Here is a 448236-nt window from a genome sequence, read left to right on the forward strand (position 1 = left end):
GCTTGGCGCTCTTGCGCGAACAACGAAAACTCCGTCGCGTTGGTCGCGCCACACAGGCTTGCCGCGATCATCATCACGATCAGGTCGCCAAGCCGGTGCGTGGCGTTGGCTGCGCGCGGATCTGGCACCGCGCCGAAATAGCTCTCAAGGCTGGAAATGGCAGTCGCTCCTTCGCTAAGACTGCCTTCCCAAAGAATCCCTTCTCAAACCAACTTCAAGCCCAAAATCCCCATATGCGATTCCCCTGCCCTCCGGAGGGAGAGGAAAGGGGGCCCGCTAAGTGCTCAAATATGCAACGCATGCCCCAGCGCCTTCAGCGCCGCTTCCTGAAAACCTTCGCCTTGCGTCGGGTGGGCATGGATGGTGCCGGCAATGTCCTCCAGCCGTGCGCCCATTTCCAGGGCCAGGCCGAAGGCGGCCGCCAGTTCCGACACGCCATGGCCGACCGCCTGGATGCCGAGCACCAGATGGTTGTCGGCACGGGCCACGACCCGCACAAACCCCTCCTCGCCAAGCTTGGTCATCGCCCTTCCATTGGCGGCGAAGGGAAACAGGCCGATCCTGATCTCGCCCTGGCTTTTGGCCTCTTCCGGCGACAGCCCAGCGGTGACCAGCTCGGGATCGGTGAAGCAGACGGCGGGGATCGATCGCTTGTCCCAGCTGCGTTTGTGGCCGGCGACGATCTCGGCGACCATTTCGCCTTGCGCCATCGCCCGATGCGCCAGCATCGGCTCGCCGGTGACATCGCCAATGGCAAAGATGCCGCGCATCGAAGTGCGGCACTGGTCGTCGATGCGGATGAATTTTCCGGCCCGGTCGAGATCGATCTGTTCGAGCCCCCATCCCTCGGTCACCGGCTTGCGCCCGACCGTGACCAGGATCTTGTCGGCGGCGATTTTCGTGCTCTTGCCGTCGGAAGCCTCGACCAGCAGCGCGTCGCCCTTGGTGGAAATCCCCTTGGCCTTGGCGTTGACCAGCACCTCGACGTCGAGCTCGGCCAGCCGCTTGACCACCGGCCGCGTCAGTTCGGCATCATATTGCGCCAGCAGCCGCGGCAGCGCTTCGACCACGGTCACCTTGGCGCCCATCTTGGCAAAGGCAATGCCGAGCTCCAGCCCGATATAGCCGCCACCGACGACCGCAAGTTTCTTCGGCACGTCCGCAAGCGCCAGCGCCTCGGTGGAGGAAATCACCGGCCCGCCAAACGGCAGGAACGGCAATTCGACCGGCGCCGAGCCGGTTGCGATCACCACCGTCTCGGCACGGATCACCTGCACGCCGATCTCGGTCTCGACCTCGACGGTCTTGCCATCGCGGAACGTCGCCCAGCCATAAACGGTCTTGACCTTGGCCTTCTTCAGCAGCCCGGCGACGCCGCTGGTCAGCCGGCTAACGATGCCGTCTTTCCAGGCCACGGTCGTGGAGAGATCGAGCTCCGGCTTCGACAGCGAAATGCCGAGCGGACTTTTGCCGCCGGCCATATGCGTCACCATTTCGAACTCTTCGGCAGCATGGATCAGCGCCTTGGAGGGAATGCAGCCGACATTGAGACACGTGCCGCCCGGTTTGCCGGCCTCGACGATCACCGTATCGATGCCGAGCTGGCCGGCGCGGATGGCGCAGACATAGCCGCCCGGACCGGCGCCGATGACCAGCAGCTTGCAGGAGATTTCTTTCATGACGGCACCTTGGTTCGTTGCGGCACTAGACCTGCAGATCGTCGACCGTGGAGATTGGCCGCAACGCTTTTGCCTTCGTCATCCTGGGGCGAAGCAGGAGCGAAGCGACGTCGCGAAGACCCCAGGATCCATGCCGTGAGATCAGAGCGCCGCATCGGTGCAGAATTCTGTTCCGCAGCAGCACCTTTCGGCATCGGTCGCGGCATGGATCCTCGGGTCAAGCCCGAGGATAACGAAGGCGTGGAGGCCTGCGGCCAATCGCAGACGTTGTAGGCTTGCGGCCGGGAGCCGGCCGGCAGTGACCACGCGCTGCGTTCAGCCAAGGAACCAACTCCTCCAGCCATCCCACTAATCCACGAAAATCAGCGCCGGCGTCTCCAGCAGCGTCTTGATCCGCTGGACAAACACCGCCGCATCCCACCCGTCGATGACGCGATGGTCGAAGCTCGACGACAGGTTCATCATCTTGCGCGGGATGAACTGGGTGCCGTCCCACACCGGCCGCACCATCATCTTGTTGACGCCGATGATCGCCACTTCCGGATGATTGATCACCGGCGTTGTCGCCACACCGCCCATGGCGCCGAGCGAGGTGATGGTGATGGTCGAGCCCGACAGTTCGTCGCGCGTGGCCGTGCCGGACTTGGCGGCTTCGGCCAGCCGGTTCACCTCGGCGCCGCAATCCCAGATGTCGCGCGCCTCGGCGTGCTTGACCACCGGCACCACCAGCCCCGACGGCGTCTGCGCGGCGATGCCGATATGGACGCCGCCATGCTGGTGGACGATGCCGGCCTCATCGTCGAACAGCGCGTTGAGATTGGGCTGGGCGGCGATCGCCTTGACCATCGCCCGCATCAGGAACGGCAGCAGCGTCAGCTTCGGCCGGTCGGCACGCTTCTCCTTGTTGAGCGCGGCGCGCAGATCTTCCAGCGCGGTGACGTCGATCTCCTCGACATAGGTGATGTGCGGAATGCGCGACTTGGACAGCGTCATCTTCTCGGCGATCTTGCGCCTGAGCCCGATGATCTTGATGTCATCGACGGTGTCGTTGCGGGCGAGGCCCGGTGATTTCTTGACCTGTGGCCCGCGCGCCAGGAATGCCTCGATGTCCTCGTGGCTTATGCGGCCGGCCGGACCGCTGCCTGCAACCTGTCTTAGATCGATACCGGCTTCTTTTGCCCGGAGGCGAACAGCCGGCGACGCCAGCGGCTTTTCGCCTTCCGGCCGCGGCGCACCGGAGACGGAATGTTGCGACGTGCTTTTCGGCGCAGCCGAAGACTGCGCGGGTTTCGCCGGCGCCTCGGCCGCCTTTGGCGATGGCTTGGCAGTCGCCGAAGCCGCTTCGGGCTTGGGACTGCTGAGCTTCACCGGCGCTTCAGCTTCGACAGGCTTTTCCACCTTGCCGCCATCCGCCGCGCCGCTCTGCAGCTTGACATTGCCCTCGCCAGCCACCTTCAGCCGCACGATCGGCGAACCGATCGCCACCGTGTCGCCGATCTCGGCCCCCAGCCACAGGATCTCGCCGTCGACCGGCGAGGGAATTTCGACCGTCGCCTTGTCGGTCATCACGGCGGCCAGCACTGTGTCCTCGCGCACCAGGTCGCCGACCTTCACATGCCACTCGACCAGCTCGGCCTCGGCAACACCTTCGCCGACATCCGGCAGCTTGATGATATGTTCGCCCATAGTCAGGCCTCTCCTCAAGCTTCCAATGTTTCGCGCAAGGCACGGCCGACCCGGGCCGGACCAGGGAAATACTCCCACTCCTGCGCATGCGGATAGGGCGTGTCCCAGCCGGCGACGCGAGCCACTGGCGCTTCCAGATGGTAGAAGCAATTCTCCTGCACCAGCGCCGAAAGCTCGGCGCCGAAGCCGGAGGTCAGCGTCGCCTCGTGCACGACCACACAGCGCCCGGTCTTCTTCACCGAGGCGACGATGGCGTCGAGATCGAGCGGCAACAGGGTCCTTAGATCGATGATCTCGGCATCGATGCCGGTTTCCTCGGCTGCGGCCTGCGCGACATAGACCATCGTGCCGTACGCGAGCACGGTGACGGCCGAGCCGACCCTGCGGATCGCCGCCTTGCCGAGCGGCACGGTGTAGTGGCCGTCGGCGACCTCGCCGAGCTCATGCTTCGACCATGGCGTCACCGGCCGGTCGTGATGGCCGTCGAACGGACCATTGTAGAGCCGCTTCGGCTCCAGAAAAATCACCGGATCGGGGTCCTCGATCGCTGCGATCAGCAGGCCCTTGGCGTCATGCGGATTGGACGGCACCACCGTCTTAAGTCCCGACACATGCGTGAACAGCGCCTCCGGGCTCTGGCTGTGGGTCTGGCCGCCAAAGATGCCGCCGCCGGTCGGCATGCGCACCACGATCGGGCAGGTGAAATCGCCATTGGAGCGGTAGCGCAGCCGCGATGCTTCCTGCGTCAGCTGGTCGTAGGCCGGGTACATGTAGTCGGCAAACTGGATTTCCACGCACGGCTTCAACCCGTAGGCGGCCATGCCGATCGCCGAGCCGACAATGCCGGATTCATTGATCGGCGCATCGAAGCAGCGGCTCTTGCCGTATTTGGCCTGCAGGCCTTGTGTGCAGCGGAACACGCCGCCGAAAAAGCCGACATCCTCGCCGAAGACGATGACGCGTTCGTCGCGCGCCATCGACACGTCCATGGCGTCGCGAATGGCCTCGATCATGGTCCGTCTTGGCATGATCAGACCCCCGCCTGCTGACGCTGGCGCCGCAGGTGCGGCGGCATCTCGGCATAAAGGCCTTCGAACATGTCGCGCGTCGACGGCTTGCCGCCGGCATGCAGCGTGCCGTGGCTCTCGGCTTCCTTCTGTGCCGCGATCACCATGTCGAGGATCTCCGCCTCGGCCTGGGCGTGGCGCTCGTCCGACCAGACTTTGCGCGCGATGAGATGGTTCTTCAGCCGGATGACGGGGTCGCCCAAGGGCCAGGCGTCGGACTCGGTTTTCGGCCGGTAGGCGGAAGGATCATCCGAGCTCGAATGCGCGCCGGCGCGGTAGGTGACGTACTCGATCAGCGTCGGCCCGAGGTTCTTGCGCGCGCGCTCGGTGGCCCATTTGGCAACGGCGTGGACGGCGAGGTAGTCATTGCCGTCGACGCGCAGCGCCGGGATGCCGAAGCCAAGACCGCGCGCCGCAAACGTGCCGGAGCCGCCACGCGCAATGCCCTGGAAAGTCGAGATCGCCCACTGGTTGTTGACGACATTGAGCACGACCGGCGCCTTGTAGGTCGAGGCGAAGACTAGCGCCGAATGAAAGTCGGACTCGGCGGTCGAGCCGTCGCCGATCCACGCGGCGGCGATGCGGGAATCGTTGCTGATCGCCGAAGCCATCGCCCAGCCGACCGCCTGGATATACTGCGTCGCCAGATTGCCGGAGATCGAGAAGAAGCCATGCTCCTTCGACGAATACATGACCGGCAATTGCCGGCCCTTCAGCGGATCGGCCTCGTTGGAATAGATCTGGTTCATCATGGTGACCATCGGATAGCCGTCGGCGATCAGCAGGCCGGCTTGGCGATAGGTCGGAAAGTTCATGTCGCCCGGCGCCAGCGCCTTGCGGAAGGCGCAGGCCACCGCCTCTTCGCCCAGATGCTGCATGTAGAACGAGGTCTTGCCCTGGCGCTGCGCCATCTGCATGCGCGCATCGAAAGTGCGCAGCGTCATCATGTGGCGCAGGCCGGCCAGCAGCTCCACATCGGAAAGCAGCCCGGCCCAGGGTCCGACGGCCTCGCCGTTGCGGTTCAAGACGCGGATGATCGAGAACGCCATGTCGCGAATGGTGCGCGGATCGACATCGATCTCCGGCCGCGGCACAGAGCCAGCCTCGGGAATGGGCACGTTGGAGAAGTCAGGCGTCCCGCCCGGCCGCACCTCCGGTTCGGGCACATGGAAGCGCAACATTCCAGCATCGGCCATGACCTTGGTCCTCCAATGTTGCCTGGCCAGGATATTTGCACATCTGTGCCGCCAGACCAGTGTCAATTCGTTGGGCAAGCCTCCGGTCGTCGGTCCCGGCCGCGCCGGCCGATGCAGCCTCCCGCACACAAGATGAAGATATGTCTGCGAAATTTCTTGTCGATGTTGGACGGCAGCACGCAATTTGGGACAAGGTTGCAGAGGGTTTCCCGCCAGATAAGGTGACTTGCGGCGATTAGAGATTGGCACTGCGGCCGAAGCCGCCAATCTCCCCCCTCGTGGGGGAGATCACGCTCTCCTCCGTTCACTCCGCCCTCTCCCCATGCTAACCACCCTCCATGGCGCAGAAAAAAGGATACGAGGTCGATTCGTGGCTGGCGAAGCCTGACGCGCGGATTTCGATCGTCCTGCTTTACGGCCCCGACCGCGGGCTGGTTGCCGAACGCGCGAAAGCCTTTGCCGGCACGACCGGCCTGCCGCTCGACGATCCGTTCTCGGTAGTCCGGCTGGAGGGTTCGGAGGTGGACCGCGACGAAGGCCGCCTGCTCGACGAGGCCCGCACCGTGCCGATGTTTTCGGAGCGCCGCCTGCTCTGGGTGCGCAATGCCAGCGGCCAGAAAGCGCTTGCCGAAGACGTCAAGGCGCTGACGGCGGAACCGCCCCGCGATGCCATCATTCTTATCGAAGCCGGCGATCTCAAAAAGGGCACCGGGCTGCGAGCGGTCGTCGAAGCAGCCGACACCGCCATGGCTCTGCCTTGCTACGCCGATGAAGCCAGGGACATCGACGGCGTCATCGATGACGAATTGCGCAAGGCCAACATGACCATGGCGCTGGATGCGCGGCAGGCGCTGCGCCGCAACCTTGGCGGCGACCGGCTGGCCTCGCGCGGCGAGATCGAAAAGCTGGTGCTCTACAGCAACGGCCAGAAGGAAATCGGCCTCGACGACGTCAGGGCGATGTCGGGCGATGTTTCCGGCGCCTCCTTCGACGATGCCGTCGACGCGCTGCTCGAGGGGAAAATCAGCGATTTCGACACCGCCTTCACCCGCCATTGCCAGTCCGGCCAGCCCTTTCTGGTGCTGTCGTCGGCGATGCGGCAGCTGCAGGCGATCCAGGCCATGCGCGGCCAGATGGACTCCGGCGGCCGCAACGCCGCCTCGGTCGTCGCCGCGGCGCGCCCGCCAGTCTTCTTCTCGCGCCGCAAGCTGGTGGAAAAGGCGCTGGAGCGCTGGAGCGGCGAGGCGCTTGGCCGGGCGCTGACCCGGCTGCAGGCCGCAGTGCTGCAGACCCGGCGAAGGCCGGATCTATCCGTCGCGCTGGCGCGGCAGGCGCTGCTTGGCATTGCGGTGGAAAGCAGCCGGCTGGCGCAGCGCGGCTGATCTCCCCCCTCGAGGGGGAGATGTCGCCGAAGGCGACAAAGGGGGTCCCAGCGCGTAAGGCGCCGACCTTTCTTCACACCGTGCCGGCGCCTGATGTGAGACGACCCCTTCTGGCCTGCCGGCCATCTCCCCCTGACGGGGGGAGATCAGCGGCTCCACCGCTTTCGCCAAATACAAACGCCGCAACCGAGAAAGGCCTTTTCAATTCATTGTCATGGCGCCCATCGGCTGGAAGGTTGGCAGCGCCTGTGGAAAGACCAGCACCGCCGCGCCATAAAGCAGCAGGGCGACACCCGAGACCTTTGCGATCCCCTCTCCTGACGGGAGGGTCTTTTCCGCAAAGATCAGCAAGGTGACCACGGCCATTGCGGCGACGTTCATGATCCCGAGAGGAAACAGCGCGAGAAACAAAAGCCAGCAGCAGCCCAGGCAAAAAAGTCCGTGCTCCAGGCCCATGCGAACCGCGCCCCAGTAACCATCGCGCCATGAGGTGAGGATGAAGCCAATCGGCGTGCGGCATTTGGCCAGACACAGATCTTTCAGCGGGGACAGTTGATAGGCGCCGCCAAGCATCAGCAGCGCGCCGCCGATACGCGCGGCCGTCGCCGTCGACAATCCCACATGCCCGGCAAGCATCTCCGCACCCGCCGCGCCGGCAAAGGCGACAACGCCCATCACGCCCCAGACCAGCATGTACCCGGCCACGAACACCCAGCTCGAGACAAAGGTCTCGCCCCGGCCCCGTTTGCCGGCCTGGACCTGGTGAAACGTCAGGATCATGGGCGCGGCCGTTGGAAACATCATGGCAATCATCATGATCATCCAGACGGCAAGAAACAGCGGCGCCTCCATGCCCATGGTGGGTGAGTACATTTCCATGCGCATGTCCGCGTCCATGCCCATCTGCTGCCAGACAAGCAGGGTCCACGCCGCCGCAGCGATAGCGATCAGCAGCGCGAGAATGATGTTTCGCTGCAGCGTCAGCGGATCCGCCTCGACCATGCGGCCAACGCTACTGCTGGCCGGACCAATTGATCGGGGCGTAGTGTCCGTTTCGACGGGAATTGTCCCAACTCATGCCATGGTCACTGAAAGTACTGCCTTCCGCCCCCATCGCCAGGGCGAGCCAGTCGGGATTGATGGGATGGCCGGTGGCCGCCCACATCTGCCCGTCCTCGCGCATTGTCGGCAGCGGCTCGACCGCCATCTGCATGACGCCCGCAATCTCCGCCGACCGCTTCTTGCCGTCTATCCGATAGTCTATCGGCACCTTCTTGGCGCCGAGATTCGTGCCGATCATGGGCGCCAACACCGCCATAGGGCCGCCCGCGGCGCCAGTGAAGATGGCACCCAGCGCCTCTGTTTGCTTGTCATCGGCGCGTTCGTCGATATAGGCGGCGGCGGTCCAATTGCCGTTTGCCATCGGACCCGGCGTGTGCGCAACCATCGCGACACTGAGCCCATCCAATCGAACGTCCCCGTAATTGCCCTTGTCGATGTGAAAGACCAGACCGACGTCGCAAACGCCCTTCGTCGGCTTCGATGTCAGCTGTGCATTGGTGGACAGCAGGCAAGGACATACGACATCGCAGCTACAATTTTCGAAGTAACTTCCGGACAATTGCCAACGGACTGCCATTTGCACCTCCCACTTGCGTCAGGCGCGTCGGCATATCGTTTTGGCGAGGCGGTGCCATTTCACGGCTATTGTAGGAATGGCAAATACCCTCGCCGCGACTGATCGGCACGCCAGGGCAGATAATTTAAGCCATATCTAATTTAGGTTACGCCGTTGCCCGGCACTGTCAAGCCGTGAGCGCCAGGCGCTGCTTGGCATTGCGGTTGAGAGCAGTCGACTGGCGCAGCGCGGCTGATCTCCCCCCTTGAGGGGGAGATGTCGCCGAAGGCGACAGAGGGGGTCCCAGCGCGTAAAGCGCCGACCCTTCTTCGCTCCGCGCCAGCGCTCGATGTGAGACGACCCCCTCTGGCCTGCTGGCCATCTCCCCCTCGAGGGGGGAGATACGCAGCCTCGCCGATTTCGCCAATTGCCAGCGACGCAAGGGAAAGGGCCGGCAATCGCCAGCCCTTTCCGCATGCACCAAATCAATCTTCAGCTGGAGTTATTCGCCGGCTAACTACCGCTCCTGCTTCAACCGCCGGCACAACTCATCGAGCTGCTCCAGCGTCCGGTAGTTCACCCGCAGCACGCCGCCCTTGCCCTTGTGTTCGATGGCGACGATCATGCCGATCGTGTCGGTCATCAGCTTTTCCAGCGCCAGCGTGTCGGTGTCCTTGTCTGCCGGCTTCGCCGCTGGGCGCGCGCCATTCGAGCTGCTGCCTGCCGGCATCTGCGCCAGCGCTTCCGTCTGGCGGACCGACAGCCCCTCCTCGACAATGCGTTTGGCCAGACCGGCCGGATCCTCGGCGGTCACCAGCGTGCGGGCATGGCCGGCCGACAGCGCGCCGTCGACCAGCATGTCGCGGATCACGTCGGGTAATTTCAGCAGCCGCAGCGTGTTGGCGACATGGCTGCGGCTCTTGCCGATCACCTGGCCGAGATCGGCCTGGGTATAGCCGTGATCGTCGATCAGCTGCTGGTAGCCGAGCGCCTCCTCGACCGGGTTGAGGTCGGTACGCTGGACGTTTTCGATGATGGCGAGCTCGAGCGCGGTGCGATCGTTGACGTCGCGCACGATGATCGGGATCTCGGTCAGCCCGGCGCGCTGCGCCGCGCGCCAGCGCCGTTCTCCGGCGATGATCTCGTAGCGTCCCGCTTGTGTCGGCGAGGGCCGCGCCACCACCGGCTGCACGACGCCATGCTCGCGGATCGACTGCGCCAGATCAGTGAGCTCGGCATCGCCAAAATGCCGGCGCGGGTTTTTCGGATTGGGGGTCAGGAACTCGATCGGCACCTTGCCGTCGGCGTTCAGGCCCTGTTTTTCCGGTGCGGCCGGGCGATCTATCTCGCCGATCAGCGCCGCCAGTCCCCGCCCCAGTCTTTTTCGTGAAAGGTCTTCGCTCATTCTCTGTCCAGATCGTTTCGGTATCGAATCGGCTTGTTTGCTAATTAAGCAGCGCGTAATTTACGCTCGCGGCGGATAACCTCTGAGGCAAGCTGCAGATAGGCCTGGCTGCCTGAGCATTTGAGATCGTAGAGGATCGCCGGCTTGCCGTAGGACGGCGCCTCGGAAACCCGCACATTCCTAGGGATGATGGTCTCGTAGACCTTGTCGCCCATATGCGCCCTGACATCCTGCACCACTTGGTTGGCGAGGTTGTTGCGGCCGTCATACATGGTCAGCACGATGCCCTGGATGGTCAGATCCGGATTGATCGAGCGGCGCACCTGCTCGACCGTCTCCAGCAATTGGCTGAGACCTTCCAGCGCAAAGAACTCGCATTGCAGCGGCACAAGAACGGAATCCGCTGCCGCCATTGAATTCAAAGTCAAAAGATTGAGCGACGGCGGGCAGTCGATCAACACATAGCCGAAAGGCGCCCCGCGCTCGGTCGCGGCACGCAGCGCATTGCGCAGCTTCAGCACTCGGTCCGGCGCCGAGGCAATCTCCATCTCGATGCCGAGCAGATCAAGCGTCGACGGCACGATCGACAGGCCGGGAACCGCGGTCGGAATGGCTGCGGCTTCGAGGTCCAGCTCGCCGGTCAAAACGTCGTAGGAGGAGACGGTGCGGTCCTTGCGGTCGATGCCGAGACCGGTCGAGGCGTTGCCCTGTGGGTCGAGATCGACGATCAGCACTTTTTCACCGATCGCCGCCAGCGCCGTGGCCAGATTGATGGCGGTCGTCGTCTTGCCGACACCGCCCTTCTGGTTGGCTACGGTGATGATTCGAGGGCCATTCTTCATCATGGGTTTATGCCAGAAGTTCATTTTTAACCGGGCGCAAAGCAGACAATTCGAGGATGACCCCATGCGGGTCGGTGACACTCGAATGTTCTACCAGATCGAAGCACCATCGGTGAGCGCTTTCTTCCACTTCGGTGCGGTAATCCCGGCCTTTGTGGAACAGGCCGCGCGCACCTTTTGTCAGCCACGGCGCCGCCAGATCGAGCAAAGCGGGCAGCGCGGCAAGCGCTCGGGCCGTGACGATTTGCGGTTCAGAAACAAGCGCATAGCTGTCGTCGATGCGCCGCGCGATGATGCGCGCGGGCAGATTGAATTGCCCGACGACGGCTTGCAGGAACGACGCCTTCTTGCGGTTGCTCTCAACCAGGTCGATCGAGGCGCCGGCGCGCTCGGCGAGCAGAAAAGCCATGACCAGGCCAGGGAAGCCGCCACCCGAGCCGATATCGACCCAGCGCGTTGCCACCGGCTCGAGTCGCGCCAGTTGCACGCTGTCCAGTATATGGCGGCGCCAGACATCGTCTTGCGTCGATTGCGCGGCCAAGTTTATGCGGCTGTTCCACTTCTGGAAGACCCGTTCGAATTCGACCAAACGATCGAATGTTTCACGTGAAACCGGGCCTGCGGCCTCTTGCAGGCTTTTCCATGTGGCAGCGCTCACGCAACGTCCCTTTGCGCGGACGCCTCGGCGTTGCGGACATGCGCGACGATGATCGCCAGAGCCGCAGGCGTCATGCCTTCCATGCGCTGCGCATCGGCAATGGAGCGCGGCTGGCGCGCCAGCATCTTCTGCTTCAGTTCATTAGAAAGTCCTGGAACACTCGCAAAATCGACTGCAACAGGGATCAAGCGGCTCTCCTCATGCCGGATCTGAGTCACGTCGGCTTGCTGGCGGTCAAGGTAAACGGAATATTTCGCCTCCGTTTCGAGTCGCTCTGCCGTTTTGGCGTCGATTTCACCGAACGCAGGCGAAATTCGAGCCAGCCAGGCGACATCGACACCGGGATAGGCCAGCAATTCATAGGCTGAGCGGCGGACACCGTCCTTGTTGATCTGCAGCCCGTGACCCGACGCCTCGTTTGGGGTCATGGTCGTGCTGGTTGCGAGCTGCCGTGCCTTGTTGAGATCGTCCACGACATCGTTGAACCGCTGCGTCCGCTTCTGTGAGGCAATACCAAGCTTCACGGCCAATGGCGTCAGCCGCTCATCGGCATTGTCGGCGCGCAGCGACAGCCGGAACTCGGCCCGCGAGGTGAACATGCGGTAGGGCTCGCTGATGCCGCGGCTGGTCAAATCGTCGACCATCACGCCGATATAGGCTTCGGTGCGGCTGAGCACGATTGGCTCGCTCGCCGAGGCTTTGCGCGCCGCGTTGAGGCCGGCGAGCAATCCTTGTGCGCCCGCCTCTTCATAGCCGGTGGTGCCGTTGATCTGCCCCGCCAGGAAAAGCCCGCCAATCCGCTTCGTTTCCAACGTCGCCAGCAATTCGCGCGGGTCGACATGGTCGTACTCGATGGCATAACCGGGCTGCAGCATGGTCGCCCGCTCCAGCCCCGGTATGGTTTTCAGAATGCCGAGCTGGACGTCCTCGGGCAGCGAGGTCGAAATGCCGTTCGGGTAAACTGTGTCGTCGTCCAGGCCTTCCGGCTCCAGGAAAATCTGGTGACCCTCGCGGTCACCGAACTTGACGATCTTGTCCTCGATCGACGGGCAATAGCGCGGCCCCACACCTTCTATCGAGCCGGAATACATGGCCGAACGGCCAAGATTGGCGCGGATCAGCTCGTGCGTCGCCGGTGTCGTGCGGGTAATGCCGCAATGGATCTGCGGGTTTTCGATGCGATCGGTCAACAGCGAGAAAGGCGAGGGATGTTCATCGGCCGCCTGGCTTTCCAGCGATGCCCAATCGATCGTCCTACCGTCTAGGCGCGGCGGCGTGCCGGTCTTCAGCCGCCCGAGCTTGAAGCCCGCACGGCTCATCGTCGCCGACAGTCCAAGGCTGGCCTGCTCGTTCATACGGCCGGCAACGATCTTCTTCTCGCCGATATGGATCAGTCCGCGCAGAAAAGTGCCTGTGGTCAACACCACGGCGCCGCAGGCGAGTCTGCGGCCATTTGCCAAATGCACAGCCGACAGGCGCCCGTCCTCGATCTCCAAATCGAGAACCTCGCCTTCGATCACATCGAGATCGGCCTGTTCACGGATCGCCGCTTGCATTGCCAGCCGATAGAGCTTGCGGTCCGCTTGCGTGCGCGGTCCACGCACTGCCGGGCCTTTGCGCCGGTTGAGCAGACGAAACTGGATACCGGCGGCATCGGCGACGCGGCCCATCAGCCCGTCCATGGCGTCGATCTCGCGCACAAGATGGCCCTTGCCGAGGCCGCCGATCGCCGGATTGCACGACATGACGCCGATCGTGTCGAAGCGCAGCGTCACCAGCGCCGTTCTGGCGCCAGCGCGCGCGGCAGCACTGGCCGCCTCGCACCCTGCATGGCCGCCGCCCACCACAACCACATCGTAGTGATCGTTCATTCCTAGAATCCCGAATTTCAGTTCGCCCGACACATGTGCCCGCATGCGCGTGCTGTCAAGAATGCAAGGCCCATCGTTTCACGTGAAACAGCATCGCCGGCATCCCAGTCGCCCTGTTTCACGTGAGTCACGACAGTTCGGACGGGCGCAGTGTTTCACGTGAGTCACCTGCCAGCCGCCAGGTCGTGTTTCACGTGAGTCATTTGCCGATGCAGAACTGCGAAAAGATGACATCCAGCAGATCCTCGACGTCAACAGCGCCAACGATGCGGCCAAGCCGGTCCGCCGCCAGGCGCAGATCCTCGGCGCGCAACTCCTGCCCACGCCCATCTCCCGTCACCGCCGACAGCAGGAAGCGTTTCGTCTCATTAAGCAGCTCAACGTGGCGAAGCCGCGACGGCAGGATATCACCGACCTGGCCGGCCTGCGCCGCGGCGCGGCTTCCGATATCCGCCAACAGCTCCGTCAGCCCCGTTCCATCCTTGGTCGAAATGACCGCGTCGTACTGCGTCGCCGGCGTCTGCGGCACCAGATCTGCTTTTGTGCCAATCCTCAGCGTCGGAACGTCGGCCGGCATTGCACCAACTTCTGCCGGGTTCAGCATATCCTCCAGCAGCAGCAAAAGGTTGGCACCGCGTGCCTTCGTTCGGGCTTTCTCTATGCCGATCGCCTCGACCTTGCCCGGCGCCTCGCGCAAGCCCGCCGTGTCGGTCACCCTGACCCGCATTCCCTCGAGATCCAGCAACACCTCAAGCAGGTCCCGCGTCGTGCCGGGCTCATCCGTTACAATAGCCGCATCGCGCCGCGCCAGGGCGTTGAACAGACTCGACTTCCCGGCATTCGGTGCGCCCAGGATGACGACCTCAAACCCGTCGCGAATGATCTCGGCGGCGCGAAACCCGGCGACGTGGCGATCGATCTCGTCGATCATCTTTCGCACGTCCAACCAGACCGTATCCGAAACGAAACCGGGGACATCGTCCTCGTCGGCGAAGTCGATCTCGGCCTCGATCATCGCCCGCGCATGGATAAGCCGGCGGCGCCAGCCGAGATAAAGTTCGCTTTGCACGCCTTGGGCGTTCTGCACCGCAAAGCGCCGCTGCGCTTCGGTTTCGGCGTTGATGAGGTCGGCCAGCGCCTCGGTCTCGACCAGGTCGAGCTTGCCGTTGAGAAAGGCGTGACGGGTGAATTCGCCCGGCTCCGCATGCCTGACACCGTCAAAACCGGCGATGGTCTCCAGCATTTTGGTCACCACGGCCCGGCCGCCATGGACATGGAATTCGGCGACATCCTCGCCGGTAAAGCTGTCGGGGCCAGGAAAGAAGACGACCAGCCCGCTGTCGAGCACGGTCTTGTCCGGCGCCCGTAGCTTGCGCAAGGTCGCGACACGGTCCTTAACTTTGCCGGCAATCGTTTCGACTACGAATCGACTCTTCGGGCCGGAAATACGGATGACGGCGATGCCGGCGGGCAGGCGGCCGCTCGAAAGCGCAACGATGGAGTCACTTGAAATCATTTGCCCGCTCTGTCGAACCGCCCTAGCTTCGCCCGCTTAAACCCAGACCAACCGAGTTGCCCATTGTGACATTGCCCGCGCAAAACCTGCTTGCCGAAGAGGCCAGCCCCTACCTGCAGCAGCACAGCGGCAACCCGGTGCACTGGCGGGCCTGGTCGCCTGCTTCTTTGGCCGAAGCCAAGGCGCTCGAGCGACCCATCCTGCTTTCGGTCGGCTACGCCGCTTGCCACTGGTGCCATGTCATGGCGCATGAAAGCTTTGAGAACGACGCTGTCGCCGCCGTCATGAACCGGCTGTTCGTCAATATCAAGGTTGATCGCGAGGAACGGCCTGATATCGACCAGATCTACATGGCCGCACTTTCGGCGATGGGCGAGCAGGGCGGCTGGCCGCTGACCATGTTCCTGACCCCGGACGGCAAGCCGTTCTGGGGTGGCACCTATTTTCCGCGCGAGGCGCGCTTTGGCCGTCCCGGCTTCATTCAGGTGATGGAAGCCGTCGACAAGGCCTGGCGCGAGAAGCAACAAAGCCTGCATCAGAGCGCCGACGGCTTGATCAACCATGTCGAGGCGCGGCTGGCGGGCACTCATGCCAAGGCCACGCTCGACCTTGATACGCTGAGACAGCTCGCCAACGGCATCGACGGCATGATCGACAGGGATCTGGGCGGCCTGCGCGGCGCGCCAAAGTTTCCCAACGCGCCGTTCATGCAGACGCTGTGGCTGTCGTGGTTGCGCGACGGCAGCACCTCGCATCGCGACGCCGTCCTGCTCAGCCTCGAAAAGATGCTGGCCGGCGGCATCTACGACCATATCGGCGGCGGGCTCAGCCGCTACTCGACCGATGCCGAATGGCTGGTGCCACATTTCGAAAAAATGCTCTACGACAATGCCCAGCTGATCCGCCTGTGCAACTGGGCCTATGCGGCCAGTGGCAATAATTTGTTCCGGATACGAATCGAAGAGACGATCGACTGGCTGCTGCGTGAGATGCGCGTCGAAGGTGGCGCCTTAGCCGCCAGCCTCGATGCCGACAGCGACGGCGAGGAGGGGCTGTTCTACACTTGGAGCAAGAACGAGATCGAAGCCGTGCTCGGTGACGAATCGGCCTTGTTTTTCAAACACTTCACGCTTTCCGGGCCGCATGGCTGGGAAGGCAAGCCGATTGTCCATCAGAGCGAAGCCCAGCAGACGCAAAGCGTGGCCGATCGCGATCAGCTCAATCCACTGAAGGCGAAGCTTCTCGCAGCCAGAGAGCATCGCGTCAGGCCTGGACGCGACGGCAAGGCACTCACCGACTGGAACGGCCTGATGATCGCAGCACTTGCCGAGGCAGGGCGGTCGCTCGGCCGGACCGACTGGATCGAAGCGGCTGAAAAGGCCTTCGCCCATATTGCCGAAGCCAGCCAGGACGGACGCCTGCCGCATTCGATACTTGGCGCCAAAAAGCTGTTTCCGGCGCTGTCGAGCGACTATGCCGCGATGACCAACGCCGCGATCGCGCTGTTCGAGGCAACCGGCGATTGGAGCTATGTCGAGCGAGCCCGCCGGTTCATCGAACAACTCGACCATTGGCATCAGGACAGCGACAAGACCGGCTACTATCTGACTGCGTCGGACAGCACCGACGTGCCGATCCGCATCAGGGGCGATGTCGACGAGGCGATCACCTCGGCCTCCGGCCAGATCATCGAAGCCCTGGTCCGTCTGGCTTCCGTTACCGGCGATCTCGACCTGCAGGAAAAGACCTGGAAAGTCGCCGAGCATGCCGCCGGCCGCGCTGCACACCAAGCCTATGGCCAGGCCGGCATCGTCAACGCCTGTGCCCTCGCGATCGAGCCATTGAAGCTGGTGCTAATAGACAACCTCGCCGATCCAGGACTCGTTCCGGTTGCGAATCGATCCCCGGATCCGAGACGAGTCGATATTGTATTGGCGATCGGTTCGGAAGCGAATCGACCGACTTTGCCGGACGGTGTCCTACCGCCTACCGACAGAGCTGGCGCCTGGCTTTGCACGGGGCAGGTGTGTTTGCCGGTGGTGACGGATGCTGAAGAGCTCGAGCGGCTCTTGCGACGGTGATTTGACCCAAATGAAGAAGCCCATCCCGATCTCTCGGAATGGGCTCCCAAATAGCTTTGCTTGGAACGAACCGCGGATCCGCAGCTCGACCCCTACGTGTTCATCGAATCGAAGAAGTCCGCATTGGTCTTGGTCTGCTTGAGCTTGTCGATCAGGAACTCGATCGCATCGGTCGTGCCCATCGGCGCCAGGATGCGGCGCAGCACGAAGATCTTCTGCAAATCCTGCTTGGCGACCAGCAAATCTTCCTTGCGGGTGCCGGACTTGAGGATGTCCATCGCCGGATAGATACGCTTGTCCGCGACCTTGCGGTCGAGCACGATTTCCGAATTGCCGGTGCCCTTGAACTCTTCGAAGATGACTTCGTCCATACGGCTGCCGGTATCGATCAGCGCGGTGGCGATGATGGTCAGTGAACCGCCTTCCTCGATATTACGGGCGGCACCGAAGAAGCGCTTCGGCCGCTGCAGCGCGTTGGCGTCGACACCGCCGGTCAGCACCTTGCCGGATGACGGCACCACGGTGTTGTAGGCGCGGCCGAGGCGGGTGATCGAATCGAGCAGGATGACGACATCGCGGCCATGTTCGACCAGGCGTTTTGCTTTCTCGATCACCATTTCGGCGACCTGGACGTGGCGCACCGCCGGTTCGTCAAAGGTCGAGGACACGACCTCGCCCTTCACCGAACGCTGCATGTCGGTGACTTCTTCCGGCCGCTCGTCGATCAAAAGCACGATCAGATAGCATTCCGGATGATTGGTGGTGATCGAGTGGGCGATGTTCTGCAGCAGCACCGTCTTACCGGTACGCGGCTGGGCCACGATCAAGGCGCGCTGGCCTTTGCCGAGCGGCGCCACCAGGTCGATGACACGGGCTGAAATGTCCTTGGAGGTCGGAACCTCCATTTCCATCTTCAGCCGCGACGTCGGATAGAGCGGCGTCAGATTGTCGAAATGGATCTTGTGGCGGATCTTTTCCGGGTCGTCGAAATTGATCGTGTTGACCTTGAGCAGCGCGAAATAGCGCTCGCCCTCTTTCGGGCTGCGGATCGGCCCTTCGACCGTATCGCCGGTCTTCAGCGAAAAGCGCCGGATCTGCGACGGGGAAATGTAGATGTCGTCGGGACCGGGAAGGTAGTTGGCGTTGGCGGAGCGCAGGAAGCCAAAACCATCCTGCAGCACTTCGACCACGCCGTCGCCGATGATCTCGACGTCCTGCGCGGCCAGTTTCTTCAGGATGGCAAACATCAGCTCCTGCTTGCGCATGACGCTGGCGTTTTCCACCTCGAGCGATTCGGCATAGGCGATCAGCTCTGGTGGCTTCTTGTTCTTGAACTCTGCGAGTTTCATTTCTTGCATAGACGGACTCTGAATCTGCTTTGGGGAAAATATATCGGCGGGATGCGACAAATGCCGGGCGCGGCCGAAAGCGATGAAGGGCGGCGCATGACGGGAAGGAAGACCCGTCTTTTATCGTCGGTCGGGTGAAAGAGCAAGCTGCGTTTTACGGGACCGATATGGTCTAGAACGGCTTGACGACAACCAGGATCACGATGGCGATCATCAACAATGTGGGGATCTCGTTGACGATCCGCCAGTGCTTCGCGGATTTTTCGTTGCGATCCATGGCGAACTTGCGCACCGCGCCGGCGAGATAGCCATGCACGGCGGACAGCAAGAGCACCAAGGCGATCTTGCCGTGCAGCCAGCCACCCTGGAACGCAAAACCTTTCCAGGCCAGCCACAGCCCGAACACCCAGGTAACGACCATCGCCGGATTGATGATGCCGCGCAGCAGGCGGCGCTCCATCACCTTGAAGGTCTCCGACTGCACCGAGCCTTTCTCGGCATCGGCGTGGTAGACCAGCAATCGCGGCAGATAGAGCATGCCAGCCATCCACGCGATGACGGCAAGGACATGGATCGCCTTTGCCCACGGATAGAAGCCGTCGGGCGCGACGAAATACAAAAGCCCGGTGAGAGCAACCAGCGCGGCGATGCCAACGGCCATGCGTATCATCGCCTGGCTGGTGCTGTTCGTATTGTTGTCGGTCATCAGCGTGTCGCGCTCCGTACCTGTTTCACCATCGCCTCGACATGAGCGATCGGCGTCTCCGGCGTGATGCCATGGCCGAGATTGAAGATCAGCGGCCCATCTCCCAGCGCTTTCAGGATCGCGCCGACACCATCGGATAGCGCCTTGCCGCCAGCCACGAGCCGCAAGGGATCGAGATTACCCTGAACCGCACCCGAGCGCTGCAATTCCTTCGCTGCCGTCAGGGGCACCGTCCAGTCGATCCCCAGGGCCGTTACACCGGTCTTCTCGCGATAGGTCTGGTAGCGGGCGCCAGCGCCCTTGGGAAAGCCGATGATCGGAACCTTGGGATGAACGGCGCGAATTTGGCGGACGATCTCCGCCACCGGCTGCACGCAGAACAAGTCGAAAGAGGCATCGTCGAGCACGCCGGACCAGGAATCGAAAATCTGCACCACGTCGGCGCCGGCCTCGATCTGACGGATGAGATACTGCGCCGAGTGATCGGCAAGCACCTTCAGCAGCTGCAGAAACGCCGCCGGCTCGCGATAGGCAAACAGCCGCGCCGGCGCCTGGTCGGGCGTGCCGTGGCCGGCAATCATGTAGGTCGCCACCGTCCACGGCGCGCCGCAGAAACCGATCAGCGTCGTTTCGTCAGGCAGTTTCGCCCGCAAGCGGCGCACCGTCTCGTAGACCGGTTCGAGATTCACGTGAAACGTTTCGCCGCTGAGAGCCGCAATCTCGGCCGCGGCGATCGGCGTCAGCAGCGGACCACGGCCTTCCTCGAAGCGCACGTCACGGCCAAGCGCATGCGGCACCACAAGGATGTCGGAGAACAGGATCGAGGCATCGAAGCCGAACCGTTCGATCGGCTGCATCGTCACTTCGACAGCCAGATCGGGATCATAGCAGAGATCGAGGAACGAACCGGCGCGACGGCGCGTCTCGCGATATTCGGGCAGATAACGGCCGGCCTGACGCATCATCCAGAGCGGCGGTGGAAACACCGCTTGCCCCTTCAGCACGTCCAGCATGGTCCTGACTTGGGGCATTGAACGCTCGCTTCCTAAGCCTTCTCTATAATTAAAGAGTCTATTTCTAGAATCTTCTGATTCTAAGAGTCTGTTGGTATCGGTGGTTGTCACCTGTCCCGCTTTGGCCCGATAAAGGCCAGCCAGCATATTGTCGCGCGCTTCTCCAAAAGGATTGCAGAACTTTGTGGAAGGTCGGGAATTTACGACTGGAGTCAATGGTTTGTCGTCGAGCCAAGGAAATTGCCGCTGTGGATGACGCCTGGCTGAAAAAAAGCGTCCCCGGACTTGTCCCCAGCCGCCCGACGAAGCCGACAGCACATCGAATTGTGGACAAACTGCCATCTGATACAGTCGCTTCCAGCCGGCCGATTTTTCGGCCCGGTTTATCCACATTCGCCCACAGCCTGGAATGGACCCTGTGAACAAACCCCAGAGCTTCTTTCATCTGCATCTGATCTCCGACGCCACCGGCGAAACGCTGCTCGCCGCCGGCCGCGCCGCTTCGGCGCAGTACAAGGATGCGCGCGCCATCGAGCATATCTATCCGCTCATCCGCACCGAAAAGCAGGTGGCCAAAGTGTTCGAGGACATCGAGGAGGAACCAGGCATCATCCTCTACACCGTCGTCGACCAGAAGCTGGCGCGCGGCATCGACGAGCGCTGCGCAACCATGGGCCTGCCTTGCGTCTCGGTGCTGGAACCGGTGCTCACCGTGTTCCAGTCCTATCTCGGCACGCCGGCCGGCCGCCGCGTCGGTGCCCAGCATGTTCTCGACGCCGAATATTTCCGTCGCATCGACGCGCTCAACTTCACCATGGAGCATGATGACGGCCAGCTGCCGGCCAATATGGATGACGCCGACATCGTGCTGATCGGCATCTCGCGGACGTCGAAGACGCCGACCAGCATTTATCTCGCCAATCGCGGCATCAAGACCGCCAACATTCCGATCGTGCTCGGCGTGCCGATCCCGGAAAGCCTGATCAGCGCCAAGACGCCATTGATCGTCGGGCTGATCGCCACCGCCGAGCGCATCTCGCATGTCCGCCAGAACCGCGTGCTGGGCAACTCGAGCGACTACGAGGCTGGCGACTATGTCGACCGCGCCGCCATCACCGAGGAACTCGCCTATGCCCGCCAGATCTGCACCCGCCACGGCTGGCCGATGATCGATGTCAGCCGCCGTTCGATAGAGGAGACGGCGGCGGCGATCGTTGCCCTGAGGGGGAAGAGCAGATAATTGGAGCCGTGCGCCGCGTTGTTAACACCCACCGTCGCGAAGCTCAAAGGTCACGGCATGGATCCTAGGGTCTGCGCCGCGTCGCTTCGCTCCTTGCTTCGCCCTAGGATGACGAAGGGACGATTGTCTCAGCCAATCTCGAAGGTTTGCGATTTGCCATCAGCTGCTATTCAACGGCGTAGATGCCGAACTCCGACATTCGCGGTTAGCCAAAAAGCCACCACGCCTTCGTCATCCTACGGCGGAGCAGGGAGCGTAGCGACGCGGCGCAGACCCTAGGATCCATGCCGTTACAGTGGCCGACGAATGCAACGGTTTTCTACTTGGGCACTAGACAGGTAATCAGGCGCGACAAAACAATGACCGAAACAATCATCCTTGCGTCCGGCAGCCCCTTCCGCAAGGCGATGCTCATCAATGCCGGCGTCGCCATTGAGGCGGTTCCCGCGGATGTCGATGAACGCGTGCTCGAAGCGCCTTTGCAAGGCGTCTCGCCCGAAGACGTTGCCGCGATCCTGGCCGAAGCCAAGGCCACCGAGGTCAGCGAGCGCAAGCCCGGCGCCCTGGTGCTTGGCTGCGACCAGACGCTGTCGCTCGGCGACGAGGTGTTCCACAAGCCGGCCGACATGGAAGGTGCGCGCCGCCATCTGCTGGCGCTGTCCGGCAAGACCCATCAGCTCAACAGTGCCGCTGTTCTGGTTCGAAACGGCGAGGTTTTGTGGCGGCATGTCGGCATTGCCAGCCTGACCATGCGCAGGCTCGATCCGGCCTTTATCGGCCGCCATCTGGCCCGCGTCGGCGCCAAGGCCTTGTCCAGCGTCGGCGCCTATCAGATCGAAGGCGAGGGCATCCAGCTATTCGCTCAGATCGAGGGCGACTATTTTACCATTGTCGGCCTGCCGCTTTTGCCGGTGCTGGCCGAACTTCGAACACTTGGAGCAATCGATGGCTGAGGCAGCGAAAAAAGCCTTTGTCACCGGCCATCCGATCGCCCATTCGCGGTCGCCGAGAATTCACGGCCATTGGCTGGAACAATACGGCATCGACGGCAGCTACCAGGCCATCGACGTCGCGCCGCAGGATTTTGCGGTATTCCTCGCCGGGTTGCGCAAGAACGGCTACCGCGGCGGCAACGTCACCATTCCGCACAAGGAGGCCGCCTTCGCCCTGGTCGAGCGCCGCGACGCGGCCGCCGAACAGATCGGCGCCGTTAACACGCTGTGGTTCGAAGACGGCAATCTGTGGGGCGGCAACACCGACGCCCACGGCTTTGCCGCCAATCTGGACGACCATGTGCCGGGCTGGGCGACCAACGGCCCGGCCGTGGTGCTGGGCGCCGGCGGCGCGTCGCGCGCCGTCATCCATGCGCTGATCGAGCGGGGCGTCGGTGACATCCGCATCGTAAACCGCACACTCGCGCGGGCGCAGGAATTGCGCGATCGTTTCGGCGCCGGCGTTACCGCTCATGGTCTCGGCGCAACCAATGAACTGCTTGCCGGCGCCGGCCTGCTGGTCAACACCACCGCACTCGGCATGCATGGCAATGAAGGTCTGTCCGCCGACCCGGCGAGATTGCCCGATCATGCCATCGTCACCGACATCGTCTATGTGCCGCTGGAGACGCCGCTGCTGGCCGCCGCGCGCGCCAGGAAGCTGAAGACGGTCGACGGGCTCGGCATGCTGTTGCATCAGGCGGTGCCCGGCTTCGAGCGCTGGTTTGGCACGCGGCCGGAGGTCACCGCCGAACTGCGGCAGATGATCGTCAGCGATATCGGCGCCAAGGCATGATCGTGCTCGGCCTCACCGGATCGATCGGCATGGGCAAGTCGACCACGGCAAAAATGTTTGCCGAGGCCGGCGTGCCTGTCCATGATTCGGATGAGACCGTGCATCGCCTTTATTCCGGCAAGGCCGTTCCGCTGGTCGAAGCAGCCTTTCCCGGAGTGGCCAAATCCGGTGCGATCGATCGCGTGGCGTTGGCCGGACGCGTGCTTGGCGACGCCGCCGCGCTGAAAAAGCTGGAGACAATCGTCCACCCGCTCGTCCGCGCCGAGGCCGATGAATTTCTGGCAAAAAACCGTGCCGCCGGCACGCCGCTTGTGGTGCTCGACATTCCGCTGCTGTTTGAAACTGGCGGCCGCGACCGCGTCGACAAGGTCGTGGTCGTCACCGCGCCGACTGACGTCCAGCGCGCCCGCGTGCTGGCGCGGCCGGGCATGAGCGAAGAGAAATTTTCGGCGATCCTGGCCAAGCAGGTTCCCGACGCGGAAAAACGCCGGCAGGCCGATTTCGTCATCGACACCGGGCAAGGCTTCGAGGCCGCGCGGGCGGCGGTCAACGCCATCATTGCGGAAGTCTCCGGGGATAAGTCCGGCAAGGCCGGTTCCTGACGCCAGGCCGTCAGCATTGCCCATTGCCATTTTGTTCCGGTGTATGATTCTGCTGCCTAGGAGCAGACTGATTCGATGCGCGAGATCATCTTCGATACCGAAACCACTGGCCTCGACAACCGCGAGGACCGCGTCATCGAGCTTGGCGGCGTTGAACTGGTCAACCGCTTTCCGACCGGCCGCACCTTCCACAAATTCATCAATCCGCAGGGGCGCGCGGTTCACGCCGAAGCGCAGGCGGTGCACGGCATCAGTGCGGCGGACCTGAAGGACAAGCCGACCTTTGCCGAGATTGCCGAGGAGTGGCTGGCCTTCACCGACGGCGCCAAGCTTGTCGCCCACAACGCCACTTTCGACATTGGCTTCCTCAATGTCGAATTCGGCCGGCTGGGTCACCCGGTCATCGACAATGGGCTGGTCGTCGACACGCTGGCCCTGGCGCGCCGCAAGCATCCGATGGGACCCAATTCGCTGGACGCACTTTGCCGGCGCTACGGCATCGACAACGCCCATCGCACCAAGCACGGCGCCTTGCTCGATTCGGAATTGCTGGCCGAGGTTTATATCGAGCTCATCGGCGGCAAGCAGGCGGCGCTCATCCTCGACAGCGTGGCATCGCCCTCTGCCGGCAGGTCGGATGTCGACTATATCGACATCTCGATCGGCGCCCGCCCGGTGCCGCTGGCCCCGCGCCTGACCGACGCCGAACGCGCCGCGCATGCCGGCATGGTCGGGACGCTCGGCGAAAAGGCGCTGTGGTTGAAGGTTGCCGCGTCTTCGTCATCCTAGGGCGGAGCAAGGAGCGAAGCGACGCGGCGCAGACCCTAGGATCCATGCCGCGACCGTGGTGCCGTGCCCGGCGGTCCAAGAAACCGAGCGCCTACCACCCGGTTCCACGAAAGAGCTCGAACCACTCGGGATTGGCCGTCTTGATCAGATCGATCTTCCATTGGCGCGGCCAGCGCTTCAGCGATTTTCGCGCTGGATGGTGTCGGTAATGTCGAAATACTCCTCGTACCAGACCAGCCGTTGCACACCGTATCGGCTGGTGAAACCTGCGCCCTGACGGGCCTTGTGCTCCGGCATGCGGCGGCCAAGATCGTTGGTGACGCCGATATAGATCGTGCCGCGCTTCTGGCTTGCGGTCATATAGACGTATCCGGTCATGGTTTCAGGGTAGCGAGCGTCAGCGCGTGTACAAGCGCGATTCTGATCCGCTGCATCCTACGATCAATTTCACGGCATGGATCCTAGGGTCTGCGCTGCGTCGCTTCGCTCCTTGCTTCGCCCTAGGATGACGAAGGGAGAGGAGGGCATCGGCAACCTAGTAGGATTCGCTGTCCCTCAGCGTCTCAAACAAAAAACCCGGCACAAGGCCGGGCTTTTTCAAATCACCGTGCAGGGCAGCCTCAGCTGACCTTGACCTTCGACGCCGCCTGGTCCTCGGCCAGCTTCTGCTGGAACATCTGCGCGAAATCGATCGGGTCGAGCATCAGCGGCGGGAAGCCGCCATTGCGGGTCGCTTCGGCAATGATCTGCCTGGCGAACGGGAACAAAAGCCGCGGGCATTCGATGAACAGGATCGGCAGCATATGCTCCTGCGGGAAACCGGCGATGGCGAACACGCCGCCATAGACCAGTTCGACATTGAACAGCACTTCCTGGTCGAAGGAAGCCTTGGCGTTCAGCGTCAAATTGACGTCGAACTGCTTGTCCGAAAGCGGGTTGGCGTTGACATTGACGTTGATGGCGATGCCGGGGGCCTTGTCGCGGCCGCGCAGCGAATTGGGCGCGCCGGGGCTTTCGAAGGACAGGTCCTTCACATACTGCGCGAGTACGTTGAGCGAAGGCTGCGTTGTCTCGCCGTTGCCGTTGGCGGCGCCGACCGGCGCGTCATCTTTGCTGGCCATGAGCCGTTGTCCTTTTGCCTGGGCGACGATGCGGCCCGAATTGAAATCGGGCGTTCGCTACCATGGTCGGCATGACAAGACAAGGTTTGCCGCCTTGCTTCCCGCGAAGCGACCGCGGGACAACCTACTCGTCCTTGAGGCGGCGCCAGGGCGAATTGTGATCGGGTCCGCGGCCATAGTCGTCGGCGCGCGAATAGTCGCCGTCTTCGAGATCGATGGTCTTGCCGCGCTGCCGGTTGCGGAAACCGCCAGTGCTGAAATCGGTCGCCAGCACGACGCGGCTTTTCAACAGCCGCCAGGCGAGGTCGCGGACCGGCGGCAGGAACAGCAAAATGCCGAAGATGTCGGTGATGAAACCGGGGATGATCAGCAGGATCGCCGCAAGCACGATCATCACGCCATGCGCCAGTTGCCGGCTTGGATCGCGTCCGGCGTTCATCTCAGTGCGCACGCGGGTCATGACGCCAAAGCCCTGGTACCGGAGCAGCAGGGCGCCGGCCACGCTTGACGCCAGCACCAGGCCGACCGTCGCCAGCGCGCCGACCTGGCGGCCGACAACGACGAAACCGGCGATTTCCAGCAACGGAAGCGCCAGCAGGAACAGGGGAAGGAACGAAATACGCAAGTCTTGGCCGATCGGTTCCGTGTTTTGCCGGTCGGCGAGCAATCGCCGCTGGCACTGAGCCCGTTAGATAGGTATGCCTGCCTTTGATTTGAATGATGGCGCCTTGCGTTCTATATGCTTTGAATGTTGAACGCTATGCGACCGCGGCCTGTTGATTGGCCGGGGGTCCGGCCAGGACAGGGATTGATTGGCGGAAGATATGGGATTTTTCGACTTCGGCACAATTTTCTTTCTGATCGCGGCAGTGGTGATCTTTTTCCAGCTGCGCAATGTGCTCGGTCGCCGCACGGGCAGCGAACGCCCGCCCTTCGATCCCTATACGGCGGGCCGCGCCGCCGACAAGGATGCCCCCCAGAAACCCGAGAATGTGGTCTCGCTGCCGCGCAAGCGGGCGCCGGGCGAGCCGGTTGGCGACACCTACGCCGCCATCGATGCCTTCGCCAAGCCCGACACCGACCTCAACAAGGGCCTGCGCACGATCAAGGACAACGATCCGACCTTTGAGCCCAAAACCTTCGTCGATGGCGCCAAGATGGCTTACGAGATGATCGTCATGGCCTATGCCGATGGCGACCGCAAGACGCTGAAGAACCTGTTGTCACGCGAGGTCTTTGACGGCTTTGTCGCCGCCATCGGCGACCGCGAGGCGAAATCGGAAAAGATCCAGTCCTCCTTCGTCGGCATCGACAAGGCCGACATCGTCTCCGCCGAGATGAAGGGCGGCGAGGCGCATGTCACCTTGCGCATCATCAGCGAACTGATTTCGGCGACCCGCGACAAGGCCGGTGCGGTCATCGACGGCGATCCCGAGACGGTCGCCGAGGTCAAGGATGTCTGGACGTTTGCCCGCGACACGCGCTCGCGTGATCCGAACTGGAAGCTCGTCGCCACCGAAGAAGAAGACTGAATTCCAGCGGCGGCGGGCCAGGTCGTGTCGCTATCGCGGTCTTTCCAGGTAAAATCCTTCGATGATCTCCCCGGCTGGGGCGATGACGACCATCTCCAGGCCTTTGCCGCCTTTCGCCGTTCGGCCGTCCATGTCCTGACCAAGCCCTATCGCAGCGGCGCACTCGGCGTCGATTTCGCCGCCTTTGCCGCCGCCTATGATGAGGCGCGGACCATTTCGCTGCCGAATCGAAACGCGGCGCGCGATTTTTTCGAACGCCATTTCATTCCGGCCCGTATCGACGCCGAAAACGGTGGCCTCGTCACCGGTTTCTATGAGCCTCAGGTCGAGGCCTCGCCGGTGCGCACGGATCGGTTCACCGTGCCGCTGCTGTCGCGTCCGGCCGACCTCATCGAGATTGACGACGCCAACCGTCCCCCAGGAATGGATCCCTATCTCGCCTTCGCGCGCGCCGACGGGCCAGCGGAGTATTACGACCGTGGCGCCATCGAACGCGGGGCGCTTGCCGGCAAGGGTCTGGAAATCGCCTGGCTCGCCGACAAGGTCGACGCCTTCTTCATCCATGTTCAAGGCGCCGCGCGGCTCAACATGACTGACGGCCGGCTGCGCCGCATCACCTATGCCGCCAAATCCGGCCAGCGCTTTACCGGCCCCGGCAGGATTCTGAGCGAAACAGGCGAGATCCCGCTGGAAAAAGTGACGATGCAGTCGATCCGCGCCTGGTTCAAGGCGCACCCGGATCGTATCGACGAGATCCTCTGGCAGAACCGTTCTTTTATCTTCTTCCGCGAAGCTGATGTCGACGACGCAGCGCTCGGACCGATTGCCGCCGCCAAGGTGCCGCTAACGCCGGGCCGCTCGGTCGCAGTCGACCGGCTGCTGCACACGTTTGGCACGCCGTTCTACATCGACGCGCCGACGCTGACGGCTTTCGGGGCAAAGCCGTTCCGGCGCCTGATGATCGCGCAGGACACCGGCTCGGCCATCACTGGGCCCGCGCGCGGCGATCTCTTCGCCGGATCGGGCGATGCGGCCGGCGAGATCGCCGGCGTCGTCCGCAACGCCGCCGATTTCTATGCGCTGCTCCCGCGTCCGCTTGTTTCGGGGGCGAATCCATGACGCGGAAGACAGACAGGCTGAGCGAGGACGACCGGGTGCTGTGGAACCTGGTGGCGCGCACCGCCAAGCCGCTCAGGGGCAGAACCGCCGTCGACATTCCGGATTTCGGCGTCGACGCGAAGCCTGCCGCGCCGCCGGCTCATGCCGCCGCCAGCCCCGCTTTGGCGCCAAAGCCAAAGCCGCAGCACATCTCGCATGCGCTCGACGAGCCGACACTGGACAAGTTGAAGAAGGGCCGGCTGCCGATCGAAGGCCGCGTCGACCTGCATGGCATGACCCAGGACGAGGCCTATTCGCTGCTGTTTTCGTTCCTGCACCGGGCACATGCTGGCGGCATCCGCTATGTCCTGGTCATTACCGGCAAGGGCTCGTCGTCGGGCGGTGATGGGGTGCTGCGCCGCGCCGTGCCGGCCTGGTTGTCGACGCCGGCGTTCCGGCCGCTGGTCTCCAGCCACGACCATGCCGCCCGCAACCATGGCGGCTCGGGCGCGCTCTACATCCGTTTGCGGCGGCTGCGCTGATGAGGGCGTGGCCGTGACCCCGTTCGGCGAAAAGCTGCGGTCGCTGCGACAGGAACGCGGTGTCAGCCAGAAGGACATGGCTTCGGCCATCGGCGTCAGCGCCGCCTATCTGTCGGCGCTCGAGCATGGCCGCCGCGGCGCGCCGACCTGGACGCTGATCCAGAAGATCATCGGCTATTTCAATGTCATCTGGGACGATGCGGAGGAGCTGGCGCGGCTGGCCGAGGGCTCGCATCCGCGCGTCAGGATCGACACGTCGGGTCTCACCCCTGCCGCCACGGAACTCGCCAATCTTCTGGCCGAAAACATCGAAAAACTCGACGAAGTCGAGCTGCGCCGCATCACCGCGTCGATCCGCGCGGCACTCGGCCGGCGACCGTAACCATTTGAGCGACATGCATCGATCGCAAAACAGTGCCCGCCGGCAGTCAGCCAGCGGGCAGCTGTAGCGAGATCACTGTTTGCCGGCCGTGCTGCCGTTATTTCCGGGGTGCCCATGGTCGTGGCCACCGTGTTCACGGCCCGGGCAGTTCGAGTCGACACTGCAACAGCGGCCGGCCCACTGGTCGTTGGTTTTGGTCTTGACGCAGGTGATGGTCTGATCGGCGAAAGCGGATCCGGCCAGGGCCGATACCGCAATGGCGGCGAGAAAGGCATTACGCAAAAGTGCAGTCATCTGAATTCTCCATGGTTGGTTTCCGTCTACAGCCATGTGTCGTTGGCCGAGATGAATTGGTTCACGGAGAATGCAGAAAATTTTCGGATGGCGATGAGGCGCGCCTGAGCGGTCGAGACGGTGGAAGCCGCAGGTCGCTACTGAACCGCGCCGACCAGAACCTGCTGGCCACCGCGGATCGAAACCCAGCGGCCGGTGTTGTCGATCGCCTGCCGCTTTAGGAAACGGTAGCCGGTCTGGTCCCACGAGCGGACCTTGTCGGTCAGATTGTCGAGGATGTAGTCGCCCTTGTCGGTGCGCACGGTCAGCACCGCATGGCCCTCGCCGTCGGGCTTGCGCACGACGGTGATCAGAAGGTCGGCCAGCGACACGCCAAGCTGGTTCAGGTCACGGCGCTTTTCCAGGACATAGTCCTCGCAGTCGCCGACGCCCTTGTCGGGATAGGCCCAGACCTCGTCCTTGCCGTAAATGTCGTAGTCGCTCATCGGCTTGACGGCGGCGTTGACCTGCGCGGTAACGCTGATCAGCTTGCGCATGAATGCGTCGGTCATGGCGGCGGGAGCGAGATTGGTCGGCCGGATCGAGCATTCGCCCGGATGGGCCTTGCAGAAATCATAGTGTCCGATCGGCTGCGAGGTCGGCCCGCCGGTTGCCATTGGCGCTGCCGCCGATGCCGGGCCAGCCCAGCATCCCGAAATCGCCAGCCCTGCGACTGCACACAAGCGCAGCGTCCGTGCCATCGGTGAGGAAATCATTGTCCCCGTTCGCCCTTGTTGTTAACGAAAGGTTAAGGGGGATTTACACTCCGTGTCAATTATGACGACAGCCAGAATCTTGGCATGGTTACCCGCACCAGCCCCAACAGCGTCTATTGTGCAACAGATCGGTTTCGACAGCGGCCCAGAGCATGATCCCGAAAAGTGGGAACTGGTTTTCGGAAAGGTCATGCTCAAAACAAAGATAGCGCTTCTGCGCCGTGACCTTGGCGTGCTGTGGCTCTTGCTTCAGCCCTTGGCGGAACGGACCAGCCTGGGCTTTGCCGCGACGCGGTTCTGGCGGCCGTAGCTGGTGATGAAGTCGACGATGCGCGGCACGATTTCGGAACGGAATCGCGAGCCGTTGAAGACGCCGTAGTGGCCGACCGCCGGCTGCATGTAATGGGCGTGCCGCTCAGCCGGGATGTTGGGGCAAAGGTCGTGCGCGGCCTGGGTCTGGCCGAGGCCGGAAATGTCGTCGTTCTCGCCCTCGACGGTGAACAGCGCGACATTGCGGATCGCCGACGTATCGACGGCGACGCCGCGATGCATCATTTCGCCCTTCGGCAAAGCGTGGCGGACGAACACGGTATCGACCGTCTGCAGATAGAACTCCGCCGTCAGGTCCATCACCGCCAGATACTCGTCGTAGAAATCGCGGTGCTTCTCGGCATTGTCGCCATCATGCTTCACCAGGTGCACGAAGAAGTCCTTGTGGGCAGTGATGTGGCGGTCGAGGTTCATGCTCATGAAGCCCGAAAGCTGCAGGAAGCCGGGATAGACCTCGCGGCCGAAGCCGGGCACCGGCCAGGGTGCATTCATGATGACATTGTCGGCGAACCAATCGATGCCCTTTTCCTTGGCCAGAAGATTGACCGCGGTGGGATTGCGGCGTGTATCGATCGGCCCGCCCATCAGCGTCATGGTCGAGGGAACGAAGGGGTCGCCGCGGGTTTCCATCAGCGCCACCGCCGCCAGCACCGGCACCGAAGGCTGGCATACCGCCATGACATGGGTGTCAGGCCCCAGCGCGTGCAGCATGTCGATGATGTAGTCGATATAGTCGTCGAGATCGAAGCTGCCGTCGGCAAGCGGCACCATGCGCGCATCGACCCAGTCGGTGATGTGCACATCGGCATGGGGCAGCATCGCTTCGACCGTGCCGCGCAGCAGCGTCGCATAGTGGCCGGACATCGGCGCCACGATCAAGAGCTTCGGATCCGGTTTGCGCCCGGCAGGAACGGCGCGCTCGAAGCGCTGGAGATTGCAGAACGGCCGCGACCACACCGTCTTTTCGGTGACCTCGACATTTTTCCAGTCGACCACGGTCTTGGTCAGCTCGAAACGCGGCTTGCTGTAGCGGCGCGTGGTGCGCTCAAACAATTCGGCGGTCGCCGCCACCGAGCGGCCCCAGGATGTATGCGAAAACGGATTGAGCGGATTGCGGTAAAAAATCCGCACCGCATCCGCGTAGGCGCGGGCGGGCTGCAAGGCAGCGTGGTTGAGTTCGTAGAGCTGGTAGAACATAAAGAACCCCGCTGCTGCATGCGATCCAAAGGCACGACGAGCAGCGCCGATCCTTGAATATCTCGCGGCGAGGTTAACAACTAATTGCTGCGATGCAATACGTCACCTGGCGTGAAATATCCTCATTTCGTCTAAGGCCTTGAGAATCCGTCTCGAACAGCGGAGCCGGCTCACTGTGCGTTGCGAAAGGCGCTTGGCGGGCAGGTCGTGTCCGGCTGGGCTGGACACGACAAAGGTCAAATGCGGGCCACGCAGACGGCGGTATAGCCCGAGCTGATGAAGCCGAGTTGGCCGGCAGCGCCCTTCGACAGGTCGAGCATGCGTCCCTTGATGAACGGCCCGCGATCGTTGATGCGCACGACGACGCTGCGGCCGTTGTTCTTGTTGGTCACCCTGAGCTTCGTGCCGAAAGGCAAGGTGCGGTGCGCGGCGGTCATCGCCGACGGGTTCATGCGCTCGCCCGAGGCGGTCCGGGAGTGCAGTGCGTACCAGGAGGCACGGCCGCATTGCGCTGCGGCGGGGGAGACGGAAGCGCCGACCATCAGGCCAGCCGCTATCGTCACCGCGACAAGCGCGGTCTGGTTGTTCTTCTTCATTTGTGGGATTGGCTCCGTTCTTTGACAGACCCCAGCCGTTATGTGTCGAATAGGCAGGAAATGCGGCAAACGTCTGGCAGTTCCGTGGCGGCAGCACACGTTTGGAGTCACGAGGAAACAGTTTGTCAGGAATTTTTAACCATAGACCGGCGTATTTCCGGTGATTATCATGTCAATATCGGGGATGTTTTCGGCAAGGTTCAACGTTACTATGCAAGTAACAGCAGACGCGACCGGATCGCTTCCTTTCGCATTTTCATCGCGGCCATGATGCAGTTGACGATCGACTTGGGAAGGGAATGCCGACGATGAGACTGATCAGGAATCTGCTGGCGTTGCTTGTCCTGGCCATCGGCGCGCTGTGGTCGCTGCAGGGCCTCGGCATTGTCCGGGGAAGCTTCATGACCGACCAGACGCAATGGCTCTATATCGGCATCGTCACCATGCTGGTCGGCCTGGTCGGGTTGGGTTGGGCGAACCGCTCCCGCATCTGATGTTCTAGCCCGCCGGCCGCGAACGAGAATTCCCAACGCGCTCCCCCGTTCGGCAAATCCATGCCCCAAACAGCCAAGGAATTGAAAACGCCTTCCGCGTCTTCGGGGCTAAGTATAGTAGTCTTATCGACATTGACGAATTGGAGGCGACGATGAGCGACCACCGCATCACCATGATCGTTCGCGGCATGCATCGGACTTCTGGCGCGTCGCCCTTTGTCGCCCCGCTGCCGGCCAAGCGCATTTCTGTGCTCTCAAAGGCACAAAGGCCGGCAAAAACGGCCTCAGCGGCTTGAAAATCGAGCAAAATCAACGTTTCCCGGCTTGTATATCATGTCACTAGAATTTATGTGTCGTGGCAGCTTGGACGCGGCGGGGAGGCACGCCAGGCGTTTCGCAACCGATGGTCAAAAACCATCGCAGGACAGAGAAACGTTCGGTTTATGCTCACAAAAAAGGGTAAGTACGGCCTCAAGGCGCTCGTCCATCTGGCGCAGTTGCCGGTCGGACAGCTCGCCTTCGTTGGCGATATCGCCAGCGGCAACAACATTCCGAAAAAGTTTCTCGACGCCATCCTTGGCGAATTGCGCAATGCCGGTTTCGTCCAGAGCCGCAAGGGCAAGGAAGGCGGCTATCGTCTTGCCCGCCCGGCCGATGAAATCAAGGTCGGCCATGTCGTGCGCGTGCTCGACGGGCCGCTGGCGCCGATCCCTTGCGCCAGCCGCACCCAGTATCAGCGCTGCGAAGACTGCAATGAGGCGACATGCCAAGTCAGACATCTGATGCTCGAGGTCCGGCAGGCGATCGCCGAGGTGCTCGATCAGCGCAGCCTCGCCGAGATGCGCGACATCGCCCTCGACGACCTTACGGTCGCGAGGGACATCGCGGTGAAGGTTCAGGCCTGACCCTTCGACCACTGCTGGTGCGCGCATGACCGGGCGCGGCAATTCGATCATCCCCAATTCGATCATCATTGTCGGCGGCGGCGCTAGCGGCGTCGTGCTGGCCGCGCATCTCTTAAAATCGCCCAATCCCGATCTGCGCGTCACGCTGATCGAAAAGCGTCCGCATTTTGGCCAGGGCATGGCCTATTCCACGCTGCTCTCCGCCCATGTGCTGAATGTCGCCGCCACCGGCATGAGCGCCTATGCCGACGATCCCGGCAATTTCTGGCGCTGGCTGCTCGAAAATGGCCTGGCAACCCAGGAGCAGGCGCCGGTCTATGCGCCGCGCAGCGTCTATGCCCGCTACCTCAAGGAATTGCTGGACGAACTCGAGACGCGGGAAGAGCAGACGGGACGCTTGCGCCTGATCCGCGAGGAGAGCCTGTCGATTGCGCCGAGCGCATCCGGGGTCGAGGTGGCACTGGCCAATGGCACCAGCGTCGTCGCCCATCTTGCCGTGCTGGCCACCGGTCATGACGAGGAGCCAGGCGCCGGGCAAGGCCACGCCATCCGCATGGGGTCGGAAGCCGACACCGCGCTCGATCCGCAAGCCCGAGTGCTGGTGCTGGGTACCGGCCTGAGCATGGTCGATGCCTTCCTGGCGCTCGAACAGCGCGGCCATCGCGGCGAGATCGTCGCTTTGTCCAGGCGCGGCCTGCTGCCTTCGCCGCACCGCAAGGGCAAACCGATCAAGCTCGATGTCGCCGACATTCCGCTCGGCACCCAGCTTTCTTACTTTGTCGGCTGGTTCCGCGACCTGATCCGCGAGAACCAGAAGGCCGGTATCGACTGGCGCGATGTCGTCGACGGCCTCAGGCCGTTCAACCAGAAAATCTGGCAGAACTGGCCGTCCTCGGCCAAGCGCCGCTTTGTCGAGCACACCAAGGCCTGGTGGGACATCCATCGGCATCGCATGGCGCCGGAGGTCTATGCCCGCGTCACCGAGGCCGTGCAAAAGGGCCGCATCCGTCCCGTCGCCGGGCGTATCGTCGGCATCACGGCGGGCGACGGCTATACGGTGGAAGTCCAGTCCCGCCACACGCAGCGTCTCGAAACCTTCGAAGCCGCCCGCCTCTATGATTGCACCGGCATCGCCAGGGACATCTCGACCACCTCGAACAGCGTGGTGCGCTCGCTGGTCGACCGTGGACTGGCCCGGCCCGACCCGCTGCGGCTCGGCCTCGACGTGTCAGCCAATTGCGAAATCATCGCCAGCGACGGGTCGGTATCGGCCAAGATCCTCGCCGTCGGACCGCTGACGCGCGGGACTTTCTTCGAGATCGACGCCATCCCGGACATTCGCGTTCAGTGTGCGAGGCTGAGCAAGCAGCTGCTGGGGTAGACGCCTGAGCAAGCTACCCATGCCTTCGTCATCCTAGGGCGAAGCAAGGAGCGAAGCGACGCGGCGCAGACCCTAGGATCCATTCCGTGACGGGCGGCAAGGAACACGGCGGTTGAGAATGAGGATCGTCTTGGCACTTCAAAACTCTGCACCGTCGCGGCGTTCAAGAGTCCCGGCATGGATCCTAGGGTCTCCGCAACGTCGCTTCGCTCCTGCTCCGCCCTAGGATGACGAACGCGAGGAGGCTTCGGCAAACCTCGAACGATTGCGCAACCGTGATTGCCGTCAACCCTCCGCAGCGGCCGCATGCTCGAAACCCGGAATTTCATTCCGCATCTGGCCGGTTGATTGGCATGATCTATCTTCTTTCCGACTGCAAAGGGCAGGAGAAGAGGATAGGCTACCGCTTGCCCCCGGCGGTTGCTCGCCTTGACCATGGAGCTTCGACATGAGCGAGCACAGAACCGCTTCACCTGACGGCGCGCTGTCGCGCCTGCGTCCGCCCTATGCGTCGGTTCTCGACCTGATCGGCCAGACGCCGATCGTTGAACTGACCAAGTTCGACACCGGCAAGTGCCGGCTGTTCATCAAGCTCGAAAGCCAGAACCCGGGCGGCTCGATCAAGGACCGCATTGCGTTGTCCATGATCGCCGCCGCCGAGCGCGAGGGCAAGCTCAAGCGCGGCGGCACCATTGTCGAGGCGACCGCCGGCAATACCGGCCTCGGCCTTGCCCAGGTCGGCATCCCCAAGGGCTACCGCATCATCCTCGTCGTGCCCGACAAGATGTCGCGCGAAAAGATCCAGCATCTGCGCGCGCTCGGTGCCGAAGTGCGCATGACCCGCTCCGATGTCGGCAAGGGTCATGCCGAATATTACCAGGACATGGCCGAAAAGATCGCCGCCGAGGTGCCCGGCGCCTTCTACGCCAACCAGTTCGCCAATCCGGCAAATCCTGCGGCGCATGAAACCACCACTGGGCCTGAGATTTTTTCCCAGCTCGAAGGCAATGTCGATGCCGCGGTCGTCGGCGTCGGCTCCGGCGGCACGCTCACCGGGCTTGGCCGCTACTTCGCAAAGGTCTCGCCGAAGACCGAGATGATCCTGGCCGATCCTGTGGGGTCGGTGCTGGCGCCGCTGATCAAGACCGGCAAGCTGGAAGATGCCGGCAGCTGGACCGTCGAAGGCATCGGCGAGGATTTCGTGCCGCCCAATGCCGATTTGTCGCTGGTGAAAAAGGCTTACTCCATCCCCGACAAGCAGAGCATGCTGGCGGTGCGCGATCTCCTGTCGAAGGAAGGTATTCTGGCCGGCTCGTCCTCCGGCACGCTTTTGTCGACCGCCTTGCGCTATTGCCGCGAGCAGACGGTGCCGAAGCGGGTCGTCACCTTCGTCTGCGACAGCGGCAACAAATATCTGTCAAAGGTGTTCGACGATTTCTGGCTGGCCGAGCAAGGGCTGGCCGAACAGGAGCAGCATGGCGATCTGCGCGACCTCGTCATGCGTTCGCACCGCACCGGCGACACCGTCTCCGTCGGTCCGGAGGAAAGCCTGCTCAACGCCTATGGCCGCATGCGCCGCTCCGATGTTTCGCAGCTGCCGGTGCTCGACAATGGCAGACTGGTCGGCATCGTCGACGAAAGCGACATCCTCGCCAAGGTCGATGGTCCGCATGACGGCCGCTGGGAGCGCTTCAACGGTCCGGTACGCACGGCGATGACCTCCAATCTGCACACGCTGCAGGCCAGCCAGACGCTGGATGCGCTGCTGCCGGTGTTCGATCGCAACGAGGTCGCCATCATCTTCGATGGCGACGAGTTCGTCGGCCTGATAACCCGCATCGACCTGATCAACCATTTGAGGCGCGCACGATGACCGAACAGACACCGGGCAAAAACCGACTGGCCTTTTCGACGCGCACCATCCATGGCGGCCAGAGCCACGATCCGCTCACCGGCGCGGTGATGGTGCCGATCTATGCAACCTCGACCTATGGCCAGCAGTCGCCCGGCGTGCACAAGGGTTTTGAATATGCCCGTAGCCAGAACCCGACCCGCTTTGCCTTCGAGCGCGCCGTGGCCGACCTCGAAAGCGGCTCGGCCGCCTTCGCCTTCGCTTCCGGCCTGGCGTCGATCGCCACTGTCCTGGAACTGCTGGATGCAGGCGCCCACATCGTCGCCACCGACGACATTTATGGCGGCTCGTTCCGGCTGATGGAGCGGGTGCGCAAGCGCTCGGCCAATCTGCAGATCTCCTTCGTCGACTTCACCGACCTTGCCGCCGTCGAGGCGGCGATCCGGCCGGAGACAAGAATGCTCTGGGTCGAGACGCCGACCAACCCGCTGCTGCGCATCGTCGATCTCGAAGGCGTCGCCACCCTGGCCAGGCGCAAGGGCGTTCTCACCGTTGCCGACAACACCTTCTGCAGCCCCTATATCCAGCGGCCGCTGGAGCTCGGCATCGACATCGTCGTCCACTCGACGACCAAATACCTCAATGGCCATTCCGATATGGTCGGCGGCGTCGCCGTGGTCGGTGACAACAAGGATCTCGCCGCCCAGCTGAAGTTCCTGCAGAACGCCATCGGCGCCATATCAGGCCCGTTCGACAGCTTTCTGGCGCTGCGCGGCATCAAGACCTTGGCGCTGCGGATGGAACGCCATTCGTCGAACGGCCTGAAGATCGCGCAGTGGCTGGAAGCCCGCAAAGACGTGCGCCGGGTCATCTATCCCGGCCTAGCCAGCCACCCGCAGCACGCCATCGCCGTCCAGCAGATGCACGCCTTCGGCGGCATGATCACTGTGGAGCTCGACCGCGACCTCGCCGCGACAAAGCGCTTCCTCGAACGCACGCAACTGTTCACCCTGGCCGAAAGCCTCGGCGGCGTCGAAAGCCTGATCGAACATCCCGCCATCATGACCCACGGCTCGATCCCGGCGGAAAAGCGGGCCGCGATCGGCATTTCCGATTCGCTGGTCCGGCTGTCCGCCGGCATCGAGGACGGCGACGATCTGATCGCGGACCTGGAGCAGGCTTTGAAAGGCTGAGCGACCGGATACACGACAGGCCGGCGTCCATGCTATTGTGACTGCCGTCACAACCATGGCCGCAGATCTATTCTGCTTCTGACACTATGAGCCGATCTCATGTCGCGGTGCGGGGACGTTTACGAAAACAAGGTGACCGGTGAATATGCGGTGATCCTGCGCGGCACCGAGGATCGCGGCCAGGGCCCCGGCATTGCCCACCTGATGGCCCGCCCGGGAGCTGCGGTGGTGGGCGAACACTTCCACCCGTTCATCGTCGAGACGTTCACCGTTCTCAAAGGCCGACTCGATGCCCGCATCGCAGGCCGGACCCTGTCGCTTGGGCCCGGACAATCCGCCACTGTCGAGGCAGGGGTCGCACACGACTGGTCGAATGGCAGCAAGACGGACGAAGCGCATGTGCTGGTCGAGGTCGCACCGACCAAGGGCGCCGAACACATCGATCCTGATCGCTTTGAACTTCTGATCGGCATGCTGTTCGGCCTCGCCAATGACGGGCGCGTCGACCGAAAGGGAAGACCTTTCCCGCTTCAGGCGGCGGTGATCGCCAGGGAGTTTGCCGACGTCGTCGTGTTCACGCAACCTCCACCGGCCGTCCAGCGGGTGGCGCTCGCCGTCCTGGCGCCGCTTGGCCGCTGGCTCGGCTACCAGGCCATCATTCCCAGCTATTGCAAGCCGCACGCACATGTGACGCCGGCTGCCGATGTGCTGGCCGCAGCAGGGCTTTCCGCGAAATAAGGTCGTAATCTCCGTCTTGAGAAGCAGGTGCCGGGCGGCAGCGCTTGTCTTGCTGACCCGTGGAAGTCGGGATGGATCGTGCCGGAACCTCCAAGCCCTGGCCCACAAGTCCAGCCTTTGCAATTTCAGATTCCATCCTAAACTGCCCTCACTTGCTCTCGCCGGAGGCGTCATGCGCATAGTCGTGCTGGGTGGCGGCGTCGTTGGTGTCACCACCGCCTATCAGCTGCAGAAGGACGGCCACGAAGTCGCGCTCATCGAGCGCCAGGCACAAGTCGCCGCCGAGACCAGCTGGGGTAATGCCGGCATGATCGCGCCGGGCCATTCCTTCGTCTGGTCGTCGCCCAGGGCGCCGATGATCCTGCTGAAATCGCTTCTGCAGAAGGATCAGGCGCTGCGCTTCAAATTCTCGGCCGACCCGCGGCTCTATTCCTGGTCATGGCTGTTTCTGATGGAGTGCACGGCCGCCAAGGCGCGCCGCAACACGTTGCTCAAGCACCGCCTCGCCGCCTATTCGCAAACCGTCCTGCGCGACGTGATCGCCGACGAAGACATCGACTACGACCGCAACGACCGCGGCATCGTCTATTTCCACCGCAGCCAGCAGGCGCTCGACAAGGGCGTCGAGCACATGAAGCTGCTCGAATCCGACGGACAGGAGATCAAAGTGCTCGACCGCGACGACGTCGTCGCGCTCGATCCTTCGCTCGCGTCGGCCAGGGACAAGATCGCCGGCGGCATTTATTGCCCGACCGACGAGACCGGCGACCCCGCCAAATTCACCCGGGCGCTCGCCGCCAAGGTTGTTGCGCGCGGCGGCGCCATTCACACGGCAACGACGATCACCGGCATCGAGACATCGGGCGATGGCGTCACCCAGGTGCTCACCGACAAGGGCGCCTTTAGGGGTGACGCCTATGTGCTGGCGCTCGGCAGCCACAGCCCGACCCTTGCCGGCAAGATCGGCATCAACCTGCCGATCTATCCGATCAAGGGCTATTCGCTGACCATTCCCGTCGGCAACCGCCCGGCCCCGCCGACCATCGCTTCCGTCGACGAGCACAATCTGGTCGCCATCTCGCGCTTCGGCGACCGCATCCGTGTCACCGCGACGGCCGAGTTCGCCGGCTACGACACCAGCCACAAGCCGGCCGATTTCGCCTTCATGAAAGGCGTGACGCAGGAGCTCTACCCCGAAGGCGCCGACTATGACCGCGCCGAGATGTGGGCGGGGCTGCGGCCCATGACGCCGAACAATTTGCCCGCCTTCGGCCGCCGCCGCATGCGCAACCTCTACCTCAACACCGGGCACGGCCATATCGGCTGGACCATGTCGCACGGCTCGGCCCGCATCACCGCCGACCTGATCGCCGGCAAGGCCCCGGCCATTTCCATGGATGGTCTTTTGAACTGAGAGCATGATCCCAAAAAGTGGGAACCGGTTTTTGGACAAGGTCATGCTCAAACTAGAAAGAAAAGGAAACGCTATGTCTCCTAACGCTGCTGCTAGACGTCCCGCTTCCGGACCGATCGATCTTGGTGTGTTGCCATCGGACCTCGATGGCGGCCTGGCGTCACGCGCGGCGATTGGCCTTGCCGTGCTGGCCACCGACCAGACGCTGGAGCATGAATTCCGCGCTCTCATACGCATTCCCGGGGTCGCCTTTTACGAAGCCCGCGTCTTCAACGACCACGACATCACCCCAGACACTTTGCGCGCGATCGGCCCGAGGATCGCGCCATGCGTCGACCTCATCCTGCCCGGCATCCCGCTCGACGTCGTCGGCTTCGGCTGCACCTCGGCGACGATGACGCTCGGCGAGGAGGCGGTGTTCGCCGAAATCAGGAAGGCGCGGCCCGGCATCGCCTGCACCACGCCGGTCACCGCGGCCCTTGCCGCTTTCCGGGCGCTCGGCGTCAAGGGCATCGGCCTGCTGACGCCCTATTCGCCCCGCATCAATGAAGGCCTCGTTGCCTATTTCACCGGCCGTGGCCTCGACATAGCCGCCGTCGCCACCTTCGACCGGCAGGACGATCGCGAAGCCGCCCGTATCTCGGTCGCCTCGATCGAGGCCGCCGCCGAGCGCATGGCGGCGACGCCGGGTGTCGATGCGATCTTCATCTCCTGCACCAGCTTGCGCATCGCCGAAGCGGTGGCCGGACTGGAAAAACGCATCGGCATTCCCGCCACCTCCAGCAACCACGCCATGGCCTGGCACTGCCTGCGGCTGGCGGGGGTCAATGATGTCGTGGCCGCTGGTGGGAGGTTGTTCGCATTGCCCGCCTGACCGCGGGGTTGCGAGGGTTTCAAAATCGCCGGGTTAACAAACTCGGAAGGGGTTGTTTAACCGTTCGCCGCTATGTCACGCCCTGGGGGGCATGACAGAGTGAGTACAATGGACGACAGCCCCGAAAAGCGCAGCGAATGGCGCGCCATTTTTTATGTGCAAGCCCGCGTCGCCATCCTGTTTGTGCCGGTGGTTGCCAGCCTGCTGCTCATAGCGGCCCTTGCCGGCAATGAACGCAATCCCGACGCCCTTGACCGGACCGTCACCGGCTCCGTGCGATAAACGGCCGGCTTCCAACGCTACCTCAATAAAATCTTGGGATCGGGCCGTTCTGCTGCGTGACCCGCTCGCCGAGGTCGAGAAAGATCTCGTCGATGTAGCACCAGCCCCAGCCTTCCGGCGGATCGTAGCCTTCGATGACCGGATGGCTTGTGGCGTGAAAATGTTTGGTGGCGTGGCGGTTGGGCGAGTCGTCGCAGCAGCCGACATGGCCGCAGGTGCGGCAGAGCCGCAGATGCACCCACCATGACCCACTTTTCAGGCATTCCTCGCAGCCGAGTGCGCTCGGCGTCACATCCTTGATGTCATGCGCATGTCTGCATTCATCCGCCATCAGTTTCTCCTGGCCAGTTCGGGCGCCACGGCCTGGCTGCCGTTTTGCGCGAGATATGCGTGCAATGCCGCCACCACCTGGGCGCCTTCGCCGACGGCGGCAGCGACCCGTTTGACCGAGCCGGAGCGGACGTCGCCGATGGCAAACACGCCGCTTCGGCTGGTCTCCATCAGGCCCGACCCTATGTCCGATCCGGTGCGCACGAAACCCTTGGCGTCCAGCGCCACGTTGCAGTGCGCCAGCCAGTCCGTGTTCGGGTCGGCGCCGATGAACAGGAAGAGATGGCGGATCGGCCGCGTCGTTTCCGCGCCGCTGGCGCGGTTGCGCCACCGGATGCTGCCGAGATTGCCCTCGTCGCCTTCCAGCGCCTCGATCTCGGTCTCGGTCAGAACCTCGATGTTGGGCTGGGCCCGGATGCGCTCGACCAGATAGCGCGACATCGTGGCGTCCAGACTGCCGCCACGCGCCAAAAGCGCCACCTTCCTGACATGGCTGGCCAGATAGACCGCCGCCTGCCCCGCCGAATTGCCGGCGCCGACCAGCGCCACTTCCTGGCCGCCGCACAGCCGCGCCTCGATCGGCGACGCCCAATAGTGAACGCTCGTTCCCTCGAACTGCGCCAGGTTGGCGATATCGAGACGGCGATAGCGCGCCCCGCTGGCGATCACCACCGTGCGCGCGCGCACGCTCTCGCCGTCGCCGACATCGAGCCTGTAGCGGGCGCCGGACGGGTCGGCGGCACTGCTCAGCAGCTTGGCCTCGTCGGGTATCACCATTTCGACGCCGAATTTCTGCGCCTGGTTGTAGGCGCGCGCCATCAGCGCCATTCCCGAAATGCCGGTGGGGAAGCCGAGATAGTTCTCGATGCGCGAGGAGGCGCCCGCCTGTCCGCCGAAGGCGCGGCAGTCGAGCACGATCGTCGACAGCCCCTCGGACGCCGCATAGACCGCCGCCGCCAGCCCCGCCGGTCCGGCGCCGACAATGGCCACGTCGTAGAGTTTGCTGGCATCGATCGGCCGCAGCAGGCCGATGCAGCGGGCGAGTTCATTCTCGCCGGGATTGTGCAGCAGCTTTCCGTTCGGACACAGCACGATTGGCAGATGATGAGGGTCGACCTGAAACCGCTCGATCAGCGTCGTCGCGCACGGATCCGTGTCGGAATCGAGTGCGCGGTGCGGCTGGCCGCTGCGCGCCAGAAAGCCTTGCAGGCGCAGCGTGTCGCCATTGCCGGCGGGTCCGATGATGATCGGCCCGCTGCTGCCGCTTTCCAGCAGCCCGACGCGGCGCAGGATCAGCGCTCGCATGATGCGCTCGCCGAGATTTGCCTCCTGCACCATCAGGTCGCGCAGTCGCTGCGGCGCGATGACGAACGCTTCGACTGGCTCGATCGCCTCTGCATCGACCAGCGAGGGGCGGCCAGAAAGCTGCGCCAGCTCGCCGAGGAAATTGCCCGGGCCGTGGGTGACGATCGTCTCGCGCTGGCCGAACTGGCCGCCCTGGGTAATATCCGCCTTGCCCGACAGGATGACGATCAGTCCGGGCGCCACATCGCCGGCTTTGACGATTGCCTCGCCAGCGGCATAGGCGCTGGCCTCGCCGAAACGCCGCATGCGCTCGACGTCTGCCTCAGCCAGGATGGGGAACATCTGGTCGCGACGGGTGACGGTCGGATTGGTGGGTTGAGCCATGGCCCAAATCGTACCGAAGCTGTCGTCGGGTTTGAAGTGGTTTGTTCAGCGCCTAGCCGGGAGGAGAGGTAATAGCATTTGGATTCTTGCGAAGGAGCCCCCACCCTAAAAGGCTTCTCCTTCAGGACCCTCGATGAGGGATAGTCCTGCTATTTCAGGGCTGGCAGAGATTGCGTTGGCGCAGCAAAGCTGTTGCTTGCTACCTGAAGCAGGCACGATCTGTCTTCTAGCTTACGATTTTTCCGGACGAAACCCAGCATGGCCCAGTTCAATTTGGCTTTCTACTGCTATCCCAAGAAGGAAGCGATCGACGATTTCCGCAAGGTCGGCGCCTTGATCTCGGCGCGCGCGCCGGAGATCAAGGTCAGTGTTCTGTCGACCGCTTGCGTGCTGACGCCGTTGCCCACCGCGGCATTGGCGATGCGGCCAACCCTTTCCATCGAAATGGACAGGCTGAAATGGCTGCGGCCGTTGCGCGGAACGCGGCTCGTCCATCAGCATATGGGCAAGATCAGGGAGTTTGCCGTTCTCGAGGCAGCGGGACTGCCGGTTCCGAAATGGGTGGAGATCGTGCCCGGGACAAAACTCGATCCGGCGGTTTGGGGGCCGTATGTGGTGGTAAAGCCGTCGCACGGCGCGCGCGGCGCGTTCGTGCGCATCACCAAGACCGGCCGCGTCCGCTACACCGACCCAGTGGAGTATCCCGAGGAGCATGCGGGACGACGCTCGCCGATGCTTGCCCAGCGCTATGTCCATACCGGGCGCTGGCCAAAGGCCTACCGCGTCCTCACCTATCTCGGCAGGCCGCTGATGTCCCTCCAGTACGAGGGCAGGAAGGATTTCACCCCGCTGGAGAGTCCCGACGGGTTCCGGCATGGCCAGGGGGAATCGATCATAGCCTCGGCCAAGGGTTGCACCGTCGCCCTTGCCGCGGACCAGGACGTGCTCGACCTTGCTGTCCAGGCTCATGCCGTCTTCCCGACCATTCCCTCGCTCGGCGTCGACATCCTGCGCGACGAAGCGACCGGTAATCTCCAACTGATCGAAATCAATCCATCCGGCAACAGCTGGATGCTGTGCGGAACGACCGGGCGCGAGATGCAACAGCAGTTCGGGCTCAATTTCTACGAGCAGTTCGGCGCGCTCGATATCATAGCGGAAGCTTCGATCGAGGCCGCGCGCAGGCTGGCCGTCTGATCTCCCGCGCAGATCAGGGGCGAGCCCGATCGATAACGCGGCCGACAGTGCAAGCCACGATCTCCGCCCAAGACTATCCTGTCACGCCAAACGCCTGGGCTGCAGCGGAGGATCCCGCGGAATCTCCCAAGGCAGATCCAGGGGATAAGCCATCCGTCACATCCTTGTAGAGCGCTATTGGATGCGGGTGCCCCACCAGATATCCCTGAATCTCCGGACATCCTTCCTTCATCAGGAAAACACGCTCGTCTTCGGTTTCAACGCCCTCTGCGATGACAGGCAGGGCCAGCGCCGAGCCCAGGCTGAGTATCGTGCGCACGATGGCGGCCGACTGGACATTCGAACTGACACCCGAAACAAAACTGCGATCGATCTTGATCTTGTCGAATGGAAACGCCTGTAGCGAGGACAGTGAGGCATATCCGGTGCCAAAATCATCCATGGCGATCCTGACGCCCAACGCCTTCAGTCGCCGCAAAACCGACAATGCGGTTGCCCGATCGCGGATGAGAACCCCTTCCGTGATTTCCAGTTCAAGGCGTCCGGGCGTAAGGCCGGTCTCGTAGAGGATCGAATGAACGCGACCCACCAGGTCCCCGAAACGGAATTGCACCGGGGAAAGATTGACGGCGATCTGCAGGGGTGTGGCCCAGGAGGCGGCGTCTTTGCATGCCTGCCTTAGCGTCCATTCCCCTATTTCAACGATTGTGCCATCCTGTTCGGCAAGGGGTACGAACGCGGTCGGCGAGACGAGCCCGTGTTTTGGATGGTGCCAACGGGCAAGTGCCTCAAAACCAAAGATTTCGCCGTCTATCCGGGCTTGCGGCTGATAGTGGAGCACAAGCTCGCCACGCGCGACCGCCGATCGCAAATCTTGCTGCAGGGCGTAGCGTTCTCTTAGTCGCCGATCCATTTCCGGATCGAAGAATTGCAGCATTCGGCGACCATCCGCCTTGGCTCTGTAGAGGGCGGCGTCGGCATTTGCCATGAGCGATGCGACATTGTCTCCGTCCCTCGGATAGATCGCCGCGCCGATGCTCAGCCCGATTGAAATGTGCTGGCCCCGGATTTCGAATTCGCCTGCCGCCGCTTCGAACAGACGATCGGCGACTTCCCTTGCCCCCGCGGGTCGTTCATCCAGCGCCAGGACAAGAGTGAATTCGTCGCCGCCCATGCGGGCGATAAAGGCCTCCGGCGCCGCGGATTGAAGGCGCCGGGCGATGGTGCATAGGAGATCGTCGCCGGCCGCGTGCCCAAAAACGTCGTTGGTCTCTTTGAAATGATCAAGGTCAATGCTGAACACGGCAAAGCTGGCGTGCGTTGCTCTCGCCCGCTCAATCGTGGTGGCCAGGTGCCCTGCAAGCGCAGTTCGGTTCGCCAGACCGGTAAGCGGATCGTGGTGCGCGAGATGCGCGATTTCCTCGTGCCGTGCCATGAGTTCGGTGCGCGCCAGGTTCATATTCTCGCGCGCGTCGTCCAGGCCGTGGGCGGCTTCCCTCACCTTGTCCTGCAGTTGGTTGAAGCTTTCGGCCATCTCTCCGAGTTCGTCGCGAGAGTTTACAGTCACCGGCATGATGTTCACGGAGGCGTGCGCTGCAGCAAGGTCTCCACGCCCCAGGGCAGCCATGGCGAGAGAGAAGTCCTTCAGCGTTCCGGATGTCAAACGCTTCGCTGCGTTGCTCACCTCGGTTGCCGAATGGGTGATCATTCCCGGCAAAACCAGACCGACGCTGATGGTCAGCAACGCGACAACGACAAAAATGTCCTCCAGCGCGGCGATCAGGGGAGCGTCGATGTTGGGAACGCTGCCGATCGCCAGGAAATAGCCGGCACCGTCAAGCACGAGCACAAAAAGCATGGCCCCGGTAAGCTTCAGGTGAAGCGTATGCGGCAGCAAGGATAGACCCAGTGCGTGGCGATCCTCCATGGCGCGCCAGGCGTAAAGCGCAGCACCCGAATAGGCCAACGCCAGACCGAACAGGACGGTCGGAAGGCCAAACTGCTGGAAGCCCAGTATAGCGGTCAACAACCATACTGCCGCCGCGCCCACGCCAAGGACGATCGTTCCTCTGGGAGCCCGGAAGGGTCGCGCGGCATCGGGATGGTCACGGCGCAAGAGCCAGACTGCGATGTTGGGCATGCAGATGCTGATCAGGTAGGTAAAATTGGCTGCGGCAATCATCCAGAGCGGATAGCCGCACAGCATGAAACCGATTGCCGCGGCAGCGGTGAGCAGCGTTGCCGCCCATGGGCAATCCGTTGTCGAGATGCGGCTGGCCAGGAATCTCGGCAGCAGGCCGTCTTCGCTCAGCTGCGCGAGGGTCCGCGCGGCGCCTGCCAATGGCTGCAACGTTCCATGGAACATGTTGAACATGATGAACCAGATGGCGGCCGCCTTGCCGAAACTGCCCAACAGGGGCGCAAACGTAGGCCCGAGAGCCATGGCGAGGTCCGTGCCGAGCGGCTCAGGTCCAAGCACACCCAGCCAGACGACCGGCAGGACAAGGAAATAGATGCCGGCCATTGCCGCGCTGGCCCACATCGCCCGGGGAATGTTGCGGTTGGGATCGACGGTCTCGCCAACATGGCAGGCTGCAGCCTCGAATGCCGGCGCGGCAAATCCGATCAGGTACAGCCCAGCCATCACCGACGTGATATCGCCGAACAGGCCGGCAAACGGGCTGGTCAGCGCAAAATCCGTCGCCTTGCGCCAGTCGACTTCGCCACTGATGACCGGGACAAGGGACGAGAGAAACGCCAGTATTGCGGAGGCCGTGGCGACCGGTATCGCCAGTCGGACCACCCACTTGATTCCGCACAAATTGACTGCCGCGAAGAATGCGACGAGCCCGCAGGCGACCGCCTCCACGGGAAGGCCCGGCAAGTACCATTGCTGGATTGCAGACGCTGAAAGAACCGCGGTCAGTCCGCAGGTCGGAACCCAGCCCCACCAATAGCAAGTGCCCGTCAAGGCCGAGAGGACGGGACTGTAAGGCCTGAAAGCTTCCGCGCACGCCGCAGAGATACCGCCGACGCGGTTTGGCCACATGAGAACCAGTTCGGTCCACGCCGGCGCGGCAGCCCAGCCAAGCAGCAGGCCAATGAAGAGCAGCGGAACCGCGGCGCTTCCCTGGCCGGGAATGTTCCCCTGGCCGACGAAAAGGGCGGTGATCAGAAACAGGCTTTGATTGCTGCCCCCCATGGCGAGCGCTGTCGTGCCCACCCATCCCAGGGTTCTCGGGTGCGGTCGAGAAGGCGTGACGTCGCGCATTCTGAGACATCCATTCCGATGCGGAGCGCTGTCTGACTGGCCAATGTAAACTATGCAGATCTGTTTAAGGCAGCGCTCTCGAAGTCAAAGACGAACCTAGGTGAGACATCTTAAGACTTCGTACCAAGGCCGATTCGAACAATCATCCGTGTCGACGAGCTGGTGCACGATTCGACCAAATGCGTGTCGGCCCGATGCTCTGACCTCATTCGCATCGGGAAGTCTCGGCCATTTGATCTACTGGCGTCGACGCAGAGCAAAGTGAATAGTCGAGAATACAAGCACCGATGGCCGATTAGCGATATTGTGTTGCGCTATCCGAAACCGGCGGATGAACACGGTTGTAGATCGCCAATATACGGTCACCGTTCTTTGACTTTGTGCCCCGCCATTCCCGGGCAAGCTCGAAGCCTTCCCGTCGCATGATGCCGGAGAAGGCATCGAGCGCAAGGGGCACGGTTCGGGCGATCAACGTCTCCTTGCATCTTCTGGCAAGATCGACCGCCACCTGGAGGCAACAAAAAAGCCCGGCGAACCGGGCTTTTTTCTCAGGCGTCTGAACCATATCGAATGGCTCGAAACGGGAATTTGGTGCCCAGAAGAGGACTCGAACCTCCACTCCTTGCGGAACACGGACCTGAACCGTGCGCGTCTACCAATTCCGCCATCTGGGCTGGTGCGGGCTCATGTAAGCGGGCAAGCGATGAGTGTCAACGCGCTTTTTTGAGGCCACGGTCGGCAAGCCGGCTCAGCCCTCCAGCACTTCCTTCGAAGCCACGGTGGAATCGGCGTTGAGCTTGTAGACCACCGGCACGCCGGTGCCGAGTTCCAGCTTGACGATCTCCTCGCCGGATTTGCCGTCCAGCGCCATGATCAGCGCCCGCAGCGAATTGCCGTGCGCCGCCACCAGCACAGTGCCGCCGCGCAGCACATGCGACTGCATGTCGTGCAGATAATAGGGCCAGACGCGGGCGCCGGTGTCCTTCAGGCTCTCGCCGCCGGGCGGCGGCACGTCGTAGGAGCGGCGCCAGACATGCACCTGTTCCTCGCCCCATTTCTTGCGCGCGTCGTCCTTGTTGAGGCCGGAGAGGTCGCCATAGTCGCGCTCGTTCAGCGCCTGGTCGCGAATGGTCTTCAGATCGCTCTGGCCGACCGCGTCGAGGATGTGCTGGCAGGTCTTTTGAGCCCGGATCAGCGCCGAGGTGAAGGCGATGTCGAATTTCAGGCCACGCGCCTTCAGCTTCTGGCCGGCGGCCTTGGCTTCGGCATGGCCCAGTTCGGTCAGGTCGACGTCACGCCAGCCGGTGAACAGGTTCTTCAGGTTCCATTCGCTCTGGCCATGGCGCACGAGCACGAGAGTTCCCGACATGTTTGCTCCTTCAAGTTTATGGAAATCTCAGGCGAGCCCGAGCACGTCCCGCATCGAATACAGTCCCGGCTTCTTGCCGCGTGCCCAGAGTGCCGCCTTGACCGCGCCGCGGGCAAAGATTGCCCGGTCTTCGGCATGGTGGGCAAGCGTGATGCGCTCGCCGGTGCCGGCCAGAATCACTGAATGGTCGCCGACCACCGAGCCGCCGCGCAGCGCGGCGAAGCCGATCGAGCCGGTCTTGCGCACGCCGGTATGGCCGTCGCGCACCCGCACGTCGTTGCCGGCAAGGGGAATGCCGCGCCCCGCGGCGGCGGCATCTCCGAGCAGCAGTGCTGTCCCCGACGGCGCATCGACCTTGTGGCGGTGATGCATTTCCAGGATCTCGATGTCGAAATCGTCGGCGTCGAGCGCCTTCGCGGCCTGCTCCACCAGCACCGCCAGAAGATTGACGCCGAGGCTCATATTGCCGGATTTGACGATCGTCGCGTGGCGCGCCGCCGCTGCGATTTTTTCATTGTCGTCGGCCGAGCAGCCGGTGGTGCCGATGATATGGGCAATGCGCGCCTGCGCGGCATAGCCGGCGAATTCGACGGTGGCAGCCGGCATGGTGAAATCGAGCACGCCGTCGGCCTTGGCGAACACCGGCAGCGGATCGTCCGATATCGCCACATTGATAATGCCGATGCCGGCGAGTTCGCCCGCATCCCGTCCGAGATAGGGCGACCCTGTGCGCTCGACCGCGCCGACGACGCGCGCGCCGGGAATCGTATGGATGGCGCGGATCAGCGTCTGGCCCATGCGGCCGGCCGCCCCCACCACCACCAGGCCCATATCGCCTGCCGGCTTCCCGGCTGCGGACGTCTCGCTCATCTCGTGCTCCCGGCCTGCGTCTCGAAATCCTCAACCGCACCTTGGGTCGTCGCGCTGTCGTCGACAAGTCCCAGGCCATCGATGCCCTGTATGCGATGGAACCGGGCATAGACGCTGTACGGATCGGCCATCAGCGAGGCATGCGTACCCTCCTCGACCAGCCGGCCGTCCTCGAGCACGATGATGTGGTCGGCATTGACCACGGTCGACAGACGGTGCGCGATCACGATGGTGGTGCGCCCTTCCATGACCTGAGTCAGTGCCTGCTGGACGCGGGCTTCGGCTTCGTTGTCGAGCGCCGAGGTCGCTTCGTCGAGCAGCAGGATCGGTGCATTGCGCACGATGGCGCGAGCGATCGAGACGCGCTGGCGCTGGCCGCCCGACAGCGTCACGCCGTTTTCGCCGACGGGCGTGTCATAGCCTTGCGGCTGCTGGCGGATGAACTCGTCGGCGGCGGCCTGTTGCGCGGCCTGTTCGATTTCGGCGTCGCTGGCGGAGAGCCGGCCGTAGCGGATGTTGTCGCGGATCGTGCCTTCGAAAAGATAGGGCGCCTGCGAGACATAGGCGATCGATTGGCGCAGCGAGCGCTTCGTCACCTTGGCAAGGTCCCAGCCATCGACCTCGATCCTGCCCTTGTCGACGTCGTAGAAGCGCTGCAAGAGCGCCACCAGCGTCGACTTGCCGGCGCCCGAAGCGCCGACGACCGCCGTCACCTTGCCGGCGACGGCGGTGAAGCTCAGATCCCTCAGAACCGGCATATCGGAGCTGTAGCCGAACGTCACATTGTTGAAGCGCACCTCGCCGGTGGTGATCCGCGCTTCGACGGCATCTGGCGCGTCGCTCTGTTTCGGTTCGAGATCGAGCAGCTCGTAGATCATGCGCGCATTGACCAGCGCGCGCTCCATCGTGACCTGCATGCGCGCCAGGCGCCGTGCCGGATCATAGGCCAGGATCAGCGCGGTGATGAACGAAAACACCGCGCCCGGCGGCTGGCCGAGGACCAGTGCCCGATAGCCGGAATAACCGATGACAGCGGTGACCGCGAGACCTGCAAGCATCTCGGAAATCGGCGACAGCCGCTCCGAGACGCGCGCAATCTTGTTGCTGCGCTGCTCCGCCGTGTCGGCCATGACGCCGATGCGCCGTGCCAGCTCATCCTCCATGGTGAAGGCCTTGACGATGGCGATGCCTTGCGTGGCCTCCTGGACAGACCCGCTCAGCCGCGAGTTGATCAGCACGGATTCCCGGTTGATCTTGCGGACCCTGCGGGTGATGTAGACGACGGCCCAGATCAGCGGCGGCCCGATCAGCAGCGAACTCAGCGACAACACCGGATCCTGGTAAACCATGAGGCCGACGAGGCCGACCAGCGTAACCGCGTCGCGGGTGATCGAAATCAACGTCAACGACAACAGGTCGCGGATGCCGCCGATATTTTCGTCCAGTTGCGCCGCCAACCGGCCGGAACGCGTGTCGTTGAAGAAGTCGACGCCGAGCTTCATCAGATGATCGAAGGTGCGTTTCTGGTAGCGGGCGACCAGATTGTTGCCGATAGTGGCCAGCCCCACCGCCTGAGCATAGCCGGCGAAGCCACGCACGATGAAGGCACCCATGAAGCCGGCACAGATCCAGAGCACCGAGTCGGCGCGCCGCTCGTAGAAGATCTCGTTGACCATCGGGGCCATCACCCAGGCCGTGAAGGCGGTCGCGCCCGAAACCAGCAGCGAGCAGACGATGACGACCGCATAGGTCCAGCGATGGTCACGGCCGTTTTCAGCGATGATACGGCGCAGCACCGCCGTGACCTCGCCGGGCCGAGCTTTCGCCGTGTTTGGGCTTTGAAGTGTCAAATCTGCAGCGCTTCGTCGGTTTCCGCATGGTAGAGCGGGCTGGAATTCGGCCCCCCTCTTAGCGCCCCGGTCGTGGCTTGCCTATGGCGAAACTTCGTCGCGGCCCGCAGCACGGTTCCAAAAAGGCCGGAAGCGGTTTTTGGAAAACATGATGCTCGCGACGGGAGCGTCTAGGCGCGCCAGCGCCGTCCCGCGGTCTGCACGCCGAACAGCGACGGGTTTCTGGCGTAGGCGGCAAGCCCCAGAAGCGCCGCCAGCGGGTGGGTGATGACGTAGACCGGCATGGAGCGCATCAGCTCGCTGTGCGGCGCCTTGTCCTCGAAAGCGGCGCGGAAATTGCCGGCTTTCAGGGCCGGCACGATCTTTTGCGCGATGCCGCCGGTGAGGAAGACGCCGCCGCGGCTCATGAACACCAGCGCCAGGTCGCCTGCGGTGCGCCCGAGGCAAGTGACGAACATCGACAGCGCTTCTTCGGCGATCCGGTCGGTTTTCGCCAGTGCGGCAGCGGTGATCTCGGCCGGCGTCGTGAAAGGCGCCGGCTTGCCGTCGGCCTTGGCCACCGCCCGGTAGACGTTGACCAGGCCGCGTCCGCACAGGATCTGCTCGCCGGAAATGCGGCCCTCGAGCTTCTCTATATGTGGGAACACCTGGAAATCGCGGGCTGAGCGCGGTCCGATGTCCATATGGCCGCCCTCGCCTGGCACCGGTATCCAGTGATTGAGGGCATGGATCAATCCGGCGACGCCGAGCCCGGTTCCTGGACCGAGCACCACGCGCCCGGCATTGGATTCCGGCGTGCCGCCGCCGATCTTTTCCATATGCTCTTCGCCGAGCGCGACGACGGCAAGCGCCTGCGCCTCGAAATCGTTGAGCACGACGATGTCGCTCAGGCCGAGATTGGCAAACATCTGCTTCGGCTTGACGATCCACGGGCAGTTGGTGAGCTGGATCTCGTCGCCGTCGACCGGCCCGGCAACCGCCAGCACCGCCGAATTCGGCCGCACCGACGAGCGGTCGAGCACCGCCGCCTGGATCGCCTCGTCGATGGTGTTGAAGTTGGCCGTCTGCACGATCTGCGGCTCGCTTGGTTCGGAATTCGCGTCGAGCACGATCGAAAAGCGCGCATTGGTGCCACCGATATCGCCGATCAGGATCGGAAACCGCAGCACAGTATCGTCGTCACTCACGCTAGGCATGCCCTTGTCCGTCCCCGTTCCGGCGGCGTTGCACCGTTCTTCGTTGACTAGCGCATGAGTTTGGAAAGGGAAAGAATGGATTTCGCCAGGGACCGCTGACAGGTCAGTTTCCCGGCCGCGGGCGCGGCAGCGGAATGTGGATCTCGGGGGTCGCCGCAAAAGCATTGGCCGAAGCCGGCAGAACTGTTCCTGAGCTTTCGGCTGGCGGAGCCGGCTCTGCATCTGCAAGAGCAGGTGCGGCCGCGATCGGCACGTCGCCGCCATGATAGGTGGCAGCTTCCGCCGAGGCCGGCGCCGGCGCGTCGAGCACCGCCTGGCACTGCTTGGGCAGGTTCGCCATCGTCATGATGTCGCGCGCCTTGGGCGCATCCGGGTTCTTGTTGGGCCGCCACGGCTCCTCGGTGAACCACCAGGCCAGCGACTTGTCGCAGCCGTCGCCGGGCGTGGTGGCTTCCTGCGCCTTGCAGTTGGGCGAGCCCGGCTGGCAGCCGATGCGCATGTGAAAATGATAGTCGTGGCCCCAGAACGGCCTGATCTTTTGCAGCCAGCTGCGATCGCCTTTGACGGTGTCGCAGAGCTTTTTCTTGATCCCCGGATTGACCAGGATGCGCTCGACCTCCGGATAGCTCGCCGCGCGCTTCAGCAGCCGCATATGTGCCGGCGTCCACAGCGCGTCCTTCACCAGATGCGTCTTTTCGTCGACCAGCAAGGTGGCGCTCATCGATTCGCGCTTGTCGGTCGAAAGCTTTTGCGCCGGCATCGGTGTCAGCCAGATGTCGGCGTCGAGCCCGATCTGGTGCGAGGCATGGCCGGTCATCATCGGGCCGCCGCGCGGCTGCGAAATGTCGCCAATCAACAGGCCTGGCCAGCCGTCGGCCGCTGCGTCGCGCGACAGCTTTTCGACCAGCGCGATCATGACGGGATGGCCCCAGCGGCGGTTGCGCGAAGGCCGCATCACCTCCCAGTTCGGACCGTCCATGGGAATGGCGACGCCGCCGGCAAAGCAGCCCTTGGAATAGAAGCCGATCGATTGCGCCGCCACCGCCGCCGGCAATTTCTTGGCGCCGAACAGGTCTTTTGCCCGCTCTTCGGCCGCCGCCGGCTGCGCGGCGAGCCCGGCCATTGTGAGCAGGCCGAGTGCCGCCGCTAGCATTGACGTTTTGCCGAGCCGCATCGCTGTCTTCATGAAACCGGACCCCACCGCAATCCCAATGCTCGAATCATAGCACGACACACACGACGCTTCGATCGTCAGCGCTTCATCGGGCTGCGCGCTTCGCCGTCGCGCCAGTCGCCGCTTGCCCACATATGATCGAAGGCGGTGCGGTAGTCCGGAAAGCGAAAGCGATAGCCCGCCGCCTTGATCGCCGTATTGGCGACCCGCTTGTTCTCGCCATAGAAGGACCGCGCCATGGGCGAAAGTTGGGCGGTCTCGAACGGAATTTCCGGCGGTGGTGCGACACCCATCAACGAAGCGGCATAGGTGACGACATCCTGCGGCGGCGCCGGCTCGTCATCGGTGACGTTGAAGATGCCACCTCTATTGCTCTCCGCCAGATGCCAGAGCGCGCCGGCAATGTCGTCGCAATGGATGCGGTTGAACACCTGGCCGGGCTTGACCAGCCGCCGCGCGGTGCCGTTGTCCAGATTGACCAGCGCATTGCGGCCTGGTCCGTAAATGCCGGACAGCCGCAAGATCGCCACCGGCCGGCCGATATCCTGGCCGAGTTTCAACCAATCCTGTTCTGCCGCGACCCGCATCACCGACCGTTTCGACACCGGCCGGCATGCGGCGCTTTCGTCCACCCAGCCACCGCCATGATCGCCATAGACGCCGACGGTGGACAAATAACCGATCCATGCGAGGGCCGGCATATCAGCCGCGATCCTTGCGCGCGCGGCAGTCAGCACCGGGTCACCGGCCTCTTCCGGCGCCACCGAGATGATCAGATGCGTCGTTGTCTTCAGCGCGTCGCTGATCTCCGGTGTCAGCGCTCCATCGAAAAGCAGAGGCTCGATGCCGGTCTGCCGCAGCGCCGCGAATTTTTCAGTCGAGCGCGTCGTGCCGAAAATCTTGTTGTCATTGGCGTTGCCTCGGGCAAAAGCCTTGCCTGAATAGCCGGCGCCGAAAATGAGGATCTGCTTTTCGCTCATACATGCGTCTCGATTGGAGGGGGCAACGCCAGAAGCCATTCGTTTCGCACGGCTTCTTCGCTTTCTGTTTTCATCGCAGCGGCGGCACGGTCGGCAAATTCGCTCTCAGGCACAAGTCGCGCCAGCGCCCATACCGCAGCACCCCGCACCAGCGGCGAGGCATCGCCGAGCAGCGCTCGCACGGAGTCGACAAGCGAAAAATCGCCGGAATTGCCGGCGGCGATCAGCACATTGCGGACAAAGCGGTCGCGGCCGATGCGTTTTATCGGTGAACCCGAGAAGAAAGACCGGAACGCCGCGTCGTCGAGGCTAAGCAGCTCGCCGAGCGGCGGTTCGCGCAAATCCGCGCGTGCGGCAAGCTTGGCCTCGGAAGCCGTTTTGGCAAACTTGTTCCACGGGCAGGCGGCAAGGCAGTCGTCGCAGCCATAGATGCGGTTGCCGATCTTTTCGCGGAATTCGTGCGGGATCGGCCCCTTGTTCTCGATGGTGAGATAGGAAATGCAGCGCCGCGCATCGAGCCGGTAGGGTGCCGGAAAGGCGTCGGTCGGGCAGGCATCGAGACAGGCGCGGCAGGAGCCGCAATGGTCGATCTCCGCCCGGTCGGGCTCGAGTTCGGCCGTGGTAAAAATTGTGCCGAGGAACAGCCAGGAGCCATGCTCGCGGCTGACCAGATTGGTGTGCTTGCCTTGCCAGCCGAGCCCGGCGGCTTCGGCCAGCGGCTTTTCCATCACCGGGGCGGTGTCGACGAACACTTTCACGTCGCCGCCGGCGCGCGCCACGATCTTGCCGGCGATTTCCTTCAGCCGGCCTTTCATCACCTCGTGATAGTCGCGGTTCTGCGCATAGACGGAGATGGCGCCGCGGTCGCGCCTGGCTTGCAGCGCGCGCGGGTCATGGTCCGGACCATAATTCATGGCCAGCACCACAATGGACCGAACCTCAGGCCAAAGTACCGTCGGTTCGCCCCGGCGCTCAAGCGTCTCGGCGATCCAGGCCATCGAGCCATGAAAACCGTCGGCGACGAATTCGGCGAGCCGGGCCGGCGCCAGCGGAATCGCGTCGGGCGTGGTGACGGCAACCGCATCGAAACCGGCGCGCCGCGCTTCACGGTCGATCAGCGCGCGCAGGGTTTCGCTCTTAGAAGTCGAGGTCCGCATAATGCGACACCGGTGACAGGCCGCGCACCCGGTCGGACAGAAGCGGCCGGAACGACGGTCGCGATTTCACCCGCGTGTACCATTCGCGCGCCGCGGTGTGTTCGCGCCAGTCGATCTCGCCGAGATAATCCAGCACCGACAGCGTTGCAGCCGCCGCGAGGTCGGCATAGGTCACCCTTGAGCCGGCCAGCCAGTGGCGGGTGCCGGCCAGCCAGTTGGTATATTTCATATGCTGGCGGATGTTGGCGCGGGCCGCGCGGATCGCCGCCGAATCGGGCGAGCCGCCGCCCGCCGTTTCCGGCATGACCGGCTTCAGCACGCGTTCGCGCACCAGATGCCTTGTCACTTCGCCTTCGGCCTTGGTGAGATACCAGTCGGTCAGACGGCGGATTTCGGCGCGCTCCATCGGGTCTTCCGCAAACAGCCTTTTGTCGCGCTTCAACACGCCGCGCGTCTCGTCGAGATATTCGGCAATCACCATGGCGCCGACGATCGGCACGTCGCCTTCGGCCAACAGGATCGGCAAGGTTCCGGCCGGGTTCAGCGCCAAAAATTCCTTGCGCCGCGTCCACGGCTTTTCTTCGATCAGCGCCAGTTCCTCGCCATACTCGCCGAAGGCGAGGCGAACGAAGCGGCAGGTGGCGAACATCGGGTGGTGGAAAAGCGTCAGCATGGTCCCGCGATAATAAGGCGCACTGGCGAATCGCCGGCGGCGCCGGTAAGTCTTGGCCGCCCGGATTCCGGGCCGTCAGGGTGTTGCGACCTATAGGGGGACTTCCGCGCCATGACAAGCAAGCCCTTTCGCAAGCCGTTTTCTCAAGCGCTCACGTCAATGCCGAGGTTGCCATGGAAAGCCAGACCATCGTCGAAGCCCTGTTGCTCGGCCTGCTGGAGGGGCTGACCGAGTTCATTCCGGTCTCCTCGACCGGTCATATCCTGCTCGCCGGCCATTTTCTCGGCTTCCACTCGACTGGCAAGGCTTTTGAGATCCTGATCCAGCTCGGCGCCATCCTGGCCATCCTCAGCGTCTATTTCCGCCGCCTGTGGCAGATGCTGATCGACCTGCCGCATGACCGGCTGACGCGGCATTTCGTCATCGGCATCCTCATCGCCTTCCTGCCGGCGGCACTCATCGGCGCGCTGGCGCATGATTTCATCAAGACGGTGCTGTTCGAATCGCCGAGGCTGATCTGCATCATGCTGATCATCGGCGGCGTCATCCTGCTGGCGGTCGATCGCATGAACCTCAAGCCGGTCTACCGCGACGTCGAGCGCTTTCCGACGCGGCTCTATCTGCAGATCGGCCTGTTCCAGTGCCTGTCGCTGATCCCCGGGACGTCGCGTTCCGGCTCGACCATCGTCGGCGCGCTGCTTCTCGGCGTCGACAAGCGTGCGGCGGCGGAGTTCTCCTTCTTCCTCGCCATCCCGACCATGGTCGGCGCCTTCGCCTTCGACCTGTTCAAGAACCGCAATGTGCTCAGCACCGCTGACCTGCCGATCATCGCCATCGGTTTCGTCGCCGCCTTCATCGCCGCATTGATCGTCGTCCGCTTCCTGCTCGACTACGTCTCGCGCAACGGCTACTCGCTGTTCGGCTGGTGGCGGCTGGTGGTGGGGATTGTCGGGCTGGTGGCGCTGTTCATCTGGGGGTGAGGAGTGTTCCGCGGCCTCCGCGACTTCGTCATCCACGGGCGGAGCAAGGAGCGTAGCGACGCGGCGCAGACCCGAGGATCCATGCCGTGACCTCGATCGAGGAGCACCGCGGTCGAGAATAAACATTGCCAAGCCGTGGTTCTTCATCCTCCACATTCTGCACCGCAGAAGCGCTTAGACGTCGGGGCGCAGACCCTAGGGTTTCCGCGACGTCGCTCCGCTCCTGCTTCGCCCTAGGATGACGAAGGAAGGGTGCCGACCTCAGCTAATCCCTCCCATAAAACACATTCTCGACATGCACCGGCCAGCGCCAGGGCAGCACCGCCACCATGTCGAAACGCATCGACAGTTTTCCATAATCCCGCTGCCGCATCAGCCAGAGATCGGCCGCACCTTCGATGCGGCGCTCCGATTCGTGGGCGATGGCCTCCATCGCTTCGATCAGTGTGCGGCGCGCCTTGACTTCGACGAACAGCACCAGATTGCCGCGTCGCGCGATCAGGTCGATTTCGCCGAGCTTGGTGCGATAGCGGCGGGCCAATATCCGATAGCCTTTCAGCATCAAAGCCGCTGCCGCCAGCCACTCGCCGCGATGGCCGCGCCGATAGGCCTTTTGGCGGCTGGCGGCCTGGCGCTCAGCCACCGTCGCCTTCTCCAACGGTATCCTTAAGTTCAAGCAGCCGCCGGTAGAGCGCCTGTTTCTGACCGCCGGTCATTTTGGCGGCTTCCGCCGCGGCCTTGGAGGCCGGCATTTCGGCAGCGAGCGACAGCAGCAGCCGGTCGATATCGGCCGGTTGGTCTGCCTTGGCCTCGGCGGGACCGACGCAGATGACGATCTCGCCCTTCGGCGTGTCGGCGGCCGCATAATGGTCGGCCAGCACTTGCAATGTGCCGGTGCGCATTTCCTCAAAGGTCTTGGTCAGCTCGCGGCCGATCGCGGCTTTCCGCTCGCCGCCCAGCACGTCCACCATGGCGACCAGCGTCTCGGCCAGCCGGCGCGGCGATTCGAAGAAGATCAGCGTCGCCGGCACTGCCTTGAACGTCTCCAGCTTGGTCAGCCGCTGTCCGGTTTTGACGGGCAAAAAACCGGCAAACAGGAAGGCGTCGGACGGCAGGCCGGACGCGGTCAGTGCGGCAAGCGGTGCCGACGGGCCGGGGATCGGCACCACGCGAATGCCGTGGTCGATGGCTTCGCCGACCAGCCGGTAGCCGGGATCGGAGATCAGCGGCGTGCCGGCGTCGGAGATCAACGCCACGCTCTGCCCGGCCTGCAGGGCCGCGATCAGTTTTGGCCCGGCCTCGCCGGCATTGTGCTCGTGATAGGCTGACGTGCGGCGGCGAATGCCATAGCGGTCGAGCAGCACGCGCGAAACCCGGGTGTCCTCGCAGGCGACGACGTCGGCGGCGGCGAGCGTTTCCAGCGCGCGCAGCGTGATGTCGGAGAGATTGCCGATCGGCGTCGCCACCAGATAGAGCGCCGGCTGCAGCGGCCGGACCGATATCTCGGTCTGCCCGATCACATAGCTGCGTTTTGCCGTATCACCGGTCACCAGTGCCCCTGATATTTCGAATGCGTTTACCCTGTTTGGCACGGAGCAGGCGCGGTTGCAAAACGTGACCGCGATGTAATGTGGCCGCCATGCCTTTGCCACAGTGGGGAACGAAACCAAGCCCGGCGAATTTACCCCCTGAGTCTCTGAGGAGGAGGACAGGATGGACAGCCTGAAGATCCAGGACGTTTTCGAGCCCTACTATGCCGGCCGCAAGCGCTTTGCCGCGCCGAAGGACAGCGTGCCGAGCGAAAAAGGCAACAGACAGTCGCAAAAGCCTGTCCCGCGCGCGCCGGCAGCGGAGATCAGGCTTTCCGACAACGAACCCGACAGCACGACGGAGCACTGACCGGACGATGCCCAATCGCTTCGATATTTTCATCACCCGTCTTGAAACGAAAACCACCAGGGAAGGCGTCCCGCCGCATCCTATTGCCGACCAGCATATCCGCCGCGACAAGGGCACTGCCAAGCAGGTCCGGCCTGGGGAGGCGCTTGCCGAAAAAGACCGCACCAAACGCCGCCACAAACACGACGCCTAGGCGCCATATGCACGGAATGGCGGTTCTAGAACGCCTTAGCCCAGATACCTGGACACCCGTGCCTTCAGCAGATCAATCAGCTCCAGATCCATGAATTCGTAGTCGTCGGGGATGTCGAGGCAGATCACCCGGGCCTTGCTCAGGCTGTCCCTAAATCTCTTCTGCAGTTTGGTGCGGTGCGCCTTCTCCATGACGAAGATGATGTCGGCCCACGCCACCAGCTCATGCGTCAGCGGCGTGTCGGCATCGTGGTTTGTTCCCGCCGATGCGACCTCGATATCCTGGCGCTTGGAAAACACCTGCTCGGCAGTCGGGCTGCGCAAGCGGTTCTGGCTGCAGACGAAGAGCACGTTTTTCAAAGGGGTTATCTCGCCAGATCCGCCACCACGGCGTCGAGCACGATCATGCCGGCGGCCGTGGCGCGCAGCCTTGCATTGCCGATCGGCGCCACCAGCCCTTCGTCCTGCAGCACCGTCAGCCGCGCCGTCGACAGGCTGCGTCCGGAAAACGCTTCGTAGCGCGACAGGTCGATGCCTTCGGCGAGCCGCAAGCCCATCAACAGGAACTCGTCGGCCTCCTCCGAACGGGTCAGGATTTCGCCACCGGTGACGCCATGAGCCTTGGCCTCGACAAGATTGGCCCAGGTCTCCGGCATTCTCTCGGCGATCGTGACTGTGCGGCGGCCGTTTTCGATGAAGCGGCCATGCGCGCCGGGGCCGACACCGACATATTCGCCATAGCGCCAGTAGGTCAGGTTGTGCCGGCTTTCGGCACCCGGCCGGGCGTGGTTGGAAATCTCATAGGCCGGCAGCCCGTGCGCCGCGGTGATTTCCTGCGTCAGCGCATAGAGGTCGGCGGCGTGGTCATTGTCGGGAATGGCGAATTTCTTCGCTGCATGCAGCGCGTGGAACGGCGTGCCTTCCTCGATCGTCAGCTGATAGAGCGACAGATGGTCGGCGGCGTGGCCGATCGCCTGTTCGAGCTCCAATGCCCAAGCCTCTGGCGTCTGGCCGGGCCGCGCATAGATCAGGTCGAACGACAGCCGCGGAAAGATTTCGCGCGCCAGCCCGATCGCATGCAGCGCCTCATCGACATTGTGCAAGCGGCCGAGAAAACGCAAATCCTTGTCGTTCAGCGCCTGCACGCCGAGCGACACCCGGTTGACACCGGCCGCGCGATAGCCGCGAAAGCGCTCCGCCTCGACCGAGGACGGATTGGCTTCCAGCGTCACCTCGATGCCATCGGGCACCGTCCAGTTTTTGGCCACCGCGTCCAGCACCGCCACCACCGTTTCCGGTTTCATCAGTGACGGCGTGCCGCCGCCGAGAAAAATGCTGGTGACGTCGCGCGGTCCGGTGCGTTCGCGCATGGTCTTGAGCTCGGTCTCGAAGGCGCGGGCAAAACGCTCCTGGTCGACGGGCTGGTGGCGGACATGGCTGTTGAAGTCGCAATACGGGCACTTGGCCGCACAGAACGGCCAATGGATGTAGACGCCGAAGCCGGGGCTGCGGTCGAGGGGCATGGTCATGCCGGACCCAATCATTCCGAACCAAGTCGCGCTTGGGCGAATTTCTGGAAGGCGCGGGCGCGGTGCGACAATGCGGTCGGCTGGCCGGGCTTCCAGCCGTGTTTTTCCTCGGCACTCATCTCGCCAAAAGTCTTGTCGAAACCATTGGGCAAAAACACCGGGTCGTAGCCGAAGCCGAGCTCGCCGCGCGGCGGCCACACCAGCGTTCCCTCGGCCTCGCCGCGATAGTACTCGGCATCGCCGTCGGGAAAGGCCAGGCAAATGACGGCGACGAAGCGGCCCTTGCGCTGTTCCGGCAGAGCCGCGCCGACTTCCTGCAGCGCCACTTCGGTGCGCTGCATGGCCATGCCGAAGTCGCGCGAACCATCCGGCGTCTCGGCCCAATTGGCGGTGTAGACGCCGGGCGCGCCGTCGAGCGCATCGACGCACAGGCCGGAATCGTCCGACAGCGCCGGCAGGCCGGTCGCCTTGGCCGCGGCCAGCGCCTTGATGTAGGCGTTTTCCTCAAACGTGGTGCCGGTCTCGTCCGGCTCCGGCAGGCCATAGTCCTTGGCCGATTTCGCTTCGAAGCCGAACGGCCCCATCAGATCGGCGAATTCGCGCAGCTTGCCGGCATTATGGCTGGCAACGACGATCTTCTTGCCATCGAGAGAATGCATCAAAGGCCCCAGATTCTTGGCTCGGCGAATTCGATCGAATTGCCCGAGGGGTCGCGAATATAGATCGAGCGGCCGCCTTGCGGCCATTCGAACTCACTTTCGATGGCGATCTTTTTCGCCTCGAGATGCGCCTTCCAGCGGGCGATCTCGGCAGCGCTTGCCGCAAAGCAGAGGTGGCCGTCGCCAACCGTGCCGTGCGGCGGCACCTTCAGCCGCGCATCGGGCGCCGGCGGGACTTTCGTCGCCTCGGCATTGAAGACCAGCAGCACGCCGGAACCGCAGCGGAAGAAAATGTGCCTGCCGTCGACCTTGCCGAGCAGATCGAGGCCGAGGATGTCGGTGTAGAACGCTTCGGCCGCCGCCAGATCGGTGACGTAGAGGGCTGATTCCAGGATGGCGGCGGGGGTCATCGTGAAGCCGAAGGTTACGCCACAGCCATCTGCTGCAGGCTGACCAGCCGCTGGATGCCTTTCTTGGCCAAGCCCATCAGCGCCGCGAACTGATCCTCGGAAAAAGGCTCGCCCTCGGCCGTGCCCTGGATCTCGACGATGCCGCCCTTGCCGGTCATGACGAAATTGGCGTCGGTACCGGCCGAGGAATCCTCGACATAATCGAGGTCGATGACCGGCTGGCCGTCATGGATGCCGCAGGAGATCGCCGCGACATGATCCTTCAGCACCTTGGCGACGCTGGCCATCTGCCGCGCTTCCATCCAGCGCAGGCAGTCGTAGAGCGCCACCCAGCCGCCGGTGATCGAAGCGGTGCGGGTGCCGCCGTCGGCCTGGATGACATCGCAGTCGACGGTGATCTGCTGTTCGCCCAGCGCCTGCAGGTCGACCACGGCGCGCAAAGAGCGGCCGATCAGACGCTGGATTTCCAGCGTGCGGCCGCCTTGCTTGCCGGCGGACGCCTCGCGGCGCATGCGCTCGCCGGTCGAGCGTGGCAGCATGCCGTATTCGGCCGTCACCCAGCCCTTGCCGGAGTTGCGCATCCAGCCCGGCACCTTCTCCTCAAGGCTCGCCGTACACAGCACATGCGTGTCGCCGAACTTCACCAGGCACGAGCCTTCGGCGTGCTTGGAGACGCCGCGCTCGAAGGAGATGGCGCGCATTTCGTCGAATTGGCGTTTGGAAGGGCGCATTCAGGCTGTTTTCCTATGTTTTTCGGAATCGTGGCCGGCTTGTAACCGCATGGGGCCTATGGCGCAAAGGAAAATGGCCGGACACAGACACCGGGCGGTCTGACACGGACACCGGATCTGGCACGGACACCGGGTGATCTGGCACAGAGACCGGGTTGCGCGGGCGCCGGTGAGGTCTATATCCTTTAGCCGGAGGTTTTTGGCTCGAATGACCAAGGCAGTCGCCGAACCCAGTTTGCTGTCGCCCGCGCTGCAGTCGCTCGATATGCGCTCGCGCGATATTTTTCGGCGCATCGTCGATTCCTACCTGAAGGACGGCGAGCCTGTGGGCTCACGCAGCCTGTCGCGCATCCTGCCATCGTCGCTGTCGCCGGCCACCATCCGCAACGTGATGAGCGACCTCGAGCATCTCGGCCTGATCTATGCCCCGCACATTTCGGCCGGACGCCTGCCGACCCAGGCCGGGCTGCGCTTTTTCGTCGATGCCTTCATGGAACTCGGCGACCTTTCCGACGAAGAGCGCCGCATCATCGAGGCGCAGGTGCGCGCCTCCGGCTCGGGCGCGACGCTGGAGCACATGCTGACAGAAGCCAGCCAGATGCTGTCCGGCATGTCGCGCGGCGCCGGCCTGGTGCTGACCGCCAAGAACGAAGTGGCGCTCAAGCACATCGAATTCATCCAGCTCGAGCCGACCAAGGCGCTGGCCGTGCTGGTGTCGCAGAATGGCGATGTCGAAAACCGTGTCATCGACCTGCCCGCCGGCGTCACCGTTTCGCAATTGCATGAAGCCTCCAACTTCCTCAACGCCCACATCCGCGGCCGCACGCTGGCCGAGGCGCGGGTCGAGATCGCCCGCATCAAGGAAGAGACCAAGGCGGCGCTCGACACGCTGTCGCAGGATCTGGTCGAAAAAGGCCTGGCGGTCTGGGCCGGCGCCGACAGCGGCCTGCCGGCGCGCCTCATCGTGCGTGGTCGCGCCAATCTGCTGGAAAATGTCACCGCCCACGCCGAGATCGAGCTGCTCAGGCATCTGTTCGAGGACATGGAGACGCAGGACGGGCTGATCCAGCTGCTCGACCTCGCCGAGGAAGGCTCCGGCGTGCGCATCTTCATCGGCTCGGAAAACAAGCTGTTTTCGCTGTCGGGTTCGTCGCTGGTCGTTGCGCCCTATCGCGACAAGGACGCCCGCGTCATCGGCGCGCTCGGCGTCATCGGCCCGACCCGGCTGAACTACGCCCGCATCGTGCCGATGGTCGACTATACGGCGCAGCTGATATCGCGCATGCTACGCTGAGGTGTATTGGTATTCAGGTGAGGTCGGCCTGACCTGAATCTCAACACAGCTCATGGCAAGGCTGCGCAAGGAGAAAAACAATGGCTTTCGAAGAGATCAAGGCGCAGATCAGCCTGTTGCTCGAAGAGATGGTCAACCAGCCGGAGGATCAGCATGAGGTGCAGGAACAGCTGCGCGAGAAGCTGAGGGAAATGCGGGCCATGGGCCTGCCGCTGCCGGCCGACCTGGTTGAGCTGGAAAAGCGCCTCGACGACGATTTCTACGCCGCCGGGAGCTGATCTCCCGATACCATTTCCGCGCGCTCAACGTTGAGGCGGAACGACTGTCGGGCCGGCTCGTTCAAACGCTTCGAAGCCAAGCCTTGAGGTCAGCATGATCCGATATGCCGGTCTGACGGCCATTTCCGTCGCCTTGTTTTTCGCCACGGCGGCATTTGCCCAGCAGGCGGATCAGCCGTTGCTGAAAGGTGAAGCCGCCTTTGGCGACTGGAGGGACGACAGGCCGGGCGTGCGGCGCCTGATCCGGCCTGAGGATCTGCCGGCGCCCTTCGTTACCGAATCCGCATCCAATGGCGCCGGTCTGGCAGACCGGCCGGAAGGCGCCAAGCCGATACTGCCGTCGGGCTTTTCGGCCGAGATGATCGCATCGGGCATCGCCAGCCCGCGCGTCGTGCGCGTCGCGCCCAATGGCGATCTGTTCGTCGCCGACAGCAGGGCCAACCAGATCCGCGTCTATCGCCTCACGCAGGGCAGCGCCAAGCCTGCCGAGGAAGCGATCTTCGCCAACGGCCTCACCCAGCCCTACGGCATCGCCTTCTATCCGCCAGGCAACAGTCCGCAATGGGTCTATGTCGCCAACAGCAACAGCGTCGTTCGCTTTGCCTATCGCGACGGCGACCTCAAGGCTTCCGGCCAGCCGGAAACCGTCGTCGCCAACATTCCTTCGAGCCACCACTGGACCCGCGACATCGCCTTCTCGCCGGATGGCAAGACGCTCTATCTCTCGGTCGGTTCCGGTTCGAATGTCGCCGAGGGCATGGGCAAGCGACCGAAGGGCGGCCTGGACGCCTGGGCGAAGTCGATGCCGCTGGGCGCTGCCTGGGGCGCCGAGGATGGTCGCGCCGATGTGCTGGCCTTCGACCCCGAAGGCAAGAATGGCCGCATCGTCGCAACCGGCCTGCGCAATTGTTCGGGCATGACGGTGCAGCCGGCCACCGGCGCGCTGTGGTGCGTTGTCAACGAGCGTGACGCGCTTGGCGACAATGTGCCGTTCGAATATGCAACCACGGTGAAGGACGGCGCCTTCTATGGCTGGCCCTGGTACTATATCGGCAACAATGAGGATCCGCGCCACAAGGGCGAGCGCCTCGACCTCGCCGGCAAGGCGACCATTCCCGACGTGCTGATGCAGGCCCATTCGGCGCCGCTCAACATTGCATTCTATACCGGCGGGAATTTTCCGCCCGACTATCAGGGCGATGCCTTCGTCGCCTTGCATGGCTCGTGGAACCGCGGCATCCGCACCGGCTACAAGGTGGTCAGGTTGCGGTTCAAGGACGGCAAGCCGACCGGCGAGTATGAGGATTTCATCACCGGCTTCGTCATCTCCGACGACGAGGTCTGGGGCCGCCCGGTCGGCGTGGCGGTGGCGAAGGATGGCGCGCTGATCCTGACCGAGGATGGCAGCGGCACCATCTGGCGCATCACCTATGGTGGGACCTGACCCACTGGTGCAATCGAATCCTGCCTTGAGGGAATTCACCCTCCCCCGGCTTTGCGCTAAAGCTGTCGCATGACCCTTACCGGATTCCTCGCCTACAGCGCCGCTCTCGGCATCGCCGCCGCCATTCCCGGCCCCGGCGTCACAGCACTTGTGGCGCGGGCGCTCGGCTCAGGCTTCCGCTCGTCGTTGGCCATGTCGTTCGGGCTGATGCTTGGCGACCTCACCTATCTCACCGCCGTGGTGCTCGGCCTCGCCTTTGTCGCCCAGACTTTTGGCATGGTCTTCCTGGCCATCAAATGGCTCGGCGTCGCCTATCTCGCCTTCCTCGGCTGGCGCTTCTGGACCAGCGGCATCACACCCGAAACGGTCGAGGCGAAAAAGGGCAAGGGCGGACTGCTGTCCAGCTTCATCGCCGGCCTCACCGTCACGCTCGGCAATCCGAAGACGATGATCTTCTATCTCGCCATCACGCCGACCATCGTCGACCTGAAGACCATCACGCTCGTCGACTACGGCATCCTGGTCGCGCTCACCGTCGTCGTGTTGCTGGTGGTGCTCGTGCCCTATCTCGCATTGGCGGCCAAGGCGCGCTGGTTCCTGAAGTCGCCGCGCGCGCTGAAAGCGCTGAACCGCACCGCCGCCGGCTTCATGGTTGGCGCCGCCGCAGCGATTGCCGCCCGCCAATAGGCGCGTTTCGGCCAAGCCATTCCAGAATCGGCTCGTTTCAGGAAACCGTTTTCCGATGCCGGGGTGCTTTAAGCACAGGCTCCACTCGGATATTTCCGGTCGACAGCTTATCGTGCCGGCCATACCCTGACGCTTGAAGTCCACTTGCCTGAAATCCTGGGAGCGAAACCAATGAACAAGCCCGTCACCTCAGCGCGCGTGCCTGGCCGCGGCCGCATCTACAACTCGATCACCGAGACGATTGGCGACACACCGCTGGTGCGGCTCGACAAGTTCGCCAGGGAAAAGGGCGTCGTCGCCAATCTTCTGGCCAAGCTCGAATTCTTCAACCCCATCGCCTCGGTCAAGGACCGCATCGGCGTGGCAATGATCGAAGCGCTCGAGGCATCGGGCAGGATCACGCCCGGCAAGACCACGCTGGTCGAGCCGACCTCTGGCAACACCGGCATCGCGCTGGCCTTCGCGGCCGCCGCCAAGGGCTACAAGCTGATCCTGACCATGCCGGAGACCATGTCGGTCGAGCGTCGCAAGATGCTGGCGCTGCTCGGCGCTGAACTGGTGCTGACCGAAGGCCCGAAAGGCATGAAGGGCGCCATCGCCAAGGCCGACGAGCTGGCCGCGACGCTGCCCGACGCCGTCATTCCGCAGCAATTCGAAAATCCCGCCAATCCGGAAATCCACCGCACCACGACCGCCGAGGAAATCTGGAACGACACCCATGGCGAGGTCGACATTTTCGTCGCCGGCATCGGCACCGGTGGCACCATCACCGGCGTCGGCCAGGTGCTGAAGAAGCGCAAACCTTCGGTCCATGTCGTCGCCGTCGAGCCGGAAGCGTCGCCGGTGCTGTCCGGCGGCCAGCCCGGCCCGCACAAAATCCAGGGTATCGGCGCCGGCTTCGCGCCAAAAATCCTCGACACCACCATCTATGACGAGATCGTCAGGGTCTCGAACGAGGATTCGGTCGCCAATGCCCGCCTCGTCGCCCGCCTCGAAGGCGTGCCGGTCGGCATCTCGTCGGGCGCGGCCTTGCAGGCAGCCATCATCGTCGGCTCGCGACCGGAGAACAAGGGCAAAAACCTGGTGGTGATCATCCCATCCTTCGCCGAACGCTATCTGTCGACGATTTTGTTTGAAGGGCTTGGCTCGTAGGTTTCGCTGGACCGCCGAAAAAACCCTCCGTGGCCGCTGCCGCTCGCTTGAGCGGGACGCGGCTTGCGTGTCCAATGGCCGCCGGCCTGCTTTGCGCAGGCCGGCGGAGGATTTCATGTACAAGCTCTACACGCGCCCCAACAGCGGCGGCTTCGTCGTCGAGGCAGCCCTTGCGCTGGCCGGAGTGCCGTTCGACCAGATCGACGTCCCGAAGCCGCCGGACCCGACCTTTCTCGACATCAGCCCGTTGAACCAGGTTCCGGTGCTGACCTTGCCGGACGGCAACTCGATCACCGAGTCGGCGGCCATGTGCATCCTGCTTGCCGAGCGTCACCCGGAAGCGGGTCTGGCGCCGGCAATCGCATCGCCTGCCCGCGCCGATTTCCTGCGCTGGATGACCTTCATGTCGTCGGTCATTTACCCGGCTGCCCTGAGGTTCTTCTACGCGCATCGCTACACGGCCGATCCCGGCGGCCTGGAAGCCGTCAAGCTGGCGGCGGTCGCCGAGATGGATCGCGGCTTTGCCATTCTCGACACTGCCCTCGAAAACCGCGACTGGCTGGTCGGCGACCGGCTCTCGCTGGCCGATATCTATCTCGTCATGCTGATTGCCTGGCATCCCGAGGTCGAAAAAGTTCGAACCGCCTGGCCGAACATCGAACGGCTGTGGGCCGGGTTGCGCGAGCATCCGGTGATGCGGAAGCTGAACACCTCGCATGACATGTGGCCGGCCTGAACAAATTGCCTGCAGCGAAGCGCCGCCTCCCGGCGCTCAATTCTTCAGCGCCGCACGCTTTCCTTGCAGGAACCGGCGCACCGCCGGGTCGCGTTCGAGGCCGATCGCCCGGTCATAGGCCTCGCTGGCCTGCGGTATGTTGCCGAGCCTGGCCAGCAGACCGGCGCGGGCCGCCCAATAGGGCTGGTAGTCGTCAAGCCGCTCGTCGTCACCCAGCACGTAAAGCGCCGCCAGCCCCGCCGCCGCACCTTCGGTCTCGGCAATCGCCACCGCGCGGTTGATCGACACCACGGGCGAACCGGCAATCATCGACAAGGCATCATAAAGCTCGAGGATCGCCACCCAGTCGGTCCTGCCGGTCAGCCGTCGTGTCGTGTGGGCGGATTGCAGGGCCGCCTCAAGCTGGTAGCGGCCGATGACGCCTTTGCCGGCGGCGCGCCTGAGCAAAGCCTCCGCTTCGTCGATTAGGGCATCATCCCACAGCGCAAGATCCTGCTCGGCCAGTGGCACATAGTCGCCCGCTGTGTTGCGCCGCGCCGCACGCCGCGCTTCGGCAAACAGCATCAGCGCCAGCAGCCCAAGAGCTTCGGGTTCGTCCGGCATCAGCGACGCGACCAGCCGGCCGAGCCAGATGCCTTCGGTGGCGAGGTTGCGCCCTCTCGTTTCTGTGCCGGCAGGGTCTGACCAGCCTTCGGCAAAGGCGGCGTAGATCGCCTCCAGCACCGTGTCCAGCCGCTCGCCGAGCTCTTCCCGCTCCGGCACGCGGAACGGAATGCCGGTCTCGCGGATACGTGACTTGGCGCGCACCAGGCGCTGGCTCATCGTCGCCGGCGACACCAGGAAAGCCGAAGCGATCGTTGCCGCGTCGAAGCCCAGAACGGTCTGCAGGATCAGCGGCGCCCGCACGCCGGCCTCGATCGCCGGATGGGCGCAGGCAAACATCAGCCGCAGCCGCTCGTCAGGCAGGTCCTCGTCGATCATGCGCGCCTCCATTTCCTCGGCGATCAGCTTGAGGTGGTCGCGCCCGGCCTCGCTGGTCAGCCGGCGTCTGACGGCGTCGACGCTGCGCCGCCGCGCCACCGCCAGCAGCCACGCCTCAGGCTTTTCGGGCACGCCGGTTTGCGGCCAGCGTTCAAGGGCTGCGGCAAACGCATCGGCCAGCGCGTCTTCGGCGCCAGCCACGTCGCGCGTGCGCGCGGCGAGATAGGCAACCAGCTTGCCGTAGCTCTGCCGGGCAGCCGCTTCCGCAGCCGCCCGTGCAATGTCTGGTCTACCGGCTGTCACGCAGTGTATGCTGGCATGTATTCTGCCATCGGCCAGATCGGCCGCACTTCCATCGTGCCGGTGCCGGCACCCGGACAGCGCGCCGCCCACGAGATCGCCGCGTCCATGTCTGGCGCCTCGATCAAATAATAGCCGCCGAGCTGCTCCTTGGTGTCGGCATAGGGGCCGTCAATCACATTGGTCTTGCCGCCGGCCACCCGCACGGTGGTTGCTATCTTCGTCGGTTTCAACCGCTCCCCGGCCAGGAACACGCCGGCCTTCTTCATCGCTTCGGTATAGGCGCCATAGGCGGCGCTCATCTGGACGGCCGCCTCCTTGGGTGCGGCTGCCATTGCGGCTTCGTTGGAATAGATAAGAAGCAGATACTGCATGGTCATCTCCCGTGGTTACAGGGCCGCATCGGTGCGGGCCGAACGTATGTCGCGCGGCCTCGCCCGATTTCGACAGGCGCTGGAAAAAACTTTCGGCCCTGGCGGCGTATTGCGCAAGGACGCAAGCTTTGCCGACGCTAATTGCCTAGCGCCACAGTCTCCTGGGGCTGGCTTGATCCTTGCGAGCCGGCCGGCTCCAGCCAGCCACGGTAGCGCACGATCATGCCGGTGAGCGGGTGCGAAATCTCGACATGGAAACGGAAGCGGCCGTCTTCCACGGTCTCGAAGGACGTCGAGCGCGGGCAAAACCACATAGGCAGCGGCAGGCCCAAAAAGCTCCAGCGGCGCAGCACGAGTGACAGCCGCCCTTCCTCGGTCACTAGCGCCATAGCGAAACTCAGCGGCCCAAAACGTTCGCACAGCAGCCGCTGTGACCGGCCACGGCCTTCGAATTGGCGGCTTGAAAAACTGTGCTCACCGAAGGTCCGCGTCCAGGTTTCCTCGCTCTTGTCAGCTTCGAAATCGACCCGGACCGCAATGTCGGCGCTCGCCTTGGGAAAGCCGACCAGCCAGCCTGCTAGCCGGCTAAGGATACTATCTCCCCGCTCGACGCTGGCGCGTCCTTGCGCCGCAATGGCGTGGTCATGCATGGCGCGGATCTCTCTTGGCAGGCTTTGCCAGGCGTCGCCGAGCAAGGCGGCATAGAGCGGCTTTTCCTTGTCGGCAGTATCGTCCCTGAAGCCGGTGTAAATCGTCTTGCTGGCAAACAGCGCCGTGTAATCCTCGAGTTCCAGGTCGCGCACGGCCGCCCGCGCGCCTGACGCCGGTCTGTGCCCGTCTAGCGCCTTGCGTACCAGCGCCTCGACCGCCATCGCCGGGATCAGCGGCCCGTCATCGCCTTCCGCCAGCAGATGCCAGGACCGTTTGACCGTGGCGCCCGACTGGTCCGCCCCTTCCACAGCGACGAACATGCCGCCGCGATGCTCACCCCAGCGCAGCCGGTTCGTCGCCCAGTGCATGAGCGGGGCGAGCGGCGACAGCGAGCGGACCAGTCCAGCGCGTACCAGCCATGCCAGCGCGATCAAGGCGCGGTGCAGCAGCTCGGGAACCGGTCCGGCCCCCATCCAGATGGTTTTCGCCTGTGGCCAGAGGTCGGTCAGCGCCCGCAGGTCCGGCACGTCGACCAGCGAAAACAGCGTGTTGTGCAGCGGCAGACGGCCCGGCGGCGCGATGGTCGTGCGCATCTGTTCGGTTAGCGGATGGCCTTGGCGCGTCTGGCCCTCCCGCGTCAGCTGGACCGGCTGCCCGGCATAACCCGCAATGGCGCGGATGACGTTTTCGCCGACGCCGGCATAAGGCGACGGCGCGATGCCGCCGCGAAGGCTGTCGATGCGCGTCATCTCAGAGGACAGGCGGCGCACCACCGCTGCCGTCAGCACCGGAAAACTGGAAACGCCGGACAGCACGAACAGGCCAGCCACTTTCGCCGCCACGTCGAAGGCGGAAACGCCGGCGACGAAATCCGAACCGTCGGCGAGGTCGAGATAGTTTGCGCCCTGGCCGATACAAGCCTTGATAAGCCGGTAGCGGCCCTCGCCATAGGCCTGGAACGGGCCGCTTGCATCGACGACGATGTCGGGGCGTAGCGACGCCAGTTGCGCATTGAGATCGCCATTGCGATCGAACTGGGTGGAAACGAGTTGAGCGACGGCACGGGCTCGGCTCTTGCAAAAGGCCTCGGCCCTGGCGAGCGAGCGGCCGGCGACCATCAGGATCAGGCGCGGCTCGTTTTCCAGCAATTCGACGATGCGGCCGCCAAAGATGCCATAGCCGCCGACGACAAGGACCCTCATCGCAGCTCACCCGGGGCTCGCATCCTAGCCAAGCAACCGTCCCCTCAGCTCGGCCGACGGAATGTCGCAACTGTCCTTCCGGCCGAACAGCGCATAGCGGTTCCTGGCGATGCGATTGTAAAGCCAGTCGCGAATCGGGCGCGGCAGCAGGAGCAAGACTCTTGCTGCCCGCCACGGCCAGCCCAGTTCGGCCATCACGGCAACAAGACTCTCGAGGCGCATGAAGGCAGCACCGTCGATGAGGACCAGGTTGGTCTCGTAGCTGTCGGTGCGCAGCCCGTATTTTCGAAACAGCGCCTCGCCGAAGGGTGACTGCGCCGTGGCGAAGCAGAAGCGGTTTTTGCGGTCGAGCCTCACCACCGTGCGCACGAAGCCGGAGCACAAAACGCAGACGCCGTCGAAGACGATCAACGGCTGGCTGGCATCGAAGACTTCGGAGGGATGGTCGATGGTCACGTGCAACCCGGCAGCTGATGTCCTGGGACACTAAGCCTGCCGGCGGCGGCGTTAAAGCCTCGGCGTTGTCGCACGTCGTCTGTCGGCGAGCACAGGGCGCTCGGCACGATAGGTGGTTGCGCGGTGGTTTGCGCCCGGCCTGCAGATCCGGCTGTTATGACGGGTCTCGAAGGTCATGATCAGTGCGCGCTGACGCCGAGCGAGTTGCCGCGACGTGCACAGGCCGGGCCTGGGCCGCGCATGTAATAGCGCTCGGGCCGATAGCTCGGCGCGACGAATTCGCGGATGGCGGCGGCATAGCCAGCGATGTGATGCCAGAAGTTCATTTTCTTTGGTCCCTGTCCCGATTTCGGATGTCCCTTCCGAATTACGGGCATCATAGCGTCGATGCGTGAATAGTCGGTGAACACGATGTTAATCTCTGGTCGAAAAGGCCCTGGTTCGTGGCCGGAATGCGGCTGATTCGGGGTCTTTCGGTGCAGTTCGTCGGCATTTCGCCCAATGTGACTTTTGCATCACATATGTTTCGCCTGAATGTCGCTTGGGCGCGGTTCTGTTTCAATAATCGCCGAAGCCACGAAATTTCCGTGCGCGGCGCCCACAAGCGCCTTGGCCCTGCCAGATGTGCGGCCGGAACCGGAAGGGGCTTTGCCCGTTCTCGGTTGAACCGCATCGCGCAGGGAGTTTGTCATGGCGCCTCGTCCAGCCTGGAAGGGCTATCTGAAGCTGTCGCTGGTCACCTGCGCCGTCGAACTGACCAACGTCGTCACCCATACCGAAAAGGTCTCGTTCCGGGTGCTCAACCGCAAGACCGGCAACACCGTCAAACGCATCTATGTCGATGGCGAGACCGGCAAGCCGCTGGGCGATGGCGACGAGATCAAGGGCTATGAGGTCAGCGACGGCGATTTCGTCCATATCGAGGAGGACGAGATCGAGGCGGTGCAGATCGAATCCTCGCACACGATGAGCCTCGACGGCTTCGTCGACAAAGCCTCGATTCAGCAGATCTATCTCGACACGCCCTATTATGTCGCGCCGGCCGACAAGGTGTCGGAGGAAGCCTTTGCCGTCATTCGCGATGCCATGGCGGGCAAGAAGATGGCGGGGCTCGCCCGCATTGTGCTCTACAGCCGCGAGCGCCCTGTGGTCATCGAGCCGCTGGGCAAGGGCATGGTGCTGACCACGCTGCGCTACGACAACACCGTGCGCCAGCCTGATACCGTCTTCGGCGACATCAAAGTGGTGAAGACCGATCAGGAGATGACCGATCTCGCCGAGCTCATCATCGACAAGAAGAAAGCCACGTTCGACCCGTCGAAATTCGACGACAAATACGAGGACGCCCTGCTTGAACTGATCCGCGCCAAGAAAGCCGGCAAGAAGGCGCCGGCGGCGCAGGCCGCGCCAAAACCCTCCAACGTCGTCAATCTGTTCGATGCGCTGAAGCAGAGCCTGTCTTCGGATGGCGGTTCATCAAAGGCTTCCTCGTCGGCAAAGGTCAGGTCGCCGGCGAAAGGTGCGAAGCCGAAAGCCGCCGCCGCCAAGCGTAAATCGGCCTGAGGATCGGGAGATGGCCGGCCTCGAACAGTATCATTCCAAGCGCGATTTCAAGAAGACCGCCGAGCCGGCCGGCAAGGTCTCGCGCAGCGGCAAGGGTAAGGCCGGCGGCATCTTCGTCATCCACAAGCATGACGCGACAAGGCTGCACTACGATCTTCGCCTTGAGCATGACGGCGTGCTGTGGAGTTGGGCGGTCACGCGCGGCCCGAGCCTCGACCCGCACGAGAAGCGGCTGGCCGTGCATGTCGAGGACCATCCGATCGACTATGCGCCGTTCGAAGGAACCATCCCCAAGGGTGAGTATGGCGGCGGCACGGTCATCGTCTGGGACGAAGGCACCTGGACGCCCGAGATCGATCCGGCCAAGGCAATGCAGAAAGGCCATATCAGCTTCGAGCTGCACGGCCACAAGCTCCACGGCCTCTGGCATCTGGTGCGACTGAAGCCGCGCGCAGGCGAGAAGCGCGACAACTGGCTGTTGATTAAGTCCGACGATGCCGCCGCCCGCCCCGGCGAAGACATCCTCGAGGAAGCCCCGAAATCGGTGAAGTCGAGCCTGACGATCGAGGAGGTCGGCGCAGGCAAGACCGCCAAGGGCAAGACGCCGAAAGTCTGGCATTCCAACAAGCCGGCCGCCGGCCAGGCGAAGGCTGGTGCGGCAAAGCGGCTCGACTTCATCGAGCCGCAGCTTGCCACGCTGGAAAGAGATGCGCCGGCCGGCAAGGACTGGCTGCACGAGGTGAAATTCGACGGCTACCGCATGCAGGCGCAGCTTGCCGGCACTGAGGTGCGACTGCTGACGCGCACCGGCCTCGACTGGACGGAGAAATTCGGCGGCGAGATCGTTGCGGAGCTCGGGCGCCTGAAATGCACCGATGCCATCATCGATGGCGAGATCGTCGTGCTCGCCGACAGCGGCGTCTCGTCGTTCTCCTTGCTGCAGCAGGACCTTTCTGCGAACCGGACCAACCGCTTCATCTACTATGTCTTCGACCTGATGCGTCTCAACGGCCAAGATCTGCGCGGCGAACCGCTGGTCGAGCGCAAACAGGCGCTGCAGGACCTGCTCGGCAAACAGTCGGACGATTCGGCGCTGCGTTTCAGCGACCATTTTGCTGAGCCCGGCAAGATCATGCTGCAGCACGCCTGCCGCATGGGGCTGGAAGGCATCGTCTCCAAGCGCGCCGACGCGCCCTATCGCAGCGGCCGTGGCCCGGCCTGGGTCAAGTCGAAATGCACGGCGCGACAGGAATTCGTCATCGGCGGTTATTTGCCGTCGGAAAAGACCGGCCGCGGCCTGCGCTCGCTGCTGGTCGGCTATTTTGAGGCTGGCAAGCTGCACTATGCCGGCCGCGTCGGCACCGGATTTTCCGCCAGGATGGCTACCGGCCTGAAGAAAAAGCTCGACGCTTTGAAAGCGGACGCATCGCCCTTCGCGGCGGCCGTGCCGAAGGGCAAGGGACTGGTCTGGGTCAAGCCCGCGCTGGTCGGCGAAGTGGAGTTTCGCAGCTGGACCTCCGACCGTATAATACGCCACGCATCGTTCCAGGGATTGCGCGAAGACAAGCCGGCGGAGGAAGTCGTGCAGGAAAAACCGAAAGCATCGACAGCCGGGAGCAAGGCAAAGCCGACCCCGACGAAATCAACCGGGACGGCGCAAACCGTCGTCAAGCTCTCCCATCCGGACAAGCTTTTGTGGCCCGAGGAAAAGATCTCGAAGCAGGACCTGCTCGAGCACTACGCGCTGGTCTGGCCGCGCATGCAGCAATTCGTCGTCAACCGGCCGCTCAGCTTGGTGCGGGCGCCGGACGGCATTGGCGGCCCGCGCTTCTTCCAGAAGCACGCTTCGGCCGGCATGCACGAGAAAATCGCCAGGATGAAGGACCCGACGGATGGCGAGGAGATCTTGTTCATCCGCGACTTCGACGGCCTTGCCGCTCTGGTCCAGAACGGCGTCGTCGAGGTCCACATCTGGGGCTGCACCATCGAGGAGCTGGAAAAGCCCGACCAGATCGTCTTCGATCTTGACCCCGACGAAGGCGTCGACGCCAAGGCGGTACGTGATGCAGCGCTCGACATCCGCGCGAGGCTCGATGATTTGTCGATGCCCAACCTGGTCAAGACATCGGGCGGCAAGGGCTACCATGTCGTCGTGCCGCTGAAACCGTCGGCCGATTGGGAAGAAGTAAAGACCTTCGCCCATGATTTCGCCCGCGCGCTGGAGCAGGCGGCACCGGACCGCTACACGGCGACGCTGTCGAAGAAGGCGCGCACCGGAAAGATCTTCGTCGACTATCTGCGCAACGGTCGCGGTTCGACCACGGTCGCGCCCTATTCGTCGCGTGCCAAGAAGGGCGCCACCGTGTCGATGCCGGTGACATGGGCGGAAATCGAAGCCGGGCTGGCGCCGAACGCCTTTCCAATCGGCGACAAGACGACGCTGAAGCAGCTGGCCAAGGCCGATCCGTGGGCGGACTTCTTCAAGCTGGGGAAGGTGTTGAAGCGGAGCTGAGCACCATGACTTCGTCATCCTATGGTCTGCGCCGCGTCGCTTCGCTCCTTGCTCCGCCCGTGGATGACGAAGTTCGGTTCACCCCAGAAACACCTTCTCGAATGCCTGCTTGCCCACCGGCGAGAACACCACGGCGCGGCTGTCCTTCTCGCGCCGCGCCCATTTTTCCGAGATGATCTTGTCGAGGATGGCGGCGCCCAGCGTGCCGGCCAGATGCGAGCGCCGCACGCTCCAGTCGAGGCAGGCGCGGCACACCGGCCGCCTTGGCTTGGTGTAGACGTCGATGCCGATGGCGGCGAAATGCGAAGCGGCCGCCGGACCGAGCCGGATCTCCTTGTCCTCGCGCAGCAGGATGTGTTTGTCGACGAGGCGGTCCAGCATTGCCACCGCTTGTTCGCCGGCAAGATGATCGTAGCAGACCCGCGCCACGCGCATTGCCGCGTCGCGCGGTCCTGGCCGCACACGCTGCGGCCCGACCGAAGCGGCAACGCCGGTGATGGCCTCGATCATGCCCGCCACTTGCGGGCCGGCAAGGCCGTAATAGCGATGCCGTCCCTGGCTTGCAACCGTCAGCAGCCCGCCCTCCAGCAGTTTGCCCAGATGCGAGCTGGCGGTGGGCAGTGACACGCCGGCCTCCATCGCCAGTTCGCTCGCCGTGAGCGCCGTGCCACCCATCAGCGCATTCAACATGTTTGCCCGCGCCGGATCGCCGACCAGGCTGGCGATGCGGGCTATGTCGGGTCCTTCACGCATAGTTCGTTCCTCATCGAAGCATTCTTGTCAGATAACCACTATTCTGGCCTGAGATCAAGGAGACGACGATGACCACAACAGCCGCTTCGACCTCCGCACCTGTCGCCCGCCTGCCGTTCCCGTTCTTCGCCTTGCACCGGCTGCGCTTGCGGCTTCTGGCCCGCTGGTACGACCGCCATCGGCAGCGTCTCGACCTCGCCGAGATCGACGATCATTTGTTGCGCGACCTTGGTTTGACGCCTGAAGACGTCCGCCGCGAATGCGCGAAATCCTTCTGGCAGACATGACCAGCAAGGGAATTGCCTAGCACATCGATCCACACAACGTTTCGATCCGGCTCGAACTGTCCGCGCAAGAAATATCCAACCGTCAAGGAGACAAAAATGGCCATCACCTGTTTCATCCGCTACGAGATCGACCCGTTCGGCAAGGCGGCGTTCGAGGAGTATGCCCGCAACTGGGGCCAGGCCATCCCGCGCTGCGGCGCCGATCTGATCGGCTACTACGCGCCGCATGAGGGTTCGGCCACCACCGCCTATGCGATGTACAACATCGACAGCCTTGCCGCCTACGAAGCCTACCGCGCCCGGCTCGCCGCCGATCCGGCCGGCAAGTCCAACTACGAGTTCGCCAGGCGGGAGAAATTCATTCTGAAGGAGGATCGCATCTTCCTGAAGCACGTGTCCGGGCCGCACGCGCCGCTGGTGAAGATATGATCGCGGTCATCTTCGAGGTCGAGCCGGCGGCAGGCAAGCGCGATGCCTATCTCGGCATCGCCGCGCAGCTGCGCCCGCTGCTCGACGGCATCGACGGCTTTGTCTCGATCGAACGCTTCCAGAGCCTGGCCGACCCGAACCGCGTCCTCTCGCTATCGTTCTGGCGCGACGAGGAAGCGGTAAAAGCCTGGCGCAACACCAAGGAGCACCGGCAGGCGCAGCAGGCCGGCCGCGGCGGCATCTTTGCCGGCTACCGACTGCGCATCGCGCATGTCGTGCGCGATTATGGGCTGACGGAAAGGGCCGAGGCGCCGGCGGATAGTCGGGCGGTGAATGGGTGAGGCTGACGATGTGCAGCGGTATTCATAACCGTCGACCATCGCGCCGCCCCTCATTGTCCTGCCGGACATTTCTCCCCGTATAGTGACGGGGAGAAAGACGCTGATGCCGTTGGTTTCGCTAACTACAGCGTTGCAGAAAGGGCGCCGGCATTGCGGCCAGCCCCCTTCTCCCCGTTTACGGGGAGAAGATGCCGGCAGGCGGATGAGGGGCGGCGCCGACTTTTGCGTTTACCTAAGCATTCCCGATCAGCACGCCGGCCGCAAACACCAGGGCGCCACCCAGCACCACCTGGAAGGCGGCGCGCAGGAACGGCGTCTGCATGTAGCGGTTCTGCACGAAGGCGATCGTCCACAGTTCGAAGAACACCACCACCGCTGCCACCGCCGTCGCTGTCCAGAATTGCGGGATGAGATAGGGCAGTGCGTGGCCTAGGCCGCCCAGCGTCGTCATGATGCCGACTGTCAGCCCGCGCTTCAGCGGCGAACCGCGGCCCGACAGTTTGCCGTCGTCGGACGCGACTTCGGTGAAGCCCATCGAGATGCCGGCGCCGATCGAGGCGGCGAGACCGACCAGAAGCGTCTGCCAGGTATCGTGCGTGGCGAAGGCGGCGGCGAAGATCGGCGCCAGCGTCGACACCGAGCCGTCCATCAGCCCGGCCAGCCCCGGCTGCACATAGGTCAGGATGAACTGGCGCTGCTCGGCCGCCGCCTCCTCATCCTTCACTGCGCCCGGCACATGCTGCTGTTCGAGCTGGTGTGCCGAGCTCTCATGGCCCTGTTCGGCCGCCGCCAGATCGCCGAGCAGCTTTCTGGTCGAGGCATCGGTGGTGCGCTTGGCCGCCTCGACGTAGAACAGATAGGCTTGCCGCTCCATCGCCTCGGCCTGCTGGCGCACATGCTCGATGCCGAGCGGGCGGACCAGCCAGTCCGCCTTGCGTTCGTAATAGCCCTTCACATGATCGCGGCGGATCAGCGGAATGCGCTCGCCGAAACGCTTGCGGAAAAGCTCGATCAGCGCGTCGCGATGGCCGTCCTCTTCCTCCGCCATCGCCTCGAACACTTTGGCCGATTGCGGAAAGTCTTCCGCCAGCCCGTCGGCATAGGCGCGATAGATGCGCCCGTCATCTTCCTCGGACGAGATGGCGAGCGCCAGGATCTCCTGTTCCGAGAGCGATTCGAAGGAACGGCGGCCAAAGCCGAAAACACGCGAAAGCATGACAAATTCACCCTAGTTTAGAATTATTCTAAACTAGGGTTTGGAGTACTCTGGGTCAACCGAGCGCGTCGCTCGGCGGTCAAAATTATTTGAACCGGAAATCCGGCGGGTGCCTCTTCGTTATCGGTGAATGTTCGCCTATATAACTGAACCTAAGCCAAGACAGAGGAATTCGCAGATGACGGCAAAACCGCACACCGATGCATTTGACCCGAAACCCGTTCTCGATCTCATCGCCAGCATCGAGGCCGATCTGCAGCGGCTGAAGGGCCTGGTCGAACAGCAGGTCGAAAAATTCGACCCCGCCAACCCGCACAACAAGGCGCCCGACGGCAAGCTGACCGAGGAGGGCGTCGAGTGCTGCTACCGCATGTTCGACGAGGGCAAGTCGCGCTATTCGGTGGCCCAGCAGATGAAGATCTCCTTCGCCGCCGCGACGCATCGGTTCAACACCTGGCGCAAGATGGGTGGGGCCAAAAGGCAGAGGGCGCTACTGGGCTAGGATTGAGCAGATAGGCCCGGCGGACGGCAACTGCCGATGTCGGCGCCGCCCCTCATTGCCCTGCCGGGCATTTCTCCCCGTAAACGGGGAGAAAGAAGCCGGCCGCAACGCCACCGCCCTTCTTGCAACGTTGCTGATTGGCGAAACCGCCGGCAATAGCGTCCTTCTCCCCGTTCACGGGGAGAAGATGGCGGCAGCCAGATGAGGGGCAGCGCTGCCTACGCATCATGACCTTCCAAACTTTGTATCGGTCACATTTTTTCGTTGGCATCGTGCAGCCCTTTACGTGCAGCATGGGCGATCTCATTTCCGCAGGACCTCGCCATGACCACCCCTCCCGGCATCGCCGACATCCGCAGCGCTGCGGCAAAACTCTCCGGCCTGATCGTCGAAACGCCGCTGATCGAATCGGCGGAGCTGAACAAGCGCTTCGGCGCCCGCATCCTGTTCAAGCCCGAGACTTTGCAGCGCACCGGGTCGTTCAAGTTCCGCGGCGCCTATAACAAATTGTCGTCGCTGAGCGAGGAAGAGCGCCGCCGCGGGGTCGTTGCATTCTCCTCGGGCAACCACGCGCAAGGCGTTGCCGCTTCCGCCGCCATGTTCGGCGTCAAGGCGGTCATCGCCATGCCGGCCGACGCGCCGGCAATGAAGATCGGCAATGTCCGCAAAATGGGCGCCGAGGTGGTGCCGTTCGACCGCTTTCGCGATGACCGCATGACCGTGGTTCGGCCTTACATGGACAAAGGCATGGTGCTGGTGCCGCCCTTCGACGATCCGGCCATCATCGCCGGCCAGGGCACGATCGGCCTTGAGCTGATGGCTCAAGCCAAAGCGCTCGGCGTCAGCCTCGACGCGGTTCTCATCCCGTGCGGTGGCGGTGGCCTGAGCAGCGGCATTTCCGTCGCGGTCAAGGATGCTTCGCCTGACACCGCCGTCTGGGCGGTGGAGCCCGAGCATTTCGACGACACCCGCCGCTCGCTCATCAAGGGCGAAAGGGTCTCGAACGAACCCGGCCACAGCTCGATCTGCGACGCGATCCTCACCGCCGAGCCCGGTGCCATCACCTTCGCGATCAACCGCAGGAATCTCGCCGGCGCCATTGCCGTCTCCGACAAGGCGACGGCACAGGCGATGCGCGATGCCATGGCGTATCTCAAGCTGGTGGTCGAGCCCGGCGGCTGCGTCGCGCTGGCAGCGCTGTCGTCAGGCGAGATCGATCTATCAGGCAAATGCGTCGCCGTGGTGCTGTCCGGCGGCAATGTCGATTTCGGCACCTATGCGGAGATCATGGCGGCGGCGTAGCGCTCAGTCGAGCGTCCGCCTGAACCGCACCAGCGCCACCCCGGCAAACAGCGCCACGAACACGACCAGCCAGCCGATCTCCGTCGCCACCGCCGGCAGTTCGGCGCCTTTCAGCATCACCGCGCGGATGATGCGCAAGAAATGCGTCAGCGGCAGGATCTCGCCGAACATCTGCGCCCAGCCGGGCATGCCGCGATAGGGGAACATGAAGCCTGACAGCATGATCGACGGGAGGAAGAAGAAGAAGGTCAGCTGCAGCGCCTGCATCTGCGTGCGGGCGATGGTCGAGATCGTGTAGCCGAGCAGCACCAGCGCCAGCACGAAGATCAGCACGGCGGTGAGCAGTAGCGACATCGACCCGGTGAAGGGAATGGCGAACAGAAGCTTCGCCGCCGCCAGCACCACCACCACCTGCACCGCGCCGACCGCCAGATAGGGCAGCACCTTGCCCATCATGATCTCCAGCGGGCTGGACGGCATTGCCAACAGGTTCTCCATCGTGCCGCGCTCGGTCTCGCGGGTCAGCGCGATCGAGGTCATCATCACCATCGTCATCTGCAGGATGACGCCGAGCAGACCGGGAACGATGTTGTATTGCGAGATGCCTTCCGGATTGTAGCGCCGGTGCACCACCACTTCGAGCTGGCCCCTGGCTGCCTCGGTCGCCGCCTCCTGCGTGCCGCGTGCCCTCAACAGCGCCTGGTTGGCGACGGTGCCGAGCGTCGAGATGGCGCCGCTGGCCACCGCCGGATCGGTGGCGTCGGCCTCGATCAGGATCTGCGGGCTGTCGCCGCGCTCGACCCGGCGGGCAAAGTCGGCGGGGATGGTGACGACGAAGGCGACATCGCCACGCGACATCAGGAACTCGGCTTGCGCGGCACTTTGCGCGACATAGTCGAAGCGGTAGTAGCCGGTAGTCTGCAGCGCCGACACCATGGCCCGGGTGTACGGGTCGCTGCTCGTCGCCACCAGTGCCGCCGGCAGGCTCTTCGGATCATTGTTGATGGCATAGCCGAACAGCACCAATTGCATCAGCGGCACGCCCAGCATCATGGCAAAGGTGATGCGGTCGCGCCGCATCTGGATGAACTCCTTGATCAGCAGCGCGCCGAGCCGGGCGAAGGAAAACACGCTGTTCATGCCATATTGTCCCTGGAGCCGGACATGAACTGGATGAACACGTCTTCCAGGCTGGTCTCGCCCGGCGTCACCGTCACCCCCTTGTGCTCCTTCTCGACATCGGCGAGCGCTGCTTGCAGCTTCTTCCTGTCGGAGCCGACGACATGCAGCGTCGCGCCGAACGGCGCCACCTGGTCGACGCCGGGCCGGCCACTGAGTGCTGCAGCAACCTGGTCGAGGCGCGGGCCTTGCACGACAAAGGTCGTCAGCCCGGCATTTTTCACCACCTCCTCGACCGTGCCGGTGGCCAGCATCTTGCCATAGGAGATGTAGCTGATGCGGTGGCAGCGCTCAGCCTCGTCCATGTAGTGGGTGGAGACCAGCACGGTCAGCCCGCCACTGGCGAGGCGATGGATCTCGTCCCAGAATTCGCGCCGCGCTTTAGGGTCGACGCCCGCCGTCGGCTCGTCGAGCAACAATAATTTCGGCTTGTGCATGATGCAGGCGGCCAGCGCCAGCCGCTGCTTCCAGCCGCCGGACAGCGTGCCGGCCAGCTGGTCTTTGCGCGAGGTGAGCCCGAGGTCCTCAAGCGTCTTCGCCACATGCTCGGCAACCGGCTTCAGCTGATAGAGCCGCGCCACGAATTCGAGGTTCTCGCCGATCGTCAGATCCTCGTAGAACGAGAATTTCTGCGTCATGTAGCCGACTTCGCGTTTGATCCGCAGGCTGTCGGTGCGGATGTTGAAACCCAACACCGTGCCTTCGCCCTCATCCGGCGTCAGCAGGCCGCACATGATGCGGATGGTCGTCGTCTTGCCCGAACCGTTCGGGCCGAGGAAGCCGACGATCTCGCCTTCGGCCACCGTCATCGTCACATGGTCGACGACGGTCTTGTCGCCAAAGCGCTTGACCAGGCCATGGACGTCGATGGCGTTCATTTTGCCTCGTCCACCAGATCGACGTCGACGATCTGGCCCGGCTGCAAGGCGCTGGCGTCACGCTCCGGCCGTGCCTCGACTAGGTAGACCAGCTTCTGCCGGTTCTCGAGCGAATAGATCACCGGTGGCGTGAACTCCGGGTCCGGCGACACATAGCTGACGCGTGCCTTCACCTCAGGGCCGCAGCCGTCGCAATGAACGCCGAGCAGCGTGCCGACCTTTACCGACGAAAACGCGCTTTCCGGTATGTAGACGCTGAGCTTCACCGCGCCGTCCGGCAGTATCGAAATGACCGGCGCTGTCGGCCCGGCGGTGTCGCCCGGATTGCGGATGACGTCGTTGACGCGGCCGGGCGAGGGCGCCGTCAGCACGCGCTTCGACAGTCGCCACTCAGCCTGCTCCAGCGTCGCCTGCGCCTGCTTGACCTGGTTGTCGGCAGCCTTGATCGTCTCCGGTCGTGCCGGCAGGCCGCCGACGGCGAGATTGGCCTCGGCCTGGCCGACCTGTGCATTGGCGGTCTCCAGCGTGGCGGTCGCCGTATCGAAATCGGCCTGCGTGCCGGTGCCGCGCTTGAACAGGTCGCTGGCGCGGTCGTATCTGCGCTTGGCGTCGGTGGCTTGGGCGCGGGCCATGTCGACTTCCGCCTTGAGCACCGCGATCTCTTCCGGCCGCTTGCCAACCTGCAAATCGGCGAGCTGCGCCTGCGCCTGGGCAAGGCCCGCCTCGGCCAGCGCAACGGCAATCTTCGCGTCGGCGCTTTCCAGCGTCACAACCGGCGTGCCTGATACGACGCGGTCGCCGCGCTTGACCGTGACGGTCTCGACCTGCGCCACCTCGATCGGCGCCAGCAGCACATAGTCGCCCTCGACATAGCCGACGGCCAGCGGCGCGGCCGGCGCGCAGGCGCCGAACAGCTGCGCGGCGAGCGGCAGCGAACACAGAAAGCTCATGGTCTTTGACCCTTCCTTGCAGCCAGTATCGCGCCGAGATTGCTCGACGTGGCCGCCACCACCTTGGCCGCCTCGGCGGCACCGATGTCGTGCCAGCCCATGCGCCGCATCACCGCCTCGCGGCCGATGCGGAAATAGATGACCTGGCCGATCAGCGTGAACACGGTGAGCCTTGTGGCCTCGCTTTCGGCCGCCTCGCCGGTCGCCTGCTCCCAAATCAGACAGAGCCGGCGATGCGTCGGCTCGAACACGCCGTCATAGATGCGATCGAGTGCCGCGGTCGGATGCGATAACTCACGAAGTACAAACTGTACGATCTCGCCAGCCTGCGGGCTCGCCACGATAAAGGTGACCATCCGCTCCAGGGCGGCGAAGAGTTGCGCCCGCGCCGCTTCCGGGTCGCCGGCGGTCGCTGCCTGCGGGCTGCCCATCGCCTGGCCGGCAATGGTCTGGATGGTGTCGACGATGTAGTCGGCCGCTGCTGCGCGAAGCCCTTCCTTGCCGCCGAAATGGTAGGCGATCGAGCCAATATTGGCTTTCGCCTCGGCCGCAATCTCGCGCGTCGAGGTGCCGTCAAAACCCTGCCGCCCGAACAATTTCAGCGCCGCCTGCACCAGCGCCGCGCGTGTCGTGTCCGCGGCTGATGGCGGCGCCTTGCGGCGTGGACTCCCGGCGTTCGGCGTCTTGCTCATGATCCGACTTTAATCAATCGATTGATTAAAGTCAATATCCCCACGACTCTGGCTTGCCATGTCCGGTCGCACACGCTTTAGTGCGCGGCCATGGGCAAGGAAGTCGAACGCAAATTCCTGGTCTCCAGTGCGGAATGGCTGGAACTGGCCGAGGCGGATATCCGCATTCGCCAGTTCTATCTTGCCGCAGCACCGGGCCGCACCGTGCGCGTGCGCATCAGCGATAGTGCTTCTGCGATGCTGACGCTCAAGTTCGGCAGCACGGCCCGCGAACGCGACGAATTCGAGTATCCAATCCCTCTGGCCGAGGCGCAGGAGATGCTGGCCTTCGCCATCGGGCGTGTCATCGAGAAGACACGTCACCATGTTAGGCACCGCGGCTATCTCTACGAAGTCGATGTTTTCGGCGGCATGCTGGCTGGGTTGGTGGTCGCCGAACTGGAGACGCCGGAGGACGTGCCGGACGAAATGCTGCCTGCCTGGCTCGGCCGCGAAGTCACCGGTGAGTCGAGATTTTACAACGCGTCGCTCGCCCTTGGGGGGATTCCGGAGATCGCCGCATGAGTTTTCGTATCGATCCACGCCTGCCGCTGACCGGCGAGGTCAGGCGCATCCTTGCCGAAGAGATCGGCAAGGCGCTCATTCATCTGGACGTCGCGCGCAGCCGGCCGGAACAGGCACTGCACAAATGCCGCAAGAGGCTGAAGAGCGCGCGCGCCTTGCTGCGCCTGGTCCGTTCCGGAGACGAAACGTTCTGCGATGCTGAAAATCATTGCTACCGCGAGGTGGCGACCTTGCTTGCCGGTCCGCGCGAGGCGACCGCGCTGGTCGAGACGATCGACCGGCTGGCAGCGAGCTTCCCCGAACACAGCACCGGTGGCGGCCTCGATGCCGTGCGCGACACCCTCGTCGCGCGCCAGAACGAGATGCATGGCGGCGCCGGTCTTGGCGCTGCGATAGGGGCAGCGATCGCCGCTTGCGAGGAGGGCCTCGCGCGGGTCGAAAAGCTTGCTTTGCCCGACCAGCCGGAACAGGCCGCCGACGTGCTTGCCGAAGGCGCCCGCATCGCCTTGCGCCGTGCCAGAAAGGCGCTGGACAAGGCCGGATCGCGCGGCGAAGCCGATGACTTCCACGATCTGCGCAAAGCCGCCAAGACCCACAGCATGCATCTGTCGCTGCTCGGCAGGCTATGGCCGACGCCGATCAAGACCCGGCGCAAGGCGGTCGACGAACTTGGCGAACGGCTGGGCGAACTGCACGATGTCTTTGTGATGCGCGCGCTGCTCGAAGCCGATGACCAGCCTCTCGGCGAGCCGCAGGACACCAAGCTTCTCGGCAAGCTGCTTAAGCGCTCGGAAAAAAGCCTGAAGAAGACCTGCCTCGCCGAAGCCGCCGAGCTGTTCGGCGACAGCCCCCGGCGCTCGACACGGAAGCTCGCCCGCAAGGTGCGCGACGATCTGGCCGGGGCGGCGGCTCAGGAAGAAGCTGGCCTGCCCATCGCCGGCTGATGATGGCCCAGACCGCCGGTCTGTGGTAATCGCCATCTACGATGACTGCGCCCGCCGAAACGCTTCTCGACCGCCTTGGCCGCTGGCTTGCCGGCCGGCTGCAGGATGAATCCTCCGGCTATGAGCCCTACACGCCGTCCGACGCCGAGACGTTGCGCCGAACCCTTGAGCCCGGCGACATCCTGCTCATCGAGGGCAACCAGAAGATCTCGGCGGCAATCAAATATTTGACGCAGTCGACATGGTCGCATGCGGCCTTCTATGTCGGCGACGCCCTGGCCGAACCCGAGGACGGATCGGAGCGGCGGCGCCTGATCGAGGTCACGCTCGGCGAAGGTTGCGTCGCCGTGCCACTGTCGCGCTACCGGACCTATAACACGCGCATCTGCCGGGCGAGCGGCCTGGCGCCGGAAGACCGCGACAAGGTGGTCGCCTTCATGATCGGCAAGCTCGGCCTGAAATATGATCTCAAGAACATCTTTGACATGTTGCGTTTTTTCCTGCCGACGCCGCCGGTCCCCGTGCGCTGGCGCCGCCGCATGCTGGCTTTTGGCTCCGGCGACCCGACGCGCGCCATCTGCTCAACGCTGATCGCCGAAGCCTATGGCCAGATCCGCTATCCGATCCTGCCCGAGATCACTCGCGCCCCCGGCCGCGCCTCGGCGCAGTCGACCTACATGCGCAAGGAAATCCTGCACATCCGCCACCACTCGCTCTACACGCCGCGCGACTTCGACCTCTCGCCCTTCTTCCGCATCGTCAAGCCGACGCTGGAATATGGCTTCGACTACCGGGCGGTGACATGGGACGACAAGGCAAGCTCAGACGCTGCAGCCGCAAAGGCTGGCGCAATCTCCTCAGACACGTGATGGCTTTTTCGGGCTGGGTCCGGACATGTCCCATCGGCCCGGCCTAGCGCTATCCGGCTGAGGTGCAGGCGTTTCACATCGCATACATCACGCCGAAACCGCAATAGCGCCCTGGTTTTCGGCTCTGTGTTCGACCCAGACATGGACCGGTTCGTCCCGGCCGCGGATGCTCACCGGTCCATGATCGCGCGCATTCAACTGTGTCGTAGGCGATTCCGTTTTCGCGGCCTCAATCAGTCGTGACCCAAAGCAAATATTCGCCTGAAGCTCACGGCAAAGCGACTGCAAACGGCTGGCGACGTTGACGGTGTCGCCCACCACCGCGAAAGACAGATTGCGCTCGCTGCCGACCGCGCCGACGACGACTGCGCCATATTGTGCACCGATCCGAACGTCGAGCGGCGGGTATCCCCTGGACACCCGCTGTACATTCCAGTCTTCGAGAGCGGCGACCATCGCTTCAGCGCACTGGATGGCCCGAGTCGCATCGTCATGGCTGGCTTGCGGAACCCCGAATGTCGCCATGATGCAATCGCCGATATAGTTATCGACGGTGCCATGGTGGTCGAAAACGACCTGCTCCATGCGACGGTGGAACTGACGCAGAAGTTCGAACACTGCTTCGGCCGGATGATCCTCGGAATAGTGTGTGAAGCCGACGATGTCGGCGAACAGCACCGCGATATCCTGCCGGCGTACCGGGCCGAAGGGCTCGTCATCCGAGGCGAGCTGGTCGACGACATTGGGCGAAAAGTGCCGGGCGAGATTGGCGCGGGCGCGCTCTGCCTTGACATAGTCTTCCGACAGATGTCGGGAACGAGAGACGACCAGCGCCATGATCGCGCCGATAATCAGCACGACCAACACGTTGGTCGCCTGCGCGAATGTATCGACGAAATTGGGGTTGAGATAGAGGTTCAGTCGCTCTGTCACCGGCAGCGAATAGAGGTTCGTCGCCGGAATGACGGTTCCCGCATGAAAAATCACCCATCCCACCCCGATCGACCACGTCAAGGCCGCGAGCGCGCCGAGATAGAGCGCCAATCGTGTCGAAAGGGTCAGCGCGCCAAGGCATACGAAAATCAGCAGGAATTTGAAGCTGCCCTCGCGCAGTTGCATCGCTGCCGGCGCGACCTCCAAGGAAAACGGGTTGGGCGTTACCAGCAGAACGGTCAACAGAATGATGTCCAGCGTACCGACGAGGTAACCGATCCACCATGGCGCCGCGCGTCGGCGCGCAAAGAGAAACTGGATCAGGCCGACGAGCTGGAACAGCACGAGGCCCGCCAGCACGTAGAGCAGCGAGGCATCCCACCGGCTGATCAATGAAAAGAAGCAGGAGATCACGGCAAGCGATGTCGTACGCGCCCAGAACTGCAATGCAGCACCCTGGCGTTCTGCGCGATCCCGCAAATTTTTCAGGCGCGAATAGCGGCGAAGTTCAAGTGTTGGCTCGGTCGGCATAGGATCACTTCGATTTCACGGGGACGTGTCACGTATTCGGCAAACCGCTCTCTACAGTCTGGCAAATCAGTGCGCGAACTCTATCATGAATGTGGCTTCATTTTTGAAGAGCGCTACGCGGTCGGCATCGCTGGCCGCATGGCTGGTCCGGGCGGCAAGCTGGCGGCGAAAATGGTGGCAGTCAGCGCCGCCGGAGTGGTGCGCGACAAGCTCAGCCGCCAGATGCAATCCTGCTCGGGATGATTGGCCGTGTCAGGCCGGCAGCGGCCGCCGTCCCTTTGCGGTCACAGCGGGCCGCGCGCCGGCATCCCTGGGGTGCGGCCCGATCGGCATGATCGCCTCAAACGGCGTCGCGCCGAACGCAAACGTCCATTTGTAGCCGGTGAGCCCGTCTTCGGGCGTCGTGTGCTGGTCGTGATGAGCAAGCAGCTTGGCGCGCTCCGCCAGCTCCTCCGCCTCGCGCCGCACCATCTCAGCCGTCTCCGGCCGCATCCGCCTGGAGAAGCTGACGAAGGTCGCTTCCTTCTCGATATGGGTGATGGCCCAGCCGATGAAGTTCTTGTTGGTCATCTCGAACAGTGGCCGCAGCGGCCCCTCGAAATTCCACTGGATCGGCGTTTCGACCAGCAGCCTTGCCGTGAGACCCCGGCTGAGCGCCACTAGGCCGAGTTCCTCGAGATCGCGCAGATAGAGGAACATCGAGGCTTCGCTCAGGCCGTGCGAGCGCATGATGCCTTCGGGCGTGAATTTTTCCGACAGCATGACGAAGACGAACAGCAGCGCCGACCGGCCAGCGAGCTTGAGCTCGATGTCCGGTGCCACGCGGTTGACCGGCCCTGGCCCCCGGCTCATCGAGCCGAGCACGTTTTCCAGGTCGACGCCGGCTGCCGAGCAGATCTCCATCAGCCGGTCGAGCTTGCAGTTGCGTTCGTGAAAAATGCGCTTCACCGTCGGCTCGGAAACGCCCATGCGCTCGGCCAGCACACGATAGGTGACACCCTTCGCCTTCAGCGTCCGCTTCAGCGCCTCGAAGATCAGGCCATTCATGAGATGCACCTCTTTTGTGCAATTTCGTATCGGTATTCGATGCTAGCGGCAATCGCCCTTCCGCAAAAGTATCGAAAGGCCTAGCTCTGCGCCTTCACCGAAGGAGACCCAGTCATGAAAACCCTCATCATTTCCACAGTCCTCGCCGTCGCCGCCATGGCGATCATGCCCGCCGCCCAGGCCGGCGAAATCTGGCGCGCGACAGGCTTCGAACAGCCGGAATCGGCACTGTTCGATGCCGCCAACAAGCGCATCATCGTCTCCAGCATCGTTGGCAATGCCGGCGAAGCCGACGGCAACGGCTATCTCTCGGTGTTGTCGCTGGACGGCAAGGTAACCACCCAGCACTGGACCGATGGCATGGACGCGCCCAAGGGCATGGCGATTTCGGGCGGAAAACTCTATGTCGCCGACATCACCAAGGTTCGCGTCGTCGATCTCGCCAGCGGCAAGCTGGTTTCGACCATCGATGTGCCGAATGCCGTCTTCCTCAACGACATGACAGCGGACGCTTCCGGCAAGGTCTATGTCACCGACATGCTGGCCGACGCGATCTACCGCATCGACGGCGACAGACCGGACCTGTTCGTCAAGGACGCGGCTCTTGCGTCGCCCAACGGCGTCTTCGCCGATGGCAACAGGTTGATCGTCGCCTCCTGGGGCAAGGGCATCAAGGCTGACTTCAGCACGGCCGAGCCGGGCGGCCTGCTGGCGGTCGACCTCGCCAGCAAGGCAATTTCGCCATTGCCCGGCGCGCAGAACTTCGCCGACCTCGATGGTGTCGTCGCTATTGGCGACACCATCTACGCCACCGCCTACATGACCGGCACGCTCTACCGCTACAAGCAAGGTGGCGCACCCGAGGCAGTCGCGACCTTCAAGCCGGGCAGCGCCGACATCGGCACCGACGGCAAGTCGATGATCTATGTGCCGCTGATGAATGAAGGCGAGGTTGCGGCGCTCACGCTCGAGTGAGCGCCAATGCCTCGATCAGCCGTGACGCGGCGCTAACCCCGCCGCGCCGCGTCGATCGCTGCGACGTCGATCTTTTTCATCTCCATCATCGCATCAAACGCGCGCTTGGCTTCGTCGCCGCCGGCCGCCATCGCCTCGGTGAGCGTGCGCGGCGTGATTTGCCAGGACACGCCCCATCTGTCCTTGCACCAGCCGCAGGCGCTCTCCTCGCCGCCATTGCCGACGATGGCATTCCAGTAGCGGTCGGTCTCCTCCTGGTCATCGGTGGCGATCTGGAACGAGATGCCTCGGTCTGCTTGAACACCGAACCGCCATTGAGGCCGATGCAGGGAATGCCGGCAACCGTGAATTCGACCGTCAACACGTCGCCCTTCTTGCCGGAGGGAAAGTCGCTCGGTGCACGGTGGACGGCGCCGACCGCGCTGTCGGGAAAGGTCTTGGCGTAGAAGCGGGCCGCAGCCTCCGCCTCTTTGTCGTACCAGACGCAAATCGTATTCTTCGGCATTGCGCGCTCCTCTCGCTTAGAGCCAAAATTGCATCCCCTTCCGCTCTTGCGAAGTAGGTCGCCGATCGCCTTTCTCAACCCGGGAGAAAAGGGCGATCTGCGAAAGGACTTTGCTGGCGCACCGGCGGTTCAGTCACTAGATGATACCGACTCCAACGCCAACGCGGTTCCCTCATGAAGAAAATCGGCTTTCTGTCATTCGGACATTGGACGCCTTCGTCCCAGTCGCAGACACGCTCTGCAGCCGATACGCTGCTGCAATCCATCGACCTCGCGGTCGCCGCCGAAGAACTTGGCGCCGACGGTGCCTATTTCCGCGTGCATCACTTCGCCCGCCAGCTCAGCTCGCCGTTTCCGCTGCTGGCCGCGATCGGCGCCAAGACCAGCCGCATCGAGATCGGCACCGCCGTGATCGATATGCGCTATGAGAACCCGCTCTACATGGCCGAGGACGCCGGTGCGGCCGATCTGATCGCCGGCGGGCGCCTCCAGCTCGGCATCAGCCGCGGATCGCCCGAACAGGTCATCGACGGCTGGCGCTACTTTGGCTTTGCGCCGGCGGAGGGCGAGAGCGACGCCGACATGGCCCGGCGTCATACAGACGTGTTCCTCGATATTCTCCAAGGCAAGGGCTTTGCCCAGCCCAACCCGCGTCCGATGTTTCCGAACCCGCCCGGGCTGCTGCGTCTCGAGCCGCATTCGGAAGGGCTGCGCGAGCGGATCTGGTGGGGTGCCGCCACCAACGCGACGGCGCAATGGGCGGCGAAGCGGGGGATGAACCTGCAGAGTTCGACCCTGAAGTTCGACGAAAGCGGAAAGCCGTTCCACATCCAGCAGGCAGAGCAGATCCGCCTGTATCGCGCCGCCTGGAAGGAGGCCGGACATGCACGCGAGCCGCGCGTTTCGGTCAGCCGCAGTATCTTTGCGCTGGTCGACGATCGCGACCGCGCCTATTTCGGCCGCAGCGACAGCCAGGATCATTTTGGTTACATCGAGCCCGAGAAACTCGCCGTCTTCGGACGCAGCTATGCCGCCGAGCCGGACGTGCTCATCGAGCAGCTGAAGGGCGACGAGGCGATCGCGGAAGCCGACACGCTGCTGCTCACCGTGCCGAACCAGCTCGGCGTCGACTACAACGCGCATGTCATCGAGGCGATCCTGACCCATGTCGCTCCGGCGTTGGGGTGGCGGTGAGCCTATCTCGTGAACGCCGGCCACACGGATCATCCGCCGCTTGCTCGCGCGGAGCTGCCGACTGACACGGCCGCTCTCGCCCGCCATCTCATCGGCAAGGTCGTGGTGCGGGCATTGCCCGAAGGGATCCTCAGTGGCCGCATTGTCGAGACCGAGGCCTATGTCGTCGGCGATGCCGCAGGGCATGGCTACCGGGGAATGACTGCGCGCAACCGTTCGCTGTTTCTCGAGCGCGGCCACGCCTATGTCTATCTCGCCTACGGCATCTCCTTCATGCTGAATGTTTCCAGCGAGATGCAAGGGATAGGAACCGGCGTGCTGGTCAGGGCACTTGAGCCGCTCGAAGGTATCGACATCATGCGGCGTAATCGCGGCGTCGAACGCCTGCGCGACCTCGCGCGCGGACCAGGACGGCTCGCCCAGGCGTTGCGGATCGATCGTTCGCTCGACGGGCTCGATCTGTGCCGGCAAGGCCCGCTATGGCTTGCAAGCGATGACCAACAACCCGGCGACATCGGGCAGGGCATCAGGATCGGCATTTCGAAAGATGCGGATCGCCCGCTGCGATTTTATCTCAGGGGCAGCCCCTTCGTTAGCGGTCCGAGATCGCTCAACAGATAAGGGCGCTATCGCCACTCGACATTGGCCCTCCACATCGCCGGGGCTGCCATCTGGTCCTGCTCTTTGCTCTGGGATACTCGGCAGCACATGAGTGCAGCCGTGAAGACATCCAGCCTGACCGGCGCCGTTTCCCCGATGATCCCGATGCTCGTCTGCGCGCTGGCAATCTGCCTGCTGTCCGGCATGGATGCGGCGATGAAGACGCTGGTTATTGCCGTCGGCGTCTACAACACGGTGCTGCGGCGCAGCCTGGTCGCAACCGTCGTCGCCGGCGCTGTCTGGTCGGCGGGGCCGCGCTCACGGCCAACCCTTGCGGTGCTGAGGCTGCATGCGCTGCGCGCCGCGATTGTCGGCATCGTTCTCCTTTGTTTCTTTTGGGGACTCGCCAGGCTGCCGCTGGCGGAGGCGATCGGGCTCAGCTTCGTCGCGCCCCTGTTCGCCCTCTTTCTCGCAGCACTTTTGCTGGGCGAACGAATCCGGCCGCAGGCGATCTGGGCATCGCTGGCCGGTATCGCCGGCGTCGCCATCATACTGGGCGGCCAGTTCGGCCGCGCCAGCTACTCGCAGGATGCCCTGCTCGGCACGGTGGCGGTGCTCGTCTCGACGGTGTTCTACGGCTACAATCTGATCCTCTCCCGGCAACAGGCGCTGCTGGCCAAGCCGATCGAGATCATGCTGTTCCAGAACCTTTGCGTTGCAATCTTCGTCGGCCTCGCAGCACCTTGGTTCGCCGTCGCTTTGCCGACCAATCTATGGCTTCCCCTGGCCGGGGTGACGGTGCTGTCGCTCAGCGGCCAATTCCTGATGAGCTGGTCCTACGCCCGCGCCGAAGCGCAATATCTGATCCCGACCGAATACTCGGCCTTCATCTGGGCGATCGCGCTTGGCTGGTTCTTCTTCGACGAGGCGCTGGCCTGGACGACGCTGGCCGGAGCCTGCCTGATCGTCGCCGGCTGCCTGATCGCCGCGCGCGCCAACCCGAAACTTGCCGAGCCGATCGAGGCGGCCGTTTGAGCGGGCATGTCTTCCCACCCGAAAGGCTCTACCGCACGCGATTGGGCAACGGGCTTTGAGCTGCTCAAGAGGATAGTCGTATCCCGAAGCACCCGAGCCACCGAGGTGTCGTCCGCGTCGGCGATCATATGGCATGGTGGTAGCATTGGCGTAGCGCTGCTCGATAGGGATGCAGCATTCTGCCCCGCGGGAGTCCATGCGGACTCAGTTCGGCGTGCCGCCCTTGAGGTAGTCGATCTCGGGCGTGGCGGTGTACAGTCGCCGCATGTTTCGGACCTTGTTCAGAGGCAATACCACAATGGCTTGCCCGTCGAAGATAATGGCGAATCCCGAGGTCATTCTCAGAATCCGCCCACTGATCACCCCCTTGTCAGTCTCGACCTCCGTTGTCGCAGCCGACATGTTGGAGATGGTACGAAGACTATCAGCGGCGCCGCAAGAAAAAGGGACGTAAATCAATGAGAAGGCGAGCCAAACCAGGCCTACGGTTCGCGTCCTGAATATCAGATTGGCAATGGCCGCAAGGCCGGCGAGCGGCAGATAGGCGAAGGCAAGATGCCCCCCGGTCGATTGGTGAGGTCCCTCATAGAAGTACCAGGACCCAGCGAGGCCGATCGCGATCAGCCCGATAGAGGTCACTATCGTGCGCATTTGGCGCTTTGGCGCATCGGCAATGAAGCGGGCAATGAGCAGCGCTAGCCACGCCGCGACCGACATCGGGAGCAGTGCGATCGATGCTCCGATCAAGAGGTCTTGCACGGTAAGCACGGAGATGAGGCTCCACTCAACCGGCGCAAAGAAACCGAGATTGTAGAGCGTCGCGCCGACCATCGCAGTGACCGACAGGCCGGTAGCGATCTCGGTCAGACTCCGCTGCTCGAGCGACAGATGCTGGCGAAGCGCCGCTATTTCAATCATCGCGCCTGCTCCACGCCGAATAGTCATTGGCGTTCAGCAGATGGCGTCGGGAGAGTTTGGCAAACATGGCGATGTTCCTCGAGTTGCGATTGCACGAACTCGATAGACCTGTCGCCTGAACTAGACTTGAATGAAGGGGCTAAGCCGTCATCGGACGGGATGCCGGAGGAAGTTGCTGGCGCAACGAACTTGGAGCGAGCCCATACATCCTAAGGGTCGTTCGGCTCAGATGGGCAGAATCCGCGAAGTTCGTCGCATGAGCCGCATCGGTCCAGGATGTTCCCCCGAAGCCGAGTTCGAGCGCACAATTGAGCCTTGTCCAAAGAAGATAGGCTCGAAACGAGATGCCTGTTTGCTCGACGAAAAGGTGTCTGAAGCGCCCTGCGGAGAGCCCAACATGATGGGCCACCGCTTCGAGGGTGAGCTGCTCTCCCAATTTTGCGGCAATAAAGGCGGTGGCACGAATAATCCGCTGATCGACCAGGCTTGCTGGAACACCTCCGCAAAGAGCGTAAAGCGTCTCCAGCGCGATATCCTCGAGCTCTTCGTCGAGGTTACCATTGTCGAACGCAGAACGAAGAGCCTTGGCGTGTGGCGCTATGTCGGCTGGGGGGAGGCCCAAGATATGGTCGCCTCCAAAGCGGGCCAAAAGGGCACGGCCCAGCGCAGACTCGGGCTCGCAGAAGAGGTTGGCAGCCATCTTGCCGGGTGCCTGGAACGAGTGCGCAAGGTCGGGCGGAATGAAAGCCGCGCCGTACGATACCCAGGCTGCCGTGTCACCCGTTCGGAACTGCACGCGATCGGACAGACCCACGCTGACCTGAATGGCATGGTGGGAGTGAAGCTCAATCGGGCCAACTGCCTGCCCAATCCAAAGGCTTCCGCCAGACCAGAAAATGATCCTGCCAATGCCTGAAATCTGCATGCGGCTTTTATGCCATAGATCTCGCAAAGATTGGAGACGGTTGACGTTCGGGCCCTTGTCGTCATGGCGTCAGTGACATTCAGCTAGTCGGCAATGGCTGGCCCGTGTCACCAACTAGAGGTCATAGATGTGAGTTCGCCCAGGTCAGGCGAACGGAAGGTTCGGACCGCGAAATCCCACGGCGAAGAAAACAAGGTAGGGTGTCGGGAGCGAAGCCGGTCGTTCGTCCTTTGGATGCCCATCAACACAACTGGACACCTGACCAAACCCCGGAGTTCCAATGACCCCAACCATCACAGCTTTTGAGCGCTCACCCGACCGCGGCAGGGGGCTGTCACGTGACATGCGTGTTCGCTGGGCGCTCGAAGAAGTGGGCCAACCCTACGACGTCCGGCTTGTTTCGTTCAGCGAGATGAAGGAGCCGGCGCATCGCGCACTGCATCCTTTCGGGCAGATACCGACCTATGAAGAAGGCGATCTGGCTTTGTTTGAGTCCGGCGCCATCGTGTTCCATATCGCGCAGCGCCATGCGGGCCTGCTGCCGGACGATCCGAATGCCCGGGCGCGCGCGATCACCTGGATGTTTGCCGCGCTCAGTACGATCGAGCCGCCGATCCTGGAACGGACGATGCCCATGATCGTGGAGCGCGACAAGCCCTGGTACGCCGAGCGCATGCCTATGCTCGACGGACGCGTCCGTCAGCGGCTGGACGACCTTTCCACCCGGCTTGGCAATGCCGACTGGCTCGAGGGAGCGTTCAGCGCCGGCGACCTGCTGATGGTGACGGTGCTACTTAGATTGCGCACATCAGGCATATTGGAGGACTATCCGACCCTCTCCGCCTATATCGCCCGCGGCGAAGCGCGGCCGGCCTACAAGCGTGCCTTCGAGGCTCAACTGGCGGTATTCACCGCCGCCTCGACCGGCTGAGGTGGCATGCTGTTTATGGATATTTCGTCTGGTTTGCGATCGCGTCCTGGAGGCTTGTATCGCCCTGCAACTCCTTTGGCAGAGGCAGACTGGAACATTGCAAATGCACCTCGCGGGAAAACAGCTTTCGTTGCTTCTGCTGATGTTCCTTGATGGCTGCCACGAGCCCCAATGAGTACGGGCCAAGCACGACGCCGAAGCCCCACCCCGGATGCTCCTTTTCGCGCGCCTCATAGGTCGAGGCCGCCATGCGCGCTTGCTGGCATTCCGGCGACAGCCATTTGGGGTCCTGCTGCGAAAGCGACGCTTCATAGTCGACTGGAGAGGTCACGCATCCAGCCAATGTCGCGGCCAACGTGACCAACACTGCAAGTCTCATCACGAGCCTTCCTGAAGATTGTGGAGAGCACACAGAACTCTTTGCCCATGGGAGATGGCTGCGATGAGGCAGCCAGGGACACGGGTTATCCCCATCAATTGGTTTTCACAACGCAGAACTGGAGAACCCCGAATGACTGTTTCTGACCCGAAACGGTCATTTTTGTGGAAAAGTGATGGCGCCTCGGCATGGCCGCTCTGAGTCTTTTGACTTGTCATTTCGGCCAAGTTCATTAATTGCGCCATATCAGTTGATCGGCCAGCGTGGCATCCGGAAGCATATAACCAAGGATTGAGAGATTTGGTCGATCTCAACACCCACATTGCGCATGCTGCGCGGGACCGGAATTCCCCGCGAGTCGTCGCGGTCCTTACAACACGGAACGAAGAACGGTTCGTCGCCGGATGTCTCGAGAACCTCTTTCGGCAAGGCGTACAGGTCTACATCTGCGACAATCATTCGACGGACCGAACGCTTGAGATTGCCCAGCGCTACCGCGGGGTCGGATTGATAGGTTTCGAAAGCATCCCGCACAACGGCTGGTATTGCTGGGAACAGCTTCTTCGTCGCAAAGAGGAACTGTTTCAGTCGCTCGAAGCTGACTGGTTCATGCATCTTGACGCTGACGAGATCCACCTTCCGCCGCCTTCGTACTCATCGCTGGTCTCCGCCATCGCGGCAGCCGACGCACTCGGCTTCAATGCGATCGAGTCTTCCGAGTTCACGTTCATTCCTACTCGGGAAGCCCCTGATCACGACAATCCCAATTATCAACACACACTGCGTACCTATTACCCGTTCCGGCCGAGCTCCCCGCACTGCGTGCGTGCGTACAAGAAACAGGACGGCCCCATGGAGATTGCGTGGTCAGGCGGCCATCGCGTACGCTTCGAGGGTCCGGTGAGGCTCTCCCCCGAGCGTTTTCGCATGAAGCACTATTTGTTCCTGAGCGCAGAGCACGCCGCGCGCAAGTATGCTGGCCGCCGGTACCTGAGTGAGGAGGTCGATGGTCTTGCTTGGCACGGATGGCGACCCCGCTTGCGACCAGGAGATATCCAACTGCCGGACAATACCCAGGTGCGCACCTCGGCGACGGACGACGACCTGGACGAGACCAAGCCATGGTCGGCGCACTGGCTTGAGCGGTACGCCTCGTGAGCGATGTACACCTCCCCCGCATCCTGGCGATCGCGGACCGACCCGGCTGGGCGATCGATAGAAAGACGCAAAATCTCCGGCGCGTGCTGGAAGGAAGGTTCGAGATCGTCGAACGATTCCAGCATGATGTGACTGAGTCCGACGTGAACGTGGCGGACATCGTGCTCATCTTCTATTGGTTCCAACTCGCGAAGCTGCCCCTGTCGGAATCGGTCCTCGCCCGGCGGTCTGACAGGCTGCTCATCGGGATCTGCAGCCACAGAGAGCTGGAGGGCGAGTTCCGCGAGCCCGGGCTCGCTGCCCTGCACCGGCTGGCGCGCGCTGTCTTTGTCAACAATCGGAAGCTCGAGCACGAATACAGTCCTCTACTGGGTGTTCCGGTCCACTACACGCCCAATGGAGTCGACACGACATTCTTTTGCCCCCCGCCAGAGCCGCAACCCTATTCTGGCGAGCTCCGCGTCGGATGGGCGGGAAGTCTCGACAACCATGGTCCGGCACATCGCGGCTTCCACGACGTCATCGAGCCCGCCGTCGCTGCCGTGCCGGGCGTGCGACTACTGACTGCGATTCGGGAGCAACACTGGCGCAACCATGACGAAATGCTCGACTTCTATCGGAATCTCGACGTTTATGTCTGCGCCAGTCGCAGCGAAGGCACTCCCAATCCTTGCTTGGAGGCGGCGGCGTGCGGTGTCCCCTTGGTGACGACCCGTGTGGGAAACATGCCCGAGCTGATTCGGGATGGCGACAACGGGCTGTTCTTCGATGGAACTGCGGAAGGGCTTGCGAACAAGCTCGCCCTGTTGCGGGACACGCCATCGCTCGGGCCGCGGATGGCCGTCCGCATGCTCGAGACGATCCGAGAATGGGATTGGGGCGTGCTGGCGGAGAACTACGCGCACTTGTTTTCCTCGTTGCTTAATGAAGGCGGAGGGGAGGCTTCAGATGTGCCCAGCCAAACCCGATCTTTGTAGCGCCATTCGAGATTTCCCGGACCCTTTGCTCTTCCATACCTCGCTGAGCAAGGATGACGAGGCGGCGCTGCGCAGGGCAATCTTAAGGGTGCCGTTCGCTATTCCGATGGTGGCGACGAACATTGTTCCCACACAGACGCGCGTCATTCAGAGGTGTTGACGGGCGGGGGTTTGGAGACACGTTTTTCGCCTCCCAGCTCAATGGGCACCGTTCGCAGCGAATGGCCGCCACCGTCAAAAGCTGACGTTCAACCGGCGGATAACATTCTACTGACAAAATGACCCCCGCCCGGCAAATCCTGCCTGCTTACTCCGTCTCCAGCTTCCCGTTCAACTGCGCACGGGCATCCCCGATCGAAGCGGCATACGTCACCAGCGGGCGCTTAACGCCGTGGTTGATCAGCGTGCGCCGTATCTGCGGCGAGGCGCCCGAGATGATGAAGCGCACGCCGGCGCGCTTTGCCTTGTGGGCGGCCCCCTCAATGACATTGGCGGCCGTCGAATCGAAGAATGGCACGGCCGAGCAGTCGAGGATGAAGTTCTTGCGCTGGTCGGCGATACGGTCGAGCACGGTGCCGACCGTGGAGGCAGCGCCGAAGAAGAAGGCGCCCGAGATGCGGTAGACCACGGTCTCGGCGTCGGTCGCCTCGCTGGAATCATAGACGCTGGCGCTGTCCGCGACATCGTCCTGCGTCAGCGACTGGTCGGCTTCGACCGCGATCGACTTGGCCATACGGTCGATGAACAGGATCGAGCCCAGCGCGAAGCCGACGACAATGCCTTCGGTCAGGTCGCGGAAGACGACGATCAGGAAGGTCGTCATCAGCACCAGCGCGTCGCCGCGCGAGGCGCGCAGCAGCGTGGCGAAAGCCTGTTTTTCGAACATGTTCCAGCAGACCACCGCCAGCACCCCGGCAAGGGCGGCAAGCGGGATGTAGCGGGCCAGGGGTGCAGCCACCAGCATGAAGACGAGCAGGAACAGCGAATGCAGCATGCCCGAAACCGGCCCATGCGCGCCGGCCCGCACATTGGTGGCGGTACGGGCGATGGTGCCGGTGGTGCAGATGCCGCCGAACAGGGCGGACGCGATGTTGGCAAAACCTTGCGCCACCAGTTCGCAGTTGGAGCGGTGTCGGCGTCCGGTCATGCCGTCGGCGACCACGGCCGAGAGCAGCGATTCGATGGCGCCGAGCAGCGCGAAGGAGATAGCGTCCGGCAGCACGGCGACAATTTTGTCGAGGCTGAACGCCGGCAGCGCCGGCAACGGCAGGCTGCGCGGAATGCCGCCATAGCGCGTGCCGATCGTCTCCGCCGGCAGCGCCAGCAGCGCCACCACCAGCGAGGCCAGCCCGACGGCGATCAGCATGCCCGGCCAGCCGGGTCGCCAGCGCTTCACCCCGACGATGGTGGCGATGGTCAGCACCGCGACGAACGTTGCCGCGAGATTGATCGTGCCCGCGGCGTCGCCGATCGCCATCAGCTTCGGCACCAGCGGTCCCGGCTCCTTGCCCGCCAGTTTCAGCCCGAACAGTTCGACGATCTGGCCGGAAAAGATGATGATCGAGATGCCGGCGGTGAAGCCCACCGTCACCGGATAGGGAATGAACTTGATGTAGGTGCCAAGCCGTAGATAGCCGATCCCGAGCAGGAAGACGCCGGACATCATCGTTGCCAGCAGCAGCCCGTCGACGCCTTCGCGCTGTACCGTCGCCGCCACCAGCACGATGAAGGCGCCGGCCGGGCCGCCGATCTGGAAGCGGCTGCCGCCGAGCGCCGAGATGATGAAGCCACCGACGATGGCGGTGAACAGGCCGCGCTCCGGCGTCACCCCCGAAGCGATCGCGATCGCCATCGACAGCGGCAGCGCGACGATGGCGACGGTCAGTCCGGCCATGAAGTCGGCCTTGAATTGCGGCAGGTGATAACCCTCGCGCCAGACCGTCACCAGCTTGGGCGTGAACAGTTCGGAAAATGTCGGCTTTGCCGACTTCGGGGCCGACTTCTGGGCCTGGTGCTGGCTTGCCTGATGGGCCTGGTCCATGAACGTGCCTTCCGCTCCGTGAAGGCGGCGGGATCGTCGGCAGCAAATGTCGGCGGTCGCGTCGCGACTTATCTGTGCCGACCCGGTTGCGGGAGGTTACCGCGGCGCGGCCGGCTTGAGGCGCACGCCCCGGCCACCGCGCTCGCTGGCCTGGTTCTCGCCGATCAGTTCCACCCCGGCCTCGTCGAGGGCCTGGATGACCTTCATCAGCGTATCGACCACGCCCCTGACCACGCCATCGCTCGCTTCCATGCGCTGGATGGTCGGAAGCGAAACCCCGGCGCGCTCGGCGAGCGTCTTCTGATCGATGCCGGCCAGCGCCCTCGCGGCGCGCATCTGCGCGGCAGTAATCATCGGCCAAAACTCCCGTCTGAGTCTGCGGGATCAACGTATAATACAATCATGATGATGTTTCAACCATCAGTATGCATATATGAAACATGGGCTTTGCTCTTATCGGCGCGATGGTGGCGAGTATGACATCCATGCTAGCCTACCGCATTGTCGTCGTTTGCAGAAAATCGACGGCGATCCCGTTTCATCGACAAACATTGAGGGGATAAGCCGTTGAAAATCTTGAAGGCTTTGATGACATCAGCATGCTTGCTGTCGACGGTTTTCCTGCTGGCGGGCTGCGGCCACGTGATCAACAGGATGATCTGACGCAGCACTTGCGGGTACGATTTGGTTCAGACCCGGACTCGCGCGGCGTCAACCGCCGTCGGGCTGTCCGCGCCATCGCTGCCAAGCCCGCGCCGTCAGCCAGCACAGCATCGCCCAGGTGAAGCCGGCACACCAGCCGGCCAGCACGTCCGACGGCCAGTGGACACCGAGATAGATACGGCTGATGCCGACCAGCAGCGTCGTCAGCACCGCCAGGCCAAGCACATAGATCTTCGTCGTTCGTCCCGGCAGGAAGCGCGCCGCCAGCGCGCCGAGCGTCAGGTAGGTTACCGCCGACAGCATGGCGTGGCCGCTCGGAAAGGACAGCGACGTCTCGTCGACGAGATGCGAGACGAGCTCGGGACGCGGCCGGTCGATGCCGGCTTTCAGCAGGCTGGACAGCGCTTGGCCACCCGCCACCGCCACGAAGATCAGCAGCGCTGTCGCCGGCCGGCGGATCAGCAGCAGATAGACGATCACCGCGGTTACGATTAGCACCAGCACGCTGGAGCTGCCGAGGCTGGTGATGTCGCGCATCGCGCCCTCCAGCCAGGGCGGACCGATAGGGAGTCCCGGTTGACCCGGCTGACGGAAAGCGAGCAGGATTTCGGTGTCGAAAGCGTGCGGCGTGGTGGCGCGCGCCACCTCCATCAGCTCCTCGAACCCCCACAGCCCGCCGGCGATGACCAGCCCGGCCAGCAGCACCGGGAATTCGATCCAGTTGAGCAGAGCATTCGCGGCGGTTTTCATCGGCAATTCGCCCCGTTACATCCGCCCCTGCAGATAGGGCCCGAGCGTGATCAGCGCCACGGCGGCGATCGCCAGCACGATGCCAACCGCCTGCAGCGCGTTGACGCGCTCGCCGAAGAACACCAGCGCCACCACATTGACCGACACCAGCTGGATCACCGCCGACAGGCTGAACGACACCGACATGCCGAATTCGCGGATCAGCCGCAGCATGATCAGATTGCCGAGCGAATAGAGCGCCAGCGTCAGCACGATCTTGCCCAGGCTTGGCGCCAGCCCCCATTGCTTCGCCGCCGTCGCGGCCAGCAGAAAAATCACCGTCGAAAAGCCGAGCTGCAGCAATCCCGAAAAACTCAATTTCTGCTCCTTGACCATGGCCTTTGTCGCGGGTGTCGCAATCCTTGTTCCCGAACCGCTGGTCGCGGTCAAGCGGGAGCGATCAAGGACAGGAAATCGGGTCGGATTGGCCGGCTGTCGTTGCCATGACAAAGCAGGGCGGAGGCAGGATCGCGGCCCGGGACGATCGGTCGGCAAGAATCCGCAATCCTCCCTTTCGCGTTGAAACCATTCAAGCCTCGGGAAAGATTGGCAATTTAAACGTGGCGCCCTAGGTCAGTATCAGGAGACCGCCATGACAAAATCCGTTTATGACCGTGGCCTGCTCAAACCTGCCGACATCGCCCGGCTGCAGCGCGTGTTCGATGAAGCCTGCAAGCGGCGCGAAGCGCATCCCGATTCGGCCGACGCGCGGGAACTCGCGCTCACCTTGCTTGCCCTGCACAATGCCGGCATGGTCGAAGAGGAGATGCTGATGGAAGCCGTCGGTTTCCGGCGGCTCGAACCGAAATCGGCCTGAGACCGGCGCGACGGTTTGCGCCTATCCGGCGCGCTGAACGACGGCCACATGCATCGGGCTGCGCAAGCTGAAGCCGATGGACTCGTACAGGCTTATGGCAGCGGCGTTCGTGGCATAGGCGTGAAGATACGGAACCTCACCGCGCGCCACGATCTGATTGGCCACAAACACGGACAGCAGCCGGCCGAGGCCGCCGCCGCGAAACTCCGGGTGCGAGCACACGCCGCTGAGTTCGGTATAGCCGGGCTGCTTCATGCGCTCGCCGGCCATCGCCGCCAGCCTGCCGTCGACCTTTATGCCCCAGAAGTCACCGAGGCTGAGAGCCCTGAGCGTGAACGGGCCGGGCTTGGTCAGCGAGGCCAAAGCGAGCATCTCGGCCGCGTCGTCCTGAGTCAGCTGCTGCACCCGCTCGTCCGACACGGCCTGCAAGGGCACCTCGAGAACCATCTGCACGCCGGAGGCGGTCGAGATCGCGGCCAGTTCAGCGGGAAGCGCAATGGCGTCCGCCTGCAGCAGGATGACACTCTCGCCCGAGGCAACAAGCGCTTGAAGCGCCTGTAGGCTCTCCGTGTCGTCAGCGGCGCTGGCTGCGAAGGGAACGATCGACGAGGGATAGCGCCTGGCGAGGGCGCCACCTTGCGCGAAAGCCTGATGGCGTGTCTCCAGCGCGCTCCAGACAGGGCGATCGAGCACGTGCCTCATAGCGCTTTTCCCACACGGCGATCGAGCGGAGCCGCAGCCAAGCCATCCTCGATGGCGGCCAGCTGATCGAGAAGCGGCCCTGAAAGATCCCTGCACAAATCGGCGACGGCGTTCTCGATGCGCGGCCACACATCGCGCTTGCCAGTATCGACCAGGCGCTGCCCCTTCTTCGTCAGCGAGACGATCCTGCGCCGCTGGTCACCGTCCGACTGAATCACTTCGACCAGCTCCAGCTCAGACAGCAGTGACACGCTCCGCGTCACGCCCGGCTGCGTGATCCCGAGCGACTGCGCCAGTTCGCCGACGGGCAGCGGCCCAAGCCTGTCGAGCGCGGCCAGCAGTGGGTACTGGCTCGACTGCACCGGAACCTCCAGGCGATCGAGCAGACGCTGCGTATCCGCCTGCAATTGCTCGCCGATGCGCTTCAGCCGGCTGCCCAGGGCGAGGTAGCCAAGAGATCGAATGATGTCTTCCATTGTCAGCTCGCTCATAATAAATCAATAACATGTTATATAACAAGGCAAGGAAGAGAATCAAGACCTCCCCGTTAGGAGGCCGGCGCCTCTCAGCTTCGTCATCCCAGGGCGGAGCAGCCGCGTAGCGGCGTCGCGAAGACCCTGGGATCCATGCCGCGACCTTGGCCCACGGGCGCAGCGGAGCAGAATTCTGCACCGCCTTGTAGCTCAGAAGTCGCGGCATGGATCCTCGGGTCTGCGCCGCGTCGCTGCGCTCCTTGCTCCGCCCGTAGATGACGAAGCTGAGAGGCTCCAGCCAATCGCCAAGGCTAAGTGCGCTGCGGTTTTCCCCCAGAAGGGGTCTACGAACCCCTGGCAATCTGCCTCGCAATCTCGCGGGCCTGCAGGCCGGCGCTGTGGAAGTAGCTGGTCAGGCTCGGCCGCATGCCGATGAACCACAGGCCGGGCTGGCCGCTCGGCGTGCCGCCATTGGCTTTCGGCACGCCTTTTTGGTCGAGCACACCGAGATCGCCGACCATGGTTTCGAGCCCGGTGCGGTAGCCGGTCCCCGCGATCACCACGTCCGGCTCGATGATCGTGCCGTCACTCAGCCGGACAGCCGCGCCATCGAAGCTCGCCACCGGCGCCGCCACTGTGATACGGCCGGCCTTGAGCGCGGCGACGGCGCCGTCATCGACGGCAATGGCGATCTGCTCGGCGCCGAGCCGGCTGGCGCCGCCCCTTGGCGCCGGCGGCAGGCCGAAGCGCGAGAGATCGCCGAAGACCAGCCGCTGCGTCGCCGAGATCATCCTGTCGACGATGGGCGTCGGCAGCTGCGCCATGAAGCCGGCGAAGCGGTGCACGGCGACGCTGCCGATCCGCTTCGGCAGCAGCGACGGGCCGTGCCTCGCCGACAGCCAGACATGTTTGGTGTCGACGCCTGAGAGATGGTTGAGCACGTCGAAGCCGGAATTTCCGGCCCCGATCACCAGCACGCTTTTGCCCGAATAGTCTTCCGCCGTGCCGAAATCGGCGGCGTGGATGAGTTTGCCCCGGAAAGCTGCAGCCCCCGGCCAGTCCGGCATCCAAGGCAGGCGGTCGCGGCCGGTGGCGACGATCACATGGGCGGCGCTGCGCGGACCCGCGCTGGTGTGCACCAGCCAGCCTTGGCCATCGCGCGCGATGCGGTCGACCGCCACGCCAAACTCGACCGCAAGGCCGCGCTCGCGGGCAAAGTCCTCGAGATGGTTGACGATGACATCCTTGTGCGGGAAGGCGCCGGTGCGCGGCGGATAGGAAAGCCCCGGCAGCGCCGACAGCGCCCGGTGCGTGTTCAGATGCAGCCGCTCGTGCCGCCGCCGCCACGGCTCGGCGAGCCGCATCTCTTTCTCCAGCACCACGGCAGGCACGCCGAGCCTGCCCAGCGCGTCGGCCGCAGCCAGCCCGGCCGCGCCGGCGCCGATGACGATCACTGGTCCATCCGGCACCGCTTCGTTTGTCGTTGCCGCCATTCCGCCGAGATTCCCTTCCAGGTGCGCCGCAGGGCGCCGAGTGCGTCCTATATGGCACTTGCGCGATATGATCGATAATCAGGTCGCGTCAATACGACTGATTCGAGGCCGTGGGCTGGCCTCCATACCCCAAGGCACGCGAAAGCTCGACCATGCCCTCGTTGCGCATCTATTTCGACAGACTTCTTGAAGGCGCCGCGCCCAGGGTTGCGCGCCAGGAGCTGAGCCATGTCGAGCGCCTGGCACTGGTCCGCCGGCATGGTGATTTCTCGCTCGCCTATTCGACCGCCGTGCAGCAAAAATTGTCCTATTTCGGCGATGCCGATGGCTACATCGCCTTCGGCACCAAGATGAAGCACCACTTCGCTCTCGGCGATCCGGTGGCGCATCCAGCCGACCGACCCGACTACATCAAGCGTTTTGTCGAAGCCGCCGGTGACCCCTGGTTCGTGCAGATCGGCGCGGAAACCGCCCGCGTGCTCGCAGGGCTAGGCTATCAGGTCAATCGCTTCGGCATCGACTCCAGGCTCGTCCTGCCCGATCACGATTTTTCCGGAAAGCGCAACGAAACCGTCCGCTACTCCGAACGCTGGCTGTCGAAAAAGGGCTTTTCCTTTGCCGAGGACAAGCGGACCATTTTCCTCGATGAGATCGCCCGGCTTTCCGAGAATTGGCGCGGCGACCGCATCGTCAAGCGCTGGGAGATGGGCTTTCTCAACCGCCCTTTCGCCGATCATCTTGGCGTCGACATGCGCCGCTTCATCCTGCACGGTCCGCAGGGCGAGCTTGTCGCTTTGCTCGACTTCGATCCGCTATTTCGCGACGGCAAGGTCATCGGCTACACCACCGCCTTCAAGCGCAAGCATATCGATGCCTCGCCGCATGCCGAAATCGGCCTGACCAAATTCGCCGTCGACCGTTTTCGCGAAGAGGGCATCTCGGTCGTCACGCTTGGCCTGTCGCCGATGGTCGACATCGAGCCGAGCGGATTTGTCGAAAGCGATTTCTGGCGCAATGCCTTCCGGCGCGCCTATGATTCGCCCTGGGTCAACCGCCGCAGGTTCAACCTGCAGGGACAGGCCGCCTTCAAGCGCCGCTACCACGGCGTCGAGGAGCCGGTCTACATCGCCTTCCGCAAGGGGACCTATGTCGAGATGCTGGGGCTGCTGCGGCTGGTCAAGGCCATCTGAGGTCAGTTCCGCAGCCGATAACCGGTCCTGAAGATCCAGGCGACGATGGTGATGCAGACCAGCAGGAAGACGACGGTCATGCCGAGGCTGATGCCGACAGAGACGTCGGACTTGCCGTAGAAGCTCCAGCGGAACCCGCTGATCAGATAGACGACCGGGTTGAACAGCGTCACCGTGCGCCAGATGCCGGGCAGCATGTTGATCGAATAAAAACTGCCGCCAAGGAAGGTCAGCGGCGTGATGATCAACAGCGGCACCAGCTGCAATTGCTCGAAGCTTTTCGCCCAGATGCCGATGATGAAGCCGAACAGACTGAAGGTCACCGCCGTCAAGACAAGGAAGGCGAGCATCCAGAACGGATGCAGGATGGTGAGCGGCACGAACAGCGACGCCGTCGCCAGGATGATCAGCCCAAGCACGATCGACTTGGTCGCCGCACCGCCGACATAGGCGATGACGATCTCGAGGTAGGAGACAGGCGCCGACAGCAGCTCGTAGATCGAGCCGACGAATTTCGGGAAATAGATGGCGAAGGAGGCGTTGGAGATCGACTGCGTCAGCAGCGACAGCATGATCAGCCCCGGCACGATGAAGGCGCCGTAGCTGATGCCGTCGATCTCGGTGATGCGCGACCCGATGGCCGAGCCGAAGACGACGAAATAGAGCGATGTCGAAATGACCGGCGAAATGACGCTCTGCAGCAGGGTACGCCCCGTGCGCGCCATTTCCGTCCGATAGATTGCCCATACCGCACGCAGGTTCATGGCTCTTGCCTCAAGAGATTGACGAAGATCTCCTCCAGCGAGCTGTTTTGCGTGTCGAGATCGCGAAACTGGATACCTGATGCCTCGAGGTCGCGGATCAGCGAGGCGACGCCCGGCCGCTCGGCCTGGTCGTCATAAGTGTAGGTCAGTTTTCCGCCGTCGGGCGACAGCTCCAGCGCATAGCGCGACAAGGCCTCCGGGACGGTGGCGAGCGGGCGGCGCAGTTCCAGCATCAGCTGCTTGCGGCCGAGCTTGCGCATCAATTCGGCCTTGTCCTCGACCAGGATGATCTCGCCGCGGTTGATGACGCCGACGCGGTCGGCCATCGCTTCGGCCTCTTCGATATAGTGCGTCGTCAGGATGATGGTGACGCCGTCCTCGCGCAGCCGCCGCACCATCTCCCACATGTCCTGGCGCAATTCGACGTCGACGCCGGCCGTCGGTTCGTCAAGAAACAGCACGCGCGGCTCGTGCGACAGCGCCTTGGCGATCATCAGCCGCCGCTTCATGCCGCCCGACAGCGTGATCGCCTTGGCGTCCTTCTTGTCCCATAGCGACAGGTCGCGCAGCACCTTCTCGACGAAGGCATGGTTAGCCGGCTTGCCGAACAGGCCGCGGCTGTAGTTGACCGTTGCCCACACGCTCTCGAAAGCGTCGATGGTCAGTTCCTGCGGAACCAGCCCGATCAGGCTGCGCGCGGCGCGATAGTCCTTGCCGATGTCATGGCCGTCCACCGTGACGGTGCCGGACGAGCGGTTGACGATGCCGCAGACGATCGAGATCAGCGTCGTCTTGCCGGCGCCGTTCGGCCCGAGCAGTGCAAAGATCTCGCCGCGCTCGATGTCGAGGTTGATCTCCTTGAGTGCCTTGAAGCCGGTGGCATAGGTCTTGGTGACCCCGGAAATGGAAATGATCGATGGCATGGCTGAAATACGGCTGCTTCAAAGGTGTGGGGATTATTATTGCGTTGAATGTCGGTGCGCGCGGCGGGAAGTCAATGCCGCTCCTGACAAATGGAGACAAACGTTGCGCCCATGCCGCTTGTCCGGGTGCTGACGCTTTCGGCCAAAGTGCTGCGACAACGCGCCCCGCGTGACGCCACGCCGCTTTGACCGGACCGCGCTTCGCGCCTATTCTCAAGGGATAAGCAGCAGCCGGAGCCCGCCATGGACCCGCTCATCCTGTCGCGCATCCAGTTCGGCGCGAACATCTCGTTCCACATCCTGTTTCCGACGATCACCATTGCGCTTGGCTGGGTGCTCTTGTTCTTCAAGCTGCGCTATAACGCGACAGGCGATTCCGCCTGGATGCGCGCCTATTTCACCTGGGTAAAAGTGTTCGCGCTGTCCTTTGCCATGGGTGTCGTCACTGGCGTCACCATGAGCTTCCAGTTCGGCACCAACTGGCCGGGCTACATGCAGACCGTCGGCAACATCGCCGGGCCGCTGCTCGCCTACGAGATCCTCACCGCCTTCTTCCTCGAAGCGGCCTTCCTCGGCATCATGCTGTTCGGCTTCCGCCGCGTCTCCAACCGTGTCCACACGTTGGCCACCGTGCTGGTCGCCGGCGGCACCACAGTCTCCGCCTTCTGGATCATCGCACTGAACTCCTGGATGCAGACGCCGGCCGGCTTCGAGATGCGTGACGGCGTCGCACATGCCGTCGACTGGTGGGCGATCGTCTTCAACCCGTCCATGCCCTACCGCCTCGTCCATATGCTGCTCGCCTCCGGCCTGACGGTGTCCTTCCTGATCGCCGGCCTGTCGGCGCTGCGCTATCTCACTGGCGACCGTTCGGAATCGATGTGGAAGGCGCTGCGCACTGGCGTCTTCACCGCCACCATCCTGATCCCCATCCAGATCTTCGCCGGTGACCAGCATGGGCTCAACACGCTGGAGCATCAGCCACAGAAGATCGCCGCCATGGAGGCCAACTGGAACACCGGCCCCAACGTGCCGCTGGTGCTGTTCGCGCTTCCCGACGAGGCCACGAAAGAGAACAAATTCGAGATCGCCATCCCCGACGGCGCCAGCCTTGTGCTCAGGCACTCGACCAGCGGCGTCGTGCCGGGGCTGAACGACTATCCCGGTCTCCATCCGCCGGTCTTCCCGGTGTTCTGGGGCTTTCGCATCATGGTCGGCACCGGCATTCTGATGCTCATCGTCTCCTGGTCGGCCGCCTTCTTCCTCAAGCGCCGCCACAGCCTGCCCAAGCCGCTGGCCATGCTGATGGTGCCCATGGCGCTGTCCGGCTGGCTGGCGACGCTGGCCGGCTGGTACACCACCGAGATCGGCCGCCAGCCCTGGCTGGTCACCGGGGTGCTGAAGACCGCCGACGCCGTCGGCCCGGTCGCCGGCAGCCATGTCGCCTTCACGCTTGCCGTCTATCTCATCCTCTACGTGCTGCTGCTGATCGCCTATCTCGGCGTGCTGGTGCACCTGGCGCTGAAGGCGGCCAAGGACGGCGACAACTCGCCACTGCCGGGTGTCAGAAGCGCAGCCTTGTCGCAGCCAGCGGCTGGTGAGTGAGGAGAAAAAGATGACAATCGACTGGCCAACCGCGCTCCCCCTCATCTTCGCCGGGCTGATGGGCCTCGCCATCCTGATCTACGTCATCCTCGACGGTTTTGACCTCGGCATAGGCATTCTCTTTGCCGCCGCCGAGGACGCCGAGCAGGATACGATGATCGCCGCCATCGGCCCGTTCTGGGATGCCAACGAGACCTGGCTGGTGCTGGCTGTCGGCCTGCTGCTGGTCGCCTTCCCGATGGCGCATGGCACCATCCTCACCGCGCTTTACATTCCGGTCTTCGTGCTGCTGGTGGGCTTGATCCTGCGTGGCGTCGCGTTCGATTTTCGCGCCAAGGTGCCGGCCGGCAAGAAGCAGCGCTGGAATCGCATCTTCTTCCTGGGTTCGATCATCGCCTCGCTGGCGCAGGGCTATATGCTCGGCGTCTATGTGCTTGGCCTCGATGTCGGCCTTGGCGGCATGGCCTTTGGCGCGCTGGTGGCGTTCTGCCTCGCCGCCGCCTACTGCGCGATGGGCGCCGCCTGGCTGATCTACAAGACCGAGGGCGAGTTGCAGAAGAAGGCAGTGCTGTGGCTGCGCACGGCGCTGGTGCTGGCCGCACTCGGCATGGCCGCAGTGTCGCTGGCGACGCCCTTCGCCAGCCCGCGCATCTTCGCCAAATGGTTCGTCTGGCCGCAAATGCTCTATCTGTCGCCGCTGCCGATCTTCTCGGCCCTGCTGTTCGCCTGGCTTTGGCGCCAGACTTTTCATCTGCCCAAGCCCGACGACCGCCATGCGCTGACGCCGTTCCTGACGCTGGCCGCCATTTTTACGCTCGGCTTTGCCGGCCTGGCCTGGTCGTTCTACCCGTTCGTGGTGCCGGACAAACTGACCATCTGGCAGGCTGCCTCGGCCCCCGAAAGCCTCGCCATCATCCTCGCCGGCACGGTCGTCGTGCTGCCGGTCATCATCTTCTATTCGTTCTACGCCTACCGGGTGTTCGGGGGGAAGGCGACGGATTTGACGTATGATTGAGGGGCGTAATCTCCCCCCTTGAGGGGGAGATGGCCGCAGAGCGGCCAGAGGGGGTCGCCGCGCGTGGGGCGCCAACCTTCTTCTGCCGCAGGAGGTCGAGCCCGGTCGGACCGACCCCCTCTGTCGCCTTCGGCGACATCTCCCCCTCGAGGGGGGAGATTACCAGCACTCAGCTCTTGTTCGCCGCCAGCACCAACACCGGCTTGTCGCTGTACAGCGCCGGGAACAGCGCCTTCAAATTCGCCACCTTGGGCAGGTCGTTGTAGACGATGTAGGGGTAGGTCGGGTTCAGCGTCAGAAAGTCCTGGTGATAGTCCTCGGCGGGGTAGAAGGTCTTGCCGGTCTCCAGCGTGGTGACGATCGGCTTGGCGAACACCTTGGCCTGGTCGAGCTGGGCGATGTAGCTCTGCGCGATCTTCTTTTGCGCGTCGCTTTCGGCAAAGATCGTCGAGCGGTACTGGGTGCCGCTGTCGGGGCCCTGATAGTTCAATTGCGTCGGGTTGTGCGCCACCGAGAAATACACCTGCAGCAGCTGGCCGTAGGTGACCTTGGACGGCTCGTAGGTGATCTCGACGGATTCGGCGTGGCCGGTGCGGCCGCTGCCGACGGTCTCGTAGACGGCGGTGTCCTTGTCGCCGCCAGTATAGCCCGAGACCGCCTTGGTCACGCCCTTGACGTGCTGGAACACGCCTTGCACGCCCCAGAAGCAGCCGCCGGCGAAGATCGCCTTCTCGGTGCCGCTGGCCGCCTTCTCGTCCACCGCCGGCGGCGGGATCACCACCGCGTCCTCGGCCGAGACGGCCGGGCTCTGCCAGAAGGCCGCACCCGCCGCCGCCAGGATGAGGGCGGCGAGCGCGCCCTTGGCGAAGCACGGCGTTCTCGTCTTTGCAATGCCGGTCATGTCTGATCTCCCAAGTTGGAGTTTGATTGTACGATATATAGGTACGTCGCCGTTTCACATTGCTGTGCGCATCTGGCGCAGCGCATCGCCGACAGAAGGGACCGTCCCTGACCTGGACCGGGAACGGCCATGGCCAGGGGCGGCCGGAAGCGAACCGAGCCTATTTGGCCGGAGCCATGGCGTCGGTCGCTCCCATCGCGGGTTTCATCGCATCCGTTGCCGGCTTCATCGCATCGGTGGCCATCGGGTCGACCGGCTTCATGGCATTGGTCGCCATCGGATCGACAGGCTTCATCGCATCCGTGGCGGGTTTCATGGCATCGGTCGCCGGCTTCATGGCGTCCGTTGCCGGCTTCATGGCGTCGGTGGCCATGGCTGGCTTCATGGCATCTTCAGCGCGGGCGATGCCGCCGGCAAACAGCGCCGTCGAGCACAGCGCCAGGGCCAGAGCCGGCAGCGTCAGGCGAGAAAGATTGGTCATGGAAGTCTCCTTGGGTTGGTGGCGCGCGGATGCGGCCGACAGTGCGGCGCCGCTCATGCGGCGTTGCGCAAATCTTGGAAATTAGTTGGTGGCGGCGGCCAGGATCGGTCCGCCGCCCGGCGTCTGCACCAGCACCGCGGTGCTGAGCCCACCAGACGCCGCCGGCAGCGGCAGCGACGTGGCATCGCCGCTCCAGCTGCCGATTCTTTGCAGCGCATGCACGACATTGGCGTGCGGCAGCGTGCGCCCGGTGTTTTCGCCGCGCGCCACCGGCACCTCGACGACGCCGTCCTTGTAGCGAACCAGCCAGACATCCGCCTTGCCGCCGGGCACTGAGCCGGCGCCGATGTTTATTCTCCCGCCATCAAGCGACAGCGACGGTCCCTCGGTGCGGCCGCTGCTGGAAATCAGCCGCTCGATTTCGCCAGGTGCCGCACCCACCGCATCGGCATCGCCATTGACCACCACTTGCGGCGTGAACGGGCCGGAGCGGCCGAGCGCCGGCTCGTAGCTGACCTGGCGCTGGGTGAATTCCTGTTTGCCAAACGTGTCCTTCCAGCCGAGATAGTCCCAGTAGGTAACGTTGAACGACAGCGCCAGCACGTTCGGCTGGTCCTTGACCTTGATCAGATTGGCATTGGCCGGCGGGCAGGACGAGCAGCCCTGGCTGGTGAACAATTCAACCACGGTCAGCGGCTGGGCAGCCGCAGCACCCGTAGCAGTAAGCGCCATCAGGGCAGCCAGCAGCGCGCTGCGCTTGTTGTTCGATCCGGACATTGGGGGTCTCCTGCGGCGGGGTTCATCTCCCACTTCGCCGCCGGCAGAGGCTTCGTTACATCGTTCACTGGTTTGTGATTGCGGCGCCGACGCTTCTTCCCTTCGCCCCTTGTGGGAGAAGGTGGATCGGCGCGTAGCGCCGAGACGGATGAGGGGTGTTCGACGGAGTGCTGTCGCTACCAAGCTGGAGCACCCCTCATCCGTCGCCTGCGGCGACACCTTCTCCCACAAGGGGAGAAGGGAAAGAGGAGCCATTACCGCCACGGCTGCAAGTTCACATCGCGTACATAGGCGATGATCGTGTCGCAAACCGAGTTCAAGTCTTTCAGGACATCGTCATTCCAGAAGCGCAACACGCGAAAGCCTCTCGCCTTTAGCTCAGCTCCGCGGGCCTGGTCTGAATCTGAGTCCGCATGCTGGCTGCCATCGATCTCGATGATCAAGCCAGCTTCGAGGCAGACGAAATCGGCGACGTATTTACCGACAGGCACCTGGCGCCGGAATTTGATCTGGTCGAGCCTGCGGTCGCGCAGTTCACTCCATAGCTTGCCTTCTGCCTCCGTCATCTCGCGCCTGAGCACACGGGCAAAGCTGCGTTTGGCGGGAGGGACGGGTTGATGCGGCATGGTGTGTTAGACTAACCAGCCGCCTCATTCCTTCCAACACCCCTCATCCGTCTCGGCGCTGCGCGCCGATCCACCTTCTCCCACAAGGGGAGAAGGCAAGAGGCGTCGGCACCCCGCACCGCTTGCCCCTCAACCCTGCCCCTGCTAAAGCGCGCGACATGAGCACGCCCCTCGACCACATCCGCAATTTCTCCATCGTCGCCCATATCGACCATGGCAAATCCACGCTTGCCGACCGGCTGATCCAGTCCACCGGCGGGCTGGAGCTGCGCGACATGAAGGAGCAGGTGCTGGACTCGATGGACATCGAGCGCGAGCGCGGCATCACCATCAAGGCGCAGACCGTGCGGCTGAAATACCGCGCCAACAATGGCGAGGATTATATCCTCAATTTGATCGACACCCCCGGCCATGTCGACTTCGCCTATGAAGTGTCGCGGTCGCTCGCCGCCTGCGAGGGTTCGCTGCTGGTCGTCGACGCCTCTCAAGGGGTCGAGGCGCAGACGCTGGCCAATGTCTACCAGGCCATCGACAACAACCACGAGATCGTCGTGGTGCTGAACAAGGTCGACCTGCCGGCCGCCGAGCCGGAGCGCATCCGCGAGCAGGTCGAGGAGGTGATCGGCATCGACGCTTCCAATGCCGTGCTGATCTCGGCCAAAACAGGCCTCGGCATTCCCGATGTGCTCGAAGCCATCGTCAACCAATTGCCGCCGCCGCGCGAAGGCGATGCCACCGCGCCGCTCAAGGCCATGCTGGTCGACTCCTGGTACGACGCCTATCTCGGCGTCATCGTCCTGGTCCGCGTCATCGACGGCGTTTTGAAGAAGGGCCAGACCATCCGCATGATGGGCACCGGCGCCAAGCACCTGGTCGAGCGCACCGGCGTCTTCACGCCCGCCCGCATCAATGTCGACGAGCTCGGCCCCGGCGAGTTCGGCTTCTTCACCGGCTCGATCAAGGAAGTTGCCGACACCCGCGTCGGCGACACCATCACCGAGGACAAGCGCCAGACATCAAAGGCGCTGCCCGGTTTCAAGCCGGCGCAGCCGGTGGTGTTCTGCGGCCTGTTCCCGGTCGACGCCGCCGATTTCGAGGATCTGCGCGCCGCAGTCGGCAAGCTGCGCCTCAACGACGCCAGCTTCTCCTATGAAATGGAAACCAGTGCTGCGCTCGGCTTTGGCTATCGCTGCGGCTTCCTTGGCCTGCTGCATCTGGAAATCATCCAGGAGCGGCTGGAGCGCGAGTTCAACCTCGACCTCATCGCCACCGCGCCCAGCGTCGTCTACCGGCTGCTGCTCACCGACGGCTCGATGAAGGAACTGCACAACCCCGCCGACATGCCCGACGTGGTCAAGATATCAGCCATCGAGGAGCCGTGGATCCGCGCCACCATCCTGACGCCCGACGACTATCTCGGCGGTATCCTGAAACTCTGCCAGGACCGGCGCGGCGTCCAGGCCGACCTGTCCTATGTCGGCAAGCGTGCCATGCTGACCTACGATCTTCCGCTGAACGAAGTGGTGTTCGACTTCTATGATCGCCTAAAATCGATCTCCAAGGGCTACGCCTCTTTCGACTATCATCTGACCGACTACAAGGAAGGCGACCTGGTGAAGATGTCGATCCTGGTCAATGAGGAGCCGGTCGACGCGCTGTCCATGCTGGTCCACCGCACGGCGGCGGAAAAGCGCGGCCGCCAGATGTGCGAGAAGCTGAAGGAGCTGATCCCGAACCATCTGTTCAAGATCCCGATCCAGGCCGCTATCGGCGGCAAGGTCATCGCCCGCGAAACCATCTCGGCGCTGCGCAAGGATGTCACTGCCAAATGCTACGGCGGCGACGTGAGCCGCAAGCGCAAGCTGCTCGACAAGCAGAAAGAGGGCAAGAAGCGGATGCGCCAGTTCGGCAAGGTGGATATCCCGCAGGAGGCGTTTATCCAGGCGCTTAAGATGGGGGATTGAGAAGCCGGTTGGCGCGCAGAGCGCGCCAAGCCATCGATCCGGTGGATCGATGGCAGGCTTCGAAAGCGGGGGAGCTGCCGGAGGCAGCGGGCCCCCCGCCAGCGCGGCGCTGAAGCTGCACGGTGGATATTATTCGCCGGGCGGCGGCGCGGGGTGGTCTTCAGGCCCCGGCGGGGGCTCGCCCAAATCCTCGGCAATCATCGATGTTTGCGAAGATTAGCCGACCTAGCCCACCGTCTCATTCCGTCCAGCACCCCTCATCCGTCTCGGCGCTGCGCGCCGATCCACCTTCCCCCACAAGGGGGGAAGGCAAGAAGCGCCGGCGCCCTCCTTATCGCGCCGCTTGGAGAACCTCCCATCCTGGACTATCCTTGAGCCCGACTTGGGGGAGGTTTCGATGCGCTCCACTTCAGACACCGTCGCCGCGATCGGCCTCGCCATTGGTGGCGCTTTTGGCCTTGCCGGCACCTTCGTGGCCAGCGCGGAACTGCGCGAAACGCTGTGGACGATCGACGGCGTGGCCCTCGTGGTGGCAACCGCGCTGTTGACCATGAAGTATCAGCGGCTGGGCAATGACGGCGTCGCCGCCGGGTTCCTGACCTTCGTCGCTGGCGAGAGCCTGCTTCTGGCCGGCAATGCGGCAGGCCTCGAGGCCAGCGTTCCCTCCTATGTCGGCGGCATCTCGCTGTGGGCGGCGGCCCTGGTCCTGATCAGCGCGCCAAAAACTTTCGCTCTGTGGATTCGTCTCACCGGCCTCATTGCCGCCCTTCTGTTTGCCGTGACGGTCAGCAAAATCCTCTGGGGCGCTCCCTTGCTTCCGACCTCGTCGCCCTTGCCCGCGGCCGGCTATCCGTTCCTGGTGCTGACCTTCATCGGCTGGATCTGGACCTTGCTGAAGTCCGAGAGGTGAGTGAGCCCTCGCGCCATGTCCGCGCCGCTCGAAATCCACAACAGCCCCACCGGGAAGATCTTTCCCGCGATCGGGCCGTTTCTGATTGCAGCGATCTTCGGTTTCTTCGCGCTCATGGGGCTTGCGTCAGGCGCGCCGGGCCGTGGGGTGCTTTTGGTGGCGGTGCTGGCGCTTGGCTGCCTGGGATTTGGTCTGGTCATCGCGCGCGGCGCGTTCGACACCAGCGTCCAGGTGGTGTTCGATGCCGAAGGCTTTCGCGACCGGCGCGGCGGCGACGTGCTGGTGCCCTGGGAGAATGTGCGCAGCGTACGCCTCACCTCCGGCAAGGGCTCGGCGATGATCAGCTTCGAGCTAGCCGAGCCGCCTCCTGACGCCATCAGATACGCGCCGGCCAATATGCTTGGCCGCTTGCTGCCCTTCGGCAAGAACATCGTCCACATGGAGGTCTCCTCGCTCGACATGTCAGGTCCCGACATGATCGCGGCGATCAAGCGGCTGGCGCCGCATGTGGCGGTGAATGGCTAGGTCTTCCCTTCCCCACAAGGGGGGAAGGCAAGAAGCGCCGGCGCCTCCTCATCGCGCGCCGCTTGGAGAACCTCCCAACCTGAACTATCCTTGCGCCCGGCTTGGGGGAGGTCTCGATGCGCTCCACTCTGGATATTGTCGCCGCGATCGGCCTCGCCATTGGCGGCGCTTTTGGCCTTGCCGGCACTTTTGTGGCCAGCCCGGAACTGCGTGAAACGCTGTGGGCGATCGACGGCGTGGCGCTGGTGGTGGCGGCTGCCCTGTTGACGATGAAGTATCAACGGCTGGGCAATGATTGCGTCGCCGCCGGGTTCCTGACCTTCGTCGCCGGCGAGAGCCTGCTCCTGGCCGGCAATGCGGCAGGCCTCGAGGCCAGCGTTCCCTCCTATGTCGGCGGCATTTCGCTGTGGGCGGCGGCCCTTGTCCTGATCAGCGCGCCAAAAACCTTCGCTCTGTGGATGCGGCTCACCGGCCTCGTTGCCGCCTTTCTGTTTGCCGTGTCGGTGGGCATAATCCTCTGGGGCGCTCCCTTGCTACCGACCTCCTCGCCCTTGCCCGCCGCCGGCTATCCGTTCCTGGTGCTGACCTTTATCGGCTGGATCTGGACCCTATTGAAGGCTGAACGGTGAGCGCATGTCCGCCCCCGTCGAACTCCGCAACAGTCCCACCGGCAGGATGTCTTCCGCCTTCGGGGCGCTTTTGTTCGCGGCGATCTTCGGCTTCTACACGCTCAAGGGGCTGGTCACCGGCGCCGATGGCGGGCGGGTGCTGCTGGTGGCGATGCTGGCGCTTGGCTTCCTCGGCTTCGGCTATTTCCTCGCGCGCGGCGCCTTCGACACTTCGGTCAAGGTCGTGCTCGACGAAAAGGGCTTTCGCGACCGTCGCCTCGGCGACGTGCTGGTGCCCTGGGACAAGGTGCAGAGCGTGCGCCTCACCTCCGGCAAGGGGTCGGGGATGGTCAATTTCGAACTGACCGAGGCGCCGCCCGACGAAATCAAATTCGCGCTGGCCAACGCGCTCAACCTGATGCTGCCCTTCGGCCAGAACACCGTGCACATGGAGGTCTCCTCGCTCGACATGAGCGGCGCCGACATCATTGCCGCGATCCAGCGACTGGCGCCGCATGTGGAGGTGACGCGCTAATCTCCCCCCTCGAGGGGGTTGAGGAGTGGTCCGCGTAGCGGACGGAAAGCCAACTGCTTGGCTTTCCAAACGACGAACGCCCGGAGCGACAGCGAAGGGCCGGGTCCGCCAAGTCAGAGGGGGGCGGTCCGACCGGGCTCGGCCTGCTGCTGCAGAAGAAGGTCGGCGCTCCACGCGCAGCGACCCCCTCTGTCGCCTACGGCGACATCTCCCCCTCGAGGGGGGAGATTACCCGCTCGACCGCCTCCGCCGATATCAAACTTTGACCGTCGCGCCCGCTCTCCGCCCATGCTCTAGTCTCCCCACCTCCGAGACCGCCATCATGATTCGCCTCACCCTCGCCGCCCTTCTCCTCACCACCTCCGCCCACGCCGCCGACATGGCCTTCTTCGTGAAGAACCTGCGGCAGCAATCGGTGGCGGTCGAGCTGTTCAGCCGTGACCGCAAGACGGTGTGGCCGGGCGACGACCAGGTGTTCATGATCGAGCCGAATTCGCAGAAATCGGTGCCGATCTCCTGCAATCCGGGCGAAAACATCTGCTACGGCGCCTGGGTCAACGGCGATGACAGCGTCTCCGCCGGCGTCGGCCCGGACAATGATCAGCCGTGCGACAATTGCTGCTTCATCTGCGTGGAGAAGACGACGGAGACGATCGATCTGGTGCCGTAGCGCGCGGCGCCAATCTCCCCCCTCGAGGGGGAGATGTCGCCGGAGGCGACAGAGGGGTCGCTTCGCGTGGAGCGCCAACCTCCATCTGCCGCAGCAGGCCGAGCCCGGTCGGACCGACCCCCTCTGGCCTGCCGGCTTTCGTCGTTCGGAAAGCCAAGCAGTTGGCTTTCCGTCCGCTACGCGGACCACACCTCAACCCCCTCAAGGAGGGAGATTCCGCGCTCGGCTGCCTTCGCCAATCACCCCGGGATTATCCCAATTCCCCTTCCGCCCTCCCGCACATCATGTAATGATTCCCCCAGCGGCCGGGGGCCGATTCTCATCCAGGGGGTTTCATGTCTTTCACATCCAAGCGCCGCATCGTCGTCGCACTCTCGCTTGCCGCGCTGTTTGCGCCGGCCGCACACGCCGCCGACATCACCTTCGCCATCAAGAACAGCCATCCCAACGCCATGCGCGTCGAGCTCTACAGCCAGGACCGCGACTATGTCTGGCCGGGCGACGGCAAGGATTTCTATCTCGACGACGGCGAGACCAAGCAGATCCCGCTGTCCTGCGACGAGGGCGAGTCGATCTGCTACGGCGCCTGGGTCGACGGCGACGAGGAAACCTATTGGGGCGTCGGCCCCGGCAACAAGGAAAAGTGCGACGACTGCTGCTACACCTGCAATGGCGGCGAGACCGAGGAAATCGAACTGACGCCGTGAGGCGGAGCCCCTTCCTTCTCCCCCTGTGGGAGAAGGTGGATCGGCGCACAGCGCCGAGACGGATGAGGGGTGCTGGACGGGAATGAGGCGTTGGTGTCCTCTGGAACACCCCTCATCCGTCGCCTTCGGCGACACCTTCTCCCACAAGGGGAGAAGGAAGAAACAGGAGCTCACCCATGGCAGTGGTTCAAAGCGACAAGATCGACGTCGGCTTTTCCGGCAAACGCTGCATCCATTCGCGCAACTGCGTGCTGGGCAATCCGCATGTCTTCGTGCCCAACGCGCCCGGCGAGTGGATCCACCCCGATGCGGCCAGCGTCGAAAAGGTGGTGGCCATCGCCGAAAGCTGCCCTTCCGGCGCCATCACCTATGTCCGCAAGGATGGCGGGCCGCAGGAAAGGCCGCCAGTGGTCAACACCGTGCGGCTCCGCGAAAACGGCCCGCTCGCCGTGCATGCCGAGATCGTGCTCAACGGCGAGACCTTCTACCGCGCCACGCTCTGCCGCTGCGGCGCCTCGCAAAACAAGCCATTCTGCGACAACAGCCATATCAAGGCCGGCTTCGCCGCCACCGGCGAGCCGCCGCTGAAGGACACGCCGGCGCTGGAGGCGAGGGACGGCCCGCTCACCATCACGCCGACGACCAACGGCTCGCTCAAGCTCGAAGGCAATGTCGAAATCGTCACCGGCACCGGCCACACCATCGACCGCACACGCCGGGTTTTCCTCTGCCGCTGCGGCCACTCGGCCAACAAGCCGTTTTGTGACAATTCGCATAAAAAGATCGGCTTCGTGGCATGAAAGGCCGTGCGCCAGCGTTAGTGTAGGATGAGGGTCTAGCGCTCAGGAGGAAATCCATCATGCGCACCATGCTCGTTCTTGCACTGCTTGCCTTTGCCATGCCCGCCTACGCCGCCAATCATGCGGTCCAGATCAAGGGCATGAAATTCAGCCCGTCGAAAATCTCGGCCGCCGTCGGCGACACAATCACCTTCACCAATGCCGACTCCATGACGCACACCGCCACCGCGCTCGACGGCTCCTTCGACACCGGCCATCTCGCCACCGGCAAGAGCGCGAAGGTCAAGATAGCAGCCGCCGGCGCCCACCCGTTCCATTGCGCGATCCACAGCTCGATGAAGGGCACGGTCACGGCGAAATAACGTGGTCTCTTCCGCTGAGGCCGAAGCTGCCAATCTCCCCCTCGTGGGGGAGATGTCCGGCAGGACAGAGGGGGGCGCCATAGAGCGCCGACCTCCCCAACCACCGAGCATCGAAATGCCCCACACGCCATTGCCACCAAAACATCGCGCAAACGCCAGATCGATGCGCAAGGTCATGACCGATGCCGAACTGAAGCGCTGGAACGAGCTTCGGGCGCACCGGTTGATGGGGCTTGGCTTCCGGCGGCAATTTCCGATCGCCGGCTACATTGTCGACTTCGCCTGTCGGACAAGAAACTCGTCGTTGAGGTCGACGGCTCCCAGCATGCGGAAGCCGTCGCCGGCGATGAAGCAAGGACAGGGCGTCTGGAACAGGATGGCTGGACCGTTCTGCGCTTCTGGAACGACGACGTCCTCCGCGACATCGACAATGTCTGCCAGCATATCGTGATTGCTGCTGGGGTCGGTGAGGCGCCTTAGGTCGTGGCAAAGTGGGCGATCCTTCGCGCCCCCCTCTGGCCTGCCGGCCATCTTCCCCACAAGGGGGGAGATCGAACTCCTCCCTTGGCCCATCTCTCCCGCCTTTATCCCCAGGCCGCTATCGGCTAAGGGCGGGGACGCAAAATCTCCGGACCCGCCTTTATGACCGCCAAGACCAAACCCCTTCCCCTGTTCCTCGGCATCGACACCGGCGGCACCTACACCGATGCGGTGCTGTGGTCGGAAGCCGAGGGGCCGCACGGCAAGGTGCTGGCCAAGGCCAAGGCGCTGACCACGCGGCATGATCTCGCCGTCGGCATCTCCGGCGCGGTCGATGCGGTGCTGCAGAAGGCCGGCACCGACCCGGCCGCGATAAAACTGGTGTCCATGTCGACGACGCTCGCCACCAACGCGCTGGTCGAGGGCCAGGGCGGGCGCGTCGCGCTGGTGATGATCGGCTTTGCCGAAGGCGACCTTGCCCGCGACGGGCTGAAGGCGGCGCTCGGCACCGACCCGGTGATTTTTTGCCCAGGCGGCCATGACGTCCACGGCAATGCGGCCACGCTCGATCTGTCCGGGCTGGAGGCCGCCCTGCCGGAACTCGGCGCCTCGGTGTCGGGCTTTGCCGTCTGCGCCTATTTTGCCACCCGCAATCCGGCGCATGAGCTCGCTGCCCGCGACCTGATCCGCGAAAAGACCGGCCTGCCGGTCACCGCCAGCCACGAGCTGTCGGCTAAGCTCGGCGGCCCGCGCCGGGCGCTGACGACGCTGCTCAACGCCAGGCTGATCTCCATGATCGACCGGCTGGTGGCGGCGACCGAAGGATTTTTGGACGCCCGCAAGATCGTCGCGCCCCTGATGGTGGTGCGCGGCGACGGCGCGCTGGTCTCGGCGGCCTTTGCCCGCCAACGGCCGATCGAGACCATTCTGTCGGGTCCGGCCGCCAGCCTCGTCGGCGCCCGCCACATGACCGGGCTGGACAATGCCGTGGTCTCCGACATTGGCGGCACCACCACCGACGTTGCCGTGCTCGATGGCGGTCGCCCGCGGCTCGATCCGGAAGGCGCCACCGTCGGTGGCTTCCGCACCATGGTCGAGGCGGTGGCCATGCGCACATTTGGCCTCGGCGGCGATTCCGAAGTGGCGCTGGAGGATGGCGCGCTCAACCCAAAAATCCTGCTCGGCCCGCGCCGCCTGGTGCCGCTGGCGCTGGCCGGCATGGTGCATGGCGCGGCGGTGACGTCGGAGCTTGAACGCCAGCTGCGCGCGCCAAACCCCGGCCGCATGGATGGCCGCCTGGCGGTGCGCACCGGCGTGCCGGACCGGCTGGCGGCGGGTCTTACCGGCGCCGAGGCAAAACTCTACGAGCTGATCGGCGCCGTGCCGCTCGCCGTCGACAAATTGCTGATCTCCAACGCCCAGAACGCGACGCTCAACCGGCTTGTGTCGCGTGGGCTGGTGCATGTCGCCGGCTTCACGCCATCGGATGCCGCCCATGTGCTGGGCAAGCAGGCCAACTGGGACCCGGTCGCGGCGCGCCTCGGCGCCGAGCTGTTCGCCCGCAAGCGTGACGGCCGCGGGCAATCCATTGCCGCTTCGCCGGAGGCCATTTCCGAGCGGGTGCTGGTGACGCTGACGCGCTGGTCGGCGGAGGTCATTCTCGAAACCGCCTTTGCCGAGGATGGGCTGGATGGCGCGGCGACCGTCGCGCACGCACTGGTGCAGCGCGCCGTCGATTCGCATCCCGGCATTGCTCGCCTCAGCGTCGCGCTCGACCGTCCGGTCATCGGCCTCGGCGCCTCGGCGCCGCTGCATTATGCCGGCCTCGCCGAACTGGTCGGCAATGACTGCGTGGTGCCCGAAGACACCGATGTCGCCAACGCGCTCGGCGCCGTCGTCGGCCAGGTCAGGGTGTCGGCCGAGGCGCGGGTCAGCCAGCCCAAGGAGGGGCTATTCCGTGTCGCCTCCGGTGAAACCGTGCGCGATTTCACCGACGAGGGGAAAGCGATCGCAGCGGCTGAGGCCGATGTCCGCGCCATCGTCGCCCGACGGGCCAAGGATGCCGGCACCGACAGCGCTGAAATTGAAATCGCGACTGAATTCAAGGTCTCGACGGTCGAAGCCCAGCGCATGTTCATCGAGGCGCATGTGGTGGCGGTGGCGTCGGGAAGGCCGAGGATTGCGGTTTAGGCGCCTCTTCCTTCTCCCCGTTTCACGGGGAGAAGGTGCCCGAAGGGCGGATGAGGGGCAGCGCCAGCCAATGCGGTTTCGCGGTACCGCGCATCCAACAAACGCCGCGCCGCCCCTCATCTGGCTGCCGCCATCTTCTCCCCGTAAACGGGGCGAAGGACGCTGTCGCCACCGCCTTCGCCAACCGCCCAAAATCCCCACCTTCACCCTAAGCTGAATTGACCCTTCATCCCTGACATGCCAAAGGCCGCAAAGCCTTTCATCTGGAGAAGCCCTGATGACCGATCGCATCGAGATCGCCGGATTGCAGATTGCCCGCGCGCTTCATGACTTTGTCGTCAACGAAGCGCTGCCCGGCACCGGCATTGCGGCCGACGCTTTCTGGAGCGGTTTCTCGTCCATCGTCCATGATCTCGCCCCGAAGAACCGGGCGCTGCTCGCCAAACGCGATGCCATCCAGGAACAGATCGACCGCTGGTACCGCGACAATGGCGCGCCGGTCGACATGGAGGTCTACAAGAGCTTCCTCCGGGAGATCGGCTATCTCGTCCCCGAAGGGCCAGCCTTCTCCGTCTCGACCGACAATGTCGACCCGGAAATCGCTGTCGTCGCCGGGCCGCAGCTGGTGGTGCCGGTGATGAACGCGCGCTATGCGCTGAATGCCGCCAATGCGCGCTGGGGTTCGCTCTATGATGCGCTCTACGGCACCGATGCCATTGCCGAGAGCGGCGGCGCCGAAAAGGGCAAGGGCTTCAACCCGGCGCGCGGCGCCAAGGTCGTCGCCTGGGCCAAGAATTTTCTCGACGAGTCGGTGCCGCTCACTTTGGGCAAATGGGCCGGCGTCAACGGGCTTACCGTCTTGGGCGCCACCTTGCGGCTCGGCTCCGGTGCCGGCGGCACCACGCTGGCCGATCCCAAACAGTTTGCCGGCTATCGCGGCGATGCCGAAAACCCTGAAGCCGTCCTGCTGGTCAAGAACGGCCTGCACATCGAAATATCAATCGACCGCGCCAACCAGATCGGCCGCACCGATCCGGCAGGCATCGCCGATGTCGTGCTGGAATCGGCGCTCACCACCATCCAGGACTGCGAGGATTCGGTCGCCGCGGTGGATGCCGACGACAAGGTCGTCGTCTACCGCAACTGGCTCGGCCTGATGAAGGGCGACCTGGCCGAAGAGATCACCAAGGCGGGCAAGACTTTTACCCGCAAACTCAATCCCGACCGGTCCTACACCGCGCCCAATGGCGGCCAGCTGACCTTGCCCGGCCGCTCGCTGATGCTGGTCAGGAATGTCGGCCACCTCATGACCAATCCGGCGATCACAGACCGCGACGGCAACGAGGTGCCGGAAGGCATCATGGATGCGGCGATGACGGCGCTGATCGCGCTGCACGATGTCGGTCCGAACGGCCGCCGCAAGAACTCCCGCGCCGGCTCGATGTATGTGGTGAAGCCCAAGATGCACGGGCCGGAAGAGGTCGCCTTCGCCGTCGAGATTTTCGATCGCGTCGAGGCGCTGCTCGGCATGGCCAAGAACACCATCAAGATGGGCATTATGGACGAGGAGCGGCGCACCACCGTCAACCTCAAGGAGGCGATCCGCGCGGCACAAGACCGCGTCGTGTTCATCAACACCGGGTTTCTCGACCGCACCGGCGACGAGATCCACACCTCGATGGAAGCCGGCCCGATGCTGCGCAAGGGCGACATGAAGCAGGCCGCCTGGATCTCCGCCTACGAGGCCTGGAATGTCGACACCGGGCTCGAATGCGGGCTGGCCGGCCACGCCCAGATCGGCAAGGGCATGTGGGCGATGCCCGATCTGATGGCGGCGATGCTGGAACAGAAGATCGCCCATCCCAAGGCCGGCGCCAACACTGCCTGGGTGCCATCGCCGACGGCGGCGACACTGCACGCCACGCACTACCACAAGGTCGATGTCCATGCCGTGCAGGCGGCGCTGAAGAGCCGGCCCAAGGCCAAGCTCGACGACATCCTGTCGGTGCCGGTGGTGGTGCGTCCGAACTGGACGCCCGACGAGATCCAGCGCGAGCTCGACAACAACGCGCAAGGCATTCTGGGCTATGTCGTGCGCTGGATCGAGGAAGGCGTCGGCTGCTCGAAAGTGCCAGACATCAACGATGTCGGCCTGATGGAGGATCGCGCCACGCTGCGTATTTCCTCGCAGCACATCGCCAACTGGCTGCGCCACGCTGTCTGCTCGCGCATCCAGGTGATGGATTCGCTGCAGCGCATGGCGGCCATCGTCGACCGCCAGAATGTCGGCGATCCGCACTACCGCCCGATGGCGCCCGACTTCGACAACTCCGTCGCCTTCCAGGCCGCCTGCGACCTGGTGTTCAAGGGCAGCGTCCAGCCCAACGGCTACACCGAACCGGTGCTGCATAAGCGGCGGCTGGAGCTGAAGGCGCGCGAGCCATAAAGGGTTAGGCACGGAACGCGCTTCGCATCCCTGAACACCTACACCGACATCGTTCTAAATTAAAACCTTATCTCGCCGGCTGATAGCATTCGCCTCAGTATGTCCTCACGTCTCGTCGAGCACTTGGATAGTTCAACGGCATCGCGCTTTATGAGAGGGTCGGTAAGTTTCCGATCCACAGCTTGAAGCTCAATCTGAAGTGTGTACCAAGTAACGAGACGGACATTCTCGAGCTCCTTTTCAGCCTCACGCCAGTCACCTCGGATGAGGGCAGCGCGTGCCCGAAGCTCACACGCATCATCTAAGCGGCCTGCTCCCTCAGCTAACGCGCAAGCAGATGAAAGATTAGAGGCGTCGCCCATCATTAGCTCAATAGAACATCGCAAAGTTAAGATCGGATGCTTATTCACTTTGGGTGCATTCAAAGCCCGGTCCACCATCCGGAGCGCGGCTGAGTAATCGCCTTTCTTAATTAGCCGAGTGGCCTCAAACACGAATAAGTCGCCGTGGTCGTCTCCGACCTCCCTCAATCTCGCCTCCAGACGATCCGCTTCTGCATGATTACGTGTGGCGCGAAGTGCCCGTATTTTTAAGACTAAAAAGCCGGAGTCCTTAAACAGCTCTTGTTCGCTAAGATAGTTCAGGGTTTCAAGCGCGTCGGAAGCGTGTCCAGCGCGCATTTGAATACGTGCCAACATTCTGATTACACGGCGTCGAAACTTTTTGCGGGAGAGCGCACTCCGCAATTCTCTTATCGCCCCAAGGTCGTCGCCTTCCCTGTGGTACTTAGCGCTCCCTCGAATGAGATGAACTGAAGCAAACCCACGCTTCTCCATTTCGATCGCAAGCGGCTCAGGGTCTTGGCCTATCCGCACGAGGGCATCTGCCCCATAAAATAAAATTGACTCCAATAGATCGGCGCTCGCGGACAGTGATAGAGAGATAGGCGCGAGTTGAGCTGCGATGCGCATGTTTCGCTCAAGTTCGGCCCGATTATCCGAACCTCTGCCACGTAGATAGTGTCGCTCAACGACGCCATATAGTGTTGAAGGGGTAAGCGCGAGTTTCAAAAGCGGGGGAAGTTCGCCTTCCGAACCGGTAATTGTCAAAAGGATCGACTCGATCTGTTCCGGCAGTATGTCGTCCCGTCCTAAAAGGCTTTGTACATTTCTAACCAGTCGCTCTTTTACCGTCTTCGGCAATATCTCGGGTTGGCGTAGCAACGTGACGCTGCCACGCGATTAACGATAAATGTATCATTTTCGGAACGATCCAGAAGCGAATAGTCGGTCAATTCCCAAAGGATCTCAATCAATTCTTGCACATTGGAAAAATCCAAGACGTCTGCAATCGTCGAGGTGTCGATCTGCGGATACCAGCATATAATTGTAGGATTATTCGATGCGCTTCGCTCAAAAAGCCAGGAGAAAGAAGGTCTTCTAAAACCTTATCTTTAAACGAATATATAAGTGATCGGTTGGTCAATATGGTATCGATAGAGCGGCCCTGATTTACCAAATAAGCGACCTGATGCGCCGTCTCTGGATGGCCACCAACCAAAGTAGCCAAGCGGTCTATTAGGACGGGGTTATACAGTTCGGCCGAGATGAGTTTGGAAAGAATAAAATTGATCGAGATGTCATCTAGGGGGCGTATCTGGACACCTATTACGTTCCTAAAAGCCATCAAACTTTCGGGCCGTGGACGGCGTCCAGAGATAAGAGCTAGAAGTCCCCCGCTCTCTCGCTGATCAAGAAGTTTTAGAAGTGCTGCACACCACAACGCGACGTTGCCGTTGCCATCGAGAAGTCCCCAGCGCATCTGGATCACAATAGGAAGTTTCAGCGCCATCCAATGGCTAAGGCACGATAATATGAGTTCTGCCTGTTGATCGGGAGATGTCGGAAAATGATCTCGAAGATCCGCAATCCTAGCCAAGGAGAGGCCATTCGAGAGGTCGGCCATTACCGCTAGATATAGGTCAACAGCTTCGGCCGAATCAGATAGATCGAAATGCACAATATTTCTTCGTAACGCCGGATAGTGACCCTTCAAGAGATTTCTTGTAAAGCTACGCCGGCCAAGGCCGGTAAATCCGCTTACAAACATCGCGTTTACAGGGCGTCCAGATTTCGCTATCCGACTATTTATATCGATTATAGTTCTGCGCTCTTCATCCTCCCGACCATAGTAGTATTCAGGTGAGATTAACTCCTTGGAGTGTAAAAAATCTCCCGCAAGCCGTCTGATTTCTCTGCCAACGTCCGCGACAGTATATTCCTTAGGTATCGCAAAATATTGTTGCATCCAGGAGGGTGCGTCTCGAAAAGACGCACCTTGAATTGGCCAAACAAGTACCTGCAGGTCCTTGTCTCGGATCTTTTTATGTCTTGCGCAATCAGCCTCAAAGAATGAAAAACAATTCTCTGGTACGCCGGGAGATATAACGAATACAAAGACAGCGGCCTCTTCAACGGCTGTCTGCATCTCGCTTAAGTTATTGTTACCTGCATTCATAGAGCGAACGTCGAGGAATGCTCGCGAGCGGTCAAGAACTCTGTGAAGTTCTTGTACTATCGGCGCGTCACCCGACCAATGCGATAGGAACACAAGACCTTGACCGACCATCTCTTCCCTCGACGCATTTGACTGATGATGTCGCGTAAGTGCACGATTCGACTGCTGTAGAAGTAATATGCGACAGCCTTGGAGTCTACGCCGCCTGCGCGACCCGCTCCGACATCATGCGGTAGGAAATCGCCTCGGCCAGATGGATGCGGCCGACGGTCTCGCTGGCTTCGAGGTCGGCCAGCGTGCGCGCGACCTTCAGCACCCGGTGATAGGCACGCGCCGAAAAGCCGAGTTTCTCGCTGGCATCTTTCAGCAGCGACAGCCCAGCGGCATCCGGCATGGCGATCTCCTCGATGACGGAAGGCGAGCAATGCGCGTTGGTGGTGGCGAGGGTAGCGCCCAGCCGCTCGAAACGCTCGCGCTGGATGGTGCGGGCGCGGGCGACGCGCAGCGCCACGGCAGCACTCTTCTCCGCCCGGTCCGGCCGGATCAGATCGCTGGCCGAGACCGCCGGCACCTCGATGCGGAGATCGATGCGGTCGAGCAGCGGGCCGGAAATGCGCGCCTGGTAGTCGGTGCGGCAGCGCTCGCCGCGCAGGCAGCGATAGCCGGGCTCGCCGGCCATGCCGCAGCGGCACGGGTTCATCGCCGCCACCAGCTGGATGCGCGCCGGATAGGTGACGCGGTGGTTGGCGCGCGCGATCATGCAGTCGCCGGTCTCCAGCGGCTGGCGCAGCGCATCAAGCGTCTGCGGCGTGAATTCGGGAAACTCGTCGAGAAACAGCACGCCGTGATGCGCGAGCGACACCTCGCCCGGCCGTGCCCTGAGGCCACCGCCGACCATCGCCGCCATCGAGGCCGAATGGTGCGGGGCGCGGAACGGCCGCCGGTCGGTCAGCTTGCCCTCGCCGAGTTCTCCTGCCACCGAGGCGATCATCGAGACTTCCAAAAGCTCCTTCGGCGCCAGCGGCGGCAGGATCGACGGCAGCCGCTGCGCCAGCATCGATTTGCCCGAGCCTGGAGGGCCGACCATCAGCAGGTTGTGGCCGCCGGCCGCCGCCACTTCCAGGGCTCGCTTGGCGGTCTCCTGGCCCTTGATGTCGGAGAGGTCGGGCAGGTCGCGCGCCGAGGCATGGATGCCGGCCTCCGGTCGCGACAGCACCTGCGTGCCGCGAAAATGATTGGCGATCGCGATCAGGCTGCCCGGCGCCAGAATGTCGAAATCCTTGCCCGCCCAGGCCGCTTCCGGTCCGCAGCCGAACGGGCAGATCAGGCCTTTCCCCTCGGCATTGGCGCCGATCGCCGCCGGCAGCGCGCCGGCCACCGTGGCAATGGTGCCGTCGAGCGACAATTCGCCAAGCACGACATAGCCGGCCAGCATGTCGCCTGGAATGGCGCCAAGTGCGGCCATCAGGCCGAGCGCGATGGGGAGGTCGTAGTGGCTGCCTTCCTTGGGCAGGTCGGCCGGCGCCAGATTGACCGTCACCTTCTTCGACGGCATCGACAGGCCCGACGCATGGAGTGCCGCCTGCACCCGCTCGCGGCTTTCGGCCACTGCCTTGTCGGCCAGGCCGACGATATGCATGTTGACCTTGCCCGGCGCGATCATCACCTGGACATCGACCGGCACGGCCTCGATGCCCTGGAAAGCCACCGTGCGAACCCGCGCCACCATCTTTGCTCTGCCCCCGGACCTGACTCGCTCTAAGCCAGTGCAATCAGGCCGTGAGCGACGTCAGACAAGACAAGCACAGATTTCTGAATTGATCAAGAACATTACAGGAACATAGGGTCGCTGTCGCCTCCCGACGAATGTCACGGCAGTGCGCAGAACTCCATAGAACTGTCCCCGTCCGAGACGGAATTAACCACATGGAGAAAGGCGAAGGGGTTTGTCACCGATCCGGCCCGCATACCATGTTATGTTGGAATCGGGGGACATCCGCAGAGCGTCCAGGCGCAAAGGCGAGGAAGACAAGGATGCCGACCTTAAGCAATGGCAGTGAACTCACCGTATGGAAAGAACCCGACAATCCCAATCCAAGCCCTAACGCGGTCCTTTTCAGCATTGCGGAAACCGACGGCGATGTCATCGGACCGATAGGGGCAAAGCCGGATTTCCCGTTCGGTGGGATCGATCTGGCTTCGGTCGATGTCTTCGAAGGCTTCTTTACCATCACCAGCTTCACCCATGAGGGCAGGACCGAGACCTGGACGACGGTGGAAACGCAGGTCTTCGACAATGAAGGCAATTTCATCCGCACCGTGTCCGACCAGGCGGCCTTCCTGTCGGCCCGGATCGTCTCGGTCAACGCCGCCAACCCAGACACAATCACGGTGACATGGATCGGGGCGAACGACTATTTCGGCGGCGAAAACACGCAGTACGGCCTGCATCGGATCATCCTGGAAGACGGTACGCTTCAGCCCGACACCTTCGTCAATCATGCGCCCACGGCCGCCAATCTGAATGTGTCGGTTTCGCAGGGGCAATTTCTCGACGACGTCAAATTCAGCGTGGCCGATGCCGACTACGATCTCTTGAGCTTTGTCGTCCTGGACGGACCGGATCACGGCAGTTTTGAGCAGAGCACGCGTTTCGACGGCAACTACTACCCGTTTCACCAAGGTCACGTCGGCACCAGCCTGCATTATCACACAGACTTTCTGAGCGGAAATCTGTTCGACTACACGCCCGAGGCCGGCTTCGTCGGCACCGACAGCTTTACGGTCTACGCCACGGACGGCCAGGGCAACAGCAATGTGGCGACGATCACGATCACGGTCACACCACCGGCCGAATCCATCACGCTGACCGACGCCACGAACATCGTGAGCTATGGAAACTACGATCGTGCGGTGATCATCGACGGGCTGGGTGGTGGCGACCGCATCACCGGCACCTCGTTCAACGATACACTCGACGGTGGTGCCGGCCACGACCAGCTGTTCGGCGGTGCCGGCGCCGACACGATCATCGGCGGCGCTGGGACCGACTGGCTGAAGGGCGACGCCGGCAATGACGAGATCAGCGGCGGTGCGGGCACCGACGGCATTCGCGGTGACGCGGGCGACGATTTCCTCGATGGCGGCGCCGGCTCCGACGACCTGCGGGGCGGCGCTGGCGACGACATCCTCAATGGCGGTGTCGGCCGCGACCGGCTGGCCGGCGACGCCGGCAGGGATGTCTTCGTGTTCGACGCGCTTGGACCGGCGAATTACGACAGCATCGCCGACTTCAATGCGCAAGATGATGTGTTCCGGCTGGACAGCTCCGTATTCGTCGGGCTGTCGGCCGGCCCGCTTTTCGGCGCGGTCTTCGCGATAGGCAAGACGGCCATCGATGACAGCGACCACATCATTTACGACGACGCGACAGGCGATCTGCTGTTCGACGTGGACGGGGCGGGCGGCGCGGCGGCCGTCAAGTTCGCCGCCGTAAGTCCGGGCACATGGCTTACCGCGGACGATTTCTTCGTGATCTAGACGCTGTGGGGCGGCAATGCAGCGCCCTGCGCCGGCCATTCTCCGGCAGCTTAAGCGCCGCCTAATGTATGGAAACGTGCGGTGTCCGTTTGAAGAACCAACCGTGATTTCACAAAAGACGGCTACGCCTTTTGGTGGCTGATCTACCACAATCGCCTAGCGCCCTCGCACCTCGAAGGCCACGCGCCGAACTGAGGCGTCAGAGCCAAGGAGTCGATATCGCTATTTTAGCAATCGCTTATAGATTGGCTCCAAACGTGATATGAATCCGGCCGCGGTTCCGACAATCGCAGCGTCAGGCTCCGCGTCAAGCGTAGGGAGGATGACATGGCCGAAGGTGCAATGAACGTCACGAAACTGGCATCCAAGTCTCACAACAACCCGGATGAAGTTCGCTCGCCCAACAAGACACGCGTCGAAGTGGTGCGGCTTCCCGGCTTTACACTCGGGCGGCTCAACATGGAGCCAGGATGGAAATGGTCCGAATGTGTAAAGCCGGTCGTCAAGACGGACAGCTGTCAGGTCTCGCATGTCGGCTACGTCGTGTCCGGAACCATCACCGTCAAGATGAATGACGGCACCCAGAAAACGTTCGAGCAGGGCACGTCCTATACAATTCCGCCCGGCCACGACGCCTGGGTGGAAGGCAAAGAGCGGTTCGTGTGCATCGAAGTCATGAGCGCCGAGCAGTACGCCAAACCGGCTTAGGGTCCTATTTTCTCCGTTTGTCCTCGACCGCGTCCCAGAACAGGCTGGCGATATCGGCGCCGCCAAAACGCCTGACCTCGCGCACGCCCGTCGGCGAGGTCACGTTGATCTCGGTCATGTAGTCGCCGATGACGTCGATGCCGACCAGGATAAAACCGCGCGCCTTCAGCGACGGGCCGATGCGGGCGCAGATTTCGCGTTCGCGCGCCGTCAGCTCGGTTTTCTCCGCGCGGCCGCCGACATGCATGTTGGAGCGCGAATCGTGCTCGGCCGGCACCCGGTTGATGGCGCCCACCGGCTCGCCGTCGATCAGGATGATACGCTTGTCGCCCTTGCGCACGTCCTTGAGATAACGTTGCACGATATAGGGCTCGCGGAACATCTGGCCGAACATTTCGAGCAGCGAGGCGAGGTTGCGGTCGGCCTCGTGCAGATGGAAGATACCGGCGCCGCCATTGCCGTAGAGCGGCTTGACGATGATGTCGCCGAATTCCTTGCGAAAGGCCGCGACTTCCAGCGGATCCTTCGTGATCACCGTCTCCGGCATCAGGTCCGGGAATTCGGTGACGAAGATCTTTTCCGGGCTGTTGCGCACCCAGGCCGGGTCGTTGACCACCAGCGTCTTCGGGTGAATGCGCTCGAGAATATGCGTCGTGGTGATGTAGTTCATGTCGAAGGGCGGATCCTGGCGCAGCAGGATGACGTCCATTTCGGCGAGATCCGTGCGCACCTTGTCGCCCAGTGAAAAATGGTTGCCCTTCTCGTCGCGCACCTGCATTTCCTCGATGCGCGCGAACACCTTGCCGTCGCGCATCGACAGCCGGTCCGGCGTGTAGTGGAAGAGCTGATGGCCGCGCCGCTGCGCGTCCAGCGACAGCGCAAACGAGGTGTCGCCGGCGATCGAAACGGTGGAGATATGGTCCATCTGGACGGCGATCTTCAACTTCATGGCAGGTCTCCGGCAGCGCGATGGGCGGCTGTCTTGCCTGTACAGCCTCGCCGTGCGTCTGCCAATCGCCACATTTTGAAGATTGGCATCAGCGCGCCGCAACCGGCCAGTTGAAGACAAGGCGAGGCTGCGCGTCATCGTTTTCTTAAGCCTTGCCGTGCAAGGGTAAGCGCCGAATTGCCCGCCGGAGATGCGTCCGCGCAGGGCCCTCGATGGAACAACGACCATGAACGCCGTCACCGCCATCCGCGCCGCCTCGGCCAGGGAACTCGAACTCACCATCCTCATGCCGTGCCTCAACGAGGCCGAGACGCTCGCCGTCTGCATCGGCAAGGCGAAGGCCTTTCTCGACAAATCAGGGATTTCGGGCGAGGTGCTGATCGCCGACAATGGCAGCAGCGACGGATCGCAGGACATCGCCACCGCGATCGGCGCCCGTGTCGTGCCGGTGCCCCAGAAGGGCTATGGCGCGGCCCTGCTCGGCGGCATAGTCGCCGCCAAGGGTCGCTTCATCATCATGGGCGATGCCGACGACAGCTATGATTTCGGCGCGCTGGAAGCCTTCGTGGCGCGGCTGCGCGACGGCGCCGACCTGGTCATGGGCAACCGCTTCCAGGGCGGCATCGAGCCCGGCGCCATGCCGCCGTTGCACCGCTATCTCGGCAATCCGGTGCTGAGCTTTGTCGGCCGTCTGTTCTTCCGCATCAAGACCGGCGATTTCCATTGCGGCCTGCGCGGCTTCAATGCCGAAAGCATCCGCAAGCTCGACCTGCAGACGACAGGCATGGAATTCGCCTCGGAGATGGTGGTGCGCGGCGCGCTGGCCGGCCTGCGCATCGAGGAGGTGCCGACCACGCTGAAGCCCGACGGCCGCAGTCGGCCGCCGCATCTCAGGACCTGGCGCGACGGCTGGCGGCATCTGAAGTTCCTGCTGGTCTACAATCCGCGCTGGATGTTCTTCATCCCGGGCGCGGTGCTCGGCGGCCTTGGCCTCCTGTTTGCGGCACTGCTGGTGTTCGGGCCGCTGCGGGTGATCGACAATCTGTCGCTCGACCTCAACACCTTCGTCGCCGCCTGTTTCATGGTCGTCACCGGCGTCCAGCTCATCACCTTCGGCGCCATTTCGCGCTATTATGCCGAGATCACCGGCATTCTGCCGCCAAGCCACCGTTCCGGCTGGCTGGCCAGAACCATCAGCACCGACCGTCTGGCCGCCAATGCCGGCATCTGCTTTGCCGGCGGCGCGCTGTTCTTCTTCTATGCCGTGGCGCGCTGGGCGCATCTCGGCTTCGGCCCACTCAACGATTCCGAGATACCGCGCATCGTCGTGCTCGGCCTCAGCCTGATCGTCATTTCGTTCCAGGCCTTCTTCTCGGCGTTCCTGCTTGGCGTCCTGGAAATACCGGTCAAGCGGCTGAAAGCCGGCCAGTCTGGTGAATTGCCAGCCGATGGTCAGCCGGCGCGCGAAGCATGAACGAAGCGCTGCCAGCCTTTGTGCAGACGCGCCTGTTCCGGTTTGTGACCGTCGGCGTCGCGGCCGCATTGCTGCTGTTCACTCTGTCGTGGCTGCTGGTTTCGCTGGGCCTTTCGCCTTTCGTCGGCAGTCTCATCGCCTATGCGATCGCCTTCGTTGTTGCCTATGGCGCACAGCGCGGCTGGACCTTCGGCGGCCAGCACGATCACGCCCGCGCCATGCCGCGCTATCTTGCGCTGCAGGTCGGATGCGCGCTGTTTTCGGGCCTGGTGTCGCATGTCGCGGTCGCGCGTTTCGGCATGTCGCCGCTTGCCATGTCGGCGCTGACGACAGTCGCGGCCAGCACGGTGAGCTACGTTCTGTCGTCGCTCTGGGTGTTTCCGGTGCGCGATTAGAGCCTGATCCCGAAGCCGGTTTTCGGAAAGATCATGCTCAAACACGGTGATTTTTGCGACCGGCTTTACACTTTGTGAAGCGACCACCGCTAGCCTGCGCCGATCAACACAGGCCGAAAGCCCATCCCCATGACCATTGCCCGCACCGCGATGCTTTCCAAAGGGGATGCGCGCGCCTGGCGAACCGACCTCATGCTGGCGCTGCTCGCCACGCTGGTGGCATTGGCCATCAACGCCTTTGCCGGCTTCCCCGAACTGAGCAATGCCGGCGGCGATAATGACAGCCTGCTGCGCATGGTCGAGGTGCGCGACATGCTGGCCGGCCAGGGCTGGTTCGATCTGCATCAATACAGGATGGGGCTTGAAGGCGGCTTCGTCATGCACTGGTCGCGGCTGGTCGATGCGCCGATCGCCACCATCATCCTTGCCGTGTCGGCTCTGACCGGCAGCATGGCAGTCGCCGAAAACGTCGTGCAAGTGTTGTGGCCGGCGCTGCTCTTCTGTGTGGCGGTGTTTTACACCGCCCGCGCCGCCCGCAGCTTCGCCGGTGAAGGTGCCATGCTGCCTGCTATCGTCATCGGCGCCGCGGCGCTGCATTTCATCGGCGTCTTTTCGCCGGGCGCGCTCGATCATCACAATGTCCAGCTGACGCTGACCATGGCCAGCCTGAGCTTGCTGCTCGAGGCACCCGCACGGCGGTGGGCGGCACTGTTTTCGGGCCTGTGCGCGGCGCTGACGCTGGCCGTCGGCATGGAGACCGCTCCCTATGTCGCCACCATCGGCGCCTGCATGGCGATATTGTTTGTCGTCGACCTAGGCGGCGAATGGCGGATCGCCCGGGATTTCGGCATCGGCCTTGCCGGCGTCTCGGCGCTGGTGTTCGTCACCACCATTGCGCCATCGGCCTGGGGCCAGGCGCAATGCGATGCCTTCTCGACCGTGCAGTTCGTCGTCGCGGCATTCGCCGGAACCGGCCTTGCGACCATCGTTTCGGTCGAGGCGGCCAGCCGCACGCATCGTCGTCGGCTGATCTCGCTCGGCCTGCTTGCCGTAGTGTTGGCCGCTGTCGTGGCGGCACTGTTCCCGCAATGCCTGGCAGCTCCCTATGCGAACCTCGATCCGCGCCTCAAGGAATTGTGGCTCGACCACATCGACGAGGCGCAGTCGCTGTACAAACTCGTCGTCTATGATCCGGCTCGGGTGGTGGCGCGCTATGTCACGCCGCTGCTGGCGATCGCCCTGATGGCGCTTCGGCTCCGGCGCGGACCCTGGCGGCGGCAGGACAGCCTCGTCGGCACGCTGCTTGTTGTGGCGTTCATCGTTAGCGCCTGGCAGGTGCGCGGTTCGAGCTTCTCCCTCGCCTTTGCCGTCATCCCGCTGTCGGCATGGGTCGCCACATGGCGCGAACGCGCCAGAACCAGCCCCTCGCGAAGCGTTTCGCTGCGCATGGCCGCTGTCTGGCTGGCGTCGGTGAATGTTGTCTGGGTCGGCGCGGCGGCGGCGACGTCGGTAGCCTTCGAGGGCAGCACGGTGGCGGCCAAGGACGGCACCACCGATACCGCCTGCGAGAGCAAGGCATCCTTTGCACCACTTGCCAGGCAACCCGACACCACCGTGCTCGCCGTTTCCAACCTTGGCTCGCCGATCCTGGCCTATTCCGGCCATCGCGTCTTCGCCGGACCCTATCATCGCAACATCGCCGGCGACCTGCTTGCGCTCGATGCCTTCCTGGGATCGGCCGCTGACGCGAGGACAATCGTGGCGGCGCACCATGTCGGCCTGGTGGCGCTGTGCCGCGGCAGCCCGGAAAGCGAGCTTCTCGCCGCCAGGGCGCCGCAAGGTTTTCTCGCCGGGCTGATGCACGACAATGTGCCGGAATGGCTCGAGCCGGTAATGGAGACCAAGGGAGCCCCCGTCGAACTCTATCGTGTCCGGCAAGGTGCCTGAGGCATCCGTCCCTGAAAAGGGGCGGACATTTCATGCCATAGGCGGCCCTTTTCGACGAAAAAATCGATTTCGCGATACGTTTCCTAAAGGGTTTGCTGCCAGTCTGGATATAAATTCCGATATTCAAAACAGGGACACCGATGCAAACGACGTTTGGCACCGGGCAGGCAAGCAGGGAAAGCTCGGATCAGGCCTTCACGGATCCGTTGACCGGACTTGGCAATCACCGCCGCTTCTTCGACAAGGTCGACCGGCTGATCAGCGATCGGTCCGAGGACCCGGCGCCGTTCACCGTCGGCATTCTCGATCTTGATGGCTTCAAGCCGATCAACGACCTGTTCGGACACAAAGCCGGCGACGATATCCTGATCCAGGTGGCGATGCGGCTGCGCGCCTCGATGGACAGCTATTCCACCGTCTGTCGCATCGGCGCCGACGAATTCGCCTTCCTTTATCCGATGGTGTTCTCAGAAGACGCCGCGGCTGAAAAGTCGCGCATGCTGATCGAGATCCTTTCGGCGCCCTATGATGTCGGCGAACGCACCGCCAGGCTTTCGGCCTCGGTTGGCTGCTCGCTGTTCTATTCGGGCGACGAAACCACGGAAATTCTGGTCAACAAGGCCGAAACGGCTCTCTATCATGCCAAGCGTTCGGGCCGCGGCCGGGTTGTCGTCTACACCCGCGAGATGGAGGAAGCCGCCAAGCGCGTCACCCGCATCGAGCAGGCGCTGCGCCGCGCCGTCTCCGCCGGCGAGGTCGAGCCGCATTTTCAGCCCATCGTCGATTTGAACACCCGCCGCACCATCGGCTTCGAGACGCTGGCGCGCTGGACCGATCGCGACCTCGGCTCGGTGCCGCCGACGGTCTTCATCCCCATCGCCGAGGAGCGCGGCATCATCGGCCCGCTGTCGCAGCTGGTGCTGCGCAAGGCGACCGAAGCCGCGCGCAGCTGGCCGAAGGACCTGTTCCTGTCCTTCAACCTGTCGCCCTCGCAGCTCGTCGACCAGAACACCGGCCTGCACATATTGGCCATCCTCGACCGCAGCGGTTTCGACCCCCGCCGGCTGGAGATCGAGATCACCGAGACCGGCCTGATGAACGACCCGGCCTCGGCCGAGAAGATCGTCGAGGATCTGCGCCGCGTCGGCATCCGCGTCTCGCTCGACGATTTCGGCACCGGCCAGTCCTCGCTCGGGCGGTTGCGCGAATTCCATTTCGACAAGCTCAAGATCGACCGCGCCTTCGTCTCCTCCATTCTCGACGACCGTCCGTCCGAACACATCATCCGCGCTATTCTCGCAATGTGCGAGGGGCTCGGCATGGACGTCGTCGCCGAAGGCATCGAACAGGAAGCGCAGGCCGACCGCCTCGTCCAGTTCGGCTGCGCCGGTGGCCAGGGCTATCTGTTCGGCAGGCCGGCCGATGCCGACGCCACGCTCGGCTACCTCCGCGATTCCTATCGCGGCGCCTCGCACGCCAAGGCAGTCTGACCGGCGAGCTCGACGCCGTCAGCATTCGCACCGCATACCCGGTGCGGCGCATTGTCGTTTTGTCTGACATATGCCCGCAAATCCGACGTTTCGCCCTTGCCCACACGACGTGTCTGGCTAGGATGCGCGCCGATCAGGCTGGGAGAGAACAGATATGATGCCATCGGCGGATTTTGCCGACCTTAGGGGAGCCTCGGTGCTGATCACCGGTGGCGGCTCCGGCATTGGCGCGGCGTTGACCGAAGGCTTCGTTCGCCAGGGCGCGAAAGTCGCCTTCATCGACATCGCCGATGGCCCGAGCACGGCACTTGCCGATCGCGTCGAAAAGGACACCGGCTTTCGGCCGCTCTACTTCAAGACCGATCTGCGCGACGTCGAGGCGCTGCGCGCTTCAGCCGCCAGCGCTGCCGCGGCGCATGGCGATGTTACCGTGCTCGTCAACAATGCCGCGTGGGACGAACGCCACGCCGTCGAAGACGTGACGGTCGAGTTCTGGGACAACAACCAAGCCATCAATCTCAGGCCGCATTTCTTCACCGCGCAAGCGGTGGCGCCAGGCATGAGGCGGGCCGGCGGCGGCTCGATCATCAACTTCACCTCGACATCCTACCTGATCAATCACCCCGACATGCCGGCCTACACCGCCGCCAAGGCCGGTATCCTTGGCCTCACCAAGGGCCTCGCCGGCAAGCTTGGCGTGGACGGCATTCGCGTCAACGCCATCGCACCTGGCTGGGTCATCACTGAGCGTCAGAAGGAGCTCTGGGTGACCGAACAGGCGCTCGCCGCCCATGTTGCCAAGCAGTGCATCAAGCAGGTGATGCTGCCCGAAGACATCGTCGGAACGGTGCTGTTCCTGGCGTCGGATGCCTCGCGCATGCTGACCGCGCAGATGCTGATCGTAGATGGAGGCTTCCTGTGAGCCAGGTTCCGGCAAGCAAGGTGCCTGCTGTCGCCGCCGTCGACTGGGGCACCACCCGCATGCGGGTCTGGCTGGTCGACGCCGCCGGAAAGGTTCTTGCCGAACGCCGCGGCGATGACGGGCTGATCACCGCGCAGCAGAAGGGCTTTTCGACAATTCTCGAAGGCCATCTGGCGGCCCTGGGTGCGCCCGAAGCGCTGCCCGTCATCATCTGCGGCATGGCCGGCTCCCGCCAGGGCTGGCTCGAGGCGCCCTACGTCACCGTGCCGTCGCCGCTCAATGCCATCCTTGCCGGCGCCGCCAAAGTTCCCGGTCAGCATCGCGACATCCGCATCGTGCCGGGGCTCGCCCAGCGCCAGATCGACGCGCCGGATGTCATGCGCGGCGAGGAAACCCAGCTTGCCGGCGCTGGTTTGCCGGCAAAGGGTCGCCAGCTCGTCTGCATGCCGGGCACGCATTCGAAATGGGTGCTGGTCGAGGACGGCACGGTCGCCGGTTTCGGCACCTGGCCGACCGGCGAACTGTTTTCGGTGCTGGCCGCGCATTCGATCCTGCGTCATTCGCTGGGCGAGCAGCCGAAGCCGGTCACATCGGACAATCCGTTTTTCCAGGACTGGTGCCGCAAGGCGCTGGCCGAGGGTGGCGATGTCACGTCCAAACTGTTTTCCATCCGCGCCGCCGGCCTGCTGCAGGATCTGAAGCCTGACGATGCCGCGGCCTGTCTCTCCGGCCTGCTGATCGGCGGCGAGATCGCCTCGGCAAACCGCCGCTATGGCGCAAATGCCGCGCCCGTCGTGCTGATTGCTTCCGGTGCACTGGGTACGCTTTATACTGAGGCTCTTGGCCTGGCCGGGCTTGCGGTCAGGGCCGTCGACGCGGACGAGGCGGTGCGTGCCGGCCTGATCGAAGCCGCGCGTGAAAATGGCATGATCGGCCGAACTTGACTGATCGACAAGGTATGATCGCCAGCAACGGAGTTATCGCATGAACCGGACCGCACCTTTCCCAAAGCTCAGGCGTGGTCTGGTCGCCATCCTGCGCGGCCTCAAGCCGGAGGAGGCGGTGGCGGTTGGCCGGGCGCTGTTCGAAGCCGGCATCGAAGCCATCGAAGTGCCGCTCAATTCGCCGCAGCCGTTTGCGTCGATCGCCAGCATCGTCGCAGCGCTTCCCAAGACGGCGCTGGTCGGCGCGGGGACCGTGCTGACGCCGGACGATGTCGACGGCTTGCACGAGGCCGGCGGCAGGCTGCTGGTCAGCCCCAACATAGATGCCGAAGTCATGGGCCGTGCCATGCAGCATGGCATGGTGACGATGCCCGGCGTGTTCACGCCGACCGAAGCCTTCCACGCGATCCGGCTCGGCGCCTCGGCGCTGAAATTCTTTCCAGCAAGCGTCCTGGGCGCGGCGGGAATTTCGGCGATGCGCGCGGTGCTGCCGGTTGAGACGCTGGTCGGCGCCGTCGGCGGCGTTTCGGAAAAAGACTTTGCCGGCTACAAAGCGGCCGGCGTCAGCGTCTTCGGTCTTGGCTCCAGCCTGTTCAAGCCGGGCATGAGCGTTGACGACGTAACGATGCGGGCGCAGGCCGCCGTGGCCGCCTGGGATGCAGCGTTCGGAGGTGCGTCATGAGTGGTGAGATCGTTTCCGTTTTTTGCGATCACGTCTGCCATCTTGGCGAGGGGCCAAGCTACGACCCCGCCACCGATACGCTCTTCTGGTTCGACATCGTCAACAGTCAGCTTCTGGAAAAGCCCTTTTCCGGTGGTGCGCTGAAGGTCCATGAACTTGGCCAGATGGCCAGCGCCATCGCCATCATCGACGACCATTGCCAGCTGATCGTCACCGAGACCGGCCTGCACGTGCGCGACGTGGCGACCGGCAAGCTGACGCTGCACACCGCCATCGAGGCCGACAATCCGCTCACCCGCTCCAATGATTCCCGCGTCCACCCTTGCGGGGCATTCTGGGTCGGCACGATGGGCAAGGGCGAGGAGAAAGGTGCGGGCTCGATCTACTGGTTCTTCAAGGGCGAAGTGCGCAAGCTGTTTGGCGACATCACCGTGTCGAACTCGATCTGCTTTACCGGGGATGGCGCCATCGCCTATTACACAGACACCTCGACCGGGCTGCTGATGCGCGTCGCCTGCAATCCGGCGACAGGCCTGCCGGCCGACGAGCCGAAAGTGTTCGTCGACCATCGCGCTTCCAAGGGGTATATCGACGGCTCGGTGCTCGACCGCGACGGCGTGCTGTGGAACGCCGTCTGGGGCGGCAAGGTCATCGAAGCCTATGGCCCCGACGGCAAGCTGCTGCGCTCGGTCGCCATGCCGGTGACGCAGCCGTCCTGCCCCGCCTTCGTCGGCGCCAAGGCCAACCGGCTGGCGGTGACCTCGGCCTGGAAGGGCAAGGACGACAAGCAACGCAAGCTAGACCCGCAGGGCGGCATGACCTTCCTGCTCGATATCGACGTCAATGGCCGCTTCGAGCCGCGTGTCCTGATCGCCTGACACGAGCGAGCGGCGCTCCTCATCCATGCGGATGCTGTCACGCAACCGTCCGGCGCGGTCGGTTTAGCGAAAGCCGATTGTATCAGCCGTGCAATGGTAGCCATATACATCGCCGGGAGGTTCCATGTCGCGCCGCAAGCCGAAGCTGATCCTCGTCTACGAGCCGGAAAAAGCCTGCTTCAGCAGGCTGGTCGCCGACGGCCACGCGCCGGAGCGCGCCGCCGAGATCGCCTCCTATCTGGCACAGTCGACCGATCTAGCGTCTGAGTTCGATGCGCTTGCCGCTGCCTGCCAGAAGCGCGGCCTGTCCTTCGCGGCGGTGGCGCTCGACGATGCCGCGAAGGCACTCGCCGACGCGGATCCGAAGAGCACGCTGGTCTGGACCTTGACCGACGGTGTCGCCTATTTCCGTGGTGGCGCAGCCCCTGCTTTGGCAAGGCTGAACGGCTTGAAAACCATCGGCGCCGACGATGCGCTGTTTGCGCTCTGCCAGGACAAGTTTCGCTCCGGCGCCGTGCTCGGCGCGTTCGGCCTGCCGGCGCCGCCGGCTGGCCTCGCCCGCGACGGCCACTGGCTGTCCGAGCCGCCGGCCTCTTCTGCCGGCTGGTTCGTCAAGCCGAACCGGCTCGGTGCCAAGATCGGCATCTGGCCGGATTCGCGCTGCGATAGTCTCGTCCACGCGCTGGAGCTTAGCCGGCGTGTGTTCGCCGCCTATCGCGACGATGTCGTCGTCCAGCCCTATGTCGCCGGCCGCAATGTGCGTGCGAGTTTCCTCGGCCTGAAGCCGGACACCGGCGCCGAGGCGCTCGGCATTGTCTTTGTCGATTCAGGCGCCGATTTCCAGACCATGGCCGACAGCCTGGCGCTATACGGCGACACCGGCGAGGCGGCCAAAGCGGCAGGACACTACACTGAGCCGGTGCTGCTGCCGGTCGCCGACACCCAGCCGGCCGCAGCCGCAACAATCCGCCGCATTGCCGAGAGGCTGATCAGCGGGCTTGGCCTGCGTGACGTGTTTTCCATCGATCTCAGGGTCGAGGCGGACGATCGTGTCCATCTCATCGAGTTCGAGGTCTGTCCCGGCCTGCCCTGCTTCGATTTCCGCGCCTATTGCCGCTCGCAATGGGGGATGAGCCTTGCCGATGCGATGGCCGAGACCGCCGCGAACCGGTTCAGACCATGATCCCGAAAAGTGGGAGCCGGTTTTCAGAACAGATCATGGTCAAACAAAAGGGCGCTAAACCCCCTCGACCAGCACGATTTCGCCGTCGGCCACCTTCTGGCGGATGGCGGCGGCGCGCTGATATTCCGGCGAGTGGTAGCAATCATGCGCCGCGGCAAGCGACGGAAACTCGATGATGACGTTGCGGGCGCGGCCGGCGCCTTCGGCAAATTCGTAGGTTCCGCCGCGCGCCAGGAATTTCAGGTCGAAGCGGTCGAAAGCCAGCTTGGCGGCGGCTACATATTCCTTGTAGCCTTCAGCATCGCGCACTTCGACGCGGGCAATCCAGTATCCCTTGGGCATTTCTTTTCTCCGAGAATTGTTCCTGGGCGTTATGCCGAGCGCATCTCATCAAGAATGGCTTCCGCCGCGGCGCGCCGGTCGCTTGCCGCGACGATCGGGCGGGCGACGACGAGGTGGCTGGAGCCGTTGCGGATCGCTTGCGCCGGCGTCACCACGCGCTTCTGGTCGCCATGGTCGCTGCCCTTGGGCCGGATGCCCGGCGTCACCACCGCCATGTTCGGCCCAACGATGCGGCGCACCGCTTCCGCTTCCTCGGCCGAGCAGACGATGCCGCCCATGCCGGCATGCAGTGCCTGTTCCGAGCGCCGCAGCACCAGCGTGTGCGGGTCATACTCATAGCCGACATCGATCATGTCCTGTTCGTCCATCGAGGTCAGCACACTGACGGCAAGCAGGCAAAGCTCGCTGCCCCTGGCGGCTTCCACCGCCGCCCGCATCGCCTTGGGATAGGCGTGGATGGTCAGCATGCTGACGCCCATCTTGACGATGTTTTCGACGCCCTTGGCCACCGTGTGGTCGATGTCGAGCAGCTTCATGTCGAGGAAGACTTTTGTGCCGCCGCTGGCCAATTCCCTGGCAAAGTCCAAGCCGCCGGCGAAGGCGAGCTGATAGCCGATCTTGTAGAAGGAGACGACGCCTTCGAGCTCACGCACCGCTTCCTCGGCCTGCTTCAGCGTCGGCACGTCGAGGCCGACGATCAGCCTGTCCCGCATCGTCTCTTGCGCGTGGATCATGTCTCGATCCGGGTCGACAGCATACGCGAGGTTTCGATCAGCGTGCGGCATAGATGCTCCATCGATTTATGCAGTCTTTCGTCCCTGAAATTGCCGCCCTCGTCGAAGGCGTCGCCGCCCTCCGGCACCGAGCACTCCGGCGTCACCACCACCATTTGGCAGCGCACCAGCACCGCGCGCAGATGGTTGATGCAGCGTATCCCGGCGAAATGTCCATTGGAAGACGAACAGAGGCCGGCGACCTTGCCGGCAAGCGGCCGGAGCGAGCGGCCGCCATCCTTGCGCACCCGGCTTGCCCAGTCGATGCTGTTCTTGAGCAGCGGCGGGATGGAGCCGTTATATTCGGGGGTGGCGATCAGCAGCCCGTCATGGGCAGCGATCAGCCGGGCGAGTTTGACGGCGTTGTCGGGGACGCCTCTTTCCTTTTCCAGGTCCTCGTCGAGGATCGGCAGCGGATAGTCGGCGAGCGAGATGCGGGTCACCTCGGCGCCCTGCATGGCCAGCTCCTTCTGCGCCACATCGGCGGTCCTGCCGCTGAAGGCGCCGGTGCGGATCGAGCCGGCGAAGACGAGGATTTTCGGGGTCACTGCCATTGGCATCCGGAGGAAGCGGACTGCTTCGGGGTGTGTTGAGATTCAGGTCAGGCCGAGTCGAAAATGGTGGGTTCCGAGAACCGGAGCGGAGCGTACTTGAAGTACGTGAGCACCGGAAGCGCAGGAAGCTGCCATTTGCAGGCCGGCCTCACCTGAATATCGGCATACCCTAATGCGCCTTGCGGCGGTAGATCCATAGCTGTGTGGGCGGGATGTTGCGGATGACGAAGTGGAAATGCTCGACCGTGTAGTCGCCGCGACCGGGCGGGATCGGCGACAGCGGACCGTAGGTCAGCTGCACGATCGGCCGTCCCTCAGGGATGCGGTCGAGCAGGCTTTCGATATAGGCGATGCGCTGTGCCACCGGGAAGTTGAGCAACGGCACGCCCGACACCACCGAATCGAAGACCATCTCGCTCTTGTCGCCGAGCGTGGCGTTGAGATTGAAGGCGTCGCCCTCGATCACATGGACACCCGGGTAGATGCGGCGCAGATGGCGGACGAAGTCGGTGGAATATTCGACCGCGTAGAGATTTTCAGGCTTCACTCCGAGCGCAAGGATGGCGCGGGTGATGACACCGGTTCCGGGGCCGACTTCGAGCACCGGCAGGCCGGACTTGGGATTGACGATCGAGGCCATCTTGCGGGCGGTGATGGAGCTGGTCGGGACGATCGATCCCACCGTCTTCGGCTTGTCGATCCAGCCCTTGAAGAACTTCAGCTCGTCGTCGAACTTTTCCGCCAGTGCTTTCCGCAATCCCGGACCACGTGCCATGCAAGTTCTCCTCAGCGCTCCCCGAAGCTACTTAGCAGCTACGAGGTTCAAGGCAAGGCGAAAGCCCGGGATAAGATGTTGATGACGTTTGGGAAGCCGCTCGCCATGCATGTCGCCCAAAAGCGTGCAAGGCCGTCAATGCTCGCCGAAGGACTCGAAAAAATCCTTCATGCGGGCGAAAAAGCCGCTCGACTGGGGCGAATTGTCTTGTGACGACAGCTGCTCGAACTCTTCCAGCAATTCGCGCTGGCGGCGCGACAGGCTTTGCGGCGTCTCGACCGCGGTCTGGATATAGAGGTCGCCGACATTGGGCTGGCGCAGCACCGGCATACCCTTGCCCTTGAGGCGGAACTGGCGGCCGTTCTGGGTGCCTTCCGGCACCTTCACCTTGGTCTGGGTGCCGTCCAGCGTCGCCACCTCGAACGAGCCGCCAAGGGCTGCCGTCGTCATCGAGATCGGCACCTTGCAGTAGAGATCGGCGCCGTCGCGCTGGAAGAATTCGTGTGGCTTGACCGCCAGGAAAATATAGAGATCGCCCGACGGGCCACCGCGTAGACCGGCCTCGCCTTCATTGGCAAGCCGGATGCGAGTGCCGTCCTCGATACCGGCCGGAATATTGACCGACAGCGAGCGCTCCTCGATGACGCGGCCTTGGCCAGCGCATTTCGGGCACGGATCCTTGATCGTCTGGCCGCGGCCCTGGCACTGCGGGCAGGTGCGCTCGATCGAGAAGAAACCTTGCGTGGCCCGCACCTTGCCGTGGCCGTTGCACATCGCGCAGGTGACGGGCTGGGTGCCCGGCTTGGCGCCGCTGCCGGAGCATTCCGTGCAAGAGATCGAGGCCGGCACGCGGATCTGCGCGGTCTTGCCGGAAAACGCTTCCTCCAGCGAGATTTCCATATTGTAGCGCAGATCGGCGCCGCGCTCGCGGCCGCCCGAGGAGCGGCGCTGGCGCCCGCCCATCATGTCGCCGAAAATGTCCTCGAAGATATCGGCGAAGCCACCGCCGCCAAAGCCTTGCGCGCCGCCATTCATGCCGCCCTGCTCGAAGGCGGCGTGGCCGAAACGGTCATAGGCCGCGCGCTTCTGCGGGTCCTTCAGCGTCTCGTAGGCTTCGTTGATTTCCTTGAACTTGTGCTCGCAGGAATGATCGCCGGGGTTGCGGTCAGGATGGAACTGCATGGCGAGCTTGCGGAAAGCGCTCTTGAGCTCCTTCTCGTCGGCGCCCTTTTGCACGCCCAGCGTTTCGTAGAAATCAGCTTTCATCTTTTCCCGCAGTCCGGATGCTCAACGTCTTGAAGCTTTGTGCGTCGCTTGCCGGCACGTTGTGTCGATTTAGGTGCGATGGGGCCGGGATGCCAGTGTCGACGCCGGTTTGTCCGTGTTTTTTCGGCCAGGCTCGCACTTTTTTGGCCAAGGGTTGCAAAAAAGCCCGGCTTTGCGCCGGGCTTTTCGCTTATTCTGCCGTCAGACGGTCAGGCCGACTTCTTCTTGTCGTCGTCCTCGTCGATTTCCTCGAAATCGGCATCGACCACGTCAGAGTCCTTGGCGGCGTCCGCCTTGGCATCGGCTTCCGCGGCTTCCTTCTGCGAAGCTTCGTACATGGCCTGGCCAAGCTTCATCGAAGCTTCGGCGAGCACCTGGCTCTTGGCCTCGATGTCGGCCGCGTCGTCGCCCTCGGCAGCCGTCTTCAGGGCCGCGATCGCATCGGAAATCGCCGTGCGCTCGGCTTCCGAGACCTTGTCGCCATATTCCTTCAGCGACTTCTCGGACGAATGCACCAGCGCTTCGGCCTGGTTGCGGGCCTCGACCACGGCACGCCGCTTCTTGTCGCTCTCGGCATTGGCCTCGGCGTCCTTGACCATCTTCTCGATGTCGGCGTCCGAAAGGCCACCCGAGGCCTGGATGCGGATCTGGTGCTCCTTGCCGGTGCCCTTGTCCTTGGCCGAGACGTTGACGATGCCGTTGGCGTCGATGTCGAAAGTGACCTCGATCTGCGGCACACCACGCGGCGCCGGCGGAATGCCGACCAGGTCGAACTGGCCAAGCGCCTTGTTGTCGGCGGCCATTTCACGCTCGCCCTGGAAGACGCGGATGGTCACCGCCGACTGGCTGTCTTCGGCCGTCGAGAACACCTGGCTCTTCTTGGTCGGGATCGTCGTGTTGCGTTCGATCAGGCGGGTGAACACGCCACCCAGCGTCTCGATGCCGAGCGACAGCGGTGTCACGTCGAGCAGCAGAACGTCCTTGACGTCGCCCTGCAGCACGCCGGCCTGGATGGCAGCGCCCAGCGCGACGACCTCATCGGGGTTGACGCCCTTGTGCGGCTCCTTGCCGAAGAACTGCTTCACGATCTCCTGGATCTTGGGCATGCGGGTCATGCCGCCGACCAGGACCACTTCGTCGATCTCGCCAGCCTTCAGGCCGGCATCCTTGAGCGCCGCCTTGCAAGGGTCGATGGTGCGCTGGACGAGGTCGTCGACCAACTGCTCGAACTTGGCGCGCGTGAGCTTCAGCGTCAGGTGCTTCGGGCCGGTCGCGTCGGCGGTGATGAAGGGCAGGTTGATTTCGGTCTGCGTCGTCGACGACAGCTCGATCTTGGCCTTTTCAGCCGCCTCTTTCAGACGCTGCAGGGCCAGCTTGTCGTTCTTCAGGTCGATGCCCTGTTCCTTCTTGAACTCGGCCGCCAGATATTCGACCAGGCGCATGTCGAAATCCTCGCCGCCGAGGAAGGTGTCGCCGTTGGTCGACTTGACCTCGAACACGCCGTCGCCGATTTCGAGCACCGAAATGTCGAACGTGCCGCCGCCAAGGTCATAGACGGCAATGGTCTTGCCTTCCTTCTTGTCGAGGCCGTAGGCAAGCGCTGCCGCGGTCGGCTCGTTGATGATGCGGAGCACTTCCAGACCGGCGATCTTGCCGGCATCCTTGGTCGCCTGGCGCTGGGCGTCGTTGAAATAGGCCGGAACGGTGATGACCGCCTTCTCGACCTTCTCGCCGAGATAGGCTTCGGCCGTTTCCTTCATCTTCTGCAGGATCATCGCCGAGATCTGGCTGGGCGACTGCTTCTTGCCGCCGGCCTCGACCCAGGCATCGCCATTGTCGCCCTTGACGATCTTGTAGGGGACAAGCTTCTTGTCCTTCTCCGTCACCGGATCGTCATAGCGGCGGCCGATCAGGCGCTTGACCGCGAAGATGGTGTTTTCAGGATTGGTGACCGCCTGACGCTTGGCCGGCTGGCCGACGAGGCGCTCGCCGTCGCCCGAGATGGCGACAATGGAAGGGGTCGTGCGCGCGCCTTCCGCATTCTCGATAACCTTCGGCTCCTTGCCATCCATGATGGCGATACAGGAGTTGGTGGTTCCCAGATCGATACCGATTACTTTTGCCATTTTTCTAGTCTCTCCGCTAAGCAGGCTCTCAGGACCCGTTACAGGCGTTCCGACGAAAGCCCCTGTTCACAAGAAATTCCGCTCCGGCAACCGGCATTCCAGCACCGAACGGCTTGGCGCGTATATAAGAACAGGCTGCTCGACGCGCAAGCATTCTGCGCAAGGCGTCCACCGCCTTGCCGGTCGGTAGGGAACGGACCAATTGTCACGCGCCGGATCAGAACCTGAACGCTTTTGAACAAAGCGTGTGCAATTCAGGAAAAATAGCCTTTCCGGCCGCGATCACCAGCGTCCCGTCCCGCAGCACGGTCTTCGGGTCGGGTTTCACGATCCTGCCGCCAGCTTCTTCCACCAGAAGCATGCCGGCCAGGCAGTCCCAGGCGTTCATGTGTTCCTCGACATAGCCAAGCAGCCGGCCGGCGGCGACATAGGCCAGCATCAGGGCGCCTGATGCATTGCGAAAGAAGACGCCGCCTTCCGCCAGGATGAGGCGGATCAGCACGGCGACGTTTTCGTTCGCCGCCCGGTTCGAAAACCCGGTTCCGACCGAGCCTTCCCTAAGGTTGGCAGCAGTGCTGGTCTTGATCGGCTTGCCGTTGATGAAGGCGCCACCGCCGCGCCGGCCATGAAAGGTCTCGCCGGTCGATGGCTCGTGGATGACGCCAACAACACTCTCCCCGTCCCTGGCGCAGGCGATCACCACGCACCAGGCCGGAATGCCGCGGACGAAATTCGCGGTGCCGTCGATAGGGTCGATCACCCAGACATATCCGGTCGCCCCGGCCACCGAGGCATGTTCCTCGCCGACGATGCCGTCTTGCGGATAGTCGGCGGCGATAGCCGCGCGGATGAACAACTCCACCTCGCGGTCGCCATCCGAGACCAGGTCCTGATGGCCCTTGCTCTCGATGGTCAGATTGTCGAGATCGCGGAAGTATTTCAGCCCGAGTTCGCCGGCGCCGCGCGCCAGATCGATGGCAAAATGCACGCGCTGGTCGAGATCATGGGTCACGGGAGGGCTCTTGGCTGAGGAAGGCGCCTGCCCTTAGCAGACGCACATGTCAGGCAAAAGCTTGACGGGTCACTCACGCGGCTTGCGACAGCGATTTGTGCGCCTCGGCTAGGATCTCGAACGACCGCACCCTTGCCGCATGATCGTACATCTGCGCGGTGACCATCAATTCGTCGGCGCCGGTGCGGCGAATGAAGGCGTCGACACCTTGCCGGACCGTTTCCGGCGAGCCGACGACGGCGCAGGACAGCGCCTGGCTCAGCATTGTCTTGGCCATCGGCTCCAAGGTCTGGTCATAACCCTCGACAGGAGGCGGCAAGCGGCCGGGCCGTCCGGTGCGCAGATTGACGAAGGCCTGCTGCAGCGAGGTAAACAGCAGCCGTGCCTCGGCGTCGGTGGGGGCGGCAAAGACGTTGAGGCCGAGCATGACATAAGGTTTGTCGAGCTGTTCCGACGGCTGGAAGCGCGAGCGATAGATCTCCAGCGCGTGGTCGAGTTCGGCCGGCGCGAAATGCGAGGCAAACGCGTAGGGCAGGCCGAGCATGGCGGCGAGCTGCGCGCCATAGAGGCTGGAACCGAGGATCCACACTGGCACCTGCTGGCCTTCGCCAGGCACGGCGCGAATGCGCTGGCCTTCCTCGGCCGGCTGGAAATAGCCCATCAGCTCGACGACATCCTGCGGGAAATTGTCTGAGGCCTCAAGGTTGCGGCGCAAGGCGCGTGCCGTGCCCATATCAGTACCGGGTGCGCGGCCGAGCCCGAGGTCGATCCGGCCGGGGTGCAGTGCCGCCAGCGTGCCGAACTGCTCGGCAATGACCAGCGGCGCATGGTTGGGCAGCATGATGCCGCCGGCGCCGACGCGGATCGTCTTGGTGCCGCCGGCGACATGGGCGATGACGACCGCGGTGGCCGCACTGGCGATGCCCGGCATGTTGTGATGCTCGGCCAGCCAATAGCGCTTGTAGCCGAGTCGCTCGGCATGGCGGGCAAGGTCGAGCGAATTGGCCAGCGACTGCGAAGCATTGCTGCCTTCGATGATCGGCGACAGGTCGAGAACGGACAGAGCGGTCATGGTCAGCTTCCTACGATATTCTTCTGCCGCACCTTGGCCTCGAAGGCGGCACGGTCGGGAATGGTGATGTCGAGCACGCCTTCCAGCACGTCGGCGAGCTCGGTGGCTGTCGCTATCTCGCGCTGCTCGGTGCGGCCTCCCTGATGATGGATCGACAACCTGTTGTTGCGCAGCGCGTAGCGCCGGTCCGGCAAGGCGCGGGCGGCAATGACGGAATAGAGGAAATGCGAGGTCGGGTGGGTCGACACGAAATGGTTGGCGACCGCATAGTCGATCTCGTAGGCCTCCTGCATGTCGAAGCGGTGGAGTGTGCGCCAGTCGCCGCCGAGATTGGCTTGCATGCGGAAGTGGTCGCCGGTTTCAACGATGCGGAAACTTTCATGCGGGGTCGTTTGTTCGAGACCGGGCTCGAGCAGCAGCGGCGCCGTCAGCGTCAGGCCACCAAAGCCGACATCGGCGATGTAGGTTCGGCCGTCGAGTTCTACACGCAACAGCATATGGCTGCGCGCGGTGATGGCGTTTTCTGCCTGGCCCCACAGAACCCGCGCGGCAAGGCCGCTGACGGCAAAGCCCAGCGCCTTCAGCGCCTGCATGAGGAGCAGATTGTGCTCGAAGCAGTAGCCGCCGCGATCCCGGGCGACAATCTTGTCCTGCAGCGAGGCAAGATCGAGGCGAACGGGAGTGCCCAGCAGCGTATCGAGATTTTCAAACGCGATCGCTTGCGGGTGCTTGAGATGCAATGCCTTCAGCGTTTTGAGCGAAGCTTCCCTCGCACCGCTGTAGCCGATGCGGGCGAAATAGGCATCGAGATCGAATGAGGCATCGGTCATGGAAAGGAAGTCCGGCTTGACCGGCTCGATATAGGCACTCCGATCGGAAGCCGCAAACTGTGCGCCGATCTATGCCGACGCCTTGTCAACAGTCTCGACGGGTTCTTCCTCGACGACAACGGTCTGTTGCGCGGCGAGAAAATTGCCGACATGGCTGAGGCCGTCGAAATGATCGCAGAACACCTTGATGACGACCAGCAGCGGCACCGCCATCAGCGCGCCGACGAAACCCCACAGCCAGGACCAGAAAGCGATGGCGATGAAGATCGCCACCGCGTTGATCTCGAGCCGGCGGCCAACCACCATCGGCGTCACGAACTGGCCTTCGACGATGTCGCACAAAAGCACGAAGGCCGGCGCCAGCAGCGCATACGAGATGCTATCGAAGCTGATCAGCGCGATAACGCTGACCAGCAGGATGGTCATGAACGCCCCGACATAGGGCAGGAAGTTGAGCAGTGCCGCCGCTGCGCCCCAGACCAGCGGGTTGGGCACGCCGAGCCCCCACAGGCCGAGCGCGATCACCGTGCCGAGGCCGGCGTTGATGAGGGCGACGGTGAGCAGATAGTGCGAGATTTCGCTCTCGACGTCGTAGACGACGCGCAATGCCCGCTTCTTTTCGCTGAGGCTGGCAAATGACTGGATTATCTTTTCATAAAACATCGTGCCTGACGCCAGCAGGAACAGCGACAGCACGAAGATGATGGTCAGGCTGGTTCCCGCGGACAGTATGTTGCCGGCGGCCTGCGACAGGATACCGGACTGCGACACCACGACCTTCTGTATGCCGGGCTCCTGGCCGGTGTTGGTCAGCCCTTCCAACTCATGCGAGATCTGCATGATCTTTTCGAAAGGGCGACGCAATTGCGCCAGGCGCTCGGTCAATTGCTGACCGATCGACGAGCTGTTGTTGACGAGGTCGATGACCGGGCCGCTGAGCAGGTAGCCGGCGCTGGCAAACAGGCAGACCGACAACAGCACCAGCAGCGTCGCCGACACCACATCGGGCACGCCATGCTTGCGCAAATAGCGCACGATCGGCGTCAACGTCAGCGTCAGCAGGAAGGCGAGGATGACCGGCATGAAGAAGGCGCGGGCGAAATACAGCGCATAGATCGCCATCAGGATGAAGATGCCGATGAGCAGCGAGCGCATCAGCCGTGTGTCCGCGCGCGCCTCGACGCGCGGATCCGGGCTTTCGGCTGCGCCCAAAGCGACGGGTTCGACTTTCATTCTGGTTCCCTCGATCGCGCACCGCAATTGGTGCAGCCGATCGGCGAAAACGCCGGTGCAGCCTCAAAGTTCCTTTAGCCGGCAGCGACAAGGCTCGTGTGGGCCTTGTCCAGGAAGCCTCTACCTGGATCAGGCGACCGATGCCGTGATGGCAGGAACGGCTTTCGCCGTTTCCTTGCGCACGATCGGCGCCACTTTGGTGCCGTAGAGTTCGATCGCCTTCATGATCTTGGCGTGCGGCATGGTGCCGATCGCCATCTGCAGCAGGAAGCGGTCATTGTTGAAGATCCGGTGCTGGGCGACGATCTTCTCGGCCACCTGCTCGGGATTGCCGACGAACAAGGCACCACTTGGACCTCGCGCGTGGTCGAAATGCGCCCGCGATGTCGGACCCCAGCCACGTTCGCGGCCGATGCGGTTCATCACTTCGGCCTGCGGTCCGTAGAAATCGTCGGCCGCCTGCTCAGTGGTCTCGGCAATGAAGCCGTGCACGTTGATGCTGGTGGCGAGATTGGTGGGATCGGTGCCGGCCCGTTTGGCGGCGTCGCGGTAGATATCGAACAGCGGCGCGAACCGCGCCGGCTCGCCGCCGATGATGGCCAGCGCCAGCGGCAGGCCGAGCACGCCCGCGCGTGCCGCAGATTGCGGCGTGCCGCCAATGGCGATCCAGATCGGCAATTTGTCCTGGAACGGGCGCGGATAGACGCCGCGATCGTTGATTGCTGCCCGCAGATTGCCGGACCAGCTCACCTTGACGCTGTCGCGAATGGCGAGCAGCAGGTCGAGCTTTTCGGCAAACAGCTCGTCATAGTCTTCCAGATTGTAGCCGAACAGCGGGAAGGATTCGATGAACGAGCCGCGCCCGGCCATGATCTCGGCCCGCCCGCCCGACAACAGGTCGAGCGTCGCAAACTGCTGAAACACGCGCACCGGATCGTCGGACGACAGCACGGTGACGGCGCTGGTCAGCTTGATGCGTTTGGTGCGTTCGGCGGCAGCCGCCAGTGCCACCACAGGCGCCGAAGCGGCATAGTCGGGGCGGTGATGCTCGCCGAGGCCAAAGACATCGAGCCCGACCTGATCGGCCAACTCGATCTCCTCGATCAGATTGCGCAATCGCTGATGCGGGCCGATGGCGCCGGGGCCCGGTTCGGGGCTGACGTCGGCAAAGGTATAGAGACCGAGTTCCATGAAAGTGTCATCCAATGTTTTGATTGTTGCGCTAGACGTAGCGATGCGCCCGCCCCGCCGCCAGAGGGGCGGACGGTGAACAGTGCATGTCGGTTTCGCCTCGAAAAGGCGTCTCCCGGCTGCAACAGCCAGGAATTTCATGGCTGCCATGCCGTTTTGGCGCTTGAACTCTCGGTTTTCGCGCGTATGTAAGCGTCGCGAATTGACTTCAGGGAAGTGGACTTGGCTATTTACAGGGAAAAAGACGTTTTCGAGCGGCGCAACGCCGCAAACGAGGCAAAGAAGGCGCTTCTGGAGCGCTTCAAGTCAAAGCCGGCGGCAGACGATCCAGCGGTGCTGGCGCGACAGGCCGAACGCAAGGCGATCCTCGAGGCCCGCGAAATCCGCGAGGCTGAAAAGGCCCGGCTGAAGCAGGAAAAGCTGGCACGCGAGGCGGTCGAGAAGGCCGAACGCGAGGCAGCAGCCGAAGCGGCGCGTATCGCCGCCGAAGAAGCGGCACAGGCGGAAGCAAAGATCCGGGAAGCCGACGAGAACGAGCGTATTGCTCGCCTGCTCGCCGACGAGGCCGAACGCAAGGCCAAGCGCGACGCGCGTTATGCGGCGCGCAAGCAGCGTACCGGCAGGACGCCTCCGGGCTTCTCCGCCCGCTAGCCTCAAGGCTACGAAGCATCTGCTTCGAGATCAGGGTCGCTTTTGAGCCGCCCTGAATGTGTTTGTCTGTCTGTATGGTCAGGCCGCCAGCTTCAGCCCCATGATGCCGCAGACGATCAGTGCGATGCAGCCGAGCCGGATCGCGGTCGCCGGCTCGCCCAGCAACCAGATGCCGAGCAGCGCCGTGCCGACGGTGCCTATGCCGGTCCACACCGCATAGGCCGTGCCGACCGGCAGCGTCTTCAGCGCCAGGCCGAGCAAGGTCAGGCTGACGATCATCGAGACGACCGTCAGCACGGTCGGCAGCGGCTTCGAGAATCCGTCGGTGTATTTGAGGCCGATCGCCCAGCCGATCTCGAACAGGCCGGCAAAGAAAAGAAGTATCCACGACATCGGAGCGCTCCATCAGGGCATCGGACCGAAAACTGGGTTCCGGTTTCGGAGGATCCGATGCCCAATCAAAGAATGGCGGGTCGTCCCGGCCGTTTTCAGGGAAAGCGCGAAGTCGTCTTCGTCGGGCTGGATATAGAAGCTTGCCAGCGCCCAATCAATGACAGCACCGGCGGCATCTGGTACCGCCGGTTAAAACCTTACCGAAGCCGATCGGCCGGGCCTAACGCTCCTTGAGCTTCATCGCCTTGACCGGCGGTGCCTTCAGGGCCGGAGCCGCGGCGGGCTTCTTGGCGTCCTTCTTCGGCTTGCGGGCTTCCTTGCCTGCCTTCATCGCACCTTTAGCCATGATTCGTTCCTCCGATTGCGAGAAGGCAAGTGAAACAAGAGAAACGCCTGACTGCAAGAGGTTAGCCTCCTGTCGCCGCCGCCAGCCGGCCGCTTTCAACCGGTTTCTAATTTGCTCGTAAACCATGTCGGTCCGTGTCATGGTTGTCTTCGCACTGCAGCATCGGCCCGTGCCTTCGCCGGGTGATGATCAGGCAGGCCGGTCAGGACAAAGATGCGAATCCACATCGGCTGCGAGATGAGCTTCGATTTTCCGCAGGAAACGCCGCTGATCGCGATGCTCAACGTCCACTACAGCAGAGCATCCGATCTCGAGCGTCCGGACTTCCTGACCTCCAATCCGCCGGTGCCGATCCAGAGCTACCGCGACAGTTTCGGCAATTGGTGCAACCGTTTTGTCGCCCCGCCCGGCCGTTTCACCTTCGGCACCGATGCGGTGATCCGCGACCCCGGCACGTTCGAGATGGGCGACCTGATGGCCTGGCAGCACGAGGTGCGCGACCTGCCGTCGGATACGCTTTTGTTCCTGCTGCCCAGCCGCTTCTGCGAGAGCGACCTTTTGGCCAGCGAAGCCTGGCGCCTGTTCGGCCACACGCCGCTCGGTATTGCGCGCGTCCAGGCGGTCTGCGATTTCGTCCACAACCACATCGTCTTCAGCTACGGCAATGCGCGACCGACCCGCACCGCCGCCGAAGCCTATCGCGAGCAAAGCGGCGTCTGCCGCGATTTCGCGCATCTTGCCGTCACCTTCTGCCGCGCGCTCAACATCCCGACGCGCTATTGCACCGGCTACATCAGCGACATAGGCACGCCAAAACCGTGGTCGAGCATGGATTTCGCCGCCTGGATGGAGGTCTATCTCGGCGGTCGCTGGCATGCCTTCGACCCGCGCAACAACGCGCCGCGCATCGGCCGCGTCCTGATCGCCTCCGGCCGCGATGCCGCCGATGTGCCGCTGACCCATATTTTCGGTCCGGGCCTGCTCACCGGCTTCAAGGTGTGGACCGACGAAATCGTCGAGTAGGTGCCGTCCCTGAACGGCAGGCCAGGTCGCGCCTTGTGAGGCTGTGGAGCTTGGGCGGCTGCTCCGCTAAGTTTCCCTGACATCAACCAGGACAGCACACCATGGCGGCGCATGGCGGGTCGAAAAAGGTCATCTACGCGGCGCTCGCCGGCAATCTCGCCATCGCGCTGACCAAGTTCGCCGCCGCCTTCTTCACCGGCAGTTCGGCGATGCTGTCGGAAGGCGTGCACTCGCTGGTCGACACCGGCAATGGCGGCCTGCTGCTCTACGGCATGCACCGCGCCGCGCGTCCGCCGGACCGCACGCATCCGCTCGGTCACGGTCGCGAGCTCTACTTCTGGAGTTTCATCGTTGCACTGCTGGTCTTCGCGCTCGGCGCCGGCGTGTCGTTCTACGAAGGCGTGATCCACATGCTGGCGCCAGAACCAGTCGCCAATGCCACGGTGAACTACATCGTGCTTGGCCTGTCCTTCCTGTTCGAAGGCAGTTCCTGGTGGGTGGCGCTGAAGGAGTTCCGCAAGCAGAAGGGCAGGCAAGGCTGGCTGCGCGCCGTGCAATCGAGCAAGGACCCCAGCGTCTACACCGTGCTGTTCGAGGACAGCGCCGCCCTTCTCGGCCTGATCGTCGCCTTTGCCGGCATACTGGCGGCGGAGCTGCTGGAGATGCCGCAACTCGACGGCGCGGCCTCGATCGGCATCGCGCTGATCCTCGGCGCCACCGCGATCTTCCTGGCGCGTGAAAGCAAGAGCCTGCTGCTGGGCGAACCGGCGTCGCCCGAGGTGCAGAAACAGGTCCTGGCCATTGCCCAGCAGGACCCGGCGGTGCAGCGCGCGAACGGCGTGCTGACGCTGCATATGGGTCCACAGGAGATCGTCGCCGGCCTGAGCATCGAGTTCGAGGATCATCTGGCGGCGCCCGAGATCGAGGCCTGCGTCGAGCGCATCGAGGCGCGGCTGAAAAAGGAAATGCCAGAGATCACGCGGCTGTTCGTCAAGCCGCAGACGACTGGAACCTGGGAGCGGCGGCGCAAGGCGGTCGAGGCAGCGTCCGGAGAGGCACTGGACTAGCCGCCAGCCATTGCTTGGCGACCCCGCCACGCTAAGATTACGGGACGGATTTCGGGAGGAAACCAGGATGAAAATCGCCGGCGGTTGCCATTGCGGCGCCATCACCTACGAGGCGGAGGTCGATCCGGAAAAGACCTCTATCTGTCATTGCACGGATTGCCAGCAACTGACCGGCACGGCGTTTCGCGTCACCGTTCCCGCGCCTGAGAGCCAGTACCGGATTACCAAGGGTACGCCCAAGGTCTATATCAAGACGGGATCGAGCGGCGCCAAGCGCGCGCAGGGCTTTTGCGGCGACTGCGGTTCGCATCTCTACGCGACGTCAGTTGGCGATGGCCCGAAGGTCTATGGAATCAGAGCGGGGACCGCGCGGCAGCGCGAGGATCTGGTCCCGACACAACAGAAGTGGCACCGGTCGGCGCTGCACTGGCTTCCGGAATTCGAGGGGATCAGCGTCGTGGAGGAGCAGTAGCCCCGCGCGACACCTTCTCAGTCGTCGCCTTCGACGACCCGCAGCCTCAACTGGCCGGTCTTGGAATCGGCAACGCGCGTTTCGGCTTTCGCTACCGCCGGGCGTGCAATCTCGACCGTGCCGGCATCACCTTCGCCAGGCTGCACGCCGAACTCCAGCGCCTCGATCTTCTGGCCGCGCTTGGTCACCTTCGACGTCGACACCAGAATGTCGTCGATGTCCTTGGCCGACTGGGTGAAATGCGTCTGCAGCCGGCGCACCCGCTCGTCAACGCGCGCGACATCCTCCATCAGCCGGATCACCTCGCCCTGGATCAGATGCGCCTGCTCGCGCATGCGGGCGTCCTTGAGGATCGCCTGGATGACCTGGATCGACAGCATCAAAAGCGACGGCGAAACGATGATGACGCGGGCGCGGTGCGCCTTCTGGACAAGCGCATCGAAATTCTCGTGGATTTCGGCGAACACCGATTCCGACGGCACGAACATGAAGGCGGTGTCCTGCGTCTCGCCCTGGATCAGGTATTTTTCCGAGATATCGCGGACATGGATCTCGATGTCACGGCGGAAGGCTTGCGCGGCCACCTTCTGCAGGTCTGCACCGTCGGCGGCGCGGATGGCGTTCCAGGCCTCCAGCGGAAATTTGGCGTCGATGGCGAGCGACGGCGCGCCGTTCGGCATCCTCACCAGGCAGTCGGGCCGGCTGCCATTCGACAACGTCGCCTGAAACTCGTAGGCGCCCATCGGCAGGCCGTCCGCGACGATCGCCTCCATGCGCGACTGGCCGAATGCGCCGCGCGTCTGCTTATTGGACAGGATCGCCTGCAATTGCACGACCTGGCCGGCGAGCGACTGGATGTTGCCTTGCGCGGTATCGATCACCGCCAGCCGCTCCTGCAGTTTGGCCAGGCTCTCATGCGTCGATTTCGTCTGCTCGGTCATGGTCTGGCCGAGGCGGCCGGTCATGGCGTCGAGGCGCTGGCCGATCGACTGCGTCAGCTCGGCCTGCCGTGCCCCGAACACGTCGGCGATGGCGCCCATGCGGCCTTGCATTTCGGCCTGGCTTTGCAGGATGCCAGCCATCCGCGCCTCGGCGTCACGGGCATGGTCGGCCGCTTCCGCGGCGGCTACGGTCCGCGCCGTGGCCGACCGCCACAGCGCAACGACCAGTGCCAGAAATAGGCCTAGAAACAGCATCGCCCCGAACGCCAGCGCGTGGCCGAGCGTGATCGTCGTGGCGCCGAGCCGGGCAACAGGCTCGGAAAGGATTGATGTCAGATCATTCATTTGGGCAGCATAGATGATTCGGCCCGCCGGCACAGATCAAAACGTGAACGACGCCGCAAGCGCCCCGGTTGACGCTTTTCGCGCGAGGTCTTAGGTGAGAAAGTATGTCGATCAAGCCGCTTATCATCCTTCCCGATCCTGTCCTGCGCCAGCTTTCCAAGCCGGTCGAGCGTGTCGACGGCGCCTTGCGCAAACTGGCCGGCGACATGCTGGACACCATGTATGACGCGCCCGGCATCGGCCTGGCGGCAATCCAGATCGGCGAACCGCTGCGCATGCTGGTGATCGACCTTGCCAAGGAAGACGAGACACCGGCGCCGCATGTCTTCATCAATCCCGAAATCCTCGAAAGCGCCGACCAGCGCTCGGTCTACGAGGAAGGCTGCCTGTCGATCCCGGACTATTATGCCGAGGTCGAGCGTCCCGCGGCCGTGCGGGTGAAATATCTCGACCGCGACGGCAAGTCGCAGGAGCTCGAAGCCGAAGGGCTGATGGCGACCTGCCTGCAGCATGAGATCGACCACCTCAACGGCGTGCTGTTCATCGACCACATCTCGAAGCTGAAGCGCGACATGGTGGTTAAGAAGTTCAAGAAGCTCGCCAGGGACAAGGTGCCAGGCAAGCTGGTGGGATAGGGGTCGAAAAATGCCCCTTCGCGTCATCTTCATGGGCACGCCTGAGTTCTCCGTGCCGACGCTGCGGGCAATCGCCGAGGCCGGGCACGAGATCGTTGCCGTCTACACGCAGCCGCCGCGCGCTGCCGGCCGCCGCGGGCTCGAGCTGACGCCGTCGCCGGTGCAACGCGAGGCGGAACGGCTTGATATCGAGGTGCGGACGCCGGTGTCGCTGAAAGGCGAAGCTGAGCAGCAGGCCTTCAGCGCCTTGCAGGCCGATGTCGCCGTGGTCGTCGCCTATGGATTGCTGTTGCCCAAGGCCATTCTCGACGCGCCACGGCTCGCTTGCCTGAACGGCCACGCGTCGCTGTTGCCGCGCTGGCGGGGTGCCGCCCCCATCCAGCGGGCCATCATGGCTGGCGACAGCGAGACCGGCATGATGGTGATGCGAATGGAAGCGGGTCTGGACACCGGTCCGGTGGCAATGGTTGAAAAGTGCGCCATCGACTCCGATATGACGGCCGGCGAGCTGCACGACAGTTTGATGAGCATTGGCGCCGCGCTGATGGTAGAAGCGCTGGCGCAGTTGGGGACAAATTGTCTGACATTTACCCTACAGGCGACTGTGGGGGTGACCTACGCCCGAAAAATAGATAAATCGGAGACGCGCATAGACTGGACGCGGCCTGCGGGCGAAGTCCACAATCACATTCGCGGCCTGTCGCCTTTTCCCGGCGCTTGGTGCGAAACTGAAATTGGTGGCCGCACAGAGCGGCTGAAACTGCTTCGCTCGACGCTTTCGGATGGCCTGTCGCTTTCTGAGGATTTGGGCGAGTCGGGAGGAATTCTCGATGACCGGCTGACGATCGCCTGCGGGTCAGGCGCCATCAGGCTGGTCGAAGTTCAACGCGCGGGCGGAAGGCCCGTTGCCGTGCAGGAGTTTCTGCGCGGAGCCAAGCTCGAAAAAGGAATGAAATTCTCATGAGCATGATGTCGATACGCGCGGCGATGCCGCGGGATCGCGAGGCGATCCGCCTCGTCGAGGAACATGCATTCGGCCAGCAGGCGGAGGCCGGGCTGGTCGACGCGCTGGTCACCGGCGGCGATGCCGTCGTCGAACTGGTGGCGGAAGAAGACGGCCAGGTGGTCGGCCACATCCTGTTTTCCAGGCTGTTCGTCCAGAACGGGGGCAAGCAGTTTGCAGCCGTGGCGCTGGCGCCTTTGGCGGTCGAGCCGTCTTTCCATGGCTCGGGCATTGGCGGCGCGCTGATCCGCGAGGCGCATATCCGCCTCAAGGACGCCGGCGAGACGCTGGCCGTGGTGCTCGGCGACCCCGCCTACTACGGCCGCTTCGGCTACACCCATGCGCGCGCCGAAAAGTTCGACAGCGAGTACCAGGGCGAAGCGCTGCAGGCATTGACCTGGGGCGAGGCGCCCGAGGCCGGCAAGCTGGTCTACGCCTCGGCCTTCAGCTCCGCTCTCGCCGCCTAGGCGAGAGCAATCGCAGGGCATGCCGCGTTTTCGCCTCGACGTCGAATATGATGGCAGCCTTTTTGCCGGCTGGCAGCGCCAGGCCGACCAGCCCACGGTGCAGCAGGCGATAGAGCAGGCCATCGAGAGCTTCTGCGGCGAGCAGGTCTCGTTGCGCGGCGCCGGCCGCACCGATGCCGGCGTCCACGCCACCGGCCAGGTGGCGCATGTCGACCTTGCCAAGGCGTGGCCGAACGACAAGGTGCGCGACGCCCTCAACGCCCATCTGCAAATGGCCGGCGCCCGCATCGCCATCCTTAAGGCAGCCGCCGTACCCGATGGTTTCGACGCGCGCTTCTCGGCCATCGGCCGTCACTACCTCTACCGCATCGTCAATCGCCGCGCGCCGGCCGCGCTCGACAAGGGCAAGGTGTGGTGGGTACCGAAGCGCCTCGACGCCGCTGCCATGCATGAAGCGGCAAAGGTGCTGCTCGGACGGCATGATTTCACCACCTTCCGTTCGACCCAGTGCCAGGCCGACAGCCCGATCCGCACACTCGATCGCCTGGATGTCAGCCGGGTCGACGACGTGATCGAAGTCAGGGCCTCGGCGCGCTCGTTCCTGCACAATCAGGTGCGCTCGATGGTCGGCTCGCTGAAACGCGTCGGCGAAGGCGGCTGGACGATTGCCGATCTCAAGGCTGCGCTCGACGCGCACGACCGCGCCGCCTGCGGCCAGGTGGCGCCGCCGGATGGGCTTTTCCTCATCGACGTCGACTACTCGGAGACGCCCTGAGAACGCGGCTGGAAATGCCGATCAGGGGGCACCACCCTCGGCAAGATCATCCTGCCAATTGGCCCCACCGTAGAAGATGCGCAAAATCACGACGCGGTCGGCGTCGAGGATGAAGGCAACGGTTACGCGGCGTTCAAACCCGATGACGCGAAGCTCCGGCCGCACATCGTCGCGGCGTGTTCCACGCTCGGAGCTGTATTCGAGACGTTCACAGAATGCCCGGATACGCCCGTCATAGCGGTCGGCCGTGGTGGCGCTGCTGGCTTCGGCTATGAAATCGTAAATCCGGTCGAGATCGCCGGCTGCCTCTGGCGAATAAACGACAACTCGGCGCTTCACGCATTCCTCTGCAAGCGCGCTGCGTGGCGCTTGCGTGCCCGTTCGGCCATTTCCTCTGGCGAAATACCCCTCCCAGGATCCGCCTTCCAGGCGTCATAGGTTGGTGCGACTTCCTCGCGCAGCCAACGCTCCACCGCGGCATCACGTTCTTGCAGGGCGCGAAGCCCGGCGCGGATGACTTCGCTGCTGGTTGCATAAGTGCCCGACTGAACGAGCTGGTCGATAAAAGCCGCTTGCTCTGCCGGCAGGCTGAAGGTGCGTTTTTCAGTTGCGGACATTGTTTCTTCCTATGAAGGATTGGTATGATATTATCATACCGACTCCGAAACCGCACCAGGAATCGGACAGGATCCGCGGGGCGCGGCTTGCTTCAGGTCCCGGTCCCGCCGCGCTCGAAGCGCACCTCGCTGCTTGCGGCCAGGTGGCGCCGCCGGATGGGCTTTTTCTCATCGGTGTCGATTATCCGGAGACGGACACATCCGGCATGGAAATGCCGAGCAGCATCTGAAGCGCGTAGGACACAAGCTGTGATGCGACAAACATGCCCAAAAAGACGGCGCTGCCAACTGCCGCGCCTTTGCCGATGACCGCATTGGTCATCCGCCAGATCAGCACCTGCGAGAACACAAACAGCGCCAGCATCATCAGCAGGACGAACTGATCGGTGAAGGGCACAAAGAGGCTGAGCAACGCTGACGGCAGCGACACCCAGGCAGCAATTGCCATCGCCCAATTGTAGGCGACGACATAATGGACGAAGCGCCCGCCAAGGCCGACGCGTGGCGCGACCAGGGCAAGCCCGACAAGCGGCAGCACCCAGCCGCCGATCTCGACAGTCGCAAGACGGGTGAGCATGCCGAAGCGACCCGCGATGGCCTCGGGATCAGCGATCACATTGGCAATGCCTACCCAGCCGACGATCAGCGCCGGCGCCGCCACGACGAGGGCGAAAAAGGAATTCCAGAAACCGTCCGCCGAAAGGTCGAGCAGCCGCAATCCGTCGACCTTGCCGAGCATCAGCCGCCAGGCACCAGTGAGAGATGCGTAGGTTTCGTCCGCCGAAAGCATCTACGCCCCGCCCCGCTCGAACCAGTCTTCGATGAAGCGCAGGTAGATCTGCGTCAGCGTCTCGAGGTCGGCAAGCGCGACGCGTTCGTCGACCATGTGCATGGTCTTGCCGACCAGCCCGAACTCGACCACCGGGCAATAATCCTTGATGAAACGCGCGTCCGAGGTGCCGCCGGAAGTGGACAGCGCCGGGTCCTTGCCGACCGCCGACTTGATCGAGCCCCGCAGCGTGTCGATGAGCTTGTCGTCGCGCGTCAGGAAGACATGGCTCGGCCGGTCGCGCCAGACAAGCTCATAGTCGAGCGGCGTCTTGGCCGTCCGGTACTTCTTGCGCCTGGACGCCTGGTCGAGGCGGTTGTGGATTTCCGCCTGCACGGTCTCGGCGGTCCATGTGTCGTTGAAGCGGATGTTGAAGGTGGCCGTCGCCTTCGCCGCGATCACATTGGTGGCCGGATTGCCGACATCGATCGAGGTCACCTCCAGATTGGTCGGCTGGAAGTCTTTTGTCCCCTTGTCGAAGACCGGGTGCAGCAAGGCGTCGACCAGGCTCATCAGCCCGCGCACCGGGTTGTCGGCAAGCTGCGGATAGGCGACGTGGCCCTGGTGGCCATTGACGGTGATGCTGCCGGACAACGAGCCGCGGCGGCCGATCTTGATCATGTCGCCGAGCGCGTCCGGGTTGGTCGGCTCGCCGACGATCGCGGCATCCCATTTCTCGCCCTTGCCAGCCGCCCAATCGAGCAGCTTGACCGTACCGTTGATGGCTGGGCCTTCCTCGTCGCCGGTGATCAGCAGCGAGACCGAGCCCTTGGGGCCGCCCTTTTGCTCGACATGGCGCGCCACCGCGGCAATGAAACAGGCGATGCCGCCCTTCATGTCGACGGCGCCGCGGCCGAACATCTCGCCCTTGGCGATCTCGGCGGCAAAGGGCGGGTGAGTCCAGGAGGCTTCGTCGCCGACCGGCACCACATCGGTGTGGCCGGCAAACATCAGATGCGGGCCGTTGCCGGAGCGCCGTGCGTAGAGGTTTTCGATGTCCGGCGTGCCATCTTCGGAAAACACCGGCCGCTCGACGGAAAAGCCAAGCGGCTTCAGCATGGTCTCCAGCGCGCTCAACGCACCGCCCTCGGCGGGAGTTACGGAAGCGCAGCGGATGAGGGCGGCGAGGTTTGCGGCGGGGTCGGTCGGCAGCGTCATGGGCAAAGCGATAGTCGAAAGCGAAAGGCCTGTCACGGCCAGACATGAAGACCGGCCATGCCGCCGACATTATGGTTTTCATGTCGTATAGTTGAGGCCACAGCAGGAATATCGGATGTCCAACGGGACCAAAACAATCGCCATTGCCGGCGCCGGCAGCATCGGTTGCTACGTTGGTGGGTGCCTGACGCTGGCTGGCCGGCCGGTGATTCTGCTGGCGCGGCCGCGCATCGACGCGGCTTTGCGGCAAGGCGGATTGCGCATCACCGACCTCGACGGCCGCGACCGCTTGATCGAGCCGAACGGGATTTCGGTGACAGCCGATCCGGTGGCCGCCTTGCGCAACGCCGATTTGATCCTGGTGACGGTCAAGAGCGGCGCGACGCAAGAGATGGCCGCGCTGATTGCCGCCCATGCCGGCCCGGACGCGGTGGTGGTCAGCCTGCAGAACGGCGTCGACAATGCCGGCATTTTGCGGGCCGGGCTTGGCCAGCGGCTTGTGCTTGCCGGCATGGTGCCGTTCAACGTCGTCCAGTCACCCGACGGGTATTTGCCGTTGCGCGTGCACCGCGCCAGCGAGGGCAAGGTGGTCATCGAGGCGGGCATATCAGGCCTTGCCGAGCGCCTCGATGTCGAGGGGCTTGAAGTCGAAACGCATGCCGACATGACGGCGGTGCTGTGGGGCAAGCTGCTGATGAACCTGAACAACGCGCTTGCCGCACTTTCCGGCCTGCCGCTGGCGACGGAACTTGCCGATCGCCGCTGGCGGCTGATCCTGGCCGGCCAGATCGACGAGGCGCTGGCGGCCATGAAGGCGCTGGGCATCAAGCCGGCGCGCATCGCCGGCCTGCGGCCCGCACTGCTGCCAAAGGTGCTCAGGCTGCCGGACTGGCTGTTCAAGCGTCTGGCGCGGCGCATGCTTGCCATCGACCCGCAAGCGCGCTCGTCAATGTGGGACGATCTGCAGCGCGGCCGGCCGACCGAGATCGGCGAATTGCAGGGGGCGGCGCTGCGCCTTGCCGAAAAAGCAGGTACGCAAGCGCCGCTGCTGACCAGCGTTACCGCTTTGGTGCGCGCGGCGGAGGCGGCACAGCTTGGCTCGCCGGGCCTGAGGCCTGAGCAGGTTTCGCCGCCGGATGGCTCTCGATCAGCGTGATCTTCTGCCAGATCTTGCGCGACAGGTTGGAGCTCAAATTCTCGATGTCGTTGACCCCGTCGATGACCACGTCGTCATTGACCGACTGCGCGAACAGCGCGGCGATCTTGCCGGTGATCGACAGCATTTCGGAGCAATAGTCGAGGTAGCGCGCCAAGTCGGCGGCGTTGGTGATGCGGGCCGGTGAGTGGGCGGTTGGCTTGAAATTGGCCGAAAGCGTCGCCGGATCCTTGGTCAGCTGATGCATGTCGATGACATGGATCAGCGAGCGCAGGCCGTGCAGCTGGCGAAACACCTGCTTGCGCTTGATGCGCTCCTCGGTGCGGATCAACGCCAGGAAGCCGAGCACGGCCAGGATCATCATGTTGATCGTGGCTTCGATGCCCTGCACCGACTGCACCGCATCGTCGGCCTGGGAGATGTGAATGAGCGGCAGGATGGTGCCGACGAACAGGAAGATCAGGGCACCGGCGACCACGGCCGCGACGATGATGCCGCGCAGCCACCAGATCGGCGCTTCGAGCGCCTTCGCCGCCTTGGTCAGGTCGCGCGACAGCGACACCAGTTCGGCGGCGACGCCACGCAGGCCGGCATCGGGAAAACGCTCGGCGACGCGGCTTTCCAGCCGCTCGGCGGTGTCGATGATCAGTTTCGGATCAAGCGTGCGGTAGCGCATGACAAGAGGTCCGATCGACGCTCATGGTTCACCCGGCGCATTGGTGCGTTTGCCGTAGCGGTTGGGCCCAGGATCGCTCCTAAAGCACGCCAGGATGATGAGAAGAATGGGGCCAATGACAAGGGAGATCAACGCATAGTAGGTCGGCTTGCCGAAATCATGGAAGCGCTTTGCGGTCACGGCGAAGCTCGACCAGGTCGAAATCAGCAGCACGGACCAGAACACAACCGCCCAGATCTGACTGTTAGGGGTGCCAGGCTCCAGTCTGGCGAACTGGTAGAGCGGGAAAAACTGGGCGACCAGCAGCAGCAGACCCGCCAGCACGTATGCGCTCGGGCTGACGCGGCCCGAGAGGCTGAAGAAGAGCCAGGGAAGTTGCGGCTTGTCGGTCAATCGCGCAGCAATTCGTTGATCGAGGTCTTGGACCGCGTCTTGGCGTCGACGCGCTTGACGATGACGGCGCAATAGAGGCCTGGGCCTGGCTCGTTGTTTGGAAAAGCCTTGCCTGGCATCGAGCCGGCGACGACGACGGAATTCGGCGGCACTTCGCCATAGAAGACCTCGCCGGTGGCGCGGTCGACGATCTTGGTCGATTGGCCGATGAAGACGCCCATGCCGAGCACCGAGCCTTCGCGTACGATGCAGCCTTCGACCACTTCGGAGCGCGCACCGATAAAGCAATTGTCCTCGATGATGGTCGGGCCGGCCTGCATCGGCTCCAGTACGCCGCCAATGCCGACGCCGCCCGACAGATGCACGTTCTTGCCGATCTGGGCGCAGGAGCCGACCGAGGCCCATGTGTCGACCATAGTGCCTGAATCGACATAGGCGCCGACATTGACGAAGGACGGCATCAGCACGGCGCCCGGCGCGACATAGGCGGAACGGCGCACGATCGAAGACGGCACGGCGCGAAAGCCTGCCTTCTCGAAATCGACCGCGCTCCAGCCGTCGAACTTCGACGGCACCTTGTCCCACCACACGGCTTCGCCGGGACCACCCTTGATAATTTCCATCGGGTTGAGCCGGAAGGACAAAAGCACGGCCTTCTTCAGCCACTGGTTGACGTGCCAGTTGCCGTCGGCCTGGCGCTCGGCGACGCGCACGGCCCCGTGGTCGAGCAGGTCGAGCGCCGCATGAATGGCGTCGCGCGTCTCGCCGCGGGTTGCGGTCGAAATCGTATCGCGCTCCTCGAAGGCCTTCTCGATGGTCTTTTCGAGGCTCGCCAGATCGGGCTTCGACATGAATTCGCTCCATTACCAAGCTGTTAAGGGGCAGCGCCTTAACCTGTTTTGAAAGTCGCGCGGGCCTTGGGCATGCTTCGTCTGCGCAGGTCTTTGCATGTAGCAGGTTCTTGTCGCAAAACCGCAGGACACTTTTGCGGAACCTGCTTATGTGAAGGCATGGGGAGGGTCAATCGCGGCTGCGTCACGGGACGGCGCAAGTGAATTATTTGGACGGGTAAACTGATATGACACCTATGGAAAAGGCGGGATGGACGCCGCTGCCGCATTCGGACGAGGATCTGGAGCGGTCGAAAAGCGTACCCGACACGCCGCAGACGCGCGCCGAAACCTATCGTCTGGCCTGGAACGATCCGGAATTCATGACGCGGCGCGAATTGCGTGCGGTGCGGCTGCAGCTCGAACTCTTGAAGCCAGAGATGATCCTCGCCGAACGCGGCATCCGCTCGACGGTGATCCTGTTCGGCGGCGCGCGCATTCCAGAACCGGGCGGCGAAGCCTGGGCGGCCAAGAACGAGACGCAGAAGAAGAATCTCGAGGAAAACAGCAAATATTACGAGGAGGCGCGCAAATTCGCCCGCCTCTGCTCGCAGCAGTCGGCCGCCTCCTACTACCGCGAATTCGTCGTGGTGACCGGCGGCGGGCCGGGCGTCATGGAAGCCGGCAACCGCGGCGCCGACGATGTCGGCGCCCCGTCGATCGGCCTCAACATCGTGCTGCCGCACGAGCAGGCGCCGAACGCCTATGTGACGCCGGAACTGTGTTTCAACTTCCACTATTTCGCCATCCGCAAGATGCATTTCGTCATGCGCGCCAAGGCCGTGGCGGTATTCCCCGGTGGCTTCGGCACCATGGACGAATTCTTCGAGACACTGACCCTGATCCAGACCGGCCGCATGGAGCGCGTTCCGGTGATCCTGTTCGGCAAGTCGTTCTGGAAGAGGGCGATCGATCTCGATTTCCTCGCCGAGCAAGGCACGATTACGCCCGGCGACCAGGACATCATCGATTTCGTGGACACCGCCGACGAAGCCTGGGGGATCATCAGGCGCTTCTACAAGTTAGGGGAGTAGGGTTAGGAACTGGGGAATTGAAGAATTGAAGAATTGAGGAAAAAGCGGGTTCGGATCGTTCCTCCGGTTCCCCAGTTCATCAATTCCTCAGTTCTTCAATTCCTCTACCCCCTCCACAATCGCCGTGAGAAACGTCGCGAGGTCGTCGGTGACGAAATCCACGTCGTCCTCATTGGCCGGATCGCGTTCCCAGATTTCCGCGAAGGTCGGCTCGAAATTGCGCGGCACGATGAGCACCGTGGTCATGCCGAGTGATTTGGGCACGGCCAGATTGCGGGCCAGATCCTCGAACATCACCGCATTGTGGCCGGTGACGGCGTGCAGTTCGGCGAATTTCTCATAGGTCTGCCGCGACGGCTTCGGCGTCAGCCCGGCGGCGACGATGTCGAAGATGTCGTCGAAATGCTCGAGAATGCCGAGCTGGCGCGCGGTGCGTTCGGCATGCCGGCGGTCGCCATTGGTGAAGATGAACTTGCGGCCTGGAAGCTGGCGGATCGCGGTGCCGAGCACGGGATCGGGCACCAGCCATGAATAATCGATGTCGTGGACCTTCTCGAGAAAGTCGTCGGGGTCGATGCCATGGCGCGTCATCAGCCCGTTCAGCGTCGTGCCGTATTCCTGGTAGAGCTCCTTCTGCAGCTTGCGCGCCTCGTCGCGCGGCAGCGTCAGCAGCTCGCCGACATAGGCGGTCATCTTGACGTCGATCTGCGAAAACAGGTTCGAGTGATGCGGATAGAGCGTGTTGTCGAGGTCGAACACCCAGTCGGTGACGTGGGCGAAGCGGGCGGGATCAGGGAGCGTGGTCATACCCGTCTTATGGCACGAAACGATTTCCCTGACAGGGGGATTTATCCACAACTTATACGCGTCGAACGTGACGAAAGTGGTGCCAAGATTCAAATTTTAGGCATCGCCGAAAGGTGACCTTCAGGGCTTGCTGGCACAGAGACGGTTCAGTGGGAGCCAGCGATGAACCGCATATTTCTAAAGTCCGCCACCGTCGCTTTCGCCTCAGTTGCAACCTCGCTTCTGTTGACGCTGATCATCGTTCCCGCGATGGGATTCCCGATCAGCCGCACCATCTGGTTGAGCTCGACGGTCTGTCCGCTGGCCCTCGCCTGGCTCGCCACCGCCAGCACCTTCTGGCAGAGCGACAGGTTGAAAAGCGCGCATCGCGAACTCGCTCGCGCCCACGCTCAACTCGCCGCTGCCCACCGGCGGCTGTCGGAAAAGGCGAGCCGCGACGACATGACCGGCATGCTCAATCGCGAGAGCTTCTTTGCCGCGCTCGACGGCTCCCGGCGCAAATCCGACCGCGGTGCGCTGCTGATCATCGATGCCGACCATTTCAAGGCGATCAACGACAGTTTCGGCCACCTGACCGGCGATGACGCGCTGCTTTTGATCGCCAACGCCATCGAACGCGGCGTGCGCAGCGGCGACGTGCTCGGCCGCATCGGCGGCGAGGAATTCGGCGCCTTCCTGGTCGGCGCCACCGAACAGGAAGCCAAACGCGTCGCCGAGCGCATCCGCCGCGAAGTCGAACTGATTCGCTTTCGTCCGGTTGACGAGCGAACGGTTCCGCTGACTGTCAGCATTGGCGGCGTCACCTGCGCAGAAGACGTCAATGTGTCGGACCTGATGCGTGCCGCCGACCGGCGGCTCTACGAGGCCAAGCATCGCGGCCGCAATCTATCGATCCTCGACCGGGACATTTCCGAAGCCGCCTGAAGTCCCGCTTAAGCCCGCCGCGCTTGTTAGGCAATTGCTAACCTTGTTCTCACTCAACCATGCCGTTTACCCGCCTGAAATCAGGTTCCGGCTAGGTTGGCACGAGATTGGCATCTCCCGGGGCTCGTGTGCCGTTCAGAGAACGCCATGCGGGATCGAAGTTCCATCGAGAGACGTGTCATGAGTTTCTTCGTCAAGAGAATATCACGCCGCACGATCGTCCAGGCGCTGATGGCACTGCCGGCGCTGTCGCTGCTGCGCCGCCTGCCCGATACCGACCCCCCTTTCGTCGACCCAAATGAGATCGTCGAGGTCAATGGCTGGATCCTGAAGCGGAGCGATCTGGCATGATCTTCGACAGCTACGAGGCGTTCAAAGCCGCGAACTTTGCCGCCAAGGTTTGCATCCTCGGCTCGGGACCTGCCGGCACCACAATCGCCAGGAAACTTGGCGCCGCCGGCATTCCGGTTGTCGTGCTGGAGGCGGGCTCGCGGGAATTCAGCGACGATTCGCAGGATTTCTACCGCGGCACCACGGTCGGCGATCCCTATTTCGATCTCGACATCACCCGGCTGCGCTTCATGGGCGGCAGCTCGAACCATTGGGCGGGATGGTGCCGCGTGCTGGACAAGCAGGACTTCGAGCCCAAGGCCTGGGCGCCCGATACCGGCTGGCCGATCAGCCGCGCCGATATCGAGCCCTATCTGCCGGAAGTGCACGATATTCTGGAACTGCCGGCTTTCCAGCCGGATGTGCCAATTTCGGACGACATTCGTTGGGTGCAGCTGATCAAGAGCCCGGCGGTGCGCTTTGGCGAAAAATTCGCCGACGAGCTCGACAAGAGCAAGAACATCGCCGTCGTGCTCAACACCTATGCCACCGAGCTTGCCGGTGACGGCAAAAGGGTGACCGGGGCCAAACTCTGGTCGAACGGCCAGGATGCCGGTTCGTTCACTGCCGAATATTTCATCGCCTGCACCGGCGGGTTGGAGAATTCACGGCTGCTTTTGTGGTCGAACCAGCGCTCGAACGGCGGTGTGGTGCCGAATGCGACGGCGCTCGGCCGCTACTGGATGGAGCACCCGACCTTCGAGGGTGGCAATGCCATCCTGGCCGACTATGGCGAGTTCCAGGTGGATGCCGTCAACGAGGCTTTCTTCTCGCCGACGCTTGCCGCGATGGAGCGCCTGCAGATCATGAATTTCGGTATCCGGCTGATCGAAACGCCCTATGCCGGCGTCAAGGGTCTGATCGCCGACCTCGCCTGCACGGCGCCCGACGCGGCCGAATGGGTCGCCTACCAGCTCAGCCAGAACCTGCGCTGCGCCGCCCAGCTCTATGTCGCTTGGGAACAGGCGCCGCTGGCCTCGAACCAGATCGAACTGTCGAAGACCGACGTCGACCACGCCGGTGTGCCGCGCATCGAACTGCATTGGAAGAAATCGGAGCTGGAACGCCGCACCATCCTTGAGGGACTGCGGCTGTTCGGCACGACATTGGTGCAGAAGGATCTCGGCCGGGTGCGCATCGCCGACTGGCTCACCAAAGGCGAGGACTATCCGACCAATGAGGAACTGGCCGGCCACCATCACATGGGCGGCACCCGCATGGGCACCGACGTGGCCAAGAGCGTCGTCGACGCCAACTCCAAGGTGCACGGCATGGAGAACCTCTATGTCGGCGGCTCCTCGGTGTTCTGCACCTCGGGCGAGTGCAATCCAACGACGACCATCACCGCCCTGGCCTGCCGGCTCGGCGATCATCTCAGCAAAATCATCGCGGTGTGACGCAGGTCATCACCCGTCTGACCGCCAAAAAGCCGGCGGCGCCGGCAGCAGTGATTGCTGCCGGCACCGCCCTGGCGCGCCTTTGGGTGGATTCTGATCTGACCTAGAGCATGATCCCGAAACCGGTTTTCGGGAACACAGGGCCTCATCCCGGGTCCATCGGGATGGGACAGCCTCTAAAGACCGTAGACGGCGATACGCACCAGCACGGCGGCGGCAGCCAGCGATACCAGCAGGATGCCGAGGCCGATGGGGGAACCCCAGCCGTACCATTCCATCGCCAGCTTGGCGTATTTGAACTCTTCCTCGTGGGAGAGGGGCGCACGCTGTTGGATCAAGCTCATTTTTCACTCCTTGTTTGCGGTTGGGCCCTTGCTATGTCCGGGTCGCCGCCGCATATTGTTATTACGGTCTAAATGTTAGACAGATTGATAGTTAGATGATCGAACTAAATTCGTCAAGCGAAAATCGCAACGAAATGACCACGGCTATCGGCCTGGCCATCATGCAATGGCAGGACGCGACGCAGGCCTATGACGAAGCCGTGGGGGTGAGGCTCGGGCTGAACATGGCGGAACGCCATTGCATCGGGCTGCTCTATGGCGGCCCGCAATCGGCTGGTGCGATCGCCACGGCAACCGGGCTGACGCCGGCCGCGGTGACGGCGCTGATCGACAGGCTGGAGGCGCGCGGCCTGCTCACGCGCACGCGCAGTCTGGAGGACAGACGCAAGGTGGTGATCGAGGCAACCGAGGCGACGCGAGACCTGTCGGCGCGCTACTACGGCGCCATTGCGCGGGAAGGCGAAAAAGTCATCGCCACCTTCAGCGATGCTGAGCTCGCCACCATATCGCGTTTCGTCACCACGGCCCTCGACCTGCAGCGCGACCAGCTGGCGCGGCTGAAGGCCGAGACCGACTGACCCTTTACACAGTGGCCGGGTCGAGCGCCGGCTGGCCTTTGCGGCGGCCGACGATGTCAGCCATGTCGGCGGTCTGGAAGGCGTCGCGCAGCACGTCGAAGGACGGCAGCACGAAATAGGCACGCTGGAACTTGTCGATCTCGTAGCTGGTGCGCATCACCGTTTCGAGGTCGAAGGGAACGTGGTGGGCATCCTTGCTGGCGACGGCGAACTGCAATTCGGTGAAGGACGACATCAGCCCGGCGCCGAACGCCTTCAGGGGCTGACCAGGCTCCTGCATCAGCCCGTATTCGGCGGTGTACCAGTAGAGGCGGGTGATCATCTCGTCGCCGCCCAGCGCGATCACGTTCTCGGCCTTCTGCCCATACATCTGCATGAAATCGGCAAACACCGGCTGCGTCAGGATCGGCACGTGGCCGAAGAAGTCATGGAACATGTCCGGCTCGACAATGTAGTCGAGCTCCTGTTCGGTGCGCAGCCAGTTGGTGACCGGGAAGCGGCGGTTGGCGAGATGGTCGAAGAAAGGGGCGGCGGGAATAAGCCCCGGCACGGCGACGATTTCCCAGCCGGTGAGCTTGCGCAGTTTTTCGCTGACCGCGCCGAAATCCGGGATCTTGTCGAGCAGGCCAAGGGCGGCAACGCCGTCGAGATAGGAATGGTGCGCCAGTTGCTGCGTCAGCTTCGTCTGGCGGTCGCAAAGCGTGCGCCACACCGCCTGTTCGCTGGCAGAGTAGTCGTAGCCTTGCGCCACGGTGAAATCGGCACGGCAGACCGAATAGTCGCCGCGCAGGCCCTGTGCCGCGCAATCGCGGGCGTAGTCGGCAACACTCATCGTCATGGCTGTTCTCCTCGCAAATCATCAATGGCGAATTCTGCCGCAACGCTAACCTGACTTGCCGAGGCAAATCGGTTTTGATGATGGCTCAAACGGGATATTCGAGATAATATTCACTCAACACGCGCCACTGGAGAGTGAAAATGCCTCAGTTTGACGAGTTCGAGATCAAGATGCTCGACATCCTGCAGCGCGATGGACGCAAGTCGGTGTCCGAACTCGCCCAGGAAATCGGCCTGTCGACTACACCTTGCGCGCGGCGTTTTGAGGCGCTTCAGGACACAGGCATCATCAAGGGATTTGCCGCCGTGCTCAGCCGCCGCGCCGTCGGACTGATGGTCGAGGTGTTCATCGAGGTGCGACTCACCAGCCACAGCGACGGCTCGCCCGAAGCATTCATCGCCGCCGTGCAGCGCATGGACGAAGTATCCTCGTGCTGGACGATGACCGGCGACCACGATTTCCTGCTGCATGTGATGGTGCCATCGGTCGACGAGCTCAACGCCTTCGTCATGCACCGGCTGATGCGGCTCGACGGCGTGCGCGACGTCCACACACAACTCGTGCTGCAGAACATCAAGGGGCCGGGCCACGTGCCGCTCGGGCATCTCAGGCGCTAGGCATTTCTGCCGAAAAGCTGCACACAAACTGCTGAACAGAGCCCAATTCCAAGTTTGAATCGCCGGCTACGACCTGCGGACCGCCATTGCGAAGGGTCCGTCATGAACATCGTGCTGATCAATCCGCCGCACACCGCCATCGGTAGCCGCGTGCCCGACGACCACCTGCCGCCGCTCGGCCTGCTGGCGCTGGGCGGCCCGCTGATCGATGCCGGCCATGCCGTGCGCCTCGTCGATGCCGAATTCGGGCCGATGCCGCTCGCCATGCTTGTTCGTGATGCCCTGAGCGATCATCCGGATTGCATCCTGATCGGCCACTCTGGTTCGACCTCGGCGCATCCGACTGCCTTGGAGATCGCACAGATGATCAAGGCGTGCGAACCGGCAACGATGGTCATCTATGGCGGCGTGTTCCCGACCTATCACTGGCGCGACATTCTCTCCGCCACGGATGTCTTCGATTTCATCGTCCGCGGCGAAGGCGAGGCAACCATCGTCGCTCTGGTCGAGGCGCTGGCGAGACATCGGCCGCTGGCGGAAGTCGCCGGCATCGCCTTTCGCGACGATTTGCGCCGTCCCTTCGCCACGCGGCCGGCCGGCACCATCGCTGCTCTTGATGACTATCGCGTCGGCTGGGAGCTGATCGATCATAGACGCTACAGCTATTGGGGCGGCAAGCGCGCCGTGGTCATGCAGTTTTCGCGCGGCTGCCCGCATCTGTGCAATTATTGCGGCCAGCGCGGTTTCTGGACCCGCTGGCGCCATCGCGACCCCGTGAAATTCGCCAAGGAGATCGCCTGGCTGCACCGCGAGCATGGTGTCGAGCTGATCAATCTCGCCGACGAGAACCCGACCGTTTCGAAGAAGGCCTGGCGCGCCTTTCTCGATGCGTTGATCGCCGAGAACGTGCCGGTGCTGATCGTCGGCTCCACCCGCGCCGACGATATCGTGCGCGATGCCGACATCCTGCACCTCTACCGCAAGGCCGGTGTCATCCGCTGGCTGCTCGGCATGGAGAACACCGACGAGCAAACGCTGCAATTGATCCGCAAGGGGGGCAGCACCTCATCCGACCGCGAGGCGATAAGGCTGCTGCGCCTGCACGGGATCCTGTCGATGGCGACCTGGGTGGCCGGCTTCGAGGACGAAGGCTTTCGCGATCTGTGGCGCGGCTTTCGCCAGCTCCTCGCCTATGACCCCGACCAGCTCCAGGCGCTCTATGTCGCGCCGCATCGCTGGACGCCGTTCTTCCGCATCGCCAGGGACCGCAAGGTGATTCAGCAGGACGCCCGCCTGTGGGACTACAAGCACCAGGTGCTGCAGATGACGCGGCTGAAACCGTGGATGCTGTTCTTCAGCGTCAAGCTGATCGAAGTGGCGGTGCAGTCGCGGCCGAAGGCGCTGGCGCGCATCCTGTTCCATAGGGATCCGGAGCAGCGCCACTCGATGCGCTGGTACACGCAAATGGGCCGCCGCGTCTGGTTCCGCGAGGTCTGGGGTTTTCTCGCGCGCGACCGCAGGGTGAAAGACGGCCCGACGCTGGCCGAATTCTGGGGCGCGCCGCAGGACGCGGAAGAGGAATCGATGGTGTTCGCGCGCCCGGCCCGCAAGCCGGCCGCGCCCGCTATCGGAATTTCGCCGAGCGCCTGAGGGCGCTATCGGCCTTCGTTGCTCAGGGCACGATCAGCGTGCCGGCGCCATGCTCGGTGAACAGCTCGAGCAGCACTGCATGCGGCGTCTTGCCGTTGAGGATGACGACGCCTTCGACGCCGCGCTCGATCGCCTCGATGCAGGTTTCGACCTTGGGGATCATGCCACCGGTCACCGTGCCGTCCTTGATCAGCGCCTTGGCCTCGGCCACGGTCAATTCGTCGATCAGCTTCTTGTTCTTGTCGAGCACGCCGGGCACGTCGGTCAGGAACAACAGGCGCGTCGCCTGGCATGCGCCGGCAATGGCGCCGGCAAAGGTGTCTGCGTTGATGTTGTAGGTGTGGCCATCGCGACCGGGCGCCACCGGCGCCAGCACCGGGATCATTTCCGAGCGCGCCAAGAGGTCGAGCAGCGTGCGGTCGACCTCGACCGGCTCGCCGACGAAGCCGAGATCGAGCACCCGCTCGATGTTGGAGTCCGGGTCGATCATGGTCTTGCGCGCCTTTTCGGCAAAAACCATGTTGCCGTCCTTGCCGCACAGGCCGATCGCCCATTCGCCCTCGGCGTTGATCAGCGCCACGATCTCCTTGTTGATCGAGCCGGCCAGCACCATCTCGACGATCTCGACCGTCTTCTGGTCGGTGACGCGCAGGCCGCCCTCGAACTTCGATTCGATGCCCATCTTGGCCAGCATGGCGCCAATCTGCGGCCCGCCGCCATGCACGACGATCGGATTGACGCCCGACTGTTTGAGCAACGCGATGTCGCGGGCAAAAGCCTTGCCGAGCTCGATGTCGCCCATGGCGTGGCCGCCATACTTCACCACCACCGTCTTGTTCTCGTAGCGCTGCATGTAGGGCAGCGCGCGCGAAAGCAGCGCGGCCTGCATTTCGGCGGTGGCGGTGATCTCCGTCATCGGTATGTTCCCGGATTGCTGGAAAGGACGGCGGCGTCTTAGCGGGAATTGGGGCAAGCCGCAAACGGCTTTGCTGTCACAAATTGATGAAGCCAGCCCTATCGCGTCATTCGACCAGATCCGGCCTCAAGTTCGGGATCACGGTTTAGGCCGGTACCTTGAACAGCGCCCGCCGCGCCAACCACTCCGAAATCTTTTCCATCTGCGCGGCCAGCGACAAAAGCGTCTCTTCATCGCCTGGCCGGCCGACGGCCTGGATACCGAGCGGCAGGCCGGCATCGGTGACATGCACAGGCAGCGCGATCGACGGCTGGCCGGTGACGTTCTGGATCGCCGGCCAGTGGGTGAACCACAGGCTCTTGTCCATCAACTGCCCGAACAATGGCTTGAGTTTCAAGAGCCGGGTCAGGTGCAGTTTGTCGAGCACGTTTTCGATGAGCTCGTCGGCCCCTTTCGGATCCATGGCGCCGCAGGCGAGTGGCGGGTGCGCAATGATTGGCATCAGCACGGCGTCATACCGGGCGGTCTCGGCGATCAGCCGGCGCGATGTCGCATTGAGCCGCTGCAGGCCGGCATAGATGTCGCCGGCCGAGACGATCTCGCCGAAGCGCGCAATGATGCGCGTGGCGCGTTCGATGTCGCCCAGGACGGAGCGGCCGACGCGCAAGGCCTCGCCGCGCATCGTGCCGGCCACCGCCGAGGCGACCGACCTGGCAAAATCGGCCATGAAATCGCGATCGATATAGGGCAGGTCGATCTCCTCGATCGTGTGGCCGCCTTCACGCGACAACGCCACGGCGATGTCCAACGCCTTCAGCGTCTCCTCCGATATCGGCAGGCCAAGCGGCGATCCTCGGTAGACGGCGAGCTTGAGCTTGCCTGGATCGCGCCCTGCCGCGGCGACGAAACTGCCTTTCGGCAATGGTGCGGCATAGGGCGCCAGCGGATCGGGGCCGTGCGTCAGGTCGAGCAGCAGGGCCGTATCGCGGACCGAACGGGTGACGGCATGATCAACGACCATGCCGTACCAGGCTTCGCTGATCAGCGGCGTCTGCGGCACGCGGCCGCGTGAGGTCTTCAGGCCGACCAGCCCGCTACAGGCGGACGGCACCCTGATCGAGCCGCCGCCATCCGCGGCATGCGCCGCCGGCACCACGCCGGCAGCAACGAGGGCGGCTGCGCCACCGGAAGAACCGCCGCTGGTATGGGCCGTGTTCCATGGATTGCGGGTGATGCCGAAAGCTGCGGATTCGGTCATCAGCCTCAGCCCTTGTTCGGGCGAGGTGCTGGTGGCGATCGGAACGAGGCCGGCGGCGAGGTAGCGCTCGGTCATCACCGAGTTGAAATCGGCGGTGAAAGCCGGAATGCGGCTGCCGGAATGCGTCGGCACGCCCTTGATGGCGATGCCGAGATCCTTCAGTGCAAACGGCACGCCGGCAAGCGGCAGCTTGCGGTCGATGGCTTTGGCGCGCGTCCGTGCCGCGTCGTAGAGCGTCTCGGCGATGGCGTTGATGTCGGGACGGGTGGCCTCGGCGCGCGCAATCGCGGCGTCGACAAGCTCCTGTGGCGAGATCTCTGCCTTGTGCACGAGAGCGGCGAGGCCGGTTGCATCTTGCTCCCAAAGAACCCGTTCAACCGACATGTCTGAAGTCCTCCGCCTATGGGAAGGCTAGCGGCCGGCGATTTCTTTGGCAATCGATGCGGTCGAATACTGGCGGGCCTGAGGCAACAGCGGTTTACGTGGACAATAACGTTTCCACCGTTGCAAATACATGGCAATCGCCTAATTTATCGGCATGACGCCGCAGGACATCTCCACCCTGATTGTCCGGACTTCGATGAAGGATCGGGCCGCGTTCGATCTGCTCTACCGGCAGACCAGTGCGAAACTTTTCGGTGTCTGCCTTCGTGTATTGCATGACCGGGGAGATGCGGAAGAAGCGCTGCAAGAGGTCTTCGTCAAAGTATGGACGAAGGCAGACCGTTTCGCTGTTTCCGATCTGAGTCCGATCTCCTGGCTGGTGGCAATCGCGCGCAATCACGCGATCGATCGCATCAGGGCGAGGCGCAAGCCTGCCGCCGATATCGATGCCGCGCTCGACGTGGCCGATCCGGCTCCGGGACCTGAGGCTATGGTTGTGGCGGGTGGTGAATCCGAACGCATCTATCAATGTCTCGATGAGTTGGAACAGGACCGGGCAGCGGCTGTCCGGGGCGCCTATCTCAATGGCGAAAGTTATGCCGAATTGGCGGAGCGCCACAGCGTTCCGTTGAACACGATGCGGACCTGGCTACGGCGCAGTCTGCTGAAACTTAGAGAATGTCTGGAAAGATGACGCTGGCACAAGACAACGGACCGGAACGTGGAGGCGACGACCTGCTCGCCGCCGAATACGTTCTCGGCGTGCTGGCAGCGGACGAACGCCAGATTGCCTCCAGCCGTATCGACGTGGAAACCGGCTTTGCCCGTCTTGTTGACGGCTGGGAAGTGCACTTTTCGCCGCTGGCGTCCGCCTATCCGGAAGTAGCGCCTCCGGCGACCGTCAAGGTCGCGGTCGACCGCCGGCTGTTCTCGTCCACCGCAACAAGCTCCACCACGACCACGCAATCCAGCGCCGGCCTCTGGGCTAGCCTTGCCTTCTGGCGCGGCCTTGCCACCGCGGCTGTCGCGGCGCTGGCGATCTACATTGCCGTGCCCTACATCAACCCGCCGGTCGAGCAGCCGCAGACGCGCCTCGTCGCCTCGCTGGGCGCGGAAGGCAGCGACGTCAAATATCTGGTCGTCTACGACGCCGCCCATCACGATGTCGGCCTGTCCCATGTCTCCGGCGAACGCGCCGCCGGCAAGGACTTCGAGCTGTGGATGATCGAAGGCAAGAACAACCCGGTCTCGATGGGTGTCATCCCGGCCGGAACGACCACGCACCTGACCATCACGCCGGCCGTGCAGGAAAAACTTGCGCAAGGCGCCGTGCTGGCAGTCAGCGTCGAGCCCACCGGCGGTTCTCCGACCGGTCAGCCAACCGGACCGGTGGTCGCGGCGGGCGATCTGAAGAGCATCTGACAGGCTCCCGGCGTCAGTTTTCCGCAAAAAGTATATAATGGATCACTGCCTGGTCGTACGCATATGCAAAAAAGCATATGAGTCGGCAAAGCCAATGCAGAAAAATCTGCGCACAGACATGCAAAAAATAAAAAATCTCCTGATTTGATGAAACTAACGCATTTCTATTCCGTAACTCCCTCGCGTCCCAAATATGGGAAACGATAACCCCGAGGAGTTCAAAATCATGCGTAAATTCGCCACCCTTTTGCTTGCCGGTACGATCGCTGTTTCTGCACTTGCTACCGCCGCCTATGCCGAAAATCCAATGGTCGGCGGCGCCGCCATGTTTGCCACCAAGAACATCGTCGAGAATGCCGTCAATTCGAAGGATCACACGACGCTGGTCGCCGCCGTCCAGGCGGCCGGCCTGGTCGAGACGCTGCAGAGCGCCGGTCCGTTCACCGTCTTCGCACCGACCAACGAGGCTTTTGCAGCCCTTCCGGCCGGCACCGTCGAGACGCTGCTCAAGCCTGAGAACAAGGACAAGCTCACCAAGATCCTGACCTGCCACGTCATTGGCGCCAAGGCGCTGGGCGCGGACGTCGCCGCGATGGCCAAGGCCGACGGCGGCACGCACAAGGTCAAGACCGTTGGTGGCTGCGAGCTGTCGCTCAAGGCTGACGGCGGCAAGGTTACCGTGACCGACGAGAACGGCAACGTCGCCAATGTGACGATCGCCGATGTCGAGCAGTCGAACGGCGTCATCCACGTCATCGACAAGGTTCTTCTGCCGAAGATGTAACAAAAGCTTCGCCGCCAGCGAAGCTATGGCCAAGGCTCCAAGTAGATTGCGCGGCTACCGTCCCCTCGTGACCCGCGCAATCGACAAGCGTACACTCCGCACCGTCCGCCCTAAGCGTGGAGCCGTTGCGGAGTGTCCGTTTTCAGGGGGCATGATCCCGAAAGGTGGAAGCCGGTTTTCGGAAAAGATCATGCCCAAACAAAGAGCTCTGATCGTCACCGGGTTTTGATTTCCTTGTGACGGTTGAATTTGGCAAAGGACAGCAGGAGGAATGGTCATGAACCGTCGCGACTTTCTTTGGAGCGGTGCCGCCGCCGTGGCATTGCTGGCGGGCACGGCAACCATGCTGCGCATGGGCGGAGCGCAGGACGCGCGGGCAGCGGAAAAATTTGAAGTCACCAAAACCGACGCCGAGTGGCACGCCATCCTGTCGGATGAAGCCTTCAATGTGCTGCGCAAGGAAGGCACCGAATATCCAGGCACCAGCCCGCTGCTCAACGAGCATCGCAAGGGCATTTTTGCTTGCGCCGGCTGCGACCTGCCGGTCTATCCCTCGGAGACCAAGTTCGACTCGGGCACCGGCTGGCCGAGCTTCTGGCAGGAGATCGCCAATGGCATCGGCAAGACCACGGACCGGTCGCTCGGCATGACCCGCACCGAGGTCCATTGCCGCCGTTGCGGTGGCCATCTCGGCCATGTCTTCGACGATGGTCCCGCCCCGACCGGTCTGCGCCATTGCATCAACGGCGTCGCCTTGACCTTCAAGCCGGCGGCGGCCTGACGGCGCCGGTCAACGCCCGCCGATCCGCGCCAGAGCCCGGCGGTTCCGCGGCGGCTGGGCCGTGAACTCATAAATGCGGAATGACCCGAGATGGGGCGGACGACGGCCTGTCTGCTTCCGGCGATCGAAGTGACACGCCGCCATCCAGCGGCACTATTTCAGAGGCAAAAAGAGTTCAAGGATCACTTCGCGTAGCGGCCCCTCGGGGAAGTAGGACAGATGCCGTTGGCAATAGATCGGAAAATCGCGTGCTTCCTCGCCGCTGGCCGGAAGCCATTCACGATAAAGGAATAGCGCGGCGGGCTCGAGATTGTTGGTATTGCCGGGATAGCGCAGCACCGCGCAGCGTCCGCCGGGGATCACGCCGGCCTTCATCTGCGCGTCATTCGCCTCGATCGGCTGGTCGGTCCCGGCACACAGGTCCATGCTGTAGTCGGCCGCGATCGCCGGCTCCCTTTCGGAACGGAAGACGTTGAAGGTTGGGCTTGTCTCGGGCGACAGGCCGGCGGCCTTGCGCCAGGCGATGAAGCGCTGGATGGTGTCCTGGAGCGTCGCCCGGTCGCCGCGATGCTCCATGATCGCCACCGGCGTCGGCGGCACTTCGCGGATCGTCACATCGTCGGGTTCGAAGATTATCTGCATGAGCTTGTTCCTTGCTTTGTCGAGAGGCCCGAAGGCCATAAGCCACGACCCCCAGTCGGGAGACTTCCGGAACGACGAAGGCGATTGCCCGAACCGTTGTCGAAAGGCGCGGGCGAAGGCATCCGGTGCGTCGTAACCGGCATCCATCGCTATGTCGGTGACGCTTTGGGCGTCGCTCTCGGCAAGCCTGTACGAAGCGCGCTTCATGCGGGCAAGCTGGACATAGCGATGCACGGACACCCCGAAGGTTGACGTGAACTGCCGGTGGAAATGGTATTTCGAGAACGCCGCGACGCCGCTCAACGCTTCCAGGCCCAGATCGTCGTCCAGGTGCTGGTCTATGTGATCCAGCACCCGCTGCATTCGGGCATGGTAGTTTTCAAGTGCCGCCTTCATCGTCTCTTGCTCCGTGGCGACACCAGCTACGCCCTTCCGGATATGCCGCGCTCGACCGATCTTGCGATTTGGCATGGATCAACAGGTGCCTGCCAGCAACGGCATACAGGCGAGCCCGATCTACGGTTGAACGGCGGAATACGCCTGCATCCCTTGGTCGGTTGTGGATGGTCGGCTTGACAAAACATGACCCCGGAAATCGTTTCCAATTTCCGGGGTCATGCGCGAGGGCGCCAGGGGGGTTCCGGCGCGTCTCAATGGCCTCCGCCGCCACCGCCGGCTGCGACAGGTTTGCGGATCACCATGGTGAACAGTCCCAGCGTCGCAAACAGCACCGTCAGCATGAAGAACACATCCATGAAGGACAGCAGCGCTGCCTGCTGGTGGACCATGGCGGACAGCTTGGAGATCGCAGCACTGGTGGCGTCGAGGCCGGCAGTCTGCTCGAAGTTGAGCGTCATGTTCTGCAGCTTCTGCTGTGCCGCCGCACTGCCCCATTCCACATGCTCGGCCAGCCTTGCGTAGTGGAAGGCATTGCGGTCGATCAGCACGGTGTTGATGACGGCAAGGCCGACGGCGCCGCCGAGGTTTCGGGTCAGGTTGAACAGGCCGGACGCGTTCTTCAGCCGGTCGGGCGGCAATGTGCCCAGCGCGATGTTGTTAATCGGCACCATGCACAGCATCATCGAACAGCCGCGCAGGATCTGCGGGATCAGCAGCTCATAGAAATCCCAGTCGGCGGTGAGATGTGTCATCCACCAGGTGCCCGTGGCAAAGCCGAAGAAGCCGATCATCATCATCAGCCGCGGGTCGATCTTGCCCGACAGGATGCCCGAAATCGGCGCGGTGAAGAACATCGCCAGGCCGCTGACGAACAGCGCCTCGCCGATCATCATCGAATCGTAGCCGCGGATGCGTCCGAGGAACACCGGGTAGAGATAGGTCAGGCCATAGAGGCCGATGCCGATGACGAAGGAGAACAGCGAGCCGAAGGCGAAATTGACATTGCTGAACGCCCTCAGGTCGACGATCGGCTCCTCGGCAGTGAACACACGCCAGAAGAACAGCACCCCGCCAACGGTCATGATGATGGCGCAGATCAGCACCGCCTGGTCCTGCAGCCAGTCATTGTTGGGACCTTCCTCGAGCACATATTCCATGCAGCCGAGGAAAGCTGCCATGCCGGCGAGGCCCCACCAGTCGAACTTGCTGAACAGCTTGAGGTTTGGCTTGTCGAAGTCGATCAGCGACCAGGCGGCCACCGTCACCATGATGCCGGGCACGACGTTGACCAGGAACAGCCAGTGCCAGGACATGGCATGGCTTATATAGCCGCCGACGGTCGGACCGATGGTCGGCGCCAGCGTCGCTACCAGGCCGATCATCGGCGACACCACGGCGCGGCGCGACGGCGGGAAGATGGTGAAGGCCGCGGCAAAGACGCTCGGGATCATGCCGCCGCCGATGAAGCCCTGGATGGCCCGGTAGACGATCATCTGGTCGATGTTGGTGGCGGTTGCGGCCAGCGCGCTCGCCGCCGTGAAGCCTGCCGCCGAAATCGTGAACAGCACGCGTGTCGACAGCATCCGGCTGAGGAAGCCCGACAGCGGAATCATGATCACCTCGGCGATCAGATAGGCGGTCTGCACCCACGGGATTTCGTCGGAACTGGCGCTCAGGCCGGCCTGGATCTCGGCCAGCGAGGCCGAGACGATCTGGATGTCGAGGATGGCCATGAACATGCCGAACACCATCGCCAGGAAGGCGATGACGCGCCGCGTCGAAATGGTGGTTGGCATGGCCGGCATTGCCGGCGCCGATCCTGCTGTCAGGGTTGCGGTCGCCATGACCCTAGCTCCCGGTTTGCGCTTACTTCGACGCCGAAGGTGCCGTACGGCTGTCGACGGCGACGACGACGCTCAAGCCCGCGCGCAGCCTGCCGGTCTTCAGCACGTCAGCCGGAACGTCGATGCGAACCGGAACGCGTTGCACGACCTTGGTGAAGTTGCCGGTGGCGTTTTCAGGCGGCAGCATCGAGAACACCGCACCCGAAGCCGGCGCCAGCGACGACACGGTGCCCTCGAAATCCTGGCCGTCGGTCGCATCGACCGAAATCCTGACCTTCTCGCCGGGCACCAGGCGGGCAAGCTGCGTCTCCTTGAAATTGGCGACGATATAGAGCTTGTCCATGGGCACGATGACGGCGAGCTTCTGTCCGGGGCTGATCAGGTCGCCCTGCTCGACCGAGCGGTTGCCGACGACGCCGTCATAAGGCGCCTTGAGCACGGTGAAGGAGAGGTCGCGCACGGCCTTGTCCCGGCTCAGCTGAAGCGAGGCCAGCGTGCTTGCCGATTCCGCGCGCTGCGCCTGCAGCACGCCGATATTGGCCTGTGCCGCGGCGATCTGCGCGTCGGCGCCGACAAGGGCTGCATTGGCCTGATCGACCGCGGTCTGGGCATCGTCCAGCTGCGCCTGCGTGCCGACATGGGTCTTCAGCAATTGCGCGGCGCGCGACTGCGCACGGGCGGCGTTGTCGGCCGCGGCCTGGTCGGCGGTCTTCTGCGCCTGCGCCTGGCTGAACGAGGCGCGCGCGGCTTCAGTCTGGGCATCGATGCGGTCGAGCGTCTTGCTCAAGGTGGCGATCTGCGCCTCGGCCTGGGCAACGGCTATTCTGTAGTCGCCGTCATCGACGACCAACAGCGGGTCGCCGGCCTTGACCTGCTGGTTCTCGATCACCTTGACCTGATCGACATAACCGGAAATCTTGGGCGAAATGAACGCCATGTCGGCCTGGACATAGGCATCGTCGGTCGAGATCATGAAGCGGCCGTCGGTCCAGTAATTGTAGCCGTACCAGACGCCGGCGCTGAGCAGGCCAGCTGCGATGATCGGCAGCAGAAAGGAGCGCACAGAACGCTTCTTCTTGGCCGGCGCTTCGACGGGCGTGGCGGCTGCGGGCTGGACGGGCACTTCCGGCGCTTCGGTCGCGGGGGCGACCTTGGCGTTGGGAAAGGGACGGACTTCGGCGGTGACAGGCGCGTTCGAGGACATGGTATCTCTCAGCAGGTCTAATATGAGGAAAATCTGTTATACTGAACCGTTCGGTTCGATGCGGACATTGACTTAGCGCGGAAACAGGCCCATATCAAGGGCAATCGAACCGATCGGTTCGAATTATTTTGCGAGGTGTGACTTTTATGGCCGAAATATTACCCGATGCCGGCGAGGAGCAGTGCGATGTGCTGGACAGCCTGCGTCGCGGCCGCCCGGCAGCAGGACAGGATCCGCTCAAACGCAGCCAGATCATCGACGGCGCCCGTCGTGTCTTTATCGACAAGGGCTTCGAAGCGGCGTCGATGAACGACATCACCCGCGAGGCCGGTGTCTCCAAGGGCACGATCTATGTCTACTTCGCCAACAAGGAAGAGCTGTTCGAGGCGCTGATCGAGGAAGAGCGCGGCACCATCTTCAAGAACATGTACGATGTGCTGGACCGCGCCGACGACCTGCGCGAGACGCTGGTGAAGTTCGGCAAGGTGCTGTCCATCAAGATCACCTCGGCCAAGGTCATCCAGGCGCAGCGCACGGTGATCGGCGCGTCCGACAGGATACCGGACATGGGCGCGCGGTTTTACGAACGCGGCCCCAAGCGCGGCCATGACAAGTTCGTGGTCTTTCTTAATGCCGCCATAGAGCGCGGCCTGCTCAAGATCGACGATGTCGACCTTGCCGCCTATCAGTTCACCGATCTGTGCCTGGCCGGCCTTTTTCGCCAGTGCATCTTCGCCTACCGCACGGAAGCCCCGGGGGAGGATGAAATCGACAGCGTCGTCAGGTCAGGCGTCGGCATGTTCCTGAAGGCTTACGGCACCGAGGCTCTTGCTTCGGAAGAAAGCCACCAGAGGATTGCCCTGGAGGCAAAGCGTTAGAGCCTGACCCACTCCGATGCATCGGAGTGGCGCTCAACTGCTTGGGCATGGCCCTAGCCGCCATTGGCCGCGAGCACGATCGCGGCCTTCAATTCCTCAAGGCCCTCGCTCTTTTCCGACGAAGTGGCGAGCACAAACGGAAACGCCGCCGGCCGCTTCTTGATTTTCAAAAGCGTCTCTTCGATCAGTCGCGGCACGCCGGCCGCCTTGATCTTGTCGGTCTTGGTCAGCACGATCTGATAGGACACCGCCGCCTTGTCGAGTAGCGACAGCACCTCGTCGTCCTTGGCCTTGATGCCATGGCGGGCGTCGATCAGCACATAAACGCGCTTCAGCGTGACCCGGCCCTTGAGATAGTCGAAGACCAGCTTGGTCCACTCGTCGACTTTCTCCTTGGGCGCGGTGGCATAGCCGTAGCCCGGCATGTCGACCAGCGCCATCGGCGGCAGGTCGGCGCCTTCGCCCGAAAATCCATCCGGCACGAAATAGTTGAGCTCTTGCGTGCGCCCCGGCGTGTTGGAGGTGCGCGCCAGCCCTTTCTGATTGACCAGCGCGTTGATCAGCGACGACTTGCCGACATTCGAGCGCCCGGCAAAGGCGATCTCCGGCGGCCCTTCCGGCGGCAGGAACTTCATCGCCGGCACGCCGCGGATGAAGATCCAGGCCCGGGTAAACAGTTCGGTGCCAATCACAGTCTTGTTCAACGCGTTCAAACCGCTGCCTCCAGAAGGGAAATGTCGGCGCCACGAATGGCATTGAGGTTGCGGCTGACCTTTTCCACCGGCCAGTCCCACCAGGCCACTGCCAAAAGCCGCCGGATCGTCCTGTCGTCGAAGCGCATCTTCACCACCTTGGCCGCATTGCCGGCGACGATCGCATAGGCCGGCACGTCATGCGTCACCACCGATTTTGCAGCTATGATGGCGCCGTCGCCGATTGTCACGCCGGGCAGGATAACCGCTTCCATGCCGATCCATACATCATTGCCGATCACCGTGTCGCCGCGCAATTCCTTCGACCACGTCTTCGGGTCGAAACCGTCCTCCCAGCCATGGCCGAAGATGTTGAACGGATAGGTCGAGAAACCGGACATTGCATGATTGGCGCCGTTCATGATGAAGCGCGCGCCCTCGGCGATGGCGCAGAACCTGCCGATGATCAGCCGGTCGCCGATGAATGGGTAATGATGCAGCACGCATCGCTCGGCGAATTTGTCTGGTCCATCGGGGTCGTCATAGTAGGTGTAGTCGCCGACCTCGATGTTCGGCGCCGTCACCAGGCCCTTCAGGAAACCGACGCGCATATGCATCGGGATCGGATGCTTGATGTTGGGGTTGGGTCCGATCATGGTCTGGCTCCGTCAAATCCGATAACAGGCAAGGTCAAAATAGCGCGATCCGCCCGGCGGCACCAACGGCCTGCGGAACGGATCAACCCTGGCTGTTCATCGATGGAGCGTTCCTGAAACGAAAGGGCGCTTATAGGGGCGCGCCGCGGCTGCGTCTACCGCGCCGTCGGCATTGTCCTGAAGCCGCACGAAATTGCCGAATGCCGGCCGGTTTCGCAGATAAACCGGGGTCCTGAGAAGGACCTTCAGGACCCCGGTCTGCCGCCACGGCCTCCCAAACACCGGCGCCTGTGCGCCGGAAGCCGTTATGGCAAGGGTATCTTGGCGTCGTCGCGAACACACCGCGGCAACGGCGCAGTTACGGCGCGTGGCAGGCCAAAGTTTCGCCGGCTGGGTCGCCGGGCAAAAAACTCCGAATGAACCGGGGGTCTCTTCGAAGCTAAAACCGGGGCCCTGCGAGGGACTGCAGGACCCCGGCCGTGCCGAGAGAGCTCCGAAACTTGGCCTCTCATGAGGTTGAAAAGGCAGGATCCCAGAAAGCCGACGGGACAGCTGCCTTTTCCATTGTCGGAACCGTTACTTCGGCAAGAGCACCTTGTTGACGACGTGGATGACGCCATTCGACTGGTTGACGTCGGCCACCGTAACCTTGGCGGTGTCGCCGGACTCGTCGACGATGTAGAGCGAACCGCCTTTGACTTCGGCGGTCAGCGTGTCGCCGCTCACCGTCTTCATCTCGTATTTGCCGCCCATCGCCTTGGCCTTGGTCATCATGTCCTTGGCGGAGATCTTACCGGCCACGACATGGGCGGTCAGGATCTTGGTGAGCTGGGCCTTGTTCTCGGGCTTGACCAGCGTGGCGACGGTGCCGGCGGGCAGCTTCTTGAAGGCGGAATCCGTCGGCGCGAATACGGTGAAGGGGCCGGCGCTCTCCAGCGTTTCGACCAGGCCGGCTGCCTTGACGGCCGCGACCAGGGTCTTGTGGATCGGCGAGTTGACGGCGTTTTCGACGATGTTCTTCGAGGTCAGCATCGCGGCGCCGCCGACGGCGGGGTTGGCGAGCGAATAGGCCGTCGTGGCAGCGAGGCCGGACAGCGCGAGACCAGCGGAAATGCAGAATGCCTTGAGGATGGACTTTGCCATTGGAGAACCCTTCTGATGCGACAATTGTTGATTCGATTGTCGGAGAGAGTTACGCGGCGGCGAAAGGATAGTTTCCGTCAGCGGAAGAAAAAATACAATAAAAACAAATAGTTATATGAACTGCGCCGGCCCACGGCCAGCGTCCCCGCGACGCAAGCCGCGAGGCTATAGGATCAAACGAAGCGGTCTCCGGATGGGGGCTGAGCGATTTCGAGCGCCCTGGAAAGTCAGAGGCAGTCACGCCGGCCGGGCGGCGCTAGTTTCGCGGCTCACGGGAACGTGATCGAGCGCTCGCCCCACAAAAAAGCCCCGGACGGACCGGGGCTTTTTTGATTTAGCGAGCGGGGCGCCGGCTATTCAGCCGGCGACGGTTTCTTCCGAAACAATGCCACCAGATTGTCCCACAATTCGATCTTGGCGCCCTGGCGCTTCATGATCACGCCCTGCTGCAGGATCGACAGCGAGTTGTTCCAGGCCCAGTAGATGACCAGGCCGGCCGGGAAGCTCGCCATCATGAAGGTGAAGATGATCGGCATCCAGGTGAAGATCGCGGCTTGCGTCGGATCTGGCGGCGTCGGGTTCATGCGCATCTGCAGGAACATGGTGACGCCCATGATCAGCGGCCACACGCCGATCATCAGCATATGCGGCAGGGTGATCGGAATCAGGCCGAACAAATTGAACAGCGAGGTCGGATCGGGTGCGGCCAGATCTTGGATCCAGCCGAAGAACGGCGCATGCCGCATCTCGATGGTGATGTAGAGCACCTTGTAGAGCGAGAAGAAGACCGGGATCTGCAGCGCCACCGGCCAGCAGCCGGCCAGCGGATTGATCTTCTCGGTCTTGTAGAGCTCCATCATCGCCTTTTGCTGCGCCATCTTGTCGTCCGCGTATTTCTCGCGGATCTCGAGCATTTTGGGCTGCACCTTCTTCATGTTCGCCATCGACGCGTAGGATTTGTTGGCGAGCGGGAAGAACAGGGCTTTGACGATGACGGTGGTGGCCAGAATGGCCAGGCCGAAATTGCCAAGCAATTTGTAGAGCGTGTCGATCAGCCAGAACATCGGCTTGGTGATGAAGTGGAACCAGCCCCAGTCGATCAGCAGGTCGAACCGCTTGATGTGACGGTCTTCCGCGTAGGCGTTGATCTTGCCGACTTCCTTGGCGCCGGCGAAGATTTCGCTCTCCACCGTCGCCGACTGGCCGGCGTCAATCGTGATCGGGTCGGTCAGGAAGTCGGACTGGTAACGATGACGGCCGTCTTCGAAATAGGCGTAGCGCGGCTGGAACGGCTGCTTCTCGGTCGGCACCAGCGTCACCGCCCAGTACTTGTCGGTGATGCCGAGCCAGCCATCGGTCGACTTGCCCGGCGTGAACTGCTTGTCCTTTTCGATGGACGCGTATTTGTGTTCCTGCAGGCCTTCCGTGCCGGTGAAGCCGATCAGGCCTTCGTGCAGGACATAGGTGCTGGCAACGGCCGGCTTGTCGAAACGGGTGACGCGACCGTAGTTGGACAGCGAGACCGAAGCCGCGCCCGAATTCTGCACCGTGTCGGAAACCGTGAACAGGTAGTTGTCGTCGACCGAAAAGGTGCGCTTGAAGGTCAGGCCCTTGTCGTTGGTGAACGTCAGCGTGACCGGCGTTGCCGGCGTCAGTGTCGCATTCCCGTCGACGGCCCACACAGTCTCGGGACCCGGAACTGCACCGGTCTTGTCGTTGCCGACAAAGCCGATCTCGGCATAATAGCCATTGGGCAGCGCCGCCGGGTTGAGCAGGCTGATCTCGGGCGAGTTCTTGTCGACTGTCTCGGTGTAGTGCTTGAGCCTGAGGTCATCGAGCCGCGCGCCGGTCAGGTTGATCGAACCTTCCAGGCTCGGCGTGTCGATCTTGACGCGCTTGCTGGTCGCCAGCGCCTGCTCGCGGCCGGCCGGCGTCACGGCGTCGGTGCCCGGCGCGTTGGGAATGGCGCCCGGCGCTGCGGGCGCTGTGGTATCGCCTGGATTGGCGGCCTCGGCGGCCTTCTTCTGCTCCGCCACCCGCTGCTCTTCGATGCGGGCCGCCTCGCGCTGCTGCTCGCCGCGCGGCAGCACGTAAAAATACTGCCACAGCCCCAGGATCAGCACCGACAGTGCGATGGTGATGAAGAAGTTCCGGTTGTTTTCCATCGAAAGCCCTTGGCCTATCGTGTTCCGCTGAGACGGCGGGAGAGTTCGGCCTTCAACTGGCCGAACGGAATGGTCAGCACGTCTTCGCGCCCGACGATGACATAGTCATTGCCAGGCGCCATGTCACTGGCCGCATGCGTGCGCACGGCCTCTCTCAGCCGCCGCCGGACGCGATTGCGCACGACCGCATTGCCGACCTTCTTGGTGACGGTATAGCCGACGCGCGGCGCGAGATCGTCGCCGCGGTCGAGAACCTCAACGAGAAAAAGCCGCCCGCGCCGCTTTTCACCGCGGCGGACGGCCAGAAATTCCGCGCGCTTCAGAAGCCGCTTGGGATGTGGTCCCACTGGCTTGCCGGTTGCGGGCAACGATCTCGTCTTCCGTTCAGGCGCTCAGCCGCTTGCGACCGCGGTTGCGGCGGGCTGCGACGACGCCGCGACCACCCTTGGTGGCCATGCGGGCACGGAAACCGTGCCGGCGCTTGCGGACGAGTTTAGACGGTTGGTAGGTACGCTTCATTTGTTTTAATACCGCGGGGTGCGGCCCTTCTTGATTCTGTCACTTTGTAACAGGAGCTTTGCCGGGCCGGTTTTGGCGCGATCGAAACCGCGCCGGGACGAATGGCCCGAGCGTGAGCGGCTTATAGAAAGAAGGCTTTTGCGAGTCAATCCAGCGCGAACCAGCAGTTCGTCGCAGCGCGAACTCGCAGTTCGTCGCGGCGCGAACGACCAGTTCGTCTCGGGGCGGTCGGGCGGATGGACGCGGTTTTTTGTGCCGCTGCCGCTTTCCGACGAAGGATGAAATTGGCAAAAAAGCCGTGATCGCCTAGTCTCGGGCGATCAAGTGATTGTGAAGACAGGTCTCGATGAGCGAAGTTTCACCCGTGGATGAGAGGACCGGCCCGGCCAACACCGCCGTCCGCACGGTGCCTTTGTCGCGCGGACTGTCGACGAAACTGCTGCTGCTCACCATCGTCTTCGTGCTTCTGGCCGAAATTCTCATTTTCCTGCCCTGGATTGCCAGCTACCGGCTGAGCTGGCTGAAGGAGCGGCTGAGCACCGCGGCGGCGGTGTCGATCGTGCTGGTGCAGGGCGAACCCAATTCGCTCTCCCGCGCCGCCCAGAACGACGTGCTGATGGCGATCGGCGCCAAGGCGATTGCCGTGCGCGACGGCGGCGTCTCGCGGCTTCTGGTGGTGGCCGAGATGCCGCCGCAGGTCGATGAACATATCGATATCGCCAGTGTCGGCATGATCAAGGGCATGACCGGCGCGCTCGACACGCTGTTTTTCGGCGGCAGGCGCATGCTGCGCGTATTCGGGCCGGTTGGCGAAAGCGACAAGGAATTCGAGCTGATCATGCCCGACCGCAGCCTGCGCGATGCCATGCTGGTCTATTCGCGCAACGTCGCCTTCGTCTCGCTGCTGATCTCACTGTTCACCGCCATGCTGGTCTATGCCGCGATAGACCTGATCATGATCGGCCCGATCCGCACCATGACGCGCTCGATGCTGGCCTTCTCCGAGGCGCCCGACGATCCCGGGCGCATCATTCGGCCCGCCGCCCGCGCCGACGAGATCGGCGTCGCCGAGCGCGAGCTGTCACTGATGCAGGAGCGGCTGCAGAAAATGCTGTCGGAGCAGAAGCATCTGGCCGACCTTGGCCTCGCCGTGTCCAAGATCAACCACGACATGCGCAACATCCTGGCCTCGGCGCAGCTGATGTCGGACCGCTTGCGCCAGGTCAAGGACCCGACCGTTCAGTCCTTCGCGCCGAAATTGCTGCGCGCGCTCGACCGTGCCGTCTCCTATTCGGAAGGCGTGCTGGCCTATGGCCGCACCCAGGAGCCGCCGCCGTCGCGCCGCCGCCTGCGGCTGCGCCAGCTGGTCGAAGACGTGCACGGTCTGCTCGACATTGAGGACGGCATCGAATTCGTCAACGCCGTCGACCTGACCTTCGAGGTCGACGCCGATTCCGACCAGCTGTTCCGGGTACTCACCAACCTTTGCCGCAACGCCGTGCAGGCGATGGCGGCGGACACCGAAAGCGCCCTGGTGCGGCGCCTGGCCGTGTCGGCTGTGCGTCTCGGCAGCGTCAGCCGCATCGCCGTCAGCGACACCGGCCCCGGCCTGCCGCCGAAAGCGCGCGAAAACCTGTTCGCGGCGTTTCGCGGTTCTGCCCGCAGCGGCGGCACCGGCCTTGGCCTGGCGATCGCCCATGAACTGATCCGCGCGCATGGCGGCACGATCGAGCTTGTCGAATCGATTGGCGGCAGCACCACCTTCGCCGTCACCATTCCCGACCAGCCGGTCCGGCTCGACCAGGCCCGCAACGGCCTGCGCCGCCCGGCCTGATCCCGCGCAATTTCCAGGAAAAAGCATCGGGCGGCCTCCGTCCGCGATTGCCAAGGGCAAAGAGCCGCAGCGCGCCGATAACAAAACTTTTGCCGGATCGGCTTGCTTTTCGGAAATTCAGTCGCTAGGGAACACGTCTTGTCGCGGCCGGTCGTCAGGACCGGTTTGCGGGGCTATGCCAAGCATGGCCTGTTGCGCGCCCGTAGCTCAGCTGGATAGAGCACCAGACTACGAATCTGGGGGTCAGGAGTTCGAATCTCTTCGGGCGCGCCATTCACCATTCACTGATTTGCCATGGGAAGCCTTCGAGCCCACATCAGTCGCAGTTGCCCAGTCCGTCTATTCTCGTCTGGTTCTTCGCTGGAGCGCCGCCTCAGCTCATACCAGACATTCGCACCACGCCGCGAAACGTCGCCTCGGTCATTCGCGCTCAGGATGATGCGGGCGTCGCCTCTGTTTGCGCACAATATACGAAAGAGACAAAAGCGGGCGGATCCGGCGGAAGGAAATCCTTCTGATGTTTCCATGCGAGACAGAGCGCGTATGTATCGAAGGGTTTCTGTTCTCGCCGTTCGTCGATACCGCCATTTACAAATGCAAGAGAAATAACATGCGCGATTGCATTCACAATTTGGGAGTCCGCTTTTGCAGCCGTTTGCGCTGTCGAAAACAGAGCGACAGCGATGATGAACCTGGTCCGTTTCATGTCGGCCTCCTGTCCAATCCAGTGCCGCGGGGATCGCTTGGATGCGGCGGGCGAATGGGCTAGGCTAGGGAGCGCGCCATGAGGGTGAAATGTCCCGAAAGGCTCCTGAAATTGACCCGAAATCTGCCGAAACGATCACGTTCGGCGGTTTTGTTTTCCTGACCAGAATCAACGAACTCCGAACGGTTGAAGGCAAGGCTGTCGATCTCCGCAGCCAGTCCGCCGAGGTGCTCTCCGTGCTCGCGGCGCGACCGGGCGAGATCGCGTCCAAGGATGCGCTGATGGAGGCGGTTTGGCCCGATACGTTCGTGACCGACGACAGCCTTACCCAATGCATTGCCGATATTCGCCGCGCATTGAGGGACGACGCGCATGCGATCGTGGAAACCCTCCCCAGGAGAGGTTACCGGCTGAATGCCGATCCATCGGACGCAGCGGACCCAAACGCCGCGGCCGTCATGGAACGAGCCAAGACACGGTTTTCGCAACGCAGGTTCATTCTTGCTGCGATCGTTCTCGTCGCGGCAGCGATCGGCGCATACTACGGCGCGGAAGCATGGCGAGCCGCCCCCGTTCGTTCGGGCGACATGCCCAGGATTGCGGTCCTTCCCTTCGACGACATGAGTGCCGGTGCGGACAAGGGATATCTCAGCGATGCCGTTGCCGAGGGGATCATCACCGCGCTGGCGCGGAGCAAGACTTATGCCGTCATCGCGCGGAACTCGAGCTTCAGGTACCGCGATAAACCCATCGACACCAGGCAGATTGGAGATGAACTCGGCGTCGACTACCTGCTCGAAGGCAGCCAGCAGAAGATCGGAGATCGGCTGAAAGTGTCCGCCCAGTTGCTGAATGCGCATGACGGATCACATGTCTGGGCCAACTCCTACAACCGGGAGATCGGCGATCTTTTCGTCGTCCAGGAGGAAATCATCCGCACGCTTGCGGATCGGGTCGGAGTAAGGATCGAGCGACCCTTGCCACAGAGCGATGCCGCGCAGGTCAGCGCGCTCAGCTATTACCTGACGGGGAGGGCCCTGATCGGAGAGGATATCACAGCCGAGGGGACCGAGCTGTTAAGGCAGTTCAGCCTCAAGGCGGTCGAAGCGGATCCGAACGCCCAGTTCGGCTATATCGGGCTGGCCTGGTCCGATCGCAATGACGCGGTATTCGGCTGGCACGCGCAGGAACACAACCGGGACGAGGCGTTGAAACTCGCGGCCGAATACGCCGACAAGGCCATCCTGCTCGCCCCTGATGACGCTGAAGCGCACGAGGTCCGCGCCAGCATCCACACCGAAGCCGGAGAGGTCGAGCAGGCCCTTGCCCAGTACGATCAGGCGATCGCCTTGAACCCCAGCGCCTCGCATATCCTCGTCATGAGTACGGACGTGCTGCTGTATGTTGGCCGCGCCGACGAAGCGATCGATCGGATCGAGCAGGCCAAGGGCATCGATCCCTTCCACCCTGACTTTTTTCACTGGCAGATGGGCTGGGCGCTCTGGGAAAAGAATGATTGTGGGGCGGCGCTGGCAGCGATGCGGAAAATGGCCAGAATCCCGAGCGGCGCACAGCGCATGCTTGCGGGGATCCACGCCTGCCTGGGAAACCAGCGAGAGGCAAAGGAAGCGCTTGCAGTTTTCCTCCAGAACACTCCTGGTGAATCCATCAGCAAAGAACGCAGGGAGTGGGACAAGATTTGGACCGCACCCGGAAGCCTCGATCGCTGGATCACGCAGATGCGGTTCGCCGGGTTGCCGGAGTGAACGGCTGTCCGTGCGCGGCCGCGACCTTGGCGAAGTCGCTTTAGATTGAATTCTCCTCAACTTTGTTCCTTTGACGCCAGACGGCGCATCTGCGCGAAGTCCGCAGCCGCGCCCGTGCCGAACCCGCCCGCTATGACAGCCGCACACCGCGCTCGCTCTCCATATGGCGTTTCCATCGGGTTCTCAGCTCGCCGAGACGACTGCCGTGATTCTCGTCAAGAAATTCGGCGGCGACGATGCGATCCGTCCTGAAGTTGCGAAACGCCTGGCGCAGCTCGCACCAGGCAGCCAGCAGGCGCACTGTCTCGGCATAGCCGATAATGACCGGCCAGATGACACGCTCGCTGTCTTGCGCCTCCTGGTTTCGATAGCGGATCCGTATCTTGCGCCCGTTGCGTATCCATAGACGGGTTTTCGCAATATCCAGGACGTCGGGGGCGAGCACCCTGGCCGGCGCCACCCCGGTGGCCGGCTCGGCGATGAACGGCCGCAGACGTTCTGGCACGACGGTGGCGATCTTGGCAATCAGGTCGCGCGCCGCGTGGGCCAGCACAGGGTCGCCCCGCTCGGCCACCCATTGCGCGCCAAGCATCGCGGCTTCGATCTCATCTGGTGTCAGCATCAGCGGCGGCATGTCGAAGTCGCTGTCGAGGACATAGCCCAGCCCGGCCTCGCCGCGGATCGGCACCCTTTGCCCGATCAGATCCGCCATGTCGCGGTAGACGCACCGCTTCGACACTTCCAGCTCTTCGGCCAGCATGCCGGCGGTAACCGGGCGGGTGGAGCGCCGCATGATCTGGATAATCTGAAACAGGCGGTCGGCTCGGCGCATCTCGGTCTCGCTGCTGACGGGAAGCTGTCAGCAGGACCCTGCCACAAGCCGCCCAGCGCCGCACCCCGCGGCGCAAAATCGGGAACACCACCCGCAGAAGGAGAACACCATGAATTTCCTCTCCGTGCGCATTATTACCAGCGATGTCAGCCGTCTGGTTGAATTCTACGAAGCCGTCACAGGGCTGTCGGCGACGCGCTATACGGACGATTTTGCCGAGTTGGCGACGCCGGTCTGTACCCTGGCGATAGGCAGCGAGCGCACCGTGGCCCTGTTCGGCGCCGGTTCCGCGCGCCCTGCCGCCAACCACAGCTGCATCATCGAGTTCCGTGTCGATGACGTCGACAAGGATTTTGCGAGACTGGGCAAGGTCGTCAGTGAATTTGTCCAGCAGCCGACAACCATGCCTTGGGGAAACCGCTCCTTGCTGTTTCGTGACCCCGACGGGAATCTGATCAATTTCTTCACGCCGGTCAGCGCCGAAGCGATCAAGAAGTTCAACGGCTAGAGATTTCCACTCACCCGTCGATGAAGCGAATATCCGCATCATCGACGCAATAGGGCGCGTAGCGGAAATCGCGGATCTGGACGACCTGCTCGTCCAGCCATTCGACCAGCATGAAGCCGCGGACGCCGTCATCCTTCGCCTGCGGGTCGCGGATCAGGATCGCCGGCCGGTCCTCGACGAAGCCGAGCGACAGCACCCAGTCGCTCACGCGGTCGTAATTGCCGAAATAGGTCGATGCCTGCGCCTTGCCATGCAGCCGCGTGCGGTTGACGACTTCGAGTTGGATATCCTCGGCGATCAGCGCCCGCACGGCGTCGAAATCGCGCGCATTGAACAGATCGACATAGTGGCGCAGGCGCCGCTCGTCGTCGGGATCGAGCCTGGGTACGGGTGCGTCGTCCGGCGCTGACGCCAGCACTCTCAGCTGCGCCCGTCCGCGATGCAGGGCCGCCTTGGTCGCGGCCAGCGTCGCGCCGGAGACGTCGCAGGTCTCGTGCAGGCTGAGGCCGAGCACGTCGACCAGGATCACGGCGCTGCGCTGTGCCAGCGAAAGCTGCATGAAGGAGCGCAGGCCAGTTGCCGCGGCGAGCCTGGCGTCGGCGCTGCCGGAGGGGTCCTCGATCGTCGTCATGTCGGCCTCGGTGATGCGCAACCTTTCCCGGTTGCGCCGGCGCAGATGATCCTGCGCGGCATTGTGGGCGATGCGAAACAGCCATTGCTCGGGGCGCTCGACGGCGGCGCTACCGTCGAGCGCCTGCAGCGCCTTCACAAGCGTCTCCTGGACGATGTCCTCGCCATCGATCACCGAGCCGGCCATGCGGGCGCAATAGCGATGCAATCTGGGCCGCAGCCCGGCCAGCATCGCTTCCAGGGCCGGCCGGTCGAGTTTTGCTGTGCTCATGGTTGGTCCCGCGCGGTTGATCCGAATTTCAACGTTCGCCAGCCAGCATACGGTAATTGCCGACGATCCTGGCGGGTGATCTGACAACCGGCGTCGACCGCCGCTCTACATGGTCCGCGCTGAAGGCCTTGAAGGCCGCCAGCCCGGTGATCGCGGAACTGTCCTTGTCCTGGCCGACGATGTGAATGAACTCGCCATTGTCCAGTTCGAGCACGAGATAGCCGACGGCTGGTGGCGCCGCCTCGGCCAGCGCCTCGAACACCTTGATCACCAGCGCGCGGTTCGCGTCCAGCTCGGCGTCCTTCACGCCGTAGCGAATGATTGTGTAGCCCATCGTCCGTCTCCTGCTTGGTTGGTTTGCTCAAAGGACGTTTCGCGGCGCCGGAAAGATTCTCGCACCCCTCAGAATCTTTTTGACCACCCGCATCGTCTTTCACCGGTGGGGGCTGCGCCGCGGCCATCAAACAGCAGGAGAGACTTGTCATGCACATCCAATTTGCCGAATTGCCGGTGTTCGACCAGAACCGCGCCAAGGCGTTCTACACCGATCACCTCGGCTGCCAGGTCATCGCCGACCAGCCGATGGGCGACGGTGGTTGGCGCTGGATCGAGCTGGCGTTTCCCCATGCGGTCACCAACCTGCATTTCGTCAGGCGGGCCGACGGTGCCCCAGGCGCGGAGCCGGTGCTGGTTCTGGTCGACGACAATGTCGCGGCAACGACCGCGTCCCTGAAAGCAGGCGGCGTCGAGATCGTCACCGAGCCGCAGGAAGCGCCGTGGCAGCCGGGCCGCACCGTCGCCGAGTTCCGCGACAGCGAGGGCAACCGCATGGTCCTCGCCAGCCGGTGAGCAGACCCGGCTGCTGAGCCGCACCGAATTTTCCGACCACTCAATTTCAAACCCAAGGAGAAACCGCCATGAACCCACAATCCCTGAGCCTGAAGCGCGCCACCCCAGAGGACATGACGGCATCGACGCTGAAAGTGCCGGGCGCCAGCCTCTATTATGAAACGAGGGGCACTGGACCGCTGCTGTTGGTCATCCCTGGCGGGCCGCAGGATGCCGGCGTGTTTGCCGATGTCGCGTGTTACCTTGCCGACCGCTACACGGTGGTCGCCTACGACCCGCGCGGCAATTCGCGCAGCACCTTCGACGGGCAGCCCGAAACACAGGATCTCGATGTCCATGGCGACGATGCCGCGCGGCTGATCGAGGCGCTGGGCGCCGGGCCGGCCTATGTCTTCGGCACCAGCGGCGGTGCCCAGATCGGGCTCAATCTCGCCGCCCGCCATCCTGGGCGTGTGCGTGTGCTGGTGGCGCACGAACCGCCGAGCATGATGCTGCTCGAAGACCCGTCACAGGCACTGGCCGGTATGCGCGACCTGCATGACACCTATCGCAGCCATGGCGTGGAGGCGGCGATGCAGAAATTCTTCAGCGACCACGGCCTGTCCGCAGGCCCGGAGCAGGAAGACGCCGGGCCGCAGGAAGCGCCGCCGCAATTCGCGCCGACGCCCGAAGAGGCCGAGACCTTTGCGCGTGTCAGCGGCAATTTCGAATACTGGCTGGCGCACGGCATCATGCCGCTGTCGCTCTACCGTCCCGACGTCGAGATGCTGCGCGGCACTCCTGTCGTGGTCGGCATTGGCGAAGAGTCCATCGGGCAGCCGATCGATGGCATGGGCAAGGCTTTGGCCGAGAAGCTCGGCACCGAGCGGGTCGCCTTTCCCGGCGACCATATGGGCTTTGCGCCGTATCCCGACCGGTTCGCGGAGACCTTGCACCGCGCGCTCAGCGCCATTTGAGAGAGCGAGAGCGTCCGCATGCGATGCGGGCGCGACTCACCCCACCGAAGCAGCCGCCGCCCTACCGGCGCTGCGGCCCGAAAAAATGCAGCCGCCAAGGAAGGTGCCTTCCAGTGCTGCATAGCCATGCACGCCGCCGCCGCCAAAGCCAGCGACCTCGCCGACCGCATACAGCCCCTCGACCGGCTGGCCGTCGGCATTGAGCACGCGGCTGTCGAGATCGGTCTGCAGGCCGCCCAGCGTCTTGCGGGTCAGGATGTTGAGCCTGACCGCGATCAGCGGGCCGTTCGCCGGGTCAAGCATCTTGTGCGGCTTGGCCGTGCGGATCAGCCGGTCGCCCAGATAGGCGCGCGCGCCACGCAGCGCGGTGATCTGCATGTCCTTGGAAAACGGATTGTCGAGCTGCCGGTCGCGGGCGCGGATTTCGCGCTCGACCTGGGCGAGCTCAAGCAGCGGCTCGCCGCCGGCCAGCGCATTCATGCGGGCAACGAGCGCCGGCAATTCGGCTTCAACGATGAAGTCTTCGCCCTTTTCCATGAACGCCTTGACCGGGCCGGGAATGCCCGACGTGGCGCGGCCAATCACTTGCCGCCAGCTCTTGCCGGTGAGATCGGGGTTCTGCTCGGAGCCCGACAGTGCGAACTCCTTCTGGATGATCTTTTTGGTCAGAATGAACCAGGAATAGTCAAAGCCCGTAGCCATGATGTGGCTGAGCGTGCCCAGCGTATCGAAGCCGGGATAGAGCGGCACCGGCAGGCGCTTGCCGCGCGCATCGAGCCACAGCGATGATGGGCCGGGCAGGATGCGGATCGCATGGTCGGTCCAGATCGGCGCCCAGTTCTTGATGCCCTCGACATAATGCCACATGCGGTCGCGGTTGATGATCGAACCGCCAGCCGCCTCTGATATCGCCAGCATGCGGCCGTCGACATGGTCGGGAACGCCGGTGATCATGTGTTTTGGCGGAGTGCCCAGCCGTTGCGGCCAGTTCTTGCGCACCAGCTCGTGACTGGCGCCGATGCCGCCGGAGGCGACGATCACCGCTTGCGCCTTCAACTCGAAATCGTCGGCGACGTCGCGCGAACTTTTTTGGCCGCGCTCGACAGAGCTCGGTTGCAAGATGTCGCCGCGCACGCCGGTGACGACAGCGCCCGTGCGGATCAATTCGTTGACCCGGTGGCGGAATTTGAAGTTGATCAACCCCTGCTTTTGCGCCTCGCGCACGCGCTGGACAAAAGGCTCGAGCACGCCGGGGCCGGTGCCCCACGTCACGTGAAAGCGCGGCACCGAATTGCCGTGGCCGATGGCATTGCCGCCGCCACGTTCGGCCCAGCCAACCACCGGAAAGAATTTCAGGCCGCGCTGCATCAGCCACGAGCGTTTCTCGCCGGCGGCAAAGCTGACATAGGCCTCGGCCCAACGGCGCGGCCAAAGATCCTCCGGCCGGTCGAAGGCGGCCGTGCCCAGCCAGTCCTCAAGCGCCAGGTCGTAGGAATCGCGAATGCGCATGCGCCGCTGTTCGGGCGAATCGACAAGGAAAATGCCGCCGAACGACCAGAAGGCCTGGCCGCCAAGCGACTGCTCCGGCTCCTGGTCGACGATGATGATTTTCTTACCGGCATCAGTCAGCTCGGCTGCCGCAACCAGCCCGGCGAGACCGGCGCCGACAATGATCACGTCCGCATCGTCAGCCATCTTTTGCTCCCCCCGGGCTTGATAAATGGTCAGATGGGTTCCCAGCCGTCCTTGCCGCCGGCGCGGAAAATGGCGTCGATGATCTTCTGGTTGAGCACGGATTCTTCCAGCGTGAACACACGCTCCTTGCCGCCCTGCGCCACCCGCGCAAAAGTCTCGACCTCCAGCCGGTATTGCTGCGTGCCGGGAAAGCGGAACACCTGCGCCTCGGTGTGGTTCTGGTTGTGCAGCTCGACCCGGTGATGGTCGTAGAGCCCGGCATTGAACGGCGAGAACACCTCGATGAACCCCTTCTCGCCGTGGAACACCATTACCTGGCGCGCCGCCATCTGCGTCGACAGATAGAACGACAGTTCGAAGTCGCCGAAATCGGCGCGGATCGAAGAATAGATGTCGGTGCCGAATTTTTTGTCGCGCTCGATCGTCGCCTGCACACGGCTAGGCTCCTTGCCGGTGGAAAAGCGTGTCGACACCGTCGGATAGACGCCGATGTCTGGCAGCGCGCCGCCGCCGAGATCGAGCTGGTTGCGCATGTTGTTGGGGTCGACATTGTAGTAGGAGAACGCTCCCTGCACATGGCGCAGCCGGCCGATGGCGCCGCTGGCGATGAGATCGCGCACCTTGATCCATTGCGGGTGGTAGATGACCATGAAGGCTTCGCAGACCAGCACTTTCTTGGCATCGCGCAGCTTGATCAGTGGTAAAATATCCTTGGCGTCGAGCGCGAGAGGCTTCTCGACCAGCACATGTTTGCCCGCCTCGATCGCCTTGGCCGTCCATTCGACATGCTGCGAGGTCGGCAACGGGATGTAGACGCCGTCGATTTCCTTGGAGGCCAGCAATTCCTCATAGGAACCGAAGGCATGGCGCGCGCCGAAACGGTCGCCCAGCGCCTTGGCTTTCGACAGGTCGCGGCTGGCGATCGCCGACAGCACGCCGTTCTCTGCATCGACGATTGCGGGCAGCAGCTGCTCGCGCCCGATCTTGGCCGTCGACAAAACACCCCATCGGAACATCACGCTTCTCCATCTCGATTACAGGCGACGAGGTTTGCCCGAAATCGATGGAAAAGCCAATTGAAGACTCAGCTCCGTTTTCCCGTCAGCGTCATGTCGAAATCGACGACATTCGAATAGATCGGTGTGCCGACATCCATGCCGTAGCGTGACCGCAGCACCTTGCCGGTGACGTGGAATTTGATCGTGCCGGCCTTGAGGCCGCCGAGCTCGGCGGTGAACTTTTCCGCAAAAGTCTTGCCGCGCGCCGTCAACCGGCCAGTGACCTGGGCTGTGGTGTCGCTGGTGCGTTTGACGCTGGTCGAGCGAAACTGGATTTCCGGACTGTTGGCCGCGTCGAACACCGCGTCGGAGCGCAGGAAGGCGTCGATGCGGCCCTGGCCGGTGCCGACGCTTTCGGGAAAGATGGTGAAGTTGACCTGGGAGCGCCCGACATCGCTGTTGTCGATGCGGATCGAGCCCTTGAAACGACCGAAGGCGCCGTTCAACCCCCCGCCACCAACCTTGCCGATGGAGAAGTGGATGCTGGAACTGCCCGGGTTGATCGTGTAGCTGCCGGCGGCGTCGCCGAGTTCAACAGCCGCGGAGACGGGCATGGCAAGGCAAGCGGCAACCGCCGCGTATCCGATGATGCGCGCATACATGGAGCTATCCTTTTTTGCAGGCAACGCTTTCGCGTCCTCACCCAACAAACGAATGAGCCGCCCGCTCTATTCCTGATCTGACGAAGGCGTGATCATGCGCGTGAGCACCGCGTCCTTCAGCCAGAAATGATGGCGCAGCGCAGCAGCGAGATGCAAGACGACAAGTCCGATGCCGGCATAGGCGAGATACCAGTGCGCCGACGTCCAGAAGCTTTCGCTCGCATCCGATTCAGCCAGCGGCAGGTTCGGCATCACGAACAGGTTGAACGGCATGCTGGGGATCTCCAGCATCGACACCGAGACCAGCGCCCAGCCGGACAACGGTAGAGCCAGTTGAAAGGCATACAGCACCAGATGCGCCAGCGGCGCTGTCCGGCGCTCCAGGGCGCCGACCGAGCGCGGCAGCACCGGCGCGGCATTGCCGAGCCGCCAGGCGATGCGCAGGACAACCAGGCCAAGCAACAGAAAGCCGAAGGATTTGTGCAGCTGGATCAGCTCGAAGGCGGTACGCTGGCTGGTCAGCCGCACCATGACGAAGCCGAGCGCGAACTGGCCGATGAAGATTATCGCGATCGCCCAATGAAGGACGATCGCTGCCCAGCCATAGCGGCTCGTGCTGTTGGTGATCAGTGCAGGCATGGACGGTGAACGAATGTAGGGGCGGGTTTCTTCCATTCTCCCCTCGTGGAAGGGTGGGCCTATCCGCTCACCTTGAAGAAATCGGCAAAGGCGCGCAGTGCCGGCCGCATCTGGCGGCGGCTTGGATAGTAGACGAAGAAACCGTCGAAGGACGGGCACCAGTCCTCCATCACACGGATGAGCCTGCCGTCGGCGAGCGGTGCGCGAACATAATCCTCGAACACGAAGGCGAGCCCGGCGCCATCGACCGCTGCCTGGGCGATCAGATGGTCCTCGTCGAGGATCAGTGGCCCTTGCGCAGCGAACTCGATCTCCTCGCCGTCCTTCTCGAACTCCCAGCGGTAGAGAATGCCGCTGGAGAAGCGGAAGCGGATGCAGCGGTGGTCGGCCAGATCGTGCGGATGCGATGGTTTGGGCATGGTCGCGAAATAGGACGGAGCGCCGACGACGGCGCCGCGAAGGTTGGGCCCTATGCGCACAGCGATCATGTCGCGCTGCAGGCTCTCGCCGAGCCGGACGCCGGCATCGAAACCGCCTTCGACGACATCGGTGAAGCGATCCTCGATGACGATTTCCAGCACGATGTCGGGGTAGGCCGCGGCGAAGGCGCCGAGCCGTGGGGTCAGCGCCAGGTGGGCTGCGGTGCGCGGCACGGTCAGCCGCAGATTGCCGGCCGGCCGGTCGCGCGCCTCGATCGCCGTCTCCAGCGCCAGATCGATCTCCGACAGCGCCGGCCGCAGGCGCTCCAGCAACTGCGCTCCTGCCTCGGTCGGCGCGACGCTGCGCGTGCTGCGCGCCAGCAGCCGCACGCCAAGCCGGCCCTCCAGGCTGGACACCGCATGGCTGACCGCCGACGGCGCTATCGCCAGTTCCTTGGCGGCGCCGCGAAAGCTGCCGCATTGGGCGACGGTCGCCAGCACGGCCAATTGCGAAAGATGCGCTCGTTTCATTGATCTATTTTCTAGAACAGGCCGTACAGATGAGAGCTGATTATCGAACATAGGGCAAGGCCCTATCTCTGTCGCATCGCAACAAGGAGACACGTGATGCAGACCCGCAAGCTAGGAACTGAACTGAGTGTCTATCCCGTCGGCCTCGGCTGCATGGGCATGAGCTTCGCCTATGGCGGTCAGGCAGAGGCCGACGCGATCGCCACCTTGCACCGCGCCGTCGATATCGGCGTCAATTTCTTCGATACGGCGGAAGTCTATGGCCCCTTCGAGAACGAAATCCTGCTTGGCAAGGCTCTGAAGCCGGTGCGCGACAAGGTAACCATCGCCACCAAGTTCGGCTTCAGGATTTTGGAAGAGGGCACGGGCATGCAGCGCATGGCCGGCGTCGACAGCCGTCCCGAGCACGTCAAGGCGGTGGCCGAGGCGTCGCTGAAGCGGCTGGGCACCGAGGTCATCGACCTCTACTACCAGCACCGCGTCGACCCTAACGTGCCGATCGAGGACACGGTCGGCGCCATGGCCGAGCTGGTGCGCGAGGGCAAGGTACGGGCGCTTGGCCTGTCGGAGGCCAGTGCCGCAACCATCCGCCGGGCGCATGCCGTGCATCCGATATCGGCCGTACAGAGCGAATACTCGCTGTGGAGCCGCGATCCGGAAGACGAGGTGTTTACTGTGTGCCGCGAACTCGGGATCGGCTTTGTTCCCTACAGCCCGCTCGGCCGTGGCCTGCTGACCGGCACCATCGCCAAACCCGAGGCCTTGAGCGACGACGATTGGCGCCGCACGCTGCCCCGCTTCCAGGCCGACGCCATGGCCGCCAATGCTGCTGTCATCGCCACGCTGGAGAAGATGGCGGCGCAAAAGGGCGTGACCACGGCACAGCTGGCGCTCGCCTGGGTGCTGCACCAGGGCGATTTCATCGTGCCGATCCCGGGTGCGAGAAAAATCCACCATCTGGAGCAGAACACGGCGGCAGCCGCGATCGAGTTGAGCGCGGCTGAGGTGGCGGCGATTGGCGATGCGCTGTCGCCGGATAAGGTGGTTGGCAAGCGCTACACCGAGGAGCTGTTGGCGCTGGTGAATGGGTGAGCGATGATCAACAGAGGAAGAGGCGCTTCGGCGCCCCTTTTTCGTATCTGGCAGCGCAGAGGGGGGTGTCTCGCGCCGACATTTCCTACCAAGGCACCACCGATATCTCCGGCCAGTTCTCTCTTGCCCTCGCCCCCTTCGCCTCATGCGTCTGCTGGTTGTCCATCACCCGGTTCGGCGTGATGCGAAACGAGAAGATATCGTCGAGCCCAAACGGCGCCACCAGCTCAAGCTGCCCATCGGTGTCGTAGCGAACGCCCACCGCGTGGGTCCTCGAGGCGAAGAAGCGGAGCGAGTGGCTGGAGCTGGTATAGCGGGGGCAGGATCGTCCGAATTTCTGCGGATACCACAAATGCACCCGCGCCTGGTTGCGCAGCTCGACCGGCAGCGGCAGCCCAGCAAAGACCGCAGCGGCGCGGGCAATCACACCGTCCTCAGCCTCGTATGACAGGTCGCTGTCATCGAAATAGAACAGGTCGACGTCCTTGATACCGTAACCCGACGGCTTTCCCGTCAGCTGGTTCCAGACGCTGTTGTAGAGCGCGCCGGAAACGATCAGCCAGTCCGGTAGATCGAGGCTCCTTGCCCGAACCAGCGCTTCATGGATCAGCTTATCTCTCGACACGATGTCGAGAAACGCCGCGCGTTGCGTTTCGAAAGGCAGGCCGGAATAGCGCAGATGGTCCATCGCCCTTTGGAGGACGATTCGCCATCTGCCGGCAATCCCTTACGTCCTCAGCACGCCGCCCGTCTGCTTGCCGACATTCTCGACGATGCGCTTGGCCAGCGCCTCGAAATCCTCGTCGGTCAGCGTCTTTTCGACCGGCTGGATCGACACTTCGATAGCGATCGATTTTTTGGCCGCGCCAAGCGAAGCGCCCTCGAAGACGTCGAAGACCGAGACGGCGGTGATGAGCTTCTTGTCGGCGGCCAATGCGGCGCGCACCAGCGTGCCGGCCTCGACCGTCTTGTCGACGACGAAGGCAAAATCGCGCTTCACCGCCTGGAAAGCGGAGAGCTCCAGCTTAGGCTTGGTCTTCGTCGGCTTGGCCTTCGACTCCGGCACGGCGTCGACGAACACCTCGAAGCCGCACAGCGGTCCGGAGACATCGAGCCCCTCCAGCGTCTTCGGATGGAATTCGCCGAATGTGCCGAGCACCGTCTTCGGGCCGAGCTTGATCGTGCCGGAACGGCCGGGATGATACCAGGCCGGACCGCCGGCCTCGATCTGCAGCCGCTCGACCGGTGCGCCGCAGGCTTCCAGGGCCGCGATTGCATCGGCCTTGGCGTCGAACACGCCGACATTCTGGGAATTGCCGGCCCAATTGCGGCCGGAGCCGTCAAGCTTTGCGGTTCCGCGCCGCACGCCGGCGGCGACTCGCCGCTGCTGGTCGGCGCCGTCGCCTTCATAGGTGCCCGACACTTCGAACAGCGCCACATCGCCGATGCCCTTGTCGGCATTGCGCTGCGCAGCCGCCATCAGGCCCGGCAGCAGCGACGGCCGCATGTCGGACATGTCGGCGGCGATCGGATTGGCAAGCTTCAGCGCCGTCTGGCCACCGCCGAACAGCTCGGCATGCTTCGCCGGAATGAACGACCAGGTGACGGCTTCCATCATGCCGCGCACCGCAAGCGCGCGCTTGGCCGTACGGGTGCGGATCTGCAGCGTCGTCAGGATTTTGGAATTGACCGCGTCATGGGCACCGAGCGGCTGCGGCGCGATGTTGTCGACGCCATGGATGCGCATCACCTCTTCGACCAGATCGGCCTTCCCAGCGACATCCGGCCGCCAGGATGGCACGGCGACTTTGACGACATCGCCCGAACCTTTGGGCTTGAAGCCGAGGCGCGACAGGATGTCGAGGCTTTCTTCCTTCGGCACCTCGATGCCGGTCAGCCGCTTCACTTCCGACAGCGGGAAAGAGACGATCTTGGGGGTGTGGCCGGCATAGCCGGCCACTTCGATCTCCGTCGGCGTGCCGCCACAGAAATCAAGCACCAGCCTGGTCGCCAGCTCCACGCCCGGAACCATGAATTCAGGGTCGACGCCGCGCTCGAACCGGTAGCGCGCGTCGGTGATGATGCCGAGCGTGCGGCCTGTGCGGGCCGTGGCGATCGGGTCCCAAAGGGCCGATTCGATCAACACGTCGGTGGTGTTCTCGTCGCAGCCGGAATGTTCGCCGCCCATGATGCCGGCAATCGATTCGACGCCATTGTCGTCTGCTATGACGCACATTTCCGGCGTCAGCGTGTATTCACGACCGTCGAGAGCCTGCACCTTTTCACCGTCGCGCGCGCGGCGCACGACGAGATTGCCCGCGACCTTGCTGGCATCGAACACATGCAGCGGCCGGCCACGGTCGAACGTGACGTAGTTGGTGATGTCGACCAGCGCGCTGATTGGCCTCAAGCCAATGGCGATCAGCCGTTGCTGCAGCCATTTCGGCGACGGGCCGTTCTTGACGCCCTTGACCAGATTGAGCGCGAAGCCGGGGCAGAGCTCCGGCGCCTCGATCGTCACCTTGACCGGGCACATGCCGCTGCCGACATGGGGCATGATGGCGCCGCCGACGAGGCGGCCAAGCCCACTCGCCGCCAAATCCCTGGCAATGCCGTAGACGCTTGTCGCATCGGGCCGGTTCGGCGTCAGATTGATCTCGATCAGCGGATCGTCGAGATGCGCATAGGCGGCAAAGCTGGTGCCGACAGGCGCATCCGCAGGCAGATCGATGATGCCGTTGTGTTCGTCGGACAGTTCCAGCTCGCGCTCGGAGCACATCATGCCATGGCTTTCGACACCCCGGATCTTGCCGACCGTCAGCGTGACGTCGATGCCGGGAACATAGGTACCGGGCGCGGCGAAGGCGCCGATCAGGCCGGCGCGGGCGTTCGGTGCGCCGCAGACGACCTGCACCGGGGCCTTGCCGTCGCCGGTGTCGACGGTCAACACCCGCAGTCGGTCGGCATCTGGGTGCTGCACCGCCGTCAGCACTTTGGCGATGACGAAGGGCTTTAAGCCAGCTTTGTCGTCGACATGTTCGACTTCGAGGCCGATCGAGGTCAGCCGCTCGACGATCTCGTTGAGCGTTGCGTCGGTCTCAAGGTGATCCCTAAGCCAGGAGAGGGTGAATTTCATGGTTCTGTTCCGTGTGGTCTGGGCACGCTTGTCTTCAAATGGCGCGGCAAGTCGTCCGGCATATGCAGGAAGGGCAGCTGTTCGCTGACATAGGCATGCAGCGTCGGCGTGAAATCGGCCGGCGCGTCCATGGCGCCGAGCGCGAAATAGATGTGGTCCTCAAGCCGCTCGTCGACATAGGCGATCGGCGAACCGCAAATGCCGCAGAAGGAGCGCGTCACCGGCCCGTTCTCGAACATCTTCAGCGCCTTGCCGGTGAAGGCGACCTGTTCGGTCAGGAAGCCGACAAAGGCCGACACCGGCGCGCCGCTGGCCCGCCGGCAATCGCCGCAATGGCAATAGCTGACATGGTGCGGTTCGGCCGAGGCTTCGAACCGCACGGCGCCGCAACGACAGCCGCCGGTATGGGGCGCTGTCATGCCGAGAGGCCTCCGAACAGCGTCGGCATGTCGAGCGGACGGAAACCATAATGCGCCAGCCAGCGCACATCGGCGTCGAAGAACGCGCGCAGGTCCGGCATGCCGTATTTCAGCATGGCGATGCGGTCGATGCCCATGCCCCAGGCAAAGCCCTGATATTCGTCCGGGTCGAGCCCGCCAGCGCGCAGCACATTGGGATGCACCATGCCGCAACCGAGGATCTCCATCCAGTCGGAGCCTTCGCCGAAGCGCACCTCGCCCGGCCGCGAACGGTCGCACTGGATGTCGACCTCGAGGCTTGGCTCGGTGAACGGGAAGAAGGACGGCCTGAAGCGCATCTTGACCGAGGGTACCTCGAAGAACGCCTTGCAGAACTCTTCCAGCACCCACTTCATGTTGGCGACGTTAGCCGTCTTGTCGATCACCAGCCCCTCGACCTGATGGAACATCGGCGAGTGGGTGGCGTCCGAATCCTGCCGGTAGGTTTTGCCGGGGATGACGATGCGGATCGGCGGCTTCTGCGTTTCCATGGTGCGGATCTGCACCGGCGAGGTGTGGGTGCGCAAAAGCTTGCGCTCGCCCTTCTCGTCCGGCTGGAAGAAGAAGGTGTCGTGCATCTCGCGCGCCGGATGTCCCTCGGGGAAATTCAGCGCAGTGAAATTGTAATAGTCGGTCTCGACATCCGGACCTTCGGCGATGGCAAAGCCGAGATCGCCGAAGATCGCGGCGATCTCGTCGATGACCTGGCTGATCGGGTGGATACGGCCGCGCTCGGCCGGCGATTGCCGCACCGGCAGCGTCACATCGACCTTTTCCGCGGCAAGGCGGGCGGTGATCGCCACATCCTTCAGCTCGGCCCGGCGCAAGGTCAGCGCGTCGGTGACGCGGTTCTTGAGGCCGTTGATCGCCGGCCCCTTCAGCTGGCGCTCCTCGGCGCTCATAGCGCCCAGCGTCTTCAGCATTTCGGAGACGGAGCCCTTCTTGCCGAGGGCCGCGACGCGCACGGCTTCGATCGACGCCTCGTCGGCGGCCGAGGCGATGTCAGCCATCAGGGAATTTTCGAGCGTATCCAGGCCAGTGGTTGCGTCGTTCACGGTCAAACTCGCTACGTTGGAAGTCTGCTCAAAGTGAAAGTCACTTTTAAGTTGAAGTTCAGGCATCAGAGACAAAAGAACCCGCGCCAGCCGTGCCAGCGCGGGTTCCCCAAATCAGAATTTCGAATGCTTGGGAAGCGCTGGTCTTAAGCGACAGCGCTTTCAAAAGCGTTCGGCGTGGTGTTCTTCAGATATTCGAGCGCGACCTTGGCCTTGGCGACCAGGGCTGCGAAAGCCTGCGGCTCGTGGATGGCCATGTCCGACAGGATCTTGCGATCGATCTCGATGCCCGACTTGTTGAGGCCGTCGATGAAGCGGCCATAGGTCAGGCCATGCTCGTGCGTCGCGGCGTTGATGCGCTGGATCCACAGCGCGCGGAACGAGCGCTTGCGGTTCTTGCGGTCGCGATACGCGTACTGCATCGACTTTTCCACCGCCTGCTTGGCGATGCGGATGGTGTTCTTACGGCGGCCGTAGAAGCCTTTCGCGGCTTTCAGGACCTTCTTGTGCTTGGCGTGCGAGGTAACGCCTCTTTTTACGCGTGCCATGTCATGATCTCCTTAAAAGCAATTCCAGGTGCCTGGCGGCTTTCCGTTCGGAATTGCGTAAAACAAATGCGTGTCCGGACCGAATGCCTTAGAGGCCGTTCGGCAGAAAATTCTTGATGACCTTCTTGCCATCCGGTTCAGCCAGAACCATCGTGCCGCGGGCATTTCGAATGAACTTGTTGGAACGCTTGATCATGCCGTGACGCTTGCCGGCCGCAGCCGACAGGACTTTACCCGTACCTGTGATCTTGAACCGCTTCTTGGCGGCCGACTTGGTCTTCATCTTGGGCATTTTGCTACTCCGTTTATGTGCGCACGATCGCGCTTTTTGTTCGCTTCAGGCCGACCAAAGCCCGAAAAGCAAATGAAACCGCCACGGCATGCCCTGCCGGGCGGTTTTCTTGGAACGGCGGTCCTATACGTCAAAGCAGGCTGGCGCGCAACACCTCAAGGGATGCGACGCTCTGTCCGGACCCGAGCGTGGCCTAAGGGATGCGGAACAGCACCGGGAGAATCCCAGATTGCTGGGCGCCGTCGATGGTTTCGAAGACGGGCAGCGCCACCAGGAACACCAGCCCGTCCAGCAGCGTGGTCAACAGCAGGCGCGGCTTGAAGTTGCCGGTATCGCCTTCCTCGTAAAGCGACAAATTAGGGAAGAAGCGCGGCACTTTCGCCAGATAGGCCTTGTATGGCGCGCCGAGCGCCTCCTTGAGGAATTTCTCCTCGTGCCGGATGACGATGTGAAAGGCTCCCGCACAAAGCAACCCGAAGCCGATCGTGCCCGTGATCGAGCCGATCTGCGCGCCGACGCCGGCGGCAGCGACGCTCGAGAAGACATAGAGCGGGTTGCGGGTGATCGAATAGGGTCCGCCGGTCACCACCTCGGAGGATTTGCGCCCGCCGATATAGAGCGTCGACCACAAGCGTCCGATGACGCCGAGGAAGATCAAAAGCACGCCGAACATCTCGATGGTTTCGTGCACCGGGGTATCGGGCGGAAACGTCGACTGCCCGAACAGCAGCGCCGCGAACAGCACGACGACGAGAACGGCAAGCACCATCCTGCGCGTGTGCTGATAGTCGCCAGTCGCGTATTTGACCTCATTGACCATGTCGGAATCCGATCGTCGAAAAGCTTTGCCGGCGATCGCAGCATCTGGACAAGAAACAGGCGTCCCGCCGATCGCCGGGACGCCGTGGAATATCATCAAGGCGGATTTAGAGCGCCATCATCACGCTGAACTTATCGTGATCTAGCGAGGCGCCAGCACCATCATCATCTGGCGGCCTTCGAGCTTCGGTTCCGCTTCGACCTTGGCTATGGTCGCCACTTCTTCGCGGACCTTGTTCAGAAGCTGCATGCCGAGCTCCATATGCGCCATCTCGCGGCCACGGAAGCGCAAAGTCAGCTTGACCTTGTCGCCTTCCTCGAAGAAGCGCCGCACGGCCTTCATCTTGGTCTCGTAGTCGTGGCTGTCGATGTTCGGGCGCATCTTGATCTCTTTGATCTCGATGACCTTCTGGTTCTTGCGCGCCTCGGCCGCCTTCTTCTGGTTGGCGTATTTCAGCTTGCCGAGATCGAGGATTTTTGCGACGGGCGGCACCGCATTGGGCGATATCTCGACCAGATCGAGCCCGGCCTCTTCGGCGAGCAGCAATGCGTCGTTGATGGAGACATCGCCTCGGTTCTGGCCTTCGGCGTCGATGAGCTGGACCCGGGGAACCCGGATATCACGGTTTGAGCGCGGGCCATCCTTGGTGGGCGCCGCTGCTTTGAAAGGTCTGCGAATGGTCGTGGTCTCCTTGAGCCGTTTCGTTCAGGGTTCTTCAGTCAAATCGGTGAACGCGCCAATGTGGTGAGCGCGCGGGCGGAGTCAATAGCACAGCGCTGACAGGAAATCACCCTGCGTCCGCCACGTTCGGCTGCGCCAAGCGAAGAAACGCGCCAAGCACTTTTCGTTGAGCCTCCCACTGTGCCAAAAGACCGGCGCGCCAAGAGACCGGCGCGAAGGGAACAAGCCATGACCGCCACTGCCCCGGTTTTTCTGGACGTCGAAGGAACCGCTATCGCCGTCAGGCATAGGGCAGGCGCCGAGCCCGGCATCGTCTGGCTCGGCGGCTACAAATCCGACATCCTGGGTACGAAGGCGCAAACGCTGGCCGACTGGGCAGACCGGGAAGGCCGAGCCTTCCTGCGCCACGATTATTCCGGCCATGGCGAATCGGGCGGCGCCTTTGCCGACGGCACCATCTCGAAATGGCTGGCGCAAAGCCTCGCGGTCTTACGCCATTTCACGCAAGGCAAGCAGATCCTGGTTGGTTCCTCGATGGGCGCCTGGATTGCGCTGCGCATGGTGCAGGAATTGCGCAAGGCGGGCGAGGACCGCATCGCCGGCCTGGTGCTTTTGGCGCCGGCGCCGGATTTCACCGCCGAACTGGTCGAGCCGGCGTTGACCGAGGCACAGAAGCGCGACCTCGCGCAAAAGGGCTTCTTCGAGGAGCCGTCGGACTACTCCGCCGAGCCTTACATCTACACCCGCGCGCTGATCGAGGACGGCCGCAACAACCTGACAATGATCGGGCCGATCGACACCCACTGCCCTGTCCACATATTGCAAGGCCTGGCCGACGCGGATGTGCCGACAAGCCATGCGCTGAAGCTGGTCGGCCTGCTGCCCGCCGATGACGTGACGCTATCGCTTATTCCCGAGGGCGACCACCGCCTGTCGCGGTCACAGGATCTCGACATGCTGCTGCGAGCCGTGGGCGCCATGATCCAGCAGGCAGGGTAGAAATGCGCATTTCCATTCCCATTTCCGCCTTCGTCGCGGCGATTGTCGGTTTCGGCGGCACGCTGGCCATCGTCATTGCCGCGGCCAAGGCGGTCGGCGCGACGCAGGTCGAGACCGCAAGCTGGGTCACCACCATCTGCCTGGCGATGGCCATCGAGAGCCTTTGGCTGTCGTGGCGCACGAAAATGCCTGTCATCACCGCCTGGTCGACGCCGGGCCTGGCGCTGATTGCGGCATCGAGCGGCTTTTCGATGGGTGAGGCCGTCGCCGCCTTTGTCGTCACCGGCATCCTCTTGATCGCCACCGGACTGTTTCGGCCGCTGACGCAGCTGATTTCCAGGATACCGCCCTCCGTTGCCTCGGGCATGCTGGCCGGCATTGTCGTCACCTTCGCGCTGAATGCGGTCAAGACCGTTCCCGTCGATCCATGGCTGATCCTGCCGCTGATCGCCGCCTTCTTCGTCATCCGCCTGTTCAATCCGGCGCTGTCGGTGCTGGCAGTGCTGATCGGCGGTGGCCTCGCAGCTTTCCTTACCGGCCGCGTCGGCGGCCTGCCGACACCGGAGATATCGACGCTGACGCTGATTGCGCCCGATTTCACTGCCAAAGCGATCATCGGCCTGGCACTGCCGCTCTACCTCGTCACCATGGCCTCGCAGAACCTGTCCGGCCTCGCCGTGCTCAGGGCCGCCGGCTACCATCCCGAACCCGGCCCGCTGATCGGCGTCACCGGCCTGTTTTCGCTGCTGTCGGCGCCGTTTGGCGGCTCGACCACCAATCTGGCGGCGATCTCGGCGGCGATCTGCACCGGGCCGGACGTCCATCCGGACCCGGCCGAGCGCTGGAAGACCGGCCCGTTCTACGCGCTGGCCTACCTCGTCTTCGCGATGTTCGGCGCTTCGCTGGTGGCGATCTTCGCCGTCCTGCCGCAGAGCCTGATCGTGCTGGTCGCAGGCCTGGCATTGATGGCGTCGCTTGCCAACGCGCTGTCGATCGCGCTGAAGGAAGAGGGCGAGCGCATGGCCGCCACCGTCACCTTTGTCGTCACCGCGTCGGGGCTGACGCTGTTCGGCGTTGGTGCGGCGTTCTGGGGCCTGATCGCTGGTCTGGTCGTGCTTTTCCTGGAAATGCTCAAAAAGCGATAATCATTTCAGAGCCTTGTCCGGTTTTGGCCGGCATTGTCTTGAATCGCCGTTTTTCCCATCCCATTTCGAATCCACGCAGCCGTATCTGGCTGTCTCCAACTGAAGGATTGGGAGAAAATGAACACATCTGCATTGATCCGTCCGGCGTGGACGCCGGCGACCATCGCGATGATGGTGGTTGGCTTCATGGTGTTCTGGCCGCTCGGCTTCGCCATGCTTGCCTACATCATCTGGGGCGACCGGCTCGACGGCTTCAAGCGTGACGTCAACCGCGCCACCGACGGCGTCTTCGCCGGCTGCCGCCGCGGTTCCGACAAGGCCGCCCGCTGGGGCCACGGTTCGGCTCGTACCGGTAACGTCGCTTTCGACGACTGGCGCGAAAAGGAACTCGAGCGTCTCAATGAAGAGCGCAACAAGCTCGACGAGATGCTAACCCAGTTCGACGAATACGCCCGCGAATTGCGCCGCGCCAAGGACCAGGACGAGTTCGACCGCTTCATGGCCAACCGCAACAAGGCGACGGCTCCGACGACGACGACCGAACCGAGCAAGCCGGCCAAGCGCGGCAAGGGTTCGAACCTTCTCGACGACTGAGCCCCAGCGACAGGGCCCGGCATGCAAAAACGGCGTCGCGCAAGCGGCGCCGTTTCTTTTTTGTTCTGGTCGTTTTCCTCGAATCGCGTATCGTCTCGCTATGTCCTTCGGCTTCTTCCGCAACCTGACGAAACCCACGCCTTCCCCTGTTGAAGAGCGTGAGCATGTCGTCGCCGGCCGCTCATTGCCGCTCAAGATCGTCGAGAGCGACCGGGCGCGGCGGCTGACGCTGCGCATCGATTCCGGTGGCCGCGGCCTGCGCATCACCGTGCCGCCGGGCCTACGCCGCGGCGAGGTGGAAAAATTCCTGCATCGCCATCAGGACTGGCTGGAGCAGCGTCTGGCCAAGGTGCCAAACCGGCCGCAGGTGCGGCCCGGCATCAAGATACCGGTGCGCGGCGTGCCGCATCGCATCGTCCATGAACCGGCAAAACGCGGCACGGTCAGCCTGTCGCGCGACGAGCGCGGCCCGCTGCTGATCGTGCATGGCGACCGGATACATCTGCCGCGCCGCATCGCCGATTTCTTGAAGCGAGAGGCCAAGAAGGAAATCGAGAAGCTGGTGATCAAACACACCGAGGCGCTCGGCAAGCGCGCCAAGGCGATCCGTTACAAGGACACGTCCAGCCGCTGGGGGTCATGCACGTCCGAAGGCAATCTGTCCTTCTCCTGGCGCATCATGATGGCGCCGCAGCCGGTCATAAACTACCTCGTGGCGCATGAGGTGGCGCATCTCAAGGAGATGAACCACGGCCCGAAATTCTGGAAATTGTGTGAAAAACTCTGCCCCGACACCGACCGTTGCAAGGACTGGCTGAAGCGCAATGGCGGTGCGCTGCAGGCAATTGTGTTCGAGTAGGGGCCTCGCCAGTCGAAAGCGCTGGCCGCCGCCCCCCGCTCAATCATCATTCGCGGCGTTGAGATCCTCGGGCCGCAACCCTTCATCGCCATGGCGCGGCCACGGTAAGAAGTTCTTCTCGAAGGCATCACCGCCGAAATAGTCGAGCGCGCGATGCGCCTCGGCGCCGTTGAAGGCGGCCTTGTCCATCAGATGCGCGATGACCTCGCGGGCCTGGGCGATCTTTTGCCTGAGTTGATCAGCGGTTTCGTCTGCCATTGTTTTGCTCCCGCCTCTATCGCTGGAGGGAAAGGTAGCGCTTTCCGCCTCGGCGGCAAACAGGATGCTTTTTCTCGACTCTTTTGCGGTTTCGTGCCAATCCCCGCGCCATGGCGCTCGACATCAAGATATGCGGGTTGAAGACCGACGGGGCATTGGCCGCGGCTTTGGCCGGCGGCGCCAGCCATGTCGGCTTCATTTTCTTTGCCAAGAGCCCGCGCTATGTCGAACCGGCGGAAGCCGGGCGCTTGCGCCAGGCAGCAACGGGCATGGCCCAGGCGGTGGCCGTCACCGTCGATGCCAGCGACGCGTTCCTCGATGAGATCGTCGCGAAAATGCATCCCGACATGCTGCAGCTGCACGGCTCGGAAACGCCCGAGCGGGTGACGCAAGTCAAGGCCCGCTACAGCTTGCCGGTGATGAAGGCGCTGTCGGTCAGCGAGGCTGCCGATCTCGAGCGGATAAAGCCGTTTATCGGCGTTGCCGACCGCCTCCTCTTCGATGCAAAGCCGCCGAAAGGTTCGGAATTGCCGGGTGGCAACGGCATCGCCTTTGACTGGCATATTCTGGCCGGCCTTGACGCAAGCGTCGATTACATGCTTTCCGGTGGGCTCAACGCCGCCAACATCGGCGACGCCCTTCGGCTCGCCAATCCGCCCGGAATAGACATTTCCTCAGGCGTGGAAAGCGCGCCGGGCGTCAAGGATCCGGCGCTGATCGAACAGTTTTTCCGGGCCGTCAGGGCAGCACGCGACAACCGCGCCGCCTGACCGGGCCTCAAACCAAAGCATGTCCCGGAAAAGTGGGAACCGGTTTTCCGACAAGGACATGTTCAAACAAGATGCAGGAGATCGGCGATGGACCAGCCGGCGACACCCAATTCCTTCCGCACCGGACCCGACGAACAGGGCATGTTCGGCATCTTTGGCGGCCGTTTCGTCGCCGAGACGCTGATGCCGCTGATCCTCGACCTCGAGCGGAACTGGAACGAGGTCAAGAACGATCCGGATTTCAGGGCTGAACTCACTGACCTGTCGACCCACTATGCCGGGCGGCCGTCGAAACTGTATTTCGCAGAAGGCCTGACCAAACATCTCGGCGGCGCCAAGGTCTATTTCAAGCGCGAGGATCTGAACCATACCGGTTCGCACAAGATCAACAACTGCCTCGGCCAGATCCTGCTGGCCAAGCGCATGGGCAAGAAGCGCATCATCGCCGAGACCGGCGCCGGCCAGCACGGCGTGGCGTCGGCCACGGTGGCGGCGCGCTTCGGCTTTCCCTGCGTCGTCTATATGGGCGCCACCGACGTCGCCCGCCAAAGCCCGAATGTCTTCCGCATGAAGTTGCTCGGCGCCGAAGTGCGGCCGGTGACCGCCGGCCACGGCACGCTGAAGGACGCCATGAACGAGGCGCTTCGTGACTGGGTTACCAATGTCGAGGACACTTATTACCTGATCGGCACCGCCGCCGGCCCGCATCCCTATCCGGAACTGGTGCGCGACTTCCAGTCGGTCATTGGTTCGGAAGCCCGCGCGCAGATCATCGAGCAGGAAGGCCGGCTGCCGGACACCATCATCGCCTGTGTCGGCGGTGGCTCGAACGCCATCGGCATGTTCCATCCCTTCCTCGACGACAAGGAGGTCCGCATCATCGGCATCGAAGCTGGCGGCCGCGGCCTCGACGGCATCGAGCATTGCGCCTCGATGAATGCCGGCGCGCCGGGCGTGCTGCACGGCAACCGCACCTATCTGCTGCAGAATGCCGATGGTCAGATCATGGACGGCCACTCGATCTCGGCCGGCCTTGATTATCCCGGCGTCGGTCCGGAGCACTCGTGGCTGCGCGACAGTGGCCGCGTCGAATATGTGCCGATCCTCGACGACGAGGCGCTGGAGGCGTTCAAGCTGACGACGCGGGTCGAGGGCATCATTCCGGCGCTGGAATCCGCGCACGCCATTGCGCACGCGGTGAAAATCGTGCCCGCCATGGACAAAGACCAGATCGTCATCGTCAACCTGTCCGGCCGGGGCGACAAGGACGTGCATACGGTTGCCTCGATGCTGGGCATGGAGATCTGATCATGGTGACCCGCATCGACCGCCGCATGGCGAAACTGAAGACCGAAGGCCGCCCGGCGCTGGTCACCTATTTCATGGGCGGCGACCCCGACTACGACACCTCGCTGTCGATCATGAAGGCGCTGCCCGGCGCCGGCAGCGACATCATCGAGCTCGGCATGCCGTTTTCCGATCCGATGGCCGATGGCCCGGCGATCCAGGCGGCGGGCCTCAGGGCGCTGAAAGGCGGACAGACGCTGGTCAAGACGCTGAAGATGGCAGCGGACTTCCGCGCCGGTGACAATGAAACGCCGATCGTGCTGATGGGCTACTACAACCCGATCTACATCTACGGCGTCGACCGTTTTCTGAGGGACGCGATTGCCAGCGGCATTGACGGGCTGATCGTCGTCGACCTGCCGCCGGAGATGGATGAGGAACTGTGCATCCCGGCGCTCAAGGCCGGCATTAATTTCATCCGGCTGGCGACGCCGACCACCGACGACAAGCGCCTGCCCAAGGTGCTGCAGAACACATCCGGCTTTGTCTACTACGTGTCGATGACCGGCATTACCGGCTCGGCGCTGGCCGACACCGGCAAGGTGGCGGCGGCAGTCAAGCGCATCAAGGGCCATACCGACCTGCCGGTCTGCGTCGGCTTCGGCGTCAAGACCGCCGAGCAGGCCCGCGTCATCGGCGCCAATGCCGACGGCGTCGTCGTCGGCACCGCGATCGTCAATGCGGTCGCCAACGTGCTGGGGCCGAAGGGCGAAAAAACCGCCGACCCGGCCGAAGCGGTCGCCACGCTGGTTAGCGGCCTGGCGCAAGGCGTGCGCTCGGCCCGCCTTGCTGCCGCCGAATAGTTTTCCTACCTCTTCCTAACTCTTCGTCAGGACAGGAGCCGAAGCGATGAACTGGATCACCAATTACGTTCGCCCGAAGATCAATTCGATGCTCGGCCGGCGCACCGACATGCCCGAGAATCTCTGGATCAAGGATCCGGAGACCGGCGAGATGGTGTTCCACAAGGATCTGGAGCAGAATCAGTTCGTCATCCCGTCTTCCGGCCATCACATGAAGATTTCGGCCAAGGAGCGGCTGCGCTTCTTCCTCGACGATGGCAAATATGAGCAGCTCGAAAATCCCAAGGTCATGCAGGACCCGCTCAAGTTCCGCGACGAGAAGCGCTACACCGACCGGTTGAAGGACGCCAAGGCCAAGACCGGCCTCGAAGACGCCATCGTCAACGCGCTGGGCTCCGTCGAAGGCCTGCCGGTGGTGGTGACGGTGCAGGATTTCGCCTTCATGGGCGGTTCGCTCGGCATGGCCGCCGGTGATGCCATTGTGCATGGCTTCGAAGTCGCCTTGCAGCGCAAGCGGCCGCTGATCCTGTTTGCCGCCTCCGGCGGCGCCCGCATGCAGGAAGGCATCCTGTCGCTGATGCAATTGCCGAGAACCACCGTCGGTGTCGACCGGCTGAAGGAAGCCGGTCTGCCCTACATCGTCGTGCTGACCAACCCGACCACCGGCGGCGTCACCGCCTCCTATGCCATGCTCGGCGACGTCCATATTGCCGAGCCCGGCGCGCTGATCGGCTTTGCCGGCCCGCGCGTCATCGAGCAGACCATCCGCGAAAAACTGCCCGACGGCTTCCAGCGCTCCGAATATCTGATGGAGCACGGCATGGTCGACATGGTGGTGTCGCGGCTGGAGCTGCGCGGGACGATTTCCAGGCTCTTGAAAATGCTGCTCAAGCTGCCGGAAGAGCAAAAGCCACTGGAGCCGGAAATCCTGCAGCCGGCGCTGATTCCGCCGGAAGCCCGTCCGCAAGCCTGACGCGACATCGTTCGCCGCGAACCGCGATTGCGCGCGCTTTGTTGCGCGCTTAGGATTCCCTTATGACGACGCTTGCCGCCGACCGCGAAATCGAAAGCCTGATGGCGCTTCACCCGAAGGGCTTCGACCTTTCGCTTGGCCGCATATCGCGGCTGCTGGAACGGCTGGGCAATCCGCAGGACCAATTGCCGCCGGTCATCCACATCGCCGGCACCAACGGCAAGGGTTCCTGCGCCTCCTTTTCGCGCGCGTTGCTTGAAGCCTCCGGCTACCGCGTCCATGTCCACACCTCGCCACATCTGGTGAACTGGCATGAGCGCTACCGGCTGGCCGCCGATGGCGGCGGCAGGTTGGTCGAAGACAAGGTCTTTGCCGATGCCATCGCCCGCGTCGCCAAGGCCAATGGCGGCGAAAAAATCACGGTCTTCGAGATTTTGACCGCCGTCACGTTCCTGCTGTTTTCCGAGCATCCGGCCGACGTAGCGATCATCGAGGTCGGCCTCGGTGGCCGCCTTGACGCCACCAATGTCATCAGCGAACCGGCCGTCTCGGTAATCATGCCGGTCTCGCTCGACCATCAGGCCTATCTCGGCGATCGGGTCGAGGTGATCGCGGTCGAAAAGGCCGGCATCATCAAGCGCGGCTGTCCGGTGGTCATCGGCGCCCAGGAAAGCGAGCCGGCGCTTCAGGCCATCATCGAAACCGCCGAGCGGCTTGACTGTCCGTCCTTCGTCTATGGCCAGGATTTCCTCGCCTATGAGGAAAACGGTCGCATGGTCTATCAGGACGAAGACGGCTTGATGGACTTGCCGCCACCGCGCCTGCCGGGGCGCCACCAGTTCGCCAATGCGGCGGCGGCGATCGCCGCGGTCAAGGCGGCGGGTTTCGAGATCAGCCACCGCGCCGCCGAAAAGGCAATGACGAGCGTTGTCTGGCCGGGCCGAATGCAGAAATTGTCGCAAGGCAGGCTGGTGGATCTGGCGCCCAAGGGCGCCGACATCTGGCTCGACGGCGGTCACAATCCGGGCGCCGGCATCGTCGTTGCCGAAGCGCTGGCCGAGCAGGAGGAAAGGCACCCGCGGCCGCTGTTCCTGATCGCCGGCATGATCAACACCAAGGACCAGAGCGGCTATTTCAGCGCCTTCAAGGGCCTGGTCCGGCATGTCTACACGGTGCCGGTGAGCATGAGCGAGGCCGGCGTGCCGAATGACGAACTGGCGATCCGCGCCACGGAGGCCGGGCTGACCGCCGAACCGGTGAGTTCCGTCGCCAGCGCGCTGATGCTGCTGCGCGACACCTGGGACGGACCGCCGCCGCGCATCCTGATCGGCGGATCGCTCTATTTCGTCGGCGCGGTGCTGGCCGAAAACGGCACGCCGCCAACATGATCAAGGTAAAGCAGCTCGCTCACGTCTGCATCTTCGCGCACGACCTGGAAGCGACGCGAAGTTTCTATCGGGACGTGCTGGGCATGGACACAAAATTCAATTTCCTGCGCGACGGCACGGTTTTCGGCTTCTACCTCGATTGCGGCGGACGCAGCCACGTTGAGGTGTTCCAGAAGGACGGCACGAGCTTCAGCGAGCTCAACCAGATCAACCATTTCTGCCTTGAGGTGGAAGATATCGACGCGGCGATCGCCCATATCAAGTCGAAGGGCATCGACGTGACAGCCAAGAAGCATGCCTGCGACGACACCTTCCAGGCCTGGATCCGCGATCCCAACGGGGTGAAGATCGAGCTGTTCGAATACACCGCAAAAAGCGCGCAATTCGCCGGCGGCGACCGCATCGCCGACTGGTGATCGCGCCCGATGCGGTCTTGGTGGACTACTTCAGCTCGATCTCGATGAAGGCGTATTCGCCCTCATTGGCGCTGATGACGTCGTGCTCGACGCCCTCCTTGCGGAAATAGGGCGCGCCCTTCTTCATCTCGGCGAAGGAATCCCCGTCTTTGGTCAACAGCTTCACCTTGCCGTCCATCAGCGGCACCACGACATAGTCGTGGCCGTGGCGGTGCCAGCCGGTGTTGTCGCCCGGGGCGAAGCGATACTCGGTGACGATGACGCGCTCATTGTCGATGAAGACGGTGGCTTTGGCGGATCCGGTCATGTCGCTCTCCTGTTTTGCCAAAACAGAGGACATGGCGTGCGCGGGCGCGAGGGCCAGAGCGGCTCAGCGATGACGCCAACAAAAAGCCCGGCGCGAGGGCCGGGCTTGATGGTCGGAATCCTGGATGGATCAGGCGAGGTTGCCGTTGATCCAGTGCGACAGCGCGGTCTTCGGCGCGGCACCCACCTTCATGTCGGCCATTTCGCCGCCCTTGAAGATCATCAGCGTCGGAATCGAGCGCACGCCGAACTGGGCGGCAAGCTCGGGATTCTCGTCGATGTTGAGCTTGGCGATCTTCACCTTGGCGCCCAGCTCGGTGGCGATGTCCTCAAGCGCCGGCGCGATCATCTTGCAAGGACCGCACCACTCCGCCCAGAAATCGACGACGACCGGTACGTTGGCGTCAAGCACATCGGTCTGGAAGTTGCTCTTGTCGACCTTGACGGTGGCCATACGGAAAATTCCTTTCGAAAGTTTTTGTCCCACCAAATGTGGTGGTGATCGAGCCCTTCTTCAAGCAGGTGTTGTGTCACGCTCCCGTGAGTCGGGCAAGGGCGTCATCCATGGCCGCCGCCGGCAGCTCGATCAGCCGCGGCGCCTCGGTAAACAGCAGAGCAGCCTGGACCTCGCGGCCGGGATAAAGCGGCTGCAGCAGCGCGCGGTAGAGCGCCAGCTGCAGGACATAGGCCGGTGGAACATCGGCCAACGCAGCGGGTGCCGGCCGGTTGGTCTTGTAGTCGACGATCGAAACACGGTCGGAGGTTACCGCCAGCCGGTCGATCTTGCCGGAGATCGAGCGTTTCTTGCCCTTCACCTCCAGGCTGCCCATGATTGCCACCTCGGCCCGCGATGACGGCCCAAACAGCTGGTCGAAACGACCGTCGGCGAGGATCGCCGCCACCGAGGCCAGCGCCTTGTCGCGCTCGGTGGCAGGCCATGCAGCGCCCGCACGGGCGAGATAGCGCTCCGCTGCCGCCCGGCGTTCGCTTTCGGCCAGGCCGGGCAGCATCTGCAGCAGCTTGTGCAGCGCCAGCCCGCGCATCACCGCAAAGCCGGGCTCCGCCTCGCCATCCAGCACCAGCGAGCGTGTATCGACCACCGCTTCCTTGGCCTCGCCGATCAGCGCCGAAGCGCCGGACGGCGACAACGGTCGCGGCAGGTCCTCGTAAGGCGGCAACGGCCGAAACAGCGTCGCCGGCAGCGGCCTGAAGATCTCGCTCTGCCTTGCGCCCTCGCCGGAAACCAGCGCGACCGGCGCCAGCTTGGTCACCCGAAAGCGATGCACCGGCTCGTCCATGGCGGGGTGCCGGCGCTCGGCGCTTTCAGGGGCGCCGATCAGCGCGCGGCTGACGATCGAATGCCAGGTGCCCGTGTTCGGCGCCCGCTTGCCGTGGTAGCCGCAGACGATCAGCCGGTCCTCGGCCCGCGTCATGCCGACATAGAGCAGCCGGCGGTATTCGTCGTCGGCCAGCTCCCGCGCCCGCGCCGCGGCGGCGCGCGAAAAGCCGTTGGCGACCTCACTGGCGGCGCGCCAGAGATAACCCTTGCAGGCCCAGTGCTGGCCCGAGCCGTCGAACGGCATCAATCGCGGCAGATGCTGGTCGCTGAACGGCGCCGAGCCCCCATCGACCAGGAACACCACCGGCGCTTCCAGGCCCTTGGCGGCGTGCACGGTCATGACCCTCACCTCGTCGCGGGTCTGGTCCATCTCGCGCTTGATCTCGGGGCCGGTGTTTTCCAGCGTCGACAGGAAGGCTTCCAGCCCCGGCAGGCCGGTCCGCTCCTCGGCCAGGCAGAAGGAGAGGAATTCGTCCAGAATGTCGCCGGCTTCCGGCCCGAGACGGGCGATCATCTTCTTGCGCAGCCCGTCACGCGCCAGCACGCCGGCATAGAATTCGAACACCGGTTTGAACGCCGCTTCATTGGCCCAGCCGTCGAGCCGGGCAAGGACATTAGCCAGCGCAGGATTCTCGCCGGCATGCTGCCTGAGCGACGCGATCAGCGACAATCCGGACGACCGCTCTGCGGCGAGCGCGAACAGCGTTTCTTCCGACACGTCGAAGATCGGGCTGCGCAGCACGGCGGCGAGCGACAGATCATCCTGCGGCTGGATGAGGAAATGGCCGAGCGCGATCAGGTCCTTCACCGCGATATGGCCGGGCAGGCTCAGCCGGTCGGCACCGGCGACGGGGATATCGCGGCGCTTCAGCGCCCGCGTCAACGCATGGACAAAACGGTCGCGCTTGCGCACCAGCACCAGCACATCGCCAGGCCGCAGCTTTTGCCCGCGCCCTTCAATGATTTCGCCGCCGCCGATCCAGCCGGCAATGGTCGTGGCGACGTTTTCGGCAACCCGCACCGCCGGCGCATGGGCGTGGTCGATGGCCTGCGTCCAGTCGTCGGGCTCGTCGACGGCATCGGTGCCGATCGATGGCCAGACCTCGACATAGCCCGGCGCATCGGTGCGGATCGCCTTGTGGTCCAGCGGATCTGGATCGTGACTAATGCCACGCCGCACGCCCGGCTCGGCGAAGACGCGGTCGACGGCGGCCAGCACGTCGTCGGTCGAACGGAACGACCAGGTCAGCTTGAGATCGGCAAACGCAGCTTCGGCGTCGCGCACACGTCCGGCAAACAACAGTCGGCTGTCGGCAAAAGAATCCGGCGCCGCCCCCTGAAAGGAATAGATCGACTGCTTTTCATCGCCAACGGCAAACACCGTACGATGCGTCGTGTCGCGCGCGCCTTGCCCGGCAAAGAACTCTTCCGTCAGCCGCTTCACCACCTCCCACTGGTCGGGGCTGGTGTCCTGCGCCTCGTCGAGCAGGATATGGTCGATGCCCTGGTCGAGCTTGTATTGCACCCAGGGCCCGGCATCGGGCCGTGCCAGGAGATTGACCGTGCGGGTGATGAGATCGTTGAAATCGAGGAAGCCGCGGCCGCGCTTCAGCGTCTCGTAGCGAGCGATCAGCCAGTCGGCGATGGTCAGCGCGGCAGCCGTGCCTTCCAGCATCCGGAACAGCGCCAGGCGGTCGGAGATCTCAAGAATGGCGCTGACCGCCAAGAGATAGCGGTCCGGCAGATCGGGCAGCCGGTCGAGCAATGCCTTCTTGAACGCCTTTGACGGATCGTAGGGGTCGCCATCCGCCTTCAGCAAGGCTTTGGCCAAGAGCTGCAGCCGGCGGATCGGATCGTTCTCGGCGAAGGCAGTGCGGGCGTAGGGCAGGATGTTGTTCAGCACAATGCGCGCATCGGCGTCTTCGGCAGCACGGGCGAAGCCGGCGAAATAATCCGGCAAAAAGCCCGGCAACGGCCAGACGGACGCCGCTATGTTTTCGGCCGTCTGGCCGGCGCTGAACTGGAATTCGTCGAACAGCGCCCGAAAGCGGTCGCGGCCGGCAGCATTGATGAAGGCGCGCAGACCGTCGCGCTTGCGCACGATCTCCCCCAGCAATGCGTCGAGCCCGGCTTCGCCGCTGCGTTCCAGCACGGCTGCGAAAGCCTCGGCCAATTCCTTGTCGCCGGCGGCAGTGCCCGAAATCATGTCGCGGCGGGCCATGGCGAACAGCGACGCCTCCATCTGCGGATCGAGCATTTCGAAATGGGCCGGAATGTTGGCTTCCAGCGGGAACTGGTGCAGCACCGATTCGCAAAAGGCGTGGATGGTCTGGATCTTCAAGCCGCCGGGCGTCTCCAGTGCCTCGGCAAACAGCCGCCGCGCCCGTCGCATGGTCTCGCGATCCGGCCGTCGATTGTCCAGCGCCTCGATCTTTGTGGCCAGTTCGGCGTCGCCCAATGCCGTCCATTCCGACAGCGTCGAAAACACCCGGTTCGACATGTTGGCGGCAGCGGCGCGGGTGTAGGTCAGGCACAGGATTTTCGACGGATCGGTGCCGCGCAGCAGAAGCCGGATGACGCGCTGGGCCAGCACATGCGTCTTGCCCGATCCGGCATTAGCCGACACCCAGGCCGAATTTTGCGGATCGGAAGCGCGCGCCTGGCTGGAAGCGGTGTCGCTCGGGATGGGATAGGCCTTCTTCATGCCTCACCTCCCTCGTCGTCGGTGTCGCCGCCGGCAGACCATTCGAGCACGCGGGCGAGATGGTCGTAATCGCCATCGGTCTCGCCTTCGCGGAACGGCAGCGCCCGCGACAGATAGCCGGCTGCCGAATCGGCATAGTGGGTCAGCAGCTTCTCCAGCCGCGCCCAGGCCTCTTCGGCGAGATCGGCGGCGGTACGCGGCTTGCGGTTGTATTCGAGGATGGATTCCTCGAACACCTCGCCATTCGGTTTCAACCTGACGAAGGCCAGCTGCGATGGCTCGCGCGCGCCAAGCCCCTTGAAGGCACCGCGCCTGAGCAGCGCGCCCTCCAGCGCCAGCTGCGGCGCCAGCAGCGTGTGCGCCTGCGCCTTGGATGGCGAGGAACCGGTCTTGTAGTCGAGGATGTCGGCCATGCCGCCGGCCAAGAGATCGACGCGATCGGCGTAGCCGGACAGCGTCACGCCGGATTGGCCGACGACGGTCTTGTCGGCGCGCGCCTCGGCATGCCGCCGGGCCACGGCGGCGGCGCGACCGCGCTCCCAGTCGATGATCCTGGTGGCCAGTTTTTCGAAGCGCGGCCACCAGACGGCTTCGACATCGGCGGGAAGGGCGGCCTCGGCAAAGCAGGTCCGCCCGGCTGCGATAAGACCTTCCAGAGCCTCCGGTGCGCGCGGATCGGCGACCCGCGCCGAGAACAGGTGCAGGATGGCGTGGAACAGCGTACCGCGCTCGGCCGCCCCAGGATCGCGGATCACCGGATCGAGCGGCATCAGACGGAGGATCCGTCTGGCGTAGACCGCGTAGGGGTCGCGGCGCAGCGTCTCGATCTCGGTCACCGAGAAGTGCTGCGGCCTGACATCGAGCGGCGGCTTCGGTTGAGGGCGTGGCGCAAAATTTTCCTTCTCGCCGGCATCGAGCGTGCGGGCCCAGGCCAGCAATTCATCGCCACGCTGGCGAAGGGCCGCCGTGTGGTCCTTGCCGACAAAGGTGAGAATACGCTGCAGCCAGCGCGACGGCACGGCCGGCGCGTCGCCCGAGCGGGCGGAGCGCGCCAGCACTACCTTTTTCGCGCCCATCGCCATCTGGAAATCATGCGCGGCAAGGCCGATGCGCCGTTCCGGCGGCTCCAGATCGATGCCGGTCTTCATCAGCCGCGACATGAAACGATCGCTTTCCGGCTTGCGCGGCCACACGCCTTCATTGAGCCCGCCGATGACCAGCGTGTCGACGCTCTGCAACCGGGCTTCCAGCGCGCCCCAGATGGCGATGTTGCGGTCGGTGCCTTGCCCCGGCTTGACCGTTTCCGGTGCAATCAATGCGTCCATCACATCGGGCCATTCCTGGGCCGCGAAAGTGAACGACGCCGAGGCGGCGACCAGCCCGCGCAGAAGCTCGGCGAGCTTTTCGCCGGCGTCGCCAGCATAGAATTCGGTCAGACTGCCATCCGCCGCCCGGCCGAGATTTTCCAGCGCGGCAACGCTGGCTCGGGTCAGCGCGACCAAGTCTGCATTCTCCTGCCCGCGAAAGGTAGTCAGCGGTGCCAGCGCGTCGGTTAGTTGGCTAAGCAGATCACGCACGCCTTCGATGCCGCCAACGGTCAGCCGCGAAAACCAGAAGGGCTGGCGTTTGTCGCTGCTCAGGCCGGTAAGACGGGCCTCGAACAGCGCCGGCAGCGAGGTGATGTCGGGACGACCGGTGCCGCCGCGCAGCGCTACCAGTTCGATGAGTTCCGCCGCATGGCGCACATGTGCCCGTTCCAGGCCGAGACCAAGCAGCGGGTGCTTGAGCAGCGACAGCAGCCCGACCGGATCGCCGGGCCGGAACGCCGCTTGAAGCGCCAGCCTGAGCAGGCTGGCCGCCGGCATGTTTGCAAGCGGCGTGCCGCCGGAATCATCGGCGACAACGCCAAAGCGCAACAGCTCGGCCGAGACGCGCCGCGCCAGCGCGCGGTCGCCGGTGACCAAAGCTGCCCGCTGGCCCGGTTGTTCGACGGCAGTCTTCAGCGCCACGGCAATCGCCACCGCCTCGTCGCGCTCGCTGGCCGCTTCCACCAGCGTCACCTCGGCAAAGGCTTCGGAGATGTCGGCGGCGTCGAAGCGGGCGCGCGTCTCGGCCCACAGTTCGGTGGTTTCGGCCGGGCGCAGCGCTTCGCCGACAAGAGCCGCGCGGATGGCTAGCGGCGTTTCGGCGGCAACGACCTCCTCGATTTCGGCCCGGAGTACGCCGATCTTGTCGATCAGTTTGGCCAGGCCGTATTGCGGGTGGCCAAGCAGCGCCGGCCGGGCACCCGGTGCTGCAATCGCCGCGAAGGACGGCTCGTCGAGCATCCGGTCGAGGCCGGGCAGCACTACGGCTCCGTTGGGCAGGCTGGCGACCACGGCAAGCAATTCTGCGGTGGCGGGGATCGAACCGGTCGAGCCGGCGGCGATCACCGGCCCGGCGGGTGGATTGCGCTTCAGCCGCGCCGCTTCGAGCCGGATCAGCGCATTGCGATGCGCGGCAGGGTTGGAGCGGTCGCGCTCTGCCAGGAAGTTCGGCCAGGCATCGGTGACGATGCCGAGGAAACTCAGCGTCACCTGCCACCAGCCGGCGAGGTTGCCGGTCACCAGGTCGGCTAGCCGGGTCCAGTCGGAATCCTCGGTCTCGATCTCATCCATCAGCCGGGCAAGGTCGCGCGCCAGCCAGATGGCGTCGGCGGCCGAGGCCGGCACCACGATCTCCTCGTCGAACATGGCAGCGACATGCGCCGGCAAATTGCGTTTCCAGGCGCGCACCAGCGGCGCCAGCAGCAATAGCCGCTCTATTGCCGAGATCGGCGGCGCAAGGTCGATTGCTGCTGATGCCTCGGCCTCGAAAGCCGCCTCGTCCTCGTCGAATTCGCCAAGGGGGCGGATGACCGGCAGGATCGCCGAGCGGCCACCCAGACTGTCGACGAAGGCGCCGCGCAACGCGCGGGCGGCGCGGCGCGTCGGCACATAGATGGTGACGTCGGCCAGCGCCAGCGGGTCGCCGTCGAAACGAAAACTGGGAACCAGTGTGCCGGCAAGCAGCGCATCGGCCAGCGTCGGCAGAAACGGCGCTCCGGGTGGGATCGAGAAAACGCGGCGGGAGCCGCTCATTGCGACTCGGTGAGCGCGCCGGCGACTGCCGCTTCCGCAAGCGGAATGGCGTCGGGGGTGCCGACGGTGATCCAGTGGCCGTGCATCGGCATGCCGAAAAGGCGCCCATCGGCGATCGCCGTGTCGAAATAGGCGTTGAGCGAGTGCGGCCCGGCCGGCGCATTCTTGAACAAACGCGGATGGACGATGGCGGCACCGGCATAGATCAACCCGGCCGGATCGCCTTTTGAACGCCGCAAGGCGCCATCCGCCGCCACCAGGAAATCGGTGCTGCCGCAATGTCCGGTTGCCTGATTGAGATCAGCCAGCATCAGCAGAATATCCATTTTCGCCGCGTCCCATGCAAGGGCGAGGCGATCGAGGTTGAGCGGCGCGTGGTCGATCCAGAAGGTGTCGGCGTTGAGGATGTAGAAGGGCTGCTCGCCCAGTTCCGGCAGCGCCTTGACGATACCGCCGGCGGAATCGAGCAGCTGTTCGCTCTCGTCGGAAATCAGGATGTGCGGCGCCTGGCGCGCGGCGACATGGGCGACGATCTGCTCGGGAAAATAATGGACATTGACCACGGCCTTGCCAACCCCGGCGGCGGCCAGGCTGTCGAGACCCCAGTCGAGCAATGTCTTGCCGGCTATCTTGACCAACGGCTTGGGAATGGTGTCGGTGATCGGCCGCATGCGCTTACCAAGCCCGGCGGCGAGCACGATCGCGGTCCTGGGCTTTGCCGTCACGGTGTTCGTTCCTCCAGCAGGCCATTGGCGACATAGAAGTCGCGCAGCCCGCTCAAAGCCGGGTGCGCCAGCGCCCGCCGCAGATAGTCGCGAATGCGCGGCAGGTGCTTGAGATAATAGGGTTTGCCGTCGCGCTTTTCGAGCCGGACGAAGATGCCGAGGATCTTCGAATTGCGCTGCGCCGCCATGATTGCATAGGCTTCGGTGAATTTGTCTTCGTCGAAGGCGCTCGCCGCATGGCGCGCCGCGATGTAGGCCTTGAGCGTGTGGGCCTCGATGTCAGGCGATACGGTGACGCGGGCGTCCATGGCCAGCGACGCCACATCATAGGCTGAAGGGCCGATCAGCGCGTCCTGGACATCGACGATGCCGAGGCGGTCGTGACCGGCACGGTCGCCACGCCAGATGATGTTGGGCGAATGGTAGTCGCGCAGCATCAGCGTGTACTGGCTGCCGTCCAGCCGGTCGAGCGCCGCATTCCATTCCCTGTGGTAGCCGGCCCGCAAAGCATCGCTTGCCGGACTGCCCGTGACCATCGGCACATACCAGTCGACCAGCAAATCGGCTTCGATCATCATCGCGTCGCGGTCGAAGGGTGGCATGTCGTGAAAGATGCCTGGCGCGGCCTCCATGCGAGCAGGCCATGTCTTGCCGTGCATCATCGCCAGCAGTTCGGCTGCCGCTGCATAGCGCTCGGCCACCGGCTCGCCATGCTGATCGAGAAATCCCTCCGAGCCGAGATGTTCGATCAGCAGAAATCCCTGATCGAGATCTTGCGCATGGATCTCCGGGACACTGACACCGCCGGCCAGCAAGGCGCGGTCGATGGCGACGAAAGCCGAAACCGACTGCGCGGTGTGTGCGATCAGGGCATAGGGCTTGCCGTCGCGGACCGGTGGTCCGAGCACCAACCGTGGCGAGTTCATCAGCACCCGTGGCGCAAAGCCGGCAAGCGAGACGATTTCATAGGAGCGGGCGGAGGCGTCACCGACGAAATGGCGCCGCTGCGCGTCACCCCAGCCGGACTTTGCAAGAAAGTCGCGCATCGCCAGCGATCGCGCCGCGCGTTCGAAGGCCGCACCTTGCCCGGACAATCTGGCAAGGCGGCCGTCGCCATCATGGATGAGTTCGATCCAGAGCGACGTCTTCGGCAGATAGGCCTGTGCCCGTTCCGGCCATTCGACCAGGGCAGCGCCTTGCAGCAGCGCGTCGTCGAAACCCAGCTCGTCGATCTCGCCGGCCGAAGACAGGCGATACAGATCGAAATGATGCACCGGAATGCGTGTGTCGTAGCTCTGCACCAGGGTGAAGGTCGGGCTCGGCACGTCGAGGCCGGCATCGTCGGCCAGGGCCCGGATCAGCGCCCGCGCCAAGGTCGATTTGCCGGCGCCGAGATCGCCTTTGAGGGCCAGAACGTCACCGGCCCGGAGCGCCATGGCGAGGTCTTCGCCGAGCCTCGCCGTCGCCGCTTCGTCAGCGAGAAAACGCTCCAGCACCACGCCTGCCATCGTAGGCGCTACTCGGCCGCGGCGCGAACGCCCGACGGGGCGTCGGGAAAGGTGCAGATGACGGTGGTGCCCTTGTCCTTGCCAGTCTCGATGCGGACGCTGCCGCCATGCAATTCGACAAAGCTCTTGACGATCGACAAGCCAAGCCCGGCGCCGCGCCGGCGGCCGCCATTGGTCTTTGGCTCGAAGCGGCGGAACACCGAATCGAGCAGGTCCGGCGGCATGCCTGGGCCATCATCATGGACGGAGAACTCGACGCCTTGCGCCAGCTGGCGGCAGGCGAGCGTGATGGTGCTCGCCTCCGGCGCATAGTTGGCGGCGTTGCTCAGCAGATTGTAGAGGATCTGGCGGATGCGGATCTCGTCGCCGTGGAAGCTTTTGGGCGCCGCGGCCGCATCGATGCTGAGCTTGATCGAATGCTCTTCCAGCCGGTCGGCAACCAGGTCGGCCGCGGCCGCGATGGTCCGGTCGATACTCACTTCGGAGATGTCGAGCTGCATGATGCCGGCGTCGACCGTCGCCAGGTCGAGTATGTCGTTGACGATGGTCAGCAGCACCGACGAAGACGAGCCGACATGCTCGACATATTCGCGCTGCTTCGGGCTGAGCGGGCCGGTCGTCGGCAGCGACAAAAGCTCGGTGAAGCCGATGATGTTGGTCAGTGGCGAGCGCAGCTCGTAGGAGACGTGCTGCACAAACTCGTTCTTGAGCTGGTCGGATTTTTCCAGCGCTTCGTTCTTGTCTTTCAGCGCCCGCTCGACATTGACGCTGTCGGTGACGTCGACAAAGGTCATCATCACTTGCCCGTTGGGCAGATGGATGACGGCATAGCGCAGCACATTGCCGTTGTTGAGTTCGGTCTGGCCGTGACGGTCGCGGCGCTCGTCATCGAAACCGGTGATGGCGGCAACGAACCCGCCCCATGGGCTGTCCGCGGCGCGCTGGTCGCTGAGATCGCGGATCGCCGAGACATGGACGTTGGGCTTGACGACATCGGCGCCCAGCCCCCACAGCGCGACGAAGGCGGGGTTGGACAGACGCAGCCGTCCATCAGGACCGAACACCGCCACGCCCTCGGCAAGGTTGTCGAGCGTTTCGCCCTGGACCCGCACCGCGGTCTGGTAGCGGCTTTCGAGGTCCATCTTCTCGGTCAGGTTCTCGAACACCCAGGTCACGCCGCCCTTCGGCTGCGGGTTGGCCACCACGCGGATGGTCTTGCCGTCGGGCAGATGCCACCAATGCTCCTGCGATTCGACGGCGCGGTAGGCGCCGAGCAGGCTTTCCTTCCAGCGCCGCCATTCGGGCTGCTCGGCGATCTTGCCTTCGCTGCGCAGCCGGTCGAGCAGCAGCGCGTTGTCGGGGGCGCTGTGCAGGAAGCCGCTGTCGAGGCTCCACAGTTTCTGAAAGGCCTGGTTGAAGAAGCGCAGCTTCTCGTCGGTGTCGAAGATCGCAACGGCGGTGGTCATCTGGTCGAGCGTGTCGGCGTGGCTTCTCACCGTGCGCTCATACTCGCCACGAATGGTTTCGATGGCGCTGGTGTCGCTGGCGATACCGGCGGAGCCGTCGGCGCCGGCGAAGTCGGTCACCGCAAACATGCGGCGGTCGCCCTCGATCACCGTCGACAGTGTCTGTTCAAACACCGGCCGCGATTTGTGCTGCTCGGCGATTGCATCGCGCGCCTGGCCGCCGAGGAATTCCTTGGCGTCGCGAACGGCGGCTTCGGCGTCCTTTGCTTCGACCGCCTCGGCATAGGCGCGGTTGACCCATTTCAGTCGTCCGTCGGCGGCGCGCAGCCATGTCGGCATCTTGAGCACGTCGAGAAGCCCGATCACGGTGTCGTAGTCGGCGGCCAGCCGCTGGTTGTCGATCTTCAGCCTGGCCTGGCTTCGCTGTGTTTCCGAAAGCGAGACGAAACGCACGATCACATGGGCAGCGCTCTTGCGGCCGTGCACTTCGAGCGGCGCTCCGGCCTGCGATTCGATGACCAGGTCGAAGGACTTCGCCTTTTCGCGCAATCCCGCCACCGCGTTCTCGAGCGCTGCCGCCGAACGCGGCATCAGCCAACGGCCGAAGGCGAGGAAGGCGGCGCGATCTTCCGGGGCGCCGCTCTCGATCGGCAACGTGCCGATCAGCTCGGGCTTCTTGTTTTCCGAGGTCCAAACGATCACGCGCTGGTCGCGCAAATTGAGCATCGCTTCGGAACGCTGCAGCGCTACGTTGACATCGGCGATGCGGGCCCTGAGTTCGACATTCTGCGCCGAGGTGCGCGCCCGTTCGCGGATCAGGAAGATCGCCGAGACAAGTGCCGCGCCCATGACGCCGACAAACATCGCCAGCTGCATGACCTCGACCGTGCTGACCGACAGTCCGGCTTTTTGGGCAATGCTAGGCTCGGCATGCGCCGCAAAGCCAAGCAGCGGACCGGCGAGTGCGGAAGTGGCAAGGCATGTCCCGACGCGTGCGCCAAGGCGCCATGAAAGGCCGCCGCCCGTGACAGCGGAGCCGGTGACACCCGAATCGTTGCGGCCGCCGGAAACGGCCTGTCCCGCGCGAGGCGGGTTTTCCCCCGGCATGTCTTGGTCCTCTTCGCCGCCTGAATGCAAGACCGCCCAAAATGCGTGCGTCGGTCCTCGTCCCCGGACCGAATCAGCACCATAGCGCTTGCGCGAATCGGCGTGAAGAATCATTCAGCGCAAAAATAAAGCCGGGCGAAAAGTCAATCGCCCGGCTACAATATCTAGTGGGGATTTCCGCTTTGGTTAATAGCGGTAGTGTTCCGGCTTGAACGGCCCCTGCGGGGTCACGCCGATATAGGCAGCCTGCTCGCCGGACAGTTCGGTCAGGCGGGCGCCAAGCTTGTCGAGATGCAGGCGCGCGACCTTCTCGTCGAGATGCTTGGGCAGCACATAGACCTGATTCTCATACTGGCCGGGCTTGCTGTAGAGCTCGATCTGCGCCAGCACCTGGTTGGTGAACGACGCCGACATGACGAAGCTGGGGTGGCCGGTAGCGTTGCCGAGATTGAGCAGGCGTCCTTCCGACAGAAGGATCATCCGCTTGCCATCCGGGAAGGTGATCAGGTCGACCTGCGGCTTGACGTTGGTCCATTTCAGATTGCGCAGCGCAGCCACCTGGATCTCGTTGTCGAAGTGACCGATGTTGCCGACGATCACCATGTCCTTCATCGAGCGCATGTGGTCGAGGGTGACGACATCCTTGTTGCCGGTGGTGGTGATGATGATGTCGGCCGTCGGCGCGGCATCTTCCAGCGTGACGACTTCAAAGCCGTCCATGGCCGCCTGCAGCGCGCAGATCGGATCGACTTCGGTGACCTTAACGCGGGCGCCGGCGCCCTTCAGCGAGGCCGACGAACCCTTGCCGACGTCGCCATAGCCGCAGACGACCGCGACCTTGCCGGCCATCATCGTGTCGGTGCCGCGCCTGATACCGTCGACCAGCGATTCCTTGCAGCCATATTTGTTGTCGAACTTCGACTTGGTCACCGAATCGTTGACGTTGATCGCCGGGAAGGGCAGCAGGCCCTTCTTCTGCAGCTGATAGAGCCGGTTAACGCCGGTCGTCGTCTCTTCGGTAACGCCGCGGATCGCCGCCTTCTGCTTGGTGAAGAAGCCGGGCGAGGCCTTCAGGCGCTTCTTGACCTGGGCGTAGAAGTACTCTTCTTCCTCGCTCTGCGGGTTGGACAGCACGTCTTCACCGGCCTCGGCGCGGGCGCCGATCAGGATGTACATGGTGGCGTCGCCGCCGTCGTCGAGGATCATGTTGGAGGTGCCGCCATCGGTCCACTGGAAGATGCGGTCGGTGTAGTCCCAGTAGTCCTCGAGCGACTCGCCCTTGATGGCGAACACCGGGATGCCGGCCTCGGCGATCGCGGCAGCGGCGTGGTCCTGGGTCGAGAAGATGTTGCAGGAGGCCCAGCGGATGTCGGCGCCGAGCGCCTTCAGCGTTTCGATCAGCACCGCCGTCTGGATGGTCATGTGCAGCGAGCCGGTGATGCGCGCGCCCTTCAACGGCTTCTTGTCGCCGAATTCCTCGCGGCAGGCCATCAGGCCCGGCATTTCGGTTTCGGCGATCTCGATTTCCTTGCGGCCCCAGCCGGCAAGCGAAATGTCGGCGACCACATAGTCCTTGCTACCCGTCATGGCAGTGCTCCGGTGTGAAAAATCTCAGGGATGCGCCCACGCCGGAAGGCGCGTCGAAGGGCGCGGATTGCCGGCCTGACTAGCAGATCGCCGGTCGCACGACAATGGGATATAAAGAAATCTTTATTCGTGCATGTCTTTGGAGGTGCCCATCAGGACTCCTCGCCGAAGCGCGAAGCGACCAGCTGCTCCAGCGCGTCGATGACTTCCAGGGCTTCAGGCCCGCTGGCGGTGACGCGGATCGAATAGCCTGGGCTTGCCGCCAGCATCATCAGGCCCATGATCGAGGTTCCGCCGACCTTGACGCCGTCCTTCTCGACATGGACCGCGGCGTCGAAGCCGCTGGCGACCTGGACGAACTTGGCCGAGGCACGCGCGTGCAGGCCGCGCTGGTTGACGATCGGAAACTCGCGGACGATATGGTCTTTTTCCGGCGACAGCGCGTTCATTTGCTGCTCAGCAGCTGGCTGGCGACGTTGATGTATTTGCGCCCCGCGGCCTGCGCCTCGTCGAGCGCCGCACTCATATTGTCGCCCTTGCGAATGCTCGACAGCTTGATCAGCATCGGCAGGTTCATGCCGGCAATGACTTCGGTGCGGCCGGATTCCATCACCGAGATGGCGAGGTTGGACGGCGTGCCGCCAAACATGTCGGTCAGCACGATGACGCCCGACCCGGTGTCGACGCGCGCCACGGCTTCGACGATGTCGCTGCGGCGCTGCTCCATATCGTCATCGGCGCCGATCGCCACGGTTTCGAAATTGTCTTGTGGCCCCACGACATGTTCCACGGCATGGCGGAACTCGGCGGCCAGTTGACCGTGCGTTACAAGCACGAGTCCGATCATTCGTTGGTGGCTCCCGTCATCGCCGCTTCACAGGCGTATTTTATGCTCGCCGGCCATTCCAGGCGGCGGGAGCGCTATCTTGTCGACGCGAGGCGCGTTGACAAGCCCAAAATTGCGCCGACCGACGCCATTTTGACGCATTGCAGCAAGAAATCGAAACCGGATCATGCGAAAGCCGCGATCGACAGCCGCGCCATTACGGCCGGCAAGGCCGTCGCAACGTTGCGCTCGATGAGATCGATCCGCGGTACCGGACAGCCCGCGATCGGCTCGCTGAAGTCTTCCTGGAAGCGGTCCCTCGCATGCTTCGGCACCAATCGGATATGGAGGTCGATCACCCCGCTTGGCTCGAACGACAGCGGCCGTGGCATGAATCCCGGCACTTCTGCGAGGCCGGCAATGGTGGCGGGTACGCGGCAGATCAGCCGCCCGGCGCGCGTGGCCGCAAGCAGCCTGTCGTCGCCGATCAGCCGTGAAAACAGCCCGCGCGCCCGGCAATGGTCGATCAGCACCAGCGCCAGCGTCGTCTTGCCGGCGCCGGACGGTCCGGTGATGAGCACACCGCGTTCGCCGATGAGCAGCGCCGTTCCATGAATGTTTTCCGCTTGCACGGATCAGCCTTCGGCCGGCAGCGTCACCACGAAGCGCGCACCCTTGATCTCGCCGGGCTTGGTACCCGGGATGTTCTCCGCGGTCAGCGTGCCGCCATGGGCTTCGACGATCTGCCTCGAGATCGACAGGCCGAGGCCTGAATTCTGGCCGAACGCCTCGCCGGCCGGCCGGTCGGTGTAAAAGCGTTCGAAGATACGGTCGATGTTGTCGGCCCGGATGCCGGGGCCATTGTCGTCGACGGTGACGATGTTGAACTTGCCCGCGCGTGCAAGGGAAATCGCGATATGGCCGTGCTCTTCGGGAACGAAGGAGCGGGCATTCTCGATCAGGTTGGTGACGACCTGGCCGATCCTGAGATCATGGCCGACGACGAAATAGCCTTTGACGCCTTGCGGCAGCTTGGCGACCTTGAACTCGATCTCGACCGCCTTCTTGTTGCGCGTCGCCTCACGTGAAACAGCGACGAGGTCGGTGATGAATTTCTTCAGATCCACCGTTCCGGCATCTTCACGCGCCAACTCGGCGTCAAGGCGCGACGCGTCGGAAATATCGGTGATCAGCCGGTCCAGCCGCCGGACATCGTGCTGGATGATCTCCATCAGACGCGCGCGGGAATTATCGTTCTTCGCCAAGGGCAGGGTTTCCACGGCGCTGCGCAGCGACGTCAGCGGGTTCTTCAATTCGTGCGACACGTCGGCGGCAAAGCTCTCGATCGCCTCGATACGGGCGTAGAGCGCATTGGTCATGTCGCGTATGGCGATCGACAAATTGCCGATCTCGTCCTGCCGGTCGGAAAAGTCGGGGATTTCCTCACGATTCTTGACGCCGCGCCGCACCCGCACTGCCGCCGCCGACAACCGGCGCAGCGGGTTGGCGATGGTCGAGGCCAGCAGCATCGACAGGATGGCGGTGACCAGGGCGGCAATGCCGAAGACGCGCAGGATCGCTTTGCGTTCAGCAGCGACGATCTTGTCGATGTCACCGCCTTCCGTCGACAGCATGAGCACGCCGAGCACGGCACGGAAGCGCTGGATCGGCACGGCCACCGAAACAATCTGCTCGCCCTGCTCCGAGACGCGCACGATGGTCGACGGGCTGCCGGTCAGCGCCTTGACCACCTCCGGAAATGCGGCGCCATTGCCGCCCGGCTGTTCGTGGTAGACCGGCAGTTCAGTGTTGCGGAAGAAATCGAAGACGAATTTCTGCACGCGCTCGACAAGGTCGGGCTCTTCTTCCTCGACAGGCGGCAGGTCGTAGCGAAGGATCTGGCCGCGCGAATAGAGATGGCGTGAATCAAGCAGCAGATTGGCGTCGCGATCGTAGATGCGGGCGCGGGTGCGCGTCGGCGAAATCAGCCGTCTCAGCACCGGCGCCACGCGCTCCGGATTGATCGGGAAATCCAGATTGTCGAGCTGGTCCGAGCCGGGGCCGAGGCTTTCGCCGGCCTGCAGCTCCAGCAGCTTTTCCGGGTCGATGCTGATCGAATCGGTCTCGACCGTCGCCGACGCCGCAATCGCGCCAGCGATGATCTCGCCCTGCGTCATCAGGCTCTCGACGCGGGCATCGATCAGCCCGTCGCGAAACGTGTTGAGATAGAGGATGCCGGTGACCAGAACGGCCAGGCCGGCAAGGTTGAGGAAGAGGATGCGCCGGGTCAGGCTGGAAAAGATATGGTGGCCGAGGAAACGGCGCATTGGCACCGTCAGCCTCGACAGAAATGCGGGCAGAATCCTGGACGGCCGCCTGCCGGCGCCCGCCCGTCTGCCTCGCTCTACGTCAACTGCCATAGAATAGCAGCTCCCGGTCCGTTCTTAAGCTTCGCGGAACCGGTACCCGACTCCGTAAAGCGTTTCGATCATTTCGAAGTCATCATCGACGGCCTTGAACTTCTTGCGCAGCCGCTTGATGTGGCTGTCGATGGTGCGATCGTCGACATAGACCTGCTCATCATAGGCTGAATCCATCAACGCATCACGGCTTTTTACCACACCGGGACGCTGCGCCAGCGAGTGCAGGATGAGAAATTCGGTCACGGTCAGCGTCACCGGCTCGCCCTTCCAGGTGCAGGTGTGGCGCTCCTGGTCCATGACAAGCTGGCCGCGCTCGAGCGAGCGGGCCTGCTGGCTGGGTGTCTTCGCCGCTGCCTCGCGGGCACTGGCCCGGCGCAGCACGGCGCGGACCCGTTCGACCAGAAGACGCTGCGAAAACGGTTTGCGGATAAAATCGTCGGCGCCCATCTTGAGGCCGAAGAGCTCGTCGATCTCGTCGTCCTTCGAGGTCAGGAAGATCACCGGCAGGTCGGACTTCTGGCGCATGCGGCGCAGCAGTTCCATACCGTCCATGCGCGGCATCTTGATGTCGAGGATGGCGAGGTTCGGCGGGCGCGCCGCCAGGCCCTCCAGCGCTGACGCCCCATCCGTGTAGGTTTCGACGCGATAGCCCTCGGATTCGAGGGCAATCGACACCGAAGTCAGAATGTTGCGGTCGTCATCGACAAGCGCGATCGTTGCCATTTCAAGCGGCTCCCTCATGAGCTGTCCCTTCTTTCGTAGAGAAGGGGCTTTTGCAGGACAAATTAGGTACAAAATGTGGCATAGGCTCAGACCGCTGTCACGAGCGGCATGCCGGCGGCCACAATCACACCACTACACGGATTGGACGAACAAAGACTGCCAATCCTTTGGGCAACCACCCGACTTTTTGCACATATAAACGATTTAAACAACTTTTAAAATTTTTAAATCGATTAATGATTTGATATCATTCGGGTTTTCTGGTTCTGAGCCTTTCAGCCCTGCAGTAGGGCTCCGGAAAAATTCGCCGGCAAGATGCGGCAAATCGAAGAAGGGACACCCATGTTGGAAGCCGGCAAACGCAACCCCGCATGCGCGATCGATCGGATCGGCCTCCTGACGTCAGGCGTGGTGCGCTATAATTTCGGCGCGGCTCAGCTTTACGAGCAGGCAATCGGCCGCGGCGAGGCCCGGCTGACCGCGCATGGCGCGCTTGTCGCCGAGACCGGTCAGCACACCGGCCGCTCGCCCAAGGACAAGTTTGTCGTTCGCGACGAGGCGACCGCGCCACATGTCTGGTGGGACAACAACAAGGCGATCTCGCCGGCCCAGTTCGAGGCGCTGCTTGCCGATTTTCGCGCCCATGCGGCGGACAAGGACCTTTATGTGCAGGATCTGGTCGGCGGCGCCGACGACGGATTGAAGCTGACGACCAGGGTCGTCACCGAACTCGCCTGGCACTCGCTGTTCATCCGCAATCTGCTCATACGGCCTGAAGCCGCCGCGCTCGAACATTTCGTGCCCGAGATGACGATCATCGACCTGCCGTCGTTCCGCGCCGATCCGGCCCGCCACGGCACCCGCACCGAAACGGTGATCGGGGTCGATCTGGCGCGCAAGATCGTGCTGATCGGTGGCACCACCTATGCCGGCGAGATGAAGAAGTCGGTGTTCACCATGCTCAACTATCTGTTGCCGGCCAAGGGCGTCATGCCGATGCATTGCTCGGCCAATGAAGGGCCGGCTGGTGACGCGGCAGTCTTCTTTGGCCTGTCGGGCACCGGCAAGACGACGCTGTCGGCGGATCCGTCGCGGACACTGGTCGGTGATGACGAACACGGCTGGGGGCCGCACGGCATCTTCAATTTCGAAGGCGGCTGCTACGCCAAGACGATCAAGCTCTCGGCCGAAGCCGAGCCGGAAATCTTCGCCACCACGCAGCGCTTCGGCACCGTGCTGGAGAATGTGATCCTCGACGTCAATCGGGTGCCGGATTTCGACAACGGAAAGCTGACCGAGAACACACGCTGCGCCTATCCGCTCGATTTCATCCCCAACGCCTCGAAGACCGGCCGCGCCGGCCACCCGAAGAACATCATCATGCTGACCGCCGATGCTTTCGGCGTCATGCCGCCGATCGCCCGGCTGACCCCGGCGCAGGCAATGTATCATTTCCTCTCCGGCTACACGGCCAAGGTGGCGGGAACCGAAAAGGGCGTCACCGAGCCCGAAGCGACGTTTTCCACCTGCTTCGGTGCGCCGTTCATGCCGCGCCACCCCTCAGAATACGGCAATCTGCTGCGCGAACTGATCGCGCGTCACGATGTCGATTGCTGGCTGGTCAACACCGGCTGGACCGGCGGCGCCTATGGCACCGGCAAGAGGATGCCGATCAAGGCGACGCGGGCGCTGCTTGCCGCGGCCCTCGACGGTTCGCTGAAGGCGGCCGATTTCCGCACCGATGCCAATTTTGGTTTCGACGTGCCGGTGGCGGTTGCCGGCGTCGACAGTGCCATTCTCGATCCGCGGTCGACCTGGGCCGACAAGGCTGCCTACGACCGGCAGGCGGCAAGGCTGGTCGGCATGTTCGCCGTCAATTTCGAAAAATTCGAACCGCATGTCGACGCCAACGTGCTGGGCGCCGCGCCGCGCTTGCAGGAAGCAGCGGAGTAGGGGCACCGCTCCATTCCTGGAAGGTCCGGTTGTGATCGGGCCTTTTCTTTTTTCGTCCGCCGCGCCATGAGTGCGGCATGACTGCCGACGACAAGATCATCATTGCCGACGAGGCGACAATCCATCCGGGCGACCTGCACGAGGATTTCATCCGCTCGTCCGGGCCTGGCGGCCAGAACGTCAACAAGGTGGCGACGGCGGTGCAGTTGCGCTTTGACGCCGCCAACGCGGCGGGCCTGTCGGAGCGCGTGCGCGAGCGGACGATAAAGCTCGCCGGCCAGCGCGCCACCAAGGATGGCGTCATCGTCATCGAGGCCGGCCGCTACCGCACGCAGGAGCAGAACCGGGCGGACGCGCGGGCACGCCTGACGGCGCTGGTCGCCAAGGCGGCCGAGCCGCCACCGCCGCCGCGCAAGAAGACGAGGCCGTCGAAAGGCGCGGTCGAGCGGCGGCTGAAGAGCAAGGCCGGGCGCGGGACAATCAAGAAATTGCGCGGCCGGGTCGGCGACGACTGAGTGCGACCCGCCAGTATTTTCTTTCTGGCCGGAGGGGCGGAATTGAAGAACGGTGGCTTTCGGGTCGCCGTTCTTGCTTGGCGATGGCATTGTTGCCGGATGAACCGAATGAAACGGCCAATCTGATGCTTGTCCTGCCCAAAGGCGTGCGCCACATGCCAGCCTATCTGTCGCGCGCCATACAGGAGGCGCTGGTCGAGGATGTGAGAAGCGTGGTGCAGGCAGCCCCTCTGTTCGTGCCGGCCATGCCGCGCACCGGCAAGGAGATGAGCGTGCGCATGACCAATTGCGGCGCGCTTGGCTGGGTCACCGACAAGGAGCTTGGCTATCGCTACCAGCCGACCCATCCGGTGACCGGAGAGCCGTGGCCGGCGATCCCCGAGGTGCTCCTGCAATTGTGGCGCGAAGTCTCGGCCTATCCGCAGCCGCCGGAGGCCTGCCTGGTCAATTTCTATGCGCAGGACGCCAAAATGGGCCTGCATCAGGACCGCGACGAGGCCGATTTCGCGGCGCCTGTGGTCTCCGTCTCGCTCGGCGACGACTGCCTGTTCAGGGTCGGCCAGACCACGCGCGACGGGGCGACCAAATCATTCAGGCTGAAAAGCGGTGATGTCGTCGTGCTTGGCGGCGAGGGCCGCCTCTGCTTCCACGGCGTCGACCGTATCTATCCCTCGACCTCGGCGCTGCTCAAGAACGGCGGACGCATCAATCTGACGCTGCGGCGGGTCACGCGGGCGGGACACTAACCGATTCTACAGGTTTTCCTCGTAAACGTGCCTGGGCATTGCAACGTCGGCTCGGGGATCATGACAGACAGCAGTGTAATCTTGCGTCAACTGTGGGCCGCCGCCAACGGAGCAATCCCGCTGGTCCGCCGGGATTCCGGCCTTTATCTGTTCATTGCCATCTACACCTTGGCCGGCCTGGTCTTTCTGCATGCGATCGGCGCGGCCGACCGCAGCGCGTATTCGATATATTTCGGGCGCTGGATATTGCTGAACGGCGTGATGCTGCCGGTCTTCGCCATTCTTGTCGACGTGAGCCTGCTCATGCACCGCTTCGATGGCAGGCGCCGTCTGGCAGCGAAACAGGTGTTTTCGACATCACGGCTGGCATACTCGCTCTCGGGTCTATGCCTCCTCATGGCGCTCATGATCTTTCAAGGCACATTCACCTCCGTGAAAAATGGCATGCCGGTCTGGCAGGATGGCTTTCCATTCGATGTGACACATGCCGACATCGACGCCTTCCTGCATTTCGGCGCCGATCCGTGGCGCTGGCTCTACGTGGTCGCTGAAAATGATTTCGTGCGGACCGCCGTCGAGTGGAACTACAACGTTTTGTGGTTCGTCCTCAATTTCGGCGCCTTGTTCTTTGTCGCGACATCGCCGCGGACGGCGTCGGTTCGAACGCGCTATGTCGCCTGCTTCATGGTGGTCTGGGTTGTCGTAGGCAACATCCTGGCTGGGCTGTTCCTGTCGGCCGGTCCGGCGTTCTATGGTGCCGTCACGGGCGACACGGCGCGGTTTGGCGAACAGCTGGCATTCCTGGCCCACGGCGCCGAATCCGCCAACTCCGCTGTTTCCTATCAGCAATATTTGTGGACGCTCCATGAAGCCAGGCAGACTGGGTTCGCCTCAGGTATTTCGGCCTTTCCCAGCGTGCATGTCGGGTTGGTGATGCTCAACGCGCTTTTCGTGTGGGAGTATAGTCGCCGTCTCGGCGCTTTGGCGTTCGTCTATGTGGCCTTTGTCGCCGTCAGTTCGGTCTATCTAGCCTGGCACTATGCCATCGACGGCTATGCCGCCGCCGCTGTCGCGATCGTGATCTATGTCGTGGCGCGTAAACTCGTCCCCGCGGATCGGCCCTATTTGCGGCTACAGACACAGGACGAGCCGTCGACCGATATCGTGGACCGCCCGGGGGCTGCCGTCACAACTTCCTGAGCGCCACTTCCTCGACCAGGTGATTGGCGCCCTTGCGCAGGATGAGATCGGCCCGCGCCCGCGTCGGCACGATGTTCTCGCGCAGATTCTTCAGATTGATGTTGGCCCACAACCCTTCGGCAATGGCGCGTGCCGCGCCTTCTGACAGTTGCGAATAGCGGTGGAAGAAGGAGTCCGGATTGCGGAAGGCGGTCTCGCGCAGCCGCATGAAGCGGGCAATGTACCATTGGTGGATCAGCTTCTCGTCGGCATCGATATAGATGGCGAAGTCGAAGAAGTCCGACAGGAACGGCACGATCTTGCCATCCCTGGGCAATTTACCCGGCTGCAGCACGTTGATGCCTTCGAAGATCAATATGTCCGGCCTATCGATGGTGACGAACTCGCCGGGGATGACGTCATAGGTCAAATGCGAATAGACCGGCGCCCGGACATTGCGTTGCGCCGACTTGATGCCCGACAGGAAACGCAGCAGCGCACCGACATCGTAGCTGTCGGGAAAGCCCTTGCGCTCCATCAGATTGTCGCGCCGCAGCACCTCGTTGGGCAGCAGGAAACCGTCGGTGGTGATCAGATCGACCTTCGGGCTCGACGGCCAGCGCGCCAAAAGTTCCTTGAGCACGCGTGCCGTGGTCGACTTCCCGACCGCAACCGAGCCGGCAATGCCGATGATGAACGGCGTCTTGACCACATCCAGCGCGTTGAAGAAGGCCTGGCGCTGGCGGAACAGGAGCTGGCTCGCCTCGACATGCGCGGACAAGAGCCGCGACAGCGACAGATAGATGCGCTTGACCTCTTCGAGATCGACCGGGTCGTTCAGCGAACGCAGGCGGTTGATTTCATCCTCGCCGAGCGTCAGCGGCGTGTCGGCGCGGAACTGCGACCATTGCTCGGCCGAGAAGAAACGAAAGGGTGAATATTTCTCGGTGGGAGCGAGCTGGTCCATCGAGTTTCCTGCCCTCCTCAGCGGTCAGCGTCTCAGGACCGAGACGCCTTTTCTGCGATGCCCGAGCGCCCGGTGCGGGTTTCGAGCTCCTTGAGCACGTCGCTCAGCGGAATGTCGGCGATGCCGAGAACGACGAGCCAATGATATAGAAGATCGGCACTTTCCGAAACGAGAGCTTTTTTGTCGCCTTTGACGGCGGCGATGACGGTTTCGACCGCCTCTTCACCGAGTTTCTGCGCCGCCTTGTCCATGCCGCGCGCAAACAGCTTTGCCGTCCACGAGTCCGGGTCGCCGGACTGCGCGCGTTCGCGGATGGTTTTCTCCAGATCGGAGAGCGAGAACTCAGCCATGACGCAGCCTACAGCCTTTGTGGTTTGGAGTGAAACGGCGAGTCCAGGCGCATCGGCAGCCCGGCAAGCGCCATATGCGCCTTGGCCTGCGCGATCGTGTAGGTGCCGAAATGGAAGATCGATGCCGCCAGCACAGCCCCGGCATGGCCGTCGCGAATGCCTTCGACCATGTGGTCGAGCGTGCCGACGCCGCCAGATGCGATCACCGGCGCACGCACGGCGTCGGCGATGGTGCGGGTCAGCGCGATGTCGTAGCCGGCCTTGGTGCCGTCGCGGTCCATCGACGTCAACAGGATTTCGCCTGCGCCGAGATCGACCATTTTTCGCGCGAATTCGACTGCGTCGATGCCGGTTTTTTCGCGGCCGCCATGGGTAAAGATCTCCCACCGGTCGGCCTCGCCCGCCGCCGACACTTTCTTGGCGTCGATGGCGACGACGATGCACTGGTTGCCGAACTTATCGGCCGCTTCAGCGACGAAATCAGGGTTCTTCACCGCCGCCGTGTTGATCGACACCTTGTCGGCGCCGGCCAGCAACAGTTTTCGGATGTCGGCGACCTGGCGCACGCCGCCACCGACGGTCAGCGGCATGAAGCATTGTTCGGCGGTGCGGGCGATGACGTCGAAGATCGTCTCGCGGTTGTCGGACGAGGCGGTGATGTCGAGAAAGCAGAGCTCGTCGGCGCCGGCCGCGTCATAGGCCTTGGCCGCCTCGACCGGATCGCCGGCGTCGATCAGGTCGACGAAATTGACGCCCTTGACAACGCGGCCGTTCTTCACGTCGAGACAGGGGATGACGCGGGCCTTCAGCATCAGCTTTTCTCCACCGTTGCCAGCAGATCGGTCAGCAATTGGCCGACCAGCGGCGGAACATCGCCTTGCGCGTCGAACGCCGGATCGTAGGCAGAGATGGTGATGCCGACGATCGGCAGCAAACCGGCCATGCCGCAGACCGCCTGGCGCAACTGTGCCGGTCTCGGCCCGCCCGAATGCGTATAGCGATTGGCCTGCAATTCGTTGGGGTCGTGGACATCCAGGTCGAGATGCATATGCGTTCGCTTGACGCCGGTGGCCTTCAGTCTTCCGGCCGCCTTTGCCGCATCCGGGCATTCCGCTCGAATGACCGGCAATGTCTCCAGCAGCAGCTCTTCCGCCGGATCGAGGTCGCGGGCGTTGACCAGCACGCAGCGGGACGGGTCGATCGCATGAAAGCCGGGAATGGCTTTCGCCATCGGCCGCCAGCACAGCCCCAGAACCGTCGCCAACGCCATGCCGTCGAGAAAGCCGTAAACGGATGTCTCGGGCGTGTTGAGGTCGCCATGCTGGTCGGCCCAGATGATCGAATCGGCGTCCCCGCCGGCGACTGCACCGGCTGATGTCAGGCAATTGCCGGCGAGCACAATGGGAAACCGCCCCCTGTCGCGAGCAATGCGGACCTCGCCGGAGACGGCGTTGCAGACAGCAAAGCCTGTTGCGATTTCGCGCTCCTGCTCATCTCCGACCTTGCCGATGTCCTCGACGGCAACGTCGTGGCCGGCCAGCGTCAGCGCTTCGACCAGCCCGCCCGATATCAGCGCGTCCGGTCCCTGGCCCATGCCGCCGTGATAATAACCGCTGTCATAGGAGGCCAGGACGATCGAGACTTTCACGGTCTCGCCTCCGCCACCGGCCTGCCGCGCAGGATCGCCAGGGCCTCGGTCGGGTCGATGCGCCCGTCATAGAGCGCGCGGCCGGAAATAGCGCCTTCGAGCTTTTGCGCATCGGGCATGGTCATGCGCACGATGTCGGCGATCGAAGCCAGGCCGCCCGAGGCGATAACCGGGATCGACACCGCTTCGGCGAGGCTGATCGTTGCATCCCAGTTGATGCCGGTCAGCACGCCGTCGCGGTCGATGTCGGTGTAAATGATGGCGGCGACGCCGGCGCCCTCGAATTTCCTTGCCAGTTCGATGACGCCGAGGCTGGAGGCCTCGGCCCAACCCTCGACCGCCACCTTGCCGCCCTTGGCGTCGATGCCGACGGCGATCTTGCCCGGAAACGCCTTGCAGGCCTGCTTGACCAGGTCGGGATCGCGCACCGCCACCGTACCGAGAATGACTCGGGCGAGCCCGCGATCGAGCCAGTCCTCGATCTGTTCCAGGGTGCGGATGCCGCCGCCGAGCTGCACCGGGTTCTTCGTTGCCTTGAGGATGGCGCCGACCGCCGCGCTGTTGACGCTCTGGCCCTTGAAGGCGCCGTTGAGGTCGACGACATGCAGCCACTCGAAGCCCTGGCTTTCGAAGGCTCTGGCCTGGTCTGCCGGATCGTCGTTGTAGATCGTCGCGGTCGCCATATCGCCGTGCTTCAGCCGCACGCACTGGCCGTCCTTGAGGTCTATGGCCGGAAACAGGATCACGGTTCACACCCCTTCCACAATGGCGAAATGCGACGTCGAATAAAGCCGCCGGAGTTTTAGCGCCGCCTGGTATTCGGGTGAATGGAAGCAGGCGAGTGCGACCGCGTAGCTCTCGAACTCGATGATGATGTGGCGACTGCCGGACGGCCCTTCCGGGCTCGACGACTGGCCGCCACGGGTCAGGAATCTTGCGCCGTATTTGTCGAAGGCCGCTTTGTTGGCGGCGATGTAGAGCGGATAGTTTTCCGGATCGGTCACCTCGATCATCGCCATCCAGTAGCCCTTCTTGCTCATGGCTTCCACCGCAGGAAGTTGGTGATCAGCGCCAGGCCGAGCGCCTGGCTCTTTTCGGGATGGAACTGGGTGCCGACGAGGTTGTCGCGGGCGACAGCGGCCGTCACCGGGCCGCCATAGTCGGCGACGGCCAGCACTTCGGTCGGCTTCGTTGCATCGAGGTGGTAGGAATGCACGAAATAGGCGTGCAGCCCCTTGGGTCCGGTGAGAATGCCGGAAAACAGCGGATGTTTGCGCTCCAGATCGATCGTGTTCCAGCCGATCTGCGGGATCTTCAGCGCCGGATCGGAGGGCTTGATCTCCTTGACGTCGCCGGCGATCCAGCCAAAGCCTTTGGTAACGGTCTTTTCGAGGCCGCGTTCCGACATCAACTGCATGCCGACGCAAATGCCGAGGAACGGCCGCCCCTTGGCGATGGCCACCTCCTCCACCGCTTCCCACATGCCGGCAACGGCACGCAAGCCCGCCGCGCAATCGGCATAGGCCCCGACGCCGGGCAGCACGATGCGGTCGGCGGTGCGCACCCGTTCGGCGTCCGCCGTCAGCTCGATGGCGGCAGCGATGCCGGCTTCATGCGCGGCGCGCTCGAAGGCCTTGGTGGCCGAGCGCAGATTGCCCGACCCGTAGTCGATGATCGCTACCCGCATCTCAGGTCTTTCCCGGCGTGTGGGTCAGCCCCAGCGCCATGCCCGGCTGCGCCGGCCGCGCCTGGGCGGCGTCCGGAACGATGCGATGCACCGGCGCGCCTTCATCCGACGGCGCCTCGGTTTCCAGCGCATAGCGGGTGTCGGCATCGTCGATCCCATCGGCCTCGACGACGCCCCATTGATGCCAGCCCCGCCGGTGCAGCGCCGCGATCCGCAAAGCCTGTCCCTCCAGCCCGACATAGAGCGAGACCAGCAGCGAGAGAGCCGAGCCGGCCCATTCGAGACCCAGTTTCTCGCCGAGCAGCGACAGCGCGGCCATCGCGACAAAGGCAAGCGCCGCCTCGACCCACAGCCGGTGCCAGGCGAGCCACAACGGCGTCACCAGGAAGCCGAGCCAGGAAAAGCCGTCACGGACAAAGGTCGTATCGGCCTTTTCGCCGCGGCCCGGTGGCTCCATCACGACATAGATGGCCATGATACTATCCCTTCAGCGATCCCTTGGTGGAGGGCACCGCGTCCGGCTGGCGCGGGTCGGGTTCAAGGGCAGCGCGCAGCGCCCGCGCCACCGCCTTGAAGCAGGTCTCGGCGATATGGTGGTTGTTGGCGCCGTAGTGGTTGGTCACATGCAGCGTGATGCCGGCATTCTGCGCCAGCGCCTGAAAGAATTCACGCACCAGTTCGGTGTCGAAGGTGCCGATTTTCGGCGACGAGAAGGCAACATTCCACACCAGGAAAGGGCGGCCGGAGACATCGATCGCCGCCCGCGTCAGCGTCTCGTCCATGGCGAGGTCGATCGAGGCATAGCGCATGATGCCGCGCCGTTCGCCCAGCGCCTTGCTGAGCGCCTGGCCGAGCGCGATGCCGGTGTCCTCGACCGTGTGGTGGTCGTCTATGTGCAGGTCGCCCGTGGCCTTGACCGTCATGTCGATCAGCGAATGGCGCGACAACTGATCCAGCATATGGTCGAAGAAGCCGATATCAGTCGCAATGTCTGACTTGCCCGAGCCGTCGACATGGACCGATACGGAGATATCGGTTTCCTTGGTCTTGCGGCTTGCTTGCGCGGAACGGGTCGGCATGACCTTGTCCTTGTCTTGGAGTTTGCAGGCTTTCCAAGCCTTCACTGCTTGAAAACGAGAGCCTTCTAGCAGCATGATCCGGCGATTGCCAGTTGCCATGCCAAGCCGCATCGAGGCCGGTTTGCAATCGCCGGGCCTATGCATACATATGGCCGATCAAGTCACTCGTAACGCGCCAATCGCCTTTTGGGATGGCGCTGCTCGGAGCCCAAGAAATGTCGAATGAACTGACCATGCACGCCACGACCATCGTGACGGTGCGCAAGGGCAACAAGGTGGTGATCGCGGGCGACGGCCAGGTCAGCCTTGGCCAGACCATCATGAAGGGCAACGCCAAAAAGGTGCGCCGCATCGGCAAGGGCGGCAATGTCATTGCCGGTTTTGCCGGCGCCACCGCCGACGCCTTCACCTTGCTGGAGCGGTTGGAAGCCAAGCTCGAACAATATCCCGACCAGCTGACGCGGGCTTGCGTCGAACTCGCCAAGGACTGGCGCACCGACCGCTATCTGCGCCGTCTGGAAGCCATGATGCTGGTGGCCGACAAGTCGGTTTCGCTGGCGCTGACCGGCACCGGCGACGTGCTCGAGCCCGAATTCGGCGTCATGGCCATCGGCTCGGGCGGCAATTACGCACTGGCCGCGGCGCGCGCGCTGATGGACAGCGACAAGGATGCCGAGGAGATCGCCCGCAAGGCGATGCAGATCGCGTCGGACATCTGCGTCTACACCAACAACAATTTCGTCATCGAAACGCTCGATGCCGGCTGATCCGGTTTTGCTCTACGATTTTCGGCCGGTGACCGAGAAGGACCTGCCGATGATCGCGGCATGGCTCGCCGAGCCGCATGTGGCTGAGTGGTGGGACGATTCCGAAACGGAAATCGCTGAAATTCGTGAGCATATCGACTCGATTTCCGTCGAACCGCTGATCGTCGAGCTCGACGGCAAGCCGATCGCCTATCTGCAGAGCTACGACCCGCACCTGGAGGACGGCCATCCCTATGCCGACCAGCCATTCGGCACGCTCGGCATCGACCTGTCGATCGGCGTGCCGGGATTTGTCGGGGCCGGCCATGGCTCGGCCATTGTCCGCCAGTTCGTCGAGCAGCTGTTCGAGGAAGGCGCGCCGCGCGTCATCATCGACCCGGATCCGTCCAATGGACGGGCCATTCGCGCCTATGAGAAGGCCGGTTTCAGAGCCATCGATCGCAGGCACTCTAGATATGGGGACGTCGTTCTGATGGCCGTCGATGCCGAAGAGAGCGACACGGAAGAGGGGAAATGACCTGATGACGACACCGGTCAAGGACGACAGCTATTCGGCCTATGAAGACTCCTGGCGGATGGGGTTGCTGCTCGTCCTCGCTCTGATCGTCTTCCAGGCCGGGGCGCTGTACGGCATGGGGCGAACGCCGATCTGCACCTGCGGCTATGTCAAACTCTGGCATGGTGTTGTGCAGAGTTCGGAGAATTCCCAGCATATTTCCGACTGGTACACCTTCTCGCACATCATCCACGGCTTCCTGTTCTACGCGCTGGCGCGGTTCCTGTTCCCGCGTTCGCCGATCGGGCTCAGGCTGGCCTTTGCCGTCCTCATCGAGGGTGGCTGGGAATTGCTCGAGAACAGCCCGTTCATCATCGACCGCTACCGCGCCGGCACCATCTCGCTCGATTACTACGGCGACAGCATCATCAATTCGGTGTCCGACACACTGGCCATGGTGCTGGGATTTGTGATGGCGCGAAGGCTACCTATATGGGTGATCGTCAGCCTCGCCATCATCTTCGAACTCGGTACCGGCTACCTCATCCGGGACAATCTGACACTCAACGTGATCATGCTGCTGCATCCGTTCGAGGCCATCAAGCAGTGGCAAAGTGGAATTTAGTGACATGACGACATTTTCTCCCCGCGAAATCGTTTCGGAGCTCGACCGCTTCATCATCGGCCAGAAAGACGCCAAGCGCGCCGTGGCCATTGCCTTGCGCAACCGCTGGCGCCGCCAGCAGCTCCAAGGCCAGATGCGTGAAGAGGTGATGCCGAAGAACATCCTGATGATCGGGCCGACCGGCGTCGGCAAGACCGAGATTTCGCGCCGCCTGGCGCGTCTGGCCGGAGCACCCTTCGTCAAGGTCGAGGCGACCAAGTTCACCGAGGTCGGCTATGTCGGCCGCGATGTCGAGCAGATCATCCGGGACCTGGTCGAGATCGCCATCGGCCTGGTGCGCGATAAGATGCGCGAAGACGTCAAGGCGCGCGCCCATATCAATGCCGAGGAACGGGTGCTGGAAGCCCTTGTCGGCAAGACGGCGAGCCCGGCCACCCGCGACAGTTTCCGCAAGAAATTGCGCGACGGCGAGCTCGACGACAAGGAGATCGAGGTCGAAGTGGCCGATACCGGCACTGGCGGCATGCCCGGCTTCGAGATCCCCGGCATGCCGGGCGCCAATATCGGCGTGCTCAACATCAACGACATGCTGTCGAAGGCGATGGGCGGCAAGAAGACCAAGACGCGCAAGACGACGGTGAAGGAATCCTACGCGCTTCTGGTCAACGACGAGTCCGACAAGCTGCTCGACCAGGACGAGGTGGTGCGCCAGGCGCTCGATGCGACGGAAAATGACGGCATCGTCTTCCTCGACGAGATCGACAAGATCGCGTCGCGCGAAGGCGGCATGGGGGCCGGCGTTTCGCGCGAAGGCGTGCAGCGTGACCTGCTGCCGCTGATCGAAGGCACGACGGTGGCGACCAAGTATGGACCGCTGAAGACCGACCACATCCTGTTCATCGCCTCCGGCGCCTTCCATGTTTCGAAGCCGTCCGACCTGTTGCCGGAATTGCAGGGCCGCCTGCCGATCCGCGTCGAATTGCGGGCGCTGGAGAAGGACGATTTCGTCCGCATCCTCACCGAGACAGAGGCCAGTCTGATCAAACAATACATCGCGCTGATGAAGACCGAGGGCGTCGACCTGACCTTCACCGACGATGCCATCGATTCGCTTGCCGGCATCGCCGTCGACCTCAACGCCAGCGTCGAGAACATCGGCGCCAGGCGCCTGCAGACGGTGATGGAGCGGGTGCTGGACGAGATCTCCTATGATGCGCCCGACCGTAACGGCACCTCGGTGATCATCGACGCCGCCTATGTGGAAAAGCACGTCGGTGACCTCTCCAGAAACACAGATTTGTCGCGATTCATCCTTTAAAGGGCAATTCATCTCGTAAAGGGCGGGCCGGGGCGGCACGCAATCTGCCGGCAGGATTTGCGAAGGTGTGGCCAAATGGAAGCATCTGGCCAGCTTTCGACCCGCCGGGCCAAGGGGTCTATCGACTCCCCTAGGAGCATTACCTAGTTTGCCCCCCGACTATTTAGGCGGCGGTGCATGAAAAAACTGATCTTCGTCATTCTCGGCTTGGCGCTGGCGACAACCATGTTCGCGGCCCAGGCGGCAACCATGGTGCCGCCGGGAAACCGCAACGTCGAACAGCCCGACATACCGGGCGCTTCCAGCCGACGCACCCAGGCCACCAACACCACTTTCCAGGCGAAATACCGCAAGGTCTACGCGCTACTGCAGAGCGACGCCGAATTGCGCGGCAAGATCAAGCAGGCGGCCTCCGCCTACGGCATCGACCCGATGCATATCGTCGGCGCCATCGTCGGCGAGCATACCTACAATGTCGACGCCTATGACCGGCTGCAGACCTACTACGTCAAGGCGATCTCCTATCTCTCCAGCAAGCTCTCCTTTGCCTATGACGGCGAGGACATCACCGATTTCGTGCAGCGGCCGGAATTCGCCAAATGCACCGCCAAGTCGGACAGCTACGATCTGTGGGAATGCCGCGAGCAGGTGTGGAACCGGTCCTTTCGCGGCAAGAGCGTCGGCGGGGAGAGTTTTCCCAACGACCGCTTCGGCGCCACCTTCTTCCAGCCCTATTATGCAGGCCAGACCTTTGGCCTTGGCCAGCTCAACCCGCTGACCGCGCTGCAGATGAGCGATCTCGTGCACAAGGTGTCCGGCCTGCCGAAGCTCGACGTCAGCGATCCGAACGCCGTCTACAAGACCATCATGGATCCGGACCTGACTCTGCCTTATGTCGCGGCGACGATCAAGAAATCGATCGACGCCTACAAGGGCATTGCCGGCTTCGACATCTCAGGCAATCCCGGCGTCACCTCGACGCTGTACAATATCGGCAATCCCGAACAGCACGCCTATGAGCTGAAGGTCGAGAATGACAGGCGCCGCGCCGCCGGCGAGCCGGTGAAGCTGCCCGAGGAAAATTACTACGGCTGGCTGGTCAACGACAAACTGTCGGAGCTCAAGGCGCTGTTCTAGGATGCGTTGATGCGGTCTACGCCGCCAGCAACGACTTCAGCTTGACGGTCTGCGAGCCGAGCGCTTCCGGCGTCGGCTTTGCCCGCTTGCCGATCAGCATCTCGGCCAGCCTGATGTCGCGGGCGACCGCATTGCCGGGGCCGATGCCGCTCGCCGCCACCAGCCTGCCGTCCTCAGCCAGGTGGAACAGGATGAAGGCGCCGTCGTCGAGATCACGGCGCACGACGCTGCGGCCTTCATCCGAAAGGCCGGCGATCTGCAAGCTCAGGCCATATTGATCCGACCAGAACCACGGCACCGCTGCATGCGCCTCGCCGGCGCCCAGCATGTTTCTCGCGGCAAGCGCGCCTTGCTCCTGTGCGTTGCGCCAGGCTTCGAGCCGCACCCGCCTTCCGCCATAGACGGCCAGCGGAAACGAGCAGCAATCGCCGGCGGCATAAATGTCGGGATCGCTGCTGCGCAATTCGCCATCGACCGCGATGCCATTGTCGATCGTCAGCCCCGCTTCCGCGGCAAGTCCGGTCACCGGTACGGCGCCGATGCCGATCACCGCAAGGTCGGCGACGATGTCGCGCCCGCCGGCCAGCGTGATGCGCACCTGCGCACCGTCGTCGGCGATGGCCGCGATGCCGTCACCGCACAGGATGGTCACGCCTTCGGCTTCATGCGCCGCGTGGATCACCTTAGCGATTTCGGCCGGCACGCCGCGCATCAGAATGCGCGGCTGCGCCTCGATGACGGTGACATCGGCGCCCAATTTGCGCGCTGCTGCGGCAAGCTCGAGCCCGATGAAGCCGCCGCCGACGATGGCGATGCGGTTGCCGGCCCGCAAATGGGCGCGAATGGCCAGCGCGTCGGCAAAAGTTCTGAGATAGACGCAGCGCGGCCCAAGGCCCGGCATCGGCAGTCTGCGCGGCGTCGAGCCGGTTGCCAGAAGCAGTCTGTCATAAGGCAGCACCGAACCGTCCGACAGGCGCACGCTGTGTGCTGTGCGGTCGATCGACACGGCCTGGACCGAATGGATATGCCTGATCGATTTTTCGGCCAGCAAGGCCTCGCTGGCAATCGCCTTGATCTCGGGCGCGTCGCTGACCATCGCGTCTTTCGACAGCGGAGGCCGCTCATAGGGCAGATGCGGTTCGTCACCGACCAGCGTCACGGGGCCGTCATAGCCAAGGTCGCGCAGCGCCAGCGCCGCGCGCCCGCCGCATTCGCCGGCACCGATGATGACCATGCCTTTTGTCATCGCCATCATCCGATCTGGATCAGCACTTTGCCGGCGTCGACCTTGACCGGATAGGTCTTCAGGTTGACGCAGACCGGCGCGCCCCTGGCGTCACCCGTCTTGTAGTTGAAGCGGCCATTGTGTTTCGGGCATTCGATGATGTCGTCCATCACCAGCCCGTCGGCCAGATGCACCTTCTCGTGCGTGCACAGCCCGTCGGTGGCGAAATAGTCGTCATCGGGGCTGCGATAGATGGCGAAGGTGCGGCCGCCGTGGTCGAACCGCATCACATCCTCTTCGTCGATGTCTCCGGCCGCACAGGCCTCGACCCAGTCGCTCATTAATTCCTCCCGGTAGAATTTGGCCCGTCAGCTGCCCGTTACGGGCTGCTGTCATTCCGCTGCCTTCGCAGCAGCAGGGTCGCTGTGGAATTCGCCACGATAGGGCCGCGCCGTCGGCGGCAGCTCGCGCTTGAGGAAATAGTCTTCATTGCGCAACTGGCGCAGGAAAGCCGGTATCATCTCGCGATAGCCGGCCAGGATCGACGGCGTCGGCGCCGGCAGATCGTGCTTGATCAGCTCATGCAGCTTCGGCAGTGCGTGATAGGGCACCATCGGGAACATGTGGTGCTCCACATGGTAGTTCATGTTCCAGTATATGAAGCGGCTGATCGGGTTCATCAGCACGGTGCGGCTGTTGAGCCGATGGTCGATGACGTTGTCGGCGAGGCCGCCATGCTGCAGCAGGCCGGTCAGCACATGGTGCCAGGCGCCGTAGAGCCTGGGCAGGCCGACCAGCATCAGCGGCAGGAATGAGCCGTAGTACAGCGCCAGCGCGATGGTGGCGGCATAGATCGCCGTCCAGATGCGGGCAATGCGGATCGCCTTCGGCTGCTCCTGCTCGGGAATGAAGGTCTTTTCCGCCGGGCTGATGTTGCCGGCCGCGTTGCGCAGCATGTCGCTCATCGCATGCCAGGCATCCAGCACGCCGACGAAGGCCAGCGCCGTACGGATCAGGTCCGGCGGCCGCATCACCGATATCTCCGGGTCGCGGCCGACGATGATGGTGTCGGTATGGTGCCGCGTGTGGCTCCAGCGCCAGGTCACTGGATTGCGCATGATCATGAAGCAGGCGATCTGATAGATTGCATCGTTCATCCACTGCGTCCTGAAGGCCGTGCCATGGCCGCATTCGTGCCAGCGGGAATCGGTAGAAGAGCCGTAAAGCGTGCCGTAGACGAAAAAGAACGGCACGCACCACCATGTGCCCCAGAACCAGGCGCCGCCGGCCGCGCTGAGGATAAGGGCCGCAAGCCAGATGATGGTGTCGCGGATCGCCGGCTGGTCCGAGCGCTGCATCAGCTCCTTCATCTGCTTGCGCGAGACATCGGTGTGATACCACTCCGCCGCCGACAGCCCGGTCTCGACGGCGAGCCTGGCGTCGCGGCCGATCAGGCTGTAGTCGCGCCGGGACGGTGCTGCTTCCATCACTGCCGTCATCGAGGTTCCTCCATCGCGCCTTGCGATCAGCCCACAACGGAAGCTCGGGCGCAATGGCTGGCGTCAGATTCCAAAATAGCGCCAAGCCATGATAGTCTCAATATCACAAAGATAGTTTCTATCATTTCATATCAGAATGAGGTACTCTTTGTCCTCAAGCAGTGGAGGATCCATGGCAAAGCGGCCAACCATCACCGATCTGGCGCGCATCTCGGGCGTCAGCGTCGCCACCGTCGACCGGGTGTTGAACAACCGGCTGCCGGTGCGCGAGGAAACCGCGCGCCGCGTCTATGAGGCAGCGACCGGTATCGGCTATCACGCTGCCGGGCTGATCAAGCAGCGCATGCGCCAGGAATTGCCCGAATACCGCCTCGGCTTTCTGCTGCTGCGCGGCAATGATGTCTTCTACGGCGATTTCGCGCGGGAACTGGAAGTGGCGGTCTCGCAGTCGCAGCGCTTCCGCGGCGTCGCCACCATCGACTTTGCCACTTCGCTCGCCGCCGACGAGATCGCCGCCCAGATGCGCAAGCTGGCGGCGAAATCCAGGGCCATCGCCGTTGTCGGCCCGGACCATCCGACGCTGACGGCAGCCGTCGAGGCGCTGAAGGCGAGGGGGCAACCGGTCTTTTCCCTGCTGTCCGACTTTGCCGCCGGCATTCGCGAGGGCTATGTCGGCCTCGACAACCGCAAGGTCGGTCGCAGCGCGGCCTGGATGATCGCCAAGGCGGCGCCGAAGCCCGGCAAGGTAGCCCTTTTCGTCGGCAGCCATCGCTTTCACGGCCATGAGCTGCGCGAGATCGGCTTTCGCTCCTTCTTCCGCGAACATGCGCCTGAGTTCACGGTGATGGAAACGCTGGTCAATCTGGAAGCCAACCAGGTGACCCACGATGCGATGATCGATCTCCTGGCGCGCTATCAGGATCTTGCTGGCTGCTACGTCGCCGGCGGCGGCATGGAAGGCGCGGTCTCGGCGCTGCGGGCGGCGAAGCCGGCAAACATGCCGGTGGTCGTCTGCAACGAGATCAACGCCGAATCGCGCGCGGCACTTGCCGACAACATCCTGACGATGGTGATCTCGACGCCGCTCGCCGCACTGTGCCGCGAGCTGGTCGGTCTGATGGCGCATGCCATCGAGGCCGGCGCCGCCAACGCGCCGGGCCAGACCTTTCTGCCCTTCGACATCTATCTTCCGGAAAACATTTGACCCCTCGCCGGCGCGAGTCGGCCGCCGGAAATGATAGAATCTATCAGAGCAGGCCGAAAATCCGCCATCCGACCGCGGAATCACCCTTGACGTCCTGACAGAAAATGGAATAAAAATTTCACCAACTGGGCATTTTGGTTCTTTCGTTCCGGAACATCTGTTTCAAACTGAGCGCCTGGCGTTCCAATTGCGCGCAAAAGGCCATCCGGAACTGAAACGACAATCGGGAGAGATTCCCTGGGAGATCGGGGATTCCGGGTAGAATCGGTGCAGCCGGACACCAATGTGTGGAGGAGAACGAAAATGAAGAAACTGCTTTTGGGCGTCGCCTTTGCGGCGCTGATGAGTTCGTCGGCTCTCGCGGCCAAGGTCGGCGTGTCGATGGCCAAATTCGACGACAACTTCCTGACCGTGCTGCGCAACGGCATGATCGAGCAAGCCAAGGGCATGAGCGGTGTCGAGCTGCAAGTGGAGGACGCGCAGAACGACGTTGCCAAGCAGCTTGACCAGATCAAGAACTTCGCCGCCTCGGGCGTCGACGCGATCATCGTCAACCCGGTCGACACCTCGGCCACGCAGGCGATGTCCGACGCCGCCGCCGCCGCCAAGATCCCGCTGGTCTACGTCAACCGCGAGCCGGTCAATGTCGACACGCTGCCGGACAACCAGGCTTTCGTCGCTTCGAATGAGGCCGATTCCGGCACACTCGAGACCAAGGAAGTCTGCCGCCTGTTCACCGAAGCCGGCAAGAAAGAAGCCAATGTCTATGTGATCATGGGCGAACTGTCGAACCAGGCCGCGGTGCAGCGCACCAAGGACATCGACGATGTGATCGCCACGCCGGAATGCAGCTTCATCAAGATCATCGACAAGCAGACGTCGAACTGGAACCGTGACGAAGCCCAGAACCTGATGACCAACTGGCTGTCGACCAACAAGCCGTTCGACGGCGTCATCGCCAACAATGACGAAAGCGCCATCGGCGCGATCCAGGCAATGAAAGCCGCCAACATCGACATGAAGACGGTTGTCGTCGGCGGCGTCGATGCCACTCAGGACGCGCTTGCAGCAATGCAGGCGGGCGACCTTGACGCGACAGTGTTCCAGGATGCCGCCGGCCAGGGTGCCGGTGCTCTCGACGCCGCGCTGAAGCTCGCCAAGGGTGAGAAGGTGGAACACAAGGTCTACATCCCCTTCCAGCTGGTCACCCCGGCAAACATCGACAAGTTCCTGAAGAAGAACTGAGGCTTCGCAACGATAAGGAGCGGCGTGAAAAAGCGCCGCTCCTCCTTTCCCGACCTGCCCGAGCGGGCGGCGGAAGCGCGGCCGACGGAGGACAGAAGACGTGGCACAGACATCTCATGGCGTCGGCGGGCTCAGCTATGATGCGAAGAAGCGCGCATGGCCGGCTGAGTTCAACGTGTTCCTGGCGCTCATCATCCTCGTCGGCGCCTTCGAACTGATCGGCCGGGTCTTCCTCGGCGACAGTTTCCTGTTCAACACCCGCGACAATGTCGACGCGATCTTCAACCAGCAGCGGCTCGAGATCATCATCCTGCAGGTGTCGATCGTCGGCATCATCGCCATCGGCGTGACGCAGGTGATCATCTGTGGCGGCATCGACCTGTCTTCGGGCTCGATCGTCGGCGCTACCGCGATGATTGCCATGAGTTTTGCCCAGGTGGCGACGGTCAACGGCAACCCGAATCCCAAGGCGATGTTCGTCGGTTGGACCGACCTGCCGGTGATCGTCCCGGTGTTTGTCGCCATCGGCTGCGGCCTGCTGGCCGGCCTCGTCAACGGCGCACTTATTGCCTATACGCGCATTCCGCCCTTTATCGCCACGCTCGGCATGATGGTCACCGCGCGCGGCATCGCCAAATGGTGGTCCAAGGGCCAGCCGATCTCGTTTCCGACAGACGGTTTCGCGGCAATCGGCAAGGGCCTGATGCCGGTCGTCATCTTCATATCGCTGGCAATACTGTTCCAGCTGATCCTGACCTACACCAAATACGGCAAGCACTGTTATGCTATCGGCTCCAATGAGGATGCCGCGCGCATGTCTGGCATCAACATCGCCAACCACAAGATCCTCGTCTATGCCATCGCCAGCATCCTCGCCGCGCTCGCCGCCGTCGTGCTGTGCTCGAAGAACCTGACCGCCCAATCCGGCATGGGCGTGATGTACGAACTCGACGCCATCGCCATGGCGGTCATCGGCGGCGTCTCGCTGTCGGGCGGCCGCGGCTCGATCATCGGCACGGTGATCGGTTCGCTGATCTTCGGCGTCATCATCTCCGGCTTCACCTTCCTGCGCCTCGACGCCTACTACCAAGAGATGGTCAAGGGCGTGATCATCGTCGGCGCGGTGGTTCTCGACCAATGGCGCCAGCGCCGGCGCGCGATAGGAGGTTGATCATGTCGGACATCGTTCTGAAGACCGAAAACCTGACCAAGCGCTATGGCGGCGTGCATGCGCTCGAAGGCGCGAATTTCGAACTGCGCAAAGGCGAGCATGTCGCCATCATGGGCGACAACGGCGCCGGCAAATCGACCTTCGTGCGTCAGATCACCGGCGTCGAACAGCGCACCGACGGCAAGGTCTGGTTCGACGGCAAGGAAGTGAACTTTTCCGGCCCCATCGAAGCGCGCGAGGCCGGCATCGAGACCGTGTTCCAGAACCTGGCGCTCGCCGACGATCTCGACGTGCCGTCCAACCTGTTTCTCGGCCGCGAGAAGGTGCTGTTCAATCTCGGGCCGTTCTCGATCCTCGACCGCAAGTTCATGCGCAAGGCGACCGAGGCGGCGCTTGTCCGCACGGCGGTCAAGATCCCCAATCTGTCCAGCACCATCCGCCACATGTCGGGCGGTCAGCGCCAGTGCGTGGCGATCGCCCGCACCGCGACCTTTGCTTCCAAGCTCATCATCATGGACGAGCCGACGGCAGCGCTTGGCGTGCAGGAGACGGCGCAGGTCGAAAACATCATCCGCACGCTGAAGGAAAATGGCGAGCCGCTGATCCTGATCAGCCACAACATGCGCCAGGTGTTCGACCTGGTCGACCGCATCGTCGTCTTCCGCCGTGGCAAGATTGTCGCCAATCTGCGCAAGCAGGACACCGACGGAAACGATATCGTCTCCTACATCACCGGCGCCAAGACCGGCGAGGCGGAACTCGCGGCATAAACAGGGTGGCCATCCGGTTTCCGGGACGATCTGCCGCGTTCAGAAATAGCCTTGCCACCTTCCCCCAATAGGAAGGTGGAGACACAATTCTCTCGAACCCATCCCCTTAGAGGAAATTTCCATGACTGTTCGTTTCGCCCTCCTCGGTGCCGGCCGCATCGGCAAGGTCCACGCCCGCGCCGTCGGCTCCAATCCGCAGGCCAAACTGGTTGCCGTTGCCGACGCCTTCGAGAAGGCGGCGACCGAACTGGCTTCGGCTTATGGCGCCGAAGTGCGGACCATCGACGCGATTGAAAAATCAAAAGACATCGACGCCGTCGTCATCTGCACGCCGACCGATACCCATGCCGATCTGATCGAGCGCTTTGCCAAGGCCGGCAAGGCGATCTTCTGCGAGAAGCCGATCGACCTCAACGTCAAGCGCGTCGAGAAGTGCCTGGCCGTGGTCGAGAAGGCCAAGGCGACGCTGATGGTCGGTTTCAACCGCCGCTTCGATCCGCACTTCGCCGCCGTGCGCAAGGCGATCGACGACGGCGCCATCGGCACCGTCGAGATGGTCACCATCACCTCGCGCGATCCCGGCGCGCCGCCGATCGACTACATCAAGCGCTCGGGTGGTATTTTCCGCGATATGACCATCCATGATTTCGACATGGCGCGCTTCCTGCTCGGCGAAGAGGTGGTAGCGGTCAGCGCCCATGCCTCGGTACTTGTGGACAAGAAGATCGGCGAAGCCGGCGATTTCGACTCGGTCAGCGTCATCCTCGAAACCGCTTCGGGCAAGCAGGCCGTCATCTCCAACTCCCGCCGCGCCACCTATGGCTACGACCAGCGCATCGAAGTGCATGGTTCCAAGGGCATGGTCGCCGCCGAAAACCAGCGGCCGGTGTCGATCGAGGTCGCCAATGACAAGGGCTACACCCGCCCGCCGCTGCATGACTTCTTCATGACCCGCTACCTCGACGCCTATGCCATCGAGATCGCCGCTTTCATCACCGCGGCAACGAGCGGCAAGAAGGCGGCGCCGAGCGGGGCCGACGGCCTTGTCGCGCTGAAACTGGCGGATGCGGCACTGAAGTCGGCGACCACGGGCAAGACCGTCCGTCTCGACAAGTAAGAGCACTTAGGAAGAACCAGGAGCAAAGTGATGAGTGTATCGGCCGGTCGCAATTCAGAAACGCGCGCCATCGTCACCGGCGGCGCGCAAGGCATCGGCTTTGCCGTTGCCGAGGCGTTGGCCGACGAGGGTTGCCGGGCATTGGCGCTTATTGGCCGTTCGCAGGAAAAGGGCGACAAGGCCGTTGCCCATTTCAAAAAATTAGGCGTCGACGCGATCTTCATCAGCGCCGACGTTTCAAAAGTGGCCGACTGCAAGCGCGCGGTCGAAACCGCGATCGCGCATTTCGGCACCATCAACGCGCTGGTCAATGCCGCCGCCACTTCGGCCCGCGGTTCGCTGGTCGAAACCAGCGAAGAGCTTTTCGACACGATCTTCGCGACTAATGTGCGCGGACCGTTTTTCCTGATGCAAGGCGTGGTGGCGCACCTGCTCGAACGCAAGGCGCCGGGCTCGATCGTCAATGTGCTGTCGATGTCGGCGCATGCCGGCCAGTCCTTCCTGACGCCCTACTCCACCAGCAAGGGCGCGCTGATGACGCTGACCAAGAACATAGCCAGTTCCTATCGGCGCAATCGCATCCGCTGCAACGCCGTGCTGCCCGGCTGGATGGACACCGAAGGCGAAGCGATCGTGCAGAAAAAATGGCACGATGCGCCGGACGACTGGCTGGCAAAGGCCGAGGCCGCGCAGCCAATGGGCCAGCTGGTGAAGCCGGCGCAGCTTGCCCGGCTGATCAGCTACATGGTCAGCCCGCAGGCTGGCGTCATGACCGGATCGCTGGTCGACTACGACCAGAACATTGCCGGGGTGATCGGCGAGTAGTGACAAACGCCTCGGCTTCGACTATATGAGCCGAATGATCAACCTGACCGCCAAATATTGGTACTTTAGCAGCTCGCTGGCGGCGGGAGGATTGCGCTCGATCTGAAGATTGCAGCATCAAAATCCGAACAGCCGCCAGACCTGGCGGCTTTTTTGTTTTTGCCGGCAGGTCTCCCAAACAGGAGCAGAAAGCCGTGTTGACCACCACAGATGATCTTCGGGTCAAGGAAATCCGAGAATTGAGTACGCCGGACCAGGTGATGCGGGAGATCCCGCGCACGCTGACGGCGACGCGCACCGTCAGCGCATCACGCAACGCCATCCATGCCATATTGAACGGCACCGACGACCGATTGCTCGTCATCGTCGGCCCGTGTTCGATCCACGATCCGGTCGCGGCCGTCGACTATGCCAGCCGTCTGGCGGCGCTGCGCGAGACCCTGTCCGACCGGTTGGAGATCGTCATGCGGGTCTATTTCGAAAAGCCGCGCACCACTGTCGGCTGGAAGGGCCTGATCAACGATCCCGACCTTGACGGCAGCTTCAACATCGACAAGGGGCTGCGGATGGCTCGCAACGTGCTATCGGCCGTCAACAATCTCGGCCTTCCCGCGGCGACCGAATTCCTCGATATGACGACGCCGCAATACATCGCCGACCTCGTCGCCTGGGGCGCTATCGGCGCGCGCACCACCGAGAGTCAGATCCACCGCGAACTCGCATCGGGTCTCTCCTGCCCGGTCGGCTTCAAGAACGGCACCGACGGCAATCTCAGGATCGCCGCCGAAGCGGTGAAATCCGCCGCCCAGCCGCATCATTTCATGGCGGTGACCAAGGGCGGGCGCAGCGCCATTGCGACCACCACCGGCAATGAGGACTGCCACGTCATCCTGCGTGGCGGCGTTCAGCCGAACTATGATGCGGCGAGTGTCGCGGCGGCCTCGGCGGAACTCGCCCGCATCGGCGTCGCACCCCGGCTGATGATCGATGTCAGCCACGCCAACTCGGCCAAGAAGCCGGAGAACCAGCCGAAAGTGGCCGCAGATGTGGCGGGCCAGGTCGCGGCAGGCGACGAGCACATCATCGGGGTCATGATCGAGAGCAATCTCGTTGCCGGCCGCCAGGACGTCGTGCCCGGCAAGCCGCTCGTCTATGGCCAGAGCATCACCGATGGCTGCATCGACTGGGCGACCACCGAAACGGTGCTGCATGGCCTTGCCGGCGCCGTCGAATGGCGCCGCTCAGCCCGCCGCACCATGATGGAGAGCCGGCAGGGAGCGGCTTGAGAGGAGGCGCTAGCGCACCTCCACCCAGCGCTTCTCCTCGAACGAGCGCGCCATCGCATGCACGGTGCGCTCGATCTCCAGGCCTTCGTCGAAGTCGATGATGCGCGCCGGCTTGCCGGCGAGGCGCGTCAACAGTTCGCGGCATTCGATGATCTTGAGATCGTTGAAGCCGAGGCCATGGCCAGGCGCCGGCAGGAAGCTGTCATAGGGCTTGTGGTGCGGCGCCACCAGGATGGTGCGGTAGCCTTGCTCGGTCGGCCGGTCGGCGGTGAGATAGAGCTGGAACTCGTTCATCCGCTCCTGGTCGTAGAGGATCGAGCCTTTCGAGCCGAAGATCTGGATGGCGATGCGGCCCTTGCGGCCCCAGGCCGAGCGGTTGACCAGCAGCGTGCCTGCAACGCCGTTTTCGAGATGCATCAGCACGCTGGCAATGTCGTAGGTTTCCACCGCGCGCCGCCCACCCGAGGCGACCTTGCGGTCGGCATAGGGCTTGGCCATGTCGCACATGACGCGGCCGACACGGCCGAACAGCACCGAAATCAGCGACAGCGGATGCACGGCGAAATCGTCGAGCGCGCCATAGCCTGACGAAGCCTCATGCTTCCAGAAGAACAGCGCCTCCGGGTCGGCCATGAAGTCCTCGTCCATCTCGATGCGCACAAGGTTGACCTCGCCGATGATCTTCTCGTCGAGCAGTGCGCCGATGTGACGGATGGCCGGATTCTGGATGTAGTTGTAGCCAAGTGCGGCCACCTTGCCGGATTTCTTCGCCGCCGCAGCCATGGCTTCGGCCTCGGCAAAACTTGGCGCCATCGGCTTTTCGCACCACAGATGCTTGCCGGCTTCGAGGATGGCGATGGCCATTTCCGGATGGAACTGGTTCGGCGTGGTCAGCGAGACGATATCGACGTCCGGATCATTGACGACGGCGCGCCAGTCGCCGGAGGCCTTGGCGAAGCCGAACTCGCCCGCCTTGCGCCTGGCCAGGTCCTCATTGACCTCGCCAAGATGGACGAGCCGTGGCTTGGCCACGTCTGGAAAGACGGCGCCGACGGCACTCCATGCGATGGCATGGCACTTGCCCATGAAGCCCGTGCCGATAAGACCGACTCCGACCATTTCCCTTGTCTCCGCTGGCTGAAAAGTGTCGCGTGGATGAATTAGTCCATTTTTCTCAGGAATGGAACGCCTGCCTCATTTATTATGGCGTTCTTGCGCAGCCTCGCTATGATGAGGCAGAGAGGGTACCGACCGATGAGCCTGGGCAAAGCGACGATGGACGAACGGGTACCTCGCGATTTTGAGACGCTGCGCGCGACGATCCTCGAGCGGCGCGAAACCTTGCCCAAACGCATCGCCCAGATCGCCGCCTATGCGCTCGACAATCCCGACGACATCGCCTTCGGCACCGCCGCCAGCATCGCTGCCTCGGCCGGCGTGCAGCCTTCGACCTTGATCCGCTTTGCCCAGCAGCTCGGCTTCGATGGCTTCACCAGCCTGCAGTCGGTGTTTCGCGAACGCCTGCGCGAACGCAATTCGTCCTATGATGAAAGGCTGCTGGCGTTGCGCGCAAAGGCCGAGGAAGGCGCCGGCCACCGGGCGATCTTCGACGGTTTTGTCGCCGCCGCCAGCACCTCGCTCAACGACATCTCACGCACGCTCAACGAACCGCATTTCGAAGAGGCGATCGCTCTGCTGGCGAAGGCCGAAACCATCTACGTGCTGGCCAAGCGCCGCTCCTATCCGGTGGCGTCCTACATCGCCTATGCGCTGGGCAAGCTCAAGATCCGCAACCAGCTGATCGAATCGGCCGCCGGCTTGAATGCCGAGATGATCGGCTTTGCCACGCCGCGGGACGCCGTCATCGCCATCAGCTTCTCGCCCTATGCGCCGGCGACCATCGAGGAAGCCAAGACCATTTCGGAGCAAGGTGTGCCGATCGTGGCGATCACCGACAGTGCTTTCTCGCCACTCGCCCAGTTCGCCAAGGTCTGGTTCGAGGTTGCCGAGGCCGATTTCGCCGGCTTCCGCTCGCTGTCGGCGACGATGGCTTTGGCCATGGCGCTGACCGTCGCCGTTGGCGAGAAGCGGCGCGACGGCGGCCGCAAGCGCAAGGCCTAGATAACCTCGACGGCCGCTTCGCCTCTCGCCACAAGCTGCGCCGCGTCGCGCCCTGGTGGTGACCCGAACTGACGGGCATATTCCCGGCTGAACTGTGAAGCGCTCTCATAGCCGACGGCAAAGGCGACCTGTGCCACATTGCCTGGCTGGGCAACCAGCAGATGGCGGGCCTCCAGCAGCCGAATCTGCTTTTGATACTGGATAGGGCTCATGGCCGTCGCCGCCTTGAAGTGGCGATAGAATGCGGCATTGCTCATATGCGCGATGTCGGCCAGATCCTCGACCCGGATTTGCTGATGGCAATGCGTCCGGATCCAGGCGATCGCCTGGCGTATTCGGGACAGATGGCCATCGATCCGCGCAAGCTGGCGCAGCTTTCCGCCTTGGGGGCCTTGCAGCAACCGAAACAGCATCTCGCGTTCAAGCATGGCCGCCAGCACCGGAATCTCCGCTGGCCGGTCAAGCAGCCGCATCATTCGACGCAACGCATCGAGCAACTCGTCATTGACCGGAGAGGTGGAGAAATTGTCGCCGCTAAGGGCCGGTTCGTGCTCGACGAGGAGTTCCGCGACAGTTTGCAGATCAAGGCTGAAGCCGATGGCCAAGTAGGGACGCGCGGCGCTCGCTTCGACCAACTGGCTGATGGTCGGCGTGTCGACAGTGTAGATGAAATAGCTGGCTGGATTGTAGCGAAGGGATCGGTCACCGATCAGGACCGTCTTGGCGCCCTGCAGCACGAACAGGATTCCCGAACCCCACACGCCCGCCAATGGTGCCGTGGTGACTTCACTGCGGCCGATCGATACGCGGGGGATAGCCGTTGCTGTTCGTCGCCCGCGCGCATGGCGGCCGGCGATATCGATCAGCTCTCGCAGGGGTTCACTCATGGCACGAGCATCGCGCATCCCCACGCGCCGCGCAACCATCGTGAGAGGATTAGGCAAGAGCGAGAGAGGTTTCGGCGCGCGACGTTTCCTCTGCTGCTCCAAATGGATGCCTTCCGCACGAGCACAGGAGACACTGACATGACGACATCGAAAAGCGCTCTGGTGACCGGCGCCAACAAGGGCATTGGCCGCGAAATCGCCCGGCGGCTGGCGACGATGGGCTTCAAGGTCTGGCTCGGCGCCAGGGACGCCGAACGCGGCATGGCAGCGACGCAAGCCTTGCGCGCCGAAGGCCTGGACGTTCAATGGCTCGAGTTGGACGTCACACAGGATGACAGCGTGGCGGCGGCCGTCAAAACCGCCAGCGCGGACAGTTCCTGCCTCGACGTGCTGGTGAACAATGCCGGCGTCGCCATCAACTACGATCCGCCGCCAAGCCGGCAGCGTGTTGCCGACATCCAGGCCACCTATGACGTCAATGTCTTCGGCCCGATCCGCGTGACCCAGGCGTTCCTGCCGCTACTGCTTGCAGCGCCGGCCGCCCGCATCGTCATGGTCAGCAGTTCCACCGGCTCCATCGGACGCGCGCTCGACCCTGCCACCGCCAATTCTGCCGTCAACCTGATGGGCTATGGCAGCTCCAAGACTGCCTTGAATGCCATCACCGTGGCCTTCGCCAGGGAACTCGAGGGGCAAGGCATCAAGGTCAACGCTGCGGCGCCCGGCTACACCGCCACCGATCTCAACGGGTTCAAGGGCCACCGCACGGTGCAGCAGGCGGCCGAGATCGTCATCCGCCTGGCCACCCTGGACACCGATGGTCCGACCGCGGGATACTTCAACGATGAGGGCCCGCTTGCCTGGTGAATTTGGGGCCTGGTGAAATTTGGCGGCAGTTTTCGGCAAAGGAATGCTCATTCCATATTGACTATGGATTGGAATTATTATTTCATATTGGGAGCATCACGCTGCCGCTCGCGCGTGTTATCAAAGACAACAAGGCCGACGGGAGGTTCCAATGAGCGAAGCCGTGGACGCAAAACAGGCGCCGCTCGACGTCATCACCATCGGTCGCGCTTCCGTCGACCTTTACGGCCAGCAGATCGGCTCGCGCCTGGAGGACATCACCTCCTTTGCCAAGTCGGTTGGCGGCTGTCCAGCCAACATCTCCGTCGGCACCGCCAGGCTCGGCCTGCGCTCGGCGCTGCTCACCCGCGTCGGCAACGAGCAGATGGGCCGTTTCATCCGCGAACAGCTGAAGCGCGAGGGCGTTTCGGTCGATGGCCTGAAGACCGATCCCGACCGGCTGACGGCGCTGGTGCTGCTGTCGGTCGAGGAGGAAGGCGTCTCGCCGATGATCTTCTACCGTTCGGACTGCGCCGACATGGCGCTGTCGGAAGAGGATATCGATGAGGCGTTTATCGCTTCCGCCCGCGCGATCGTCGTCACCGGCACGCATTTTTCACGGCCCAACAGCGACGCGGCGCAGCGCAAGGCCATCCGCATCATCAAGGCCAAGGGCGGCAAGGTGGTGTTCGACATCGATTACCGCCCCAATCTCTGGGGTCTCGCCGGCCATGCCGAAGGTTTCGAGCGTTATGTGAAATCCGACCGGGTCTCCGCCCAGCTGAAGACGGTGCTGCCCGATTGCGATCTCATCGTCGGCACCGAAGAAGAGATCATGATTGCGTCGGGCGCCGATGATTGCCTGAGCGCGCTGAAGACGATCCGCTCGCTGTCCAAGGCCACCATCGTCCTGAAGCGCGGCGCCATGGGCTGCATCGTCTATGACGGGCCGATCAGCGACGATCTCGAGGACGGCATCGTTGGCAAGGGCTTTCCGATCGAAGTCTACAACGTGCTCGGCGCCGGCGACGCTTTCATGTCCGGCTTCCTGCGCGGCTGGCTCGGTGGCGAAGACCATGCAACGGCCGCGACCTGGGCCAATGCCTGCGGCGCCTTTGCCGTGTCGCGCCTGCTCTGCGCACCGGAATATCCGACCTTCGAGGAATTGCAGTTCTTCCTCAAGAACGGCAGCAAGCACCTGGCGCTGCGTAAGGACGAGGCGATCAACCACATCCATTGGGCGACGACGCGCCGCCGCGACATTCCCTCGCTGATGGCGCTGGCCTGCGACCACCGTATCCAGCTCGACGATGTCGCCGCCAAGGCCGGCGCCGATCCCTCGCGTATCCAGGATTTCAAGGTGCTGACGGTGAAAGCCGCGGCCAAGGTTGCCGCCGGTCGCGCCGGCTACGGCATGCTGCTCGACGAGAAATACGGCCGCGACGCGATGTTCGAATACGCCCGCCATTCCTTCGCCTGGCTTGGCCGCCCGGTCGAACTGCCAGGCTCGCGGCCGCTGCGCTTCGAATTCTCGCAGGATATCGGCTCGCAACTGGTCGAATGGCCGGTCGACCACTGCATCAAATGCCTGTGCTTCTACCACCCCGACGATCCTGCGGCGCTGAAGGAAGAGCAGCAGCAGAAGCTGCGCGCTCTGTTCGAGGCCGCGCGCAAGGTCGGCCGTGAATTGCTGATCGAGATCATCGCCGGCAAGCATGGCAAGCTCGACGACACGACGATCCCGCGCGCGCTAGAGGAACTCTATGCGCTCGGCATCAAGCCCGACTGGTGGAAGCTCGAACCGCAGGCATCCGCCGGCGCCTGGGCCAGGATCGAAGCGGTGATCCTGAAGCACGACCCATGGTGCCGCGGCGTCGTGCTGCTCGGCCTGGAAGCGCCGCAGGACGAGTTGGAGGCGGCCTTCGCCGCCACTGCCAAGGCGCCCATCGTCAAGGGTTTCGCCGTCGGTCGCACCATCTTCATCAACGCCGCCGAACAATGGCTGGCCGGCAAGATGACGGATGACGAGGCGGTGGCCGACATGGCGTCGCGCTTCGAGAAGCTGACCGAGGCGTGGCTTGCCGCGCGCGGCCGCAAAGCGGCATAACAAGGCGCAGCATAGGACTGCGGAGGAAAACAAAATGACCAAGACAATCCGCCTGACGATGGCGCAGGCGCTGACCCGCTTTCTCAGCCGGCAGATGACCGAGATCGACGGCACGAAAGTGCCGATCTTTGGCGGTGTCTGGGCGATCTTCGGCCATGGCAATGTCGCCGGCATCGGCGAGGCGCTCTATCAGGTGCGCGACGAACTGCCGACCTTCCGCGCCCACAATGAACAGGCGATGGCGCATGCGGCGATCGCCTATGGCAAGGCCAATTTCCGCCGCCGCTTCATGGCCGCGACCTCTTCGATCGGCCCCGGCGCGCTCAACATGGTGACGGCCGCAGCGCTCGCACACGTAAACAGGTTGCCCGTCCTGTTTCTGCCTGGCGATGTCTTCGCCAACCGCATTCCCGATCCGGTCCTGCAGCAGGCAGAGGATTTTTCCGATGGCACGGCGACGGTCAATGACTGCTTCCGCCCGGTGTCGCGCTATTTCGACCGCATCACCCGGCCGGAGCAGATCATCCCGGCACTCGCCAGGACCATGCAGGTGCTGACCGATCCCGCCGAATGTGGACCGGTGACATTGTCGCTTTGCCAGGACGTGCAGGCCGAGGCCTATGATTATCCCGAAAGTTTCTTTGCCGAACGCGTCTGGCACCAGCGCCGTGTCCGCCCGGACCGCAGCGAGCTGGCGGCCGCAGTAGCAGCGCTCAAAGGGGCAAGAAAGCCGCTGGTGATCGGTGGCGGCGGCGTGCTGTATTCGCAGGCTTCCGCTGAACTGGCCAAGCTGGTGCAGGGCGCCGGCATTCCGGTCTGCGAGACGCAAGGCGGCAAATCCTCGCTGCCCGACGATCATCCGCTCAACATGGCGGCGGTCGGCGTCACCGGCACTTCGGCCGCCAACCGGCTGGCCGAGGAAGCCGACGTAGTGCTGGCGGTCGGCACCAGGCTGCAGGATTTCACCACCGGTTCCTGGTCGCTGTTCAAGAATTCCGGCAAGACCATCATCGGCCTCAACGTCCAGCCTTTCGATGCCGGCAAGCATCGCGCGCTGCCGCTGGTCGCCGATGCGGCCGAAGGCCTCGCCGAACTTGGTGCAGCACTGAAGGGATGGAAGGCGCCTGCCGCCTGGACCGACAATGCGGGCAAGGGCAAGAAGGACTGGCAGGCCGATGCCGGCAAGGTGACGGCGTCGACCAACGCCGCCTATCCGTCCGACGCGCAGGTGATCGGCGCCGTACAGCGCGCCATGGGTTCCGGCGTGACGTTGCTGCATGCCGCTGGCGGTCTGCCCGGCGAATTGCACAAGCTCTGGCAGGCCGGTGCGCCCGGCTCCTACCACGCCGAATACGGCTTCTCGACCATGGGCTACGAGATCGCCGGCGGGCTCGGCGTCAAAATGGCCAAGCCCGACGAAGAGGTCGTCGTCATGATCGGCGACGGCTCCTACCTGATGCTCAATTCCGAGATCGCCACCTCAGTGATGCTCGGCCTGAAGCTAACCATCGTGCTGCTCGACAACAGAGGCTATGGCTGCATCAACCGATTGCAGATGGCGACCGGCGGCGCCAACTTCAACAATCTGTTGAAGGACTCGCGCCACGAGATTCTGCCCGACATCGACTTCGCAGCACACGCGGCAAGCCTCGGCGCCATTGCCGAAAAAGTGCCTTCCATCGCCGGGCTGGAAAACGCCTTGCAAAAGGCAAAGAAGAACACCCGCACCACGGTGCTGGTCATCGACACCGATCCGCTGGTTTCGACCGATGCCGGCGGCACATGGTGGGACGTCGCCGTGCCCGAAGTCAGCGCGCGCAGCCAGGTTAGGGCGGCGCGCAAGGCCTATGATGAAAAGCGCCAGATGCAGACCATTGGCGATTGATACTGGCGCCGCCAAGCCCCTACCTCCCCCTTGTGGGGAGGTCGGACCGAAGGTCCGGGTGGGGGTTCGGCGCCGCACCCCACCCCGCTGCTTCGCAGCGACCCTCCCCACAAGGGGGAGGGTAAACAAGAAACCGGAGTGACGACTTGAAAGCCAAACTGGGCATGTCCCCCATTGCGTGGTGGAACGACGATCTTGCGGAACTCAGCGATGACGTGTCGCTGGAGGAGTGTTTGCGCCAGTCGCGTTCGGCCGGCTTCACCGGCATGGAAATGGGCCGGCGTTTTCCCAATGACCCCAAGATCATGCTGCCGATCCTGAGAGAGGCCGATGTCACGCTGTGCGGCGGCTGGTTCTCCGGCACGCTGGTCGATGAGGACATGGGCAAGAACAAGGATCGCATCCAGCCGATGATCGACCTGTTCAAAGCGGTCAACGCGCCTTGCATCGTCTATGGCGAGGTCGGCCGCTCCATCCAGGGCGACCGCTCGAAGCCGCTGGCCACCAAGCCGAAGCTGTCGGACGACGAGATGAAGGCCTACGCCGGGCGCCTGACCGAATTCGGCGAATGGTGCGCCGAACAAGGCATGCCACTTTCCTACCACCATCACATGGCGGCGGTAGTCGAGACCGAGCCGGAGCTCGATGCCTTCATGCGCCACTCGGGCGAAGGCATTCCCTTGCTGCTCGATGCCGGTCACCTCGCCTTTGCCGGCGGCGACGTGTTGCGCGCCATCGACAACCATCATCAGCGTATCAGCCACGTCCATGTGAAGGATGTGCGCATGGACGTGATCGACAATCTCGATCGCAGCAAGCAATCCTTCCTCGATGCCGTGGCGCTTGGCGCTTTCACCGTGCCGGGCGATGGTTCGCTGGACTTTGGCGCCATCGTGCAAAAGCTGGCGGACCATGGCTATGAGGGCTGGTTCGTGGTCGAGGCCGAGCAGGATCCGAAGAAGAATCCACCGCTGAAGATGGCGCAGGTCGGCTACGCCGAACTGATGCGGGTGATGACCGCCGCCGGCTACACGGTCGAAACGCAAGGCTTCCCCAACGCATGAATGCTGGATTTGCCGTGACGGGCAGCCTATCTGATGCCCAGTTGGTGAAACCCGGATTGGCCCGATGAAAGACTATGAGCACCCGTTCTTCCGGCCCTTGTGGCGGCGCGTTGCCATCGTCGTGGTCTGCCTGGTCTGGTCGGTGATCGAATTTGCCACCGGCACACCCTTCTGGGGCGTGCTCGCCCTTGGTTTCGCCGGCTACGCGGTCTGGCAGTTCTTCTACCTCTACAAGCCGGTCGATGAGGCGAAGCCTCCGGTCGAGCCGAAGGAATGAAGCGGCCCATGATACGGAAGGGCATTCGGACCGTGTACTGCACGCCTGGTGGATCGCGGACGGTGGCGATTGGCCGAAACGCTCCTCGCTTCGTCATCCTAGGGCGGAGCAAGGAGCTTCGCTCCTGCTTCGCCCTAGGATGACGAAGTTGAGAGGCCCCCGGCTAATCTCCGAAGTTTGTTCACGGGACCGCAAGCAGGGCTGAAATTAGGGAGACAAAAATGTCGAAACTGCTCGTCAAAGCCAACAAGGGTCATGGCCGCGTTGCCCATGTCACGCCGAAAAGCGCCGGCTGGACCTATGTCGGCTTCGACCTGCATCGGCTGAAGCCGGGCGAAAGCGCTTCGGGAAAAACGGATGATCGTGAAATCTGCCTGGTGTTCGTCACCGGCAAGGGCAAGGCGACAGCCGGCGGCAAGGAGCTCGGCCTGCTCGGCGAGCGCATGTCGCCCTTCGAAGGCAAGCCGTGGTCGGTCTATGTGCCCGCGGGCTCCGACTGGTCGGTGACCGCGGACACCGAACTCGAACTCGCCGTCTGCTCGGCGCCCGGCCTTGGCGGCGGCCTGCCGGTCCGTGTCATCGCGCCCGACGATCTCGGCCAGGAGATCCGCGGCAAGGGCACGAACACCCGCTACGTCACCAACATCCTGCCGGAGGGCAAGCCGGCCGATTCGCTGCTGGTGGTCGAGGTCATCACGCCCGGCGGCCATACATCGAGCTACCCGCCGCACAAGCACGACCAGGACAATCTGCCGGCCGAGTCCTATCTCGAGGAAACCTACTACCACCGCCTCAACCCGCCGCAGGGCTTTGCCTTCCAGCGCGTTTACACCGATGCCGACAAGAATGGCGAACGCGCCCTAGATGAGGCGATGGCGATCGAAGACGGCGATGTCGTGCTGGTACCCGAGGGCTACCACCCCTGTGCCGCCTGTCATGGCTATGATCTCTATTATCTCAACGTCATGGCCGGACCGAAGCGGACGTGGAAGTTCCACAACGCGCCCGAGCACGAATGGCTGATGAAGGCCTGATCGGTCCCGCCTTTTCGGCTGAAGCTGTTGGTCCAGCTTGGAAAAATCGTCGGCTAAGGACCTTCAGGGTCGATTTGCCATCGAAAACCCTTCAAAGCTTCGTCAATCCGTCATGGAAATCGCCTATGGCAGCGGAGCTGACGAGGACTTCTTATGCGCTATGCCATCTATTTCACCCCCCGGCAGGACGAACCGCTGGCGCGGATCGCCGCCAACTGGCTCGGCCGCGATCCGTTTGGTGCGGCGACAAGGCCTGTCGAGGCCGTTGCCGAGCTGTCGGCGGCGGAAGTCGCCTTCCACACGGCGTCGGCCCGCCGCTACGGTTTTCATGCGACGCTGAAGGCGCCCTTCCGGCTGGCTCCCAACGAAACGGAAGCTTCGCTACGCGCCGGGTTGGATGCCTTTGCCGAAGCGACGCCTGTGGTGACCATCCCGCGCCTGGTCGTCAGCCAGATCGACAGCTTCTTTGCACTGGTGCCGGAAGGACCGCTGCCGGCGCTCAACCGCTTCGCCGATGACGTCGTGCTCGGCTTCGACCGTTTTCGCGCGCCGCTGACCGAAGCGGAAATCGAACGCCGCAGCCCCGATTCGCTGAAACCGGCCGAGTTCCGCAATCTCTGCCAGTGGGGCTACCCCTATGTCTTCGAGACCTTTCGGTTCCACATGACCCTGTCCGGCCGCGCCGGGTCACAGGAAAGCCCCCGTTTGCGCGCAGCAATCGACAGCCTGTTCGCGCAGGTGCTGCAACAGCCGGTGCCGGTCGACGCGCTGACGCTGTTTGTCGAAACCGAACCCGGCGCCCCGTTCATGGTGCTTTCCCATCACGCACTCGGGCGCCGCGCCGCCAGAAAAACTGCCTGACGCTGAACCAGCAAGGACTGCCTGCAATGACCGCCGAGACCGTACTGAACAATGCCCGCATCGTCCTTGCCGACGAGATCGTCGAAGGCTCGATCGTGCTGCGCGACGGTTTCATCGCCGGCATCGAGGCCGGCACCGGCAGAACCGGCGAGGACATGGGCGGCGACTACATCATCCCGGGTCTGGTCGAGCTGCACACCGATCACCTCGAAGGCCACTACGCGCCACGGCCCAAGGTGCGCTGGAATCCGATCGCCGCAGTGCTCGCTCATGACGCGCAGGTTGCGACGGCCGGCATCACCACGGTGCTCGATGCCTTGCGCGTCGGCATGGACGAGGATGCCGACCTGACATCCCTAGACATCCGCAAGCTGGCCGACGCCATCGAGGACAGCGTGCAGCAGGACCGGCTGCGGGCCGACCATTTCATCCATTTGCGCTGCGAGGTTTCGGCACCCGATTGCCTTGCCGCCTTCGCCAATTTCGACGGCGACGAACGGGTCAAACTGGCGTCGCTGATGGACCATGCGCCCGGCCAGCGCCAGTTCGTCAATCTGGAAACCTACGCCTATTACTACCAGCGCAAGCTGAAGCTGACCGACCGTGACTTCAAGCTGTTCTGCGACAAGCGAATGGCCGAATCGGCGCGGAATTCGGCCCCCAACCGCGCGGTGATCGCCGCTGCCTGCCATCAGCGCGGCATCGTGCTCGCCAGCCATGACGACGCCACGGCAGGCCATGTCGACGAGGCGATCGAGCAAGGTGTGCGCGTCGCCGAATTTCCGACCACGGAAGAAGCCGCAAGGGCCTCGAAGGACGCCGGCCTCGGTGTGCTGATGGGCGCGCCAAACGTCATGCGCGGCTCCTCGCATTCGGGCAATGTCTCGGCCCGCACGCTGGCCGGTGAGGGCCTGCTCGACATCCTGTCGTCCGACTACATTCCGTTCAGCCTGATCCAGTCCGCCTTCTTCCTCGGCGACGTGGTCGAAGGCATTTCCTTGCCGCAGGCGGTGGCCATGGTCTCCAAGAATCCGGCGGATGCGGTCGGTCTTACCGACCGCGGCGTCATCGAACAGGGCCGGCGCGCCGATCTGGTGCGCGTGCGTGTCGACGACCACGTACCGGTCGTGCGCACCGTCTGGCGGCAGGGACGCCGGGTCGCATGATGGTGTCGGCGTTGATCCAGCCTGAATTGTCCGCCGAGACCTTTCCGATCCGCGATGGCGTCTTCGTCGCTGTCGTCGGCCCAAGCGGCGCCGGCAAGGACACGGTGATCGGCTACGCCCGTGCGTGCTTCACCGAGGAGACGCGGCTGGAGTTCGTGCGCCGGGTCATCACCAGGCCTTGCGACATCACCAGCGAAGACCACGACACGCTGGCCGACGCTGCTTTTGTCGAAGCCGAAGCCGACGGTGCCTTCGCCGTCGCCTGGGAGGCGCATGGTCTGCGCTACGGCATCCCTGTCGATGTCGACTGGTCGGTCGCCAATGGGCGTGTTGCTATCGCCAATGTTTCGCGCGCCATCATCCCGGTGCTGCGCGAACGCTATGCCAATCTGGCCATCGTCGAGATCACCGCCACGCCGGAGGTGCTGGCCGAGCGGCTTGCCATGCGCGGCCGCGAATCGCGCGGCGAGGTGCTGGCGCGGCTGGCGCGCAGCGCCAATGTGACCTTGTCGGGACCTGGCGTCACCACGATCGACAACAGCGGTCCGCGCGAAGCGGCCGGCGAACGTTTCACTGAGGTGCTGCGCAAGGCGATGGCGTTTTCCGATATGTCGGGGATGATCTAGTCAGATCACTATTCCGCCGCCGCACCGGCCAAGCTTTTGCGTGTCGCGTCCATCATCAGCCGCCGCGCCCGGAACACGCCCCATTGCTGGTCGACCAGCACGCCGATCAGGATCACCCCGCCCATCACCGCGAAGTTGAGCGAGGAGGGGATGCCGAGCAGATTGACGAGGTTCTGCAGCTCCTGCAGCAGCACCGTGCCGAGGATCACGCCGATCAGCGAGCCTTCGCCGCCGCGCAGCGAGAAGCCGCCGAGCACGGCCGCCGCAATGGCGTAGAGCTCGTAGAACTGGCCGTGGCTGGCCGGCGAGATCGAGCGCGTGTACATGGCGAAATAGACCGCCGACAGCGCCGTCAGAACGCCGCAGATCACATAGGCGGCCATGACGACGCGCCCCGTCCTAATGCCGGAATATTTTGCCGCCTCCTCGTTCTTGCCGATGGCGTAGAGGTAGCGGCCGAACACCGAGCGGTGCAGCACCACCCACATGACGATGGCGATGACGATCAGCGCGATGAAGCTGTTCGGCACGCCCCAACTGCGCCCCGCCGTCAGGAATTCGAGCTCCGGGAAATTCTGCCCGAAGCCGAAGCCCGCGGTGCCGTCGGCGGTGTAGAAGCGCGCCACGCCGCGATAGATCAGCAAACCGCACAGCGTCACCACGAAGGGCTGCAATTTCAGCCGCGTGATCAGCCAGCCATGCACCAGGCCGATGATGGCGCCGAGCACCAGGATCAGCGGCAGCGCGATCGGCCATCCCAAACCGCGCACGGCGATGAAGTCGATAAACAGCGTACCGAGCAGCGCCACCACCGATCCCACGGACAATTCGATGCCGCCGGTGATGATGACGAAGGCCTGGCCGATCGACAGGATGCCGAACAGGCCGATGAGGTTCGAGGTGTTGGCAAGGTTGATTGGCAACAGGAAGCGCGGATTGATGATCGCCACCACCGCTCCGACCACCAGGATCAAGATCAGCAGGCCGAGATCTTTCTTGCTCATCGTCTTCTCCCCAATGCCCGCTTGAGCAGGTTCTGCAAAACCGTTCCGCCGTTTTGCGACGGCGGCAAAAACAAGACCTAGTTCGGCTTCTTGCCGACAGCCAGCAACAGCACGTTTTCCTGGCTGAAGTGTTCCTTGTCGAGAATGCCGGAGATCTGGCCCTCATGCATGACGGCGATGCGGTCCGAAACGCCGATCACCTCTTCCATGTCGCTGGAGATCATCAGCACCGCGACGCCGGCATCGGCCAGCGCCCGCATCAGCCCGTAAATCTCCGCCTTGGCGCCAATGTCGATGCCGCGCGTCGGCTCGTCCAGGATCATTACCTTGGGGTCCATCGCCAGCCATTTGCCCAGCACCACCTTTTGCTGGTTGCCGCCCGAGAGCGTGCCGGTGCGCGTCTGCACCGACGGCGCCTTGATGCCGAGATTGGTCTTCTGCTTCTCGGCCGTGGCGGCCTCGGTGCTGGCGGAAACCAGGGAACGCCTGGCATGCGCCGGCAAATTCGGCAGCGAAATATTCTGAGCGATCGAGAGATCAAGCAGGATGCCGGTCAGTTTGCGGTCTTCCGGCACCAGGAAGATGCCGCTGGCCACCGCGTCGGCGGCCGAACCCAGGACCAGGCTTTTGCCGTCGAGCTGCAAGGTGCCGCCAAAGCTCTTGTCGATGCCGAACAGCACGCGCGCCAGTTCGGTGCGGCCGGAGCCGACCAGTCCGGCCAGGCCGAGGATCTCGCCGTGCCTGACGTCGAGGTCGACCGGACGGTCGGGATAGGCGCCGGTGCGGATGGCCTTGGCCGACAGCGCGACGCTGCCTGGCGCACGCGCCGCTTCGGCGGCCTTCTCGCGCTCCTTCAGCATGCGGCCGATCATCAGCTTGACCATCTGGTCGTGATTGATCGAGCTTTTCGGCAAGGTGCCGGCAAGCAGGCCGTCCCTGAGCACGACGACGCGGTCGGCGACCCGCTCGACCTCGTGCAGGCGGTGCGAGATGAAGATGACGCTGATGCCGTCGGCCTTCAGCGCGGCGATGACATCGAGCAATTTGTCGGTCTCGGCGAGCGGCAGGCTCGACGTCGGTTCGTCCAGGATCACCAGCCGCGCCTTGATCGACAGCGCCTTGGCGATTTCGACCATCTGCTGCTGCGCCAGCGACAGCGACGAAACCGGTGTGTCGGCCGAGAAGTTGGCACCCACCCGCTTCAACAACGGCGCCACCATGGAGCGCAGTTTTCCCCGGTCGACCAGCCTGAGCGGGCCGCCGTGCAACGGCTCGCGGCCGAAAAAGATATTGGCGGCGACGTCGAGGTTTTCGAACAGGTTGAGTTCCTGGTGGACGAAGGCGATGCCCGAACCGAGGCTGCCTTCGACGGTCAGCCCGTGATGCGCGACGCCGTCGACGGTGATCGTGCCGGTGTCCGGGGTCGTCACGCCGCCGAGGATTTTCATCAGGGTCGATTTGCCGGCGCCGTTTTCACCGACCAGGCCGATCACTTCGCCCGGCCTGACCTCCATCGAAAACCCGTCCAGCGCGACAACGCCGGGATAGGTCTTGCGCACGCCCTCGAGGCTGAGGAACGGAGCGGTGGTGGATGCAACGATGGATGTGTCGGAGTAATTCATCATGCCTGACAGCAGCCGGTGGAACAAAATAGTCCCATCTGCAGACTGACGACCCTTGCCGGGTTCGTCAATGCGAACCGCCGGCCCGGGATAAACCCCGAGCCGGCGCAATTCATCCGCTTAGTTCCCGGACATCGCCTTCAGATTGGCGGCATAGGCGTCGACGTCATCCTTGCCGATGATCTTGGTCGGGACGATGATCAGGCCCCCTTCCGGAATGCCGGACTTGTCGCCCTTGAGATAGGCCGCCATCAGCTTCATGCCTTGATAGGCCCATTCGAAGGGCTGCTGCACGACAGTCGCCGCCACGGTGCCTTCCTTGACGCCGCCCAGCGTGATCGGATCGTCATCGAAGCCGACGACGGTGATCGAGCCGAGCTTGCCCGCGTCGCGCAGCGCTTCATAGATGCGCGGCGTGTTGTAGGAGTAGAAGCCGACCATGCAGGTGATGTCGGGGCTGGCGACCAGCGCGTCCTCGACATTCTTCTTGGCGCGCGCCTGGTCGATATCGTCGCCGCGCACGTCGACCAGTTCGATCTTGCTGCCGGCGAGCCCGTCCTTCATGCCCTGGATGCGTTCCTTGGCATTGTCGGCGCCGAGCAGTCCGACGAAGCCCAGGCACTTGCCGCCATCGGGCATCGCCTTCTTGGCAATCTCGGCCGCCTGCTTGCCGGCATCGACGTTGGACGAGCCGATATAGGCGACGCGCTTGGTCTGCGGTGCGTCGCTGTCGGTGGTGAACAGCGCCGTTTCCGAAGCGATCTTGTTCAGGCCGTCGGTCGAGGTCTTGGGGTCGACGGCGGACACCATGATGCCCTTGACGCCGGCGGTCACCAGATCGTCCATCAGCCGCTGCTGGATGGCGACCGAGGACTGCTCCGGATATTTGAGTTCGAGATTGTAGTCGGGCAGTTCGCCCTGCGCCTTCTTGACGCCGGCTTCGGCCGCCTTCCAGAAATCGGAAGCGCCGTTGACGACGAAGGCCAGTGTCGGCTTGTCGTCGGCACGCGCGATCGCCGTCGCCGACAATCCCAGCAGCAGGGCAGCCGCGGCTACGGATGCGTTTCGTATTGCAGATTTCATGTTCAACCTCCCATTTGGCTTAGACATTTTCGCTGATCAGAAAATTGTCGTTTGTGGCTTGGACGCCCTCTCCTCAAGGCGCTTCTAGGGCAGCGAAAGAACGGCGCCGTTCCAGCCACGACGTGGACTTTAGAGACTCATTTGCGGTTCGTAAATAGTCCGATTTGTCTGACATTTCCGTGAACGTATGGCATTGTCCTGCCGGCCGCAGCCTGCCCGATATCGTGCCATGCGCCTCTTCCAGTCATCGCTGCTCGATCCCGAGCTTTGCATGACCATTTGACGTTAGAACGCTTACGGGTATTAGTAAATAGTATTAGTTTCCGGTTGGAGATCGCGAGGCCGGTTGTGGAGATGGCGGCGAAGACGGGAGGTTTGCGGTCGATGCGAGCCGTGGCGGAGCAAAAAAGATGAGCCACCGCAAGGTCTTGCTCTATCAGACGTTGCCTGATGCCTCGCCTGCTCACGCGTCGCGGACGGCTGTGGGGTAGCCGAGATGCTAATAATCATTGGCGCGCGGTCAGATTATAAACGCACGCCGCCGGACCATCTTGCTGTTGTGCCGGCCTGTGGTTAGACAGGCTGGGATGGGGGACGAGACTGCAATGAGCGAACCGACGGAACTGCGCGATCCCTCTCCCGAGGTTTCCCGGCGCCGCAGGCCAGCGGGCAAAAACCCCAAGGGCCGTGTCACCATGACCGACGTCGCCAGGGCCGCGGGCTGCTCGCAGGCGACGGTTTCGTTCGTGCTCAACAACACGCCGGGCATCAGGCTGTCACAGCAGACCCGCGAGCGGGTGATCGAGGCGGCGCGCACGCTTGGCTATTCACCGCCCGCCTTTTCCGCCTTGCAACGCCCGGTGCCCGCCTTCGACGGGCTGGACGGGGTGATCGGCTTTGCCGTTGACCAGCTGGCGACCAGCCCGGAAGCGGTCGTTGCTATCGAAGGCGCGCGGCAAGCCTCGTGGAATGCCGGCAATGTGCTTTTGGTGGCGCAGACGCTGGGCGATTCCGTCATGGAGCCGCGCGCCATTGCAGCACTGACCAAGCGGGGCATTTCGGCGCTGATCTACATGACCATCTTCACCCGCGAGATCGTTGCCCCTGACTATCTCTACGGTCTCGACATCCCGGTCATCCTGCTCAATTGCTACACCGCCGACTATGCCTTCCCCGCCGTGGTGCCGAGCGAGATCGCCGGCGGCCAGAGTTCCACCCGCCATCTGATCAGCCATGGCCACCGCCGCATCGCCACCATCACCGGTGAACCCTGGATGCAGGCGGCGCAGGATAGGCTCAAGGGTTACCGCCGGGCGCTGGCCACGGCCGACATCCCGTTCGATCCGGAACTGGTGGTCGAGGGCGACTGGTCGGCCAGCGCCGGCTATGCCGCCACCGTCAAGCTATTGGCGCTGAAGGATCGCCCGACCGCCATCTTCTGCCAGAACGACCGCACCGCCATCGGCTGCTACGAAGCGCTGAAGGAAGCCGGCCTGCACATTCCCCAGGACATCTCAGTCGTCGGCTATGACGACGAGGAAATCGCCCGCCATCTGTTCCCGCCGCTGACGACCTCGATCCTGCCGCACATGGCAATGGGCCAATGGGCGATCGAGCAGCTGGAAGTGCCGGCCCCGCCTGGCCGTGGGCGGTATCCCATCACCAAGCTGGAGTGTCCGCTGGTGGAAAGGGAGTCGGTAAGCGCTGTCGCCGGGCCGTCCACGAGTTCGCGCGAAACATCGGTGGGCTAAAGCGTCGGCTCGCCGTCCGGCGCTCTATCCGCCAACCATCAGCTTGACGACTTCATCGTGGTTGGTTTCCGAGATCTTGCGCTCGCCGGCCTGGACGCCGCGCCGCAGCACGACGATGCGGTCGGACACGGCAAAAATGTCCTGCAGATTGTGCGAGATGAAGATCACGCCGCGGCCTTGTGCCTTGAGCTGGTGGATGAGCGAAATGACCTTGCGCTGCTCGGGCACGCCAAGCGCTGCCGTCGGTTCGTCCATGATCAGGATCTGCGCGTCCCAATAGACGGCCCGGCCGATGGCGACAGCCTGGCGTTGACCGCCGGAGAAATTGCTGACCGGGGCCTCCAGCCGGCTGACATGGAAATCCAGCCGGCTCATGGTCTGCTTGGCGGCGACGGCCATCGCCTTGCGGTCGAGCACCGGCAGGAAGCCGAAGGCCTTGCGCATGGGTTCACGGCCGAGGAAGATGTTGGCGCCGATCGACAGATTGTCGGCCAGTGCCAGGTCCTGGTAGATGGTCTCGATGCCCTTTTCGCGCGCCTCCTGCGGCGTCGCAAAGGTGACTGGCTGGCCCCTGAGCAGGATCTCGCCGCCGGTCGGCTGAAACACCCCCGATATCGCCTTGATCAGCGTCGTCTTGCCGGCGCCGTTGTCGCCGGCCAGCGCCACCACTTCGCCCGGCCGCACGGCCATGGAGAAATCGTTGAGCGCCTGCACCGCGCCAAAATGCTTGGAAAGGTGGCGAACTTCGAGAAGCGGTGTGGTCTGATCGGAACTATTCATCCTGGCGAGCTCCACTGAACCGGCGCTGCGCCTGGTCGATAAGGACGGAGATGATGATGACGACGCCGACGGCGATGAACTGCCAGAACGGCTCGACATTGACGAAAACCAGCCCGTATTGGATGACCGCGATCACCAGCGCGCCGGCGACCGTGCCGAAGATGGTGCCGGAGCCGCCGAACAGGCTGGCGCCGCCGATGACCACGGCCGCGACGCTGTCGAGCAGCAGGGGCTCGCCGGCCTGCGCGGCGCCGGCGGTGAAGCGCGCCGCATAGAGCGCGCCACCGAGGCCGGCGCACATCGCCGACAGCACGTAGAGGCGCAATATGTGGCCCCTGATGTCGATGCCGGCGCGCCGCGCCGCCTGCACGTTGGCGCCGATGGCGTAATTGTGCTGGCCGAACCGGGTCTGGCTGAGCAAATAGTGCATCACGATGACGAAGATGGCGGTGATCATCACGAGATAGGGCACGCCATAGAATTTGCCGTTGCCGAGCAGCGCGAACCAGGAATTCTGCACCGGCACCGTGGTGCCGCCGGCGAGCAGGTAGGCAGCGCCGCGCGCCACGCCGAACATACCGAGCGTGCCGATGAAGGGCGGGATTCTGAGCCGTGAGATCAACAGGCCGTTGATGACGCCCGGCACGCCGGCGACAAGCACGGCGGCGAGGATGCCCGCCAGCATGGCCAGCGGCAGCGGGATGGCGGCGCCCGCCATGTTGGTGGCGTGCGCGGCGATGACGGCCGCCAGGCCCATGATGAAGCCGAGCGAAAGGTCGATGCCGCCCGAAATGATGACGAATGTCTGTCCGGTCGCCAGCAGCAGCGGCGCAACGGCAAAGATCGCGATCGACTGCACGTTGAACGGGTTGAGCACGAAGGTGGCGCCGAAGGAGAGCCGCGACCAGACCTCGAAACAGATGATCAGGCCGGCGAGGAACAGCCAGGCCCGGCCTTCGGCGATCCGGCCGAGCAAGGTCCTGGTGGGATCACCATGGTCCGCCTGGGGGGCGACATGCTTTTCGACCTGTTGGGTTGGTGATGTTGACGTCATCAATGCATCCGATCCGCGGCTTGGCTGTCCTGGCCAGGCCTGTGTCAAACAGGGTACCGGCGCGATACCGGGCGTCAGTCTCCTCCCGGCTCGCCGGGAGGAGACCAGAGTGAGGACTTATTCGGAGTAAAGATACTTCGAGATGTTCGGATCCGCGATGTTGGACTTGTCCATGATCGTGAAGCCGGTGCCGATTGCAACCGGGATCGAATGGCCGGTCAGATGGGCATAGGCCGAAACGACGCCGAAATAGCCGATCTCGGCCGGATGCTGGGCAATCGCAACGTCGACCAGGCCAGTGTTGATGTTGTCGACGATGCTGGTCGGCGCGTCGAACGCCACGACCTTGACGACACCGCTCTGCCCGGCCTGCTTGACGCCATTGGCAGCACCCAGCGCGGAGAACAAATTGGCGCCAAACACGCCGACCAGGTCGGGGTTGCGGGCGAACACCGCCTGCAGCTGCGAGGCCGCCTTGTTGGCGTCGTCTTCGTTGAACTGGGTCTCGAGCACGGTGATGCCGGTATGCTTGGCCATCTCCTTCTTGAAGCCTTCTTCACGCTGGTCGGTGGTCGAGATGCCCGGCTTGACGTTGGAAACGTAGACCTTGCCCTTGTCGCCAATGGCGGTGGCGAGCGCCCGCGCGGCAATCTCGCCGCCCAGCACGTTGTCCGAAGCAATGTAGGCCAGCGGGAAATCCGCATCGCCGGCGCCGGTCTGGTAGACGCCGCTGCCGATGAAGGTGTCGACGGTGATCACCGGAATGCCGGCATCATTGGCCTTGCGCAGCGGCTCGACCAGCTGAACCTTGTCGGTCGGCGCGATCAGGATGGCGTCCGGTTTCTTGGCGATGACCGCGTCAAGCACGGGGACCTGGGTGACCGGATTGAAATCCGGGGCGCCCTGGAAAACCAGGTTGACGCCAAGCGCATCGGCTGCCGCCTGGGCGCCCTTGCGCATGGTGATGTAGAAACCGTCAGTGGTCAGGCCCGGAACGAGCGCAATGGTGAACTTCTTGTCCTCGGCCTGCGCCGATCCGATCAGCGCCGTTGCGCTGATGGCGAGAGCCGCGAGAGCGGCAACAATCTTCTTCATGACATCCTCCTCATGGTGTTGGCAGATTTGCCGTTGCGATTGAAATCGGAATGGCCGTCGAACTGTTCAGGCTGTGGTGGGCTGACGGCCGGAAACGCCTGCTTGCTGTTACGGGCAGCTCCTCCCAGGCGCCTCCCAAGTCGTTATGTCAGCCGGTCGAAATCGACGGTTCCGTTTCCTTGCCTCCGCAAGGTCCAGAGAACCGCGCTGCCCGGCACGCATAAGTGCCTGGCTGAAAAGTTGTAACACTTTGCTGAAAGAAATTGCAACCGGGTATTTCCCGTGCCGAAACGCTTTTCAAAACGGACGGCATCTGTCTGCTCCACGGAGCCCCCACGCGAGACTAGAGCATGATCCCGAAAAGGGGAAACCGGTTTTCGGACGAGATCATGGTCCAGCAAAAGGGTGATTTTGCAGTCGGGCGGACGACTCTATCGCGGCAAAGCGTCGAGGATGGCCTGCGCCGTCTTGGTGTCGGTTATCAGCGCGTTGATGAGCTTGGCGCGCACCGCACCGATAATGGCGCTCGCTTTCTCCGGCGAAGCGGCGACGCCGATGACCAGCGGCACGGCCCGAAGCTGCGCCGGCGACATGGCGATCATCCGGCTCTCGCCTTCCCATGGGATAAGGACACCGTCGGCGTCGAAATAGTGGCGGATGACGTCGCCGGCGGCATGAAACAGCGCCTGCTCGCTCAGCGTCGCCGCACTTGCCTCCGGCGGATTGATGGCATGCGGCAGGCCGATGCCGACGATCGCGACATCTGTGCGGTCCCACAGCGCGACACTGTCGGCAATGGCCGCATCGCCAAGAAAAACCTCGCGCAGTTCGGTCGACGGCAGATAGGGCGCATGGATGAAGTGCGGCGTGCCGCCGAACTCCTCCGCCGCCAGCCGCACGAACTCGTTGATCTGGAAATGCGCCGCCTGCTGCTGCATGCCGCCGGTGGCAGCCACGGTCAGGACACCGGGAATGCGCGGCAGGCCGGCGCGGATCACCTCGCGGATGGCGCGCCCCCAGCCGATGGCGACCACCGAGCCGGCCGCCAACTCGGCTTGTCTGAGCAAGGCGCCGAGCGGTGCGGCGAGCGCCGCCAGCGCACCGGCCGCCGGTGTCTCGACGACCGCGGCATTGCGCAGCCCGAGCCCGTCGATCAGCTGCGTGGTGATGATTTCGGGCGTTGCCAGATCGAGAACCTCGATGCGCACGATGCCTTCTGCCCTGGCCCGCTGCAGCAGCCGCGATATGGTCGCGGTGGAGACGCCGAGCCGGCGCGCGATATCGACCTGCGACATCTCCGCCTCGTAATGCATCTTGGCGACCGTGTGCAGCATCGTCCGCGATGCGGCCGCATCGTTTGCTGAGGGGACAGACAGCTTGCAATTCCTTTCAGCAATGTGTTACAGGTCTGGCGACTGATCGAGTTATCGCGCAAATCGGGCAGACCTGCAACGTGAGTTCGTTCCCACGGCACCTTGTGGGGTCCGGCCGGATTTTCAGGGTTCGATAGCAGATCGATGCGGCATGCCTGCCGCGAGGTAAGCAACCTTCTTGTTCCACAAAATTGCGCCCCGGGCGCCAACATCGGACAAAACACCATGACCAAGATGACGACTGCGGAGTTGCGCGGCTACCAGCAGATCTGCGGCAAGGACGGCGCGATGATGGCCATCGCCTGTGACCAGCGCGGCGGCATGCGCACGCTTCTGGCGTCGGACCCGGAGGAACAGGCCAAGATCACTAACGACATGCTGGGCGACACCAAGGCCGACATCACCCGCTACCTCGCCAGCCAGGCCTCCTGCGTGCTGCTCGACCCGCTCTGCGCCGTGCCGCGCGTTGTCGACGAAGGCGTGCTCAACCGTGATACCGCGCTGCTCATCGGCCTCGACGCCTCCGGCTTCGATGTGACGCCGCAGGGTTACCGCCTGTCGCGCCTCGTTCCCGGCATCGATGCGCGCCGCGTGCGCGAACTCGGCGGCACGGGCGGCAAGATCATGGTCTATCTCAGGGCCGACAAACCGGAGGCGAACGCGCACAACATCGCCATTCTGCGCCAGTGCATCGCCGATTTCGGTAGGGAAGACCTGCTGCTCGTCGTCGAGTTCCTGACCTATCAGCTCGAAGGCGAAAGCCTTGAGGACTATACGGCCAAGATCCCGTCGCTGGTCGAGCAAGGCACCCGCATTTCGCTGGACTGCGGCGCCAAGGTGCTCAAGCTTCCCTATCCCGGCACGGCGGAATCCTGTGCCCGCATCACCAGCATGGCCGGCGACGTCCCGTGGGCGGTGCTGTCGGCCGGCGTCAACCACGCGACCTTCCTCGGCCAGGTCGAGATCGCCATGCAGAACGGCGCCTCGGGCGTCATCGCCGGCCGCTCGCTGTGGAAGGACTGCATCTCGCTCGACCGTGACATTCAGCGTGAAAAGCTCAAGACCATCGCCGTGTCGAGATTGCGCGAGCTTCAAGCAGTGATTGGCAACTACCGCCAGAAAGCCGCATGATTCAGGCGAGGCCGGCCTGCAAACGCCTGATACCTGCGCTTCCGGTGCTCACGTACTTTGAGTACGCTCCGCTCCGGTTCTCGGTATCAGCCATTCTCGACTCGGCCTGACCTGAATCTCAACACACCTTGGAGCAGGGTTCAGACAGGTACGGAACGTCATGCCTCAAAGATCGATGGCCATCGGAATCGATATCGGCGGCACCAATCTGCGGGCCGCCCGCATTTCCGCCACCGGCGAAATCCTCAAACGCCTGTCCGAGAAAAGCGCGCCCGACCCGGAGCTCGTTCTCGGCCGCATCGCCGACATGGTGCGCCAGCTCGACGCGCCTGACGTCGCGGCGATCGGCGTCGGCGTGCCCGGTCGCGTCGATGCGCGGCGCGGCGCGGTGCTGTCCGGCGGCTATGTCGACCTCGCTTCGGTTGCGCTCGCGCAGCGGCTGGAAAGCATGGCCGGCAAGCCCGTCATCGTCGACAATGATTGCAACATGGCGCTGACAGCCGAAATGGCGCGCGGCGCCGGCAGGGGCCACAACAACATCGTCATGTTCACCATCGGCACCGGCATTGGCGGCGCGGTGGCTGAAAACAGGCAGATCGTGCGCGGCAAGGCGACGGCGGGGCAGCTCGGCCACATCACCGTCGACCTGAACGGCGAACTCTGCATCTGCGGCCGGCGCGGCTGCGTCGAAACCACCAGCTCCGGCACCGCACTTGGCCGCCACATCGCCCGCGCCGGCCTCGGTCCTGACGTTTCGGTCGATCAGCTTTTCGCCAGGGATGCCGAAGGCGACGCTGTCGCGCGCGGCATATTGGAAGCCTGGGCGAGGCCGCTCCGCGCGGCAATCGATACGGCGGTCGCCATGTTTGCCCCCGATCAGGTGCTGCTCGGCGGCGGCCTCGGCCACGCGGCGCACAGGGCGCTCGCCTGCGCCCCGGCCCTGGCGCCCTGGTACCAATGCCAGGTCGAACCGGCACAGCTCGGCGACGACGCCGGCGTCATCGGCGCCGGCCTGCAAGCGCTGGCAGCACAAGCGAAGGTCGCTGCTTCGCCGGCGTCCTTGCCCCGGCTCGGTCCGGGCCGGCCTGCCACAAGACGTGCCGTGCTCGTCAACGGCATCCCTGCCTCGGGCAAAAGCACGGTCTCGCGCGGCATTGCCGTGCGCATGGGCTGGCCCTTGCTGGCGCTGGATACGATCAAGAACCCGTTCCTCGAAGTCCTCGGCGGCGGCGACCGCGAATTCAACCGCACGCTCGGCCGCGCCAGCTACCAGGCCATCTGGTCGGTGGTCGGTGAAGCCCCTGCGGGCAGCATTTTTGTTGTCGATGCCTGGTTCGGCTTCCAGCCGCGCCAGCTGCTCGAGGATCATTTGCAAAAGGCCGGAATCGTCGAGACTGCCGAGATCTGGTGCCACGCCCCCGGCGAGGTCCTGGCCGAGCGCTATCGCGCCCGGCTCGACCAGCGCCTTCCCGGTCATCCCGGTGCTGCCTACATCCCCGAGCTGATAGAGCTGGCCAAACGCGCCGAGCCGCTGCGGCGCGGCCCGCTGTTCGACGTCGACACGACGAAGGCGATCGATTTCGATGCCATCATAGCGTGGCTGCAGGCGATGGTTCACGCGTAGTCAGCCTGCGTTCGCGGTGGTGCGCGGGCCGGCTGCTCAAGGGAGAAAACAGAACTCCATCCCGATCGCATCGGGATGGAGCCGTCAAAGCCTTCGGCCTGTCCGATACTGCCAATACTGCGAACGCTCAGCGGCGCGCCAGCAGCAGGCAGAGCTGCTTCAGGTCGCGATCGTAGGTGCCCTGGCCGCTGAGCACGCTGGCGCAGCGTTTCTTCATCCGGGCGATCTGGCTTTTCGACATGGCGGAAAGCGCAGCCACCGCTGGCGGCGTGGCTATCGCCGGCTGGTTGGGATCTCTCGGACTGGTGACGCCAACGCCGACACCGGCGCTGACACCACCGCCGACCGATGCACCGGCGCCCGCGGAAACGCCGCCAGTTCCGCCAACCGTGGCGCCCGCACCGGCGGTGACGCCGCTGGTGCCGCCAACGGAAGCGCCGACCCCGACGCCACCGCCACCGACCGAGGCGCCGGCATTGACCCCACCGCCGCCACCGAGGCCCAAGCCGAGCCCGGCCGCGCTAGCGGGAAAAGACAAAGCGACGACAACCGCACCTCTCGCCAAGATCTTGGTAAGATTCCGCAAGAAAACCATTTATGATGCTCCCCGTATTGGTTACCCGGGCACAGGCTGAATGACATCGGTTACCAATATCATTACGCCAGTGTAGCGTTTTTAGTTTCCTACTGAATAGGAGTTACTGGAAATCGTTGTTATTGTATTTCCAGTTGCTTGAGATAGATAGTTCACAATTGCCGCAAAGAATCGACAATTTCCAAACGCCCGCCAGCGGAGCTGACATGGTCAATGGCTATTGGCGGGGCTGCCGTGCGGGAACTGGCTATCGAGCAGCCAAGTAAGACATGAGTGATTGAAATCAGTGGCGCACCCGACAGGATTCGAACCTGTGACCTCTGCCTTCGGAGGGCAGCGCTCTATCCAGCTGAGCTACGGGTGCCTTCAGGATCGGCGATCTTGAAAACGAACCAGCCGGTAAACCGGCCAGCCACGGCTTCTTAGCGGAAGCCGGCGCGGGCTTCAACGGGCAATTGGCATCGCTTCGTTGGAGCTTGGCGCGTCCATCACGCCCCCGCCTCACCCTTCGCCACCCGCCGCCGCACCCCTCGTGTCGCCCGCTTCGGCTTCTTCGCCCCCGTCAGCTCGTGCATCGCATCCAGCTGCATCTGCTGCATTTCGGCCAGCCGCGTCCATTGGCGCGAGATCAGATAGTCGAGCTTTTCGTGCAGGTGCCGCACTTCCAGCTCCGCCTTCAGGTTCACCCGGTAGTCGTTGAACGAGCGCAGCCGATCCTTGGTTTCCTGCCGCTTCTGGCTCATCATGATGATCGGCGCCTGGATCGCGGCAATGCAGGAGAGCAGCAGGTTCAAGAGGATGAAGGGATAGGGGTCGAAAGCGCCCCCCATGCCCTCGATGAGATTGATGCCGATCCAAACCGCAAGCACGCTGGCGAACGAGATCAGGAACCACCAGCTGCCGCCGAACGCCGCCATATTGTCCGAAACGCGGTCGGCAAACGTCCGGTGTTCCTCGAATTCCTCTTCCGAGTTCTCCGAAATCGTGTCCTGCCTGGCGATCGATTCCACCACCTGGCGGTCGAGCTCGGAGAATTCGCCGTGCTCCTGCTGCAGCAGCTCCTCCATGTAGCGCATGCGGTAGCGGCCGAGCTCGGCGCGGCTGATGCGGGCGCCATGCGGCAGATCCGGATGGTCGGCGCGGATGCGGTCGGCCAGGCTCGGGCGCAGTTCGTCGATGCGCACCAGGTCGCGCTTGTGGAACTTCCGGCCAGATATCGCCGACGGCTTCTTCTTCGGCTTGACCCGCGATGCGCCGGGCAGGGTCGGCTCGGAGTCCGGCACATCAGGGGCTTCGAGATGCTCATCCGCAGGCGCGTCGTCCGCCACGGTGGCCGCCTCGAGATATTCGCCGCCCGACAGGTTCGCGTCGTCTGCCGCCTTCTGCGCGGATGCCTTGGGGTCGCCGGCCATGGTCAGTGCTCCTGTTTCTCGGGCTTTCCGATACGATACGCCAAGCCGGCGCGGCATATCCATCGCGACTGTGAAGCTGGTGTGACCAAACAAGTTCTTGTGATTAGAGCGCTGGGACTGCGCCTGTCAGTTCGTCATCCTAGGGTCTGCGCTGCGTCGCTCCGCTCCTTGCTGCGCCCTAGGATGACGAAGCGTTAGGGTCGGCGTCAGGCCGCGATGGATCAGCGCCGGCGTAGGGCCTCGACTGCCTATTGCTCCGGCAAACCAGGAAGCGGCAAACCGGGTAGCGGCGAAGCGGTCGGCTGCTGCCCTGCGTACATCAGCCTTGTCTTGGCATTCGCACTGGTCGGCGACAGGCTGCGCTGGATCAGCGCTTCGACATGGTCGTTGCGCTGCCTGGCGCTGTCGGCGCCCATCACCACCACGATCAGCCGGCGGCCGTCGGCATCGTAGGACGTCACGATGTTGAAGCCGGAGGCTTTGATGTAGCCGGTCTTGATGCCGTCAACGCCGCGCACCCGGCCCAGCATGTCGTTGTGGCCGCGCACCAGCCGTCCGCGGAACATGAAGTCGCTTTCGGAGAAATAGTGGAATTGTTGCGGGAAGCGGGCGCGCAGCGCCATGCCCAGCACCGCCATGTCGCGCGCGCTCGTGTGCTGGTCGTCGTCGGGCAGACCGGATGCGTTGCGGAACACGGTGCTGGTCATGCCGATCTGGCGCGCCTTGGCGGTCATGGCGCCGGCAAACGCCTCTTCCGAGCCGCCGAGATATTCGGCGATGGCCACCGCCACGTCATTGGCCGATTTGACGACGATGGCGCGGATCGCCGAATCGACATCGATCGTTTCGCCGCGCTTGAAGCGCAATTTGGTTGGCGGCTGCCTGGCGGCATTGTCCGAAACCGGGATCTGCGTCTCCTTGGTGACGCGGCCGGAATCCAGCGCCTCGAACAGCAAATAGAGCGTCATCATCTTGGTCAGCGAGGCCGGATAGCGCTGCGCCGTCGAGTTGACCTCGAACAGCTGCTTGCCGGTCGAGGCGTCGATGACGATGGCCGCATATTTCTGCGGCGGCGCCGGCACCGCCAACACCGAGTCCGGCGGCGCGGTGGTGCAGCCGGCAACAAACAGCAGCAGCATGAAGGCCGCGACAAATCTCTGGACGAGGGAAGGGAAGCGGAAAGCGGGCAAGTCGGTTCCGAAGCAGGCTGTTGCTGAGAGGGCCGGAACCTAGCCTAACCCGATTGCTTCGTCCATTTGGTTAACGGTGGCGGCAGAACTTGGGTTCCTCTCCCCCGCTCCCGCGGGGGCGAGGAACCGAGTACCGCCCCGAAATCGCCTGTTTCCTGTTCTGTTTTGCCTTTCGGGGTCGCGCTGCTGTTAATTGTGGTGCGGCATTTGGCTTGGGGGTTAATATGAGCATGGAACTCGGCGCGCAGGCGCCGTCGCTGATCAGGGCATCTCTCAGCCGCACCGGCAAATGGGCCGGCAGCGTCGCCTTTATCGGCGGGGCGGCTTCCGACATCCTCAACCCGCTGGCGCCGTTCGCCGCCTATATCGCGCTGCTCGCTTCGGTTGCGGCAGCCATCATCGCCATCGCCATTGTGCTCAGGCTGGTGCTGGCTCGCAAGGCGCTGCCGGCTTTGATCTTTGCCACTAGCGCCGCCGCAGTTGCCGGTGGCGTCTACGGGTTGCAACAGCAGACCAATTCGCAAAACGGGGTGATCGCCGGCCTGGTGCCGGCCATCGCTCAGCTGCAGCAGAGCATGGGCATCGTCTCGGCCAAGGTGGCCAGGATCGAGAAAACCGTCACCGAGACGCAGCAGACGGTCGAGGCGGTCAAGCAGACGACCGACACGGTGGCGAAAAAGACCGAAGAGATCGCGGCGACGCAGCAGCAGCAGACCGAGCAAGGCGCGCAGACCCAAAAGACCGTTGAAGCGGTCAAACAGTCGACCGACACGGTGGCGAAGACGACCGAGGAGATCGCCTCGGCGCAGCAGCAGCAGACGGAGCAGGGCGCGCAGACGCAAAAGACCGTCGAAGCGGTCAAGCAGACCACTGACACGCTCGCCGCCGGCCAGCAGCAGCAGGAGGCGCAGGCCGAAAAGCTGCAGGCTACCACCGAGCAGATCGCCGTCTCGATCGATACCATCGCCAAGGGCTTTGCCGCACTCGCCGCGCAGGGCGGGGCGATCGCCGATCCCAAGCGTCCCGACGAGTACTATCACAATGCCCGCGTCTACGAATTGTCGGGCGACATGCTCAATGCGCGGCGCTCCTATCTCGCCTTTGCCGGTTTCGATGTCGACGCCATCGATCCCTACACGCGCTTTGCCACGCTGCTGCGCGTGCAGGACGGCAAGGCCGGTTCGCGCGAAGTGTTCGGCGCGCTGGCCGACAAGGGCAAGGCGCTGTCGATCAAGCTCGTCCATCTCGAACAGTTCGACGATGCCCAGCGCCTGGAAAAGCTCAACGCCTTCATCGCAGCCAATCCCGATTTCGCGCCGGCCTATTACCTGTTGGCGCAGGAGTTTTCGGAAGATCGCCTCGGCAGCCAGTCGCTGTCCGACAAGCGCAGCGAAGCCCAGGCGCTGACCAAATTCGTCTCCTACGAAAAGGATGGCGGGCTGCTGAAATATTTCGTCGACCAGACCCAGCTCGCCGACTGGCTGGACCGCAGCCGCAGCCGGCTGGCCGCCCTTGGTGATGTGCTCGACCCCGCGCGTTTCGCACCGACCTTGACGCCGATGCGCTCGAACCAGGGCTGGTCGATGACCATCTCGCTGCCCGAGGTGGCCACGGCCATTTCCTGGCGTCTCGGCAGCAGCGGCCCGTTCACCGACACCGGCTTCCTGGCGGTCAACGACCAGCGCACCGGCAAGCCGATGCCCAATCCGAGCTTCGAGTTGCCCGATAGCACCGCCGCCACCACCATCGCCATCAAATATCTCGACCTGAGAGGACGCGAGACCGGGCCGTTCGACATCAGCTTCGATCCGGACGCCGCCCTCCAGCAGGGCTCGAAGCAGATCCTCGACCAGTTCTGGACTTCGTGGATCGCCTTCGGTGCCAGCGGCAATCACGGCTTGGTCTATTTCAGCCAGATGCTGTCATTCCGCTGCGCTATCAAGGAGGTGCATTACGGCCTGAATGGCGCTGCGCTCGACAAGGAGATCAAGATGCCCCCTTGCGACAAGAAGGACCCCTACGCCATCCCCTACGACTACCAGCCCTATTTCAAGGTCGCCGACAGCGTGAAGTCGATGTCGGTGCAGGTCACCTACATGGACGGCACCCAGTCACCGGTGAGGGAGTACAAGCGGCAGTAGGTGCCTTACCCTCCCCCCCTGTGGGGAGGGTCGGCGAGCGATCGGAGCGACGCGGAGATCGGTCGACGGGGTGGGGGTAGCGCCCTACGAGGACCCCCAACCCGATCCGCTTTGCGGATCGACCCTCCCCACAAGGGGGAGGGTGAAGCAACCTCCGATGCAAAATGCCGGCCGCCACGCTTGCGCAATCCGCCCCGAGCGGCTTTTGCTGGCGCGGGCAGAATCAGCAGGTGCGCGCATGGACACGGTCACGATCAAGGCAAAAGGCATTTCGGTCGCGCTCGACCTCACCGTCGGCCATCTCGCCGACATGGTCGTCGACATCGATGGCCGCCTGCTGAAGCCGCTACACCGCGCGCCCTGGGTCGACACGGGCGAGACGCTGCCTGAAAACCTGCCCGAAGGCACCGTTCGCCTGTCCGGCGATTTCCTCTGCGCGCCGTTCTCGCGCAGCGATGTCGAGGAAGCGCCGCTGCATGGCTGGCCGGCCAACAGCGCCTGGGATGTCGTAGACAGCAGCGCGACATCGGATGGCTGGCGGGCTGCTTTCCGGTTGCAGCGCAAGGTGATGGGCGCAACGGTGGACAAGGTCCTCACGCTGCGCGACGGCCACCCCTTCCTCTATCAGGAGCACGTCTTTTCCGGTGGCGCAGGCGCCATCTCCGTTGCCCACCATCCGATGACGGCGATGAAAGATGGCGGCCGACTGGCTTTTTCGCCCAAGCGCTTTGCCGCGACGCTGGACGAGCCGCTGGAGCCCGACCCGGCCCGCGGCCGTTTTCTGCTCGCCTATCCCGCGCGTTCCACCGATCTGACCCGCTTTCCGACCGCCGATGGCGGCACGACGGACCTCGGCGACTACCGCAACGATCAGCTGCGCGAGGATTTCCTCACTTTGGTCGAGGCCGATCATGGCGGACCGGGCTGGACGGCCCTGGCGCGCCGCGCGGAAGAAGATCTGGTGCTGGTGCTGAAGAACCCGGCCGAATTGCCGGTCACCATGCTGTGGTTCAGCAATGGCGGCCGCGACTATGCGCCGTGGAACGGCCGCCATCGCGGCGTGCTCGGCATCGAGGACGGCCGCGCCGCCGTCGGTCATGCCGCATCGATCAGTGACAACTGGCTGAAGCGCGAAGGCGTGGCGACTGCCTTTGCGCTCGGCGGCGAAGTCTCCTTCCGCCATGTCATCGGCGCGCTGCTGCAGACAGGCGGTGAGCCACCCCGCGATGTCACGACGGCTGATGGCCGCATGCGCCTGGCTGCATCCGACGGCTCGACCCGCGATATCGCCTTCGACAGCGATTTCCTGCGCATCGGCCAGCCTGGCTGATTTTCCAGCGCCGGCGCGGCGCTAACGTCGGCAGATGTCGCCCAATAGGCCAAATCGCGGTTTGAAATTTCCGCAAACTGCCGACAAGATGCAAAAGAACAACCGGAAGCGCCCAATGTCCGAAATCGCCCATCTCGCGGCCACCATCTTCAAGCGTGCCGGCAAGGCCCGGCGCTTCATCGTCGCCATTGCCGGTCCTCCGGGCGCCGGCAAGTCGACGCTGTCGGCCAGCCTGCATGACCTTTTGCCAGAAGGGGCCGCGGAAGTCGTGCCGATGGACGGTTTCCACTATGACGACATCGTGCTCGAACGGCGTGGTCTTCGCTCCAGAAAAGGCGCGCCGGAAACCTTCGACTTCTACGGCTTCGAGACGCTGCTGAAGCGCATCCGCGCCAGCGAGCCCGACATTGCCATTCCGGTGTTCGACCGCAGCATGGAACTGTCGCGCGCCGCCGCGGGGATCGTCGCCGCCGAGACCAAATTCATCCTGGTCGAGGGCAATTACCTCTTGCTCGACGAAGAGCCATGGTCGCGCCTGGCGCCGCTATTCGATTTTACGATCTATGTCGACGTGCCGCGCGCCGAACTCGAGCGCCGCTTGCTGGAGCGCTGGCATGGCCATGGCCGTTCCGACGCCGATGCCCGCGCCTGGATCGCCTCCAACGACATGCCCAACATCGATCGCGTGCTGGCCCGCAGGCGGCAAGCCGACCTGGTAATCGGCGATCACGCATAATTCTCAGGATTTCCGAACGGGAACCTTAAGACTTTCTGGTCGTTATCGCCCAAACCGGCAATCGTGCCGCCATGAGGGAACGTCCAATGGCAACCAAGGCAAGAAAACCCGTCAAGGGCAAGACAGCGCAACCCAAGGCAACGCAAGCAAAGGCAGGCGCAGGCCCGGCCATTGCGGCGCGCTCCAAGGATGCAAAGCCGGCTTTCGGCAAGGCGCCGCCCAAGAAAGTGGTGCCGGCCATGGCCAAGACTGCGGCAAAAACCACCGCGCCAAAAGCCGCCAAGCCCAGGAAGTCGGCATCCGGCGGATCGATGGCAGGCAGCGCAATGCGCACGGTCAAGGCGACAGCCAATGTTGCCGCCGGCGCGGTTGTCGCCACGGCCAGAGGCGCCGCATCGCTCGCTGCTTCCGTGATCGGCAGGGGCGGCTCAAAAGCCAAGGCCAAGGCGAAATAGGCCGAGCCGCTTCTCGCGGCTCTGCCTCGCCTCGCGTCAGGCCCTGGCCGGGATGTTGAGGCCCCTCTGCACCGCCGGGCGCGCCAGGCCGCGCTCCAGCCACGCCGCAACGATGGGGAAATCGTCGAAGCCGACGAGTTCCCGCGCCTCATAGAAGCCGATCAGATTGCGCACCCAGCCGAGCATCGAGATGTCGGCGATGGTGTAGTCGTCGTCCATGATCCAGGTGCGGCCCTTCAGCCTCGTCTCGAGCACGCCGATCAGCCGCCGCGATTCGTCGCGATAGCGCTCCAGCGGCCGCTTGTCGGCGATCTCGCGCCCGGCGAATTTGTTGAAAAAGCCGACCTGGCCGAAGATCGGCCCGATCGAGGCCATCTGGAAGAACACCCACTGTATGGTCTCGTAGCGCCGCGTCGGATCGGCGGGGATCAGCTTGCCGGTCTTGTCGGTGAGGTAGAGCAGGATGGCACCGGATTCGAACAGGGCGATCGGCTTGCCGCCCGGGCCGTTGGGGTCGATGATCGCCGGGATCTTGCCGTTGGGGTTCAGCGACAGAAATTCCGGCGTCCAGCTCTCGTTCTTGCCGATCTGGACGAGGTGCGCCTCATAGGGCAGGCCGAGTTCCTCCAGCGCGATCGAGATTTTCACACCGTTGGGCGTTGTCGCGGAATACAGCTGGAGGCGGTCGGGATGCTTGGGCGACCAGCGCTGGGTGATCGGAAAGGCGGACAGGTCGGTCATCGAGGGGCTCCGGCTCGGGGATTTTTTTACGCGGGCATCGCGCGGAGGGGCCGCCAAGAGTTAGGCGGGCACGCCACGGCGATCAATACGAGGAGGAAACTTTCGCGCTGCACACACAGTCTACGCGGCGGTCAGATCGCCCGGAACGCCACCACCGCATTGGTGCCGCCAAAGGCAAAACCATTGCTGATCGCGGCGCGCACCTTGCGCTCGCGCGCGACGTTCGGCGTGATGTCGAGATCGCAATCGGGATCGGCTTCCCGAAAATTGGCCGTCGGTGGCACGAGGCCTTCGCGGATCGCCATCACGCACGCGATCATCTCCAGCGCGCCGGATGCGCCAAGGCAATGGGCGTGCATCGACTTGGTCGAGGAGATGGAAAGCTTGTAGGCCTGATCGCCGAAGACGCGCTTGATCGCCGCCGTCTCGATCTGGTCGTTGGCCTTGGTGCCGGTGCCATGCGCATTGAGATAGTCGATGTCTTCGGGATTGAGTTCGGCATCGGCGAGGCATGCGCGCATCGCCGCCGTCGGCCCATCGATGGTCGGGGCGACGATGTCGGACGCATCGGCCGACAGCCCGGCGCCGGCAATTTCGGCCAGGATGTTGGCGCCGCGCGCCATCGCGTGTTCGTAGGTTTCCAGCACTGCCATGGCCGCACCTTCGCCGAGCGACAGGCCTTGACGATCGGCCGAGAACGGCCGGCAGGTGTCGGGCGCCAGCACCCTGAGCGCTTCCCAACCTTTCAGGATACCCCAGACCAGCGGTGCATCGGTGCCGCCGGCGACCATGACGTCGGCGCGGCCGAGCCTGATCTGGTCGACCGCCGAGGCAAAGGCATGGTTTGACGAAGAGCAGGCGGAGGTAACGCCGAACACCGGTCCGCGCAGGCCAAGCGCCATGCTGACATGGCCGGAGGCAGCACTCGGCATCACTTTCGGCACGGTGAAGATGCCGGCGCGGTTCTTGCCCTCGAGCAGGATGGCGCGATAGCTCTCTTCGATCGCTTCCCAGCCGCAGACGCCGACGCCGATCACGGCGCCCATGCGGTATGTGGTGGCCTCGTCCGAAGCCAGTCCGGCATGCTGCATGGCTTCCCGCGCGGCGATCGTCGCCAGCAGGCTGAAGCGGTCCATCGACACGGTCTGCTTGTGGCTGATGCCGTGATCGGGGAGCGTCTTGATCTCGCAGCCGACCCTGACCTTCAGGTCATGCAATTCGGAATTGGCGATCGGGCCGATGGCCGAGCGGCCGGCGCGCATTTCGCCCCAGATCGCGGGCGCGTTGGTGCCGAGCCCGCATATGCCGCCGATGCCGGTGATGACGACCCGCTTGCGCATTCAGCTCAAGCTTTTTTCGCGATCAGCGCGCGAACCGCCTCGACCATGTCGCCGACATTCTTGAGATTGCTCCAGGCATCGACCGTGTTCATCTCGATCTCGATGCCATAGTCTTCCTCGAGATCGAAGATGATCTCGGTCAATTCCAGCGAATGGATGCCAAGCGCGGTCAATTCGGTACTGGTGGTGATTTCTTCGCCGCCCGGCTCCGCGTGAGCCTTGATCTTGGCGATGATGTCCGTTGCCAGCTGGTCAGCCATTCGGTTTCTTCCCCAACTCTGTCGTTTCCCGACGCCAACTGATCAGCGCCCCTCTGTCCCCGGATTCGAATCCTCGTCGCCTTTTACCCAGCAAGGCGCTGTATGACCGTTCCAAGGTGGCTCCCTCTATAGAAACGGAAACGTTGTCAAGCAACAAGCTATATATCGACAAAGCCGCCGCAGTGCTTAACGTTGGGCCGTGGACACGATGGAACATACCTCGATTTCAGCACCGCCGGCCCAGCGCGCCGCCGGAATGGCGCGGCTTGCCTGCGCCATTACTGGTGGCCGAACGCGCCTTCAGCGACTCTATCAGGATGGCTCCGCCAAGATCCGCATGCCGGCCGTGGCAGTCGATCCGCTCGAAGCCGTGTTGATCAACACCGCCGGCGGGTTGACCGGCGGCGACCGCCTCGGCTGGGAGGTCGATGTCGGCGCCGGCGCTTCCGCCGCGATAACGACGCAGGCCTGCGAGAAGGTCTATCGCGCCGCCTCCGACCGTGCCGAAGTGCGGGTCAGGCTGTCGGTTGGCGAAAACGGCCGCATCGCCTGGCTGCCGCAGGAAACCATTGTCTTTGACCGATCGGCCTTTGCCCGCACGCTTGACGTCGAACTCGCCGACGGCGCCGAGGCGCTGCTGCTTGAGGCCACGGTCTTCGGTCGCCTCGCCATGGGCGAAAGTACAACCCAAGGCCAATTCCACGACCGCTGGCGCGTCCATCAGAATGGCGCGCTCGTCCATGCCGAGGATTTCCGCATCGGCCCCGGCATTGCGACCGCCTTGAACCGTCCGGCGGTGGCCGGCGGCGCCATCGCGGTGGCGACGCTGCTTATGGTCTCGCCGCGGGCGGAAGCCTTGCTCGATCCGGCGCGTGACATCATCGGCGGCCAGGGCGACGCCAGCGCCTGGAGCGTTCAGAAATCTGGCAAGCTTCTTGCGAGGCTGTTTGCCGAGGACGGCTACCAGCTCCGCAAGCGGCTGGTTCCGCTCGTCGAGTTGCTCAATGGGCGGGCGGGTCTGCCCAAATTATGGTCACTGTGATTCTGCCAGGGAACGACGCATGAACCTGACGCCGAGGGAAAAGGACAAGCTGCTGATCGCCATGGCGGCGATCGTGGCCCGCAAGCGGCTGGAGCGCGGCGTCAAGCTCAACCACCCGGAAGCGATCGCGCTGATCACCGACTTCGTCGTCGAGGGTGCCCGCGACGGCCGCCCGGTGGCCGAACTGATGGAGGCCGGCGCCCATGTCGTCACCCGGGCGCAGGTGATGGAAGGCATCGCCGAGATGATCCACGACGTGCAGGTCGAGGCGACATTTCCCGACGGCACCAAGCTGGTCACCGTGCACGAACCCATCAGGTGAGGAGGCGAACATGCTGGAACTGCGTCCCAACTGCGAATGCTGTGACAAGGACCTGCCGCCCGAGGCGACGGACGCGCTGATCTGCACCTTCGAATGCACCTTTTGCGTTGATTGCGCTGAGAATGTGCTGGGCGGCACCTGCCCGAATTGCGGCGGCAATTTTTCCATGCGCCCGATCCGGCCGGCCGCGATGCTGAAGAAATATCCGGCGTCGACCAAACGCGTTCTCAAGGCCGAAGGCTGCGGCCCCCGCAAGGCCGCTTGAACTGACGACGATTTTGAAACGGAAGGCACGTCGATGATATCAGCTCCGATGAAAAGCATCGCCCTCTCGGCGATCCTGCTGCTCGCCACCGCCATGCTGCATGCCGTCGGCCTCGGCCTCGGCGTCAGATTCCGTGGCCTTGCTCGCGCTGCCGGTGCCGCTTGCGCGGTGGTCGGCGTCGGCCTCGTCTTCGGCGTGTTGTGAGGTTCTGATGATCCCGGGCGAAATCATCACCGCAGGCGGCGATATCGAACTGAACAAGGGCCTGCCGACGCTGTCGCTGAAAATCGCCAACAGCGGCGACCGGCCGATCCAGGTCGGCAGCCACTACCACTTCTTCGAGACCAATGAGGGTCTGAAGTTCGATCGCGACAGAGCGCGGGGCATGCGCCTCGACATCGCCGCCGGCACCGCCATGCGCTTCGAGCCGGGCCAGGAGCGCGACGTCACGCTGGTGCCGCTCGGGGGAAAACGCGAGGTCTACGGGTTTCAGCAGAAGATCATGGGCAAGCTGTGAGTTCGACGGCGTCGAGTGTTGTCGGCCCTTTGATGCGGCGGACGGACCGGATGCCAGTCCGCCGCAACGTATCGTCAGCTCGCTTTCTTGGTGATCAAGGTCAACGCGCCATTGGGGTTCATGCTGGCGGCAATCACCTGCGCCGACGTAAGCCCCTTGGCTTCGAGCGCCGACTTGACCTGTGGCGTGGCGTCGATCGAGCCGCGCAGCTTCTGCAGGTCGCCGTCGCCGCGCTTGGCGATCACTTCGTTGACCTTCGCCTGTGTAGCCTCAGGCAGTTCCTTGATATCGACGATGCTGATGCTCTGAATCGCCGGCGCTGCCGGCGGAGTGCCGGGCGCCGTGGGGGCGGCCGAAGCCGGCGGTTGTTGCTGCGCGGGCTGTTGCTGGGCGCTGGCGGCGCTCGCCAGCATCAGGGTGGCGGTGGCTGTAATAAGTATCGTCTTGCGCATGGATTTTCCTTTCCATCGTTTGGCAAACGGTCGTTTTTGGGTGGCTCGCCCACCTCAACCGGCAAATTGGATCAGAAGGTGTCGCCCAGCGGGTCATTGCATGACCATAGGATGGCGACCATGTGGAGTTCGGCTGCGGCCAGACCGTATTTCAGGAGCAAGTTCTGATGGCTAGAATTACCCGCGCCGCCTATGCGCAGATGTATGGCCCGACCGTCGGTGACAGAGTGCGGCTTGCCGACACCGAATTGTTCATAGAGGTCGAGAAGGACCTCACCATCCATGGCGAGGAGGTCAAATTCGGCGGCGGCAAGGTCATCCGCGATGGCATGGGCCAGAGTCAGGTGTCGCGCGCCGGCGGCGCCGTCGACACCGTCATCACCAATGCGCTGGTCGTCGATGCCAGCGCCGGCATCTTCAAGGCCGATATCGGCCTTAAGGACGGCCGCATCGCGGCAATAGGCAAGGCCGGCAACCCGGATACGCAAAACGGCGTCACCATCATCATCGGCCCCGGTACGGAAATCATCGCCGGTGAGGGCAAGATCCTCACATCAGGCGGCTTCGACGCGCACATCCATTTCATCTGCCCGCAGCAGATCGAGGAAGCGCTGATGTCAGGCATCACCACCATGCTCGGCGGCGGCACCGGCCCGGCGCATGGCACGCTGGCGACGACCTGCACGCCGGGGCCGTGGCACATGGCCCGCATGATCCAGTCTTTTGACGCCTTCCCGATGAACATCGGCCTGTCGGGCAAGGGCAACGCGTCCTTGCCAGCAGCACTTGAGGAAATGGTGCTCGGCGGCGCCTGTTCGCTGAAGCTGCACGAGGACTGGGGCACGACGCCGGCGGCCATCGACTGCTGCCTGTCAGTCGCCGACGATTACGACGTGCAGGTGATGATCCACACCGACACGCTGAACGAGTCCGGCTTTGTCGAAAACACCGTCGCCGCCATCAAGGGCCGCACCATCCACGCCTTCCACACCGAAGGCGCCGGCGGCGGCCACGCGCCAGACATCATCAAGGTCTGCGGCCTGCCCAACGTCATCCCGTCCTCGACCAACCCGACAAGGCCCTACACCTTCAACACGCTGGCCGAGCATCTCGACATGCTGATGGTCTGCCATCATCTGTCGCCGTCGATCCCCGAGGACATCGCCTTTGCCGAAAGCCGCATCCGCAAGGAAACCATCGCCGCCGAAGACATTTTGCACGACATCGGTGCTTTCTCTATCATCTCCTCGGACTCGCAAGCCATGGGCCGCGTCGGCGAGGTCGCGATCCGCACTTGGCAGACCGCCGACAAGATGAAGCGCCAACGCGGCTCGCTGCCGCAGGAGACCGGCAACAATGACAATTTCCGCGTCCGCCGCTACATCGCCAAATACACCATCAACCCGGCCATTGCGCACGGCCTGTCGAAGGACATCGGCTCGATCGCGGTGGGAAAACGCGCCGATCTGGTGCTATGGAACCCGGCCTTCTTCGGCGTCAAGCCGGACATGGTGCTGCTCGGCGGCATGATTGCCGCAGCACCCATGGGCGACCCCAACGCCTCGATCCCGACGCCGCAGCCGATGCACTACCGGCCGATGTTCGGCGCCTATGGCAAGGCGCGCACCAATTCGTCGGTGACTTTTGTTTCGAAGGCGGCGCTCGAATCAGGCCTGCATGGCAGGCTTGGTGTCGACAAGCAGTTCGTCGCGGTCGAAAACACCCGTGGCGGCATCGGCAAGCATTCGATGGTGCTCAACGATGCCACGCCGCATGTCGAGGTCGACCCCGAAACCTACGAAGTGCGGGCAGACGGCGAACTCTTGACCTGCGAGCCGGCGACGGTGCTGCCGATGGCACAGAGGTATTTTCTGTTCTGACGCGAGGCTGGCGATCGCGCCGACCGATGCAAAATCCGTTGCGGCTGGTGGCTGGCGGCCGCAATATGCGGCCTACCAAGAGCCGCATTGTGATCGGGCATGGCCACCGAAATAGCATCCGCCCACGACATCTTCCCGCACATCCGCATCGTCATGGGCATGGTGATCGGCCTCGGCGTAACGCGCCTTTTGTCGGGGCTGGCCCGCATCGTCCAGCATCCCGGCCAGTACAAGCTCTATCCCGTGCATCTCGCCTGGGTCGCCTCGGTGCTGTTGATGTTGGTGCATTTCTGGTGGTGGGAGTTCGGCCTCTACGCCATCGAAAACTGGACCTTCGGCAAATATTTGTTCCTCATTTTCTACGCCATCACGCTGTTTTTGCTGTGCGCGCTGCTGTTTCCGGATTCGATGCTGGACTACACCAGCTACGAGGATTTCTTCTATTCGCGCCGCGCCTGGTTTTTTGGCCTGTTGGGCGCAACCTATCTGCTCGACGTGGTCGACACGCTGCTCAAGGGGCCGGAGCATTTCGCCCATTTCGGCAACGAGTACCTGATCCGCACGCCGGTCTTCTTCGCGCTTTGCATCGTCGCCATCCTGGTCCGCGATCGCCGCTTTCACATCGTCTTCATCGCCGGCACGCTGATCTATCAGGTATCGTTCATCCTGCGGCTCTTCGACACGATCGTATGACCGCAGCGGATGGACTAGGCTTCTCGGGAAAGGCAGGTTTCACCATGTACAAAGCCGTCGGATCGCGCGGATCCCGGGTCAGCCGTGTTCTCTGGATGCTCGAGGAACTCGGGCAGCCCTATGAATTCGTCGAGGTCAGACTGCGCTCACCGGAAGCCTATGCGCTCAACCCGTCGGGCAAGGTGCCGATCCTGATCGACGGCGAGCTGAAGGTGACGGATTCGGCGGCGATCTGCGTCTATCTCGCGGACAAGCATGCGGACAAGGGCATGGGCGCCAATCCCGGTGTTGCCGGCCGCGCCGAAATGGATTCGTGGATGCACTTTGCCCAATCGGAATTCGAAGCGCCGCTGTGGAACAAAGTGCGCCACCGCTTTCTCTTGCCGAAGGAAATGCGGGTCGATGTCGGCCCTGCCGCGGCGCATGACTTCGCCACGGAGGTCAAGGCACTCGACCGCCGGCTTGGCGACAAGCCCTTCGCGCTGGGCGACAGGTTTTCAGCCGTCGACGTGCTGCTTGGCGATATGGGCAGCTGGGCCCGCGCTGGAAGATTCCCGATCGAATCCGACCGCGTCAGCGCCTATTTCGACCGCCTGCTGGCGCGTCCCGCCCGGACCCGCGCGCAGGCCAATGGTGGAGCCATGAGATGAAACTCAACATAAACACCGACTTCACCAAGTTCCCGCGTGCCATCTCGGTGCTGTCAGCCGACGAGGCGGGAGCGACAACGCTTTACGGTCGCGCCGTGCTTGCCCATGACGAGCGGCATCTGCGCCGCCGCGCCATTGAGCTTGCCGACGGCAGCAAGGTGCTGGTCGACCTGCCTGAGGCGGTGGCCCTGAACGACGGCGACCGGCTGGTGCTGGAGGACGGCCGTCATGTCGAGATCGTGGCGGCAGAGGAGCCACTCTACGACATCCGCGCCCGTGACGCCGTGCATCTGTCCGAGCTCGCCTGGCATATTGGCAACCGCCATCTCGCCGCCAGCATCGAAGCGGGGCGCATCCTCATCCTGCGCGATCATGTCATCAAGGCGATGCTGGAGGGGCTGGGCGCCACGGTCGAGGACGTCTCCGAACCGTTCAAGCCGGTGCGCGGCGCTTATTCTGCCCAAGGTGGGCATGGCCATGATCACGGCCATTCGCACGCCGAGGCGCACGCGCACAGCCACGCCGAGGCGCATTCCCACGCGCACGGCGATTCGCATTCCCATTCCGGCCATCACCACGACCATGATTGACCAGCCCTCCAACATCGGTTTGTTGCGGCTGATGGCGTGGCTGTCGCCGTCCTTCCCGGTTGGCGGCTTCTCCTACAGCCACGGTCTTGAGCGCGCCGTGCATGACGGGGCGGTATCGGACGGCGAAAGCCTCGCCGCATGGCTGGAAACGCTGGTCGAGATGGGTTCGGGCTGGAACGACGCCGTGCTGTTTGCCGAAAGCTGGCGGCGCGCCCGCGAAGGCGGCGATTTCGACGAAATTGCCGGGCTCGCCGAGGCTTTGGCCGGATCGCGCGAGCGCCATTCGGAGACCATGCTGCAGGGTGCCGCCTTTCTCAAGGCGGCATCGGCCTGGCCAAATCCTGTGCTGCAGCGCCTGCCCGAGGAATGCGCCTATTGCGTCGCCGTCGGCGCCGTTGCCGGCGGCAACGCCATTGCCCTGCAGGACGCGCTGTCGGCATTCCTGCAGAGCTTCTTCTCCAACCTCGTACAGGCTGCCATCAGGCTCGGCGTCGTCGGCCAGACCGGCGCCACCGCGCTGCTCGCCGGCTTCGAACCGCTAGCATTGGCGACGGCCGATCGCGCGGCGCGCTCGACGCTTGACGATCTCGGCGGCTGCGCCTTTATCTCGGACATCATGGCGATGAAGCACGAAACCCAATACTCCAGGCTGTTCCGTTCATGATCGTCCTCGCCTTCGCACTGTCCTTCGTCCTGCTGCCGATCACCGCGCTGCATGTCTATTGGGGCATCGGCGGCATCTGGCCGGGCAGGGACGCTGCCTCCTGCGCCCGGGCCGTGGTCGGCTTTCGCTGCGTCAACGAGATGCCGACGCCTTTCGCCTCGTTCGCGGTTGCGGCCTGTCTGGCCTTGGCCACTCTGTGGCCGCTGGCGCTGGAAGGCGTGTTTGCTTCGCCCTTTCCCAAGGCCGGGCTCGCCGCCACATCGCTGCTCATCGCTCTGGTGTTCCTCGGGCGCGGCATTGCCGGCTTCACGCCCTGGTGGCGCCGGTTGGCGCCGGAACAGCCTTTCGCGCGGCTCGACCTGCGCTATTATTCGCCGCTGTGCCTGTTGATCGGGCTCGGCTTTGCCATTCTTGCCATCACGGAGTTCCCCACATGACACAAGCCAACGGCCCTCTGCGTATCGGCATTGGCGGCCCTGTCGGTTCCGGCAAGACGACGCTGACCGAGAAGCTCTGCAAGGCGCTGCGCGACGAGTTCTCCATCGCCGTCGTCACCAACGACATCTACACCAAGGAAGACGCCATGATGCTGGCCAGGCTGCAGGCGCTGCCCGAGGATCGCATCATGGGTGTCGAGACCGGTGGCTGTCCGCACACCGCCATCCGCGAGGATACCTCGATCAACCTGCAGGCGATCGCCGAGATGAACAGGAAATTCCCCGACCTCGACATCGTCTTCATCGAATCCGGCGGCGACAATCTCGCGGCGACCTTCTCGCCCGATCTCGCCGACCTGACGCTCTATGTCATCTCGGTCTGCCAGGGCGAGGAAATCCCAAGGAAGGGCGGGCCTGCCATCACCCGTTCCGACTTCCTCGTTATCAACAAGAGCGATCTGGCGCCCTATGTGAATGTCAATCTCGATGTCATGGAGAGCGATGCCGGCCGCATGCGCGGCAAGCGCCCCTTCGGCTTTACCGACCTGTCGCGCGGCAAGGGGTTGCAGGAAGTGATCGACTTCATCGTCGAGCATGGCGGGCTGAGGGCTGCGCGGTCGGCCGCCTGACACATCTAGCGGCGCGGATGGAGTTGGTCTGCACCAAACGAAACCGGTTGCGCGCCTGTCGGCTGCGCGGCATCCTTGTTTCTTTCACGGAGTTTTGTCGATGAGCATCGCCCGGCTGCAGAAGGAAACGCGGACCAACCTGCCCTTCTACGAGGAGCGCGTCGATCTCGCCGCCGCCTTCCGCTGGACGGCGCGGCTCAACATGCACGAGGCGGTGGCCAATCATTTCTCGCTGGCGGTCAACGATGACGGCACCAAATTCCTGATGAACCCCAACCAGGTGCATTTCTCGCGCATCAAGGCGAGCGACCTGCTTTTGATCGACGCCAACGATCCCGACACGCTCTCCGGCCCCAATGCACCCGATCCGACGGCATGGGGCCTGCATGGCGCCATCCATCGCAATGTGCGTCATGCGCGCTGCGTCATGCATGTGCATTCGGTTCACGCCACCGTGCTCGCCTCGCTCGCCGATTCGACGCTACCGCCGATCGACCAGAACTCGGCGATCTTCTTCAACCGTCACGTCGTCGACGGGCACTATGGCGGGCTGGCCTTCGAGGAAGAGGGCGAACGCTGCTCGCAGCTTCTCGTCGATCCCAAGGTCAAGGTGATGGTCATGGGCAATCATGGCGTTCTGATCATCGGCGACAGCGTCGCCGACACCTTCAACCGCATGTTCTATTTCGAACGCGCCGCCGAAACCTACATCAAGGCGCTGTGGACAGGCCGTCCGCTGCGTGTGCTCTCCGACGAGATCGCCGAGAAGGCAGCACTCGAGCAGGAAGATTATCCGGGTCAGGCCGAACGCCACCTCAGCGAACTGAAGGCGATCCTCGACGAACAGGAACCGGTCTACCGGAACTGATCTTTCTAAAGCCCGAATTCCCTACGCAATTCCTCGGCGCTGTTGACGACGATAGCCCCGGGCGGCCCTGCCATCGGCGCTTCCGGCCAGAAGATCGTCCGCATCCCTGCCGCCAGCCCGGCCATGGCGCCGGTGCGACTGTCATCGACCGCGACGGCGTCGGCAGGATCGACGCCGGCCAGCCAGGCGGCGCGCAGGAAGGGCTCGGGATGCGGCTTGCCTTCATGCACGTCGTTGCGGCTGATGGTCTTCATGCCGGGATAGATGAGACCGACGGCGCGCAGATTGGCGTCGACGATCAGCCGGTCGGAATTCGACACCACCGCTTGCGCCACGCCAAGCGCCCGCAATTCGTTGAACACCTCGATCGCGCCGGGGCGCGGCTTCAGCGTTTCGGCCATCGGCAAATAGTGATCGTATTTGCGCACGATCCAGTCGTCGAACGGCAGGTCGAGGCCAAAGTCGTCGCGCAGCATCTCGTAGACCGGCCATGCGGCAACACCCAGCACCCGCTCATGCAAATTGGCCGGCGGCGCGATGCCGACGCTGTGCAACGCTGCCACCAGCGCCGCCTCGTGCAGCGGCTCGCTGTCGACCAGCGTGCCGTCCATGTCCCAGAAAACCGCTTTCGGCGTCATGCTAGAATCCCTTTTTCGATCCCCTTAAAGCGTTTGTGGCAGGAGATAAACCTTTGAGCCTGTCATCGGCGATGCCGATTGGGCGGTTGTCGCATCGCCGACGTTCCAAGACCGCAAGCAATTGCCCTTGTGATAGACAATTGCGCGCGAGCGCATTCCCTGCAAGACTATAGCGTTCCGCCTTGATGCTTGGCGGGCATGGGAGGCAGGACGGTGAATTCCCGGCAGGATGGCGGCAGCAACAGGCTGGACGACGCGGCGCGTGCCGGCTGGCTTTACTATGTTGCCGGCAACACGCAGGACCAGATTGCGTCCACGCTCGGCATTTCCAGGCAGACGGCGCAGCGGCTCGTCTCGCTGGCGGTGTCCGAGGGGCTGATCAAGGTCCGCGTCGATCACCCGATCGCCAACTGCCTCGACCTCGCGGCACGGCTGAAATCGCGTTTCGCGCTGGATCTGGTCGAAGTGGTGCCGAGCGATCCGGCGTCGTCCTCCACCGTCATCGGCATCGCCGAGGCGGCGGCCGCCGAGATCGAACGGCGGCTAAGGTCGCCGACCCCGATCGTCATGGCTATCGGCACCGGCCGTACGCTGAAGGCGGCGATTGAGCAGCTGCCGCCGATGGAATGTCCGCAGCACAAGGTGGTGTCGCTGACCGGCAACATCTCGCCCGACGGTTCGGCCGCTTTCTACAACGTCATCTTCACCATGGCCGACAGGGTCAAGGCGCGCTCCTTCCCGATGCCGCTGCCGGTCATCGCCTCCTCTCCGGAAGAGCGCGAAATGCTGCTCAACCAGCCGATGATCCAGCCGACGCTGGCGCTGGCGGCAGAGGCCGACGTCACCTTTGTCGGTATCGGCGACCTCGGCCCCAAGGCACCGCTCTACGAGGACGGCTTCATTTCGGAAGCTGAATTGAAGGCGCTGCAAAAGGCAGGCGGCGTCGCCGAAATCGTCGGCTGGGTGTTCGACCGCGACGGCCGCATGATCGACGGCATCACCAACGACCGTGTGTCGTCGGCGTCGCTGCCGTCGCGCGAAAAGTCGCTGGTCATCGCGCTCGCCATGGGTGAGCGCAAGCTGCCTGGCATCCTTGCGGCGGTGAACCGGCGGCTGGTCAACGGCCTGATCACCGATGAGCGGACCGCCGCCGCGCTGCTCGCCGCCGGGTGATTTCTCGATAAGTTGAATAAGGCTATTGGCGCCGCCCGCAAGGATCGTTGCCGTCCAGAAAACCCATGTCGCGCTGCAGATGCGGCGGCAGTTCCCTGATGTCTAGATGGGCCTGTCTGCGGGCCATTTTCCGGGCAAATCCAAGCGCCAGCCGTGAAAACCAGCTGTGGCCTGGAGTTAAGATCAGTTTTCCCTGTACCGTGGTCATGATCGTCAGCCTCCGCTATGTCTAGACGAGATTGATCGTCGACCCCAGATATCGGCGGGATCGGCCCTCGCTTCCAATCAAACGTCGATCACGGCCCATAAGGAGGGCTTATGCCGAATCTTGAGGCACGACAGATTTCCCAGCTCCCGCCGCTGCAGGCTGTCAGGGTGTTCGAAGCGGTGGCGCGGCATCTTTCCTTCACCAAGGCCGCAGATGAGCTCGGCATGACGCAGGCGGCGGCGAGCTATCAGATCAAGCTTCTGGAAGAGCGCGTCGGCGGGCCGCTGTTCCTGCGCCGGCCAAAGCAGATCGTGCTGACCGAGGCCGGCCAACGCCTGGCGCCGGCGGTCAGCGAGGCGTTCGCGCTGCTGAGCGGAGCCTACTCCGCCGCGCGCACCGGGGCAGACGGCCTGCTCTGCGTCTCGACGCTGCTGACCTTTGCCTCGAACTGGCTGGCGCAGCATCTTGGCTCGTTCCAGCTCGCGCATCCGGCGCTGGCCGTTCGCCTCGACACGTCGAACCGCATCGTCGATTTCGCCCGCGAGGACATCGACATCGCCATCCGCTCGGGCGGCGGCAACTGGCCGGGCATGGAGGTGCACAAGCTTCTTGATGCCGACTTCACGCCGATGCTCAGCCCTAAACTGGCTGCCAGCATCGGCGGCGTCAACGAGCCGGCCGATCTGTTGCGCCTGCCCATTCTCGATCCCGGCGATATCTGGTGGAGGGACTGGTTCGCGGCTGCCGGTGTACAATCCCACGATCTTGCCACGCGCCCCGGCTCGAGCATGGGTGCGCAAGCCTACGAGGCCAATGCGGCCATCGCCGGCCAGGGCGTGGCCATCCTGACCAGGGCGCTGTTCAAGACCGAACTTGCCGATGGCCGCCTCATCCAGCCCTTCGACCTCGTCGGCGATGACGGTCACGCCTACTGGCTGGTCTATCCCGAAGCGCGCCGCAACGTGCCGAAGATCCGCGCCTTTCGCGATTGGGTGCTGGCCGAGATCGCTTGCCCGTAGGCGAAGCGGAAGATGCCTGTCGCCATGCGCGAGGCTTCTACGACCCCGTCCTTGCGCATGGTTAACCAATAGTAAGCGCTCAGTTAACCATCACCCTGAAAAACACTGTCGACATCATCTGTTTGGCCAGCCCCGCACTTGTTGCGACTCAATCAAGTTGGATCAATCGGCGCAGTAAAATGCCGTTGATCAGTGAGATTGTCTGGGCCGATGAAAGCTTATCGTGTCGAAGAAATGGAAGACTGCGCTGTGCGCATGACACATATGATCGAAGCATTTACCCCGTTTCAAGCTGCTGCTCTGGCAATCCGTCGGGAAGTTACACTGCGAAAAGATGAATCCGACTGGATCAGGGTGACGGAAATCTTGACTCGAGCCAGGCAAAGCCGCGATGGCGACGTTTTCCAGTATTGCGTCGGACGATATCCGGCTCACGGTTGACCAGACAAGCTGCTGGCGATAGGCCGCGATAGCCGGTCGACATAGGCCCGCCATCCTTCGCCAGTTCACAGAAGGGCGATCGGCCGAACCTCTGTCGTTTCGATTTACGGCCGGTTTCGAACCCGTTTTCAAAACACCGCAATTCGCCACGCGTTGCATGCCGCGCGACATCCCTCGTGCTGCGCTGCAGCATCGAATCTGGCTTGACATAATTAACGGCAAGTGAGTAATTGCTCACCACCAAGGCAAATGCTCATCTTGGTTTATGGGAGGAATTTGATGAAACTTCGCACGCTCACACTGGGCTTGTTGTCGGCCAGCGCCCTTGCGTTCGCCGCTCACGCCGAATCCATCACCATCGCCACCGTCAACAATGGCGATATGGTCCGCATGCAGAAGCTGACGGACGACTTCACCAAGGCGAACCCCGACATCACGCTCAACTGGGTCACGCTCGAAGAGAACGTGCTGCGCGAGCGCGTCACCACCGACATCGCCACCAAGGGTGGCCAGTATGACGTGATGACCATCGGCACCTATGAGGTTCCGATCTGGGCCAAGCAGAGCTGGCTGCTGCCGCTCGACAAGCTCGGCGACGACTACGACGCCAAGGACATCATTCCCGCCATCGCCGGTGGTCTTTCGGTCGACGGCAAGCTCTATGCAGCACCGTTCTACGGCGAAAGCTCGTTCGTCATGTACCGCAAGGACCTGATGGAGAAGGCAGGGCTGACCATGCCCGACGCGCCGACCTGGGACTTCATCAAGCAGGCCGCCGACAAGATGACCGACCGCGCCAATGGCGTGAACGGCGTCTGCCTGCGCGGCAAGGCCGGCTGGGGCGAGAACATGGCCTTCCTAACCGCCATGTCGAACTCCTTCGGCGCCCGCTGGTTCGATGAGAACTGGAAGCCGCAGTTCGATCAGCCCGAGTGGAAGAGCACGCTGCAGTTCTATGTCGACCTGATGAAGGCCGACGGCCCCGAGGGCGCATCATCCAACGGCTTCAACGAAAACCTGGCGCTGTTCCAGCAGGGCAAGTGCGGCATGTGGATCGATGCCACGGTCGCGGCGTCTTTCGTCTCTGACCCGAAGGCCTCCACCGTCGCCGACAAGGTCGGTTACGCGCTCGCTCCCGACAATGGTCTCGGTAAGCGCGGCAACTGGCTGTGGGCCTGGTCGCTGGCCATCCCCGCCGGCACGCAGAAGGCTGATGCGGCACAGAAGTTCGTCTCCTGGGCAACCAGCAAGCACTATGCCGAACTCGTCGCTTCGAAGGAAGGCTGGGCCAATGTTCCTCCGGGCACGCGCTCCTCGCTCTACGCCAACGCCGAGTACCAGAAGGCGGCGCCTTTCGCCAAGATGACGCTGGACTCGATCAACGCGGCCGATCCGACGCATCCGACCGTCAAGCCGGTGCCTTATGTCGGCGTCCAGTTCGTCGCGATCCCTGAGTTCCAGGGTCTCGGCACCACCGTCGGCCAGCTCTTCTCCGCGGCACTTGCCGGCCAGTCGAGCGTCGACGATGCCCTGAAGCAGGCTCAGGACGCTGCCACGGCAACGATGACCGAGGGCGGTTATATCAAGTAGGCTCCTCCCGGTGCCGAATGCCGGTCGTCGATCATGACCGGCAACGGCCGCCCGAATCCCAGTTCGGGCGGCCGCCTTCACAATCCCAGGAATTGTGGCACAACTCTGAAAATCTGACTGACCTTTGGAGGGTGACCGTCATGGCTACTCAGCAGACCCGTTCGCTTGCCCGCTTCATGATGGCGCCATCCGTGGTGCTGCTGTTCGTCTGGATGATTGTGCCGCTGGTCATCACCTTGTGGTTCTCCTTCCAGCAGTACAATCCGCTCAACCCGATCCGCGATGGGTTCGTCGGCTTCTCGAACTACGCGCTGTTCTATTCCAACCCGGCCTTCCTGCAGTCGATCCTCAACACACTTGTCCTCGTCGGTAGCGTGCTTCTGATCACGGTGATCGGCGGCATCCTGCTGGCGTTGCTGATCGATCAGCCGATGTGGGGACAAGGCATCGTACGCATCCTCGTCATCTCGCCGTTCTTCGTCATGCCGCCGGTGGCGGCACTGGTCTGGAAGAACATGATCATGCATCCGCAATACGGCGTCTTTGCCGACATAGCGCGCTTCTTTGGTGGGCAGCCGATCGACTGGTTCGGGCAGCATCCGATGCTGGCCATCATCATCATCGTCGCCTGGCAGTGGCTGCCATTTGCGACGCTGATCCTGTTGACCGCCCTGCAGTCGCTTGACGGCGAACAGAAGGAAGCCGCCGAGATGGACGGCGCCGGCTTCGTCAGCCGCTTCATCTATTTGACGCTGCCGCACATGTCGCGCGCCATCACCGTCGTCATCCTGATCCAGACGATCTTCCTTCTGTCGGTCTATGCCGAGATCCTGGTCACCACCAATGGCGGCCCGGGCTATGCCTCCACCAACCTGCCCTTCCTCGTCTACCAGAAGGCCTTGCTGGAGTTCAAAATCGGCCAGGCATCCGCCGGCGGTGTCATCGCCGTCATTCTCGCCAACATCGTCGCCTTCTTCGCCATGCGCGCGGTCGGCAAGAACCTGGACAAGTAAGGGAGGATACGATGGCACGTGCAGTCACCACCCAACACAAGGTCGTTGCGACCGCGGCCGCCTGGATCGTCGCGCTGCTGATCTTCTTCCCGATCCTTTATACGATCATCACCTCGTTCAAGTCGGAGCAGGAGGCCATCCAGGGCTTTGCCCTGATCCCGTCGGGGACGTTCGAGAGCTATACCGAAGTCCAGGCGCAGAGCGGCTACTTCAAGTTCTTCTTCAACTCGGTGCTGCTCTCGGTCGGCTCGACCATTCTGGCGCTGATCGTTGCGGTTCCGGCGGCGTGGTCGATGGCCTTCTCGCCGGGCAAGCGGACCAAGGACATCCTGATGTGGATGCTCTCGACCAAGATGATGCCGGCGGTTGCCGTGCTGTTCCCAATCTATCTGATCTTCCGCGATACCGGACTGCTCGACAGCCGCATCGGTCTGATGGTCATGCTGATGCTGATCAACCTGCCGATCGTGATCTGGATGCTCTACACCTACTTCCGCGAGATCCCGGGCGAAATCCTCGAAGCGGCACGCATGGACGGCGCCACGCTGTGGGGCGAGATCGCCTATGTGCTGACCCCGATGGCGGTGCCGGGCATTGCTTCGACCATGCTCTTGAACATCATCCTGGCGTGGAACGAAGCGTTCTGGACCATCCGCCTGACCACGACCGAAGCAGCACCGCTGACGGCCTTCATCAGTTCCTTCTCAAGCCCGCAAGGCCTGTTCTGGGCCAAGCTTTCGGCAGCTTCGACGCTGGCGATCGCGCCGATCCTGATCATGGGCTGGTTCAGCCAGAAGCAGCTGGTGCGCGGCCTGACATTCGGTGCCGTGAAGTAGCGTACCTTGCCTGAAGCAATCCACGAGAAATAACCCTTCGGGGGAGGAAACCATGGGAAACATCACGCTCAAGAACGTCTCCAAGCACTTCGGATCGACGATCATCATTCCGGGCCTCGACCTGGTCATCGAGAATGGCGAGTTCGTCGTCTTCGTCGGTCCATCGGGCTGCGGCAAGTCCACGCTGCTGCGCCTCATCGCCGGCCTCGAGGACACCAGCGGCGGCACCATCAACATCGATGGCCGCGACGTCACCGGCGAGGCGCCGGCCAAGCGCAAGCTGGCCATGGTGTTCCAGTCCTATGCGCTCTACCCGCATATGACGGTGGCCAAGAACATCGGCTTCCCCTTGAAGATGGCCGGCGAGGATGTGGCGACGATCGACAAGAAGGTGAAGGACGCCGCGCGCGTCCTGAACCTCACCAACTATCTCGAACGCCGCCCCGGCCAGCTCTCCGGCGGCCAGCGCCAGCGCGTCGCCATCGGCCGCGCCATCGTGCGCCAGCCCTCGGCCTTCCTGTTCGACGAGCCGTTGTCCAACCTTGACGCGGCGCTGCGCGGCACAATGCGTCTCGAGATCAGCGAGCTGCACCACCAGCTCAAGACGACGATGATCTACGTCACCCACGACCAGATCGAGGCCATGACCATGGCCGACAAGATCGTCGTGCTCAACGCCGGCAACATCGAGCAGGTCGGCTCGCCGATGGAACTCTACAAGTCGCCGAAGAACCTGTTCGTCGCCGGCTTCATCGGTTCGCCGAAGATGAACCTGATCGAAGGCGCGCCGGCCGCCAACTACGGCGCCAAGACCATCGGCGTCCGTCCCGAGCACATGAATATCTCGACCACGGCGGGCGACTGGAAAGCCGTCGTCGGTGTCGCCGAACATCTCGGCTCCGATACCTTCCTGCATGTGCAAGCCGATGGCGTTGGTCCGCTGACGGTGCGTGCCGACGGCGAAATGGCCGTCCGTCACGGCGATACTATCTATCTGTCGCCCGACAAGGCCAGGATGCATCGCTTCGGCGCCGACGGAAAGGCGATGGCGCAGTGAGGCTGAAAGGCAAATCGGCGCTGGTCACCGGATCGGCACGTGGCATCGGCAGAGCTTTCGCCGAAGCTTATGTGCGTGAAGGTGCGACCGTCGCCATTGCCGATATCAACCTGGCGGCTGCCGAAAAGACAGCCGCCGAGATTGGCGCCAAGGCCTATGCAGTCAGGCTCGATGTCAGCGACCTCGCCTCGACCGAGGCGGCGGTGAAGGCGGCGGAGACAAAGACCGGCGGCCTCGACATACTGATCAACAACGCTGCGCTGTTCGATCTGGCGCCGATCGTCGAGATATCAAAGGCGAGCTACGACAAACTGTTTTCGGTCAACGTCGCCGGCACTTTGTTCATGCTGCAGGCCGCGGCACGTTCGATGATCGCACGGGGCAAGGGCGGCAAGATCATCAACATCGCGAGCCAGGCCGGACGGCGCGGCGAGCCGCTGGTCGCCGTCTACTGCGCCACCAAGGCCGCCGTGATTTCGCTTACCCAGTCAGCCGGGCTCGACCTGATCAAGCACCGCATCAACGTGAATGGCATCGCGCCCGGCGTCGTCGACAGCGATATGTGGGATGAGGTCGATGCGCTGTTCGCCAAGTACGAGAACCGGCCAAAGGGCGAGAAGAAGCGGCTTGTCGGCGAGGGCGTGCCTTACGGCCGCATGGGTAAGCCGGAGGATCTGACCGGCATGGCGGTGTTCCTGGCCAGCGATGACGCTGAATACATCGTCGCCCAGACCTACAATGTCGATGGCGGCCAGTGGATGAGTTGAGGGGCGAAGGCACTCCTCTCCCCGTCCCTCCACGGGGAGAAGAGGCCGGGATCACGCAGGCCGCAGCCCGGCCGAAGGGTAAAAGCAGATGACCATGAAACTCTCGTCTTCCGTCCTCGCCAAGCTCCCCTCGAAGGTCGCCGGCCCGAAATACGATCGCTCGACGCTCAAGGCCGGCATCGTGCATTTCGGCGTCGGCAATTTCCATCGCTCGCACCAGGCCGTCTATCTCGACGATCTGTTCAATTCCGGCGTCGGTCACGATTGGGCGCTGATCGGCGCCGGCGTGTTCGAGGGCGAGAAGATCGGCCGCGGCAAGCTTGCCGAGCAGGACTGGCTGACCACCGTGGTCGAGCAGGACAGTGGCCATATGAGCGCCCGCGTCACCGGCGTCATGATCGACTTCCTGATGCCCGGCGATGCCGCCGCGATCATCGATCAGCTTGCGGATCCGGCGATCAAGATCGTTTCGCTCACCATCACCGAGGGCGGTTATTTCATCGACCCGGCGTCGGGCGTGTTCAACCCGACCCATCCCGACATTGTCGCCGATGCGCAGCCGGGTGCGACACCGAAGACGGTGTTCGGCCTCATCCTTGCCGGACTGATCCGTCGCCGCGATGACGGCATCGTGCCGTTCACCGTCATGTCCTGCGACAACATCCCCCACAATGGTCATGTCACCTCGGACGGGGTTATCGGACTGGCGCGGCTGATCGACGAGGACCTGGCAAACTGGGTGAGCACGAAAGTGGCCTTTCCCAACGGCATGGTCGACCGCATCACGCCCGCGACCAGCGACCGCGAACGCGGTATCCTCTCCAGCGAATTCGGCCTCGACGACAACTGGCCGGTGTTCTGCGAGCCGTTCAAGCAGTGGGTGCTGGAGGATCGCTTCACCGCCGGCCGGCCGCCACTGGAAAAGGTCGGCGTGCAGTTCGTGAAGGAAGTCGCGCCTTACGAGCTGATGAAGATCCGCATCCTCAATGGCGGCCATGCCACCATCGCCTACCCAGCCGGCTTGATGGACATTCATTTCGTCCATGAAGCGATGCAGGAGCCGCTGGTGCGCGGCTTTCTCGCCAAGCTCGAGCGAGACGAGATCATTCCGACCGTGCCGCCGGTGCCGGACACCGTGCTGGAAGACTACTACCAGCTGATCGAGGGCCGCTTCTCCAATCCCAAGATCGGCGACACCATCCGCCGGCTTTGCCTCGACGGCTCCAACCGCCAGCCGAAATTCATCATCCCGACCATCGCCGACCGGCTGAAGGCGGGAAAAAGCGTCACCGGTCTGGCGCTGGAATCGGCGCTCTGGTGCCGCTATTGCTTCGGAACGACCGACAGCGGCGCCGTCATCGAAGCCAACGACCCCAATTGGGACCGGCTGCAGGCGACGGCAAAGGCGGCGAAGGATGCGCCCGGCGCCTGGCTCGCCATGGAAGACATCTATGGTGATGTCGGCCGCTCCGCAGCGTTCACCGACGCCTTTGCCCATGCGCTCAACGTGCTGTGGGCCAACGGCGCCCGTGCGACGCTGACGCGTTATATCGCCGGCAAGCTCTGACACGAAGCAATGACGGCAATGGCGCCTGAGCTGGTCATTTTCGACTGTGACGGCGTGCTGGTCGACAGCGAGGCGCTGTCGGTCAAGGCGTTGCTCGGCATGATCGCGCTCGCCGGCGGCGATGTCAGCGAGGACACCGCCTACGAGCACTTCCTCGGCAAGAGCATGAAGAGCGTCCGCGAAATCCTTGGCCGCGGCTTCGGCATTGAGATCACCGACCAGCATTTGACCGCAATGCGCGTCGAACTGATGCGCAAATTTCGCGAGGAGCTTAAACCGATGCCCGGCATTGCCCAGGTTTTGCCCAGGCTTGGCGTGCCGTTCTGCGTCGCCTCTTCCGGCACGCTCGACCGCATCCGCTATGCGCTCGACATCACCGGGCTGCTCGGGCTGCTGGAGCCGCATTTGTTCAGCGCTGCCATGGTGGCAAAGGGCAAACCGGCGCCCGATCTTTTTCTCCATGCGGCTGCCAGCATGCGGGCTCATCCACAGCAATGCGTCGTCGTCGAGGACAGCCCGGCCGGCATTGCGGCGGCGCGGGCGGCGGGCATGCGCGTGCTTGCCTTCACCGGCGGCACCCACGCCGGCAACCCGGCGCTGAAAGCGCGGCTTGCGTCGAGTGAACCGGACTTTATATTCGCTGACATGCTGCAATTGCCCGATCTGATTGCAGGCCTGGGAGCGAGAGTAAAAGCATCTTGACGAAAAGCTTCGTTTGCGCGGTCGATGTCGGCACCGGGAGCGCCCGTGCGGGCATTCTCGACACCAAAGGCACCTTGCTTGGCCGCGCCGAGCACCCGATCGTCATGAACCAGCCGAAGGCCGATCACGCCGAGCACAATTCCGAGGATATCTGGTCGGCGGTCTGCATTGCCGTGCGCGCCGCCCGCGAAAAGGCGGCGGTCGCGGCGCAGGACATCGTCGGCATCTCCTTCGACGCCACCTGCTCGCTGGTGGTGCGCGGCAGGGATGGCGGTCAGCTCAGCGTATCGGTGTCAGGCGAAAAGCGCTGGGACACCATCGTCTGGCTCGATCACCGCGCCATTGCCGAGGCCGACGAATGCACGATGAGCGGTCATGCCGTGCTCGACTATATCGGCGGTGTCATGTCGCCGGAAATGGTGACGCCGAAGCTGATGTGGCTGAAGCGGAAGCTGCCGGGAACGTGGCATGAAGCCGGCTATCTATTTGACCTCACCGACTTCCTGACCTGGAAGGCGAGCGGCTCGCTGGCGCGCTCGCAATGCACGCTGACCGCCAAATGGACCTATCTCGCGCATGAGCAGACAGGCTGGCGGCGCGACTTCTTTGAAACCGTCGGCCTCGGCGATCTTTTCGAACATGGCAATCTGCCGGAGACGGCGAGCCCGGTCGGCGCCGATATAGGGGCGCTGAACGCGCAAGCCGCTGGCCAACTCGGCCTGACGGAGCAATGTCGCGTCGGCGCCGGGGTCATCGACGCCTATGCCGGCGCGCTCGGCGTGCTCGGCGGCTTTGCCGGCGACGAGAAGAATATCGGCCGGCACTTGGCGCTGATCGCCGGCACGTCGAGCTGCGTCATGGCGATGTCGCCCGACCCGCAGCCCTTTGCCGGCGTCTGGGGACCGTATTATGGCGCGGCCCTGCCCAAGCTGTGGCTGTCGGAAGGCGGCCAGTCGGCCACCGGCGCGCTGCTCGACCACATCATCCGCTGGCACGGCGCCGGCGGCGAGCCGGATGCGGCGATGCATGCGAAGATCGCCCGTCGCGTCGCCGAACTGCGCACCGCCGAGGGCGATAATCTCGCCGCACGGCTGCATGTGCTGCCGGACTTCCACGGCAACCGCTCTCCGCTCGCCGACCCGCATGCCGTCGGCGTCGTCAGCGGGCTGACGCTGGATGCGTCCTTCGACAGCCTGTGCAAGCTCTATTGGCGCACCGCTGTCGGCATCGCGCTTGGCGTGCGCCATGTGCTGGAGGCGCTGAACGAAAACGGCTATCTGATCGACACGCTGCATGTCACCGGCGGTCATACCAAGAACCCGCTGTTGATGGAGCTCTATGCCGACGCCACGGGCTGCACGGTCATCGAGCCGCTGGCCGACGAAGCGGTGCTGCTCGGCACCGGCATGGTCGCGGCCACCGCCGCCGGGCTGTTCCCCGACCTGAACGCCGCTTGCGTCGCCATGCAGCAGGGCGGCAGGAAGCGGCCGTCAAACCCGGCCTCATCAGGACGCTTCGACCGCGACTACAAGGTGTTCCTCGAAATGCACCGGCAGCGGCAGGTGCTCGACGCGATCAGATAGGCAGGCTGCTTTTGCCGGCGTCTGGTCTCAACAGGGACGCCCCGGATTGCGCATCGAACAGATGCAGGCTCTGTTCGTCGACCGTGTAGCGGACGGGGCTGCGCAGGACCGGGCACTCGCGCGTCGGCACCAGCGCGCTGATTTCCTTGCCGCCGAAAACGAAGATCACCAGCGCATCGTTGCCATGGAACTCGATAAGATCGGCCGTGCCTTGCAGGAGATTCCCGTTGGCGTCAGGGCCCGCGGTCTTCAGATCCGGGGGCCTGATCCCGAGCACCGCGCGATCGACACCTTGCAGATCGAAGCGTGAGCCGTCGATGGTAAACACCGTTTCCGCATTGGTCAGCGCCCAGCCATTCCCTTTCCGGCTAACCGCTACGTCGATGAAGTTCATGTTCGGCGTTCCGATGAACCCGGCCACGAACAGATTGCCGGGCCGTTCGTAGATTTCCGCCGGAGAACCGATCTGTTCGATCCTGCCGTCCCGCAGCAGCACGATGCGGTCGGCAAGCGTCATCGCTTCGAGCTGATCGTGGGTGACGTAGACGGTGGTCGTCTTCAGCGACTGATGCAGCCGCGCGATTTCGATGCGCATATGGTTGCGCAATTTAGCATCGAGATTGGACAGCGGCTCGTCGAACAGAAACACTTTTGGCGTCTTGATCATCGCCCGCGCAATGGCGACGCGCTGCTGCTGGCCGCCGGACAGTTCGGCCGGCTTGCGGCCGAGATAGGGTTCGAGACCCAGTGTCTTCGACACGGCCTCGACGCGCTGCTGGATCTCTGCCTTCGCCACCTTCTGCCGCTTCAGGCCGAAAGCGATGTTGTCGAAGATCGTCATATGCGGATAGAGCGCATAGTTCTGGAACACCATGGCGATGCCGCGGTCACCCGGGTCGAGATCGTTGACCACCTTGCCGCCGATCGAGACCTCGCCGCCGCTAATGTCCTCCAGCCCGGCCAGCATCCTGAGCAAGGTCGACTTGCCGCAACCGGACGGGCCGAGGAACACGACGAACTCATGGTCCTCGATGCTGAGGTTCAGATCGCGGATGACGGTGGTGGCGCCGTAGGATTTGTCGACATTCGAACAGACAATCGCGGACATGGTTTCTCTCAGCCCTTCTCGCCAGAAAGCAGGATCTGCAATTTGACGTCTTCCGGTCTGCCGGCCGCCGCCCGCTCGAACGCCTTGATGCTGTCGGAGAAAGCATAGGTGCCGGTGATCAGCGGGTTGAGGTCGACCTTGCCGGAAGCGATGAGCTGCAGCGCGCGGTCGAAAATGTTGGCATAGCGGAACACCGTCTCGATGCGAACTTCCTTCGAAATCGCCGCCGGAACGTTCAGGCTCACCGGCTCCACCGGCAGTCCGACGAGCACCACCGCGCCGCCGGGGCGCACGATGTCGAACAGATTGGCGAACGCCTTCGGGTGGCCGCTGGCCTCGAACACGATGTCGGCGCCCCAACTATCGGTCGCTGCAGCAACCGCGTCGACCAGCGACTGCTCGCCGACATTGACCGGGACGATGCCCGGATAGCGGGCCGCGATTTCGAGCTTTGGCGCGGAGAAATCGGAAATCAGCACTTTCGAGCAGCCGCCGGCGAGTGCCGCCAGCGCAATCATGATGCCGATCGGGCCGCAACCGACGACGACGGCGACGTCACCCGGAACGATGCGGGCGCGGGCCGCCGCCTGCATGCCGATGGCAAAGGGTTCGACCATCGCGCCGTCGGCAAACGAGACATTGTCGGGCAGTCTGTAGGTGAACGCAGCCGGGTGGACCGCATAGGGCGCAAGAATTCCGTGCACCGGCGGCGTTGCCCAGAAGGAAACGTCCGGGTCGACATTGTAGATGCCGAGCTTGGTCGCCCGCGACGACATGTTCGGCACGCCCGGCTCCATGCAAACGCGGTCGCCGACCTTCAGCGTCCTGACATTGGCGCCGACCTCGACGATTGTCCCAGAGGCTTCGTGACCCAGCACCATCGGCGCGCGCACGACATAGCTGCCGATGGCGCCGTGGGTGTAATAGTGCACGTCGCTGCCGCAGACGCCGACCGTGTGGATGGCGATTTTGACATCGTCCGGCCCGACATCGAGCGGCAACGCAATCTCGCGCAGCGCAAGTTCGCCTTTTTTCTCAAGTACCAAAGCCCGCATTGGATCGTCCTCGCATCAAGTCTTTTTTTGCCGGAAAACGGAATTCAGGAAACCGCTCAGCACGCCGAGAAACAACAGCGGCGGCAGCGACAACAGCACGACCGAGGCATTCAGGATGCCCCACGGCACGTTCATGCCTTGCTGCGACAGTTCCGAGGCGACGATCGGCAATGTCTTGGCGTTGGAGCTCGACAGCATCAGCGCGATCAGGAACTCGTTCCAGACCAGCACGAAGCTGAAGGCGACCGCGCCGATCAGCGAGCGTGCCGCGACCGGCAACGCGATCTTCCAGAACACCGAATAGGCGCCGTAGCCGTCGACGAAGGCGGCTTCCTCGACCTCCTTCGGCACGGCCTGGAAGGCGGGAATGGCCAGCCACATGATCACCGAGATGGTCAGCAGCGAATAGGTGACGATCAGCGCCGCCAGCGTGTCGTAGAGCCCGATCTGCAGCCAGATCACCATCAGCGGGATGGCGACCGCCACCGGCGGCAGGAAGCGCAGCGACAGCACGAAGAACTGGATGTCCCCGGCCCAGCGGTTGGGGTAGCGCGCCACCGCGTAAGCCGCCGGCAGGCCGAGCACCACCCCGATCAGCACCGCGACGCCGCAGGCGATCACTGAATTGTGCAGGCCGGTCATGACGCTGTCGCGGCCGAGAATATAGCTGATGTTGCCGAGCGTCGGCGTGAACACCAGGCGTGGGACGCGGGTGATGATGTCGACATTGTTCTTCAGCGAATTGAGCGCCGTCCAGGCGAGCGGAAACACCGCCATGAAGCCGGCAAAGGCCAGGATGGCTTTGGCGATCAGGCGGCCCGGTTTCATGCGAGATGATCTCATGCCTGCACCCGCTTCCACAACATGGTGAAGGTGATGACGGTGGCAATCATCATCAGCACGGCCATTGCCGAGGCGTAGGACACCTTGCCGGATTCGATGAAGCCTTGCGAGAAGGCGTACATATCGAGCGTTTCTGTGGCGACGCCCGGTCCGCCACGGGTCATCACATAGATCAGGTCGAAGGAGCGCAGAGACTCGATCATCTTGACGAACATCAGGCTGATCAGTGGCGCCTTCAGCATCGGCAAGGTGACATAGGCGTGGATCTGCCAGCGCTTGGCATGATCGAGCCGCGCCGCCTCGATCGGCTGCGGTGGCAGGGTTTCCAGAAGCTTCAGCACGATGACGGCGAAGAACAGCCCCCATTGCCAGACATCGACCGAGGCGACGGCAAACAAAGCCGTCGACGGCTTGGACAGCGGATCGAAGATCAGCCCGCCGGTCAGCAGCCTGTAGGGGTAGGTGGCGATGCCGTAGAGCGGATGATAGGCGAACTTCCACACGAAGGCGGCGGACACACGCGGCAGCAGCACCGGGATGATGAACAGCAGGCAGTAGAAATTGCGCAGGCGCGGTGACGCGACCTCGAACATCAGCACGCCGAGGCCAATGGCCACCGCCATGGTGGCGACAACGGTGACGATTTCCCATTTCACCGACACCCAGACGGCGTTGAGAAAGCGGCGGTCGAAGAACAGGTCGTAAAAATTCGAGAACCAGACATAGGAATAGGTCGCCGAGCTCAGCTCGCGGTTCTGCAAGGCGATGACGATCGCATAGAGCGTCGGCACCATCGACAGCACCAAAAGGATGGCGAGCGTCGGAACGACAAAGGTGACCGGCAGGGAGGAACGTCGCGGCATCGGTATCTATCTCGCGTGTCTCGAACGCTTGGCTGGCATGGAGCGCGGAAATCCTGCGGCGCACAGATCCCGACATTCGCTCGAATGCCGCGGATCGCGCGCCGCAGGGGGAGGATAGCTTATTTCTTCACCAGCTCGTTGGCATACGCTTCAAGCTCGTTGAGGCCGCCCTTGATGTCGGTGCGGGTGCCGGTGACCAGCTCCTCGAGGATGATGCCCCAGCGGTCGCCGAGATCCGGCCAGCGCGGGTCCTGCCAGAAGTTGACAGCCGTGACCTTGCCGGTCTCCGCCAGCGCCTGGCCGAGATCGGCGCCGTAGATGTCGGCGAATTCCTTGCTGGACAGGATGCTGGTGCGGTTGAGTTCGCCGAACTGGTGGGCATCGAGCCGGCGCTTCTCGTTTTCCTTCGACGTCGCCCAGGCGATGAACAGCCCGGCGCATTTCTTGGAGGCGTCATCGGCATTGGCTTTCGCCGCGATGGCGAGACCATGGCCGTAGCCGCCGCCGGTCAGCGGCGACGGTGGCGGCAGGAAGCCGACCTTGCCGACTACTTGCGACGTCTTCGGATCGACCGACATGCCCGACAGCGGCGTCGATTCGACGAGGATGGCGACCTGGCCGGACAGGAAGGCGCCGGTCGACTCATCCCAGCTGCCTGTCTGCGTGCCGGGTGCAGAATCCTTGAACAGCTGCAGATAGGTCTCGGTCGCCTTGATGGCGGCGTCCGAATTGAAAGCCGGCTTGTCGCCGTCGAACCATTTTCCGCCATACGCCTTGAAGAACGGCATCCAGCGCCAGACATTGGCGCCTGAGCCACGCGCGCCGCGCAGCGCGATGCCATACATGCCCTTGTCCGGATTGGTCAGCTTCGGCACGGCGGCGATCAGCTCGTCCAGCGTCTTCGGCGGTTGGATGCCGGCGGCTTCCAGCACGTCCTTGCGGTAGACCATCAGGTCGCCGCCGCCGGTCAGCGGCGCAAACCAGACCTTGCCATCATAAGTCGCGACCTTCTGGCGGCCCGGATCGAAGTCGGCATAGTCGTAGTCAGCCGGATAATAGTCGGTCAGCGGCACGATCCATTTCGACGAGGCAAACAAAGCGACGTTGGCTTCATCGACATAGTAGACGTTGTAGTTGCCGACGGTGGACGCATCGGCGCGCGACTTGGCCCGGCGGTCGTTTTCGTTGAGGTAGTCGATCTGGAAGCTGGCGCCGGCGAGCTTCTGGAACTCGTCCTTCGAGTCCTCCAGCAGGGTCAGGCCGTCACGTGGCTGCGCCAGCACCTTGACCGGCGCCGAGCAGACCGGCGCCTGCGCCAGGGCCACGGTGGATACGGTAGCGGAAAGCATGAAAGCTGCGCTCAAGCTCGCAGCGAGCCGAATTGGTTGCATGATCTTTTCTCCTCCAGGAACACTCGCAGGAAGCGCAAGTCCTCGGGTTGTGCGATCCTCACTATCGCCCGAGCGACAAGCCACCCATCGCCAAGATGCGGAGTTGCGGCGGGCCATGCTAGAAGCCCCGTTGCACCAGACCTGTACTTTTATGCATTGTGCAGCGCAAAAACCGGCGCAGACTTGCAGACCTCGTCACACAAGTATTGGTTGAGTCTGAAGCGGTGTTTTTGAGGGTGCTTAAGCCCGCATTGTCAGCCGCTGCCGCGACAGCCGGCGATAGGACGATGGCGTCATTTTGTGCTTGCGCATGAAGGCCCGGTTGAAGTTCGAGATGTTCATGTAGCCGACCTGAAAACAGATGTCGGTGATGGCAATATCGGTGTCCGCCAGCAGCTTGCAGGCCTGCCAGAGCCGGAGCTTGGCAAGGTGGTCGCTGAAGCTGTTGCCGGTGTTCTTCTGGAAGAAACGCGAAAACGTGCTCTCGCTCATTCCCGCCAGTTCCGCCACTTCCGGCAGTTTCAAATCTTCGGCGAAGTGCTGGAACAGATAGGTCAGCGTGCGCTGGACGATGTCGAGCGAAACGGCATCCAGAACCGGCGAGAAATCCGGCGACGACAACAATTCATATTCGTCGGTTCTGGCCAGCAGATCCACCAGTTCGAGGAACAGGCAGAGTCGGGCGAGCCCATGCACCTTGCCCATCCGTTCCATCATCTCGGCGCCCTTCAGCGCCGTGTAGCCATGGAAGACGATGCCGCGCAGCGACCGCTCCAAAAACGGTTCCAGCTCGCGCAGTTCCGGCAAAAGGCCTGCCGATCCGCGCAGCCTTTGCGCATCGAACTGCAGGACGATGTCGCGGCCTTCGATCAGCTCGCCCGGCTGCACCGCCGTGACCCAGTCATGCGGCAGTCCGCCGCCGACGATCGAGAGATAGCCCGGGCCGAATTCGCCGATATGGTCGCCGACCAGCGCGACGCCGGAGGATTTTCGCAGCAGGTGGATTTCATATTCCGGGTGGAAGTTCCAGACGTTGCGTTCCCACGGATAGTCGTCGAGACGCCACAGGAAACTGTCGCTCGCCTCGGTGACGATATGCTCGAAGGACGGCGCTGTTCGCGGGATCGCGGCCGGGTTTTTTCGCTGTCTGAACTGCATCCAAACCTCCCGGCACTGCGTCGGCTGCCGATATGCCGGGCAATCCGTAGCAGCCCTGGGCCTGCAAGTGAACGCGGCACCGGCGGCTCCCGGCTCGCCTCTGGCTCAATCGCTCACCATCCCTCCTCCCTTGCCTTCGTCTAGTGTTTCGTTCAAAAGACGGCCCAAACGCCGCGAAACCGAAGGTTTTGCCGTTTGATATGCGGCTTCCGGCTCATTGCCGACGTGCCGTATCTGGAAAGAGCGGAAAATGTCTGCGATCGAGGCCGGTGCTCGCGCACCGGAAAATCTTTGGCGTCAGGAAATCAGGGCGACGCTGGCGCTCGCCTGGCCGATGGTGCTGACCAATCTCGGCCAGACCGCGATGACCGCCACCGATGTCATGATGATGGGGCGGCTGGGGCCGGACACGCTGGCCAGCGGCGCGCTCGGCGCCAACCTCTATTTCATGCCGCTGATCTTCGGCCTCGGCCTGATGTTGGCGACCTCGCCGATGATGGCCACCGAACTTGGCCGCCGCCGCCATTCGGTGCGCGACCTGCGCCGCACCGTGCGCCAGGGCCTGTGGCTGGCGATCCTGATCTGCATTCCCATCTGGTTCGTGCTCTGGCATGGCGAGGCCATTCTGCTCGCCATGGGCCAGGAGCCGGCATTGGCGCATCAGGCCGGCATCTATCTGCGCTGGCTGGAATGGGCGGTGCTGCCTTTCTACGGCTATATCGTGCTGCGTTCCTTCATCTCGGCGCTGGAGCGGCCGGGCTGGGCACTGGTCATCGTCTTCGTCGCCGTCGCCTGCAACGTCTTCTTCAACTGGCTGTTCATGTTCGGCAATCTCGGCGTTCCTTCGATGGGCATTGCCGGTTCCGGCCTCGCCACCACCCTGTCCAGCATGCTGATGTTCGTCGGCCTGGCCGTGGTGGTGATGCTCGAGAGAAAGTTCCGGCGCTACCGCCTGTTCGGGCGCTTCTGGCGCGCCGACTGGCCGCGCTTCAAGGGCTTGCTGCGGCTCGGCCTGCCGATCGCCGGCATTCTAGCCTTCGAGGTGACGATCTTCAACGCGGCGGCGCTGCTGATGGGCCTGATCGACGCGGCCTCGCTGGCAGCGCACGCCATCGCCATCCAGATCGCCTCGATCTCCTTCATGGTGCCGCTCGGCCTCAACCAGGCGGTGACGGTGCGCGTCGGCCTCGCCCATGGCGCCGGCAATCCGGAGGGTGTCAGCCGCGCCGGCTGGACCGCCTTTGTCATTGGCGTCTCCTTCATGGCGCTGATGGGGCTGGCGATGATCCTGTGGCCGCATCTCCTGATCAGCGCCTTCATCGATCTCGCCAATCCGGCCAATGCCAGGGTGGTCGCGCTTGCCGTGTCGTTCCTGGCGTTTGCCGCGCTGTTCCAGATCTTCGACGGTGCGCAAGCCGTGGCCGCCGGCATGCTGCGCGGCCTGCACGACACCAAGGTGCCGATGATCTATGCCGCGATCGGCTATTGGGGCGTCGGCCTGCCGCTCGGCGTGCTGCTCGCCTTCCATTTCGGCTTGCGCGGCGTCGGCATCTGGATCGGCCTGGCCTCGGGACTGGCCGTGGTGGCGGCGCTGCTGCTGGCGCGCTGGCTGCGCCGCGACCGGATCGTGCCGCAGCTATCCTTCGGGCATTGAAACGGATGGCCGCCGACGCCCGGCGGCCGCGATGTCCTGACATTGTGGCTAAATAAACGGCGCGCCGTGATAGCCCATCGAAGGGTCCGCTGAGCGCCACGAGCCGACATTCGTGTTCCGGCAGGCGGACGATCACCACCGATGCAGAGCGGTCGTTCCTCGCAAAGAGCGCTGGGGCTAGACTAGCCGAGCCTGTCGTCGGACCGCGGTGGGTCAGAGGCTCGGACGCAATCACATCGCTGCGTCGGTTTCTTCCATCGCCCCGCCAGCCAACAGAGAGTGCACCAGCTCACGATCTTCGCAACGGAACCATTTCGGCTTCGTCGGTGCCCGAATTTTTGCACGATTCTATCGCCTGAGCCGATTGGTGCTACACTGACAAGCCAGTTACGCGACGGACCTGTGTTCGGTGATATGACCAAAGTAACCGCTTTACCCGACGGAGTGGATTTCGACGTGGCCGCGGATGAGACGTTGCTTGAGGCGGCTCTCAGATCGGGCGTGCCATTTGCCCACGCATGCGGTGGCAGGGCGAAATGCTCGACATGCCGCGTTTGGGTTCTCGACGGCATTGAGGCTTGCCCGGACCGGAATCCGGACGAAACCCTGATGGCGAACCGGTTGAGATTGGCCGATGAGGTTCGGCTGGCCTGTCAGCTCAGGCCGGAAGGCGAGCTTCGCGTCCGACGCCTGGTGCTAGACGAAACCGACATGATGATCACCAGCCAGCTTGGCACTTCTGCCGCCACGCGTTGCGGCGAAGCAAGGCATGTTGCGGTCTTCTTCAGCGACATTGTCGATTTCACAGCGCTGTCGGAGCGGCTTTCCCCCTACGACGTGATGTATCTGCTCAATCGCTACTTTGCCCAGGTCGGCGACATCATCGAGCAGAATGGCGGCTTCATCGACAAACTGATCGGCGATGGGCTCATGGCAATATTCGGTATCGACGACCAGCCCGACGCTCCGCTCCGCGCCGTAAACGCCGCACTTCAGACCCTCGCCACAGTCGATCGTCTGAAGCCGTTCTTTGCCTCGATGTATGGCATCGATTTCGATATTCGTATCGGCCTCAACTATGGCGAAGCCGTCATCGGCACATTGGGTTTTGCTGGACACGAACGTCTCACGGCCATCGGCGACGTTGTAAATCTGGCCAGCCGGGTCGAGGCCGCCAATAAGGATGCCGGTACGCGACTGCTGATATCCGAGGCCCTCCGCGACCAGATCGCCGACAAGGTGGAAATCGGCGACTTCGTCAGGGTACGCCTTCGCGGTATCGGCGAGCGCACGAGCCTGTTCGAAATCGTCAGGCTGAAGCCCGAAATTGACGCCGACCTGAATGCCAAGGGGCTTCGCGAAACCATCCGTCACGGCGGCAGGAGGTGGGTTCGCGCTTTTGCCGAAGACGAGGTTGGGCCATATGAACGCCGGATTCTCGATTTTGAAGATTACGACATCGTCGTCGTTCGCGGATCCGACAGCTATTGCGCCTTCAACAATGCCTGCCCGCATCTTCATCTGCCGTTCTACGAGCGCCGAAGCTCCGCTCAGGCCGAAAAGCTGAAGCTCCCACACACGGAGAGCACGATCACCGCAGATCTTGGCCTGGTCTGCCGCTGGCATCAGAGTTGTTTCGACCTGTCTACTGGCGAAATCAGGGGTTGGGCGCGGCTGCAGCAGGATGGTACCGCGCCGGGCTATGAATTCGCGGGTAACATTTCGAAAAACCGCGCAAAGCTGATCGTATACCCCTGTCGAAAGCAGGACGGCTTTGTGTGGATCGGGCTCGAGTGAAGCGACGTCCCGATATTTCAGTTTTCCGTCGCTGTTACAATTGTCCGGATCGGGTCATTCTCGTCGGTTATGGCTTGTCTGTTCACGTCCGGTCACGAAGCAATCCGGGACATCTGAGTTCACCGTTGGTGATGCACAGAACATCGCAGCGACAGCAAGCACCTTTGCGCTTGCCTTGAAGGCATCTATTTTGGAAGGTAGTAGCCGCTCGTGGGCATAGAATGTCGGTACTGCCTTTCTTAAGAATTTACGCGCCGCTCAACGCGGTGCTGGCTGCGCCAGGGTTGCTGGCGGTGGCTGCGCTCACAATACCGGACATGTCCGGACGAAGCAGACTGGCTCTGGCTGCCCTGCTCGCTGTCATCTGGGGCGCCTATCTCCTGCAACTGGCCGCGACGCTGCTCAAGCGCCGGGCGGGCGGGGTTCGGGACAGGACGCCGGCAATCGTCATTGATGTGCTCGCGGTTTTGGTTCCACTTGCCGCATTTCTGCTCGTCGGCACGCCCGACCGGAGCCTCTACTGTGCTGTCTGGCTGCTGAAACCGCTGCGCGACTCGACTTTCTTCCCGCTGCTGGGCAGGGTCCTGGCCAGCGAAGCGCGCAACCTGATCGGCGTCACCACGGTCTTCGGCGTCGTTCTGTTCGCTGTCGCGCTCGCGGCCTATGTCATCGAGCGCGACATCCAACCGGAAAAGTTCGGCAGCATCCCCCAGGCAATGTGGTGGGCGGTGGTCACGCTGTCCACCACTGGCTATGGCGACACTATCCCGCAAAGCTTCGCCGGCCGCGTCCTTGCCGGGGCGGTCATGATGAGTGGCATCGGCATCTTCGGGCTCTGGGCCGGCATTCTTGCCACGGGCTTCTATCAAGAAGTCCGTCGCGGGGATTTCGTCCGCAATTGGCAATTGGTCGCCGCCGTGCCGTTGTTTCAGAAGCTCGGCCCGGCCGTGCTGGTCGAGATCGTGCGCGCGTTAAGACCTCGCACGGTGCCGGCGGGCGCCGTGATCTGCCGCATTGGCGAGACCGGTGATCGGATGTTCTTCGTCGTGGAGGGGCGCGTCAGCGTCGCGACGCCGAATCCGGTGGAGCTTGGCCCTGGCGCCTTCTTCGGCGAGATGGCGCTGATCAGCGGCGAACCGCGTATGGCGACCGTCAGCGCCGCAACGGTGGTCTCACTCCTGTCGCTGCACTCGGCGGATTTCCAGATGCTGTGCGGCAGCAGCCCGGAGATCGCGGAGATCATCCGCAAGACCGCGCTCGAGCGGCGCGGCGCGGCACCGATGGCTTGACCGTACTAGGTTTGTGCAGCCCCGGACTGTAATGGTGTATCATCGATCCTGAGGCGTCAGGAGCAGGATGCGATGGCAGGTTGCCAATTGCCTGCCGATGGTGGTCGGCTGGAACTGCATGGTGATGCAGGGAAGAACGAGAGCGGACGTTTAATCTCAGGATCCTTTGACGGTCGCTCGGTGGTCGAGTGCTTGCGCACCTAGCTTGAGATGCGATGCGCTCCAGGGTCGGCACTGCCAAGCGGCAAATCAGGCCGGGAGCCGCCACATTCGCACACGACCTGTACCACGCAATTCCGTTTCCTCGAGAGGGTCGCAAGCAAAATCTGGTCCAAGCAGTTTGCGAGTTGCATCCGAAATACGGATTTCATCGGGCTCCGCGGACGTTTGAATACGTGCGGCGAGATTAACGGTGTCGCCCCACAGGTCATAGGCAAACCGCCTTTCGCCTATGACGCCCGCGACGATTGGTCCTGAGTGAATTCCAATTCTGAGTCTTATCGGTTCTCCTGCGAAGCGTTCGCGCTTCACCGCCTTCCGCAGTTCAAGTGCATAGTGGGCAAGGGCTTCTGCATGATCGGATCGCGCGACGGGCAGGCCAGCGACCGCCATCACGCAATCGCCGATTGTCTTGATCTTTTCGCAGCCGTATCGTTCCGAGAGCAGATCCGCCGCCTTGAAGAAGTAATTCAACATAGCGAGCGTCGTCTCGGCTCCGACGCTCCGCGCTCTTTCCGTAAAACCAACGATGTCGGCAAAAAGCACACTCACCTCTGCGTGGTTGTCTGCAATTTGTTCGTGCGCTTTTAACCGCTCCGCGATCGACGCCGGAAGAATGTTGAGGAGTAGGGTCTCGGCACGCTGGTATTCATGCGCCAATCCCTCCTGGCTCTTCCTCAACGCCTCGTTCATCGATTGTAATTTCTCGTTGAGTTGACGCTCCCTCTCTTGCAGGAGCGTCATTTCGTAAGCCTTCTGTTGCAGCCGCTGCCTGTTGTCGCGTTCGGCAGTGGCATCAAGAAAGAGCAGCCACACGCAGGCATCGTCAGCAAAAAGATGAAGGTCCGCGACACGCCCGCTGGGCAGTTCGACCATGGGCATATGATATGGAAGCTCCGGGCAAGGCAGCAAACCTTCCATGAATTCAAGCTGATCGGTAACAGGCTTACCGATGCGAAGGGATGAGAGCCCGTAATGTTTAACGTTACCGCCCTTCGCCGCTATGCAAAGCTGGGCGTCAATTTTCACATATGCGATAGAGTGCTCGTTGTAGAAGAAATTGTAAATCCAGCTTCCGACTTCTCTTGGCAATCTATGCATGGTCTATTTGGTGACCATCGAAGCAAGTTGAAGAAACGCATCATCGACATGTTCGCCCGAAAGCGCGCTTGTTAGATAGATCTGCCATTCACGTTGCCTCAGTTCGTCAATCTCGCTATCCGATATTTCCCACCGATCGGCCAGATCGGATTTGTTGAACAGCAATACAAACGGCATAGCGCCGAATTCGGCCTCGACCCGCTCGCGCAGCGTGAGCGCTGCGGCAAGAGTAGCGGCGCGGGTTCCATCGACGACAAGCACGAGCCCGGTCGCACCTCGCACATGGCTGACGCGGAATGAGCCGATATCGTCTTCGCCGGCCAAATCCCACAAAATCAGATCCACGGTTTTGTCCGGGAGTGCGACACTCTTCTTGTCGATTTTCACTCCCACCGTGGTCAGGTAGGTTTCTGAAAAGATGCTTTGCACAAACCTGCGAACCAGGCTCGTCTTTCCGACGGAGAACCCGCCCAACATACAGATCTTTTTTTGCAACATCTTGGGCTCCGCCCTAGTCCAGGTTTACCGTAACCGAAACTCGGCGATTGATGGAGCTACCAGTTTGACTATTTTCAGGCACTGCCGGCTCAAAGGTGCCCGCGCCCCGAACCAGCAGCAGTTCCGGAGCGACGCCGCGCTTGTTGAGAAGCGCACGAACTGTCTCGGCGCGGGCGGCGCTGATCGACGCGTTGGCCGTCTCACGGCCCGTGGTGTCCGAATGCCCGGTCAACATGAACCGCGCCGTTACGCCTGACTTGCGGGCATTTTGGGCGAATTCCTTTAGTTGATCCGCCAATCTGTCGAGAACCGGCGTCTGCTCTGGTCCCGGCACAACTTTGCCGGAAGAGAAGAAAATATCGGTCGCCTGGATGGCTTCTCGCAAATGATTAAGTTCTGCAAGGTTCAGCTCACGCAGCTGCGAGACATCCAGAACCACTCCGTCCGCTGAAAGTTGTTCGGCGGCGTCCCGTGCCCGGTTGATCCACGTGGCAGGAGCCTCGCCCTCGACAACGATGCGACCCTGGATGATCGAAAGGCGGACCGATTTTGGCGGGGTCAGCGACGCCGTCAGCCGCTTCACCACGAACTTCGGATCAAGGCTCTGATAGAATTGCCACTGTGAATGAACGCGGGCAGGATCAACCTCCGTTCCGGACAGCAGAGCTTGCGGGTCGGCGGCAAGCGGGTCTCTCAGGCCGGAAATGTAGAAATGTCCGCCCCTCGCCGTTTGTTGGGCGACGATGATTCCCGGTTGGGCCTCAAGTCGCGACACATAATACTGCCAGTGCTCCGCCGCGCGTGCTTCGGGGCTCACATCACGAACCTTGGAGATGTCGAATTCCGGTCCGCCTGCCGAAAGCTGTCGGGCCGCTGCGCGCGCCCGATCTATCCAGGTGTCGGGAGCCTCACCCTCGGCAACGATGCGATCATCGACGATCGAAAGTCGTACTGTATCCGGCGGATACAGCGACGCCGTCAGCCGCTTCAACACAAACTCCGGCTCAAGGCTCTGATAGAATTGCCATTGCGAATGAACCCGGGCGGGATCGACCTGCGTTCCAGACAACAGCGACTGCGGGTCGGCGCCAAGCGGGTCTCTCAGGCCGGCAATATAGAATTGGCCGTCGCGTATCTTTTGTTCGGACACGATGATGCCCGGCTGGGTTCCCAGTCGCGACACATAGGCCTGCCAGCGCTCCGCCGCGCGTGCTTCGGGGCTTACATCACGGACCCTGGAGATATCGAATACCGGTCCGCCTGCCGAAAGCTGCTGGGAGGCGGCCTGCGCCCGGTTGATCCACGTGTCGGGAGCCTCACCTTCGGCAACGATGCGATCATTGACGATCGAAAGCCGTACTGTATCCGGCGGATACAGCGACGCCGTCAGCCGCTTCACCACGAAGTCCGGCTCAAGGCTCTGATAGAATTGCCACTGCGAATGAACCCGGGCGGGATCGACCTGCGTTCCCGACAACAGCGACTGCGGGTCGGCGGCAAGCGGGTCTCTCAGGCCGGCAATGTAGAATTGGCCACCGCGTATCTCTTGTTCGGCCACGATGATGCCCGGTTGGGTCCCCAGTCGCGATACATAGGCCTGCCAGTGCTCCGCCGCGCGTGCTTCGGGGCTCACATCGCGAACCTTGGAGATGTCGAATTCCGGTCCGCCCGCCGAAAGTTGCTGGGCGGCGGCCTGCGCCCGGTTGATCCACGTGTCGGGAGCCTCACCCTCGGCAACGATGCGATCATTGACGATCGAAAGTCGTACTGTATCCGGCGGAGTCAGCGACGCCGTCAGCCGCTTCAACACGAACTCCGGCTCAATGCTCTGATAGAACCGCCACTGCGAATGAACGCGGGCGGGATCGACCTGCGTTCCCGACAACAGCGACTGTGGGTCGGCGGCAAGCGGGTCCCTCAGGCCGGCAATGTAGAATTGGCCACCGCGTATCTCTTGTTCGGCCACGATGATGCCCGGCTGGGTCCCCAGTCGCGATACATAGGCCTGCCAGCGCTGCCCGGATTGCCAGGAAAGAAAGAACCAGCCGCCTGCCAGACTCAAAAGCAGCAGGGCCGCAGTCACCACCAGCCACGGAAATCCCTGGTTCGATTCCTCCTGCTTCAGCTCGACGCATGTCTGCAACTGCGACTCTACGCCGGCCAGCTGCGAACTGTCGCCGTCAAACTCCGCCAAAACCTCTGAGGATTCCTCATGGATACGAAGCAATACATCGCGAACTATTTCATGTAATTCCTCTGGCGGATTTCCTCGGATTACCGAAACCAAAGTCGCAAATTGTCCAACTTCTGACCAGAGACGAAGGTCGCCAAAACGAATAGTGTCCAGGCTGCTCTGCTCTTTCTCGTTAAATGAGTCTTTCACAAAATCCTGAATTGCACTAAGCATCGAGGAAATGAGTTGAGGGTCTTCGCTCGTTGCATTATCGGCAGTTACATGCGCAATCAATAGCCCGGAATTGCGGCTAATGAGAAAGGCATGTTCTACGCGATAGACAAGAGAATGCTTCAGAACAACTTCCGAGAAGCTGGCGCCAGTCCTCCAGGACTCAAATCTCCACTTGAGACCATGCCAGGTAAATATATGTCTTAAAGTTTCATTCAGCGACTGAAAGGTCTGGTCGATCTTTTCCCCGATCGACTTGCGAATTGCCGGCAGAAACACCGGGTATAATATATCCGTCAGCGTGCGCGGGCTCTTCTGGATCGACCGTTGCACAGCCCTTTCGACAGCTGGCGCAAGGGCCTCGCCGAGCTGCGCATGAGGCGCTCGTGCGGCTGCACTGGGGAGAACGTCGCCCACTGCTGCCGCAAGCTGCTCGGGTTCGTCGAGCAGATGCGTAACCCGTGAAAGCTCCGAAATTTCGCGGCTGACCAGCAACTGGCGCAGCGTTTCCATGCGAGGATCGGCGGTTGGAACTCCGTCGAAACGCGCACGGTAGTCCGGATCAACGTTCCGGGCAATTTCGATCAAAAGACGAGCCAGAGCCTCGCGATCAATCTCTGTATCGTTCGAGGCTGTTCTTTGCGGAAGGTTGATTGGGTCGACGGTTGACGTCAAGGTCCCATCAACTCACTTTCCAACTACGGTCCGAGTTGCCCTTGCTGCCGACGGGATCCTGGTTCAGACATTTTGCAACCTCGACAAACAGGCCAGCCAAGAGATTTCGGTCGGTCTTGACGTTGCTGACATCGGCAAACATTTTCTCTATCAGCATCTGAACGCCTTCATTCTTCTGCTTGATTTCCTCACGCAGCAAATGATCGTTTCGATTTATCCGGTCTGCAACGTCGCGCTCAAGCGCGCTCAATTGATCCGACAACGCGCGCACCTGCTTTTCAAGTGCCTGGTTTTGCTCGCGAAGATTCCGGTCAATCTCCTTGTCAGCATCGGCTCGTGAATCTTTTTCGCTCCGCAATTGCCCCGCAAGCGAATCGACCTGCTTCTTTGCATTTGACTCGTACATGTCGAGATTGCGCTTGGCTTCGGATTCGACATCCTTGAAGCGCTGCAAGACCCGTTCTTCAAGCTTGGAAAAGCGACGGTCATAGTCCTGCATCTGGTTACCGAACAGCAGGTCACGTATCTTGTCGACACCTACAGCGTCGCCGGGGCCTCCGTTTTCGCGAGCCTGGACTCCCATGAAGTTCAGCCCGTTTCCTTCTGCGTTACCTATCAGATTTGCGTCCGCCTTCTTTTCAGAAGAAGCGGTATTCGAAGATTCCTTTGCCATGCTTTTGCCCTTCCATTTGAACACCTGCCACGGTGCAAAACCCCATAAAAAATTGAGCATGTCAGCAAAATACCCGGCTCGCAAGCTGGAATCTTCTTGACTTAAGCCGATTCGTGCGGCAGCCGCGCGCTGCGTCGCCGACTCAGAAATGGAGGTTTGGGGGGCGATGCCATCTTAAAAGCGGACGGCCGCGGCTAGTCGGGGATCAAAGGCAGCACGGGCACGGTCGTCGAAGCAGTGACGGTCCGCCATCTCTCTGCGCTCTCGCCGTCGATACCGATCAACACAACATGCTTGCGGCTCAGCGCTTCGGCGCCTGCTTTTCGAGCGTGCGGGCGTATTGCGCCAGTGTGAGGCCGAGCACGGAGGCCGTCCATGGCTCGATGCGCAGGCCCAGCATCGGCAGGCCGAAGAACATCAGGAACAGCTGCATCAAGAGCGGCGTTCCCTGGAACAGCGCGATGTAGCCGAAAGCGACACGCCGGCTCCATTTTGTTCTTGGGATTACGATTACCGTGACAGTGCACCATTTGCTCTTCGCCACGCGTACGGGCACGCCGACCATTGAACGGCTCGAAGGAGGCCTTGACCAATTGTCGGGGGTTGCTTTTGCATGGATGCATTCAGTTGCCATCGGACGACATGGCGCCGAGCAGCCGGCGGATGTCGCCGAACCTGGCAATCGAACCGAACACCAGGGCCGCCACCGCGACGAAGAACACCGACACCGAAGCCATGGTCGGCGTGTAGCCGTAGCGCAGCGCGTTGAAGATCTTGATCGGCAGCGTCTCGGTGGTGAAGCCGATCGTCATGTAGGCGACGATGTATTCGTTGAGCGACAGCACGAAGGCGAAGGCATAGCCCGAGACGAGGTAAGGCAGGATCAGCGGCAGCACGACGGTCTTCAAAACGGTGCGGTCGTCGGCGCCCATCGTCGCGGCTGCCTCGACCAGCGAACGGTCGATGGAGGCAAAACCCAGCGACAGCGTCACCAGCGGCAGCGTCACAAAGAAGATGGCGTGGCTGATGATGGCGGTGAAGAACTGGCCGAACAGCCCGACCGTCGCCCAGAAGGTGAGGAAGCCGAGCGCCGTGATCACCGGCGGCAGGATAAACGGCGCCAGCCCCAGCACCTGAAAAATGTTCGCCCATGGCGCGATGCGCCGCCACAGGAACCAGGCCAGCGGCAATGCGATGGCGACCGCAATCGCCGCCGAGCAGACAGCCAGCGTCACCGAATGGATCAACGCCAGCCGCCATTCCGGATCGTTGAAGATCTGCCCGTACCAGGCCAGCGAGAAGCCGACTGGCGGGAAGGCCAGATCCTGCTTCTCGTTGACCGAGACGCCGGCAACGACGATCAGCGGCGCTGCCAGGAATAACGCGACGACGACGAAATAAAAGCGGCGAAGCAAGGTCTCGATCATAGCGCGTTCTCCCGGCGTCCGACGAGCAGCATCATGCCGACCAGCGCCAGCGAGATCAGCACCAGGAACACCGCCATCGCTGCCGCGAACGGCATGTTCGACTGGTAGATCGCCTGGTCGGTGATCAGCACCGACAGCGTCCAGTGCTGCGGCCGGCCGAGGATTTGCGGTAACAGATAGGAGCCGAGCGCGAACACGAAGACCATGATCAGCGTCGCCACGATGGTGTTTCGCAGCGCCGGCGCGACGACATTGAAAAAAGCCCGGATCGGCGAAGCGCCAAGCGTGCGCGCGGCCTCGAGCAGTGTCGGGTCGAGACGCACAAGGGCGGGGTAGAGCACCAGGATGGTGTAGGGCAGCGCTTGGTAGACCATGCCGGTCAGCACGGCGCCGAAGGTAGGCAGCAGCGCCATTGGCTTGTCCATCAGCCCCAGCGCCACGAACAGATTGGTGATCCCCGCGGTGCGCGAGAACAGCGTCGACCAGGCAAAGCCGATGATGACTTCCGACAGTGACAGCACCGACAGCAGCCCGACCAGCCACAGCGTCTGCACGGTGCGCGGCCGCCTGGTCAGGAGATAGGTGAAGGGAAAGGCGATTGCGACGCAGCAGATGGCCACCAGCACCGCTAGCATCAGCGAGAAGCCGAGCACGCCGCCGAAGAATACCGACAGGAAGCGGGCGTAATTGTCGAAGACGAAATCCGGCGTGTAGAAACCGGCCGGGTTGCGCTTGAAGAAGCTCACCGCGATCATCGTCGAGAACGGCACGACGAAAAAGACGACGAGCATCAGACCCGGAAAGAACAAAGGTGTGTAGTCGGCTACCGACCTTGGGGCTTCGCGTCTCATGAGCCGAGCACCACGCAGCTTTCGGGCGGCAGCACGACGCCGACCTTGGCGCCGACCGCAACGTTGAGCCGCTCGCGCGGCGTGGTCACGGCGATGATGCTGGTGCTGCCGACCTCGACGAAGGTCTCGATGGTGCCGCCGAGATCGCGCACGAAGCTCACCTGGCCGGTGATAGCGCGGCTGCCGGGTTCGCCCAGATGCACGTCCTCGGGCCGGATCGACACCGAGGCCTTGGTCATGCCGGCCGGCATGGCAAGGCCGGGAATGGCAGTGCCGAGGATAGTGGTGCGCCCGGCGCTGTCGAGTTCCGCCGGCAACAGATTGGTGATGCCGATGAAGTCGGCGACGAAGGCGTCGGCCGGCTTGCGGTAGATCTCGATCGGCGGCGCCGCTTGCAGGATCTTGCCATGGCCCATGACCACGACCAGATCGGCCATGGTCATCGCCTCGCGCTGGTCGTGGGTGACGACGATGGTGGTGATGCCGAGCCGCTGCTGCAACTGGCGCAGCTCCACCTGCATGGCTTCACGCAATTTGGCGTCGAGCGCCGACAGCGGCTCGTCGAGCAGGAACAGTTTTGGCGACAGCGCCAAGGCGCGGGCGATGGCCACGCGCTGGCGCTGGCCGCCGGACAGTTTGGCCACCGGCCGGTCGGCGAAGCCGGTCAGATGGATCAGTGTCAGCAATTCGTCGACGCGCTTCTTCTGCTCTTCCTTCGAAGCGCCGCGAATGCGCAGAGCATAGGCGATGTTGTCGCCGACCGAGAGATGCGGAAACAGCGCCAGGGACTGGAACACCATGCCGAGATTGCGCTTGTGCGTCGGCAGCGGTGTGATGTCCTCGCCGTCGAGCACGATGGCGCCGCTGGTCGGCTCCTCCAGCCCGGCGATCATGCGCAGCAGCGTGGTCTTGCCGCAGCCCGAGGGACCGAGCAGGCAGACGAAGGTGCCGTGCGGCACGTTCAGCTGGACATTGTCGACGGCGGCAAAATTGCCAAATTTCTTGGTGATGGCGTTGATGTCTAGTCCGGACATGAGTTGATCCTGTAAACCGGAGAATATTGCGAATGGTCGTTTCCCCACTTCGCGATGGGAATTCGGCGATCGGCGGCCTCTCCCCTGTCAGGGGAGAGGCAATATGCGGGGTCAGGCGAGTTCTTCGGGGCTCACCCGACGATAAGCTCGGTCCATTTCTGGTTTATCCAGTCGGCCTTCGACGTGTAGAGGTCGTAGCGCGGAATGATCGGCTCGATCTCCGACGACACCGAGGCGAACTCTTCCGGCGTCAGGTCGAGCACCTCTTTCTTGAGCGTCGGCGTGGTGCCGACCTTGCGCGACATCACGCCCTGCATCGAAGGCTGGCTCATATAGTCGATGAAGACATGCGCCTCGTCGACCTTGGTCGAGGCGCGCGACAGCACCCAATTGCCGGAATCCTGGATGCCGCCTTCCTTCGGGAAGGTCGAACGGACATGGAAGCCGTCGGCGACCGCGAGCCCGGTAACGTCATGATAATATTGGCCCATTGGGATCTCGCCCGACTTCAGCGCCTGCTCGAACTGCGCCTCGTCGCGATACCACAGGCGGACGTTCGGCTTGACCTCGGCGAGCTTCTCGAACGCCTTGTTCAGCCCCTCTTCAGTGTCGAGCGCGTTGGTGCCGCCCATGAAGGTCTTGGCCGTCACTTCGAGCAGGAACGAGTTGGAGGCAAGCGCCAGCAGGCCGAGCTTGTCTTCGTTGGCCTTGTCCCACAGGGCTGCCCACGATGTCGGCGCGTCCTTGTAGACGTCGGTGTTGCTGACCAGCGTGATCCACCAGGCGACGGCGCCGATGCCGGCGACGCGGCCATCCGGATATTTGTTGATGAAGCGCGGCAACAGGTCGCCATAGTGCTTGAACTTCGAGGTGTCGAGCGGCGTCCAGAGTTCGGTCGACTGGCCCTTCAGCGTCGAGGTTTGCGACATCATCGAAAGGTCGGCCGGGGCCTGGCCGGCCTTGGCCGCCTGTTCGAGCTGCACCAGCCAGGCCTCGCCGGTCGGTTCGGCGACGGACTCGACTGTGATGCCGGTGGCCTTGGTGAAATCGGGGAAGACATGCTCGTCGAAGGATTTCTTGAAGTAGCCGCCATAGACGCCGACCTTCAGCGACTTGTCCTGCGCCCGCAGGATCGACGGCATGGCAAGCGCGCCGGCGGTGGCAAGGCCGGCGCCAAGCAGGCTGCGCCGGGTGACCGGTGTTGCGATCAATCTGTTCATCTGGTTTCTCCTCTGTTGATGCCGGAGCTCCGGCTGGTTCCCTTAAATCCAGTGTCCGCCGCCTGGCGGCTCAGTGGGCCGCCGCTCGTTGCTCGAGCGTGCGGGCGTATTGCGTCAGCGGAAAGCACATGACGAAGAAGATCAGCGCCACCAGCCCATAGACCTTGAACGGTTCGAAAGTGGCGTTGTTGATGGCGTTGGACGTCCTGACCAGTTCCTCGAAGCCGATGATCGAGGTCAGCGCCGTCGATTTGATCAGCTGCACCAGGAAGCCGACTGTCGGCGCGCGGGTGATCGAAAAGGCCTGCGGCAGGATTATCAGCCTCAGCTCCTGCAGATAGTGCAGGCCGAGGCTGGCGCCGGCATCCCACTGGCCGCGCGGCAGCGCATCGACGCCGCTGCGCCAGATCTCGGCGAGATAGGCGCTGGCGAAGAAGGTGAGGCCGAGCACGGCGGCGGTCCACGGTTCGATGCGCAGGCCCAGCATCGGCAGGCCGAAAAACATCAGGAACAGCTGCATCAACAGCGGCGTGCCCTGGAACAGCGCGATGTAGCCAGAGGCAATCCGCTGGCTCCACTTGTTCTTGGCGATGCGGAAGAACAGCACCACCATGCCGACGATGCCGCCGCCGATGAAGGCGGCCAGCGACAACAGCACCGTCCAGCGGGCGGCGAGCAGAAGGTTGCGCACGATGTCCCAGAAGGTGAATTCGATCATGACACGCCAGCCCCCAACACGCGGCGCCCGCCTGTAACCAGCACCCGGCGCAATGCCATCGACAGGACGAGATAGACCATCGTCACAACGAGATAGGTCTCGAACGAGCGGAAGGTGCGGGCCTGCAGCATGTCGGCCTCGTAGGTCAGCTCGCGAACCGCAACCTGCGACACCACGGCGGACTCCAGCATCATGATGACGATCTGGCTGGTCAGCGCGGGATAGATCACCTTGAGCGCCTGCGGCAGCACGATCTTGATGAACACCTGGCGTGGCCTCAAGCCCAATGCGAGGGCTGCTTCCGTCTGCCCGCGCGGCACCGCGTCAAGCCCGGCGCCGACGATCTCGATCGTGTAGGCCGCCATGTTGAGCGTCATTGCCAGCATCGCCGCCAGGATCGGATCGAGCCTGACGCCAAGGCTGGGTAGCCCGAAGAAGATGAAGAACAGCTGCACCAGGAACGGCGTGTTGCGCATCACCTCGACATAGATGGCAATCGCTCGCTTCACGAGCGGCGGGCCGTTTCGCCGGCCAGCCGCGCCGAGGATACTGAGCAGCGTTCCCACCAGAGTGGTCACGACGATCAGCAAGACCGTCGTGAGCGCTCCGCGTGCGATGTCGCCCACAGCACCTGGAAGCCAAGCAAAGGCCACGGCACATCAATCCTTGAGGTTGTCGGGATTGAGCGGTGTCTTCAGCCAGGCCTTTGAGCTTTCGTCGAGTTTGCCGTCGGCCAGCATCTTGGCAACCGCGTCATTGACCGCTGTCTTCAGCCGGTCCTCGTTCTTGTTGAGGCCGATATGCGAGGGCGAGGTGAGCAGCTGGAACTTCTGCTCCGGCTGCAACGCATCCTGCTTGGCCAGCACCTGGGCGCCGACATCGTTGCCGACCACCATCAGCTGGGTCTGGCCCGAGATGAAGGCCTGGATGACGGAGTTGTAGTTGTCGAAGCGCTTGATATCGGCCGACGCCGGTGCAGCCTCGGTCAGCGAGGTATCTTCGAGCGTGCCGCGGTTGACCGCGATCGACTTGTCGGCAAGGTCTTCCTTGCCTTTGACCGCAAGCGCTGCCGGGCCGATGACGGCGATGTAGTAAGGCGCGTAGGCGGCGGCGAAATCGATCACCTGCTCACGCTCCTTGGAGTAGCCGACGCTCATCAATATATCGACGCGCTTGTCGGTGAGATACGGGATGCGGTTCTGGCCGGTGACGCTGACCAGATTGAGCTTCACCTTCAGCGCATCGGCGATCGCCTGCGCCACGTCGATGTCATAGCCCTTGATGCTCATATCGGCGCTGGCCGAGGAGAAGGGCGGGAAGTCGGAGAAGATGCCGACATTGATGGCGCCCGCCTTGGTGATGTCGTCGACGGCGTCGGCATTGGCCTGAGAGGTGAAGCCAAAGCCGGTCGCGCCGAGCATCAGTGCGGCGGCAATGGATGATTTGAGTTTCATGTGAAGTGTCATTGTCGTTCCCTTCTGGAAGCTTGTTTGTTTGAGTGCGGTCGCCGGCTCCAGCGCGGCGGCCGCCTTGGGATATGTTTGAGTGTCAGGCTCCCTTGCCGGTGATTGCGGGGCTGAACACCATCAGGCTCAGGATCTCGAACAGCACCTGGGCGCCGACATGGGCGGTGTTGGTGGTCGCGTCATACTGCGGCGCCACCTCGACGACGTCGCCGCCGACGATGTTGAGGCCTTTCAGGCCGCGCAGCAGTTCGAGCACTTCGCGCGTTGTCAGCCCGCCGATCTCAGGCGTGCCGGTGCCCGGCGCGAAAGCCGGATCGACGCTGTCGACGTCGAAGGAGATGTAGGTCGGGCCGTCACCGACAATTTTCCGCGCCTTTTCGATGATCGCAGGGATGCCGAGGCCGGTCACCTCTTCGGCATGTACCACGGTCATGCCGGATTCGTAGGTGAACTCCCACAGATATTCAGCCGAGCCGCGTATGCCGATCTGGATGGTGCGGGTCGGGTCGAGCACGCCGTCCAGCACTGCATTGCGGAACGGTCCGCCATGGTGGAACTTGGTCATGTCGAACAGCCCGCTGGTGTCGCAATGGGCGTCGATATGGATCATGCCGACCGGCGCCTTCTTGCCGACCGCCTTCAGGATCGGATGGCTGATCGAGTGGTCGCCGCCGACTGAAAGCGGAATGACGCCGGCATCGACGATCTGGTTGGTGCGGCGCTCGATGTCTTCATGGCTGATCTCGAGCCGGTAGCGGCTGCGGAACGGCGTGTCGCCGATGTCGGCGACGCGAAGCTCATGCGTCGGCGCGCATTCCAGCACATGGTTGTAGGGGCCGATGCGCTCGATGGCGCGCAGCGCCCTTGGCCCGAAGCGCGAGCCCGGCCGGTTGGTGACACCGAGATCCATCGGCACGCCGATGATTGCCACCTGCAGATCGCCAAAATCCGGATTATCGGCTGATATTTCGCGGTAGGGCGCGGCGAGGAAGGTCGGAATGCCGGAATAGGGCGCCAGCCTGGTGCCGCTCTTGGAAAAGATCTTGTCGGCGACGCGCCGGAACTTCGGGTCGAACATCTCGCCGCCATGGCTCTCGCCATATTTGCGACGCAAGGCTTCGAGCTTGCCGCGATCGTAACCCATCTCCGGTCCTCCTGCTGGGCTGATGCAGTGCGGCCTCGGCGACATCTAACGAACTGACCGTCATCCGGCCGGGTCGCTGTCCCGCTGGCTGCCTGCAGATTTCCAAGTCTTGATGCTGTTCCGAGCCAAAGTGTCCGGCAGCCGCATTGAAAAATCAATTGATATTGTTAGGGTGCAGCTTGTGAGAAAACCTCACAATGATCCTGGGTGCCCATGGCCAAGCGTTTGCCCCCCTTAAATCCGTTGCGCGCCTTCGAGGCGACGGCGCGCCATGCCTCGCTGACCAAGGCGGCGGCTGAGCTGAACGTCACCCACGGCGCCATCAGCCATCAGATCAAGGCGCTCGAACAATCGCTCGGCGTCAAGCTGTTCGAACGCACCGGCCAGCGGGTGAAGCTCACGCCGCACGGTGCCGAACTGCTGCCGGCGGTATCGACCGCATTCGACGGCATCGCCGCCGCCACGCAGCGCATGACAAGGCCGGCCAGCGCCGGAACACTCTCGGTCTCCTGCGTGCCGGCGCTGCTGCTTTTGTGGATGACGCCGCGGCTCGGCAGCTTCATGGCGCAATATCCCGATATCAGGCTGACGCTGATCCCCTCCAACGACGCCAAGGATATCCGCGCCCCGCAGATCGATGTCTGCGTGCACTATGGCGATGGCAGCTGGACCGATTGCTGGATGCGCAAATGGTCGGGCCTCGAACTGTTCCCGGTGGTCAGCCCGACGCTGATCAACAACCGGCCGATCCGCACCGTCCGCGACCTCGCCGATCATGTCTTCCTGCATGGTGATGACGGTCGCGAGTGGCACACCTGGCTGGCCGCCGCCGACGGGCTCGATCTGGAGCGCGGCCGACGCCACCATCTCGGCGACGCCCGCATGTCGACGGAAGCCGCGGTTCATGGCCATGGCGTGGCACTCGGCGATTCAGTCACGGCGAGCGCGCTGCTCGCCAGGGGGTTGCTGGTTGCCCCGTTCAGCCTGTCGGTGCCGGCGGTCGACGATTTCTACGTCGTCTGTCGCAACGAGATGAAATCGACGCCGATCGTGCAGCTGTTCATCGACTGGCTGTTTGCCGAGAAGGAGCAGGCCGACAGCCGCGCCGATGCGCCGGTGGCGGGTCGCATCGGCATTCGCAGGAAACGCCCGGCGCTGCGGGTGATAGGCGCCAAGACCTCGACCTGAGCCTGGCCCGAGCGTTTTCTTTTTGTCGGGCCAGCAGCAAAGCGGAAGCACTTTCAAAAATTCAATGCTAAGAGGCTTTTGCGGGGAGCGAGCGAAGGCGGCATCGAGATATGGCAAAGACCGATATAGCGCGGCGCGTCTACAATCACACCTGGAAGCTCGACCCGATCGTGCGCAGCCTGCTCGATACCGACTTCTATAAGCTTTTGATGCTGCAGATGATCTGGGGCATGTACCCCAAGGTCGACGCCACCTTCTCGCTGATCAACCGCACCACCACGGTGCGCCTCGCCGACGAGATCGACGAAGGTGAGTTGCGCGAGCAGCTCGATCACGCCCGCACGCTGCGCTTCTCGAAGAAAGAGATGATCTGGTTGGGCGGTAATAATTTCTATGGCCGCAAGCAGATCTTCGAGCCGGAATTTCTTGCCTGGCTGGAGAATTTCAGGTTGCCCGAATACGAGCTTTCCAGGCACGGCGGCCAGTACGAACTCACCTTCAGCGGCCCGTGGACGTACACCACCCTGTGGGAGATCCCGGCGCTCGCCATCATCAACGAATTGCGCTCACGCGCCGCCATGCGCGCCTTCGGCCCCTTCGCCCTCGATGTGCTCTACGCCCGCGCCAAGGCCAAGATGTGGGCCAAGACCGAGCGGCTGAAGGCGCTGCCCGGCATCCGCATTTCCGATTTCGGCACCCGCCGCCGCCATTCCTTCCTGTGGCAGCGCTGGTGCGTCGAAGCGCTGAAGGAAGGCATCGGCGAAGCCTTCACCGGCACCTCCAACGTGCTGCTCGCCATGGACAACGACCTCGAAGCGCTCGGCACCAACGCCCATGAACTGCCGATGGTGTTTGCCGCCCTTGCCAATTCGGAAAAGGAATTGAAGGAGTCGCCCTACAAGGTGCTGCAGGACTGGCAGCGCTACTATGGCGGCAATTTGCTGATCGTCCTGCCCGACGCCTTCGGCACCGCCTCGTTCCTGCGCGACGCGCCGGACTGGGTCGCCGACTGGACCGGCTTTCGCCCTGACAGCGCGCCGCCGATCGAAGGCGGCGAGAAGATCATTTCCTGGTGGCGCGAAAAGGGCAGGGACCCCAAACAAAAGCTGCTCATCTTCTCCGACGGGCTCGAGGTGGAAACCATCGAGGAAACCTACCGCCACTTCCGCGGCAAGGTGCGCATGTCCTTCGGCTGGGGCACCAATCTGACCAATGATTTCGAGGGCTGCGCGCCGACGGAGACCAACAGCCTCGATGCCATATCGCTGGTCTGCAAGGTGACGGAAGCCAATGGCCGCCCGGCGGTGAAACTGTCCGACAACCCGGCCAAGGCGACGGGTGACCTGAAAGAGATCGACCGCTATTTGCGGATATTCGGGGCGAAGGATCGCGTGGAGCAGCTGGTCAAGGTGTGAGGGTGATGCCGGTAAGAAGGAATTCTTGGAAAGCGTGAGTTCCTTCGCGCCCCCCTCTGTCCTACCGGACATCTCCCCCACGAGGGGGGAGATTGGCTTTCATCTCTGCCTTCGCCAATCTTCAACGCTACAAGAAGAGCGCCGACCGAGCGACCTGCCGATCTCCCCCCAAGTGGGGGAGATGTCCGGCAGGACAGAGGGGGGCGCCGTAGAGCGCTGCCGTCCGGCAGCCAAGGCGATTCTCGGCCTCGGCGCTTCGATAGCCCTCCTCTCGCCCACCCCCGCCTTCGCCCACGCCTCCGACCGCGGCCACGTCCTCCTTCTCCCCACAGGTTACTATGTCGCTGGCGGCGCGCTCGCTGTTGCCGCGAGCTTCCTTATCCTGGCTCTGTTGCCGCCAGACGCGCTCGACCGTTTCTGGCGCCGCCGCCTGCCGCTTTTCGCCTTCGGCGACAGCGCGCGCGCAGTCGTCAGCCTGCTATCCTTTGCCGGCTTTGCAATTCTCATCGCCGCCGGCCTGTTCGGCAGCCGCGATCCGCTCTCCAATCCGCTGCCCCTAACCATCTGGACGCTGCTCTGGGTCGGGCTTGCCTTGCTGCAGGGCCTGCTCGGCGATCTCTGGTCGTGGCTGAACCCGTGGTATGGGCCATGGCGCATCGCCTCTCGCTTGATCGGCCGATCCGGTGACGAAACGCAGCAATCGCGACTGCCAGCATGGCTCGGCTGTTGGCCGGCCGTCATCCTGTTCTTCGCCTTCGCCTGGTTCGAGCTGATCGACCCGGCGCCCGACGATCCGGCGCGGCTGGCCTGGGCCGCTGGCCTCTATTGGCTGGGCACCTTTGTTGCCATGCTGATGTTCGGTTATCCCCACTGGAGCCGGCGCGGCGAGTTCCTGACCGTCTTCTTCGCCATGGTGGCGCGCTTCGCCATTGTCGAACGCGATGAAGATGGCCGGCTCAATTTCTGCTGGCCGGGCGCCAAACTGCTCAATGCCGAGTCGCTGCCGCTCAGCGGCATCGCTTTCCTGCTGCTCAGCCTGTCATCGGTCTCGTTCGATGGCCTGTCGAAAACCTTCTTCTGGCTTGGCCTGTTCGGCATCAATCCGCTGGAGTTCCCCGGCCGCACGGCGCTGATCGGCATCGGCAGCTTTGGCCTCGTGCTGACCCTTGTCCTGCTGGCAGCTGCATTCATGCTTGCCGTTGCCGTAGGCCAGCGTCTGGCCTCCAGCCCGCATCCCTTCACTCAGGCTGCCGGCCTGCTGGTCTGGTCGATCGTGCCGATCGCGCTCGCCTATCATGTCGCCCATTATCTGACAGCGCTGCTGGTCGACGGCCAATACGCGCTTGCCGCGCTTTCGGACCCGTTTGCGCTGGGCTGGAACCTGTTCGGCACCGCCGACATGCAGATCGAGGCCGGTGTCGTCGCTGGGGCCGACTCGGCGTGGTGGCTGTGGAATGTGCAGGCCGGAATCATCATCGCCGGTCACATGCTCGCTGTGCTTGTCGCCCACGGTTTTGCCTGGCGCCTGCACCCGGTTCCCGCCCGCGCCGCGCTCAGCCAGTTGCCGCTCACCCTGCTGATGATCGCCTACACCGTCTTCGGCCTCTGGTTGCTTGCCACACCGACCGCCGGCTGAGAACAAGGCGACCGGCATGCCTTTGCGCAAAGCTCGCTTGCCAGGTCGCGGCTTTGGTGATTTAGTTTGTACACATGCGATTTCTGCCCTCCCACTTGGGAGTGGCCTTGCCTCGTTGCTGCCAGTCAAAACTCGAAAACAGGGGAACTGCCGTGACCGACAAGAATGGGTTTTTCGATCTCTCCAAAACCGCTCTCTCTCGCCGCACTGCGCTGAAGGGCCTCGCCGCCGGCGCCGGCCTTGCCGTCGCCCCAGGCTTCATCCGCTACAGCCAGGCGCAGAGCTCGGCGCCGATCAAGATCGGCTTCCAGTCGCACCGCACCGGCATCGGCGCCGCCTATGGCCGCTGGTACGAGAAGACGAGCGCCGCCGCGGTCAAGGCAATCAACGATGCCGGCGGCATCAACGGCCGCCCGGTTGAGCTGGTGATCGAGGATGACGGCACCGATCCCGCCCGCGGTGCCGAGGTGGTCGGCAAGTTCGCCACCCAGCACAAGACCGACATCGTCTTCGGCACCTTGTTCTCGCATGTCGTCATCGGTTCGGCGCCAGCCGCCGGCGAAAACAAGATCCCCTATTTCGTCGTCAGCGAAGGTCACCACGTCGCCTCGACCAAATTGAACCGCTACATCTTCCAGCCCGGCATCACCGATGTGAAGAGCCAGATCCAGTCCATGGCGCCGTGGATCGCCGCCAATGCCGGCAAGAAGGTGACGCAGATCTTCCCCGATTTCGCCTTCGGCTACGACCATCGCGACTACCTGCCGCCAGCGCTGAAGGCCCAAGGCGCCGACGTCATCGCCCAGATCGCCATCCCGCCGACGGAATCCTCCTTCACCAAATATTTCCCGCAAATCCCCGCCGAAACCGAGGTCATCTACCACGTGATGGTCGGCCCGGCCGTGCTCACCTTCGTCAAGGAACTCGGCGAATTCTACGGCTCCAACCGGCCGCAATTGTTCGGCTTCATGGATTCACTCGAGGCCACCGACATCAACAGCCCCGGCCTCGAATTCCTCGACGGCAGTCATTTCTGGGAGGGCTCGCCGCGTTATGCGCAAGCCGATGATTCCGCCGGACAGAAGGCCTATCGCGCCGCTGTCGGCATCGACGACAATGGCGCAGCGGTCGGCGATCCCAAGGACGTCTCGACGGCGTCGCACATGTTCGGCTGCTGGGAAACGCTCTACGTCGTCAAGAAGGCGATGGAAGATGCCGGCTACAAGGGACCGGAGGACCGCGCCAAGCTGGTCGAGGCGACCGAAGCGCTGACCGAATTCGCCGAAGGCCCCGAGCATCCGCAGGGACCAAAAACCTTCAACGGCAAGATCCACCAGTGCTTCGGCATCCAGAACATCTCCAAGGTCGAAGGCGGCAAGCTGAAGGTCGTGCACAAGACCAAGATCGAGGACGGCCTGTACGAGGCCGAGGGGGATTACACGACGCAGGCGCTGTGAGCCGCCTTGCCCTCCCCGTTGGGGGGAGGGTCGGCAAGCAGGCTTTGCGTCCGCGAAGCCTGTGCGACGGGGTGGGGGTCGCGACGGCCCATGCCCCACTCCCCCACCCGACCGCTGCGCGGTCACCCTCCCCACAAGGGGGAGGGTAAGGGCGCCTTGAATGCACTTCGGACCCCACCTCCTCCTCGCCGCCCTCGAAGGCCTCGTCACCTCCGCCGTGCTGGCGCTGACGGCGCTTGGCCTGTCGCTGGTGTTCGGCGTCATGCGCGTCGTCAATGTCGCCCATGGCGAGTTCTTCATGCTGGGCGCGGTGCTGGCCTGGGCGATCACCACGGCTATCGGCGGCCATCCGGCACTCGGCTTCCTCGCCGCGCTGGTGCTGGCGCCACTGATCGTCGGCGCCATCGCGCTCGTCGCCGAACGGTTGGTGCTGCGCCGGCTCAACTACAATCCCGAAGCCACCATCGTCGCCACCATCGGCATGCTCTACATCATCCAGCAGCTGGCATTGACCTTCTACGGTCCGGAGGCGCGGCCGGTCGAGCCGCCCTTCAGCTACCGCATTCTTCTGCCGTGGTTCGGGTATTCCGGCTATAAGCTTTCGATCATCGCCGCCTCGGCGCTGCTGCTTGTCGCGACATGGTTCGTGCTGACGCGCACCAGGATCGGCCTCGTCATGCGCGCCACGCAATATGACAGCGAGACGGCGCAGGCCTTCGGCATTCCGGTTGGCCGGGTTTATGCCGGCGTCTTCGCGCTCGGCGCCATGCTGGCGGCCGTCGCCGCCGTGCTGATCGTGCCGATCAGCCAGGCGCATTACCTGATGGGGCAGGACCCGCTGCTCTTGTCCTTCATCGTCGTCATCATCGGCGGCCTCGGCTCGCTGCGCGGCACTGTCGTCGCGGCCGTGCTGATCGGCATGTCGGACGGCATCATCTCGGTGTTCTTCTCGCCGACCCTGGCCAAGATCATCGCCACGATGCTGGTGGCGATGGTGCTGGTGTTCCGGCCGCAAGGCCTGTTCGGGACGGCGTCGCGATGAGCGAAGCTTCGCCGGTGAAGGCCTATGCGCTGCATCTCGGCGTCATTGCCTTGCTTTTCGCCTTGAGCTTCGTCTTGCCCGATTATCACCACGGCCTGCTCGCCCGCATCATGGTGCTGGCTGTCTTCGCCATGGGCTACAATATCCTGTTCGGCTATGTCGGCCTGCTCAGCCTCGGCCACGCCATGTTCTTTTCCGCCGGGCTCTATGGAGCCGGCCTCACCGTCATTCATCTCGGCTGGAACGTGCCAGCCGCCTTTGCCGCCGGGCTGGCCTGCGGCGCGGCTCTTGCCCTTGTTATCGGCCTGCTGGCACTCCGCACCACCGGCGTCGCCTTCATGATCGTCACCATGATGTTCGCGCAGGTGTTTTATCTCGTCATCCTCTATTTCGCCTCATGGACCGGAGGCGACCAGGGCATGGTCGTACCGCAGCCGGCGCGCGTGCTCACCTTCGGGGCGACATCGCTCGACCTCACCGATCCGACCGTGCGTTACATGACGGCACTGGTGCTGTTTTCGGTCGTGTTGATGGTCACGCTGGCCATCGTTCGCTCCCGCTATGGCCGCGTGCTGGTCGCCATCCGCGAGAACGAGGAGCGGACAAAAATGCTCGGCTACGACACCTTCTCCAACAAACTCGTCGCCGTGGTCGTCTCGGGCACCATCTGCGCGGCATCGGGCGCCGCCTACGCGCTGTTGTTCGGCTATGTCGGCTCGAGCTTCGCCTCGGTGCAATATTCCATCCTGCCGCTGCTCTGGGTGCTGCTCGGCGGCGCCGCCACGACGCTTGGGTCGCTGATCGGCACGCTGTTCATGTACTATGTCACCGACATCACCAGCGGCTTCACCTCCGCCTATCTGCTGATCGTCGGCATCGCCCTCATCCTGCTAGTGCTGTTTTTCCCCAAGGGCATCCTGGGCAGCATCCGCCAGCGCTGGCTTGGGTGGTTGCCATGATGCCGCTGCTGACCACCAAGGGCCTGTCGCGCAATTTCGGCGGCCTGCGCGCCGTCGACGGTGTCGACTTCCAGTTGATGCCGGGCGAGATCCGCGCCGTCATCGGCCCTAATGGCGCGGGGAAAACCACCTTCGTCAGCCTGGTCAGTGGTCGCATACAGCCGTCTTCCGGCATGATCGTCTTCGACGGCGCCGACATCACCAACCAGCCGGCCTATATCAGGGTTCGCCAGGGCATCGCCTACACCTTCCAGATCACCAGCGTCTTTGCCAATCTCTCCGCCTACGACAATGTCGCGCTGCCGGTGCAGCGCACGCTGACCGATGGCCGCTCGAAAGGCGCGGTGCGTGCCGGCGTCATGGCAGCGCTCGAGCGCACCGGCCTCGCCGACCGGGCCCACATGCCGGCCGGGCAATTGTCCTATGGCCACCAGCGCCTGCTGGAAGTGGCGATGGGCCTGGCGCTGAAGCCGCGCCTGCTGATCCTGGACGAGCCGACGCAAGGGCTGGCCGACAGCGAGATCGACAATTTCATCACCCTGGTGCGCGAGATCGCCAAAAGCGCCACCGTGCTTTTGATCGAGCACAACATGCCGGTGGTTATGCAATTGGCCGACCGCATCACTGTCTTCAACGCCGGCAAGATACTCGCCGAAGGCACGCCCGAGCAGGTCCGCGAAAACGCCGATGTGCAGGAAGCCTATCTGGGGACGGTGCATGACTGAGGCGCTCACCATCTCCGGGCTCGACTGCTTCTACGGCGAAGTCCAGGTGCTCTATGGCCTCGATCTGGTGCTGAACACGGGCGAGGTGCTGTGCCTGTTCGGCCGCAACGGCGCCGGCAAGACGACGACGCTGAAAGCGATCATGGGCCTCGTCCCGGCCAGCGCCGGTTCGATCAGGCTCGACGGTAAGGAGTTGACCGGCCTGCCGGCGCATGAAGTGCCGAAGGCCGGCGTCGCCTATGTGCCGCAAGGCCGGCGGCTGTTCGCCGAGATGACGGTGGCCGAAAACATCGAGATCGGGCTGATGGCGCGCGGCAAGGGCAAGGCCGTGCGGGAAAATGTCCTCGACCTTTTTCCATTGCTGCGCCAGCGACTGCGCCAACGCTCCGGCACGTTGTCCGGCGGCGAGCAGCAGATGCTGGCCATGGCGCGGGCGCTGTGCATCGAACCACAGGTGCTGCTGCTCGACGAGCCGACCGAAGGGCTGATGCCGTCGATGATCGCCAAGATTCGAGAGACGGTGTCGAAATTGCGCGAACGGGGTGTGTCCACGATCCTCGTCGAGCAGCGCGTCGATGCCGTGCTGTCGGTCGCCGACCGCGTCTGCTTCATCGAGAACGGCCGCAACCGCGAGACCGTCGATGTCGAGGAATTGCGCGCCGACCCATCAGCGGTGCGCCGCTATGTGGGGGTGGGGTAAACTGCGAAGTCTGAGCGGCAGCGCCAGGAGACAGGCGGTTGCGCCGCCCCTCATTGCCCTGCCGGGCATTTCTCCCCGTGAACGGGGAGAAAGAAGCTGGCCGTGCCTTCGGCGCTCATTCTGCAAGGCTGGCGATTGGCGAAATCGGCGATGACAGCGTCCTTCTCCCTTTCACGGGGAGAAGATGGCGGCAGCCAGATGAGGGGCGGCGCTGCCGGCAGAAATCAGTGCGCCATTCTCACCCAAAGAACAGAAAGCCAGCGATCAAAAACGTCGGGATCAGCACCGCGCCCGACCACGCCATATAGCCGAAGAAGCCCGGCATCTTGACGCCGCGATGCCTGGCGATGGCGTAGACCATGAAGTTGGGCGCGTTGCCGATATAGGTGTTGGCGCCCATGAACACCGCACCGGCCGAGATCGCCGCCAGCGTGGAGGCGGCCTCGGTCATCAGATGCTGCGGATTGCCGCCGGCGAGTTCGAAGAACACCAGATAGGTCGGCGCATTGTCGAGGAAGGACGACAGTGCGCCGGACAGCCAGAAATAGGCAAGGTCGTTGGGTTGGCCCGAGGGCGCGGTGACCAACGCCACCAGCGGCGACAGCGCCCCGTCATGGCCCGCCCGCAGGATAGCGATGACCGGCACGATGCAGATGAAGATGCCGGCAAACAGTTTTGCGACTTCCGCGATCGGACCCCAGGTGAAGCCGTTCGCCTCGCGATGGCTCTTGCGCGACACGGCAAGCGAGACGAAAGCGAGCGCCAGGATGACGGCGTCGCGCACCAAATTCTGCAATTCGAGGCTGACGCCGAGGACTGAAAAGCTCACGCCCGGCTTCCAGGTCGCCGAAAGCAGGATCGCGCCGACCACCCCGGCCAGCAGCGGAATGTTGGGCAGGCCGCGGATGCGCACTTTCGTATCGGGCGTCGTGTCCTTGATCTTCGGCGCACCGCCCTCGCGGCGATGCAGCACGATGTCGATGGCCAGGAAGACAAGCAGCACAAGGCCGCCCGTCAGCAGCGTCTCGCGCCAAAGGTTCACCGTCGTCCAGAAGAAGTCGACGCCGCGCAGGAAGCCGACGAACAATGGTGGGTCGCCCAAGGGCGTCAGTGAGCCGCCAATGTTGGAGACGAGAAAAATGAAAAAGATGACGACATGGGCGTTGAACGGCCGGTTGTCATTCGCGCGCAGCATCGGCCGGATCAGGATCATCGAGGCGCCGGTGGTGCCGATGATCGAGGCGAGGATCGCCCCCACCAGCAGCAGCCCGGCATTGACCAGCGGTGTGCCGTGGATGTTGCCGGCCACCAGAATGCCACCCGCAATGGTGAACAGCGCAAACAACAGGATGATGAACGACATATATTCGGTGAGCAGCGTGTGCAGCACCGCTTGCGCTGCCGAATTCATGCCGAAGGCGAGTGCCAGCGGCACCACCACCAGCGCTGCCCAGAGCGCTGCGATCTTGCCATAGTGATGCTCCCAGACATGGGGAAACAACAAAGGCCCGGTGGCGATCGACAACAGCAGACCGGCGAAAGGCAGCCCCCACCACAGCGACATGGCAGCGCCGGGCAGGTCGTGTTCCTCGGCCGCCAAGGCCAGTCCCGGAAACAACATTGCAACAGCCACCGCAGCGCCTGCCGTCAAAGCTGTCGCCCGCACCGCATTCATGGTCTGTCAGTCCGATGCGTGGTCTTCAAGGCTTACGCCGGCTTCGCGCATTCGCTTCAGCATCGTCTCGACCGAGCCGTTGAGATTGATACCGCGACAGGCGTCGAGCCGCACCGTGGTCGCAAAACCGTGTTTGACCGCGTCGAGCGCCGAAAAGGCGACGCAGAAGTCGGTCGCCAGGCCGACCAGGGTCACGCTATCGACTCCGCGCTCCTTGAGATAGCCGGCAAGCCCGGTCGGCGTCGTGCGGTCGTTCTCGAAGAAGGCCGAATAGCTGTCGATGGCCGGGCGGAAGCCCTTGCGGATCACCAGTTCAGCCTTGGTCCAGGCGAGGCCCGAATGGAAATCCGACCCAAGACTGCCCTGGATGCAATGGTCCGGCCACAGCGTCTGCGGGCCGTAGGGCATGTCGATCGCCTCGAAAGGCTGCTTGCCGGGATGGCTGGAGGCGAAGCTCGAATGTCCCGCGGGGTGCCAGTCCTGCGTCAGCACGACATGCTCGGTGCGCCGGATCAAATCGTTGACCAGCGGCACGATCTCATCGCCGCCGGTGACCGCCAGCGCGCCACCTGGACAAAAATCGTTCTGCAGGTCGATGACAACAAGCGCTTCGTCGGCCATGGGGCCTCCCTCTTTTGTCTCAGGCTCCAGTGAAGAAATGCCGCTGATGCGACCGGCTGCAGAAACTTGACCAGATGGCCGGCGGCGTCAACCTCCAGCGGCATAACAAATGCTTGTCCGGAGCGTTGATGCGGACAGCAGCACAAACTCTGGCTTTGACAATTCCTGCCGGCTTGATATCATTTGCATACGAATGAATTCGACCGGCTCGCACGCTGGCAGACTCCTCGTGAAAGCCCTTTTTCTGGAAAGCTCTTTGGAAGGCTCTTTGTTTTTGGAAGGCAAAGCGTGATCCGTTACGCGAAACCCACCACGGTCGACGAGGCGCTCGCTCTGCTTGGCGAGGGCCCGTGGCGCATCCTTGCCGGCGGCACCGATTTCTATCCGGCGCAAGGCAGCAAGCCGTTTCGCGACAATGTCCTCGACATCAATGGCCTCGCGGCGTTGCGAGGCATCACTGAAACCGAGACCCATTGGACGATCGGCGCGCGCACGACGTGGACCGATCTCGTCCGCCATCCCTTGCCGCCGGCTTTCGATGCACTGAAGCAGGCGGCGCGCGAAGTCGGCTCGGTGCAGATCCAGAATGTCGCCTCGATGGCCGGCAATCTCTGCAATGCCTCGCCGGCCGCCGACGGTGTGCCGCCCTTGCTGGTGCTCGATGCCGAGATCGAATTGCGCTCCGCAGCGGCGACCCGCACCCTGCCGCTGGCAAAATTCATCCTCGGCAATCGCCGCACCGAATTGCATCCGGGCGAGATGGTCACCGCCATCCGCGTGCCGAAACAGGCGGGCTTGGGAACGTCGACCTTCGTCAAGCTCGGCGCCCGGCGTTATCTCGTCATCTCCATCGCCATGGTGGCCGCGCGTCTGGTTGTCGAGGACGGTATCGTCAGCGAAGCAGCCGTCGCTGTCGGTTCTTGCTCGGCGGTCGCCAAACGTCTCGCCGGCGTTGAGGCAGCCTTGCGTGGCCAACCTGACAACCCTGCGCTCGCCGCTGCGGTCCAGTCCGCACCGATGGACGAGTTGGCGCCGATCGGCGATGTGCGCGGCAGCGCCGAATACCGGCTCGACGCGGCGCGCGAGATCGTCGCCCGCGCCGTGCTTGCCGCGGTCGGGCACAGCGCCGGCGACAAGGTGGCGGCATGAGCATGGAACGTGCCGATATAGCCTTCAAAATCAACGGCGCCGCCGTTTCCGTCCGCGTGCCGCCGGTCCGCCGTCTGTCCTCGGTGCTGCGCGATGAATTGCGCCTGACCGGCACCAAGGTCGGCTGTGATGCCGGCGATTGTGGCGCCTGTACGGTGCTGGTCGACGGCAATCCTGTCTGCGCCTGCCTGGTGCCGGCGGCCTCGGTGGCCGGCGCTGCGATAACCACGGTCGAGGGCCTGGCCAACGGAAAACTGTCGGCGCTGCAGGTCTCATTTCTCGAGCATGGCGCGGCGCAATGCGGCATCTGCACGCCCGGCTTGCTGGTTGCGGCGACGGCTCTTCTCGACGAGAAACCGTACCCAACCGAAGCTGAAACCCAGGATGCGCTGGGCGGCGTCCTCTGCCGCTGTACTGGCTATCGCAAGATCATTGCGGCGGTCATGGATGCGTCGCGCCACGTCAACGGCCTCGACCACCGCATGCCGCAATCCGGCCATGCCGTCGGCGCGTCGCCGATCCGTCTTGATGGCCAGCCAAAGGTCACCGGCGGCGAGAAATTCGGCGGCGATTCCTTCCCGGCCGACGCGCTTGCCGTGCTGGTGGTCCGCTCGCCGCACTATCATGCCGGGTTCACCTTCGGCGATCTCGATGCCTGGGCAAGAAATCATCCTGGCATCGTCGGTGTCTTCACCGCCGCCGATATCCCGGGAAAGAACTGCTTTGGCGTCATCGGCCCGTTCGCCGACCAGCCGGCTCTGGCCGAAGGGTTTGCGCGCTTTCGCGGTGAGGCGGTGGCGCTGGTTGGCGGCGAGCGCGAGGCCATGCTCGATCTCGACCTTTCAGACTTTCCTGTTTCCTGGACCGAACGAGCGCATTTCCTGCAGCCCGGCGAAGCACAGGCCGGCGGCGCGAAGCTGATCCACGACCACCGGCCGGCAAACCTGCTCACCTCCGGCTTTGTCGAGCGCGGCGATCCCGACGCGGCGCTCTCCGGCGCCGTCGTCACGGTGTCCGGCGCCATCGACACCTCCTATGTCGAGCACGCCTATATCGAACCGGAAGCCGGCTATGCCTATATGGACGGCGACACGCTGGTCGTCGTCGCCTGCACGCAGGCGCCCTATATGGACCGCGACGACACGGCAAAGGTGCTCGGCCTCTCCGTCGACAAGGTGCGTATCGTGCCGACCGCCACCGGCGGCGGCTTTGGCTCGAAACTCGATGTTTCGCTGCAGCCTCTCATCGGCCTGGTGGCGCTGAAGACCGGAAGGCCGGCCGCACTCACCTACACCCGCAATGAATCGATGATCTCGACCACCAAGCGCCATCCCGCTGAGATGAAGGCGACCATTGGCGTCGATGCCGATGGCCTTGTCACCGGCATGATCTTCGCCGGCGATTTCAACACCGGCGCCTATGCCAGTTGGGGGCCGACTGTCGCCAACCGCGTTCCCGTGCATGCCTCCGGTCCTTATGCGACGCCGAATTATCGCGCCGAGGGCCGTGCCATCCACACGCATGGTCCGATCTCCGGCGCCTTCCGTGGCTTCGGCGTGCCGCAAGCGACGATCATGCAGGAAACCCTCTACGACGAACTGGCCGAAAAGCTTGGCCTGGACCGGCTGGCGTTTCGGTTGAACAACTGCCTTCGTAACGGTTCCGAAACGGTTACCGGCCAGAGGCTGGAGTCGGGCGTCGGCATCGCCGAGTGCCTCGAGGCCTTGCAGCCGCACTGGGCGCGCGCGCTTGCCGATGCCGCTGCCTTCAATGCTGCCAATGAGAAGCAAAGGCGCGGCGTCGGCATTGCGTCCTGCTGGTATGGCTGCGGCAACACCTCGCTGCCCAATCCCTCGACCATCAGGGTCGGCATCTCGCCCGCGGGCGAGGTCATCCTGCATCAGGGCGCCGTCGACATCGGCCAGGGCTCCAACACCGTCATAACCCAGATCTGTGCCGACGCGCTCGGCCTGCCGCTGGACAAATTCCGGCTGAAAAGCGCCGACACCGCGATCAGCCCCGACGCCGGCAAAACATCGGCCTCGCGCCAGACTTTTGTCACCGGCAAAGCCGCCGAAAAAGCAGGCCGCGCCTTGCGCGAAACCATCCTGCGCTTCGCCAATGTGTCGGAAAAAGCGTCCCTGCATCTCGATGGGCCGGCAATCGTCATTCGCGAGGGTGAGGCCACCCGCCGCATCGACCTTGCCGCCCTTGATGTCGATGCCGGCGGCTTCGTCTTCCGTGCCGAGGAAACCTATGATCCGCCGACGCTGCCGCTCGATGCCAAGGGCCAGGGCAAACCCTATGCCGTCTATGGCTATGGCGCCCAGATCGCCGAGTTGGAAGTCGATCTCAAGCTGGGAACAGTGAAGCTGCTGAAAATCACCGCCGCGCATGATGTAGGCAAGGCGATCAATCCGCTGCTGGTCGAGGGCCAGATCGAGGGCGGCATCGCCCAAGGCATCGGCATGGCGCTGATGGAGGAATACATCCCCGGCCGCACCGAAAACCTGCACGACTATCTCATCCCGACCATCGGCGACGTGCCGCCGATCGAGACCATCCTGATCGAGGTCCCCGATCCCGAAGGTCCATTCGGCGCCAAGGGGCTGGGCGAGCATGTGCTGATCCCGACGGCACCGGCCATCCTCAATGCCATCCGCCACGCCACCGGCGTGGTGGTCACCAAGGTTCCGGCGACGCCGACCCGCATTCGCGCTGCCATACGGGAGAAGGAGGCACGCCAATGAGCGAACTTGCCGAGCGTTTCGAAACCCACGATCCCGGCGAAAAGCAGGTGGCGGAAAAGATCCGCTGCGATGCCTGTCCGGTCATGTGCTACATCGCAGACGGCCGCACCGGCGCCTGCGACCGCTACGGCAATGTCGGCGGGAGGATCGTGCGCATGGATCCGCTGACCATCCTCGACCACGCGGCCGAGACCGGCGGCGCTGTGGTGCCCTTCGTTGCCGAAGGCGAGGCCTGGGACGGCGAACTGATCAACACCGGCCGCCGCTTCGTCACCGCGATCGGTGCTGGCACTACCTATCCCGACTATAAGCCGGCCCCGTTCATCGTCAGCCAGGAAGTCGAAGGCGTTGATCTGGTGACCGTGGTCACGGAGGGCATCTTCTCCTATTGCGGCGTCAAGGTGAAGATCGACACCGACCGCCACCTTGGTCCGGAGACCGCCATCGTCCGCTCCCAGGGCGAGGCGATCGGCCATGTCACCACAGGCGAATACGGCTCGCAGATGCTGTCGCTGGGCGGTGTGCATCATTTGACCGGCGGCTCCAAGGCTGAGGGACGCGCCACTTGCGATGCGCTGCTCGATCTGTGCAACCGCAAGCCGGTCGAACTTGTCATCGATGGCGGTGCGACCATCATCGTCGAAGCCGGCAAACCACCTGTCATCGACGGCAAGGTCGAGCACCGCATGCGCGTCGGCTGCGGTTCGGCCACCATCGGCATGTTCGCCACCCAGTGGCGCGGTCTGGTCGACGAAGTGGTGGTGGTCGACGATCACATCACCGGCGTCGTCTCCGAGCATCAGGCCGGCAAGGTGCTGGGCTGGCAGGATACCGGCATCAAGATCATTGGCCGCCGTTCGACGCCCGGCCGCTATTTCAAGGTCTCCGAACCCGGCCTCGGCTGGGGTGGCACCTCGATTTCCGACCCGCTGTCGATCCTCGGTGAATGGAATTCCAAGAAAGGCGCGCATCCTGGCCTGTCGCTGCTGATGGTCTCGACCACCGGCGAGCAGTTTGCGTATTACGAGCTCGACGACGATTTGAAGCCGGTCGAAAAGCCGTTCCCGGAGCGGCTGCAGAAATCGGTCGGGCTGATCGAGGACAATTGCGAGCCCGCTTTGTGCACCGTGTTGTTCATCGGCGGCGCCGGCGGCTCGCTGCGCGCCGGCGTCACCGAAAACCCGGTCAACCTCACCCGTTCGGTGCAAGGCCTGAAGACCTACGTCACCGTCGGTGGTGCCCCGGTCTATGTCTGGCCGGGCGGCGGCATCACGCTGATGGTTGACGTCACGCGCGTACCGGAAGGCGCTTTCGGCTATGTCCCGACCCCGGCGCTGGTGGCGCCGATCGAGTTCACCTTGCGTCGCGACGACTATATCAGCCTCGGCGGCTACGAGGTCGAGATCCGCAGTGTCGACGACATTGTCGCCAAGGGCGGCGAGTACCTCAACCCGCGCCGCGGCGCGGGTGCGGCAGTACAGAACCCGTGGCCGCCGCTGGCGCAGTTGCGCCGCGCCGGCTCGAACGGGGCCGGGTGATGCAAGGCCCGCAAGTGCACTGGCTGCAGGACGGCAAGCGGCTGCATCTCAACCATGGGCCGATCGACCTGATCGTCGAGGCCTTCGGCGAGGCGGATGAGTGTCGTGCCGCCTATGCCCAGGCCGTCGAGCGCTTCCAGACGATCCTGGTCGAGTTGGTCGAGGAGCTTCCCGAATTGCGGCTCCCGGCATTTTTCCTGGCGCCGCGCGCCTTTGACGGCCCGACGGCGCGCCGCATGGAAGCAGCCGTCATGCCCCTGGCGGAAGGCTTCATAACACCGATGGCCGCTGTCGCTGGGTCGGTAGCCGACGAAATGCTTGCCGCACTGCTTGCCGGTCGCAAGCTCGATCGCGCCTATGTCAACAATGGCGGCGACAGCGCTCTCCATATCGGCAAGGGCCAGTCGATGAACCTGGCGATCGCCGGCACCGGCAACGGTATGGCCGACCGCATCACCATTCGCTCTGAAGACGGTGTGCACGGCGTCGCCACCAGCGGTTGGCGTGGCCGGTCGTTTTCGCTCGGCATTGCCGACGCCGTCACTGTGCTGGCGCGGACTGGCGCCGAGGCCGATGCGGCGGCGACGCTCATTGCCAACGCCGTAGACCTGCCCGGCAATCCTGCCATCAAGCGCATTCCCGCACAGGAACTGTCGCCCGACAGCGATCTCGGCGCGCGGTTGGTGACACAGGCCGTCGGCACGCTTGCACTTGGCGAAGTGGCGCGGGCGCTGGACAATGGCCTTGCTGTCGCCGAAGATTTTCGCAGGCGCGGCCTGATTGCCGCATCGGCGCTGTTTCTGGGCGGTGAGGCCCGCATCAGTGGTTCCATGGTGCTTGCCGCGTCCAACAAAAGTCCAGGGAAGGAAGTTGCGCATGCCTGAGTTTCCGATCCGCAAGATCGCGGTTCTGACCGAAGAGATCTTTCACGATGGCGGGCCGGTCGCCGCGGCGCCGCACCGACGCGCCGCCGCTGTGGCGCTGGTGAAAAACCCGTTCGCCGGCCGCTACGTGGAAGGGTTGCAGAGCGCCATGGACGATCTGAAGCCGCTTGGCCTGCTGCTCACGGATAAGCTCATTGCCGCCTTGGGCGGTGACGTGAAACAGATCGACGGCTACGGCAAGGGCACGATCGTCGGCTCGTCAGGTGAACTCGAGCATGGCGCGCTGTGGCATGTGCCGGGCGGCTACGCCATGCGTGAGCGGCTCGGCGGCGCCAAGGCGATCGTGCCGTCAGCAACCAAGGTCGGCGCCTTCGGCTCGCGGCTCGACGTGCCGCTCGGCCACACCAACGCCGCCTATGTGCGCAGCCATTTCGACGCCATGGAGGTCGGCATCAGCGACGGGCCGCGTGCCGACGAGATCCTGTTCTGTCTCGCCATGAGCTGCGGCCCGCGCGTGCACGACCGCATGGGTGGACTGGCGGTTGGCGACATCAAGGCTTGGGACGGTTTGCGATGAGCGGCGGGGACAATCTGCTGAAACTGGTGGAGGCCGAAGAGCCTGACGAGCATGACTACCGCTTGCAGGAGCAGGTCGGCTTCATCCTGCGCAAGGCGCACCAGCGCCATGTTTCGATCTTTGCCGCGCGTATCGCCGACCTGACGCCGCCGCAATTCGCCGCTCTGGCCAAGCTGCACGACGTCGGCGAAACCTCGCAGAACCAGCTCGGCACGCTGATCGCCATGGACGCGGCGACGGTCAAGGGCGTCATCGACCGGCTCAAGGCGCGTGGCCTGGTCGACCTCACCAAGCACGAGGTCGACAAAAGGCGCCTGCTGGTCAACCTGACCGCCGAGGGCCGTGATGCCATCGAGCGGCTGATTCCGCTGGCCCGCGCCATCACCGAGGAAACGCTGGCGCCGCTGTCGGCCAAGGAAGCCGCGACTTTTATGAAGCTACTGTCCAAGCTGGCGTGACCGAGCCACCCTTTGAACTTGCGAGGCTCTTACGCTCGGAAATGCTGGCGGACAGCCACCAGATCAAGCTCACCACGGCCACGGAAACGTAGCCATCAAGGGCATAGTGCCAGCCGGTGTAGACAGAGCCGAACAGGATCAACACGGCAAACACCCATCCCCCGACACCGCACCAGCGATTGAGCCGCGCAAGGTAGAAGGCGTTCAACGTAGCAATAGCCACATGCATGCTCGGCATCGCCGATATTCCCGTGCCCAATTCAGATGACCCTGCCCTGTAGTTCTGCAGCAGGTATTCGGAATGGCGCACGATATGTTCGTTGTAAGGATAGTGCCGCAACGCCTCATAGAGGTCGGCAAAGCGGGTCTCGTTGAGAAGCTGATCGTAGAAGATCGGTCCAACTGAAGAGAACAGCGTCGCCAGAAACGTGCCAATCACCGCGGTGGTCAGTGCCAACGCCACGAGATAGCGCTGATGCAGAGGCTGCCTGGTATGGAACGCGGCAAGGAACGCCATTCCGAACCATTCGAAAAACCACGTCCCATAGTAGGTTCGCGAGACGATCCAGGAGGTCATCTCGGAATCGACGGAATGCGCAATTTTCCAGGGCGGGCCACCATGTAGAAAGTCATCGATGTCGGCCATCGCCTTGTCGCCGTAGAAGGGCACGAAGGTTGGAATGTTCAGCTTGTAGGTGGTGAATGCGGCGAGACCGAGCGCGAAGGTGGCGACGACGAAAACGGCCAGCATCCCTCGGCGGCGGATTATGTCTATCATCGCCCGAACCGGCTGCTTCGGCGCAGCAATGACTCCAAGAGGGAGGACGATTGCGAGAGCAATCATCCAGCCGTAGAGGGCGAGCACCAAGAAATAGGTTGGGGCCATTTCGATAAAGGTTGCCGGCCAGAGCGCCAGAGCGCCGGCTATGTAGCAAAAGCAAAAAGCCAGCACGAGAAGAACGGTCCGGGGCGGCCGGGCGGACACAATGTCCTCGGCTTCGACACGCGCACCAGCCACCGCTTGCGTAGATGCGCCCATGATCCCTCTCGCAATCAGTGTCGGGTCAACCTCTTCAGTATAGTGCCAACCTAATCTCCCGAAATTAATATGTTGTTGCTCAGGTGTATCGAAACAAAGTATTAGCAAAGACTGAACAAACTTATTAGATTTGTCTAAATAATGTCGGGTAGGCATTCGCATTGTTGGATTGCTTTGCAACGCGGCTGTGCTGTCAAACCGGCTAAGGCCGAAGCATCTTGTCTGCTAAGCCGTATCGTTAGCCGGGCCTGACATCCTCGGCGACCAGCATAGTTGAAGGGCGGATTGGCGCGCCCTCGGTGCCAAGCCCGAGCTTCGGCCAAATGACGCCGCGACATTCATGACGATGCTGGCGAAATTGGCCTGATCTTCAGGCGCGAAGCCGTGTCCCTTCCGGATCGAAGAACGGTATCGGCGCCACCACCGCGCGGGTCGGCACGCCGTCGATGTCGACGCTGAGTTCCGTGCCGATAGCGGTCAACGGCAGCCGCAGATACGCGGTCGCCAGCACTTTGCCCAGCGAATAGCCGTGGTCGCTATAGGTGACGACACCGGCATCCTCGCCATCGGCCAGAACCCGCGCATTCATTGCAGCCGGCTTGTCGCCATCGAGGATCAGTCCGGTCCAGCGTTCGTCGAGGCCCTTGTCGCGGGCCCTGAGCAGCGCCTCGCGGCCGATGAAATCGCCCTTGTCGAACTTGATCCAGCGGTCAAGCCCGACATGAAACGGCGTGCGGCTCTCGTCCATGTCGATGCCATGCGCCGGATAGGCCTTTTCCAGCCCAAGCGTGAACATCGCCAGCACGCCATAAGGCTTCAGGCCGAAATCCCGGCCAGCCCGCACCAGCGCGTCCCAGATCGAAGTGGCTTCGTCGGCCGGCACGAACAGTTCGAAGCCGAGCTCGCCGGTCACGCCGGTGCGCGAGATCAGCACTTTGGTCTCGCCGACGCGCCCTGATGTGAACGCCCAGCGTTTCAGTCCATCCAGGTCGGCGTCCTGCACCAGCGCCTTCAGCAGTTCGCGCGAGCGCGGCCCCTGTATGGTCGGGAAGGCGATGGCCGCGGTGATGTCGGTGACATAGGCCTTTCGCCCCTGCGCATGATGCAGCAGCCATGGCAACATTTTGAGCCGATTCACCGATCCGGTCACCAGCATGAAATGCTCCGCTCCGAGCCTGAACACGGTGAGGTCGTCCATGATGCCGCCGTCGTCGCGGCAGACGGTGGAGTAGCGCACCTGGCCCGGTTTCATGGCGGCGGCATCGTTGACGATGACATGATTGACCAGCGCCTCGGCCTCCGGCCCTTTGATGTCCATCTTGCCCATGGTGCTGAGGTCCTGGACACCGACATTCAAGCGGGTGTTCAGATGCTCGTCGGCAATGCCGGAATAATATTTGGCCGAGACGAAATCGCCGCCGACCCGGCCCATGGTCGCGCCCAGGCCGACGATGCTGTTGTAAAAGGGGGAGCGCCGTTCGGCCAAGAAAATTCTCCGTCATTCATGAAAAACGGCAGCGCCGGGCGGCGCTGCCGAGGTCGGATCGGTGAAGGGATTAACTCCCGTAGACGTCGAACGAGAAGTATTTGTCGTTGATTTCCTTGTATTTGCCGTTGGCGCGCAGCGCGTCGATCGCGGCATTGAGCTTGTCGGTCAACTCCTTGTTGCCCTTCTGCAGCGCGATGCCGACGCCGGGGCCATGGATGGCCGGGTCCGGGGCCAAGGTGCCAAGCAATTTGCAGCAGGCGCCCTCGGGCTTCTTCAGCCATTCGGTCAGGATGATCGAGCCATCCATCACCGCATCGAGGCGGCCATTGACCATGTCGGCACGGGCGTCATCGCCGGTCGGATAGGGCTTGATGGTCGAGCCCGAGTATTTCTGCTCGGCGAAATTCTGGTGGATGGTCGCGCTCTGCACGCCGAGCGCCTTGCCCTTCAAGTCCTCGGGCGAGGTGCCGGTGAGTGTCGAATCCTTGGGCACGGCAATGGCCGGCGGCGTCTGGTAGTATTTGTGGGTGAAATCCACCTTCTCGGCGCGTTCCGGCGTGATGGTGATGTTGATGATCGCATCGAACTTGCCGGCCTGCAGCGCCGGGATCGAGCCGTCGAAATCCTGCACGACGAATTCGCATTCGGTCTTCATCTCAGCGCACAGCGCCTTGCCGAGATCGATGTCGAAACCACCCAGCGTGCCGTCTGCATTGGCATAGTTGAAGGGCGGATAGGCGCCTTCGGTGCCGAGCTTGAGTTTCTTGTCCTGGGCGGAAGCAATGCCGGTGGCCAGAGCCATCGCGACGGAAGCGGCAAGCACGAAACGACCGAAAAGACGCATGATCCTGATCTCCTTTGACCGGAGAAGTCTACGGTCTTTTGTGCCCTCGTCGGAGACGGAAGCGACATGCTCGGCGGCGATCACGGCGCTGCGAACGCACGAAGGGGGCGCAGGTGGCGTCGCCATGCCGGTGAGACATCCCTAGCGCAGCTTCTTCTCCGCAGCGCTCAGGGCCGTCAGCCCTCGCAGAGGCGGTTCTCCGGCGTCGAGATAGGCCTGGATCAGCCGCTCGTCGTCAACGCCTTTGTAGGCTTGTGGGATGCCTCTGATCTGGGCAGCTATATCCCAATCGGCCGGCCGGGACTTTGGCCAAAACCATCGGCAATGCTCGACTTCGACCCAATGGTGCCGACGCCAGAGACAGAGCTGCAAACCTTCGTCGTCGTAGCCGAACTCGACACCGCAACAATCGCAGATCAAGTATGAACGGTCATTACCATCCTCGCCCCATGGCATGTCCGGGAAATGGCTCAGTCCGCAAACGCGGCACTTGAACTTATCCTCGACCACCCCCGAACATCTCCCTGGCCTGCTCCTCCGTATAATAGCCAAGCCTGACGTCTTCGGCGACCAGTTTCGGGTCGCGCTCAAGCGGATCGCCATAGCCGCCGCCGCCCGGTGTCCCGACGCGCACGCGGTCGCCGGCCTTCAGCGCGATGTCCTGTTCCTTGGACAGATGCGGCGGCACATGCTCCTCGCCGGCTCGGAACACGGTCACTGTGTTGACAGCGCCGTCCTTGCCGCCGAGCGCGCCTTGCGGGCCAAAGCGGCCATGGTCCATCACGAAGGAGGCGCGGGCATCGCCGCGCAGGATCTCCACCTCATAGGCAAGCCCAAAGCCGCCGCGATGCTTACCGGCGCCGCCCGAGCCTTCGCGCAAGGCGTAGTGGCGGTAAAGCACGGGAAATGCCTGCTCCATGATCTCGACTGGTGGCGATTTGGAAATGCCGATGGTCGAGCAGCCATTGGTCAGGCCGTCATGGCCGGCATTGCCGCCATAGCCGCCGCCGGAGATCTGATACATGACATAGTCGCGACCGCGCGCCGGATCGTTGCCGCCGAGCGCGAAATTGCCGCTCGAGCCGGCCGGCGCCGCCGTCACCTTGTCCGGCAGCGCCTGCACCATGGCCGCAAACACCGCTTCGGCGATGCGCTGCGACACCTCGGCCGCGCAGCCCGACACCGGCCGCGGGTACTTGGCATCGAGGAAGGTGCCTTCCGGCCGCTTGATATTCAGCGGCTCAAAGGCGCCGGCACTGATCGGCACATCAGGGAAAATATGGCGCATGGCGAGATAGACCGATGACAACGTCGTCGCCAGCACGCTGTTCATCGGCCCGGCACAGGGTTTTGATGAGCCGGTGAAATCGAAAGTCAGTGTGTCGCCCAGTTTCTCGACCGCCAGCGCGATGGTCAGCGGCTCGTTGACCACTCCATCTGAGTCGACAAACGCCTTGGAATGGTAGGTACCGTCGGGAATGGCCGAGATGTTGGCGCGCATCTGTTCCGCCGCACGGCGGCGCAACTCGGCGATCGCCTCGACAACTGTTTCGTCGCCGTAACGGTCCAGGATTCCATTCAGCCTATCCTGGCCGATCAGCAGCGCCGCGGCTTGCGCGCGGATGTCGCCGATGCGCTGGTCGGCGACGCGGATGTTCGAGCAGATGATGGCGTAGATCTCGGGATCGAGCACGCCCTTCTTGAACAGCTTGACCGGCGGCAGCCGCAGCCCTTCCTGTTCGACAGCTGTTGCCGATGCGGAGAAGCCGCCCGGCACCGAGCCGCCAATGTCGGGCCAGTGGCCGGTGTTCGACAGCCAGCAAAATATCTTGCCGTTCCGGTAGATCGGCATGGCGAAGCGCACATCCATCAGATGCGTGCCGCCGAGATAGGGATCGTTGACGATGTAAATGTCGCCCGGTTCCGGCGCCAGGCAGCGTCCGTCGGCGATCATCTCGATCACCGTCTTGGTCGAATACTGCATGACGCCGACGAATACCGGCAGGCCCTGGCTGCCTTGCGCGATCAGCGAACCATCGACGGCGGAATAGATGCCGTCAGAGCGGTCATTGGCTTCGGCGATGACCGGCGAAAAGGCGGCGCGTGAAAAGGTCAGGTCCATCTCGTCGCAGACCTGCTGCAGGGCCGCCTGGAGGACCGAAAGCGTGATGGCGTCGAGCTTTTGCATCTCAGGCCTCGCCGATGTCGATGATGATGTTGCCGTCAGCGTCCGAGCGCGCGCGGTCGCCGGGTTCGAGCACGGTGGTCGCGTCCATCTGTTCGAGGATCGCCGGTCCTTCGATGACAGCGTCGAGCGGCAGTTTTTCGCGCGCATACACCGGCGTCTCGTACCAGGTTCCGGCGTACCAGACCGGCCGTATCTCGCGCCGCGCTTCGTCAAGCGTTTTGGCGCGCCCCGCCGGATCGATCAGTCGCGACAGATCGATCGCCGGCCGCACGCCGGTGACCGAAGTGTTGAGGTTGACCAGATTGGCGCGGATCTCCGGCAACTCGACCTTGAAGCGGGCGAAATAGGCTTTTTCGAAAAGCTGCTGCAACGTTGCGCGGGTCACCGACGACGACGGCAGCGGCACGTTGATGATGTGGGTCTGGCCAACGAACTGCATGTCGGCGGAGTGGGTGACGCGGATCGTCTCTGGCGTCACCGCTTCCTTGCCGATCAGCTCCTCACCTTCGTTTCGGTGCCGTTCCAATACCTCGCGAAGCTTGGCTTCGTCGAGCATGGCGACCGGCTGGTTGATCGTGTTGACGAAGTCGTGGCGCAGGTCGGCGACGACGCAGCCGAGTGCGTTGGTGATGCCCGGACGCGCCGGCACCAGCACTTTCGGCAGGCCGAGCTCGCGCGCCAACGCAGTCGCATGCAGCGGCCCGGCGCCGCCAAAGGCGAACAGCGCGAAATCGCGCGGATCGTGGCCGCGCGACACCGACACCATGCGGATGGCGCCGGCCATCTTCATGTTGCCGAGCCGCAGCACCGCACCCGCCGCCTCGACGCCGGACAGGCCGGTTGCGCGGCCAATCTTGTTCTCGAAAATGCCGGTGACGCGTTCGACGGTGACCGGATTTTCGACCGCCAGCAATTTCTTCGGCGCCAGCCGGCCGAGCACCAGATTGGCGTCGGTGATGGTCGGCTCCAGGCCTCCGCGCCCATAGCAGATCGGGCCGGGATTGGCGCCGGCGCTTTCCGGGCCGATCTGGATCAGCCCTGCCGCATCGACGCGGGCGATCGAGCCGCCACCGGCGCCGACCGTATGCACGGCCACCATCGGCACATGGATCGGCATCGCATATTCGATCTCGATCTCGTTGGACACTGCCGGCTCGGCATTGCGGATCAGCGCCACGTCGGTCGAGGTGCCGCCCATGTCGTAGGTCACCAGGTTTTCGAAGCCGGCGCGTTTTCCCGTATAGGCGGCGGCGATGACGCCTGAGGCCGGCCCGGACATCACGGTCTTTGCCGATTCGCGGGTGACGAAGCGAGCCGAGATCATGCCGCCATTGCCGTTCATGATCAGGAAGTCGCGGGCGTAGCCTTTTGCGCCCAATTCCTTGCGCAGCCGCTCGACATAGCGCTCGAGGATCGGCTGCACCGAAGCGTTGACCGAGGCGGTCACGCCGCGCTCGAATTCGCGCGCTTCCGAAAGCAGCGCATGGCCGGTGGTGATGTAGCCGTTTGGCCAGAGTTCGGCGGCGATTTCGGCCGCGCGCCGCTCATGCGCAGGGTTGGCATATGAGTGGAGGAAATGGATGACCAGGGATTCGCAGCCGTCGGCGATCAACTGCGAAAGTGCCGCCCGCATCTCGGCCTCGTCGAGCGGAATGCGCACCGCTCCGGACGCTTCGACACGCTCGGACACTTCGAGCCGCAGATTGCGCGGAATGATCGGCACGAAAGTGCCGGTCATGCCGTAAGCTTGCGGCCGCGTGCGACGGCCAAGCTCGATCACGTCGCGAAAGCCGCGCGTGGTGATCATGCCGGTTTTCGCCAGCCGGCGCTCCAGCACGGCGTTGGTGGTGGTGGTCGTGCCGTGCACGATCAGGTCGATGCCGTCGATCGGAAATCCGGTGGCCCCGAGTGCCGAAACGACGCCGAATGCCTGGTTGTCGACCGTGGTCGGGGTCTTGGCGATATGCACCCGTCCGCCGTCGCGTCCGTCGATCAGAAGCAGGTCCGTAAAGGTCCCGCCGACATCGATGCCAGCGACGACTTTGCCAAGGGAATCGTGCGCCTGCGCCGAAAAATTCTCTTTCATTGTCGAAACCCGAAATATCAGGACTACGGATATGTCTCAGTTTGGAAAGCTGTTTCACACTGGCGTCTTGACGCAAATATCGTTTGTATACTAATAAATTCCGGACACAAGAGCTTACCGCTTGGCAGTGTGCAAACGGCACGCCGGAACCTGAATGGTTCGGGCGCGCTGGTGAAAGTTCGGCGCCCGCATCCTGAGTTGGGCCAGAAAGTTGGATTTGATGAACACCACATCCGCTCTCAACACCGCCGGCGCCCGTCCGCTGCAATTCCCGATTCCGGCCAACGTCTATGCCGAGACCGTTGTCTCGGTGAAGCACTATACCGACCGCCTGTTTTCGTTCCGCATCACCCGCCCGCAGTCGCTGCGCTTCCGCTCAGGCGAGTTCGTCATGATCGGCCTGCCCAATGCCGAGAAGCCGGTGTTCCGCGCCTATTCCATCGCCAGCCCGGCCTGGGACGAAGAGCTGGAATTCTTCTCGATCAAGGTGCCGGACGGCCCGTTGACCTCGGAGTTGCAGAAGATCCAGGTTGGCGACACCGTCATCATGCGCCAGAAGTCGACAGGCACGCTGGTGGTCGACGCGCTGACCCCGGCCAAGCGCCTGTTCATGATCTCGACCGGCACTGGCATCGCGCCCTTCGCCAGCCTGCTGCGCGATCCCGATACCTATGAAAAGTTCGACCAGCTCATCCTGACCCACACCTGCCGCGATACCGCCGAACTGACCTACGGTAGGGAATTGGTGGCGGCGTTGGAAAGCGACCCGTTGATCGGCGAGCTGACCGGTGGCCGCGTCACCCTTTACAATTCGACGACGCGCGAAGAGTCCGAGCGTATGGGCCGCATCACTGCGCTGATCGGCTCCGGGAAGTTCTATGCCGATCTCGGTATCGACAAGCTCAATCCGGAGACCGACCGCATCATGATCTGCGGCTCGATGCATATGCTCAAGGACGTCAAGGAACTGGCCGAAAGCCTGGGCTTCCAGGAAGGCTCGCTGCATCACCCCGCGACCTTCGTCGTCGAGCGCGCCTTCGTCGGCTGACCAGACCCAGGCATCTCAAAACCAGCACTTTTGACCACGCGGTCAAAAATCAGCTGTTTCCGCGGCCTTTTTCAGCTATGACCCTTTGAAAGACTCGTGAAGCATCAATTCACGAGCTATCTTCGGCGCAAGTCGTTGAATGAAAGGGCAGGAGATGAGCAGCACAATCCGCGAAGCCGATCTTGGCTCGCCCAAGGTGACGCCGTTGCCGGCGCGCGCCGCGGCCAACACGCCTGTCCCGCTCGACCATCGCATCGCCCGCAACCCCGGCATGAAGCTCGATCTCGGCTTCATGGAATCGGTGCGTAGCGTCAACCGTTCGGCACTCGAACGCCGCGTCGCCAGCCTGACCAAACGGCGCTCGATCAAGGCCGACAATCAGGCGGCCTGGCTGCTGCGCGCCGTTGCCTGCATGGACCTGACGACGCTGAATTCCAACGACACCGAGGAGCGTGTGCGCCGGCTCTGCGCCAAGGCGATCAATCCGTTCCGCCGCGACATCGTCGAAGGCCTCGGCATAGTGGGTGAAAAGATCCGCCCGGCGGCGGTCTGCGTCTATCATCCCTTCGTCGCCACCGCCGTCGACGCCGTGCGCGGCACCGGCATTCACGTTGCTGCCGTGTCCACTGCTTTTCCGCATGGCCTTGCCCCGCTTTCGACGCGCCTGCAGGAGATTGAGGCCTCGGTCAGGGATGGCGCCGACGAGATCGACGTCGTCATTCCACGTGGCTTGGTGTTCGGCGCCAAGTGGCGGGAGCTTTACAATGAGATCGTCTCGATGCGTGCCGCTTGCGGCGATGCGCATCTGAAGGTCATCCTAGGCACCGGCGACCTCGCCACGCTGCGCAATGTCATGCTGGCCTCGATGGTGGCGATGATGGCGGGTGCGGATTTCATAAAGACCTCGACCGGCAAGGAGAGCGTCAACGCGACGTTGCCCGTTGGCCTGGCCATGGTGCGCGCTATCAGGGCCTATTTTGAAGAGACCGGCTACCTCATTGGTTTCAAGCCGGCCGGCGGCATCTCCACCGCAAAAGCCTCGCTCGATTGGCTGGTGCTGATGAAGGAAGAACTCGGCCGCCCATGGCTGGAGCCCGACCTGTTCCGCTTCGGCGCGTCGAGCCTGTTGACCGACATCGAGCGCCAGCTCGAACATCATCTGACGGGCCATTATTCGGCCAATCACCGCCACGCGATGGCGTGAAACCCCCACCCCGATCGGCTTTGCCGATCGACCCTCCCCACAAGGAGGAGGGTGAAGGAGGCACCACATGAACATTCTCGAACGCTATCACGCCATGGAGTACGGCCCGGCGCCGGAAGCCCGCAGCGAGGCCGATGCGTGGCTGGCTGCACGCAATTTCGGCAAGGCGCTGTTCATCGGCGGCGGCTGGAAGGCAGCCACGGGCGGCAAGACCTTTGACACCAGCGAGCCGTCCTCGGGCAAATTGCTGGCCAAGGTGTCGGATGCCGGCGCCGCCGATGTCGATGCCGCGGTTTCCGCCGCCACCAAGGCGCTGCCAAAATGGTCTGCTTCCACCGGCTATGTCAGAGCCAAAGTGCTTTACGCCATCGGCCGCGCCATGCAGCGCCACCAGCGCCTGTTCGCGGTGCTTGAGACAATCGACAATGGCAAGCCGATCCGCGAAAGCCGCGACATCGACGTGCCGCTGGCCATCCGTCATTTCATCCATCATGCCGGCTGGGCGCAGGCGCTGGACAGGGATTTTCCCGGCCATAAGGGCGTCGGCGTCGTCGGCCAGATCATCCCGTGGAATTTCCCGCTGCTGATGCTGGCCTGGAAGATCGCGCCGGCGCTCGCCGCCGGCTGCACCGTGGTGCTGAAGCCGGCCGAATTCACGCCGCTCACTGCCATCCTGTTCGCCGAAATCTGCGAGCGCGCCGGCGTGCCGAAGGGCGTCGTCAACATCGTCCAGGGCGGGCCTGAGGCAGGCGCGGCAATAGTCAACCATCCCGGTGTCCAGAAGATCGCCTTCACCGGCTCGTCCGAGGTCGGCAAGATCATCCGCAAGGCCACCGCCGGCTCGGGCAAGAAACTGTCGCTGGAGCTCGGCGGCAAGTCGGCCTTCATCGTCTTCGAGGACGCCGATCTCGACAGCGCCGTCGAGGGGCTGGTCGACGGCATCTGGTTCAACCAGGGCCAGGTCTGCTGCGCCGGTTCGCGCCTTTTGGTGCAGGAGGGCATCGCCGATGCCTTCATCGCTAAGGTCAAGACGCGGATGAGCCGGCTGCGCGTCGGCAGCCCGCTCGACAAAAACACCGATATCGGCCCGCTGGTCGACGTCACCCAGCTTGACCGCGTCAAGGGCCTGGTCGCCAAAGGCGCCAAACAGGGCGCCGTCTGCTGGCAGCCGGATGTGGCGCTGCCGTCTTCCGGCTATTACCATTTGCCGACGCTGGCTACAGGTGTTGCGCCGGCTAACATATTGGCCCAGGAAGAGGTGTTCGGGCCGGTGCTCGCCACCATGACCTTCCGCAACACCGAGGAAGCGATCGAGCTCGCCAACAACACGCGCTACGGGCTGGCCGCCTCGGTGTGGAGCGAAAACGTCAATCTCGCGCTGCACGTCGCGCCGCAATTGAAGGCCGGCGTCGTCTGGGTCAACGGCACCAACATGTTCGACGCCGCTTGCGGCTTTGGCGGCTACCGTGAGAGCGGCTTTGGCCGTGAAGGCGGGCGCGAAGGCATGTTCGAATATCTCACGGCAAAATTGCCGCTCGGCCCGGTCATCAAGCCGGCAACAGCGTCGGCTCAGGCCATCGAGCAGGCCGAAGGCGACGCCATCGACCGCACGGCAAAGCTGTTCATCGGCGGCAAGCAGGTCCGTCCCGATGGCAATTATTCGATCGCCATCGCCACCGCCAAGGGCAAGCTCGCCGGCGAGGTCGGTCTCGGCAGTCGCAAGGATATCCGTGACGCCGTCTCGGCCGCCCGTGCCTGCAAGGCCTGGCCGGAAGCGACCGCCTACAACCGCAGCCAGGTCCTCTATTACCTCGCCGAAAACCTCTCCGGCCGCGCCGACGAATTTGCCGCACGCCTGACCGAACTCACCGGCGCCACCGCCAAGGCCGCGCGCGAAGAAGTAGAACAGTCCACAGAGAGGCTGTTCCTCTACGCCGGCCTTGCCGACAAGTTCGAGGGCAGGGTGCATCAACCGCCGGCCCGCGCCGTCACGCTGGCGCTGCATGAGCCGGTCGGCGTCGTCGGCATCGTCGCACCGGACAATGCGCCGCTGCTCGGCCTGATCTCGCTGGTGGCGCCCGCACTTGCCATGGGCAACGCCGTGGTTGCAGTGCCCTCGGAAAAATATCCGCTGCTCGCCACAGATCTCTACCAGGTGATCGAATATTCCGACGTCCCGGCCGGCGCCATCAACATCGTCACCGGGCGCAGCGCCGAACTCGCCGGCGTGCTGGCCAAGCATGATGATGTCGACGGGCTCTGGATCTTCGCCGATGCCGAGACCTGCGCCAAGGCCGAAGCCGAGTCCATCGGCAATCTCAAGCGCGTCTGGACCGGTCAGGGCCGAAGCCTCGATTGGGCGTCGAATGAGGCCGCCGGCGATGCTTTCCTGCGCCGGGCCGTCGAGGTCAAGAACGTCTGGGTGCCGTACGGCGACTGAGGGTCGCACCCCGTGTCCGAAGCAGGCGTTCGGGCTTGACGCACGAAATAATGTTCTTTAACGAGAAAAAACATTTATTGGGTTGGGCGCAGGCGGCACAATAGTGCGCGTCTGGCACAATGCGTCGCGACCATCCGCCGGTAGAACCCGGTTGATCGCAAACGGACGAGGAGAAGACGAATGGCGGATCTGACCGGCAAGACCGTTGTCGTCACGGCCGCGGCGCAAGGCATCGGCCGGGCGAGCGCGCTGGCGTTTGCCAAGGCGGGTGCCATCGTCCATGCCACCGACATCAACGAGGTGCTGCTCGCCGAGCTTGCCAAGACACCTGGCATCAAGACCCGCAAGCTCGATGTGCTGAATGACGAGGCGGTGGCGGCTGGCTTTGCCGGGATCGGCCCGGTCGACGTGCTGTTCAACTGCGCCGGCTTCGTTCATTCCGGCTCGATCCTCGAAATGAAGGACTCCGATCTCGATTTTGCCTTCAACCTCAATGTCCGCGCCATGATCCGCACCATTCGCGCCGTGCTGCCCGGCATGCTGGAACGCGGCGACGGCTCGATCATCAACATGTCTTCCGTTGCCGGCGCCGGCAAGGGCGTGCCCAACCGTTTCGCCTATGGCGTCACCAAGGCGGCGGTCATCGGCCTGACCAAGGCGATCGCCGCCGACTATGTCGGCAAGGGCATTCGCTGCAACGCCATCTGCCCCGGCACGGTCGAAAGCCCGTCTTTGCAGGACCGCATGCATGCGCAGGGCGATTATGATGCCGCGCGCGCTGCCTTCATCGCCCGTCAGCCGATGGGCCGCCTCGGCTCGCCCGAGGAGATCGCCGATCTTGCCGTCTACCTCGCCGGTGCAACCTATACGTCCGGACAGGCTTATAATATCGACGGCGGCTGGTCGATCTGATCACGGTTTCGGAAAAGATCGTGGGCGACAGGAAGATCGGCCCCCAATCCAGCGTTTATGGGGGATCGAGCAGTCTGAAAATCTCGCTCGCCGGCTAGCCGCGCGTGCCGGGATCAGGTTGATGGGTACGGTCGCCCGGTTCCTCGCAGGAGCCATCGCTTCGGCGGAGAGTTTGCAAACGGCCACGAGGCCGCAAGTAGGAGAAGGACTTAGATGAAACTGCTGCGCTATGGCGAGATCGGAAGCGAACGCCCAGGTCTGCTCGATGCCGATGGAACGATCCGCGACCTCTCGGCTCACGTCACCGACATAGCCGGCAAGGCGCTTGATCCGGCATCGCTCGCCGCGCTGTCGAAGCTCGATGCGAAATCGCTGCCGGCTGTCTCAGGCAAGCCGCGCCTCGGCGCCTGCGTCGCCGGCACTGGCAAGTTCATCTGCATCGGCCTCAACTATTCCGACCACGCCGCCGAAACCGGCGCTACCGTGCCGTCGGAGCCGATCATCTTCATGAAGGCAAGCTCGGCCATTGTCGGCCCGAACGACGACGTGCTGATCCCGCGCGGTTCGGAAAAGACCGACTGGGAGGTCGAACTGGCCGTGGTCATCGGCAAGACCGCCAAATACGTCACCGAAGCCGACGCATTGGATTATGTTGCCGGTTATTGCGTCGCCCATGACGTGTCCGAGCGCGCCTTCCAGGCCGAGCGTCAGGGCCAGTGGACCAAGGGCAAGTCCTGCGACACTTTTGGGCCGACTGGCCCGTGGCTGGTCACCAAGGACGAGGTTGCCGATCCGCAAAACCTCAAAATGTGGCTGACGGTCAACGGCAAGACGATGCAGAACGGCTCGACCAAGACCATGGTCTATGGCGTTGCCTATCTGGTTTCCTATCTCAGCCAGTTCATGTCGCTGCACCCCGGCGACATCATCTCCACGGGCACGCCGCCCGGCGTCGGGCTCGGCATGAAGCCGTCGGTGTTTTTGAAGGCTGGTGACGTGGTGGAGCTCGGCATCGAAGGGCTCGGCCAGCAGAAGCAGACCTTCAAGGCGGACGTGTAGGGGCGACTTCTCCGTTCTCTCCTTGTGGGCCTCAAAAAGGGGAGGAGGAGGCGGTTTCGCGCCCTTCCTCTCCCCCCTCCGGAGGGAGAGGAAGAGAAGCGCCGAAATATCTACTTGATCGTCCTGCCGTCGGCTCCAAACCGATACGTCCTCGCCGGATCCGGCGTCGCGTACAGCGTGGAACCCGGTTCGGCATTGTAGACGCCGAAGATGCGTACGGTGATCAGCCCGGCCTTTTCGCAGTCGAGATAGAGGTTGGTGTCGGCGCCGAGATGCTCCGCGTGCACCACCGTGCCCTTCCACGCCCCGGATTTCGGATCGACGGTCAGGTGCTCAGGCCGCACGCCGATGGTCTTGGCCGTCTCGCCGAGACGGGCGCCGTCGACGAAATTCATCTTCGGGGAGCCGATGAAGCCGGCGACGAATTCATTCGCCGGCGAATTGTAGAGCTCCATCGGCCCGCCGATCTGCTCGATCCTGCCGGCATTCAGCACCACGATCTTGTCGGCCAAGGTCATCGCCTCGACCTGGTCGTGGGTGACGTAGATCATCGTCGCCTTCAGCCGGCGATGCAGCTGCGCAATCTCCAGCCGTGTGTTGACGCGCAGCGCCGCATCGAGGTTCGACAGCGGCTCGTCGAACAGAAACAGTTTTGGCTCGCGCACCACGGCGCGGCCGATGGCGACGCGCTGGCGCTGGCCGCCGGACAGTTCGGCCGGCCGCCTTTCCAGATACGGCTCCAGCGACAGCATAGACGAGGCAATGCCGATGCGCCGCTCGATCTCTGCCGCCGGCGTACCCGCCTGCTTCAGGCCAAGGCCCATATTGTTCTTCACCGTCAGATGCGGATAGAGCGCATAGGTCTGGAACACCATGGCGATGCCGCGTTTGGCCGGCGGCGTGGCGGAGACATCCGCGCCGTCGATCACCACCCGGCCGGAGGTCGAATCCTCCAGCCCGGCGATGACCCGAAGCAGCGTCGATTTTCCGCAGCCGGAAGGACCGACGAAGACGACGAATTCGCCGTCATTCACTTCGAGGTTGATGCCTTTCAGCACCTCGACCGGCCCGAAGGCCTTCTTCACATTCTCGATTATCAGCGAGCCCACGGCGTCGTTCCTATCGTTAGAGTTTGACGGCTGCGCCGCTGCGCACGCTCTCGTCGGCGGCAAGGCAGACGGCGAGCGATTTCACCGCGTCGTCCATATGGCGAGTCAGGTCGAGATCCTCGCGGACCGCCTTCAGCACGAAGGCCTGTTCGAGGTCACAAAGGTCCTGGTGGCCGGGTTCGCCCTGCATCGACAGCATCTCGTCTTGCCTGACGAACTTGCCGTCCGGCCCGGTCGCCGCGCTGTGCAGGCGGATGGTCGAGGTCTTGGTGTGGGTGTCGATGTCGTCGGACTTGACGCCCTCCTTCATGACGATCGACACGCAGCCATTCGGCGAGATGACGTCCTTCACGAAGAAAGCCGTCTCCGAAATCATCGGACCCCAGCCGGCCTCGTACCAGCCGACCGACCCGTCGTCGAACAGCACCTGCAGGTGGCCATAATTGTACATCGAGGGCGCGACCTCCTCGGTCAGCCGCAGCCCCATGCCGCGCACCTCGACCGGCCTGGCGTCGGTGATCTGCAGCATCACGTCGAGATAGTGCACACCGCAGTCGACGATCGGCGACGTCGTCTGCATCAATTGCTTGTGCGTGTCCCAGGTATGGCCCGAGGATTGCTGGTTGAGGTTCATGCGGAAAACGTAAGGGCCGCCAAGTTTGCGCGCCTCGACGATCAGCCTGACCCAGGACGGGTGATGGCGCAGGATGTAGCCGATCACCAGCTTCTTGCCATTGGCCTTGGCCGCCGCGACGACGCGCTTGGCGTCCGCCACCGTTGTCGCCAGCGGCTTTTCGACGAAGACATGGCAGCCGGCCTCGAACGCCTTCACCGCATAGTCGGCATGGCTGTCCGAATAGGTGGCGATGCAGGCGACATCGGGCTTTTCGTCGCGCAGCACCTCGTCGAAGGAGCGCCTGATGCCATAGCCGGAAAGCCCATCCGGCAACGGCACGTCCGAGCGGTTGATGAGTGCGGCAATCTCAAAGCCCGGATTGTTGTGATAGGCCAGCGCATGACTGCGGCCCATATTGCCGAGGCCGGCGACGACGACGCGAAGAGGCTTTTCGAAACTCACTTGACGGCTCCGGAAGTAATGCCGCGGATCAGCTGCCGCGAGAAGATGACGTAGAGGATCAGCACCGGCATGATCGCCAGCGACAGGGCGGCCAGGATCGCGTTCCAGTTGGTGACGAACTGGCCGAGGAAGAGCTGCGCGCCCAGCGTCACCGTCTTGGTCTCCTCCGACGGCGCCAGGATCAGCGGGAACCACAGATCGTTCCAGATCGGGATCATGGTGAAGACGGCGACCGTTGCCATCGATGGCCTGACCAGCGGCAGCACCAGCCGGAAGAAGATGGTGTATTCCGACAGCCCGTCGATGCGGCCGGCATTCTTCAAATCGTCGGACACCTGCTTCATGAATTCCGACAGGATGAACACGGCCAGTGGCAGGCCCTGCGCGGTGTAGACCAGGATCAGCGACGTCAGCGTATTGACCAGCCCGCTCGCAACCATCAACTGCAGGATGGCGACGGTACCTAGCCGGATCGGGATCATGATGCCGAGCGCCAGGTAAAGTCCCATCATCGTGTTGCCGCGGAAGCGATATTCCGACAGCGCAAACGCGGCCATGGCGCCGAATAGCAGCACGAAGAACAGCGAGGCGACGGTGACGACGAGGCTGTTCTGGAAATAGTGGATGAAGTCCCCCTGGCCGATCACGGTGGTATAGCCGATCAGGTCGAAGGTTTTTGGCGTCGGCGGCGTCAGCGGCTCGCTGAAGATGCCAGCGCGGGATTTGAACGAATTCATGATCACCAGGATCACCGGGGACAGTGCGATCGCTGTGTAGGTCAACAGGATCGCGTGGGCGCCGATGGTGCGGGGCAGGGAACGGGTGGCGGTGCTCATCTTGCGCCCCTCAGAACTGGTAGCGACGCAGGCGCGTCTGCACGAGGAACAGGTAGACGCAGACGCCGCCAAGGATGATCAGGAACATCATCGTGGCAATCGCAGCGCCCATATTGGGATCGCCGACCTGCAGTTGGAAGCCGAAGAAGGCGCGGTAGAGGAAGGTGCCGAGAATATCGGTCGAATAGTTCGGCCCGGCGAGCGCCCCTTGCGCGGTGTAGATCAGGTCGAAGGCGTTGAAATTGCCGACAAAGGTCAGGATCGAGATGATGCCGATCGACGGCAGGATCAGCGGCAGCTTGATCTTCCAGAACTGCGACATGCCGGTGATGCCGTCGCATTCAGCGGCTTCGATGACCTCCTCAGGGATCGACAGCAGCGCGGCGTAGATCAGCATCATCGGAATGCCGACGAACTGCCACACCGAGATCAGGCTGAGCGCGGTCAATGCGTATTGTTCTTTGCCGAGCCATGGTGTGAACAGGTTTTTCAAGCCGACCAGGTCCATAAGATGCGGCGCCACGCCCCACAGCGGCGACAGGATCAGCTTCCAGGCGAAGCCGACGATGACGAAGGACAGGATCGTCGGCACGAAGATCGCCGTGCGGTAGAAGGCGGCGAATCTCAACCTTGGGCTGGACAGCAATGCCGCCAGAAGCACGCCGATCGGGTTCTGCACCAGCATGTGGATGATGAAGAACCAGGTGTTGTTGCGCAGCGCGTTCCAGAAATTCACCGACCAGTTGGGATCGCCGAACAGCGTGCGGAAATTCTGCAGCCCGACAAAGACCTGATTCTGCTCGATGTTGCGGAACAGCGACAGCTGCAGCGTGCCGGCCAGCGGCAGGATCATGATCGCCGTATAGACCAGCAGCGCCGGCGCCAGGAAGACGCCGATATGCCAGCGAAAGGGTCGTTTCGGTCGTGTGTCTGCGGCCATGAGTTCGGTCCCCGCCGTCTCTCGGTTCCAAAGGGTGCGATGCTAGATGATGCCTCGATGCACGGCCCGAATGTCCTTGCCCGAAACGGGAAGAACAAAGGCTTGCGACAAGTCAGCCAGCCTTTCCCACACGGAGCAGGGTAAGGCCGAGAGGCGGTGCCGACAATCGCTATCTAAAATCTGAAAGCCGGCCGGGCATATGCCCGGCCGGTCCGTTGCCTGAGCTCTTACTTCGCCGGCTTGTACCAGCTGTCGAGGCCGTCCTGCAGCTTCTTGGCGGCAGCTTCCGGCGTATCGGTGCCGTTGATGACGTTGGCCGATTCGACCCACGTCTCGTTCTCGAGGTTCGGCGTGCCGCGCGACAGGATCTGGTAGGTCGAGCGGATCGTCGACTTGCACTTGTCGCGCCAGGAGACGAATTCCTGCGCCAGCGGGTCCGCCATCTTCACCGGGGTGGAATTCAGGCTGAAGAAGCCCGGCAGTGCGTTGGCGTAGATGGTGGCGAAGTCCGGCGAGGCGACCCAGGACAGGAAGGTCTTGGCCGCATCAGCATTCTTCGACGCTGCATTCAGACCCATGCCGATATCGGTGTGGTCGGAGATGTAGCAGGTGTCGCCGGCCTTCTGCACCGGCGGCGGGAAGGCGCCCATCTTGAACTGCGCCTGCGTGTTGAACAGGCCGATCTCCCACGAGCCGGCCGGGTAGATGGCGGCACGGCCGAGCGTGAACAGGTTCTGGCTGTCCGGATAGGTCTGGGCTTCGAAACCGTCGCCGAGATAAGGCTTCCACTTGGCGAGTTCGGCATAGGGCGCGACCCAGTCGGCGTCGGTCAGCTTCTGCTCGCCCTTGATCAGGGCAGCGCGGCCTTCCTCACCCTTCCAGTAGTTCGGGCCGATGTTCTGGTAGCCCATGGTCGCGGCTTCCCAGAGATCCTTCGTGCCCATCGCCATCGGGATGTAGGTGCCGTCGGCCTTGATCTTGTCGAGCGCGGCGTAGAACTCCTCATTGGTCGTCGGAATCTTGATGCCGAGCTTGTCGAAGGCGTCCTTGTTGTAGATGAAGCCGTGGATGACCGAGGCCATCGGCACGCAGAAGCTCGCCTTGCCGTCGTCGGTTTGCCAGGCCGCCTTGGCCACGGGCGAGAAGTTCTCCATGCCGGGCAGCGCCGACAGGTCGGCGAGGTTGCCCTTCTTGTAGAGTTCAAGCGACTTGTCGAAGGGGCGGCAGGTGATCAGGTCGCCCGCCGAGCCGGCGGCCAGCTTGGCGCCCAGCGCGGCGTCATATTCGGTCGGCGCCGAGGGTGCGAACACCACCTTGATGCCCGGGTTCTTGGCTTCGAAAGCCGGGATCAGCTTGTCCTTCCAGATGGCAAGATCGTCGCCGCGCCAGCTTTCGATGTTGAGCGTTACGTCGTCGGCGTACGCAACCCCGGCGGTGCCGAGAATGCTGGTGCCGAGCAGCAGTGCCGTCAGTAGTTTCGTAGTCATGCTTAGTCTCCCTGTTGACCTTTTTCAGGTTCGGTTTTGAGAACAGGGGCCTTCGTGCCCTTGTTCCCCTCGATCGCGGAAAGTGCTGGCCTGAGCTTCTGGCCGGTCCCTTCCAGTATCTTCTCGGCCGCATCGGCGTTGGCAGCACCGGCGGCGAGCAGAATGGCGGTTTTGACAACGCCGCCGCTCTTTTCGAGCAGGCGCGCTGCATCTTGCTTGTCGAGCCCGCTGATGGCGGCGACGATGCGCGCCGCGCGGTCGCGCAGCTTGATGTTGTCGGCGGTGAGGTTGACCATGTAGCCGTCATGGACATGGCCGAGATGGATGGCGGCCAGCGTCGACAGCATGTTGAGAGCGATTTTCTGTGCGGTGCCGGCGCCCATCCGCGTCGAGCCGGCAATCACCTCCGGCGGCGTTTCGAGCAGTATCGCAACATCGGCCAGCCGCAGCAGCGGCGTGTCCTTGTTGTTGGCGATGGCGATGGTCGCCGCACCCAGGCGCCTGGCTTCTTCCAGCGCCATGACGGCATAGGGTGTCGAGCCGCTGGCCGAAATGGCGATCAGGCAGTCCCCCTTGCCGATGCCGGCGCCGGCAACCGCCGCGGAAGCTTCCTCGGTGTCGTCCTCCGGCCCGCCGGCCAGCGTCTTGAAGGCCGCGTCGCCGCCGGCGATCAGGATGGCGATGCGCTCGCGCTGGATGCCGAAAGTGCCCGGCAGCTCCAGCGCATCGGCCAGCGCCATCAGGCCTGAGCTGCCGGCCGCCGCATAAGCGAGCTTGCCGCCGCTGTCCAAGCGGCTGGCGATGATCTCGGCTGCTTTGGCTATTGCCGGAATGGCGCCGCGCACGGCCTTGGCGGCCTCGATCTGCGCATTGGCCAGAGAGGAAAGGATGGCGTCCGGGGCCTGGATGTCCAGTCCCTCGGCATTCTGATGAAGCGCTTCGGTGCGCGTGTCGGCCATCCGGTTTCCTCCGATCGGGGAACAATACCAAAAAAATACCACTTGTCTACACGCATTAACGAATTCGTTGCGCCGGAGCCGGCCTCGCGACAAAAATCCCTGATCTTTCAATAAAATACGGCTTAATCTTTTTGAAATGGAAATTAATCCTTGGCTATTGGTATTTTATTGGTATTATCCGCCCGGAGGAGAAATCGCGTGAATTTCGTGCTCGGTATCGATGGCGGCGGCACCAGCTGCAGGGCAGCCCTTGCGACGGCGGACGGCATTGTCGTCGGCCGCGCCAAGAGTGGCGCCGCCAACATCCGCACCGATCTCACCGGCGCCAGGGCCAACATCGTCGATGCGGCACGCCAGGCCTTTGTCGCCGCCGGCCAGGATCCCGGACTTATCCCGCAAACCCCCGCCATTCTCGGCCTCGCCGGCGCCAATGTCGGCACCTACCGGCAGCAGCTCGAAGCGATCCTGCCCTTCAGCATGAGCCGCGTCGAGACCGATGCCGAGATCGCGCTGGAGGGTGCTGTTGGCTCCGGCGATGGCGCCATGGCCATCCTCGGCACCGGCACCGCCTATATGGCGCGCAAGAACGGCAAGTCGCGCGCCATCGGCGGCTGGGGTTTTCAGGTCGGCGACCAGGGCAGCGGCGCCCGCATCGGCCGCGACCTGCTCGAGCAGACGCTGCTTGCCCATGACGGCATTCGCGAGGGATCGCCGCTGACGCAAGCCATGCTCGCCATCTTCCGCAACAATCCCGAAGACGTGGTCGAGTTCACCACCAACGCCAAGCCCGGCGATTTCGGCGGCTTCGCGCCAAAAGTCTTCGATCATGCCGAAAAGGGCGACAGCGTCGCCAACTGGATCCTCGACAAGGCGGTCGCCGATGTCGCGGCCGCGCTCGGTGCGCTCGATCTCTCCGGCGACGCCCCGCTCTGCCTGCTCGGCGGGCTGGCGCCGCTCTATGCGCCGCGACTGTCTGCGCGCTATCGGGCGCTGCTCAAGCCGCCGCTCGACGATGCGCTGGGTGGTGCGGTGCAGATGGCGGTTCGCATTTTCGCCAAAGCGTCGGAGGCAGCGCGATGAGCGAGGCCGCAGACCAGATCTTCGCCACGCTGAGACAGTCGTCGCAAAGCGGTGCGCCGCTCTATCTGCAGCTCAGGAAAAGCATCGAGGACGCGGTCAATCGCGGCCTGATCGGGCCCGGCGACGCGCTGCCGTCCGAGCGTGATATCGCTACCAAGGCCGACATTTCGCGCGTCACCGTGCGCAAGGCGGTGCAGGATCTGGTCAAGGGCGGCATCCTCGTCCAGCGCCATGGCTCCGGCACCTTTGTGGCGCCGCGCATGGAACGCGTCGAGCAGTCTCTGTCGCGGCTTACGTCCTTTACCGAGGACATGGCGCGGCGCGGCATGGATGTGCGTTCGGCCTGGCTCGACCGTGGTCTCTATGCGCCGTCTCCGGACGAGATGATGGTGCTCGGCCTGTCGTCGAACGAACTGGTGGCGCGCGTGGCGCGCCTGCGCATCGCCAACGACACACCGCTGGCGATCGAACGCGCCTCGCTGTCGGCCAGCGTGCTGCCGGATCCCGCGGCAATAGGCTCCTCGCTCTACGCGGCGCTGGAGATGACCGGCAACCGGCCGGTGCGCGCGGTGCAGCGCATTTCCGCCGCCAATCTCGGCGACAGCGATGCGCACCTGCTCGAAGTGCCGCCCGGCATCGCCGGCCTGCACATCGAACGCATTTCCTATCTGGCGAGCGGCAAGGTGATCGAATTCACCCGCTCCATCTACAGGGGCGACGCCTATGATTTCGTCGCCGAACTCCGGCTGAGCGGGCCGGGCGAAGAGGGCCGGCCATGAGCACAACCACCACCCATATGCGGCGCGAGATCGAGGAGATTCCGGAGGCCGTCGCCCGCCTGCTCGATGGTTCGGCCGCCGTGCTGGCCGAGGCCGGGCGCGGCATTCGCGAACGCAATCCGCATTTTATCGTCACCGTGGCGCGTGGCTCGTCCGATCATGCCGCGACCTTCATGAAATATGCGGTTGAGCTGACCGCAGGCCTTGCCGTCGCTTCGGTCGGCCCGTCCATCGCCTCGATCTATGGCGCGAAACTCAGGCTCGGCGGCTCCGCTTGCCTGGCCATCTCGCAGTCGGGCAAAAGCCCGGACATCGTTGCCATGGCGCAAGCCGCCAAGGACGGCGGTTCGCTGACCGTCGCCGTCACCAACACCGCCGATTCGCCGCTGGCGCGCGCCTCGGATTATGCCATCGACATTCTGGCCGGACCGGAGCGTAGCGTTGCGGCGACGAAAACCTTCGTCAATTCGGCGGTCGCCGGCCTCGCGCTGATGGCGCACTGCACCGGCGACGATGCGCTTGCGGCGGCACTTGCCCGCTTGCCCGAGCATTTCAGCAAGGCGATCGCTTGCGACTGGATGGCGCTGGCTGGCGCACTGGAGACGCCGAAATCACTGTTCATCCTCGGCCGCGGACCGTCATCGGCCATCGCCAACGAGGCGGCGCTGAAATTCAAGGAAACCTGCGCCATGCATGCCGAGGCCTATAGTGCCGCCGAGGTCATGCACGGCCCGCTCGCGCTGGTCGGGCCTGGCTTTCCGGTGCTGGCGCTCGCCGCCCGCGATGCCTCGGAGCCGTCGGTTGCCGAAGCCGCCGACAGCCTGGCGGGCAAGGGCGCGGCCGTCTTCGTCACCTCGGACAAGGCTAAAAGTGCTGCGCGCCTGCCGCATGTCGCAACCGGCCACCCGCTGACCGACCCGCTGACGCTGATCGTGTCGTTCTATGGTTTCGTCGAAGCCTTTGCCCGTCATCGCGGCCTTGATCCCGACACCCCGCCCAATCTTCGCAAGGTGACGGAAACCGTATGAGCGACCGTTTTGCCCTGACTGGCGCCCGCATATTCGATGGCGATGACTGGCACGACAATGCCGCCCTAGTCGTGCGCGACGGTCTGGTCGAAGCCATCGTTGCCGCCGGCGCCATCCCGTCCGGCATTCGCAGAGTCGAGACCGGCGGCGGCATGCTGGCGCCAGGTTTCGTCGACCTGCAGGTCAATGGCGGCGGTGGCGTCATGCTCAACGACCATCCCGATGTCGCCTCGATCGAAACCATCTGCCGCGCGCATGCGCCGTTCGGTACCACGGCGCTGCTGCCGACACTGATCACCGACACGCCGGCAATCACCGCCGCGGCAATTGCCGCTGGCGCGGAGGCTGCGCAGCAAAAGCTGCCGGGTTTTTTGGGCCTGCATCTCGAAGGTCCGCATCTGTCGGTTGCCCGCAAGGGCGCGCACGACCCGGCGCTGATCCGGCCGATGCTCGACGCAGACCAGGCGGCGCTGATCGCGGCGCGGAAGAAACTGCCGGTGCTTTTGACGACGATAGCGCCTGAATCGGTCGAGCCCGCGCGCGTTTCGGCGCTGACCAAGGCCGGCGTCGTTGTCAGCCTCGGTCATTCCGACACCGGTTACGCCAATGCCCGCGCCTTCGCCGAGGCGGGTGCCTCGGTGGTCACGCATCTGTTCAACGCCATGAGCCAGATCGGCAACCGCGAGCCGGGGCTGGCGGGCGCTGCCATCGACATCGGCACGCTTTTCGCCGGCATCATCGCCGACGGCATCCATGTCGACCCGGCCACAATGGTGATCGCGCTGCGCGCCAAGCAGGGCCCGGGCAAGATCGTGCTGGTCACCGACGCCATGGCGACGATCGGCACCGACATGACCTCGTTTACGCTCAACGGCCGCATCATCTACCGCAAGGACGGCAGCCTGCGGCTTGCCGACGGAACACTGGCGGGGGCCGATCTCGACATGATCTCCGCTGTTCGATACGTCCACCGCGTGGTTGGACTGGACCTGGCGGAAGCGTTGCGCATGGCCTCGCTCTATCCGGCGCAAGCCATCGGCCAGTCGCACCGGCTTGGCCGCTTTGCCAACGGCACCGCAGCCGATATTGTCGCGCTGTCGGATGACCTGGATGTCAGGGACGTATGGATCGGTGGCGACAAGGTTTTTGGAGCCGCCGCCGGCACTTTGCACTGAGGCCGAGCTATGCAGGCTGTCGATTGCGTTGTCGCCGGGGCAGGTGTCGTGGGCCTCGCCATCGCGCGGGCGATTGCCTTGTCGGGGCGCGAGGTGCTGGTGGTCGAAAAGGCCGATGCCATCGGCACCGCGACCAGTTCGCGCAATTCGGAAGTCATCCATTCCGGGATCTACTATGCGCCGGGCAGCCTGAAATCCCGCCTCTGCGTCGTAGGCCGCCAGCGCCTCTATGCCTATTGCCGCGACCGCGACATCGGCCATGCGCGTACCGGCAAGTTGATCGTCGCTGTCGAACCCGCACAGCTCGACAGGCTGCGGGCGATCCAGGCCAATGCCGAACGCTGCGGCGTTGACGATCTCGACCTTTTGACGCGCGCTGAGGCCGAGAGCCTCGAACCGGCGCTGCATTGCGCCGGCGCGCTTCTGTCGCCGTCGACCGGCATTGTCGACAGCCAGGCGCTGATGCTGTCGCTGCGCGGTGATGCGGAAGCCGCCGGCGCCTCCTTCGCCTTCCTGACCACTGTCACGGGTGCGGCGGTTTCGGCCGCCGGGGTGGAAATCCTGACCCAGGGTGCCGACGGTGAAGCCTTCGAACTGGAGGCCGGCGCTTTCGTCAACGCTGCCGGTCTGGACGCGCAGGCCTTGGCCGGCGGCATCGCTGGATTTCCGCAAGACAGAATCCCGCCGCTATGGCTGGCGCGCGGCAATTATTTTGCGCTGTCGGGCCGCTCGCCCTTCTCGCGGCTGATCTACCCGGTCCCGGTCGACGGCGGTCTCGGCGTCCATCTCACCCTCGACCTTGGCGGCAGCGCCCGTTTTGGCCCGGATGTAGAATGGATCGACCGCGTCGACTACACGGTCGATCCCGGCCGCGGCGACGTCTTCTACGACGAGATCAGGCGCTATTGGCCCGGCCTTGCGGATGGCGCGCTGCAGCCGGCCTATGCCGGCGTCAGACCGAAACTGTCCGGTCCGGGCCAGCCGGCCGCCGACTTCATGGTGCAGGGTCCGGCCGACCATGGCGCCGGCCAGATCGTCAATCTGTTCGGCATCGAGAGCCCCGGTATGACGGCGAGCCTGGCCATTGCCGAGCAAGTCGTAGAGCTTCTGTATCCGACCTGACGCAATGCTGGACAGCCAGGGTTGGGGCTGCCTACCAGGTGCAGATGGTTAGCCGGCTTTCTCGGAAGTGTAGAGATCCTTGTAGGTCTCGCGCAGCAGGTTCTTCCGCACCTTGCCCATCGTGTTGCGCGGCAGTTCGTCGACGAAAATCACCCGCTTCGGGTGCTTGTATTTGGCGATCCGCCCGGCGATGGCACCGAGGATCTCGGCAGCGCCGATGGTCGAGGCCGGCGCCCGCACCACGATTGCGGTGACGCCTTCGCCGAAATCCGGATGGGCGACACCAATCACGGCACTCTCGCCGACACCGGCAAGCGCGTCGATCTCGCTTTCGACTTCCTTCGGATAGATGTTGTAGCCGCCTGAGATGATCAGGTCCTTGCCGCGCCCGACGATATGCACATAGCCATCGGGATCGATCAGGCCGAGATCGCCTGATATGAAGAAGCCGTCGTCGCGGAACTCCGCCTTGGTCTTTTCCGGCATGCGCCAGTAGCCGGAGAACACATTCGGGCCTTTCACCTCGATCATGCCGATCTCGCCCTGGGCAAGCGTTTCGCCGCTGTCGGGATCGGCAATGCGAAGCGCGACACCGGGCAAGGGAAAGCCGACCGTGCCGGCGCGCCGCTCGCCCTCATAGGGGTTCGACGTGTTCATGTTGGTCTCGGTCATGCCGTAACGCTCGAGGATGGCATGGCCGGTGCGCTCGCGCCACGCCGCATGCGTCTCGGCCAGCAGCGGCGCCGACCCGGAGATGAACAGGCGGATATTTTTCGCCGCTTGCCGGTTCAAACCGTCCTGCTGCAGCAGCCGGACATAGAAGGTCGGCACGCCCATCAGCGCGGTGGCGCGCGGCAAAAGCGAGACAATCCGGGCCGGGTCGAACTTGCTTTCGAACAGCATCGCGCCGCCCGCCGTCAGGATGACGTTGGTGGCGACGAACAGGCCGTGCGTATGGAAGATCGGCAGTGCGTGGATCAGCACATCAGCGCCGGTGAAGCGCCATTGCTCGACCAGCACCCGCGCGTTGGAGGCGAGGTTCTCATGGCTGAGCATGGCGCCTTTCGAGCGGCCGGTCGTCCCCGACGTGTAGAGGATCGCCGCAAGATCATTCGGTCCGCGCGCCACATCGCGGAAGTCCGCCGGCTGTTGCGCGGCGCGATCGGTCAGCGAACCTTCGCCGTTGCGGCCGAGCGTCACCGCGATGGCGCCCGATGCCTCGGCTAACGGTCCGATCTCGGCCGCCCGTGCCGGATCACAGACGACCAGCCGCGGCTCGGCATCGCCGAAGAAATAGCCGAGCTCCGTCAGCGTGTAGGCGGTGTTCAGCGGCAGGAAGACAGCGCCGGCGCGCAAGCAGGCGAGATAGAGAAAGAGGGCTTCCGGGCTTTTCTCGACCTGCACGGCAACGCGGTCGCCCGCCGTGACGCCCAATAGCGTCAGCGCCTGCGCCAGTTGCGCCGACCGCGCCAGCATATCGCCATAGCTGATCGATCGCCCGTCATCCGTCTCCATCAGGAGCCGCTCGGGCGCGGGCATCCGGGCGCGAAATGCGTCAAACAGGTGATTGCTCATGATCTTCCCTAGACCATGATCCCGAAAAGGGGAATCCTGACTTCAGGGGCATGCGTCGCAAAACGATCTTGCTCCGGCAGCTACTTCCGGGCACGCAGCGCCTTGGTGGCGCTTGCCCTTGGATCGCCGCTCTGGCTGAAGCGCTCCATGCACATGGCCGCCGTCAGCCGGTAGTGGTTGAGCAAGGCTTCAACCGCGCCGTCGGCATCGCCGTCCAGGGCGCGTTCCGCGATCAGGCGGTGCTCGCCGATTTCGTCGCGATTGCTGTTGTCCTGCGAGATCAGCCTGTAGCGCGAGGCCTGGTCGGAAAGCTGGTCGCAGAAACCAATCAGCCAGTGCGACCGGCAAGCCGAAATCAGCGCGCGGTGGAAGGCACGATGCAGTTTCTCCCATTCCGGATCGTTCGACGTGGAATCCTCGGACAAGCGGCGTTGCGCGCGCGCTAGCCGATGCAGCGCCAGCACCAGCTGTTCTTCCCATTCGCCGGTGCGGCGGGCGATGGATTCGCGAAGCGCCCGCTCTTCCATCCAGCAGCGGGTGCGCGTCAGCTCCTCCAATTCCTCCGCGCTGACCGGCATGAGGAAGAAGCCGCGCTGGTCGTGCCGGCCCAGAAGACCTTCCGAAGCAAGCCGGTTGAGAGCCTCGCGAACGGGCGAGGCACCAGCGCCATATCGGGAAACCACCCATTCGACCCGCAGCTTGCTTTCACTCTCGAGCACACCACGCAGGAGGTCGTCGCGAAGCTGATTGTAGACGGCGCTGGCAAGTGTGCCCTTAGACCCTGTGCCTTCGTCTCCCGGATCGGCGGTTCCGTACGTCAATGTGCCTCCTGTCGTTTGCAGTGGCTCCGACGGTTCCCAGCCGCGAAGCATTCCGAATCCCCGTACATGTACTATACCGTGTCAGGCTTCCGCACCCAAGCGAAAGATCACGATATTGTACTTTAAGAGGAAGGGTCGCCCTGTCAGGCTCTGCCAAGTAACGACTGTGGTGAAAATCCTGTTCTTCTCAAGAAACTTTGTACAGCCGGGCGTCGGGCGCCACGATACCCGGCAGCGAATTCATAATTGTTCGTGATTTATTCTCGACCCAAAGCTCAGCCGACAGCCTGGTCCGCAGCTGCCCTGATCGCCTCGATGTTTGTCCGATAGGCCTCGACGCTGCCGCCCTTGAAGATGGCGGCACCCGCCACCAATACGTCGGCGCCGGCGGCGGTGACCAGGGGCGCGGTTTCAGGCGAAACGCCGCCGTCGATCTCGATGCGGATCGGCCGATTGCCGATCAGCGCCTTCACCCGCTTCACCTTGTCGACGATGCCGGGAATGAAGGCCTGGCCGCCGAAACCGGGGTTGACGGTCATGATCAGGATCAGATCGAGCCGGTCGAGCACATATTCGATCATCGCTTCCGGCGTTGCCGGGTTGAGCGAAACACCGGCTTTCTTGCCGAGATTGCGGATCGTCTGCAGCGAGCGATCGAGATGCGGTCCGGCCTCGGCATGCACGGTGATGCCGTCGCAGCCGGCCTCGGCGAAGGCCGCCAGATAAGGGTCGGCCGGCGCGATCATCAAATGGCAGTCGAAGAAGGCCTTGGTGCGGTTGCGGATCGCCTTGATCACCGGCGGACCGAAGGTGATGTTGGGCACGAAGTGCCCGTCCATGACGTCGAGATGGACCCAGTCGGCGCCGGCCGCCACCACCGCCTCTACCTCGTCGCCGAGTTTCGAAAAATCCGACGCCAGCACCGATGGCGCGATCAGGGTCTTCTTGCTCATGATGAGGCCTTTCCGAGCCCTTGTTTCGAGGCACCTGATCGACTGCCTAATGTTCCGGAGCTGACTTGTCGAGTGTGCCGGTATGCAAACAAGCGCGAAGAGTGCAGGTTCCCTTCCAGGCGCCGAGGCCCAAGAAAAACCCCGCCGGACTGCTCCGGCGGGGTTCTGGTCTTGGTGCGCAAGATTACGGCTTGAAGGTCTGGATGTTATTGCTTGCCGGGTCTTGCTGCAGATCCACCTGCGGCTTGCGCGTCGGCAGGAGCTGCTGCAGGACATTCGGGTTCAGCAGTTGGGTCGGATCGACCCCCAGCGTCCTGCGGATCGGCTTGCAGTTCGGGAACCGTCCAATGGTCCCCTCCGGGCAGCGCCGAATTGTGATGATCGGCTCGCACTGTCCGCCGACCATATGCGAGCCCGGCGCGCATTCCGCCTGTGGCTTGCGGCAGGCGCCGTCGATCACCTGGGTGCCACGCGGACAGACACACTCGCCGCGCTTGTTGTGGACCTGGCCGCGTATCTGGCATTGCTCCACGACAGGCTGCTTGCGCCGGCAGGCGCCGTCGCTCACTTCCGTACCCCGCGGGCAAACACAATTGCCGTTGGCGTCGTGGACCTGGCCACGGATGGTGCACTGCTCCACCTCGGGCCTCTTCTTGCGGCAGGCGCCGTCGCTCACTTCCGTACCCCTCGGGCAAACGCAATTGCCGTTGGCGTCGTGGATCTGGCCACGGATGGTGCACTGCTCCACCTCGGGCCTCTTCTTGCGGCAGGCGCCGTCGATCACTTCCGTACCTCTCGGGCAGACGCAATCGCCGTTGGCGTCGTGGATCTGACCACGGATGGTGCACTGCTCCACCTCGGGCCGCTTCTTGCGGCAGGCGCCGTCGCGCACTTCCGTACCCCGCGGGCAGACACAATCGCCATTGGCGTCGTGGATCTGGCCGCGAATGGTGCACTGCTCCGGTTTGTCGATCCTGACGCAGGCGCCGTTCTCGAGCTCGGTTCCGCGCGGACAGACACAGCGTCCGTCCTCGGTGCGGATCTGGCCCTTGAGCAGTACGCAGGGCTTTGGCTTCGGCTCGACGATGACGCCGCCGTCGGGCGAGCACTGGCCGTTGCGGAACGTCGTGCCTTTCGGGCAGACGCACCTGCCGGCATCGTTCATGACGAAGCCCGCCGAGCACTCCTTCTTCACCTCGTTCTTGATGCTGAAGGGGTGGCAGGCATAGGCCTTGCCGCGGTCGCCCTGCACGTTGGTCGCATCGCGCGGCAGCACGTCGCCACCGCCTTGCACCTTGGTGTCGGGAGACAGCACGCCGACGCAGTTCCGGCCATTGACGCTGCCTTGCAGATTGGCCAGGCGGCCGTCGTCGGGAATAACCACGGTCATCGTGTGGACGTGGCTTTCCCCGGCGCCGAGCGTCAGGTTGGCAATGCAGGACAACGGCAAGGTTGTCGGCTCCGGCGAGCAGCCGAAGGGCGGGTCGATCGAGGTGATCTCAACGCCTTCCAGCCTGCCGAGGCCTTCCACGCCGATCGCATCACCGATGCGAACCGGACCGGAGAAGGGGCTCGTCCCGTCATTCGTGATGGTGATCTCGAACGAGCAGGGTTGACCGGGCTTGCATTCGCTGTCGCCGGTCTTTTCGACGCGGATCGTCGAGGCACCGCCGCCCTTGGCGCAGGCCTGGCCAATCGGATAGACGATGTCGTCTCCCGGAGCCGGGCCATAGGAGCCGCGTGCGCAGTTCTCGAACTCGCCATTGGCCGAGACCGTCACGTCGAAGTGGCGGCTGGTTCCGGGCGTCATCACGGCGCCGGGAATCTGGCACGACAGCGCATTGGCCGGAACCGGTCCGCACGCCCATTCCGCGCCGTCAGGGGTGACGGTCTGGATCTGGACGGGCGCTCCGCCGGCCACCAGCTTGGCGGCATCGTTGACCCGCACCGGACCGGTGGGGGCCGCGGTCCCAAGGCTGATGACGGTGATGCGGCAAGAGATGACCGCCGCACCGGCCAGCGAGCCGTTGCACACCTTGGTGATGCGCAGGGTCGGCTTGCCGCCATTGGGATGACGGAAGCGTTCCTTGGCGCAGGCCTTGTTGTTGGTGAGGTCGACCTCACCGGGGATGGGCTTCACCGCGGCGCAGTTCTCCACCGTGTCCGACTGGTAGCCGGCCGGCATCACCGCCTTGACGACGATCGCCGTCGAGGCGCCCGGCAGCAGCACGATGCCGGCACTGTCGCAGCGGAACTGGCCGGGGCCGTTCGGTCCGCAGGCCCAGGGCGGGCTCGGGCCGAACGTCGAGGATGCCGGCGCGCCGCCCGGGTAGGTGTCGACAACCGTCAGCGGCCCGACATAGGGGACGCTGCCGTTATTGAGGATGTCGATCACGAAGTAGCAGATGCCGTCGGCCGTACAGACCGGGATGCGGGCACGCTTCTTCAGGATCAGGTCGACCTTCTTCTCGACCGGCGGCTGGCAGTCGCGGTCGCGATCGCCACGCCGGCAGATCGGGATCGAGGCGCAGCCCCTGTCGTTTTGCTGGCTGCCGAACAGCGGCTTGCCGCTGGCCGGATAATTGTAGGTGGCGCAGTTGCGTAACACCTTGCCTTGCCAGCCTCCGGCCGGCTTGAAGCCGAGCTTGAGGTCGACGAAGGCCCCCGGGTTGAGCGTGGTCACCGGATAGGTGCAAATCATCGGCGTGGTTCCGGGCACGCAGACCCAGGGCGGGTTCGGCCCTGAATCGAGGGTGGAGCCGGCCGGCAGCGTCACTTCGTCGAGCACGATCTTGCCGTGATAAGGGCCTGTGCCGACATTGGTGACCCGGATGGTGAAGTCGCAGCCACCGCCCATCGTGCAACGCGTCACGTCGGCGCGCTTCTCGACCTTGAGGTCCGGCTCCTTGCCGGGCGGGCATCTGAGGTCACGCGGAATGACGATTTCGATCGTCTGCGTGCAGCACAGGCCCCAGCCCTCCTTCGGGCCGGCATAGGTTTCGATGCCGGTGACGATGAGGTGGATGACGTCGCCGGGCGATGCGCCGACGATCTTCCAGTTGAGCACACCGCCGCCTGCCGGCACCAACTGCGTGTCGGGGATGATGGTGATGCCGGGTGTCGTCGTCGAAACCTGCACCCACTTGCCGCCCATCTCCGGGCCGACCGGCATGTGGTAGATGAAGGCGCCGCCACCGGGCACGCAATCGACCGTGCCGCGTTCCACCTTGAAGCATTCCTTGCCGGGAGGTGGTGGCGGTGGTTCGCATTTGGTGACGTCGATCTTGATCGAGGTCTTTTCACCGGTGAGATAGTCGCCGTCGTCAGGCTTGTTCGGATCCTGCGATGGGATGATGATCCCGGTGCCGACCCCATTGGTTACCTTGATCATACCCTGGTTGTCGACGATCGTCGGCGAGGGAAACGCCGCATGGTCGATCTTGGCGGTGATCCTGAAGTTGATGACGCGCTCGTTGGGTGCGCCAGCGCCGTCGAGATCGGTGGCGGAAATCCGGAAATCGGAAACTGTCGCCGTATCGTTCGGGCTAGCCGAGGTGCTGATCGTTGCACCCGGCAGCGGTCCACCGGACGCATCCGTGCCGTCGCCGGACACGTTGACATTGACGATCGCAAGGCCGTGCGGAAGCTGGTCCTTGAAGTCGAGCTGGAGTTTCTTTAGCCGGGCCACGAAGCTTGGGTCGGCAAAACTCTCCGGGCCGCCGCGCAAGCCGAAGCTCAGCGAATAGACGACGTAGTCACAGCCTCTTTGAGTGCCTTTCTTCGTGAAGAAAGGGATAACCCGGTCCGGCCTCGGATTGACGACGCGCGGATTGTCGAGCTGGAGTTGGACATCCGGGCTGGTCGCCTGGATGTTCTGGGCGGCGACAGCCGGTAGGGCGGGCGCGAGAGCGACCGCGATACCGGCCGCCATCAGCCAGCGCGCGCCGCGCCTGGCGTATGACAGGGGTTTCATGATCGTCTCCATGACGGTTGATTGATTGCTGTTTGCGAGCGGGGAGAGGATTGAAATGTTCATCTTCCCCTCCTCAACGTTCACAGCTGATTGCTGGCGTTCTGAGCGGCACGGTCATCTTGCAGCAAGGGTAGTAGCCACCCTTGTCCCGGTCGGATTGCCTGTAGAAGCAGAGCCCGACATCGACGGTGTCGCCAGGGTAATGGCCGGTGATGTTGACCGTGTAGGGCGCGCCGGGAGCGTGCGATTGGGATGATGTCACCCCGACGCCCGGTGTCCTCGACTGAGCCTTGATCGAATCGCCGCCAAAGCCGGCATGGTCATGGAGATAGAGATCGGCCTCGAGGCCCGACGGCGTGCAGTAGTACTGGACGTCGTCGATATCGAGGCAAGGAGGCAGGTCGCCGGGGGGCGGGAAGTCCGGCGGATAGAAAGGTGGCAGATAGCCGCCCGGTATTTCCTCATAGTAGCCGGCACGGCCCTCGCAGGGGTGCCAGACCTCGACGTCGCCGACATGGCCTTCGACCTCGGGGTCTTCGAAATAGCCGTCGAAGTCGACGAACCACGAGCCGAACGGCGGCACGTTAGCCGGCTTGACCAGTTCCTTCGGCGTGATCTGCACGCCGTGCACGGCCAGAGGCCCGCCGGCGGCGAGCTGTTCGGCAAGTGCCGGGTTGTCGCGCAGCTTGTCGCCGGTGTTGACCAGCGTCTGCGTGCACACACCGGTGTCGAGATTGCCGTCGGCATCATAGCCATATTGCAGGTCGAGGCCGCCGGCCGACTGCCGGTTGCCTTGCGGGAAGCCGACCGCATATTCCTGCGGCACTTCCACCCAGACCGATTCCGTCGCCGGATCGTCCGGATTTTCGAGCCAGTAACGGATGACCTCGCCTTTGCCGGAATCGGCGAACTGGCTGTAGTCGTAGCGGTTTTCCACCGGGCCGCGCTGGGCCAGGTACATGAAGCCGTTATTGTCGAAGGCAATATCGGTGACTGCATAGTCCTTGTCGGCACTGACCGTCAGTTCCCAGCGCGGGTCGCCGGCAAAGCTGCCGTCGCGGGCAATGCCCACCGACCAGATCTCGGCCTTTTCGCCGACCGAATAATAGAGCCGGCCGCCATGATAGGCGACGGACCAGACACGGCGCTCGTCCTGCGTATAGCCCCATGTGTCAGGGTCTTCCGAATCGAAGGCAGCCCCCTGTATGTCCATCACCGAGCCGTCGTCGGCGAGCGGGGCGAGCCCGTGCGCCGGGCGTCCGTCAACACCGTGATCGAACGTGTCGATCAGGGTGCCGTTGGCGTCGATGCGGTGGATGAGGCCGGTGTCGAGGTCCGAGGCAAAGAACTGGCGATGGATGCTGTCGAAGCTGACGTCGCCAATGCCGGGACCGCTGTTGGTGTCGATGTCGGAGAATTTCGAAACGGCGCCTGATATACCGTCGATCTTCCAGATCGTGCCCGGTCCGCCGCCGTTTTCGGTGCCGAACTGGCCGTCCATGAAGGTGGCGCCTGGGGTGCCGCGGCGCTGCCGCTCCGGGCGGCCGTCCGCGTCTTCGTCAGGGGTGACGATGCGGATGCCGTGCAGCGAAGTGGCGCCGGCATAGAGGTTTGGAATGCCGGAGGGGACACCGTCGCGCACGCCGTCATCATAGGTGATGCCGAACACCTGGCCGATCTGCTCGGCCGTCACCTCGAAGGGCGGCGGTGTGTTGACGAGCTGCCCGGAGGCCGGCCCACCCAGCGCTGAAACGTCGAAAATGCGCAAGGTTGCGCGCGTCGTGTCGATGAAGGTTTCGTCGACCGGATCGACCCCCGGCGGCAGGCCTTCCTCGAAACCGGGAATGATGGTGCCGGAAAATCCGGTCACCGCCATCGAGCCGGGATAGATGATCTGGGTTTGCTGATCCTGTGCCTGGGCAGGGCTGCCGAGCCAAAGACTGGCGGCCAGCGCCAGTGCCACGAGACCACTGGATATTTGGATTGCGTGGCGCCAGCGGCCAGCAGTGTTGGACACGAACGAGCCGTGGTTGCCAGACATGAAACTACCCCCGTAGCCTACGGGAGAAACGTCCAGCTTTGCCGCGCGAATCAGGGATAGGCGCGGCGTTCCGGCTCGTTCGTCCCCGATCGAATTGTCTGCTTTCCTCACATTCACGATACGCCTGCTCTTCCGCAGGGTCAACGGAATCAGCGAGAAGCCCAGCGCGTCCACCCGTTCCCGAAGGCGGTGTTCGCGCTGAGCTCCTGTTGTTCCCGGAGACCATGGAGTCTCTGGGTTTCTGATCATGGCGGACTTTCCTTTCCGGGGCCGCACCATGCGGCACCTGAGCGTCAGTCGCAGGCTGGAGCGGAAAGGTTCATCCAAGCGGCGGCTGGGTCTGTTTGCCATTTCACAGAAGCGGCGACTAATTCTTGTGTCAGGCAACTCAGGACGGAAACCAGCTTGGCGCGAAACACTGGCAGGCTTACTTACCGTCAGTGCCGGCTTCTGCTAGCGTCATCCCAACCCTGGGGGGGTATCATGATACGCAGGCACTTCTTTTTGTTGCTGGCCGCGCTTTTTCTATGTGCCCTGCCGGTCCATCAATCCTTGGCCAAGACCCTGGTCTATTGCACCGAGGCCAGTCCCGATACGTTCGACCCGGCGCTCGCTTCCGGCACCCGCGACGCCTCCGCCACCACGCTCTACAACCGCATCGTCGAGTTCGAGCCGGGCACCACCAAAGTGCGCCCCGGCCTGGCGGAAAAATGGGAGGTTTCCGACGACGGCCTCACCTACACGTTCCATCTGCGCCATGGCGTCAAGTTTCACACCATCGACGGCTTTACGCCGAGCCGCGACTTCAACGCCGACGACGTCCTGTTCACCCTGGACCGTCAGGAAAATGCGCAGAATCCGTTCCACAACTATGCCAACCGCCCCTACACCTACTTTGACGGTATGGGCATGCCGCGCCTCGTGGACGGATGGCGCAAGCTCGACGACTATACCGTCGTCATGACGCTCAAGGCGCCGAATGCGCCGATGCTTGCCAGTCTGGCGATGGATTTTGCCTCGATCGTTTCAAAGGAATATGCCGACAGGCTGCTGGCCGAAAAACGGCCGCTCGATCTGGCGGTGAAGCCGGTCGGAACGGGCCCGTTCCAGCTCGTCGATTACCAGCAGGATGCGGTCATCCGCTACAAGGCCAATCCCGACTACTGGCGCGGCCGGCCAAAGATCGATGACCTCGTCTTCGCCATCTCCACCGACGCCAACGTCCGCATGGAGAAGCTGCGCGCCGGCGAGTGCGATGTCATGCCTTATCCCAATCCAGCCGATCTCGAGGCGATCAAGGCGACGCCTGGCATCGAGGTGATGCAGCAGGAAGGCCTGAACACCGGCTATCTCGCTTTCAACACCTTGCAGAAGCCCTTCGACGATCCCCGCGTCAGAAAGGCCATCGACATGGCGATCGACAAGCAGGCGCTTGTCGACGCGGTGTTCCGCGGCACCGGCAAGGTCGCGCGCAACCCGCTTCCGCCGACGTCCTGGGCCTATGACGCGTCGACCCTTGACGCTGTTTTCGATCCTGCAGCTGCCCGGCAGGCGCTCGCTGCCGCCGGCGTAAAGGATCTGCATATGAAGGTCTGGGCGATGCCGGTGCAGCGTCCGTACAACCCGAATGCGCAGCGCATGGCCGAAATGATCCAGTCGGATCTGGCAAAGATTGGCGTCACCGTGGAGGTCGTCACCTATGAATGGGTCGAATACCTCGCTCGCTCAAAGGCACTCGACCGCGACGGCGCCATGCTGTTCGGCTTCACCGGCGACAATGGCGATCCCGACAATTTCCTTTCCGTGCCGCTCGGCTGCGCCGGTGTCGGCGCCACCAATCGCGCCAATTGGTGTTTTCCCGCTTTCGACGACTTGCTCAAGCAGGCAGCTGGGATCGTCGATCCCGATGCCCGCGCAAAACTCTATGCGCAGGCGCAGCAGATTTTCAGGGAGCAGACGCCATGGGTGGTGATCGCCCATTCGGTTGTGTCGGTACCGATGCGCGAACGCGTCAAGGGCTACGTGATGGACCCGTTCGATCATCACGACTTCTCGAGTGTCGACATCCAGGACTAGGCATGATCCCGAAAAGTGGAATCCGTTTTTTGGAAAAGATCATGCTCAAACAAAGAGATAGAGCCCCCATCCCGATTCTGTCGGGATGGAACGGGCTCTAGCGCTCTGGCAATGCGCGCGGATCTTGATGTCTATGTGGAGAGCCTGGGCAATTTTCGCTCAGGCGAGGAGTATTCCGTCCAGTCGCTGCTGCCCTATCTGCAGCAGGCTGGCATGACGGTGCGCGTGTTCGACAGGCCGGCGCGTGCTGATAGGGCGCCGGCGGCCCTGCTGCACATCGACCTGACCGAAGTGCCGCAACTCTACCACGACATCCCTGAGCTCTACGACCGCACCATCAACGGCCGTGCGCTGTCCATCCACCGGCACCTCTATTCGACGCTGAGGCTGAAGGCAGGCGACAGCCATTCCGGTCCGGTCGTCGTCAAGACAGTGCTCAACAGCAAGGGCCGGCCCGAACTGCGCTGGCGGCAGTACCGCAATCGTTGGACACGGACGGCGCATTTCGTCCGCAAGACCTTCGAGCCCGGCTACAAGCAACGCCTGTGTCCGCCCTATCGCGTCTACGAGACCATGGGACAGGTTCCGGCGGGGGTCTGGTCAGACGATCGGCTGATGGTCGAGAAATTCGCCTTCCACAACCTCGACCTGCCGATCGTCAAGCATCGCTACATGTTCCTGCTCGATGCCGAGGTCAATATGCGGCAGGTCTACAACGACGTGCTGTGCGCCGGGTCGAAAATCCTCAGCAACGAAGAGGGCGGCCCTGTTCCGCCGGAGGTGCTGGCGGTGAGGCAGCGGCTCGGGCTCGATTTTGGCGCGATCGACTATTTCATCGTCGACGGCAAGGGCATCGTCGTCGACGCCAACAAGACCGTCGGCTCCAACCCCGACTGGCTAAAGCAGAACCGCTTTCGCCAGGAATTCAACGACCGCATGGGAGCGGCGCTGATAAGGTTTGTCCGCGGCTGAGGCGGGCTGTCACCAGACCCATTCGCCCTTGCCGAGCGCCGACACTGCGTCCGTGATGCGGGTAAAGCTGGCACGCGCCCGGCCGACCGTGTGCCTGGCCCTGAGATAGCCATGCACCAGCCCCGGCTCCTCGAGCCAGATGGCGCGCCCGCCGGCCGCAACGATGCGGTCGCGATAGGCCTCGCCGTCGGATGACAGCGGATCGCACTCTGCGGTGATCAGCACTGTCGGCGGCAGATCGGAGAAATCGGTGTCGGCAAGCGGGGCCAGCGTTGCGTCATCGCTGCGGTCGCCACCGCCGCTGCGGATATCCTTGTAGAAGTCGAGGTCGCGCAGCGTCAGCATCGGCGCCTCGGCGTGAGCCGTATAGGAGGCGCCAGAGCGGTCGCCGCCAAGGCCGGGATAGACCAGCACCTGGCCGATCGGTTTGCGCGGGTGACCGCGCGTCGCGTGGCTGACGGCAGCGGCGAGATTGCCGCCGGCGCTGTCGCCGCACAGCAGGATTGGGTGCTTGTAACTGGTCGCTGCCCATTCGAAGGCGCTGATGACGTCATTGAAAGCGGCGGGGTGACGATGCTCGGGCGCCAGTCGGTAGTCGACGGAGACCACCTCATAGCCGGTGCAGGCGCAAAGATCGGCGCAGACATCGTCATGGCTGTCGAGCCCACCGAGGATGAAGCCGCCGCCATGGAAGTAAAGCACCATCGCCGCCGCCTTGTCCGATGTTGGCGTGCGGTAGATGCGGATCGGGATGTCGTGCGTTGGGGTGGCAATGGCCGAGGTTTCGACTGTCACGCCCTTGGGATAGCCGGCAAAGAATTCGCGGCACATGCGGTCATAAATGCTGCGCTGTTCGGCGATCGTGTAGTCGATCGTGTCCGGCGGATAATAGGAATTGGTCTTCTCGATGAAGGCCCAGGTCTCGGCGTCGATGAGGGTTTTGTAGTCGGTCATCGGAGCCGGCCTGCCGCTCACTTCCCCTTCCACACCGGCTCGCGCTTTTCGGCGAAGGCACGAAAACCCTCCATACCGTCTTCGGAGCCGTAGAGCACATCGACCGTCGGCAACTGGCGGCGCGTCACCTTGTTCATCGCCTCCTGGAAGGTCAGTGATTCCGCCACCCTTGCCGTTTCCTTGATTGCGGCAAAGACCAGCGGCGGGCCGCTGGCTAGCAGCCGGGCGATCTCCCAGACGCGGTCCTCGAGCTTGTCCTTGGGCAGCACCTCGTTGACCAGGCCCCAGCGATGCGCCTCCGCGACATCCATCCAGCGGCCGGTCAGCAAAAGGTCCATGGCGACGTGGTAGGGAATTCGCTTCGGCAGCTTGATCGTCGCCGCATCCGCCAGCGTGCCGGCGCGGATTTCCGGCAGCGCGAAGGAGGAATGGTCGGAGGCGTAGATGAGGTCGCAGGACAGTGCCAGCTCGAAGCCGCCGCCCACCGCCATGCCGTTGACGCAGGCGATGACCGGCTTGTTGAGGTCGCGCAGTTCCTGCAGCCCTGCAAACCCGCCGACGCCATAGTCGCCGTCGACCGCATCGCCGCTGGCCGCCGCCTTCAGGTCCCAGCCGGCGCAGAAGAACTTGTCGCCGGCTGTCTTGACGATGGCGACGCGAAGCTCCGGATCGTCGCGGAACGCCTTGAACGTCTCGCCCATCAGCCGTGAGGTCTTGAGGTCGATGGCATTCGCCTTCGGCCGGTCGAGCGTGACCTCGAGAATAGTGCCCTCACGGCGGGTCGAAATGACGTCAGACATTCTTCTTGTCTCCCAGCACCAGCAGCGCGTCGGCGATCCAGGCGCCCTTGCCCTCTGTGCAGACGATCAGCGGGTTGATGTCGAGTTCCTCGATCTCGCCGGCATTCTTCTGCACGAAGGCGGCAATGCCCGAGATGGCGTCGATGGCAGCCTGGACATCGGCCTTCGGCCGGCCGCGATAGCCTTCGAGCAGCGGGAACAGTTTCAGGCCGCGCAACGCCGCCTCGATGTCGTCGCGGGTTGCAGGCAGCATCAGCGTGACGCTGTCGCGCAACAGCTCAACCAGCACGCCGCCGCTGCCCAACGTCATCACCGCGCCGAACATCGGGTCGCGAGTGAAGCCGACGATCAGTTCGGCGACACCGTCGCGCACCATGCGTTCGACATAAAGGCCGGTGCCGAGCGGCAAGAGATCATGGGCGGCCGTGCTGACGGATTCGGCGTCCTTGAGGTTGAGCGTGACCGCACCGAGCTCGGATTTGTGGGTGACGCCCAACGCCTTCAGCGCCACCGGAAAGCCAAGCGCCATCGATGAAATGACCGCCTCGACGGCATTGCCGGCGCGTTCGCCCTTTGGCACGGACAGGCCGGCCTTGATCAACCGCGATTTGGCTTCGGCCTCGTCAGGCGTGACATGGTCGCCGGCCGGCGCGCCGGAAGCCGAAGTGTCGATCGGCAGTGCCTCGGGCTCGCTCCATGCCCAGCCGATGAAAGCAGCCGCCTGCGCCGCGTCCATGGCCTCGGAAATGCCGAACAACGGCACCATGCCGCGCGCCATCAGTCCGGCCGTGTATTCCTCCGGCAGGTTCTCCGGCAGCGAGGAGACGATCGCACCTTGCGCCGAATTGGTCTTCAGCGCCGATTCGAAGGCGCGCAAAGTCGCCCACCAGTCGGTGTCCGAACAGCGGTCGGGACGCGGGAAGTCGAGCACCAGCATGTTGAGGTCGAAGCCGCCCGACACCATGGCGGTGAAGGTGGCGGTCATCGCCGGCTCATTGTTCCAGATGAAGGTGTGGTAGTCCAGCGGGTTGGCGACAGCGACCAGCGGCCCGAGCGTCGATTTGACATGCCGCCGGTGCTGGTCGGTCAGTACAGGGAAATTGACCCAGCGGCCTTCGGCGCTGTCGGCCATCACCGATGCCTCGCCGCCCGAGCAGCTCATCGATGACAGCCGGTAGCCGGGCAGCGGCCCGGTGATATGCAGCAGCTTCAGCGCCTCGATGAAGGCGGGGATGGAATCGACGCGCGCAATGCCGAGCCGCCTCAGGAAGGCGCCGGAGGCAGCATCCGAGCCGGCCAGCGAGGCGGTGTGTGAGACGGTCGCTTGCCGTGCCTGTTCGGAGCGGCCGACCTTCATGGCGATGATCGGCTTCTTCAATTCGCGCGCCCGCGCCGCCAGCCGCTCGAAGCCGGCTACCGAATCGAAGGCCTCGATGTGCAGGCCGAGCGAGGTGACGCGGTCGTCCTCGATCAGCCCGAGCGCCATTTCGGAAAGGCCGGTCTGTGCCTGGTTGCCGGCGGTCATCAGGAAAGCGATCGGCAGTCCGCGCTTCTGCATCGTCATGTTGATGGCGATGTTGGAGGACTGCGTGATGATGGCGACGCCACGGCCGCCCTCGGGCAGCCTGATGCCGCCATGCTGGTCGGGCCATAGCAGCGCGCCGTCGGCGTAGTTGATCAGGCCGTAGCAGTTCGGCCCGATGATCGGCATTTCGCCCGCGGCAGCGACCAGTTCGGCCTGCAGCCGCTCGCCATCCGCGTCATAGGCCTCGGTTTCGAGGAAGCCGGCGGCAAAGCAGACGGCGCCGCCGGCGCCGCGCTCGGCCAGCGCCTTGACCACCTCGATGGAAAGATGCCGGTTTACACCGACAAAGGCGGCATCGGGCGCGCCGGGAAGATCGGCGACGGAGCGATAGGCCTTGCGACCGGCGACCTCGTCCTTGGTCGGGTGCACAGGCCAGATTTCGCCGGCAAAGCCCATCTTGATCGACTGTGCGACGACGGCGGCGGCTTGCGCCCCGCCGAACACGGCAATCGACTTCGGGCGCAGGAGACGTTCGAGTTTATGCATGGCCATCTTTTCGTTTGAACATGATCTTATCCCCAAAACCGGAACCCGGTTTGGTGGCCATCATGCTCTAAGCGCCGAACGGACGCAGCAGCGCCCGCGAAATAATATGTCGCTGAATCTCCGAAGTGCCTTCCCAGATGCGTTCGACACGGGCGTCGCGCCAGATGCGCTCCAGCGGCAGATCATCCATCAGCCCCATGCCGCCATGGATCTGGATCGCTTCGTCGGCAACAAAGGCAAGCATTTCGGTGGCCTTCAGCTTGGCCATGGCCATGTCCTGTTCGGTGACGGTGCCTTGATCGTACTTCCAGCCGGCTTCGAACACCATCAGGTCGGCCGCCTTCAATTCGGTCGCCATGTCGGCGAGCTTGAACGAGACGCCCTGGAACTTGCCGATCTGCTGGCCGAACTGCTGGCGCTGCGCGGAATATTCGATGGCATGGCCAAGCGCCCGCTCGGCGCGGCCGAGGCAAGTGGCGCCGACCTGCAGGCGGGTGGCGCCCAGCCATGAATTGGCGACCTCGAAGCCCTTGTGCACTTCACCAAGGACCTGGCTTTCTGGGAGCCGGCAGTCGTCGAATTCGAGGATGGCGTTGGTGTAGCCGCGATGCGAGACGTTGCGGTAGCCGTCGCGCACCGTGAAACCCTTGGTGCCCTTGTCGACAAAGAAGGCGGTGATCTTCTTGCGCTTGCCGCGCGCAGTTTCTTCCTCGCCCGAAGCCATGAAACAAATGGCGAAATCGGCGAGGTCGGCGTGGCTGATGAAATGCTTGGTGCCGTTCAGCACCCAGTCGTCGCCATCCTGCACCGCGGTGGCCTTCATGCCGCGCAGATCGGAGCCGGCGCCCGGCTCGGTCATCGCCAGGCAATCCCATTTCTCGCCGCGAATGCAGGGGAATAGGTACTTTTCGCGCTGCTCCGGCGTGCCGGCCAAAAGGATGTTGGAAGGGCGTGCGACGCAGGTCCAGTGCAGCGCGTAGTTGGCGCGGCCGAGTTCCTTCTCATAGAGCAGCCAGGTCACCGTATCGAGGCCGGCCCCGCCGACATCGGCCGGCATATTGGCGGCATAAAGCCCGGCTTCGATCGCCTTGACCTTGATCTCCTCGATCAGCTCACGGCGCAGCACGCCGGTGCGCTCGACCTCGCGCTCATGCGGGTAAAGCTCATTCTCGACAAAAGCCCGCGTCGTCTCGACGATGAGCTTCTGTTCCTCCGACAGACCGAAATCCATGGGGTCAGCCCTTCTTCTTTTTCTTCGGCTTCTCGGCCTTCTTCACCGGCTTCAACGCCTTGGCCTTTTCGGCCGACTTGGACGCGGTCGGCTTCTTCGCCGCCAGCTTGGCCAGCTGCTTGGTATAGTCCTTGTGCAAGGCGCCGGCACCCCAGCCCTTGCCTTTGTTCTGCTTCGACAGCGCGTCCATGATGGCGACCAGATTGTCGTCGCGGATCTTTTCCAGCTCGCGGATCGACAGGCCGTGCGCCTGGTCATCCGACTGCATGGCAATCAGATCGACCAGCTCGTCGTTGAATTCCGGCACGTCCATCAGTTTGGTCCACGGCCATTTCAGGCACGGTCCGAACTGCGCCATGAAGTGGCGCATGCCGGCCTCGCCGCCGGCGACGCGATAGACCTGGAACATGCCCATCTGCGCCCAGCGCAGGCCGAAGCCATAGCGCATGATGTCGTCGAGTTCCTCGACCGTGCAGATGCCGTCCTTGATCAGCCACAGCGCCTCGCGCCATGCTGCTTCGAGCAGGCGGTCGCCGACGAAGGCTTCGATCTCCTTGCGGATCACCACCGGCTTCATGCCGATCGAGGCATACATCTCCTTGGCGACCTCGATCGCCTCGGGAAAGGTCTGCCCGCCGCCGACGATCTCGACCAGCGGCAGGAGATAGACCGGGTTGAAGGGATGGCCGACGACCAGCCGCTCCGGATGCTTCTTCATCGCCACCTGCATGTCGGTCGGCTTGATGCCGGAGGTCGACGAGCCGACGATGGCATTAGCCGGAGCGTGGCTGTCGATCTCGGCCAGCACGCGGTGCTTGAGGTCGAGTCTCTCAGGCACGCTTTCCTGGATGAAATCGGCATCGGCGACAGCTTCGGCAATCGTCTTGGCAAAGGTCAGCTTGCCCTCCTTGGGCAAGCCGCCGGGAACCATCTGCTTGTAGGCGCGTCGCGCTCCCTTCATCACTTCCGAGACCTTGCGCGAGGCCTCGGGATCTGGATCGAAGATCGACACGTCGATGCCGTTGAGCAGCAGCCGCGCCACCCAACCGGCGCCGATGACACCGCCGCCAATGGCGGCTGCCTTGTTGATGATGCTCATGCGGAAGCTCCGGTTCTTGTCTTGGCTGTTTGGGGATCGATGAGGGGCACGCGCTCGCCGGCGCGGATTACCGAGGCGTCGTAGGCCTTGCGGGCAAAGACTTCGAGCACGAAGGGCCGGAAGAAGTCGATCGGCAGCGTGTCGTAGTCGGGGTCGAAGCTCGACTGGTCCCAGCGTTCGCAGAACTGGTCGCAATCGTCGAAATAGACATGGCCGGCGAAGCGGTCGCGGGCATGGCGGTTGCCGCCGAGATGGTGGGCATAATAGAGGCGCTGGAAGTCGCCATGCTTTTCCACCACCCAGGTGCATTGCTCGCGCACGAAGGGTTTCAGGATCGAAGCGGCATATTCGTCGTGATTGTAGGGCGCGTAGATGTCGCCAATGTCGTGCAGCAGGGCACAGGCGATCCAGTCGGTATCGGCGCCGTCTCGCCAGGCCCGCGTCGCCGCCTGCAGCGAATGACCGAGCCGGGTGATCTTGTAGCCGGACAGGCCCTCGTCGAGCTGCACCAGCGCATCGAGCAGCCGCTCGCCGGTCCTGGCCGCATAGTCGATCTCATGCGCGGTCAGGAATTCGTAGTCGTCCCGGTCGCCATCCTTCATCGCGGTGAATTTGACGGTTGTCATCTCCGCACCCCTCAAATCACGCGGCGATGGGCGCCCGCTTGGTCAGGTTCAGCTTCTTGCGCACTTCCTCCGGCCCAAGAATCCTGGCGCCGAGATTGGTGACGATGCTGGCAGCACGCTCGACCAGCTGCGCATTGGTCGCCAGCACACCCTTGTCGAGCCAGAGATTGTCTTCAAGCCCGACGCGGACATTGCCGCCAGCGAGAACGGCAGCGGCGGCATAGGCCATCTGGTTGCGGCCGATGGCAAAGGCCGACCAGTTCCAGGTCGACGGCACATTGTTGACCATGGCCATGAAGGTGTTGAGGTCGTCCGGCGCGCCCCACGGCACGCCCATGCAAAGCTGCACCAATGCATCGGCGTTGAGCACCTTTTCCTCGACCAATTGCTTGGCGAACCACAGATGGCCAGTGTCGAAGGCTTCGATCTCCGGCTTGACGCCGAGCGCCGTCATCATGCCGCCCATGGCGCGCAGCATGCCGGGCGTGTTGGTCATGACATAGTCGGCTTCGGCGAAATTCATGGTGCCGCAATCCAGCGTGCAGATCTCCGGCAGGCACTGGCGCACATGTTCCATGCGGTTGGTGGCGCTGCCCATGTCGGTGCCTTTTTCATTGAGCGGCAATGGCGCTTCCGGCGAGCCGAACACCATATCGCCGCCCATCCCGGCGGTGAGGTTCAGGATCACGTCGACGTCTGCCGCGCGGATACGCTCGGTCACTTCGCGGTAGAGATGGACATCGCGCCTAGGCTTGCCGGTTTCGGGGTCGCGCACATGGCAGTGGACGATGGCCGCGCCGGCCTTGGCAGCATCGATCGCCGAATCTGCGATCTGCTTGGGCGAACGCGGCACATGCGGCGAGCGGTCCTGCGAGCCGCCGGACCCGGTCACGGCACAGGTAATGAAAACCTCACGGTTCATCGCGAGCGGCATGGAACTTCCTCCCAATCGAAACAGACCACAACATTGCGCTACTTGCAGGAAACTGTTTTGCGTTTTACGAAAGCCTCATGATCAAAAGCGAAAAACCAACGATCTTTCGCGCCGAGCGCTCGCCGCTCAAGGTGACGCTGCTGGTGTTTTCCGGCGCCTCGATCATGTGCGTGGCCTCCGCTGTCGATCCGCTGCGCGCCGCCAACCGCATCGCCGGCGAGACCTTGTTCGATTTCAAATTGGTCTCGGTCACCGGCGAGGCACCGGTCACCACATGCGGCCTGCCGGTGGCGGTCAGCGGCCGCTTCGATGCGGCGGAGCCGACCGATATGCTGGTCGTCGTCGCCGGCTTTGGCACCCAGAATTACACCACATCGGCCCTGCTTGCCGGCCTGCGCCGCGCGGCGCGGACGGCGCGCGCCTGCGGCGGCGTCGAGGCCGGCACTTGGCTGGTGGCCCGCGCCGGCCTGCTGGAAGGGCGTAGCGCCACCACCCATTGGGAGGATATGGAGGATTTTTCGTCGGCCTTTCCCGGGGTCGACGTGCGCCCCGATCGCTACGTCATCGACGGGCCGGTCTTCACTTCGGGCGGGGCGTCGCCGACCTTCGACCTGATGCTGCATCTGATTCGCACCCGGCTCGGCATGGCCGTGGCGCTCGATGTCGCCAGCGTCTTCATCTATGACCAGGCACGCGCCGCGACCGACGCGCAGCCGCTGGTCTCGCTCGGCCGGCTCGACGGCTACGACCCGCGGCTGGCGCAAGCGATCCGGCTGATGGAAGCGCATGTCGACCAGCCGCTGACCATCGCCGCGGTGGCCAAACGCGCCGGGGTGACGGCGCGAACACTGGAAAGCATCTTTCGCAAATCGATCGGCGAGACGCCGGGCGCCTATTATCTCAGGCTGCGGCTGGGGGCAGCGCGCCGGCTGGTGGTCGACACAAGGGTGGCCATGGCCGATATTGCCGGGCGGACCGGATTTTCGTCCGCCGCGGCATTTTCCAGAGCGTTTTCAAGAGCTTTCGGCGAAGCCCCGGTCAGGCTGCGTCGGGGCTAAGTCAGTCTATTTGTATTGTCGCAATTCCGGACGGAAAACCGCTTCACACTTTTCCTGGAATTGCTCCAGGGGATCAAGCGGCGTTCTGCCGATCGCCGCTGGTGTCCATCTGCGAGCGCATCTGTCTCGCCAGCCGCACTTCGAACCGGCTGCTGACGGCACGGTCCCATTCGTTCTTCACATCGTCGGTCGGCCTCGGCAGCGCCATCAGCCGATCGATGATCGATCCGGCCTCGCCGGATGAGAGCAGGGCGTCGATCTCGCGTTCGTGCTGCATATCGGTTCGCCTCCTTCCTTTTCACCCGCCACAGAAGCCGTCTTATACGAGTTCCGTGACGGCTGTTTGAAGGCAAGAGCGAGGTGATTGAGGGGCAGCGCGAGGCAGAACCTTGTCGTCGGACAGGGTCTTGCGCAAACCAATTCCGGGGCGGCCGGGATGTTATCCCGTCGCCCTCAAGCAATACGAATCGGCTTTTCGCCCCAGACGTAGCGGTTGACTAGTTCTCCAGATATTCTTGGCGGCCGGACTTCGGCTGCCGGTCGTTTCGGATTCAGCCCTTGCGCTCCTGAAGGCTGTTGCCGCCGTCGACCACCAGCACGGCGCCGTTGACGTAGCTCGCACCTTCCGATGCCAGGAATACCACCGCTGCGGCAACCTCGTCCGGTCGCCCGGCCCGCGCCGGTGGCGTGTGCAGGGCAGCTTGCCGCTCCATTGCGCTCGACGAGCCCGTTTCGATCCAGCCAGGGGCCACGGCATTGACTGTCACGCCGCTTTTTGCCACCTCGAGCGCCAGCGTGCGCGTCAGACCGACCATGCCGGCCTTGGCGGCGGAATAGGCTGCTGTGCCTTCGAAAGACACCAGCGGCCCGGTAACCGACGCCACATTGACGATGCGCCCATAGCCCGCCTCGACCATCGCCGGCAAAAACGCGCCGGTGACCAGGAATGCGGTCTTCAGGCTGACGTCGATCCCTTGGTCCCAATCGGCCTCGGTCATGGCGAGAAACGCCTTGTCGGCCGAGGGCGATGCCAGCGAACCCATGCCGGCATTGTTGACCAGGATGTCGACAGCGCCGACATCGGCCCGCAGCCGCGCGACTTCGGCCGCGATGGTGAGATCCGCGACCGCGGCTTTGGCATTGATGCCTTCGGCGCAAAGCTCGGCGGCGCGATCGAGTACACGCGCGCTGGCACCGTTCAGGAAAACGGCATGACCGGCAAGGCCGAGCTGCCGCGCAATGGCAAAGCCGATGCCGTCGGCAGCACCCGCCCCGGTGATCAGCGCACGCTTGGTGGTAGAAGGCATGGTCAAATCGGACTCCGCTGGTTGCGCCGTCGCGGTCTTACCACGCACTTTGGCGACCGTGCTGAGAAGATTTGATCTGCAACATTCCGCGCCGCTTGGCGTCCTCGAAATGCCGAGGCCGGCCGCTCAGGATGTCCGCTCTGCTGCCAGAATACCGATTGCGCAGCCGTCCTTGCGTGGGTCTGAACCGCCCTGCAGCATCCCATTCATCCAGTCGATCATGACCTGCTTCAGGGGGCACCCGCCGCGGCGGCTTTCGGCCATGCGCGGCGGATGTCAGTCCAGAGGTCAGGCTTCAGACGTAACGGTTGACGATGTTCTCGAGCAGTTCCTGGCGGCCGGATTTCGGCTGCGGCTCGATCTTCTTCTTCACCACGCGCTCGGCGATCTCCTCCAGCGTCCGTTTGCCGGCAAGCATTGCCTTGGCTTCGGCCGAGTTCCAGCCGGCGTAGCGCTCGGCCAGCGGACCCGACAGCGCCTTGTCCTCGACCATGCGTGCCGCGGCCTTGAGACCCCGTGCGCAAGAATCCATGCCGCCGATGTGGCCGATCAGCAGATCTTGCGGATCGAGCGACTGACGGCGTAGCTTGGCGTCGAAATTGGTGCCGCCAGTCTTGAAGCCGCCGGCCTGCAAGACCTGGTAGTAGGCCAGCGCCATCTCCGGAACATTGTTGGGGAACTGGTCGGTGTCCCAGCCCGACTGGTAGTCGTTGCGGTTCATGTCGATCGAACCGAAGACGCCGAGCGCATTGGCCAGCGCCAGCTCGTGCTCGAAGGAATGGCCGGCCAGGATGGCGTGGCCCTGCTCGATGTTGAGCTTGACTTCCTTCTCCAGCCCAAAGCGCTTGAGGAAACCGTAGACCGTCGCGACGTCATAGTCGTACTGGTGCTTGGTCGGTTCCTGCGGCTTCGGCTCGATCAAGATGGTACCCTTGAAACCGATTTTGTGCTTGTAGTCGACGACGAGGCTGAGGAAGCGGCCGGCCTGTTCCTGCTCGCGGGCAAGGTCGGTGTTGAGCAGCGTCTCGTAGCCCTCGCGACCGCCCCACAGCACATAGTTCTCGCCCTTCAGCCGCTTGGTGACGTCGATGCAGCTTTTCACCGTCGCCGCCGCATAGGCAAAGACATCCGGATCGGGATTGGTGGCCGCGCCGGACATGAAGCGGCGGTTGGAGAACAGGTTCGCCGTGCCCCAGAGCAGCTTGACGCCGGTCTGCTTCATCTTGCCGGCAAAATAGTCGGCGATCTCGTCGAGGCGCGCCGCGCTCTCGGAGAAATCCTTGCCTTCCGGCCGGACGTCGGCGTCGTGGAAACAGAAATATGGCGCGCCGAGCAGCGAAAACATCTCGAAGGCGACGTCGGCCTTGAGCTTGGCCAGCTCCATCGTGTCGACACCGCCGGCCTTGGGGAACCACGGACGATCGAAAGTCTGGCCGCCGAACGGATCGCCGCCCGGCCAGGCAAAGGAATGCCAATAGGCGACGGCAAAGCGCAGATGATCTTCCAGCCGCTTGCCTGCAACGACTTCGTCGGGGTTGTAGAACCGGTAGGCTAGTGGATTGGTCGAATCCGGGCCTTCATATTTGATCGTCTTGATGTCGCCGAAAAATCCGCTGCTCATGATTTTTTTCCTCTCTCGAATAGTTCGCCCTGATTACCTCAGGCGTAATTGGTTTCGTTCTTTCGCTGGCCGAAAAGGGTCGTGTCAAAGCCACTCAACGAAGGAGACAGACCATGACCGACCTCAACACGATCGCCCAGAACTACATCACTGCCTGGAACGAAGGCGATGCGGACCGCCGAGCGGCCTTGCTCAAGGCGACATTCACCGAAGACGTCAGCTACCGCGATCCGCTCATGCAGGGCGACGGCCATGACGGTGTCGCCGCCCTCATCGACGGCGTGCAGCAGCGCTTTGCCGGCTTCCGGTTCTCGCTGAAGGGCAAGCCCGACGGCTTTGCCGACACGATCCGCTTCTCGTGGAATCTCGGACCGGAAGGGACGGACTCCGTCATCGAAGGCACCGACATCGGAGTCATCGAGAACGGGCGGCTCAAGAGCGTCACCGGGTTTCTCGATAAAGTGCCAACGCAGTGAGGGCAATCGGCCAAGGTGTGGTGGGAAGTGCCAACCGCTGGTGCCGCCCCTCATCCGCCTGCCGGCACCTTCTCCCCGTATAGTGACGGGGAGAAGGGAGCTGTCGGCCATGCCGGCTGCTTTTTTGCAACGCTGGTGACTTGCGAAATCATCGATGACCGCGCCCCTCTCCCCGTTACTATACGGGGAGAGGATGCCGGCAGGCAGGTGAGGGGCAGCGCTGGCCCGCGGAATTGGGTTATCGGCCAAGGCCCAACTCATGCCGTGGCGCCCTTGATAGCCGGGTAAAGTGCCCGGTACCGCTGATAGGCATCCGCATAAGCGCCAACCAATGAGGCGTCCGGCTCCACGGTGGCATCCGTTGCTGGTGCCGTGCAGACGCTGAGCGGATAGGCACCCGTCGCCGCGATAAGCCCGAGCCTGGCGGCGCCGAAAGCAGCACCGAAATCGCCATCTGCAGGAATGTCGACGGGCACCTGCAGTGCGGTGGCGATCGCTTTCAGCCAGTAGCGCGAGCGCGAGCCGCCGCCGATGGCGGTGACCCGGGTCAGCGTCGTACCGGCCGTCTTCAGCGCTTCCAGACTGTCGCGGAAGGCGAAGGCGACGCCTTCCAGTACCGCCTGGGTCAGGACGGCTCGGCTCGACTCATGCGCCAGGCCGGTGAAGGAGCCGCGAATGGCGGAATCATTGTGCGGCGTGCGCTCGCCCGAGAGGTAGGGCAGGAAGGAGACCCTGGTCGGCGCCTTCAGCGCCTCGCCGAGCTCTGATGTCAGCTCGCCGGCGCCTTTCCCCGTGATCTCCGACAGCCAGTTGAGCGAATCGGTCGCCGACAGGATGACGCCCATCTGGTGCCAGGTGTTGGGCAAGGCATGGCAGAACGTGTGCACTGCACTTGCCGGGTTGGGTAGATAGGCCGCGTTGGCGGCAAACAGGACGCCCGACGTGCCGAGCGAGACGAAGGCATGGCCGGCACCAACCGTACCCATGCCGCAGGCCGAGGCCGCATTGTCGCCGGCGCCGCCGGCGATCGGAATGCCTGAAGCCATGCCCCATTTCGAGGCCAGTTCGCTGCGCAAGCCGCCGGCCTTCTCGGTGCCCTCGACCAGCGACGGCATCTGCTTTTCATCGAGCGAGGTGGCGGCCAGCAGATCGGACGACCAGGCGCGCTTGCCGACATCGAGCCAGGCGGTGCCGGCCGAATCCGACATTTCCGAAATATGCTCGCCCGACAGCCAGAGCCGCAGGAAATCCTTCGGCAGCAGCACCTTGGCCACCCTGGCGAAAATGGCGGGTTCGTTGTTCTTCACCCATGCCAGCTTGGGCGCAGTGAAGCCTGGGAAAACGATGTTGCCGGTCAGCTTGCGGAAGCGCGGGTCGGCGTCGAGCGCGGCGGCTTCGGCATGGCTGCGCGTGTCGTTCCACAGGATGCAGGGGCGCAGCACCTGGTCGCCCGCGTCGAGCAAGCTAGCGCCATGCATGTGGCCGGACAGGCCGATGCCTTTGACCGCGGCAAGCTCTTCCGGATGCGAAGCCTTCAGCTCGGCGATCGCCGCCTCGCAGGCGCGGGTCCAGTCGGCGGGGTTCTGTTCCGACCAGCCGGGATGCGGCCGCGACACATCAAGCGACGCATGACCGGAACCGACGACAGTTTGCCCGGCATCGATCAGCAGCGCCTTGACGCCCGACGTACCGAGATCGAGCCCGAGATACATGTTTTCCTCCCCATGCCGGTAATTTTTTCGGGTCTCGAAAAAATCTGGCTTGGCCAGTTTTTAAAACAAGATCCGCTTCGGGTCAATTCTCTGACAAATCGGCGGCACGCCGGGAAAACAGCGCCGACAGCGGACTGTCCGGTCGCGCCAGCGCGCGCTCCGCCGCGAGAGCTTTTGCCAGGGCTTGATCGTCCGAACGCAAGGCCGCCTCGATCAGCGTCAGGTCGATGACATCGCGCTGGGCATGGCTGCCGCCGAAGCGGTGGGCAATCGCCCGGATGGGCCGGATCAGCCGCACCGTCTCGGCATAATTGCCGTCGCCGAATGCCTTGATGGCGAGCGTCAGCGGATGGCCGACATCCCTGGTGAAGGCGGCGTTGTCGTCGTCGGCGCGCATGGCCTCGCGCTGGGCTTCGAGCAGGGTGTTGGCCGGCGCCTCCAGACCGGCGCCGACAAAGGCCATCATCGCGTGCGCATCGTTGAAGGCATAATCGCCGGCACCGGCCTTGGGCCAGTTGGCGGCCAGCGCCGCCCAGCGGTCGCCGACATCGGCGCCGCCGAGATGCAGCCGCCACAGGATCGCCGAGGCATCGACCATGTTGAGCGCCAGCGTCGACGGCGTCCCGTAGATCGGGCCGTCATAGAGCTTGAGCACTTCGTCGGTCTCGCCGAGATCGTAGTGGAACAGCGACAGATGCCACCAATTATGCACCTGCAGGAAGCTTTCCTTGGTCCACGCCTCGGGGTTGGCACGCATCCAGGCGATGCCGTCTTTTTGCCGGCTCTGCATTTCCATGACATGGGCGACCGCATGCTGTGCCCAGCCGTCGCGCGGCTCGATCTCGACAGCCGTGCGGCCGAGCTTTTCGGCCCTGATATAGTCGCCCATCTCCTCCAGCCCGAAGGCCTGCATGCCGAGGATGGCGTGGTAGCCGGGCATGCCGCTTTGCCAGGAGGGCAGCGCGCGGCCGATGCGGTCGCGCAGCATGCGGGCATTGCCGGTGAAGAAGTCGATCTGGTGGCCGGTCTGCAGCGCCACCATGTCGAGTGGAAACTCGATTGCGATGTCCTCCAGCATACGGGCGGCGTCGTGCCAGCGTCCGCCGGCGAGGTGGCCAAGGGCTGCGACATGCGCCTGCTCGCGCGCAGTGGCGGCCAGCGGCAGCGCCGCCTGGTGGCAAGCTTTAGCCACCGCCGTCGCCTCACGCTCGGTGGCGAGGCCGAACAGATAGCCCTTGAACACATGCGCCATGACGAAGTCGGGATCTTGCGCAATGGCACGGTCGACGGAGCCGACCGGGTCGCCGATGAAGCACTGCAGCTCACGCACCGCCTGGCTGTAGGGCGAGAACCCAGCCTCCGTCGCACCAGAAAACGTCAGTCCGAATGCATCCTTGACTGCCATGTTGCGTCCTTGCCGATAGCCGCCATCACAGACCTGGATGCGATCCTAATGCAACGGCGCCGGGCGTGCCAACCGGGTTTGGAACTCACCAATGCCGGAAGCGGTTGGCTTCGCCTCGCCATCAATTGCCCGAACGCATCGCCATGGTGGCGATGCCGGCGCCGACCAGCAGCGTGCCGCCGGTGCGGTTGAAGATGCGGATCGCCTTGGGATTGCGCACCACGTTGCGGGCTCTCGCCGCGATCAGCGCGTAACCGAAGGCATTGGCGAAGGCGAGCGCCAGGAAGGTGGTTTCGAAAATCAGCATCTGCGGCCAGAAATCGGCGTGCCGGTCGAGGAACTGCGGCAGGAAGGCGACGAAGAAGGTAATGCTCTTCGGATTGAGCGCGGTGACCAGCCAGGCATGCGCCGCCATCCTGGCCGCGGACACCGCATCGGTGCGCGGCTCGGCCCGCAGCGCGCCGCCGGCGCGAAACAGCTTTATGCCGAGATAGATCAGGTAGCAGGCGCCGATCACCTTCAGCACGGTGAACACAGTGGCTGACGCCGCCAGCAGCGCGCCGATGCCCAGCATCGACAGCGTCATGGCGGTGAAGTCGCCAAGCGCCACGCCGACCGCCATCGGCAGCGCGGTGCGCCAGCCCTGGCCCAGCGCATAGGACACCACCAGCAGGATGGTCGGACCCGGAATGATGAGAAGAATGGCCGAGGCGGCGGCAAAGGCAGCCCAGTTTTCGAAGGACATGGTCGTCTCCTTGAGCTTAAAGAAGAGGATAAATCCTTGGCCCCGCGAAGATGTAAAGAGGCAAGTTCGAAAATCTGCAGCACCTCGGTTCGGTCAGCCGCGTTAAGACGGCGTGGCGCGTCTTCACGCTTTTTCAACCATGATTGGTGAAAATGCTTCTATCCGGCCGGACCGTGTTTCCCGCCGATAGCGTAGGGTTTGGGTTACATGCGTGAGTTGCCGCAAAGTCTGACGCCGCCAATTCAGGGCGACGCCATCGAAAATCCCGAATTTCAGCTTTCCCGCCGCACCATGCTGTCGGGCGCCGGCGCCATGGCGCTGCTCGGCGTTGCCGGCTGCAGCACCCAGACACTCGAGCTGCCGCAGCTGCAGCTCGACGATCTGACCACCGGCTCGGTCCACCCCGTCCGTCCTGCCATCAGCGTCGACAAGAACATCACCGGCCCGGATGTGATGTATGCCTCGCTCACCGATGGCGGTTTCGTCGTGCCCGCGGTGCCCTACAAGAAGGTCAAGCCGGAGTTCCGCCGCCAGATCGTCGTCGATCAGACCGGCGAAGCGCCCGGCACCATCGTCGTCCACCTGCAGGAGCGCATGCTCTATCTGGTGCAGCCCGGCGGCGACGCCATCCGCTATGGCGTCGGGATCGGCAAGGATGGCTTCCGCTGGTCCGGCCGCGCCAACATCCAGTACGGCAAGGAATGGCCGGTCTGGACGCCGCCGCCCGAAATGATCGCCCGCAAGCCGGAACTGGTGAAGTGGCAAAACGGCCAGCCCGGCGGCCTCACCAATCCGCTTGGCGCCAGAGCCCTCTACATCTACCAGGACGGCAAGGACACCGGCTACCGCATCCACGGTTCGCCGGAGTGGGCGAGCATCGGCCAGGCGATGTCGTCGGGCTGCGTGCGCCTGATCAACCAGGACATCATCGACCTCTACAGCCGCGTTTCCAAGAAAAACCCGGTCGTCGTCGTCTGACGTCGCGGCGGCCCGCATGGCCGCTGCGCGATCTCTTGTTTGAGCATGATCTTTCGGGACCATGCTCTGGTTTCTCCCGTTGCGTGATGCGCCAAGACAGGCGAATGTGCCTGCGAAGCCACCATCCCGGAGAGAAGAAGAATGTCAGGAACCTTTGTCATCGCGCAGGGCGGCGGCCCCACCGCCGTCATCAACCAGACCATGGTTGGCGCCGCGCTCGAGATCCGCAAGCGGCATCCCGGCGCCAAGGTTCTCGGCTCCATCCACGGCGTGCGCGGCATTCGTGACGGCAACTACGCCGATCTCTCTTCCATCCCCGAGGACCGGCTGCGGCTGATCGCGGCAACGCCGAGTGCTGCGCTGGGTTCGACACGCGACAAGCCGGATGCCGCCTATTGCGAGGTCATTCTCAACGGCCTGAAGAAGGCCGGCGCCGACGCCTTCATCTATATTGGCGGCAACGACACCTCGGGCACGCAGCAGATCCTGACCGACGCCGCCGGCGGAAGCATTGCTTTCGTTCACGCGCCAAAAACCATCGACAACGATCTTGAGGAAAACGACCACACGCCGGGCTTCATTTCCGCGGCCGAGTTCGTCGCCGGCGCCTTCCTGTCAGTCGATCTCGATTTCCGCGCCTTGCCGGGCATCTATGTCGGCATCGTCATGGGCCGACACGCCGGCTTCCTCACCGCCGCCGCGGCCGCATGGCAGCTCGACCCCGACAGTGGCCCGCACCTCGTCTATGTGCCGGAGCGGCCGTTCTCGGCCGCGGGCTTCATCGACGATGTGCGCGCCACGCTCGACCGCCACAAGCGCTGCATCGTCGCCGTCTCCGAAGGCGTCAGCACCGCCGACGGCAAGGCGCTGGTCGAAAGCCTGGTGCCGCCGGAAAAACTCGAGCGCGACGCGCATGGCAACGTCAAGCTGTCGGGCAGCGACCTGCCGGCGGCGCTCGAGCGCGCGCTGGCCGAGGGGCTGCCGGGCAAGCGGGCGCGTGTCGATGCGCTCGGCTACATGCCGCGCGGCTATGTCGGCGCCATCAACGCGGTAGACGCGCAGGAAGCCTTCGATGCCGGCGCCTTTGCCGTCGCGGTCGCCGAACAGGGCGGCGGTTCGGTGGCGCTGCAATTTGATGGCACGAAAACCGTGCTGAAGAAGGTGCCGCTGAAGAATGTCGCCGGCAAGACGCGCCACATGCCGGACGATTTCATGAAGCCCGACGTCAACCAGCTGTCGGAAGCCGGCATGGCCTATCTCAAGCGGCTGGTGCCGGAGAAGTACAAGGTCGGGAAGCCCTTCGTCTGATGGCTGACCGGTTTGGCGGCAAACGTGTTGTTGGTGACTGGTTCGGCAAGACAATTATCGATGCCAAGACAACGATGCTGACCGAGCCGTTCGTGCATGATTTCGTAAGCGCCAACATCTGGCATCTCAAAGGCCGCGATGCCGACCTTCTGGTCGACACCGGCATGGGCATCTGCCCTCTGGCGCCGGAGATCGACACGCCCGCCGGCAAGCCGCTGCTTGCGGTCGCCACCCATATCCATCTCGACCATGTCGGCTCGCTGCACGAGTTTCCGTTGCGGGCGGGGCCTAGCCACAGCGCCGCAACGTTCGAGACCATGGATGAAGCGGTGACCTACGCCTACATGTTCCACAATCTCGACGGCGCCGTCTCCAAACTGCCGGCGCCGGGGTGGAAGGCGGCAGACTACAGGATTCCACCGGCGCCGCTGACCCGCACCCTCGACGAGGGCGACATCGTCGATCTCGGCGACCGGCAGTTCCGCGTGCTGCATCTGCCCGGTCATTCCCCGGATTCGATTGCGCTGTTCGACGAGGCCGACGGGTTGTTCTTCGCCGGCGACGCCATCTACGATTCCATACTGATCGACGACCTGCCGGATTCCGACCGTGGCGCCTATCGCCGCACGATGCAGCGGCTGCTCGACCTGCCGATCCGCATCGGCCATGGCGGCCACGGACCAAGTTTTGATGGCAAGCGGATGCGCGAGATCGCCACGGCCTATTTGCGCCGGACGGGTGGTCTCTAGCGGCCTCCCGGATATTAAATCTTCGTAAGGTCACTCGAAAACCCTAAATCGGTCCGATCCGCGCCCTAGATGCTGGTTGTCGATCCGGTTGGCTGCCCAGGCCAGGCGAGACAGGGAAACCCGACCGTCGACACGCCGATGGCATGCTCCCCCCGGGAGGCTGCGGCGCCGGATCAACTCTCGCCCGGACAAACGACCATGTCAGATATCCTTAGCAGACATCGCGTCGCGGCCTTGCTGGGCGCTGCGCTGATCATATCCCCCTTTGTCGTGTCTTTCGCTCAGAGTGCGAACAACATGGGCGCGAGCAATGCCGTTCCGACAACCCAGACGCCTGTCGCCGGCATAACGGCTCCTTCGCCCCGATCGTGGCCACCGACAAGCCGGCGGTAGTCACCGTCACCACCGTCGTGAAGGCGCGGCCGCAGGGCATGAGCGAGGACTCTCCTTTCGACGGCGGTTCGCCCTTCGACGACTATTTCCGCCAGTTCTTCGGCGATCAGGGCATCCCCGGGCCCAAGGCCCCGCCGCCGCAACAGTCGCAGCGCGCCGAGGCGCTGGGTTCCGGTTTCATTGTCGGTGCCGACGGCACCATCGTTACCAACAACCACGTCATCGATGGCGCCACCTCGATCAAGGTGACGCTCGACGACGGCACCGAACTTCCCGCCAAGCTGGTCGGTCGCGACACCAAGAACGATCTCGCCGTGCTCAAGGTGAAATCCGACAAGGCTTTGCCGATCGTCAAATGGGGCGATTCCGACAAGCTCATGCCGGGCGACCAGGTGCTGGCTTTCGGTAACCCGTTCGGCATCGGCACCACGGTCACATCAGGTATCGTCTCGGCGCGCGGCCGCGACCTGCACAGCGGCCCATTCGACGATTTCATCCAGATCGACGCGCCGATAAATCACGGCAATTCCGGCGGTCCGTTGGTGGATGTCAGCGGTAATGTCGTCGGCATCAACACGGCGATCTATTCGCCCAATGGCGGTAGCGTTGGGGTCGGCTTCGCCATCCCGTCCGACCAGGCGCAAAAAGTGGTCGCCAAGCTGATGAAGGGCGGCAATATCGAATACGGCTATCTCGGGGTACAAATCCAGGAGGTGACGCCGGACGTCGCCAGTGCTATCGGCCTCGACCATCCCGCCGGGGCGCTGGTTTCCGAGGTCACCGACGGATCGCCGGCGGCCAAGGCTGGCATCCAGACCGGCGACGTCATCACCGGCTTTGCCGGTCAGGAGATAAAGGAACCGAAAGACCTGTCGCGTGCCGTCGCCGACGTAGCGCCTGGCGCGAGGGAAACGCTCGATGTCTGGCGCAATGGCAAGGCCATGCAGATTTCCGCCGATGTCGGGCGCAATGGCGATGATGTGAAGACCGCCTCGGCCGAAGGCAATGGCGGTAAGTCCTCTGAACAGGCTTTGCGCGTGCCGTCACTCGGCCTTGGCCTCACCGACCTCACGCCGGATGTTCGCGAGCAACTGAACCTGCAGGACAACCAGCGCGGCGCTCTGGTCGAGCGCGTCAACCCGGACAAGGCGGCCTCTGCTGCCGGCCTCCAGCCAGGGGACGTCATTGTCGGCGTCGACCAGACGCCGGTTAAGAACGCGAGACAGGCAAATCAGGCGATCGCGCAGGCCGGCAAGTCGAGGAGGAAATCCGTGCTGCTGCTCGTCGATCGCGGCGACGCACAGATATTCGTGGCCGTACCCTTCGCTGCCGGCTGAGGCATGAAGCCCGACAGGCTTGCCGCATCGGCGGCGAGCCTGTCGGATAGCCCAAGATTCCTGTTGCCCGCCGGGAAATCTTCGAGAAGACTGGCTGCGGTCGATTTCGGCCGTAGCGCAAACGGATTGTCCCGATGGTCACTCGCGGCTTCTCTTCCGGGCGAAAGCCCCCGACGGATACGGATGAGCGCATTCCGCCGGGCCAGTATCTCGAGCAAGGCTTTCCGGTCCTGTCGGCCGGGCCGACACCACGCGTGCGCACCGAGGACTGGTCGTTCACCCTGAAGCACGGGCCGCGCCCGATCAAGAAATGGAACTGGGCCGAGTTCAACGCGCTGCCTTTGACCAAGATGACGCGCGACATCCATTGCGTGACCGCATGGACCAAGTTCGACACACCATGGCAAGGCGTGCTGGTCGACGACATTCTTGGCGACGCCGGCATCGAGCCGCCGACCGGCTTCACGCTGGCGCATGCGTTCGACGGCTACACCACCAATGTGCCGACAGCCGATCTCACTATTGGCAAAGCGATGGTGGCGCTGCTTTATGAAGGCAAGCCGATCACCGCTGACCATGGCGGCCCGGCGCGGCTGCTGGTGCCGCATCTCTATTTCTGGAAATCGGCCAAATGGCTGAACGGGCTGCAGTTCACCGAGCGTGACGAGCCGGGCTTCTGGGAATTGCGCGGCTACCACATCTATGGTGACCCGTGGCGCGAGCAGCGCTACACGAACGATCCATGAGCGACGCATCGGCGGTGCAATCGCCCTGGCAGACGGCGAAAATCACCCGCATCGAAAAGCGCACGCCGCGCGTCACCAGTTTCTTCTTCCTGTTGTCTCGGCCCTTCGCCTATCGGGCCGGACAGCATGTCGATGTCAGGCTGACGGCGCCCGACGGCTATCAGGCGCGCCGCTCCTACTCCATCGCCTCCGCACCGGAAGCCGGCGCGACAATCGAGCTGGCGATCGAAAAGCTCGACGACGGCGAGGTCTCGCCGTTCTTTCACGAGGTGGCGGCGGTCGGCGACGAGATCGAGTTGCGCGGACCGCTCGGCGGTCACTTCGTCTGGTCCGACAGCGAGGGCGGCCCCATCCTGTGCGTCGGCGGCGGTTCGGGCGTGGTGCCGCTGATGGCAATGGTGCGCCATCGCGGTGCGTTGAAGTCGGCGGCGCCGGTCGCGCTGGTGTTCTCGGTGCGCGTCTGGGACGAGGTGATCTTCCGCGACGAGCTGATCGGCCTCGACGACCGCCGCGATGGTTTCGACCTGGTGCTGACTTTGACGCGCGAGGCCGCCCGACGTCCGGCGGACTATTCGCGGCGGGTCGATGCCGCCATGATGATGCAGTCGATGGCACGGCTGCCCGAGCCGCCAAAGCTCGCCTTTGTCTGCGGCTCGAATGCCTTCGTCTCCGCCGCTGCCCAGGCGTTGATCGACGCCGACGTTCCGGCAGGGCTCATTCGCACCGAACGCTACGGGGTCTGAGGGCGCTCGCGGGATGGTTTCAGCCGAGTGGTGAGAACTTTGCCGAGAGCAACTGGAAGGGCAGTGCGCCATAGCTGGCGACGGCAGCTTGATCGTCCCATGTGCGGAACTGGCGGGACGGTCGTGCCTCGAGCACCAGCGCCTGCCGCGTCTCGTCCAGTGTCACCTTGCCGCGAAAGTGCAGCACTCTTTGTCCGCCGGCGCGGCTGATGACCATCGAGCGCAAGCGCGCGACATGCCGGCCGGCGGCATTGATTTCCATTTCGATGCGCCGCCGCACCGGGGGAACGGCGATCCTGACGGTCACATCCAGGACCATCTCTCCGGTCCCATCTGGACTGGGGATGGTTTGCGACAGCACGAAGGGGATCGGCGTTGGCTCGACCTTGCGCCTCGTCGTCTTGCCGCGCCAGACGACATCCGGCGCCGATTGCTGCAGCCGGCCTTGCTTGCGTTTCAGTCGCAACTGCTTGGCGAACCCGCGCGACAGCCAGACGAGGCCGCCGAAATCCGTGCGCGGTTTGGCTTGCAGCACCGAGGACCATCGCGACAGGCCGGCGCGATCGGCCATATCAACTGTTCCTGCAAGAACTGTCCCAGGCACCGTAATGCCGATCTCGAGTGCCAGATAGGAGAGTGCCACCGCCGCGGCAACGGCAAGACCACGCTTGGCAAGGATGTCGTTGAACACCCCCCAGTCGACCGCGCCACCATGGATGGCCACGGCGCAGTCAACCAGCCAGTCGCTGTGGGTGTGGGCATCGAGGCCGCCATGACCGATGGCCAGCGCCATACGATCGGCCGGCGACGGAACAAAGACGCTGACGCCGCTGAATTCGGCCGCGACCGCCCGCTGCCAGATCGCCAGATCGTCTTCCGTGCTTTGCTGCGACCCGTCATAGGCAAGCTGGTGAAGGTCGATGTCGCCGAAACTGCCCTTGAAGAAGTTCATCGAGCGCACGGACGCCAGCCGGGTCCTGAGATAGTGCGGGCTGACGCCGGTGGCGATCTGCCAGTCACGCTCGCGCAGCACGTCGAAAGCAGCGGTCATGTCCTGTAGGCGCACCAATATGTCGATGTCATGCGCCACCCGGCCGCGCTGCGCCGAGGCGTTGACGGCGATGCGGCTGGCGCCCTTGATCAGCATGACGGCGCAGCCGGCCTCTACCATTGCCTGCAGCGCCGGTTCGGCCTCGCGCATTGCCATGCGCGATTTGGTCCACAGCATCTTTTGCAGGCCGACAAGGCGTGGATAGGCGGGATGGGCGGCGAGTTTTCGGCCGAACCTGTCGGAAATCGCTGCCAGCAGCCGGTGCTCGCGAAAGGAGACCAGATCGATATCGTTCTCGTCGAGCCAGCGCGCCGCGTGCTGGCAGGCCGCTTCCTCGTCGGGAAGCAGGGCTGCCTTGAGCAACTGGTCGAGCTTGCCGGTCGGCCAGGACCAGCCATAGTCCGGAAACCGGCGGCCGATATGGCGGACTGACCTGGCCATCAATCGGGAACCGCCTTGTTACGCGCCCGGCGCTGCATGGCGAGCCGCGCGACTTCGAGATAGCCGCGGTCGCGAGTGGAATCGCGGCCATAAGACAGGCTGCCTGGTCGGATACGCCTGAGCGCCAGCACCTCATCCAGCATGTCGAGAACGAAACCTGCCTCGCGCGCCCGAGCGATCCAATCGATCATCTCGCCACGCCCCCCTTGCGGGTCGACAATCGGCCCGACGGCATCGGCGACCTCCCGGCGGATCAGCATTGTGGTCCGCGACCAGCCCGCCACAGAGGTGACTTCCGGCACTTCGGGCCTATCGCCACGAAAGGTACGCCAGTGCGTGAAAACGCCCGATGTCCCTGGGAGCCGGTTCAGATGCGCAAGCTGTCTTTCAATCTTGGTCGGCAACCACAGATCATCCGCATCAAGCGTCGCCACGAAGGGGGTCGACAGCGCTGCGATGCCTCTTGTCGTGGCGCTGCCGGGGCCGGCGTTTTCCTGGCGCAAAAGCCGCACCGGCTGCTTCAGCGCTTCGATCACCGCCACGGTGTCGTCGGTGGAACCATCGTCGACAACGACGATGGTTTCGGCCTGCACTGTCTGGGCCGTGATCGATCTCAGCGTTTCGGCAATGGTGGCTGCCGCGTTGAAAGTCGGGATGACGACGCCATAACCGCTCATCACATGAAGCGCCACTGCGCGAGCTCTTTGAAATCGAAAATCCCTTCGATCGGACGCAAGGAGGGATCGGCCTTGCGACGCTTCATCGATTTGTGGATGGCGCGCATGAACTCGCGAAGGGGGACATCGGCCTCCCTTGTCATATTGCCGGGATGACGCCTGTAGTAGAGAGCCACGGTATCGGGCATAGTGTATCTCGGACTGCTTTCAAAGGCACGCAGCAGATAGTCGGTGTCTTCAGCCTGGTTGAAGTCCTCGTCGAAACTGCCGATGCGTTCCACAAACTGGCGAGCAAAAATCCCCGCCGACAGATGAATCCCGCGAACGGTCACGCAGTGGCTTTCGGTTGCGGGTTCCAGTGTCTCGTCGTCTATGAGATCAACCAGTGTCATGCGCGAATAGCTCAGTTCGAGACCTGGATCGGTTTCGAAGCAGGCAAGGTCGGCCCTGAAACGCCCGGCCGGCGAGATGTCGTCCGAATCGAGAAATGACACAAGCTCTGTTTCCGGCAGAAGCTGCCTGAGGCCGGCATTGCGTGCTTTGGTGACACCACCATTGGCTTGCTGGAAAAGGCGGATGCACGAAGTCTCACCCATCATGGCGCGCACCGCCTCGGCCGTGCCATCGGTTGAGCCGTCATCGATGACGATAATATCGAGGTCGGCGGCGTCGCGTTGCCTGAGCAGCGACCGCAATGCCGAAACGACGTAGCGCTCGCGGTTATAGGCAGGCACGATTACGCTGAGTTTCATAAAATGCCTCGTGCGAGAAACGCCGAAATCGTGCCGGCGATTTCCTCGGGCCGTGTCCCCAGCGACAGGCGATAGCACGGCAGCTGGCGTGTCAGTTCGCCAAAAAAGCGAAAGCCGCTTTCCCGTTCGCCCGGCATCTGTGCGATTCCGGATGGCGCCAGCGCAATCATGGCGTCCTTGCGCGACACCGGCATGATCGAGCTTGTCTCACCACCGCTGATATGTGGCACCACCAGCGCGACGATGTCCAGACTTGCAGGTACTGGCCGGACCGCGATGTCATCGATATGAAACGGATACTTGCCTTGCCAGTTCAGCGGACCGTGCGACTTCAACCTTCGTTCGAGCTGCAGCCGCCGGAAACCTTCCGGGTCCTGCTTGAGCGTGGCAAACAAGGGGTGGGCAGTCACCCCATTGTCGGTTTCGATCAGCACATAGTCGTCGCCGACGCTGTCGAGCCCGTTGAGCAGTCCGGCGACAACCGTTCCCGATTTTCCCGCCCCACCCGCGCCGGCGAGCAGCATGCCCTTGCCGCCAATGCCCAGCGTACCAGCATGGGTAAGCCGCATGCCGCGCGCGGCATACTCCCAATGCAGGAAGGCGCGCAGCGGCGCCCCTTGCTCCCAGGGCGGAAACGCGTCGGCGGACCTCATCAGCTGTGCACCGACGCGACGTTCGGGATCGTAGAACTGCCAGAAATCCAGGTCATGGAAATAGCTGCCGCGCAATCCGGCTTCGGCCAGCTGTGTGGCGAAGGCGTGATGCGTGTAGTCGGCTTGGCCCCATGTCGCCGGGGCGGGGATGCCCTCAACATCAGGATCGGCGACGAAAATGCGGCAGTCGCCCACGCTCGGCTGGTCGTCGGGAGCAGGGACGAGGCCATGGCCGACAGCTTCGGCCAAGGCGCCGGGGCTGAGATGCGCCGTCAGATCCAGCCGCGGCAAGCGGACCGTGGTGGTGACCGGATAGCGCTCAGTCGCGCTTTCCGCCGCCGCCAGCACATGACGGGCATAGTCGGTCAGGGTTTGAAGGGTGACGCCTGGCATGGCTGACTTCCAGCGTTGCCCGACCGGGCCACTTGGGTGGTTTCAGGGCGCCGGCTTGACCGCCGGCCAACCGAGAGGTTCCTCGACCTCGTGGATCGGGTCGACAAGAATGAGATCGGCAAGGTCGTCATGGATGTCGACCTTGAGCGGCTCGCTGCTGCCGGCGAGTTGGGCCAGCAGGGCGCCCGAGATGGGTTGCGCGGCTGCATCGGCCGCACGCACGAGCAAGCCGAATTCGAGCAGTTGGGAAATGAAGCTGTCGAGCTCGGCTAACCTGATTGTGGCCCCGCCAGCCGCTTGTCCGACCAGTGCGTGGGCGCCAACACCGGACGACAGCGCCTGCCAGACCCCGCTGCCCGAATCGGAGAAGCCGAAATATTTCCCGTTCGAAAGATCGAGGACTACGGCTTCGCCGTCAAAGGACTCGAAAACGATGTCCTTGCTCGCGACCGCGTAGACCAATTGCTCCATCAAAACGTCCCCACACCAGGCTGCCCGAAAGCGATCACCGGTCGCTGCGGTTCGCCTTGCCCTGGAAAAGCGTCTAGCCACTTGGCCGTTCTTTGGCAAGACAGAGCGCCGGCCAGGGCCAGGCTGATACGCAAAGGCAAGCGGCCAATCCGCGGTCCTGTCAGGCCTCGATCTCGAGCGCCGACAGCGGCCGCGAGCAACAGGCAAGGATAAAGCCGTCATCGATCTCGTGATCGAGAATGCCGCCATTGTGGCTCATCTCGACCTCGCCTGAAACCTTCTTCACCTTGCAGGTTCCGCACAGGCCGAACTCGCACGCTGCAGGGATTCTCACACCCGAAGCGCGCGCCGTCTGCAGCACGGTCTGGCCGGCAACGCATTCGGCGTCGACATCCGAAAGCGAGAAGCGAACCGGCGTAACAGTGTCGGCAGGCACTTCGATCCCAGCCGGCGATGTGAACGGAGCCGGGACTTCTTCCACAGCGGGAGCCGCAAAACTCTCCTGGTGGTAATAGGCCATGTCGAAGCCGGAGGCCTCCAGCATCTGCCGCACCGCGCGCATGAACGGGTCCGGGCCGCAGCAGAAGATTTCGCGCTCGCGGAAGTCCGGCGCCAGCAGCGGCAGCCGGATCGCGTCGATCCGCCCCATATGCCCGAACCAGCCTTCGCGGCTCGACCGCTCCTCGATCATGAAGCCGAGCGACAGGCCCGGCATGCGGCTTCCCAGCAATTCGAGTTCCTTGCGGAAGATGATCTCTTCCGGGCGCCGCGCGCAGTTGACGAAGCCGACATCGGTCCACGGCGCGCAGTCGTTAAGCCAGCGCAGCATCGACATCATCGGCGTCACACCGGAGCCGGCCGAAATGAACAGATATTTGGCCGCGGGGTGGCTGTGCAGCGAAAAGTCGCCTGCCGGTCCATAGGCCTTCACGTGGACGCCGGGCTTCAAATTATCGAACATCCAGCGCGTGCCGACGCTGCCGGCCTGGGCCTTCACCGTCACCGCAATCGAGAACGGCCGCGACGGTGAGGACGACAGCGTGTAGGTCCGCATCAGCGGGCCCTCGGTGGTCGGCAGTTCCAGTGTCACGAATTGCCCCGGCTTGTAGCGAAACCAGGTCTGATTGTCAGAGCGGAAGGTGAAGGTCTTCACCTCCGGCGCCTCGTCGCTGACGCCGATCACTTCCAACACCTGCAGCCTGTCGTTCCAGGGCGCCATCTCGTCGAGATGGCGGTAGAGGCCAAGGTCCGTCATCGCATTCATCCTTCCGACCTTTTCATGCTGCACATGGCGTTACTCCAAAACCGCTCAACACTTTTGGGCGCCATGTGCTAGGCGACGCTGCGCAGCGCGGGCCGGCCGCCCTCGGCAAGGCGCGGCTCGATGAAGCGGGCATACCAGTCGACGAACTGGATCACGCCGCCTTCATGCAACTCCGAATAGGGGCCGGGCTCATAGGCCGGCGACAGGATGCCGAAGGCGTTCTCTTCGACGATGCGGCGGTCCTGGTCGTTGGTCTCGGTCCAGACATGGGTGAGCTCGGCGAGGTCGTAGTCGACGCCTTCCACCGCATCCTTGTGGACCAGCCATTTCGTCGTCACCGCCGTCTCCGTGGCGCTGATCGGCAGCACGCGGAAGGTAACGGCGTGGTCGATGAGGATGTGGTTCCAGGTCGTCGGGTAGTGGTAGTGCATCAAGGTGCCGATGCGGTCGGCCGAAACGCTGTCGGAAAGGTTCTTCTTCACCGCGCGCTTGCCGTTCATCGTATAGCTGACGGCATCGCGCAGCAGCGGCGCGCGGGTGGCGCGAAACTGTCCGGTGGGATCGATGCGGAACTTGCTCGGCAGGCCCGTTGCCTCGCACTTCGCCCAGTGCGCCAGCATTTCAGGGTCGCTGTCGGCACCCTGCACACCGGTCACGGTCGGCGCTTCCGGGAAAGTCTTGCACAGTTCCGGATGGTTACCGGCGCAGTGATAGCACTCGCGGTTGTTCTCCCAGACCAGCTTCCAGTTGCCCTTTTCGACGATGGTCGATTCGAAGGCGACCTTTGCCTCGCGCAGCCGGTGCGGCAACAGATAGGGTTCGATCATGGCGCGCATCGGCGCGAAGTCCGCCGGCTCCCTGGCCAGGCAGATGAAGATGTAGCCGCCGACGCTCTCGCAGGCCACCGGCTTCAGGCTGAACTGGCTCTTGTCGAAACCATCGGCCATCTGCCGTGCGAACAGGAGCCTGCCGTCCAGTTCGTAGGTCCACTGGTGATAGGGGCAGACGAGCTTGGCCGCAGTGCCTTTCTCTGCGTTGCAGACGCGGCTGCCGCGATGACGGCAGGAATTGTGAAACGCGTTGATCTTGCCTTGCTGGTCGCGGACCAGCACCACCGGATAGTCGCCGACCTGGGCGGTGATGTAGCTGCCCGGCTTCGGCAATTCGCAATCATGACCGATGAACAGCCAGTCGCGATACCAGATCAGCTCCATGTCGAGCTTGAAGTAGTCGGGATCGGTATAGAAGGGCTGCTCGAGCGAGTAGCCGTCCCTGCGGCTGTGCAAGAGCCTCAGCATGTCGTTGCGCGCATCCATGTCCTGTCCTCATCTTCAAAGGACTGAACTTGGTGGTGATGGAGGAAAGACCGGTCGCAATCCGGCGACAAGGCCGGCATGCACCATCCACCTCTTGACCGCCCACCGCGATCAGTCGAGTCTAGCTATCTCGGGCTGGTTTCCGGGCTCTGGAGTGTCCTTGCGGACGGTCGCGACACCTTCCCAGGCTTGTGGCCCAGTGGTCTCCCGTTGCGACTTGAACTCCACCACCGTTGCGGGGGCAGCGCCGGGTTTTGACCGGCTTCCCAATTCTCCGCTTCATCGTCACGAAGCGGCACCTGAGATGCCATCATCTAATCACGACAGCGGCCGCGCCATCGGCATGAAAGCGACATCGCATCCATGCGGCGCGACACCATAGGCGAAATGCACCGACCAGGATTTGTGACGCGAACCCAGCCTTTTCACTGGCCGCGACCCGCCCGCTTCGCGCGTCGGATTCGACCTGCGGCGGGGCTAAAAACAGTTAACAGTTTCGAAGTGACTATTAGTAGTTTCTAAAATCGAACCGAACGGTTCGTTTCTGTTGACAGAGCGTGCAGGACGCTGTGAACGCTGGTTTGCCAATTCGTCAGCTGGCTCACCGGTGGCACAGCATAACGAATTGAAACTATTAACTAAAATAGAAAGTGTAGGAGGCTCTGGTACAATTTCAAGGTGCAGAGCCATGGTCCACGCGGAACAACTTCGTGATTGGAAACAGGCGCTGGCCTCACCCACATCGGGGCTGTCCGAACGACGCGAATTTCCTTCCAAGACACGCCGCTAGACGGACTGATGAACTAAAATACTGGAGTACTAAAAATGAAAAAGATTGTTCTCACTGCCGTCGCCGTTCTGGCCATCACCGGCAGCGCCTTCGCTGGTAGCGACCACTTTGGTTCCAATGGTGCGAACCAGCCTGCCGCCTCGGTCGACAGCTCGTACACGGCTTCCATTCAGAAGTCGGCTCCGGCTGACAAGCAGCCCGTCGTTCAGGGCAGCGACCGTAACCTTTTCGGCAACAACTAACAGCCGATTCCCAACGGACGGCGGGTTTGCCCCGCCGCCTTGGTGGAATTCAGACATTCAGGAGTACTTAAAATGAAAAAGATTGTTCTCACCGCCGCGGCCGTTTTGGCCATCACCGGCAGCGCCTTCGCCACTGGCAGCGACCACTTCGGCGACAACCAGGCCGCCCCGGCTGTCGACAGCTCGTACACGGCTTCCATCCAGAAGTCGGCTCCGGCTGACAAGCAGCCCGCCGTTCAGGGCAGCGACCGTAACCTCTTCGGCAACAACTAAGCCGATCCGGCAAAGCGCTTTGCCGCTTTCTGGAAACCAAAAACTCAGGAGACTTAAGATGAAGAAGATTGTTCTTGCCGCCGCCGCCATCATGATTGCCGCCGGCAGCGCCTATGCCCACAACGACAGCGTTGGCGGGACCGACATCAACAAGCAGGCGACCGTCAACGTCGATAAGACGCAGACGTCTTCGGTGCGCAACACCGGCTCGCCGGTCTACAAGCTGCTGAACTCGTCGGGTGACGCCCAGAAGTCGGCCCCTCAGGGCAGCGACCGGAACCTCTTCGGCAACAACTAACAGCCGAAGTCGGTCTCCAGAAAAAAGAGCGGCGGGCCAGGCCCGCCGCTCTTTTTTGTTGATACGGACCGGTCGGCCTCAAGCCGCCTTTGCTTCCGGCTTGTGCAGTGCGAAGGAATGTCCGTCGGCGTCGAAGATATGCAGGTCACCGCCATCCGCGCTCAGCCGCAGCGTCGCCCCGCGCTTGACCTCGACATTGCCGGGCAGCTTGGTCACCAGCGGCAGGTCGGCGCGGCCGATGTCGACATAGATGAGCTGAACCTCGCCGAGTTGTTCGACATAGTCCACCTTGCCCTCGAAAAGATAATCGGCGCCGGTGGAGACCACCAGATCCTCCGGTCGCACGCCGAAGCTTACCGCGGCGCCTTTCGCTGAAGCCGGCGTGGTGATTGGCACCGTCGCCTTGCGGCCGCCGACATGGCTGACGACAGTCGAATTGCCGGTTGTTTCGATCGTCGCCGGCAAGATGTTCATGGCCGGCGAGCCGATGAACTGGGCAACGAACAGATTGCCCGGTTTCTTGTAGAGGTCCATTGGCGTGCCGACCTGCTCGATATGACCTTCCTTGAGCACCACGATGCGGTCGGCCAGCGTCATCGCCTCGACCTGGTCGTGGGTGACGTAGATCATCGTCGTGTTGGGCATCGATTCCTTGAGCTTGGCGATCTCGATGCGGGTGGCGACGCGCAGAGCCGCATCAAGGTTGGACAGCGGCTCGTCGAACAGGAACACTTTTGGATTGCGCACGATGGCGCGGCCGATGGCGACGCGCTGGCGCTGGCCGCCCGACATCGCCTTGGGCAAGCGGTCGAGATATTTGGTCAGCTGCAGGATTTCCGCCGCCTGGCGCACGCGCCGGTCGATCTCGGCCTTGTTCTCTTTGCCGATCTTCATCGAGAACGCCATGTTGTCGTAGACGGTCATATGCGGGTAGAGCGCGTAGGACTGGAACACCATGGCGATGCCCCGCTTCGACGGCGGCACGTCGTTGACCACCTCGCCGGCGATCTTGAGCTCGCCGGAGGTGATCTCCTCCAATCCGGCGATGGACCGCAGCAAGGTCGACTTGCCGCAACCCGAAGGGCCGACGAAGACGATGAACTCGCCCGACTTTATGTCGAGATCGATGCCGTGCAGAATGTGCAGATTGCCATATGATTTTTTCACTTGTCTTAGCGTGACATCGGCCATGATTTCCTCCCAGTGAATTCTTCTAGCAAATTCAGTCGATACGCCCGAACCAGGCGCCGTAGCCGCCAAGACGGATAGAGCCGGCGCCAGTCTGTCCTGAAAACCCGTGCCCCGGTAATGGCTGCAGCGCGCGGCCGCCGAGATCGATGTTGGCCAGCCCGGCGCCGAGATTGAAGACGCAGACGATCTGCTCGTTGCCTTCGCGACGTGTGAAGGCGACCGTATCGCCCTCGCTTTCGATGAACTCGATATCGCCCTTGGCCAGCGCCGGATGCAGACGGCGGAAAGCCAGAAAGCGCCGGTAGTGCTCGAGCAGCGAGCTGTCGTCGCCCTGCTGCACGTTGACCGCTTGCGAAAGGTGTTTTCCCGGCACCGGCAACCAGGGTTTTGCCGAGGAGAAGCCGGCATTCTTGGCCGTGGCATCCCACACCATCGGTGTGCGGCAGCCATCGCGGCCCTTGAATTCAGGCCAGAAGCGGATGCCGTAGGGGTCCTGCAAATCCTCGAATTGCAGCTCGGCTTCGCCGAGCCCGAGCTCTTCGCCCTGATAGAGGCAGACCGAGCCGCGCAGCGACATCAGCAGCGCCGAGATGACCTTGAGATAGGCGGTCTCGTCGGCCTCGCCGGCGGCCCAGCGCGACGCCGGGCGCATCACGTCATGATTGGAGAAAGCCCAACACGACCAGCCATCGCTGGCGACCTTGCCGAAGGATTCCAGCACCGAGCGCACCTTTGCTGCGCTGATCTTTTCGGGCGCCAGGAAATCGAACGAATAGCACATGTGCACGCGCTTCCCGCCCGCGGTGTAGGCCGCCACAACTTCCAGGCCGCGCTGCGAATCGCCGACCTCGCCGACCGCGGCGGTTGCCGGATATTCGTCGAGAAGCGCGCGGAAGCGTTCGAGGAAAGCGAGGTTTTCCGGCCGGCTCTTGTCGTAGAGATGGTCCTGGTAGTTGTAGGGGTTGACCGCAGGAGCGGTCTGGTCGTTGCGCTCTTCCGGCGGCAGCGGCGGATTGTTTTCCAGCCCCTGGCTGTGGAAGTAGAAGTTGATGGTGTCGAGGCGGAAGCCGTCGACGCCGCGCTCCAGCCAGAAGCGGGTGACCTCGAGCAGCGCGTCCTGGACGGCACGGCTGTGGAAGTTGAGATCGGGCTGCTCGGCCAGGAAATTATGCAGATAATATTGCTGGCGACTGGTGTCCCACTGCCAGGCCGAGCCGCCGAAAATCGACAGCCAGTTGTTGGGTGGCGTGCCGTCGGGCCTGGCGTCGGCCCAGACATACCAGTCGGCCTTGGCATTGGTGCGGCTTGAGCGGCTTTCCTTGAACCACGGATGATTGTCGGCGGTATGCGACAGCACCTCGTCGATCATCACCTTGAGGCCGAGCCTGTGCGCCTCGGCGGTCAGGGCGTCGAAGTCGGCCAGCGTGCCGAACATCGGATCGACGTCGCAATAGTCTGACACATCGTAGCCGAAATCCTTCATCGGCGACTTGAAGAAGGGCGAGATCCAGATGGCATCGACGCCCAGCGAGGCAATGTAGGGCAGCCTGCCTATAATGCCCTTGAGGTCGCCGATGCCGTCGCCGTTCGAGTCCTGATAGCTGCGCGGATAGATCTGGTAGATCACCGCGCCACGCCACCAGTCGCGATCGACGGCGAGATCGGGCTTCGAGGTCGCCTTGAAAGCGGATTGCATGGTCTCAGCCTCCTTTCACCGAGCCTGCAAGCAGCCCGCGGACGAAATAGCGCTGCAGCGAGAAGAACACGATCAGCGGCACGATGATGGTCACGAAAGCCGATGTCGTCAGGATTTCCCAATCACCACCGCGTGAGCCGAGCAACGCATTGAGCTTGGCGGTCAGCACGATCTGGTCCGCCTCGGTACCCAGGAAAACCATCGCGACCAACAGATCGTTCCATACCCAGAGGAACTGGAAGATGGCGAAGGAGGCCAGCACCGGGAACGACAGCGGCAAGACGATCTTGACGAAAATCTCGAAGTCGCTGGCGCCGTCGATGCGCGCCGATTCCATGATTTCGCGCGGCAGGCCGGCAATATAGCTTCTAAGCAGGTAGATCGCGAAGGGCAGGCCGAAGCCGGTGTGCGCCAGCCAGATGCCGAGATAGGTTTTCGACGGCATGCCGAAGAAGGAGCCGACGCCGTTGTAGAGCTTCAACAGCGGGATCAGCGACATCTGCAGCGGCACGACCAGCAGGCCGATGATCACCGCAATCAGCAGGGCCCGGCCGGGAAAGCGCATCCAGGCCAGCGCATAGGCAGCGAACGCCGCAATCAGGATCGGGATGACGGTGGCCGGAATGGTCACCGTCAGCGAGTTCATGAACGAGCGGCCGATGCCTTCCGAAAACAGCACGGTCTTGTAGTTGTCGGTGGTGAATTTTGGCGGCGCCGACGAGGCGTAATAGACGCGCTGGCCGCGGTCGCCCTCAAAAGCTTTCGGCGAGGACATAACGAAAGTGCCGTCGGCGTTGAGCAGCAAGGTCACGCCGTCGCCGAGATCGGCTGTCGTGCCGGCCGGATATTGCGTCGGCGCGGCCGACTTGACGCCGAAGGCGCTGATGTTGCGGGCGGCACCTTCGCCGAAGATATTGCCCTGGAGGACGAACTTGCCGTCCTTCTCGACCTGCGTCGAGGCGGCTGGCAGCCGGCCGGCTTCCGTCTGGCTGGAGCTGGAGAACGAATTCCACCAACCCGAGGCGATGATCTGGTCCTTGTCGCGCAGCGAGGAGACCAGGATGCCGAGCGTTGGCACGGTCCAGATCGCGACGAAGATCAGAACCGCGATGTGGACGCCGAAGCGGCTGGCAAAGGACTTTCCGGTTGCGACGGCCATTTCAATGCCCTCCCGTCTCTTTGTTCGCCTGGCGGATGTTCCAGACCATGATTGGGATGACCGCGATCATGATGATGATGGCGATGGTGGCGCCGCGGCCGAAATCGCCGCCGCCGCGGAACATCCAGTCGAACATCAGATTGGCCAGCACCTGGCTGTTCCATTGGCCGTTGGTCATGGTCAGCACGATGTCGAAGACCTTCAGCACCAGGATGGTGATGGTGGTCCAGACCACGGCGATGGTGCCCCAGATCTGCGGCACCATGATCTTCCAGAAGATCTGGAACGGGTTGGCGCCATCGATGACCGCGGCCTCCAGCGTCTCTTCCGGGATGCCCCGCAAGGCCGAGGACAAGATGACCATGGCAAAGCCGGTCTGGATCCAGATCAGGATGATCATCAGGAAGAAATTGTTCCAGAAGGGCAGCGATATCCACACCTGCGGCTGGCCGCCGAAATACTGGATGATGGCGTTGAGCAGGCCGATCTGTGTCTGGCCGTCGCCGCGATATTCGTAGATGAATTTCCAGATGACGCTGGCGCCGACGAAGGAGATGGCCAGCGGCAGGAAGATCAGGCTCTTGGCGATCGTGCCCCACCAGATCTTGTCGGTGAGCACGGCGATGATCAGCCCGAGGAAGGTGCAGGCGGCGGGCACGACCGCCAGCCAGATGATGTTGTTGAGGATCGAGTTGCGGAACTCGCGGTCGCCGAACGCCCATTGATAATTGGCCAGGCCGACGAAATGAATGCCGCCGCGATCGAGGAACGACAATCGCAGCGTCTCGACCACCGGGTAGATCAGATAGATGGTCAGGATGATCATGGCTGGGCCGACAAACAGCCATGGCCGGACCAGTCCTTGCCGGCGCAGATTGTCGATGGCAGCCGCACCGGCAACGCCGCGTGACGGGAATATGATGTCCACCAGCTTGTTGGCGCCCCAGAAATAGGCGACGCAGCCGCCGACGCCGACGATGATGACGAATATGGCCGAGAAAATCTGAGCCGCCATGGGTTCCTCCCCTGCGCAGCATCGGCCAAAGTCGAACGACCCAGGCGATGAGATGCGCCGATTCAGTTGTTCAGAGCGCAATCGGCAGGCAGAGCGGGTCCCCCCTTTGCCGATCGCGCTTCATGCCGGAAAATCTATGTGCTCATGACAATCGCCGCAGCACGGGCCGCCGGTCGGATCCGGGCCTCGATGGCCCGGATCGGTAGTCGAAACGAACGTCCAGTCGGATAATCGGCTGCTTACTTGATCGCGTCCCAGCTCTTCTGGATGTCGGTGGCGACATCCTGGGCGGACTTGCCGCCGACCAGGTCGATCATGCCGGTCCAGAACGCGCCGGCACCGATCTTGCCCGGCATCAGGTCCGAGCCGTCGAAGCGGAAGGTCGAGGCATTGGCGAGGATTTCGCCCTGCTTCCTCAGCGCGTCGCTGGCATAGGCATCCTTGTTGACCGACTTGAACGGCGTCACGAAACCGCCCTGGGCCATCCAGATCTCATGGGCGAGCGGCATCTTCAGGAATTCGATGAAGGCGCGCGCACCCTTAGAGTCCTTGGTGATCATGGCCAGCGTGCCGGCGCCAAGCACAGGTGTGCCGAGGTCAGGCTTGGAGGCGTAGGGCGGGAAGTAGAAGAAGTCCGCGTCCTGGCCGACTTTCGTGCCTTCCGGGAAGAAGGTCGGAATGAAAGACGCCTGGTGATGCAGGTAGCATTTCGGCGGCACCGAGAAGAGACCCTTCGGGCTGTCGCGGAAATCGGTCGCGGCAACCGCCTTGGCGCCACCATCGACCATCTTGTCGTCGGTGGCGATCTTGCCGAAAATGTCGATGGCGTTGACCACGGCCGGATCGTTGAACGGAATTTCGTTCTTCACCCACTTGTCGTAGACGTCGGGTGTCTGCGTGCGCAACATGATGTCTTCGACCCAGTCGGTCGCCGGCCAGCCGGTGGCGCCGCCCGAACCGAGCCCGATGCACCACGGCGTGCCGCCATCGGCGATGATCTTCTTCTCGAGATCGGCCAGTTCTTCCTGCGTCTTCGGAACCTTGTAGCCGGCTTCCTCGAAATTGTCCGGCGAGTACCAGACCAGCGATTTCACGTCGGCCTTGTAGGGGAAGGCAAAGAAACCGGGCTTGCCGTCCTTGTCCTTGAAGGTGCCGAGGTCGACCCACGATTGGCCGGCGCCGTAATTGTCCTTGACCCATTTGGCGGTGTCGTCGCCGAGCGGCGTCAACAGGCCCTTCGATGCCAGATCCTGGATCAGGCCCGGCTGCGGCAGCACGGCGATGTTGGGCGGGCTGCCGGCCTGCGTGTCGATGACGATCTGCTGTTCGTAGTTCTCCGACGAGGAGTACTTGATCTCGGCGCCGGTGGCTTCCGAGAAATAGTCGAGAACGGTGCGGATGAGGCCCTCGTCCTCGCCGCGCCATGGTCCGAAGATCGTCAGCGTCTCGCCCTTGAGGTCGACTTTCTTGAGCTCTTCGAAATTCGCCCAGTTGAAGCGGGGGTCTTCGCCCGGCTTGAATTTCAGTTCGGCTTGCGCCGGTGCGCTCAGGGCGAGCGTAGCAAACGCGGCGCCCAGCAGAAGCATTTTCTTCATTGGTATTCCTCCCAGTGGTCACAAACACCCGGACGGAACCTCCATTCCGCCCGCCGACGCTGCAGGACTGTGACTCAGTCGGAAAGGAACCGCAACCTTCCGCAGAGTCTTCCAAAGCGCTTTGGCTTTTTTGATCACGCCATTGAATCGGTCGGAAGTCAAGAGGGCGAAAAGCTAATCGATTTAATTTTTGCAGTGAAAGCCAGTGAAAGTGCAGCGCAGCATGCTTTTATGGCAGTGCAACAGCAAATTTTACTTCAAACCCGTACGAAACGGTGCTTATGGTCGGCACGCTTGGTTGCGCTGTCCATGGCGCCTAGATCGATTCAATTTAAAAGCGCTTTGAGGCTTGGAGGCCTCCGGTGAACCTCAAACAGCTCGCCCATATGCTGGCGCTATCGCAGACCACGGTAAGCCGCGCGCTGAACGGCTACCCTGAGGTCAACGAGGAAACGCGCCGGCGGGTGATGGATGCCGCCAAGCGCCATGGCTACCGTCCGAACCCGAGCGCGCGCCGGCTGGCGACCGGCAAGACCGGCATGATCGGCTATGTCTTGCCCACCGGCACGGCCGTCGATATCGATCCACATTTCGTCGAATTCCTGTCCGGCCTCGGCGACTACGCCCGCTCGCACGAGCTGGACCTGGTGCTGTCACCCGCCGATGCCGATGACCAGGAGACCACCTATCGGCGTATCGTCGCCAACCGGCAGGTCGACGCCGTCTACATCTCCTCACCCCGCCCGACCGACCGGCGGGTGGCGCTGGTCAACACGCTTGGCATCCCTTTCATCGTCCATGGCCGCAGCGACGGCTTCGATTTCGACTATCCCTTCACCGACATCGACAATGAGGGCGCCTTTCACGAGGCGGCACGGCTGCTTATCCAGCTCGGACACCGGCGGCTGGCGCTGATCAACGGCGACGACCGCGAGACCTTCGCCATCCATCGCGAGCGCGGCGTGCGCCGGGCGCTGGCGGCCAGTGGGCTGACGCTCGGCGAGCGCCATGTCTGTTCGCTCGCCATGACCGAGGAGAATGGCTATCGCGCCGCCAGGCGACTGCTCGAACAGGGTGACGCGCCGACGGCAATCGCCTGCTCCAGCCTGATCATGGCGCTCGGTGTCGTGCGCGCGGTGCGTGATCTCGGCCTGACCATTCCCGGCGATCTGTCGCTGATCGCCCATGACGACGTTTTTCCGTGGCTCAAGCCGGAGAATTTCTCCGTGCCGCTGTCGACGACGCGCTCGTCGATCCGGCTCGCCGGCGCGCGCGTCGCCGAGCGGCTCGCGGCGCGCATCTCCGGCCTGGAAGAAGGGGCTCGCGGCGAGGTCTGGCCGGTTGACCTGGTGGTCAGGGGCTCGGTTGCAGGAGCGCCGGTTTAGGGATCTGCCTGTACCCGCCCTTGCTTTGGCTTTTGCAGGGTGGCAACCAGATAGCCAGAGCCATCAGCCAGTCCTCCAGGGTGCGCCCTTTGCCCACATTCCCGTTCTCCGAAACGGATCCAATCCAGCATCCTGGCCCACCGCCGAAGAGGTCGGAGGTGGTCATCGTTGGTGGCGGTATTATCGGCGTGACCACAGCTCTCTTCCTTGCGCAGCGCAACATTCCGGTGACGCTGCTGGAAAAGGGACGCGTTGCGGCCGAACAGTCGTCGCGAAACTGGGGCTGGATCAGAAAGCAGGGACGAGACGCGGATGAACTGCCTGTCGTCATTGAGGCTATTCGCCTGTGGCGGCAACTGGCTGAAGAATGCGGCGAAGACATTGGGCTGACCCAGACCGGCGTGACCTACCTGGCGAACTCCGACAAGGACATGGCCGGCTTCGAACAGTTCATGAAGATCGCCGCGATCCATGAACTCGACACGCACCTCCTGGACACAGATGAAACCGCGAAGCTCATCAAAGGCATGTCGCGCAAGTTCAAGGGCGCGATGACGACACCCTCCGATATGCGCGCGGAGCCTTGGCTGGCAGTGCCTGCGCTTGCTCGGCTTGCCGTCAGAAAGGGTGCGAGAATCGTAGAGAATTGCGCAGCGCGGACCCTCGAAATCTCAGGCGGCAGGATCAAGGGCGTGTGGACCGAGGCGGGATACATCGAGACCTCCAGCGTACTGGTCGCAGGCGGCGCCTGGTCGTCCCTCTTCCTTCGAAGACACGGCGTCTCCATCCCCCAACTCAGCGTCAGGGTAACCGTAGCCGCAACGGAACCCCTGCCTGAAATCTATGCAGGTGCGGCGACTGACGAACGCATCGCTTTCAGGCGCCGGCAGGATGGCGGCTACACGCTCGCTGCAGGCGGCAGCCATCTGCATTACCTGGGACCTGACGCCTTCCGGCACGCCACCAAATATCTTCCCGCTCTCAGGGACAATCCGCTGGGAACACGCTATTTCCCGCTCGCGCCCTCAGGCTACCCCGATGCATGGTCGACCCCGCGCGATTGGGCGCCGGATTCGCGGAGCCCTTTTGAGAGAATGCGAGTGCTCAGCCCGGCTCCTGAACCGGCCCGTCTGCGTTCGATAGAACGCAGGTTCAAACGTCTTTTTCCGCAATTCGAGAGGGTTCGCCTAAAAACCAGCTGGGGCGGCATGATCGACGCCATGCCCGACGTCGTCCCGGTCGTGGATCAGGTACAGGCAGTCGGCGGTCTTTTCGTCGCGACGGGAATGAGTGGTCACGGCTTCGGTATCGGGCCTGGAATCGGTCGCGTCGTTGCCGATATGATGCAGGGAAACGAGACCGGGCACGACCTCAGCCGCTTTCGACTGTCACGCTTCTATGATGGAAGCCCTGTTCGGTTAGGGCCTAGCCTCTGAACTGGTCGAGCGAAGTCGACTGTATTTCGACTTCGGCGCAAGTCGCTCAGGCTCACTCCTTCGCCGCTTCCGCCGCCTTCGTATCCAGCAGCCCATAGCCGAAATCATTGTCGCGCCCCTTGGGGCCGAGATCCCTGGCCGTTTCGGCCAGAGCCTTCTCGATCTCGTCGGCCGAGCGGTCGGGCGCGGCATGGATCAGATTGGCGACGGCGCCGCTGACGATGGCTGCGGCAAACGAGGTGCCGGTGACCACATCCGAGCCGGCGCCGCTCGGCGCCACCATCTCGACGCCGGGCGCCGAGATGAAGACATAGGCGCCGCGATTGGCCTGCGGCATCAGCCCGTCCTTGGCATCGGTGGCGGTCACCGCGATGACGCCGTCGAATGCGGCTGGATATCCATAGGGCGCCTTCGGCCCGTTGTTGCCGGCTGCGGCAACCAGCACGATGCCGAGCGCCCGTGCATTGCGGCAAGCGGTGCCGAGCAGATCGTTCTTCGGGCCGACGAAGCTCATATTGATGATACGGACATCCTGATCCGCCGCCCAGTCGAGCGCCGAGAGGATCACGTCCATGGTCGACCTGCCGCCTTCGAAGGCGCGGGCGTGGTAGATCTTGGCCCCCGGCGCCATGCCTTGCAGTGCGCCGATGCCTGCGATCAGCCCGTCGATCGAGGTGCCGTGATCGCGCTTCTCGACCGGCACGTCGGGCATGGCGTCGAACTGTTCGGCAATGACGCCGGAAAGCGCTGGATTGGTGTCGTCGATGCCGGTG

Annotated in this window: 441 protein-coding genes, 3 tRNA genes, 7 pseudogenes and 1 riboswitch (1 of these 452 only partly in view); of the genes and pseudogenes, 213 read left to right on the forward strand and 238 right to left on the reverse strand. The window is 63.4% G+C overall.

Annotated features, from left to right (window positions below):
* The 5 genes and pseudogenes from AC1D0N_RS00005 to AC1D0N_RS00025 form a co-directional block, all read right to left on the reverse strand.
* Nucleotides 1-128, reverse strand: a pseudogene (locus AC1D0N_RS00005) (ISAs1 family transposase); the annotation flags it as partial.
* A gap of 156 nt (nt 129-284) precedes the next feature.
* Nucleotides 285-1679, reverse strand: a complete 1395-nt coding sequence (gene lpdA / locus AC1D0N_RS00010) for a dihydrolipoyl dehydrogenase (protein WP_477240128.1) — start codon at nt 1677-1679, stop codon at nt 285-287.
* A 348-nt stretch (nt 1680-2027) separates the two neighbouring features.
* Nucleotides 2028-3365 (reverse strand): dihydrolipoamide acetyltransferase family protein, encoded by a 1338-nt coding sequence (locus AC1D0N_RS00015; protein ID WP_477240130.1) that lies wholly within the window; start codon nt 3363-3365, stop codon nt 2028-2030.
* A 14-nt stretch (nt 3366-3379) separates the two neighbouring features.
* A complete protein-coding gene (locus tag AC1D0N_RS00020; RefSeq protein ID WP_477240132.1) occupies nt 3380-4393 on the reverse strand; it encodes an alpha-ketoacid dehydrogenase subunit beta in 1014 nt (337 codons plus the stop codon).
* A gap of 2 nt (nt 4394-4395) precedes the next feature.
* Entirely contained in the window at nt 4396-5628 is a 1233-nt protein-coding gene (locus tag AC1D0N_RS00025) for a thiamine pyrophosphate-dependent enzyme (protein WP_477240134.1), read from the reverse strand.
* Between the two features lie 338 nt (nt 5629-5966).
* Between AC1D0N_RS00025 and holA the strand changes: the two genes are divergently transcribed.
* Nucleotides 5967-7010, forward strand: coding sequence for a DNA polymerase III subunit delta (gene holA / locus AC1D0N_RS00030; protein WP_477240136.1), 1044 nt, complete (start codon nt 5967-5969; stop codon nt 7008-7010).
* A 201-nt stretch (nt 7011-7211) separates the two neighbouring features.
* Here the strand turns inward: holA and AC1D0N_RS00035 are convergent, their stop codons facing one another.
* The 7 genes from AC1D0N_RS00035 to mnmE all read right to left on the reverse strand — a co-directional run bounded on the left by AC1D0N_RS00035 (nt 7212) and on the right by mnmE (nt 14920).
* Nucleotides 7212-8012 (reverse strand): DUF2182 domain-containing protein, encoded by an 801-nt coding sequence (locus AC1D0N_RS00035; protein WP_477240138.1) that lies wholly within the window; start codon nt 8010-8012, stop codon nt 7212-7214.
* Nucleotides 8013-8022: 10 nt separating this feature from the next.
* Nucleotides 8023-8649, reverse strand: a complete 627-nt coding sequence (locus AC1D0N_RS00040; RefSeq protein WP_477240140.1) for a DUF1326 domain-containing protein — start codon at nt 8647-8649, stop codon at nt 8023-8025.
* 496 nt (nt 8650-9145) lie between these two features.
* A complete protein-coding gene (locus tag AC1D0N_RS00045; protein WP_477240142.1) occupies nt 9146-10033 on the reverse strand; it encodes a ParB/RepB/Spo0J family partition protein in 888 nt (295 codons plus the stop codon).
* 44 nt (nt 10034-10077) lie between these two features.
* On the reverse strand, nt 10078-10878 hold the full coding sequence (locus tag AC1D0N_RS00050) for a ParA family protein (protein WP_477240144.1): 801 nt from the start codon (nt 10876-10878) through the stop codon (nt 10078-10080).
* Nucleotides 10879-10882: 4 nt separating this feature from the next.
* The gene (gene rsmG, locus AC1D0N_RS00055; RefSeq protein WP_477240146.1) at nt 10883-11533 is read right to left on the reverse strand and encodes a 16S rRNA (guanine(527)-N(7))-methyltransferase RsmG; all 651 of its coding nucleotides are present in this window, start codon (nt 11531-11533) and stop codon (nt 10883-10885) included.
* Nucleotides 11530-13404: a tRNA uridine-5-carboxymethylaminomethyl(34) synthesis enzyme MnmG gene (gene mnmG / locus AC1D0N_RS00060; protein ID WP_477240148.1), complete on the reverse strand. Its 1875-nt coding sequence runs from the start codon at nt 13402-13404 to the stop codon at nt 11530-11532. Before mnmG ends, rsmG begins: the two co-directional genes overlap by 4 nt.
* 199 nt (nt 13405-13603) lie before the next feature.
* A complete protein-coding gene (gene mnmE / locus AC1D0N_RS00065) occupies nt 13604-14920 on the reverse strand; it encodes a tRNA uridine-5-carboxymethylaminomethyl(34) synthesis GTPase MnmE (RefSeq protein ID WP_477240150.1) in 1317 nt (438 codons plus the stop codon).
* 65 nt (nt 14921-14985) lie between these two features.
* On the opposite strand from mnmE, the gene AC1D0N_RS00070 reads away from it, so the two are divergent.
* Nucleotides 14986-17001, forward strand: a complete 2016-nt coding sequence (locus AC1D0N_RS00070; RefSeq protein ID WP_477240152.1) for a thioredoxin domain-containing protein — start codon at nt 14986-14988, stop codon at nt 16999-17001.
* Between the two features lie 92 nt (nt 17002-17093).
* Here AC1D0N_RS00070 and rho read toward each other — a convergent pair whose 3' ends face one another.
* The 3 genes from rho to hemE form a co-directional block, all read right to left on the reverse strand.
* The gene (rho, locus tag AC1D0N_RS00075) at nt 17094-18359 is read right to left on the reverse strand and encodes a transcription termination factor Rho (RefSeq protein WP_136621617.1); all 1266 of its coding nucleotides are present in this window, start codon (nt 18357-18359) and stop codon (nt 17094-17096) included.
* Between the two features lie 163 nt (nt 18360-18522).
* Nucleotides 18523-19056, reverse strand: coding sequence for a protoporphyrinogen oxidase HemJ (hemJ, locus tag AC1D0N_RS00080; protein WP_477240154.1), 534 nt, complete (start codon nt 19054-19056; stop codon nt 18523-18525).
* A complete protein-coding gene (gene hemE / locus AC1D0N_RS00085) occupies nt 19056-20087 on the reverse strand; it encodes a uroporphyrinogen decarboxylase (protein ID WP_477240156.1) in 1032 nt (343 codons plus the stop codon). The genes hemJ and hemE overlap by 1 nt, the downstream gene beginning before the upstream one ends.
* A 400-nt stretch (nt 20088-20487) precedes the next feature.
* On the opposite strand from hemE, the gene AC1D0N_RS00090 reads away from it, so the two are divergent.
* The 5 genes from AC1D0N_RS00090 (at nt 20488) to dnaQ (ending at nt 24488) form a co-directional block, all read left to right on the forward strand.
* Nucleotides 20488-21309 (forward strand): pyruvate, water dikinase regulatory protein, encoded by an 822-nt coding sequence (locus tag AC1D0N_RS00090; protein ID WP_477240158.1) that lies wholly within the window; start codon nt 20488-20490, stop codon nt 21307-21309.
* Nucleotides 21310-21668: 359 nt separating this feature from the next.
* Nucleotides 21669-22262, forward strand: a complete 594-nt coding sequence (locus AC1D0N_RS00095; RefSeq protein ID WP_477240160.1) for a Maf-like protein — start codon at nt 21669-21671, stop codon at nt 22260-22262.
* Nucleotides 22255-23097, forward strand: coding sequence for a shikimate dehydrogenase (locus tag AC1D0N_RS00100; protein ID WP_477240162.1), 843 nt, complete (start codon nt 22255-22257; stop codon nt 23095-23097). Before AC1D0N_RS00095 ends, AC1D0N_RS00100 begins: the two co-directional genes overlap by 8 nt.
* The gene (gene coaE, locus AC1D0N_RS00105) at nt 23094-23699 is read left to right on the forward strand and encodes a dephospho-CoA kinase (RefSeq protein WP_477240164.1); all 606 of its coding nucleotides are present in this window, start codon (nt 23094-23096) and stop codon (nt 23697-23699) included. The genes AC1D0N_RS00100 and coaE overlap by 4 nt, the downstream gene beginning before the upstream one ends.
* A gap of 75 nt (nt 23700-23774) precedes the next feature.
* Complete coding sequence (gene dnaQ, locus AC1D0N_RS00110) at nt 23775-24488, forward strand: DNA polymerase III subunit epsilon (protein WP_477240166.1); 714 nt, start codon at nt 23775-23777, stop codon at nt 24486-24488.
* 91 nt (nt 24489-24579) lie between these two features.
* Here dnaQ and AC1D0N_RS00115 read toward each other — a convergent pair.
* The 3 genes and pseudogenes from AC1D0N_RS00115 to AC1D0N_RS00125 all read right to left on the reverse strand — a co-directional run bounded on the left by AC1D0N_RS00115 (nt 24580) and on the right by AC1D0N_RS00125 (nt 26234).
* Nucleotides 24580-24866 (reverse strand): annotated as a pseudogene (locus tag AC1D0N_RS00115) (GIY-YIG nuclease family protein).
* Nucleotides 24867-25108: 242 nt separating this feature from the next.
* Nucleotides 25109-25609, reverse strand: a complete 501-nt coding sequence (gene secB / locus AC1D0N_RS00120; RefSeq protein ID WP_477240168.1) for a protein-export chaperone SecB — start codon at nt 25607-25609, stop codon at nt 25109-25111.
* Nucleotides 25610-25733: 124 nt separating this feature from the next.
* A complete protein-coding gene (locus AC1D0N_RS00125; RefSeq protein WP_477240170.1) occupies nt 25734-26234 on the reverse strand; it encodes an FxsA family protein in 501 nt (166 codons plus the stop codon).
* A 199-nt stretch (nt 26235-26433) separates the two neighbouring features.
* On the opposite strand from AC1D0N_RS00125, the gene AC1D0N_RS00130 reads away from it, so the two are divergent.
* Genes AC1D0N_RS00130 through AC1D0N_RS00145 form a run of 4 tightly spaced genes read left to right on the forward strand, consistent with a single transcriptional unit; the run spans nt 26434 to nt 29163 of the window.
* Nucleotides 26434-27141, forward strand: coding sequence for a Tim44/TimA family putative adaptor protein (locus AC1D0N_RS00130; protein WP_477240172.1), 708 nt, complete (start codon nt 26434-26436; stop codon nt 27139-27141).
* Between the two features lie 24 nt (nt 27142-27165).
* Nucleotides 27166-28260: a murein transglycosylase A gene (mltA, locus tag AC1D0N_RS00135; RefSeq protein ID WP_477240174.1), complete on the forward strand. Its 1095-nt coding sequence runs from the start codon at nt 27166-27168 to the stop codon at nt 28258-28260.
* Nucleotides 28257-28781, forward strand: coding sequence for a Smr/MutS family protein (locus AC1D0N_RS00140; RefSeq protein WP_477240176.1), 525 nt, complete (start codon nt 28257-28259; stop codon nt 28779-28781). Before mltA ends, AC1D0N_RS00140 begins: the two co-directional genes overlap by 4 nt.
* 13 nt (nt 28782-28794) lie before the next feature.
* Entirely contained in the window at nt 28795-29163 is a 369-nt protein-coding gene (locus AC1D0N_RS00145) for a helix-turn-helix domain-containing protein (RefSeq protein WP_477240178.1), read from the forward strand.
* Between the two features lie 72 nt (nt 29164-29235).
* Here AC1D0N_RS00145 and AC1D0N_RS00150 read toward each other — a convergent pair whose 3' ends face one another.
* From AC1D0N_RS00150 to AC1D0N_RS00165, 4 genes are all read right to left on the reverse strand, one after another.
* Entirely contained in the window at nt 29236-29457 is a 222-nt protein-coding gene (locus tag AC1D0N_RS00150) for a hypothetical protein (protein WP_477240180.1), read from the reverse strand.
* A 137-nt stretch (nt 29458-29594) separates the two neighbouring features.
* A complete protein-coding gene (locus AC1D0N_RS00155) occupies nt 29595-30212 on the reverse strand; it encodes a transglutaminase-like cysteine peptidase (protein ID WP_477240182.1) in 618 nt (205 codons plus the stop codon).
* A gap of 249 nt (nt 30213-30461) precedes the next feature.
* On the reverse strand, nt 30462-31739 hold the full coding sequence (locus tag AC1D0N_RS00160; RefSeq protein WP_477240184.1) for a polyhydroxyalkanoate depolymerase: 1278 nt from the start codon (nt 31737-31739) through the stop codon (nt 30462-30464).
* 236 nt (nt 31740-31975) lie between these two features.
* Nucleotides 31976-32335: a septal ring lytic transglycosylase RlpA family protein gene (locus AC1D0N_RS00165; protein ID WP_477240186.1), complete on the reverse strand. Its 360-nt coding sequence runs from the start codon at nt 32333-32335 to the stop codon at nt 31976-31978.
* Between the two features lie 308 nt (nt 32336-32643).
* On the opposite strand from AC1D0N_RS00165, the gene AC1D0N_RS00170 reads away from it, so the two are divergent.
* The 9 genes from AC1D0N_RS00170 to AC1D0N_RS00210 all read left to right on the forward strand — a co-directional run bounded on the left by AC1D0N_RS00170 (nt 32644) and on the right by AC1D0N_RS00210 (nt 41468).
* Nucleotides 32644-32829: a hypothetical protein gene (locus AC1D0N_RS00170; RefSeq protein WP_477240188.1), complete on the forward strand. Its 186-nt coding sequence runs from the start codon at nt 32644-32646 to the stop codon at nt 32827-32829.
* 443 nt (nt 32830-33272) lie between these two features.
* Nucleotides 33273-33734, forward strand: a complete 462-nt coding sequence (locus tag AC1D0N_RS00175; RefSeq protein ID WP_477240190.1) for an RrF2 family transcriptional regulator — start codon at nt 33273-33275, stop codon at nt 33732-33734.
* Nucleotides 33735-33759: 25 nt separating this feature from the next.
* Nucleotides 33760-35115 carry an FAD/NAD(P)-binding protein gene (locus tag AC1D0N_RS00180; protein ID WP_477240192.1) on the forward strand — a complete coding sequence of 452 codons (1356 nt, stop codon included), beginning with the start codon at nt 33760-33762 and terminating at the stop codon, nt 35113-35115.
* A 448-nt stretch (nt 35116-35563) separates the two neighbouring features.
* Nucleotides 35564-36988, forward strand: coding sequence for a pyridoxal-phosphate dependent enzyme (locus AC1D0N_RS00185; RefSeq protein WP_477240194.1), 1425 nt, complete (start codon nt 35564-35566; stop codon nt 36986-36988).
* Nucleotides 36985-38160: a trans-sulfuration enzyme family protein gene (locus AC1D0N_RS00190; protein WP_477240196.1), complete on the forward strand. Its 1176-nt coding sequence runs from the start codon at nt 36985-36987 to the stop codon at nt 38158-38160. The genes AC1D0N_RS00185 and AC1D0N_RS00190 overlap by 4 nt, the downstream gene beginning before the upstream one ends.
* 132 nt (nt 38161-38292) lie before the next feature.
* Complete coding sequence (locus AC1D0N_RS00195) at nt 38293-38898, forward strand: cupin domain-containing protein (protein WP_477240198.1); 606 nt, start codon at nt 38293-38295, stop codon at nt 38896-38898.
* A gap of 172 nt (nt 38899-39070) precedes the next feature.
* Nucleotides 39071-40312 (forward strand): D-amino acid dehydrogenase, encoded by a 1242-nt coding sequence (locus tag AC1D0N_RS00200; RefSeq protein ID WP_477240200.1) that lies wholly within the window; start codon nt 39071-39073, stop codon nt 40310-40312.
* Nucleotides 40313-40385: 73 nt separating this feature from the next.
* Nucleotides 40386-41186 (forward strand): maleate cis-trans isomerase family protein, encoded by an 801-nt coding sequence (locus AC1D0N_RS00205; protein WP_477240202.1) that lies wholly within the window; start codon nt 40386-40388, stop codon nt 41184-41186.
* A 108-nt stretch (nt 41187-41294) separates the two neighbouring features.
* Nucleotides 41295-41468: a hypothetical protein gene (locus tag AC1D0N_RS00210; RefSeq protein ID WP_477240204.1), complete on the forward strand. Its 174-nt coding sequence runs from the start codon at nt 41295-41297 to the stop codon at nt 41466-41468.
* A 22-nt stretch (nt 41469-41490) separates the two neighbouring features.
* Here AC1D0N_RS00210 and AC1D0N_RS00215 read toward each other — a convergent pair whose 3' ends face one another.
* Nucleotides 41491-41799, reverse strand: coding sequence for a UBP-type zinc finger domain-containing protein (locus AC1D0N_RS00215; protein ID WP_477240206.1), 309 nt, complete (start codon nt 41797-41799; stop codon nt 41491-41493).
* Nucleotides 41799-43487 carry an FAD-dependent oxidoreductase gene (locus AC1D0N_RS00220; RefSeq protein WP_477240208.1) on the reverse strand — a complete coding sequence of 563 codons (1689 nt, stop codon included), beginning with the start codon at nt 43485-43487 and terminating at the stop codon, nt 41799-41801. The genes AC1D0N_RS00215 and AC1D0N_RS00220 overlap by 1 nt, the downstream gene beginning before the upstream one ends.
* A gap of 258 nt (nt 43488-43745) precedes the next feature.
* Between AC1D0N_RS00220 and AC1D0N_RS00225 the strand changes: the two genes are divergently transcribed.
* Nucleotides 43746-44684, forward strand: a complete 939-nt coding sequence (locus tag AC1D0N_RS00225; RefSeq protein ID WP_477240210.1) for an ATP-grasp domain-containing protein — start codon at nt 43746-43748, stop codon at nt 44682-44684.
* A 73-nt stretch (nt 44685-44757) separates the two neighbouring features.
* Here AC1D0N_RS00225 and AC1D0N_RS00230 read toward each other — a convergent pair whose 3' ends face one another.
* From AC1D0N_RS00230 to AC1D0N_RS00280, 11 genes are all read right to left on the reverse strand, one after another.
* Nucleotides 44758-47955 carry an amino acid permease gene (locus AC1D0N_RS00230; protein ID WP_477240212.1) on the reverse strand — a complete coding sequence of 1066 codons (3198 nt, stop codon included), beginning with the start codon at nt 47953-47955 and terminating at the stop codon, nt 44758-44760.
* 295 nt (nt 47956-48250) lie between these two features.
* Nucleotides 48251-48520, reverse strand: a complete 270-nt coding sequence (locus tag AC1D0N_RS00235) for a hypothetical protein (RefSeq protein WP_477240214.1) — start codon at nt 48518-48520, stop codon at nt 48251-48253.
* 24 nt (nt 48521-48544) lie between these two features.
* Nucleotides 48545-48629: transfer RNA gene (locus tag AC1D0N_RS00240), tRNA-Leu, on the reverse strand.
* Nucleotides 48630-48703: 74 nt separating this feature from the next.
* Nucleotides 48704-49324 (reverse strand): 2,3-bisphosphoglycerate-dependent phosphoglycerate mutase, encoded by a 621-nt coding sequence (locus AC1D0N_RS00245; protein WP_477240216.1) that lies wholly within the window; start codon nt 49322-49324, stop codon nt 48704-48706.
* A gap of 27 nt (nt 49325-49351) precedes the next feature.
* A complete protein-coding gene (dapB, locus tag AC1D0N_RS00250; RefSeq protein ID WP_477240218.1) occupies nt 49352-50194 on the reverse strand; it encodes a 4-hydroxy-tetrahydrodipicolinate reductase in 843 nt (280 codons plus the stop codon).
* On the reverse strand, nt 50191-52044 hold the full coding sequence (locus tag AC1D0N_RS00255) for an ABC transporter ATP-binding protein (protein ID WP_477240220.1): 1854 nt from the start codon (nt 52042-52044) through the stop codon (nt 50191-50193). Before AC1D0N_RS00255 ends, dapB begins: the two co-directional genes overlap by 4 nt.
* 170 nt (nt 52045-52214) lie before the next feature.
* Nucleotides 52215-53240 carry a glucokinase gene (locus AC1D0N_RS00260; protein ID WP_477240222.1) on the reverse strand — a complete coding sequence of 342 codons (1026 nt, stop codon included), beginning with the start codon at nt 53238-53240 and terminating at the stop codon, nt 52215-52217.
* 103 nt (nt 53241-53343) lie between these two features.
* Complete coding sequence (gene mepA / locus AC1D0N_RS00265; RefSeq protein WP_477240224.1) at nt 53344-54426, reverse strand: penicillin-insensitive murein endopeptidase; 1083 nt, start codon at nt 54424-54426, stop codon at nt 53344-53346.
* A gap of 65 nt (nt 54427-54491) precedes the next feature.
* Nucleotides 54492-55394, reverse strand: a complete 903-nt coding sequence (locus AC1D0N_RS00270) for an SDR family oxidoreductase (protein ID WP_477240226.1) — start codon at nt 55392-55394, stop codon at nt 54492-54494.
* A complete protein-coding gene (queG, locus tag AC1D0N_RS00275; protein WP_477240228.1) occupies nt 55391-56551 on the reverse strand; it encodes a tRNA epoxyqueuosine(34) reductase QueG in 1161 nt (386 codons plus the stop codon). The genes AC1D0N_RS00270 and queG overlap by 4 nt, the downstream gene beginning before the upstream one ends.
* A complete protein-coding gene (locus tag AC1D0N_RS00280; RefSeq protein WP_477240230.1) occupies nt 56532-57224 on the reverse strand; it encodes a glutathione S-transferase family protein in 693 nt (230 codons plus the stop codon). The genes queG and AC1D0N_RS00280 overlap by 20 nt, the downstream gene beginning before the upstream one ends.
* 173 nt (nt 57225-57397) lie before the next feature.
* Here AC1D0N_RS00280 and AC1D0N_RS00285 point away from each other — a divergent pair, with 173 nt between their 5' ends.
* Nucleotides 57398-58204, forward strand: a complete 807-nt coding sequence (locus AC1D0N_RS00285) for an undecaprenyl-diphosphate phosphatase (RefSeq protein ID WP_477240232.1) — start codon at nt 57398-57400, stop codon at nt 58202-58204.
* 265 nt (nt 58205-58469) lie between these two features.
* Here the strand turns inward: AC1D0N_RS00285 and AC1D0N_RS00290 are convergent, their stop codons facing one another.
* Nucleotides 58470-58847 (reverse strand): YraN family protein, encoded by a 378-nt coding sequence (locus AC1D0N_RS00290; RefSeq protein WP_477240234.1) that lies wholly within the window; start codon nt 58845-58847, stop codon nt 58470-58472.
* On the reverse strand, nt 58840-59754 hold the full coding sequence (gene rsmI / locus AC1D0N_RS00295) for a 16S rRNA (cytidine(1402)-2'-O)-methyltransferase (RefSeq protein WP_477240236.1): 915 nt from the start codon (nt 59752-59754) through the stop codon (nt 58840-58842). Before rsmI ends, AC1D0N_RS00290 begins: the two co-directional genes overlap by 8 nt.
* 163 nt (nt 59755-59917) lie before the next feature.
* Here rsmI and AC1D0N_RS00300 point away from each other — a divergent pair, with 163 nt between their 5' ends.
* Together AC1D0N_RS00300 and AC1D0N_RS00305 are read left to right on the forward strand one after the other, a co-directional pair.
* Nucleotides 59918-60103, forward strand: a complete 186-nt coding sequence (locus AC1D0N_RS00300; RefSeq protein ID WP_477240238.1) for a hypothetical protein — start codon at nt 59918-59920, stop codon at nt 60101-60103.
* A 7-nt stretch (nt 60104-60110) separates the two neighbouring features.
* The gene (locus AC1D0N_RS00305) at nt 60111-60296 is read left to right on the forward strand and encodes a hypothetical protein (RefSeq protein ID WP_477240240.1); all 186 of its coding nucleotides are present in this window, start codon (nt 60111-60113) and stop codon (nt 60294-60296) included.
* A 35-nt stretch (nt 60297-60331) separates the two neighbouring features.
* On the opposite strand, the gene AC1D0N_RS00310 is transcribed toward AC1D0N_RS00305, so the two are convergent.
* Genes AC1D0N_RS00310 through rph form a run of 5 tightly spaced genes read right to left on the reverse strand, consistent with a single transcriptional unit; the run spans nt 60332 to nt 63624 of the window.
* Entirely contained in the window at nt 60332-60655 is a 324-nt protein-coding gene (locus AC1D0N_RS00310) for a low molecular weight protein tyrosine phosphatase family protein (protein WP_477240242.1), read from the reverse strand.
* A gap of 5 nt (nt 60656-60660) precedes the next feature.
* A complete protein-coding gene (gene hemW / locus AC1D0N_RS00315; RefSeq protein WP_477240244.1) occupies nt 60661-61824 on the reverse strand; it encodes a radical SAM family heme chaperone HemW in 1164 nt (387 codons plus the stop codon).
* An 11-nt stretch (nt 61825-61835) separates the two neighbouring features.
* On the reverse strand, nt 61836-62483 hold the full coding sequence (rdgB, locus tag AC1D0N_RS00320; protein ID WP_477240246.1) for an RdgB/HAM1 family non-canonical purine NTP pyrophosphatase: 648 nt from the start codon (nt 62481-62483) through the stop codon (nt 61836-61838).
* Entirely contained in the window at nt 62483-62893 is a 411-nt protein-coding gene (locus tag AC1D0N_RS00325; protein ID WP_477240248.1) for a VOC family protein, read from the reverse strand. Before AC1D0N_RS00325 ends, rdgB begins: the two co-directional genes overlap by 1 nt.
* Nucleotides 62894-62907: 14 nt before the next feature.
* Entirely contained in the window at nt 62908-63624 is a 717-nt protein-coding gene (rph, locus tag AC1D0N_RS00330) for a ribonuclease PH (protein ID WP_477240250.1), read from the reverse strand.
* Between the two features lie 208 nt (nt 63625-63832).
* On the opposite strand from rph, the gene hrcA reads away from it, so the two are divergent.
* The 6 genes from hrcA to AC1D0N_RS00360 all read left to right on the forward strand — a co-directional run bounded on the left by hrcA (nt 63833) and on the right by AC1D0N_RS00360 (nt 69215).
* Nucleotides 63833-64918, forward strand: a complete 1086-nt coding sequence (gene hrcA / locus AC1D0N_RS00335; protein ID WP_477240252.1) for a heat-inducible transcriptional repressor HrcA — start codon at nt 63833-63835, stop codon at nt 64916-64918.
* Nucleotides 64919-64998: 80 nt separating this feature from the next.
* Nucleotides 64999-65196: a hypothetical protein gene (locus tag AC1D0N_RS00340; protein WP_477240254.1), complete on the forward strand. Its 198-nt coding sequence runs from the start codon at nt 64999-65001 to the stop codon at nt 65194-65196.
* 94 nt (nt 65197-65290) lie between these two features.
* Nucleotides 65291-66640 carry a PQQ-dependent sugar dehydrogenase gene (locus AC1D0N_RS00345; protein WP_477240256.1) on the forward strand — a complete coding sequence of 450 codons (1350 nt, stop codon included), beginning with the start codon at nt 65291-65293 and terminating at the stop codon, nt 66638-66640.
* A 69-nt stretch (nt 66641-66709) separates the two neighbouring features.
* The gene (locus AC1D0N_RS00350; protein WP_477240258.1) at nt 66710-67327 is read left to right on the forward strand and encodes a LysE family translocator; all 618 of its coding nucleotides are present in this window, start codon (nt 66710-66712) and stop codon (nt 67325-67327) included.
* Nucleotides 67328-67498: 171 nt separating this feature from the next.
* Complete coding sequence (gene cysK, locus AC1D0N_RS00355) at nt 67499-68479, forward strand: cysteine synthase A (protein WP_477240260.1); 981 nt, start codon at nt 67499-67501, stop codon at nt 68477-68479.
* A gap of 115 nt (nt 68480-68594) precedes the next feature.
* Nucleotides 68595-69215, forward strand: coding sequence for a glutathione S-transferase family protein (locus tag AC1D0N_RS00360; RefSeq protein ID WP_477240262.1), 621 nt, complete (start codon nt 68595-68597; stop codon nt 69213-69215).
* A 36-nt stretch (nt 69216-69251) separates the two neighbouring features.
* Here the strand turns inward: AC1D0N_RS00360 and AC1D0N_RS00365 are convergent, their stop codons facing one another.
* The 6 genes from AC1D0N_RS00365 to AC1D0N_RS00390 form a co-directional block, all read right to left on the reverse strand.
* Nucleotides 69252-70499, reverse strand: a complete 1248-nt coding sequence (locus AC1D0N_RS00365) for an RNA polymerase sigma factor (RefSeq protein WP_477240264.1) — start codon at nt 70497-70499, stop codon at nt 69252-69254.
* Nucleotides 70496-70870: a YciI family protein gene (locus AC1D0N_RS00370; protein ID WP_477240266.1), complete on the reverse strand. Its 375-nt coding sequence runs from the start codon at nt 70868-70870 to the stop codon at nt 70496-70498. Before AC1D0N_RS00370 ends, AC1D0N_RS00365 begins: the two co-directional genes overlap by 4 nt.
* A gap of 137 nt (nt 70871-71007) precedes the next feature.
* Nucleotides 71008-72723 (reverse strand): DUF4166 domain-containing protein, encoded by a 1716-nt coding sequence (locus AC1D0N_RS00375; RefSeq protein WP_477240268.1) that lies wholly within the window; start codon nt 72721-72723, stop codon nt 71008-71010.
* Between the two features lie 24 nt (nt 72724-72747).
* Nucleotides 72748-73179, reverse strand: a complete 432-nt coding sequence (locus AC1D0N_RS00380) for a thiol-disulfide oxidoreductase DCC family protein (protein WP_477240270.1) — start codon at nt 73177-73179, stop codon at nt 72748-72750.
* Nucleotides 73180-73358: 179 nt separating this feature from the next.
* A complete protein-coding gene (locus AC1D0N_RS00385) occupies nt 73359-73505 on the reverse strand; it encodes a hypothetical protein (RefSeq protein WP_477240272.1) in 147 nt (48 codons plus the stop codon).
* A 189-nt stretch (nt 73506-73694) separates the two neighbouring features.
* On the reverse strand, nt 73695-73871 hold the full coding sequence (locus tag AC1D0N_RS00390; RefSeq protein ID WP_477240274.1) for a hypothetical protein: 177 nt from the start codon (nt 73869-73871) through the stop codon (nt 73695-73697).
* Here AC1D0N_RS00390 and ku point away from each other — a divergent pair.
* Together ku and ligD are read left to right on the forward strand one after the other, a co-directional pair.
* Nucleotides 73870-74742 carry a non-homologous end joining protein Ku gene (gene ku / locus AC1D0N_RS00395; protein WP_477240276.1) on the forward strand — a complete coding sequence of 291 codons (873 nt, stop codon included), beginning with the start codon at nt 73870-73872 and terminating at the stop codon, nt 74740-74742. The genes AC1D0N_RS00390 and ku overlap by 2 nt on opposite strands.
* 10 nt (nt 74743-74752) lie before the next feature.
* Nucleotides 74753-77254, forward strand: a complete 2502-nt coding sequence (gene ligD / locus AC1D0N_RS00400) for a DNA ligase D (protein WP_477240278.1) — start codon at nt 74753-74755, stop codon at nt 77252-77254.
* 78 nt (nt 77255-77332) lie between these two features.
* Here the strand turns inward: ligD and AC1D0N_RS00405 are convergent, their stop codons facing one another.
* Complete coding sequence (locus tag AC1D0N_RS00405; RefSeq protein ID WP_477240281.1) at nt 77333-78007, reverse strand: ArsR/SmtB family transcription factor; 675 nt, start codon at nt 78005-78007, stop codon at nt 77333-77335.
* A gap of 68 nt (nt 78008-78075) precedes the next feature.
* Here AC1D0N_RS00405 and AC1D0N_RS00410 point away from each other — a divergent pair, with 68 nt between their 5' ends.
* The 3 genes from AC1D0N_RS00410 to AC1D0N_RS00420 all read left to right on the forward strand — a co-directional run bounded on the left by AC1D0N_RS00410 (nt 78076) and on the right by AC1D0N_RS00420 (nt 79064).
* On the forward strand, nt 78076-78294 hold the full coding sequence (locus AC1D0N_RS00410) for a DUF1127 domain-containing protein (RefSeq protein WP_477240283.1): 219 nt from the start codon (nt 78076-78078) through the stop codon (nt 78292-78294).
* Nucleotides 78295-78390: 96 nt separating this feature from the next.
* Nucleotides 78391-78723, forward strand: coding sequence for an NIPSNAP family protein (locus AC1D0N_RS00415; protein ID WP_477240285.1), 333 nt, complete (start codon nt 78391-78393; stop codon nt 78721-78723).
* Complete coding sequence (locus tag AC1D0N_RS00420; protein ID WP_477240286.1) at nt 78720-79064, forward strand: antibiotic biosynthesis monooxygenase family protein; 345 nt, start codon at nt 78720-78722, stop codon at nt 79062-79064. The genes AC1D0N_RS00415 and AC1D0N_RS00420 overlap by 4 nt, the downstream gene beginning before the upstream one ends.
* A gap of 232 nt (nt 79065-79296) precedes the next feature.
* On the opposite strand, the gene mbfA is transcribed toward AC1D0N_RS00420, so the two are convergent.
* Complete coding sequence (mbfA, locus tag AC1D0N_RS00425; protein ID WP_477240288.1) at nt 79297-80280, reverse strand: iron exporter MbfA; 984 nt, start codon at nt 80278-80280, stop codon at nt 79297-79299.
* Nucleotides 80281-80458: 178 nt separating this feature from the next.
* Here mbfA and AC1D0N_RS00430 point away from each other — a divergent pair, with 178 nt between their 5' ends.
* Both AC1D0N_RS00430 and AC1D0N_RS00435 read left to right on the forward strand, forming a co-directional pair.
* Nucleotides 80459-80782 carry a hypothetical protein gene (locus AC1D0N_RS00430; protein ID WP_477240290.1) on the forward strand — a complete coding sequence of 108 codons (324 nt, stop codon included), beginning with the start codon at nt 80459-80461 and terminating at the stop codon, nt 80780-80782.
* 324 nt (nt 80783-81106) lie between these two features.
* Nucleotides 81107-82084, forward strand: a complete 978-nt coding sequence (locus AC1D0N_RS00435) for a threonine/serine dehydratase (RefSeq protein WP_477240292.1) — start codon at nt 81107-81109, stop codon at nt 82082-82084.
* 3 nt (nt 82085-82087) lie between these two features.
* Here the strand turns inward: AC1D0N_RS00435 and AC1D0N_RS00440 are convergent, their stop codons facing one another.
* The 4 genes from AC1D0N_RS00440 to AC1D0N_RS00455 are packed head-to-tail and all read right to left on the reverse strand — an operon-like array spanning nt 82088 to nt 85783.
* The gene (locus AC1D0N_RS00440; RefSeq protein WP_477240294.1) at nt 82088-83224 is read right to left on the reverse strand and encodes an ABC transporter permease; all 1137 of its coding nucleotides are present in this window, start codon (nt 83222-83224) and stop codon (nt 82088-82090) included.
* Nucleotides 83221-84141 (reverse strand): ABC transporter ATP-binding protein, encoded by a 921-nt coding sequence (locus AC1D0N_RS00445; protein WP_477240296.1) that lies wholly within the window; start codon nt 84139-84141, stop codon nt 83221-83223. Before AC1D0N_RS00445 ends, AC1D0N_RS00440 begins: the two co-directional genes overlap by 4 nt.
* Nucleotides 84138-85091 carry an HlyD family secretion protein gene (locus tag AC1D0N_RS00450; RefSeq protein ID WP_477240298.1) on the reverse strand — a complete coding sequence of 318 codons (954 nt, stop codon included), beginning with the start codon at nt 85089-85091 and terminating at the stop codon, nt 84138-84140. Before AC1D0N_RS00450 ends, AC1D0N_RS00445 begins: the two co-directional genes overlap by 4 nt.
* The gene (locus AC1D0N_RS00455) at nt 85088-85783 is read right to left on the reverse strand and encodes a CerR family C-terminal domain-containing protein (RefSeq protein ID WP_477240300.1); all 696 of its coding nucleotides are present in this window, start codon (nt 85781-85783) and stop codon (nt 85088-85090) included. Before AC1D0N_RS00455 ends, AC1D0N_RS00450 begins: the two co-directional genes overlap by 4 nt.
* A gap of 90 nt (nt 85784-85873) precedes the next feature.
* Between AC1D0N_RS00455 and AC1D0N_RS00460 the strand changes: the two genes are divergently transcribed.
* From AC1D0N_RS00460 to AC1D0N_RS00470, 3 genes are read left to right on the forward strand one after another with little or no spacing between them, the layout of a single operon-like run.
* Entirely contained in the window at nt 85874-86347 is a 474-nt protein-coding gene (locus tag AC1D0N_RS00460) for a CYTH domain-containing protein (protein ID WP_477240302.1), read from the forward strand.
* A complete protein-coding gene (locus AC1D0N_RS00465; RefSeq protein ID WP_477240304.1) occupies nt 86344-87291 on the forward strand; it encodes a CHAD domain-containing protein in 948 nt (315 codons plus the stop codon). Before AC1D0N_RS00460 ends, AC1D0N_RS00465 begins: the two co-directional genes overlap by 4 nt.
* A gap of 41 nt (nt 87292-87332) precedes the next feature.
* Nucleotides 87333-88160: a C40 family peptidase gene (locus AC1D0N_RS00470; protein WP_477240307.1), complete on the forward strand. Its 828-nt coding sequence runs from the start codon at nt 87333-87335 to the stop codon at nt 88158-88160.
* 87 nt (nt 88161-88247) lie between these two features.
* Here AC1D0N_RS00470 and AC1D0N_RS00475 read toward each other — a convergent pair whose 3' ends face one another.
* A complete protein-coding gene (locus AC1D0N_RS00475; RefSeq protein ID WP_477240309.1) occupies nt 88248-89624 on the reverse strand; it encodes an adenylate/guanylate cyclase domain-containing protein in 1377 nt (458 codons plus the stop codon).
* A 69-nt stretch (nt 89625-89693) separates the two neighbouring features.
* On the opposite strand from AC1D0N_RS00475, the gene AC1D0N_RS00480 reads away from it, so the two are divergent.
* Nucleotides 89694-89867, forward strand: coding sequence for a hypothetical protein (locus AC1D0N_RS00480; RefSeq protein WP_477240311.1), 174 nt, complete (start codon nt 89694-89696; stop codon nt 89865-89867).
* Between the two features lie 9 nt (nt 89868-89876).
* On the opposite strand, the gene AC1D0N_RS00485 is transcribed toward AC1D0N_RS00480, so the two are convergent.
* Nucleotides 89877-90671 (reverse strand): helix-turn-helix domain-containing protein, encoded by a 795-nt coding sequence (locus AC1D0N_RS00485; RefSeq protein WP_477240313.1) that lies wholly within the window; start codon nt 90669-90671, stop codon nt 89877-89879.
* A gap of 114 nt (nt 90672-90785) precedes the next feature.
* On the opposite strand from AC1D0N_RS00485, the gene AC1D0N_RS00490 reads away from it, so the two are divergent.
* Entirely contained in the window at nt 90786-91646 is an 861-nt protein-coding gene (locus AC1D0N_RS00490) for an SMP-30/gluconolactonase/LRE family protein (RefSeq protein WP_477240315.1), read from the forward strand.
* A gap of 32 nt (nt 91647-91678) precedes the next feature.
* On the opposite strand, the pseudogene AC1D0N_RS00495 reads toward AC1D0N_RS00490, so the two are convergent.
* Nucleotides 91679-92151 (reverse strand): annotated as a pseudogene (locus AC1D0N_RS00495) (VOC family protein).
* 174 nt (nt 92152-92325) lie between these two features.
* Between AC1D0N_RS00495 and AC1D0N_RS00500 the strand changes: the two are divergent.
* The 3 genes from AC1D0N_RS00500 to AC1D0N_RS00510 all read left to right on the forward strand — a co-directional run bounded on the left by AC1D0N_RS00500 (nt 92326) and on the right by AC1D0N_RS00510 (nt 94980).
* On the forward strand, nt 92326-93345 hold the full coding sequence (locus AC1D0N_RS00500) for an LLM class flavin-dependent oxidoreductase (RefSeq protein ID WP_477240317.1): 1020 nt from the start codon (nt 92326-92328) through the stop codon (nt 93343-93345).
* 9 nt (nt 93346-93354) lie between these two features.
* A complete protein-coding gene (locus AC1D0N_RS00505; RefSeq protein ID WP_477240319.1) occupies nt 93355-93966 on the forward strand; it encodes a DNA-3-methyladenine glycosylase in 612 nt (203 codons plus the stop codon).
* A gap of 87 nt (nt 93967-94053) precedes the next feature.
* Complete coding sequence (locus AC1D0N_RS00510) at nt 94054-94980, forward strand: DMT family transporter (protein ID WP_477240321.1); 927 nt, start codon at nt 94054-94056, stop codon at nt 94978-94980.
* A 204-nt stretch (nt 94981-95184) separates the two neighbouring features.
* Here the strand turns inward: AC1D0N_RS00510 and AC1D0N_RS00515 are convergent, their stop codons facing one another.
* Nucleotides 95185-95898: a hypothetical protein gene (locus AC1D0N_RS00515; protein ID WP_477240323.1), complete on the reverse strand. Its 714-nt coding sequence runs from the start codon at nt 95896-95898 to the stop codon at nt 95185-95187.
* Nucleotides 95899-96037: 139 nt separating this feature from the next.
* Nucleotides 96038-96244, reverse strand: a complete 207-nt coding sequence (locus AC1D0N_RS00520; RefSeq protein WP_477241826.1) for a helix-turn-helix domain-containing protein — start codon at nt 96242-96244, stop codon at nt 96038-96040.
* Between AC1D0N_RS00520 and AC1D0N_RS00525 the strand changes: the two genes are divergently transcribed.
* Together AC1D0N_RS00525 and AC1D0N_RS00530 are read left to right on the forward strand one after the other, a co-directional pair.
* Nucleotides 96155-96814, forward strand: a complete 660-nt coding sequence (locus tag AC1D0N_RS00525; protein ID WP_477241898.1) for a hypothetical protein — start codon at nt 96155-96157, stop codon at nt 96812-96814. The genes AC1D0N_RS00520 and AC1D0N_RS00525 overlap by 90 nt on opposite strands.
* A 289-nt stretch (nt 96815-97103) precedes the next feature.
* Nucleotides 97104-97754: a glutathione S-transferase family protein gene (locus AC1D0N_RS00530; RefSeq protein WP_477240325.1), complete on the forward strand. Its 651-nt coding sequence runs from the start codon at nt 97104-97106 to the stop codon at nt 97752-97754.
* 13 nt (nt 97755-97767) lie between these two features.
* On the opposite strand, the gene AC1D0N_RS00535 is transcribed toward AC1D0N_RS00530, so the two are convergent.
* Nucleotides 97768-98133, reverse strand: coding sequence for a hypothetical protein (locus AC1D0N_RS00535; RefSeq protein ID WP_477240327.1), 366 nt, complete (start codon nt 98131-98133; stop codon nt 97768-97770).
* 300 nt (nt 98134-98433) lie between these two features.
* On the opposite strand from AC1D0N_RS00535, the gene AC1D0N_RS00540 reads away from it, so the two are divergent.
* Nucleotides 98434-99291, forward strand: a complete 858-nt coding sequence (locus AC1D0N_RS00540; RefSeq protein WP_477240329.1) for a glycosyltransferase family 2 protein — start codon at nt 98434-98436, stop codon at nt 99289-99291.
* A complete protein-coding gene (locus tag AC1D0N_RS00545) occupies nt 99288-100268 on the forward strand; it encodes a glycosyltransferase family 4 protein (RefSeq protein WP_477240331.1) in 981 nt (326 codons plus the stop codon). Before AC1D0N_RS00540 ends, AC1D0N_RS00545 begins: the two co-directional genes overlap by 4 nt.
* 307 nt (nt 100269-100575) lie before the next feature.
* Here the strand turns inward: AC1D0N_RS00545 and AC1D0N_RS00550 are convergent, their stop codons facing one another.
* The 4 genes from AC1D0N_RS00550 to AC1D0N_RS00565 all read right to left on the reverse strand — a co-directional run bounded on the left by AC1D0N_RS00550 (nt 100576) and on the right by AC1D0N_RS00565 (nt 104079).
* Nucleotides 100576-102309, reverse strand: coding sequence for a SulP family inorganic anion transporter (locus AC1D0N_RS00550; RefSeq protein WP_477240333.1), 1734 nt, complete (start codon nt 102307-102309; stop codon nt 100576-100578).
* A gap of 96 nt (nt 102310-102405) precedes the next feature.
* Entirely contained in the window at nt 102406-102663 is a 258-nt protein-coding gene (locus AC1D0N_RS00555; RefSeq protein ID WP_477240335.1) for a helix-turn-helix domain-containing protein, read from the reverse strand.
* Between the two features lie 357 nt (nt 102664-103020).
* On the reverse strand, nt 103021-103722 hold the full coding sequence (locus tag AC1D0N_RS00560; RefSeq protein WP_477240337.1) for a phosphatase PAP2 family protein: 702 nt from the start codon (nt 103720-103722) through the stop codon (nt 103021-103023).
* Nucleotides 103723-103737: 15 nt separating this feature from the next.
* Complete coding sequence (locus AC1D0N_RS00565) at nt 103738-104079, reverse strand: hypothetical protein (RefSeq protein WP_477240339.1); 342 nt, start codon at nt 104077-104079, stop codon at nt 103738-103740.
* A gap of 274 nt (nt 104080-104353) precedes the next feature.
* Between AC1D0N_RS00565 and AC1D0N_RS00570 the strand changes: the two genes are divergently transcribed.
* Nucleotides 104354-104578 (forward strand): hypothetical protein, encoded by a 225-nt coding sequence (locus AC1D0N_RS00570; protein WP_477240341.1) that lies wholly within the window; start codon nt 104354-104356, stop codon nt 104576-104578.
* Nucleotides 104579-104599: 21 nt separating this feature from the next.
* On the opposite strand, the gene AC1D0N_RS00575 is transcribed toward AC1D0N_RS00570, so the two are convergent.
* The 3 genes from AC1D0N_RS00575 to AC1D0N_RS00585 all read right to left on the reverse strand — a co-directional run bounded on the left by AC1D0N_RS00575 (nt 104600) and on the right by AC1D0N_RS00585 (nt 107246).
* A complete protein-coding gene (locus AC1D0N_RS00575; RefSeq protein ID WP_477240343.1) occupies nt 104600-105280 on the reverse strand; it encodes a GNAT family N-acetyltransferase in 681 nt (226 codons plus the stop codon).
* Nucleotides 105277-105756 carry a MarR family winged helix-turn-helix transcriptional regulator gene (locus tag AC1D0N_RS00580; RefSeq protein ID WP_477240345.1) on the reverse strand — a complete coding sequence of 160 codons (480 nt, stop codon included), beginning with the start codon at nt 105754-105756 and terminating at the stop codon, nt 105277-105279. Before AC1D0N_RS00580 ends, AC1D0N_RS00575 begins: the two co-directional genes overlap by 4 nt.
* Before the next feature lie 341 nt (nt 105757-106097).
* On the reverse strand, nt 106098-107246 hold the full coding sequence (locus AC1D0N_RS00585) for a flavin-containing monooxygenase (protein ID WP_477240347.1): 1149 nt from the start codon (nt 107244-107246) through the stop codon (nt 106098-106100).
* Nucleotides 107247-107398: 152 nt separating this feature from the next.
* Between AC1D0N_RS00585 and AC1D0N_RS00590 the strand changes: the two genes are divergently transcribed.
* Nucleotides 107399-108436, forward strand: a complete 1038-nt coding sequence (locus tag AC1D0N_RS00590) for a phosphatidylglycerol lysyltransferase domain-containing protein (protein ID WP_477241828.1) — start codon at nt 107399-107401, stop codon at nt 108434-108436.
* 2 nt (nt 108437-108438) lie between these two features.
* On the opposite strand, the gene AC1D0N_RS00595 is transcribed toward AC1D0N_RS00590, so the two are convergent.
* Both AC1D0N_RS00595 and AC1D0N_RS00600 read right to left on the reverse strand, forming a co-directional pair.
* The gene (locus tag AC1D0N_RS00595; protein WP_477240349.1) at nt 108439-109200 is read right to left on the reverse strand and encodes an ABC transporter permease; all 762 of its coding nucleotides are present in this window, start codon (nt 109198-109200) and stop codon (nt 108439-108441) included.
* Nucleotides 109197-110123 carry an ABC transporter ATP-binding protein gene (locus AC1D0N_RS00600; RefSeq protein WP_477240351.1) on the reverse strand — a complete coding sequence of 309 codons (927 nt, stop codon included), beginning with the start codon at nt 110121-110123 and terminating at the stop codon, nt 109197-109199. Before AC1D0N_RS00600 ends, AC1D0N_RS00595 begins: the two co-directional genes overlap by 4 nt.
* Nucleotides 110124-110366: 243 nt before the next feature.
* On the opposite strand from AC1D0N_RS00600, the gene AC1D0N_RS00605 reads away from it, so the two are divergent.
* Both AC1D0N_RS00605 and AC1D0N_RS00610 read left to right on the forward strand, forming a co-directional pair.
* Entirely contained in the window at nt 110367-111728 is a 1362-nt protein-coding gene (locus AC1D0N_RS00605; RefSeq protein WP_477240353.1) for a cytochrome ubiquinol oxidase subunit I, read from the forward strand.
* Between the two features lie 10 nt (nt 111729-111738).
* The gene (locus AC1D0N_RS00610) at nt 111739-112743 is read left to right on the forward strand and encodes a cytochrome d ubiquinol oxidase subunit II (protein ID WP_477240355.1); all 1005 of its coding nucleotides are present in this window, start codon (nt 111739-111741) and stop codon (nt 112741-112743) included.
* A 169-nt stretch (nt 112744-112912) separates the two neighbouring features.
* Here AC1D0N_RS00610 and msrA read toward each other — a convergent pair whose 3' ends face one another.
* From msrA to AC1D0N_RS00630, 4 genes are all read right to left on the reverse strand, one after another.
* Nucleotides 112913-113644 carry a peptide-methionine (S)-S-oxide reductase MsrA gene (gene msrA / locus AC1D0N_RS00615; RefSeq protein WP_477240357.1) on the reverse strand — a complete coding sequence of 244 codons (732 nt, stop codon included), beginning with the start codon at nt 113642-113644 and terminating at the stop codon, nt 112913-112915.
* Nucleotides 113645-113804: 160 nt separating this feature from the next.
* Entirely contained in the window at nt 113805-114125 is a 321-nt protein-coding gene (locus tag AC1D0N_RS00620) for a hypothetical protein (RefSeq protein WP_477240360.1), read from the reverse strand.
* A gap of 81 nt (nt 114126-114206) precedes the next feature.
* Complete coding sequence (locus AC1D0N_RS00625) at nt 114207-114902, reverse strand: DUF1223 domain-containing protein (RefSeq protein WP_477240362.1); 696 nt, start codon at nt 114900-114902, stop codon at nt 114207-114209.
* A 254-nt stretch (nt 114903-115156) separates the two neighbouring features.
* Entirely contained in the window at nt 115157-115528 is a 372-nt protein-coding gene (locus AC1D0N_RS00630) for an endonuclease domain-containing protein (protein WP_477240364.1), read from the reverse strand.
* Between the two features lie 158 nt (nt 115529-115686).
* Here AC1D0N_RS00630 and lepA point away from each other — a divergent pair, with 158 nt between their 5' ends.
* From lepA to AC1D0N_RS00690, 12 genes and pseudogenes are all read left to right on the forward strand, one after another.
* A complete protein-coding gene (gene lepA, locus AC1D0N_RS00635; protein ID WP_477240366.1) occupies nt 115687-117492 on the forward strand; it encodes a translation elongation factor 4 in 1806 nt (601 codons plus the stop codon).
* Nucleotides 117493-117889: 397 nt separating this feature from the next.
* A complete protein-coding gene (locus tag AC1D0N_RS00640; protein ID WP_477240368.1) occupies nt 117890-118402 on the forward strand; it encodes a hypothetical protein in 513 nt (170 codons plus the stop codon).
* 15 nt (nt 118403-118417) lie between these two features.
* Nucleotides 118418-118927, forward strand: coding sequence for a hypothetical protein (locus AC1D0N_RS00645; protein WP_477240370.1), 510 nt, complete (start codon nt 118418-118420; stop codon nt 118925-118927).
* 116 nt (nt 118928-119043) lie between these two features.
* Nucleotides 119044-119556, forward strand: coding sequence for a hypothetical protein (locus AC1D0N_RS00650; RefSeq protein ID WP_477240372.1), 513 nt, complete (start codon nt 119044-119046; stop codon nt 119554-119556).
* Between the two features lie 4 nt (nt 119557-119560).
* Nucleotides 119561-120070: a hypothetical protein gene (locus tag AC1D0N_RS00655; protein WP_477240374.1), complete on the forward strand. Its 510-nt coding sequence runs from the start codon at nt 119561-119563 to the stop codon at nt 120068-120070.
* A gap of 322 nt (nt 120071-120392) precedes the next feature.
* Complete coding sequence (locus AC1D0N_RS00660) at nt 120393-120740, forward strand: hypothetical protein (RefSeq protein ID WP_477240376.1); 348 nt, start codon at nt 120393-120395, stop codon at nt 120738-120740.
* Nucleotides 120741-121075: 335 nt separating this feature from the next.
* Nucleotides 121076-121447 carry a hypothetical protein gene (locus AC1D0N_RS00665; RefSeq protein ID WP_477240378.1) on the forward strand — a complete coding sequence of 124 codons (372 nt, stop codon included), beginning with the start codon at nt 121076-121078 and terminating at the stop codon, nt 121445-121447.
* Between the two features lie 176 nt (nt 121448-121623).
* On the forward strand, nt 121624-122247 hold the full coding sequence (locus tag AC1D0N_RS00670; RefSeq protein ID WP_477240380.1) for a CDGSH iron-sulfur domain-containing protein: 624 nt from the start codon (nt 121624-121626) through the stop codon (nt 122245-122247).
* Between the two features lie 59 nt (nt 122248-122306).
* The gene (locus AC1D0N_RS00675; protein ID WP_477240382.1) at nt 122307-122609 is read left to right on the forward strand and encodes a cupredoxin domain-containing protein; all 303 of its coding nucleotides are present in this window, start codon (nt 122307-122309) and stop codon (nt 122607-122609) included.
* Between the two features lie 115 nt (nt 122610-122724).
* Nucleotides 122725-123089, forward strand: a pseudogene (locus tag AC1D0N_RS00680) (endonuclease domain-containing protein).
* Between the two features lie 162 nt (nt 123090-123251).
* A complete protein-coding gene (locus tag AC1D0N_RS00685) occupies nt 123252-125279 on the forward strand; it encodes a hydantoinase/oxoprolinase N-terminal domain-containing protein (protein WP_477240384.1) in 2028 nt (675 codons plus the stop codon).
* A 277-nt stretch (nt 125280-125556) separates the two neighbouring features.
* Nucleotides 125557-127725, forward strand: coding sequence for a malate synthase G (locus AC1D0N_RS00690; RefSeq protein ID WP_477240386.1), 2169 nt, complete (start codon nt 125557-125559; stop codon nt 127723-127725).
* A gap of 59 nt (nt 127726-127784) precedes the next feature.
* Here the strand turns inward: AC1D0N_RS00690 and AC1D0N_RS00695 are convergent, their stop codons facing one another.
* The 3 genes from AC1D0N_RS00695 to AC1D0N_RS00705 all read right to left on the reverse strand — a co-directional run bounded on the left by AC1D0N_RS00695 (nt 127785) and on the right by AC1D0N_RS00705 (nt 131971).
* The gene (locus tag AC1D0N_RS00695) at nt 127785-128927 is read right to left on the reverse strand and encodes a tetratricopeptide repeat protein (protein ID WP_477240388.1); all 1143 of its coding nucleotides are present in this window, start codon (nt 128925-128927) and stop codon (nt 127785-127787) included.
* Between the two features lie 109 nt (nt 128928-129036).
* Nucleotides 129037-130353, reverse strand: a complete 1317-nt coding sequence (locus AC1D0N_RS00700; protein ID WP_477240390.1) for a toll/interleukin-1 receptor domain-containing protein — start codon at nt 130351-130353, stop codon at nt 129037-129039.
* Nucleotides 130354-130438: 85 nt separating this feature from the next.
* A complete protein-coding gene (locus AC1D0N_RS00705; protein ID WP_477240392.1) occupies nt 130439-131971 on the reverse strand; it encodes a YifB family Mg chelatase-like AAA ATPase in 1533 nt (510 codons plus the stop codon).
* Nucleotides 131972-132276: 305 nt separating this feature from the next.
* Between AC1D0N_RS00705 and AC1D0N_RS00710 the strand changes: the two genes are divergently transcribed.
* Together AC1D0N_RS00710 and AC1D0N_RS00715 are read left to right on the forward strand one after the other, a co-directional pair.
* The gene (locus tag AC1D0N_RS00710; RefSeq protein ID WP_477240394.1) at nt 132277-133782 is read left to right on the forward strand and encodes an Ig-like domain-containing protein; all 1506 of its coding nucleotides are present in this window, start codon (nt 132277-132279) and stop codon (nt 133780-133782) included.
* A 327-nt stretch (nt 133783-134109) separates the two neighbouring features.
* A complete protein-coding gene (locus AC1D0N_RS00715) occupies nt 134110-134490 on the forward strand; it encodes a cupin domain-containing protein (RefSeq protein WP_477240396.1) in 381 nt (126 codons plus the stop codon).
* A 4-nt stretch (nt 134491-134494) separates the two neighbouring features.
* On the opposite strand, the gene gshB is transcribed toward AC1D0N_RS00715, so the two are convergent.
* Entirely contained in the window at nt 134495-135439 is a 945-nt protein-coding gene (gshB, locus tag AC1D0N_RS00720) for a glutathione synthase (protein WP_477240398.1), read from the reverse strand.
* Nucleotides 135440-135665: 226 nt separating this feature from the next.
* Here gshB and AC1D0N_RS00725 point away from each other — a divergent pair, with 226 nt between their 5' ends.
* The 9 genes from AC1D0N_RS00725 to AC1D0N_RS00765 all read left to right on the forward strand — a co-directional run bounded on the left by AC1D0N_RS00725 (nt 135666) and on the right by AC1D0N_RS00765 (nt 145354).
* Nucleotides 135666-136913 carry a glycosyltransferase family 2 protein gene (locus AC1D0N_RS00725; protein ID WP_477240400.1) on the forward strand — a complete coding sequence of 416 codons (1248 nt, stop codon included), beginning with the start codon at nt 135666-135668 and terminating at the stop codon, nt 136911-136913.
* Nucleotides 136910-137308: a GtrA family protein gene (locus tag AC1D0N_RS00730; RefSeq protein WP_477240402.1), complete on the forward strand. Its 399-nt coding sequence runs from the start codon at nt 136910-136912 to the stop codon at nt 137306-137308. Before AC1D0N_RS00725 ends, AC1D0N_RS00730 begins: the two co-directional genes overlap by 4 nt.
* Before the next feature lie 129 nt (nt 137309-137437).
* A complete protein-coding gene (locus AC1D0N_RS00735) occupies nt 137438-139255 on the forward strand; it encodes a GtrA family protein (protein WP_477240404.1) in 1818 nt (605 codons plus the stop codon).
* A 140-nt stretch (nt 139256-139395) separates the two neighbouring features.
* The gene (locus tag AC1D0N_RS00740) at nt 139396-140745 is read left to right on the forward strand and encodes a putative bifunctional diguanylate cyclase/phosphodiesterase (protein ID WP_477240406.1); all 1350 of its coding nucleotides are present in this window, start codon (nt 139396-139398) and stop codon (nt 140743-140745) included.
* 154 nt (nt 140746-140899) lie between these two features.
* Nucleotides 140900-141667, forward strand: coding sequence for an SDR family NAD(P)-dependent oxidoreductase (locus tag AC1D0N_RS00745; protein ID WP_477240408.1), 768 nt, complete (start codon nt 140900-140902; stop codon nt 141665-141667).
* Nucleotides 141664-142611 carry a 2-dehydro-3-deoxygalactonokinase gene (locus tag AC1D0N_RS00750; protein ID WP_477240410.1) on the forward strand — a complete coding sequence of 316 codons (948 nt, stop codon included), beginning with the start codon at nt 141664-141666 and terminating at the stop codon, nt 142609-142611. The genes AC1D0N_RS00745 and AC1D0N_RS00750 overlap by 4 nt, the downstream gene beginning before the upstream one ends.
* Before the next feature lie 40 nt (nt 142612-142651).
* Nucleotides 142652-143293 (forward strand): 2-dehydro-3-deoxy-6-phosphogalactonate aldolase, encoded by a 642-nt coding sequence (locus AC1D0N_RS00755; protein WP_477240412.1) that lies wholly within the window; start codon nt 142652-142654, stop codon nt 143291-143293.
* Nucleotides 143290-144171, forward strand: a complete 882-nt coding sequence (locus tag AC1D0N_RS00760) for an SMP-30/gluconolactonase/LRE family protein (RefSeq protein ID WP_477240414.1) — start codon at nt 143290-143292, stop codon at nt 144169-144171. The genes AC1D0N_RS00755 and AC1D0N_RS00760 overlap by 4 nt, the downstream gene beginning before the upstream one ends.
* A 124-nt stretch (nt 144172-144295) precedes the next feature.
* Nucleotides 144296-145354, forward strand: a complete 1059-nt coding sequence (locus tag AC1D0N_RS00765; RefSeq protein ID WP_477240416.1) for a D-alanine--D-alanine ligase family protein — start codon at nt 144296-144298, stop codon at nt 145352-145354.
* A 54-nt stretch (nt 145355-145408) separates the two neighbouring features.
* Here AC1D0N_RS00765 and AC1D0N_RS00770 read toward each other — a convergent pair whose 3' ends face one another.
* The 11 genes from AC1D0N_RS00770 to AC1D0N_RS00820 form a co-directional block, all read right to left on the reverse strand.
* Nucleotides 145409-145696, reverse strand: coding sequence for a DUF1330 domain-containing protein (locus tag AC1D0N_RS00770; RefSeq protein ID WP_477240418.1), 288 nt, complete (start codon nt 145694-145696; stop codon nt 145409-145411).
* 29 nt (nt 145697-145725) lie between these two features.
* Complete coding sequence (gene pyrF, locus AC1D0N_RS00775; protein ID WP_477240420.1) at nt 145726-146430, reverse strand: orotidine-5'-phosphate decarboxylase; 705 nt, start codon at nt 146428-146430, stop codon at nt 145726-145728.
* Complete coding sequence (locus AC1D0N_RS00780; protein ID WP_477240422.1) at nt 146427-147023, reverse strand: NADPH-dependent FMN reductase; 597 nt, start codon at nt 147021-147023, stop codon at nt 146427-146429. Before AC1D0N_RS00780 ends, pyrF begins: the two co-directional genes overlap by 4 nt.
* A gap of 169 nt (nt 147024-147192) precedes the next feature.
* Nucleotides 147193-147798 carry a phospholipid N-methyltransferase PmtA gene (pmtA, locus tag AC1D0N_RS00785; protein WP_477240424.1) on the reverse strand — a complete coding sequence of 202 codons (606 nt, stop codon included), beginning with the start codon at nt 147796-147798 and terminating at the stop codon, nt 147193-147195.
* 135 nt (nt 147799-147933) lie between these two features.
* Nucleotides 147934-149064, reverse strand: a complete 1131-nt coding sequence (gene dnaJ / locus AC1D0N_RS00790; RefSeq protein ID WP_477240425.1) for a molecular chaperone DnaJ — start codon at nt 149062-149064, stop codon at nt 147934-147936.
* 209 nt (nt 149065-149273) lie between these two features.
* Nucleotides 149274-151190 carry a molecular chaperone DnaK gene (dnaK, locus tag AC1D0N_RS00795; RefSeq protein ID WP_477240427.1) on the reverse strand — a complete coding sequence of 639 codons (1917 nt, stop codon included), beginning with the start codon at nt 151188-151190 and terminating at the stop codon, nt 149274-149276.
* Between the two features lie 217 nt (nt 151191-151407).
* Nucleotides 151408-152202, reverse strand: coding sequence for an inositol monophosphatase family protein (locus AC1D0N_RS00800; RefSeq protein ID WP_477240429.1), 795 nt, complete (start codon nt 152200-152202; stop codon nt 151408-151410).
* Nucleotides 152203-152275: 73 nt separating this feature from the next.
* The gene (locus tag AC1D0N_RS00805) at nt 152276-153274 is read right to left on the reverse strand and encodes an LLM class flavin-dependent oxidoreductase (protein WP_477240431.1); all 999 of its coding nucleotides are present in this window, start codon (nt 153272-153274) and stop codon (nt 152276-152278) included.
* Between the two features lie 2 nt (nt 153275-153276).
* Nucleotides 153277-154104: an arylamine N-acetyltransferase family protein gene (locus tag AC1D0N_RS00810; RefSeq protein ID WP_477240433.1), complete on the reverse strand. Its 828-nt coding sequence runs from the start codon at nt 154102-154104 to the stop codon at nt 153277-153279.
* A gap of 69 nt (nt 154105-154173) precedes the next feature.
* Nucleotides 154174-155337, reverse strand: coding sequence for an AI-2E family transporter (locus tag AC1D0N_RS00815; RefSeq protein WP_477240435.1), 1164 nt, complete (start codon nt 155335-155337; stop codon nt 154174-154176).
* A 129-nt stretch (nt 155338-155466) separates the two neighbouring features.
* Nucleotides 155467-156528, reverse strand: a complete 1062-nt coding sequence (locus tag AC1D0N_RS00820) for an LLM class flavin-dependent oxidoreductase (RefSeq protein WP_477240437.1) — start codon at nt 156526-156528, stop codon at nt 155467-155469.
* A gap of 222 nt (nt 156529-156750) precedes the next feature.
* Between AC1D0N_RS00820 and AC1D0N_RS00825 the strand changes: the two genes are divergently transcribed.
* The gene (locus tag AC1D0N_RS00825; protein WP_477240439.1) at nt 156751-157179 is read left to right on the forward strand and encodes a DUF6481 family protein; all 429 of its coding nucleotides are present in this window, start codon (nt 156751-156753) and stop codon (nt 157177-157179) included.
* Between the two features lie 78 nt (nt 157180-157257).
* On the opposite strand, the gene sugE is transcribed toward AC1D0N_RS00825, so the two are convergent.
* Both sugE and AC1D0N_RS00835 read right to left on the reverse strand, forming a co-directional pair.
* Nucleotides 157258-157572 carry a quaternary ammonium compound efflux SMR transporter SugE gene (sugE, locus tag AC1D0N_RS00830; RefSeq protein ID WP_477240441.1) on the reverse strand — a complete coding sequence of 105 codons (315 nt, stop codon included), beginning with the start codon at nt 157570-157572 and terminating at the stop codon, nt 157258-157260.
* Nucleotides 157573-157792: 220 nt separating this feature from the next.
* Nucleotides 157793-158059, reverse strand: coding sequence for a hypothetical protein (locus tag AC1D0N_RS00835; protein WP_477241900.1), 267 nt, complete (start codon nt 158057-158059; stop codon nt 157793-157795).
* Between the two features lie 72 nt (nt 158060-158131).
* Between AC1D0N_RS00835 and AC1D0N_RS00840 the strand changes: the two genes are divergently transcribed.
* The 3 genes from AC1D0N_RS00840 (at nt 158132) to AC1D0N_RS00850 (ending at nt 160480) form a co-directional block, all read left to right on the forward strand.
* Complete coding sequence (locus tag AC1D0N_RS00840; RefSeq protein WP_477240443.1) at nt 158132-158941, forward strand: transglutaminase-like domain-containing protein; 810 nt, start codon at nt 158132-158134, stop codon at nt 158939-158941.
* A 101-nt stretch (nt 158942-159042) separates the two neighbouring features.
* Entirely contained in the window at nt 159043-160008 is a 966-nt protein-coding gene (locus AC1D0N_RS00845; protein ID WP_477240446.1) for a cation diffusion facilitator family transporter, read from the forward strand.
* Between the two features lie 67 nt (nt 160009-160075).
* Nucleotides 160076-160480 carry a GFA family protein gene (locus AC1D0N_RS00850; RefSeq protein ID WP_477240448.1) on the forward strand — a complete coding sequence of 135 codons (405 nt, stop codon included), beginning with the start codon at nt 160076-160078 and terminating at the stop codon, nt 160478-160480.
* Between the two features lie 17 nt (nt 160481-160497).
* On the opposite strand, the gene AC1D0N_RS00855 is transcribed toward AC1D0N_RS00850, so the two are convergent.
* Complete coding sequence (locus AC1D0N_RS00855) at nt 160498-161766, reverse strand: DNA recombination protein RmuC (protein WP_477240450.1); 1269 nt, start codon at nt 161764-161766, stop codon at nt 160498-160500.
* Between the two features lie 104 nt (nt 161767-161870).
* Between AC1D0N_RS00855 and def the strand changes: the two genes are divergently transcribed.
* Genes def through truA form a run of 4 tightly spaced genes read left to right on the forward strand, consistent with a single transcriptional unit; the run spans nt 161871 to nt 164646 of the window.
* On the forward strand, nt 161871-162401 hold the full coding sequence (gene def / locus AC1D0N_RS00860) for a peptide deformylase (protein WP_477240452.1): 531 nt from the start codon (nt 161871-161873) through the stop codon (nt 162399-162401).
* A gap of 10 nt (nt 162402-162411) precedes the next feature.
* On the forward strand, nt 162412-163365 hold the full coding sequence (fmt, locus tag AC1D0N_RS00865; RefSeq protein WP_477240454.1) for a methionyl-tRNA formyltransferase: 954 nt from the start codon (nt 162412-162414) through the stop codon (nt 163363-163365).
* On the forward strand, nt 163362-163871 hold the full coding sequence (locus tag AC1D0N_RS00870; protein WP_477240456.1) for a GNAT family N-acetyltransferase: 510 nt from the start codon (nt 163362-163364) through the stop codon (nt 163869-163871). Before fmt ends, AC1D0N_RS00870 begins: the two co-directional genes overlap by 4 nt.
* A gap of 19 nt (nt 163872-163890) precedes the next feature.
* Nucleotides 163891-164646 carry a tRNA pseudouridine(38-40) synthase TruA gene (gene truA, locus AC1D0N_RS00875; RefSeq protein WP_477240458.1) on the forward strand — a complete coding sequence of 252 codons (756 nt, stop codon included), beginning with the start codon at nt 163891-163893 and terminating at the stop codon, nt 164644-164646.
* Nucleotides 164647-164667: 21 nt separating this feature from the next.
* Here the strand turns inward: truA and AC1D0N_RS00880 are convergent, their stop codons facing one another.
* Together AC1D0N_RS00880 and AC1D0N_RS00885 are read right to left on the reverse strand one after the other, a co-directional pair.
* Complete coding sequence (locus tag AC1D0N_RS00880) at nt 164668-164985, reverse strand: type II toxin-antitoxin system RelE/ParE family toxin (RefSeq protein ID WP_477240460.1); 318 nt, start codon at nt 164983-164985, stop codon at nt 164668-164670.
* Nucleotides 164982-165263: a type II toxin-antitoxin system ParD family antitoxin gene (locus AC1D0N_RS00885; protein ID WP_477240462.1), complete on the reverse strand. Its 282-nt coding sequence runs from the start codon at nt 165261-165263 to the stop codon at nt 164982-164984. Before AC1D0N_RS00885 ends, AC1D0N_RS00880 begins: the two co-directional genes overlap by 4 nt.
* 107 nt (nt 165264-165370) lie before the next feature.
* Here AC1D0N_RS00885 and AC1D0N_RS00890 point away from each other — a divergent pair.
* Nucleotides 165371-165493, forward strand: a pseudogene (locus AC1D0N_RS00890) (tRNA pseudouridine(38-40) synthase TruA); the annotation flags it as partial.
* On the opposite strand, the gene AC1D0N_RS00895 reads toward AC1D0N_RS00890, so the two are convergent.
* A complete protein-coding gene (locus tag AC1D0N_RS00895; protein ID WP_477240464.1) occupies nt 165445-166053 on the reverse strand; it encodes a transporter in 609 nt (202 codons plus the stop codon). The pseudogene AC1D0N_RS00890 and the gene AC1D0N_RS00895 sit on opposite strands and share 49 nt — an antisense overlap.
* Nucleotides 166054-167250, reverse strand: coding sequence for a succinyl-diaminopimelate desuccinylase (dapE, locus tag AC1D0N_RS00900; RefSeq protein WP_477240466.1), 1197 nt, complete (start codon nt 167248-167250; stop codon nt 166054-166056).
* 115 nt (nt 167251-167365) lie between these two features.
* Here dapE and AC1D0N_RS00905 point away from each other — a divergent pair, with 115 nt between their 5' ends.
* On the forward strand, nt 167366-168406 hold the full coding sequence (locus tag AC1D0N_RS00905; RefSeq protein WP_477240468.1) for a 2-dehydropantoate 2-reductase: 1041 nt from the start codon (nt 167366-167368) through the stop codon (nt 168404-168406).
* Here AC1D0N_RS00905 and AC1D0N_RS00910 read toward each other — a convergent pair.
* The 3 genes from AC1D0N_RS00910 to dapD are packed head-to-tail and all read right to left on the reverse strand — an operon-like array spanning nt 168309 to nt 170326.
* Nucleotides 168309-169082, reverse strand: a complete 774-nt coding sequence (locus AC1D0N_RS00910) for a hypothetical protein (RefSeq protein WP_477240470.1) — start codon at nt 169080-169082, stop codon at nt 168309-168311. The two genes, AC1D0N_RS00905 and AC1D0N_RS00910, sit on opposite strands and share 98 nt — an antisense overlap.
* 21 nt (nt 169083-169103) lie before the next feature.
* The gene (locus AC1D0N_RS00915; RefSeq protein ID WP_477240472.1) at nt 169104-169475 is read right to left on the reverse strand and encodes a DUF805 domain-containing protein; all 372 of its coding nucleotides are present in this window, start codon (nt 169473-169475) and stop codon (nt 169104-169106) included.
* Nucleotides 169472-170326, reverse strand: a complete 855-nt coding sequence (gene dapD, locus AC1D0N_RS00920) for a 2,3,4,5-tetrahydropyridine-2,6-dicarboxylate N-succinyltransferase (protein WP_477240474.1) — start codon at nt 170324-170326, stop codon at nt 169472-169474. The genes AC1D0N_RS00915 and dapD overlap by 4 nt, the downstream gene beginning before the upstream one ends.
* A 227-nt stretch (nt 170327-170553) precedes the next feature.
* On the opposite strand from dapD, the gene AC1D0N_RS00925 reads away from it, so the two are divergent.
* On the forward strand, nt 170554-171399 hold the full coding sequence (locus AC1D0N_RS00925) for an LOG family protein (protein WP_477240476.1): 846 nt from the start codon (nt 170554-170556) through the stop codon (nt 171397-171399).
* An 87-nt stretch (nt 171400-171486) separates the two neighbouring features.
* On the opposite strand, the gene AC1D0N_RS00930 is transcribed toward AC1D0N_RS00925, so the two are convergent.
* Nucleotides 171487-172206, reverse strand: coding sequence for a pyrimidine 5'-nucleotidase (locus AC1D0N_RS00930; RefSeq protein ID WP_477240478.1), 720 nt, complete (start codon nt 172204-172206; stop codon nt 171487-171489).
* Nucleotides 172207-172368: 162 nt separating this feature from the next.
* On the opposite strand from AC1D0N_RS00930, the gene AC1D0N_RS00935 reads away from it, so the two are divergent.
* From AC1D0N_RS00935 to AC1D0N_RS00945, 3 genes are all read left to right on the forward strand, one after another.
* Nucleotides 172369-173130, forward strand: coding sequence for a GGDEF domain-containing protein (locus AC1D0N_RS00935; protein WP_477240480.1), 762 nt, complete (start codon nt 172369-172371; stop codon nt 173128-173130).
* A gap of 180 nt (nt 173131-173310) precedes the next feature.
* A complete protein-coding gene (locus tag AC1D0N_RS00940; protein WP_477240482.1) occupies nt 173311-173481 on the forward strand; it encodes a hypothetical protein in 171 nt (56 codons plus the stop codon).
* Nucleotides 173478-174917: a GMC oxidoreductase gene (locus AC1D0N_RS00945; RefSeq protein WP_477240484.1), complete on the forward strand. Its 1440-nt coding sequence runs from the start codon at nt 173478-173480 to the stop codon at nt 174915-174917. The genes AC1D0N_RS00940 and AC1D0N_RS00945 overlap by 4 nt, the downstream gene beginning before the upstream one ends.
* 176 nt (nt 174918-175093) lie before the next feature.
* Here AC1D0N_RS00945 and AC1D0N_RS00950 read toward each other — a convergent pair whose 3' ends face one another.
* Nucleotides 175094-175261 carry a hypothetical protein gene (locus AC1D0N_RS00950; RefSeq protein ID WP_352635611.1) on the reverse strand — a complete coding sequence of 56 codons (168 nt, stop codon included), beginning with the start codon at nt 175259-175261 and terminating at the stop codon, nt 175094-175096.
* A gap of 95 nt (nt 175262-175356) precedes the next feature.
* On the opposite strand from AC1D0N_RS00950, the gene AC1D0N_RS00955 reads away from it, so the two are divergent.
* Nucleotides 175357-175839: a MarR family winged helix-turn-helix transcriptional regulator gene (locus AC1D0N_RS00955; protein ID WP_477240486.1), complete on the forward strand. Its 483-nt coding sequence runs from the start codon at nt 175357-175359 to the stop codon at nt 175837-175839.
* Between the two features lie 4 nt (nt 175840-175843).
* On the opposite strand, the gene phhA is transcribed toward AC1D0N_RS00955, so the two are convergent.
* On the reverse strand, nt 175844-176677 hold the full coding sequence (gene phhA / locus AC1D0N_RS00960) for a phenylalanine 4-monooxygenase (protein ID WP_477240488.1): 834 nt from the start codon (nt 176675-176677) through the stop codon (nt 175844-175846).
* A 140-nt stretch (nt 176678-176817) separates the two neighbouring features.
* Here phhA and AC1D0N_RS00965 point away from each other — a divergent pair, with 140 nt between their 5' ends.
* The gene (locus AC1D0N_RS00965; protein WP_477240490.1) at nt 176818-177294 is read left to right on the forward strand and encodes an Lrp/AsnC family transcriptional regulator; all 477 of its coding nucleotides are present in this window, start codon (nt 176818-176820) and stop codon (nt 177292-177294) included.
* Nucleotides 177295-177396: 102 nt separating this feature from the next.
* A complete protein-coding gene (bchE, locus tag AC1D0N_RS00970; protein WP_477240492.1) occupies nt 177397-178944 on the forward strand; it encodes a magnesium-protoporphyrin IX monomethyl ester anaerobic oxidative cyclase in 1548 nt (515 codons plus the stop codon).
* Nucleotides 178945-178966: 22 nt separating this feature from the next.
* Here bchE and argB read toward each other — a convergent pair whose 3' ends face one another.
* On the reverse strand, nt 178967-179860 hold the full coding sequence (gene argB, locus AC1D0N_RS00975; protein WP_477240494.1) for an acetylglutamate kinase: 894 nt from the start codon (nt 179858-179860) through the stop codon (nt 178967-178969).
* A 145-nt stretch (nt 179861-180005) separates the two neighbouring features.
* The gene (locus AC1D0N_RS00980; protein WP_477240496.1) at nt 180006-181502 is read right to left on the reverse strand and encodes an amidase; all 1497 of its coding nucleotides are present in this window, start codon (nt 181500-181502) and stop codon (nt 180006-180008) included.
* 154 nt (nt 181503-181656) lie between these two features.
* Here AC1D0N_RS00980 and AC1D0N_RS00985 point away from each other — a divergent pair, with 154 nt between their 5' ends.
* The 4 genes from AC1D0N_RS00985 (at nt 181657) to msrB (ending at nt 184489) form a co-directional block, all read left to right on the forward strand.
* Entirely contained in the window at nt 181657-182196 is a 540-nt protein-coding gene (locus tag AC1D0N_RS00985; protein ID WP_477240498.1) for a sigma-70 family RNA polymerase sigma factor, read from the forward strand.
* Complete coding sequence (locus tag AC1D0N_RS00990) at nt 182193-182924, forward strand: anti-sigma factor (protein WP_477241830.1); 732 nt, start codon at nt 182193-182195, stop codon at nt 182922-182924. The genes AC1D0N_RS00985 and AC1D0N_RS00990 overlap by 4 nt, the downstream gene beginning before the upstream one ends.
* 226 nt (nt 182925-183150) lie before the next feature.
* Nucleotides 183151-183708 (forward strand): fasciclin domain-containing protein, encoded by a 558-nt coding sequence (locus AC1D0N_RS00995; RefSeq protein WP_477240500.1) that lies wholly within the window; start codon nt 183151-183153, stop codon nt 183706-183708.
* Between the two features lie 277 nt (nt 183709-183985).
* Complete coding sequence (gene msrB / locus AC1D0N_RS01000) at nt 183986-184489, forward strand: peptide-methionine (R)-S-oxide reductase MsrB (protein ID WP_477240502.1); 504 nt, start codon at nt 183986-183988, stop codon at nt 184487-184489.
* 153 nt (nt 184490-184642) lie between these two features.
* Here the strand turns inward: msrB and AC1D0N_RS01005 are convergent, their stop codons facing one another.
* The 3 genes from AC1D0N_RS01005 to AC1D0N_RS01015 all read right to left on the reverse strand — a co-directional run bounded on the left by AC1D0N_RS01005 (nt 184643) and on the right by AC1D0N_RS01015 (nt 188578).
* The gene (locus tag AC1D0N_RS01005; protein WP_477240504.1) at nt 184643-185527 is read right to left on the reverse strand and encodes an AraC family transcriptional regulator; all 885 of its coding nucleotides are present in this window, start codon (nt 185525-185527) and stop codon (nt 184643-184645) included.
* Nucleotides 185528-185781: 254 nt separating this feature from the next.
* Nucleotides 185782-187335: a DHA2 family efflux MFS transporter permease subunit gene (locus AC1D0N_RS01010; RefSeq protein WP_477241832.1), complete on the reverse strand. Its 1554-nt coding sequence runs from the start codon at nt 187333-187335 to the stop codon at nt 185782-185784.
* 61 nt (nt 187336-187396) lie between these two features.
* Complete coding sequence (locus tag AC1D0N_RS01015) at nt 187397-188578, reverse strand: HlyD family secretion protein (RefSeq protein WP_477240506.1); 1182 nt, start codon at nt 188576-188578, stop codon at nt 187397-187399.
* Nucleotides 188579-188724: 146 nt separating this feature from the next.
* On the opposite strand from AC1D0N_RS01015, the gene AC1D0N_RS01020 reads away from it, so the two are divergent.
* Nucleotides 188725-189456 (forward strand): TetR/AcrR family transcriptional regulator, encoded by a 732-nt coding sequence (locus AC1D0N_RS01020; RefSeq protein WP_477240508.1) that lies wholly within the window; start codon nt 188725-188727, stop codon nt 189454-189456.
* 53 nt (nt 189457-189509) lie between these two features.
* Here the strand turns inward: AC1D0N_RS01020 and yihA are convergent, their stop codons facing one another.
* From yihA to rpmH, 6 genes are all read right to left on the reverse strand, one after another.
* Complete coding sequence (yihA, locus tag AC1D0N_RS01025) at nt 189510-190169, reverse strand: ribosome biogenesis GTP-binding protein YihA/YsxC (protein WP_477240510.1); 660 nt, start codon at nt 190167-190169, stop codon at nt 189510-189512.
* The gene (locus tag AC1D0N_RS01030) at nt 190166-190804 is read right to left on the reverse strand and encodes a CatB-related O-acetyltransferase (RefSeq protein WP_477240512.1); all 639 of its coding nucleotides are present in this window, start codon (nt 190802-190804) and stop codon (nt 190166-190168) included. The genes yihA and AC1D0N_RS01030 overlap by 4 nt, the downstream gene beginning before the upstream one ends.
* A gap of 576 nt (nt 190805-191380) precedes the next feature.
* Entirely contained in the window at nt 191381-191947 is a 567-nt protein-coding gene (locus tag AC1D0N_RS01035; RefSeq protein ID WP_477240514.1) for a fasciclin domain-containing protein, read from the reverse strand.
* Between the two features lie 353 nt (nt 191948-192300).
* A complete protein-coding gene (yidC, locus tag AC1D0N_RS01040) occupies nt 192301-194112 on the reverse strand; it encodes a membrane protein insertase YidC (protein WP_477240516.1) in 1812 nt (603 codons plus the stop codon).
* Between the two features lie 14 nt (nt 194113-194126).
* Nucleotides 194127-194480 (reverse strand): ribonuclease P protein component, encoded by a 354-nt coding sequence (gene rnpA / locus AC1D0N_RS01045; RefSeq protein ID WP_477240518.1) that lies wholly within the window; start codon nt 194478-194480, stop codon nt 194127-194129.
* 16 nt (nt 194481-194496) lie between these two features.
* Nucleotides 194497-194631 (reverse strand): 50S ribosomal protein L34, encoded by a 135-nt coding sequence (rpmH, locus tag AC1D0N_RS01050; RefSeq protein ID WP_008833937.1) that lies wholly within the window; start codon nt 194629-194631, stop codon nt 194497-194499.
* A 346-nt stretch (nt 194632-194977) separates the two neighbouring features.
* Here rpmH and AC1D0N_RS01055 point away from each other — a divergent pair, with 346 nt between their 5' ends.
* Both AC1D0N_RS01055 and AC1D0N_RS01060 read left to right on the forward strand, forming a co-directional pair.
* On the forward strand, nt 194978-196465 hold the full coding sequence (locus AC1D0N_RS01055) for a sensor histidine kinase (protein ID WP_477240520.1): 1488 nt from the start codon (nt 194978-194980) through the stop codon (nt 196463-196465).
* A 196-nt stretch (nt 196466-196661) separates the two neighbouring features.
* Nucleotides 196662-196738: transfer RNA gene (locus AC1D0N_RS01060), tRNA-Arg, on the forward strand.
* 157 nt (nt 196739-196895) lie between these two features.
* On the opposite strand, the gene AC1D0N_RS01065 is transcribed toward AC1D0N_RS01060, so the two are convergent.
* Nucleotides 196896-197171 (reverse strand): hypothetical protein, encoded by a 276-nt coding sequence (locus AC1D0N_RS01065; protein WP_477240522.1) that lies wholly within the window; start codon nt 197169-197171, stop codon nt 196896-196898.
* An 89-nt stretch (nt 197172-197260) separates the two neighbouring features.
* Here AC1D0N_RS01065 and AC1D0N_RS01070 point away from each other — a divergent pair, with 89 nt between their 5' ends.
* Complete coding sequence (locus tag AC1D0N_RS01070) at nt 197261-198937, forward strand: winged helix-turn-helix domain-containing tetratricopeptide repeat protein (RefSeq protein WP_477240524.1); 1677 nt, start codon at nt 197261-197263, stop codon at nt 198935-198937.
* A gap of 130 nt (nt 198938-199067) precedes the next feature.
* On the opposite strand, the gene AC1D0N_RS01075 is transcribed toward AC1D0N_RS01070, so the two are convergent.
* Complete coding sequence (locus AC1D0N_RS01075; protein ID WP_477240526.1) at nt 199068-199769, reverse strand: helix-turn-helix transcriptional regulator; 702 nt, start codon at nt 199767-199769, stop codon at nt 199068-199070.
* A gap of 109 nt (nt 199770-199878) precedes the next feature.
* On the opposite strand from AC1D0N_RS01075, the gene AC1D0N_RS01080 reads away from it, so the two are divergent.
* Nucleotides 199879-200277, forward strand: a complete 399-nt coding sequence (locus AC1D0N_RS01080; protein ID WP_477240528.1) for a VOC family protein — start codon at nt 199879-199881, stop codon at nt 200275-200277.
* Nucleotides 200278-200287: 10 nt separating this feature from the next.
* Here the strand turns inward: AC1D0N_RS01080 and AC1D0N_RS01085 are convergent, their stop codons facing one another.
* Together AC1D0N_RS01085 and AC1D0N_RS01090 are read right to left on the reverse strand one after the other, a co-directional pair.
* Nucleotides 200288-201178: a sigma-70 family RNA polymerase sigma factor gene (locus tag AC1D0N_RS01085; RefSeq protein ID WP_477240530.1), complete on the reverse strand. Its 891-nt coding sequence runs from the start codon at nt 201176-201178 to the stop codon at nt 200288-200290.
* A gap of 28 nt (nt 201179-201206) precedes the next feature.
* Nucleotides 201207-201512 carry a hypothetical protein gene (locus AC1D0N_RS01090; protein ID WP_477240532.1) on the reverse strand — a complete coding sequence of 102 codons (306 nt, stop codon included), beginning with the start codon at nt 201510-201512 and terminating at the stop codon, nt 201207-201209.
* Between the two features lie 149 nt (nt 201513-201661).
* Between AC1D0N_RS01090 and AC1D0N_RS01095 the strand changes: the two genes are divergently transcribed.
* Both AC1D0N_RS01095 and AC1D0N_RS01100 read left to right on the forward strand, forming a co-directional pair.
* Nucleotides 201662-202027: a VOC family protein gene (locus tag AC1D0N_RS01095; RefSeq protein ID WP_477240534.1), complete on the forward strand. Its 366-nt coding sequence runs from the start codon at nt 201662-201664 to the stop codon at nt 202025-202027.
* 68 nt (nt 202028-202095) lie between these two features.
* Complete coding sequence (locus tag AC1D0N_RS01100) at nt 202096-202983, forward strand: alpha/beta hydrolase (protein WP_477240536.1); 888 nt, start codon at nt 202096-202098, stop codon at nt 202981-202983.
* A gap of 36 nt (nt 202984-203019) precedes the next feature.
* On the opposite strand, the gene AC1D0N_RS01105 is transcribed toward AC1D0N_RS01100, so the two are convergent.
* The 5 genes from AC1D0N_RS01105 to AC1D0N_RS01125 form a co-directional block, all read right to left on the reverse strand.
* Nucleotides 203020-204678, reverse strand: a complete 1659-nt coding sequence (locus tag AC1D0N_RS01105) for an FAD-binding dehydrogenase (RefSeq protein ID WP_477240538.1) — start codon at nt 204676-204678, stop codon at nt 203020-203022.
* 29 nt (nt 204679-204707) lie between these two features.
* Nucleotides 204708-205694 (reverse strand): Gfo/Idh/MocA family protein, encoded by a 987-nt coding sequence (locus AC1D0N_RS01110; protein ID WP_477240540.1) that lies wholly within the window; start codon nt 205692-205694, stop codon nt 204708-204710.
* 68 nt (nt 205695-205762) lie between these two features.
* On the reverse strand, nt 205763-206338 hold the full coding sequence (locus tag AC1D0N_RS01115) for a YceI family protein (RefSeq protein WP_477240541.1): 576 nt from the start codon (nt 206336-206338) through the stop codon (nt 205763-205765).
* Between the two features lie 66 nt (nt 206339-206404).
* The gene (locus tag AC1D0N_RS01120) at nt 206405-206977 is read right to left on the reverse strand and encodes a cytochrome b (protein ID WP_477241834.1); all 573 of its coding nucleotides are present in this window, start codon (nt 206975-206977) and stop codon (nt 206405-206407) included.
* Nucleotides 206978-207036: 59 nt separating this feature from the next.
* Nucleotides 207037-207927: a LysR family transcriptional regulator gene (locus tag AC1D0N_RS01125; RefSeq protein WP_477240542.1), complete on the reverse strand. Its 891-nt coding sequence runs from the start codon at nt 207925-207927 to the stop codon at nt 207037-207039.
* A 96-nt stretch (nt 207928-208023) separates the two neighbouring features.
* Here AC1D0N_RS01125 and AC1D0N_RS01130 point away from each other — a divergent pair, with 96 nt between their 5' ends.
* Nucleotides 208024-209019 (forward strand): aldo/keto reductase, encoded by a 996-nt coding sequence (locus tag AC1D0N_RS01130; protein ID WP_477240543.1) that lies wholly within the window; start codon nt 208024-208026, stop codon nt 209017-209019.
* Nucleotides 209020-209104: 85 nt separating this feature from the next.
* On the opposite strand, the gene AC1D0N_RS01135 is transcribed toward AC1D0N_RS01130, so the two are convergent.
* The 8 genes from AC1D0N_RS01135 to infC form a co-directional block, all read right to left on the reverse strand.
* On the reverse strand, nt 209105-209707 hold the full coding sequence (locus AC1D0N_RS01135; RefSeq protein ID WP_477240545.1) for a nucleotidyltransferase family protein: 603 nt from the start codon (nt 209705-209707) through the stop codon (nt 209105-209107).
* Between the two features lie 39 nt (nt 209708-209746).
* Complete coding sequence (gene pheT, locus AC1D0N_RS01140) at nt 209747-212155, reverse strand: phenylalanine--tRNA ligase subunit beta (protein ID WP_477240547.1); 2409 nt, start codon at nt 212153-212155, stop codon at nt 209747-209749.
* Nucleotides 212152-212574, reverse strand: a complete 423-nt coding sequence (locus AC1D0N_RS01145) for a GFA family protein (protein ID WP_477240549.1) — start codon at nt 212572-212574, stop codon at nt 212152-212154. The genes pheT and AC1D0N_RS01145 overlap by 4 nt, the downstream gene beginning before the upstream one ends.
* A complete protein-coding gene (gene pheS / locus AC1D0N_RS01150) occupies nt 212571-213623 on the reverse strand; it encodes a phenylalanine--tRNA ligase subunit alpha (protein ID WP_477241836.1) in 1053 nt (350 codons plus the stop codon). The genes AC1D0N_RS01145 and pheS overlap by 4 nt, the downstream gene beginning before the upstream one ends.
* Before the next feature lie 191 nt (nt 213624-213814).
* Complete coding sequence (gene rplT / locus AC1D0N_RS01155; RefSeq protein WP_023672281.1) at nt 213815-214216, reverse strand: 50S ribosomal protein L20; 402 nt, start codon at nt 214214-214216, stop codon at nt 213815-213817.
* Between the two features lie 88 nt (nt 214217-214304).
* Nucleotides 214305-214508, reverse strand: a complete 204-nt coding sequence (gene rpmI, locus AC1D0N_RS01160; protein ID WP_006201248.1) for a 50S ribosomal protein L35 — start codon at nt 214506-214508, stop codon at nt 214305-214307.
* A gap of 193 nt (nt 214509-214701) precedes the next feature.
* Complete coding sequence (locus AC1D0N_RS01165; RefSeq protein WP_477240551.1) at nt 214702-215328, reverse strand: methyltransferase family protein; 627 nt, start codon at nt 215326-215328, stop codon at nt 214702-214704.
* A 141-nt stretch (nt 215329-215469) separates the two neighbouring features.
* Nucleotides 215470-216006: a translation initiation factor IF-3 gene (gene infC / locus AC1D0N_RS01170; RefSeq protein WP_477241838.1), complete on the reverse strand. Its 537-nt coding sequence runs from the start codon at nt 216004-216006 to the stop codon at nt 215470-215472.
* A gap of 231 nt (nt 216007-216237) precedes the next feature.
* On the opposite strand from infC, the gene AC1D0N_RS01175 reads away from it, so the two are divergent.
* From AC1D0N_RS01175 to AC1D0N_RS01190, 4 genes are all read left to right on the forward strand, one after another.
* On the forward strand, nt 216238-217008 hold the full coding sequence (locus AC1D0N_RS01175) for an alpha/beta hydrolase (protein ID WP_477240553.1): 771 nt from the start codon (nt 216238-216240) through the stop codon (nt 217006-217008).
* A 2-nt stretch (nt 217009-217010) separates the two neighbouring features.
* Nucleotides 217011-218153, forward strand: coding sequence for a benzoate/H(+) symporter BenE family transporter (locus AC1D0N_RS01180; RefSeq protein ID WP_477240555.1), 1143 nt, complete (start codon nt 217011-217013; stop codon nt 218151-218153).
* Between the two features lie 117 nt (nt 218154-218270).
* Entirely contained in the window at nt 218271-218747 is a 477-nt protein-coding gene (locus AC1D0N_RS01185) for a DUF2852 domain-containing protein (RefSeq protein ID WP_477240557.1), read from the forward strand.
* 100 nt (nt 218748-218847) lie between these two features.
* Entirely contained in the window at nt 218848-219606 is a 759-nt protein-coding gene (locus tag AC1D0N_RS01190) for a M48 family metallopeptidase (RefSeq protein ID WP_477240559.1), read from the forward strand.
* 39 nt (nt 219607-219645) lie between these two features.
* Here the strand turns inward: AC1D0N_RS01190 and AC1D0N_RS01195 are convergent, their stop codons facing one another.
* Nucleotides 219646-219864, reverse strand: a complete 219-nt coding sequence (locus AC1D0N_RS01195) for a hypothetical protein (protein WP_477240561.1) — start codon at nt 219862-219864, stop codon at nt 219646-219648.
* A gap of 110 nt (nt 219865-219974) precedes the next feature.
* Here AC1D0N_RS01195 and AC1D0N_RS01200 point away from each other — a divergent pair, with 110 nt between their 5' ends.
* The 6 genes from AC1D0N_RS01200 to AC1D0N_RS01225 all read left to right on the forward strand — a co-directional run bounded on the left by AC1D0N_RS01200 (nt 219975) and on the right by AC1D0N_RS01225 (nt 225561).
* Nucleotides 219975-220634: a phosphoribosylanthranilate isomerase gene (locus AC1D0N_RS01200; RefSeq protein WP_477240563.1), complete on the forward strand. Its 660-nt coding sequence runs from the start codon at nt 219975-219977 to the stop codon at nt 220632-220634.
* 87 nt (nt 220635-220721) lie between these two features.
* Nucleotides 220722-221942 carry a tryptophan synthase subunit beta gene (gene trpB / locus AC1D0N_RS01205; RefSeq protein ID WP_477240564.1) on the forward strand — a complete coding sequence of 407 codons (1221 nt, stop codon included), beginning with the start codon at nt 220722-220724 and terminating at the stop codon, nt 221940-221942.
* A gap of 2 nt (nt 221943-221944) precedes the next feature.
* A complete protein-coding gene (trpA, locus tag AC1D0N_RS01210) occupies nt 221945-222784 on the forward strand; it encodes a tryptophan synthase subunit alpha (protein WP_477240566.1) in 840 nt (279 codons plus the stop codon).
* Between the two features lie 46 nt (nt 222785-222830).
* Nucleotides 222831-223757 (forward strand): acetyl-CoA carboxylase, carboxyltransferase subunit beta, encoded by a 927-nt coding sequence (gene accD / locus AC1D0N_RS01215; RefSeq protein WP_477240568.1) that lies wholly within the window; start codon nt 222831-222833, stop codon nt 223755-223757.
* A 62-nt stretch (nt 223758-223819) separates the two neighbouring features.
* On the forward strand, nt 223820-225145 hold the full coding sequence (locus tag AC1D0N_RS01220; RefSeq protein WP_477240570.1) for a bifunctional folylpolyglutamate synthase/dihydrofolate synthase: 1326 nt from the start codon (nt 223820-223822) through the stop codon (nt 225143-225145).
* On the forward strand, nt 225142-225561 hold the full coding sequence (locus AC1D0N_RS01225) for a VOC family protein (RefSeq protein ID WP_477240572.1): 420 nt from the start codon (nt 225142-225144) through the stop codon (nt 225559-225561). Before AC1D0N_RS01220 ends, AC1D0N_RS01225 begins: the two co-directional genes overlap by 4 nt.
* A gap of 25 nt (nt 225562-225586) precedes the next feature.
* On the opposite strand, the gene AC1D0N_RS01230 is transcribed toward AC1D0N_RS01225, so the two are convergent.
* The 13 genes from AC1D0N_RS01230 to AC1D0N_RS01290 all read right to left on the reverse strand — a co-directional run bounded on the left by AC1D0N_RS01230 (nt 225587) and on the right by AC1D0N_RS01290 (nt 243394).
* On the reverse strand, nt 225587-225868 hold the full coding sequence (locus AC1D0N_RS01230; protein ID WP_477240574.1) for a cupin domain-containing protein: 282 nt from the start codon (nt 225866-225868) through the stop codon (nt 225587-225589).
* Nucleotides 225869-225997: 129 nt separating this feature from the next.
* Nucleotides 225998-226321, reverse strand: coding sequence for a thioredoxin (trxA, locus tag AC1D0N_RS01235; RefSeq protein ID WP_127380281.1), 324 nt, complete (start codon nt 226319-226321; stop codon nt 225998-226000).
* Between the two features lie 76 nt (nt 226322-226397).
* Nucleotides 226398-229910, reverse strand: coding sequence for a double-strand break repair helicase AddA (gene addA / locus AC1D0N_RS01240; RefSeq protein ID WP_477240577.1), 3513 nt, complete (start codon nt 229908-229910; stop codon nt 226398-226400).
* Entirely contained in the window at nt 229907-233029 is a 3123-nt protein-coding gene (gene addB / locus AC1D0N_RS01245) for a double-strand break repair protein AddB (RefSeq protein WP_477240579.1), read from the reverse strand. Before addB ends, addA begins: the two co-directional genes overlap by 4 nt.
* Entirely contained in the window at nt 233026-233754 is a 729-nt protein-coding gene (locus tag AC1D0N_RS01250) for a nucleotidyltransferase family protein (protein ID WP_477240581.1), read from the reverse strand. The genes addB and AC1D0N_RS01250 overlap by 4 nt, the downstream gene beginning before the upstream one ends.
* Nucleotides 233751-235262 (reverse strand): tRNA (adenosine(37)-N6)-threonylcarbamoyltransferase complex ATPase subunit type 1 TsaE, encoded by a 1512-nt coding sequence (gene tsaE / locus AC1D0N_RS01255; RefSeq protein ID WP_477240583.1) that lies wholly within the window; start codon nt 235260-235262, stop codon nt 233751-233753. Before tsaE ends, AC1D0N_RS01250 begins: the two co-directional genes overlap by 4 nt.
* An 8-nt stretch (nt 235263-235270) precedes the next feature.
* Nucleotides 235271-237835 carry a sensor histidine kinase gene (locus AC1D0N_RS01260; protein ID WP_477240585.1) on the reverse strand — a complete coding sequence of 855 codons (2565 nt, stop codon included), beginning with the start codon at nt 237833-237835 and terminating at the stop codon, nt 235271-235273.
* Between the two features lie 186 nt (nt 237836-238021).
* Nucleotides 238022-239422: an adenosylhomocysteinase gene (gene ahcY, locus AC1D0N_RS01265; RefSeq protein ID WP_477240587.1), complete on the reverse strand. Its 1401-nt coding sequence runs from the start codon at nt 239420-239422 to the stop codon at nt 238022-238024.
* Nucleotides 239423-239574: 152 nt separating this feature from the next.
* Nucleotides 239575-239871, reverse strand: a complete 297-nt coding sequence (locus tag AC1D0N_RS01270; RefSeq protein ID WP_477240589.1) for an HPr family phosphocarrier protein — start codon at nt 239869-239871, stop codon at nt 239575-239577.
* Complete coding sequence (locus tag AC1D0N_RS01275) at nt 239868-240269, reverse strand: PTS sugar transporter subunit IIA (RefSeq protein ID WP_477240591.1); 402 nt, start codon at nt 240267-240269, stop codon at nt 239868-239870. Before AC1D0N_RS01275 ends, AC1D0N_RS01270 begins: the two co-directional genes overlap by 4 nt.
* Before the next feature lie 164 nt (nt 240270-240433).
* The gene (locus tag AC1D0N_RS01280) at nt 240434-240880 is read right to left on the reverse strand and encodes an HPr kinase/phosphorylase (protein WP_477240593.1); all 447 of its coding nucleotides are present in this window, start codon (nt 240878-240880) and stop codon (nt 240434-240436) included.
* Between the two features lie 3 nt (nt 240881-240883).
* The gene (locus AC1D0N_RS01285; RefSeq protein ID WP_477240595.1) at nt 240884-242668 is read right to left on the reverse strand and encodes a stimulus-sensing domain-containing protein; all 1785 of its coding nucleotides are present in this window, start codon (nt 242666-242668) and stop codon (nt 240884-240886) included.
* Nucleotides 242669-242692: 24 nt separating this feature from the next.
* Nucleotides 242693-243394 (reverse strand): response regulator transcription factor, encoded by a 702-nt coding sequence (locus AC1D0N_RS01290; RefSeq protein ID WP_013528337.1) that lies wholly within the window; start codon nt 243392-243394, stop codon nt 242693-242695.
* A gap of 342 nt (nt 243395-243736) precedes the next feature.
* On the opposite strand from AC1D0N_RS01290, the gene AC1D0N_RS01295 reads away from it, so the two are divergent.
* The 4 genes from AC1D0N_RS01295 (at nt 243737) to AC1D0N_RS01310 (ending at nt 247808) form a co-directional block, all read left to right on the forward strand.
* Nucleotides 243737-245347, forward strand: coding sequence for a phosphoenolpyruvate carboxykinase (locus tag AC1D0N_RS01295; protein ID WP_477240597.1), 1611 nt, complete (start codon nt 243737-243739; stop codon nt 245345-245347).
* A gap of 77 nt (nt 245348-245424) precedes the next feature.
* Nucleotides 245425-245862 (forward strand): alternative ribosome rescue aminoacyl-tRNA hydrolase ArfB, encoded by a 438-nt coding sequence (arfB, locus tag AC1D0N_RS01300; protein WP_477240599.1) that lies wholly within the window; start codon nt 245425-245427, stop codon nt 245860-245862.
* A 125-nt stretch (nt 245863-245987) separates the two neighbouring features.
* Nucleotides 245988-246608, forward strand: a complete 621-nt coding sequence (locus AC1D0N_RS01305; RefSeq protein ID WP_477241840.1) for an alpha-ketoglutarate-dependent dioxygenase AlkB family protein — start codon at nt 245988-245990, stop codon at nt 246606-246608.
* A gap of 168 nt (nt 246609-246776) precedes the next feature.
* Entirely contained in the window at nt 246777-247808 is a 1032-nt protein-coding gene (locus tag AC1D0N_RS01310) for a phosphatase PAP2 family protein (RefSeq protein ID WP_477240601.1), read from the forward strand.
* Here the strand turns inward: AC1D0N_RS01310 and coaA are convergent.
* The 9 genes from coaA to hisB are packed head-to-tail and all read right to left on the reverse strand — an operon-like array spanning nt 247795 to nt 253518.
* The gene (gene coaA, locus AC1D0N_RS01315; RefSeq protein WP_477240603.1) at nt 247795-248754 is read right to left on the reverse strand and encodes a type I pantothenate kinase; all 960 of its coding nucleotides are present in this window, start codon (nt 248752-248754) and stop codon (nt 247795-247797) included. The genes AC1D0N_RS01310 and coaA overlap by 14 nt on opposite strands.
* 32 nt (nt 248755-248786) lie before the next feature.
* Nucleotides 248787-249104: a phosphoribosyl-ATP diphosphatase gene (locus AC1D0N_RS01320; RefSeq protein ID WP_477240605.1), complete on the reverse strand. Its 318-nt coding sequence runs from the start codon at nt 249102-249104 to the stop codon at nt 248787-248789.
* 8 nt (nt 249105-249112) lie between these two features.
* Entirely contained in the window at nt 249113-249919 is an 807-nt protein-coding gene (gene hisF, locus AC1D0N_RS01325; protein ID WP_477241842.1) for an imidazole glycerol phosphate synthase subunit HisF, read from the reverse strand.
* Nucleotides 249916-250752, reverse strand: coding sequence for an arginase family protein (locus AC1D0N_RS01330; RefSeq protein WP_477240607.1), 837 nt, complete (start codon nt 250750-250752; stop codon nt 249916-249918). Before AC1D0N_RS01330 ends, hisF begins: the two co-directional genes overlap by 4 nt.
* Nucleotides 250749-251498: a 1-(5-phosphoribosyl)-5-[(5-phosphoribosylamino)methylideneamino]imidazole-4-carboxamide isomerase gene (gene hisA / locus AC1D0N_RS01335; protein ID WP_477240609.1), complete on the reverse strand. Its 750-nt coding sequence runs from the start codon at nt 251496-251498 to the stop codon at nt 250749-250751. Before hisA ends, AC1D0N_RS01330 begins: the two co-directional genes overlap by 4 nt.
* Nucleotides 251499-251501: 3 nt before the next feature.
* Nucleotides 251502-251792, reverse strand: coding sequence for a DUF1330 domain-containing protein (locus AC1D0N_RS01340; protein WP_477240611.1), 291 nt, complete (start codon nt 251790-251792; stop codon nt 251502-251504).
* Entirely contained in the window at nt 251789-252439 is a 651-nt protein-coding gene (gene hisH / locus AC1D0N_RS01345; protein ID WP_477240613.1) for an imidazole glycerol phosphate synthase subunit HisH, read from the reverse strand. Before hisH ends, AC1D0N_RS01340 begins: the two co-directional genes overlap by 4 nt.
* A gap of 1 nt (nt 252440) precedes the next feature.
* Nucleotides 252441-252914: a DUF2628 domain-containing protein gene (locus tag AC1D0N_RS01350; RefSeq protein WP_477240615.1), complete on the reverse strand. Its 474-nt coding sequence runs from the start codon at nt 252912-252914 to the stop codon at nt 252441-252443.
* A gap of 4 nt (nt 252915-252918) precedes the next feature.
* Nucleotides 252919-253518 carry an imidazoleglycerol-phosphate dehydratase HisB gene (gene hisB / locus AC1D0N_RS01355; protein WP_477240617.1) on the reverse strand — a complete coding sequence of 200 codons (600 nt, stop codon included), beginning with the start codon at nt 253516-253518 and terminating at the stop codon, nt 252919-252921.
* A 215-nt stretch (nt 253519-253733) separates the two neighbouring features.
* Here hisB and hslV point away from each other — a divergent pair, with 215 nt between their 5' ends.
* From hslV to AC1D0N_RS01380, 5 genes are all read left to right on the forward strand, one after another.
* Nucleotides 253734-254285, forward strand: coding sequence for an ATP-dependent protease subunit HslV (gene hslV / locus AC1D0N_RS01360; protein WP_109666998.1), 552 nt, complete (start codon nt 253734-253736; stop codon nt 254283-254285).
* Nucleotides 254275-254802 carry a GNAT family N-acetyltransferase gene (locus tag AC1D0N_RS01365; RefSeq protein ID WP_477240620.1) on the forward strand — a complete coding sequence of 176 codons (528 nt, stop codon included), beginning with the start codon at nt 254275-254277 and terminating at the stop codon, nt 254800-254802. The genes hslV and AC1D0N_RS01365 overlap by 11 nt, the downstream gene beginning before the upstream one ends.
* Nucleotides 254803-254806: 4 nt before the next feature.
* Complete coding sequence (locus AC1D0N_RS01370) at nt 254807-255406, forward strand: DUF2585 domain-containing protein (protein ID WP_477240622.1); 600 nt, start codon at nt 254807-254809, stop codon at nt 255404-255406.
* Nucleotides 255407-255410: 4 nt separating this feature from the next.
* The gene (gene hslU, locus AC1D0N_RS01375; RefSeq protein WP_477240623.1) at nt 255411-256724 is read left to right on the forward strand and encodes an ATP-dependent protease ATPase subunit HslU; all 1314 of its coding nucleotides are present in this window, start codon (nt 255411-255413) and stop codon (nt 256722-256724) included.
* Nucleotides 256725-256901: 177 nt separating this feature from the next.
* The gene (locus AC1D0N_RS01380) at nt 256902-257861 is read left to right on the forward strand and encodes a DUF1402 family protein (protein ID WP_477240625.1); all 960 of its coding nucleotides are present in this window, start codon (nt 256902-256904) and stop codon (nt 257859-257861) included.
* A 16-nt stretch (nt 257862-257877) separates the two neighbouring features.
* On the opposite strand, the gene AC1D0N_RS01385 is transcribed toward AC1D0N_RS01380, so the two are convergent.
* Genes AC1D0N_RS01385 through AC1D0N_RS01395 form a run of 3 tightly spaced genes read right to left on the reverse strand, consistent with a single transcriptional unit; the run spans nt 257878 to nt 260573 of the window.
* Nucleotides 257878-259116 (reverse strand): NAD(P)/FAD-dependent oxidoreductase, encoded by a 1239-nt coding sequence (locus AC1D0N_RS01385; RefSeq protein ID WP_477240627.1) that lies wholly within the window; start codon nt 259114-259116, stop codon nt 257878-257880.
* Entirely contained in the window at nt 259113-259427 is a 315-nt protein-coding gene (locus AC1D0N_RS01390; RefSeq protein ID WP_477240629.1) for a MocE family 2Fe-2S type ferredoxin, read from the reverse strand. Before AC1D0N_RS01390 ends, AC1D0N_RS01385 begins: the two co-directional genes overlap by 4 nt.
* A gap of 51 nt (nt 259428-259478) precedes the next feature.
* Entirely contained in the window at nt 259479-260573 is a 1095-nt protein-coding gene (locus AC1D0N_RS01395; protein ID WP_477241844.1) for a fatty acid desaturase family protein, read from the reverse strand.
* A gap of 184 nt (nt 260574-260757) precedes the next feature.
* Between AC1D0N_RS01395 and AC1D0N_RS01400 the strand changes: the two genes are divergently transcribed.
* The 7 genes from AC1D0N_RS01400 to AC1D0N_RS01430 all read left to right on the forward strand — a co-directional run bounded on the left by AC1D0N_RS01400 (nt 260758) and on the right by AC1D0N_RS01430 (nt 268203).
* Nucleotides 260758-261789 carry a LacI family DNA-binding transcriptional regulator gene (locus AC1D0N_RS01400; protein ID WP_477240631.1) on the forward strand — a complete coding sequence of 344 codons (1032 nt, stop codon included), beginning with the start codon at nt 260758-260760 and terminating at the stop codon, nt 261787-261789.
* A 303-nt stretch (nt 261790-262092) separates the two neighbouring features.
* Nucleotides 262093-263034, forward strand: coding sequence for a sugar ABC transporter substrate-binding protein (locus AC1D0N_RS01405; protein WP_477240633.1), 942 nt, complete (start codon nt 262093-262095; stop codon nt 263032-263034).
* Between the two features lie 100 nt (nt 263035-263134).
* Nucleotides 263135-264205: an ABC transporter permease gene (locus AC1D0N_RS01410; RefSeq protein WP_477240635.1), complete on the forward strand. Its 1071-nt coding sequence runs from the start codon at nt 263135-263137 to the stop codon at nt 264203-264205.
* Between the two features lie 2 nt (nt 264206-264207).
* The gene (locus AC1D0N_RS01415) at nt 264208-264975 is read left to right on the forward strand and encodes an ATP-binding cassette domain-containing protein (protein WP_477240637.1); all 768 of its coding nucleotides are present in this window, start codon (nt 264208-264210) and stop codon (nt 264973-264975) included.
* A 121-nt stretch (nt 264976-265096) separates the two neighbouring features.
* Nucleotides 265097-266092: an inositol 2-dehydrogenase gene (iolG, locus tag AC1D0N_RS01420; protein WP_477240639.1), complete on the forward strand. Its 996-nt coding sequence runs from the start codon at nt 265097-265099 to the stop codon at nt 266090-266092.
* Between the two features lie 30 nt (nt 266093-266122).
* Entirely contained in the window at nt 266123-266917 is a 795-nt protein-coding gene (locus tag AC1D0N_RS01425) for an SDR family oxidoreductase (protein WP_477240641.1), read from the forward strand.
* Between the two features lie 194 nt (nt 266918-267111).
* On the forward strand, nt 267112-268203 hold the full coding sequence (locus AC1D0N_RS01430; RefSeq protein WP_477240643.1) for a 3-deoxy-7-phosphoheptulonate synthase: 1092 nt from the start codon (nt 267112-267114) through the stop codon (nt 268201-268203).
* Between the two features lie 9 nt (nt 268204-268212).
* Here the strand turns inward: AC1D0N_RS01430 and AC1D0N_RS01435 are convergent, their stop codons facing one another.
* Complete coding sequence (locus AC1D0N_RS01435) at nt 268213-269322, reverse strand: Gfo/Idh/MocA family protein (protein ID WP_477240645.1); 1110 nt, start codon at nt 269320-269322, stop codon at nt 268213-268215.
* Between the two features lie 156 nt (nt 269323-269478).
* Here AC1D0N_RS01435 and AC1D0N_RS01440 point away from each other — a divergent pair, with 156 nt between their 5' ends.
* Complete coding sequence (locus tag AC1D0N_RS01440; protein WP_477241846.1) at nt 269479-270324, forward strand: MurR/RpiR family transcriptional regulator; 846 nt, start codon at nt 269479-269481, stop codon at nt 270322-270324.
* Here the strand turns inward: AC1D0N_RS01440 and AC1D0N_RS01445 are convergent.
* Nucleotides 270321-271211: an AraC family transcriptional regulator gene (locus AC1D0N_RS01445; protein ID WP_477241848.1), complete on the reverse strand. Its 891-nt coding sequence runs from the start codon at nt 271209-271211 to the stop codon at nt 270321-270323. The genes AC1D0N_RS01440 and AC1D0N_RS01445 overlap by 4 nt on opposite strands.
* 138 nt (nt 271212-271349) lie before the next feature.
* Here AC1D0N_RS01445 and AC1D0N_RS01450 point away from each other — a divergent pair, with 138 nt between their 5' ends.
* The 9 genes from AC1D0N_RS01450 (at nt 271350) to phnN (ending at nt 281077) form a co-directional block, all read left to right on the forward strand.
* Nucleotides 271350-272078 (forward strand): SDR family NAD(P)-dependent oxidoreductase, encoded by a 729-nt coding sequence (locus AC1D0N_RS01450; RefSeq protein ID WP_477240647.1) that lies wholly within the window; start codon nt 271350-271352, stop codon nt 272076-272078.
* 151 nt (nt 272079-272229) lie between these two features.
* Entirely contained in the window at nt 272230-274164 is a 1935-nt protein-coding gene (locus AC1D0N_RS01455; RefSeq protein WP_477240649.1) for a bifunctional 5-dehydro-2-deoxygluconokinase/5-dehydro-2-deoxyphosphogluconate aldolase, read from the forward strand.
* A gap of 34 nt (nt 274165-274198) precedes the next feature.
* A complete protein-coding gene (gene iolD, locus AC1D0N_RS01460) occupies nt 274199-276049 on the forward strand; it encodes a 3D-(3,5/4)-trihydroxycyclohexane-1,2-dione acylhydrolase (decyclizing) (RefSeq protein WP_477240651.1) in 1851 nt (616 codons plus the stop codon).
* 146 nt (nt 276050-276195) lie between these two features.
* Nucleotides 276196-277113, forward strand: a complete 918-nt coding sequence (gene iolE, locus AC1D0N_RS01465) for a myo-inosose-2 dehydratase (RefSeq protein ID WP_477240653.1) — start codon at nt 276196-276198, stop codon at nt 277111-277113.
* Between the two features lie 64 nt (nt 277114-277177).
* Nucleotides 277178-277390 (forward strand): DUF3329 domain-containing protein, encoded by a 213-nt coding sequence (locus tag AC1D0N_RS01470; RefSeq protein WP_477240655.1) that lies wholly within the window; start codon nt 277178-277180, stop codon nt 277388-277390.
* A gap of 221 nt (nt 277391-277611) precedes the next feature.
* Nucleotides 277612-278424: a 5-deoxy-glucuronate isomerase gene (gene iolB, locus AC1D0N_RS01475; protein WP_477240657.1), complete on the forward strand. Its 813-nt coding sequence runs from the start codon at nt 277612-277614 to the stop codon at nt 278422-278424.
* A 153-nt stretch (nt 278425-278577) separates the two neighbouring features.
* Nucleotides 278578-279285: a DUF1045 domain-containing protein gene (locus tag AC1D0N_RS01480; RefSeq protein WP_477240659.1), complete on the forward strand. Its 708-nt coding sequence runs from the start codon at nt 278578-278580 to the stop codon at nt 279283-279285.
* A gap of 26 nt (nt 279286-279311) precedes the next feature.
* Nucleotides 279312-280451, forward strand: coding sequence for an alpha-D-ribose 1-methylphosphonate 5-triphosphate diphosphatase (locus tag AC1D0N_RS01485; RefSeq protein WP_477240661.1), 1140 nt, complete (start codon nt 279312-279314; stop codon nt 280449-280451).
* Nucleotides 280448-281077 (forward strand): phosphonate metabolism protein/1,5-bisphosphokinase (PRPP-forming) PhnN, encoded by a 630-nt coding sequence (gene phnN, locus AC1D0N_RS01490; RefSeq protein WP_477240663.1) that lies wholly within the window; start codon nt 280448-280450, stop codon nt 281075-281077. The genes AC1D0N_RS01485 and phnN overlap by 4 nt, the downstream gene beginning before the upstream one ends.
* 8 nt (nt 281078-281085) lie before the next feature.
* On the opposite strand, the gene AC1D0N_RS01495 is transcribed toward phnN, so the two are convergent.
* The 3 genes from AC1D0N_RS01495 to AC1D0N_RS01505 form a co-directional block, all read right to left on the reverse strand.
* Entirely contained in the window at nt 281086-282081 is a 996-nt protein-coding gene (locus AC1D0N_RS01495; RefSeq protein ID WP_477240665.1) for an ABC transporter permease, read from the reverse strand.
* Between the two features lie 77 nt (nt 282082-282158).
* Nucleotides 282159-283703, reverse strand: coding sequence for a sugar ABC transporter ATP-binding protein (locus AC1D0N_RS01500; RefSeq protein ID WP_477241850.1), 1545 nt, complete (start codon nt 283701-283703; stop codon nt 282159-282161).
* 120 nt (nt 283704-283823) lie between these two features.
* Nucleotides 283824-284786: a sugar-binding protein gene (locus tag AC1D0N_RS01505; protein ID WP_477240667.1), complete on the reverse strand. Its 963-nt coding sequence runs from the start codon at nt 284784-284786 to the stop codon at nt 283824-283826.
* A 605-nt stretch (nt 284787-285391) separates the two neighbouring features.
* Here AC1D0N_RS01505 and AC1D0N_RS01510 point away from each other — a divergent pair.
* Complete coding sequence (locus tag AC1D0N_RS01510; RefSeq protein ID WP_477240669.1) at nt 285392-286537, forward strand: LacI family DNA-binding transcriptional regulator; 1146 nt, start codon at nt 285392-285394, stop codon at nt 286535-286537.
* Nucleotides 286538-286561: 24 nt separating this feature from the next.
* Here AC1D0N_RS01510 and AC1D0N_RS01515 read toward each other — a convergent pair whose 3' ends face one another.
* From AC1D0N_RS01515 to AC1D0N_RS01530, 4 genes are all read right to left on the reverse strand, one after another.
* A complete protein-coding gene (locus AC1D0N_RS01515) occupies nt 286562-287317 on the reverse strand; it encodes an ATP-binding cassette domain-containing protein (protein ID WP_477240671.1) in 756 nt (251 codons plus the stop codon).
* Entirely contained in the window at nt 287310-288371 is a 1062-nt protein-coding gene (locus AC1D0N_RS01520) for an ABC transporter permease subunit (RefSeq protein ID WP_477240673.1), read from the reverse strand. The genes AC1D0N_RS01515 and AC1D0N_RS01520 overlap by 8 nt, the downstream gene beginning before the upstream one ends.
* Nucleotides 288372-288488: 117 nt before the next feature.
* Nucleotides 288489-289466 carry an ABC transporter substrate-binding protein gene (locus tag AC1D0N_RS01525; RefSeq protein WP_477240675.1) on the reverse strand — a complete coding sequence of 326 codons (978 nt, stop codon included), beginning with the start codon at nt 289464-289466 and terminating at the stop codon, nt 288489-288491.
* Between the two features lie 431 nt (nt 289467-289897).
* Entirely contained in the window at nt 289898-290800 is a 903-nt protein-coding gene (locus tag AC1D0N_RS01530; protein WP_477240677.1) for a sugar-binding transcriptional regulator, read from the reverse strand.
* 264 nt (nt 290801-291064) lie between these two features.
* Between AC1D0N_RS01530 and AC1D0N_RS01535 the strand changes: the two genes are divergently transcribed.
* Nucleotides 291065-291970 (forward strand): tagatose-bisphosphate aldolase, encoded by a 906-nt coding sequence (locus AC1D0N_RS01535; protein WP_477240679.1) that lies wholly within the window; start codon nt 291065-291067, stop codon nt 291968-291970.
* 175 nt (nt 291971-292145) lie between these two features.
* Nucleotides 292146-293594, forward strand: a complete 1449-nt coding sequence (locus AC1D0N_RS01540; protein WP_477240681.1) for an ROK family protein — start codon at nt 292146-292148, stop codon at nt 293592-293594.
* A gap of 127 nt (nt 293595-293721) precedes the next feature.
* Here the strand turns inward: AC1D0N_RS01540 and AC1D0N_RS01545 are convergent, their stop codons facing one another.
* The 4 genes from AC1D0N_RS01545 to AC1D0N_RS01560 form a co-directional block, all read right to left on the reverse strand.
* Nucleotides 293722-294189, reverse strand: a complete 468-nt coding sequence (locus AC1D0N_RS01545; protein WP_477240683.1) for a hypothetical protein — start codon at nt 294187-294189, stop codon at nt 293722-293724.
* A 287-nt stretch (nt 294190-294476) separates the two neighbouring features.
* Nucleotides 294477-294553, reverse strand: a tRNA-Arg gene (locus AC1D0N_RS01550).
* Nucleotides 294554-294677: 124 nt separating this feature from the next.
* Nucleotides 294678-295601, reverse strand: a complete 924-nt coding sequence (locus AC1D0N_RS01555) for a DUF1003 domain-containing protein (protein ID WP_477240685.1) — start codon at nt 295599-295601, stop codon at nt 294678-294680.
* Nucleotides 295602-295849: 248 nt separating this feature from the next.
* Nucleotides 295850-296740: a D-alanyl-D-alanine carboxypeptidase family protein gene (locus AC1D0N_RS01560; protein ID WP_477240687.1), complete on the reverse strand. Its 891-nt coding sequence runs from the start codon at nt 296738-296740 to the stop codon at nt 295850-295852.
* 275 nt (nt 296741-297015) lie between these two features.
* On the opposite strand from AC1D0N_RS01560, the gene AC1D0N_RS01565 reads away from it, so the two are divergent.
* The 4 genes from AC1D0N_RS01565 to AC1D0N_RS01580 all read left to right on the forward strand — a co-directional run bounded on the left by AC1D0N_RS01565 (nt 297016) and on the right by AC1D0N_RS01580 (nt 301453).
* Complete coding sequence (locus AC1D0N_RS01565) at nt 297016-298932, forward strand: methyl-accepting chemotaxis protein (RefSeq protein ID WP_477240689.1); 1917 nt, start codon at nt 297016-297018, stop codon at nt 298930-298932.
* Between the two features lie 238 nt (nt 298933-299170).
* Nucleotides 299171-300262 carry a hypothetical protein gene (locus AC1D0N_RS01570; RefSeq protein ID WP_477240691.1) on the forward strand — a complete coding sequence of 364 codons (1092 nt, stop codon included), beginning with the start codon at nt 299171-299173 and terminating at the stop codon, nt 300260-300262.
* Between the two features lie 115 nt (nt 300263-300377).
* A complete protein-coding gene (locus AC1D0N_RS01575) occupies nt 300378-300998 on the forward strand; it encodes a nucleoside/nucleotide kinase family protein (protein ID WP_477240693.1) in 621 nt (206 codons plus the stop codon).
* An 86-nt stretch (nt 300999-301084) separates the two neighbouring features.
* Complete coding sequence (locus AC1D0N_RS01580) at nt 301085-301453, forward strand: hypothetical protein (RefSeq protein ID WP_477240695.1); 369 nt, start codon at nt 301085-301087, stop codon at nt 301451-301453.
* Nucleotides 301454-301489: 36 nt separating this feature from the next.
* Here the strand turns inward: AC1D0N_RS01580 and AC1D0N_RS01585 are convergent, their stop codons facing one another.
* The 3 genes from AC1D0N_RS01585 to AC1D0N_RS01595 form a co-directional block, all read right to left on the reverse strand.
* Nucleotides 301490-302194 (reverse strand): glutathione S-transferase family protein, encoded by a 705-nt coding sequence (locus AC1D0N_RS01585; protein ID WP_477240697.1) that lies wholly within the window; start codon nt 302192-302194, stop codon nt 301490-301492.
* A gap of 131 nt (nt 302195-302325) precedes the next feature.
* Nucleotides 302326-303534 (reverse strand): beta-ketoacyl-[acyl-carrier-protein] synthase family protein, encoded by a 1209-nt coding sequence (locus AC1D0N_RS01590; protein ID WP_477240699.1) that lies wholly within the window; start codon nt 303532-303534, stop codon nt 302326-302328.
* Between the two features lie 5 nt (nt 303535-303539).
* A complete protein-coding gene (locus AC1D0N_RS01595) occupies nt 303540-303794 on the reverse strand; it encodes an acyl carrier protein (protein WP_477240701.1) in 255 nt (84 codons plus the stop codon).
* 208 nt (nt 303795-304002) lie between these two features.
* Between AC1D0N_RS01595 and AC1D0N_RS01600 the strand changes: the two genes are divergently transcribed.
* The 5 genes from AC1D0N_RS01600 to AC1D0N_RS01620 are packed head-to-tail and all read left to right on the forward strand — an operon-like array spanning nt 304003 to nt 305940.
* Complete coding sequence (locus AC1D0N_RS01600; protein ID WP_477240703.1) at nt 304003-304836, forward strand: urease accessory protein UreD; 834 nt, start codon at nt 304003-304005, stop codon at nt 304834-304836.
* Nucleotides 304837-304855: 19 nt separating this feature from the next.
* Entirely contained in the window at nt 304856-305158 is a 303-nt protein-coding gene (locus AC1D0N_RS01605) for an urease subunit gamma (protein WP_023693076.1), read from the forward strand.
* Nucleotides 305159-305168: 10 nt separating this feature from the next.
* Complete coding sequence (locus AC1D0N_RS01610; protein ID WP_477240705.1) at nt 305169-305423, forward strand: DUF1272 domain-containing protein; 255 nt, start codon at nt 305169-305171, stop codon at nt 305421-305423.
* 48 nt (nt 305424-305471) lie between these two features.
* Complete coding sequence (locus AC1D0N_RS01615) at nt 305472-305627, forward strand: hypothetical protein (protein ID WP_477240707.1); 156 nt, start codon at nt 305472-305474, stop codon at nt 305625-305627.
* Nucleotides 305628-305634: 7 nt separating this feature from the next.
* Nucleotides 305635-305940, forward strand: coding sequence for an urease subunit beta (locus tag AC1D0N_RS01620; protein ID WP_477240709.1), 306 nt, complete (start codon nt 305635-305637; stop codon nt 305938-305940).
* A 74-nt stretch (nt 305941-306014) separates the two neighbouring features.
* Here AC1D0N_RS01620 and AC1D0N_RS01625 read toward each other — a convergent pair whose 3' ends face one another.
* Complete coding sequence (locus AC1D0N_RS01625) at nt 306015-306392, reverse strand: hypothetical protein (protein ID WP_477240711.1); 378 nt, start codon at nt 306390-306392, stop codon at nt 306015-306017.
* Nucleotides 306393-306559: 167 nt separating this feature from the next.
* On the opposite strand from AC1D0N_RS01625, the gene ureC reads away from it, so the two are divergent.
* The 8 genes from ureC (at nt 306560) to AC1D0N_RS01665 (ending at nt 312803) form a co-directional block, all read left to right on the forward strand.
* Complete coding sequence (gene ureC / locus AC1D0N_RS01630; protein WP_477240713.1) at nt 306560-308272, forward strand: urease subunit alpha; 1713 nt, start codon at nt 306560-306562, stop codon at nt 308270-308272.
* Between the two features lie 99 nt (nt 308273-308371).
* On the forward strand, nt 308372-308965 hold the full coding sequence (locus AC1D0N_RS01635) for a hypothetical protein (RefSeq protein ID WP_477240715.1): 594 nt from the start codon (nt 308372-308374) through the stop codon (nt 308963-308965).
* Nucleotides 308966-309009: 44 nt separating this feature from the next.
* A complete protein-coding gene (locus AC1D0N_RS01640) occupies nt 309010-309615 on the forward strand; it encodes a glutathione S-transferase family protein (protein ID WP_477240717.1) in 606 nt (201 codons plus the stop codon).
* The gene (gene ureE / locus AC1D0N_RS01645) at nt 309612-310205 is read left to right on the forward strand and encodes an urease accessory protein UreE (RefSeq protein ID WP_477240719.1); all 594 of its coding nucleotides are present in this window, start codon (nt 309612-309614) and stop codon (nt 310203-310205) included. The genes AC1D0N_RS01640 and ureE overlap by 4 nt, the downstream gene beginning before the upstream one ends.
* Nucleotides 310198-310869 carry an urease accessory protein UreF gene (locus AC1D0N_RS01650; protein WP_477240721.1) on the forward strand — a complete coding sequence of 224 codons (672 nt, stop codon included), beginning with the start codon at nt 310198-310200 and terminating at the stop codon, nt 310867-310869. The genes ureE and AC1D0N_RS01650 overlap by 8 nt, the downstream gene beginning before the upstream one ends.
* Nucleotides 310866-311306 (forward strand): DUF3995 domain-containing protein, encoded by a 441-nt coding sequence (locus AC1D0N_RS01655; RefSeq protein WP_477240723.1) that lies wholly within the window; start codon nt 310866-310868, stop codon nt 311304-311306. Before AC1D0N_RS01650 ends, AC1D0N_RS01655 begins: the two co-directional genes overlap by 4 nt.
* Nucleotides 311303-311935 (forward strand): urease accessory protein UreG, encoded by a 633-nt coding sequence (gene ureG / locus AC1D0N_RS01660; RefSeq protein ID WP_477240725.1) that lies wholly within the window; start codon nt 311303-311305, stop codon nt 311933-311935. Before AC1D0N_RS01655 ends, ureG begins: the two co-directional genes overlap by 4 nt.
* A 100-nt stretch (nt 311936-312035) precedes the next feature.
* A complete protein-coding gene (locus AC1D0N_RS01665; protein ID WP_477240727.1) occupies nt 312036-312803 on the forward strand; it encodes a class II aldolase and adducin N-terminal domain-containing protein in 768 nt (255 codons plus the stop codon).
* 5 nt (nt 312804-312808) lie between these two features.
* Here AC1D0N_RS01665 and AC1D0N_RS01670 read toward each other — a convergent pair whose 3' ends face one another.
* On the reverse strand, nt 312809-313441 hold the full coding sequence (locus tag AC1D0N_RS01670) for an HAD family hydrolase (protein ID WP_477240729.1): 633 nt from the start codon (nt 313439-313441) through the stop codon (nt 312809-312811).
* Between the two features lie 213 nt (nt 313442-313654).
* Here AC1D0N_RS01670 and AC1D0N_RS01675 point away from each other — a divergent pair, with 213 nt between their 5' ends.
* Nucleotides 313655-314614 carry a sugar-binding transcriptional regulator gene (locus AC1D0N_RS01675; protein WP_477240731.1) on the forward strand — a complete coding sequence of 320 codons (960 nt, stop codon included), beginning with the start codon at nt 313655-313657 and terminating at the stop codon, nt 314612-314614.
* A gap of 22 nt (nt 314615-314636) precedes the next feature.
* On the opposite strand, the gene AC1D0N_RS01680 is transcribed toward AC1D0N_RS01675, so the two are convergent.
* Nucleotides 314637-314822: a hypothetical protein gene (locus AC1D0N_RS01680; RefSeq protein ID WP_477240733.1), complete on the reverse strand. Its 186-nt coding sequence runs from the start codon at nt 314820-314822 to the stop codon at nt 314637-314639.
* Nucleotides 314823-314932: 110 nt separating this feature from the next.
* Here AC1D0N_RS01680 and gcvA (AC1D0N_RS01685) point away from each other — a divergent pair, with 110 nt between their 5' ends.
* The 9 genes from gcvA (AC1D0N_RS01685) (at nt 314933) to AC1D0N_RS01725 (ending at nt 325397) form a co-directional block, all read left to right on the forward strand.
* A complete protein-coding gene (gene gcvA, locus AC1D0N_RS01685; RefSeq protein ID WP_477240735.1) occupies nt 314933-315841 on the forward strand; it encodes a transcriptional regulator GcvA in 909 nt (302 codons plus the stop codon).
* A 720-nt stretch (nt 315842-316561) separates the two neighbouring features.
* Entirely contained in the window at nt 316562-317872 is a 1311-nt protein-coding gene (locus AC1D0N_RS01690; RefSeq protein ID WP_477240737.1) for an ABC transporter substrate-binding protein, read from the forward strand.
* 140 nt (nt 317873-318012) lie between these two features.
* The gene (locus AC1D0N_RS01695) at nt 318013-318885 is read left to right on the forward strand and encodes a carbohydrate ABC transporter permease (protein ID WP_477240739.1); all 873 of its coding nucleotides are present in this window, start codon (nt 318013-318015) and stop codon (nt 318883-318885) included.
* Between the two features lie 11 nt (nt 318886-318896).
* Complete coding sequence (locus tag AC1D0N_RS01700) at nt 318897-319721, forward strand: carbohydrate ABC transporter permease (protein ID WP_477240741.1); 825 nt, start codon at nt 318897-318899, stop codon at nt 319719-319721.
* Nucleotides 319722-319773: 52 nt separating this feature from the next.
* Nucleotides 319774-320778, forward strand: a complete 1005-nt coding sequence (locus AC1D0N_RS01705) for an ABC transporter ATP-binding protein (RefSeq protein WP_477240743.1) — start codon at nt 319774-319776, stop codon at nt 320776-320778.
* Nucleotides 320775-321545: an L-iditol 2-dehydrogenase gene (locus AC1D0N_RS01710; RefSeq protein ID WP_477240745.1), complete on the forward strand. Its 771-nt coding sequence runs from the start codon at nt 320775-320777 to the stop codon at nt 321543-321545. Before AC1D0N_RS01705 ends, AC1D0N_RS01710 begins: the two co-directional genes overlap by 4 nt.
* An 88-nt stretch (nt 321546-321633) precedes the next feature.
* Entirely contained in the window at nt 321634-323112 is a 1479-nt protein-coding gene (locus AC1D0N_RS01715) for a mannitol dehydrogenase family protein (RefSeq protein WP_477240747.1), read from the forward strand.
* Between the two features lie 18 nt (nt 323113-323130).
* The gene (locus AC1D0N_RS01720; protein ID WP_477240749.1) at nt 323131-323814 is read left to right on the forward strand and encodes an HAD family hydrolase; all 684 of its coding nucleotides are present in this window, start codon (nt 323131-323133) and stop codon (nt 323812-323814) included.
* Nucleotides 323811-325397 carry an FGGY-family carbohydrate kinase gene (locus tag AC1D0N_RS01725; protein WP_477240751.1) on the forward strand — a complete coding sequence of 529 codons (1587 nt, stop codon included), beginning with the start codon at nt 323811-323813 and terminating at the stop codon, nt 325395-325397. Before AC1D0N_RS01720 ends, AC1D0N_RS01725 begins: the two co-directional genes overlap by 4 nt.
* Here the strand turns inward: AC1D0N_RS01725 and AC1D0N_RS01730 are convergent.
* The 6 genes from AC1D0N_RS01730 to AC1D0N_RS01755 form a co-directional block, all read right to left on the reverse strand.
* Nucleotides 325390-326505: an ABC transporter ATP-binding protein gene (locus AC1D0N_RS01730; RefSeq protein WP_477240753.1), complete on the reverse strand. Its 1116-nt coding sequence runs from the start codon at nt 326503-326505 to the stop codon at nt 325390-325392. The two genes, AC1D0N_RS01725 and AC1D0N_RS01730, sit on opposite strands and share 8 nt — an antisense overlap.
* A gap of 8 nt (nt 326506-326513) precedes the next feature.
* The gene (locus tag AC1D0N_RS01735) at nt 326514-327560 is read right to left on the reverse strand and encodes an NAD(P)-dependent alcohol dehydrogenase (protein ID WP_477240755.1); all 1047 of its coding nucleotides are present in this window, start codon (nt 327558-327560) and stop codon (nt 326514-326516) included.
* 15 nt (nt 327561-327575) lie between these two features.
* Nucleotides 327576-328388 carry a carbohydrate ABC transporter permease gene (locus tag AC1D0N_RS01740; RefSeq protein ID WP_477240757.1) on the reverse strand — a complete coding sequence of 271 codons (813 nt, stop codon included), beginning with the start codon at nt 328386-328388 and terminating at the stop codon, nt 327576-327578.
* Nucleotides 328389-328399: 11 nt separating this feature from the next.
* The gene (locus tag AC1D0N_RS01745; protein WP_477240759.1) at nt 328400-329266 is read right to left on the reverse strand and encodes a carbohydrate ABC transporter permease; all 867 of its coding nucleotides are present in this window, start codon (nt 329264-329266) and stop codon (nt 328400-328402) included.
* 119 nt (nt 329267-329385) lie between these two features.
* Complete coding sequence (locus tag AC1D0N_RS01750; protein ID WP_477240761.1) at nt 329386-330657, reverse strand: ABC transporter substrate-binding protein; 1272 nt, start codon at nt 330655-330657, stop codon at nt 329386-329388.
* A 240-nt stretch (nt 330658-330897) separates the two neighbouring features.
* Nucleotides 330898-331815 (reverse strand): helix-turn-helix domain-containing protein, encoded by a 918-nt coding sequence (locus AC1D0N_RS01755; protein ID WP_477240763.1) that lies wholly within the window; start codon nt 331813-331815, stop codon nt 330898-330900.
* A gap of 250 nt (nt 331816-332065) precedes the next feature.
* Here AC1D0N_RS01755 and AC1D0N_RS01760 point away from each other — a divergent pair, with 250 nt between their 5' ends.
* The 3 genes from AC1D0N_RS01760 (at nt 332066) to AC1D0N_RS01770 (ending at nt 336555) form a co-directional block, all read left to right on the forward strand.
* On the forward strand, nt 332066-333469 hold the full coding sequence (locus tag AC1D0N_RS01760; protein ID WP_477240765.1) for an MATE family efflux transporter: 1404 nt from the start codon (nt 332066-332068) through the stop codon (nt 333467-333469).
* Nucleotides 333470-333748: 279 nt separating this feature from the next.
* Nucleotides 333749-335266, forward strand: coding sequence for an adenylate/guanylate cyclase domain-containing protein (locus AC1D0N_RS01765; RefSeq protein WP_477240767.1), 1518 nt, complete (start codon nt 333749-333751; stop codon nt 335264-335266).
* Between the two features lie 221 nt (nt 335267-335487).
* The gene (locus AC1D0N_RS01770) at nt 335488-336555 is read left to right on the forward strand and encodes a cyclic nucleotide-gated potassium channel (RefSeq protein WP_477240769.1); all 1068 of its coding nucleotides are present in this window, start codon (nt 335488-335490) and stop codon (nt 336553-336555) included.
* Nucleotides 336556-336804: 249 nt separating this feature from the next.
* On the opposite strand, the gene AC1D0N_RS01775 is transcribed toward AC1D0N_RS01770, so the two are convergent.
* The 13 genes and pseudogenes from AC1D0N_RS01775 to speB all read right to left on the reverse strand — a co-directional run bounded on the left by AC1D0N_RS01775 (nt 336805) and on the right by speB (nt 349985).
* The gene (locus tag AC1D0N_RS01775; RefSeq protein WP_477240771.1) at nt 336805-337875 is read right to left on the reverse strand and encodes an adenylate/guanylate cyclase domain-containing protein; all 1071 of its coding nucleotides are present in this window, start codon (nt 337873-337875) and stop codon (nt 336805-336807) included.
* 3 nt (nt 337876-337878) lie between these two features.
* Entirely contained in the window at nt 337879-338373 is a 495-nt protein-coding gene (locus tag AC1D0N_RS01780) for a Rab family GTPase (RefSeq protein WP_477240773.1), read from the reverse strand.
* A 13-nt stretch (nt 338374-338386) separates the two neighbouring features.
* A complete protein-coding gene (locus tag AC1D0N_RS01785) occupies nt 338387-341452 on the reverse strand; it encodes an OmpA family protein (RefSeq protein ID WP_477240775.1) in 3066 nt (1021 codons plus the stop codon).
* A 7-nt stretch (nt 341453-341459) separates the two neighbouring features.
* Nucleotides 341460-342185, reverse strand: a complete 726-nt coding sequence (locus tag AC1D0N_RS01790; RefSeq protein ID WP_477240777.1) for a hypothetical protein — start codon at nt 342183-342185, stop codon at nt 341460-341462.
* Nucleotides 342186-342471: 286 nt separating this feature from the next.
* Nucleotides 342472-342690, reverse strand: a pseudogene (locus AC1D0N_RS01795) (ABC transporter permease subunit); the annotation flags it as partial.
* Nucleotides 342691-342748: 58 nt separating this feature from the next.
* Nucleotides 342749-343552 (reverse strand): ABC transporter permease, encoded by an 804-nt coding sequence (locus AC1D0N_RS01800; RefSeq protein WP_477240779.1) that lies wholly within the window; start codon nt 343550-343552, stop codon nt 342749-342751.
* Entirely contained in the window at nt 343549-344403 is an 855-nt protein-coding gene (locus tag AC1D0N_RS01805) for an ABC transporter permease (protein WP_477240781.1), read from the reverse strand. The genes AC1D0N_RS01800 and AC1D0N_RS01805 overlap by 4 nt, the downstream gene beginning before the upstream one ends.
* On the reverse strand, nt 344400-345437 hold the full coding sequence (locus tag AC1D0N_RS01810; RefSeq protein WP_477240783.1) for an ABC transporter ATP-binding protein: 1038 nt from the start codon (nt 345435-345437) through the stop codon (nt 344400-344402). The genes AC1D0N_RS01805 and AC1D0N_RS01810 overlap by 4 nt, the downstream gene beginning before the upstream one ends.
* 131 nt (nt 345438-345568) lie before the next feature.
* Nucleotides 345569-346657: an ABC transporter substrate-binding protein gene (locus AC1D0N_RS01815; protein WP_477240785.1), complete on the reverse strand. Its 1089-nt coding sequence runs from the start codon at nt 346655-346657 to the stop codon at nt 345569-345571.
* Between the two features lie 70 nt (nt 346658-346727).
* Nucleotides 346728-347375, reverse strand: coding sequence for an amino acid ABC transporter permease (locus AC1D0N_RS01820; RefSeq protein WP_477240787.1), 648 nt, complete (start codon nt 347373-347375; stop codon nt 346728-346730).
* On the reverse strand, nt 347372-348028 hold the full coding sequence (locus tag AC1D0N_RS01825; protein WP_477240789.1) for an amino acid ABC transporter permease: 657 nt from the start codon (nt 348026-348028) through the stop codon (nt 347372-347374). Before AC1D0N_RS01825 ends, AC1D0N_RS01820 begins: the two co-directional genes overlap by 4 nt.
* 6 nt (nt 348029-348034) lie before the next feature.
* Nucleotides 348035-348841, reverse strand: a complete 807-nt coding sequence (locus AC1D0N_RS01830) for a transporter substrate-binding domain-containing protein (protein WP_477240791.1) — start codon at nt 348839-348841, stop codon at nt 348035-348037.
* Nucleotides 348842-348923: 82 nt separating this feature from the next.
* The gene (gene speB, locus AC1D0N_RS01835) at nt 348924-349985 is read right to left on the reverse strand and encodes an agmatinase (RefSeq protein WP_477240793.1); all 1062 of its coding nucleotides are present in this window, start codon (nt 349983-349985) and stop codon (nt 348924-348926) included.
* Between the two features lie 213 nt (nt 349986-350198).
* On the opposite strand from speB, the gene gcvA (AC1D0N_RS01840) reads away from it, so the two are divergent.
* The 8 genes from gcvA (AC1D0N_RS01840) to AC1D0N_RS01875 all read left to right on the forward strand — a co-directional run bounded on the left by gcvA (AC1D0N_RS01840) (nt 350199) and on the right by AC1D0N_RS01875 (nt 359107).
* On the forward strand, nt 350199-351173 hold the full coding sequence (gcvA, locus tag AC1D0N_RS01840; RefSeq protein ID WP_477240795.1) for a transcriptional regulator GcvA: 975 nt from the start codon (nt 350199-350201) through the stop codon (nt 351171-351173).
* Nucleotides 351174-351283: 110 nt separating this feature from the next.
* Nucleotides 351284-352588 carry a nicotinate phosphoribosyltransferase gene (pncB, locus tag AC1D0N_RS01845; protein WP_477240797.1) on the forward strand — a complete coding sequence of 435 codons (1305 nt, stop codon included), beginning with the start codon at nt 351284-351286 and terminating at the stop codon, nt 352586-352588.
* Nucleotides 352589-352769: 181 nt separating this feature from the next.
* Nucleotides 352770-354224 carry a hypothetical protein gene (locus AC1D0N_RS01850; protein WP_477240799.1) on the forward strand — a complete coding sequence of 485 codons (1455 nt, stop codon included), beginning with the start codon at nt 352770-352772 and terminating at the stop codon, nt 354222-354224.
* Nucleotides 354225-354376: 152 nt separating this feature from the next.
* Entirely contained in the window at nt 354377-355681 is a 1305-nt protein-coding gene (locus tag AC1D0N_RS01855; protein ID WP_477240801.1) for an ABC transporter substrate-binding protein, read from the forward strand.
* 160 nt (nt 355682-355841) lie between these two features.
* Nucleotides 355842-356723 (forward strand): branched-chain amino acid ABC transporter permease, encoded by an 882-nt coding sequence (locus AC1D0N_RS01860; RefSeq protein WP_477240803.1) that lies wholly within the window; start codon nt 355842-355844, stop codon nt 356721-356723.
* Complete coding sequence (locus AC1D0N_RS01865) at nt 356720-357682, forward strand: branched-chain amino acid ABC transporter permease (protein WP_477240805.1); 963 nt, start codon at nt 356720-356722, stop codon at nt 357680-357682. The genes AC1D0N_RS01860 and AC1D0N_RS01865 overlap by 4 nt, the downstream gene beginning before the upstream one ends.
* On the forward strand, nt 357679-358407 hold the full coding sequence (locus AC1D0N_RS01870; RefSeq protein ID WP_477240807.1) for an ABC transporter ATP-binding protein: 729 nt from the start codon (nt 357679-357681) through the stop codon (nt 358405-358407). Before AC1D0N_RS01865 ends, AC1D0N_RS01870 begins: the two co-directional genes overlap by 4 nt.
* Nucleotides 358400-359107, forward strand: coding sequence for an ABC transporter ATP-binding protein (locus AC1D0N_RS01875; protein WP_477240809.1), 708 nt, complete (start codon nt 358400-358402; stop codon nt 359105-359107). Before AC1D0N_RS01870 ends, AC1D0N_RS01875 begins: the two co-directional genes overlap by 8 nt.
* A gap of 238 nt (nt 359108-359345) precedes the next feature.
* On the opposite strand, the gene AC1D0N_RS01880 is transcribed toward AC1D0N_RS01875, so the two are convergent.
* Together AC1D0N_RS01880 and pncA are read right to left on the reverse strand one after the other, a co-directional pair.
* On the reverse strand, nt 359346-360728 hold the full coding sequence (locus AC1D0N_RS01880; RefSeq protein ID WP_477241852.1) for a sodium:proton antiporter: 1383 nt from the start codon (nt 360726-360728) through the stop codon (nt 359346-359348).
* A 60-nt stretch (nt 360729-360788) separates the two neighbouring features.
* Entirely contained in the window at nt 360789-361403 is a 615-nt protein-coding gene (pncA, locus tag AC1D0N_RS01885; RefSeq protein ID WP_477240811.1) for a bifunctional nicotinamidase/pyrazinamidase, read from the reverse strand.
* A 288-nt stretch (nt 361404-361691) separates the two neighbouring features.
* Here pncA and AC1D0N_RS01890 point away from each other — a divergent pair, with 288 nt between their 5' ends.
* Genes AC1D0N_RS01890 through AC1D0N_RS01915 form a run of 6 tightly spaced genes read left to right on the forward strand, consistent with a single transcriptional unit; the run spans nt 361692 to nt 368759 of the window.
* Entirely contained in the window at nt 361692-362552 is an 861-nt protein-coding gene (locus tag AC1D0N_RS01890) for an FAD binding domain-containing protein (RefSeq protein WP_477240813.1), read from the forward strand.
* A complete protein-coding gene (locus tag AC1D0N_RS01895) occupies nt 362549-365302 on the forward strand; it encodes a molybdopterin-dependent oxidoreductase (RefSeq protein ID WP_477240815.1) in 2754 nt (917 codons plus the stop codon). Before AC1D0N_RS01890 ends, AC1D0N_RS01895 begins: the two co-directional genes overlap by 4 nt.
* Entirely contained in the window at nt 365299-366840 is a 1542-nt protein-coding gene (locus AC1D0N_RS01900; protein ID WP_477240817.1) for a 6-hydroxynicotinate reductase, read from the forward strand. Before AC1D0N_RS01895 ends, AC1D0N_RS01900 begins: the two co-directional genes overlap by 4 nt.
* Nucleotides 366840-367724: a UPF0280 family protein gene (locus AC1D0N_RS01905; RefSeq protein WP_477240819.1), complete on the forward strand. Its 885-nt coding sequence runs from the start codon at nt 366840-366842 to the stop codon at nt 367722-367724. The genes AC1D0N_RS01900 and AC1D0N_RS01905 overlap by 1 nt, the downstream gene beginning before the upstream one ends.
* The gene (locus AC1D0N_RS01910) at nt 367717-368301 is read left to right on the forward strand and encodes an amino acid synthesis family protein (RefSeq protein ID WP_477240821.1); all 585 of its coding nucleotides are present in this window, start codon (nt 367717-367719) and stop codon (nt 368299-368301) included. Before AC1D0N_RS01905 ends, AC1D0N_RS01910 begins: the two co-directional genes overlap by 8 nt.
* Nucleotides 368298-368759: a MarR family winged helix-turn-helix transcriptional regulator gene (locus AC1D0N_RS01915; RefSeq protein WP_477240823.1), complete on the forward strand. Its 462-nt coding sequence runs from the start codon at nt 368298-368300 to the stop codon at nt 368757-368759. Before AC1D0N_RS01910 ends, AC1D0N_RS01915 begins: the two co-directional genes overlap by 4 nt.
* Here AC1D0N_RS01915 and AC1D0N_RS01920 read toward each other — a convergent pair.
* The 6 genes from AC1D0N_RS01920 to AC1D0N_RS01945 all read right to left on the reverse strand — a co-directional run bounded on the left by AC1D0N_RS01920 (nt 368731) and on the right by AC1D0N_RS01945 (nt 376405).
* Nucleotides 368731-369798 (reverse strand): phosphatase PAP2 family protein, encoded by a 1068-nt coding sequence (locus AC1D0N_RS01920; protein WP_477240825.1) that lies wholly within the window; start codon nt 369796-369798, stop codon nt 368731-368733. The two genes, AC1D0N_RS01915 and AC1D0N_RS01920, sit on opposite strands and share 29 nt — an antisense overlap.
* A gap of 370 nt (nt 369799-370168) precedes the next feature.
* Entirely contained in the window at nt 370169-371284 is a 1116-nt protein-coding gene (locus AC1D0N_RS01925) for an aminomethyl transferase family protein (RefSeq protein ID WP_477240827.1), read from the reverse strand.
* A gap of 70 nt (nt 371285-371354) precedes the next feature.
* Complete coding sequence (locus tag AC1D0N_RS01930) at nt 371355-372131, reverse strand: ABC transporter substrate-binding protein (RefSeq protein WP_477240829.1); 777 nt, start codon at nt 372129-372131, stop codon at nt 371355-371357.
* Nucleotides 372132-372272: 141 nt separating this feature from the next.
* Complete coding sequence (locus AC1D0N_RS01935) at nt 372273-372641, reverse strand: hypothetical protein (protein WP_477240831.1); 369 nt, start codon at nt 372639-372641, stop codon at nt 372273-372275.
* Nucleotides 372628-374319 carry a hydantoinase B/oxoprolinase family protein gene (locus AC1D0N_RS01940; protein WP_477240833.1) on the reverse strand — a complete coding sequence of 564 codons (1692 nt, stop codon included), beginning with the start codon at nt 374317-374319 and terminating at the stop codon, nt 372628-372630. Before AC1D0N_RS01940 ends, AC1D0N_RS01935 begins: the two co-directional genes overlap by 14 nt.
* A 1-nt stretch (nt 374320) precedes the next feature.
* Complete coding sequence (locus AC1D0N_RS01945) at nt 374321-376405, reverse strand: hydantoinase/oxoprolinase family protein (RefSeq protein WP_477240835.1); 2085 nt, start codon at nt 376403-376405, stop codon at nt 374321-374323.
* A 220-nt stretch (nt 376406-376625) separates the two neighbouring features.
* Here AC1D0N_RS01945 and AC1D0N_RS01950 point away from each other — a divergent pair, with 220 nt between their 5' ends.
* The 5 genes from AC1D0N_RS01950 (at nt 376626) to AC1D0N_RS01970 (ending at nt 383068) form a co-directional block, all read left to right on the forward strand.
* Nucleotides 376626-377453, forward strand: a complete 828-nt coding sequence (locus AC1D0N_RS01950; protein WP_477240837.1) for a ferredoxin--NADP reductase — start codon at nt 376626-376628, stop codon at nt 377451-377453.
* Between the two features lie 154 nt (nt 377454-377607).
* Nucleotides 377608-378657: a deoxyribose-phosphate aldolase gene (deoC, locus tag AC1D0N_RS01955; protein WP_477240839.1), complete on the forward strand. Its 1050-nt coding sequence runs from the start codon at nt 377608-377610 to the stop codon at nt 378655-378657.
* A gap of 67 nt (nt 378658-378724) precedes the next feature.
* A complete protein-coding gene (locus tag AC1D0N_RS01960) occupies nt 378725-381097 on the forward strand; it encodes an aldehyde dehydrogenase family protein (RefSeq protein ID WP_477240841.1) in 2373 nt (790 codons plus the stop codon).
* 180 nt (nt 381098-381277) lie between these two features.
* Nucleotides 381278-382009 (forward strand): SDR family oxidoreductase, encoded by a 732-nt coding sequence (locus AC1D0N_RS01965; RefSeq protein ID WP_477240843.1) that lies wholly within the window; start codon nt 381278-381280, stop codon nt 382007-382009.
* Nucleotides 382010-382222: 213 nt separating this feature from the next.
* Nucleotides 382223-383068: a fumarylacetoacetate hydrolase family protein gene (locus AC1D0N_RS01970; protein WP_477240845.1), complete on the forward strand. Its 846-nt coding sequence runs from the start codon at nt 382223-382225 to the stop codon at nt 383066-383068.
* Between the two features lie 110 nt (nt 383069-383178).
* Here AC1D0N_RS01970 and AC1D0N_RS01975 read toward each other — a convergent pair whose 3' ends face one another.
* The 6 genes from AC1D0N_RS01975 to AC1D0N_RS02000 form a co-directional block, all read right to left on the reverse strand.
* A complete protein-coding gene (locus tag AC1D0N_RS01975; protein WP_477240847.1) occupies nt 383179-384177 on the reverse strand; it encodes an ABC transporter ATP-binding protein in 999 nt (332 codons plus the stop codon).
* Between the two features lie 16 nt (nt 384178-384193).
* Nucleotides 384194-385255 (reverse strand): Gfo/Idh/MocA family protein, encoded by a 1062-nt coding sequence (locus tag AC1D0N_RS01980; RefSeq protein WP_477240849.1) that lies wholly within the window; start codon nt 385253-385255, stop codon nt 384194-384196.
* Nucleotides 385252-386091, reverse strand: a complete 840-nt coding sequence (locus AC1D0N_RS01985) for a carbohydrate ABC transporter permease (RefSeq protein WP_477240851.1) — start codon at nt 386089-386091, stop codon at nt 385252-385254. The genes AC1D0N_RS01980 and AC1D0N_RS01985 overlap by 4 nt, the downstream gene beginning before the upstream one ends.
* A 10-nt stretch (nt 386092-386101) precedes the next feature.
* Nucleotides 386102-387031: a carbohydrate ABC transporter permease gene (locus AC1D0N_RS01990; protein ID WP_477240853.1), complete on the reverse strand. Its 930-nt coding sequence runs from the start codon at nt 387029-387031 to the stop codon at nt 386102-386104.
* Between the two features lie 227 nt (nt 387032-387258).
* Nucleotides 387259-388518, reverse strand: a complete 1260-nt coding sequence (locus tag AC1D0N_RS01995; protein ID WP_477240855.1) for an ABC transporter substrate-binding protein — start codon at nt 388516-388518, stop codon at nt 387259-387261.
* Nucleotides 388519-388520: 2 nt separating this feature from the next.
* Nucleotides 388521-389477: an N-acetylmuramic acid 6-phosphate etherase gene (locus AC1D0N_RS02000; protein WP_477240857.1), complete on the reverse strand. Its 957-nt coding sequence runs from the start codon at nt 389475-389477 to the stop codon at nt 388521-388523.
* A gap of 198 nt (nt 389478-389675) precedes the next feature.
* Here AC1D0N_RS02000 and AC1D0N_RS02005 point away from each other — a divergent pair, with 198 nt between their 5' ends.
* From AC1D0N_RS02005 to AC1D0N_RS02025, 5 genes are read left to right on the forward strand one after another with little or no spacing between them, the layout of a single operon-like run.
* Nucleotides 389676-390557, forward strand: coding sequence for a glucosamine kinase nucleotide-binding domain-containing protein (locus AC1D0N_RS02005; protein ID WP_477240859.1), 882 nt, complete (start codon nt 389676-389678; stop codon nt 390555-390557).
* Nucleotides 390554-391336, forward strand: a complete 783-nt coding sequence (locus tag AC1D0N_RS02010) for a GntR family transcriptional regulator (RefSeq protein ID WP_477240861.1) — start codon at nt 390554-390556, stop codon at nt 391334-391336. The genes AC1D0N_RS02005 and AC1D0N_RS02010 overlap by 4 nt, the downstream gene beginning before the upstream one ends.
* Nucleotides 391333-392364, forward strand: coding sequence for an SIS domain-containing protein (locus AC1D0N_RS02015; RefSeq protein WP_477240863.1), 1032 nt, complete (start codon nt 391333-391335; stop codon nt 392362-392364). The genes AC1D0N_RS02010 and AC1D0N_RS02015 overlap by 4 nt, the downstream gene beginning before the upstream one ends.
* Complete coding sequence (nagA, locus tag AC1D0N_RS02020) at nt 392361-393539, forward strand: N-acetylglucosamine-6-phosphate deacetylase (protein ID WP_477240865.1); 1179 nt, start codon at nt 392361-392363, stop codon at nt 393537-393539. Before AC1D0N_RS02015 ends, nagA begins: the two co-directional genes overlap by 4 nt.
* A gap of 9 nt (nt 393540-393548) precedes the next feature.
* Nucleotides 393549-394661 carry an NAD(P)/FAD-dependent oxidoreductase gene (locus AC1D0N_RS02025; RefSeq protein WP_477240867.1) on the forward strand — a complete coding sequence of 371 codons (1113 nt, stop codon included), beginning with the start codon at nt 393549-393551 and terminating at the stop codon, nt 394659-394661.
* Nucleotides 394662-394709: 48 nt separating this feature from the next.
* Here AC1D0N_RS02025 and AC1D0N_RS02030 read toward each other — a convergent pair whose 3' ends face one another.
* From AC1D0N_RS02030 to AC1D0N_RS02050, 5 genes are all read right to left on the reverse strand, one after another.
* On the reverse strand, nt 394710-396236 hold the full coding sequence (locus AC1D0N_RS02030; RefSeq protein ID WP_477240869.1) for a malonate--CoA ligase: 1527 nt from the start codon (nt 396234-396236) through the stop codon (nt 394710-394712).
* 80 nt (nt 396237-396316) lie between these two features.
* Entirely contained in the window at nt 396317-397057 is a 741-nt protein-coding gene (locus AC1D0N_RS02035) for a GntR family transcriptional regulator (RefSeq protein WP_477240871.1), read from the reverse strand.
* A gap of 275 nt (nt 397058-397332) precedes the next feature.
* Nucleotides 397333-398010, reverse strand: coding sequence for a ribulose-phosphate 3-epimerase (gene rpe, locus AC1D0N_RS02040; RefSeq protein WP_477240873.1), 678 nt, complete (start codon nt 398008-398010; stop codon nt 397333-397335).
* A gap of 184 nt (nt 398011-398194) precedes the next feature.
* Entirely contained in the window at nt 398195-402046 is a 3852-nt protein-coding gene (locus AC1D0N_RS02045; RefSeq protein WP_477240875.1) for a DUF7929 domain-containing protein, read from the reverse strand.
* 10 nt (nt 402047-402056) lie between these two features.
* Nucleotides 402057-404024: a hypothetical protein gene (locus tag AC1D0N_RS02050; protein WP_477240877.1), complete on the reverse strand. Its 1968-nt coding sequence runs from the start codon at nt 404022-404024 to the stop codon at nt 402057-402059.
* Nucleotides 404025-404507: 483 nt separating this feature from the next.
* Here AC1D0N_RS02050 and AC1D0N_RS02055 point away from each other — a divergent pair, with 483 nt between their 5' ends.
* Together AC1D0N_RS02055 and AC1D0N_RS02060 are read left to right on the forward strand one after the other, a co-directional pair.
* A complete protein-coding gene (locus AC1D0N_RS02055; protein ID WP_477240879.1) occupies nt 404508-406100 on the forward strand; it encodes an ABC transporter substrate-binding protein in 1593 nt (530 codons plus the stop codon).
* A 111-nt stretch (nt 406101-406211) separates the two neighbouring features.
* Nucleotides 406212-407072, forward strand: coding sequence for a hypothetical protein (locus tag AC1D0N_RS02060; protein WP_477240881.1), 861 nt, complete (start codon nt 406212-406214; stop codon nt 407070-407072).
* Between the two features lie 9 nt (nt 407073-407081).
* Here the strand turns inward: AC1D0N_RS02060 and AC1D0N_RS02065 are convergent, their stop codons facing one another.
* The 7 genes from AC1D0N_RS02065 to bcoG all read right to left on the reverse strand — a co-directional run bounded on the left by AC1D0N_RS02065 (nt 407082) and on the right by bcoG (nt 414787).
* Nucleotides 407082-408026, reverse strand: a complete 945-nt coding sequence (locus AC1D0N_RS02065; protein ID WP_477240883.1) for an alpha/beta hydrolase — start codon at nt 408024-408026, stop codon at nt 407082-407084.
* Between the two features lie 17 nt (nt 408027-408043).
* Complete coding sequence (locus tag AC1D0N_RS02070) at nt 408044-408826, reverse strand: carnitinyl-CoA dehydratase (RefSeq protein WP_477240885.1); 783 nt, start codon at nt 408824-408826, stop codon at nt 408044-408046.
* Entirely contained in the window at nt 408819-410897 is a 2079-nt protein-coding gene (locus AC1D0N_RS02075; protein ID WP_477240887.1) for an acetate--CoA ligase family protein, read from the reverse strand. The genes AC1D0N_RS02070 and AC1D0N_RS02075 overlap by 8 nt, the downstream gene beginning before the upstream one ends.
* Nucleotides 410898-410964: 67 nt before the next feature.
* Entirely contained in the window at nt 410965-412128 is a 1164-nt protein-coding gene (locus AC1D0N_RS02080) for an acyl-CoA dehydrogenase family protein (protein ID WP_477240890.1), read from the reverse strand.
* Between the two features lie 4 nt (nt 412129-412132).
* A complete protein-coding gene (locus tag AC1D0N_RS02085; RefSeq protein WP_477240892.1) occupies nt 412133-413227 on the reverse strand; it encodes a carnitine 3-dehydrogenase in 1095 nt (364 codons plus the stop codon).
* A complete protein-coding gene (locus AC1D0N_RS02090) occupies nt 413224-413853 on the reverse strand; it encodes an HD domain-containing protein (protein ID WP_477240894.1) in 630 nt (209 codons plus the stop codon). The genes AC1D0N_RS02085 and AC1D0N_RS02090 overlap by 4 nt, the downstream gene beginning before the upstream one ends.
* Nucleotides 413854-413869: 16 nt before the next feature.
* Nucleotides 413870-414787 carry a 3-dehydrocarnitine:acetyl-CoA trimethylamine transferase BcoG gene (gene bcoG, locus AC1D0N_RS02095; RefSeq protein ID WP_477240896.1) on the reverse strand — a complete coding sequence of 306 codons (918 nt, stop codon included), beginning with the start codon at nt 414785-414787 and terminating at the stop codon, nt 413870-413872.
* A gap of 77 nt (nt 414788-414864) precedes the next feature.
* On the opposite strand from bcoG, the gene AC1D0N_RS02100 reads away from it, so the two are divergent.
* Nucleotides 414865-415845: a GlxA family transcriptional regulator gene (locus AC1D0N_RS02100; RefSeq protein WP_477240898.1), complete on the forward strand. Its 981-nt coding sequence runs from the start codon at nt 414865-414867 to the stop codon at nt 415843-415845.
* Between the two features lie 73 nt (nt 415846-415918).
* Here the strand turns inward: AC1D0N_RS02100 and AC1D0N_RS02105 are convergent, their stop codons facing one another.
* The 3 genes from AC1D0N_RS02105 to xylA all read right to left on the reverse strand — a co-directional run bounded on the left by AC1D0N_RS02105 (nt 415919) and on the right by xylA (nt 418773).
* Nucleotides 415919-416122, reverse strand: coding sequence for a hypothetical protein (locus AC1D0N_RS02105; protein ID WP_477240900.1), 204 nt, complete (start codon nt 416120-416122; stop codon nt 415919-415921).
* A gap of 274 nt (nt 416123-416396) precedes the next feature.
* Nucleotides 416397-417152 carry an SDR family oxidoreductase gene (locus tag AC1D0N_RS02110; protein WP_477241854.1) on the reverse strand — a complete coding sequence of 252 codons (756 nt, stop codon included), beginning with the start codon at nt 417150-417152 and terminating at the stop codon, nt 416397-416399.
* Between the two features lie 295 nt (nt 417153-417447).
* Nucleotides 417448-418773 (reverse strand): xylose isomerase, encoded by a 1326-nt coding sequence (gene xylA, locus AC1D0N_RS02115; RefSeq protein ID WP_477240902.1) that lies wholly within the window; start codon nt 418771-418773, stop codon nt 417448-417450.
* A gap of 113 nt (nt 418774-418886) precedes the next feature.
* Between xylA and AC1D0N_RS02120 the strand changes: the two genes are divergently transcribed.
* Nucleotides 418887-419249, forward strand: coding sequence for a nuclear transport factor 2 family protein (locus AC1D0N_RS02120; RefSeq protein WP_477240904.1), 363 nt, complete (start codon nt 418887-418889; stop codon nt 419247-419249).
* 257 nt (nt 419250-419506) lie between these two features.
* Here AC1D0N_RS02120 and xylB read toward each other — a convergent pair whose 3' ends face one another.
* The 3 genes from xylB to AC1D0N_RS02135 form a co-directional block, all read right to left on the reverse strand.
* Nucleotides 419507-420961, reverse strand: coding sequence for a xylulokinase (xylB, locus tag AC1D0N_RS02125; protein WP_477240906.1), 1455 nt, complete (start codon nt 420959-420961; stop codon nt 419507-419509).
* An 82-nt stretch (nt 420962-421043) separates the two neighbouring features.
* A complete protein-coding gene (locus AC1D0N_RS02130) occupies nt 421044-422366 on the reverse strand; it encodes a tetratricopeptide repeat protein (protein ID WP_477240908.1) in 1323 nt (440 codons plus the stop codon).
* 121 nt (nt 422367-422487) lie between these two features.
* A complete protein-coding gene (locus tag AC1D0N_RS02135) occupies nt 422488-423111 on the reverse strand; it encodes a LysE family translocator (protein WP_477240910.1) in 624 nt (207 codons plus the stop codon).
* A gap of 207 nt (nt 423112-423318) precedes the next feature.
* On the opposite strand from AC1D0N_RS02135, the gene AC1D0N_RS02140 reads away from it, so the two are divergent.
* The 6 genes and pseudogenes from AC1D0N_RS02140 (at nt 423319) to AC1D0N_RS02165 (ending at nt 429365) form a co-directional block, all read left to right on the forward strand.
* On the forward strand, nt 423319-424089 hold the full coding sequence (locus tag AC1D0N_RS02140; RefSeq protein WP_477240912.1) for a L,D-transpeptidase: 771 nt from the start codon (nt 423319-423321) through the stop codon (nt 424087-424089).
* A gap of 141 nt (nt 424090-424230) precedes the next feature.
* Nucleotides 424231-425397, forward strand: a complete 1167-nt coding sequence (locus AC1D0N_RS02145) for a diphosphate--fructose-6-phosphate 1-phosphotransferase (protein ID WP_477240914.1) — start codon at nt 424231-424233, stop codon at nt 425395-425397.
* The gene (locus AC1D0N_RS02150) at nt 425397-426146 is read left to right on the forward strand and encodes an MBL fold metallo-hydrolase (protein ID WP_477240916.1); all 750 of its coding nucleotides are present in this window, start codon (nt 425397-425399) and stop codon (nt 426144-426146) included. Before AC1D0N_RS02145 ends, AC1D0N_RS02150 begins: the two co-directional genes overlap by 1 nt.
* 198 nt (nt 426147-426344) lie before the next feature.
* Nucleotides 426345-427876: pseudogene (locus tag AC1D0N_RS02155) on the forward strand (DegQ family serine endoprotease).
* Nucleotides 427877-428010: 134 nt separating this feature from the next.
* The gene (locus tag AC1D0N_RS02160) at nt 428011-428622 is read left to right on the forward strand and encodes a molybdopterin-dependent oxidoreductase (RefSeq protein ID WP_477240918.1); all 612 of its coding nucleotides are present in this window, start codon (nt 428011-428013) and stop codon (nt 428620-428622) included.
* Nucleotides 428619-429365, forward strand: a complete 747-nt coding sequence (locus tag AC1D0N_RS02165; protein ID WP_477240920.1) for a ferredoxin reductase — start codon at nt 428619-428621, stop codon at nt 429363-429365. Before AC1D0N_RS02160 ends, AC1D0N_RS02165 begins: the two co-directional genes overlap by 4 nt.
* A 19-nt stretch (nt 429366-429384) precedes the next feature.
* Here the strand turns inward: AC1D0N_RS02165 and AC1D0N_RS02170 are convergent, their stop codons facing one another.
* From AC1D0N_RS02170 to AC1D0N_RS02200, 7 genes are all read right to left on the reverse strand, one after another.
* Entirely contained in the window at nt 429385-430857 is a 1473-nt protein-coding gene (locus AC1D0N_RS02170) for a nucleotidyltransferase family protein (RefSeq protein ID WP_477240922.1), read from the reverse strand.
* Nucleotides 430857-431549 (reverse strand): glycosyltransferase family 2 protein, encoded by a 693-nt coding sequence (locus AC1D0N_RS02175; RefSeq protein WP_477240924.1) that lies wholly within the window; start codon nt 431547-431549, stop codon nt 430857-430859. The genes AC1D0N_RS02170 and AC1D0N_RS02175 overlap by 1 nt, the downstream gene beginning before the upstream one ends.
* A complete protein-coding gene (locus AC1D0N_RS02180; RefSeq protein WP_477240926.1) occupies nt 431534-432286 on the reverse strand; it encodes a glycosyltransferase family 2 protein in 753 nt (250 codons plus the stop codon). Before AC1D0N_RS02180 ends, AC1D0N_RS02175 begins: the two co-directional genes overlap by 16 nt.
* Complete coding sequence (locus tag AC1D0N_RS02185) at nt 432283-433332, reverse strand: serine kinase (protein WP_477240928.1); 1050 nt, start codon at nt 433330-433332, stop codon at nt 432283-432285. Before AC1D0N_RS02185 ends, AC1D0N_RS02180 begins: the two co-directional genes overlap by 4 nt.
* Before the next feature lie 42 nt (nt 433333-433374).
* Nucleotides 433375-433803 (reverse strand): PqqD family protein, encoded by a 429-nt coding sequence (locus tag AC1D0N_RS02190; RefSeq protein WP_477240930.1) that lies wholly within the window; start codon nt 433801-433803, stop codon nt 433375-433377.
* Between the two features lie 160 nt (nt 433804-433963).
* Nucleotides 433964-435058, reverse strand: coding sequence for an FAD-binding oxidoreductase (locus AC1D0N_RS02195; RefSeq protein ID WP_477240932.1), 1095 nt, complete (start codon nt 435056-435058; stop codon nt 433964-433966).
* Nucleotides 435059-435135: 77 nt separating this feature from the next.
* Nucleotides 435136-436383 carry an aromatic ring-hydroxylating oxygenase subunit alpha gene (locus tag AC1D0N_RS02200; RefSeq protein WP_477240934.1) on the reverse strand — a complete coding sequence of 416 codons (1248 nt, stop codon included), beginning with the start codon at nt 436381-436383 and terminating at the stop codon, nt 435136-435138.
* A gap of 116 nt (nt 436384-436499) precedes the next feature.
* A riboswitch (cobalamin riboswitch) is annotated at nt 436500-436701 on the reverse strand.
* Between the two features lie 507 nt (nt 436702-437208).
* Here AC1D0N_RS02200 and AC1D0N_RS02205 point away from each other — a divergent pair.
* The 3 genes from AC1D0N_RS02205 (at nt 437209) to AC1D0N_RS02215 (ending at nt 437986) form a co-directional block, all read left to right on the forward strand.
* Nucleotides 437209-437415, forward strand: coding sequence for a DUF680 domain-containing protein (locus AC1D0N_RS02205; RefSeq protein ID WP_477240936.1), 207 nt, complete (start codon nt 437209-437211; stop codon nt 437413-437415).
* Between the two features lie 72 nt (nt 437416-437487).
* Complete coding sequence (locus tag AC1D0N_RS02210; protein ID WP_477240938.1) at nt 437488-437688, forward strand: DUF680 domain-containing protein; 201 nt, start codon at nt 437488-437490, stop codon at nt 437686-437688.
* A gap of 58 nt (nt 437689-437746) precedes the next feature.
* Entirely contained in the window at nt 437747-437986 is a 240-nt protein-coding gene (locus tag AC1D0N_RS02215) for a DUF680 domain-containing protein (RefSeq protein ID WP_477240939.1), read from the forward strand.
* A 78-nt stretch (nt 437987-438064) separates the two neighbouring features.
* Here AC1D0N_RS02215 and AC1D0N_RS02220 read toward each other — a convergent pair whose 3' ends face one another.
* The 5 genes from AC1D0N_RS02220 to AC1D0N_RS02240 form a co-directional block, all read right to left on the reverse strand.
* A complete protein-coding gene (locus AC1D0N_RS02220; RefSeq protein WP_477240941.1) occupies nt 438065-439177 on the reverse strand; it encodes an ABC transporter ATP-binding protein in 1113 nt (370 codons plus the stop codon).
* Nucleotides 439178-439208: 31 nt separating this feature from the next.
* On the reverse strand, nt 439209-440873 hold the full coding sequence (gene bglA / locus AC1D0N_RS02225) for a beta-galactosidase BglA (protein WP_477240943.1): 1665 nt from the start codon (nt 440871-440873) through the stop codon (nt 439209-439211).
* 4 nt (nt 440874-440877) lie between these two features.
* Nucleotides 440878-442032: a carbohydrate ABC transporter permease gene (locus tag AC1D0N_RS02230; RefSeq protein ID WP_477240945.1), complete on the reverse strand. Its 1155-nt coding sequence runs from the start codon at nt 442030-442032 to the stop codon at nt 440878-440880.
* Between the two features lies 1 nt (nt 442033).
* Complete coding sequence (locus AC1D0N_RS02235) at nt 442034-443047, reverse strand: carbohydrate ABC transporter permease (protein ID WP_477240948.1); 1014 nt, start codon at nt 443045-443047, stop codon at nt 442034-442036.
* A 239-nt stretch (nt 443048-443286) separates the two neighbouring features.
* Nucleotides 443287-444642, reverse strand: coding sequence for an ABC transporter substrate-binding protein (locus AC1D0N_RS02240; protein WP_477240950.1), 1356 nt, complete (start codon nt 444640-444642; stop codon nt 443287-443289).
* A 362-nt stretch (nt 444643-445004) separates the two neighbouring features.
* On the opposite strand from AC1D0N_RS02240, the gene AC1D0N_RS02245 reads away from it, so the two are divergent.
* Nucleotides 445005-446027 (forward strand): LacI family DNA-binding transcriptional regulator, encoded by a 1023-nt coding sequence (locus AC1D0N_RS02245; protein ID WP_477240952.1) that lies wholly within the window; start codon nt 445005-445007, stop codon nt 446025-446027.
* Between the two features lie 89 nt (nt 446028-446116).
* A complete protein-coding gene (locus tag AC1D0N_RS02250) occupies nt 446117-447463 on the forward strand; it encodes an NAD(P)/FAD-dependent oxidoreductase (protein ID WP_477240954.1) in 1347 nt (448 codons plus the stop codon).
* A 52-nt stretch (nt 447464-447515) separates the two neighbouring features.
* Here the strand turns inward: AC1D0N_RS02250 and AC1D0N_RS02255 are convergent, their stop codons facing one another.
* On the reverse strand, nt 447516-448236 hold the 3' portion of the coding sequence (locus tag AC1D0N_RS02255; protein WP_477240956.1) for a S8 family serine peptidase. 683 nt of this gene lie beyond the right edge of the window; only the last 721 of its 1404 coding nucleotides appear in the window; the start codon falls outside the window, past its right edge; it ends in the stop codon at nt 447516-447518.

This window comes from Mesorhizobium sp. P2_E10 (assembly GCF_056404235.1).

What these genes read in the sequence shown, in the direction of transcription:
- lpdA (WP_477240128.1), bottom strand. Translation starts at nt 1,679, where the DNA reads ATGAAAGAAATCTCCTGCAAGCTGCTGGTCATCGGCGCCGGTCCGGGC.
- AC1D0N_RS00015 (WP_477240130.1), bottom strand. Translation starts at nt 3,365, where the DNA reads ATGGGCGAACATATCATCAAGCTGCCGGATGTCGGCGAAGGTGTTGCC.
- AC1D0N_RS00020 (WP_477240132.1), bottom strand. Translation starts at nt 4,393, where the DNA reads ATGCCAAGACGGACCATGATCGAGGCCATTCGCGACGCCATGGACGTG.
- AC1D0N_RS00025 (WP_477240134.1), bottom strand. Translation starts at nt 5,628, where the DNA reads ATGGCCGATGCTGGAATGTTGCGCTTCCATGTGCCCGAACCGGAGGTG.
- holA (WP_477240136.1), top strand. Translation starts at nt 5,967, where the DNA reads ATGGCGCAGAAAAAAGGATACGAGGTCGATTCGTGGCTGGCGAAGCCT.
- AC1D0N_RS00035 (WP_477240138.1), bottom strand. Translation starts at nt 8,012, where the DNA reads ATGGTCGAGGCGGATCCGCTGACGCTGCAGCGAAACATCATTCTCGCG.
- AC1D0N_RS00040 (WP_477240140.1), bottom strand. Translation starts at nt 8,649, where the DNA reads ATGGCAGTCCGTTGGCAATTGTCCGGAAGTTACTTCGAAAATTGTAGC.
- AC1D0N_RS00045 (WP_477240142.1), bottom strand. Translation starts at nt 10,033, where the DNA reads ATGAGCGAAGACCTTTCACGAAAAAGACTGGGGCGGGGACTGGCGGCG.
- AC1D0N_RS00050 (WP_477240144.1), bottom strand. Translation starts at nt 10,878, where the DNA reads ATGATGAAGAATGGCCCTCGAATCATCACCGTAGCCAACCAGAAGGGC.
- mnmG (WP_477240148.1), bottom strand. Translation starts at nt 13,404, where the DNA reads ATGAACGATCACTACGATGTGGTTGTGGTGGGCGGCGGCCATGCAGGG.
- mnmE (WP_477240150.1), bottom strand. Translation starts at nt 14,920, where the DNA reads ATGATTTCAAGTGACTCCATCGTTGCGCTTTCGAGCGGCCGCCTGCCC.
- rho (WP_136621617.1), bottom strand. Translation starts at nt 18,359, where the DNA reads ATGCAAGAAATGAAACTCGCAGAGTTCAAGAACAAGAAGCCACCAGAG.
- hemJ (WP_477240154.1), bottom strand. Translation starts at nt 19,056, where the DNA reads ATGACCGACAACAATACGAACAGCACCAGCCAGGCGATGATACGCATG.
- hemE (WP_477240156.1), bottom strand. Translation starts at nt 20,087, where the DNA reads ATGCCCCAAGTCAGGACCATGCTGGACGTGCTGAAGGGGCAAGCGGTG.
- AC1D0N_RS00095 (WP_477240160.1), top strand. Translation starts at nt 21,669, where the DNA reads ATGACCGAAACAATCATCCTTGCGTCCGGCAGCCCCTTCCGCAAGGCG.
- AC1D0N_RS00100 (WP_477240162.1), top strand. Translation starts at nt 22,255, where the DNA reads ATGGCTGAGGCAGCGAAAAAAGCCTTTGTCACCGGCCATCCGATCGCC.
- coaE (WP_477240164.1), top strand. Translation starts at nt 23,094, where the DNA reads ATGATCGTGCTCGGCCTCACCGGATCGATCGGCATGGGCAAGTCGACC.
- dnaQ (WP_477240166.1), top strand. Translation starts at nt 23,775, where the DNA reads ATGCGCGAGATCATCTTCGATACCGAAACCACTGGCCTCGACAACCGC.
- secB (WP_477240168.1), bottom strand. Translation starts at nt 25,609, where the DNA reads ATGGCCAGCAAAGATGACGCGCCGGTCGGCGCCGCCAACGGCAACGGC.
- AC1D0N_RS00130 (WP_477240172.1), top strand. Translation starts at nt 26,434, where the DNA reads ATGGGATTTTTCGACTTCGGCACAATTTTCTTTCTGATCGCGGCAGTG.
- AC1D0N_RS00140 (WP_477240176.1), top strand. Translation starts at nt 28,257, where the DNA reads ATGACGCGGAAGACAGACAGGCTGAGCGAGGACGACCGGGTGCTGTGG.
- AC1D0N_RS00150 (WP_477240180.1), bottom strand. Translation starts at nt 29,457, where the DNA reads ATGACTGCACTTTTGCGTAATGCCTTTCTCGCCGCCATTGCGGTATCG.
- AC1D0N_RS00155 (WP_477240182.1), bottom strand. Translation starts at nt 30,212, where the DNA reads ATGATTTCCTCACCGATGGCACGGACGCTGCGCTTGTGTGCAGTCGCA.
- AC1D0N_RS00160 (WP_477240184.1), bottom strand. Translation starts at nt 31,739, where the DNA reads ATGTTCTACCAGCTCTACGAACTCAACCACGCTGCCTTGCAGCCCGCC.
- AC1D0N_RS00165 (WP_477240186.1), bottom strand. Translation starts at nt 32,335, where the DNA reads ATGAAGAAGAACAACCAGACCGCGCTTGTCGCGGTGACGATAGCGGCT.
- AC1D0N_RS00170 (WP_477240188.1), top strand. Translation starts at nt 32,644, where the DNA reads ATGAGACTGATCAGGAATCTGCTGGCGTTGCTTGTCCTGGCCATCGGC.
- AC1D0N_RS00175 (WP_477240190.1), top strand. Translation starts at nt 33,273, where the DNA reads ATGCTCACAAAAAAGGGTAAGTACGGCCTCAAGGCGCTCGTCCATCTG.
- AC1D0N_RS00180 (WP_477240192.1), top strand. Translation starts at nt 33,760, where the DNA reads ATGACCGGGCGCGGCAATTCGATCATCCCCAATTCGATCATCATTGTC.
- AC1D0N_RS00185 (WP_477240194.1), top strand. Translation starts at nt 35,564, where the DNA reads ATGAGCGAGCACAGAACCGCTTCACCTGACGGCGCGCTGTCGCGCCTG.
- AC1D0N_RS00190 (WP_477240196.1), top strand. Translation starts at nt 36,985, where the DNA reads ATGACCGAACAGACACCGGGCAAAAACCGACTGGCCTTTTCGACGCGC.
- AC1D0N_RS00200 (WP_477240200.1), top strand. Translation starts at nt 39,071, where the DNA reads ATGCGCATAGTCGTGCTGGGTGGCGGCGTCGTTGGTGTCACCACCGCC.
- AC1D0N_RS00205 (WP_477240202.1), top strand. Translation starts at nt 40,386, where the DNA reads ATGTCTCCTAACGCTGCTGCTAGACGTCCCGCTTCCGGACCGATCGAT.
- AC1D0N_RS00210 (WP_477240204.1), top strand. Translation starts at nt 41,295, where the DNA reads ATGGACGACAGCCCCGAAAAGCGCAGCGAATGGCGCGCCATTTTTTAT.
- AC1D0N_RS00215 (WP_477240206.1), bottom strand. Translation starts at nt 41,799, where the DNA reads ATGGCGGATGAATGCAGACATGCGCATGACATCAAGGATGTGACGCCG.
- AC1D0N_RS00220 (WP_477240208.1), bottom strand. Translation starts at nt 43,487, where the DNA reads ATGGCTCAACCCACCAATCCGACCGTCACCCGTCGCGACCAGATGTTC.
- AC1D0N_RS00225 (WP_477240210.1), top strand. Translation starts at nt 43,746, where the DNA reads ATGGCCCAGTTCAATTTGGCTTTCTACTGCTATCCCAAGAAGGAAGCG.
- AC1D0N_RS00230 (WP_477240212.1), bottom strand. Translation starts at nt 47,955, where the DNA reads ATGCGCGACGTCACGCCTTCTCGACCGCACCCGAGAACCCTGGGATGG.
- AC1D0N_RS00235 (WP_477240214.1), bottom strand. Translation starts at nt 48,520, where the DNA reads ATGGTTCAGACGCCTGAGAAAAAAGCCCGGTTCGCCGGGCTTTTTTGT.
- AC1D0N_RS00245 (WP_477240216.1), bottom strand. Translation starts at nt 49,324, where the DNA reads ATGTCGGGAACTCTCGTGCTCGTGCGCCATGGCCAGAGCGAATGGAAC.
- dapB (WP_477240218.1), bottom strand. Translation starts at nt 50,194, where the DNA reads ATGAGCGAGACGTCCGCAGCCGGGAAGCCGGCAGGCGATATGGGCCTG.
- AC1D0N_RS00260 (WP_477240222.1), bottom strand. Translation starts at nt 53,240, where the DNA reads ATGCCTAGCGTGAGTGACGACGATACTGTGCTGCGGTTTCCGATCCTG.
- mepA (WP_477240224.1), bottom strand. Translation starts at nt 54,426, where the DNA reads ATGAAGACAGCGATGCGGCTCGGCAAAACGTCAATGCTAGCGGCGGCA.
- AC1D0N_RS00270 (WP_477240226.1), bottom strand. Translation starts at nt 55,394, where the DNA reads ATGAGCGAAAAGCAGATCCTCATTTTCGGCGCCGGCTATTCAGGCAAG.
- queG (WP_477240228.1), bottom strand. Translation starts at nt 56,551, where the DNA reads ATGCGGACCTCGACTTCTAAGAGCGAAACCCTGCGCGCGCTGATCGAC.
- AC1D0N_RS00280 (WP_477240230.1), bottom strand. Translation starts at nt 57,224, where the DNA reads ATGCTGACGCTTTTCCACCACCCGATGTTCGCCACCTGCCGCTTCGTT.
- AC1D0N_RS00285 (WP_477240232.1), top strand. Translation starts at nt 57,398, where the DNA reads ATGGAAAGCCAGACCATCGTCGAAGCCCTGTTGCTCGGCCTGCTGGAG.
- AC1D0N_RS00300 (WP_477240238.1), top strand. Translation starts at nt 59,918, where the DNA reads ATGGACAGCCTGAAGATCCAGGACGTTTTCGAGCCCTACTATGCCGGC.
- AC1D0N_RS00305 (WP_477240240.1), top strand. Translation starts at nt 60,111, where the DNA reads ATGCCCAATCGCTTCGATATTTTCATCACCCGTCTTGAAACGAAAACC.
- hemW (WP_477240244.1), bottom strand. Translation starts at nt 61,824, where the DNA reads ATGACCATGCCCCTCGACCGCAGCCCCGGCTTCGGCGTCTACATCCAT.
- rdgB (WP_477240246.1), bottom strand. Translation starts at nt 62,483, where the DNA reads ATGCATTCTCTCGATGGCAAGAAGATCGTCGTTGCCAGCCATAATGCC.
- AC1D0N_RS00325 (WP_477240248.1), bottom strand. Translation starts at nt 62,893, where the DNA reads ATGACCCCCGCCGCCATCCTGGAATCAGCCCTCTACGTCACCGATCTG.
- rph (WP_477240250.1), bottom strand. Translation starts at nt 63,624, where the DNA reads ATGCGCCCTTCCAAACGCCAATTCGACGAAATGCGCGCCATCTCCTTC.
- hrcA (WP_477240252.1), top strand. Translation starts at nt 63,833, where the DNA reads ATGACCAAGGCAGTCGCCGAACCCAGTTTGCTGTCGCCCGCGCTGCAG.
- AC1D0N_RS00340 (WP_477240254.1), top strand. Translation starts at nt 64,999, where the DNA reads ATGGCTTTCGAAGAGATCAAGGCGCAGATCAGCCTGTTGCTCGAAGAG.
- AC1D0N_RS00345 (WP_477240256.1), top strand. Translation starts at nt 65,291, where the DNA reads ATGATCCGATATGCCGGTCTGACGGCCATTTCCGTCGCCTTGTTTTTC.
- AC1D0N_RS00350 (WP_477240258.1), top strand. Translation starts at nt 66,710, where the DNA reads ATGACCCTTACCGGATTCCTCGCCTACAGCGCCGCTCTCGGCATCGCC.
- cysK (WP_477240260.1), top strand. Translation starts at nt 67,499, where the DNA reads ATGAACAAGCCCGTCACCTCAGCGCGCGTGCCTGGCCGCGGCCGCATC.
- AC1D0N_RS00360 (WP_477240262.1), top strand. Translation starts at nt 68,595, where the DNA reads ATGTACAAGCTCTACACGCGCCCCAACAGCGGCGGCTTCGTCGTCGAG.
- AC1D0N_RS00370 (WP_477240266.1), bottom strand. Translation starts at nt 70,870, where the DNA reads ATGCAGTATCTGCTTCTTATCTATTCCAACGAAGCCGCAATGGCAGCC.
- AC1D0N_RS00375 (WP_477240268.1), bottom strand. Translation starts at nt 72,723, where the DNA reads ATGAGGGTCCTTGTCGTCGGCGGCTATGGCATCTTTGGCGGCCGCATC.
- AC1D0N_RS00385 (WP_477240272.1), bottom strand. Translation starts at nt 73,505, where the DNA reads ATGAACTTCTGGCATCACATCGCTGGCTATGCCGCCGCCATCCGCGAA.
- ku (WP_477240276.1), top strand. Translation starts at nt 73,870, where the DNA reads ATGGCGCCTCGTCCAGCCTGGAAGGGCTATCTGAAGCTGTCGCTGGTC.
- AC1D0N_RS00390 (WP_477240274.1), bottom strand. Translation starts at nt 73,871, where the DNA reads ATGACAAACTCCCTGCGCGATGCGGTTCAACCGAGAACGGGCAAAGCC.
- ligD (WP_477240278.1), top strand. Translation starts at nt 74,753, where the DNA reads ATGGCCGGCCTCGAACAGTATCATTCCAAGCGCGATTTCAAGAAGACC.
- AC1D0N_RS00405 (WP_477240281.1), bottom strand. Translation starts at nt 78,007, where the DNA reads ATGCGTGAAGGACCCGACATAGCCCGCATCGCCAGCCTGGTCGGCGAT.
- AC1D0N_RS00410 (WP_477240283.1), top strand. Translation starts at nt 78,076, where the DNA reads ATGACCACAACAGCCGCTTCGACCTCCGCACCTGTCGCCCGCCTGCCG.
- AC1D0N_RS00415 (WP_477240285.1), top strand. Translation starts at nt 78,391, where the DNA reads ATGGCCATCACCTGTTTCATCCGCTACGAGATCGACCCGTTCGGCAAG.
- AC1D0N_RS00420 (WP_477240286.1), top strand. Translation starts at nt 78,720, where the DNA reads ATGATCGCGGTCATCTTCGAGGTCGAGCCGGCGGCAGGCAAGCGCGAT.
- mbfA (WP_477240288.1), bottom strand. Translation starts at nt 80,280, where the DNA reads ATGCTTTCGCGTGTTTTCGGCTTTGGCCGCCGTTCCTTCGAATCGCTC.
- AC1D0N_RS00430 (WP_477240290.1), top strand. Translation starts at nt 80,459, where the DNA reads ATGACGGCAAAACCGCACACCGATGCATTTGACCCGAAACCCGTTCTC.
- AC1D0N_RS00435 (WP_477240292.1), top strand. Translation starts at nt 81,107, where the DNA reads ATGACCACCCCTCCCGGCATCGCCGACATCCGCAGCGCTGCGGCAAAA.
- AC1D0N_RS00440 (WP_477240294.1), bottom strand. Translation starts at nt 83,224, where the DNA reads ATGAACAGCGTGTTTTCCTTCGCCCGGCTCGGCGCGCTGCTGATCAAG.
- AC1D0N_RS00445 (WP_477240296.1), bottom strand. Translation starts at nt 84,141, where the DNA reads ATGAACGCCATCGACGTCCATGGCCTGGTCAAGCGCTTTGGCGACAAG.
- AC1D0N_RS00450 (WP_477240298.1), bottom strand. Translation starts at nt 85,091, where the DNA reads ATGAGCTTTCTGTGTTCGCTGCCGCTCGCCGCGCAGCTGTTCGGCGCC.
- AC1D0N_RS00455 (WP_477240300.1), bottom strand. Translation starts at nt 85,783, where the DNA reads ATGAGCAAGACGCCGAACGCCGGGAGTCCACGCCGCAAGGCGCCGCCA.
- AC1D0N_RS00460 (WP_477240302.1), top strand. Translation starts at nt 85,874, where the DNA reads ATGGGCAAGGAAGTCGAACGCAAATTCCTGGTCTCCAGTGCGGAATGG.
- AC1D0N_RS00465 (WP_477240304.1), top strand. Translation starts at nt 86,344, where the DNA reads ATGAGTTTTCGTATCGATCCACGCCTGCCGCTGACCGGCGAGGTCAGG.
- AC1D0N_RS00470 (WP_477240307.1), top strand. Translation starts at nt 87,333, where the DNA reads ATGACTGCGCCCGCCGAAACGCTTCTCGACCGCCTTGGCCGCTGGCTT.
- AC1D0N_RS00475 (WP_477240309.1), bottom strand. Translation starts at nt 89,624, where the DNA reads ATGCCGACCGAGCCAACACTTGAACTTCGCCGCTATTCGCGCCTGAAA.
- AC1D0N_RS00485 (WP_477240313.1), bottom strand. Translation starts at nt 90,671, where the DNA reads ATGAATGGCCTGATCTTCGAGGCGCTGAAGCGGACGCTGAAGGCGAAG.
- AC1D0N_RS00490 (WP_477240315.1), top strand. Translation starts at nt 90,786, where the DNA reads ATGAAAACCCTCATCATTTCCACAGTCCTCGCCGTCGCCGCCATGGCG.
- AC1D0N_RS00500 (WP_477240317.1), top strand. Translation starts at nt 92,326, where the DNA reads ATGAAGAAAATCGGCTTTCTGTCATTCGGACATTGGACGCCTTCGTCC.
- AC1D0N_RS00510 (WP_477240321.1), top strand. Translation starts at nt 94,054, where the DNA reads ATGAGTGCAGCCGTGAAGACATCCAGCCTGACCGGCGCCGTTTCCCCG.
- AC1D0N_RS00515 (WP_477240323.1), bottom strand. Translation starts at nt 95,898, where the DNA reads ATGATTGAAATAGCGGCGCTTCGCCAGCATCTGTCGCTCGAGCAGCGG.
- AC1D0N_RS00525 (WP_477241898.1), top strand. Translation starts at nt 96,155, where the DNA reads ATGAGCCGCATCGGTCCAGGATGTTCCCCCGAAGCCGAGTTCGAGCGC.
- AC1D0N_RS00530 (WP_477240325.1), top strand. Translation starts at nt 97,104, where the DNA reads ATGACCCCAACCATCACAGCTTTTGAGCGCTCACCCGACCGCGGCAGG.
- AC1D0N_RS00535 (WP_477240327.1), bottom strand. Translation starts at nt 98,133, where the DNA reads ATGAGACTTGCAGTGTTGGTCACGTTGGCCGCGACATTGGCTGGATGC.
- AC1D0N_RS00550 (WP_477240333.1), bottom strand. Translation starts at nt 102,309, where the DNA reads ATGGACCAGGCCCATCAGGCAAGCCAGCACCAGGCCCAGAAGTCGGCC.
- AC1D0N_RS00555 (WP_477240335.1), bottom strand. Translation starts at nt 102,663, where the DNA reads ATGATTACTGCCGCGCAGATGCGCGCCGCGAGGGCGCTGGCCGGCATC.
- AC1D0N_RS00560 (WP_477240337.1), bottom strand. Translation starts at nt 103,722, where the DNA reads ATGAAAACCGCCGCGAATGCTCTGCTCAACTGGATCGAATTCCCGGTG.
- AC1D0N_RS00570 (WP_477240341.1), top strand. Translation starts at nt 104,354, where the DNA reads ATGACAAAATCCGTTTATGACCGTGGCCTGCTCAAACCTGCCGACATC.
- AC1D0N_RS00575 (WP_477240343.1), bottom strand. Translation starts at nt 105,280, where the DNA reads ATGAGGCACGTGCTCGATCGCCCTGTCTGGAGCGCGCTGGAGACACGC.
- AC1D0N_RS00580 (WP_477240345.1), bottom strand. Translation starts at nt 105,756, where the DNA reads ATGGAAGACATCATTCGATCTCTTGGCTACCTCGCCCTGGGCAGCCGG.
- AC1D0N_RS00585 (WP_477240347.1), bottom strand. Translation starts at nt 107,246, where the DNA reads ATGGCGGCAACGACAAACGAAGCGGTGCCGGATGGACCAGTGATCGTC.
- AC1D0N_RS00590 (WP_477241828.1), top strand. Translation starts at nt 107,399, where the DNA reads ATGCCCTCGTTGCGCATCTATTTCGACAGACTTCTTGAAGGCGCCGCG.
- AC1D0N_RS00595 (WP_477240349.1), bottom strand. Translation starts at nt 109,200, where the DNA reads ATGAACCTGCGTGCGGTATGGGCAATCTATCGGACGGAAATGGCGCGC.
- AC1D0N_RS00600 (WP_477240351.1), bottom strand. Translation starts at nt 110,123, where the DNA reads ATGCCATCGATCATTTCCATTTCCGGGGTCACCAAGACCTATGCCACC.
- AC1D0N_RS00605 (WP_477240353.1), top strand. Translation starts at nt 110,367, where the DNA reads ATGGACCCGCTCATCCTGTCGCGCATCCAGTTCGGCGCGAACATCTCG.
- AC1D0N_RS00610 (WP_477240355.1), top strand. Translation starts at nt 111,739, where the DNA reads ATGACAATCGACTGGCCAACCGCGCTCCCCCTCATCTTCGCCGGGCTG.
- msrA (WP_477240357.1), bottom strand. Translation starts at nt 113,644, where the DNA reads ATGACCGGCATTGCAAAGACGAGAACGCCGTGCTTCGCCAAGGGCGCG.
- AC1D0N_RS00620 (WP_477240360.1), bottom strand. Translation starts at nt 114,125, where the DNA reads ATGACCAATCTTTCTCGCCTGACGCTGCCGGCTCTGGCCCTGGCGCTG.
- AC1D0N_RS00625 (WP_477240362.1), bottom strand. Translation starts at nt 114,902, where the DNA reads ATGTCCGGATCGAACAACAAGCGCAGCGCGCTGCTGGCTGCCCTGATG.
- AC1D0N_RS00630 (WP_477240364.1), bottom strand. Translation starts at nt 115,528, where the DNA reads ATGCCGCATCAACCCGTCCCTCCCGCCAAACGCAGCTTTGCCCGTGTG.
- lepA (WP_477240366.1), top strand. Translation starts at nt 115,687, where the DNA reads ATGAGCACGCCCCTCGACCACATCCGCAATTTCTCCATCGTCGCCCAT.
- AC1D0N_RS00640 (WP_477240368.1), top strand. Translation starts at nt 117,890, where the DNA reads ATGCGCTCCACTTCAGACACCGTCGCCGCGATCGGCCTCGCCATTGGT.
- AC1D0N_RS00645 (WP_477240370.1), top strand. Translation starts at nt 118,418, where the DNA reads ATGTCCGCGCCGCTCGAAATCCACAACAGCCCCACCGGGAAGATCTTT.
- AC1D0N_RS00650 (WP_477240372.1), top strand. Translation starts at nt 119,044, where the DNA reads ATGCGCTCCACTCTGGATATTGTCGCCGCGATCGGCCTCGCCATTGGC.
- AC1D0N_RS00655 (WP_477240374.1), top strand. Translation starts at nt 119,561, where the DNA reads ATGTCCGCCCCCGTCGAACTCCGCAACAGTCCCACCGGCAGGATGTCT.
- AC1D0N_RS00660 (WP_477240376.1), top strand. Translation starts at nt 120,393, where the DNA reads ATGATTCGCCTCACCCTCGCCGCCCTTCTCCTCACCACCTCCGCCCAC.
- AC1D0N_RS00665 (WP_477240378.1), top strand. Translation starts at nt 121,076, where the DNA reads ATGTCTTTCACATCCAAGCGCCGCATCGTCGTCGCACTCTCGCTTGCC.
- AC1D0N_RS00670 (WP_477240380.1), top strand. Translation starts at nt 121,624, where the DNA reads ATGGCAGTGGTTCAAAGCGACAAGATCGACGTCGGCTTTTCCGGCAAA.
- AC1D0N_RS00675 (WP_477240382.1), top strand. Translation starts at nt 122,307, where the DNA reads ATGCGCACCATGCTCGTTCTTGCACTGCTTGCCTTTGCCATGCCCGCC.
- AC1D0N_RS00685 (WP_477240384.1), top strand. Translation starts at nt 123,252, where the DNA reads ATGACCGCCAAGACCAAACCCCTTCCCCTGTTCCTCGGCATCGACACC.
- AC1D0N_RS00690 (WP_477240386.1), top strand. Translation starts at nt 125,557, where the DNA reads ATGACCGATCGCATCGAGATCGCCGGATTGCAGATTGCCCGCGCGCTT.
- AC1D0N_RS00700 (WP_477240390.1), bottom strand. Translation starts at nt 130,353, where the DNA reads ATGGTCGGTCAAGGTCTTGTGTTCCTATCGCATTGGTCGGGTGACGCG.
- AC1D0N_RS00705 (WP_477240392.1), bottom strand. Translation starts at nt 131,971, where the DNA reads ATGGTGGCGCGGGTTCGCACGGTGGCTTTCCAGGGCATCGAGGCCGTG.
- AC1D0N_RS00710 (WP_477240394.1), top strand. Translation starts at nt 132,277, where the DNA reads ATGCCGACCTTAAGCAATGGCAGTGAACTCACCGTATGGAAAGAACCC.
- AC1D0N_RS00715 (WP_477240396.1), top strand. Translation starts at nt 134,110, where the DNA reads ATGGCCGAAGGTGCAATGAACGTCACGAAACTGGCATCCAAGTCTCAC.
- gshB (WP_477240398.1), bottom strand. Translation starts at nt 135,439, where the DNA reads ATGAAGTTGAAGATCGCCGTCCAGATGGACCATATCTCCACCGTTTCG.
- AC1D0N_RS00725 (WP_477240400.1), top strand. Translation starts at nt 135,666, where the DNA reads ATGAACGCCGTCACCGCCATCCGCGCCGCCTCGGCCAGGGAACTCGAA.
- AC1D0N_RS00730 (WP_477240402.1), top strand. Translation starts at nt 136,910, where the DNA reads ATGAACGAAGCGCTGCCAGCCTTTGTGCAGACGCGCCTGTTCCGGTTT.
- AC1D0N_RS00735 (WP_477240404.1), top strand. Translation starts at nt 137,438, where the DNA reads ATGACCATTGCCCGCACCGCGATGCTTTCCAAAGGGGATGCGCGCGCC.
- AC1D0N_RS00740 (WP_477240406.1), top strand. Translation starts at nt 139,396, where the DNA reads ATGCAAACGACGTTTGGCACCGGGCAGGCAAGCAGGGAAAGCTCGGAT.
- AC1D0N_RS00745 (WP_477240408.1), top strand. Translation starts at nt 140,900, where the DNA reads ATGATGCCATCGGCGGATTTTGCCGACCTTAGGGGAGCCTCGGTGCTG.
- AC1D0N_RS00755 (WP_477240412.1), top strand. Translation starts at nt 142,652, where the DNA reads ATGAACCGGACCGCACCTTTCCCAAAGCTCAGGCGTGGTCTGGTCGCC.
- AC1D0N_RS00760 (WP_477240414.1), top strand. Translation starts at nt 143,290, where the DNA reads ATGAGTGGTGAGATCGTTTCCGTTTTTTGCGATCACGTCTGCCATCTT.
- AC1D0N_RS00765 (WP_477240416.1), top strand. Translation starts at nt 144,296, where the DNA reads ATGTCGCGCCGCAAGCCGAAGCTGATCCTCGTCTACGAGCCGGAAAAA.
- AC1D0N_RS00770 (WP_477240418.1), bottom strand. Translation starts at nt 145,696, where the DNA reads ATGCCCAAGGGATACTGGATTGCCCGCGTCGAAGTGCGCGATGCTGAA.
- pyrF (WP_477240420.1), bottom strand. Translation starts at nt 146,430, where the DNA reads ATGATCCACGCGCAAGAGACGATGCGGGACAGGCTGATCGTCGGCCTC.
- AC1D0N_RS00780 (WP_477240422.1), bottom strand. Translation starts at nt 147,023, where the DNA reads ATGGCAGTGACCCCGAAAATCCTCGTCTTCGCCGGCTCGATCCGCACC.
- pmtA (WP_477240424.1), bottom strand. Translation starts at nt 147,798, where the DNA reads ATGGCACGTGGTCCGGGATTGCGGAAAGCACTGGCGGAAAAGTTCGAC.
- dnaJ (WP_477240425.1), bottom strand. Translation starts at nt 149,064, where the DNA reads ATGAAAGCTGATTTCTACGAAACGCTGGGCGTGCAAAAGGGCGCCGAC.
- dnaK (WP_477240427.1), bottom strand. Translation starts at nt 151,190, where the DNA reads ATGGCAAAAGTAATCGGTATCGATCTGGGAACCACCAACTCCTGTATC.
- AC1D0N_RS00805 (WP_477240431.1), bottom strand. Translation starts at nt 153,274, where the DNA reads ATGACCGCTCTGTCCGTTCTCGACCTGTCGCCGATCATCGAAGGCAGC.
- AC1D0N_RS00810 (WP_477240433.1), bottom strand. Translation starts at nt 154,104, where the DNA reads ATGACCGATGCCTCATTCGATCTCGATGCCTATTTCGCCCGCATCGGC.
- AC1D0N_RS00815 (WP_477240435.1), bottom strand. Translation starts at nt 155,337, where the DNA reads ATGAAAGTCGAACCCGTCGCTTTGGGCGCAGCCGAAAGCCCGGATCCG.
- AC1D0N_RS00820 (WP_477240437.1), bottom strand. Translation starts at nt 156,528, where the DNA reads ATGGAACTCGGTCTCTATACCTTTGCCGACGTCAGCCCCGAACCGGGC.
- sugE (WP_477240441.1), bottom strand. Translation starts at nt 157,572, where the DNA reads ATGTCGTGGATACTTCTTTTCTTTGCCGGCCTGTTCGAGATCGGCTGG.
- AC1D0N_RS00835 (WP_477241900.1), bottom strand. Translation starts at nt 158,059, where the DNA reads ATGACACGGACCGACATGGTTTACGAGCAAATTAGAAACCGGTTGAAA.
- AC1D0N_RS00840 (WP_477240443.1), top strand. Translation starts at nt 158,132, where the DNA reads ATGCGAATCCACATCGGCTGCGAGATGAGCTTCGATTTTCCGCAGGAA.
- AC1D0N_RS00845 (WP_477240446.1), top strand. Translation starts at nt 159,043, where the DNA reads ATGGCGGCGCATGGCGGGTCGAAAAAGGTCATCTACGCGGCGCTCGCC.
- AC1D0N_RS00850 (WP_477240448.1), top strand. Translation starts at nt 160,076, where the DNA reads ATGAAAATCGCCGGCGGTTGCCATTGCGGCGCCATCACCTACGAGGCG.
- AC1D0N_RS00855 (WP_477240450.1), bottom strand. Translation starts at nt 161,766, where the DNA reads ATGAATGATCTGACATCAATCCTTTCCGAGCCTGTTGCCCGGCTCGGC.
- def (WP_477240452.1), top strand. Translation starts at nt 161,871, where the DNA reads ATGTCGATCAAGCCGCTTATCATCCTTCCCGATCCTGTCCTGCGCCAG.
- fmt (WP_477240454.1), top strand. Translation starts at nt 162,412, where the DNA reads ATGCCCCTTCGCGTCATCTTCATGGGCACGCCTGAGTTCTCCGTGCCG.
- AC1D0N_RS00870 (WP_477240456.1), top strand. Translation starts at nt 163,362, where the DNA reads ATGAGCATGATGTCGATACGCGCGGCGATGCCGCGGGATCGCGAGGCG.
- truA (WP_477240458.1), top strand. Translation starts at nt 163,891, where the DNA reads ATGCCGCGTTTTCGCCTCGACGTCGAATATGATGGCAGCCTTTTTGCC.
- AC1D0N_RS00885 (WP_477240462.1), bottom strand. Translation starts at nt 165,263, where the DNA reads ATGTCCGCAACTGAAAAACGCACCTTCAGCCTGCCGGCAGAGCAAGCG.
- AC1D0N_RS00895 (WP_477240464.1), bottom strand. Translation starts at nt 166,053, where the DNA reads ATGCTTTCGGCGGACGAAACCTACGCATCTCTCACTGGTGCCTGGCGG.
- dapE (WP_477240466.1), bottom strand. Translation starts at nt 167,250, where the DNA reads ATGACGCTGCCGACCGACCCCGCCGCAAACCTCGCCGCCCTCATCCGC.
- AC1D0N_RS00905 (WP_477240468.1), top strand. Translation starts at nt 167,366, where the DNA reads ATGTCCAACGGGACCAAAACAATCGCCATTGCCGGCGCCGGCAGCATC.
- AC1D0N_RS00910 (WP_477240470.1), bottom strand. Translation starts at nt 169,082, where the DNA reads ATGCGCTACCGCACGCTTGATCCGAAACTGATCATCGACACCGCCGAG.
- dapD (WP_477240474.1), bottom strand. Translation starts at nt 170,326, where the DNA reads ATGTCGAAGCCCGATCTGGCGAGCCTCGAAAAGACCATCGAGAAGGCC.
- AC1D0N_RS00925 (WP_477240476.1), top strand. Translation starts at nt 170,554, where the DNA reads ATGACACCTATGGAAAAGGCGGGATGGACGCCGCTGCCGCATTCGGAC.
- AC1D0N_RS00930 (WP_477240478.1), bottom strand. Translation starts at nt 172,206, where the DNA reads ATGACCACGCTCCCTGATCCCGCCCGCTTCGCCCACGTCACCGACTGG.
- AC1D0N_RS00935 (WP_477240480.1), top strand. Translation starts at nt 172,369, where the DNA reads ATGAACCGCATATTTCTAAAGTCCGCCACCGTCGCTTTCGCCTCAGTT.
- AC1D0N_RS00940 (WP_477240482.1), top strand. Translation starts at nt 173,311, where the DNA reads ATGAGTTTCTTCGTCAAGAGAATATCACGCCGCACGATCGTCCAGGCG.
- AC1D0N_RS00945 (WP_477240484.1), top strand. Translation starts at nt 173,478, where the DNA reads ATGATCTTCGACAGCTACGAGGCGTTCAAAGCCGCGAACTTTGCCGCC.
- AC1D0N_RS00950 (WP_352635611.1), bottom strand. Translation starts at nt 175,261, where the DNA reads ATGAGCTTGATCCAACAGCGTGCGCCCCTCTCCCACGAGGAAGAGTTC.
- AC1D0N_RS00955 (WP_477240486.1), top strand. Translation starts at nt 175,357, where the DNA reads ATGATCGAACTAAATTCGTCAAGCGAAAATCGCAACGAAATGACCACG.
- phhA (WP_477240488.1), bottom strand. Translation starts at nt 176,677, where the DNA reads ATGACGATGAGTGTTGCCGACTACGCCCGCGATTGCGCGGCACAGGGC.
- AC1D0N_RS00965 (WP_477240490.1), top strand. Translation starts at nt 176,818, where the DNA reads ATGCCTCAGTTTGACGAGTTCGAGATCAAGATGCTCGACATCCTGCAG.
- bchE (WP_477240492.1), top strand. Translation starts at nt 177,397, where the DNA reads ATGAACATCGTGCTGATCAATCCGCCGCACACCGCCATCGGTAGCCGC.
- argB (WP_477240494.1), bottom strand. Translation starts at nt 179,860, where the DNA reads ATGACGGAGATCACCGCCACCGCCGAAATGCAGGCCGCGCTGCTTTCG.
- AC1D0N_RS00980 (WP_477240496.1), bottom strand. Translation starts at nt 181,502, where the DNA reads ATGTCGGTTGAACGGGTTCTTTGGGAGCAAGATGCAACCGGCCTCGCC.
- AC1D0N_RS00985 (WP_477240498.1), top strand. Translation starts at nt 181,657, where the DNA reads ATGACGCCGCAGGACATCTCCACCCTGATTGTCCGGACTTCGATGAAG.
- AC1D0N_RS00990 (WP_477241830.1), top strand. Translation starts at nt 182,193, where the DNA reads ATGACGCTGGCACAAGACAACGGACCGGAACGTGGAGGCGACGACCTG.
- AC1D0N_RS00995 (WP_477240500.1), top strand. Translation starts at nt 183,151, where the DNA reads ATGCGTAAATTCGCCACCCTTTTGCTTGCCGGTACGATCGCTGTTTCT.
- msrB (WP_477240502.1), top strand. Translation starts at nt 183,986, where the DNA reads ATGAACCGTCGCGACTTTCTTTGGAGCGGTGCCGCCGCCGTGGCATTG.
- AC1D0N_RS01005 (WP_477240504.1), bottom strand. Translation starts at nt 185,527, where the DNA reads ATGAAGGCGGCACTTGAAAACTACCATGCCCGAATGCAGCGGGTGCTG.
- AC1D0N_RS01010 (WP_477241832.1), bottom strand. Translation starts at nt 187,335, where the DNA reads ATGCCGGCCATGCCAACCACCATTTCGACGCGGCGCGTCATCGCCTTC.
- AC1D0N_RS01015 (WP_477240506.1), bottom strand. Translation starts at nt 188,578, where the DNA reads ATGTCCTCGAACGCGCCTGTCACCGCCGAAGTCCGTCCCTTTCCCAAC.
- AC1D0N_RS01020 (WP_477240508.1), top strand. Translation starts at nt 188,725, where the DNA reads ATGGCCGAAATATTACCCGATGCCGGCGAGGAGCAGTGCGATGTGCTG.
- AC1D0N_RS01030 (WP_477240512.1), bottom strand. Translation starts at nt 190,804, where the DNA reads ATGATCGGACCCAACCCCAACATCAAGCATCCGATCCCGATGCATATG.
- AC1D0N_RS01035 (WP_477240514.1), bottom strand. Translation starts at nt 191,947, where the DNA reads ATGGCAAAGTCCATCCTCAAGGCATTCTGCATTTCCGCTGGTCTCGCG.
- yidC (WP_477240516.1), bottom strand. Translation starts at nt 194,112, where the DNA reads ATGGAAAACAACCGGAACTTCTTCATCACCATCGCACTGTCGGTGCTG.
- rpmH (WP_008833937.1), bottom strand. Translation starts at nt 194,631, where the DNA reads ATGAAGCGTACCTACCAACCGTCTAAACTCGTCCGCAAGCGCCGGCAC.
- AC1D0N_RS01055 (WP_477240520.1), top strand. Translation starts at nt 194,978, where the DNA reads ATGAGCGAAGTTTCACCCGTGGATGAGAGGACCGGCCCGGCCAACACC.
- AC1D0N_RS01065 (WP_477240522.1), bottom strand. Translation starts at nt 197,171, where the DNA reads ATGAAACGGACCAGGTTCATCATCGCTGTCGCTCTGTTTTCGACAGCG.
- AC1D0N_RS01070 (WP_477240524.1), top strand. Translation starts at nt 197,261, where the DNA reads ATGTCCCGAAAGGCTCCTGAAATTGACCCGAAATCTGCCGAAACGATC.
- AC1D0N_RS01075 (WP_477240526.1), bottom strand. Translation starts at nt 199,769, where the DNA reads ATGCGCCGAGCCGACCGCCTGTTTCAGATTATCCAGATCATGCGGCGC.
- AC1D0N_RS01080 (WP_477240528.1), top strand. Translation starts at nt 199,879, where the DNA reads ATGAATTTCCTCTCCGTGCGCATTATTACCAGCGATGTCAGCCGTCTG.
- AC1D0N_RS01085 (WP_477240530.1), bottom strand. Translation starts at nt 201,178, where the DNA reads ATGAGCACAGCAAAACTCGACCGGCCGGCCCTGGAAGCGATGCTGGCC.
- AC1D0N_RS01090 (WP_477240532.1), bottom strand. Translation starts at nt 201,512, where the DNA reads ATGGGCTACACAATCATTCGCTACGGCGTGAAGGACGCCGAGCTGGAC.
- AC1D0N_RS01095 (WP_477240534.1), top strand. Translation starts at nt 201,662, where the DNA reads ATGCACATCCAATTTGCCGAATTGCCGGTGTTCGACCAGAACCGCGCC.
- AC1D0N_RS01100 (WP_477240536.1), top strand. Translation starts at nt 202,096, where the DNA reads ATGAACCCACAATCCCTGAGCCTGAAGCGCGCCACCCCAGAGGACATG.
- AC1D0N_RS01105 (WP_477240538.1), bottom strand. Translation starts at nt 204,678, where the DNA reads ATGGCTGACGATGCGGACGTGATCATTGTCGGCGCCGGTCTCGCCGGG.
- AC1D0N_RS01110 (WP_477240540.1), bottom strand. Translation starts at nt 205,694, where the DNA reads ATGTTCCGATGGGGTGTTTTGTCGACGGCCAAGATCGGGCGCGAGCAG.
- AC1D0N_RS01115 (WP_477240541.1), bottom strand. Translation starts at nt 206,338, where the DNA reads ATGTATGCGCGCATCATCGGATACGCGGCGGTTGCCGCTTGCCTTGCC.
- AC1D0N_RS01120 (WP_477241834.1), bottom strand. Translation starts at nt 206,977, where the DNA reads ATGCCTGCACTGATCACCAACAGCACGAGCCGCTATGGCTGGGCAGCG.
- AC1D0N_RS01125 (WP_477240542.1), bottom strand. Translation starts at nt 207,927, where the DNA reads ATGAAACGAGCGCATCTTTCGCAATTGGCCGTGCTGGCGACCGTCGCC.
- AC1D0N_RS01130 (WP_477240543.1), top strand. Translation starts at nt 208,024, where the DNA reads ATGCAGACCCGCAAGCTAGGAACTGAACTGAGTGTCTATCCCGTCGGC.
- AC1D0N_RS01135 (WP_477240545.1), bottom strand. Translation starts at nt 209,707, where the DNA reads ATGGACCATCTGCGCTATTCCGGCCTGCCTTTCGAAACGCAACGCGCG.
- pheT (WP_477240547.1), bottom strand. Translation starts at nt 212,155, where the DNA reads ATGAAATTCACCCTCTCCTGGCTTAGGGATCACCTTGAGACCGACGCA.
- AC1D0N_RS01145 (WP_477240549.1), bottom strand. Translation starts at nt 212,574, where the DNA reads ATGACAGCGCCCCATACCGGCGGCTGTCGTTGCGGCGCCGTGCGGTTC.
- pheS (WP_477241836.1), bottom strand. Translation starts at nt 213,623, where the DNA reads ATGGCTGACATCGCCTCGGCCGCCGACGAGGCGTCGATCGAAGCCGTG.
- rplT (WP_023672281.1), bottom strand. Translation starts at nt 214,216, where the DNA reads ATGGCACGCGTAAAAAGAGGCGTTACCTCGCACGCCAAGCACAAGAAG.
- rpmI (WP_006201248.1), bottom strand. Translation starts at nt 214,508, where the DNA reads ATGCCCAAGATGAAGACCAAGTCGGCCGCCAAGAAGCGGTTCAAGATC.
- AC1D0N_RS01165 (WP_477240551.1), bottom strand. Translation starts at nt 215,328, where the DNA reads ATGGTCAATGAGGTCAAATACGCGACTGGCGACTATCAGCACACGCGC.
- AC1D0N_RS01175 (WP_477240553.1), top strand. Translation starts at nt 216,238, where the DNA reads ATGACCGCCACTGCCCCGGTTTTTCTGGACGTCGAAGGAACCGCTATC.
- AC1D0N_RS01180 (WP_477240555.1), top strand. Translation starts at nt 217,011, where the DNA reads ATGCGCATTTCCATTCCCATTTCCGCCTTCGTCGCGGCGATTGTCGGT.
- AC1D0N_RS01185 (WP_477240557.1), top strand. Translation starts at nt 218,271, where the DNA reads ATGAACACATCTGCATTGATCCGTCCGGCGTGGACGCCGGCGACCATC.
- AC1D0N_RS01190 (WP_477240559.1), top strand. Translation starts at nt 218,848, where the DNA reads ATGTCCTTCGGCTTCTTCCGCAACCTGACGAAACCCACGCCTTCCCCT.
- AC1D0N_RS01195 (WP_477240561.1), bottom strand. Translation starts at nt 219,864, where the DNA reads ATGGCAGACGAAACCGCTGATCAACTCAGGCAAAAGATCGCCCAGGCC.
- AC1D0N_RS01200 (WP_477240563.1), top strand. Translation starts at nt 219,975, where the DNA reads ATGGCGCTCGACATCAAGATATGCGGGTTGAAGACCGACGGGGCATTG.
- trpB (WP_477240564.1), top strand. Translation starts at nt 220,722, where the DNA reads ATGGACCAGCCGGCGACACCCAATTCCTTCCGCACCGGACCCGACGAA.
- trpA (WP_477240566.1), top strand. Translation starts at nt 221,945, where the DNA reads ATGGTGACCCGCATCGACCGCCGCATGGCGAAACTGAAGACCGAAGGC.
- accD (WP_477240568.1), top strand. Translation starts at nt 222,831, where the DNA reads ATGAACTGGATCACCAATTACGTTCGCCCGAAGATCAATTCGATGCTC.
- AC1D0N_RS01220 (WP_477240570.1), top strand. Translation starts at nt 223,820, where the DNA reads ATGACGACGCTTGCCGCCGACCGCGAAATCGAAAGCCTGATGGCGCTT.
- AC1D0N_RS01225 (WP_477240572.1), top strand. Translation starts at nt 225,142, where the DNA reads ATGATCAAGGTAAAGCAGCTCGCTCACGTCTGCATCTTCGCGCACGAC.
- AC1D0N_RS01230 (WP_477240574.1), bottom strand. Translation starts at nt 225,868, where the DNA reads ATGACCGGATCCGCCAAAGCCACCGTCTTCATCGACAATGAGCGCGTC.
- trxA (WP_127380281.1), bottom strand. Translation starts at nt 226,321, where the DNA reads ATGGCCACCGTCAAGGTCGACAAGAGCAACTTCCAGACCGATGTGCTT.
- addA (WP_477240577.1), bottom strand. Translation starts at nt 229,910, where the DNA reads ATGAAGAAGGCCTATCCCATCCCGAGCGACACCGCTTCCAGCCAGGCG.
- addB (WP_477240579.1), bottom strand. Translation starts at nt 233,029, where the DNA reads ATGAGCGGCTCCCGCCGCGTTTTCTCGATCCCACCCGGAGCGCCGTTT.
- tsaE (WP_477240583.1), bottom strand. Translation starts at nt 235,262, where the DNA reads ATGGCAGGCGTGGTGCTGGAGCGTTTTCTCGCTGACGAAGCGGCGACG.
- AC1D0N_RS01260 (WP_477240585.1), bottom strand. Translation starts at nt 237,835, where the DNA reads ATGCCGGGGGAAAACCCGCCTCGCGCGGGACAGGCCGTTTCCGGCGGC.
- ahcY (WP_477240587.1), bottom strand. Translation starts at nt 239,422, where the DNA reads ATGACGGGTAGCAAGGACTATGTGGTCGCCGACATTTCGCTTGCCGGC.
- AC1D0N_RS01270 (WP_477240589.1), bottom strand. Translation starts at nt 239,871, where the DNA reads ATGAACGCGCTGTCGCCGGAAAAAGACCATATCGTCCGCGAGTTTCCG.
- AC1D0N_RS01275 (WP_477240591.1), bottom strand. Translation starts at nt 240,269, where the DNA reads ATGATCGGACTCGTGCTTGTAACGCACGGTCAACTGGCCGCCGAGTTC.
- AC1D0N_RS01285 (WP_477240595.1), bottom strand. Translation starts at nt 242,668, where the DNA reads ATGGCAGTTGACGTAGAGCGAGGCAGACGGGCGGGCGCCGGCAGGCGG.
- AC1D0N_RS01290 (WP_013528337.1), bottom strand. Translation starts at nt 243,394, where the DNA reads ATGGCAACGATCGCGCTTGTCGATGACGACCGCAACATTCTGACTTCG.
- AC1D0N_RS01295 (WP_477240597.1), top strand. Translation starts at nt 243,737, where the DNA reads ATGTTGGAAGCCGGCAAACGCAACCCCGCATGCGCGATCGATCGGATC.
- arfB (WP_477240599.1), top strand. Translation starts at nt 245,425, where the DNA reads ATGACTGCCGACGACAAGATCATCATTGCCGACGAGGCGACAATCCAT.
- AC1D0N_RS01305 (WP_477241840.1), top strand. Translation starts at nt 245,988, where the DNA reads ATGCTTGTCCTGCCCAAAGGCGTGCGCCACATGCCAGCCTATCTGTCG.
- coaA (WP_477240603.1), bottom strand. Translation starts at nt 248,754, where the DNA reads ATGGACCAGCTCGCTCCCACCGAGAAATATTCACCCTTTCGTTTCTTC.
- AC1D0N_RS01320 (WP_477240605.1), bottom strand. Translation starts at nt 249,104, where the DNA reads ATGGCTGAGTTCTCGCTCTCCGATCTGGAGAAAACCATCCGCGAACGC.
- AC1D0N_RS01340 (WP_477240611.1), bottom strand. Translation starts at nt 251,792, where the DNA reads ATGAGCAAGAAGGGCTACTGGATGGCGATGATCGAGGTGACCGATCCG.
- hisH (WP_477240613.1), bottom strand. Translation starts at nt 252,439, where the DNA reads ATGCGGGTAGCGATCATCGACTACGGGTCGGGCAATCTGCGCTCGGCC.
- AC1D0N_RS01350 (WP_477240615.1), bottom strand. Translation starts at nt 252,914, where the DNA reads ATGGCCATCTATGTCGTGATGGAGCCACCGGGCCGCGGCGAAAAGGCC.
- hisB (WP_477240617.1), bottom strand. Translation starts at nt 253,518, where the DNA reads ATGCCGACCCGTTCCGCGCAAGCAAGCCGCAAGACCAAGGAAACCGAT.
- hslV (WP_109666998.1), top strand. Translation starts at nt 253,734, where the DNA reads ATGTCGAATGAACTGACCATGCACGCCACGACCATCGTGACGGTGCGC.
- AC1D0N_RS01365 (WP_477240620.1), top strand. Translation starts at nt 254,275, where the DNA reads ATGCCGGCTGATCCGGTTTTGCTCTACGATTTTCGGCCGGTGACCGAG.
- AC1D0N_RS01370 (WP_477240622.1), top strand. Translation starts at nt 254,807, where the DNA reads ATGACGACACCGGTCAAGGACGACAGCTATTCGGCCTATGAAGACTCC.
- hslU (WP_477240623.1), top strand. Translation starts at nt 255,411, where the DNA reads ATGACGACATTTTCTCCCCGCGAAATCGTTTCGGAGCTCGACCGCTTC.
- AC1D0N_RS01380 (WP_477240625.1), top strand. Translation starts at nt 256,902, where the DNA reads ATGAAAAAACTGATCTTCGTCATTCTCGGCTTGGCGCTGGCGACAACC.
- AC1D0N_RS01385 (WP_477240627.1), bottom strand. Translation starts at nt 259,116, where the DNA reads ATGATGGCGATGACAAAAGGCATGGTCATCATCGGTGCCGGCGAATGC.
- AC1D0N_RS01390 (WP_477240629.1), bottom strand. Translation starts at nt 259,427, where the DNA reads ATGAGCGACTGGGTCGAGGCCTGTGCGGCCGGAGACATCGACGAAGAG.
- AC1D0N_RS01395 (WP_477241844.1), bottom strand. Translation starts at nt 260,573, where the DNA reads ATGGAAGCAGCACCGTCCCGGCGCGACTACAGCCTGATCGGCCGCGAC.
- AC1D0N_RS01400 (WP_477240631.1), top strand. Translation starts at nt 260,758, where the DNA reads ATGGCAAAGCGGCCAACCATCACCGATCTGGCGCGCATCTCGGGCGTC.
- AC1D0N_RS01405 (WP_477240633.1), top strand. Translation starts at nt 262,093, where the DNA reads ATGAAGAAACTGCTTTTGGGCGTCGCCTTTGCGGCGCTGATGAGTTCG.
- AC1D0N_RS01415 (WP_477240637.1), top strand. Translation starts at nt 264,208, where the DNA reads ATGTCGGACATCGTTCTGAAGACCGAAAACCTGACCAAGCGCTATGGC.
- iolG (WP_477240639.1), top strand. Translation starts at nt 265,097, where the DNA reads ATGACTGTTCGTTTCGCCCTCCTCGGTGCCGGCCGCATCGGCAAGGTC.
- AC1D0N_RS01425 (WP_477240641.1), top strand. Translation starts at nt 266,123, where the DNA reads ATGAGTGTATCGGCCGGTCGCAATTCAGAAACGCGCGCCATCGTCACC.
- AC1D0N_RS01435 (WP_477240645.1), bottom strand. Translation starts at nt 269,322, where the DNA reads ATGGTCGGAGTCGGTCTTATCGGCACGGGCTTCATGGGCAAGTGCCAT.
- AC1D0N_RS01440 (WP_477241846.1), top strand. Translation starts at nt 269,479, where the DNA reads ATGGACGAACGGGTACCTCGCGATTTTGAGACGCTGCGCGCGACGATC.
- AC1D0N_RS01445 (WP_477241848.1), bottom strand. Translation starts at nt 271,211, where the DNA reads ATGAGTGAACCCCTGCGAGAGCTGATCGATATCGCCGGCCGCCATGCG.
- AC1D0N_RS01450 (WP_477240647.1), top strand. Translation starts at nt 271,350, where the DNA reads ATGACGACATCGAAAAGCGCTCTGGTGACCGGCGCCAACAAGGGCATT.
- AC1D0N_RS01455 (WP_477240649.1), top strand. Translation starts at nt 272,230, where the DNA reads ATGAGCGAAGCCGTGGACGCAAAACAGGCGCCGCTCGACGTCATCACC.
- iolD (WP_477240651.1), top strand. Translation starts at nt 274,199, where the DNA reads ATGACCAAGACAATCCGCCTGACGATGGCGCAGGCGCTGACCCGCTTT.
- AC1D0N_RS01470 (WP_477240655.1), top strand. Translation starts at nt 277,178, where the DNA reads ATGAAAGACTATGAGCACCCGTTCTTCCGGCCCTTGTGGCGGCGCGTT.
- iolB (WP_477240657.1), top strand. Translation starts at nt 277,612, where the DNA reads ATGTCGAAACTGCTCGTCAAAGCCAACAAGGGTCATGGCCGCGTTGCC.
- AC1D0N_RS01480 (WP_477240659.1), top strand. Translation starts at nt 278,578, where the DNA reads ATGCGCTATGCCATCTATTTCACCCCCCGGCAGGACGAACCGCTGGCG.
- AC1D0N_RS01485 (WP_477240661.1), top strand. Translation starts at nt 279,312, where the DNA reads ATGACCGCCGAGACCGTACTGAACAATGCCCGCATCGTCCTTGCCGAC.
- phnN (WP_477240663.1), top strand. Translation starts at nt 280,448, where the DNA reads ATGATGGTGTCGGCGTTGATCCAGCCTGAATTGTCCGCCGAGACCTTT.
- AC1D0N_RS01495 (WP_477240665.1), bottom strand. Translation starts at nt 282,081, where the DNA reads ATGAGCAAGAAAGATCTCGGCCTGCTGATCTTGATCCTGGTGGTCGGA.
- AC1D0N_RS01500 (WP_477241850.1), bottom strand. Translation starts at nt 283,703, where the DNA reads ATGAATTACTCCGACACATCCATCGTTGCATCCACCACCGCTCCGTTC.
- AC1D0N_RS01505 (WP_477240667.1), bottom strand. Translation starts at nt 284,786, where the DNA reads ATGAAATCTGCAATACGAAACGCATCCGTAGCCGCGGCTGCCCTGCTG.
- AC1D0N_RS01510 (WP_477240669.1), top strand. Translation starts at nt 285,392, where the DNA reads ATGAGCGAACCGACGGAACTGCGCGATCCCTCTCCCGAGGTTTCCCGG.
- AC1D0N_RS01515 (WP_477240671.1), bottom strand. Translation starts at nt 287,317, where the DNA reads ATGAATAGTTCCGATCAGACCACACCGCTTCTCGAAGTTCGCCACCTT.
- AC1D0N_RS01520 (WP_477240673.1), bottom strand. Translation starts at nt 288,371, where the DNA reads ATGACGTCAACATCACCAACCCAACAGGTCGAAAAGCATGTCGCCCCC.
- AC1D0N_RS01525 (WP_477240675.1), bottom strand. Translation starts at nt 289,466, where the DNA reads ATGAAGAAGATTGTTGCCGCTCTCGCGGCTCTCGCCATCAGCGCAACG.
- AC1D0N_RS01530 (WP_477240677.1), bottom strand. Translation starts at nt 290,800, where the DNA reads ATGCTGCACACGGTCGCCAAGATGCATTACGAGGCGGAGATGTCGCAG.
- AC1D0N_RS01535 (WP_477240679.1), top strand. Translation starts at nt 291,065, where the DNA reads ATGACCAAGATGACGACTGCGGAGTTGCGCGGCTACCAGCAGATCTGC.
- AC1D0N_RS01540 (WP_477240681.1), top strand. Translation starts at nt 292,146, where the DNA reads ATGGCCATCGGAATCGATATCGGCGGCACCAATCTGCGGGCCGCCCGC.
- AC1D0N_RS01545 (WP_477240683.1), bottom strand. Translation starts at nt 294,189, where the DNA reads ATGGTTTTCTTGCGGAATCTTACCAAGATCTTGGCGAGAGGTGCGGTT.
- AC1D0N_RS01555 (WP_477240685.1), bottom strand. Translation starts at nt 295,601, where the DNA reads ATGGCCGGCGACCCCAAGGCATCCGCGCAGAAGGCGGCAGACGACGCG.
- AC1D0N_RS01560 (WP_477240687.1), bottom strand. Translation starts at nt 296,740, where the DNA reads ATGCTGCTGCTGTTTGTTGCCGGCTGCACCACCGCGCCGCCGGACTCG.
- AC1D0N_RS01565 (WP_477240689.1), top strand. Translation starts at nt 297,016, where the DNA reads ATGAGCATGGAACTCGGCGCGCAGGCGCCGTCGCTGATCAGGGCATCT.
- AC1D0N_RS01570 (WP_477240691.1), top strand. Translation starts at nt 299,171, where the DNA reads ATGGACACGGTCACGATCAAGGCAAAAGGCATTTCGGTCGCGCTCGAC.
- AC1D0N_RS01575 (WP_477240693.1), top strand. Translation starts at nt 300,378, where the DNA reads ATGTCCGAAATCGCCCATCTCGCGGCCACCATCTTCAAGCGTGCCGGC.
- AC1D0N_RS01580 (WP_477240695.1), top strand. Translation starts at nt 301,085, where the DNA reads ATGGCAACCAAGGCAAGAAAACCCGTCAAGGGCAAGACAGCGCAACCC.
- AC1D0N_RS01585 (WP_477240697.1), bottom strand. Translation starts at nt 302,194, where the DNA reads ATGACCGACCTGTCCGCCTTTCCGATCACCCAGCGCTGGTCGCCCAAG.
- AC1D0N_RS01590 (WP_477240699.1), bottom strand. Translation starts at nt 303,534, where the DNA reads ATGCGCAAGCGGGTCGTCATCACCGGCATCGGCGGCATATGCGGGCTC.
- AC1D0N_RS01595 (WP_477240701.1), bottom strand. Translation starts at nt 303,794, where the DNA reads ATGGCTGACCAGCTGGCAACGGACATCATCGCCAAGATCAAGGCTCAC.
- AC1D0N_RS01600 (WP_477240703.1), top strand. Translation starts at nt 304,003, where the DNA reads ATGGAACATACCTCGATTTCAGCACCGCCGGCCCAGCGCGCCGCCGGA.
- AC1D0N_RS01605 (WP_023693076.1), top strand. Translation starts at nt 304,856, where the DNA reads ATGAACCTGACGCCGAGGGAAAAGGACAAGCTGCTGATCGCCATGGCG.
- AC1D0N_RS01610 (WP_477240705.1), top strand. Translation starts at nt 305,169, where the DNA reads ATGCTGGAACTGCGTCCCAACTGCGAATGCTGTGACAAGGACCTGCCG.
- AC1D0N_RS01615 (WP_477240707.1), top strand. Translation starts at nt 305,472, where the DNA reads ATGAAAAGCATCGCCCTCTCGGCGATCCTGCTGCTCGCCACCGCCATG.
- AC1D0N_RS01620 (WP_477240709.1), top strand. Translation starts at nt 305,635, where the DNA reads ATGATCCCGGGCGAAATCATCACCGCAGGCGGCGATATCGAACTGAAC.
- AC1D0N_RS01625 (WP_477240711.1), bottom strand. Translation starts at nt 306,392, where the DNA reads ATGCGCAAGACGATACTTATTACAGCCACCGCCACCCTGATGCTGGCG.
- ureC (WP_477240713.1), top strand. Translation starts at nt 306,560, where the DNA reads ATGGCTAGAATTACCCGCGCCGCCTATGCGCAGATGTATGGCCCGACC.
- AC1D0N_RS01635 (WP_477240715.1), top strand. Translation starts at nt 308,372, where the DNA reads ATGGCCACCGAAATAGCATCCGCCCACGACATCTTCCCGCACATCCGC.
- AC1D0N_RS01640 (WP_477240717.1), top strand. Translation starts at nt 309,010, where the DNA reads ATGTACAAAGCCGTCGGATCGCGCGGATCCCGGGTCAGCCGTGTTCTC.
- ureE (WP_477240719.1), top strand. Translation starts at nt 309,612, where the DNA reads ATGAAACTCAACATAAACACCGACTTCACCAAGTTCCCGCGTGCCATC.
- AC1D0N_RS01650 (WP_477240721.1), top strand. Translation starts at nt 310,198, where the DNA reads ATGATTGACCAGCCCTCCAACATCGGTTTGTTGCGGCTGATGGCGTGG.
- AC1D0N_RS01655 (WP_477240723.1), top strand. Translation starts at nt 310,866, where the DNA reads ATGATCGTCCTCGCCTTCGCACTGTCCTTCGTCCTGCTGCCGATCACC.
- ureG (WP_477240725.1), top strand. Translation starts at nt 311,303, where the DNA reads ATGACACAAGCCAACGGCCCTCTGCGTATCGGCATTGGCGGCCCTGTC.
- AC1D0N_RS01665 (WP_477240727.1), top strand. Translation starts at nt 312,036, where the DNA reads ATGAGCATCGCCCGGCTGCAGAAGGAAACGCGGACCAACCTGCCCTTC.
- AC1D0N_RS01670 (WP_477240729.1), bottom strand. Translation starts at nt 313,441, where the DNA reads ATGACGCCGAAAGCGGTTTTCTGGGACATGGACGGCACGCTGGTCGAC.
- AC1D0N_RS01680 (WP_477240733.1), bottom strand. Translation starts at nt 314,822, where the DNA reads ATGACCACGGTACAGGGAAAACTGATCTTAACTCCAGGCCACAGCTGG.
- gcvA (WP_477240735.1), top strand. Translation starts at nt 314,933, where the DNA reads ATGCCGAATCTTGAGGCACGACAGATTTCCCAGCTCCCGCCGCTGCAG.
- AC1D0N_RS01690 (WP_477240737.1), top strand. Translation starts at nt 316,562, where the DNA reads ATGAAACTTCGCACGCTCACACTGGGCTTGTTGTCGGCCAGCGCCCTT.
- AC1D0N_RS01695 (WP_477240739.1), top strand. Translation starts at nt 318,013, where the DNA reads ATGGCTACTCAGCAGACCCGTTCGCTTGCCCGCTTCATGATGGCGCCA.
- AC1D0N_RS01700 (WP_477240741.1), top strand. Translation starts at nt 318,897, where the DNA reads ATGGCACGTGCAGTCACCACCCAACACAAGGTCGTTGCGACCGCGGCC.
- AC1D0N_RS01705 (WP_477240743.1), top strand. Translation starts at nt 319,774, where the DNA reads ATGGGAAACATCACGCTCAAGAACGTCTCCAAGCACTTCGGATCGACG.
- AC1D0N_RS01715 (WP_477240747.1), top strand. Translation starts at nt 321,634, where the DNA reads ATGACCATGAAACTCTCGTCTTCCGTCCTCGCCAAGCTCCCCTCGAAG.
- AC1D0N_RS01720 (WP_477240749.1), top strand. Translation starts at nt 323,131, where the DNA reads ATGGCGCCTGAGCTGGTCATTTTCGACTGTGACGGCGTGCTGGTCGAC.
- AC1D0N_RS01730 (WP_477240753.1), bottom strand. Translation starts at nt 326,505, where the DNA reads ATGTCCGCGATTGTCTGTTCGAATGTCGACAAATCCTACGGCGCCACC.
- AC1D0N_RS01735 (WP_477240755.1), bottom strand. Translation starts at nt 327,560, where the DNA reads ATGCGGGCTTTGGTACTTGAGAAAAAAGGCGAACTTGCGCTGCGCGAG.
- AC1D0N_RS01740 (WP_477240757.1), bottom strand. Translation starts at nt 328,388, where the DNA reads ATGAAACCGGGCCGCCTGATCGCCAAAGCCATCCTGGCCTTTGCCGGC.
- AC1D0N_RS01745 (WP_477240759.1), bottom strand. Translation starts at nt 329,266, where the DNA reads ATGCCGCGACGTTCCTCCCTGCCGGTCACCTTTGTCGTTCCGACGCTC.
- AC1D0N_RS01750 (WP_477240761.1), bottom strand. Translation starts at nt 330,657, where the DNA reads ATGCAACCAATTCGGCTCGCTGCGAGCTTGAGCGCAGCTTTCATGCTT.
- AC1D0N_RS01755 (WP_477240763.1), bottom strand. Translation starts at nt 331,815, where the DNA reads ATGCAGTTCAGACAGCGAAAAAACCCGGCCGCGATCCCGCGAACAGCG.
- AC1D0N_RS01760 (WP_477240765.1), top strand. Translation starts at nt 332,066, where the DNA reads ATGTCTGCGATCGAGGCCGGTGCTCGCGCACCGGAAAATCTTTGGCGT.
- AC1D0N_RS01770 (WP_477240769.1), top strand. Translation starts at nt 335,488, where the DNA reads ATGTCGGTACTGCCTTTCTTAAGAATTTACGCGCCGCTCAACGCGGTG.
- AC1D0N_RS01775 (WP_477240771.1), bottom strand. Translation starts at nt 337,875, where the DNA reads ATGCATAGATTGCCAAGAGAAGTCGGAAGCTGGATTTACAATTTCTTC.
- AC1D0N_RS01780 (WP_477240773.1), bottom strand. Translation starts at nt 338,373, where the DNA reads ATGTTGCAAAAAAAGATCTGTATGTTGGGCGGGTTCTCCGTCGGAAAG.
- AC1D0N_RS01790 (WP_477240777.1), bottom strand. Translation starts at nt 342,185, where the DNA reads ATGCTCAATTTTTTATGGGGTTTTGCACCGTGGCAGGTGTTCAAATGG.
- AC1D0N_RS01800 (WP_477240779.1), bottom strand. Translation starts at nt 343,552, where the DNA reads ATGATCGAGACCTTGCTTCGCCGCTTTTATTTCGTCGTCGTCGCGTTA.
- AC1D0N_RS01805 (WP_477240781.1), bottom strand. Translation starts at nt 344,403, where the DNA reads ATGAGACGCGAAGCCCCAAGGTCGGTAGCCGACTACACACCTTTGTTC.
- AC1D0N_RS01810 (WP_477240783.1), bottom strand. Translation starts at nt 345,437, where the DNA reads ATGTCCGGACTAGACATCAACGCCATCACCAAGAAATTTGGCAATTTT.
- AC1D0N_RS01815 (WP_477240785.1), bottom strand. Translation starts at nt 346,657, where the DNA reads ATGAACAGATTGATCGCAACACCGGTCACCCGGCGCAGCCTGCTTGGC.
- AC1D0N_RS01820 (WP_477240787.1), bottom strand. Translation starts at nt 347,375, where the DNA reads ATGATCGAATTCACCTTCTGGGACATCGTGCGCAACCTTCTGCTCGCC.
- AC1D0N_RS01830 (WP_477240791.1), bottom strand. Translation starts at nt 348,841, where the DNA reads ATGACACTTCACATGAAACTCAAATCATCCATTGCCGCCGCACTGATG.
- speB (WP_477240793.1), bottom strand. Translation starts at nt 349,985, where the DNA reads ATGGGTTACGATCGCGGCAAGCTCGAAGCCTTGCGTCGCAAATATGGC.
- gcvA (WP_477240795.1), top strand. Translation starts at nt 350,199, where the DNA reads ATGGCCAAGCGTTTGCCCCCCTTAAATCCGTTGCGCGCCTTCGAGGCG.
- pncB (WP_477240797.1), top strand. Translation starts at nt 351,284, where the DNA reads ATGGCAAAGACCGATATAGCGCGGCGCGTCTACAATCACACCTGGAAG.
- AC1D0N_RS01850 (WP_477240799.1), top strand. Translation starts at nt 352,770, where the DNA reads ATGTCCGGCAGGACAGAGGGGGGCGCCGTAGAGCGCTGCCGTCCGGCA.
- AC1D0N_RS01860 (WP_477240803.1), top strand. Translation starts at nt 355,842, where the DNA reads ATGCACTTCGGACCCCACCTCCTCCTCGCCGCCCTCGAAGGCCTCGTC.
- AC1D0N_RS01865 (WP_477240805.1), top strand. Translation starts at nt 356,720, where the DNA reads ATGAGCGAAGCTTCGCCGGTGAAGGCCTATGCGCTGCATCTCGGCGTC.
- AC1D0N_RS01870 (WP_477240807.1), top strand. Translation starts at nt 357,679, where the DNA reads ATGATGCCGCTGCTGACCACCAAGGGCCTGTCGCGCAATTTCGGCGGC.
- AC1D0N_RS01875 (WP_477240809.1), top strand. Translation starts at nt 358,400, where the DNA reads ATGACTGAGGCGCTCACCATCTCCGGGCTCGACTGCTTCTACGGCGAA.
- AC1D0N_RS01880 (WP_477241852.1), bottom strand. Translation starts at nt 360,728, where the DNA reads ATGTTGTTTCCGGGACTGGCCTTGGCGGCCGAGGAACACGACCTGCCC.
- pncA (WP_477240811.1), bottom strand. Translation starts at nt 361,403, where the DNA reads ATGGCCGACGAAGCGCTTGTTGTCATCGACCTGCAGAACGATTTTTGT.
- AC1D0N_RS01895 (WP_477240815.1), top strand. Translation starts at nt 362,549, where the DNA reads ATGAGCATGGAACGTGCCGATATAGCCTTCAAAATCAACGGCGCCGCC.
- AC1D0N_RS01900 (WP_477240817.1), top strand. Translation starts at nt 365,299, where the DNA reads ATGAGCGAACTTGCCGAGCGTTTCGAAACCCACGATCCCGGCGAAAAG.
- AC1D0N_RS01905 (WP_477240819.1), top strand. Translation starts at nt 366,840, where the DNA reads ATGCAAGGCCCGCAAGTGCACTGGCTGCAGGACGGCAAGCGGCTGCAT.
- AC1D0N_RS01910 (WP_477240821.1), top strand. Translation starts at nt 367,717, where the DNA reads ATGCCTGAGTTTCCGATCCGCAAGATCGCGGTTCTGACCGAAGAGATC.
- AC1D0N_RS01915 (WP_477240823.1), top strand. Translation starts at nt 368,298, where the DNA reads ATGAGCGGCGGGGACAATCTGCTGAAACTGGTGGAGGCCGAAGAGCCT.
- AC1D0N_RS01920 (WP_477240825.1), bottom strand. Translation starts at nt 369,798, where the DNA reads ATGGGCGCATCTACGCAAGCGGTGGCTGGTGCGCGTGTCGAAGCCGAG.
- AC1D0N_RS01930 (WP_477240829.1), bottom strand. Translation starts at nt 372,131, where the DNA reads ATGCGTCTTTTCGGTCGTTTCGTGCTTGCCGCTTCCGTCGCGATGGCT.
- AC1D0N_RS01940 (WP_477240833.1), bottom strand. Translation starts at nt 374,319, where the DNA reads ATGCAAAAGCTCGACGCCATCACGCTTTCGGTCCTCCAGGCGGCCCTG.
- AC1D0N_RS01945 (WP_477240835.1), bottom strand. Translation starts at nt 376,405, where the DNA reads ATGAAAGAGAATTTTTCGGCGCAGGCGCACGATTCCCTTGGCAAAGTC.
- AC1D0N_RS01950 (WP_477240837.1), top strand. Translation starts at nt 376,626, where the DNA reads ATGAACACCACATCCGCTCTCAACACCGCCGGCGCCCGTCCGCTGCAA.
- deoC (WP_477240839.1), top strand. Translation starts at nt 377,608, where the DNA reads ATGAGCAGCACAATCCGCGAAGCCGATCTTGGCTCGCCCAAGGTGACG.
- AC1D0N_RS01960 (WP_477240841.1), top strand. Translation starts at nt 378,725, where the DNA reads ATGAACATTCTCGAACGCTATCACGCCATGGAGTACGGCCCGGCGCCG.
- AC1D0N_RS01965 (WP_477240843.1), top strand. Translation starts at nt 381,278, where the DNA reads ATGGCGGATCTGACCGGCAAGACCGTTGTCGTCACGGCCGCGGCGCAA.
- AC1D0N_RS01970 (WP_477240845.1), top strand. Translation starts at nt 382,223, where the DNA reads ATGAAACTGCTGCGCTATGGCGAGATCGGAAGCGAACGCCCAGGTCTG.
- AC1D0N_RS01985 (WP_477240851.1), bottom strand. Translation starts at nt 386,091, where the DNA reads ATGAGCACCGCCACCCGTTCCCTGCCCCGCACCATCGGCGCCCACGCG.
- AC1D0N_RS01990 (WP_477240853.1), bottom strand. Translation starts at nt 387,031, where the DNA reads ATGGCCGCAGACACACGACCGAAACGACCCTTTCGCTGGCATATCGGC.
- AC1D0N_RS01995 (WP_477240855.1), bottom strand. Translation starts at nt 388,518, where the DNA reads ATGACTACGAAACTACTGACGGCACTGCTGCTCGGCACCAGCATTCTC.
- AC1D0N_RS02000 (WP_477240857.1), bottom strand. Translation starts at nt 389,477, where the DNA reads ATGGCCGACACGCGCACCGAAGCGCTTCATCAGAATGCCGAGGGACTG.
- AC1D0N_RS02010 (WP_477240861.1), top strand. Translation starts at nt 390,554, where the DNA reads ATGAGCGAGGCCGCAGACCAGATCTTCGCCACGCTGAGACAGTCGTCG.
- AC1D0N_RS02015 (WP_477240863.1), top strand. Translation starts at nt 391,333, where the DNA reads ATGAGCACAACCACCACCCATATGCGGCGCGAGATCGAGGAGATTCCG.
- nagA (WP_477240865.1), top strand. Translation starts at nt 392,361, where the DNA reads ATGAGCGACCGTTTTGCCCTGACTGGCGCCCGCATATTCGATGGCGAT.
- AC1D0N_RS02025 (WP_477240867.1), top strand. Translation starts at nt 393,549, where the DNA reads ATGCAGGCTGTCGATTGCGTTGTCGCCGGGGCAGGTGTCGTGGGCCTC.
- AC1D0N_RS02030 (WP_477240869.1), bottom strand. Translation starts at nt 396,236, where the DNA reads ATGAGCAATCACCTGTTTGACGCATTTCGCGCCCGGATGCCCGCGCCC.
- rpe (WP_477240873.1), bottom strand. Translation starts at nt 398,010, where the DNA reads ATGAGCAAGAAGACCCTGATCGCGCCATCGGTGCTGGCGTCGGATTTT.
- AC1D0N_RS02045 (WP_477240875.1), bottom strand. Translation starts at nt 402,046, where the DNA reads ATGAACATTTCAATCCTCTCCCCGCTCGCAAACAGCAATCAATCAACC.
- AC1D0N_RS02050 (WP_477240877.1), bottom strand. Translation starts at nt 404,024, where the DNA reads ATGTCTGGCAACCACGGCTCGTTCGTGTCCAACACTGCTGGCCGCTGG.
- AC1D0N_RS02055 (WP_477240879.1), top strand. Translation starts at nt 404,508, where the DNA reads ATGATACGCAGGCACTTCTTTTTGTTGCTGGCCGCGCTTTTTCTATGT.
- AC1D0N_RS02060 (WP_477240881.1), top strand. Translation starts at nt 406,212, where the DNA reads ATGCGCGCGGATCTTGATGTCTATGTGGAGAGCCTGGGCAATTTTCGC.
- AC1D0N_RS02065 (WP_477240883.1), bottom strand. Translation starts at nt 408,026, where the DNA reads ATGACCGACTACAAAACCCTCATCGACGCCGAGACCTGGGCCTTCATC.
- AC1D0N_RS02070 (WP_477240885.1), bottom strand. Translation starts at nt 408,826, where the DNA reads ATGTCTGACGTCATTTCGACCCGCCGTGAGGGCACTATTCTCGAGGTC.
- AC1D0N_RS02075 (WP_477240887.1), bottom strand. Translation starts at nt 410,897, where the DNA reads ATGCATAAACTCGAACGTCTCCTGCGCCCGAAGTCGATTGCCGTGTTC.
- AC1D0N_RS02080 (WP_477240890.1), bottom strand. Translation starts at nt 412,128, where the DNA reads ATGGATTTCGGTCTGTCGGAGGAACAGAAGCTCATCGTCGAGACGACG.
- AC1D0N_RS02085 (WP_477240892.1), bottom strand. Translation starts at nt 413,227, where the DNA reads ATGAGCATCATCAACAAGGCAGCCGCCATTGGCGGCGGTGTCATCGGC.
- AC1D0N_RS02090 (WP_477240894.1), bottom strand. Translation starts at nt 413,853, where the DNA reads ATGACAACCGTCAAATTCACCGCGATGAAGGATGGCGACCGGGACGAC.
- bcoG (WP_477240896.1), bottom strand. Translation starts at nt 414,787, where the DNA reads ATGCCGCTCGCGATGAACCGTGAGGTTTTCATTACCTGTGCCGTGACC.
- AC1D0N_RS02100 (WP_477240898.1), top strand. Translation starts at nt 414,865, where the DNA reads ATGATCAAAAGCGAAAAACCAACGATCTTTCGCGCCGAGCGCTCGCCG.
- AC1D0N_RS02105 (WP_477240900.1), bottom strand. Translation starts at nt 416,122, where the DNA reads ATGCAGCACGAACGCGAGATCGACGCCCTGCTCTCATCCGGCGAGGCC.
- AC1D0N_RS02110 (WP_477241854.1), bottom strand. Translation starts at nt 417,152, where the DNA reads ATGCCTTCTACCACCAAGCGTGCGCTGATCACCGGGGCGGGTGCTGCC.
- xylA (WP_477240902.1), bottom strand. Translation starts at nt 418,773, where the DNA reads ATGAGCAGCGGATTTTTCGGCGACATCAAGACGATCAAATATGAAGGC.
- AC1D0N_RS02120 (WP_477240904.1), top strand. Translation starts at nt 418,887, where the DNA reads ATGACCGACCTCAACACGATCGCCCAGAACTACATCACTGCCTGGAAC.
- xylB (WP_477240906.1), bottom strand. Translation starts at nt 420,961, where the DNA reads ATGTATCTCGGGCTCGATCTCGGTACGTCGGGCGTCAAGGCGCTGCTG.
- AC1D0N_RS02130 (WP_477240908.1), bottom strand. Translation starts at nt 422,366, where the DNA reads ATGGCAGTCAAGGATGCATTCGGACTGACGTTTTCTGGTGCGACGGAG.
- AC1D0N_RS02135 (WP_477240910.1), bottom strand. Translation starts at nt 423,111, where the DNA reads ATGTCCTTCGAAAACTGGGCTGCCTTTGCCGCCGCCTCGGCCATTCTT.
- AC1D0N_RS02140 (WP_477240912.1), top strand. Translation starts at nt 423,319, where the DNA reads ATGCGTGAGTTGCCGCAAAGTCTGACGCCGCCAATTCAGGGCGACGCC.
- AC1D0N_RS02145 (WP_477240914.1), top strand. Translation starts at nt 424,231, where the DNA reads ATGTCAGGAACCTTTGTCATCGCGCAGGGCGGCGGCCCCACCGCCGTC.
- AC1D0N_RS02150 (WP_477240916.1), top strand. Translation starts at nt 425,397, where the DNA reads ATGGCTGACCGGTTTGGCGGCAAACGTGTTGTTGGTGACTGGTTCGGC.
- AC1D0N_RS02160 (WP_477240918.1), top strand. Translation starts at nt 428,011, where the DNA reads ATGGTCACTCGCGGCTTCTCTTCCGGGCGAAAGCCCCCGACGGATACG.
- AC1D0N_RS02165 (WP_477240920.1), top strand. Translation starts at nt 428,619, where the DNA reads ATGAGCGACGCATCGGCGGTGCAATCGCCCTGGCAGACGGCGAAAATC.
- AC1D0N_RS02170 (WP_477240922.1), bottom strand. Translation starts at nt 430,857, where the DNA reads ATGGCCAGGTCAGTCCGCCATATCGGCCGCCGGTTTCCGGACTATGGC.
- AC1D0N_RS02180 (WP_477240926.1), bottom strand. Translation starts at nt 432,286, where the DNA reads ATGAAACTCAGCGTAATCGTGCCTGCCTATAACCGCGAGCGCTACGTC.
- AC1D0N_RS02185 (WP_477240928.1), bottom strand. Translation starts at nt 433,332, where the DNA reads ATGCCAGGCGTCACCCTTCAAACCCTGACCGACTATGCCCGTCATGTG.
- AC1D0N_RS02190 (WP_477240930.1), bottom strand. Translation starts at nt 433,803, where the DNA reads ATGGAGCAATTGGTCTACGCGGTCGCGAGCAAGGACATCGTTTTCGAG.
- AC1D0N_RS02195 (WP_477240932.1), bottom strand. Translation starts at nt 435,058, where the DNA reads ATGACGGACCTTGGCCTCTACCGCCATCTCGACGAGATGGCGCCCTGG.
- AC1D0N_RS02200 (WP_477240934.1), bottom strand. Translation starts at nt 436,383, where the DNA reads ATGGATGCGCGCAACGACATGCTGAGGCTCTTGCACAGCCGCAGGGAC.
- AC1D0N_RS02205 (WP_477240936.1), top strand. Translation starts at nt 437,209, where the DNA reads ATGAAAAAGATTGTTCTCACTGCCGTCGCCGTTCTGGCCATCACCGGC.
- AC1D0N_RS02210 (WP_477240938.1), top strand. Translation starts at nt 437,488, where the DNA reads ATGAAAAAGATTGTTCTCACCGCCGCGGCCGTTTTGGCCATCACCGGC.
- AC1D0N_RS02215 (WP_477240939.1), top strand. Translation starts at nt 437,747, where the DNA reads ATGAAGAAGATTGTTCTTGCCGCCGCCGCCATCATGATTGCCGCCGGC.
- AC1D0N_RS02220 (WP_477240941.1), bottom strand. Translation starts at nt 439,177, where the DNA reads ATGGCCGATGTCACGCTAAGACAAGTGAAAAAATCATATGGCAATCTG.
- bglA (WP_477240943.1), bottom strand. Translation starts at nt 440,873, where the DNA reads ATGCAATCCGCTTTCAAGGCGACCTCGAAGCCCGATCTCGCCGTCGAT.
- AC1D0N_RS02230 (WP_477240945.1), bottom strand. Translation starts at nt 442,032, where the DNA reads ATGGCCGTCGCAACCGGAAAGTCCTTTGCCAGCCGCTTCGGCGTCCAC.
- AC1D0N_RS02235 (WP_477240948.1), bottom strand. Translation starts at nt 443,047, where the DNA reads ATGGCGGCTCAGATTTTCTCGGCCATATTCGTCATCATCGTCGGCGTC.
- AC1D0N_RS02240 (WP_477240950.1), bottom strand. Translation starts at nt 444,642, where the DNA reads ATGAAGAAAATGCTTCTGCTGGGCGCCGCGTTTGCTACGCTCGCCCTG.